The following is a 461,373-nucleotide window of genomic DNA, read 5'->3' as shown; positions in this document are numbered from 1 at the left end:
CGCTTCGTGAATTTTTAGCGGATAAATTAAACCAATACAACACAACATTACCCTATGTTATTACAGTAATAATTGCTTTGGTCATCGTTGTTGGCGGAATTAATTTATTTGTAGAATTGACAGAAACCTTAAAGACAGAAACCCTTGCCACTTATGACACGGCAATTACAGATTATGTAATTTCTTATCGTACACCCAGTTTAACATCTTACTTTAAATTTATGACCTATGTTGGTGATGTGTATGGATATTTAATAGTACTAGGGGTATTTCTCTTAATCTCACTTTTAGTCTTTAAACGCTGGAAATACGTGGTACAGGCAACATTGATATTAGCTTTGGCTACCATTTCTAATATGGTATTGAAAAGATTTATTGACCGTGCAAGACCAGGTATTGAACATTTAGTTTCTGTAGAAACGTTGAGTTATCCTAGCGGTCATGCAATGAGCGCGATGGCATTCTACGGATTTCTTATTTTTCTGGTCACCAAGTTCAATATTCAGAAAGTGATGAAATATATATTGATGATCGCCTTAACAGTTATTATTTTAAGCATTGGAATAAGTAGGATTTATTTGGGAGTCCATTTTCCTTCGGATATAGCAGGCGGCTTCATTGCCGGGTTCATTTGGGTAGTCTTTTGTGTACTTGTCTTTGATTTGATACAATTGTTTAGGCGCGATCCAAAAACATAAGCAGCATAAAGTTTTAATATATAAATAACCTTGCTTATACCTTATTAAAAAATTGATATTGATATTTTAGTAAGCTATAAAAAACACAAATAAATTTTAAGAAGTAGAATTATGTCAAGAACGAAAATAGCATTGGTAACCGGTGGTAGCCGAGGAATTGGAAAGAATATAGCATTAAAAATTGCAGAAAAAGGTTTGGATGTTATTTTAACCTATCACTCTAAAAAAGATGCTGCAGAGAAGGTTGTTAGGGAAATTGAAAAACTAGGTCAAAAGGCAGTAGCTTTTCAATTAGATACCAGTGATACCTCTAATTTTTCTAGTTTCCTTAAAACGGTTTCCATGTATTTAAATGAAAATTACCGTACCGCTAAATTCGATTACTTGATAAATAATGCAGGAACGGGAATTTACAAGCCATTTCTAGAAACTACCGAAGCCGATTTTGATGCTATGATGAACATTCATTTAAAAGGCGTTTATTTCTTAACTCAGCATGCAGTTGAACAATTAAATGATGGTGGCGGAATCATTAATATATCATCTGGCTTGGTAAGGGTAACGATACCTGGCTCTTCTGCCTATGCAAGTATGAAAGGTGGTATAGATGTATTAACAAGATTTCTGGCAAAGGAACTTAGTGATAAAAAAATACGTGCAAATGTGGTAGCTCCTGGTGCTGTAGGAACAGACTTTGGTGGTGGGGCAAATAAGGACAATGAGGAAAGACGTGAAAAAATTAGTAGTAACACCGCACTTGGTCGAGTTGGTGAACCAGAAGACATTGGTGGAATTGTTGCTTTTTTATGTACGCAAGATGCCGGTTGGATCAATGGTCAGCGTATAGAAGCTACTGGTGGGTTAATGTTATAAATCTACCTATTAATAATTATTCTGCACTTATGGTGATCGTTTAGTTCTTATAATTATTACATTTAAGAGTTAAATGACTAACCATATAAGTATCATTTATTATGAAAAAAATTACGCTATTTTGTGCATGTTTTAGTCTCTTTACTTCTATTGCTTATTCCCAAAACTTTAGAGGTCTTGATAAAAGCCCTTTAGATAGAGTCTACTTACCAGATCATTTTGCCCACGATATAAAATTTGCTCCTGAAAGAAACCTACCAGATTCTCCCATTCTCAGGGTAGATTATAGTAGACCTCAAAAAAATGGACGTGTGGTTTTTGATGGTATGGTCAAATACAATGAGATTTGGCGATTAGGTGCCAATGAAGCTACAGAGATTAAAGTATACAAAGATGTAAACATAGATGGAAAATTACTTAGAAAAGGTATCTATACCATGTATGCCATACCCAAGGAAGAAGTATGGACAATAATCTTTAATAAAGATGTTGATCAATGGGGTCATTATAGTTATGATGAGAATAATGATGTTTTAAGGATTGAGGCGCATGTATTACATAACAATAAACCAGTAGAAGAATTTACCATACAATTTGAAGATTCTGAGAATGGTATTGCCTTAATGTATATCGCTTGGGACATGGATAGGGTTGAAATACCGATAAGCTATTAAAGGGCTACATTATTTAGTTTGAAAGAAATACCTAACATATCGTTTCAAGGTCCTGACCACACTAAAGATATGGGGTATTTAGTGTTAATGAGTTATTCACACCAATACTTAAAATCACAGAAAGCAACATCTGTACAGGCACGTAAAAATCATTTGTTTTAGCTCAAATCAATTGGTCCAAATTCTAACTTTATAGAATAACAAATTTATAGGTTTTCTTTATCTCATTATCAAAACTACCTCCAATTAATTTTAATAAATCGCTTATTTTTCTCAAATCCTTTTGGAGTTTTATCTAATATTTCTAAACGTAAGGCATCAATTAAAACATCTTTAGAAAATGTGTGGTGGGTTACCAAACTAACTTCGCGTATAGGTTTAGGTTCGTTAAAATGAAGTATACGGCCTTTTTCATTATCGTTTATAGCCATTTCTGGCACCAAAGTGAATCCGCCATAATTATCGACCATTCTTTTGAGAGCTTCAATAGATCCACTTTGAAATTGAATATTCTTGTTATTATCGCTATTTCCACAAATATTCAATACTTGATTTCTAAAGCAATGCCCATTTTCTAGAAGCCAAATATTATCAAGGTTTTCTATCTCGGTAACACTTAACGTATTCTTCTCCTTTATAAAACTATCTTCTTGCCCGTAGAAAATGAATGGTTCGTTATATAATTTTATTTCTCGAATAAAAGGTTCATTTAATGGTGTCACCAAAATACCTAAGTCTATTTCTTTTTTTTGCAATGCTAAAATAATTTGATCGCTCTCCATTTCTTGAATTCTTAAAATGGTATTGGGGTATTTCTCTGAGAAAGTACCTGAAATCAAAGGAATCAAATAAGACGAAATTGTAGGTATAACAGCCATTCTGTACTCCCCTTCTAGATTGTCAAGTTCCACATTCACCATGTTTTTTAATTCCTTTATTTCATGAAGAATAACTTTAGCTTTTGCGATAAAAACTTCCCCCAAATCTGATGGTTTAAAAGGCGATTTACTTTTATCGAAAATTAAAAACCCTATTTCATTCTCTAATTTTTTTACTTGAATGGTAATTGTAGGTTGTGTTACAAAACACTTTTCCGCAGCCGTAACAAAGTGTCTATAAGTATCTAAGGCAATTACGTATTCTAATTGTTGTATGGTCATATATGATACATATTAATTTTACCAATACAAGTATATAGAGTATTAATTTGATTAATACGGGTATGTAATTGAATTTTGCAGCAATCTTATAAATTAAATCTATATAAAATGAAAAAGAAATTAGCATCACTTATCATGCTTTCAGTTGGTATAATGGGTTTCTCCCAAACCACCGAAACTATTACCACAAATGGAGGTGTACCTGTTGGTGATAATCAAAACTCAAAAACTGTAGGCGAATACGGTCCGGTTTTATTAGAAGACATCTATTTAGTTGAAAAATTAGCTGCTTTTGATAGGGAAAGAATTCCAGAAAGAGTAGTTCACCCGAGAGGTGCGGGAGCTTCTGGATATTTTGAAGCTACAAAAGATATGTCAGCTTACACTAAAGCAGTTCCTTTTTCCAATGTAGGTAAAAAGACAGAATTGGCAGCACGTTTTTCTACAGTTATTCATGGCAAAGGATCTCCAGAAACAGCAAGAGACCCACGTGGTTTTGCCGTTAAATTCTATACCGAACAAGGAAACTATGATATTGTAGGTAATAATTTGCCAATTTTCTTTATTAGAGATGCTATCAAATTTCCTGACATGGTACATTCCTTAAAACCATCTCCAGAAACCAACAAGCAAGATCCTAACAGATTTTTCGATTTCTTTTCACATGTACCCGAAGCTACACATATGCTTACTAGATTATATACTGATTTAGGTATTCCTAAAGGATATCAGTTTATGAACGGTAGTAGTGTTCATGGTTATAAATGGATCAATAGTGAAGGAAAAGTAACCTATGTAAAATATGCTTGGGTATCTAAACAGGGTGAAAAAAACTTAACAACTGAAGAAGCTGCAGCGCAACAAGGTAAAGATTGGCAACATGCTACGGTAAGCTTAAGAAAAGATATTGACGATAAGAATTTTCCGCAATGGGATCTTTATGTTCAATTGATTAAACCAGAAGATTTACATTCTTTTGATTTTTGGCCATTAGATGCTACCAAAGATTGGCCAGAGGATAAGATTGAGAAAATAAAGATTGGTACTATGACATTAAATCAGAACCCTATAAATTATTTTGAACAAGTAGAAAGTATAGCCTTTTCTCCTGGTGCATTGATTCCGGGTGTAGAGCCATCAGAAGACAAGTTATTACAAGGTAGATTATTCTCATATTTTGATACACAAAGACATCGTTTAGGTCCTAATTTCTTGCAGTTAGAGATAAATAAACCTTTAGAAGAGCCAAAGAATTATAATTCTGATAGTTGGAACAGTGCCGGAAATAAACGATTTGAAAATCCGGATGTAAATTATCAACCAAGTTCTAAGGCCACATTAAAAGAAGACCCGCAGTATAAACTGTCAGAAACTACTTTAAAAAATGTGACCATTACTCAAAAGAAAATCACTAAGACTAACGATTTTGCACAAGCAGGTGATTTCTACAGATCATTATCAAAACAAGAGCAGGACAATTTAATTAAAAATTTGAAAGGTGATTTAGGTCAGGTTACAGATAGAAACATCCAAATGAAAATGATAGGATATTTCTATCAAGCAGATAGCGATTTTGGCATGAGAATAGCAAAAGAACTAGGATTTTCTCAAAAAGATTTTATGCACTAGAATAGAAGTAACAATTAACTAAGGGGATGCTTAGTAGCATCCCCTCTTTAATATTTAAAAATTATGAAAAATATACTAATACTATTAATTATGATCAGTACAATTACAAGCAGCGCTCAAGATATTTTTGATGTATCACGTAGTGGAGATATCGATACTCTTGAAAAAATATATGACTTAAATAAAGATGCTATAAACGCCGTTGACAATAAAGGTTTTACTCCTTTAATTCTTTCAGCATATAATAACCAAAAAGAGGTTGTCGCATACTTGTTAGAAAAAGGGAGTAATGTAAATGCACAAGATGCATCTGGTAATACCGCTTTAATGGGGGTTTGCTTTAAAGGAAATATTGAAATCGCTAAAATGCTTATTGATTATGGGTCAGAAGTGAATCTACAAAACTACAATGATGCTACAGCACTTATATATGCAAGTACTTTTGGTCACACTGAAATAGCTGATTACTTGCTTAAAAACAAAGCAGATGCATCTATAATGGATAATAGAGGCAACACAGCATTAAAACACGCACAGATGCAAGGTAATACAGAAGTAATTGCACTTTTAAAATAAATTACATATCGTCTGATTAAACCACAAAATGTCCTGTAAAAAAGGGCATTTTGTGGTTTTTATATGTATCAATATTATTTAAAAATGAATATGTTCTTTGCAAGGTTATATTTATCTTCAAGTTATATTTCATCCTTAAATAACCAATAATGAGAATAGCTGTTTTTAGTACCAAAACTTACGATCAAGAATATTTTGAAAAATATAATAAGGAGTATAACTATTCTTTTTCTTTTTATGAAACAGCATTAAATCCTGATACTGCCAAATTAACTGCAGATTGTGATGCGGTCTGCGTTTTTGTTAATGATACTGTAGATGATAATACTATAAAAATACTTTCCAAAAATGGAATTCAACTAATTGCGTTACGCTGTGCCGGCTACAATAATGTAGACTTGGATGCTGCTGCAAAAGAGAATATAAAAGTTGTAAGAGTTCCTGCGTATTCTCCAGAAGCGGTTGCCGAACATGCCTTAGCGTTGATTTTAACCCTAAATCGTAAAACACATAAGGCTTACAACCGTGTTCGAGAAGGTAATTTTTCGCTTAAAAACCTCATTGGCTTCAACTTAAACAACAAAACTATTGGCGTTATAGGTACAGGAAAAATTGGAGAAACATTCTGTAAAATTATCAAAGGATTCGGGTGTAAGATAATCGCTTATGATATTGCTGAAAACGAGAATTTAGTAGCACTAGGTGTTGAATATATGCCATTGGAAAAGGTTTTTGAACAGTCGGATATTTTGTCACTTCATTGCCCGTTGAACAAGCATACCAAACATATAGTAAATAAAGCCTCTATAGCATCAATGAAAGACGGAGTTATGATTATTAATACCAGCCGTGGTGCATTGATAAAAACCGAAGATGCCATTGAGGGACTAAAGAATAAGAAAATTGGGTATTTAGGTATTGATGTTTACGAGCAGGAAGAGAATCTTTTCTTCGAAGACCATTCTGAAGTTATTATTGAGGATGATATGTTATTAAGACTATTAAGCTTCCCTAATGTATTGATTACTTCTCATCAAGCGTATTTTACTAAGGAAGCCATGGATCAAATAACTACTATTACTTTAGAGAATATAAAAGCATTTGAAAACGGAAGCGAATTAGTCAATGAGGTCGGGCAATAAAGCTTATACATTTGATAGATGGGTTCTAGATATACATTTATATATTAACCCTTTGTTATGAATTAGCTTATTTTTAGTATTCCAAAACATGTAAACTAAATGTGAACCTTGAAAAATATACCAGACATATCATTTCAAGATGCCGAAAACAAACATAGTTTCGAATGTTTGAACTTAACACAGTTTTTTGCTAGAATACCTGAAATAGCAGACCACAACCCTACCCAACCGCATAGGATTCATTTTTTTGCCTTACTGATCGTTACAGAGGGTAAGGGTACGCATCAAGTAGACTTAAAGGATTATGCCGTTAAAAAAGACTCGGTACTAAAGTTAGCAAAAGGTCAAGTTCATGCCTTTCAAAAAAATGCTACTTATAAAGGATTTTTGGTGTTGTTTACAGAAGATTTTGTCATGAACCACTTCTCAAAATCCTCGATCAATATGATATCGCATCTGTATAATTATCACGTGACATCCCCTATTTCACAAAACAAGGAGCTCAACCATTCTTTTTTACAGGAATTGAATGCAGAACTTACCAATTCAAACACCTTTGCAAGAAACAATATAGTAGCCTCTTTGATCAATCTCTATTTACTGAGACTTGAACGGGAATATAATCAGCAATCACCTCAAAATAACGTTAAGAACTATACGGTTTTTATAGCATTCAAAAATTTAGTAGAGCAAAATTATGCTACTACAAGAAATGTGAAAGACTATGCCGAAATGCTTACCATTACTACCAAACACCTAAATGAAGTGGTTAAGGAGTTTACATTGGGTACGGCTAAAACCTTTATAGACGGCTACGTAATTCTTGAGGCAAAAAGATCTATTGTCAGTACAGATAATGGTTTTAAAGAGATAGCGTATGAAATTGGCTTTGACGAGCTGACAAATTTCACCAAATTTTTCAAAAAAAATGTTGGTGTTTCTCCTAAGGCATTCAGAGCCAGTTCAGTATAATTGCGCATATTTACCATTCTTAGTCTCATATTGATAACGGAATACCGTCATTCCCATTTTAGTTTTGCAGTGTAGAATTACACTAAAATCAACTAAAATGAAAATTATGAAATCAAAATTAATTGCAATTAGTCTGTTTGCAATGGCGATAGCTAGCTGTAACAGTCCAGAAAAAAAAGTTGAGACTGTTTTAGAGGTAACCAGTTTCAATATCAAAACAACCGTAAGCGAATTGGAGTTTAATGAACTTGATGCTGAAATAGAAGAAACTTTTACAAGTAAGCAGCCTGGTTTTATTAGACGTCAAAGTGGTGTTGACGAACAAGGAAGATATGCGGTATTGGTATATTGGAAATCACTTGCCGATGCTGAAGCTTCAATGAATAAATTTATGTCAGATGAATCTGTTGCCAACTATGCGGGTATGATCGATGGTTCCACAATGAAAATGTCTCGTTTTAAAACAACCGATGAATTTACTGCAGCCAATAGCACATTTACAGAAGTAATGACCTTTAAATTAAAGGAAGGTGCCAATGTTGAAGCTTTTAATGCAGTAAATGACAGAGTTGGACCGGAATTCAGCGAAAAACAAACCGGATTTTTACAACGAATTACTGGGGTCAATGAAGCCGGAGAACAAGTTGCTGTTGCGTATTGGGACACAAAAGCGCATTCAGATGCAGTAATCAATGATTTTATGAACGCTGCGGTAGCTAAAGAATTTATGGGGATGATGGATCAGTCCACCATAGATATGATCAGATTTCAATCGCTTTCTTCTTTGAAGAATGTTGCATTGTCGAATAAAGATAAAGTAGTAGCTTTATTGAACAGCTTCAATACAGGTGACCAAACACCTATTTCTTACATTAATCCCAATACATACATTCAGCACAACTTAGGTGTAGCAGATGGCTTACAAGGTTTTGGTGAATTAATGCAACATGCCCCAGAAGGCGGATTTAAAGCAAAAGTTTTACGTGCCTTTCAAGATGGGGATTATGTGTTTGCGCACACTGAATATGATTTCTTCGGACCAAAGGCAGGATTTGATATTTTCCGTTTCGAAGATGGATTAATCGTTGAGCACTGGGACAACCTATTACCTGTTCAAAAGCCAAACCCAAGTGGAAGAACTCAATTTGACGGTGCAATTACTTTGACTGATTTAGATAAAACAGAAGCGAATAAAGCCGTAGTTAGAGGTTTTATAGAAAACGTGCTTTTAAATCATGAAATGGATAAAGTAGCCAATTACATTTACCCAACAACATACATTCAACATAATCCTGCAGTAGCAGATGGTTTGGATGGTTTTGGGGCAGCTATGAAATATTTTCCAGAAAACGGATTGGTAATGCAGTATGATGAACTACATATGGTTTTGGGTCAAGGTAACTTTGTGTTAAGTGTTAGTGAAGGCAAATTCGGTAAAGGTGACCATACCGCTTACTATGATCTGTTTAGATTAGAAGATGCGTTAATAGTAGAACACTGGGATGTTATCGCTACGATACCTGCAAAAACTGAATGGAAAAACGAGAATGGTAAATTCTAATCCGCTCTAGAGAGTAAAATCCCTAAGGGCAATCCCATGAGGCATTCAAAGGAAACAAACTTTTAAATTCGAGGCAAGTCTCGGGGTATTATACCCTTTGGCGGTGCCAATAAAATTAATTGAAAAGGAATAGCCGGTAACTCGGTTGTTCCTTTTAAAAGGTTCAAATATTATGATTGCAGCACACCAACAAATAGCAACTACATTGGCAGATTTGTTCGAAGATGCCAAATTTGATGAGATAAGAATAATGAAGGCTTTGACCAAAAGCATTCTAGGTACTATTCAACCAATACATTTTAAGGATACCTATCTGGCAATCTCAAAAAAGCAAGGAGAAGATGTAGTAAAACTTATAAAAGAAAATGGAGTGGAAAATGTGGTTGAATTTGGTTCTTCATTCGGTATATCTACCTTGTATTTAGCCGAGGGAATTCTAGAAACAAATGGCACTATTGTTACAACCGAACTCATAGATTCTAAAGCAAAAAAAGCCATTGAGAATTTTAAAAATGCAGGTGTTGACCACCTAATAGAAATGAGAATTGGCGATGCTATAAATACATTAAAAGGGTATTCAGAACCTATAGATTTATTATTTCTTGATGGATGGAAAAATCTATACCTATCCCTTTTTCAGATGCTAGAACCTAATTTTCATAGTAAAACAATAGTATACGTGGATAATGCAGAAATGCACGATACAAAACGATTTTTAAAAGCGATACAACTAACAAACAAATACCATTTAACACCAAAGTATGACGGTAAAGTGGTCATAATTAAATCAAAATAGTATGAGTGATATAAAAATTTGCCCAACATGTGGCAGCAAGTCGAAATTCAAAGAAAAAGATGGTGTAACAACGTACACCGCAGTACAAGATGATGAGGCATTCAAAAAAATTGGTCAAATGAAAAAGGCTATGCAAAAATTTAAGGACAAAGCAGAAGCTTTGGAAAAAGAATTGAACAAATTAAAAGCCGCATTATAATATGACATTTTTGAAAAAAAATTATGGCTGGATCATTGTAACCATTCTTGCAATATTGCCAATGTTTATTTTAAGCAATATGTTTAAAATAGATACTTCTAATGGTTTTGTTTTGACTTTAGCTGAAAATGGTGGTAAAGAAGGCATGTCAACTTTAGAAATGTTATATCATATCACAGGTGAATTTTCAATAAGATGGATGACAGCTGTATTGACCTGTACCCCTTTCTTTATCTTATTTGGTGATAATAATCTATTTGTTAGACAAGCTATGGGCATTGCTACGGCAGTATGGAGTTTGTTACATTTTGTCATATTTATCTGGGCAGAAGGTTTTTCAGAAACCTTTACCCAGTTCAATTATATAGCCGGTTTCATAGCCGTTTTAATATTGATTCCGTTATTGTTCACTTCTAATAGAAAGTGGATGAAAAAATTAAAACGGACATGGAAAAAGCTTCAAAGTTGGGCATATGCAGCGATCATACTTAGCCTTTTACACGTAGCCATTTTAGAAAAAACATGGATTATTTATGCGGTAATCGTGGGTATTGGTTTCATAATTAGAATTCCCTCAGTAAAAGAAAAAATTATGAGCAGAAGGAAGAATAAAACTCAAGCAACTTAAGAAAGCTAAGTAGTTATTTAAAAAATAAAAAGTTGGTTCTGAGATTAGGAATATTATCTCAATTAACGAGTAAAAAATAAAATGAAATGAAAATAGCAGTAACATCGGCAAGTGGAAAATTAGGAGCATCAATTGTAAAGCACCTTATCAATTTAATAGGAAAAGAAAATGTCATTGGCATTGCCAGAACTCCTAAGAAAGCTACATATTTAGATGTAGAAATCAGAAAAGGAGACTACAATAGCCGCGAAGATTTCAATGAAGCATTACAGGGTGTAGATGCCGTTCTTTTGGTATCTGGCATGGATGAACCTCAAAAACGAATTCAGCAACACAGGAATGTGATTGAAGCTGCAAAACAAAATGGAGTACAAAAAATAGTGTATACCAGTATTGTTGGCGATGATGATAAAAATGCCTTCAGTCCTATCGTACAAAGTAATAGACAAACAGAAAAAGATGTACAGTCATCTGGAATCGATTGGGTTATAGGTAGAAACGGAATTTACATAGAACCAGATTTGGAATATATAGATACCTATGTAAAAGAAGGAAGAATAGAGAACTGTGCGGGTCAAGGAAAATGTACCTATACCAGCAGAGAGGAATTGGGCTATGCGTATGCCAAGTTACTCATTGAAGATAAACACAATGGCAATGTTTATAACCTAGTTGGCGAACCCGTTACACAAAGTGAGTTGGCCGAAAACATCAATAAGGTGTATGGTACTAACTTGATCTATAATTCAGTAACAATTGATAGTTATGCAGCAGATAGAAAAGCCGCATTAGGTGATTTTATGGGTACGGTAATTGCAGGCATTTACGAGGGTATAAAAAGCGGAGCTAATAATGTGCCTTCAGATTATGAGAAAGCAACTGGTATAGCTCCAAAATCTCTTTTTGAGATGATTTCTGAGTTTAAGAACAATCACTAATTACATTCAAAGACAAAGTATATGGTGTTTTAAATACCTTATACTTTGTTTTTAATTTTGAATAATAGCATATGGGAATAGTTGAAACCATCATAAAAAAAGTCCTTGAAAAAGGAACCATAATAGAAAAAACAAAACTGTCAGATTCGGTATATAAAATTCGGATTCAGAGTGATGCCGTTGCTTCGCATGATTTTGTTCCAGGGTACTTTATAAGATTAGGCGTGGGTATTGGGCAAGATGAAATTTCTATGAAAGATAAAGTTAGGAGTTATAGTGTTTGGGATATCGATAAAGAAAAAAACACCATCGATTTGGCAATAGCAACGCATAGTCAAGGTATTGGTGCAAAATGGGTAGAAAGCTGTACCCCTAATGATACGGTGTATTTTAAATGGAAAAAAGGTAAGTTCTTAATCAATAATTCTGCAGATAGCTATCTAATGATCGGCGATTTGTCTGCACTATCACACTTGTATATCATCAATCGAAATTTACCTGAAAGTAAACAGATAAATAGCCTAATTTACAGTCAAACAAATGAAGACTTCTTTTCTGATATTGATGGTACTACACCGTTTCAATTTCATAAAATGAATGAGAACCCATCTTCTGAAATCAAAAATTCATTAAAAAGTATCGTACCTGAGATGAAAGGTATTAAAATGGTATATATAGCGGGTGATAGTAGAGTTTGTGTAGCATTGACCAATTACTTTAGAAAAGAGCTGAACTGGAGTGCCAAACAAATAAAAACCAAACCTTTTTGGAATCCTGAGAAAAAGGGATTGGAATAATTGCCATATATTACAGGGTATATATGCCATACCCATGAAAGTAAAAGTCTGCCTTATTCAAGATAGTCCTGTTTTCTTTGACATAGAAAAAACTATCGATAAAATAGAAAACCTTGTAAAAACCTATGCCAAGCAAGGGTGCGAATTAATCGTTTTTCCAGAATCCTTCATTCCTGGCTATCCAAGAGGGTTTTCTTTTGGTGCCGTTGTGGGCAGTAGAACTGACAAAGGCAGGAAGCTATATGCTGACTACCATAACAACAGCTTAGATTTAGAAGGTAAAGAGTTGCAAAGACTAGTGAAGCTAGCCAAAACCGAGAAGGTTTATTTGGTGATTGGCATTACAGAAAAGCAATCTAACAATGGTAGTCTATATTGCTCCATGCTGTACATCTCCCCTACTGACGGCTTTTTAGGTGTTCACCGAAAAATAAAACCTACAGGCAGCGAACGTATTATCTGGAGTGAAGATGATGGGAAATCCTTGGTAAGTTTTAACACAAAAATAGGAAAGCTTGGCGGACTCATTTGCTGGGAAAATTACATGCCGTTAGCGAGAATGTCGATGTATAAAAAGGGTGTAGAAATTTATATAGCACCTACGGCAGACTCCCGAGAGGAATGGACATCTACCATGAAACATATTGCATTAGAAGGCAGATGCTTCGTTTTGGGCTGTAATCAGTATTATACAAAGTCCATGTATCCAAAAGAATATCAGCATTTGGTTACAAATGAACCTGAAAATTTATGTCGCGGTGGTAGTGTAATCGTTTCTCCGTTAGGTAAAATCATTGCAGGTCCTTTGTTTGATGAAGCAGGAGCGTTAATTGCAGAGATAAATTTAGATGAAATAGTACATGCAAAGTTAGATTTTGATGTCATCGGGCATTATTCACGTAACGATATTTTCGAATTTAATGCTGTAAATCAACCAAATATGAAAGTCGAAAAAGGATTAACTTAAGCATACAAGATTTTCAAAAAGATGAAAGCTTTTACTAAAAGAATATATGGCGATCCAGAAGTACTACAACTAGAAGAAGTTGCCAGACCTGTAGTTAAGGATAATCACATTTTGGTAAAAGTAATGGCAAATTCGGCGAATCCAGCAGATTGGCATATTCTTCGTGGAAAACCCTTTTTTGCGCGGTTGTCATTCGGACTCTTTAAACCCAAAGAGCCCATTTTGGGTGCTGATTTTGCAGGTATTGTTGAAGAAGTAGGCTCTAATGTAACAGCTTTTAATATTGGCGATAAAGTGTTTGGAGAATCAATAGAAGGTGGTGCTTTTGCAGAATGCCTAAGCGTAAAAAGTAGCGTTTGCGCAAAAATACCAGAGTATATAGATTTCCCGGTAATGGCAAGTATTCCTATTGCCGCACAAACCGCTTACCAAGCATTAATTACTCATGGTAAGTTACAAAATGGAGAATCTCTATTGATCAATGGAGCATCAGGAGGCGTTGGTCATTTTGCAGTTCAAATAGCAAAAATTTATGGTGCTAAAGTAACTGCGATTTGCTCCAACAAAAATGTTGATTTCGTCAAATCAATTGGCGCTGATAATGTCATTGCCTATGATAACGTAAACATTCATGAACATAATGGTAATTACGACTTAATTATAGATACACACGGAAACTTAAAACATGCCGACTATAAAAGAATGGGTAAAAGAGGCGTTATTGTTGGTTTTACCACTATGGGACATATGGTTTCTGTTCTTTTTAAAAATGCATTTAGTAAGTTCCCTTTAACCCAGTTTACAGCCGAAGCGAACACCCAAGATTTAGAAATTTTGGCCTCATTAGTAAAAGACAATAAGATTAAGGTTCATATTGAAAAGATATATCCATATACTCAAATACCAGATGCAATTACACATATAGAGAAAATGCGAACCCGAGGTAAAGTGGTTATGGTTTGGAATAATACACTTTAAATATTGTAACCCTTTCTCTTTGCGGTAAACGATTATTCCAAGATTCTTCTTAAAACACCTAAACTATTCATATCTTATCGGTTCATACCATAAGCAAAATGAAAAAATATACTATTGCCTTAGCTTCATTACTATTAGTCTTCTCTTTTACTAGTTGCAAGAATACTACTAAAAAAACATCAGATTCAACCGAAGATACATCCGCAGAAAACCAGTCAGATAAAACCGTTTACGCAAGTGACGTAATTCCGTTTTTCGATGATTGGAAATTGATTTTAGGTGATGGGTCAAATGTTGGTATTGCCAATGATTTTGAAAATAAGAACTTCTTCTATACTGAAAATGAAAATGGAGAAGAATGGGTAGTATTTAAAGCGCCCAATGGTGGTGATACGCATGGCACCTCTAATAATACGAGAACGGAGTTGGCACAAATTAAAAAGTGGTATCCAGAAACGGCAGACGATAAATTAACGGCTACTTTAAAAGTTATGAATGTATCTTCTACAGGTGATGCTCGTGTTGCAGCAACACATGCCGTAGTTGTTGGGCAAATTCACAGTGCCGATGCATTTGAGAACGAACCATTAAAAATATTTTACAAGAAATACCCTGGACAAACAAAGGGTTCTGTATTCTGGCATTATGAAATCAATACCGCTGGGGATGATAATGCAGGTAGATGGGATTATTCATCGGCAGTTTGGGGCAATGACTTTTCCGTAGTTGGAGAAACAGCAGATACCTATCCGGCAGAACCGGTAGATGGCATTGCATTGGGCGAAGAATTCAGTTATGAGGTTGTTGTAAAAGATGGCATAATGAGCTTGAAGTTTATGAGTGACGGACATGAAACCAAAACGTTCACTAAAAATTTATTGGAATCGGAATACTCTACAAAAGCAAATATACCAGAGCAAACCAAAAAATTGTTCTTTCCTATCGGTCAAGATGGTGTGGAACGAAAAGAAGCTTACACAGGCGAAGGTTGTTTCTTTAAGTTAGGAGCGTATAATCAAACCAATGGTAAATCTCCAGACGTAAACATGAATTGGTGTTCAGGAGCAGAAACCCATGGCGGCGATATTCAAAAGCAATATGCAGATGGTAATTATGCAGAAGTTTGGTTCAAAACAGCCAGTATAAGCATTAGTAACGCTGCCGTTTCAAATGAAGGTTATTTTACCAAAAACGATTAAAGAAGTCTAAAAAATATCTCGTTAATAACTTATCATAAAGGTAATACGGTATTATGTTCTATTTTTTTTGAAAATGACGATCTTAGTTGTTCTATAAAATAACCGAATACAATTATTTAATGAGCAATATTTCATCCGTATTAAAACAAGTAAAAACTAAAGGTCCGTTAGTACATAACATTACCAATTATGTTGTAATGAATAACACCGCCAATGCATTGTTAGCTGTAGGGGCATCTCCTGTTATGGCTCATGCTATAGAAGAAGTTGCAGATATTGTAACTATTTCATCATCCTTAGTTATCAATATGGGCACATTGAGTGAGAAATGGGTAGAAAGTATGCTTATTGCTGCTGAGCAAGCAAAGGCAACAAATACTCCGTTTGTATTTGATCCAGTTGGCGTTGGTGCATCTGCATATAGAACCGAAGTTGCTCAAATGATTCTCAACGCTGCTACGCCTAATGTAATTCGTGGTAATGCATCAGAGATTATGGCTTTGGCAAAGTTGACCAATTCAACCAAAGGTGTAGATAGTACTATGGATACGCAAGATGCTGTTGAAGGTGCCACCCTACTATCAAAGAAATTCAATAATACGGTTGTAATTAGTGGCGAAACCGATTATATCATTACTGGCAATACCGTTAGTAAGATTGAAAATGGGAGTCCGCTTATGGCTAAAATTACTGGTATGGGCTGCACGGCAACTGCCATGGTGGGTGCATGTTTAGGTGTGGAAGAAAATGCTCATTTGGCAGCTACAGCGGCAATGGCAATTATGGGTGTTGCAGGAGATATGGCTAATGAAAAAAGTGCAGGACCAGGGAGTTTTCAAATGAATTTTTATGATAGTTTATATGATATTACTCCAGAGGTTTTAGCAGCAAAATTGAAAACAAATGCCTAAAGGAGATTATGCTTTAATGTATGTGACCGATGATAGCATTAGAGATGACAATTCCTTTTTTGCGATATTAAAAGCTGCTTTAAAAGGTGGCGCCACCATCATTCAATTACGAGAGAAAATTTGTGATACCTTGACGTTTTACCAACGTGCATTACGGTGTAAAGAATTATGTAGCACCTATGGAATTCCATTGATCATCAATGACCGATTAGATATTGCACTTGCCATAGATGCGGACGGTGTACATATTGGTCAAACCGATATGCCTTATGATGTTGCTCGTAGATTATTGGGTAATAGTAAGATTATTGGACTATCGGTTAGTAACAAAAAGCAAGCCGAACATCAGGATGCTCAGGCGGCAGATTATATTGGCATCTCCCCTATTTTTTCGACAAATACAAAGACAACTGATTTAGAACGACCTTTGGGTTTATTAGGACTTAAAGAAATTCGCGCACTGTATTCTAAGCCTATTGTTTGTATTGGCGGAATTCACAAAAACAACACTAAAGAAATAATTGAAAATGGCGCGGACGGGATAGCAGTAGTTTCTGCTATTTCTAAAGCAGAAGATCCTGAAGCGGCAACAAAAGAACTTAAAGAAATAGTATGCAAGACTGGTACAAACTAGCAAAAAAAAATACAGATTATATTCTGGAAGCCATAAAAGAGCAATCCTTCATTAAAGAACTGATGAACGGAACGCTACCAACAGACATTTTTCAATTTTATATTAATCAAGATGCCATGTATTTGGCGGAATATAAAAAGGTATTAGCAACTGTTGGCGTAAAATGTGAGCATGTCGATGATACCCAGTTTTTTCTAGATTCGGCCACAGGAATTATCAATGTAGAAAATGCCTTGCATCAAATTTTTCTAAAAGATAATCAGTTGGCTCACGAGCCCTCTCCTACTTGCGAACTATATACAAGTTATCTAAGTCGCATAGTGGCAAATCATTCATTAGAAGAAGCATTGGCAGCTGTTCTGCCTTGTTTTACCATTTATAAAGAAATTGGAGATTACATACAAGCGAATCAGACGAACAAAGCCGATAACCCCTATCAAGATTGGATAGATACGTATGGTGGAGAAGAGTTCGCCACTTCGGTAAACAATGCCGTGGCAATTACGAATAAATACGCCGCAAACGCTTCGGAAGAAGTATTACAAAATATGAAAGCTTCCTTTGTAAAAGCATCTAAATTAGAATGGATGTTTTGGGATAGCGCCTATACCAAAGAAGCATGGAAAATATAAAGACACCATACAAAAGTGTATTGAGCATTGCCGGAAGTGATTCCGGCGGTTGTGCCGGTATACAAGCAGATATTAAAAGTATTAGTGCCTGCGGAGCTTATGCCGCTACGGTAATAACGGCCACCACGGCTCAGAATACGCAAGGTGTAACAGATATACACGCTATACCCATTGCTCATTTGGAAAAACAACTGGATGCTGTTTTAAGTGATATTGATTTTGGAGCCATAAAAATAGGTATGCTTCATTCATGCGAAGTAATAAAGGCAGTACAGGGAAAATTAAGTGAATACAAGGCAAAGAATATCGTCTTGGATCCTGTAATGGTTAGTACCTCGGGTCACAAGTTAATTGCTGACGATGCCATTGCCTGTTTAAAGGATTTTCTGCCAAACGTCAATTTAATTACTCCTAATATTCCTGAAGCAGAATTATTGATTGACGAAAAAATAGTTAGTGATAACATGGAAACCATGGCAAAGAAAATTGGGGAGCGTTACCAAACTTCAGTCCTTCTAAAAGGCGGACATATTGATAATGGAACTATTGTAATGACAGATGTTTGCTACAATCACGAAACCAAAGAAGTCAATTTAATAACCAATCCAAAGGTAAATACAAAAAATATTCACGGTACAGGTTGTAGCCTATCGTCAAGTATTGCTGCATTCTTAAGTTTGGGTGAGCCAATAGAAATTGCCATTAGAAATGGCTGTAATTATGTGAACCAAGCCATCATTGCCGGTCAGCATAAAACTCTTGGTAATGGTAACGGACCTATCAATCATTTTGGGTTTTAATTAAACTAGTATCATCATTAAAAATGATGTAAGAAAAGACTTGGTCATATGTATGTAAATAACGAATTTCGTTATCAAGCACTAATAACAAGTAACTGATATTTAGTAGCATACTAACTAACATAAAATAGAACAAGGCGGAGTATAAAATTACTTATAACTTCCATTGAATTTTACAAGAATCATAATGAAGAAATCTATTTTTACGATTACAATATTACTTTTTACATATTCAATTTTTTCACAAAATGTAGTCTCAGGTACTGTTGTGGACAGTGAAACCAACGAAACAATACCGTATGTAAATATTGGTATACTAAAGCAGACTTTGGGTACCGTTTCAAATGAATCAGGTAAGTTTGAATTTGAGGTAAAAGACGATTTCATGAAAGATACTATTAGAGTATCATCAATAGGTTATAAAACAATTTCGTTGGTAGCATCTGACTTTATCAAGAAAATGAAGGTCAATGCTGTACTTCCACTAACTGCCGATGTAACTGAATTAAACGAAGTAACCATTACCGCCAGAGAGTTAAAAGAAAAGGTATTAGGGAATAAAGCTAGATCAAAATCTCTTAAACTTAGCTTTAGTGTAAATGAATTAGGTAATGAGCTTGGTACAAAGATCAATATTAAGCACAACCCAACATTTCTTAAAAGCTTCAATACTCATATAGTAACAAACACCAATACTTCTTTAAAGTATCGTTTAAATATTTATAGCATTAAGAATGGACTACCAGATAAAAAAATAGTAAATGAAAATATCATTTTCCCTATTGATGTAGAGAAGGGTGATTTCTCTTTGAACCTAGAAAAATATAGAATTTATGTTGAAGATGATATTTACTGCACTATAGAATTAATTGAAACGCCAAATGAAGATGATGATATTGGTTTTTCAGGTTCACTATTCGGTCACGCTATGATTGTTAGAACTACTAGCCAGGCAGAATGGGAAAAAGTAGGTACCATTGGCGTTGGTTTTAACTGTACGGTTAAGTACTAAAGTTTCTATAACTAGTATTTATTTGTCAATATAAAAACTTAGGTCATGATAACGGACTTAAATAACTATTTCGGATTATAATAGTATCTTAAACCAATACGGTACATTACGAGAAGTACGTAAAATGAAGTACGATTTACTAATAGCACATATCAATAAAATTGTTCGACTTTCGAAAGCCGAAGAAGAAGAATTGTGTCGTTACTTTCAACCCCGGTCCATAGCTAAAAAAGCGTATTTATTGCAACAAGGGGAAATTTGCAAGTTTGAAGGCTTTGTACTAGATGGATGTTTTAGAACATTCACATTGGATAAAAAGGGAAATGAGAATACCCTATTTTTTGCTACAAAAGATTGGTGGGTAATTGATATTGATAGTTTCATGAACAACAAACCATCTGAACTTAATATTCAAGCACTTGAGGACAGTGAGTTGTTGATCATTTCTCAAACTGATAAAGAAAAATTATACGAAGCAATACCATCAGCGGAGAAACTATTTCGCATTATGTTCCAAAAATCTGTAGTTGCCTGGCAAAGACGATTGGTACGTATCCAAAGTTTGACAGCTAAAGAAAGGTACCAGCACTTCACCTCCAAATATCCAGAAATCGCTTCAAAACTCACAGACAGGCAAACCTCTAGCTACTTGGGTATTACGCATGAATTTTTGAGCAATATTAAAAAGGAGTTCTAACTCACAACGCCTATTTTAATTGCCGGATTATTGAATGTTTCGTTAATAAGTTCTTACAAATTTCATAAGATTTATCCTCGGTTTATAAATATAATTTCGATCTTCCGTTCAAATAACTAATCATTATGAAAAACACTCAATTAATCATTGGATTCGTTTTATTATTTCTAGTAAACGGATATTCACAATCAAATAATACAGATTGTAAGTCAGAAGTTGACAATTTAAAAAAGGAGTTAACAACCAAAGATAATATCATTGTTTCCCAAAATGAAAAAATGGATAAATTAGAAAAAGATATAGAATATTATAAAGAAACATTAAACCTTATTAGTTCTAAAATATCCACCAAGGATAATGATGTTATCCTTAAAATTAATTCAGTTGTTGGTAACTCAAATTCAGGAGTGGTGAATATTAATGGAATACTAATAAACAAAGGTGCTGTAAGACCTGTACAAGGACAAAAAGCATATGCCACAGATCCTCAAGGGAATGGTATTATGTCCTACAAATTAAAAATAGGAGGTTTATCTAGGGTTGATAAAGTTTTAAAGGATGTACCTACAAAATTTACAATTGAACTTGAGCAAATAGTTGAAGGCACCCCAATGTTAGCTTCATTAATCATTGACTTTTATACTCGAAGCGGTTATAACAAAGACAAATTAAGTGCGACATTCAAGAATTTGAATATTAAATGGGAATAGATGTAATTAAACCATATCCTCATAAATTAATAATTCAATTACCAAAAATTTAAATCTAATATTAAGAAAAACATACATTATCATCTTATTGCTCATGTTAAGCGAACAATCAGGAAAAGCTTAAGAATTACAACAGCAAGTAAAATCTATTAATAGATTCTGAATTGACTTTTGATGTTTCAAGAAAGGATGCTGAGAATATTAAAGTAGAAAAAAAGTTAGTATTTTTTCTGAAAGAAAAAAGCGATTTTGAAACAAAAATTGCCAACTAAAAAATCAACAATTGAAACAGCCTAGCTATATATTATCGAAATGTTTAAAAATGATGGAACCGAATTAAAATGAATGATGAAGAAATTAGTATTGGTTTATCAAAACGCTATTAAATAATCCTGTAAAAACTTTAAAATTAAATTCATTGAAATATCAATAATATAGATAATCATTGATGAAAGAGAAATTAAAAGAACATATAGATAAATTAATTCCTCTTACAGATGATGAATTTGCTTTTGTTTTATCCCATTTTAAATTTGAGAAATATCACAAAAATGACTTTCTTATTCAACAAGGAGAAGATGTAAATTACTGCTATTATGTAGTTACCGGTCTTTTAAAATTAATTTATATGGACCAAGACGGAAAACAACATATTGTATCATTTGCAATGGAAGATTGGTGGGAAAGTGATTTTTCAGCTTATTTTACGCAGTCAAAAGCTAAAATGTCATTACAATGTATAGAGAACACTGTGGTATTCGCTATTAGTCTTAGCGATTATCAAAAACTATCGACCGAATTACCTAAAATGGAGCGTTTCTTCCTTCAAAAATCCAATTTAGGACATATAGCTTCACAAAATAGAATCTTATCTTTTCTAACTTCAAGTGCAAATGAGAGATATGAGCAATTACTGAAACAGTATCCAACTCTGTTTCAACGGGTGTCTAAAACGCTTCTGGCTTCTTATTTAGGTGTTTCTCGTGAGACGCTTAGTAGACTTTCTTCTTAAAAGAGTTTTCATCGTTTAAAATTGTGATGTTTGTCACACTAGAACCACTTCATTATTCAAATATTTGTCGCTTAAAATAAAGCTATTCATCATGGCATATTAATAAACTATCGTGTCATCATTTTTAGCAAAAAAAAGAAACAAATGGAAAAAAGAATTATCAACCCTTGGGATTGGCAGAATGAAAGAAGTTATGTTCAGGCAATAGAAGTAATAAAACCAGAAGGAACTTTATATATTTCTGGGCAAACGGCAATTGATGTAGACGGGAAATCAAGTAATGGCGATATGAGAAGCCAACTTATAGACACCATATTGAATTTAGAAAAAGTCATTGACGAGGCGGGGTATCAATGCAACAATATTGTACGATTAAATATCTACACCACTTCATCAGATGATTTTTTTGCCTCTTTTGATATTTTTCAAGCCTGGGTAAATAAGCACGGGATAAAACAGGCTAGTACCGTTTTAGAAGTTAAAAGTCTATTTGAAACCTTAAAAGTAGAATTAGAAGTAACTGTTGTGCGCTAGTAATTGCTATAATAGGTAAACGAAAAGCTATACTTATTTTTTGATGTATCTGCAACAAAATTGTTTTGGTCGATCTAGTTTTATAACTTTGATCGACTTTAAAAGCAGCTATGGAATACGCAGAAAATATACTTGGTACAATTGGTAACACTCCCCTTGTAAAAATTAATTCACTTACGGCAGAGTTACCTTGTTTGGTATTGGCTAAGTACGAGACTTTTAACCCTGGCAACTCGGTTAAGGATCGTATGGCATTAAAGATGATCGAAGATGCAGAAGCTGATGGCAGGTTACAACCAGGCGGAACGATCATTGAAGGAACTTCTGGAAATACGGGAATGGGACTGGCATTGGCTGCCATTGTAAAAGGCTACAAATGTATTTTTGTACTGGCGGATAAACAGTCTAAAGAAAAGTGCGATATTTTAAGGGCGGTAGGTGCAGAAGTTGTGGTTTGCCCCACAGCTGTAGAACCAGAAGACCCAAGATCTTACTATTCGGTTTCTAAACGATTGGCAAAGGAAATTCCGAATAGCTGGTATGTAAATCAGTATGACAACCCAAGTAATGCCCAAGCACATTACGAGAGCACCGGACCAGAAATTTGGAAGCAGACCGATGGTAAGATCACTCATTTTGTAGTTGGTGTAGGAACCGGCGGAACCATATCTGGAGTAGGAAAATATTTAAAAGAACAGAATCCTAATGTGAAAGTTTGGGGTGTAGATACCTATGGTAGTGTTTTCAAGAAATACCACGAAACGGGAATTTTTGACGAAAAGGAAATCTACCCTTATGTAACTGAAGGTATTGGTGAAGACATTCTGCCAAAAAATGTGGATTTTGACATTATTGACGGGTTCACCAAAGTAACCGATAAAGACGGCGCGGTATACACGCAACGGTTGGCAAAAGAAGAAGGCATGTTTTTAGGTAACTCCGCCGGCTCTGCCATTAAAGGCGTGTTGCAGTTAAAAGAACACTTTACCAAAGATGATGTCGTTGTGGTATTGTTTCACGATCACGGTAGTCGCTATATTGGTAAAATGTTCAATGATGATTGGATGCGTGAAAAAGGCTATATAGAATAACCTTTTTCATTAGCAGTTACATACTGTCCACAAACTGCTTGAACACCTTTTTATGCTGCTCCAAATCTAAATCTGGAGAAAGGGATACACGGGCAATATAATCCTTGTCATCTTCTTTCGTTGTCCCTTGTGTAGAAGTAGCCGGTATGGTCCAATAACAACCATGTAACTGTCCGTAGCTTACACAATACTTACTTTCATTTGGTATCTTGGTGATCATTAAGTTGATCAATTTATGATTCATTTCCCGTTTGTAGGCTTCACGTTCTTCTGCGGTATTTCCTTTTGTAGGTAGGTCTAATGAAAAGACCGATGGTGTAAATCCTTCGGCTGCCAATTCATCCGATACAAAATTGATTTTAGCGTCTGGTAATGTTTCTGAAATAAACTTTACAAATTCGTGCGTATTCTCATAAGCCTTATGAATTCTCTCGTTCATAGACGGCATTTGCTTTGCTAAAATTTCATACTGCAAATCGGTTGCTTCATTATCGCAAAGACTTAAATGCAGTTCTATTTTTTCGATTAAAGCCTCCGCCTTTTTATTCGCTATACAATAACCTGCCGTACATTTTCCGCCACTTGGAAATTTAGATCCGCTTGCAAAAGAAATGGTTCTGACGGATGAAAGTATATCGGCATTCCCTAAAAAATGAACATTTGGGCAAAACGTCTGATCTAGAATGAAAACGGGATCTATAGCCTCGCTCCCACTATCCGTTTTTCGTTTTGCACTTAAAACCGCCCTTAGTTTTTGAAGGTCGGGAACTTCAACTCTGGGATTGGTCGGTATTTCGGCAATGATAAAGGGTATGGCATCTTCTTTAGCAATTTTGTCAAGCACAATGTCAATACTTTGCACCATATCATTATCACCATCAACAAGTAAATCAACTATTTCAATAGCATCGCTACAGGCGGCAACTCGCCTAGCCTGATCATTGGTACCACCATAGCAATTTGGAGGAACAACGATTTTGATTGCCTTCCCCTTGTGGTCTTCCAATGCATGATGTACCAAGCCCATCATAATGGCGTATTGTATGGATAATCCGCTAGAAGCTACCAATGGCAATGTATTGGCACCGCTCACCTCTCGTATGACATCTAATACGGCAGCCTTGTTTTCTGCTGCATCTGATTTCTGAATATCAGAAGAAGATGTATTCACCAAAGATTGTAGAGCTGTAAAACAATTTTCGGGAGTCATAGCAACGGTTTCCCTTCTTCGCACATGCTGAATATCTGAAATGTAGGTTGTATTCTGCTTCCCGTTCACCAAAAGCACACTTCCTAAATCACCATGAAGATTAATATAAAAATCTATATTCGGGTTGAAGTCCACAGCGGTAATCTCATCTTGTTCAGATACAAAAATGACACTACCATCAAAAGCCTCTAAAGTTGAAGCTGAATCAACTTGCTTTAAATCAAACGTATAACCATAAACAGCCCGTAACACTTCAGCATCAAAAGAACTAGGGAATTCACCCGTGTAGGCAATAAGCGTATTGCTCTGCTTAAACAAATTTGTTCTTAAAATGGATAAAATAGGCATGGTCTCTGACTGAAAACTTATTACCCGTTCTGCTTCAAGATTATTCATATGTCCAATTGCCCATTCTAAAACACAAGACAACGGGTGACCTAATCGAATATAGTCATACGCCGTAGGTAAATTTTCTAGTGCAGTTGCGTTTGCATTATGCTCCTTCGCTAAAATTTCAAACTGGTCTAAAAATTGAACTTTCGCTAATTCTTCTTTATAAATATCCAATCGATGGGTCGTTAGGTTCAACCAATCAAAAGGCATATTCTCCAATACATTCTTTATATACTCTAGTATTTTATTTAGCTCCATTCTTATCATCATTTTCACTATTCAAAATTACGTAATTAAAAAAACTTTATTGAAAATTATACAATTTCTATGTGAATGACGTTTATATAATCTACCCCCAATAATTTTGTGTTTTAACAAATAGAACAGAAGTATGAAGCTATTCATTTTAGTGGTGATTTATCTATTTCAATCTATAGCGTCTTTCTTTTCTAATCAAGATGTAATTTATACTATTATAGCTGTTTTGGTTGTGCTCTACGGTCTTGCCCATATTTTTCGGTTAGATAAGGTTAAAGGGTTTTCTTGGGTAGTTAGTCCCGCTAGCAGTAAGCAAAGAGCCTGGTATAACTCATTGGGTGAGAAATGGTATGGCATATTAATGGGCAGTATTTATACTTCATTCGGAATACTGTTACTGTACTTACTATGGATAGTATAAGATGTCATAAATTAAAAATAAATTTTTGTAAACTAGAATTTATATAACCTAAACTAAAAACGATTACCAATGGGATTAAAAGACATGTTCATCAATTTAATGCGAAAAGTTGACACCGGTTTCGATACGGAAGATTACACGTACGAACAACTTAAGGATATGGAAAGTAAAGGCTTTGATGTAAAAGAATTGCTTGAAAAATTCGAAAAAGGAGAAAATAAAAATCAGCTTTTAGACCGTATTAGGTATGAAAACGTTGAGATGGAAAAAAGTAAAATTCCGAATCCTACCGACGTTAATTTACTGAAGCCATACATGTATTCAAAAATTGACATCAATGCTGAGTTGTTCAAAAAAAGTATGTCGGCACCGTTAATGGGTAAAGACAAGTGGTTAGAAAAAGTAAAACAGGGCGAGGTTATTTTGTCTACCGTTATACAATGTGCGCCACAATTGTGGGAAGTTAATGAAGATGTAGGCTATGGCATGTTAGTTTGTGCTTTAGTTGAAGAAGGAGAACATAAGAATACTCCTTTGTTCTTAAAAGCGGTAAGTGCGCTCCTAAATAACTTTAGAGACTTGGAAGAAGATGAATTACCAGAAGGTTTATCTGAACAAATGATTAAACTGTATTATGATTTAGATAATCCGGATTCTACTTTCGATATTAAACTAGATCAAAGTTTGTTAGATGCCTATAATTTTGAGTTTGATAATAAAAAGGTCAGTTCAAATGATATTAGAGTAGCCACCATAGGCTTTTCAGATAACCAAAATGATAAATTGCCTAGAAAGGCTTTAGGCTCTGACGGACTACTACCATTCATTGCTTTTAATGATAGAAACGAATTTCATGTCAACAATTATAAAGTAGTACATGGTTCTCTTTACAGCATTTAAAATTATATAAAATAGTATTATCAATAGTCTCATAAAATCATTTGTGAGACTGTTTTTTTTTAAAATTATAATGAATGGATAAAGATACGTACAAAAAGAAATTTACAGAAGAAGATGCCGTGGGCTGGTTGTCCATAGATAGTTCATTGGAAAAAATCTATGGTAAAACTGAGCCTAAACATTATGGTCCTTTATGTGGTATTCATTATTCAATTGGCGGATCGGACCCCATAGATGGAGCCAGTATATATGAGGCAACAAACCAAGAACCTCATAAACATATGATAAGTTATGGCATGTCTGAATTATATTATAATGAAGATAAAACAGATGAAGAGTTTAGTAAATGGGGATTTGAATTTACCTTTAGACTAAAGCCATTTAAAGAAGATAAAGACGAGCCTATTTGGGCAATTCAGGTCATGAATAACCTAGCTCGTTATGTTTTTGAAAGCGGAAAATGGTTTGAAGAAAATCATTTCATACCCGCAAACGGACCTATTCGTTTAAATACCGACACAAAAATTACCGGTTTTGTATTTGGCCTAGATCCAGAACTAGGTACAATAAAAACACCACACGGAGAAGTTGCTTTTTTGCAGTTAGTAGGCATTACAGAAAATGAGGTAGAACGGTTAAAAGCAAACCCTACAACTACTGAAGTTGAAAAACTGATTAATGAGTTAAAGAAAGATAATCCGTTGCTGATTACAGATTTGGGAAGGGAGTAACCGCTGTAATTATATAAATTTTTCGGTAGGCAGTTTCAGTTCTCAGTACACCGTAGTAGTTGGTAGTGTAAAATTAAAAACGTCTTTGCGAGGAGCCTTTCGCGACGTGGCAATCTGTATCATCTAAGTTAGATTATTTAGTAGGCATTGTTCAGTGTTTAGTTCAATGTGCCAGCGGAGTGACAGGTGCGTTTGTAGAATGTGTTGCTTTTGAAATACCAAGAGGGATAAGAATCAACTTAATAAACCCAACTTTTTTAGAAGAAGCTTGGGATATTTACGGCGAAATGATGCCTGGTTTTGAGCCAGTATCCGGTAGATTGGTAGGTAAAGCTTTTGAACGCTCAGTAGACGGATTCATTACTGGTCAAGTACTTTATGTAGATGCCTAAATAGTAGTGATTTTTGAAGTAAGGGCAAATTGAATCAAGATTCAATTTACCCTATTATTTATCATGAGTTATTGAAATTTTCAAACCCAATTTAGTAGAATCCGAAACCTATTAAATTACAACAGCTATTCTTGTGTAATCATTCTAATACTACTATTACCGTAATCAACAACATAAAGATTACCATTCATATCTATTGAGATACCTCTTGGTTGACTAAATTGTGCTTCGTCTCCACTTCCTGAAACAAACCCAGGCATACCATTACCCGCTAATGTAGTTACAGCCCCCGACATATTAACTTTTCTAACACTGTGGTTTCCTACATCTACTACATAAAGATTGTCTTGAGCATCTACAGTTATTCCACTAGGAAATTCAAAACTAGCATTAACACCAATTCCATCTGAGAATCCTGAAGTCGAACTTCCTGCGAACGTACTTACTTCGCCAACCGAATTAATTTTTCTAACAACATTATTACCGCTGTCGGTTACATAAAGATTTCCGTTAGAGTCAATTGCAATATCCTTAGGATTTGAAAATTTAGCAGTTGACCCGGCACCATCTAAATATCCAGAAGTACCATCGCCAGCAATTATACTAATATCACCTGAACTGGATACTTTTAAAATACTGTGTTTAGATCTTTCTACAATGAATAAATTTCCATCTTCATCAATAGTTATACCTTCAGGATTAAAAGTAGCTTCCGATCCATAAATTGCAATAAGTTCAGAAGAGCTCTGATCAATTAAAGTACTAACTTCTCCATTTGGTGTAATTACTCTTATGCTACTATTAAAAAAATCAGATACATAAACAGTACCATTACTGTCTGAAGTTATACCCAATGGCGCATCAAATTCTGCATTTTGCCCGTTACCGTTTACCAATCCATCATTCCCGTTACCAGCTAAAGTACTAACAGAAATACCAGCTAATAAATCATCTACATATTCATATGTAACCTTCCTGATTCTATTATTTCCAGTGTCCGTAACATATAGGTTGCCATCTGCACCTACAGAAATATCATTTGGGTAAGAAAACTGTGAAATATTTGCATCTCCATCAGCATATCCTGCATCTGTTCCAGTAACAATGCTAACCTGAATATCAGAAATCTCATAATCAAAAACGAAATCATTAAATTCTTGTTCACCAATTAAAATTTTGACATTTCCTGAATATGATTTAGGTGGTACAATAGCTGTAATAGATGTCTGACTTACCAATTGAACTTCAGCTTCCAAATCTCCAAAAAAGACTTTTACCAAGTCTACATCATTCCCGAAATTTGTACCGGTAAAAGTTACTAAAGTATTTTTAGGTCCACTTGTAGGTTCCATTGAATCAAGATTGATTTGTTCAAGCAAAACATTAATCTTATACTCTTTTGTACTGTTGTCTTCTGCAGTTACTACATACGTCATTGGTGAATTGAAATTTTGCGGACCATCAGGGCTTATCGTAGCTAATTCTGATATTTCAATAGTGGGTACAAGATTAGAAATGTCGATTCCGCTTGAAATCGATAGATTTACAACACCTTCATCTTCATTTATTTGTCCAAAAATACTGTCACTCAATGATTCATTATCAGAACTGCTAAAACTAAAACTGATAATAGATTTTTCATTGCTTTTTGAGGTATCATCATCTGAATTGTTATCGTCTTTATCACATGATAGTGGTATTAAAATCAAAAAAACAAGTAAGGACTTCAGTATTTTATTCATAATAATTTTTTAATATTTTCGGTTCCAAATTAAACGAATTTGGTAGTGAATTATTGCTAAGCACAACTTTTATAAATTAGTAGGCAAAGCTTTTGAACACTCAGTAAATTCATAACAGCTATTTATATTGGAATCAATGTTAAATAAATCTGAAAAAACGAACTTCGTTTTAAGTTACTGTTGAGAAATTAAACCTTCGTTAAGCTTGCTGATTGTTTTAAATGAATACCTATGAGAATTCACATTTTTAAAAAAATTACTGCCCTCCTTTTTTTAATACTACCCTTTACCTCTTGCAAAACAAGCCCAACTATATCGGGTACCTTAGAAGGTTTAGAAAAAGAAAACACTAAAATCTACTTAATTCAACCTGAGGACTTACAACATGTGGCAGCTTCTTATTTAGGGAAAGTCATAGACTCCGCCATTGTAAATGCCGATGGTAGTTTTGAGTTCCACAACCCACCAAATACAGAAGAACCGGTTTTATTAGAATTAGCCGTGCAACCTACCAATAAAGCAGGCAATTATTTGATTACAGATAACCCTAACAAGGCGAACTATATGCCTATTGTTTGGCAATTCGGAGAACCGCTTCAAATCGTAGCGCAGTTTGATGAATTTCAAAAAAGTTTTACGATAGAAAATCCTTCAGATTTGAATAACGCTTTGTTAGAGGTAAGAGATATCAAAGCAAAAGCTTACCAAACATATCTTGCCGATACCCATTGGAACGTTGAAGACGGCGATGAATTAATGGCAAAAGAACATGCCGTATTACAATACCAAACAGCGTTGATGGAATTTGCAGAAAGCACTCCGCAATTATTACCTGCGATTGTTGCTTTACGTTGGGTAAGCCCGGAAAACGATTATGAACGAGTTCCGGAATTTTTAGTAGACCAATGCACCAAATGGAAGAAAACACAACCCGATCACCCATGGGTGCAGCAATTGTGTAAAGAAAGCGAACCGAAAAATTTACCGGTATTGACAGGTGATGAATTTCCAAATATTCAATTTCCTTTGATGACAAATGACACGGTGCTTTTAAATGATGTATTGGGAGAAAAATTGACGATTGTAGACTTATGGGCATCTTGGTGTGCGCCTTGCAGAATAGAAAATAGAAAAGTCCTTGCGCCCCTTTATGATGAATACCAAGACCAAGACCAAGGTTTACAAATAATTGCCTATGCCTTAGAAAGTGATGAAAGAAGCTGGAATGCCGCAGCAAAACGCGATGGCGCCGACCGTTGGCTGCAATCATCTGACTTACAAGGAGACGATGCTCCTTTTTTAAAGAAAATACGTGTGCGTACCATTCCTGCGAACTTCATTTTAGATAGTAACGGAGTAGTCATTGCTAAAAATATACATGGTGAAGAATTGATGGATTTGGTGAAAAGTAGTATTGAAAATTAAGCTTAAACTATAATCTAATTAACTATTTCGTTAATAACTTGATTACAACTCCTTTTGTAAGTACTTGCTTTCAATTTTTGAAAGAACGAATTTCGTTATCATCCGCTAAAAGGAATTGAAACTCCCTTTAGCTCACCGTTGGCAACAATTTTGAAATTTCTCAAAAAGTCAAGAATTAATACAAAAATTAAGCAAATATGAATGGACTTGAAAAGCAAAACGGAAGGACAAAAAATGTTTTCCGAATAATATTGGGAATTGGATTTCTAATAAGCTCAATACTTGCGTACGGACAAGAATCGCAAATCCTTCTCAAAACGGACTTTGATGGAAAAGTAACTGAAGGCTCTCTAAAAACGTTAATTGAAAATATCGAAAAAGGAGAAAGTATTAGAATTGGCTGGCAATTAGATTTTAATGAAGATAAAATTCCTGACTTGGAGCATTGGATTGATGGAGAATTCTTGACCATAATGAATGGACACGTATTTAATCAAATCCAACCAATTTATGCGCAAGCACCGATGGTTGAGATTCCGCAAGTTGAAATAAGTAATTCGCCTTTACAATGGACAGCAATTATTGGAACAAACGGTAAATTAAAAAGTAGATATATATATCCAGATATTGAAAAAGAAGAAGATGAGGAAGAACGAAAATATCTGCAAGAGATAACTCAAATAAACGAAAGAATGGTTCAAACCATTTGGGTTAAAAAATAGCTTGCGGGAAAAAACTGTTGCCAACAATACCTAAACGTAATGCGGACTTTAGGGCAAAACCGAAAGGTCTGTATATATTTATAATGTCGCTAAATCTTATGGATTTAGCTTTGGACAAGAAAAAATAAAACTAAACAATAAGCTTTAGCTTCGTGCGCAGACGGAAATTCAACGTTTCCTTACTTCCGCACTACGCTTAGCCGAACCGATAACGAAACCCCAACTAACCCCTATTCTTCTCCTCTATCCATTTACTAATAAACTTTGTAGCAGTTAGAACTCTAGATTGAGCTTTAAATAAAAAAGCTAAGCTTCGTACGTACAGTAAAACTAAAAATTTTCTCTGCTTTCGCACCAAGCTTAGCTTGACAGTTGTGTGAACTATTTCACACAACTAAAAAAATCTTAATTGATTATTTCTTCAACTTCACGAAATAATCAAAGATTTCTGGGACATTTGCACTTGCCATACCTTCATCAAAAGCAGCCTGTAGGCTAGCAGAAGTAGCAGAAGCAACCTTAGATTCTGTACCAAGATCGTCCATCATTTGTACAAAATAACCAAGATCTTTATTCGCATTGGCGATAGAAAAACCTAAATCACTTACATTGTCTACTGCGTAGTTTTTACAAAATTTCATGAACGGTGAATTCGATGGTCCAGAAGACATAATATCAAAAAGTTGTTGTCCGTCTACACCAGCAAGTTTAGCGGCTGCAAAAGCTTGTGACATAGCTACAACAGTAGTCATCCCCATAAAATTATTAATCAACTTAGTCGTATGACCAGCACCTAGAGGTCCTAAATGAAATACATGTTCTCCTTGTACATCTAATATAGGTTTTACCTTTTCAAAGGTATCTTTATCACCGGCAGCCATAATGTTTAGCAATCCGTCTTTTGCATGAGCCGGTGTACGACCAAGTGGAGCATCAATCATACCAGCGCCTTTTGCAGCAAGGTCTTTACCAATTTTTTGCGTAGATGCAGGAATTGATGTTCCAAAATCGATCAAAACAGTACCTTCTTTAATACCTTCAAGAATACCATTTTCACCATAAACGATTTTTTCTACAACAGCAGAAGTCGTTAAACAGAACATTATAATGTCGCTGTTTTCAGCTAATTCTTTTGGAGAAGCAGCTTCTTTAGCATTACCGCGAGCGATAACAGTTGCTACTGCATCTTTGTTAAGGTCCATTACATTTAGTTGGAAACCTCTTTTCTGTAGGTTCTCAACCATGTTGGCGCCCATTAGGCCGAGTCCTATAAATCCGATAGTAGGGTTTTTCATATTTGTTTAATTATTTAGTACAAAGATTTAAATCTGCTAGTTAACATATTTTACTAGTTTAAAAAAGAAACTAAGCAACTATCCTCTATTCTTCTCCTAAATCCATCTGTTCATAAACTTGGGAAACAATTAAATTTCAGTAATTGAAAGAACAGACTTAGTTATCATTTGCATTGAAAGTTTTTATAGGTTCTAAATAATGTACTTCCGAAAATCCAGCATTAAAATTATTAATAGATGTATATACAGGTAAAACCAATATATTTATAGTACCTACGTTTTATACTTATGAAAAAAATTATTCTATTCTTAATACCAGTTCTATTTTTTGTGATTTCTTGTTCTTCAGATTCTTCAGTAGATGCTGAAATAGTAACAGAAACGGAAAGTCCTACAGAAGAAGAGCCTATTGAAAATGAAATTTATTTTACTTTAAATGTTGATGATAATTATTATTCTGAAAATAGCGAATCTTGGTTAGTTGTAAATGATGCCAATAACGGTGATGTTTTAGACTATATCCAAATAGACAATGGAACTTCTGTATCTTTTGAAAAACCTAAGACAAACGGTATTATTGATTATAATATTAGTTTAATTAATGTTCTCAATTATGAAGAAAATACATATATAAGTATTTCAACACATTCTTCTATAAGTGACGGTTCTGTTTGGAATTTAATATCTGGTACTTCAGTAGATTTTACTTCTAGAGGAGATGTTATAGGTGAATTAAAAATTAATGCTAACAATTTTAATTCTCCAGCTTCCTATACTTTATCAAATAAATATGGTTCTACCTTATCAGGTGGTTTTAGTGAAACCACAGTAAATCAGCTTACGAATATTGCCTTTGAGAACATTCCTCTTTATCAAGAAAATCGTTATTTATTTTCCATTTATGATACTTATGGTGATGCAAAATATACATTTTTGGATAACCTAACTGATGGAGCAACTATAAATTTCAATAGTTCAGAATTACATAGCTATGACCAAATTGTACCATTATACTTACCTGATGGAGGAGAATATTTCTGTTCAATTGTTGGCTTTGAAGAAAATCAAGCTTACAATGAAGGAGGTGGTTATCTTTTAAACTTAATGTTACCCTTTGACAATGACAAAATAACTTCAAACAATATCAATCTAGGATATTTAAATACTCTCGATAAGTATATAACTAACTTAAATTACACAAATGGTAATTTCAATTATTTATATTTAAAATATGGTGAAAGACCCCTTGGATTTCAATTAGCGGATATTGAGTATTGGAATGTAGAAGTAACTAATGATGCTGTCAATAATTTTCAATTTAATGGACCTTCATCTAATAGTTTTAACAGACAAAGTCACTATTTTCAATCTTCTGTAGGAACGAAGGATATAGACTATGTGGAAGTGAACTGGCATTTAAATCAAGGAAAGTATTATTACGGATATAATTACGAATTACCTGAGGAAATTTTGAATAAATATCCTGATTTAGAAATTGATAATCTTAATTACGAAGGAAGTTCATTTTATTTACATGAATATAATTACTTAGAATATATTGATGCTAAGTACGAAGAATATAATCCAGATTTTCTTTTAGATAGAGAAATAATTAGTGTAAAAAATTAGATTCAAAATTAAAAATCACACTTTGTTCTTCTCCTCAATCCACTTGCTCATGAATTTGGTAGCAGTCATAGTTTGATGTTGTAATAAAGCTCCCGTAAAGTTTTGAATTCTATGTGTTATTAGCCCTTTTTGAAGCTGATTAATTTTATCAATAAATATGTGCTCTAAATTATGTTTGTTATACAAGGCATTCACTAAAGTTTTTCCTTGATCTTGAGCATTTTGCCAGGTAAGTTCAGTGGTATATAATCTAACAGCAGCTTCCACAAAAGCGGTATGGTCGTTTTCAACGTATCCATTCCAGTCCAGAATGCCGTGCATGCCTTCGGCACCAATAGTTGTGGTAACGCTGGGTGTACCGTTTTGCATAGCTGAAAGTAGTTTACCTTTTATTCCCGCGCCAAAACGTAGCGGAGCTAGACATACTTTTGCCGATTGCATGACTTCATTAACATCTTCTGCCCTACCGTTTACAAGAAATCCGGCTGCAGGGTTATGCATTTCTAGAATTTGTTGTGGCAAATATGCTCCGTAAATATGCAATTTAGCTGCTGGCAATTGTTTACGAATTAAAGGCCATATAATCGATTTTAAGCATTTGACCGCATCAATATTAGGTGCGTGTTTTCCGCCACCTATGAATACAAAATCCGTTCTCTCCTCAAAGGTTTTCCAAATGGTCTTGGTAGTGACTTCGTCAACCATAAAAGGAAGTAACAACAATAGACTTTTATCTATGTTGAGTACATCGGTCAGTAATTCCAGCTCATAGCTAGAAATGATCAAAGAGAGATCGCAGCGATATATACTGGCAATTTCCCGTTTGGTCTTATCATCTGCTAACCAAGCATCCGTAGTAAACGGAATATCTTTTTTAAAGCATTGCTCACGCACATGACGTAGGGAATGTAAATCTTCGGTATCTAATATACGAAGCGCATCAGGGCAGTTTTCCGCAACGCGCCACCCAAATTGCTCTTCGGTCAAAAAACGATCGAACAATACCACATCAGGATTCAGATTTTTTACTAAAACATCAAAAGAACTATCGTTCATTTTGATATCCGCCGTTTGAAAACCAAGAGCTTCTATATTTGCCGAGTAATCGGACTTAGAAGCCGCTGACGCAACGGTAATAGCATAGCCCTGCTTTTTGAACACCTCTAATAATTGCATCATACGTACCCCAGCAGCAGTAGATGCAGGCTCTGGCCATACGAGTGCGATTACGAGAAGGCTTTTATGATGTTCTTTTAAGTACAAAGTCCGAAGTATTAAGTACAAAGTACGGGAAATGGTTATTGGTTGGCAAGTTTTTAGTGCTCAGTATCCGTTGGCAGTGTTCAGTGCTCAGTGTTCAGTTGGATTACGTCTTTGCGAGGAGCTTTTCGCGACGTGGCAATCTGTTCGTTCATTGCTAGAAAGTAGTTTTCAGTGCTCAGTTGCAGTTGGCAGTTTCAGTTTTTAGTGTTTTAGTTTAGTAATAATGTCACTTCGAGTGGCTTTTTAGTTGCCGCATAGCGGAAACTTAAAAGTTGCCTGCCTACCGGCGGGCAGGTATCGAGAACTTTAGTACATGAAAGGGTTCTCGATACCCTCCTACTCGGCGGGCAAGCTAATTTCTCGTGCCTCGAAATTCACTCGAATGGACAAGCAAGGTACAAAGTTCTAAGTATGAAGTATGAAGTACGAAGTATTAAGTGTAAGGTGTCATTTGCAAAGTATTACGTGAGAATTGAGAATTGAGAATATAGAGTATAGAATATAGATTTTTAGGTGTTATAAAATTTAGCAAAGCTAAATTTAACCCAACCATCAACCATCAACCATCAACGGACAACCATCAACGGACAACCATCAACGGACAACCATCAACTAATCACCAGAAACACCAATTTCATCCAACACTACTACCCCATAATCTGTTTGGTCAAAAATAAACTTGATAGAACTTATGGATTCCAGATTAAACTCCGGATTTAAATTAGATAGTGTTTTCATTGGAAAATGGTAGGTCTGTAACTGCACTTCCCAATCATTACCGATCATGTCTTTATCTAAGAACTTAAATTTTGTAAACCTTGTTTTTAAAGGTTTTGTAATGCCTTTAATTTCACTCACTTTTAAGGCGATGGTTTGTCCGTTATTGTCTGTTAATTGCACCGTAAAATCTAGTTGTGGTACTTCCCGTTTATCATCATCATCACTTTTGGCTTCCTTTTGTGCATCGGTCAAATTAACATCTAGCCATTCGTGGTTTCCTGCTCCTAGTGTGAATTGTAAACTAGAGTTTGTTAAAAACGGAATAGAATCATCCGCAGAAAGCATCATTTCATACATTCCCTTATCCGAAGAATTCATTGCATTTTCATAATCCCATCCTAAGATAACCGCATTGTTTTCTTGGCTACCTTCATCGCGCGTGGGTAGGTTTTCTTCTTTCCATAAGGCAATGTTGGTCGCTTGTATTTTTGTGGCATCTATTGCCGTGGTAATATCCAAATCATCTTCAAAATTGGCAATGGCATGAAAATTAGAGGATTCAAAAGAAGTAAGGTAATGCTCAACCGGCAACCACTGTTTTGCTACCGAAACATTTTTGAACACTGAGCGAAACTCTTGATGGTCTTTTAATGAAGCTTCAGCAAATGCACTGATGAATACCTTTGCGGCTTCTTGTTGCTGTTCTTCTTTCAATAGCGGGTTCAAATTCAACAACCACTTTGAAGGAGCGCCAAAATCTGAATTTCCCCAAGTGGAATTAAATTGCCCGTGATTGGCGTGGTGAATATACACTCCCGATTTAAATCGAGAGATAGAATCCGTATACTGCAAACGTCGGTAAGGTCGCATTCCCCAGAAGCTCACTTCATCGGAATCATAAGAACCTTGTATACTCAAGAAATTTATATTATTCAATACTATTTTACGGTCATATCTATAATCTGTAGGTGCCAATGCCACTACCCCTTTAATATTAAAATTGAAATCGAATTTCTCACTAGCCTGATCAGGAAAATAAGGTAACGGATTATAAGCCGCAGCAATAGAAACCGCTTCGCCACCACGAGAATGTCCGACGAGCATGATATTCTCCATGTCTACTTTTTGCGCTAGTTCGTGATTATCTTCATTGTTCCAGTTTCTCCATTGTTCTAAATGCTTTAATAGCAACCATGCTCGGGCAGGCATTTCTTTTCCTCTGAAATCACCCGACCAATGTCCGTTTAAAAAATTCTCATCGACCGACACTGCTATTATTCCCCTACTGGCCAACAGATTTCCCAGATAGCCATAACCATCATCAGAATAATCGATCATACTATGATTACCGTGCACAATTAGGGTCAATGGAAATGGTCCGTCACCTTTGGGCATATACACCCTACCATTTAAAGGAAAATTTTCTGCACCGAAACCCCAATAGCTTTCGCGCCATTTCTTCTTTTTATCTTTCCAATCGGGTATCAGCCAGGTGCCATCTACAGTATTCGTTTTATAGGTCACGCCAGTGGAAAATTCTTCGCGTTGCTCATCTGTACCGTTACCATACGTAAATGTTTGTACAGAAAACGGACCGGCAGCTGCAGGGTTCTGTAATGGTTCAGTATCCGGAGGAAAAGAATCTTCTTGAGCAAAAGCTAGTGGAATCTCACTCTCATAAGGGTCAGCTCCAGAACTTGCCAATTCATAAAATATGTAAACAGCACTAAGAGCCATCACAATCAAGAAAAAGCTTGACAAGAAATTTCTTTTCTTTTGAAATCGATATACCGCTATACATAATAAGATACCCAATGCAATTACGCCACTATAAAATAGCGTAGGCCAACCAAAGCCAAAATATTTAAGCACAGTAAAAACGAAAATAGCGCTGAGAACAGCAGTAATCGTTTGTAAAGAAATTTGCTTCAACCCTTTGCCCAGTACATTAAACACTGCGTACGTGACAGCGTGAATTAAAACACCTATAACTATGGCGATAAACATCATTATAATAGGATGCCAACCTGTGAGAAAGTGATAGCCAGTAATACCGAAAAAAAGAATTGTTAAGAATAAGGTGAGGGAAAATAAGCGGTTTTTCATTAGTTGAGAGCGTTGTAGTTGTTCAAGCTCTTGAATTTAACCAACTTCTTTGAATATTGATAATGCATAGTACATTTTTCAACATCCTATAAAATAGCTATCGGTAGATTATAGAATCAATAATTACATCGATCCTAAATCATAATCTGCAACTACTGCGAAAACCTACATTTTTGCAGCGAACAGCTTAGAAATTTTTGAACGCAATTTGCGCTCATAATCTTCCTCTAGCCATTCTTTATAATTTTTGGTGTTGTTCATGATACAATACGAATATTGACGCACACGGTACTTGATTTCTTCTTTCAGTTTTTTAGCTAGAATACGAGCATCAAAAACATCTTCAGAATTCTCTACACAAATTTTTGCATGCTGCTCTATACTTTTCTCCAGTACCAATTTGGATTTTTCTCCATTGGCAAAACTTTTCTTGTATTCCGCTTTAATGTCAAAATCGATATCGGTAGAATTCGCAAATTCCGCCCGTAGATCTGCCGGCATTTCATAGACAAACTCTCGTTCTATCTCTTCATCGTTCTTAATATTCTCCAGGTAGAAATCGGGAAAATGGAAAATCTCTTGCCAGTCGATACCTGCATTCCACAGTCCAAAACGGGCAACATTGTTACCCATATCAATAACATTGAATTCTTGCTTTTGAGGTAGGTATCTAGAACCACGACCGATCATTTGAAAATAAAGGGTAAGCGAACGAGTAGCTCTATTTAGAATAATAGTTTCTACGCTAGGCTCATCAAAACCCGTAGTCAATATACTAACCGATGTTAAAATGGCATCGGGTGTTTCTTTAAACCATTTAAGAATCTCTTTTCGCTCTGCGGCATTATTCTTATTATCTAGATGACGAATATTATAACCCGCTTTTCTAAAGGTTTCACAAACGTATCTAGACGTATTTATACCATTATTAAAAATTAAGGTCTTGGTACCTTTTGCAATTTCATTATAGGCAGAAACCAACTTGTTGAGCATACTGTGGTTACCGTAAAGCTCATCAGAAGACTTTACCGTATAGTCACCACTAATACCCAATTTTAATGTTTGTAGGCTAACATCATAATTATACATGTTTGCCTTAGCCAAGAATTTTTTTTGAATCAAGGATTCTATAGACTCCCCCACAATCAACTTTTTATAGTTGTCTTTCATGGGAAGCTTAATATTGGAGCTTAACGGGGTTGCGGTTACCCCAAGGATTACAGAATTCTCAAAAAACTTAAAAAGTTTACGGAAAGAATTGTAATGCGCCTCATCGATAATAACGAGCCCTATATTATTGATTTCAACCTTTTCTTCTTGTAACCTATTATTAAGTGTTTCTACCATGGCAACAAAACACATGAACTCATCTTGGTCTTGCCACTCCTTTACCTCACTATTTATTATTTTGTTCTTTACTCCAAAACCGTTCAACATTCTAGAAGTCTGCTGACTTAGTTCTATACGGTGCGTAAGTACAATGACCTTTTTATTAGTCTTTGCAATATAGCGTTTGGCAATTTCAGAAAACACCACGGTTTTACCACCACCGGTAGGTAATTGGTACAACAGGTTAGAATTATCGCCATTCTCCTCTAAATACTTAAATATGGAATGCAGATCCTCCTCTTGATAATCGTACAGGGTTTTCTCAGTAGTCTCGTTTTGTAGCTTCAAAAGGTTTGTAGGCGTTTATTTATGTTAATATTGCAAAAACCTTATAAAATTATGAGATTTTTATGGGTCTAGGAAATAAAAAACTTGAAAAAACAATTTTAGTATCCCTTGTCAGAATCTACTAAATTTTGCAATTTTTCTCCTGAACTTAACCTTTTGTAATTTTCTATGATCTGTGGAATAACTGAATTGGTATCTGAAACACTAGCGTAATGCGGAGTCATGTGTACCTTTTTATGATTCCAAAACGGATGACTTTTAGGTAAAGGTTCCGTATGATATACATCTAAGCAAGCACCCGATAAATGTCCGGAATCTAGCAAGGCAATTAAATCATCATCTACCATATGACCACCACGGGCAACATTAATAACAAATGCATTCTTAGGCAGCTGAGATAAAAGTTCTTTATTTAGAATACCCTCCGTTGCGGGAGTCAATGGTAATAGGCATACCAATATATTTGTAGCATTTAGAAATTCTTTTTGTTCCTCTGCCCCAGCAAATGTTTGTACGCCTTCAATATCTTTTTTACTCCTACTCCAACCTTGTACATTAAAATTAAAAGAAGAAAGATCACTTGCAGTAAGCGCGCCCAATTCACCAAGACCTAAAATACCTATGGTAACATCTTTAATGCGCATGTACTGTTTGGGTTCCCAAACATGAGATACTTGATCTAACTTATATATATTTAAATTTTTTAGATGTGCCAGAATAACCGCTAGCACATGTTCAGACATATCACTAGCAAGGTACGGATCAACAATACGTGTAATAGGTATGTTCTTAGGACGCGTATCATCTTCAAAGATATAATCCACACCAGCACCTGCGGAAGCAATACATTTTAGATTGGGATAATCAGCCAATGATCCCTTAGGGTGTTTCCAGATAACCGCCATGGAGATTTCCTCTTTTGGGTGCTCCTCAAGATAGCTGTATACTTTTACAGAAGTATCAGCATTCTGTAAGGCATTTTTCCAAAGGTCAATTCTATCATCTTGTCGTATTACTACTATTGCCATAAGCTAATCTATAATATCCAATGCCTTTGAGAATTCGTCTTCAAAAAGCCATTTTTGATTCTGGGTTTCTGTGTAAATTTTTAGGATACGCTCTCTAAATTCCGGAAAAATTCCTTGGACGGTAGAAAACTGTATCACTTCATTAAATGAATTGAGCATACTTCTGTAGAAGGAGTCTGGCACGTTCTTCTCCATAGAAAAGGTCTGTGCAATTTCTAGGTTATAGCACATTACATCAGCAATAAAATGAGGATCTACCCCTAGTTTTATAAAATGCTTAATAAATTTCTGAGCTACGGAACGCCTTGCTTTTGGTCTTCTGCGCTTTAGCGGAAAATATTCGTTGGATATTTTTGCTTTGGCATCTTGTACCAACTTATCCTCTTTGGGGTTGAAGGCAAAATCATAATAGGTTTTTACGGCAGGAAATTTTTCGTACAGCTCTAGTATTTGCTCTTCAAGCGCTTTTTTAGGAAGCTTGGATATATAAGTTTTTAATGCCCGTTTACTCATAAAAATTTAGTGTCTATATTCAAAAATAAGCTTTACAAAAACAATTGCCTAAAAGCTTAAATCTTTGTTAAAGCTAATAAATGCTGTAGAAGTATAGTCAAATTCATTAGGAAAATTGAATTAATTGCACTATACTGTAAACTTGTACAACTTCTAAATTCGAAACAAACATATGAGGCAACTAAAGATTATCAAGCAGGTAACGAATCGTGAATCGAAATCCCTAGATAAATACTTGCAAGATATCAGTAAAATTGATTTGATTACAGCGAATGAAGAGGTAGAATTAGCGCAGAAGATTCGAGAAGGTAGTCAAGCAGCTTTGGAAAAATTAACAACAGCGAACTTAAGATTCGTAGTTTCCGTAGCAAAACAGTACCAAAATCAAGGTCTTAAATTACCGGATTTAATTAATGAAGGAAATTTAGGATTAGTTAAAGCAGCAAAAAGATTTGATGAAACTAGAGGATTTAAGTTTATATCCTATGCCGTTTGGTGGATCAGACAATCTATACTACAAGCTTTAGCAGAACAATCTAGAGTTGTTCGTTTACCATTGAACAAAATTGGATCGATCAATAAGATCAAAAAGACATTTTCTTATTTAGAGCAGGCTCACGAACGTCCGCCTTCTCCAGAAGAAATTGCAAAAGAATTGGAAATGACGGTTTCTGAAGTGAAGCAATCACTTAAGAATTCAGGTAGACATGTATCTATGGATGCACCATTACGTGAAGGTGAAGATTCTAACCTATATGACGTTTTACGTTCAGGTGAATCTCCAAGACCGGATAATATTTTATTACAGCAGTCATTAAATACTGAAATTAATAGAGCATTAGATACCTTGTCTCCTAGAGAGGCAGATGTTGTTAAGCTTTATTACGGTATTGGTGATCAACAATCAATGACTTTGGCAGAAATTGGTCAAACGTTCGATTTAACAAGAGAGCGTGTTAGACAAATTCGTGAAAAAGCAATACGTAAATTACGTCATGCTTCTAGAAGCAAGTTGCTTAAGACTTATTTAGGCTAAACATTTGTACTGTTTTAAAAAAAGAAAGCGCCCGTAAAAACGGGCGCTTTCTTTTTATCTAATGTTGTGGAACACTAAGAATAAGTTAACTTGTTAATATTAAAGTTTACGAGGATACTATTAAGATCCTGAATAAAATTTTGATACGATGAGAAATCTTGATTTTGATGTGCCATGGGATTATTTTTTTAGGTTTCGGTTTTGGTTGACTTACATATAGTCCAACTCAGCTAATTCGTTGATACTAAGAATTTCGTTTAAATCTTGAAGAAAAACTAAGTATTCTTCTCCGTAGGTGTCGTAAAGCATATTCTAGTAGGTTTAAAAGTTAATCTTGATTTGGGTAATTATATCTTGAAGTAAATATATACCGATGTTGAGATTGTGACAACAAATTGTGGTGAACCAATTTAAAACTGTTGTAAAACATACACAAATGTGTTGTTTAGGGTTAATAAACTGGAAACACTAGGTTTTATAGGGGTTCAGAGGAGTGTATTTCATCCTATTTATTGGTATTTTAACGATATAAACTTTTAAATAGACTTATTCACAGACAGTTACAAGATAAAATCATACATAAAAAGCTCAAATAGTTTTTAAATTAAGGTTATAAATGTTTTAATTTTTCTTAAACATATAATGTATCGTGCCACCATACATATTGAATTATACCTTTACAATACACTATCTATATATCCGTTTTCATAGTAACCTTATTAGTATAACTTTGATAAAGTTGAAAAATATAATTTGATGAAGAGATTCTCCCCTATCCTTTTAAGCTATAAAATGGTTTTACTATTAGTTATCCTTTTTGTAGGAAGGCCGGTAAATGCAGCTAGTATAGTTTCTTTAACTTCTTCTACTCAAAATTCAGAGTCGATAGCATTAGTATTAAATAGTCATAGTTTTAATACACATGAACGCAGCACTTTTACCTACGCCTCACAAACCGAAGCCATAGAACGTGGTTTAACCATTGTTCATTTACAAGCAGATAATAAGTTTGAGTTCAAAACTTTTGATACGTATGGTAATAAAGAACATGTACAGGCATTTGTAGAAGTACTATCTAAAATGATAGACGCTAATGCTGTATTCGCCATATTGGCACATGATAGTGCAGCAGCACAATTAACAGGATTTGAAAAACAATTGAACCAATTGGGTTTTGTTCACTTAAGTAATCTAAAGGGAAGACAAGCTTACACCATGCACAATATTAATGGTGTTATTACTGAACAGGTAAATGATAATTCAATAACAGAATCGATAACCATCAATAACATTATTGATAAGAAGGAAGTTTATTTTCCAAGAGAAGTCTATGAATTTGAATCTAGTATAGATAGATACATTGCCCATGCAGGCGGTGAGATCAACGGAGTAAAATCTACCAACTCTAAACATGCATTAGATGAAAATTATAAAAAGGGATTCCGCAATTTTGAATTGGACATCATTGAAACATCCGACGGAAAACTGGTAGCGGCACATGATTGGAATATGTGGGCACGTTTTACGGATTATACGGGAAGCTTACCCCCTACCCACGCCCAATTCATGAAGCAAAAAATATATGGCGATTACACTACCTTAGATATGGATGCTATCAATACTTGGTTCAAAAATCACCCAGACGCTACATTGATTACAGATAAGGTAAACAATCCTATAGCCTTTGCTGACGCCTTTGTAGATAAAGATCGTCTAATTATGGAACTATTTAGTATTATGGCAGTAGAGAAAGCATCTGAGCATGGTATACATACCATGATTTCCCAAGAACCGCTATTAACTATAAAAGGAGATAAAGTAAATTTTCTTAAAGTTAACAACGTGAAGCATGTTGCGGTATCTAGAAGGATACTATCTAGTCAAAAGAAATTGATGCTACAATTAAGAGACGCAGGAATTAAAGTATATGTCTTCAACGTAAATTTCGATGCCGGTAAAGATGAACAATATGTATATGACAATGAATTAGGATTGGTATACGGAATGTATGCCGATAAATGGATACCAGCTATGCAGTCTAAAAATTAAACTGATAGGTTAATCCTGCGGATATAGAGTAAAAATAACTGCCTGGGTCAAAAGATTGTTCTTGTCGCAAAACACCCACATTAGTTCTGTAAGCACTTAGGTTATTCTTACTGGTAAATTGATATTCAAAACTTAATCGTTGCGATTCTATATACAATAATGTTTCTGCCAACAATTGATCTCCTGATGTAAACTGTCTTAATTCTGGTGAAAAACCTACACCTACATTTAAACCCATATAGTTCTTGGCATCCTTTAAATATTTACGCACCAACAAGTTTCCAGATACGTTAGTCAGATTATCAGACTCAGGTGTTATATAGGAGCGCAAAGAGAAATAATAATTGCCCGTGTAATACCCCAAAGAGTTGGTAATAGATTTGACATCTTTAGTCGCAAAGTTTATAAACCTACCTCCCGCAGAAAATTCAATTCCGCTTTTATGGTTGTAATACACATCGCCACCCACCTTGTGATCAGGGTACAAATCTGATTGCGAATACCCATAATTAAGATAGGCATAAAATCCTTTGGCAATTTTAGGATATAAATCTAAGTCTAGCTGAATACCATTTTTACCTACTCTATTGCTATTGTTTATTCTTGGAATAATGGATCCAAATGACGTTTGTCTTTTATAAGAAATACTAGAGGTTGTAATTGGATCAAAACGCTTATCAAAAAATGTAACAGCACTATTGACCATAACAGTATTTTTTAGTTTCTCTTCGGTTACGGGCGTTTTATGTACATTGTCAATTTCTGTTATATTACTTTCTTTACTAGCAGCAGGTGATTTCTTAGCATCTCTAAACTTGTTACTGATCGTACTACTTACATTAAACCAACCATCAGAATCGTATGTAATACCATTTACTCCATCCGTAGCTACAGTCTGTAATCTTGTTAATTCTTTGTCATTTTTAATATGCATCAATGCTTTATTTGAAAGACCTAATGCAGTCGCATAGTTCTTAGCATATAATTCATTTTTGACTGCAGAAATCCATGCCTCTCTGTTCGTTTTGCTTTTAGACAAAATACCATTGAACTCCGATCTTGCCAAATCATAATCACCTCTCCAGCTTAACGTACTTGCCCATAATATAGAAATATCTTCATCTACAGCAGGCTTGTTCATCATTAAATAAAGCATATTATGTGCTGTATTGGTTTTGCCTTCATACGCCAAAGCATATGCCGTATCAAAATTACCCGCAGTATCTTGACTACTAACACGAAAAATTCCGGCTACAAGAAACAAAAGAATGATATTTAAATACGTTTTTCTCATTATTTACTGAATGCAATGGTTTTAGCAGGTTCTTTTTGTGCTGCCTTATGAACCTTGATACCGGCATGTCTGGCAATTGTTCTCGCCCTTGAAATTTTATCTGCAATTTCATTAGCACTAGAACTATTTGCTTGTACCTTATCAATTAGCTCTAAACCTTCTTTCAGTTTATCAGACCAATAATAAACATCAAAAAGCGCAGCATAAGAATCTATATAATTCGGATTAATAGAAATACACTCTTGTAATATTTCGGCTGCTTTTTCATGGTTTCCTTTCCATGAATTCACCCTTCCCATTAAGATTTTCGTGTCTATATGACTAGGTGCACCAGAAAGATTATAGCGGCATAGCAACAAAGCTTTGTCCCATTTTTTATTCCATGCTAAATCCCTCGCCTTAAAATAACCCTTATCAGAATCTTTACCATCATAAACACTGTTCAACCAAACTGTTTCACTATCCGTAAAAAGTTCTTTTTGAATCGTAAAAATTGCCAAACTATCAGGAATTATCTTGTTCTCTGTAGTCACATAATGGTTCACAGATTTAAATCTTTCTAAAGTAGTTTCAATAGCGCCACCACCAAACGTAGAACTAATGTTCATATCTTCATCTAGCTCCATGATATCACCATCGGTATATAATTTTTCTTTACTGATATATTCTTTTAACTCATTTTTATTACGCATTAAGGGAATATTCTTGGTAGATCTAAATGCAGTTTCCATATCCAGTGCGCCACCCATCCAAGCTACTTTTTTAGGCATTTTTAATTCGTATGAATTTGAGAGTAATGCAAGTATAGAAGGGGTTACATCAAAATGAGAAGAAATAGAACTCATTTTACGGGTTGTTTTCAACATTGGGCTGTACATGATCATAGGAACATGAAAGCGACTAATATTATTACGTTGCGGAATTGGAATTAGCCTGTGGTCACCAGTTATTATGAAAATGGTATTCTCATAATTAGGTAGTGCCTTATAAGATTCCATAAACCATTTTATGGCGTCATCTGTATACAATAAGGTTGCAAAAACATTATCGTTCTTTTTAACTATTTTCTCTACTCTAGAGTCAAAATCACCTTTAGACAATATGTTTTTCACCTGATTTTCAAAAAAATCTTGATTTGGCGGAATAAAAGGTTCGTGCGTACTTATAGTCATATACACCTCTAGTCTTGGTTTATTTACCTCTCTAGGAAGACTAATACTTTTTTTAAATAATTCCATATCTGGGTAACCCCAAGATGATCCCGCAGCATCTTCTGCCTGCTGTTGGTAATTAATACCAAATCCGGATTTATCCAATACAAAATCTAAATTCTCACTTCTTAAAAATCTATCTACCTTATCAAAAGAACTATTGGTTCCCTGATAAAAAGAAGTATGATACCCATTGTTTTTAAGCACGCTGAACATGGTTAATTTATTAGGGTACTCTTCCAACTCCATGAATCCGCTTTTACCAAAGGGTAATGAACCTAATAAAGACGGTAATACCCCAAAAGTTCTACCAGTATTGCTCAAGAAGTTTTCCCAGTATAATGATTTGGTGGTAAGGGAATCTAAATATGGAGTAAACCCTCCAAACTCGGCTCCTTCACCCACAAAATCCCTACCCAAACCTTCAACCATTACAAAAACGATATTTGGTTTTTCTTCTTTTAACTCAAAATAATCACCCAGTACATTCTCTATATTAGGACCTTGCACCAAAGGATATTCTTCTGTTGACGTGTATGAATTATCTTCAGTACTTGTATTATACACATTGACTGCCAGATACTGTACTTTATTCTGATTAATTGGTTTACCATCGGTAAATACAGAAGCCATAAAAAGGCTGAACAACACAATGGTAAACGGATACATCTTACTAATTCTATGATAGAATTTAGAAGTAATTCTATAGAGTCCTAAAAAGAGACCTACTAGTATAATTGAAGCAATAAGCAGATAAACCGAAATCATAAAACCACCAGAGTTAGCTACGGTGATTTTCATATCAGCATAGCTATACCCTAAAATATCTGAACCTAAAGGCACTAAAGTTGTGCAGTAATATGCCGTGAGAACAGCTTCAAAAACAAGTATTAAACTTAATAGCCCGAAAACAAGATTAAAACCAAATTTAGAGCGCAAATTTTCCCAAAAATTAAAAGGAAATACCATTACAATACCCATTAAGGCAGTAAAGCCTATTTGGTGTACAAGGGCCTTTAAAAAACTAACGGTAAAAATACTATCAATAACACCTTTATAATATAGCATACCATATTGAAAAAACGTTAACACAAACAAACATCCAAAAAAGGATATCATAAGCCGTGTATACTGCTTTAAAGAATATCTATCTATACTACTTGTGTTCATTACTTCTAAGGTGCTTTTGCAAAACCTTTTCTAACTTGGGATCCCCAACCAGAATTTATTTTGAATAATTTTTTATAGTTACCCCTTACTGCAGCATATACTATAATAGGGTGAAAAATGAATGGCTCTAAAATAGCCAAGCCCATTAAAATTAAAATGTCTTTTGTCTTTCTGTACTGGTTGTATGAATACACATCCCATAAAATGGCATAAAAAGAAATCATGATCGAGAACAGAAAAATGGCCAAGGTTATCATGAAAAAGAATTCCCAATTCAGAATACCCAAATAAGCAAAGAGCAAAATTGTAAAAAAGCCGAAAAACTCCAATAACGGAGAAAGCCATTCATAGAAAAACCAATACGGATAGCTCAATAAGCCCAGCCTACCATACTTAGAATTGAACAACATATCTTTGTGCTTGAACAATGTTTCTAGATTACCACGAGCCCAACGATCTCTTTGGTTCACTAGTATTTTAAGATCCTCAGGAACTTCTGTCCAACATAACGGATCTGGTATATATTCTATGGTATAAGGTTCTTTTCTGTCATGCATGTATCTACGCATTTTAAAAACGATTTCCATATCCTCACCAACAGTATCTGTATCATAACCACCTACTGCCAATGCTATTTCGCGTTCAAAAAAACCAAATGCCCCAGAGATTATAAGTAAGCTATCTATTCTACCCCATGCCATTCTTCCCAAAATAAAAGAACGGGTATATTCTAACAATTGAAATCTTGCCAACCAATTTGTAGGCAACTTAATTTCTTCTAACTGACCACCTTGAATAATACAAGAGTTGGCCACACGAATAACACCACCAACGGCGATTACCCTTTTTTGTGAACGCTGAAAAAATGACTTGACCACATGTAACAAAGCATCTGGTTGCAAAAGACAATCAACATCTATACACCCAACATATTTACTGGTAGATAGGGAAACGCCTGCATTTAAAGCATCTGACTTACCACCGTTCATTTTATCGATAACGGTTAACTTTTCAAAAGCCCTGTTTTTTGATTTATAGATACCACGTACCGGTTTTGATTTCCAATCTGGATCCATATCAACATCTATCTTCTCCAGGTCATAAGATTCTATCAGTTTCTGTAACGTATCATCTTTACTACCATCATTAACCACCATAACGTCATAATTGACATATTGAAGCGACAATAATGAGCGAATGTTTTCTACAATAGTCAATCCTTCATTATAGGCAGGTGCAATTATGGTAATTGTAGGCGCTAATGGAGAAGCCATTATTTTGGAAATGTCCGTAAAGCTGTTCTTATTTCTATAATGAAGTGAATTTCTGGTGGAGAAATAAGCCATTAGAGAAAATAGAACAAACAGAATTATGGTAAACATAAAGAATACAAAATTGATGTATTCCAATACCACACCAAATAGCTCACTATCCATTTATCTTATTGTATAAAGAGTTGGACATGGAACATAACTGATCAAACAATGTAGAACCATTTTGGTTGGATACTATTTTCTTCTGATCTGTAGGCTCATTTAATTCTAGTTCAAAGTCTAGATTAAAAATAGAGTCTTCTTCTAATGATAAAACAGGAGTAGCTAAACTAACAGTCAATTGATTTTTAATATGCTCTAAAACTTCAGTAGCTTTTTCAACAAGTGATTTTGATTCGGTTTCTAGAATACTTTCAAGCAACTGAATTTCTTTCTCGTCACCTACAATCATAATTTCATCTAACAACATCAGTTTTGTTTCATTATCTGCCAAATGATAAACATCGGTGAACACGCTTTCGGCAAGATCATTATCCTCTGAAAATAACTCGCTAGGTCTAGGTGATTGGTAAGAAAATTTTTGAATTAGCTCGTTGGCTCTATCTATAACCACATCAGAACTATTTTCTTCAATAATTTGGTATAACATTATGAGTTCACGACAGTCACCCAATTCTGATATGTTTTCTAATAATACCATAGCATCAAGCTCTTCTTGACGCATAAAATTAGGAGCGAAAGAAATAGCATCATTTTCAAACAAGATCATTGTTTGTTCGGCATCGGCATCTGTTATGACAACTTCATTCTGAACATTGTCATCATCCGCATTCATTGAAGTCCAATCAATTTCATTAATCGACATTTCCGAACCATATTCAGTGTTTGTTACGTTTTTTTCTATTTGCTCTTCTTCTTGAACAACTACATCGTTCAAAATAAATATAGGCTCAAACTCTTCTTGTTCATCAGGTAAGTCTTCATATTTAACTAAAGCTTTGTCAACTACCAAAGGAATAAAATCAAAAGAAAGTTCTTCTTCCAATTGTTCTTCATGTTCTATTTCAGTTGTATTTTCAATTTCTTCAGTAGTCTCCACTGTACTTTTCGCTATAAATTCTTCACTTTTAATGTGAGGCAAAAAGCTTAAATCTATATCATTTATTGAGTTTACCTTATTTAAATCTAATGGTTGTACTTCTGCTTCCAAATCTATTTCCTCTAAAAGAGCTTCTTCTTCAACCAACGCTACTTCAGGTATAATTTCTTCAACTTGTTCAACCAAAAACTTGTCATCTTCAGCAGGTAATATTTTAGTTGAGTTTTCAAGAACAACGGCATCAACATCAATTTCTATATCAGTAGAAATCTCATCAATAGCATCGTGTAAGGGCATTTCTTCAAGAACGTCCATTACTTTATTTTCAGACTCTTGCTTTAAATCATCTAAAACAATATCATAAAAATCTGGTTTTGCTATATTCTTGGTAGGTAATATTCTTTCTGGATCAATTCTATTGAGTGTACTTATGACTTTACCTTTAATATTAAAATTACGTTCGGTTAGCTGTAAATTTTCTAGAAAAGAAACCTCTTCAATTGATCCTAACTCGCCGATAGCATCTAAAATGGCAATTTTAATGTCATGACTTGCTTTTGTATACACTAATTTTAATGTTTGTAATGCACTTACAAAATGAAAATCTTTAATACATTCAATGGCCTCTGCCTGTATATCTCGGTTCTTATGTTTTAATAGTGTTATTATCGACTTCTCTGCATCATTTTGACTATAATACTTAATTAAACGTAAAGAAAATAGCACTACATGTGCATTAGTAGATGTTAACCACAGTCCAAACTGAGGCGGAATGTAATTTGGTTTATGCCTAAGTACATCTAATAACTTAAGTTGTTGCCATTCTGCAATTTTATACTTTGTATTATCAAGAAAGTATTTAATTCCTTCTTCTTTAAGGTTAACTACGGCAATTTCCGCCTGTTTACGAATAGTACTTTGTCTATGGTTTATGAATTTTATGATTAAGCCGTATGAATCTTCTACTTCCATAGTAGTCAATTCTAAAATTCCGCTAGAAACAACTTGCCACTTACTGCTACCTAGCTTTTCATAAGCCTTATGATGTAACCCTAAATCTTTATATAAATCTATAAGAACTGTTTGTGAGTTGCCTGATAAATCTTTTCGTAAGTCGAGCAAAACTTCGGTTAATACATCTCGATCAAAATTATTTTTGATCAATTCTCTAATCTGAACTTTAAGATTTAGATAGTTCATTTTTTCCTCCTTAGTATTTGAATCCTCATAGAATAGAAATTCATTGATCATTGGGGAAAACTCTAACTTCTTATCTTTAGTACGACTGTTGTTAGCTGTAATTTTGTTTCTAATAATGAAAACCCCAACAAAGTAAATTACTGCCAATACAAAAAACAGTATGGTCAGCCACCACAGATATTCCAAATTGAATTCTGGTGCGGTTATCAGCGGTATTTTAATTTGATTAGGGGGAATCAACAAATTATAATGTTTATTTACTTATTTCTCTTGCTATACGTACTAATAATTCTGTTGGACTAACTGGTTTGGTGATAAAATCATTTGCTCCTAATTCAAAAGCAGTTAAAACATTCTGTTCATTACCTGCAGATGAAATAATTATTATAGGAGTGTTAGATTTAAGATCATTACGTACATAATCAATAAGCTCTATACCAGAACAATATGGCATCATAATATCGCTCACAATAATGTCTGGCATATTATTTTTCAAATATTCTTTAACATCTTTTCCGTTAGGTGAATGATGTACTGCATAGCCTCCTTTTTTCAGCCTAAAATTTAATAAAGAGGCTAAAAGTTGGTCATCATCTGCTAATAGTACACGTTTACTCATATTACTCCTTATTGATTAATTCTAGGTTCTTGTTTAAATTATCCTCCAACAATGGATAATCTTTCAAGAAAACTTCATATAACTCTTTTACCTTATCAGGTTGATTAGTTTTGCAACTGCTTTCCAGCTCAACAATCAATTTTCGCATACCATCTGCCTTTATCATTGCAAAACCGGCTTTAAGCTTATGAGCGGACAAGGCTATTTCTTTTAGGTTTTGCGTCTTTAAATGAATTTTAACATTACCAATAAATTCAATAGCATTTAATTTAAACAACTTTACCAGTTCATTTAACATATCAACTTCTCCAAAACAATCTTTCCACAAATGCTGTAGATCAATCACCGTTGTTTCTTTAGGTTCTATCATAGGTTTTTGTAATATTGATGAGAAATCTATTGGTTCATGTTTAATGTCTTTATTTGTAAGAATGATATTCAACAAATCATCCAGTGTATAAGGTTTCAATAAAAAATCATTGATTTCTATTTCTTTACACTTTTTGCTATCCTGTTCTGTGAAATCTGCACTAAAAGCAATTATAGGCACTGAGCTTACTTTGGCATTTTTATGATCTCTTATGGTCTTGGACACTTCAAATCCATTGAGACCGGGCATTTTTAGATCCATCAGAATTAGGTCAATTTTTCTCGAAGACAGCAAATACAGACCTTTATCCAGATCAATATCGGCATGAACGGTACAACCCCATTGCGTCAATTGCTCAACAATTAAATGCTCGTTCATTTTATTATCTTCAAATACCAATATTTCGGTACCTGCCAATAATTTGCTGTATTTATTATTAGGAGTTTTTTTTAATTTCTTTAAGGGTGATTTAGCTGTGGTACCTATGGTATATGGCATTCTAAAGCGTACCGTTGTACCACTACCAACAGTGCTATCAATTTCTATTTCACCGTTTAACTTATTTATAATTTCTTTGGTAATCGTTAATCCAAGTCCGGTACCTCCATATTTTTTAGAGGTATCATCTTCCGCCTGTGTATAATCGTTGAATATGGTGTTTATTTTTTCTTGAGATATACCTATACCAGTATCTGCAACAGAAAATTCTATAAGAAAATCATTGTTTTTTCTTTGTTTGGTGAAAACCTCTAATTTTATATAACCTCGTTCAACAAATTTTACAGAGTTTCCTAAAAGATTTAATAGAATCTGAGATAATTTAGATGGGTCTCCCTTTACTATTTTAGGTACGTCTTCATCAATATCTATCAACAATTCAATTTTGCGATCTACTATTAATGTTTCGCATAAAAACATCACATCTTTCAGTAAACTATGTAAATTAAAGTCTACGGTCTCAAAATTGTTATTACCCGAAGATATTTTAGAATAATCTAAAACTTCATTGATGAGTTTTAAAAGTGTATTAGATGCAAACTGTATAGCCGCTACTTTTTTATGCTGACCTTGAGTTAGCTTTTCTTCATTTAAAAGATTGGCAAAACCAATGATACTATTTAAAGGCGTACGTATCTCATGACTAACATGAGCTATAAACTGTTTTTCTGAAACCTCTTTTTTATCGGCAGCAACGACACCTACTTTCTTTGGCGAAATCTGTGTTGATTTTGGGGTGTAAATATGTTTTTCTAAGCTAGACCTAAATGCGTTATAAGTATCTTTTAATTCTCTAGCATCTTTAGTATTTAATTCCGTGAAAGAGAACTCATCTACTGTTCGTTCTATTTGAGATAATTGACCAAGTAAATCCTTAGATTTTGAAATTGCCATAAATAGGTATTCTTTAGTTTAAAAAGCTTGTTACTGATTATTACCTAAAAATGCATCAATACAGCTGTGTGAACAATAAAAAGTTCTCAAAGGGTGGTTATTTGTTGTGAATACACTTAAATTGTAGGTTATAAACTTACTATATGAAACAGCTTATCTATTTTTTATGCTTTACAGCTATTATTTCTTGTGGAGAGAAAAAAGAAAAAATTGAAGAAACCACATTAGAAAAAGCACACCGTATTCACGATGATGTTGTCACTATTGACACGCATAATGATATTAATGTCAAAAACTTTACAGACAGTGTAAATTACAGTCAGAAGCTAGATTCTCAAGTGAATTTACCTAAGATGAAAGAAGGGGGTTTAGATGTCACTTGGTTGATCGTTTATACAGGTCAAGATACACTTACAGATGAAGGGTATGCCAAGGCAAAAGAAAATGCCATGTCCAAATTTGAGGCTATTCATAAATTATGTGAAGAAATAGCGCCAAATGATATTGAATTAGCTTTAACTTCTGCAGATGTTACCCGAATTGTTGAGTCTGGAAAAAAAGCAGCCATGATTGGTGTTGAAAATGCCTACCCTATTGGTACTGACATGTCTCAGTTTAAAACCTACCATGATTTAGGTGCACGCTATATTTCATTGGCACATAATGGTCATAGTCAATTTTCAGATTCAAATACCGGTGAGGCAGACGACGTTTGGTTACACAATGGTTTAAGCGATCTTGGCAAGCAAGCGGTAGTGGAAATGAACAAATTGGGCATTATGATAGATGTATCCCACCCATCTAAAGAAGCTATGAAGCAAATGATAGCATTATCAAAGGCACCAATTATAGCTTCTCACTCATCAGCAAGAGCATTATGTAACCATAGCAGAAATTTAGATGACGAACAATTGTTGTTGATGAAAGAAAATGGTGGAGTCGTGCAAACTGTAGCCTTTAGTTCTTATTTAAATACAGAAAAGCATGAAGCTAGAGCAGCTTATATGAAATCAATTTATCAAAAAGTAGCGGATTCTTTAGATATTACATGGTATGAACGTTCTCAGTTCTCAAGTTTAACTGACTCAGAAAAAGAAGCCTTTATGGATAATTACCCAAAGGTTCTAAAAATAGGAAAGGAATTGGCAGCTACTAAAACCGATACACCAGAAGCTGTAAATGTTGGCGATTTTGTAGACCATATAGATTATATGGTAAAACTAATAGGTATTGATTATGTTGGTATAAGTTCTGATTTTGACGGAGGTGGTGGAATTGAAGGTTGGAGCGATGCCTCTGAAACCTTTAATGTAACCCTAGAACTTGTAGAAAGAGGATACTCTGAAGAAGATATAGCAAAATTATGGGGTGGAAACCTTATGCGTGTACTTGATGATGTACAGGCAGTTGCTAAAGAAATGGGTGAAAGTTAATTAACTTCACCCATTGCCGCTAGACGGTCTTTAACAAATTCTATTTTTGTTTTACCATGTGCTGCAGGTTTACCATTTTCACCAAGGTTTACCATAATGATATTATCAACGGTAACAATGGTTTCGTGGTTCATTTTATTACGTACCTCACAATTTAAGGTTAAAGAAGTTTTACCAAACTTAACTACTTCAATACCAATTTCTATCACATCACCTTTTACAGCGGCGCTCATAAAATTTATTTCTGACATATATTTAGTAACTACTTTCCCATTCTCTAGTTGAATAATGGCGTAAAGTGCTGCTTCTTCATCGATCCAAGCCAATAATCTACCTCCGAATAATGTTCCGTTAGAGTTTAAATCACCTGGTTTTACTAATTTTCTAGTATGAAATCTCATAGCTTATTATTTTGTAATCTACAACGCAAAGTTAGTCGTAAAATTTTTCAATACTACCATTTTCTTCTTCTAAGCAGTCCGATTTACCAATTGCAACAATTACCTAATTAATAAGTTACATATTAACAATTGTTGCTTTATAGAATTATTAGAACCCTAATTTAAGGCACTGTTTTTTGATTCTAATGTGATTGTTCATAACAGGTTAAAAACTAATTTAAGTGGTTAAACATCGATTTTATCTAATACGTACCTTTAGGTTAATAACCTTAAGTCATTGAATAGAAAACTTTATTAATGTTTTGGCACAAGTGTCGTAGCATTTAAATCTCGATTATCGAGTAAAATAAATATATAATGGACAGGACACAGAAATTACAATCGATTCGACCTATAATTTCCTCAGCCAAAATAATGCCCAACATGAGTGATGATGAAAGGTTTCAAAACCAAACATTGCGCCCAATAATAAAACTTCAAAACGATTTGCTTCTAGCATCTTATCAGAATTATATCACCAAAATGAAGAATAGTTTTTACGAGCTAAAAATTGAAAAGCGTATGGGCTACATAGCTAATTCCATTCAAAAAGATATTAAGTTCAGAAACTCATTAAAAGGCATGATTATAGGTCAATTTACGGTTGAAGAATATGAAATCTATATTAAAAACTCTTCAGCTTTAAACAAAAGAATGATGAATATGGTCATAAAAAGAATTCAAGATCAAATTCAATATTTTGAAAAACATGAACTAGTCCAATAAAGATTCGCCATTTAAATTAGTGGTTAATATACTGCTCATTAAATCGAAATATGGTCGTATAGCTACATAACTATCGTTGACTTTATTTGCAAAATCATCTGACAATACCTCTTTGTCTGTAAAATTCTTTATAAAGATGAATTGCTTTTTGCGTATGAACTCAATATTAGGGTCTTCTTTATCAAACCCTTTTGGTGCGGTTTTTAATTCATCACCAACTAAGTCTCCCCAAATAGATTTGAATTTTTTATTTTTAATAATATCGGTTAAGTCCGTGATGTCTATTTCCCACTCTTTTCTAATTCGTAATAAATCCTCTTTCTCAGGATTCCAGAATCCGGTTGCGATAAAGCTGTTACCGGGAGCTATCTGCAAGTAATATCCACCTCTACGATGTTTACCAGCTCTAGCGAAAGAAGCGGAAAGATGTGTTTTATAGGGTGTCTTATTTTTAGAAAAACGAACATCCCTATAAATTCTAAATACTTTTAATTTTTCAATTTCATCATGCAATTTTAGATTATCAAGCACATGATTGAAAAAGCTTTTCACCTTAGTCTCCTCTGCTTTAAATTCAGCCTTATGTTCCGTAAACCAATCCCTGTTATTATTTTTCTTTAATTTATTTAAAAATTGAAATGTACTTTTTGTAATATTCGTTTCTAACATTCGACTTAGCTGTTGTGATTTTAAGCTAAAGTTAACCATTAGATGAGAAGTACTTTTACTTATTTGGTTAATTTTGATGAACTAATGAAGAACCATGGACCATCGATCTATTATCGAAAAGATTAATACCCACAAGAAACAACCTAATTTAAGATTTCGTTTAAAGAAGAATACCGAGAAATTTACCGACCTTCTTTTTTATATGTTGTTTGATATTGAAACACCCGTAGCGGAAAGCTTAGAAGCACTTGAAAAGCAATTTGACGAACTAGTAGACTTGGCATGTTGGGAAAGTGACAAACCTTGTAAAAAGGTTTGGGAGAATTATGTAGAAAAGTTACCTCTAGTTCTGGAAAGCTTAAATCTAGATGCGGAGGCAACCGTTAATTGTGACCCTGCATCTTTATCCATTGAGGAAGTATATATGGCCTACCCTGGTTTTTATGCAATTTCCGTATATAGATTGGCACATGAACTTTACAGGACGGGATTCCCCTTAGTACCCCGTTTAATGACAGAATATGCTCATAGACAAACAGGGGTAGATATAAACCCCGGAGCGGAAATAGGAAGATCTTTTCACATTGATCACGGTACAGGTGTAGTCATTGGCGAAACTGCCATAATTAAAAATGACGTAAAAATATACCAAGGCGTAACCTTGGGCGGACTTTTTGTTGCCAAAAATTTACAAAAGACCAAGCGTCATCCAACTATTGAAAACAATGTAACCATTTATGCAAATGCTACCATTTTAGGAGGAGACACCATTATTGGAGCAAACAGTATCATTGGAGGTAATGCTTGGATTACAGCTTCGGTTCCTGCTCATTCTACTGTTTTTCATACACCAGAAATTAAAATTAAAACTTTACCCCATGTCTAATTCATTATTATCCTTAATTGGCAATACCCCGTTAGTAGAGTCAAGAGTATTGAACACAAACCCCAATGTATCCGTTTATTTTAAAATGGAAGGACACAATCCTGGCGGTAGTGTAAAAGATCGCGCCGCTTACAACATGATCAAAACCGGTTATGATAACGGCGATTTTACTGCTAATGATAAACTAATTGAGGCTACAAGTGGTAATACCGGTATAGCCTTAGCTATGATTGCGGGCATATATGGTCTTGATATTGAATTGGTCATGCCAGAAAACTCTACTATAGAGCGTGTACAAACTATGAAGGCATATGGTGCAAAAGTTACCTTGACTTCTTCTGATGTAGGTATTGAAGGAGCTCGTGATTATGCTGAAAATAAGGTAAAGAATGAGGGTTATATCATGATGAACCAATTTGGTAATCCAAATAACTGGAAAGCACATTATAATACTACCGGACCAGAAATATGGAAAGACACAGCAGGTAAAGTCACACATTTTGTGTCTGCTATGGGAACCACTGGTACCATAATGGGCACCTCTACTTTTTTAAAGGAAAAAAACAGTGACATACAAATTGTAGGGGCTCAACCAAGTGACAATGCTCGCATACCAGGAATTCGAAAATGGCCACAAGAATATTTGCCAAAAATATTCGATGCAAAGAAAGTAGATCGTATTATGGAAGTCAATGAAATAGAAGCCAAAACTATGGCTAGAAAATTAGCCAAGGAAGAAGGTATTTTTTCAGGCATGAGCAGCGGTGGTGCGGCAACAATAGCTTTACGTCTAGCGCAAGAAATAGACCACGGGGTTATTGTTTCTATAGTGTGTGACCGTGGAGATCGTTATCTATCATCTAACCTGTTCGACTAAACTACAGACAATATAAAATAAAAAAAGAGCCGTAATAACGGCTCTTTTTTGCATTCTGGAAATTAGAATACTATTTCTCTAACATGGCAGTTTCGTTAGGTTTACTATACTCTTCAACCAAAAACTCTAAATTTTCACCATGTTCATTAGTAAATACATAAGTTGTTTTATTATTCATCATCTTTTTACTTTTAAGGCTTATATTTTCAACAACCTTTAAATTGTCCCCTTCGTTCATAGCTACCACCAATTCATTGTTTTTAGAAACTAAAACAAAATCTTCTGGAGTTTTCGAATCATAGCTAAACACTATTTTTTCATCAAAGGCATCGTCGTCGTCGTTATCTATATTTACTGTTTTAATAATGGTAGAAACACTATCCACTACCCTATCTTGATCAATTTTTCCTTCATCATCTTTTGATCGTTCAATGGTGTTTAAACGCTTAGTGGTAATTTCAACTGTATTCTTTACTAATTTTTTACCATCGTTTACGGTATAAGATTTTGAGATTTTGGTATCCAATACTTCTTGATCTTTTTCTTGAGCCATTACCGTTCCTGTTAGTAACAACAGTCCAGCAATCGACATATACATAGTTCTAATTTTCATATATAAAGTTTTAAATTAATGATAGACTTAATTCACAAATAACTTTAAGCCTTTCATATCTAATATTTTAGATATTGGCAAGGTATATGAAAACAGAAATAATCAGTAACCCATTAAAATTAATAATTAATGGATTTGATTTATAAAAATGAGATTTATTAAGTGTAAAGATTTAATAAAAGCAAGAAATTATAACCACTTTTTCTTTTTAAAATAGAACATCATCCCCACAAATAATAGAATCATTACCACCCAAACAACATAGTATCCGTATTTATAATGAAGCTCTGGCATATGGTCAAAATTCATACCGTAGATACCTGCTATAAAAGTCAAAGGAATAAAAATAGATGCCATAATGGTCAATACCTTCATAACTTCGTTCATTTTATTGCTCATATTACTCATGTACATCTCCATTAAGCTCATAGACATTTCACGGTAAATCTGTAAACTTTCGTTGATTTCTATGGCATGATCCAAAACATCGCGCAAGAATAATTTCGTGTCTTTAGTAATCTTAGGATTTTCAGAATCTATTAACCTGCTAATTAACTCTTTTACAGGGTAAATCCACCTTCTAATTTTTAGAATCTCTTTTTTTAATTGCTGTATATTTTGGGCTACAATAGGCTCTGGGTTTTGATAGACCTCTTCTTCTAAACTCTCAATTCTATTATTTAGGTTTTCAATGGCTAAAAAATAATTATCTACAATAGCATCTAGTAAGGCAAAAAACAGGTAATCAGCTCCCCTAGTTCTAATACGACCTAGCTTACCGGTAATTCGTTCACGCAAACCATTGAAAACATCTGCCTTAACCTCTTGAAAAACCAAGACCGTATTCTCATGTAAAACAATGGCAATATGTTCCCCTATAATTTCTTCTTGCTCAGAAATATAAAGCATTCTAAATATGCCAAAAATATAATCGTCATATTCATCTATTTTAGGTCGCTGCTCGGTATTAACAATATCTTCAAGTACTAAAGGGTTCAAATTATAGTGTTTACCTAGTTTTTCTATAAAAGGCTCATCTGAAATACCGACTACATTCACCCAAGTTATTTTATCTGAACGATCTTCTTTAATAAACTGGTCTAAATCATCATATTGATTGGTTTCAAATCCATTAGCATTGTAAGTTGTGCTATATATGACACTATCACTTCGCTCCTTATCGCCCATATAACTAATGGTTCCAGGAGCTTTACCAAGCTTGTTTTGCTGACGAGATTTCTTCTTTTTTCTTTTAGGGAAATTAAGTTTCTTGTTTGTAGCCATGAACAATTTTTTATAAATATATTAAAACTACGTTCTACTTATTGAAGTGTAATTGGTTTAACATTAAACCAGACCCCGGAGCGATTGTATTTAGTTTTTGAGAAGACCCTGCAATTAAAGATTCTTTGATTTCATGTAAAGTGAGCTCGTTCTTGCCAAGCTGCACTAAAGCCCCCATAATCATTCGTATCTGATATCTCATGAATCCGCTTCCTACAACCTTTAAAATATAACTTTGTTCAGGAAAAAAGTTTGCGGTGAGAACATCGTTTGCCACAATGGTACAAGAATCAATTTCACGTACTGTAATGGTATTAGGCTTTAACGCCGCGGTATAAACACTAAAATCGTGCGTACCTGTAAATAATGTTGCTCCCTGTTTCATTAATTCCAAATCAAGTTCATCTATATAGTTAGTTATAAAAGGAGCGCTAAATGGGTGGTTCTTTGATCCGAAAGAAAAAAAATAATGATACTCTTTTGTTTTACTGTTTTTAATAATATTGAAGCTTTGATCAACAGATTCAATGGAAAGCAACCTAATGTCAGAGGGTAGGTTTTTATTGAAATTAACAAGGAATATGTCAAGATTTAAAATTGGTTCCTCAACAAAAAGCTCAAAAGCACCATCAAGAGAAGATACTTTTGAATCTGTTCTACCGGCACCTAAAATTTTATATGGAACATTGGGGTATAAAAATATAAAAGTTTTATTCAGCATACCTACTATAGTTTTAAGCTTTGGTTGCACTTGCCAACCATTAAACCTAAATCCCAAATACTGTAAGCGTACTAAATAACAAAAACGTTGTTTCTTCATAATGTAAATGTAATTACATTATAAACATAACCTGTAACCACATATAATTGTATTCATAAATTCTAATTTTGAGCCATTAATTCAGGTAGTAATTTTACTAAATATTCCTACAAAATTATTATAAGTTTTTTATTGTTAATTTGTTTAAAAAGCAGTAATATTAATGTATGGTTCACTTAAAACCAATGACTTGAACAACGAAGTTAGCCGTTCATCGAATTGTTTTAGGTAATAACTAAGCTTCCCCGTAATTGCAAAGAAACTATGATTCTCCCGAACCAATTAAAACTAATTTTATGAATTCTATTAAAGGATTACTTACCTGGAAGCGAACATTAATTACATCTATAGTCGTAATTTTTTTATTGAACATTTTTAGTTTTTACGGGTTGTATACCAACAAGTTTTACTTTTTTAATATTGATAATTACCTCTTCCCGATCTTATCCATCATTCACCTTGTATTTCTATACGTGCTTTGGTTTAAAATTAATGAAAATGAACTGAGCGATCCGCCTATGAGAACATTAGAATATGCTCTTTATGGCATATCATTGGTATACATATATAAGCTGGTAGACACGATGATAATGTTATCTAGCTATTCAGATTTTGAGAATCACATTATACCAAGTAGCTTTTTGCCTATCGGCTTCATAATACTTGCACTTTATGCCGTTCTGTTACTAGTAACCTTCTTGGCAATTGTTTATAGAAAAGAGATGGTAGGCACCTACATTTTTGATGACATGAACCAGCATGTAGATCATTGGAACAATTAAAAATAAAATAAGATATACCAAGCCTCGATAAGTTCTTATCGAGGTTTTTTTTTGCTTTTAAATTATGGGCAATTCACTTGTGACAAGGTATTAAATGATGAATAATTATTAGATACTCATGTAATTAACAAGTTTTTATACGACTTAATACGAAGCAAATTTGCCTTGCATCCCTCTTTTTACTTGCAATGTGATTTTTCTGTGATACTTTTTATCTTAATTCGTAATCCACTATGAAACGTATATTAATTATTGAGGATGATCCGGAAATCATCAAGCTATTAGAACTTCATTTATCAGATGTTAGTTATGAAACTACCATGGCAATGGATGGTAATGAAGGTTTGCAATCGGCTTTAGAAAATGATTATGATCTAATATTATTAGATTTAACATTACCAGGTTTAGACGGAGTTGAAGTATGTAGAAAATTACGTGCTACAAAAAACACTCCTGTAATTATGCTTACTGCAAAGTCTGAAGAGATTGACAGGGTTTTAGGACTAGAAATCGGTGCAGATGATTACATGACAAAACCGTTTAGCATAAGGGAGTTATTGGCAAGAATTAAGGCAGTTTTAAGACGAACCAATAAAGTAGAAAAGAAACAAGAAGACACTTCTATTATTCTTGCGGAAGGACTAAAAATAGACATAGACAAACGTAAAGTAGTTTTAGGGGATTATAAAATAGAGCTATCTCCAAAAGAATTTGAACTTTTGGTATTAATGGCATCAAACCCTGGCAGAAACTACACTAGAACAGAATTATTAAATATTATTTGGGGTTATAACTTTGAAGGGTATGAGCATACCGTAAACTCGCACATCAATAGATTACGTGCCAAAATAGAATCTGATATGGCAAACCCAAATTACATTTTAACCACTTGGGGTGTAGGGTATAAATTTAATGAAGAGATAATAGCATGATAAATAACGGCAAAACTCTTACTCCTAAATTGATAAAGAAACTATGGGTAGCCTTCATATTTCTTATCATACTTATGGGAGCTTCGTATATTTTTATTACAGGCTACCTAACACTAAATTACAACAAGGCAATTACTCAGCGAGTAAATGCAAATGTTGCAGATCATGTTATACAAGAAAAATTTCAAAATGCCGCTCCCTTTCTAGAAGATGGTAATGTTAATAAAGAACTTTTTGGAGATTTAATGCACGATATGATGGCCGTAAATCGCGGCATTGAAGTTTACTTATTGAATAAATCAGGTGATATTCTGTATTCTGTTGTACTTGAGCATAATGAAAATGAGCCTATGAAGTCGGTGGCTTTAGAGCCTATTAAAAAATATATTGATACTGGCGGACAAGAATTTATTTTGGGAGACGACCCCTTAAATCCTGATGAGCAAAATATATTCTCAGCAGCACCATTTTCCATTGATGGGCATGAAGGTTATATATACATTATTGTTGCCGGTAAGCAATTAGCCCTGATCAGCGATAATTTATTTAGCTCCTACTTTACTAAATTGAGTATTGGAGCCATACTATTGACCATGGTTTTTGCCGCATTGATAGGCATATTGAGTATTTGGTTCTTGACCAAAAATCTAAGGTTGATTACACAAACAGTACGTAAGTTTCAAGAAGGGGATTTAGATATTAGAATTGAAAATCCTAAGCAATCAGATATTGAAGTGGTAGCCTTGTCTTTTAATGAAATGGCAGATACCATTGTCGATAACATGGACAAAATGAAGTCTGTCGATAATCTACGTAGAGAACTGATAGCCAATGTATCTCACGATTTACGTACACCCTTAGCTGTTTTAAAGGGATATATAGAAACGCTACAGATCAAAAAAGATACACTGACCGAGAGTCAAAAAGAAGAATATTTACAAATAACACATAACAATATTGATAAGCTCTCCAGCTTAATAAACCAGTTGTTTGAGTATTCAAAATTAGAAGCTGAACAGGTTACACCTATAAAAGAACCCTTTTCTATTACCGAACTTTCTCATGATTTGATTGCTAAATTCAGACTTCTAGCGGAGGAAAAACAAATTCACCTTCAATTAGAAAACCCTGAAGATAATTGCATGGTACATGCAGATATAGGTCTGGTTGAAAGAGCACTACAGAATTTAATTGAAAATGCCATAAAGTATACGGAACCTAATGGAAAGGTTACGTTGAGTCTAGTTAAAATGGGCAAACAGATTGAAATTAATATTACAGATACTGGTAACGGAATACCTGTAAGCGACCAACCTTTTATATTTGACAGGTATAAACAAGTAGATAAAAGTACGCAGAAAAGAGGCTTAGGTCTTGGCTTGGCAATAGTCAAAAAAATAATGGATTTACATGATACCACAATCGTAGTTTTAAGTAAACCCTATGAAGGAAGTTCTTTCATATTTAAACTGCCCGCTTATCAATTACAATGAATTTAATTTTGCTGTGAAAAAGAGAAAGCCCTATTGGTAATGAATAGGGCTTTTTTGATTTTAGATATCTTTCAAGAAACTACTGTAGAGATCCTTAAACTCGAACCCATCGGTGAATCTTTGTTTGTTCAATTTTTTGAAGGAAACCAATCCCCATAACAACAATTCTTTTAAGAAGTATACATCTTTAGCATCATAATCTGGCTGATGGTCTTTTAATAACTGATTTAAAGCAGGAATACCATCTAAAGCACGTTTATATTCTTCATCAGTGAAGTCGTCCATCAACTCAAAGCCTTCTCCTTGAAAAAACCAATGTAACAACTCATCATAAACCGTTTCTTCATCTTTACGTTCAAGTTTATTGATTTTCGGAAAATACTTTGGAAACAATGTTTTTACGGCATCATCTATAAGAATACCAGCAACTCCGTCGGCTCCCTCCTGCTCTCCTTCATACACCAATTCTATTTTACCTGTAATTGCAGGAATGATTCCTAAGAAATCGCTCAAACGAACCATGGTATTATTTCCACCATTCAATAATGATCTACGCTCTGCGGTACTTAATAAGTTTTCAAAAGCGGTAATACTAGTACGTGCACTAACACCACTTTTAGCATCTACGTATTCACTATCACGAGCTTCAAATATAATTTGCTCTAATAAGTCTTTTGCTAAATCTGGAACATAAACTGCATCTGTTTGTCTAGAATCTAACTTAGCTTCTTGCTCGGTAATTTTTCTAGCTATCTCAATATCATCTGGGTAATGCGTTAAAATTTGGGACCCAATTCTATCTTTCAGCGGAGTAACGATACTACCTCTATTCGTATAATCTTCTGGATTAGCCGTAAATACAAACTGAATATCCAAAGGCAATCTCAATTTGAATCCACGTATCTGAATATCTCCTTCTTCCAAAATATTGAATAAAGATACTTGTATACGTGCCTGTAAATCGGGCAGTTCGTTAATCACGAAAATACAGCGGTTGGCACGAGGAATCATCCCGAAATGAATCACTCTGTCATCTGCATATGACAATTTTAGATTTGCCGCTTTTATAGGGTCTACATCTCCAATTAAATCTGCCACAGTAACATCTGGCGTAGCCAATTTTTCAGCAAAACGTTCATCTTTATGCATCCAAGTAATAGGGGTATCATTACCTTTTTCTTTGATAAGCTCCATGGCAAATCTAGACATCGGTTTCATAGGGTCATCATTAATTTCAGAACCTTCTACAACCGGTATATATTCATCTAACAGATTTACCATTAAATGCGCCAAACGTGTTTTCGCCTGACCACGAAGTCCCAATAAATTAATGTTATGACGGGAAAGAATAGCACGCTCTAATTCCGGAATTACAGTATCTTCATAACCCCAAACCCCAGGAAAAGCATCTTCTCCTTTCTTAATTTTTTCTACAAGATTGTCTCGCAACTCATCTTTTACACTTTTAGTTTCGTATCCGGCAGCTTTTAAGGCTCCCAACGTATGTATATTTTTATAATCTAATTTCATAGTATTCTTTTGGTCTTATTTCAATCTTTTTTTTCTGTTTGCTTCGTAATCTTCAAATATCATTTCACCCAATCCTTTTAATCCAGTGAAAAAAGCCTTCCCCTTATTCGCTTCGGTAAAATGTCGAATAAATTGCATTAAGTAAGGATCTTGAGCGATCATAAATGTTGTTATCGGTATATGAAGCTTACGAGCCTGGCGCGCCATATTATAGCATTTCTCCACAATAAAATCATCTAAGCCAACACTGTTTTTATAATACGTACCGTCTGGCATGCGAAGACAACTTGGCTTACCATCGGTAATCATAAATATCTGTTTATTGGTATTTCGCTTTCTACGAAGCATATCCATCGCCAATTGTAAACCAGCCACTGTATTGGTATGATATGGACCCACTTTTAAGTACGGCAAATCTTTAATAGGTATAGGCCAGGCATCGTTACCAAATACCAAAATATCTAAAGTATCTTTTGGGTATCTGGTCGTAATCAGCTCTGCTAAAGCCATAGCCACTTTTTTAGCAGGAGTAATTCGGTCTTCGCCATACAAAATCATACTATGACTAATATCGATCATAAGTATGGTACTCATCTGCGCTTTGTGTTGGGTATCTTCTACCACCAAATCATTTTCACTTAAATGAAAACTACCTACACCGTGATTGATTTGAGCGTTTTTAAGACTCTCGGTCATAGATATGTTTTCTAGACCATCGCCGTAACGGTATTCCCTAAGGTCACCCGTATGTTCATCTCCTTGTCCAGATTTACCAGTTTTATGATTACCGGCACCACTTCTTTTAAGTTTACCAAAAATTTGGTCTAAAGCACGCTGACGAATGATACGTTCCATCTTTGCGGTAATGGAGATATCTCCGCCACCGGAACCTTCTTCGCCGTCTTGTGCGTCGCCACCGCCATCTTTAAACTCTTCGCGTATGTAACCCTTTGCCTTTAATTCTTCAATAAAGTCTTCAATGGTATAGTCTTCAGTAGTAAGTTCATACTCCTTGTCTAATTCTCGTAACCAATCAATAGCTTCGTCAAAATCTCCAGAAGTATGTGTAATAAGCTCTTGGAAAATATCGAACAGCCTATCAAAAACTGATTGTTCGGGTGCTTCATAAGTTTCAAAGCGGAACCCCTTTCTTATATTCATAGCCATACTATAAAATTAACACTTTTAGGTTGGATGCCCTCGCCTTTTGGGAAATGTTAACGTATTTGGTTGTTCGTTGTTGGTTGATCGTTGACTGTTGTCGGTTGGCTGTTGTTGGTTGTCCGTTGATGGTTGACCGTATTGAGTTGGACGCTGTACGCTGGTCGCTGAACGCAATACGCTGTGCGCTTTTCGCGTGGCGCTTAGTGTTTCAATGAAGTAACTTCGGCTACGCTCAGTTACCGGTATTCAATAATTTTATTTACGAACAACTAACAACGATTAACAGATAGCGAAAAGCGTACGACGATTAGCGCATTGCGCAAAATTATTCGTCTTTGCGAGGAGCTTTTTGGCGACGACGCAATCTGTTTGTTTCGTGTACCAAAGCCACAGATTGCCGCGCTTTGCTCGCAATGACGTTTAAATGAAGTAACTTCGACTACGGGAGACAAATAACATTTAGCAATAATCAGTTGGCTGTTTCAGTTTTCAGTATGCAGTTTCAGTAGGCATGATACAACAATAGCGAAAGGCGCGCGGCGATTAGCGAATGGCGGATTGCAAATGGCGCAAAAGAGTTCGTCTTTGCGAGGAGCTTTTTAGCGACGAAGCAATCTGTTTGTTTCGTGTACCTAATCTACAGATTGCCGCGCTATGCTCGCAATGACGTTTAAATGAAGTAACTTCGACTACGGGAGACAATTAGCAATAAACAATTGACAATAAACAATTAGCAATAATCAGTTGGCAGTTTCAGTATTCAGTATTCAGTTTCAGTTTTCAGTATGCAGTATTGATATTTCAACAAACACTATTAACTAACAACGAACAACGATTAACGAAAAGCGAACAGCGAAAAACAAAACACCAACAACCGACAACCGACAAACGACAACCATCAACGGACAACCAACAACTAAAAAGATAAACCATCAACAAGCAACAAACATTAATCAAACAGATACAAGGCTTTTTAAGCACTCCGCCACTTTGGGAAGGTGAACAGTTTGGTGTGCCTCAGTTTCAATTTCCTGAAGTAGCGATAAATAGTTTTGTGCCCAGTCCCATTCCAGAGAATTTACGGTTGGGGCATCAGATGGAATATGTATGTAAGCAGTTTTTAGACCAAAGTGATGCATATGATGTGCTTGTTCATAATTTACCCATACGAGATGGTAAACAAACCATTGGAGAAATAGACTTTATACTGAAAGAAACCGCAACACGGCAATTGATACACGTAGAACTTACCTATAAGTTTTACTTAATTGACGTGGAAATAGAGAACCCAATTCATCAATTAGTCGGACCCAATAGAAGCGATGCATTTTATAAAAAACTACAAAAAATCAAAAACAATCAATTCTCTTTAGTACATACTGACATTGGAGGATCCGTACTATTAGAGAAAGAAATAGATACTACAAATATTAAACAACAAGTATGTTTTAAAGCACAACTATTTAAACCATATAAAGAGGATAATTTACAACTAGCCCCATTTAATGCAGATTGTATTGTTGGTTATTGGCTGCGACTAAAAGATTTTAATGAAAATAGATTTTCTTCATTTCAATTCTATATACCTACTAAAAGTGAATGGGTATTTCATCCATTTGAAGAAGTCGCATGGGTTTCTCACGATGAAATTGTTATAACCATTACAGAACGTCTAAATAATAAAAGTGCTCCTATGGTATGGATGAAGAAAGGTGCTACTGAATTTGAAAAGTTTTTTGTGGTTTGGTGGTGATTCTTGAATATTAAATTTTTAGAAGGTATTGATTAGACAGTTTTAAATATTTAGTATGTTTAATTATCTAGATTTCGATTAGTTATAACAATAAATAACACGTTAAAGCTTCATAAAATAATAACTGATTGTATATTTGATAGCATCAATTGATAGCATCAGCATGAAACCACCTTATGATATTACTCTCAAAATATTAAAACTGATTTCAGCTATATCAGAGAAATTAGGAGAAATAAATGCCAACTTTTTAGACAAACCCTCTCCTACACTAAGAAAGCAAAACAAAATTAAGACAATACACTCCTCACTAAAAATAGAAGGAAATACGCTTACCGAAGAACAGATTACTGCTTTACTTGAAAATAAAAGAGTAATTGGACCTCAAAAAGACATTCAAGAAGCTTTAAATGCAATTAACGTTTATGAGGATTTAGAAAACTACGAATCATCTAACGGAAAATCATTTTTGAAAGCTCATAAGGTATTAATGACTGGTTTAGTAGAGAAACCGGGAGCATACAGAAAACAAGGTGTAGGTATTGTAAAAGGTTCTAAAATTGAACATTTAGCTCCACCGTATGATAGAGTACCGTTTTTAATGGCAGACTTATTCGATTATTTAAAAACGGAAGAAATTGAGTTAATTAAAAGCTGTGTTTTTCATTATGAAATGGAGTTTATCCATCCATTTATAGATGGAAATGGTAGAATGGGACGATTATGGCAAACATTAATATTGACCGATAAGTATCCTATTTTTGAATATCTTCCTTTTGAAACCTTAATCAGCGCTGACCAGGCCCGGTATTACAAAACATTATCAGAATGCGACGGGCTTGGAAATTCAACTCAGTTTATTGAATATATGCTTGAAATTATTGACAACTCACTAAACAGCTTGTTAACTTTTAATAATCGAAATTTTAATAGAACTGATCGGTTAGATTATTTTAAATATTTGAATAAAACTGAATTCACCAGAAAAGATTATATGAATATTTTTAAGGATATTTCTTCTTCTACAGCTACAAGAGATTTAAACATAGGAATTGAATTAGGAATATTCTCAAAAAGAGGAGCACATAACAAAACAACATATTCAATAATTGGGGATAAAAGTCATTAATCGAAATAGAAGTGCTCCCGTGGTTTGGATGAAGAAAAACAACACCACATATGAGAAGTTCTTCGTAGTATGGTGGTAAGAATTATTTCTTAGTTAAATACTCAAATACCTGTTAATAAATGTTGACAGCTCTTTTTTTATGTGGGTGAGAATTAGATTACTTTTATAGATGGAATATGTGTAATTGTGCACATATACAATTGTTACCAGTAATTTGAAAAACAGAATTGAATGAATAACGAACTTTTTAAGAAACAACTAGATTCCATCATTGAAAAGTTTGATGAAATGGGTAGAAAAGCAGAGCACAACGATTTAAGTGATTTGCCTAAAGCAGATAGACAAAGTTTAGTGACTAGAGGAATTGCTTCAGTTCATCGAATTTCTGGAGTTAACTCTACCTATAGTTTAGAAATCCAAAGAATAATTCAAAAACAACCTCATTTACACTTACACACATCTTCTGTAATTGGCGTTGTGAAAGCTTTGAATGAAGATTTGGAGTTAGGCTATTTACAAAATTTAGCAGAAATTGTTCATTCAGAAGTGTTTTCTGATTTTCTAGAAATGTCAAAATATCTAAATGAAAATGGATATAAAGATGCGTCAGCAGTAATTGCTGGTTCTACTTTGGAAAGTCATTTAAGAAAAGTTGCTTCTAAACATTCTGTACCATTTGAGAATAATGGAAAACCTGTAAAAGCGAATAAATTAAATGCCGATTTAACAAAGGCTGGAGCTTATGAATTACTTGACCAAAAAAATGTAACCGCCTGGTTAGATTTACGTAATAATACAGCTCACGGAAACTATGAAGAATACGAATCCGAACAGGTCAAACTTCTAATTTCTGGAGTCCAAGATTTTATTACACGAATAAGAGCATAGAAATCACTAAATAAGAAATGGAGTACAAACCAGATATTAGAATAAATAACCCTATTTACCTACTACGTCAGGTTCAAGAATTATTACTTATAGCCGAAACACATAAAAATTCCTCATCTCTTATTTATGCCTGTTTAGAATGTAGAATTGCTCTCGAACTTTTAGATTTAAATTTAATCTTACACTCTGTTAAAAGTGAAGAACGAGAACAGATTATTGAAGATTCAAAACCCAAAAATGGTATTGATAGAGTAAACAAGAAGATTGGAAGTTTAAAGCACAAATATCAGTTATTCTTTCAAGCTATTTGTGAATTGTTTGATTTTGGAAACGAATATTACAATTATAAAAAATCCAAGGATTTACAATACAGAGTAAGCACATATATTCATTCATATCATATGACAGACGAGGAACTGAAATTTGATTCAGAGAATATGCATACCTGTCTAGAATTAATTAAAGAAGTAGATGATTTTATTAAAACATCATTACCTATTGAAGATGGAGCATATATAGTTTTGGGAATTGAAATAGAAACAATGCCCGAAGAAGATAAGTTAGTGTTAAATGAATGGAAAAGTTCTAATACAATGAACTATGATGATTTGAAAGAAAAGTTATCTAAAAACCTAACGTTGAGAAGAGAAAATAAATAAAAACTACTGGTAACAACGTGTATAAAACATAGCTAGTAAGTGCTAAATCGAAAGGTTTCTGCTTATTTGCAAAGACCGCCAAATTTTTAAATTTGGCTTTTAAGATTGATAAGATAAAAACAAAATATAAAAATTCGGCTCTGTGTTAATCCGAAAAATTAGCGTCTTTTTACACGCTACGTTTCATACACTGAGCCGTTAGGCAATATTTAAAAACAAAATTTGCATTAAAATGAATTCCAATCTTACTTCAATCTTAAAAAACGTAAAAAGTGTCCATAATGATTTAGATAAAGTTATTGGGTCAATTGATAATATGTGTAGAAAAGGCTGTGCTCATTGTTGTTATCAACCAATTGAAATAGTCGCGTGCGAAGAATTACCAATTGCCGAGTATATCAATAATAGAATTGGTTCAGATTTATACAAAAAAGTAAGAAAACAAATAATGGATTGGTCAATCCATTTTAATGAACATTTTGCAGGTTTTGAATCTCTTAAAACTGTTGACGATGTATCTCACGCTAACAGAGCTTATAGAGAAAAAGTAAATGAGGATAGACTAGCGTGTCCTTTTTTGGTAAATAATCTTTGCAGTATATATGAAGTAAGACCTTTATCCTGTCGTTCGCATATTGAATTAGAATCAGCTACCCTATGTGAAAAAGATGGTTTAAAAGAATCAACAAATAACATTAAAAAAATAAGAAATTATCATTTTGAAAAACTAATAAAAAATCCAAATTCAACCTTGAGATATTTGCCTGTTGCGATTTCCAGAACTTTTGGATTTAATAAAATCTTCAAGCCTCATCCAATGATTAAATTGAATTAAGAAATGTTTTTAAGAGTGAGCAAGTGGAATAAAAAAACATTGCCTAACAATGGTAACCGTTGCACAAGTCATTAATCCCTGAAAAAACGGATTTATACAAGCCTCTTTACGGGGCTTTTTTTTGGTCCGCTCAGAAAGGGAAAGCTAATTTTAGACGTTTTAAAGAAGGACCTGTAGGCTTCCCCATTTTAGGACATCTCTAAATTCGATAAATAAATCCTTATATTGCTATAAGGTAAAGATGCCCATACTGGGCACACACAATACCTATAGCAAATAGGGCATAAAGTATTAAACTTAATGGCTTGGGTATATTTGCAAAGTCCGCCAAATCTTTTGGATTTGGCAATTAAAAAAGAAAAAATAATTACAAATCAAAAAGCTCTGGCTCGCAGACCAGACGGAAACGAAAAGTTTCCTTGCCTGCCCTACTTGCCATAGCCGCACCGTTAGCTAAAATTTTGAAAAAAGACACGGAGAAGAATTTAATAATGAAATTACCATTTTTAATAGTGACATTTTTTTTATACGTATCTGTAAATGGACAAAGTATTGAAGGAAAGTATTGTTGGTCCTTTAAAAACAAGTTTATGGGACAAATTACTCGATGTCTCGATTTTGACGGAAACGGAAGATTTATATCGGAACTCATAACTGATGTCGGAATAATTGAGGAAGGTGATTATGAAGTTTTAGGTGACAAACTAATCATAATATATGACTTGGAAGACAATACAGAGTACGTCAAAAAAGACTACGAAATGTTCAACATTAAAAAAAATGAGGGTTGGAGTTTTGAGAAGTATTATGAGATTTCTACAGGTGTTAAAATTGGCGAAAGATTAAAAAGAGAATTTATTATCCTAAAAAATAAAACAGAAAAACTTAAACTGAAAAATCTTGCAACAAAAAAAAGAATTACACTCTATAAAAACTTTAGCTAACAAAAGTAACCGTTGCACAACTCCTTTTATAAAATAAATAGATGAAATTCAGATGGTTTAATAAAATTAAACATCTAATAACCAGCTGTTTATGATATTGATAAACTTAAAAAAATAGGTTTTTAAGCTTATTTTATGGTTGTGCAACAGGCACAAATGCTATACGTAATGCGGACTATAGGGCAAAACCGAAAGGTCTGTGTATAATTATAGTATATTCAAACTAAGAACCAAACATACGAGCCCAACCGTTAGAAAATATTAATGACCAACGAAGAATTAGACAAAATCATTAAAAAAATAGAGCATGAATACTCTAAATCAGAAGCCTATTTTGACTCTGAATTTAATGAAGATTTTGGTTTTGCTAAAGGGAATAAATCTGGTTTGTTGCTTTACGCTAAAGAATTTCTAAAAGCGGTCAGGGAAATTGATAAGAGAAAATTTGACGAAGGAGAAATGGAAGTCTATAATCCCGATTTTGATTGGATAGATGGAATTGATAGTAATCCCTTTCAATATATAAAAATTACAAAAAAAAATAGTGGAAAGATTAAACCTAAAAAGCAAAGGGAAAATGAAAGCTGGAAAAGTAAAATGCTTGGAATAGGGTGTGTAGTTTCTCTAGTTTTTGTCGTGATTTTCAGTATAATTGGAATGATAACCTTTTTTAAATGGTTATCTTAAAATAACATTTGTTAATACAACCCTATAACCAATTTTTTATATAAGATTTATATTATAATTCGATGATTGATTTAGATAAATATTATAGCCATTTGGGTGCTTATGAATTAATAGAAATCATCGAATCAAATAGTGATTACAAACCTGAGGTAATAGCATATTGTAAATTAAGAATTGACGAACTGAATTTAGAACTAGATGTTATAAAAACACACGCCTCAGTTGTCCTAAGGAAAAGATTTTCTAAATATTTCACTGATGGAAAATATAAAATAGATGAACCTATTATTTTAGATAGTGAATATTTAAATAGATATGAAGTAAAAAGGTGTTTTGATGAAAGTAAAGCTGAACACATAAGAAACTGGAAATTTATGAGTGATGGTTTACAGTAATTAGGAGAAAATCAAAAAAAAGCCAAACCATACATTGGGCTTGGCTATCTACTACTACTACTACTACTACTACTACTACTACTACTACTACTACTACTACTACTACTACATTTAATACCTTCTACTCTACCGTATAAATTACCGTATTTTTCTGAGTAACCCTAAAGTAGCCATGGGCATAATTATCTGGGTTGGTGGTGTTAATGCAGTTCCCTTTTACATCAACCGGTGTAGCTTCAAAAATACCTACGCCGCCCATTTGGTCTATAACAATATCTATATAGTTAAAATATGATCTAGAAATACCGTGCATGCTGATATTTACTACATCGCCAGGTAATAACGGTTTTATTTCTTCGTCCTCGTCATCATCAATTTCATACCACCAATCAACCTCGTTACCATTTATGAATTCATCATCGCCAGTTTCCAATGTTGGCAACAGGTCTTGTGGTCTTTCAAATTTAAAAAGGTAATTATCGCCCTCTTCCTCAAAATCGGTAAATACAATATGTAACTCAATGGTTTCATCATCAAATCCGTCTTCCGTATCCTGGTAAATATCGGTAATATCAGGTACGGGGTTCATGGTGTCTTCGGCAACATATCGTTCGCCATCATACAAAATCTCTAAGGTATATGTCGCTTCTAATTGTGGTTCAAAGGTACTTGTGGTGTATGTGCCGTTATTCTGATCGGTAAAAAGAAAGACTTCTCCCGTAGCGTTATTGGTCACGGTAACTTCCGCACCTGTAACATTGGTGCTTTCGGTTTCAAAAAAAGGTGTTGACGTACGTAGGGTAATCAACTGCTCATTACCGGTAGTTCCCTTTTCCCAATCTAAGGATGCCTCTACCACCAAGCGTAAAGTATCGGTCTGTACATCAACATCAATAACATCTTCACAGCCGATTATAGCAACCGTGAACAGGGCTAGCAATAGTTTTATATAGTTTTTCATGAAATTAAAATTTAAAATTATAGGTGATGGATGGTACAATACCGAAAATGGCGGTTCTGGTAGCTTCATTGGCTCCTGTTTCTATATTCTGACCAAAGGAAACCGATGCCGCATTTTTACGATTATAGGCATTGTATATACCCAATACCCACTCGCCTTTTAATTTTGCATTTGGTTTTCTGTTCGGTTTATAGTTCACCGATAGGTCTAAACGATGATAGGCCGGCAATCTATCGGAATTTCTGTCGGAATAACTGGCAATGGAAACACCCTCATACTCATATTGCCCATTAGGATACGTAACAGGTCTACCCGTTTGAAATACCAAATTGGTACCAAAGCTCCATTTATCGTTTAATTTATATGACCCCGAAACAGAAACATCATGCGTTCTATCATAAGGCGTGTTGTACCAATTACCGTCGTTAATACCGAGTCCACCAGCATTTCCACCAGGGGTACGCTGTTCAGATTTGGAAAGGGTGTAAGCAATCCACCCTGTAAATTTACCTTCGTTCTTACGGAACAATAGCTCCAATCCGTATGCTCTAGATTCCCCTTTTAATATTTCGGTTTCAATGGTATTTTGCCCAATAAGGTCAGAACCATCTATATAATCAATTCTATTATCGGTATTCTTATAGTACACTTCAGCTTCCATAGAATAAGCTTTGTTCTTAAAATTACGGAAGTAGCCCAAAGCATATTGATTAGATAGTTGAGGGTCTATATATTGTCCGCTTGGTGCCCAAACATCTAAAGGAGTTGCAGAAGAAGTATTCGATAACAAATGAATGTATTGCGCCACTCTAGAGAAACCAGCTTTTAATGAAGAATTATCATCAATTGTATAGGCAAGTGAAGCTCTAGGTTCTAAATTTCCAAAAGATTTAATGGCATCTCCATTATCGTAAACCGTCTCCCCTATTGCAGTACCGCGCTCATATATACCTAAGTTTGAATTGTAGACTACTGGTTGGTCATTTTCATATTCCGTCATGGGTTGACCACCCAATCTTGTAAACGCACTATAACGCAACCCGTATTGAGCCGTTATTTTATTTGTCAATTTATGCTCGGCATTTACGTAGACGCCGCTTTCGATAGCCTTTTTATTATCTAACAATAAAGGATTTACAGCAGAGGTTTCAGAAGTTGGCTTTATCTCGCCGGGATCAAACTGATAATATATTCCGCTTGCGCCAAAATCCAGTTTGAATTTATCGCTAAAATAATATTTAAGATCATATTTAAGATTGTAATTGGTAATAGACGACACCCAATCAAACTCAGCCGAAGTAATGCCCAATTCATAATCATACTTACTATAGATAAGGGAAAGATTAGAAAACAGTTTTTCGTTAAAAATATGGTTCCAACGAAGGTTTGCGGTGGAGTTACCATACGAACTACTAAAGTTTTCTCCCAGCTCAAAAGCATCCCTACCAAAATATCCGGAAAGAAAAAGTCGGTTGTTCGTATTGATCTTATAATTCGTTTTAAGGTTTAAATCGTAAAAGCTAACACTGTTATCCTGTCCGGCAGCTTTCAATAATAGATCGGCATACGAACGTCTACCCGCAATTAAAAAAGAGCCCTTTTCTTTGAATAACGGAGCTTCAAGCGCCAAACGGCTAGATATTATGCCAATACCACCCGTGGCGGCAAACCTTTTACTGTTTCCATCCTTTTGTCTCACATCTAAAACCGAAGAAACACGACCACCATAGCGTGCGGGAATACCACCTTTATACAGTTTTACATCTTTTATGGCATCTGCATTGAAGACCGAGAAGAAACCGAACATGTGCGATGTGTTATAAATAATAGCCTCATCTAACAGCACAAGATTTTGGTCCCCAGCACCGCCACGTACATGAAAACCGCCAGTTCCTTCACCATTATTGGTAACACCCGGTAACATTTGTAAGGACTTTAGAATATCTACTTCGCCCAAAACCACCGGCATTTGTTTTACGGTTTCAATGTTCATTTTAAGAACACTCATTTCGGGTTTACGCAGCACGGCAATTTCAGACTCCTCTGCCGTTACCTCTACTTCATCTAATTGGGTAGAAACTTCAGAAATTTCAAAATTGATGTTTTGGTTGCTGTTCAGGTTTACATCCTGTTTAATATCAGCATACCCCATATAGGTAATGAGTAAGCGATACTCACCTTTTGGGGCAGTAATGGAATAAAAACCATATTCATTGGTCACTACACCAATACTAGTACCTTCTAAAAAAACGGAAGCCCCAAAAAGGGTTTCACCGTTGTCAATGTCGGTTATTTTACCACTTATGGTATAGCTTTCTTGAGCTAAAACCGGAGTGTAACTAAGTAATAAAATAATAATACTTGTGACGCTAAGCCACCTTAAGCGCACTTTACGCTTTCCTTTTTTAATCATGTTGTTTGTTTAATTGATTGATGAATACCGCAATATGACTATATCCTTTCAAAAATGTTACACCAAAAATTAATATTTAAGAAAATGCTAACATTGACGGTCATATTTTAAACACAATAATGTTTTAAAAATATGCCCTGTTTTTAATTAAAACGGTAAATTTCGAGCCAAACTAAAAACTCAGCTTACCAAATGAAAAGCCTTACCAACATTCCGCTCCTTTTCTTTATATTTTTCAGCATATCCATTGCTGCTCAAGAAACGGAATACGCTGATCTACTTCAAAATATAGATGCCAGACAAAAGACATCATTAAATGGAAAATGGGATATTATCGTAGATCCATTAGAAAACGGATTTTACAATCACAGACTGCAAGAGTATGATAAGGGTTATTTTAAGAATGCAAAAATGCAATCGCCTTCTGACCTTATAGAATATAATTTCGATACCAGCCTTCAGTTAAATGTACCAGGAGATTGGAACACCCAAATGGATAAGTTATACTACTATGAAGGCACATTGTGGTACAAGAAAGATTTCAATTATACGCCCACTAAAAATGAAGAAAGCTTTCTATATTTTGAAGCAGTTAATTATGAAGCAATCGTTTATTTGAACGGAGAAAAAATTGGTAAACATGTTGGAGGTTACACTCCGTTCCAATTTAATGTCACAGATAAGCTCGTTGAAGGAAATAACTTTGTTGTAGTTAAAGTCGATAACAAACGTAAAAAAGAAAATGTACCTACCGTAAACCAAGATTGGTGGAACTATGGTGGTATAACTAGGTCTGTTCATTTAGTTACCGTTCCTAAAAAGCATATATCCGATTATTCAGTTCAATTGGAGAAAGGGAAATATAATACCATTAATGGCTGGGTAGCTGTAGCAAATTCTGATGATGGCGAAACGTTAAGCATTCAAATACCAGAACTTAAGAAAACAGTAAAGGCAACAGTTACCAATGGAAAAGCTTCTTTTTCAATAAAAGCCAAACCTAAATTATGGTCTCCAAAATCGCCTAAATTGTATGAGGTAATAATTGAAACCAGTACTGATAAACTAATCGATCATATAGGATTTAGAAATATTTCTACAGACGGCTCAAAAATATTGGTCAATGGTAAGGAAACCTTTTTAAAAGGAATTAGCATTCATGAAGAAGCAGCCTTTAAAACAGGTCGTATTGTATCTGCCGAAGAATGCAAAGTACTATTGAACTGGGCAAAAGAATTGGGTTGCAATTTTTTACGACTGGCACATTATCCACATTCCGAGGCAATGGTGAAAGAGGCAGAAAAAATGGGCTTTTTGATCTGGTCAGAAATTCCCGTGTATTGGACCATACAATTCGATAATGAAGACACATACGCCAATGCTGAAAATCAATTGACCGAGATGATTTCCCGAGATAAAAACAGAGCTGCGGTGGTTTTATGGTCTATGGCAAATGAAACACCTGAAAGTGAGCCACGTTTATCGTTTATAGGAAATTTAGCCCAAAAAGCACGACAATTAGATGATACACGATTAATTACAGCTGCTTTAGATACGCAAGGCAAGGGTGATGATGGTAATTTAATAGAAGACCCGTTAGGTGAAGTCGTTGATGTTATTGGGATCAATAATTATTGCGGATGGTATTATGGTGATTTAGATTCATGTAGTAGTATTAAATGGGCAAGTGCTTACAACAAACCAATGATCATGAGTGAAATTGGCGGTGGGGCTTTATATGGCTTACATGGTGATAAAAATGAAAGATGGACAGAAGAATACCAAGATGAACTCTTTAAGTCTAATATTGAAATGATGAAAAACATCGATTTTATGTCAGGATTATCTCCATGGATTTTGATGGACTTTCGTTCATCAAGACGTCCACTACGACGAATTCAAGATGATTTCAATAGAAAAGGATTGATCTCTGAACAAGGCATGAAGAAGAAGGCTTTTTTCACCTTACAAGAGTATTATCTTGAAATGGATAAGAGATAATACTATTAGATATGCTAACTGAGAATTTAAAATTTTTAGTTAGCATATTTTCCTTCTACATACGAAGATAGAATACTGCTATTCGGTGTTTTACAATTTTGCGGAAAATCATAGAAATAGATACACTTAGGCAATCCGTTTTTAAAAGTAATACGCACAGATCCTTTGCTATTACCACTAAACCCGGAAAAGTTATAATTGGCACTTAACACCATTGGTCTGCCTTGGGTGTCACGAGATGATGTTGTTACTCCAGAAATACTTCCCTTAGTATATCTGTTAAAAGACCATGTTTGAGATTGATCATAAACCAAATCATCAACCAACTTACCAAAGTTTTGATTGCCTGTTGGCCCGCCAGACTTTTTCATCGTAGTATACTTACTGTCTTCATTCATTCGTATACCAGGTTCGTTCAGCGCAAAAAGTTTTAAGTTTTCTTCAAAGCGTTTTAAACCGGGACTATCACATGGGTTAAGTTTAAAAATTTTAGACATGTCATTTTTAAGTCCCGTTGCCTTATGAGCCATATCCACAGAATTACCCATGCTATTAGGGTCGGTAATCATCTTCATCATCGTACCTAGCCCATTCGCTCTTTGTTTACCTTCAATTTCCATTTTAGCATCATATAAATCTGGCTTTGCATACAATCCGCTACCTACCCAAACGTATTCAACACATATTCTACTCACCTCTATGCCGTAGCCATCGGTAGTCACCTCTTCTGTTGCACAGGTTTGATTCATAATTTCTACTTTATTTGCTGGTAACGAATTAGCACATTGCCCACCGTAAGCCCTTAAGTATTGCCCAAAAATTAGTAGAAATTGCATGTCATCTCTACTAACGTCAAGTTCTTCGAAATGACCACGGAAAATATAATCGTAAAATTCAGCGTAATAGAGTCCGTCTGTATTCAGCTCTAAAACTTCTGAATTATCTTCTATAGATATTGGTTTAAAATGATGTGATTTAAAAAATGAAGTGAAAAGTAGCCATATGAAACTTAGTAGAAATACTCTAAGAAAAATAACAGATGATTTCATAATTTGGTGGTGGTTTTAAAATGAAACATTCTGAGGGATAGTTAAAGATATAAAATTTATATTCACTTAGTAATGAAGTCATTGAAATAAAAAAGCGATTAATGTTTAATTAAACATTAATCGCTTTTTTAGCTTTGTATTTTAAACTTATCCAGTATAAGCACCAGAAGAATACGTTAATTCATAACTATGTGTGTATACTTCGAAAACGATTCCGAAAGGGTCTTCTACATAACACATTTTGTATGGCTTGTCTTTTGGATAATACTCACGAATCGGCATTCTTTGCTTACCACCATTTTCCACGATTTTGGCAACCAAATCTTCAATATTAGGGTCTTGAATACAAAAGTGAAACAAACCGGTATTAAACGGACTAAACTCCGCAGCTTCTTTTACTCCATGAGGAAAAGAGAATAACTCAACACCTATTCCGTCAGAAGTTGACATGTGGGCAATTTCAAACTCTTCCCAATCATCGCCAAAGACATCAATACACATAAGACCGATAGCGGTTTCTTTCTCTTTCTTAATTTTTGATGGTTCCATAATAACATACCAGCCCATTACTTCTGAGTAAAATTTTACAGCCTTTGTAATATTAGGAACTGTAATGCCAATATGTGAAAATGATTTGGGGTATGCTGTATTTGTTTTCATATCTATTATTTTATAGTACAAAATAAATCTATATTTGCCTTATTGACAATAACTTACCTAAAAGTACTATAGTTACCAAAAAGAGTTAATTACTGATTATCAGTTAGTTATATTTCATATGAATTCAAAAAAATATTGTCCCTTAGACCATACCATGAATTTAATTGGTACAAAATGGAAACCCATTGTACTTTTTCATCTTTTGGAGGGTCGGGTTCGGTCTGGTGTACTACAAAAAAAAGTACCGGGCATATCAAATAAAATGTTTACCCAAACCGTAAGAGAGTTAGAAAAAGACGGATTGATTATACGCGAGGTTTTCCCAGTAGTACCTCCAAAAGTAGAATATGGCTTAAGTGAGCGTGGAAAATCACTGGAAAATATTCTATTGAGCTTAGATTCATGGGGAGCAAAAGACAACTCTAACAATCTAGTATAAAACTAATTAACTATTCATTAACACAACAAAATACAGAATATTGGGTTTTACTAAAAAAATATCGGTTTGATCGAAAATAAAAAACCTACTAAAATCTATTCACAAGAAGTAATTGACACCCAGCATGTATTTACAAAAGATGATACCGTTTACATAAAAAATAACGCGTCAACCGAAAGTAAAGACAATTGGTCTCCTATAAAATTTAAGTGGGTTTCAGTAGATAAAGTTTAAGACAAATTAGTGTTTGAATAACCCACAAAACCTGATTACATTTGAGCAACTTGTAGTTGCTGGATTATGTCGTACAAAATCATTGAAATTACTTCTCAGGAAACATTAGTCATTAGACACCAGGTTATGTGGCCCAACAAGCCTTTAAATTATATCAAATTACCTAAAGACAACGTGGGAAGGCATTACGGTCTATTTTTAGAAGACCAATTAACATCAGTAATCTCTCTGTTCATACATCATAAGGAAGCCCAATTTAGAAAATTTGCTACATTAGAAAGTCACCAAGGCAAAGGATATGGTAGTATATTATTAAATGAAATAATGCAAATAGCCGCTACAGAATCACTAACAAAAATCTGGTGCAATGCTAGACAGAGCAAGACTAATTATTACACTAAATTCGGGATGATAGTAACCAACAAAACTTATGTGAAAGGTGGAATAGATTTCGTAATTATGGAGAGAACTTTTCCTTAAACCAAATAAAATAGGGTTAGTTGTTGACTTTAATCAAGAATTAAAACAAAGGTCTATTAAGCACACTAGTACAACAGATAAACTCCAAAATAGAATAGGTTAACAACGGTTATCCTAAAAGCAAATACCTATTTAATTGCCTTTAAGCTATTAAATAGGTATTGTTTTAATTTATTAAAGTATTTAAATTACTTTTTCCTCTTCATTAGTTCCGCTTCAATATCTTTTAGCGTAAAACCTTTTGCTTGTAATAACATTAAATAGTGAAATAGTAAATCTGCGCTTTCATACAAGAACAGTTCATCATTATTATCCATTGCCTCTATAACAGTTTCAACAGCTTCCTCCCCTACTTTTTGGGCAACTTTGTTGATACCTTTCTTAAATAAAGAAGCTACATAAGATGTACTGTCATCTGCAGTAGTTCTTCGTTCTTCGATAGTGCTTTCCAATTCCGAGAAAAATCCAAAATTAGAATTATTTTTTTCACTCCAGCAAGTATCAGTACCTGTATGACACGTTGGACCAACTGGATTTACATTAATTAAAAGTGAATCGTTATCACAATCGTTTTTGATGGAGACCAAGTTTAAAAAGTTTCCGCTCTCCTCACCTTTTGTCCATAACCGCTGTTTTGAGCGACTAAAGAAAGTTACTTTTCCAGTATCGGTAGTCTTAGCTAATGCATCTGCATTCATATAACCAAGCATTAATACATTTTTAGTTCGTGCATCCTGTATGATTGCAGGTACTAATCCGTCACTCATTTTCTCCCAATTCGGCGTATTAAACTCCATATGTATTGTATTCTAATTTTATTTTTATTCTATTTTAAAATCGGTTACTGAGCGTAGCCGAAGTGACATTTCGTTTGTCAAAACTGTAAACTGGTACTGATACTGAACATTGGCGTCTCCTACAGTAAACTAAATCCTCACAGGAATCCCATTTCCTTGTAACTCAAGTTTCAATTCTTGTATACCAATTTCTTTGAAGTGAAAAACACTTGCTGCCAATGCTGCATCTGCTTTACCTTCTGTAAAAGTATCGCTAAAATGTTGTTTATTACCTGCTCCACCAGAAGCAATTATCGGAATATTTAATTCAGAAGATAATCTTGCTAAAGCTTCATTTGCAAATCCGTCTTTAGTACCGTCATTATCCATAGAAGTAAATAAAATTTCACCAGCTCCGCGTTCCTCAACTTCTTTTGCCCATTCAAATAATTTGCGCTCTGTAGGTACTTTTCCACCTACTAAATGCACTATCCAATCACCATCTATCTGTTTGGCGTCTATAGCAACTACAATACATTGCGACCCAAATTTAGCAACCAAATCATTAATCAACTGCGGATTCTTTACTGCAGATGAATTAATAGAAACCTTATCAGCTCCGTTATGTAATAAAACATCAACGTCTTCAACAGATGATATTCCGCCACCAACAGTAAATGGTATATTTACCTTTTCCGCTACGCGATATACTAAGTCTGCCAAAGTTTTACGTTTTTGTTCCGTAGCAGAAATGTCCAAGAACACCAATTCATCTGCCCCTTCTCGGCTGTAAATTTCAGCCAACTCAACAGGATCGCCAGCATCACGTAAATCAACGAAATTGACACCTTTTACGGTTCTACCATCTTTGATATCTAAACAAGGTATTATTCTTTTTGCAAGCATTTTTTCAAGTATTAAGTACTTAGTATTAAGTACTAAGTATTCTTTGTTAACATCAAGTTGTCAATTACTGTTCTCCCAGTACTTCGTACTTCGTACTTTGTACTTTGTACTTTTTTCTCTTTACTTATTTTTTATATTCAAATCTACTCCGTCATAAAATCCCAAATCCTTTTCTTTAATCAGTTTTATATAAAAAGCTATTTGACCCGTATGGTAGGAATAGTGTTCAACGGCATGCATAATAGCACCGATCCCAGAAAAAGACATTCCTTGTACAGACCTAACTTTTATCAACTTATCGACTGTAGAATCGAATATGACCCGTTTTACGGAATCTACCGTATCTTCTAACTTATGTAACAACTCAGTTTTTGTTAGACCTGAATTCACTGAAAATTCGGCATCTCTATCTCTATTATCATCAATCTCGCCAATAGAAGAAATTACATATTGCGTCATATTACCACATAGATGTAAAATAAGATTAGCCATACTGTTCAAAGAAGGGTTAGGCTTCTGCCAAATTTCTTCTTCTGAAATTTCAGCAAGACTTTTCTTGATCATGCGCGTGCTTTCGTCCATACGATACATGGCATTTTCAACAATTTCTTGTACTAATCGTTCTTCCTTATCCATTATTTAAAATATACGATTCCAATTGCTTAAGACTGATTCTATTTTCATAAATCGCCTTACCGATGATAGTACCTTCACAACCCATTTCTGCTAGTTTTGGTAACTCGTCAAAAGTAGATATTCCGCCACTAGCTATTAGTTTTAATCCTGCGTCTGTTGAACTTATAATTTTGGAATATAAGTCGAAAGAAGGACCTTCTAGCATACCATCTTTACTAATATCTGTACAAATAACATATTGTATACCTTTTGCTTGGTACGATTGTATAAAGGGAATCAATTCTTCTTTAGATTCCTCTAACCAACCGGATACAGCAACTTTTTCATCCATAGCGTCTGCTCCAAGAATAATTCTTTCTGAACCATGTTTTTCAATCCAACCCAAAAACGTATCTGAATCTTTGACCGCAATGCTACCACCCGTAATCTGCTGTGCGCCACTTTCAAAAGCAATGCGTAAATCGTCATCGGTTTTTAATCCACCTCCAAAATCAATATTTAAATTGGTTTGCGAAGCAATTTGCTCCAGTACTTTATGATTTACAATATGCTTTGATTTCGCACCATCTAAATCTACCAAGTGTAAATGTTGAATTCCGTGTGCCTCAAATTCTTTAGCTACCTCTAACGGGTTCTCATTATATATTTTTTTGGTATCGTAGTCTCCCTTAGAAAGGCGGACACATTTACCATCAATGATATCTATAGCAGGAATAATTCTCATTCTTTAATCTAAAATTTGTTTATCAACAGACATCCACAATGGTGAATCTCCTATTTTATTAAATCCGAAACGCTCATATAACAAATGGGCATCTTTAGTTTTTAATGCTAATGTTTTAAGTTTTTTAATGGTAGTATCTTCTAACATCGCATTCACTAAAATCTTACCATAACCCTTACCTTGAAATTTATCTAGAATAATCACATCCATAAAATATCCGAAATAAATATAATCGGTGACTACTCTGGCAAAGCCAATTTGATCATTTTCTTTAGTGTATATTCCAAAACAGTAAGAGTTTTCAATCGTTGTTTTTATTTCTTCTAATGTTCTATTGTCACCCCAATATGAATTAGCAATAAACTGTTGAATTGCATCTACATTGACAAGGTTTTTATCAGTTGAAATAAAATAATCTTGCTTCATTACATTTTTAAAAAATTCTCTAAAATCTTCTCCCCTACGTCACTAGATTTCTCTGGGTGAAACTGAGTACCGTAAAAATTATCTTTTCTCAATGCAGCACTATAATCTAAACCATAAGTACATTCAGCAATTGTTTCAGAACACAATGGCGCATAAAAACTATGCACTAGATAAATATGCTCTTTTTCTTCAATACCATTAAATAATTCAGATTTCAAATTTGTAATCTGATTCCATCCAATCTGTGGAACCTTTACTGTTTTATCAAACTTTACGACATCAACATCAAAAATTCCTAGTCCAGTAGTATTACCTTCCTCAGACGAATGACACATTAATTGCATACCTAAACAAATACCTAATACAGGCTGTTTTAAAGTCGGGATTACTTTGTCCAAACCACTGTTTAACAACATTTTCATGGCACTACTTGCCTCACCTACCCCTGGGAATATCACTTTATCGGCACGCTGTATTTCAGAAACATCATTGCTTAAAACAGCTTCATAACCTAAGCGTTTAATTGCAAATTTGATACTCTGAATATTTCCTGCTCCGTAATTTATAATTACAATGCCCCCCCCGCCCCCAAAAGGGGTGCTAGTAGATGCTTTATTTTTTTCTGTATTCATAATATAAAACTTAAGAATTCCCCCTTTGGGGGTTAGGGGGCTTTTTACAATACTCCCTTTGTACTTGGCAACACCATTTTTTCAACATCTCTTTTTACCGCCATTTTTATGCTCTTTGCAAAGGCTTTGAAAATAGCTTCGATTTTATGATGCTCGTTGGTACCTTCTGCTTTTATATTTAAGTTTGCCTTAGCTCCGTCCGTGAACGATTTAAAGAAATGGTGAAACATCTCCGTAGGCATATCACCTACCATTTCACGATTAAAGTCTGCATCCCATACCAGCCAATTTCTACCACCAAAATCTATAGCGGATTGTGCTAAACAATCATCCATTGGCAAGCAGAATCCGTAGCGTTCTATACCTAGTTTGTTTCCTAAAGCCGAATGAAATACTTCACCTAGTGCAATACCCGTATCTTCTATAGTATGGTGTTCATCAACTTCTAGATCACCATCCACTTTTATCATTAAATCCATTTGCCCATGGCGTGCCAATTGATCCAACATATGGTCAAAGAATGCCAGTCCGGTTTTAATATCACTTTTACCAGTACCATCTAGGTTCAGTTTTATGGCAATATCAGTTTCATTGGTTTTTCTATGAATTTCAGCCGTTCTATCATTCAACTTCAAGAACTCATAAATCTTCTCCCAATCATTGCTTTCAATCGCAATATGGCTATTTAGTTCATCACGCTTAACCGTAATTTCCCCAGTACCCAAATTGGTTTCATCATTGATGAATATCCCTTTTGAACCTAAGTTTTTAGCCAATTCCATATCGGTTAATCGATCACCGATAACAAAAGAATTTTCTAAATCATAATCATCAGAAAAATACTCGGTCAACAGCCCTGTACCAGGTTTTCTAGTATTGGCATTTTCATGCGGAAAAGTTCGATCAAGAAACACTTTTTCAAAAACGACACCTTCGTTTTCAAAAGATTTTAATATAAAATTATGAACTGGCCAAAAGGTGTCCTCAGGAAAAACATCTGTTCCTAATCCATCTTGGTTGGTAATCATCACCAATTCGTAGTCTAATTCTTTGGCAATTTTGCCTAGAAAAGTAAATGCTTTGGGGTAGAAAATCATTTTCTCAAATGCATCTATCTGCTCATCTACGGTTTCTTTGATGATAGTGCCATCACGATCAATAAATAGTACTCTTTTTTTCATTTCATTTTCATATAAAAGTAAATACTAAGACAATTTGGAATTGTCTTTAGGACCTTCAATTGCTGTTTGCTCTTTTGATCCAAAAAAGAATTTCTTTGCTCCTGCAAATAGTGCTACTCCGCCAATTGCTATAAACTTCCAAAATTTAAGTATAAGTGCAAAAAAACCAGCTTTAGCCAAAATTTTACCAGCGATTAAACCTCCTATACCATAAGCCGCAACATCATCAAAATCTGGATCAAATTCAGAATACTTATATCCTGTATTAAATGATACACTACCTAAAATTGGATCTAAATTATTCTCAACATCTTCAAGTGTATCCATGTCACCAATTACGTTTAGGTTCATATACCCTTTTCTTCCCAAAACTCTAATATTATAATTTAAAGTGCTGGTTTCCTCTTCTTCAAAAAGTAATTCTTTTGCCCAATATAATTTCTTGTTTTCTGAATCATAGTAAGGTTTTGTAGCCCAACCTATTAAATCTACTGTAGGGTAACCCATACTAGATCTTTGCGGATTTGCTTCCTTGACATCATCCTGCATTTCACTTAACAAGTCATCATAATCCATGTCTTGTGCATCGTCATCCTCAATATATCCGTCCTCTGAATATGAAATTTCAATTGCATAACTAGTATTTACGGGAGTCTCATCCTCTTTAAGCAAAAGACCCATAACGGACTCATCTCTAGGGTTTCCCCATATATCTGAAAGTACTCTTTGTGCTTGTTCACTATCTAAAAACTTATAACCTTCTGGAACCATAATTTTGGCTACATCTCCGTTTAACATAGACCTATCATAGATATAGGTAAATGTATTTTCTACGCTATCAGAATACATTTTATAACTGATTAACGCCTCTGTTTCCTCGTCGCTTAAATTAAGACTATCTGCTATAAATTCTAGTCTTTCAACGTCTTGAGCGCGTGTTACACTAATTGTTAATACTAAGGCAATTAAATAAATGAACTTGCTTTTCATTGGTTTTGGTTTAAAGGTTATATCAAATTTAACGCCTTAGCAAGTGTTTTATTCTCTACAGCACTACCTACAGTAAACCGAAGTGTATTCTCACATAATGGTTGGGTGGTTCTATTTCTTACCACGACTCCTTTTTCCAATAATTGATCATATCTAAGTGAGGCATCATCTACTTTTGCCAAGATAAAATTGGCATCTGATGGATATATCTTTTCAACAAAAGAAACTGTTTTTAATGCCACTTCTAATTTTGCCCTTTCCGTTAAAATTTGACTCACCTCGTTCTTTACAGCATCTCTATCCAACACACGCAAAGTTGCTTTATCTTGCGTAAGTTGATTTACATTATAGGGAGGTTTAATTTTATTGACTACAGCAATAATTTCTGCCGATGCTATACAGATACCCAATCGTATACCAGCCATACCATAAGCTTTTGACAAAGTCTGTGTAATGATTAGATTTGGAAATTCAGATAGTTTAGAAGTCCAACTTTCTTCTGATGAAAAGTCAATATAGGCTTCATCAATGACTACTAGTCCATTAAATGAATTCAACAGCTCTTCTATTTTATTTGTGGAGAAACTATTTCCAGTGGGATTGTTTGGAGAACATATAAACAATAGTTTGGAATTGCTATCAATCGTCTTTAATATCTCCTCAACGTTAGGCTGAAAATCATGTGTCAATAAGACCTCTTTATTCTCAACCATATTAATACCAGAAAGTACCTTATACATTCCGTATGTTGGCGGCAAGGTGATAATATTATCTTGCTTAGGCTCACAGAAAGCCCTGAACAATAAATCTAAGACTTCATCGCTACCATTTCCTAAAAGAATATTTTCTTCTTTAATACCTTTCTGTTCCGCTAAAATAGCCTTTAGACCTCGCTGTTGAGGATCAGGGTATCTATTGACTCCATTCTCAAACGGATTCTCATTCGCATCCAAGAAAACCATTGTGGAACCATCTGAAACATATTCGTCACGTGCGGAGGAATAAGGACTTAAACCTTTTACGTTTTCTCTTGTTATTTTATCTAAATTGAAACTCATCAGTTCAATATGGTGTTGGTCATTGAGCGTAGCTGAAATGACATTATTTTAAACTATTTAATCTTAAAGTAACTGCATTTTTATGAGCTTCTAGTCCTTCTGCTTCTGCCATCAGCTCTATAGCATTACCAATAGTTTGAATGCCTTCTTTTGTAATTTTTTGAAAAGTCATGCTTTTCATAAAACTATCTAAGTTAACACCGCTATACTGTTTGGCATAACCGTTAGTTGGTAACGTGTGATTAGTTCCTGAAGCATAATCTCCAGCACTTTCCGGTGTATAATTACCTATAAATACTGAACCTGCATTTTGAGTATTGTCAATATAAAAATCTTCATTTTCTACGCAAACAATGTAGTGTTCCGGTCCGTATTCATTAATCAAATTAATAGCATCTTGATCATTATCAACATATATAAGTTTACTATTGGCAATTGCCTGTTTCGCTATTTTTTTACGTGGTAAATCTTCTAATTGAACAGCCACTTCTTTCTCCACGGCATCTATCATTTCTTTAGAGGTAGATACCAGAATAACCTGGCTATCTACACCGTGTTCAGCCTGACTCAACAAGTCAGAAGCAACGAATGCAGCATTTGCAGAATCATCAGCCACCACAAGAAGTTCTGACGGACCTGCAGGCATATCTATAGCAACACCGTGTTTTGTTGCAATTTGCTTTGCAACGGTTACATATTGATTTCCTGGTCCAAATATTTTATATACCTGTGGTATAGTGTGCGTACCGAAAGTCATTCCCGCAATAGCTTGTATGCCACCAACCTTAACAATTTTAGTAACCCCGCATAAATCTGCCGTATATAAAATAGCCGGATTTAATTTCCCTTCCTTATCCGGTGGTGAACACAAAACTATTTCTGAGCAACCTGCAATAGAAGCTGGTACCGCTAACATTAAAATCGTAGAAAACAAAGGAGCCGTTCCACCAGGAATATAAAGTCCCACCTTTTGAATAGGTCTTTTCTCTTGCCAGCAAGAAACTCCAGCAGCAGTTTCTATTTCAACCCTTTCCGTTTTTTGAGCAGTATGAAAAACTTCAATATTAGATTTCGCCAATTGAATAGCAGCTTTCAATTCCTCAGAAACCAAAGTTTTAGCTTCTTCAACTTCAGCTTCTGAAACCAATAGATTATCTAAGCTTACCTTATCGAATTGCGCCGTATATTTCTTTAATGTTTCATCACCATTACTGGCAACCTCTTTGAAAATACCATCCACCAATCCTTCAATATCGGCAACGGTTTGGGTAGGTCTCCTTAAGACTTCTTCCCAATCTGCTCTCTCTGGATTATATATTTTATTCATTTCTTTAACTAGCTAAAAGCTTAATTACAATACCATTTTCTCAATTGGGCAAACAAGAATACCTTCTGCACCGGCTTTCTTTAATTCATCTATAACTTCCCAAAACTTATCTTTATTGATAACAGTATGTACAGAGCTCCAACCTTCATCGGCTAAAGGCAATACTGTAGGGCTACGCATACCCGGTAATAGTTTAATAATTTCATCTAACTTATCGTTAGGTGCATTTAGTAGTACATATTTAGAACCTCTAGCACGTAATACCGATTGAATTCTAAATTGTAATTTTTCAAGCAATTCCTTTCGCTCAGAAGAAATTTTTGGAGAAACAGCAAGTACAGCTTCACTAGTAAGCATTACTTCTACCTCTTTCAGGTTATTTTTAAACAGAGTGCTACCACTAGAAACGATATCGCAAATAGCATCTGCAAGTCCGATATTTGGTGCAATCTCAACAGAACCGTTAATAATATGTAAATCTGCCTTAACCCCTTTCTCTTTCAAATAATTAAGTACTGTATTCGGATAAGATGTTGCAATACGTTTTCCTTCAAAATCTTGAACAGAATTATACTTTACTGATTTTGGCACTGCCAATGACACTTTACATTTAGAGAATCCAAGTCTTTCTGCAATAGAAATATCTTCCCCTTTTTCAATTAAGACGTTTTCTCCAATAATGGCAATATCTACTACTCCGTCTCTTAGATACTGAGGAATATCTCCGTTTCTTAAATAAAATACTTCGATAGGGAAATTCCTAGATGAAGCTTTTAATTGATCCTTTCCGTTATCTATGGAAATACCGCAGTCTTTTAAAATTTGAAGGGATTCCTCATTTAGTCTTCCCGATTTCTGAATAGCAATTCTAATTTTAGTCATTTTCTTTATTTAATGCTTGGCAACCAAAAGAGATTTAAATACAAAACCCGTTTGATTGCTCAAACGGGTTTTTAAAATATGTTGTTCTACTACAATACATTCCTACCTCGCCTGAGCGTGAATATGGAAATGATGATGTGTAGTTCTATTTTTCATTATACTGTAAAAGTAAAAGGTATTTTTCATTTCACAAAACAAAAGTTTAAAATGAAACAAAAATAATTAAGTCCGTGTTTTAGTTATTCCCTAAAATTAAAGGAAGACCAGATTCTCCACCACCTATTACAATCACTTTAGAATTAGGGGATTCAGACAATTTTAATGTTGCATCAATACCTTTATCTTGAAGAATTTTATCAGTTAATGACGCACTTAAAATTCTGTTCGCATCTGCCTTACCTTGTGCTTCAATAGTTACTTTTTCAGCTTCTTTCTTAGCGGTAACCAAACGGAACTCATATTCTAAAGACTCTTGCTCTTGCTTCAATTTTCTTTCAATAGCATCCTTAATAGTTGGCGGTAAAGTAACATCTCTAACCAAAATCTCATTCAATTGAATATACTCACGCTCAACAATTTTCTGAGTTTCATCAAATATTTCTTGCTGAATAGCATCTCTTTTACTAGAATATAATTGCTCTGGCGTATAACGACCAACTACGGAACGCGCAGCCGATCTAATTGTAGGTAGTAAAACACGCTGTACATAATCTTCACCCTTTTCTTGGTGTAGTTTACCTAAATCATTTCTAATTGGTTCAAACCAAGCTGAAGCTTCTAATTTAATATCCAGTCCGTTACTAGAAAGAACATTCATTTTTTCTAATACTTCTTGTTGTCTTACTTCATATATAAAAACCTTGTTCCAGGGAGCAACTATATGAAACCCTTCTCCCATTGGCGGCTCATCTGTAACCACACCATCACCAAAAGTTTTATACAAGACCCCTGCTTGACCGGAGTCTATTGTAACTGTTGATTTTGAAATTGCAATTACTACTACAATAAAAATAAATATTGCGGGCAACGCAATCTTAGGTAACTTATCCATTAGTGTTTATTTAAATTAATCCGTTATATTTTCTGATAAACCATTCTACTGCAAAGGCTAAAACTATAAGCCCTAATAGCAGTTTAAAATCAATCAAAGATACGATATTTTCAGTGCTTTTCTCTGTTGGAACGTACGCATCATTTTCTTTCAAGTCTTGCAGTAGCCCATTTATCTGAGAAGGATAAAACAACTTACCACCTGTACTCACCGCCAGTTTCTCCATTTTTTCATTATCACTAGATACAAATTGATTTTCCATTTCAAACTCAGAAATAACAAATCTGCCCGACACTGACTTCGCTTCTTTTTCTACGGAAACAACAAATTCATAAGAACCTGCAATTAAGTTAGAAAGGTCAGCTTCAAAATATCCGTTCTTTAGGACCATTGGGTTCGTTTGAACGTTTTTGGTTGATGTATTAGTTACTTTAATAGTAACTTTTGCGTTTGGATCAAATAGAAATGCCTCATCAAAATAAGTAGCGGTAATTACTGTATTGCTACTACCCTCATATACTTTTTCATAATCGACATTTAATCTCGTCTTATTTTTAGAACTGGTTAAATAGCGAATTAAGTTCCCGATAAATTCATCGAAATTGACAAAATCATTAGAATTCCTATATGTCTGTATTCTCCATTTCCATAGGTTCTCCCCTATTAAAAATGCCTGTTTCCCAGCATTTTGCTCCATAACGCCCATTAGTGGTTGTTGCACATCAAGTCCTTTAATTTGAGTGCCTAACATAGTTTCATAGGGCGTAGTTATTAAAATAGGTCCGGCATCACTTACTAACGGAGGAAAATCAGTTAGTTCAAACTTAGAAATATCGTATTTGGTAAAACCATTATTTAGCAACCCGAATACTTCTTGTTCAGGATAACCATTTTCTATTTCAAAGCCAACATTGCTGTTGTTCAAAAATGAATAATCTGTTTGCGTACCCGTAATAATAAATGTGTTGGCATTTTTACTTTTAGCAAATGCGAATGAATTTTTGAACCTAATGGTAGGCTGATAAAATATAAATAAGTCAATTTCTTCTAAAGAACTGTTTGGTGTGCTTGATTTAAAAATAGTTACTTCTCGCTGTTCATTACTTTCAATTGCCTTTTTAAGTGCACCCAAGTCTGGATGTACAATATCGGATATTAAGGCAATCTTAGTTTTTTCATCTATAACCTCAATACTTGTACTTCTGCGGTTATTTTCAATATTTCGCTCTTCTGGTAATTTAGTTACTTCAACAATTAGATTTTTTATTCCAACGGAGTTAGCATCGACTTCAATGTTAATCGTTTTAAAATTAGACTGAGCATCTAATCTTAGGTTTTCTTTATGCACAATTTTGTCATTCATTTTTACCGATACAGTTGCCGATACTGGCGTATTCCCTTGGTATGAAATGTATGATTCTAAAGGAAATTTGTTTTTTAGAAATGCATATTTATTTGTTAGAATGGGACCGACCGAAATATCTTTATACTTGGTGGTATCCCCTAAGACCATAGCATAAATAGTATTATTTTGATCTGCTTTTAAATAACTATAATCCTCACCAACGGTCTGATTACCATCTGATAATAATACAGTTACAGTTTGCTCACGAGCATAAATATCTTTTAAAGCCAAAAGTGATCTGGAAATATTAGTATTCTTATCAGTAAACGAAAGACTATCAAGAATATCCAACTTAGACCCAAATTTATAGGATGTAATTTTAAATCTGTCCGTAACTTCTTTAGCATCTTTTAATTCAGATATTAAACGTCGTAAATCATTTTCGCTCTCAGAAATAGAAGTGGAATTATCAGCCAGAATAACCAAATTAGGTTTTTCTAATGTATATGATTTTTGCGAAAACTTAGGATTAATAAGAAGTAATAGCAGTCCGAAAACACCAACAAAACGCAAAAAGGCTAAAAGCCAGTGAATATTGCTTTTAGCCTTCTGCTTATATATGTACTGAAAAACAACGATACCAAGCGCTACTATCGCAGCAAGAATAATATACAATACCGTTATGCTCTCCATGTATGTTATAAAGTTGAACTTAAAAAAGGAACAATATACCCTTGTTCCATAGAAAATCTATGTTGACTTAGGTTAACATACCACCATCAACATTCAATACCTGACCAGTAACATAGCTAGACAAATCTGATGCAAAATAAAGACACGCATTTGCGATATCTTCAGTGGTACCACCTCTTTTTAATGGAATACCATCTCTCCATCCTTGAACAGTCTTTTCATCAAGCTTATCTGTCATTTCAGTTTCAATAAATCCTGGTGCAATGGCGTTACATCTAATATTTCTTGAACCTAATTCCAAAGCTACAGATTTTGTAAATCCGATCATACCTGCTTTAGAAGCTGCGTAATTTGTCTGACCCGCATTACCTTTTACACCTACAACACTACTCATATTAATGATAGAGCCTTTACGTTGTTTCAATAAAGTTCTTTGTACAGCTTTGGTCATATTAAAAACAGACTTCAAATTAATATCGATTACGGCATCAAAATCAGCTTCAGACATACGCATAAGAAGATTGTCTTTTGTAATACCCGCATTATTGATCAATACATCTATTCTTCCATCAAAATCTTCCAAAACTTTAGCAACTAATTCTTCAGCTTCTTGAAAACTAGCAGCATTACTTTTATAAGCCTTTGCTTTAACCCCCTTTGCTGTCAATTGTTTTTCCAATTCTAAAGCCGGAGCTTCACTTGAGCTATATGTAAATGCAACATTTGCACCGTGATCAGCAAATACTTGAGCAATACCCATACCAATTCCTCTACTTGCTCCTGTTATGATGACGTTTTTATCTTCTAATAATTTCATAAGTCCGTTGTTTAAAACCGAAGTTTACCAAATATACCTTTTGTTTAATTTATAGGCTAAAAAAAATCCCGCTACAAACGGGATTTTATATGAAAAATATGAGTTCTTAACCCATTACTTCTTTTACTTTCAAACCAATTTCAGCAGGAGAATCTACTACGTGAATACCACAATCTCTCATAATTTGCTTCTTAGCTTGAGCAGTATCATCGCTACCACCAACAATAGCACCTGCGTGACCCATTGTTCTACCTGCAGGAGCAGTTTCACCAGCAATAAAACCAACAACTGGTTTTTTGCTTCCGCTAGCTTTGTACCATTGTGCAGCATCCGCTTCTAATTGACCACCAATTTCACCGATCATAACCACACATTCGGTTGCAGGGTCATTGATTAAAAGCTCAACAGCTTCTTTGGTAGTTGTTCCAATAATTGGATCACCACCAATACCTATTGCAGTTGTAATACCTAAACCTTGACGTACCACTTGATCAGCAGCCTCGTAAGTCAATGTACCAGATTTAGAAACGATACCTACATTACCTTCTTTGAAAACAAAACCTGGCATAATACCAACTTTAGCTTCACCCGGAGTAATAACACCAGGACAGTTAGGACCGATTAAACGACAATCTCTATTTTTAATATAGTTGGCAACCTTCACCATATCAGCAACAGGAATACCTTCTGTAATTGTAATAATAACTTTAATACCAGCTTCGGCAGCCTCCATTATTGCATCTGCCGCAAATGCTGGCGGAACAAAAATGATAGTAGTATCTGCACCAACTTTCTCAACAGATTCAGCAACCGTATTAAAAACCGGTTTACCTAAATGCTCTTGCCCTCCTTTACCCGGAGTAACACCACCTACGATATTAGTACCGTACTCAATCATCTGTCCAGCATGGAAAGTACCTTCACTACCAGTGAAACCTTGTACGATTATTTTTGAATCTTTATTAACTAATACGCTCATACTACTGTAGTTTTATTTTTTTTGTTAGAACAAAAATATAAGTTGTTAATGAATTTTAAAGCATTAACGGACTTATTTATTATCCATTTTTTTAATTATTTGTGGAATTTGCTTCAAATAAGCCAATTGTTTCAATTTTTCTCTAGATTCTTCTATAGGAGTACCAAAATAACTCTTGCCACCCTTCACGGATTTTGTAACTCCTGTCTGCCCCATTATTACAGCCTTGGCACCAATAGTTATTCCGCTATTCGTACCTACTTGACCCCATAGGGTAACTTCATCTTCAATAATAACACAACCAGCAATACCCGTTTGTGAAGCTATTAAACACTTTTCTCCTATAACGGTATCATGACCAACATGAACCTGATTATCCAACTTTGTTCCAAAGCCAATGGTGGTATCACCTGTAACACCTCTATCAATTGTACAAAGGGCACCTATATCAACATTGTCTTTCAAGACAACCCTTCCTCCAGAAATTAATTTATCGAACCCCTCAGGTCGTTTTTTATAATAAAATGCATCGGCACCTAAAACACTACCAGCATGTATGGTAACATTATTGCCAACAATGCAATTATCATAAATAGTTACATTAGAATGAATTAGGCAATTATCACCTATTTCAACATTATTCCCAATAAATGCATTTGGTTGAATTACTGTGTCTTTACCAATTTTTGCAGTTGCAGCAATTGTTTGACTGCTAGGTACAAAAGGCTGAAAGAAAGTAGTCAATTTATTAAAATCCCTAAACGGATCATCAGAAATTAACAATGCTTTACCCTTAGGGCATTCTACATTTTTATTGATTAAGATAACCGTTGCCTTAGACTCTAATGCCTTATCATAATACTTAGGATGATCTACAAATACGATATCTCCAGATTCTACAACATGGATCTCGTTCATTCCCAATACAGGAAAATCATCATGACCAACATAATCGCTAGATATAATATCTGCGATTTGTTTTAACGAAAAAGTAGTTGGGAATTTCAATTGACTGTCTTATGTCTAATTATTGAATTATAAATAAAGCCCTACTCCTTAACACGTTCCATGTAAGAACCTGTAGAAGTGTCAATTTTAACCTTATCACCTTCGTTTATAAATAAAGGAACATTTACCTCTGCCCCTGTTTCTACCGTTGCAGGTTTTGTAGCATTTGTTGCCGTATTACCTTTAACACCAGGTTCTGTATATGTAATTTCTAGAATTACACTAGCAGGCATATCAACAGATAAAGGCATACTATCTTCAGTATTGAACATAATCTTTACCACTTCACCTTCCTTTAAAAGTCCCGGTGCATCAAGAGAGCTCTCTTGCAATGTAATTTGATTATAATCATCTGTATTCATGAAGTGATATGTTTCTCCTTCAGGATACAAGTATTGATAAGAACGTGTCTCTACACGAACATCCTCAATTTTATGACCTGCAGAAAAAGTATTGTCCAATACTTTACCAGAGGTAACACTTTTTAATTTTGTACGAACAAAAGCAGGACCTTTACCCGGTTTTACGTGTAAAAATTCAATTATTTTGTAGATATCGTTGTTATATCTAATGCATAGTCCTTTTCGTATATCTGATGTAGATGCCATTCGTAATGAGTATTAATATTGTTAACTTAAGTTTTAAATATAGTTTAATTATTGCTGAAATATCCTTTCATGATACCACGTTGAGAATCGCGAATAAATTGTAATATTTCATCGCGTTCTGGAGTTGCCTCCATTTCAGCCTCTATAATTTGAACTGCTTGCGTGTTGTTATAATTCTTCTGATAAAGAATTCTATAGATATTCTGTATTTCTCTAATCTTATCGGAAATGAATCCTCTTCGTCTTAATCCGACAGAATTGATACCTACATAAGATAACGGTTCTCTTGCCGCTTTTACGTAAGGAGGCACATCTTTTCTTACCAAAGAACCACCTGTTACAAAAGCATGTTGACCAACAGATACAAATTGATGTACTGCAACCAAACCTGCAAGAATAACATTATCACCTATGGTTACGTGACCAGCTAAAGTTGAATTATTTGAAAAAATACAATTATCACCAACTAAACAGTCATGAGCAACATGGCAATACGCCATAATAAGGCAGTTTTTACCTATTACGGTTTTCATACGGTCAGATGTACCTTTATGTATAGTAGCGCACTCTCTAATAGTCGTATTATCACCGATTACAACCGTAGTATCCTCACCATCGTATTTCAAATCTTGTGGAGATGCGGATATGACTGCACCTGGAAAAATATTACAATTTTTACCAATGCGAGCACCTTCCATTATTGTCACATTAGACCCGATCCAAGTGCCATCGCCAATAATAACATTGTTATGAATAGTTGTAAATGGTTCAACTACTACGTTTTTAGCAATCTTAGCTCCCGGATGTATATAGGCTAAAGGTTGATTCATTCTATGTTCTTTTTACAATTTGAGCCATCATTTCCGCTTCACTAACCAATTTATCATTGGCATAAGCATAAGCCTGCATATGGCATATTCCCCTTCTTATCGGGGTAATTAAACTACAATGGAAAATTAAAGTATCTCCAGGTAGTACTTGTCTTTTAAATTTCACCTTATCGATTTTCATGAAAAGGGTCAAATAATTTTCAGGATCCGGAACAGTGCTCAGCACTAAAATTCCACCTGTTTGTGCCATTGCCTCAACTTGCAAAACTCCTGGCATTACCGGAGCTCCAGGAAAGTGACCTACAAAGAAAGGTTCGTTCATGGTTACATTCTTCATCCCCACAACATGAGAATCTGAAAGCTCCAAAATACGATCGATCAATAAAAATGGAGGTCTGTGTGGTAGCATATCCATTATTTTATGAATATCCATTAATGGAGGTAAGCTAAGATCGTATTTAGGCACGTTATTACGCTTCTCTAATTTAATGATCTGCGCAATTTTCTTAGCAAACTGGGTATTTACAAAATGGCCTGGTTTATTAGCAATTACCTTACCTCTAATTCTAGTACCTGCCAATGCCAAATCACCAATAACATCTAATAATTTATGGCGTGCAGCTTCATTTGGCTGGTGTAAAATTAAATTATCTAAAATACCATTTGCCTTTACAGAAAGCTTCTTTTTATTAAAAGCCTTCTCCAGCTTTTTCATGGTTTCCTCTGAAATCTCCTTATCAACATATACAATGGCATTATTTAAATCACCACCCTTAATAAGTCCGTTTTCCAATAACGCCTCCAATTCGTGCAAAAAGCTAAACGTACGAGCGTCAGCAATTTCCGCCTTAAAATCAGAAAGTTTCTCTAAAGTAGCATTTTGAGTACCTAATACCTTTGTACCAAAATCTACCATAGTAGTAACTTGGTAAGTGTCTGAAGGAATGATGGTTATTTCACTACCTGTTTTCTCATCTCTATAAGAAATTACTTCTTTGACTACATATTCTTCACGAAATGCATCTTGTTCTACAATACCGGCTTTTTCTAAAGCTTCTACGAAAAATTTAGAAGAACCATCCATTATCGGCGGTTCTGCGGCATTCAATTCAATTAAAACATTGTCAATTTCCAAACCTACCAAAGCAGCCAAAACATGCTCTGAAGTTTGAATCCTTACTCCGTTCTTTTCAAGATTTGTTCCTCTTTGTGTATTGTTCACCAAAGTGGCATCTGCCGGTATTACCGGAGAACCTTCAAGGTCTACCCTTTTAAAGGCATAACCATGGTTTTTATCCGCAGGAACGAATTTTATTGTAACGTCACTTCCGGTATGTAAACCTACTCCCGTAAGACTTACTTCCTTACCTATTGTTCTTTGTTTAATAGTTGTTGTGCTCATCGTCAATCTTTCTTTTCTAAGGTGTCGATTCTACTTATTATTCTTGGTAAATTCTTAAAATGAACATATGATTTATTATAATCACCATAATTCAACGCGGGCGAACCTTGCAACACTTCATTTTCTTTCACATTTCTACCTATGCCCGATTGTGCTTGTATTCTTACGTTATCGCCAATAACAATATGACCAACTATACCCACTTGCCCGCCAATCATGCAATGCTTGCCTATCTTAGTTGAACCAGCTATTCCGGTTTGAGCGGCAATAACGGTATGCTCGCCAATTTCAACGTTATGTGCTATTTGTATTTGATTATCCAGTTTTACTCCTTTTCTTAAGATGGTAGAACCTAAAGTAGCCCTGTCTATAGTAGTACCGGCACCAATATCTACATTATCTTCAAGAATAACATTACCGGTCTGTGGTACCTTTGCGAACTCCCCTTGCTCGTTTGGAGCAAAACCAAATCCGTCCGCACCAAGCACTGATCCGCTATTTACCACACAATTATTTCCGATAATTGTTTCTGAATATACTTTGGCTCCTGCAAAAATGATAACGTTGTTCCCAATTTTCACATTATCACCTATATAAACATTAGGGTAAATTTTTACATTATCACCTAAAGAAACATTATTTCCTAAATAAGCGAAAGCACCAATATATACATCAGCACCATATGTAGCGGTATCTGATTTAAAAATAGGCTCTTCTATACCTACTTTATTGTTTTTAACCTGATTATAATATTCTAACAACTTAGAAAACGACTTATAGGCATCTTCTACTTTAATTAAGGTAGTATCTAAGTCTTGTTCTGGAACAAAACTCTTATTCACTATAGTAACTGATGCTTTTGTCTTGTAAATGAATGAAGTATACTTCGGATTAGCTAAAAAAGTAAGGGAACCTTCTTCACCTTCCTCTATTTTAGCAAGTTTATGTACGGCTATTTCTGGATTTCCATGCACTTCTCCTTCTAAGATACCTGCAATCTGACCTGCTGTAAATTTCATGAGCGTAAAAGTAAGAAAAATTGTTAAACCCCTTCTTTAGGATAACACATATAATATTTGGTTACCGTTTTTGAAAGTGCATTTAAATTAAGGTGGTCAGATAATTTCGCAACATCCGTAATCTTTCCGTTTTTCCTTAAAATGTTGATAGTCTGATGTTGCCTATCGTAAGCTTTATTTTTAAGCTCGCCTTTAAAGACAAAATAAGAAGCGTCTTCATCTGTGAGATTATACTGAGCTTTTACTTTATTTAAATGCATTAAAAACTTACTTTCTGTAATAGACTCTTTCTTTACCTTAATATGAAGAAGTTTTCTGTTGATGATCATTTCACACAAAGAAGCTAGTACAAAATCACTCGAAAATTGCCATTCCTTTAACGCAGAAAGAATATCTATATCATCAAGCTTTGCAAACTTTGCCAAGGTTTCGTTATCAAAATTATTAATATCGATATGGTTCGTCAGAAAAAAATGTAGCGACTCACTAGAATTTAAAGTTTCACCTTTTTCAATTAAGAAACGAGCTCTTTTTAAAATACTTATCAGTAATCGCTCTGCGACCACAGCGGTTTTATGAAGATAAACCTGCCAATACATAAAGCGACGTGCCATTAGAAACTTCTCTACAGAATAAATTCCTTTTTCCTCAATTACCAAATTACCATCGATTACATTTAACATGGTAATTAATCGCTCTGCATTTGTATTCCCTTCAGCAACACCGGTGTAAAAACTATCTCTTTTCAAATAGTCTAATCGATCCATATCTAACTGACTAGACACCAACTGATTTAAAAACTTTTTTGAATGATTACCGGTAAAAATGGAGATGGCTTCCGTTAAACTTCCGTTAAATCGTTCATTGAGCTCATGCATGAATTGCAGTGAAATAAATTCATGACTTACACCTTCAACAATACTGTGCTCCATGGCATGGGAAAAAGGTCCATGCCCTATATCATGTAAAAGAATAGCACACAGAAGTCCTTCTTCTTCTGTTTCTGTAATCTCAACTCCTTTAAAACGAAGCACTTGAATAGACTTTTGCATTAAATACATACAACCTAGCGCATGATGAAACCTAGTATGGTGCGCCCCTGGGTAAACCAAATAGGATAAGCCCATCTGTGAGATTCTACGAAGCCTTTGAAAGTAAGGATCTGCAATGAGGTCAAAAATGAGCGCATTGGGAATTCTAATAAATCCGTAAATTGGATCATTAAAGATTTTCAATTTGTTTGATGTCTTCAAGATAATGTTGTCTTTTCTGAGATTAACATTTCAAAGTTATACAAAAGCATTAGCATAGAATTTGATTATCGTCAAATAATAATTCAATGAACAAAATAAAAATATTGTGGGTAGATGATGAAATCGATTTACTCAAGCCTCATATTATCTTTTTAGAATCTAAAAATTACAGCGTAATCACCTGTCAAAGCGGCCAAGAAGCTATAGAGGAACTAGCGGAAACAAGAGTGGATATCGTTTTTTTAGATGAGAACATGCCCGGTATATCTGGACTTGAAACACTTTCGGAAATTAAAATTATAGATAACTCTTTGCCTGTGGTCATGATTACCAAGAGTGAAGAAGAATCTATAATGGAAGAAGCCATTGGTTCTAAAATTGCAGATTACCTTATAAAACCAGTAAATCCTAATCAGATATTGCTTTCCCTAAAAAAGAATTTGGACCATTCAAGATTGGTTTCTGAAAAGACCACAAGTAATTATCAGCAAGAATTTAGAAAAATTGCGATGGACCTATCCATGGTAAGTACTTACCAAGAGTGGGCAGATTTATATAAAAAATTAATTTACTGGGAATTACAGTTAGAAGAAATTGAGGACAGCGGAATGTTCGAGATTTTAGAATCTCAAAAGACCGAAGCAAATCAACAATTCGGCAAGTTTGTAGACCGAAATTATGAAGATTGGTTTACGGATATTGATGCACCTGTAATGTCTCACACCTTATTTAAGGAATGGATTGCGCCAGAAATTAAAGACCAAAAGACATTGTTGATAGTAGTAGACAATTTACGTTATGATCAATGGTATGCTTTTGAAGATACGGTCAACACCTTTTACAAAAAGAAAAAGGAAGATTCATATTATAGCATACTCCCAACAGCTACCCAATATGCAAGAAATGCCATATTTTCAGGGCTGACTCCGCTTGCCATGGAAAAAAAATATCCAGAATGGTGGAAAAACGATACCGACGAAGGCGGCAAAAACTTATTTGAAGATAAGTTTCTAGGAGAACAGCTGAAAAGATTGGGTTTAGATTTAAAATGGGAATATCACAAGATTAGTAGCTTAAAGCAAGGGAAGCATCTTAGCCAGAATTTCAAAGCACAAAAAGACAATGACCTAACCGTAATTGTATACAATTTTGTTGATATGCTTTCTCATTCAAAAACAGAAATGGAAGTAATTAAAGAGTTAGCGTCAAATGATAAATCTTACAGGTCGCTGACCACCAGTTGGTTTAAGAATTCGCCGATGTTAGAAATCATACAGCAAGCCCAAACTTTAGGCATGAAACTGATTATCACAACGGATCATGGAACTATAAATGTAAATTCCCCTTCTAAAGTGGTAGGCGACAGAGACACCAGTCTAAACTTACGTTATAAAACAGGGAGAAGCCTTACCTATGAAAAGAATGATGTCCTTGCCGCAAAAGACCCAAAATCAATTCATTTACCAAGTATAAATATGAGCAGCTCTTATATCTTCGCCAAGAACGATTTGTTTTTTGCCTACCCTAATAACTACAATCACTATGTTAGTTATTACCGGAATACTTACCAACATGGCGGTGTTTCTTTAGAAGAAATGATCATACCTTTTGTAGTTTTGGAACCAAAATAATTTACAGATTATGGAATTCATTTATCAAGAAGGTGAATTAAAGAATATTGCTAAGCAGATTATTAAACACGCCAGTAGCAAGACTCTTGCTTTTTATGCTCCTATGGGTGCAGGAAAAACAACATTGATCAAAACACTTATAAAAGAATTAGGTAGTAGTGACAATGTAAGCAGCCCTACATTTGGTTTGGTTAACGAATACGCATTGGAGTCTGGTGAGCTACTAGGTTACCATTTCGATTTTTATCGGTTGGAAGATGAAGAAGAAGCTATGGACATGGGTCTAGATGATTATTTAGCCTCCGGCGGATGGATATTTATGGAATGGCCAGAAAAAATACCCAGTTTAATACCCAACGATGTTCAGAACATAAAAATTGAAATTTTAGATGAAACCACTAGGAAGCTAATTATCTTAAAATAAAACCTACCGCAAATTATGGCGGTTTAATAATTATTCTGAATTAGCAATTCGCACATCGTTCTAAGCAAAGTTTTATTGCATTTTTTCGATGAAAAACGAAGAATTCGATAAAATGTTGAAAAAATCGGTTTAAGTACGTAATTTTAACGACAAATGGGTATTTAGTTGTATATTTTTTCTTACGTTTGTAGGAGAACTAAATATTTAGTATAACCAAAAACCCCTTGAAAATGAAAAACAAAAAAACATTATTAGCATCAATCGCATTAGGCGTATTTCTTTTAGCTATGACTGCACCGATTATTGATATTGATAATCAAGATTTAAATGTTGATAAAAGAAAATTAACGAAAAGAATATAACTCATATTCCTTTTACGAATCAAAAAAAGAGAGCATTTTTAATGCTCTCTTTTTATTTATAATAATTAGCTATTTACTTCGTTAGCATATAGTAATACTATTGTGCAAATGATTAATAAAGTTAAAAAAAAGAAAGCTAAAAAGAAGATTTTCCTAGAAACTCTTCTAGTCTTTTTTATAGCAATTTCACCTTTTTTATATAAGGTATATGACTATTTGCCTTATGACCAAAATGGCGATGCTTTAGTTTTAGGCTTTACCTTAGGAAACAATGGATTTCCAGATACATTAACTTATTTATGGTACCTAACTTCCAAAATAGTCCCTCTTTACTTAATGATTTTTTGGTTTCTTACTTCACGTGATTGGTGGTATCATATTATTATCATACCCATTGCGATGTATGCCTTTCAAATGTTTGAGGTGTTTTATGACTCAGACAACATGATTGACACTGATAATATTTGGTGGTTGATTCCAATATGCATGATCACAATACCATCGGTTTATTTTATTCGAATTACACTTTATGACAAACACGTAAATGGTATTGATTTGGAAGCAATTGAGGCTGAATTAAAAGAGCTTAAAAACAAAGGGTTCGATAATAAAGATAATTTTGAATCGGAAGATAAATCTGAAAATGCACAACAAGATGAATTTTCTACCATCTCAGGAGATATTAACACTAAATTTTCTACAGGAAACTTAGAGCATATTTTTAAGAATGTTCAAAATCGAATTCAAGGTTGGTTACAATTAAAATCGTAACTATTCAATATCTTTAAAAAAGTACAAATCATTCATTTCTTTAAAAATTGTACATTTGAGTTTCAAGTCGCTGATTTGAACAACTCACTATTAAGTTATGAACCAACCCACTTCCCCTTTTAGTAAGCATCAATTAATTCCACAAGAGGAAACCTTAGAAGTTTTACGTCAAAAAGGAGAATTGTTTATAGGCATTCCAAAGGAAAACCAATACCAAGAAAAAAGAATTTGTCTTACTCCAGATGCTGTAAATGCCATTACCGCTAACGGTCATCGTGTTTTAATTGAATCTGGTGCTGGTGAAGGCGCACATTACTCTGATGCAGATTATGTGACTGCTGGTGGAGAAATTACTAGAGACACCAAGAAAGTTTTCGCTTGCCCTTTAATTCTAAAAGTTGAGCCTCCTACCCTTACGGAAATAGAATATATAAACCCGCAGACAACAATTATATCTGCACTTCAGATCAAGACACAGTATAAAGAGTATTTTGAAGAATTAGCAAGAAAACGAATTACTGCTATTGCATTTGAATATATTAGAGATGAAGAAGGCAAGTACCCTGCAGTAAGATCACTTAGTGAAATTGCCGGTATTTCTTCAGTTCTAATTGCAGCAGAATTAATGGCTGCCAATAACAATGGCAACGGACTCATGTTTGGTAATATTAGCGGCGTACCACCAGTGGAAGTAGTCATTATAGGCGCAGGAACAGTCGGTGAGTTCGCAGCTCGATCAGCTATAGGAATCGGAGCAAATGTCAAAGTTTTTGACAATTCTATAACCAAGCTTAGAAATATACAGACCAACTTAAAACAAACGGTCTACACATCTACCATTCAACCCAAAAACCTATTAAAAGCCTTAAAACGTTGCGATGTAGCAATTGGAGCAACTAGAGGGAAAGATCGATCGCCCGTTGTTGTAACTAGTACCATGGTAGAGCACATGAAAAAAGGTGCTGTCATTATTGATGTAAGTATTGATACAGGTGGATGTTTTGAAACCAGCGAAATAACCGACCACAATAAGCCCACTAGAAAGAAATTTGATGTGATACATTATGGTGTTCCAAACATTCCGTCTAGATATCCAAAAACAGCATCGGTAAGCATAAGCAATATCTTTACACCATACCTACTAAAAATAGGAGAAGATGGTGGATTGGAGAATTCCCTTCGTTTTGACAAAGGTCTTCGCAACGGACTTTATATGTACCACGGCATTTTAACCAACAAGTCTGTAGGCGAATGGTTCGATTTACAATACAGTGATATTAATTTCCTGATTTTTTAGAATAGGCTAACAATACTTTTTCTATCCATTATAAAAGACATAATTTCGCAAACTTAATGATTGGTAAGTTATGAATATGGATTTTATAAAAAGGTTAGGGTTTTTCTTGGTAGGACTCTCCATCGGTATTGTATTTCTAACCTTTTTCTTAAAAAAGAAATCTCAAGAAACCGGAGTATATTTTTGCTACTTACCAGATTGTAGAACGTTGAAAGATATTCGCTCTAAATCCATGCACTACAGTGACAACGCCAAACAAAACCTTCAAGAATTTGAATTAGACTCTATCGCCGTTACTTATATATTAACCGAAGGAGACGTTAATTTTAGTAAAAGTGATACAAAATCCGTTCCCTGCAAGACTTATATAGTAGAGTCCGATTACAAAGAACGTGATTATGTTTTCACAGTTAGAAATTGCAGAGAAAAGGCTATAATTGAAAAAGTAGAAAGAGAATAAATTCTCGTTACATTTTTCTTCGCTTTCTTTCTTTTTTCAATAAAGACAATTCTCTACTCGTTTGCCCTGCAACAGATGTATTTTCATCTGCCCTTCTAATCAAATACGGCATTACATCTCGTACAGGTCCAAATGGTAAATATTTGGCAACGTTGTAACCGTTGGCAGCCAAGTTATAAGAAATATGATCGCTCATACCATATAACTGACCAAACCAAATATGAGTATTATTTTTTTCAACACCCTTATCTTCCATTAACTGCATTAATTGGTAACAACTTTCTTCGTTATGCGTTCCGGCAAATATGGAAAGAGAATCAAGGTTATCTATCATATACTCAATAGTTGCATTAAAATTATCGTCCGTTTCTTGTTTTGTTTTACAAATCGGAGAAGTATATCCTTTTTCTTTCGCACGTTCATTTTCCTTTTCCATATAAGCACCACGCACTACCTTCATACCAACCAAAAACCCATCTTTAACCGCACGTTCTTGTAATGATTTTAAGTATGGCAAACGGTCCCACCTATATGTTTGTAAAGTATTAAAAACGATCCGTTTCTTTTTATTATACTTACGCATCATATCCTCGGCTAAATTATCGGCCGCATCTTGCATCCAACTTTCTTCTCCATCGATCAAAAGAGAAACTTCTAAGTCATGTGCTTTCTTACATACTTTATCAAACCTATTCACCACGCGCTGCCATTCTGCCTCTTCCGCCGTAGTAAGCTTTTTCTTTTCGCTAATTTTTTGATAAAGCGCAAAACGACCAAAACCCGTTGGTTTAAAAACGGCATACGGTATTGCTTCTTTTTCTTTCACGAAATCTAAAATTGTCAAAATAATTTCAGTAGCCGTATCAAAAGGATCTTCCTCTTCTTTACCTTCAACAGAATAATCAAGTACAGAACATACTCCTTTCTCCCACATGCGGTCTACCACAGGCAAACAGTCACGTTCGTTCACCCCACCACAGAAGTGGTCAAAAACTGTAGCTCTTATTAAACTTTCAACTGGTAAATGAGCTTTAAATGCAAAGTTGGTAATTACCGAACCCATTTTCACTAACGGTTCATTGGAAATCATTTTAAATAAAAAGTAAGCTCTTTCTAATTCCGAATCGGTTTTTAGTGCAAAAGCAGTTGCGGTATTTTCAAAAATTTGATCCATTCTTTATAGTTTCAATAACGATCAAATATAATCACAGAATTTATAATCCTAAGACTAAAAATAACCTTTATTTTGCAGTAAAATTGCAAACACAAAAAGGCTTATTTTAATGGATTCTATAATTTCAGATTCTTACGCAGTACATTTCAATGAGGTAGCTTTTAAAGCTTTAAACACCCATCTAGCAGATAAAAAATATTCCATCGTTTTTATTCTGGTTGATGAGAACACCCATGAGCTTTGTTTACCAAATTTTATGGCAGAAATTAATGGGGAATATCAATTTGAAATTATTGAAATAGAATCAGGCGAAATCAATAAAAATATTGAAACCTGTGTTGGGGTATGGGAAGCTTTATCAGAATTGGGAGCTGACCGAAAAAGCGTGATGATCAACTTAGGAGGCGGAGTTCTTACGGATATGGGAGGCTTTATTGCTTCGACCTTTAAAAGAGGTATAGACTTCATAAACGTACCTACTACCCTATTATCTATGGTAGATGCCTCTGTTGGCGGCAAAACAGGAATAGACCTAGGCGCTTTAAAAAACCAAATAGGTGTTATAAATCAACCGGTAATGGTACTAGTCATTCCTGATTTTCTAGATACCCTAGAAAATAGGCAAGTTATTAGTGGTTTTGCAGAAATGCTAAAACACGGACTTATTCAAAGTAATAGCTATTGGGAAGCATTAAAAGAAGCAAATAGCTTAGAGGATATGAAGAAGCATATTCTTACTTCTATCCAAATAAAAAATGAGGTAGTACTGCAAGACCCTACAGAACAAAATATACGCAAGATTTTAAACTATGGTCATACCCTAGGTCATGCTATAGAGTCTTATTTTCTGGAGAACGAATCAAAGGAAATGTTATTACATGGCGAAGCTATTGCAGTAGGTATGATTTTAGAAGGGTATCTTTCACACAAACTTTTAGGACTATCAGAGCAATCACTAGATGATATTAAAACGACTTTTTTAGATAAGTATGATAAAGTTGACTTTTCTTATACTGACATTGAGAACATTTTAAAGTTGATGAAATATGATAAGAAAAATTCTCACGGAAAAGTCAATTTTGTACTCTTAAAAACTATTGGTGAGCCAATAATAGATATTGAAATTCCCGTAGAATTATTCACCGAAGCTTTTGCTTACTACAAAGTTTAAAAACTTCACATACCAAAAATGGCACTTTCACAACTCTACAAAGAGAGATGTAAGTATAATGACTAGTTTAGTTATAGATAAATACAACCTTCTATAAATAAAATAGTTATGACCAGACGCCTTATTGATTACCGTAAATTAGACCACCAATTAGCAGCACTCTTAATAGAGACTTATCCTCATGGATATGGAGATGAAGACATTATCTCGTTTAAAAATATCAAGGGAGATTATGTTGAGGCTGTTGAATTAAAAACTACCGACACATTATACTTAGTCAAAATAAGTAAAAGTCTTTCTAACTTCATTGCAAACTTTGAAGAAAACATAGAAAAAGAACTAGAATCTAAAACTCCGGAACAAGTGATGCAGTCTGAAGATATGACCAAAGCGCTATACCTTAATTTTGAGACAGAAAGCGAAGAAGAGCTAGATTAATTGAAATAACGTTCTTGCAGTATATTTTCATGGTGCTGTTGATGACCGCTTATTACCAAGCCTAAAGCAGCAACTGACCAAGGAATACCACTCGCGGTCCCTACTCTTTTTAAATTTTCATCAAGCATTGTGTCAAACAAACTAATTGACGTATCACGAACGGAAAGATATTCGGCTAAAATATCTTCTTTTGTACGTTGATTTGCTTTGCTCTCTTCCACAAAAATATTATGATCAAAACCCGGTAAAGGTGTTTTGTCATTTCTAGATATTCTAAATGCCCTATATTGAAATACGCGCTCAGTGTCAATTAAGTGCACTAAAACTTCAGCAACAGTCCATTTACCTTCTCCATAGCTAAATAGAAATTGTTCATCGGTTAATCCATGAACTAAATCTTCAAAACTTTTTCTCCCTTTTAATAAAGCAGATTTTAAATCTTCTTGCCCGTCAAGAGTTTTTAAATAAGTACTATAAAAAAATTGCAATTCGTCTTCCTGTAAATCTTTAACCGTCATTCTAAAAATTTAAATATTTCAAATTAAAAAAGCCCAATCATAAATATAACCGGGCTTTTTTTTAAGTTAGTTGAATAACCTTTATCTATAACTCATTAAAAATGGTATGCATCAAACGTTTTTTATCGTTGAAGCTTTCTTCTAATGAAATCATTGTTTCTGTTCTACTAATACCATCTATATCATCTATTTTAAAGATAATATTTTTAGCATGCGTAGTATCTTTTGCTCTAATCTTACAGAAAATATTGAATTTGCCTGTAGTAATATGTGCTATGGTAACATTTGGTATTTGATTTAAACGCTCCAAAACAAATTTAGTTTGATGTGTTTTTTCAAGAAAAATACCAACATATGCTATAAAAGCATAACCTAACTTTACATAATCTAAAGTAAGTGAAGAACCTTTTATGATTCCTGCTTCTTCCATTTTCTTAACCCTTACATGTACCGTTCCGGCAGATATAAGAAGTTTCTTTGCAATATCAGTAAAAGGAGTTCTGGTGTTGTCAATCAACATATCCAGAATTTGGTGGTCTATTTCGTCTAATTTGACTTTGCCCATAGTTGTAAAATTTTTGCCAAAAATAAAAAATAATCACATTAAATTCATTGAAACTTCATTTTTTTTAATGAAACCGTAAACAATTTCACTATTTCAAAGAAATAAGATAACAAAAATCACACAAGTAGATTCAACAAATCGTTACTTTTTAGCCATTCCATATCTTTTTCATCATTGCAATTCAAGGTTTTATGACCAAAAATCTCTGTTGGTTCTTTTTCAAAAACGTGTAGGCCTGTCACAAATTCCAATTTCTTATCTTTTAATACTTCTTTATACTGTATAGCAACAATACCGCTTTTGGTCAATTTATTTACAGTAAAATCTGGATTGAGAACTAAAATGTCTACAAATTGCTTTCCATTTTCTGGAATAGCTTCATATTGTTTTACTGTATAATCTAAAATTTTATTATAAGCAATAGTATCTAAAGCTTTTAATAAAGCTTTAAAAATATAACCCCTGGTCATATCCCTGTTGTAATCATTACTATAATGACCTGCCTCAAACAGTATAGTAGGTGTTTTTTTCATTTGAAAGGCATCGCCAACGCAATTAGCATTAAACCCATCATCATACCTACCAACTTGTCCGGGAATTTCTTCTTGTAACGTACTATTCATAGCAGCAATTAATTGCATACTTATTTTACGTGAAGGCGAATTGTTTCGTTCTTGATCAAATGCCGGAGCCAAAAATGATACTGTTGCAGGCTTGTTCGTTTCACCAACATTAAATATGGTGCGTTGATCATGTAGGTTAAAACAAAAGTCTGGTTTAAAATTTTCATACACTCTCTTTAAAACACGGCTTTCAGGTTGAGTTAAATCTTGCGCATCCCTATTAAGATCAATTCTATTTGCATTGACTCTAGTGTAGACCCGAGCACCATCAGGATTTAAAATGGGTATTATTTTTATAGTGCATGCTTTTAAAATTTCATTTATATGCGTAGAATCTTTTTTAAAATAGTTCAATAAATCTATAGTAGCTTTGGTAGTGGTAGATTCATTACCGTGCATTTGTGACCACATTAAAATACGATGAGAACCATTTCCAAACTCAATACTTTTTATAGATTCACTGCGTACAGATTTACCTTCTTCTTTAATTTTAAATTCCTGCGGCAGTGCATTTATAAATTCATTTAAATGGTCGTAATTAATATATCGTCCAGAAATTTCCGAGACATAAATATCATTATAATTCAATTCCTTCATTATCATTCCACTTTTATAAAATACAAAAATACTACAGCGGTTGTTTACAATTGTAAACATTCACTGATATTATATAACCAATACACAGCCGTACAAAATTTATAATTTTAACAAATATTACACGCACAAAGATTAACCTCTACTAATCAGATAGTTAATCTTACAAACATAAAGTCAAACTTTATCAGTTAATCCTATTTAAAGAATAAAGACAATCCATATTAACAATTCTAAATTATAAATTGCATTAACTTTGTAAACATGCTAGACACCACTTCTTTTCTTTCAAGATTAAAGGCTATTTTAGCACACAACGAACTCTCATCTGCAGCGTTTGCAGATTTAATTAATGTGCAACGTTCTAGTATTTCTCATTTACTGAACGGAAGAAACAAGCCAAGTTTAGAATTCATCATGAAGGTAAACGATGCTTTTCCTGAGGTAGATTTACAATGGCTATTGTACGGCACAGGCAGCTTTCCTAATACCGAAATAACACCTAATCCCTCCCCAACAATTACCAAAAAAGAAAAAATTGAAAAAGACACCGACAAAAAATTAGAACGAATAATAATGTTTTATAATGATGGTACTTTTAAAACGTATACCGAGTTTTAAAATCCATATTAACAAAGAAGTATTCTTCTATTTTTATAAACACTTCACCCCTATTTTCATTATTTTGCAGCATGATGAAAAATATATTCTCGACCCTTGTATTATGCTTAATATTAGGCTCATGTTACGAACCTGAACGTGATTGTGAAAAGTACAAAACAGGCACTTTTAAATTTACCTATGAAATAGATGATACTTTAAAAGAAGGAAAATTTATTAGGACAGAAGATTATAGTATAGACTATTATGAGAATAAAATAGACAGCGCCACTGTCCGCTGGTTCAATGATTGTGAATTTGTCTTACAAGATATTAATAGCAAGACAGCTATACATTACAAAATTATCAGTACTACAGATTCATCATACACATTCCAGTATAAAAGTGCCGTAAAGGATCCCAATAAAAAATTAATAGTAAAAACCGGAACCGCAATTAAAACCAACTAACCATGTTCGAGATTTTCACTAATCTAGATGCCTGGATTGCACTACTTACCCTAACGTTTCTTGAAATTGTTTTAGGAATAGATAATATTATTTTCATTTCTATAGCCGCAGGAAAACTAGATTCAGCACAACGAAAAAAAGCAACCAACATAGGTCTTGTATTAGCAATGGTTATGCGTATTGTATTATTATTTGGTATAACACTACTTACTTCAATGAAAAAGCCATTTTGGGTATTTGATAATAATTGGATCACTGGTGGAATAAGTGGACAAGGTATTATCCTTTTCTTAGGCGGATTGTTTCTTCTCTACAAAAGTACCAAGGAAATTCATGAAAAAGTTGAAGATAAAGGTCACGATGAACGTGAAGTCAAAAAGGCTAGGTCAACATCATTGACCAATGCTATACTCCAAATAACGGTAATAAACATTGTGTTTTCATTTGATTCCATACTAACGGCAATAGGGATGACCAACGGAATTTCACCTAACCCAAACGATGCACTTGTTTTAATGATTGTTGCAGTAGTCATTTCTGTAGTCATTATGATGTTATTCGCCAACCCCGTGGGTGAGTTCGTTAACAGACACCCTTCCATACAAATTCTTGGGCTATCGTTCTTAATACTGATTGGCTTTATGCTTATAGCAGAATCAGCACATTTATGTCACTTGGTTGTATTTGGCAATGAAGTTGGCACCATACCAAAAGGTTATCTGTATTTCTCAATAGCATTCTCCTTAATGGTTGAGTTCTTTGACCTACGAATGAAAAAGAATAAAAAACCAATTACTAAAGTAGAAGATTAAAATACTTTACAACTCTAACAAAAGAATCCCGATAAAGCTTATGCTCAATCGGGATTTTTATTTATACTATTAACCAGAAACCGATAAACCGATTTTAGTTACTTAGATTGCTTTAATTAGGCCTATCAAAGGAAACACTTGGATTAGCTTCTTTTTGCTCTTTAAACAAACGCTGTTGCTGCTTAACTGTCATTGTACTTCCATCATGGCTCCATCCCGGAGGTCCGAAAATGTACATCAACTTATGACTTAGTTTTTTAGACTTCTTGGTATCTGCCCAAATATCCTTAAACTCATGAGTTAGAATAACTATAGGATTGTTAGAGTTTGGAGCATGTATTACACCAAATTTTACATCTATATTCTCATCATACTCTTTCCAAGTACCAAAAATCTTATCAAAGAAATTTAAGAATCCACCATGGTTTTTATCTAGGTATTCCACATTTTGTGCGTGGTGAACCTGATGCATTGTATGCGTATTAAATATTTTCTCAATAAATCCCATTTTAGGAACGTACTGCGAATGCAGTTGAAATTGCCAGAACGACTCAATAGCCAAACAAACTACCACCATTTCTACCGGGAAACCAATAATAGGCATCCAAACATAGAAAAAGGGCTTATAAAGCAACGTAAACCAACCATTACGAATAGCGGTACCTAAATTAAAGTTGTCAGATGAATGGTGCACTATATGTGCCGCCCAAAGAATTCTAATTTCATGATTAGCTCTATGAAACCAATAATATGTAAAATCATCCGCCAATTGACAAAGTAACCAAACATACCAAGCGTAGCCAAAAGACTCATACCCCATAATATTAGTTCTTACACCGTCTACCAGTGGGTTAAACAGTTCATAAGCATATTCAAAAAGAACAACTAATAAAATTACTTTAAGCAAAGGGCCAATAATTGCCGACCCAATTCCCATTGCGCTACTTGCTGCAAAATCTTTCCAATCATAAAGATCATCATCTCCATGAGTTTTACTATAGGTCAATTCTAATAAAATAAAGGCAATAAAAGCTGGTGCGCCATACACCAGAGGGTTAGTGAAATCCATTAAATAATTTATTTTTTGTAAAGGTAGTTATAAAAGCAATTATTCTTAGAATTTGTCTAATCTTAACATTCTATCTTACGATAAGACTTTTCAATAATTAAACAATTTAATTACTTTTTATTTTTAAGTATCTCATTTTGCTCCTGCAATAATTTTTCCATACTTGACAATATAGCAATGTTTTTAGGAGTTTCTACTTCTTTATTAGCAGGGTCTTCTGATTTCTCTTTAAATCTATTTATAAATTTAACCATAACGAAAATGGTAAACGCTATAATACCAAAATCTATTAATGATTCAATTAACTCACCATAACCTATGGCTACCTCTTCTACGGATTCTGCAGCTTCCCTAAGAACCCACTTTTTATTGGACAGATTAACATCATCGGTCAATAAAGAAAGGGGCGGCATAATAATAGCTGATACAATAGTACTAACCACTTTATTAAATGCAGTACCGATAATAATACCTACCGCCAAATCTATCATATTGCCTTTTATGGCAAAGTTCTTAAACTCTTCGAAAAACTTTTTCATAACACTGACTAATCAAATAATGTTGGTTCATCTGCCGACCCGGCATCTTCATCTTTAGACTTTCCTTCATCATCACCAGACGCTACAGATTCTTCATCTACCACTTCAATATTCTCAACCTCTTCAGGAACCTCTGGCTCATACGGTAACGGATCAAGAAGATTTATATTCTTAACCTTCTCCGTAATAAACTGATTACCTAAAGCTTTAATACCCTTAATCGATATAAAACCTTCAACATCAACAGATTCATTTTCTTTTGCTTCCTTACCTCTTGGTTTAGGAAATTCAATTTCAACCATGGGTTTCCAATCTGTAGAAACAAGTTCCAAATATGATTTTGGATGCTCGGAAATAAACAATTCTTCTTTGTTTTCGTTTTCGATCAAAAACCTCTTGATATAATATCGCTCCTTTTCACCTTCCCAATAAATAGCTGAAATAGGTTTTTCAGGTATCCATTTCTCCAATACGATCATGTCATCATCAAAATGAGAAGTAAGTACTGGCAGAAAGGTTTTTGCAACCCCTTTTTGATTTATAACCAAGATTAGATCATCCCCCTTAAATTCCCCTAATAATTCACCTCTTCCATCTACATTCAATCTTCGTACAACATCATCGAACCAAATTTTTCTTGGCTTAAGGGTAGAAACCCCTTTTTCTTTCAATTCTATACGCTTAACAGAATATTTGGTAACAATATTTCCTTTTGATGCCCTTCCTTTGATGAGAACATCAGAAAAGTCAATATCCCACTTCAACTTTTTAACACTACCTACCTGACGTAATAAAACCGTTATTACTTCAGCTTCACCATTTGGGTTAGCAGAAAAATACAATACTTGAGACCCCGGCTTACCAGTAGTTAAATCATACTCCCTATCCCTCGTTATGCTTGTAACATTAAAGCGTTTAATATATGTAGCCCCACCTTTACCATCTTTGTAAACTAAATTATAGGTAGTACGTTTATCTTTTTTCTTAAATACCGCAACGTGGATAATACCTTTACCCACAAATATTTTAGAATCTACTTTTGACACCATCATTTTACCAGAACTGGTAATCATGATAATATCATCAATATCACTACAATCCGTCACATACTCATCTTTCTTTAACGAAGTACCCACAAAACCTTCTTCCCTATTGACATAAAGTTTCGTATTCCTGATAGCAACTTTTGTAGCTTCAATATCATCGAAAACACGAATTTCAGTCAAACGACCTCTATCCTTACCGTAGGTTTCTTTTAGATTTTTAAAGTAGTTAATGGCAAATTCAATGAGATTAGCTAAATGATGCTTAACCTCTGCAATACGCTCTTGAAGACTTTCTAGATGCTGTTGAGCCTTATCTAAATCGAACTTAGATATCCTTTTAATACGAATTTCTGTAAGTCTAGTAATATCTTCTACAGTTACCGCACGTTTTAAGTGTTTCGTAAAAAGAGCCAAACCTTTATCAATAGCATTTATTACCCCTTCCCAAGTTTCCTCTTCCTCGATATCACGATAAATACGATTTTCAATAAAAATTCGCTCTAATGACGCAAAATGCCACTGCTCTTCTAACTCTTTAAGTTGAATTTCTAGCTCTTGTCTCAACAAATCTACCGTAGAATCGGTAGACCGCTTAAGCATTTCAGTTACTCCAATAAATAAAGGCTTGTTGTCTTCTATAATACACCCAAGAGGAGAAATAGAAGATTCACAAGAGGTAAAAGCATACAAGGCATCAATAGTTCTATCTGGAGAAATACCCGATGGAAGATGTATTAAAATCTCAACATCGGCGGCAGTATTGTCCTCTATTTTCTTGATTTTTATCTTACCCTTGTCATTAGCTTTTAAAATTGAATCTATTAAACTACCAGTATTGGTACCATAAGGTATCTCATTGATTACTAGCGTATTCTTATCTAACTGAGATATTTTTGCGCGGACTCTAATTTTACCGCCCCTAAGACCATCATTGTAATTAGTAACATCTATAATACCAGCTGTAGGAAAATCAGGATAGATTTTAAATCGCTGCCCTTTTAGATGCTTAATAGAAGCATCAATTAGTTCAACAAAATTATGAGCAAGTACTTTAGTAGATAAACCAACAGCAATACCTTCCGCCCCTTGAGCTAATAACAGAGGGAATTTTACCGGCAAGTTTACCGGCTCCTTCTTTCTTCCATCATAAGAAGCCTGCCATTCTGTAATTTTGGGGCTAAAAATAACCTCTAAAGCAAATTTTGATAATCTCGCTTCAATATATCTCGATGCAGCTGCTCTATCACCCGTTAAAATATTACCCCAGTTACCCTGAGTATCAATTAACAGGTCTTTTTGACCAATCTGCACCATAGCATCAGCAATACTAGCATCCCCATGAGGGTGATATTGCATGGTATGACCAACTACATTGGCGACTTTATTGTATCTACCATCATCAAGTTCTTTTAACGAATGCATGATACGGCGCTGTACAGGTTTGAATCCGTCTTCAATGGCAGGTACCGCTCGCTCTAAAATTACGTAAGATGCGTAATCCAAGAACCAGTCTTTATACATGCCAGAGACTCTGGTTAATGCATCAGAAGAATCAATATTCTCATTATTCTCTCCGGAAAGGTTGTCGTTAATTTCCTCGTTCAAATCGTCATTTTCTTCCATTCAGAAGCAATCGTATTAACTTAATTTATACTACTTTATCTTCTATCAAATCAACCTCCACTTTAAGGTTATTGATTATGAATTTTTGTCTGTCAGGGGTGTTTTTACCCATATAAAAACTTAATAGCTCTTCAATAGACATAGCCTTGTCAAGCATAATAGGTTCTAATCTAATATCATCACCAATGAAATGCCTAAACTCATCTGGTGATATTTCACCCAACCCTTTAAATCGAGTTATTTCAGGTTTGCCGCTTAGCTTGTTTATTGCCATTTGTCGCTCTTCATCACTGTAGCAATAAATAGTCTCTTTTTTATTTCTTACCCTAAATAATGGAGTTTGCAAAATATACAAATGATTCTCTTTGATCAGTTCTGGGAAAAACTGTAAAAAGAAGGTTATTAATAGCAAACGAATATGCATACCATCAACATCGGCATCGGTTGCGATTATGATATTATTGTAACGCAAATCCTCAATAGACTCCTCTATATTCAAAGCAGCTTGTAAAAGATTGAATTCTTCATTCTCATACACAATCTTTTTGGACATACCGTAAGAATTCAAAGGCTTACCTTTTAGACTAAAAACAGCTTGGGTATTTACATCCCTAGATTTTGTAATTGATCCAGATGCAGAATCTCCCTCGGTAATAAACAAGGAAGTCTCTAATCGCCTATCTTTCTTTATATCACCTAAATGTATTCTGCAATCGCGAAGCTTTTTATTATGAAGACTAGCTTTCTTAGCTCGGTCACGTGCCAACTTTCTAATCCCAGAAAGCTCTTTACGCTCCTTCTCTGCCATCATAATTTTACGCTGAAGCTTCTCTGCAGTATCGGCATTCTTATGAAGGTAGTTATCTAAATATTTACCAACAAAATCATTTATATAAGTTCTAACCGTTGGAAAATTGCCTCCCATTTCGGTCGACCCCAATTTTGTTTTCGTCTGACTTTCAAAAACGGGCTCCATTACTTTTATGGAGATGGCAGAAATTATAGATTTCCTTATATCTGATGCATCATATGATTTACCATAAAAATCACGAATTGTTTTTACTATAGCCTCCCTGAAAGCAGCTTGGTGCGTACCACCGTGCGTTGTATGTTGTCCATTAACAAAAGAATGATACTCCTCACTATACTGTGTTCTACTATGCGTAATGGCAACTTCAATATCATCTCCCTTTAAATGTATAACAGGATACAGCATATCCTCAACATTATTATTATCCTCTAAAAGATCTTTTAATCCATTTTCAGAATGAAATTTTTCGCCGTTGAAAACAATGGTCAAACCCGGATTTAAGTATACATAGTTCTTAAGCATGCGTTCTACATACTCATTTCTATATTTATAATTTTTGAAGATAGTGTCATCAGGAATAAATGTAACCTTGGTTCCTTTTCTTTTTCCCGTTTCCTCAGGACCAATTTCCTTTTCTAAATTACCAGAACTAAACTGAGCCGTTTTTAATTGATTCTCTCTAGAGGATTGAACCTCAAAAAAACTGGACAAGGCATTTACCGCTTTAGTACCAACACCATTTAGTCCAACAGATTTTTTAAAGGCACGGCTATCGTACTTACCACCAGTATTCATTTTAGAAACTACATCTACTACTTTACCTAAAGGTATACCACGACCGTAATCCCTAACTTTTACCACTTTATCTTTAATAGAGATTTCAATGGTTTTACCGGCACCCATTACAAACTCATCTATACAGTTATCTATAACCTCTTTCAACAAAATATAGATACCATCATCCGCAGACGAACCATCACCTAATTTACCGATATACATACCAGGTCGTAATCGGATATGTTCTTTCCAATCGAGCGAGCGTATATTATCTTCAGTATATTGAGTTCCGTCTTGAGACATTTAAAAAAGTTTAAGATAGTTGCGCTAAAGATAGCACCACTCAGCAAAAAATAAAATAGCTATCTATTAAAGTAATTAACAATAAAATAAGCGTGTTTGTTGATAGCTCGTAGTGCTTACAACAATTGTGGAAAAAGTTAAATGTTGAAAATTAGTAAAAAAGACAAGTTAAATTATGACATGTATCATGACAATAATTTTATCCTTTTTATATCTTTAATGTAGATTTTGAATAGCTATGGAATTTATTGATTACTACAAAATTCTTGAAATTGACAAGAAGGCATCACAAGCCGATATAAAAAAGGCATATCGGAAATTAGCGCGTAAACTTCATCCAGATTTAAATCCGAACGATAAGAGCGCACAAGAAAAATTTCAGCGTATAAATGAAGCGAACGAAGTTTTAAGTGATCCTGAAAAGAGAAAGAAATACGACCAATACGGTAAAGATTGGGAACATGCCGATGCTTTTGAAGAAGCAAAAAGAAACCAACGCAGCTCTTCTGGCGGAAACAGAAGAACATACTCCAGTTCTACCGGGTCACAAGAAGATTTTTCAGATTTCTTTGAATCTATGTTCGGTGGTGCCGGAAGTGGTTTTAGTGGTGGAGGAAGACAAAGATCAACACAATTTAAAGGTCAAGACTTAAATGCAACTTTAAAATTAAACCTATTAGATATTCTTGAAGACCAAAAACAAACCCTTGACTTAGGAGCTAAAAAAATTAGGATAACCATACCCGCAGGAGTTGAAGATGGCCAAACCATTAAAATTGCCGGTTATGGCGGAGAAGGTATGAATGGCGGACCCAAGGGAGATTTATACTTAACATTTGAAATAAACAATAACACCAACTTCAAAAGAGTGAAGAACGATTTATATAAAAATGAATCAATCTCATTATATGATGCCATGCTAGGAAGTTCTATAGAAGTAGAAACCTTGACAGGAAAAGTAAAATTAAAAGTAAAACCTGAAACCCAAAATGACACAAAAGTGAAATTGAAAGGAAAAGGTATGCCGGTTTATAAGAAAAAAGGTGCTCATGGAGACTTATACATTACCTACAAAGTAATTATGCCTACAAAGCTTTCAGAAAAAGAAAAAGAATTATTTAAACAACTTTCAGAATTACGATAATATGAATTCAGAAAACTACATACAGATAGAAGTATACTGTCAACGAACACAAACTCCGATGGAATTCATAAATGACCTTTTAGAATTTGAAATGATCGAAGTACAGCAAATTGAAAATAAAATATATGTTGAACCACAATATATTGTTGAGATTGAACGCATATATAGATTACGAGAAGAGCTTGGTATTAATATGGAAGGCATAGACACCTTAAACCATATGATAAAAAAAGTCAACCGATTAGAGCAAGAATTAAAACTACTACGTGACCGGTTGACTATATATGAACATTAAACATTAAAACGGAAATGCATTACATCACCATCTTTAACAATGTACTCCTTACCTTCTACTCTCATTTTACCAGCTTCCTTAACTTTTGCTTCACTACCTAGAGCAACGTAGTCATCATAAGCGATAACTTCTGCACGGATAAAGCCTTTTTCAAAATCGGTATGAATAACTCCCGCAGCTTGTGGAGCAGTTGCTCCAACAGGAATAGTCCAAGCACGAACTTCTTTAACACCTGCAGTAAAATAAGTTTCCAAATCAAGTAACTTATAAGCTCCACGTATCAACTTAGCAGAACCAGGCTCTTCCAAACCTAAATCTTCTAAAAACATTTGACGCTCGTCATAAGTCTCCAACTCCGTAATATCCGCTTCCGTACCAACCGCTAAGAAAATAACTTCAGCATTTTCAGCTGCAACCGTTTCTTTCACTTTTTCAACATATGCATTACCAGATACCGCAGCATCTTCATCTACATTACAAACATACATCACTGGCTTATCTGTAATAAACTGTAAGGGTTTTACAAACTCCAGTCTAGATTCCTCTTCTATTTCAATAGCCCTTACCGATGTACCAGCCTCTAATCCGTTTTTTACGGCAAGTAAAACAGCCTCTTCTTTCTGGGAATCTTTATTACCTGTTCTAGCTGCTCTTTTCACTTTCTCCAATTTCTTTTCAACGGTCTCCAAGTCTTTTAATTGAAGTTCCATATCAATAGTCTCCTTATCTCTAATGGGATCAACACTACCATCTACATGAACAATATTGTCATTATCAAAACAACGCAATACATGTAATATAGCATCTGTTTCACGAATGTTTCCCAAAAACTGATTTCCTAACCCCTCACCCTTACTAGCTCCTTTAACCAGTCCGGCAATATCAACAATCTCAACAGTGGCAGGCAAAACTCTTTCTGGATCAACCAACTCTTCTAACTTTTGCAAACGGGCATCCGGCACATTTACTACACCTATATTAGGCTCTATCGTACAAAAAGGAAAATTTGCACTTTGCGCTTTTGCATTGGATAAACAATTAAAAAGTGTTGATTTACCTACGTTTGGCAATCCTACAATACCTGCTTTCATAATTAATCATATTTCAAGGATGCAAATATAGTTTTTACTAAGACAATTTTCATTCAATTTTTACATATAACTTTCAACAGGTTTCCTACAAATTAATCTATTAATATTCAAATTATTTAGCTATTCGGTATTAAAAAATAACATGTTTAACACTTTTTAATAAATTATTATTAATTTGGCAGAAGAACTTGTAAGAATTTATGGAACTTCATTCAGATGAAACTATATGGTATTTTTTTAAAAAGGGCGAATCCCATGGGTTCAGCTTACTTTTTAAAAAGTATTATCCTCAACTACATGTTTATGGTTTAAAATTGAGCAATAACCTAGAATTGACTGAGGATTGCCTCCAAAATTTCTTTATTCAACTTTTCGAAAATAGAGAGCGTTTGGGAAAAATAAATAGCTTAAAAGCATACTTGTTCGTTTCATTTAAAAGAAGATTAGTAAAACAATTACAAAAGAATCAAAATAATATTCCAATATCAGAAGCTCAATTATTTAAAACAAATTTTACTTTTTCGATTGAGGAAATATCCATTAAGCAAGAAATTCAATTCCTTTGCACCTCTACCCTAGCTACACTTATCAATGAATTATCACCAAGACAAAAAGAAGCTATTTATTTGAAATACTACAGCGGAATGACTACAACTGACATCGCCGAAGTAATGGATATGAACTACCAAAGCGTTTTAAACACACTACAAAAAGCATTAAAAAAACTTAGAATAGCATCTGAAAATCAACAGATTAAAACTATTTTGAAAAAAAGTTGAAAATAGTAGGGTATATTTTTAAGCGTTCAGGCTCTTATAAACGGAACACCTTACTAAATGGACAACAAAAATAAATTCGACTTAAATTATTTCTTATCGGATGCTTCATTTGAAAACTGGGCCAAAGGCTTAAACAAAAATGATATCACATACTGGAATAATTGGATTCAGAACAACCCTGAACATATAGAAATTGTAGAAAATGCAAAATCTATTATTACTGGTATCAATTTCAATCAACAATATCCAAGTAACGATAATGTAGACAAGGCGTTGACAAGTGTTTTACAAAAAGTAGACCTAACAACTTCTACAAAACCTAAGTTTAAAAAAACACGTACCATAAATAGTACGATAATTACTGCAGCCGCTGCGGTATTACTTGTATTAATAAGCTACACCAGTTATTCATATTTCAATAATAACTCAACAACCAATCACAAAACAAATTTTGGAGAAATAATAGACTTAAAATTACCAGATGGTACTTCTGTAGTACTAAATGGAAATTCTGAGATATGGTACGAAAATGACAATCCTCGTCTTATTAACTTAAAAGGAGAAGCTTACTTCAAAGTTAAATCTATACCTAGTACAAATGCCAAGTTCTGGGTAATTACAGAAGACCTTAAAGTTGAAGTTCTTGGTACTCAATTTCATGTGAATACTAGAAAACAGAAAACCAATGTAGTGCTTGATGAAGGTTCTATTCATTTAGAGCTAAACAATGGAGAAGTCACCAAAATGATTCCTGGCGAAATGGTTTCTTTTTCAAATGAAAGCAAAAAATTAACGCACCAAAAAGTAGATATAGAAACCCCCTACGCGCTATGGCGTGGCGGTACTTATGCCTTTAATGAAATTCCGCTAAAAGAGGTGATGTACAACTTAGAAACTACTTACGGAGTAAAAGTTCAATATGAATCAGAACATTTAAAAGATTTACCTATTTCTGGCGGTATACCTAATCAGAATTTACAAATCTGTATTGCCGCTATCGAAAAAGCTACAGGAACAAGAATCACTAACAAAGACAATATTTTACGCGTACAAGAAAACCCTATTTATTAACTAAACTATTTATTTATGAGAACGAACAAACTAATGAGATTGCTGCTTGCGGTAATGCTATTTTCAAGCATCACCAGTGTAACAGCTGCTAATGAACTCAAAGAAAACGTTACCCTAAGCGAGTTTCTTAATGAGATCAGTGAAAAACACGAAGTCTTTTTTACTTACAACCCAGCTCTGGTATCAAGTACCAGCTTAAACCCTGAGGAATACAAATTTCCTGTACTGGATAAAATTATCAATAAACTAGAGCGCAAGACTAGTTTTGATTTTGAATATCTAGGAAACAAATATTACGTTGTTTACCATAAAAAACCTGAAAGAGCCAAGGTTTTAAAAATTAACTCAAGTACTAATGGAATTACGGCAATGACTTTGAATGAAAAAATTCAAAACAGCATTACCGGTAAAGTAACAGATGATTCTGGAATGCCTTTAGCGGGAGTAAACATTGTTGAAAAAGGTACAACTAACGGAACTACTTCAGATTTTGATGGAAACTATACTATTAACGTTACTGATGATACTAAATTAGTATTTAGCTATATCGGTTTTGCAACTCAAGAAGTTTCAACTACAGGAAAAAACACAATAAACGTTCAATTATCTGAAGGTATGCAGCTGGATGAATTTATCGTCGTTGGTTCTCGTACAGCGCCTAGAAGTAATGCGGACACACCATTACCTGTAGATGTAATTGGAGCTAAGGATTTAAGTTCAACAGGACAAGCAACTTTTGATAAAGCCTTGCAATACAAAATTCCTTCTTTTAACACGGTACAAACGCCTGTAAATGATGCAACATCTTTATTGGATCCTTATGAAATCAGAAACATGGGACCATCTAGAACATTAATTTTGATTAATGGTAAGCGTAAGAACTTAAGTGCCTTGTTATATACACAAACATCTCCAGGTCGTGGTGAAACAGGTGCGGATATTTCAGCTATACCTACAGATGCAATCAAGAGAGTTGAAATTTTACGTGATGGTGCTTCTGCACAATATGGTTCAGATGCCATTGCAGGTGTAATGAACATTATATTAAAAGATTCTCCAAATGAAGGTTCAGCTACAGTAAGAACAGGTATCACTTCTGAAGGCGATGGTGAAATGTTTGGTGTTGCAATCAATAACGGTTCTACTATTGGTGAAGATAAAGGTTTCGTAAACTACACTGTAGATTTATCTAAAGTGAATCAAGCTAATAGACCAGGTACTGTAGATGCAGCTGGTGAAGCTGGTGATTTTGGTGCTGATATTGCAGATGTACAGGAATTCTTATCAAGACGCCCAGATGCGGGAAACATTAACGGCTCTCCAGAAACTGCGGCTGCAAAATTTTCTGTAAATTTAGGTTATGACTTAAGTGAAAATACCTCATTATATGGTAACGCTGCTTATGTTTATAAAGCTGTAAACAGTTTTGCAAATTACAGAACACCTTATTGGAGAACAGTGGATGATTTTCCTTACTTAGCAGATTTCTTTCCTGGTGACAACCCAAATACAGCTGGCGGATACGATGGTTACTTACCTACATTTGAAGGTTTATTAAGCGATTACAATGCTACCATTGGATTTAAATCGGTAATAAACGATTGGAATATTGACGCAAGTTTCACGACTGGTGGCAACTTACAAACTTACAAGGTAAACAATACCCATAATAGAAATGTTGTTTATTCTCCTTCTGTATTCATAGACGCAAACGGGAATGGCTCTGTAGATGATGGTGAAATTACCGAAGGTTCTGAGCTTTATAGAGAAAATAGTCAACAATCATTTGATCCAGGAGGAACTAGATTTTCTCATAATGTTGGTAACATTGATATTTCTAGATTATTATCTGACAAAATTAGTATTGGTGTCGGTGCCGAGTTTAGAACGGAAACTTTTGAAATTATAGAAGGTGAATTGGCTTCTTATGACGGTGGTGGTGCAGATTCATTTGCAGGTGCTTCTCCTCAGAATTCTGGTAAATTTAACCGTTACAATATTGGTGGCTACTTAAGTTTAGATTATGATGTGTCTGACGCTTTCTTATTAAGCGGTACTATTAGAACGGAGAACTATTCAGATTTCGGTAACACATTTATATATAAGTTTAGTTCTCGTTACAAGTTTAGTGATGAATTTACATTAAGAGGTTCTATATCTTCTGGATTTAGAGCTCCTACCCTACACCAAATCTATACTCAAAAAGCGCAGTATAGTTTTGTTCCAGGTCAAGGTATTCAAGTTGGTGGTTTAATCAACAATGTATCTACACAAGCTAAATTATTGGGTATACCTCAATTAGATGCTGAAACATCTACCAACTTTACTATTGGTTTTGGAGGTAAAATAGCTAATAAATTCAGTTATACTTTAGATTACTACAACATTTCAGTAGAAGATAGAATTGTTTTAGGTAATGAAATAGGTGGAAGTGGCGACCCTACAAATCCTTTAGATATTCTTTTAGCGAACAACAATTTAAGCGATGTTAGTTTCTTTTCTAACGCAATAGACACTAAAACTTCTGGTATAGATGTTGTTCTTGCTTATAAAGGAATTGAAATTGGTGAAGGAAGTTTAGATTTAAACTTATCCGGTAATTATACTATTCAAAACGAACTAGACGGTCCTGTAAAAGATATTGATTTAGTAGCAAATTCAGGTCAATCTGTTGTAAACCAAACTCAAGAGGCCTTATTCTTTACTTCTAGACCTAAGACTAAATGGATTTTAGGAGCTAATTACGAAATAAATAAATTCGGATTTTCTTTAAATAACACTTTATTTGGAAAAACTAGCTTCTTTCAACAAGGTTTAAGTACTGATGCAAATGGTAATTTTAACTTAGGTACTGAATTTGATCCTAAAGTAGTTACTGATTTAGGAGTTAATTATAGCGCTTCAGATAAATTGACAATTGCACTTAACATAAATAACTTGTTAAATGTATTACCTGAATGGAATTTTGTTTCTCAGAATGCTGCAGGAGATGCTATTTTGGCTGATCCGGCTCAGACTCAAAACCAATCTAACTTGATTACTTTCAACCAACGTTATTCTCAAATGACGTATGATGGTTATCACTTTAGCCAATTAGGAACTATGTTCAACCTATCGTTGAATTATAAATTTTAGTTTTGATTTAGTTTGATTAAAAAAAGCTACCTATTGATTTAGGTAGCTTTTTTCTTTTAATATAAGTATGTTAAGTGATTTCTAAGTTTCTCTAATAATTCAACTCATAAAATGTTACTTTACACTCACATTTTAAACTCAAGGATTTTTCATTTCTAAGAGAATAAATATAATATCATTCTGGGTGCATGAATTTTTGCTTCGCCAAAAGCACCTCTTCTGTTTCTACATGATCATCATCTGGCACACAACAATCTACAGGGCAAACAGCTGCACACTGTGGCTCTTCATGAAAGCCCATACATTCCGTACATTTATCAGGAGCTATGTAATAAACTTCATCACTAATAGGTTCTTGAACATCATTTGCGTCAACTTCTTTACCATCAGGCAAAACAACACTGCCATCTAAAGAAGTACCATCTGCGTATCTCCATTCATCTGCTCCTTCATATATTGCCGTATTAGGACATTCTGGTTCACAAGCCCCACAATTTATACATTCATCTGTTATTATAATTGCCATAATTTCTTCTACATTAAAATGCCCAAAAAAGAACGGGCATGCTTATTTTTGCACAAAGGTAATTCCTACCGAATTAGTATACAAATATAATGGCCCATAGCAACCTTAGTACAGAAGCTTTTGTTAAACTTGGAGATTTTCTAAGAACATTTTGCGATTTAGTCACAACAAATACCATTTCTGACCATTTAAATGACAAATGGATCGAGCGGTTTAAAACCGAAGCGGAAAGAGCCCAACATTATAATGGGTGGTTTTCAGAAGAAAACTGTATTCATGCTTTTCAAGAATGGGGTAATGCTCTTACCAAAGAAAATATAGAGAACTGGCTTAAAAACTACGACCTAGAAACTAACCAAGAGAAAGCTATAGCCCTTATTATGGCTGGCAATATACCGCTGGTAGGGTTTCACGACCTTCTATGTGTATTGATTACGGGAAACAAAGCATTGGTGAAGTTATCTAGTAACGACCAGAAATTAATTCCTCTGCTTATTGACTATCTTATAGAAATTGAGCCACTTTTTAAGGACAGGGTCACATTCACCAAAGAAAAGCTTGAAAACTACGATGCTGTAATCGCCACCGGCAGTAACAATACCGCAAGATACTTTGAGTATTATTTTAGTAAAAAACCTAATATTATTCGCAAAAACAGAAACTCTGTAGCGGTACTTAATGGAAACGAACCTCCTGAAGAACTTAAAGCCCTTGGTGAAGATATTTTTAGATATTTTGGATTAGGGTGCAGAAGTGTCTCCAAAATTTACATTCCTAAAAATTATAAGATCGATACATTTTTTGAGGCAATGTTTCCATATAACGATATTATAAATCATAACAAATACGCTAACAATTACGACTATAACAAAGCCGTTTATTTAATGAGCGAGTTTAAGATCTTAGATAATGGTTTTCTCATTTTAAAAGAAGAAGAAAGTTTTGGCTCCCCTATTGCATCTCTATTTTACGAGTATTATGAAGATATCGATGCTTTGAAAACATACCTTAAAGATCAAGAAGACAATATTCAATGCATAGTATCATCGGGCTTTATTGATAATGAAATTTCGTTCGGCAAAACACAGCAGCCTTCATTGAACGACTATGCCGATGGTATAGATACAGTTGATTTCTTGTTGAGAACATCCTTGAATTAAATGGGCATACTGCCCATAAATTCTTAAAAAATCCTGACATTTGCATCCTTAAATTACACACAAAATGAAAAAACATAATTTTAGCGCTGGTCCTTGTATATTACCAAAAGAAGTATTGTTAAAGGCTTCTGAAGCTGTTATGGACTTCAACGGCTCAGGACTTTCACTTATTGAAATTTCTCACAGAAGCAAAGATTTTGTTGCCGTAATGGAAAATGCAAGATCATTGGCCTTAGAGCTACTTGACCTAAAAGACAAAGGCTACAAAGCTCTTTTTCTTCAAGGTGGTGCAAGCTTAGAGTTTTTAATGACTGCATATAACTTGTTAGAATCAAAAGCGGGATACCTAAATACGGGTACTTGGAGTGACAAGGCAATTAAAGAAGCTAAATTGTTTGGGGAAGTTGTTGAAGTTGGATCATCTAAAGATGAAAATTTCAAATACATACCTAAAGGATATTCAGTACCTACTGGTTTAGACTACTTACATATTACATCAAATAACACCATATACGGGACACAATTCAAAAAGTTTCCAAAAACGGACTGTCCACTAGTATGCGATATGAGTTCTGATATCTTTTCTAGAACTATGGATTTTTCTCAGTTCGATTTAATATATGCTGGAGCACAAAAAAATATGGGTCCTGCCGGGACAACGTTAGTCATTGTCAAAGAAGATATTTTAGGAAAAGTTTCTAGAAAAATTCCTTCTATGTTAGACTACCAAGTGCATATTGCAAAAGATAGTATGTTCAACACTCCACCGGTATTCGCGGTTTATACTTCTATGCTAACTTTAGAATGGTTAAAAAATAGTGGTGGTATTGCTGCTATTGAAGAGGTAAATGAGAAAAAAGCCAGATTGTTATATTCTGAAATAGATTTAAACCCTGTGTTTGAAGGTTATGCCAACGTTGAAGACCGTTCTTTAATGAACGCAACATTCAATATTACAGATGAGGTTTTAAAATCTACATTTGACAACATGCTAAAAGAAGCAGGAATTAATGGTTTAAATGGGCACCGCTCAGTTGGTGGTTACAGGGCCAGCATGTATAACGCCCTTTCTTTAGAAAGTGTTGGCGTGTTAGTTGATGTAATGAGTGAAATGGAGCGAAAAGGATAATCGTTTTAAACGATTTATTTAAACATCATTACATTCTGTTTTAAATTAAAATTTAGCAATACACTTTAGGCTAAACCCATAAGGTATTGCTTAAGAAAACATACGTAAAATTTCGAGATTAGTTAAAATAGCAAGTAAAAGCTAGCCTAAGAACATAAAAATCTCGATTATCGAGTGAAACATATGAAGATATTAGCAAATGACGGTATTTCTCAAAACGGTATAGCCGCATTAGAGAAATCAGGATTTGAAGTTTTAACGACTACTGTTGCTCAAGAACAGTTAGCCAACTATTTAAACGAGCATAAAATTGATGCCTTACTGGTACGTAGTGCAACTAAGGTTAGAAAAGATTTAATTGACGCCTGCCCTACCCTAAAGTTAATTGGTAGAGGTGGCGTAGGCATGGATAATATTGATGTTGATTATGCTAAAGACAAAGGTATTCATATCATCAATACACCAGCTGCTTCATCAGAATCTGTAGCAGAATTGGTATTTGCACATCTTTTTGGTGGTGCGCGTTTTTTATATGATGCTAACAGAAATATGCCTTTAGAAGGAGATAGTAACTTTAAAGGTCTTAAAAAATCATATTCAAAAGGTACCGAATTAAGAGGTAAGACCTTAGGTATTTTTGGTTTTGGAAACATTGGTCAGGCAACAGCAAAACTTGCCATTGGTGCAGGTATGAATGTTGTTTATTGTGATCCAGAAGTAGAACAAACAGAAATTGAACTTTCCTTTTTTGATGGTCAGAAAGTGACATTCAATTTAAAGAATTCAACTAAAGAAGAATTACTAAAAAAGGCAGATTATATCTCGTTACATATTCCAGGTCAAGACAATTATGTTTTGGGTAAATCTGAGTTTTCTCAAATGAAAAAGGGAGTAGGTATCGTAAATGCGGCCAGAGGCGGTGTATTGGATGAGGTTGCCCTAATTGAAGCTTTGGAAAACGGAACTGTAGCTTTTGCAGGTTTAGATGTTTATGAATCAGAACCAAAACCTGAAATCAAAATTTTAATGCATTCCAGCATTTCACTTTCTCCACATATTGGTGCAGCAACCTTAGAGGCACAAGAAAGAATAGGTCTAGAATTAGCAGAACAAATTATTTCATTATTAAATTAACTATTCAACAGTCTAAATTGTTGACTCTTTTTTGTATTTTACAACATAAACATAAAAACAAACCATTACAATGGCAGGATTATTAGATCTTTTAAATAGCCCAATGGGGCAACAATTAATTAGCGGAGTAGCAGGTCAGACAAATCAACCGGCAGATAAAACCGCAAATGTACTTAGTATGGCTATGCCATTAATATTAGGTGCAATGAAGAAAAATGTTTCTACACCAGAAGGTGCACAAGGTTTAATGAGTGCATTATCAAGTAATCATAACGGAGGGATTTTAGATAACCTAGGCGGTCTTTTTGGCGGTGGTGTTGACGATAGTGTAATGGCTGATGGTGCTGGTATTTTAGGTCACGTTTTTGGAGACAAGCAACCACAAGTAGAAAGTGCTCTAAGTGCTAAATCTGGTATAGACTCTGGATCAGTTGCTCAAATATTAAAAATAGCCGCTCCTATAGTTATGGGAATGATAGGTAAGCAAACTGCACAAAGTAATGTAAGTGACGGTACTGGTATGAATGCTCTTTTAGGTAGTATGCTAGGTGGGCAACCACAAGAAAACCAAAGCTTAATTACTTCTTTGTTAGATGCAGATGGTGACGGTAGTATTTTAGACGATGTTGCTGGTATGGTAATGGGCGGTAATAAAAGTAGTGGCGGAATTGGCGGTCTTTTAGGAGGTCTGTTCGGTAAATAAAACTTAAAGATTCTATTTATACAACCCGCTTGCAGCTGCAAGCGGGTTTTTTTGTATCTTATATTCTATGAAAAAGACATATTTCCTATTTCAAAACTTGTTAGTACTATCTATACTTACATCATTTATGATTAGTTGTGGCAGTACAAAAGAATCATTATCCATATCTAATGATGAAGAACAGGCTTTCAAGCAAGTTCAAGGCGACACCATTACCATCTCAAGCAACAAAACAGCGTATGAAATAATTATTATAGAACCAGGATTTAATGTCTGGTTAAATTCCGTTGCAAAACCTGAGGGGTATTATTCTCAAAGTTTTCTTGAGAATAGAAATTACATTATGGTTTTAGAATGGAACAATAGAGTTCTGCAGCCGGCTAGATTTGACCCCAATTTATATGAACTACAAATTAATTACGCTAACCAGGTAGATTATGGGTATGAAGTTAATTACAAACTTTATAATTACTTCATCTATTTTCAAAGAAAATATAATCAACGTTTAGGTCCTTTTGTACCACGTATTTAAAAAGTATATTTGTGGCACTCAAAAGATGTCATGCAAAAACTAAAAGAGCGCTGGGGCGTTACCAGCAATTTTCAATTAACAATTATTTTCATTGTATTTGCCATTACAGGATCATCTTCTGTCTTTGTGGCTAAACCTTTTTTAAATTTAATTGGCCTACAACTAGCTAATTTTCCTGATGCATGGTGGGGAACAACAATCTATTGGATATTACGAATTCTTTTAATTTTTCCGTTTTATCAGATACTATTGGTAATATATGGCTGGTTATTTGGACAATTCAAATTCTTTTGGGCTTTTGAGAAAAAGATGTTAACAAGGTTAGGCTTAGGATTCTTATTCTAAACAGTTTTGTTAGGTTTTCTTTAACATTCAATTCTACTACTTTTAGTACTTTAGCGACGTGAAGAATTCAATATTTACATATATCTCTGTATTTATTTTGTTTTGCCTTATGCTAATTAAGGTGACTTCATTTCATGTGTATTCGCATGATGACAGCTCTATTGACACTATAGAGAATTGTAGTATTTGCTATATGGCAATTCAGAATCAGAATTCTGAATTTACTTTTGTTGCCGTTTTGCTTTTTATCCTATTACCATTGATCTCTTTTAGTGGTAAAAGAATTTCGCCTTTAGTTTTAGAGGCACCTTCATTTTATTTTAGGTATCCCACTTTCGGCAGACCTCCTCCTTCCCTATCGTAGCTAGTCTACACCCCATTAGATAAATTGGTTTCAATTTTTAAACCGATATATACTCGCGCTAAACTTATATAATGAAATATTATTTATATGTTTTCGTAATCTTCTGTAGTTCAATTATTTGTGCTCAAGATTGCAATTCAATATTATTAGGAGAAATAGTTGATTTCCATGACAACAGTACGTTGAGTGGAGCAACTATTAATATCACAGGTAAAAACCTTTCAACAGTTTCTAAAGAAAATGGGAAATTTACTTTTAAAAATTTGTGTGATGGGGTTTTAGAATTAGAAATATCACACCCAGAATGTACTACCAAATTTGTTACGGTAACAATCAATGGCGATACTTTTTCCGAGATTAGGCTAGAACACCATTTAGAAGAATTAAGTGAGGTAAAAGTAATTGGTGACGTTCCCAAAAGTACCAACTCTGCACAAGAGAATATTTTATCAGTAAAAGATATAGAACGAAATAGTGGAAATAGTCTAGGTGACGCTTTAAAGAAAATTGCTGGAGTATCAACATTAAATACCGGTGGTAATATCGTCAAACCTGTAATACAAGGCTTAAACGGTAGTAGAATCTTAATTCTTAACAATAACGTTCGCATGCAAGACATGGAATGGGGAGAAGAACATGCCCCAAATGTTGATGTCAATGCTAACCAGAATATAAGTGTTATTAAAGGCGCTGCAGCAATTGAATACGGTGGTGATGCCATAGGCGGAGTAATAGTTCTAGAGCCGTTACCTGTTGTTAGAACCGATTCCTTGTTTGGTAAAACACAATTAAACCTATCGTCTAATGGTCGTGGTGGTAACATCACATCTTCATTGACCAAATCGTACAAATCTGGACTATATATTAAAGCCCAAGGTTCATATAAGAAATTAGGAGATTTAGAAGCTCCAGATTACATACTTTCAAATACTGGTATTAACGAAAGCGGCTTATCACTAAATGTCGGAAAACGCGATTTTGAACAAGGTTGGGAAGGTTATTACTCATACTTTAATTCGGAGATCGGTATATTAAGAGCTTCACATATCGGTAATGTAGATGATCTTATAAACGCAATTAATAGTGATGTACCCAGTATAATCAATGACTTTACTTATGATATTACCCAACCCAACCAAGAGGTAACCCATCATTTAGGAAAACTTAGTTATTACCGAAGATTTGAAGGTTTTGGAAAATGGACCACACAATATGATTTTCAACAAAATAGAAGATTTGAATATGATATTCGTGTAGGTGACGATGCCGATAAAGCATCGTTGGATTTGAAACTAACAACTCATTCTGTTTTAACCAATATAAAATTTGATGCAAAAGAAGGTTTTGACCTCAAAGTAGGTGCATTAGGCAGATATCAAACCAACTTTGCAAATCCTGATACTGGTGTAAGAAGACTAATCCCTGATTACGATAAATACGATTTTGGATTATTTGCAATTGGTAGCTATGAACTAAACACTGATTGGACGCTAGATGCAGGTGCTCGTTATGATTTTAGTAGAATAGATTCAAAGAAATTTTATAGAACTTCACGTTGGGAAGAACGTGGTTATGATGTGGATTTTGCAGATATAATTATTGAGGACTTAGGTACACAATTGCTTGTAAACCCCGTTTTTGACTACCATAATTTCTCTGGGACTGCAGGGTTTCATTATGAGATAAACGACAAAGATCATTTACGTTTTAATTATGCGTATTCGCAAAGAGCACCCAATCCATCAGAATTATTTAGTGATGGGTTACACCACTCTGCAGCACGTATAGAATTGGGTGATTTAAGAATTAAGAGCGAAACGTCATCTAAACTCTCCGCATCCTTAGAAAGAAATACCAGTACATGGGGGTATACTTTATCTCCTTTTTTAAATAGTATTAAAGATTTTATACTTGTTGAACCAACAGGAGTAGAATTCACCATAAGAGGTGCTTTCCCCGTATGGTCTTATAGACAGACCGATGCTATTTTATTGGGAGTTGACGCATCATTACACAACAATTGGTCTTCTAAAATTAGAACAGACCATAAGTTTGCTTGGGTAAGAGGAACGGATACAGAGACAGACACACCGCTGATAAACATACCTGCTGCCAATTTCACTAATAGCATTACATACACAAACCCTAAATGGAATAATTTTCTAGTAAGTCTAGAAAGTCAGTATGTATTTGAACAAACGAGATTTCCAGATAACATTGAGGTCTTTTCACCAGAACAGCAAGAAAATGTGATTTTGGATATCAATACACCTCCAGATGCTTATCATCTTATAACCCTAAATACAGAAGCATCATTTACCCTTAAAAACAAAAACGATTTAACTGTAGGTCTTAGTGCAAGTAACCTATTAAATACTAATTATCGTGATTATTTAAATCGCCAACGATATTTTGTAGACGACATGGGCAGAAATATAAGTCTGCGCCTAATTTTTAACTATTAATATTAATTCCTAACATTTTAAAACAAGTACAACTATGAAAAGAAACAAAACCTTAAAAACAGTTTTAGCTTTAAGTTTAATGGCTACGGTAATGACATCATGTTCTAGTGATGACGATACCCCAGAGGTAGTAAATGAAGAAGAAATTATTACAACAATGACGGTTACTTTAACTAGTGCTGATGGTACTGCAACACTACAATCTCAAGATTTAGATGGTGACGGACCAACTGCCCCAGTAATTACAGCAGATAATTTAACTGCAAATACAACTTACACAGGTAGTATTCAATTATTGAACGAAACTGAAACTCCTGCTGAAGACATTACCGAAGAAGTAGAAGAAGAAGCTGACGAGCACCAGTTTTTCTTTGGATTAAGTGGTTCTTTAACAGACGTAACATATACCGATACTGATGAAGATGGATACCCTATTGGTCTTGAATTTGAATTGACAACAGGTGATGCAGGTTCTGGTACTATTACAATTACATTGCGTCATGAGCCAACAAAACCAAATGATGGTACTTTGGCAGATGCTGGTGGTGAAACTGACATTGCTCAAACCTTTACTGTAACGGTAGAGTAAGGACGAACACAAATCTTTTATTAAAAAGCTTTTGAATTAAAATTCAAAGGCTTTTTTATGTTTTCTATTCTTTTTCTAATTGATACCACTCAACATCTGTAAGTACTGCCCTCCTACCCACTTTTTTTGGTGGATAATTAGTTACTAAATAATTGATAATTACAGCTTCATTCTCTCCCAAATCCCACAAGTTTTGGGTTTCTTGCATCCATTTAATAGTCGATTTCCAACGTTCTTCGTTCATTCTATTTTGAATGACCAATTTAGAAGAATGACAATTGGTACAGTTCTGAATAGTTTCTACCATACCCGTTGCCTCAATAAATCCGGTACGTACATGTATGCCATTTTCTATTTTATCAAAGTCATCTTCAACAGGCATTTCAACAATTTCTGTTTCTGGTTCGTTTCCTTTAAAAGCGGATAGACTAGGATCGTAAATAAAGTATATCAAAGCTAAACCTCCAATAGCCACAACAACAGTCGCTAATATGATCTTTTGATACAAACCTTGAAAATCGCGTTTCAATTTGTCATGATTCTGTTTTTTCATCTATGCGATTTTTACAGCTATTCTATGGCAAGCATTATTTAAGTATCCTTTGGGGTTCCAGCCAGGTAATAACATTGGCTGGCTTACACCATTAGTATCCGTAGCTTTTGCCCAAACCTCATAATACCCTTCTTTAGGAAAAGAGATTGCGGCAGAAAAATGCTGCCAAGCTAAACGATTAGCCGGTTTTTCTAAAGTACAGGATGACCAAGTAGCACCAAAATCTATGGAATATTCCATTTTGGCAACTTCTAACTCACCAGCCCATGCATGACCTCTTATTTTCAGTTTCTTTCCTTTAGACAATGTAGCCCCAGATTTAGGGTAAGTAATTAAAGACTTTACCGGCATAGATTCTATGATACACATATCTTCATCTGCCACTTTCTCACCAGGAGCAACGGGTTTACATGGAACTCTATAAGCCGTACCCGTCATTTTAGTTCCATCATGAACTATATTTCTAATACTAATTCGCTGTAACCATTTTCCAGAAACCGAAGCTGGCCAACCACCGGCAATTACCCGTAACGGATAACCGTGGACTAAAGGAATATCCTCTCCGTTCATTTTAAAAGCCAATATAGTTTCGTCTTGCAATGCCTTTGACATTGGTGCACCCCTAGAAATTGGTTCTTTTGTTGGGTCTCTACTCAAATGTATATCTGCAGCGTGATACCCAAAGTAAACGGCATCGTCCTTGATACCTACATCTTCTAAAACATCGCGCAATCGTACACCAGTCCAGCTGGCACAATACACAGCACCAATTGTCCATTGATTCCCCTTTGCAGGTGGATCAAATTCACTTCTACCATTACCACCACATTCAAGGGTTAATTGATAAGTGTAATGTTTAAATTTGGATTTAAGTTCTTTTAAGGAGTATGTTTTTTCCTGTTGAACGGATTCACCATCTATGGTAAGCGTCCAGTTTTCTACATCGATTTCTTCAGGAATTAGTCCGTTATTTCTAATAAATATAGATTTGTTCGGTGTTACTTTATCATCTAGGAGGTGAGCTTGAGCCTCCATATTCCAAGGTTTATCGTTTAAAACGACCATTCCCTTGTCTTTATTGAATAATTTGAATGGATCAGAATCTTGCAAGGCTACAGGAGTATAACCAGCTGGCATTACATTTTTATAAACTATATCTACACCTAATAAGGCAGCTAGACCACCTAAACTAGATTTTGCAACAAAATTTCTTCTCTTCAAAACTCACGTGATTTGAGTTAAAGTTAAGATTTTTAATAAACTAAAAGTAAGTTTACACCTCTATTGTTTGCCCTTTTTTGGACGCCTTAAAAACGTATGTATATAACCACATAAGTGTAAATGATGGTATAACATCAAACCCTGGTATAATCTCTTCCAAGAAAGTAAATGCACCAGCTGCTTGACCTACCTTGCCTTTATACATTCTAGTCATAAGCCAACCTGCTAGGGGTGCCCAAACTATATCTGAAAATTCACCAACAAATGGTATAACGAAAGACAGCATACCTATACCGTCAAAAAGCAAACCCATAAAAAGTTGCTTGTATTTTTTATCTTTTAAAATTGACATTTTGAAAAATTAGTTATTCTAACTAAAGAATGCAACAAAGATGCCAAATTTTAAAAATAAATAAAAGACGAGTTAAGGCCTATTAAGAAAGTTTTGCGCTTATCAATTTCAAGAATTCGTTTCTTGTTTCAATTTTCTCGAACTGACCTCTAAAGCCTGAAGTTGTAGTTACCGAGTTTTGTTTCTGAACACCACGCATCATCATACACATGTGCGATGCTTCAATTACCACAGCAACACCCTTAGGTTTTAAAGTATTGTTAATACACTCTAAAATATCATGTGTTAGCCTTTCTTGCACTTGTAACCTTCTAGCGAAAACATCAACTACACGTGGTATTTTACTTAGCCCAACAATTTGTCCGTTAGGTATATATGCAATATGAGCCTTACCAAAGAATGGTAACATATGGTGCTCACATAACGAGTATAATTCAATATCTTTTATGATGACCATATCATCATAATCTTCTTTGAACATTGCCCCTTGTAAAATCTCTACAGCATCTTGCTGATACCCTTGTGTTAAAAACAACATGGCTTTAGCTGCACGTTCAGGTGTTTTAACCAAACCTTCCCTAGATACATCTTCACCTATTTCATCAATTATAGATGAATATCTGCTTTTAACTTCATCGGTAATTTCAAGATTGTATTCTTCTAAATTTTTATATGGGGACATAAATTTTTATTTGTGTTTAACCTAATTAAATTTAAGTTGAACAAATTTAATGATTTCTTTCATCATCAAACGTAAAAATATCATAAATAGTTCACATGGCAGTATTGCCATATCTAATCACCCTTAAAGTATATTAGGATTAACTTAAAACGAATAACTATTTTTAGCATGCTCCTTTTTCATTAATTTTGAATTTCAATATAATTTTTCTTTTAACACCAACTTTCTCATGATAAAAGCTTCTAACATTCATAAATATTACGGAGAATTAGAAGTACTAAAAGGTGTTGACCTTCATATAAAGAAGGGAGAAATCGTTTCTATTGTTGGTGCTTCAGGAGCCGGTAAAACTACTTTATTACAAATCTTGGGAACCTTAGATGTACAGTCTAACCGAAAAGACAGTACTCTACTTATAAATAATATTGAAACTACAAATTTGAATGATAAAGATTTAGCGAAGTTCAGAAATGAACATATAGGTTTCATCTTTCAATTTCATCAATTATTACCAGAATTTACCGCCATTGAAAATGTATGTTTACCTGCATTCATTAAAAAAACACCAAAAGCCGATGCTGAAGTAAGGGCAAAGGAACTTTTAGATTTCTTAGGATTATCGCATCGTTATAATCATAAACCATCAGAACTATCTGGTGGAGAACAACAACGCGTTGCGGTTGCAAGAGCATTGATCAATAATCCGTCAATTATTTTTGCCGATGAGCCTAGTGGTAATTTGGATTCTGAAAGTGCCGACAATCTTCATAAACTATTCTTTGAATTAAGGGAAAAATTTGGACAAACGTTCGTTATCGTAACCCATAACAGCGAACTGGCAGAAATGGCCGATAGAAAATTAACCATGGTAGATGGTAAAATTGTTGACAAAGAAATCATTTTAGCATAAGCAAAACAGATGCTAGAAGAACTTTTATTATTTGCAAAGAATCCGATTTATGAACAGGATATCACTAATCCATTCGCTAACAAATTAAGAACATCTTTTAAGCTTTTGATTATAGCATTATGCACAAGCATTGTGCTTTTACTGATTACTAGTGGAGTTGAAAATTTACTTCAACTTGAGATGGGCAAACATGCAATGGACGATTTGTTCGAGAACTACTCCCCTTTACTTATTTTCTTCTTAGCAGTAGTAGTGGCTCCTTTTTTTGAAGAATTACTTTTTAGAGGACCATTAATCTTTTTTAAAGATTCAAAATTTTTCAAATATGCTTTCTATGTATTCACTATCGCTTTTGGCTTCATGCACATTAGTAATTTTGAAATGAGCACACAAGTAGTATTGTTTTCACCATTATTGGTTGCTCCACAAATAGGTGTTGGTTTTCTTTTAGGATTTATACGCGTTAAATTTGGACTGGTTTGGTCAATGGCACTGCATGCTTGCTACAACATGGTGCTTATAGTCCCCGTATTGATAATGCAAATTTTAGAAATACCCATTGAATGACAAAAAGTGAGTTAAAAGTATTTTTAGACGAAAAGGTTCTTCAGTATAATAATCCTGAATTCTTAGAAACTGACCCTATACAAATCCCACATCTTTTTACGTCAAAAGAAGACATTGAAATAAGTGCATTTTTAACGGCAACAATAGCTTGGGGTAACAGGAAGAGCATCATCAATAATTCGCATAAACTCATGGAAAGAATGGGGCAAAGTCCGTATGATTTTGTAATCAACCATACTGATGATAATCTAGAAAGTTTAGCTGGTTTTGTGCATAGAACTTTCAATGACATTGACCTTACCTACTTTATTCAGAGTCTAAAAAATATTTACAAAAATCATAACGGATTAGAAGGAGTTTTTACAACGCATCAAACAAAGGATAGTCTACAGCCCACAATTTCAGAATTCAAGAAAATATTTTTTGAATTACCGTATGAGCAACGTACAACCAAACATGTTTCTGACCCATTAAAGGGTTCTGCTGCAAAAAGGATAAACATGTTTTTACGTTGGATGGTTAGAGATGCCGCCACCAACGTAGATTTTGGAATCTGGAAAGGTATTCATCCCTCAAAACTATCTTGCCCATTAGATGTTCACTCTGGTAATGTAGCCAGAAAATTAAATTTATTAAAACGAAAACAAAACGATGCAAAGGCACTAGCCGAGTTGGATAAAAATCTTAGAAAACTGGACCCATTGGATCCAGTTAAATATGATTTTGCTCTCTTTGGTTTAGGTGTATTTGAAAAGTTCTAGTTTATTGCTTCTTTTTCAAATCTTTTATCGGTCAGTGTTTTCATAAAAGCAATAATTGCCTTTGATTCTGAATTGGTAAGGTTCAAAGAATCTGGAGGCAAAGTTTGGTAAGGTACATCTAAGCCCATACCTTGACCACCGCCAACATTGTAAAATTCAACAACTTCCTCTAATGTTTTATACACCCCATTGTGCATATATGGTCCGGTTAAATCAATATTTCGTACGGTAGATGTTTTAAAAAAATGCTTCTTCTCCTCTACTTCGTAAGGATAGTACTGCCCCCAATCATCATCTAAAACGGGATTCTCAAAACTCGCATTTTTAGGCACTCCTAGATTTTCAAATTCGCTCTCCATATATTTTGGTGGAACGGTACCATTAAAAGCTGGTGGAAAATGACAAGTGGCACACGCTGCCTTACCCATAAAAAGGTTAAATCCATTAACTTCTTCTTCAGTCATGGTTTCTTCAATGTTATTCATATTCCGATCAAATTTAGAATCGAACGGAGCTAAACTTCTTATGTAAGTTGCTATAGCGTTACGAACATTCATATCGGTAATTTTACCATCATAAAGCGAATCAAATTGAACTTTATACGCTGATTTTGCTTGAATTTTCTCTTCTAATTGATCTAAATCAATATGAAACTCATTTTCATTATTGGTAACACCAACAATTTGATCTTCAAGTCCGTCTGCCCTACCATCATAAAACAAAGAACGCTGGTAAACGGCATAGGTTAAAGTTGGTGAATTGCGTTGCAAATCTTGTCCGTTAATTCCCTTGGCAATTTTATGACCATCAGTAAATGCTTTCTCTTTTACATGGCAAGTGGCACAACTTATAGTACCTGATCCAGATAAATCTTTATCATTGAACAACTGTCTACCTAGTTCAATTCTTTCTTCAGTAATATCTGGTGCTCTTTGGGTAGAGAACATTTTCATATTAAAGAAATTCTTGTCAAATAAACTAGTTACTTTGGGGTCTAACGCCCGAGATTCACTCAATTCAATATTCCAATCTTGCGCGGTTTTAGCCACTAAGTCCAATTGCTTATTAGTGTGGAATTTTATGAAAGAGTATCGATCAAAATCATCAAAATTCCCATTTTTAAGTACATCAATGGTAGCAGTAATTTCATCTTCCCATTGCGCATACAATTTTTTGTTTGCAAAAACATCTTTGTAGATAGCTAAAACAATCTGTAAGGTTTCGTAATTATAAATGGCTTCATTTAGAGAATTAGCCAACATAGGAGAGTCAAACCCTGTAATACCTTTTGTAGCGATATTTACAATAGCATCGCGAATCATTTTTAAATGATGCCTATCTCTTTGTGTGATGAGAATATGATTTTTACGTACAAATGGAATTCTAATTTTTAAATATTCTAAAACAGTATATAATTCTTTGTTTGTGAATCCTTCTTCAGCATACAACAACTCTTCTAAAACTTGAAAACTCTTCGGTTTAAGGATTTTAATATCTTGATGGTCATCAATTTCAACTTTTAACAGATTAGGTGCGTTCATTGAAATATAATTCTCATAGTCATAAGCTATCAGCATTGGTTCTACTCTTTTATACCATTCTCTACTTTTAAGAAAAATATTTTTATTTGTTGACAAGGTATTAGAAGTATCTATTTGCTGCATATAATAAGAAGTACTATCCAATGCCATAAAATAATGTTCGCGAATAGCATCGTTGAACATTGATGTATCATTAGAGTTAATAGCCAATAATGGTTTGGTTTCTTGATCCTTACATGAAAGAAAAAAACCAAAAAGAGCAACAACAATCCATTTATTATGCAATATTCTCATGTTATATTTTAAAATTTATAAATAGAAAAAAGGTTCCCAGTTAAGGGAACCTTTATAACTGGTTAAATTATTTCACTTATCTAGGTAAGCCTGTCAATTTGAAAAGAACAGAACCTTCTAAAGCAGCACTACCTTCACTAATGGCTGTAGGATCAACAAACTTAAGTCCGTCAGCTCTTACTGCAGTATCAGGAGTTGTACTGAAATTCCATCCATGCACCTGAGCACCACCAATAAATGTTGGCTCAGAAGCACCGATAATATCAGTTACATCAATCAAACCTGTAATTTCCCACATACTATCGGTATTACCAATACCAACACTAGAAGCATAAGTTTGGTTACATTCCATTACTTCTACAAAATCACCAGTATTTAAATCTAATTGCCATAATTTAGCAAAACCTGTAATATCTGCATTCAAATCAGCATAACCATTTGGATCTTCTTGAACGTATGCATAGTTTTCTGTAACCAAAATATTATCAGGAGAATGCATACCGTCACCTTTACCATCTTCTAAATCACCGTCTACAACAACAGTTAATTTAGCTGGAGCCGTTGGGTCATCTGAATCAAGAACTAACTTGTAAACACGTCCAAAACCTGTACCTCTTAAGTTAAGATCTGGGTTATCTCCACGAATTCTACCCGTTGCATTAAAATAAACTTCTCTTTGAGCTTCGGCCGTACCTCTTCTCCAATCGATATCTTCAATTCTTTGAAAACCAATAGCACCTAAATCAATTGCTTCTTGGTTTAACTCGTCAATTGTTCTTTCGGTAACTTCTACCCATTCAACATCATATTCAATATCTTGAGCCATTCCCATTTCAAATAACTGACCACCTTCACCAGGAGCAGACTCTACAGGATTTGTACCTCTTAATACATATAATTTACCTCCGTCAAGATCACCTCTTTGACCTACGTACATTCCAAAATGCGCTTGTGGATACGTATTATCACTATGATCATCACCCATAAAAACAACAGTCTGTGATGTATACGCATCTTTACCAATAACAACAGCATTTTCAGTAGACCACTCTCCAAGCGCAGGAAGTCTTTCTACTTCTACTCTATCTTCTGTAGCTCTAAAAGGATTTACTTTGAAAACGCCTTTAGCGTTACCGCCCCATTCTCCACCAGAAAGAAAAAGAGGACCAAAACCATGCTCTTCAACAGTTATAGAAGAACCAGAACACATAGCTGTAAATGCTGTAGCAGTAGAGTTTACTATATAATCACCTTGTAAAGGTTGTAATTCAGAGTTCAACATTATTCTTGCAATAGAATAATCTGCTTCTAAGTTATTGATCAATGCGAAGTTACCATCTTCAGCAGGGTAAAGTGCAGCACCATCCATATAAGATCCATACACAAAAGTAGAATCAGATTCTAAAATATCTGCTGATGACATAATCATGTTCAATTCAGCAGAACCGCTAAATGCACCTTTTAATTCAAATAGCTCATTAGGCGTTACAGAGCTTGTTAACGGAATTGATTCCGCCAAAGTTAAATCTTGACCGTCAGCTCCATCAGCACCATCGGCTCCGTCAGCGCCATCGGCACCATCAACACCGTCTATACCATTGGTACCATCCACCCCATCTTCTCCGTCACAGCTCATTACAGCTAATCCTAGGCAAGAAAGGAAAAAGGCTTTAATTAGTAATTTTTTTGATTTTTTCATTATCAATATAGTTTTTAGGTTACAAAGGCAAAACTATAGAGACAACCTGTTAGTAAGGTATTCTAAAAATTAGGAATGAATGAACTAAACTTTATGTTAAAGTTAACATGTAAACTTAACTTGAAATTGAGGTGATCAAATCTTGAACTAAAGTTTAAATTAAATATTAACTAGTTAAATTACAGAAATTTAAGACACGATACCCATTTCATCTAAAGATAATAATTGTTCTTTACCGCCTTCTAGAATTGATTTATAAATGGCTTCAACAATAATCATATCTCTTTTGCCCATTTCACCAGGAGCTATGTTCTTAGTATTCAACAGTATATGCCTTGCAAAATCATCCATCTGCAAAGCCTGTTGCTTTTTGAATGGAAATTCTATAGTATTCCCGTTTGATGTTCGCCCACTTATTGGTCCATAACTATGAGCAGGATCAAGTTCAAACCAACCATCACTACCATGCACCTTCAACCTATTACCGTTTGCGTTGTGTGAGGTCATCATATGAGCAACGGCACCATTGGCAAATTTGAATTGTGCAGTAATGGTCTCATCGGTATCTTTAAAATACTCTGGTCTTGTACTAAATTCTTGAGCAGAAACAGAAATAGGATTTTGTCCTGCACCATATATACTGGTTTGTATAGCATACACTCCCATATTCATTAAAGCACCACCACCAGAAAGAGATTTATCTAAACGCCATTGATCTGGGTTACCATTAGATATATAACCGGCGTCAGAAGAAACAAAAAGCACATCACCAAAAGTTTTCTCTTTTACATACTTCTTTACCTCATGTGTATAAGGATCACTTTGCATTCTATAACCTACACCCAGCTTTACATCATACTCTTTACAGACATTTATTATTGCATCACATTCCTCTACGCTAACAGCCATTGGCTTTTCACATATAACATGCTTACCGGCTTTAGCTGCTCGAATACAAAAATCTGCATGCATACTATTTGGCAATACTACATAAATGATATCGATATCATCATTCTTAGCTATGGAATCAAAATTTTCGTAGTTATAGATATTCTTTTTTGGGATATTGTATTTATTGGACCAAATGGCTTCTTTTTCTTTAGTTCCAGTTACAATACCAGCTAAATAACAATGTTCTGTTTCTAATAATGATGGTGCCAACTGGTAGGTACTATAACTGCCTAAACCTACTAAAGCTATACCTAACTTCTTATTATTTTGCTCAGTTGTAAAGCCTTTTGCTAATGGAATACTACCAAATAGTGCAGTGCCTATAACTCCTTTCGTGGTCAGTCTACTAAAAGAACGTCTTGTTAAATGTTTCATATGTTTATTTTATACCTAAGAAATTTAAATAAAAAACATTGAACTTCACGAATCATTTGATAATTTTTACATTAAGAATAAATCAGGTTTTAAAATAGCTTATTCTTTAAAATAATCAGTAAAAATGGTTAATCTGCATTTAAGGTTCAATCCAATTTAATAGAACTGAAAATTGAGCATTTATTCTTATTTTCGTTAGACAACAGAACCTTATCAAACCATGAAAAAATTACTACAACTAACAATTTGTTTGGCAACTACGTTTGCCATTGGTCAGTCTAGGGAATTACCCATAGATACCGTAATTACCACACAGCATACAGCCACCATTAATGGATCAACTTTTTCGTACACAGCACAAACCGGTACGCAACCTGTATGGGATGAAAACGCAAAACCCATTGCCTCTTTACATTACACCTATTATACCAGAAATAATATTAAAGATTCAGCTGCAAGACCATTATTAATATCGTTTAATGGCGGACCGGGATCTGGTTCTGTTTGGATGCATTTAGCATACACAGGACCTAAGGTTTTAAAAATTGATGATGAAGGCTACCCTGTACAACCTTATGGCGTGAGCGCAAATCCGTATTCGGTTTTAGATGTTGCAGATATAGTATATGTGAATCCTGTAAATACGGGGTACAGCCGTACCATACCCGCAAGCGGTAAAGAGGTGGACAGGGATAAGTTCTTCGGTATTAATGCGGACATAAAGTATTTAGCCGAATGGCTAAACACCTTTGTTACTAGAAATAACAAATGGCGTTCCCCAAAATACATTATTGGAGAGAGCTATGGCGGAACGCGTGTTATGGGACTTTCTTTAGCATTACAAAATCAGCAATGGATGTATTTAAATGGTGTTATAATGGTTTCCCCGGCCGACTATAAGGTTATTCGTAATTCAGGTCCTGTAGCTGAAGCAATCAATTTACCCTATTTTACCGCTGCAGCTTGGCATCATAAGGCTTTACCTCCAGCACTACAAAGTAAAGATTTACTGGAAATTCTACCGGAATCAGAAGCATATACCATAGATAAATTAATACCTGGATTAGCTAAAGGCGGTTTCTTAGACACTACGGAAAAAGATGCTATTGCAGATAAAATGGCTTATTATTCAGGATTAGATAAAAAAGACATTTTAGATCAAAATCTTGTGGTACCAACCTCTTTCTTCTGGAAAAATTTATTAAAAGAAAAAGGTGGTTACACTGTAGGACGATTAGATTCTAGATATTTAGGGATCGATAAGCAACTTGCAGGTATGAAACCTGATTACAATTCTGAATTGACTTCTTGGTTACATAGTTTTACACCAGCAATAAACTATTACCTACAAGAGGAACTGAACTTTAAAACCGATGTGAAATACAACCTTTTTGGCCCTGTTCACCCCTGGAACAATGAAAACGATAATACTAGGGATAATCTAAGGCAAGCGATGGCACAAAATCCATATTTGAACGTTATGATCCAATCGGGCTATTATGATGGTGCCACAACGTATTTCAATGCCAAATATACCATGTGGCAAGTAGACCCAAGCGGTCGTATGAAAGACAGATTTAGCTTTAAAGGATACCGATCAGGGCATATGATGTATTTGAGAAGAGAAGATTTAAAAAACGCAAATGATGATATTCGCGAATTTATTAAGCGCACTATCGCTACAGATAGAAGCGCTAAATATTAAAAGTATTAGAAAATTATTTTTCTAGAACAGTAGTAGACATTCCCAATACAAGCAATGAATTTATTTTCGTTGTTTCTATTGGGAATTTCTTTTGAAATCCAGTATCGGCAGACTTAATTGCATTTCTAAACAATTGCTCTCTTTTACGTTGCTTTCTCTTTTTAAAAATATCAATAGTGACCCCAACGGTAACACCTCCTAGAACGGTAGCTAGAAGATCTTCATTACTCCATCCGCCATATTGGTTTTGATCAATACCTTCCTTTGCCAAACCTATAAGCAAACTACCGCCAACGGCACCAACAAACGTCCAAGTTCTATCCCCGTCAGAAATTTCATTTGCAATGCCAGCACCAACTAATCCGTATAAATTCCCGCCTAAAAAGTGCAGCACCTTATCTTGCTTGATCTGACTATAAGTACCATTAATGGAAAACAATAAAAAAAGAATAGCAAGTATTTTTTTCATACCGTGCAAATATAAAAATTCTACAAGATGAACAATGTTATAATAGTGGTACAAATAAAGGCTTCTATTCTTTATGCGTAATATTTATATTACCTTAGAAAATTAAATAGCTTATGGATTTAAAGAATTTTATTAAAAGCCTGTCGATAGTACATTTATTACTATTGGGCGTATTAGCCGTTATCACTATTTGGGTGATTTATAAAGTCAATTCATTCAACTCTAATACTACAATTGAGGGTATGTTGCTTTATGTAGTACCACTTTTTGCCATGGTCGGTTATTTTGGAAGTCAGTGGATTTTTAAAAAAATGGTTTCCAGTATTCAAATAGAAAGCGATTTAGAGGATAAATTAAGAAAATATAAGTCTGCCTTACAACTTAAATATACTCTTATAGAAATTCCTGCATTTATTGGTCTTTTTGCATATAACAATTCTGGTAATGCACTACCATTGGTCATATCAATCTGTTTAATAGCTTACTTAGCAGTACAGCGACCTAATAAAGGTAATATCATAAAAAGTGTTCCGCTTACAAGTGATGAACAAGCAAAAATTGAAAAAGCATAAACAAATAAAATGAAAAAAATAAATGTATTAATTATAACATGTATGCTATCATTATTAGGGTTAACTACAATTCATGCACAAGATTGGGCAGATTTAAACCATTTTAAAGAAGCCAATTCAACTGTTCCAGAATTACAGGACAATGAAAATCGTATCGTATTTATGGGTAACTCCATTACCATAGGGTGGTTAAATAACAGGCCAGATTTTTTTGAAGGCAAACCATATATTAACAGAGGTATTAGCGGGCAAACAACTCCTCAAATGCTTATCCGTTTTAGACAAGATGTTATTAATCTGAATCCGAAAGTGGTGACCATACTAGCGGGCACCAATGATATAGCCGGTAATACGGGTCCGTCAACCTTAGAGATGATTATGGATAATATAAAAGGGATGGCAGAACTTGCCCATGCTAACGGCATAAAAGTTATTTTGTCCTCTACCCTACCAGCTTATGATTACCTGTGGAAACCAGGTGTAGAACCATCAGGAAAAATAATTGCTTTAAACAAAATGATAAAAGAATATGCCAAAACTAATGGTCATATTTATTTAGATTATTTCTCGGCAATGGTAGATGAAAGAAATGGTCTGCCAAAAAAATACGCTGAAGATGAAGTACACCCAACAGTTGAAGGCTATAAGGTTATGGAGCCCTTAGTGGAAGCTGCTATTGCAGAAGCTTTGAAAAAATAAGATATACCAAAGTATTTGAATGTATATCCTAGCTATTCATACTAGCTAAGATTTGATTATTTTTGAAAAAATTTGATTACTATAAAATGAAAAAAACACTATTCCTATTGGTCGCTACGGCCATTTCATGTAACTCTTCTCAAAAAACCGTTAAAGATGTCGCTACGGAAGCGTCAACGGCAGCATCAGAAATTACGTTTGCAGAATCTATTACAGAAGCAGAATTAAAAGACCATCTGTACATTTACGCGTCAGATGAGTTTGAAGGTAGAGAAACCGGACAACCAGGTCAGAAAAAAGCAATTGAGTACATAAAAGCTGAATATGAGAAATTAGGTATTCCTGCTGCTAAAACAGATGGGAACTATTTTCAAGAAGTACCACTAGAAATCAGTAAACTTCCTGAAGGAAAACTTAGCGTCAACGGAACAGATTTTCCAATTGGTGAGCATGTTTTGACTTTTACCGCTGCAAATACCATTGCAGATGAAATAGTGTATGTTGGTTATGGCATTGAAGATGAAACCTACTCTAGTTACAATGATACAGATGTTAGTGGAAAAATCGTTTTATTAAAATCTCGCGAGCCTAAAAATGCAGATGGGAATTTTACCATCTCTGGAACCACTGAAGCTTCGATATGGAGTAACATGTCAGAATCAATCACAAAGAGAATACAGATCGCAGTTGACAAGGGTGCTATTGGAGTATTATATTATGATACTGATAATTTTAGCAGATTTAAACGCAGATTTGAATCTATGAAACAAAACAACAGTGGCAGAATGGAAGTCGTTGATAATAACGCACCTGAATTCTATAGTTTGTTTATTGATCAGGAGCTTGCTAAAAGTTTGCTTTCAAATATAGAAACTGATAGTGAAACTAAAGTACTTTCTAAAAAGCTTGATTTAAATTTTGAAAGTTCTAATGATAAAATAGGATCTGAAAATGTAGCAGCGATGATTAAAGGTTCAGAAAAACCAGATGAGTATTTGGTAATTTCATCTCACCTAGATCATATTGGTATTACCGGTGACGGAGAAATCAATAATGGTGCAGATGATGATGGATCTGGTACCGTTGCTCTTTTAGAAATTGCAGAAGCTTTTAAGAAAGCCGCGGATAAAGGCGTGGGACCAAAAAGATCAATTCTATTCTTACATGTTACAGGTGAGGAAAAAGGATTATTAGGTTCGCAATATTATTCGGATGTAGACCCAATTGTTCCGCTTGCAAATACCGTTGCCAATTTAAATATTGATATGATCGGTAGAATTGATCCTAAGCGTGAAGGAGACCGTAATTACATCTATTTAATAGGCTCTGATAAGTTAAGTTTAGAGTTACATAACCTATCTGAAGAAGTGAATAAAAAGTTCATGAATATAGAACTTGATTATACGTATAACGATGAAAATGACCCTAATCGTTTTTACTATAGAAGTGACCATTATAACTTTGCTAAAAACAATATTCCGATTATATTTTACTTTAACGGTACACATGCAGATTACCACAAGCCAAGTGACACACCAGATAAAATAAATTATGATTTACTAGAAAATAGAAGCAGGTTGGTTTTTTACACCGCTTGGGAAATTGCCAATAGAGCGCAAAAACTAAAAGTAGATTAAGACCAACGTAATTAAAATTTGAAAGGCCTAGTAGAAATTACTAGGCCTTTTTTATGCTTTTTAAGTTGATAATCAATACTATAAAACAAAAAAGTCTTGGAAATAAATCCAAGACTTTTTATCTGCTTTAGGGTGGAAGACCGGGTTCGAACCGGCGACCCTCGGTACCACAAACCGATGCTCTAACCAGCTGAGCTACAACCACCATTTGTAAGCGAGTGCAAAGATAATTTTTTTAAACAGTTCTAGCAAATAATAAATTAAATTTTGAAAAAATATTTACTTTTAAGAAACGTTCTATTAATTTATTTTTAACTTTAAGTTCTAAATATCACAACCTACTTGTTTCACACCTTCTATTTAATGCATTCTATATCAAATTATAAGCATATTTTTTTACTCTTCGCTTTAATTTGTATTAACAATTTTACTGCCGTAGCCCAGAAGGACAGTATTAATTATTATCATGAAAAAATTTCGAAATTAGTTAATACTCTTGATTTTTCTGAAAACTCACCTAATTTTATTGACAACATAAACCAGCTTTCTTATTATCAAAGACTAATTGAGCAAGACTCCTCTCTAATAAATGCAGAACGAGCACTTGAATTGAGTAAGAAAAACAATTACACACATGGTGAGCTTGAAGCATTGGCAAATCTTGCCACGATATACCTCTATACTGGACAAACAAACAAGTCAATTGATTTCAGTTTAGAGACCATAAAAAATCCTGATTTAAAAAAGTACCCAAAAACAGAAATGAAGATATATAATATTCTTGGACAAGGATATTATTTTAAAAATGACTACCCTTCCACGTATACTCAATTCTTACATACGCTTGCTATAGCAGAAAAAACAAACGATCAATTTCATTTATTTCGAATGAACATGAATTTAGGCACAATTTTCAGTCGCCTAAATGATAATGAGGAGGCTTTGAAATATTATGCTGTTGCATTTAAATACGTTAAAAATTTAAAAGACCCTACTAAAGAAGCTATGATGCTAAGTAATATGGCATTTTTAAATATTGAGTTAGGAAATTTAGACCAAGCAAAGATTGAATTAGACGAAACATTCGCACTGTTTGAAAAAAATAAGCAGAAGACATGGTTAGCATGGACCTACTCTACATTAGGGTTATATTATTTAAAATTAAATGATTTTAATAATGCTTTAGTAAATTATCAGATATCCTTAGATATGCATGATGAATTTAATGATGTAAAAGCAAAGGCTGAAGTAAAATATGGTCTCGGAAAATCTTATTTAGGTTTAAATAATTTAGTAAAAGCCAAGGCGAGTATAGGTGAAAGCATACCTCTTTTTATATCTTCTGATTATGAAAAAGGTCTAGAAGGAGCATATAGAACGCTATATGAAATTAACAAAAGACAAGGTAACATAGCCGAATCTTTAAAATATCTTGAATTAACCGAAAAACTTTCTAACGACATTTTTAAGAAAAATAATAGACGAAATTTAACTATGCTTAACGCAAAATTAAATTTTGAAAAAGAAAAGGAAGATTTAAAAGCACAAAATGAATTGGCCTTAAATGAGCAACGTAAATATGTTAAATGGTCACTAATAGGTCTATTTACTTTAATGGTTATTGTATTTCTAATTTTGAGAGCTAATAAAAGAGAAAAAATTCTAAACAAAAAACTGGCAAATCAAACAGAGATATTAAACGAAAATCAAATTAAGCTTACTCAAATAAATGCAAATCAAGATAGGTTGTTTTCTGTTGTTGGACATGATTTAAGAGGCCCCATAATCTCATTAAACGAAATATTAACCCTTTACTTAGAAGACCAAGAGGGTAAAGATTACTTTGAAAAATTTGCACCACAACTGAAAGAAGATATTGAGCAAGTACAATTTACAATGGACAATCTTTTACATTGGGGAAAAACACAAATGCAAGGTAGCACTGTGAATATCAAAAGTATTTCTGTAAAAAACGAACTAGATATTATATTACAGTTATATCGTAATGAAATTAACAAAAAATCAATAGTTATAAATAATCAAGTTGCGGCAAATGACAAGGTTTTTGCAGACTTACAGCAATTCAATATTATATTCAGAAATCTAATTAACAATGCCATTAAATTCACTCCAAATAAAGGTATGATATCTATTTCAACTGAGATTAAAAATAAATACTTAGTCATTCAAGTGTCAGATACCGGTGTTGGCATGACAGAAGCAGATGTTTCAAAACTATTTAGTAATACAGAAAGTTTCAGCAATTACGGTACCAATTTAGAGAAAGGAACTGGTTTAGGATTAAGACTCGTAAGAGCTATGGTAATAAATAATAACGGAAATATTATGGTTAAAAGCCAACCAAACAAAGGAAGTCAATTCATCATTGAATTACCTGTTGACATCGTATAAAAGTAGCATACTATCTTTACTTAATTTTTTTTTAAAGATTTAGAAACATGTCATTATTATTAGATTAATAATTACTCTTAAAATAGCCAAATCATCGACGAACTACATATTTAGAACGTTAAAACACACAATAAAGCGCATTTCACAACATTTATTACATATACCTATTCTTCTAGGTTAATTTTAGAATCGCATAATTGAGCGATGTCTATGAATACTAGATTTTTAAAACAACATAAACCAGATAACCTTATGAGAGGTTGCGTGCTTCTATGCTTGTTTTTTAGTTTCTATATAATTTCTGCAAAAGCTCAAGATTCTAATAGGGACACTTTAATAAGTGAGATTGAACAAATTAAAAAGTCTGAGAATTTTAGCAACAAAGACACTCTTTACATAAATAACTTATTAGCCTTAGCCAAAGAATACCGTTATCACAATTTAGATAGTTTATGGATTTTAGGCAAAAAGAGTCTTGACCTAAGTAAAAAAGCAAAATTCATAAATGGAGAGATCAATTCTTACCATGCTTTAGGTGGGTATTATTCTGATAAGGGAAAAATAGACCAAGCAATTGAATATTTTACAAAAGCATATAACCTTGCCAACAGCCATGAAAGCCATTTCTTAAAAGCTAGAACTTTAAACGATTTAGCTAAGGAATATGGTTATAAAGGCGAATATTCAAATGCCCTTAAATGGTATTTAGCAACTATTGAAATTGCAGAACAACATGATTTTAAGAATATTATATCAATAGTAAACGACAATATTGCTCATCTCTATCTTGAACAAAAAGATTATGAGCAAGCAATGGTTTTTTTACAAAAATCTAAAAGTATTCATGAAGAGATAGGTAATCCGGTATTTTTAGCTGAAACCCTCAGTAATATAGCTTCTACATATGCAGACATGAACGAGTTAGACTATGCCATGTATAATATTAATATAAGTATTGCCACATTTGAAAAGGAAAGAATTCTAGAATGGCTTGCTTATTGTTATGAAATAAAAGGTAAAATCTATCTTAAAAAAAACAAAAATACCTGGGCTCTTTATTGGTATAAACAAAGTGAATTATTGCATCAAGAAATTGAAGATGATCGTGGTAAAATAGATTTGTTAAACGGAATGACCGAGGCTTACTTAAATCTTGAAAACGACAGCATCGCTGAAGTATATGCCACAGATGCATTTGATCTGTCTAAAAAAATAGGCTTAAGATCAGGTATTAAAAATAGTACCCACAAACTATCTAAAATTTTTAAAAATAAAAAAGACTTTGAAAAGTCTTTATGGTATCATGAGATTTACCAAGCAACTTATGAATCACTTTCTGCAACCAATAATGAAAAAGCATTAAACATGCTTAAAACTAGAGTTGCATACGATCAACAAAAACAACAGTTGATTCTAGATAATGAGAAAGCTCTGGCAGAGCAAAAAATATACATTTATGTTTTTATTGTAATCTTATTCATTTTTGCCATTATTACATTCCTAATCCATAGAAATGAACAAGAACAGAAAAAACTAAACTTGGAGCTTAGAAATAAAAAAACCGATTTAGAAGAAAAACAAGCTTATTTAAACGAATTAAATCAAACCAAGAACAAACTTTTCTCCATTATCGGGCATGATTTAAGAGGACCCATAGGAGCATTTCAAGGTCTTTTAAAACTATTCAAAGAAGGAGAAATGACCAAGGATGAATTCTTGAATTTTGTTCCTAAACTAAAAGTTGATATCGATACTATATCATTTACCCTCAACAACTTACTCTCATGGGGGCAAACGCAAATGAATGGATCTATTACTAAGCATTCGGTTACTAATTTAGATTGTATAGTTGAAGAAAACATTGCATTATTATCAGAAATTGCCGAAGCAAAGTCAATTTCGCTTGTTAATAGAATTGAGCCTAATTGCCAAATTTGGTCAGATCCAAACCAAATAGATATTATCATACGAAATCTTTTAAGTAATGCTCTAAAATTCACCCCAAATAACGGTCAAATCGTTATTGGTGCCATTCAAAAAATTAAAACTTGCGAGATATACGTGAAGGATAATGGCATGGGCATGACTGAAGATATTATTAGCAAATTATTTGAAAAAGATTCTAACCATACCACCTACGGCACCAATAATGAAAAAGGTACTGGACTAGGGCTGTCTTTATGTAAAGAAATGGTAGAGAAAAACAATGGTAAAATATGGGTGCATAGCGCTTTAGGTAAAGGCTCTAGCTTTTACTTTACCATACCAAGGTTGCAAAAACAATACAAAGAATCTGCTTAAATTAAATGGTCTAGTGAATCTACCGCAACCATTCTTTCAACCGTAAAACCTTCGGCATATTCCACACCTACCAATCTACCCAGATCTTTAGCTCTGTAATGTACACTTTCTATAAAAGTCTTGCTGCTAATAGGAGTTTCAGGCTCGTTACTACTAGGGTCATGAAATTGAGAAGTATATGCTAGAATAGATGCTGTTTTAGCTTCTATATAGTCACTGATATCAACAACAAAATCAGGAGTAATATTTTTCCACTGTATATAATGATAAACGAGTTTAGGCCTCCACTCTTGTTGGTTCTCCTCGCCTATTTTAGTTTCAATACGTCTTAAACCACTTAAAAAACACGCATCACTGACCAATTTACTTCCTTTACCGTGGTCTATATGGCGATCGTCAATAGCGTTACATAAAACCGTATTTGGTCTGTATTTACGGATCATTTTAATAATTTCTATTTGATGTGACTCATCATTAATAAAGAAACCATCTCTAAACCTTAAATTTTCTCGAACCGCTACACCTAAGAGTTTTCCTGCAGCAGCTGATTCCCTGTCACGTATTTCTGCTGAACCTCTTGTACCCAACTCTCCACGGGTTAAATCTACGATACCTACTTTTTTACCTAAGGCTATCTCTTTGGCAATAGTACCACCTGCCCCTAGTTCTGCATCGTCAGGATGCGCTCCAAATACTAAAATATCCAACTTCATGTTCTATTTTCTATGTAATGTAGATTATAATTTATTGAATCGATTTCAAAGCCTGTTGAATATCATCCTTTAGGTCTGCTATTTCTTCAATTCCTAACGAAAAACGAATTAATCCGTCTGCTATACCTTGCTCTGTCCTAACTTCTGCACTCATTAAAGCATGTGATGTTTGTGTAGGCGAAAGAACAGTGCTCTCTACACCTGCCAAGCTCATTGATGGTTTTATCAATTTCAAGGCTTTCTGAAATTGAGAGGAATTTAAATTGGAATTCAATTCAAAAGATAACATTCCTCCAAAACCTCTCATTTGTTTTTTGGCTACATCATGGTCAGGGTGCGATGGTAAGCCAGGGTAATACACTTTTTCTATGTCAGCTAAATCATTAAGAAAGTGAGCCATTGCCAAAGCATTCTCATTTTGCGCCCTAACACGAATTCCCATGGTTTTCATACTTCTCTCTAATAACCAGACAGTATAATCACTTAAACTACCACCAAAATTTTTAGCTAGATGAAATATACGCTCCATATTTTCAGTAGTCGAAGCAACAGCACCAGCACAAATATCAGAATGACCACCCATATATTTCGTTGCACTATGTATAACTACATCAATACCAAAATCTATAGGGTTTTGATTGACAGGGCTAGCGAATGTATTATCTATTAAAGTTATAATACCGTGCTTTTTTGCTATGGTAGCAACAGCTTCTAAATCTGTAATTGTAAGTAAAGGGTTAGATGGCGTCTCTATATAAATAACCTTTGTATTCTCTTTAATTTGAGCCTCAAAAGCATCTGCCTGCCAACCTTCGGTAAATGAATACTCAATTCCGTATTTAGAAAACTCTTCATTCACTAAATTATATGTTCCACCATACAGGGTCTGTTGTAAAACTACGTGGTCACCCGCATTTAAGAATGCTAATAAAGCCGTACTTACAGCTGCCATTCCACTACCGAAAATAAGAGCCGATTCTGCGTGCTCTAAAGCCGCTACTTTTTTACAAAGTCCTTCTTGGTTAGGCGTATTAAAATATCTTGGGTAACGCTTTACATCAACATCTTCATAAGCATAAGATGTACTCATATATAAAGGAGATACTGCTCCTTTGTGTTGTTTATCCTCTAATTCACCCACGTGGGTACATATGGTGTTCAAGCCTTTTTTATTCGAATTCATGTGCAATTAATTATAGAAAATAAAGGTAAGGAATTAGAATGTAAATGAATCTTATTCTACTTTACAGATACTCTAATTCAGTAATTTCTATTAATGTCTTTCAATTAGTATGAACCTTTCAAAAAACATCAATCACATGAATACTTCAATAAAAGAATGCATGTATTAAGAAATATGGAATACTTCATAAATTTTACCAATGAACGTAGAAACTTTTCATTTATAGTTGATAGATTTATAATACAAACTATCCAGGACTTAAACTAACTGACATTCTAAACATGAAAAAAGTATTTTATACAGCACTTCTTATAATATTCATAATTGCATGTAAAAATCAAAAAACCGTTGCTAAAGGTTATCAAGGCCAGGGTAAAAGCGCTGTTGTATCTACATTATCTAAACCTGTTCAAAAACAATGGAAAGGCATATGGACGTTTGACAATGAAACTACATTTTTTAGCAATGACTTTGAAAGCGGACGATTGAACGGAATAACAGCTGACGGAAACAATCATTATACAGCCTTAATAACCGCTGAAAATACTCCGGTAAACGTAAGTCCGTGGTATGCGTTTAAAGTTTGGTCAAAAACGCCAAAAACCATCACCGTTAAAATGACTTACCAAGACTCTAGAAGTAGGTATTACCCTAAAATAAGTACTGATGGTGAGAATTTTACTCCGTTAGATAGTACAAATTTCAGAGGTATAAATAAAGGAACGGGTGATTTCGGTATTAAGGCAGTACCAGAGATTGTAGAAATAAAAATAGATATTAGCGAAAAGCCTACTTTCATAACAGCGCAAGAACTATACGGCTCTACAAGAGTAAAAAGTTGGATAGATTCTTTAGCTACGAAACCTTTTATCTCTACTTATGAAATTGGAAAAAGTAGAGAGCAAAGGGCCATGAACTTGATGGAAGTTAGCGACGGAGAACACAAAAAAGCTGTTATGGTCATTTCTAGGCAACACCCTCCAGAAGTTACCGGATTTCTAGCAATGAAATCATTTATTGAAACTTTAAGCGGAGACTCACCAAAAGCTCAAAAATTTAGAGAAAACTATGATTTATTTGTTGTGCCATTAATGAACCCTGATGGTGTAGATAACGGTCATTGGCGCCATAATACAGGCGGAATAGATTTAAACAGAGATTGGCAAGATTTCAATCAACCAGAAACAAGAAGTGTTAGGGACTTTTTAGTAAAAAAAGAATCTGAAGGTTATAAATTTGTCTTCGGTGCGGATTTTCACTCTACATGGGACGATATCTACTACCCTATCGATTCTACAATTACGGGTAAAAAAGGCAAAATTGTTTTTGACTGGATCAATAACATCACTAATAGATTACCTCAGAAACATACAAATGTAAAGCCTTCTACAACTATTAAACCTACTATGGTATCACGTAATTACTTTTACGTAAATCACAATATGCCTGCCATTGTCTTTGAGTTGGGTGATAATACTCCAAGAGACTTTTTAAAAGAAAAAGGTAAAGTAGCAGCTGAAGAACTTATGGATTTACTTGATAGTCAAAACTAAATTTTCACAAACTACTAGAAATAAAATAGCCTCATGGAATTTCCATGAGGCTTTCTTATTACATATCTTTTTTACTTACTATAATTAACTTTATATCTCCAATAACTGATTCCGCCTAAAACTAGCACTCCCGCAACTAAATAGTATATAAATGTTGGCGTAATCACCTGTGCTCCACTTGCGTAACTATGAAGACCCACTAGGTAAAAGTTAACTCCAAAATAGGTCATCATAATACTACCAAAGGCAACAACGCTCATAAAGTTAAATGTCCATTTACCTCTTAAGCCTGGCACTAGTCGTGTGTGAATTACAAAAGCATATATCATAATAGAAACCAATGCCCAAGTTTCTTTTGGATCCCAGCCCCAATAACGACCCCAACTTTCATTTGCCCACTGCCCTCCTAAAAAGTTACCAATAGTAAGCATCACAAGCCCAGTAGTCAACGCCAATTCATTGATTATGGTCAATTCTTTAATATTAATTGCCATTCGCTTTTTATTCTTTTCAGTAGTCAGCACCATTAATATCAATGAAACAAGACCTAATATCATACCAACTGTCAAAGGACCGTAACTACCTACGATAACGGCAACGTGTATCATTAACCAATAACTATCTAAAACCGGAACTAAGTTACCTATTGATGGGTCAACCCAACTTTGGTGGGCAATCCATAACAACATTGATGTTACGAATGCAGAGGCAGCAAATGTCATATCACTTTTACGGCCAAGGGCCCAACCAATACCCATAGTAGCCCAAGCAACATATAAAATACTTTCATAGGCATCACTCCAAGGGGCATGACCGGAGATATACCAACGTAAGACCAAACCGGCAGTATGCCATATAAAAAGTAACATTATTGTTCCTTTGAAGAAGTAAATAGCTACACGCCAAATAGATCTATCCTTAAAAATTTGAAATACTAATACAAAGAACATCAGCAAGCCTACAAGCGCATAAAACCGATATAACCTATTGAATATGTTCAACTTATTATATATAACTTCAATATCAATTTTTCCCTGTGAAGGCAGTACTTCGCTGCCATGGTTAAGCTGATTTTGTTGAAAGGCTGCCAACAATTTATCAGCAGAACTATAGTCACCACTTTGCTGAGCCTTACCAAGGGTCATTAAATAATACGGCATGGCATTCTTAACAAAATTGGAGTATAGTGAATCTCTAATTTCATATTGTCCTCCCCTATACTCAACAGCCGATATCCATTTATTGTTTTCATCGTCCAAAAGAGGAAAAATCTTTACGATATCTTGTCCTAAGGCCTGATTCAGTAGACCTAATCTCATATTTGCATCTTTATAATCCTGCTGAAATTTATTTGGATTATTGGTGGCCGTTGCTTCTCTTAAAAAAGGCTCTAATTTATATAGCCCTTTTTTATCGAAGAAATCAGTAGCTTTTACATATTCTTGACCAGACGGAATACCTATAATTTTTCTAATACTATCATTCTGAGATTTCTTATCCAAAGCAATGAATTCAGTATTATACCAAACCGCAGGGTTCATCATCATTGATAACAATATCTGGTCAGATGTGTATCCTAAATAAGAATCTTTTAAACTTAGCTTACGAAGTAATTCTGATGAAAACGTATTGATCGGCTTCATACGCCCACCTTCATCTTGTATGACCAATTTACCAAACTTATCTGCATGTTCTTTAGCCACCATACTGGCTTCTAACAAAGAATCTATTTGCATTTTACTTGGTGCTTGTTGGTGTTCTTCTTCTGGTGAGTGTTGCTCTTGTGCAAAAGAAGAGAATGAAAATGCCATTAAAACGGCAATAACCCCAAACATTTTTTTCTTCTTGACCTTTAATGTATCCAAAGAATCCGCTAAATCTTTAAAACGTGTTTTTCCAAAAAACATAATACCCATTAATCCGATATATAAAAGAAAGTAACCTATATACGTAATCCAAGTACCCCAAAAATCATGATTAACAGATAGTGTTGTACCTTTTTCATCAGGATCAAAACCTGATTGAAAAAAACGATATCCTTGGTGATCCAAAACATGGTTCATAAAAATATCATAGTCAAAAGGTCTTTCATCTTCGATCGTAACTCTACTCATAAATGAAGCATACCCTTTGTCTGTACCAGGATACTTTTCTGCGATAAAATCGTTCAACTTTATTCCAAAAGGCAACTCATGCACTTTTGAACCATATCTAATTGAAAAATTGAGTCCGCCAACATTCACTTTCTCACTAAAATCTGACGGACCTTTGCTACCAAGTAGCTTAACTTGTTTTGTTTCACCGTTAGCGGCAACATCAAAGACGATGGCATCTTGATCCACTTTGGTTTTCTCTGCAGAAGGAATTTCAACAATACCATAAGAACCCTGTGTAACGGAATCAGGAATTACGAATTGCATACCGGCAGTATTATATAATGAACGTAACTGCAATGGCTGCAGACTGTCTTTCACTAACAGCCCTTGAAATTGGTCTGCCATACGCATAAAGTTTCCTTCAAAAGGAGCATAAATTTGATATACAGAATCGATCGTCATTATATTAATGGCTCCATCTGTTTTATTGTTCAATGCAAAAAGTACATTATGTATACTCGTAACTTTTCCGTCTTCCAAAAAATGGTCATGACGCTCACCATCACCGGCCTCCACAATTTTTAGAAACTTTGTTCCATTTTCATCTGGCAACAAACCTTGCTTGGCTCCTTTTATAAAATCAACATAAGAAATTTCAAAATCTTGACCATTGAAGTCCGCACTCCAAGGTAAGTTAGACTTTATAGCTTCTGGAGTAACAATTAAATCATCCTCTAAAATTTTCCTTCTCGCTTCACCTTCTATTTCTCCATCTACGTAAACCGTCAAAAATGTTTTATCTGAATAGAAAACATTCTCTGTTCTACCTTCACGTATAGGCATCATTCCTTCAAAACTAATGTAACGGGTTACAAAGGCACCAATAATAATCAATACCCAAGATAAATGCAGTACTAAAACTGGCCATTTCTCTAACCTTAACAATCGGTATCTAGAGATATTACCTAGAAAGTTAATTACAAAGAATACCATGATCACTTCAAACCACCAAGCATTATAAATCCAGATTCGTGCTGTCTCTGTACTGTACCAACTTTCAATGAAGGTACCAAATGCCATTGCAGTGGCAAAAACAACAAATAGGATAGACATTAAACGAGTAGAGAAGAATATTTTTTTGAGCATTTCCGTCATGGAAGATAGGAGTTGATTTTCAAGATGCAAAAATAAGGCCTTTTCACCATTTACGAATGCCTTTTATCTCTTTTAAACTTCATTGAAACTGTTAATTTTAATACAAAAAGACTTCTATAAACTTTGTACTTTTGCAGTATGATATCAGTAGTTATAGTAGGTTCTGGTAATGTAGCACAGAATCTGTTTCATGCATTTCAAAATTCTGCAGATGTTACCGTAAAGCAGATAATAGGTAGAAATAGAGAACACTTGGCATTTGTACAGGACAATGCACTTATTAGTACTGAATTTACTAGTGATATAAGCGCAGATGTTTACATACTAGCAATTTCTGACGATGCTATAAATAGCGTAGGCGAAAGTTTAAAAAATGCAAAAGGTATTTTGGTCCATACTTCTGGCGCAACGCCGCTTGACGCGATAAAATATGCTAAGCGACCAGGTGTTTTTTATCCCTTACAGACATTTACAAAAGGGAAAATCATATCATTTCATGATGTCCCTATTTGCATAGAAGCGACTAACAATAAAGATCTTGAAACATTAACAATACTAGGAAAACAACTTAGTAAAAATGTAGTTGAAATAGATTCTGTGCAGCGAAAAACACTACATGTGGCTGCGGTATTCGCGAATAATTTCACCAATTACATGTATACCATGGGCTCTGAAATTTGTACAGAACATGACTTAGATTTCTCATTGTTAAAACCACTTATTGCAGAGACGGCTGCAAAATTAAACACATTAACACCCATGCAGGCACAAACTGGACCTGCAAAACGAGGCGATCAAAAAACATTACATAATCATTTACAAATCATAACAGACAAACACCAAAGGGAACTTTACACCCTTTTAAGCAACGCAATAAAAGAAAAACATGGAAAAAAGTTATAAAGAGTATTTAAAAGATATTACCACATTTATTTTTGATGTAGATGGCGTTTTTACAGATGGAAGTCTTTTAGTTACGAGCGAAGGAGAGTTGTTACGTAAAATGAACGTTAAGGATGGTTATGCCTTAAAAGTTGCGCTAAAGAAAGGTTACAATGTATGTATTATTACAGGAGGAACAAACGAAGGTGTTCGTATAAGACTAAAAGGACTAGGGGTTACCGATATTTACATGGGTGCACATTACAAAATGGATGCTTTAGAGGAATATATGGATCTTTATCATATAGAACCTGAAAACATATTATATATGGGTGATGACATACCAGACATTCCACCAATGCAAACGGTTGCTTTAGCTACTTGTCCGCAGAATGCTGTTGCAGAAGTTAAAAGTGTAAGTCAATACATTTCGCATAAAAATGGCGGTCATGGCTGTGTACGTGATGTCATTGAACAGGTTTTAAAAGTACGAGGAGATTGGACCAGCCATTTTAGTGCTGCAAACGATTAATATATGTTGAAGAATAAACTTAAAGAACATCACTTAATCTTAGCATCTGGCTCACCAAGAAGACATCAGTTTTTTAAGGAAATGGAGCTTGATTTTGAAATGAGAATCAGATCTGTAGATGAAGTCTATCCAACTGAATTAAAAGGAGCTGAAATATCTGATTACTTAGCTAAATTAAAAGCAGAAGTATTTTTACCCGAATTACAATCAAAAGATATTCTAATAACCTCAGATACGGTTGTTTGGCATAATAATGAATCATTGGCCAAAGCAGAAGATAGCACAGAAGCTGAAGAAATGCTAAAAAAACTATCTGGAGATTGGCATCAGGTCATTTCTTCTGTATGTTTTACCACAATTGAACGACAGATAGTTCAACATTCAATAACGGAAGTCAAGTTCAAGAATTTATCGGAAGATGAAATTCAACATTATATAAAGGAATATCAACCTTACGATAAAGCAGGTGCATATGGTATTCAAGAATGGATAGGACTTATAGGTATTGAAAAAATTAAAGGATCATACACAAATGTAGTTGGTTTACCAACACAACTAGTTTATGAAACCTTATCACTTTTTATAACATAGCATAATTTAAATGATAACAGGTATGAAACTATTAAAACTAAACAAGGCAGTTTACAGTCTTTTCGGATTGGCAATTCTATTTACTAGTTGTAAAGAAAAACCCAAAACCAATAGCGATACATTAGCTATGTTATCTACAGAAATAAAAAAGGAAGCTCCTAAAAAAGAGCTTTCGCAAGAGTTTAAAGATTATTGGTATAACGGTACGGCAGAAATCACTTCCTACAATTTAGAACAAGCCAGATATGGCGAGATGAGAGAAGGCAGTGCTGTATTAATTTTTGTGACCGAACCATTTTTACCAGATGCTCAAGTAAAGGCAGATAACAGTAATAAAAGCAACATTCCTGTTTTAAAATTGAATACCACCAAAAATTACATTACGGGTATTTACCCCTACTCTATAATGACCAGTAGCTTCTACCCTGTTCATGATAATCAACATGCGCTTAAAGTATCTTTTTCTGCACAAGAATGGTGTGGTCACGTTTACGCACAGTTAAACAATAAAGCTGATTTTGAAATAATGAGTCATTCTTATTTTGAATCTGAAGGTGACCAAGATTACCAAATAGAGAAAGCTATTCTTGAAAATGAAGTTTGGAACAAAATCAGGGTAAACCCTGAAAATTTGCCTATAGGTGAAATTAAAATGATTCCTTCTTTGGAGTTTATCAGAACAACTCATGAAGAATTCAAGACTTACAAGGCAATAACTTCGCTGACAGAAGTTGATGGTATGAACACATATGAAATCAGCTATCCTGAGTTAGAACGTACTTTAAAAATCAATTTTAAAAACAAGTTTCCGTACTTAATAGAAAGCTGGACAGACACCTTTCATGATGGGTTTGGTGACAATAAAAAAGCTTTAACCTCTAAAGGAACAAGAATTAACAGGATTACAACACCCTATTGGCAACAGAAATCGAATAAGGATTTATCTTTGCGCGATAGTTTAGGGTTATAGTGTATGAAAGAGTTTATTGCTGAACATCATAATGAGCTAATATATAGTCTTATTGTTCTTTTGGTTATTCTGGTTTTAAAATTTTTATTTACCACCGCCGTAAAAAAGGTAAGTAAAATCAGTGAGTTCAATCCTGTTCGTACTAACCTCATTATCAAATTCATAAACATAGCATTAACTATCATTTCGGTCGTTGCACTAACCTTTGTTTGGAGTGTAGATTACCAAGATTTAGGAGTTATGCTATCCTCCGTGTTTGCCGTTATTGGTGTTGCGCTTTTTGCACAATGGTCAATTTTGAGCAACATTACAGCTGGTGTTATTCTTTTCTTCTCATTTCCTTTTAAAATAGGAAACACCATTCGAATTTTAGACAAGGAACTACTTGACCCTAATAATTCAGATTTAGATCAATTTGTAATTGAGGATATTAGAGCCTTTCACTTACACTTAAGAAGGAGCAATGGAGAAATTCTAACCTATCCAAATAATTTGGTTCTTCAAAAAGGAGTCATTTTAATATCTACCTATCAACAAGGTGAATTTATTAGTGTTGAAGAACAAGAAGAACAAACCACATGATTTTGTTAAAGAAGTTGTAAAAACAAGTACGCGTAGGACCTAATCTTATTATATTTGGAATTACTACCAAAACCAACTTAATATGCGATATCTATTAGGGTTTCTAGCCTGTAGTCTTTTTGCACTCAGCACCCTCAATGCCCAAACCCCAAAGATTAGTTCGTCCACAGACATTTACCACTCCATTGAAAAGCTTAATTTTCTAGGTACTGCACTTTATATAGCCGCACACCCAGATGATGAAAATACGCGTCTAATTGCCTATTTAGCTAATAATGTTAAAGCAAGAACCGGTTATTTATCCCTTACAAGAGGTGACGGTGGGCAAAATTTAATTGGTCCGGAATTACGCGAACTTTTAGGTGTATTGCGTACGCAAGAATTACTTGCCGCAAGAAGGGTTGACGGGGGAGAACAATTTTTTAGTCGCGCCAATGACTTCGGCTATTCCAAACAACCAGATGAAACCCTAGAAATTTGGGACAAAGAAGCCATTCTTGGTGATGTGGTTAGAACTATCCGCAAGTTTAAGCCAGATGTGATTATCAATAGGTTTGACCATAGAACTCCCGGCACTACCCATGGTCATCATACTTCATCGGCAATGTTAAGCTTTGAAGCTTTTGATTTAGCAAATGATTCTAATGCCTACCCAGAACAATTGTCATCAACAAACACTTGGCAACCAAAACGATTATTTTTTAATACATCGTGGTGGTTTTATGGTAGCCAAGAAAAATTTAAAGCGGCGGATAAAACCAATCTTTTACATATGGATGTAGGCACCTACTACCCTATGCTAGGAAAATCTAACAACGAAATTGCCTCATTAGCCAGTAGCCAACATCTATGTCAAGGTTTTGGTAGACTAAGTTCAAGAGGTAGTGAAGATGAATATATAGAATTATTAAAGGGTGATTTACCACAAGACAAATCCAATCTTTTTGATGGCATAGATACAACCTGGTCTAGAATTGATGGTGGAAAGGCAATTGGCGATATCCTTTATGATGTACAAGAAAATTTTAATTTTAAAAATCCTTCGGTTCATATTCCTAAATTATTAGAAGCCTATAAATTATTGCAAAATGTTTCCGATGAACATTGGAAACATTTAAAAACAGTAGAATTAACTACAATTATTTCAGCTATTTCAGGATTACATTTAGAAGCATTTACCAAAATCTCATCTACAAATCCTGGTCAGAATGTCGATGTTCAAATCCAAGCATTGAACAGAAGTCATATCAATATTGAATTAAAATCGGTATTTATCAATAATAAGAATACAAATATTGAGCTGAGTACTTTGAACAATAACAAATTGTTTGAAAAGAAAATTAATTTAAATATTCCGGCTTCAACTGATTTTACCAGTCCGTATTGGTTGATGGAAAAAGGAACTTTAGGCACCTATACTGTTAAAAACAAAGCTTTAATAGGAAAACCGGAAACACCAAGAGTTTTTAATGCTACTTTTAATTTGAACATAAACGGTGTTTTAATTCCTATTACAAGACCTGTAATATATAAATATGCAAAACCCGATAAAGGAGAAATTTATCAACCTTTTGAAGTGGTACCTGAAGCTACCGCAAGCTTTACCGATAAGGTTTTAATATTTGCCGACGCATCACCAAAAAGAATTCCTGTAACAATTAAGGCACATAAAGACAGTATTTCCGGTACAGTTGAATTAAAATACGGCACAGGATGGCAAGTTGATAAAAAACTGCAACCATTCTCAATCAACAAAAAAGGAGATGAACAAACCGTTTATTTTACGTTGAGTCCGCCAGCTACAGAGAACGAAAGTAGCATCTCCCCTATTATTAAATTGGACGGCAAAGAGATTACCAAAGAGCTAGTAACTATTGCTTATGACCATGTACCTACTCAAACAATACTACTACCATCCGAAACAAAAGTAGTTAGATTAAACATTCAGAAAGCAGGAGAAAACATAGGTTATATTATGGGTGCTGGTGATGAAGTACCTACTAGTTTAGAGCAAATAGGATACAATGTTCAACTAATAGATCCTACAACGATTACTAAAGAATCCCTAAAAAAATATGATGCTGTAGTTTTAGGAATTAGAGCCTACAATGTAGTAGATGAGCTTAAATTTAAACAACGTTTTATTTTAGATTATGCCAAGAATGGCGGTACGGTAATTGTACAATATAATACCGCAAGTAGATGGGGAGCTCAATTTGAAAATATTGCACCTTATGAACTAGAAATCTCCAGAGATCGTGTTACCAATGAAAATTCTGATGTAAAGATTATTGCAAAAGATAATTCACTGGTACATTTTCCAAACGAAATCAACGAGAGTGATTTTAATGGCTGGGTTCAAGAGAGAGGGTTATACTTTCCTAATAAATGGAGTAAAGAATTTACGCCTATTTTAGAAATGCATGATAAAGGGGAAGAATCCCTAAAAGGTAGCTTATTAATTGCCCCATATGGAAAGGGAAACTATATTTATACTGGACTGAGCTTTTTTAGAGAATTACCAGTTGGTGTTCCAGGTGCATATAAACTTTTCTCAAATATGTTATCCGTTGGAAAAGACAAAGTAGAAACGAAAGCCAAAATCAAAGGATGAGTAACGAACGAGATGAAAATAAAACTTGGAAAAAAGAGTATAGCATCGTATTGGTGCTTAATCTCATATATGTTCTAATTTTCTATTACGTAATGACTTCATTCAATTAATATGGAAGGATTAGATTGGATTATTCTTGCCGGCACACTTCTTTTCATCGTAGTATACGGAGTTTGGAAAACAAAAGGAAGCAAAAATGTCAATGATTATGTTCGTGGTGGCAATGATTCTAAATGGTGGACTATTGGTCTATCGGTTATGGCAACTCAAGCCAGTGCAATAACATTTTTATCCACGCCCGGTCAAGCATTTCATGACGGTATGGGCTTTGTTCAGTTCTATTTTGGGCTTCCGTTGGCCATGATTATCATTTGTATGGTATTTGTTCCGCTTTACCATAAAATGAAGGTATACACGGCCTATGAATTTTTAGAAGGTAGATTTGACCTTAAAACCCGTTCGTTAGCTGCGGTTCTATTTTTGATTCAAAGAGGATTAGCAGCAGGGATTACTATTTTTGCCCCTTCGATCATTTTATCCGCGGTATTAGGATGGGATTTACGCACGCTAAATATCATACTGGGAACGTTAGTAATCATCTATACCGTATCTGGTGGAACCAAAGCCGTTAGTGTTACCCAAAAACAGCAGATGTTCATCATCATGACCGGTATGTTCATAACCTTCTTTTTTATACTCGGTTATTTACCATCAGATATCACCTTTAGCAAAGCCATGAAAATTGCTGGTGCCAGTAACAAATTAGAAATATTAAATTTTGATTTGGATACGTCTAGCAGATATACTTTCTGGAGTGGTATTACGGGCGGACTTTTTCTTTTCTTGGCTTACTTTGGTACAGATCAAAGTCAGGTACAACGGTATTTATCCGGTAAATCCGTAAGAGAAAGTCAGTTAGGTCTAATTTTTAATGCCATTCTAAAAATACCCATGCAGTTTTTCATTCTTCTGGTAGGTGTAATGGTATTCGTGTTTTATCAATACAATCCTTCTCCGTTAAACTTTAATCCGTCTGCAACACAAGCCGTAATGGAATCTAGTTATGCCGAAGATTACAAATTACTGCAAGAAGGGCAAATTGCATTGGAAGCCGAAAAAAGAATTGCGCAAAATAAATTCTCTGCAGCTTTAGAGATAAAGGAATACACCGCTGTAGAAGAAGCTAAAAAACAGATTATTCGTATAAATCAGAAAGATAGTACCAATCGTATCGCTGCCAAGTCCTTAATAAAACAGGCAAATGATGTAGTTGAAACCAATGATAAAGATTATGTCTTTATTCACTTTATACTTAACAATTTACCAACAGGATTAGTTGGTTTGTTATTAGCGGTAATTTTATCGGCAGCAATGTCATCAACAGCATCTGAACTTAATGCATTGGGCACGATAACCGCCTTAGATTTATATAAAAGAAATAGAAAATCAGACAACTTATCTGAAGAACACTATGTAAAGGCTTCAAAGTTCTTTACCTTAATTTGGGGTATCATCGCTATATTAATTGCATGTGTAGCAAACCTATTTGATAATTTGATTCAGCTTGTAAATATTATTGGTAGTATTTTTTACGGTAATGTTTTAGGTATTTTCTTAATTGCCTTCTTCTTTAAATTTATAAAAGGAAATGCGGTGTTCTTTGCTGCGGTAGTTACACAGATTATCATATGCATTATCTATTATTATCTTATTCATATTTATCCTTCAGGTCAAGAAAAATTAGGCTACTTATGGCTTAACTTTTTTGGGGCAGCCTTGGTTATTACAATATCCTTTATATTTGAAGCCTTTGACCGCATGCTAAAAAAGCCATTGGCAACCAACTAAGAATAAACCAATTACCATTAATGATACACAAAGAAATTGCGTCGTTTTTTCAAAAAAATTACACGACACAGCCTACTCTTATAAAAGCACCGGGACGAATTAATTTAATTGGAGAACATACAGATTACAACGAAGGTTTGGTACTCCCTGCTTCTATTGAAAAAGCAATTTATTTTGCAGTCTCAGGCAATGATAAAAATAGTATTCAAGTTGAAACATTTTTAACTCAGCCAGAAAAGATTATTTTTCAACTAAACGGTGATCATAAAAAATTCGAGTCCTTTTGGGGCAATTACTTTAAAGCAATTATAGAAATACTTATTGCCAAGGAATACCTATTAAAAGGAATGGATTGTGTTTTTGGCGGAGACATACCAATTGGATCAGGACTCTCCTCTTCTGCTGCGTTATGTTGTGGTTTTATATATGCGATAACAAAAATATCCGATAAAGAAATTTCTAGAGAAGATATTGCATTAATAGCACAAGAAGCAGAACATAAAATTGGACTTAATTGTGGATTAATGGATCAATATGCAGTGCTTTTCGGCAAAAAAGGAAATGCTTTCTTTTTAGATTGCAAAGACTTAAGTCACAGTTACATTCCTATTAATTTAGAAGGCTACAGCTGGGTTTTAATGAATTCCAACATCAAGCATAATTTAGCGGTAGATTCCGAGTATAATAAAAGACGAGTTTCTTGTGAGAACATTGTAAAGCAGGTTCAAAAGTATAAACCAGAAGTAAATTCATTAAGAGATGTTACCCTAGAAGATTTGGTTACCCTAAAAAACAACGTTAAAGAAATTGACGTACAACGTGCCAAATATGTAATTGAAGAAAATGATCGCGTTCGTAAAATGATGAAGGTACTAACTAATGGCGATGCTAACGCTGTAGGTGAAGTTTTAAAGGAAGGTCATTGGGCAATGTCTACACAATATGAAATAACCACTAATGAATTAGATACTTTAGTTAAAATTGGTGAAAGCCTAGATGGTGTTTTGGGGTCTAGAATGATGGGCGGCGGATTTGGTGGTTGCACCATAAACCTTATAAAAACGGACAAACTGGAAGACAGCATAACATCGATTTTAACACAATACAAAGAACAAACAAAGATTGATGCCGAGTATTACCATTTGGCAATTGATGATGGAGTAAAAGTCTTTGAATAAAGGTTTAAAATTAAAGCATAAAAAAGTCCGTGTTTATCAACACGGACTTTTAATTTTATAAAATGGATATTTACTTAGAACTCCATTCTTTAATAGAATCATTGTTCATTTTTATGTAATCATCATTACCCGCTGCAGTAGCACCAGTCAATGATTTTTTAGCAGCTTCAATTGCTCCTTTTTTATCACCTGCTTTCGCTAAAATTAAAGACTGTTGTCTTAGTTGCCAAAATGCTGGCTTTTCTGTCATGGACATTGCTTTGTTCATCCATTCCTTAGCTTTATTGATATCCTTACCTTCGCTAGAATAATATACAGCAGCAGCATAGTAATCAGCTGCAGAAGGTCCGTTTAAGGCTTTATCAATACTACTCATTACGGCAGCATCTGTACCTACAGTGAATGGAATGGCAACGTATGTATTTTCCCAAATGATACCAATATTTGCTCCGTTACTTTTTACATCATCAAAAGTAATTGTAAAAGTTTCAACAGGCATTTCAATTTTGTAGACCGGCACAGATAATTGAGCAACTACCTTACTTTCCTCCCAATTACTTGGTGTACCACCACCAACAGTATCAGTGTAAATAAATACTTCCCAGTTAGAAGCTCCTGGTTTGGTGAAAATAGAATAAGTACCAGCTTTTACATCTTTACCTGCTATAGTTACGTCTGCATCAAAGGTTACTAAAGTGTAACCGTTTGCTCCTGTTCTCCATAATTTATCAAAAGGAACTAGGTTACCAAATACTTTTCTACCTCTCATTGAAGGTCTAGAATAATCAATGCTTACTTCTGTTAAACCTACGGTCTGCATAATTTTTGCAGCCGGACTAGGTGCAGGTGTATTTATTTGTGCCTCAACCGTTAAGGAAGCTACAATTGCCAATAAAAAGAGTACTACTTTGTTCATGATTGTTTTACTGATTAGTTATTTATAGCAAAACTACTTATAAAGGAGAGGTAGAAATGTTAACAATTTCTTAAATACTAATAAACAGCAAAAGAAGTAGCAATTACGCCATCTTCCAAAAACAAGGCTAGGTAATAAATGGAAGATTCTAAATGATGAGAAATAATTCCTTTTTTTTCAATACCCCCTGTGTTTTGCCAAACCTCTTTACCAGATACATCATAAATTACCTGTCCAAAAACAGTTTTATCCGTGGCAATGGAGTAATAATAATGACTAGAATTATTATCTCGATAAATGATTAGTTTACCATCTTGATCGGCATCCTCAGTAATTTGAGGATTCTCAGGATTCTCAGGCTCTTGTGGTACCTCAGGAGTTTCGGAGTTTTCGGGCTCTTCAGGGTTTTCAGATTCTTCGGGAGTTCCCGGCTCTTCAGGGGGTTCTGTATTATCTGGTTCTTCCGTCATTGCATCGGAAATTTGAAAAGAAAATAAACGTGATGCAGATACAATGGTTGGCGTTTGCCTAGAATAATACTCTGATGAAAAGAAATAACTTTCGGTCCCTGTTTGGGTTATTCCTTCAGCTTGCACAAAATTTAATCCAAGGCTTTGCTGTTCATATCCTTCAAAAACAGAATTAAAATTTAAATTTTCTACCACACCCACAAACGGACTCAATATAGAAGAATAACCAATTACAACTAATCGGTTTGAATCCACATCATAAGTGGCATCGGTTATTAAACCTACATCTTCAATAGCACCAACCCTACTTGCTATATAAGTTCCTGGAAATTTTAGAAACTCATAAGCCACAGACCCTAACGATTGCCATTGCTTGGTCAATACCACTATACGATCATCAATAACAAAAAATGCTTCTGCATCCCAATCGCTATTACCGTTATTATCAAAATTTTGTTGATCTTCATAAGAAAAGTTAATCGTAGTGGCAGAAACGGTATTAGAATTCAAATACTCTTCTTTAGAAATGACATGAATAGCCAAATTAGTTCTTGAGCCTACATTATTACCAAAATCACCAATGTAGATATATTCATCATCTTGTGAAATAGCCTCCCAATCGATATTTTGAATATTGGCAACATTCACTCTTCTCTGTATAGATAGCGTTAAGGTATCTAACTCATAAAGTACGGCTTCATTACCAGAATCATTATGGGTAATTAAATTACCGTTGAAATAGATTAATCCAGATGTTTCAAAAACCTCATTAGGCAGTTCACCAACCGTTTCTACATTCTCTTGTGCAGCTAACGTAGCTGTACTTATGAAAAGAAGAATAATACCCAATTGTTGAACAAGAAGTTTCATTGTTGCAAAATAAGTTAGAATAAATTTAATCAACTGTAAATAAGTGACCTAAATTCAATTTAATCGATAAAGTTAATTTTTAAACTTATAACAAAGCATTTTTAGAATTGTTTAACTATTTTTGATTTTTGTTAGACATATAATCTAACCTTTATAATGATGTATTTATGAAACTATATCAATTACATTCTCAACAAGCATTACCAATTACTAAAGAAGTAGCATGGAATTTTTTATCTGACCCTGCAAATTTAAAAGTAATTACTCCAGAACATATGGGTTTCAATATATTGGATGGTGCAGATAGAGATATGTTTCCTGGTCAGATTATTCAATACAAAGTTTCCCCATTTCCAGGTTATACTACTAAATGGGTAACTGAAATTACACATGTAGACCAAGGAAATTATTTTGTTGATGAACAAAGGTTTGGACCTTATGAACTATGGCATCACAAACATTTTATTAAAGAAATTGATGAAGGTGTTCTAATGGAAGATATTATAGATTACAAAATTCCCCTTGGCATATTAGGTCAAATAGCACATCCATTAATTGTAAAAAAACAGCTTCTGGAAATATTTAAATTCCGTGAGCAAAAATTAAAAGAACTCTTTGGTGTGGTAGATTCCATTCCAAATCAACTTCAACTTAAATCATTTTAAATGAAAAATATATTATTAATAGGCGGTTCTCATGGTATTGGACTATCAATAGTTAAAGAATTGCAAGATACACATCAACTTTTTGTAGCATCTCGTACAGAGGAAGGTTTACAACATGAAAATATTACCCATATACCTTTTGATGTTACTACAGATGTTTTAGATGTTTCCTTACTTCCAGAAAAACTAGACGGTTTTGTGTACTGCCCGGGTAGTATTAATCTGAAACCATTTAAAATGATGTCATTGGACACCATAAAAGAAGATATGGAACTAAATTTCTTTTCTATGGTAAAAGTAGTGAAGGAGATTATATCAAAAATGGACGAAGGTTCAAGTATGGTCTTTTTTAGTACTATTGCGGTAGGTACCGGTATGCCATTTCATACAAGCGTTTCTGCAGCTAAAGGTGCAATTGAAGGTTTTGCCAAGTCTTTGGCGGCGGAATATGCTCCAAAAGTAAGAGTCAATGTTGTTGCTCCATCTTTGGTAGATACCCCCTTAGCTAAAAGACTATTAAACAATGATAAGAAACGAGAGATGATGAGTGAGCGCCATCCCTTAAAAAGAGTTGGTGATGCAGATGACATAGCCAATGCCGCGGTTTTTCTTTTAAGCGGAAAAAGTACTTGGATGACCGGACAGGTAATTGGTGTAGATGGCGGATTATCAACTTTAAACATAAATTAAATGTCGAAAAAAGTATCTATATTTTGGTTTAGAAGAGATTTGAGGTTGGATGATAATGTCGGTTTCCTTGAAGCCTTAAAAGGAGACTATCCTGTCTTGCCTATTTTCATTTTTGATGAAGAAATTCTTTCCAAATTACCGAAAGACGATGCAAGGCTCACCTTTATACATGAAACATTGCAGCACATGCGCAATCAACTACAAGAAGAGAATGAAAGCTCTTTAGCAATGTTTCATGGCAAGCCAGTAGATATTTTTAAAAACTTAGTAAAAGAGTATGACGTTGCGTCTGTTTTTACAAATAGAGACTATGAACCTTACGCTAAAGAGCGCGATAAAAAAATATCAGACTTTTTATCTGAAAATGATATTACTTTCAAAACTTTTAAGGATCAAGTAATTTTTGAAAAGGATGAAATAGTAAAAGGAGATGGCGACCCATATGTAGTTTATACGCCTTATAAAAATAAATGGCAAGATAAATTTAACGCTGATAAAGACTTAAAGATTCACTACACAAATCAACATTTATCTAACCTGATTAAAAATTCACGATTACCGAACTTATCACTAGCCGATATTGGTTTTGAAAAATCAAAAATAGAGGTTCCTGAATATGATGTAACCCCTACCCTAATCGATAATTATGAAGACACTCGTAATTTCCCCGCTAAGGAAAGTGGGACTTCACGACTAGGTCCTCATTTACGATTTGGAACAGTATCTGTACGTAAAATGATGAAAAAGGCAATTGCCGAAAATAATAAGGTTTTTTGGAGCGAATTAATTTGGAGAGAGTTTTTCATGACTATTCTTTACCATTTTCCAAAAACTGTGGATAATGCGTTTAGAGCGAAATATGACCGTATAGAATGGCGTAACAACGAAGAAGAATTTGAAAAGTGGAAAAATGGTGAAACAGGTTATCTTTTAGTAGATGCCGGTATGCGTCAACTAAACGAAACCGGATACATGCATAATCGCGTTCGTATGTTAGTAGCTAGTTTTCTATGTAAACACTTACTTATAGATTGGCGCTGGGGAGAAACCTATTTTGCAGAAAAACTACTGGATTACGAAATGAGCTCTAACGTTGGTAATTGGCAATGGGCGGCAGGTAGTGGCGTTGACGCTGCACCATATTTTAGAATATTCAACCCTATGACCCAAGTAGATAAATTTGACAAGAGCAAGGAGTATATTAAAAAATGGATATCTGAATACGGCACTGATAAGTACCCAGAAAAAATGGTAGACCACAAAATGGCTAGAGAGAGATGCTTAGAAACTTATAAAGCAGCTGTCAGCTAAATTATTTCGCCAACTGGCGGTTTAATTCTTGTTGATTAACAACTCTTCTTTTAAGCATGTTGATATAACGCAATGCTTCTTTGTTTTCATAATCAGTATACGCTTTAGAAGCATATTCTATAGCTGTATTAAGGTTACCATTAATTTCATTGCTAATAGCCATATTATAATATGCCCTACCAGCTACTTTACTTTTGGCATTGTTTAAGTCAGCATTCCATAATTCTGCAGCACCATCCCAATCACCGGCTTTAGCCCGTCTATCTGCAATTTCTAAATTATCACTTCCTCTAATAAAGTAATCCCTAGCAATTCTAATTTTTTCAGGTCTAGTTATTAGTGCATAATTAGCACCAAGCTTAGAACTTGCACTTATAACAGCTACTTTTCTACCAACAACAGCTTCAAATGCCTTTACAGGATTTATCCCTTCACCTACAGAGAACAAACTATTACTTGATACGTACTCATCTATAATTCTTCTATCTGCTGGATCATAAATTCGCCATCCATTCTTAATAGCTGTATTAAGTTCTATTCTATGACCTGGTACATTTGCTTCAACCCCTAGATTATTAGGTATTTTAACTGTAGTCAATTCATAGTTAGCGGCAGTATCGGTATCATAAAACTCTAAAGAAAACAATACATCAACGCCATTTTCTTGACAAATACGGTCTACTATATCCCAAGAAAGCTCCGCAGGAAAAACACTTAATCCTTTATTAATGTCTTTTTGGTTTTCAATAATTTTTACAGCTTCAAACCTGTTGCCTCGCTCCAATTCATATTTTAATCCTGAAATGGCATTCTTAGCACCCTCTTTGTCTAAATTAAGACCTTCCAAAGATAAAATCTTATCGATATCATCTAAAACCTTATTGTTTTCAGAAGCACTACTTCTGTTCACTATTCCTACATTGATAACATCGTTTGGTATTGCAACCTTAGCTGGCTGCGTAATACCCATCGTCATTCTGTTGGTGGAGCTACAGGAAATAATTGAAAAAAATGCTGTAGACAAAAACAATATGAAGGCTGTATTTTTCATAATTCGATATTTTTAAAACAAAGGAATTTGATTAATAACGAATATTCTAGCTTAAAATTATATTATTGACGATTGATGACCACTTAAATTTTTAAATCAAAAAAAATGATTCCAAATTATGGAAAAGCGCCATATACTCATGATGAGCGCTTTTTATATATCGTGAATTACACCATTTTATGTGTTATATTTACTATGGATTTTAACTGTTAATAGAACTACTATTTAGAATTAGGAATCCAATAACCAAAACGACTATAATGAAAAAAACATTTCTACTTGCGCTGTGCTTTTGCATTAGTGCATCGGTTTTTGCTCAAAAAATGAGCAAAGACAAAAATCTAATTATTTCTTCTGTAGAAAAACATAAAGAAGAACTTATTAAAATTAGTGATTCTATTTGGGCACTTGCTGAAACCGCTTTTGACGAAACTGAATCTTCAAGAATTTTAGCGGATTATGCTGAGAAAAACGGAATGACCGTAACAAGAGGTGTGGCGGATATACCAACAGCCTTTACGGCAACCTACGGGTCTGGAAGTCCTGTAATCAGTATTTTAGGTGAATTCGATGCCTTACCGGGAATTTCTCAAAAAACATCTCCTGTTAAAGAGCCTTTTAAAGAAGGAGCTGCAGGTCATGGTTGTGGACACAACATGTTCGGCACAGCTAGTTTAGGTTCTGCAATTGCTATTAAAGAACTAATGGATGCAGGAAAAATAAAAGGAACTGTTAAGTTCTTAGGTACACCGGCCGAAGAAAAATATTTTGCAAAAGTATGGATGGTAAAAGCCGGACTTTGGGATGATGTTGATGTCAATGTAAGCTGGCACCCAGGTGCTGGTATTGAAGCCGATGTACAAAGTGGATTATCACTTATTGATTTTGTTGTTGAGTTTTATGGTCAAGCGGCACATGCTTCTATGGACCCTTGGAATGGACGTAGTGCATCTGATGCATTAGAGCTATACACTACAGGAATCAACTATTACAGAGAGCATATTTTACCATCTTCTAGAATTCATTACCATATACAAGATGGCGGCCAGGTTGTAAATGTGGTACCTGATTATGCAAAACTATGGGTTCGTGTTAGAGACCCTAAAAGATCGAAAATGCTACCTACTTACGAGCGTGTAAAAGCTATGGCAGAAGGTGCGGCAATTATGGCTAATGTAGATTATAAAATCTCTTTGGTTTCTGGTATCTACGAAACTTTAGTAAATCGTTCTGGTGGAGAAATCATGCAGAACAATCTAGAATTGTTAGGTCCCATCACATATACCGAAGAAGAAACTGTTTTTGGTAAAGCAATTCAAAAAGCAACAGGTAAACCAGAAGTTGGTTTTGACGGAACGGTTCACCCATTAAGAGAAACTCTTGAAAACCCAGGTGGAGGATCAACAGATGTAGGTGATGTTAGTTGGAATGTACCAAACATTAATTTAAGTGTTTCTGTAGCACCTACAGGTACACCTTGGCACTCATGGGCAGTTGTAGCCTGTGGCGGAATGTCCATAGGTCATAAAGGAATGATTCATGCATCTAAAGCTATGGGTATGACCATGCTTGATTTATTTCAAAATCCTAAATTGGTAACCAAAGTAAAAGAAGAATTCAAAACCAGAAAAGGTGATGAAGTTTATGAACCAATGATCGATGGTCCACCACCGTTAGATGGAGAATAAAACATAATTAAAAGAAGCTATCTTAACGGGTAGCTTCTTTTATTTTATTAGTAACTTAAACTATATCAAATAAATGATCGGTATTAATATGTATTATTTTTAGAACGTTTACGTTAGTTCAATCCTTCGGTTTTCAATACAATCATAACTCAGTAATACCAAAAGAAACAAATAAGTAAATAACTACTTTTAAAAATATTAACTACCAATTGCACTGACCAGAAAAAGAAAAGTCAGTTACCCTAAGAGCGGTAATAGTAATACGGTTATACCCGGATACACCCAGAAACAATTAGGTTGTAATTAACAATGCAGCTGAATAATTTTATGTAATTTGTTTCATATGAATAATGAAATAAAACAAATTTTTCAATTGGGTTTTCCATGGCAAACGCAAGATCCATTTTTATTCTGCGTATACCATTTAGACCATTATCCCAAGGGAAATGGAGAACTTGGACCTGCAGATTCTTTAGAAGGAAGAAATCTTGGAAATGATTTTCAAATAAAAGATGGTTATAGAATGTACCATGGATCTACAGTACCAGGATTCCCTGCACACCCACATCGTGGATTTGAAACCATTACCGTAGTAAACAAGGGGTTTTGTGATCACTCTGATTCATTGGGTGCGGCAGGAAGATTTGGAGAAGGAGATGTGCAATGGATGACTGCTGGCAGCGGAGTACAACATTCAGAAATGTTTCCTTTGATTCATACCGATAAAGAAAATACATTAGAGCTTTTTCAAATATGGTTGAATCTACCCGCTAAAAACAAATTTGCAGATCCACATTTTAAAATGCTTTGGCATGAAGATATTCCAGTATTAAAATTAGAGCAATCCACAGTAAAAATTATTGCTGGTAGGTTCGGTTCTGTTCAAGCATTAGAACCTGCACCTGATTCATGGGCTTCAGAGACAGAGAATGATGTTGCTATTTGGAATATAAAAATTGAAACTGATGGCTCCATAACCCTACCTAAAGCTAATAAAGGTACAACACGAACCATTTATATCTATGAAGGCGAGACCATAGAGGTTCTAGGTGAATCAATACCTCCAAATTATGGTATTGAAGTAGAGGCTACATCAGAAACAATAATTAAGGCTATTGGCAGAGAAGCCAGCATTCTTGTATTACAAGGTAAACCAATTAATGAACCTGTTGCCAAATACGGCCCTTTTGTTATGAATACCGATCAAGAATTGCAAAAAGCCATGGATGAATTCAGAACAACACAATTTGGTGGTTGGCCGTGGAGACACCCAGACCAAACACATGAAGTAGATAGAGAAAGATTTGCAAAATATCCTGATGGTACTATAATTGAAAAGTAAAATCAGATAGCTTTATAAAATAAAAGCTCCATAAAAGGTCAAACCTAATTATGGAGCTTTTTATATCATATGAATAAAGCTTACACCCTAACGATCTTAGCTCCTATTGCACGCAATCTTTCATCTATATTTTCATAACCACGATCTATCTGCTCAATATTATGAATAGTAGAAGTTCCTTTCGCGGATAAAGCCGCAATCAATAAAGAAACACCCGCTCTAATATCTGGCGATGTCATTGTTGTCGCTTTTAAAGTAGACTGAAAATCATGACCTATAACTGTAGCCCTATGCGGATCACAAAGAATAACCTTTGCTCCCATATCCAATAATTTATCAACGAAGAACAAACGACTTTCAAACATTTTTTGATGAATTAAAACTTCACCTCTAGCTTGTGTTGCCACCACTAAAATGATACTCAATAAATCAGGAGTCAATCCTGGCCATGGTGCATCTGCTATAGTTAAAATAGAACCATCTATATAGTTTTGAATCTCGTAGCCATCTTTATGAGCAGGAATGTAGATATCATCACCTTTTCTTTCCAAGGTAATACCTAGTTTTTCAAATACGGTTGGTATTTGACCTAAATCGTTCCAACTAACATCTTTAATAGTCAATTCACTTTTAGTCATTGCTGCTAAACCGATCCAACTACCTATTTCGATCATGTCAGGTAACATACGGTGATCCGTACCTCCTAATTTCTCAACACCATCAATAACCAAAAGATTAGAACCTACACCAGATATTTTGGCGCCCATTCTATTCAACATTTTACATAATTGCTGTAAGTATGGTTCACATGCAGCGTTGTAAATTGTTGTTTGTCCTTCTGCTAAGACTGCTGCCATAACAATGTTCGCTGTACCGGTTACAGAAGCTTCATCTAACAACATGTAAGTACCTTTCAACTTATCCGCCTCAACCCCGTAGAAATATTCCTCGCGGTTGTAACGAAATTTGGCACCTAGTTTAATAAAACCTTCAAAGTGTGTATCTAAACGTCTACGACCTATTTTGTCACCACCGGGTTTAGGTATATAACCTTTACCAAAACGTGCTAACAACGGTCCAACTAACATAATAGAGCCTCTTAAGCCTCTACCATCTTGTTTAAACTGATCAGACTGTAAATATTCTAAGTTAATGTCATCAGCCTTAAAAGTATAAGAGCCTTTGCCTTTCTTTTGAATTTTTACACCAAGATCCTCTAAAAGAGCTATTAGTTTATTTACATCAACAATATCAGGAATATTGTTGATTGTTACTTTTTCATCTGTAAGTAATACTGCGCAAAGTATTTGAAGTGCTTCGTTCTTTGCTCCTTGAGGTGTTATTTCACCAGATAACTGGTGCCCTCCTTCAATTTTGAATGTCCCCATCTAGAGAAGTGGAAATTTAATAGCGTTTTTTACCGCGGTTATTATTTCTTTGATTTTTCTTTCCTGAATTATTGGAACGAGGTGATTTTGCAACTCTGTTCTTAAGGAACTGTCCGCTATCCGTTAAGCTTTCGCCTTCAGCGGCTAAATCTATACGACCATCACTTAATTCGAATAAATGTTTGAAAATAGCTTTATCATCCACTACATCCTTATTCCAATTTAAATAGCATTTTTTCATATGATTGGCAATCGCATATTCCAAACCAGAACGCTTATCACCTTTCTCCCACTCTACGGCAACATCGATCATACGTTTAATGTTGTTTCCATAAAAACGGTATTTTGGAAAATTTTGAGGATACTCTAAAGCATCAGGTCTTTTTCGTAACACCTCTTTTGAAGTAATAGGAAAAGGAGAGTCTACATCCAACTTAAAATCGGACATAATAAACAATTGATCCCACAATTTATGCTGAAAATCAGGCACATCGCGTAAATGAGGCTGTATATTTCCCATTACACTTATAATTGCTTGCGCAACTTTATTTCTTTCTTCACGGTCTTCAATTGATATTGCATGGTTCACCATTTTTTGAAAATGACGACCGTACTCTGGTATAATCAAATGCTCACGCTCCGTATTATATTCTAGGTTTTCTACTAATTGCAAATTGAAAATTTTAGCTTAATGTGTTTGAGAAGTATTCTTATAACGATGCCAAATTAAGAAAATTATAGATGAAATGCTATTTTACAGGGATATTACGCCCTCTAATTTACCTACTTCTTTGTATTTTTCTATAACCGCGTCTGGGCTTTTCAAGTTTACTGTTATTGAAACACTGGTATATTTACCATTTTTAGATTTTTTTAAATTAATAACCGCTCCCGTATTATCGAAAATGGTATTTATCTTATCAATTTTATCCGATTCTGTTTCAACAATAAATTTATAAAGATAGTCAGAAGGCCACTTTGATGTTTCTGTTAATTGTTCGTGTAATTTTTTATAAAATTCTTCTGGGTTATTTTCGTCCATCACTAGTATTTTATGCAAAGATAAGTGTAATGTACCAGTTTTTTAATACTGTTGATTATTGTACTTTTGCTTTTTTAAAATAAGAGTTTGAAAAGCAAGAGAATTGTTGTAACAGGTGGTCCGGGAACAGGCAAAACGGTATTAATTTCTTCACTTGAAGAAAATGGATATTATTGCTTTCATGAAGTAATTAGAACAATGACTTTAGATGCCTTGGGCGATGTTGCCTTAGATGATAAATTAGTGAACCCAATTGATTTTGTTGAAGATTCAAAAAGTTTTAATGATGAATTAATCAATGCCCGTTTACAACATTTCATTAACGGTAATAAAATAGAAAAAGATCATTTGTTCTATGATCGCGGTTTACCGGATGTACTTGCATACATGGACTATTTTGGTCAGTCAGCCGAGCAACATTATACTGATTTATGCCTAGAACACAGGTATGACGAAGTACTGATATTACCACCGTGGAAAGAAATCTATGTTCAAGACAACGAACGAATGGAAAATTTTGAACAAGCCTGCGGAATTCACGAAAAGCTCGAAAAAACGTATATTGACCTTGGATATACACCAATAGAAGTTCCCTTTGGCACTATTGAAAATCGTATGCAGTTTGTAGTAGATTTTATAAATAAAGCGGGTGAGTAATACACCAAAAGAAATTTTATCTAAATATTGGGGTTTTGATAGCTTTAGAGGCTCTCAAGAAGAAATCATCAATGCCATATCTAACGGTCAAGATGTTTTAGGTTTGTTGCCCACAGGAGGCGGTAAATCGCTTTGTTTTCAGGTACCTGCATTAATGAAAGAAGGTATTTGTATCGTTATTTCTCCACTAATAGCACTAATTGAAAATCAGGTAGACAACCTTCAGAAACTAGGTATCAAAGCCATAGGTCTAAAAGGTGGACTCAAATTTACCGAGGTAGATAAGCTATTGGACAATTGTATCTACGGCAATTATAAATTCTTATATCTATCGCCAGAACGCTTACAGCAAGAATTGGTACAAGAACGTATTAAGGCAATGAACGTTTCTATGTTCGTTATAGATGAGGCGCATTGTATTTCTCAATGGGGTCACGATTTTAGACCAGCTTATTTAAGTTGTTCCATATTGCGAGAATTACACCCCACCCCACCCATGGTTGCATTAACGGCAACTGCAACAAAAAGAGTTAGCGATGATATCATTAAATCATTGGACCTTACCTATCCTTTTGTTGTTAAAGATTCTTTTTTTAGAAAAAATATAGGATTTGGAGTCCTATTGACCGAAGATAAAAATGGGCGTTTAAAGCAATACTGCCAGCAAATAGAACACAGTGCTATTGTATACGTTAGAAGCAGAAGAAAGGCGGAAGAACTATCTAAATTCCTTGTAAATAATGATATAAAGACAACCTTCTATCACGGTGGTGTTGATCAGAAAATGAAAACCGAGCGACTAAATCTGTGGTTAGAAGATAAAATTCAAATTATGGTTGCCACAAATGCATTTGGTATGGGCATAGACAAACCAGATGTGGAATTGGTTGTTCATTATCAAATACCAGATAGTTTAGAGAATTACTTTCAAGAAGCAGGTAGAGCTGGTAGAAACGGAGACTTTGCAAAAGCAATTTTACTAACCAACACAACAGATAAGGTTTTAGTAAAAAAGCAATTTATTGAGATTCTACCAGATGTATCTTATGTAAAAATGATATACAGAAAATTAAATACATTTTTTCAAATAGGATATGGAGAATTTACAGATGCAAAGTTTCATCTTAATTTCAATGAATTCTGTAGTATTTATAAACTAAACACATTTTTAACTTATAACGCATTACAACTGCTAGATAGAAATTCAGTATTGTCATTATCTGAAAATTTCTCTAAAAAAATTACTATTAAATTTATTACGGATAAGGATACTTTGTATCGATATATTGACAGTAATTCTAAGCTTGCCGACTTCATTAAAGTAGTATTACGCACCTATGGCGGACTCTTTGAATTCGACACTCAAATAAACACCTATTTATTATCCAAGAAAACATCATTATCAGAATCATTGATTCATCAGAATTTTGAGGTATTAAAAAAGGATGAAATCATTGAATATACGAGTGTGTCAAGTGATTTAGAAATGCTGTTTTTAGTACCACGTGATGATGACCGTACCATAAATATGTTTGCAAAGAACATTGAAGAGCAAAATCAACTCAAAATTGAGAAAGTGACTAAGATGTTAAGCTACATTGAAAATAATACTGTTTGCAGAAGTATTCAATTATTAGAATACTTTGGAGAGATACAAGAAAAAGAATGCGGTATTTGCGATGTCTGTATGAGTCAAAAAGCAGGCAATACGGATATTGTACATGTTAAAATTAAAATCATTAAAATTTTAAAAGAGGGCAAAACGGATTCCCGCGAATTACAAAAACGCTTGAACATTGATCAAGAAATACTTATTGCAGGTTTACAAGAACTATTAGAAGACAATTATATATCATTAAACGCAACAAACGAATACCAACTATTATAATATGAAAGCATTGAGAATTGTATTTATGGGAACGCCAGATTTTGCCGTGGGCATTTTAGACAAACTGGTAAAAGAAGAATATAATATAGTTGGCGTTATAACTGCACCAGATAGACCTGCAGGAAGAGGTAGAAAATTAAATGAATCCACGGTTAAGAAATATGCGGTTGAAAACGACCTTAATATTTTACAACCTACTAATTTAAAGGACCCTGAATTTTTAAGTAGCTTGAAGTCTTTAGATGCCAACCTACAAATAGTAGTTGCTTTTAGAATGCTGCCTAAGCTTGTTTGGGATATGCCAGAATACGGTACATTTAATTTGCATGCATCTTTATTACCACAATATAGAGGAGCCGCGCCTATTAATTGGGCTATTATAAATGGTGAGACAAAAACAGGAGTGACTACATTCTTTATTGATGAGAAGATCGATACAGGTGCCATTATAATGCAAGACGAAGCCATTATAGAAAAAACAGATAATGCAGAGGACTTACATGACAAGTTAATGCATTTAGGCGCAGCCACCGTTGTAAAAACCGTAGCTCGTATTCAAGAAGGAAATTTTGAGACAACAAAACAACCAGATTCAGATGATTTAAAAGATGCCCACAAACTTTTTAAAGAAACTTGCGAAATAGATTGGAACAAACCTGCAGAAGATATTTACAACTTTATAAGAGGTTTAAGTCCGTACCCAGCAGCATGGACAACTTTAACAAACGGAGACCAAGCGATAACTACCAAGATATACAAGGCACATATAGAAGTCGAAGAACATGACTCACCAACGGGAACTCTGCTTTTTACTAAAAAAGAAATGAAAGTTGCCGTGCAAGGTGGCTACCTAAATCTCGATGAAATACAACTTCAAGGCAAGAAAAGGATGTTGGTAAGAGATTTATTGAACGGCCTCAATTTGGAGAAAAATGCAAAAATGGGGTGAGAGCCCGTGTTTGTTGGGCTGCGAGAAACGTAAAAAAAAACCTACTTTATCAACAAACACGCTGAGTTATCAACAAAATAAGGGATTTCCGCCCGTTTTACTTGTGTTGCTCAGAAATCCATATAAATTTGTTAGTAGGTATAAATTATTTAATCACAATTAATTATCACATTATGAACAAAACAGAATTGATCGATGCAATGGCAGCTGACGCTGGCATCACAAAAGCTGCGGCTAAAAAGTCATTGGAATCTTTCTTGGGAAATGTTGAAAATTCTCTTAAAAAAGGAGATAGAATTTCTTTAGTAGGTTTCGGTTCTTGGAGCGTATCTAAAAGAAATGCAAGAGAAGGTAGAAATCCATCAACTGGAAAAACTATCCAAATTGCTGCTAAAAATGTAGTTAAGTTTAAAGCAGGTGCTGATTTAGGTAAAGCTGTAAACTAATTTTACACTGATAAATTTATTAAAAGCGCCTTAATTGGCGCTTTTTTTATTTCTATGTTTTTGCGTTTAGACAGATTTGTCTTACTTTAGGTATATAATCATAGTAAATATATGATCGCATTAAAACCAACCAAAGGAAAATTACTTGTTGCCGAGCCGTCTTTAACAGGAGACGTTTCTTTCAACAGGTCCGTTGTATTGTTAGCAGAACATAGCAATGAAGGTTCTGTTGGTTTTATTCTAAATAAGCCTTTAGAATACCAAATAAACGAGCTTGTAACTGAAATTGAAATCCCTTTTCAAGTATATAACGGTGGACCTGTAGAACAGGATAATCTTTATTTTATCCATAAAGTACCTCACCTAATAGATAATAGCGTAGAAATATCTGATGGTATTTATTGGGGCGGTGATTTTGAAACAACCGTAGAACTAATTAATAGAGAGATTATTTCTGAAGATGATATAAGGTTCTTTTTAGGTTATTCCGGCTGGTCTTCATTACAATTAGATGAAGAATTGACCTCTAAATCATGGATTGTTGTTGAAAATGAACATGAAAGTAGAATCATACAAAAAGCCGCAAAAGCAATTTGGAAAGAAAACATGATTCAATTAGGTGGTGATTACCTTCTTTGGTCTAACGCTCCAGAAAACCCTAGTTTAAACTAAACACTTTTAGTTAAAGACATTCTTGCCGCTGCATTTAATTTACCAATCAGGTTTTTTGCAATTGTATTGACAAACTTTTTCTTTCTATATTTTGTTACGGAAATAATACCGTCAATATTATTTACAATGAATAATTCATCTGCTTTTTGAAGTTCAAAAGGCGAAATACTATCTTCCAAAAACTCAAAATCATTTAGTTTGGATAACATCTCAATAAGCTTTTTTCTTAATATGCTATTTATACAACCATCTGTTAAAGGGGCTGTTTTAATTTGATTACCCTTAACTACAAATAAATTACCATTTAGAGCTTCTATAACCTGCTTTCTCTCATTAAGCAACAAACAATCTTGATAATCATTTTCTTGAGCGTAAATAGCTCCTACGACACTCAATACTTTATTATTAGAATCTAGATTAGATAGCATACTAGAATTCTTATAGAAATCCTTAAAAAGCTCCACTTCATAATCATCCTGATTTAGAATAAAAAAAGGATTGGTTAATGTTTTACTAGTAATAAAATAAGAAATGGTATTATCAGAAATAGAAAAGTCATCTAAGCTATTTCTAAAAACGGTGAACTTTATTTGTTTGGCTACTTTTAAATCGTTCTCAGAGATACATTTTAGAATTTCTTCTTCCATAAACTCCATTGTAAAATTCATAGGAATCTCCATTCGCAAAATTCTCATGGAAGACATTAATCGTAAATAATGATCCTCTAAAAAAATTATGTCACCGTTTAGAACGCGTAATTCTTCAAAAACGGCATCACCAAGCTGTACTCCCCTATTCTTTTCGTTTAAAAAAGAAGTGTTATCCTCTAGAAGTTCGCCATTAAAATTGAACATAAAAAAAGCCTTAAAAAATTAAGGCTCAAAGATACTGTAAATAAGGCTATTTTTAAGATGATCCTAACACCTGTTTTAAATCTGACACTTGGTTGGTCCAAAGCATTTTAGACTCATCAATTTCGTCATCTTCTGCGAAGTCAGTTATAAACAATGAAACATCTTTCGTTATTTCATCAACAATTATTTTCATTTCAAAAAAGCTATCATCTTCTGCTTCATCCCAAGCAAAACGTACAAACTCGTCTGTTTTTCTTTTCAACAATTTAGCTTCTTCTTCAGCTCCGTCCCATATAAATGTAAACTTCTCACCTCTTGAGTTCACGTTATCCGCAAACCACTCTGACAGTCCAGATGGTGTTGCAAGGTATTGATATAACATCTGTGGTGAAGACTGAATTACAAACTCTATTTCAAATTTTATTTTATCGCTCATGTTCATGCTACTTTAATACGAGCAATATATATATTTCTAAATGATAAAAAAATAAATGACCAGTATTATTTTTTTAATCAACTTTTGTTGAAGAACAAATAAATTACCACTATATTTGCAGCCGTTTAAAAATAATATGGCGAGGTAGCTCAGTTGGTTAGAGCGTCGGATTCATAACCCGGAGGTCGGGGGATCGTGCCCCCCTCTCGCTACAGAATAAAAGGCACATTATAAACGGTTTAACGAAAGTTAGACCGTTTTTTTATGTTCAAAATTCACACATAATTACATTTGAACACGATTTGTTTACTTAAAAAGCTTTAATTCCTTAGTTACTTACACAACTAAAGAGTTTTAAAATTATAGTAACAATCCTTACTAGAAATACAGTACTTCATTTTTTTAGTTGTTACAATTTAATATATCAACTTAAAAAATATCGAACATAAGCTATCCAGGAAAGTATTATAATTATTAACCTTTACAGAAAAAATTAATTGATTTTAATATTTGAATTCATATTTCTCAGAATACTAACTACACTCTTAACAGCTAAAAAACTTGTTTTTGGATTAGCCGGACTTGGTTTATTCTCCGTTCGCGTATAAATCTTACCAAAATCGCCCTCACACGTTATCTCGTGCATATTATTAGTAGTGTTAGGGTCTGCAACTATTTCAATTTTTAATTCTTCACATTTAGATGCAAAATAGATACTAGCAGCAACATTAATATTTTTAGGAAATTGTTTTACGGCTTCACTTACTTCACCTTCCCAAATAGTCTGAGACGTTTTTATAGATGATAATTCAATTTTTGAGGTTTCAAAAAACGGAGCTCCCTCCAAACTTTTAGGATGCTTTGTTGTCTTTATCTTAATTGAAGTAATTTCATCATTAACAGCTTTTATAGCATCTAGCCCTGATATTGCTCCTACCGGTAAAATAAAATCACATTTTTTGAACTTATCTAATGTTGCTTTGTTTTGATACAATCCACCCGTACTGATAATAATAATTTTTTTACCGATACGATTTATTTCGTCAAATTTCAACAGTTGCGTTACAACCTCCTTTGTAGCACATTCAATAATAATGTCTACATCATTGATCAGATCAGAATTAATTTCTTTTTTAAATACTACAGGTTGATTTGCAAAATCGCTATCCTCTTTATCAATTTGTGTTCTAGTTATAATATATTTTAACTCATAACTGGGCTCATTAACAACCCATTTTGCAAGATATTTACCAATATTTCCAAAACCTATTATAGCTATTTTCATTCTGTAGATGTTATTATTTTAAGTAAAAGTTTAATTAAGAGTACGATCATGATTTCATAGTTTACATTTAAACTACATTTTAAGTCACCATTCGCAAACCGACTAAAATATTCAATGTTAAACAGTTGTGCTTAAATCCCAAACCAACGGAAATACAATATAAACTACTACTGTAAGTATTAAAATAGAGATAATATTTAGCCAGAAACCTTTTTTGACCATATCCTGCATTTCAAGATAACCTGAGCCAAAAACCACTGCATTTGGCGGCGTAGCCACAGGTAACATAAAAGCACAGGATGCAGCTAATGTTGCAGCGATCATTAAATAATAAGGGTGAACTCCTAGTACCGGTGCCAATGACACTAGAACAGGCAGCAGAATTGCCGTAGTAGCTATATTTGAAGTTATCTCTGTTAAGAAATTCACTATCGTAATCAATATCAACAATAACAAAAAGAAAGGTAACACCTGTAAGGCAGATAGTTTATTTCCAATCCATAGTGCCAATCCGCTACTGTCAAACCCTAGTGCCAATGTTAAGCCTCCTCCAAATAGTAATAAAATACCCCAAGGTAATTTAACCGCATCTTCCCATTCCATCAATTTTTTGCCTTTCTGACGCGTAGGTATTAAGAATAGAACAATTACCGTACAGATGGCAATTATAGTATCGTCCATAGCCGGAATAAAACGTTGAATTAGAAACGAACGTGCTATCCATGCAAAACCCGTAGCTGCAAAAACAACCAGCACCAGTTTTTCTTCATAGCCTAATTTACCAAGTTCTTTAAGTCTTAACGCTATTTCTTTACGACCACCCGGAAATTCTTTTTGTTTAAATGTAAAAGCGAATCTAGTTAAGTAGTACCAACATAAAAACAACAGTAATATGGCAATAGGAAAACCCAAAACAAACCATTCTGAAAATGTGATCTCTTTACCAAAGGTTGATTGAACTACTCCTGCTAAAACCAAATTTGTTGGTGTGCCAATTAATGTTGCTATACCGCCAATAGATGCGCTATATGCAATTGCCAACATTAATGCTTTTCCAAAAATTTTATTTTCATTTTTCTCTGTTTCAGGGTTATCGTTTAGTTGATAAACTATAGCCATTGCAATGGGTAAAATAATTACGGCAGCTGCTGTATTGGAAATCCACATGCTTAAAAAGGCCGTTGCAAGCATAAATCCAAGAATAATATTGATCACATTTGTACCAATAAGATTAATAATTGTCAATGCTATTCTTTTGTGCAAGTTCCATTTTTCAATAGCGATGGCAAGAATAAACCCTCCCATATATAAAAAAATATATTTATGACCGTAGGACATAGCGGTTTCAGACAAACTCAATCCTCCTGTTAGCGGAAACAAAATTAAAGGTAGTAATGCGGTAACATAAATAGGAATAGCCTCTGTTATCCACCAAATAGCCACCCAAGCTACAGATGCTAAAACGGCATTAGCAGTCTCAGAAAGGTCATCTGGCTTAAAAAAGAAAAGAATGTAAAAGAAAACCAATGGTCCTAAAACCCTACCTATATTTTGTTTCGAAAAATGCATAGTTATTTTTTTAAGATAAAGTCGACCCCTGCCATAGAATGAATTTTAGTTGTGTCAAATATTGGAGTTTCTAAATCATCTTGAAATATCATTAAAGGAAACTCCGTACAACCCAAAACCACTCCCTCTGCTCCTTCTTTAACTGAGTTCTGTATTACGTTCAACACATATGCTTTTGAAGATTCAACGATGTTACCATAGGTAAGTTCTTCAATAATAATTCTATGAAGTTCGTCTATCACTTCTTGCTCTTGTGGAACCAAAACATCGATACCATTATCCTCAATCCTTTTGGTTATAAAGTTTTCTTGCATACTATACTTAGTTCCCAAAAAGAGGACTTTTTTCAACTCTTGTTTATGAATGGCACTAGCAGTGGCATCTGCAATATGTATAACAGGAATGTCTAATTTTTCTTGAACGGCATCATACACTTTATGTGGTGTATTGGCACAAAATAGAACAGATTCTGCTCCTGCCTTGTTAAGATTTAAACCGGCATTGACCAACATATGCGCTATAGAGTCCCATTTATTTTCCACTTGAAATCGGTGTACTTCAGCTTGGTTCAAGGTATACACCAATAAAGGCGGATTTGTATTATTACCATAATGCGTATTTACAGTTTTATTTATAGCACTATAATACTCTATCGTTGAATGCCAAGAAGTACCTCCTATTAGACCTAATACATTCATTTCTGAGTTGTTTTTAATTGGTATTTCAGATTGAGCATTTTTATTATTTTCAACTTTAGCATCATTACAGCACACCAACAATAAGGCAATTGAGAAGTAGAAATATTTTTTCATAGAGATTTTTTTATATACCGATTAACTATTAATTACCATCACCAAGCAATGTTACCCATTGTTCTTTGTACCCTAAATTTCGCACTCCATTAGAATGTGCTCTTTTTCCTTGTGGCACCTCTAAGTCAAAGGCATGAACATGACCATCGGGAATTTCCATTGCTTTATACGTTTCGATAATTACATTAGCTGTTGGTTCTTTAACATGATAGGTACCGTAATATCTATCAAGTGGTGTTTTACTATTTTTGAAATACCAGTTGGCTATTTTATTTTTTGCCGAATAATCCCATCCGCCAGAAAAATCAATTACCCTATGTACCAAATGAGTTTTTGCTATAAATGCAGACATTCCACCACCTTGAGATTGACCTGCAAGGGCAATTTCATTCCAATTAGGCTCTCCATTCTTAAGATAGCGTTCCCAATTACCAGATTTATCATTCTCGGTAAGATATACTAACAGTTTGGTAAGCCTATTAACGATGGCATCATACGGCATGTCTTCAATTAAGCTAAATTTAGTATCGCCATATACTCTTCTATTTCTAAAATCTTCAGCACAATCAGCGTTTTCCAATAGATTGTCACCTTTACAAATTCGTGCAATTGCAGGTGTATTGATATAGGATAAATTAATAACCGAATAGCCTTGTTCTACAGCGGTACTGAACAAATGCATAGGTCCTTTTAAAGCAATACCATTGGTACCGGGAATAAAGAGTAGTAATTTTCCTTTTGTATTATTGGTGTTGTAAGCAATAAAATGCGGGGTATTGGCAGTTGTAATTCTTGAATCGGTTTTTGAAGGTTCTATTTTTAGAACCTTGGTTGACTCAGGGAACATAGTTACGTCTTGTGCCTTTATACATACAACACTTAAAAAACTTAAAACTGAAACAACGCCTCTTATATTTATCATGTGATACTATTTTTAATCTTCAATTAGTTCATTCCATCTATCTATAAATTTTACACTTGCAGCAATTTGCCGTTCAATGTTTCTAGCTCCTCTTTCTAACGTTGCATCTTTTGGATCCAACTCGCCCCAAACACCTGTACTAGTCATTTCTTTAGTAGAGGTTTTCTTTCCGGTCTCCACTGCTTTTAAGCCCTCAGAAAGAAATAATAATTTAGCAATTGGTTCCTCTTTTATAACATCCGGTAGCATTTTAGCCAAATGATTAGGAAGCGTTAATTTGGTTGCAGTAGCCTTTTCTTGTTGTACCAAACTAGGCATTAAGAATAATGAGTCTGATGTTTCACCTGTACCTGCATGACGATCTAGTTTCGTTATATTGGTAGGTGCAGCTTCTTTTAAAAACGGTTTGGTTACCACGGCATAATCAACCGCAACTGCAGCTGTTTTTTGATTTATCTGATCAACCAAAAATGTAGTTATAGCTGTATTACCACCATGAGAATTCATAAATACGAAGCGTTTAAAACCATGCTTTATTAAACTCTCTACGGTCTCCATATGTACCTTTACAATTACCTCAGCACTTAAAGTTATTGAACCGGCAAATGCCATATGATATGGAGATTGGCCTGCCATTAAAACCGGCGCTACCAGAATATCTCGTTCTTGTGCAATTAGTTTGCAAAGCTCTACGCCGTTTATAAAATCCGTACCTATGGGTAAATGACTGGAATGTTGCTCTAAAGCCCCTATGGGTATGATAACCATATCTGATTTTTTCAGAAAAGCTTCCACTTCTGGTACCGTCATATGAGGTAAATAATTTTTAATCTTAGCCTCTTTCCAAAGAGGATTAGTTTTGGTGGTACTTGTCATGTAAATAGCATTGAATGCAAGCGATAATTCTTTTATAATTACAGTCGCTTTATTTAATTAATATGGTTTCCAAATGAACGGGAATGATAACGTTGGCATCTGGCATTACGGCTTTTACTTCTTCTATAAAAGGCAGTACCTTTTTCTTGATCGGATCTTCTTGAGAAAAACCATAGGGTATTCTAAAATTATCCCAATGTGCAGGAATTATAGTCTTTGGGTATCCGGTTAGTTCTAAGAGCCTTTCTGTGTATTTATATACTTCTAATCGAGAAAGGTTTATTCCCGGTATTAGAACGTCAGGTTGGAGTCCGGCTACTTCTCTTTCTATAAAATTCATTGACCCAGAAGTAAGTATTTTATGCGAATCGACACGCAATAGAAACATTAAAGAGCCACCCTCTACAAATTCTCCTACTTTTAAAGGGATAGTTAACTCGTCCGGATCAGAATATGTTCTTGAATCAAAATAACGCTTATCCCCTAATGCCGAATGAATAGAGGGGATCACCCTAACAGAAAAATCATCGAATTGATAATCTTCTCCACCCTTTACGGTAATCAATTGCTTTTGCGGTATACCATAAGCCTTTAGAATTGTAGCTGTAGTTTCCGTTCCAATAACAACAGCGCCCGTCTTTTTAGCTATATATGGCACATCTGCTAGGTGATCAGTGTGTGAATGATGCACCAAAATATAATCTGCTTTAGTAATTACTTTATTAATAGCAACGGTATCCGGTTCATAGATGTCGTCACTATTGAAAACTTTACGTTCATCTCCTTCGCCATAAAATCGTGGATTTCCTTTTAATTTCAGTCTAGATATATAAGGATCTACCAGAACAGTAAGACTATCATTTGAAATTTCCCAGCCTGCCACACCTAGATATTTCATTTTCAGCTCTTGGCTCAATAAATTTTGAGCACTCATTAGAATGCAACAAAAACAGATATACTTTATGAAAGTTGTTTTTAACTTGACCATATTATTTTTCTCAATTTTATATTTCTACTATACATTATACCTCTACAGCATGTGCCCTAGATAGTATAGTTATGCCAAAAATTAATTTTGGTAAAAATATTAGTCTAGTCTCTAGAAGGTTTAAAATCGGCAGCTTCCCATAATGGTTCACTTTCATAGTAATTACCATTAGTCATCACTGCGGAAACTGACCTTAAATTGGCAATATCCGTTAAAGGATTTTTGTCCAAAATGGCAATATCAGCCTCTTTACCAATTTCTAATGTCCCTGTTTCATCTCCCTTACCCATTACAGTTGCTGGGATTATGGTTGCTGTTTGAATTGCTTCGAAAGGAGTTAATCCTCCATATTTCTGGTATGTTTCCAATTCTAAAAAGTGTCCGAATCCTGGTGCAAAATTATCTGTACCAGCAACTACCGGAATTCCGGCTTTAAAAAACTTACCGATAACCTCAGCAGATTTAATAATATTTTGTTTGGACAATTCAGCACGCTTTTCACTTGCTCCACTTCTAAACCTTTTACTTTCAAAAAGCTCATATGCCATTCTACCGGCATCTGGCTCCAAAGTCTCCATCAGATCTCCTTTCGGTAACGTACGAATAACACCTAAACCAAGCGTAGGATCCAACACCGTACCATGTTTTAAATAAAAGGCAATCGCTTCATTTATCTGTGCATCTGTAATGTCATTTTTTGCCATATAGAAAGCTCCCAAGTCAGATACTTTTTGATCAGGAAACAATACTGCCAATATTCTATTAGAATGGCTCAACATATCCATACCACTTTCAACTGCCTTATTAGTACTATTTACCAAAGCTGGTACATGACCTGTTACCGTCATACCTACTTTATGAGCCTCATCTGACAAAACCTTTAAGATTTCTGGTTCTATGGAAGTATAAATCTTAATTTGTTCGTAACCATTATCATGATATAATTTTACGACCTCTTTAGCCTCTTCAACAGATCTAGCTCTAATAATACCATTTCCTTTAGGGCCAGGTCCGTCAGTCATACCTGCCAATACGATATCTGGTCCTGTAGCTCCATCCTTTGCTATAGCATCTCTAAAAGCGGTAGCGAACTCTAGCTCATTTCCATTATCTCTAATAGTGGTTACACCACCTGCCAAATAAGCCGGAGCCCATTGTACTTGATTAGAATGCGCATGCATATCCCACATACCGGGCATTAAGGTTTTTCCTGATACATCTATAACTTTAGCATTATCAGGAATGGTAATATCGGGGGAACTACCAATTGATGTTATGCGACCGTTTTCTATAATAATGGTCATATTTGTTTGTGTAGCATCTTTTAAACCATCAACAACATCACCACCTACCAAAGCAGTAATTTGTGATTCTTCACCTTTTAAGCTTTTGGTATACTCAGAAAGTTGCGCCATTTGCTCTTCTACATTTCCTCTAATAAAATATGGCTTAGCTTCCTCATATCCTTTTTTTATCAACTCTCTTATTTGAGTATTTGCCTTAACAACAGCTACCAAATTCTTAGACTTGTCTAACCAAATTGTTCTACCGCCCCAATTAACACCCTCGACAACATAACGATCAAGTGCAACATCTTTACCATCAATCTGAACAATATCTTCTCCTTTATGCGTCAAAGAAACTTCTCCTCTTGGTAAGGTAGGTAACGCAGTAGTGCCATTTTGCTTAAAGTAATAATGGTATAACATCATTTCAATACCAGCAGGAATATTACTATTTACAGTAAAGAATGCATCTTTTTTATTGGTAGTGACAACATCAAAATGCTTTTCCCAAATGGAAACCTTATCTCCATTTATTTCCATCTTGATAATATTGGTAGTATCGTTATTAGAAATACGTCTACTGAAATAAGAAATTGGTTCTAAATCTGTTGTCAAGTATAGTTTTGACTCTACTCCACTAATTCTTCCTCGTTCATTTTCTCCCTGAATAGAGGTTACTATAATAGTGTCATTCTTAGTAGTAACGTTATAGCTCTCTTCTCCTATTTGAGATTGCCTACGGTAAACAAAAAATGTACCCGCATCTTCAAAATTTTCCCATTCAGAGGTTTTGGAAGTTTCAGAAGAGCACGCTGTAAGCAATGCTAATAAACTACAAGTGATTAAATATTTTACTTTCATATTATTGTGTTAGTTGTATTCTTTTATAATTATGAAACCCTATTCCTATTATGGAAATTCAGGAGTGAATCTATTGAAGTAATAACGGTTAATCTCGTCTGAGTTACTTTCAATTATATCTAATTTATCATCGCCGTTTAAATCAAAAACCGTAATATCATAAGTACTAAACTCTTCATCTGCCAAGCTTATTTTCTCCCAGGTTTTTCCGTCATTAGAATTAATAAAAACTGAATTAGATCCTCTGACATTAGCAATAATGATGTCCATATCCCCATCCTTATCCAAATCACCTAGAGCTATAGAATAAGATTTATCTTCACTAGGGTCAAATGCTATCTTACGTTGGTACGTTTGTTTTTTATCCCCAAAATATATAACATTAGATTCCCCAATATTAGCCGTTATAATATCTAAGAAACCGTCTTTATCTATATCAGCAATAGCTACAGAACGTGTAATGTCATTACCTGTGCCATATGGTACTTTCTTGGTGAATTTTAAATTACCTTCATTCAAATACACAAAATTTGGTTGATCATCTCTGTTCGCCAGTATTAGATCAAGATTACCATCACCGTTCATATCTGCAACTTCCACATCAATTGTAGAATCTTCCTTATTTCCAAAACCTATTGATTTAGAAAAAGTTCCATCACCGTTATTTAGACATATCTCATTCTCTTTACCCCTATTGGTTATTAGAATATCCTTATCTCCGTCTTGGTCAATATCCGCAACTACTATATTCCTTGTCGGCGAATATGAAACACCAAAACTTGAAGCCCTTGTAAAGTCTCCTTTTCCATTGTTTAGAAATATGTAATTTGGTGCCATGTCATTACCTACGGCAATATCTAAATCTCCATCACCATCAAAATCGGCAAGTTCCGTAGAATAGGTTGTTTCACTCTCTAAGCCCAAGCTTTTAGAAACTGTAAATACGCCTCTACCATTATTCACGAATATTCTGTTTTGTCCTGGCCAGTGACGACCGTTGGCGACTAAAATATCTGCATCGCCGTCATTATCTATATCGCCAACACCTACAGATGCCGTTCTCTCTTTATGCGTACCTAATATTAACCTACCACTGGTAAAAAACTCCAGTGATTGCCCATTCACAGTAGATAGCGCAAGAGAAAAAAGAAGAATTAATTTTACTTTCATTTTATATATTATTTAAAGTGTTTGATACCCATTTTGTTATAAAGCTTCTCTGCAAAATAAAGATGTCCGCCCTTTATCGTCCACTCTACTCTTCTTATATCACTGATATTTTCTACAGGATTACCGTCTATTAGAATAAGGTCTGCTTTTTTACCTACTTCAATAGATCCTAAAGAATCTGAAACGCCCGTTATCTTAGCAGAATTAATGGTAGCCATCTTTAATACTTCTGCCGCAGGAATACCTGCCTTTTCATATAACTCTAACTCTCTATGGTATAAAAACCCTGGTAAACCATCTGTACCTGGCACTATAGCCACACCTCTTTTGTACATGTCGTTCAACGCATTAAGCATATTCGTATAACTATCTTCATACAAAGCAACCTTTTCACCAGCTTTAGGTAGCCCTCCACTATAGAAAGCGCGCTGTTCTATTAAAGGCAATCTATTCATGATTTTGCTATATGTTGGACTGGGTTCTCCTTTTTGAGAAACAAACATATTTTCAAAAATTGCCATTGTAGGATCTACAAGAATGTCTTTCGATTTTAATAGCGTAACAAAATCTAAATATTCTTCTGACTTCAAATCAATATCAACACCATGATTGGCTACCATAGTAAATCTTAATGGTGTTCTAGTATCTATAGTATCTGACATAAAATTCAAGAACAACATATTCATATGTTGAATTTCATTATAGCCCTGGTTTATAGCCTGCGATGCTGTCATATAAGCAGGTATATGACCACTTACACGCATACCTAACTCATGCGCTTTTGTTGCTAGAGGTTTTACCCATTCCGGTCTTATTGAACTGTATAATTTAATTTGATCATAGTCTAAATCTTTATACGATTGTATTTCAGCCAAACCCTCCTCTAAATTATCAACTACGTTTCTTTGGTTGGCAAAAGGTCCTGATCCATCTATAATACCACAGAAAGTGACAATATTTGGACCTATAATCTCATTAGTATCGAACTTCGCGCTTAGTTGATTCAACTGCTTATTATTGGCTAGATCTCTAACTGAGGTTACACCACCTGCTACATGTAAAAGTCCTCTGAATTTGGTGTTGTGCGTATGCATATCAAACATACCGGGCAAAAGTGTTTTTCCTGTACCATCGATAACCTGAGCAGTTCCATTTAAAATTTTCCCTTTTGATGGTTTAATGGACTGAATAATTTTTCCATCTATAAAAACATCTTGGTTGTATACGATAGTCCCATCAGGAGAAAAGATATTTACATTTTTAATGATAGCCTTATCAATTTGATGAGAAAGCTCTTTTGATATTTTAATAAGGTAGTTATCCTCATATGTATCTTGTAAAGATTTTAGCTCTTTTCTAAACTCTTTAAAATCTTCTCTTACAATATGAAGGTTACCAGAAATACTGGCAATTATATCACTGTCCTGCATCCACAGATATATAGGATTCATATCTAAACCCTTAACCATTAAAAGGTTTACCGGTGTACTATCTGAAAGAGTTAATGGAAAATTATCAACCAACTCTACTTCACCCTCAGGATATAGACTTATTTTTTTATCCTCAGACTTTAATAATAGTTGCCCAAGAATTTCATACACAGCTGGTGAACCGTCATGTCTAAAATATAGTTGACTTCCATTAAAGTCACCATTATCTTCACTCATGGGATTTTTCCATGAAGCAGTGCTACTTGTACCTGTAAAATTTTCACTAATGGAATCTTTCAAATAATTAACACCAGTTATCTTTTCAGAAACGATAAAGTTATCTTTGTTTAGCGTGATTTCTTCCGTAATCTCAGGCCCTCGACCTCTATCCGTATAGGTATAATAATAACCATAACTATTATCTCCTGTACTCCATTTTTCATAGGTACCCGCAAGATTTTCACGAAATACTACATCGTAAATCGTTTTTATTTCAGTTTTTGAAGTGTTACTGTCTTTGCACGAAAAAAGTATTCCAAAAATTAAGATGACGTAAATACTACTGTTTTTCATAAATGTATTTAGTGGTTACTAGATTGGTATAAAAAATTCAAAAACTCTATGTTATGGTTTTAAGACTTCCTTGTTGAAGCGTATCCAGTTTTGACCTAATATTTTTTCTATATCTCCCGTACTGTAACCTCTTTTGTCAAGAATCTTTGCAACCTGTAAATATCTATCGGGTTTATCCAGTTCAGGAATCCATGGTGGCCATTGTACTTTGTATGAAGGTTTAAATCTAGTTAGTCTTGGCACATACCAGTTTTCTCGTGTTGCACCTGTAGCTTCTAGACCTTGTATAGCAAAATCGGCAGCTACACCTACATGGTCAATTCCACCTATTTTAACTGCGTGATCTATATGGTCTACATACGTTTCTAATGTTGTATCCGTCCCTAAGTTAGGTCCGATCATATACCCCAGACATATGATACCTATAATACCCCCTTTATCTGCCATAGCCTTTATCTGCTCATCGGTTTTGGAACGTGGGTGATTCTTGTGCAATGCCTCGCACATAGAGTGATTTATGGAAACCGGAGATTTACTAAATTCTATACCATCAGTGGTTGTTTGCTTACCACAATGAGAAAGGTCTATAATAATACCCAGTTCATTCATTCGTTCTACAACTTCAACGCCATAGTCAGATAACCCTACATTGGTTCTTTCTGTACTCCCATCTCCAATTAAGTTACGAGAGTTGTATGTAAGTTGCATCCATCGCATACCAGCCTCATAAAGGGTATCTAAATTTTTTATAGTGCCTTCTAACATTCTAGAACTTTGAAAACCTAACATTACGGCCACTTTATCTTCTTTTTTGGCAGTAACAATATCATTGGCATTTTTGGTCAACAATAATCTATCTGGATTATTACTGATAATTTGTTTCCATTCTTCTATACTCTTTAGAGATTTTTCAAGTTTCCCAGAATCTAAAGAAGCATTAAAACCGGTATAACCAGATTCAGCCAAAGCTTTAAAAGAATCTTCATTCCAATTACGAGAAATGACCAGACCATCATAGACGACAGCTTTTTTAAACAATTTCTCTATTCCTTTTTCCCCAAGGGTCTGTAATAATTGCTTACTTGAATCTGCAGGTATAGATTCTAAAATATTATTCAACGAATAAGCTGCTTGAGCAGGAAACAATGCTCCTAACGAAAGTAATTTCGCAAGATTTCTACGTTGTGTATCCATATATTTCTTGATTTTTAAAGTGAAAAAAATCCAATATTTTTATGCTGTAAAAAAGTACACATTGAGAGAAACGAAGTCTCTCAATGTGTTCAAAAACTAACAAACAAATTAGTTTACTAATTAATACCCAGGATTTTGTTCAATGTTGGGATTAACATCTGTCTCATCTTGAGGTATTGGCATTATTACCGTATCTGCACCATAAGGAATTAAACAGATCTGTGCCGTACAGTTTGTTCTTACAATATCCATTTTATTACGCATTAAATCCCATAGTCGTTGACCTTCAAAAGCCAACTCTAGTCTGCGTTCCAAGAAAATAGCATCACTAAGAGCATCGCCAGAATCTGAATTATCCGGTTCGTCTGCAATGGCACGTTGGCGTACCATGTCTAAATCATCTTGCGCACCAGCTATATCAGTACCTATTTCCGCTCTAGCTTCTGCACGTATCAAATACATTTCTGCCAGTCTAACAACCTTTACATTATCAAAACCATTGATATCTGGATATTTGATCATTCTATTTGGTGCAAATTCACCAGTTAATAAAGTATCTACTTCAAAGGTGCTTAAACGAGCATCATTCTCAGGGTAAAGATCAGCCACATCATTTGAAGGAAGGTAATCACCAAAACCCGCTTGTAGATAAAGACCAGCAATACCATTACCACCAACATTATCTGTTTCTGTCATCGATATTTCAAAAATAGACTCCGAGCTATTATCCGTAGTCCATAAATCGTAATAATTATCATTGGAAATTAAACTATAATCACCTGATTCTATAACACTTGAAGACATTGCTTCTGCATTTGTCCAATCTTCTTGAAAAAGATAAACTTTTGCTAATAACGCCCTAATAGATGTAGGTGACAAAGTATTTGAATTACCACTTCTAGAACTGTCATTCATAAAAGAAATACCTGTAGTCATATCAGAAATAATTTGCTCATAAACTTCCGCTACTGTACTTCTAGACGGTTCATTGTCCAAGTCAAAATTTAAAACGATAGGAACCCCAGGGTGACTAGCATCTGCAGTATAGTTATATTGCTGAGCAAACATGCGTACTAGGTCAAAATACATTAACCCTCTTAGCGCATAAGCCTCACCAATAATATGGTTTTGCTCATCTAAAACAGCATCCGCCAAAATAGTTTCTGAATTAATGATAGCATTTGCCGCATTAATACCTTCATATGCACTACCCCAAAGCGCTAGCGCCTGCCCGTCAGATACTCTTTGAATATGCTCGGCATAATCTACAATTCTGTTGGCTTGTCCATTTTGTTTTACGTCATCTGCCAATACATCAGGTATCATAATCATGTAACGCCCGTAATATTCTGAGCCAGACAATTTGTTATATATACCGGTAATAGAAGATTCATAACCATCAAGGTCCAATAAGGCCTCTGTATCCGAAACAGATTGTTGCGGAGTAAGTTCTAAAAAAGAGTCTGAACAAGAGAATACGAGTCCAGCCAATATTGTTAATATGAATATTTTATATGTTTTCATGTGTTTCATCATTTAAAGTTGAATATCTAAACCAATGGAAATAGTTTTCACTGCAGGTGTCTGCCCTGTGTAACTACCATTAATTCCCTGCTCTGGATCTATGTAAAGGATATCTTCTTTTACAAAAGTCAAGATATTGGTTCCTCTAGCATACAATCGCATAGAATTCAAACCTAATAGCGAAGTAATTTTTTCGTTAAAATTATAAGCGACGGTTAAATCTCTCAATCGAATATAACTACCATCATATAACCATCTAGTTTGGTTCGCTTCATTACTACCATTACGACCACCCCAAACAAACTGAGGCACCAAGGCATCTGTTGAACCAGGTTGCCATCTGTTATCATAAATAAAATCTGCAGTACTTCTTGGTGTTAACCTTCCATCACCTAAAGTACCTCTTGCTCTAGAATCAAAAATGTAGTTACCGTAAGAATAAATGAAATTGGCACTAAGACTTACATCTTTATAAGTGAACATAGTATTGAAGCCTCCAAAAAACTCTGGGGTTGCAGACTTATCGTCTAAAAAACGTTCCGCATCACTGATATCATTGGTAATCGTAGTTTTAGAAGCATCAGTATACCACTGTGGATCACCATTTTCTTGGTTTACACCAGCCCAACTATACAAGTAGAAAGATTGAAAATCTTCGCCTTCTTGTCTTCTATAAGCACCATCTGTAAAATCGTCTGTAAGTTCTGTAATTTCATTCTTTAGAAATGTGGTATTAAAGCCAACGTTCCAAGTAAAATCCTCTTTGTCGATAATATCCGCATTCATAGATATCTCTAAACCAGAATTTTTCATTTCACCAAAATTTTGGGTCAACGAGGAGAAACCTGATGTTAATGTAATAGGCACATTCAAGATAAGATCAGAAGAAGTACGTTCAAAATATTCAACCGTACCGCTAATTTTTGAGAATAGACCAAAATCTACACCTACGTTAAAATTCTGCTGACTCTCCCAAGTAAGATCAGGATTAGCAATTTGGCTTGGACTACCACCTGGATTACCGTCATAATCTTGACCAAAAACGTAAAGTCCTTGTGAAGGGAAATTACCAATGGCAGCATTACCTGTTACACCCCAAGAACTTCTAACTTTAAGTAAATCTAAAAAGGAAACATCCTGTAAAAAAGATTCTCTACTAGCAACCCAACTACCACCAAACGAATAAAAAGTACCCCATCTATTATCTGCACCGAATCTTGAAGATCCGTCTCTTCTTAAACTTGCTGAAAGGAAGTATTTTCCATCGTAATTATAATTGGCTCTAGAAAAAGCAGAAACGAAAGTGTATTCAGACTTAGAACCGCTAATAGCAAATTCTGCCGATGCACTATTTAACGTTCTTAAACTTTGGTTTGGAAACTGTGTTCCAGAAGCACTAAAAGACTCATTATTGGTTTCTTGAGCTTCAAAACCTGCAAGAACATTAAAATTATGGTTATCACCTAGAACAAAATTATAGTCTGCCGTTTGTGTACCTACAAAAGTTCTTAAAGAAGTATTGGCTTCGTAACCAATTCCGCCAGAGTTTCTTCCACCACCATATCTTGGGTTTTGATATTGCGATTCTGTTAACGTAAGAAGGTCAAAATTCAATTGCGAACGTAAGGTCAAATTCTTTATTGGCTTTACGGAAACCGCAAAATTATCTATAACCCTAAACTGCTTGTTTTCCCAAAGGTCATCACCACTTAAAGAACCAACAGGATTAGCACCACCTAAAGGAAAATAGTTGGCATGCTCCCCATTAAATCTTCCTTCTTCATCATAAATAGGAATTAACGGTGATAATTCTAAAGAGTTTTTAAACGGATTGTTGAAAGAACCACCATCAAAAAACGTATTTGTTGTACTGTTAGAAACAGATATATTATTTGAAATAGTTAAATAATCCGTTGCTTTAAATTCTATATTACTACGTGCACTTAACCTTTCAAAGCCAGACCCAATGATGTAGTTCTCTTGATCATAATAAGCTCCGGAGAAAAAATATTTTAAATTGTCCGTACCACCACTTGCACTTAGATCGTAACTTTGGGTTATTCCCGTTCTAGTTATAGCATCTAACCAATTGGTATCTGTTGGTTCTCCGGTAGAAGGATCAATCAATTGCTGAAAAGTGGCATCAAATCTAGCCTGAGCTTCTTCAGCTGTATCACCCAAATTCACATAACCTTCAAGAAAAAGTTCTGTATATTCTGCAGCATTTAACGGCTTTAAAATATTATTGTAAGCTTGTGAGTTAAAACCAGTTAATGTTTTCAAGGTGATTTTAGCCTTACCTGAACTACCAGATTTTGTAGTAATCAAAATAACACCGTTTGCACCCCTAGACCCATAAATTGCTGTAGAAGCAGCATCTTTTAAAACTGAAATAGATGCGATATCATTTGGATTAATTGATGCCATTACATTGGTACTACTACCACCGTTATCTATGGTACCGATACTACCATTCTGTACAGGAATACCGTCTATAACATATAATGGCTCACTAGAAGCAGATATAGAACCAATACCTCTAATTCTAACCTGTGTATTACCACCTGGAGCACCATCTACCGCACTTGCTTGTAGACCTGCGGTACTACCCCTTAAAGTCTGCTCAAAAGTAGATACCGGTATCTGTTCTAGCTCCTCACTTTTAACAACACTAACAGAACCTGTTAATGACTCTTTTGTGGATGTACCATAAGCTACAACAACTACTTCATCCAATGAAGCTACATCTTCTTGAAGTACAACGTTGACCGTTGTTCTATTATCAATTGATACTTCCTTGGAAAGCATACCGATATAAGAAAAAACCAAAGTGGTACCATCAGCTATATCAATAGCATAATTACCATCAAAATCTGACTGTGTACCTACGGTTGTACCTTTAATTAAAACATTTACCCCAGGCAAAGGTTGACCACCTGCATCGGTAATGGTTCCGCTAATTGTATTTTGAAAAATTGTTCCTAAGCTTAAAGAACTTTCGTTTTTTGAAATTGGCGGCGATTTCTTTACAACCACCTGATTTCCAATTATTTTATAGCTTAAATCGGTATTAGAAAAAGCTTTTTCAAGAACGGCATTCATTTTGGCGTTCTTCAACTTTACCGAAATTTTCTTACTTGTATTTAAAACATTGTCCTTATAAAAAAAGACATAATCACTTGATTTCTGAATTTCTTCAAAAAATTCTTCGACAGAGATATTCTTTACGTCTATCTGTATTTTATTTTGTGCAAATACAGAGTTAGCGTAAACAGATGATAAGCCTATACCGATAAATAGTAGAAATATTCTCATAATCGTTAGAATTCCGACTGGTATGATATTTTTCATATTTTTGTGTTGGTTATTTAATGTTGCTGCAAAACAGCAATATTGATATTAATTGCCGGAAGATGCGGGAACATCTTCTGGCTTTTTTTTATTGCTACTTCAAAAATTTATTCAGTTTCAATTCATTGGCAAAAGTTTATTTAATTGTTATTGTATTATCAGTTTGTAAATATTCCATATTGGTGCTTTCCTTAATACTATTTATCACAGAAAGTATATCTTCATTCAAATCTAGATAGCCAGAGAAAGTTTCTGTAGCCAATTCTTCATTTTCTATAATTATTTCCAGATTATAATATCTTGATATTCTTTTCATTATGAATTTCATGTCATTATTCTTGAATATGAGAAAACCATCTTTCCAAGAAAAGTAATTATCTACGTCTACTTTTTCAGAAAAAATACTTTTGGTATTCTTATCATAACTGGCCTTGGTACCAGGAGAAATTTTCATTTTATCTGAATGACTAGAAGTCGCTTTTATATTTTGATAACTAATTTGAACACTACCACTTTTAAGAATGGTATTCGTTGAGTTTTCATCAGGGTAATTTGTAACTCCAAAAACAGTACCCAGCACTTCTACAACCTGTGTATCTGAAATAACATAAAAGGGTTTCTTTTTGTTATGGGTAACTTCAAAAATTGCTTCTCCCTCTATATAGACTTCTCTTTTATCTTCATTAAAGGCAATTGGGTATATTAATTTAGAACCTGAGTTCAACCACACCTTACTTCCATCAGAAAGAGTCAATGTTGAACGCTTACCATAAGGAACCCATAAAGTATTAAAAACGGCCTTATCTGAATCTGCTACATTTTGATTAAAAGTCTGACCATTACCTATAGTTACATTGTTACCGCTTTTAGAATAATTAATAGCAGCAACGTCTTCTTTAATTTTTAAATCATTGCCTTTACCCAAAGTAAGAACTACTTCATCTGAAGTTGGAGTGTTACTATCAACGGTTGAAGAATTAACAAAGTCTGTTATTGAATTTGTTTCTGAAGTCATGTTGTAGTAATAAAACCCCAGACCTAAACAACCAATAAAACATGCTGCAGCTAAACTTTTATACCATACATTTCTATTTCTTCTTTTATCCTTTTGGATCGTATTAAAAATTCTTTTTTTCAAATCCGTATTTTCCTCATCGGTAATCGATGAAAAATTTACATTATTCGGATTTATCTTTTCCATAGTTAAATATTAATTATTGGTAAGGCTTTTAAACCTATCAAAGCACTCTAAAATAATAAGCAAGGATTATTTAATTTATAGACAATTTATTTTAAATAAACTACCTTAACGCCTTCAAAGCCCTATATACTATAGTTCTAGCAGTTTGTACAGAGACATCCATTATCTCAGAAATCTCTTCATAACTGCGATCTTGATTAAACCTCAAGAACAAACCTTTTCTTTGTTTTTTGGTTAACGAATCTAAGGCTGCCGCCAAAATCATACGTTTTTCCGTTACAAGTTCTTTTTGAATAATTTCCTCTTCACAAGAAGTAGTATAATTTCTTGCCTGTTGATCTAATGAATATTGATATTCATCTGTAATAGATACCGTCTTAGTGGCGTATTTTCTATTTATCTTTCTCTTTAAGCATTTAAACAAATAGAACTTTACATTATCGGTCATCGATAAATTTTCGCGGTATTTGTATAGATCAACAAAAAGATCATGAATACAATCCATGACATAAGTTCTATCCTTTATACAATTTATACCATAGCTAAATAAACAGTCTATATAAATGTTGTATAAATCTCCAAGAGCAGACTCATCTCCATCTATTAATTTTCTCCAAACGTGGGTCTCTGTATTCTTAACAACAAAAACCTTTTTCTTATTTGCGCCCGACTCTTTACCTTCTTCATCTTGCACACCAAAATCAGAATTTACGGCTAAACCAAGTTTACTATGTTTTTGCATGAAATAAAGAATTTAGTGGATTCATCAACAATCCCTTTCTATTCTAAGTAATATATTTAAGTTTTATAGACATCATTGAGAATTATTTAATGAATTTTACAATTCTTTCAATTTTAGACTATTTATATTTAATTATTCTTAGTAGAAGCGCCTCTAAAAACGCTTTCTCATAATAATAAATTAACATTTAATTTACACGATTAGTTTTTGAATAATAATATGCTAAAATTTAATAGTGTTTTAATTTCAGTTTAAATGTTTAAAATACAAATAGAGTCAAAATTTGTCTAAATAGATAAATTAATTCTTTTAGATTAGTGTTTCTAAAATAGAAATATTTGTAATTGTACACATATCTGTGTAAGCTTCCCTAAAAATAGGACAGTTCATAATTCGAATTTTTAACTTTAAATTCAAACTGTCACGATGAAAAACAGCAAATTTAGCGAGAGCCAGATTATTAAAGCTCTTAAGAAAAACGAACAATGAATACCCGTAGGTGATCTATCCAGGGAATTAGGAATTGATAAAAGCACATTTTACTACTGGCGCAAGAAGTATGGTGGTATGGAGCAACAGCAACTTAAACGGCTTAAGGAATTAGAAGAAGAGAACAATAAGCTCAAACAGATGTATGCCAATGTGAGTCTTGATAATAAGATGCTCAAGGATGTATTGTCAAAAAAGTTCTAAAGCCTTCCTACAAGAGAGTTCGTGTAAAGTATCTTATCAAAACGTTCGCAGTTCATATTATCCGTGCCTGTCAAGTTGTAAGACTGAGTAGGTCGATGTGGTATTACCAAAGTAAGAAAGATGATAGCGAGGTTATCGATAAGCTAATGGTGTTGGCGGAATCGTACCCAACTAGAGGTTTTGATGAATATTATTACAAGATCCGTCGTGAAGGCTTAAAATGGAACAGAAAACGAGTGTTACGTGTGTACCTCGAAATGAAACTCGGTCTACGCCGTAAACATAAAAAACGTTTGGTCAAACGAATAAAACAACCTTTGGAAACACCTTCGTCACTGAATGAGTGTTGGAGTATGGATTTTATGAGCGATGCGCTTACCGATGACAGAAAGTTGCGTGTATTCAATGTTTTGGATGATTGTAACCGTGAAGCTCTAGCAATAGATGCAGGACTTTCTTATCCAGCGAGAGCCGTAATCGAAACATTGGAGCGTTTAAAAGATGAAATAGGAGCACCTAAATACGTGAGGTGCGATAACGGTCCGGAGTTTACCTCCAAGACTTTTATGAACTGGTGCAAAAAGAACTTCATAGAAATTAAATATACACAACCGGGAAAGCCAATGCAAAACGGATATATAGAACGATTTAATCGCTATTTTAGAGAAGATATAATGGATGCCTATTATTTCAATGACATTTATCAACTTCAAAAGATAAGCGATAACTGGCGAGAGGATTATAATTTTAACCATCCGCATAAATCATTAGGCAATATATCACCTAAAGAATTTAGAGGTGTCCTAAAAAGGGGAAGCCTAAAGTATAAATTCAACGTAAGCCCAAAACTAACATTAGAAGATTGATTATCGTCTAGCTCAGAATTAAAATTGATTATGACACGTTATCTCATAACATTTAACTTTTATAATATTATTTCTACAACTTAATTTATAAAATATCACAGTTGAAAAGAGGATTACAAAAATAATAGTACTTATTAAAAGTATAAATAGTAAATCATCTTGTTAACACATATTTCTTGACATTTTATATAAAAAAGACCCAAAAACCTTACTTTTTGGCAAGTAATGAAATTAATTTATAAACCTAAATACTTGTTGATTTGCGTATTTATACTATATTGAAAATAAGTTAGATAATATTTATGCAAATTATTTTTATTCTACTAAACCAATAACTACAGTTCCTACTTTATATAATGACGCAAAAAAAAATGACCATTAAAGATATTGCCAAGCTAGCTGGTGTATCTAAAGGTACTGTAGACAGAGTATTACATAAAAGAGGAAAAGTCTCTAAAGAAGCACTAGAGAAAGTAGAGAAAATTTTAAAAGAAATTGAATATCAACCTAACCCAATTGCTAGGAACCTAAAAGAAAATAAGGTTTATAGAATTTCTATTTTAATACCAGATTACGAAATAGATATTTTTTGGAAACCAGCTCATGATGGTATCAAAGAAGCCGAGAAAGAATTTGGACCATTTGGCGTACTAGTAGAGAAGTTTATATACAACCCGTTTCAAAAAGAAGATTTTCATCAAAAATCTATTGAAGCTATAAGTGTTTTTCCTAATCTACTTTTAATAACTCCCCTATTTGAAAAAGAATCTTTTTTAATAAGTAAAACGTGTAAAAAGAAAAATATAAAAGTTGCTCTCTTCAACAATCATATTAAATCTAAAAATGCTGAAAGTTATGTTGGACAAGATTTAATGCAGAGTGGTAAAATCGCAGCAGATTTATTTTATAAAACCTCAAAATTAAATTGTGATATTGGCATTGTTCATATTAACTTAGAACCACACCTACTCTTAAAAGAACAAGGTTTTAAAGATTACTTTTCAGAGAAAAATAGTAATATTCGCATTTTAGAATCTACAAACTTTAAAACGAACGACCCAACCAAATTCGTTAATGACATTACCATATATTTAAAAGCACATCCCAAATTAGGTGCGTTATTTATTACGAACTCCCATGTTCATGAAGTTGCAGAAATTGTTTCAAAAATTAATAAAGGCTGTGCTATTATTGGTTATGATTTAATCCCTAAAAATGTCACATACTTAAAAAAGGGTAAAATTAACTTTCTTATTCATCAAAGACCAAAAGAACAGGCATATCTAAGCATTAGCTACTATGCCGAATATTTCTTATTTGGCAAAAAGGTTCCTCTTAGCAATCTGCTTCCAATAGATATTATTACCAGCGAAAATGTAGATTATTATTTATAACTAACTAATTTTTAAGGAATATTCAGCTTTTAAGCATAAAAAAAACATAATCTAAAAATTATAGTGTGTTCGAACACATTTTAACGTTAATCTAATAGGACATTAGATTATTAAGTTTACATTCACATAACTTTAAGAGAATATTTAGAACCAAAATCTTTTTAAATTTAACATTATGATGAGAAAAATTTTCATGTTCTTCGTCCTAATTATCGGGGCATTCCCCGTTTTAGCACAAGACAAAATGGTGACTGGTGTAGTCACCGATGCTAACGACGGAGTGCCTCTACCAGGAGTAAATGTTTTGGTACAAGGAACTACAAATGGTACACAAACAGATTTTGATGGTATTTACACTATAAGCGCTTCTGAAGGTGATGTATTAGTCTTTTCTTATATAGGCACAAAAACACAAAACATTACAATAGGCACTTCTAATACTATAGACGTTGCCATGTCAGAAGACGCTAGTCAACTAGACGAAGTTGTTGTAACGGCATTAGGTATTAAAAGACAAAAAAAATCTTTAACCTATGCTACCCAAGGTGTTGATACTAAAAGTATTGATGAAGCAAGACCACAGCAAGATCTGGTAAATAGTTTACAAGGTAAAGTAGCTGGTTTATCTATACAAACATCAGGTAGTGGTGTTAGTGGGTCATCAAAAGTAGTATTAAGAGGTAACCGTTCTATTGCTGGTAGTAGCCAAGCTTTATATATTGTAGATGGTGTACCTTTAGGAGGAGATATCTCTAATTTAAGTCCAGATGATATTGCTTCTATAAATGTTTTAAAGGGAGCAAATGCAGCTGCACTTTATGGTGCAAGAGCTAACAATGGAGCCATTCTTATTACTACAAAAACAGGAACCAGCGATGTTACTACAATTGATTTTAGTACTACAGTTACTGCTAATACAGGTAATATTATGTATGACTACCAAAATGAATATGGTCAAGGTAGTGCCGGTGTGTTTAACCCAACATCTACAGGTTCTTGGGGACCAAGTTTTGATGGGTCTTCTGTAGTAAACTGGTCTCCTAGTCCTGATATCACACAGAGCCTACCATATACAACACAGTCAAACAATGTTAATGACTTTATGCAAACAGGAATTAATATTGCCAATAACATCTCTATTAGAACAGGTAACGAGAAAGTAAGAACATTTTTTGGTTATACCAATGAGAATAGAGAAGGTATTGTTGCTGGTAATGAATTAGCAAGACATAATGTTACCTTAAAAATAGATAACAAAATGTTCGATGATAAAATTGAATTAAGTGCCAAGGTAAATTACATTAGAACCGAAACAGACAACATCTTAGATACCGGCGAAGCCTTTACCAATCCATGGAGACATGCTTATAGGTTGCCAAGAAACATACGTACTGTTGATGCAAAAGTATTTGAATATACTGCAACAGATGGGAACGTATTACAAAACTACTGGAAACCAGGTGATAATGGTGGCGCCAATCCTTATTGGACCATAAACCGTAACCTTAATGAAAGTGTTAATGATAGAGTTATTGGTTATGCTTCGTTAAAATATAATTTTAATGACAACCTAAGTCTAATGGTACGTACTGCTGTAGATAACAGTACAACATTTAGAGAAGATAGAGATTACAATGATTCTTATATAGTCGCAGATAATGGTGATTATGAAACAACAAATACTATCTCTATTGAATGGAACTCAGATTTCTTATTAAGTTATAACAAAGAAATTAACGACGATTTCAATTTCAACATAAACTTAGGTGGTAATAGCCGTATGGCTGAAGACAAATATGTTTTCACAGATAACCAAGGTTTAAACGCGCCAAACATTTTTGCTATAAGTAATGCTTTGACATTAACAGCAGAACAAGATTTTAACAAAGAAAAAGTAAATTCTCTCTATACTTTTGGGCAAGTTGGTTATAAAGATGCTTTATTTTTAGACTTAACATATAGAAGCGATTGGAGTTCTACTCTACCTTTTGAAAATAATAGATTTGATTATTACTCTGCTGGTTTAAGTGCTGTTATTTCTGATATGTTTACAATGCCAGAGCCTATTTCATTCTTAAAACTAAGAGGTTCTTATGCAGAAGTTGGTAACGATACTAACCCTTATGCTATTTTCCGTACTGCAAATACAGTAGCTGGTGGTTTTGTACAACTAGAGGCTTCTCAACCAAATACAGATTTAAAACCAGAACGTACACAATCATTAGAATTTGGTGTTGATGCGCGATTTTTCAACAACCGTTTAGGTTTAGACTTCACATATTACAAGAGTAATAGTATAGACCAACTATTCCCTGTAAGTGTAGATCCAGCATTTGGATTTAGTACTAGGTTCGTAAATGGTGGAGATATTCAAAATAAAGGTATTGAAGCTATCTTAACAGGAACACCAATACAAACTAATGATTTTAGTTGGAATGTTTCTGTAAACTTTAGTAAAAACGATAGTGAAGTACTACGCTTAGCTAATGATTTAGAATCATTGGTATTAGAATCTGGCAACCCATTCTTTAGACAATTTGAATTAAATGTTGGTGACCCATGGGGTAATATGTATTCAAGAGGTTTTGTAAGAGATGACCAAGGTAGAGTTTTAGTAAATGATGATGGAACACCACAAGTAACAGATGGTAAAGATGTATTAATTGGCAACTACAATCCAGATTGGTTAGGTGGTATTAGCAACTCTTTCCGTTACAAAAACCTTAGTTTAAGTTTCTTAATTGATATTCGCCAAGGTGGTGTTGTAGGATCACTTACCAATGCAATTTTAGCTTCAGACGGTGCTTTACAAGCTACAACAATAGGACGTGATGGCACTTTGGTTTTCGGTGATAATGTATTTAGTGGATTAGAAGTAGTGAAGTCTGATGGTTCTACTAATGATATACAATTAGATGCCGAAACATTTTGGTCTGCTATTGGTGGTAGAAATGCACCAGTGGGTGAAGCATTCGTTGAAGATGCATCTAACATTAGAATGAGAGAAATTACCTTAGGTTATAGCTTACCTTCCACTCTAATAGATAAAACTCCTTTTAGAAATATAAAACTAACCTTAGTGGGTAGAAACCTTTTCTTTATTTATAACAATGCGAGTATAGATCCAGAGGTTATTACAGATCCTTCTCTATCCAGCTCTGATGGTTATGAATCTTTTTCACCACCTACTACAAGAAGTTTAGGTCTAAATCTAAAGTTCGGATTTTAAAAAATTGTACATCTAAAATATGAAAATCATGAAAAATATAAGTTTATTACTTGGTCTGGTCTTGCTTCTAGCAGGCTGTACCGGTGATTTTGAAGAAACAAATACAGACCCGTTGTCTTTTGCTATACCAGCAATTGAAGAAAGTGAATTATTACAAGGTCAAGCTTTTGCACAAGCACAGTATACTACTATGTTTGGTGAAGATTGGAGATTTCAAATTGGTGAAAATCTTTTTGCTGATATCTGGTGTCAGTATTATGCAACTACAGCATCAGGTTTTGATTCGGACCGATATGTACAAGTAGGTGGCTGGGCCGATTTGGCTTGGACTTCTTTTTATGAAGAGTCTTTACCTCAAATAATTTTAGTAGAAGATGCTACTGAGGCTACAGGTAATGTAGTAGGTAATGCAATGATTAAAATATGGAAAGTAAATGCTTTTCATAGAATTACAGATTACTGGGGACCAATTCCATATTTAGAAGTTGGTAATACAGAATTAGAAGCCATACCTTACGATTCTCAAGAGGATATTTACAGAAGTTTCTTTGTAACTCTTGATGAAGCCGTTGAACAACTAAATGCCAATTTAGATCAAGTTGCTTTTACTAGTGGAGACCGCACTTATGGTGGTGACCCAGCAAAATGGCTAACCTTCGCAAATAGCCTTCGTCTACGTTTAGCTTTAAGAGTTAAATATGTAGATCCGGTATTAGCGAAGACTGAAGCTGAAAAAGCTGTAGCTGCAGGTGTATTTATTACAAATGATGAGAATGCATACGTATCTGTAGATGAGATAAACAGAAACCCATTGGAGACTATTACAGACTGGGGAGAATTTAGAATGAGTGCAACTATGGAAAGTATTTTAGAAGGATACGAAGATCCACGTTTACCACAATACTTCGCTCCTGCAATAGAAGGTGATAGTGATGGCGATGGTAGTTCTTATGAAGGGTTGTTGAACGGACAAACTAAAGTTTCATTAGAGACTAGCAAAAATGCTAGCCATTCTGACCTTGCTACTAAATATATCGACGTTGCCTTAGGTGGTGAAAATCCTCCAATAGAAGTACTAACAGCTGCAGAAGTATACTTTTTACGTGCAGAAGGTGCCTTAGAAGGTTGGGCAATGGGCGGCAGCGCAGAAGAGCTTTACGGCTTAGGAATTACAACTTCTATGGAGCATAGAGCAGTTGGTGATGCTACTTCTATTGCTGCATATATAGCTAGTACCAATACACCTATAGCTTTTGAAGCAGGTGCAGAACCGGTAGCTAATATACCTGTAGCATTTGGCACAGATCCGGAAATACAATTAGAGCAAATTATTACTCAAAAATGGTTAGCATTATACCCTAATGGTTGGGAAGCTTGGGCAGAACTTAGAAGAACAGGTTACCCAAAACAATATGCTCGTGTACAATCTGAAAATTCAGATGTTGCTGCAGATGAAATTATGAGAAGAATGGTATATGTTTCTTCTCAATTTGATACAAACTTTGAATCTGTATCAACAGCTATTAATGGTACAGAACTTAACGGAGCTGACAATAATAACACCAAACTTTGGTGGGATAAAAAATAATCTTCCTCGATTTATTTTTTTAAAAGCACCAACTTAAACATTGGTGCTTTTTTTTACTATTATTTTCACACTATCTTAGAAGAGATCACCAAATTTTTATATCAATGCATAGGTTATTTTCTTTCCTTATTTTACTCATTCTAGTCTTTTCATGTTCCACACAAGAAGAAAAGCTTTTCACCAAATTAGAAGCTAATGTCACAGGTATAAAGTTCAAGAATATTCTAAAAGAAACAGAAGCATTCAATGTTTTAGAATATGGTTATTTATATAATGGTGGCGGCGTATCAGTTGGCGATTTAAATAATGATGGTTTACCAGATATTTACTTTACCGGTAATATGGTAGGTAGTAGATTGTATATAAATAAAGGAAATTTTGAATTTGATGAAATAGCAGAAAAAGCAGGTGTATTTGCAGAAGGTCTTTGGAATACAGGCACAACAATGGCAGATGTAAATGGCGACGGATTGTTAGACATATATGTGTGTAGGTCTGCCGCCCCTAGTCCTAAAATGCGTAAAAATTTGTTATTTATAAATAATGGCGATTTAACCTTTACAGAAAGTGCATCCAAATATGGTTTAGCAAATTCAGGCTATTCTACACAGGCTTCCTTTTTTGATTATGATAAAGATGGAGATTTAGATGTTTATATACTTAATCATTCCACACAAGAATATGCTGGTTTTGGTCAAATTACAGCTTCATTAAAAAACAAACAAAATAGTGCCTATTCCGATAAATTGTATCGTAATGATAATGGCAAGTTTAAAGACGTGAGCTCTAACGTTGGTTTAGTCTCTAACATTTTAGGTTTCGGCTTAGGGGTTGCCATTTCTGATATTAATAACGACGGCTGGCCAGATATTTATGTATCCAACGATTATAACGAACAAGACTACCTTTATATCAATAACAAAAATGGTTCGTTTACTGAAAGTCTTGAGAAATATATTGGGCATACATCACTATTTTCTATGGGTTCAGACATAGCAGATATCAATAATGATGGATATATGGATATCATTACACTGGATATGCTGCCAGAAGGTAATTACCGCCAAAAAATGGTTTCTGGTCCAGATAATTATGACAAATACCAACTGCTAGTCAACTCAGGTTTTTACAACCAAACGATGCGTAATATGCTTCAACTAAATAACAATGGAGAATCGTTTTCAGAAATAGGGCAATTTTCTGGTATATCAAATACAGATTGGAGCTGGGCTTCTCTTTTTGCAGATTTGGATAATGACGGTTATAAAGATGTTTTTATTACCAATGGATACAAAAGAGATTACACCAACATGGACTTCATCAACTTTGCTGTCCAAGAAAAATTAAAAGAGAATAAAACAGGAAAGCAAACTGCTATCATGGAGTTATTGGAAACCTCTCCTGCTACAATAGAAGAAAATTACACGTATCATAACAATGGTGATCTTACTTTTTCGAAAGTAAATTCAAAATGGGGATTAGATAAAAAATCACTCTCTAATGGAGCTGCATATGCAGATTTAGACAATGATGGTGATTTAGATTTAATAGTTAATAACATAGAGGCAGAAGCTTTTATTTATCGAAATAATAGCGAAAAATTAAAAGTGCACAACTATTTAAGAATACGATTAAAAGGTGAAGGTTTAAATACATTTGGTATTGGTTCAAGAATATCTGTAACCACTAATACTCAAGTGTTAACCCAAGAAGTAATGCCTACAAGAGGTTACCAATCTTCTGTAGATAATACGGTTGTTTTTGGTTTAGGAAAAAATGATACTATACGGGAGCTAACTATTACTTGGCCAGATTTTAAAGAACAAAAACTGCATAATATATCTAGTAACCAAACCATAAAATTACAACAAATTGATGCCCAAAAATCCACTACAATTATAGAAACTGATACTACAAGATATTTTGTAGACATGTCCATAGATAGTCTTATTCCTTTTAAACATCAAGAAAACAATTTTATAGATTTTAAAACAGAACAATTATTACTACATAAACTATCTATTCAAGGCCCTAAAATGGCAAAAGGAGATGTTAATGGTGATGGTCTAGATGACTTGTTTATAGGTGGAGCCAAAGGACAATCAGGACAAGTATTAATACAGCATAAAAATGGTGAATTCAATATTGCTCTAACCGATTTAGTAGATGACGCAATATCAGAAGATACAAATGCGCTCTTTTTTGATGCGGATAATGATAAAGATTTAGATTTATACGTAGTTAGTGGTGGTAATGAATTTAAACAGAATGCTGCAGAATTACAAGATAGACTGTACCTAAATAATGGTAAAGGTAAATTTACAAAATTGAGCAATGCACTACCAAACATGAAAACAAGCGGTGCTGTTGTCCGTGCTAACGATGTTGACAATGATGGAGATTTAGACTTGTTCGTTGGTGGAAGATTAGTGCCTGGCAAATACCCAACAGCTCCAAAAAGTTATCTACTACAGAATGATGGAAAAGGTCATTTTACAGATGTTACAACATCTATAAATGAAAAATTAAATCAATTAGGGATGATTACAGATGCCATTTGGAGTGATTTTAGCGGAGATGGTGTTGATGATTTAATAGTGGTTGGCGAATTTATGGCCATTCGTTTATTCGAGAACGATAAAGGGAAATTAAATGAAATCAAAAACACCATTCTTAACAATGCCAAAGGGTGGTGGAATACTATCAAATCTGGTGATTTTGATAATGATGGAGATATTGATTATATCGTTGGTAATTTCGGTTTAAACTCACAATTAAAAGCTACAGAAGAAGAACCAATACAATTATATGTCAAAGATTTTGATAAAAACGGTTCACTAGACCCTATATTAACTTCGTACATACAGGGGGAAAGTTATCCTATTTTCTCTAAGGATGATTTAATTGGTCAACTGAGCTATTTAAAAGGAAAGTACATTAATTACTCAGATTACGCGGACCAAAAAATTTCAGATATTTTCACTGCAGAAGAATTAATAAACGCCAATATACTAGAAGCCAATTATTTTGCTAGTAGTTATATAGAAAACCTTGGTAATAATAATTTTACAATAACACCCTTACCCGCTTCTATCCAATTTGCGCCTATATACGGCATTCTTATAAATGACTTTAATAAAGATGGTAACTTAGATGTACTTATGGCTGGTAATTTTTTCGGCACTCGAGTAAAATATGGTAGATATGATGCCAATAAAGGCAGCCTTCTCTTAGGTGATGGAAATGGAAATTTTAGTGTTATTGACCAAAAGAAAAGCGGACTTAATATAAACGGGGAAGTAAGAGACATACAATCTATCATCAACGCATATAAAGAACCTATTATCATATTTTCAAGAAACAATCAAATTCCTAAAACATATAAACTCAATTTTTAATGCGAGCACAAATTAAGATTATCTTAGTATTATTGATTAGTGGGCTTTATAGTTCTACCACGGCACAATCTATCTCAATTAAAGAAGAAATACTATCATTAGAAACCTATGGTTTTGGTGAACCTAACCCTGTTCCCTTATCGGCAGATAACCCAAAAATATTTCCTTATTTTAAATTTGAAGGTTATCAACATACATCTAAAAAACAAGATTGGAAAGTTGTAACTCTAGAAAATGATTACATAAAAGTACAAGTACTCCCTGAAATAGGCGGTAAAATTTGGGGTGCTATTGAAATGAGTACAGGAGAGGAATTTATTTATAAAAATGAAGTAGTAAAGTTTAGAAATATTGCCATGCGAGGTCCATGGACATCTGGTGGGATTGAATTTAATTTTGGTATCATTGGTCACCATCCTTCAACAGCAACTCCAGTAGATTACCTAACCAAAACCAATGAAGATGGTAGTGTTAGTTGTATCGTTAGCAATGTAGACTTGCCTTCTAACACAAAATGGACGGTTGAAATAAGACTAGAAAAAGATAAAGCTTATTTTGAAACCAATGCATCTTGGTACAATGCATCTCCCCTAACTTCATCTTATTATAATTGGATGACCGGTGCTGCTAAAGCAAGTAGTGACTTGGAATTTTTTATTCCTGGCAATAAACATTTAGAACATAATGGAAATTCACATTCATGGCCAATAGATAAAGAAAAGCACAACTTAGCCATGTATAATGAAAATAAATTTGGCTCTTCTAAATCTTATCATATTGTAGGTGAGTTTAAGGATTTTTTTGGCGGATATTATCACAACACAAAATTTGGTTTTGGGCATTGGTCTTTATACGATGAAATGCCAGGACAAAAACTTTGGTTATGGGCATTATCTAGATCTGGAGGAATTTGGGAAGATTTATTAACCGATACAGATGGGCAATATATTGAATTTCAAGCAGGAAGACTTTTTGATCAATACCAACCTACTAATGCCGTCAACCCAATTAGTCAAGTAGGGTTTGACCCAAACATGATGGATAAATGGAGTGAAATATGGTTTCCATTCAAACAAATTGGTGGCATGGTAGATGCTTCACCAGAAGGTGTTTTAAATGTAGAAACAGTAGGTGCAGAAACTATTATTAGTGTAAATGCTTTGCAAAATCTAGATACTAAAATTGAAATTTTTAATGGTCAAGAAACCATTACAGAGTCTCTAAGTTTAAAGCCAATGGAAATCTATTCTAAAAGAATAGCCACAGCTAAACTTGAAAACATTGAAGTATCTATTGTGGGTACTGAGTTAGAATATAAGCCTATATCCAAACCAACAGAATTGAAAAGACCTTTTACATCTGACTTGGATTTAAAAATTTCTGAAACAGAAAAATTACTTTTTGCGGGTATCGAAGCAATAGAATATCGTGAATATAAAAAAGCAGAAGAAAATCTTAAAAAATTAATTAGCATTGACCCTTCTCATAGCGTTGCCTTAAACAAAATGGCAGAACTAGAATACCGAAAGAGTAATTATGACAAGGCCCTAGAATACGCAAATACCGTTCTACGAATAGACACTTATAACGCTAATGCGAACTATATGGCAGGTATTGCGTACAGAGCAAGTAACGATACTGTTAATGCATTAGAATCTTTAGGGTGGGCAGCTCGCGATATTAAATTTAGGTCAGTTTCTTTTGCTCAAATAGCCGAGTTATATTTAGCTAACAAGCAACTAACACGTGCCGAAACCTACGCTCAGAAAGCTTTAGATTTTAATACGTATAACGTGAACGCAAGAGAAGTATTATTACTTACCGCAAATGCAAAAAATGACACTAAAGCACTAGGTAAGACAAAAGAGGACTTATTACATATAGACCCATTAAACTATCTTGTTGCTCTTGAAACCAAAAGTTCAAATACAATTGTTAATGATTTGGCTATACAAAATGAATTTAAAGAAGAATCTTTTTTAACTATTGCACTACGTTACAAAGAACTTGGTTTTGACCAAAAAGCAATTGTAGCTCTATCTATGAGTAAAGAAACCGTAAAAAATCAATTGTGGTTGGCTTTTTTAAAAAAAGTTACAAGTCCTCATGAAAGTGAAGACTTGTTAAGTTCAGCCATTAATAAGCAAGTTGATTTTGTATTCCCTTATCGCAGAGAAACTATTCCTGTTCTTAAATGGGCTACCACCAAAAATGATAATTGGAAACTAAAATATTACTTAGCTCAAAATTATATTGCAGTAGGTTTAAAAAGTAAAGGCATTGCTATTTTAGAGGAATTAAAAAATACACCTAACTCCCCTATTTTCTATCAATTTAGAGCTAAACTAAAGCAATCTAATTCTGATGAAAACGCCAAAAAAGTGGCTATTACTGATTTACAAAAAGCATTAGATTTACAACCAAATAATTGGAAAATTTGGGAAGAAAACATTTTGCTTCAACAAAATATTGGAGACGCTGAAAATGCGTATAAATTTTCTAAAAAAGCAACAAAAAAATTCCCTAACAACTATAATATAGCTTTGACCCATGCTAAGTCTTTACTAAGTTTAAAACGTTACAAAGAAGTAGCTGTAGTTTTAGAAAATATTAATGTACTTCCTTTTGAACATGCTAGTGAAAGTAGAAAAATTTATGAAAAAACATACCAAGGGTTAGCCTTAGATGCGATTACAAAAAATAAGTATGTTGAAGCAAAATCTATTTTAGAAAAAGCAAAAGAATGGCCAGAGAATATTGGAGTTGGTAAACCTTATACTCCAGACGAAAGGATTATAGATTATTTATTTGCTATTACACTTGACAAACTTAATGAAGAAGATAAAAGTAAAAAACTACTACAATCAAATGTAGATTTTACTAAAAACCAATTGACGAGGAATACCACAAACCACCTTGCAGGTTTATTAGCCGCTAAAAAACTTCATATAAACAGCAAAGAACTTGAAATCCAACTAAACACAACTGATAGCATACTTAGCAAAATAGCCGTTGCAATTTTCAATAATGATATGGCAACATTAGATACACTTAAAGCTCAAAACTACTTATCAGAATTAGAGCTAAATCAACTAAAATTATTAAGTAAACTTTAAATAAGAAAACCTGCTAGTGTCATACTCCATTATTAACCCAAAATATTTCAACTAATGACTAATACTTTTACCGTTTACAACTTGAAACATCTAATTATTCAGATAGCAGGCTATTTTTCGTAAATAAAATCGATTTAATTAATAATAAAAATACATTCTAATAATGCTTCGGTAAATTATTCCGGAGAAAAAGAAGTATGGATTAATTTCTTTTGTGAAACCGGTCCCTTAGATAAATGGCATACTAATATTGTAACTGTTGAAGACGGTGGTAATTGTTATTTCAACATTAAAATTAATTTAAACAAAAAAACATATTACGACTTAAACATTAACTATGGTTTTCAATAACTGTAACATACATACAGTTATAAATTCAAAGTAAACCCAAAACTAACATTAGATGTACGGTTGTCTTCTAACTCAGAGTTAAAGTTAATTACAGCGTAGTTATAAAGTGCAGAAAAGCTTATTCTTTTGGTAAGCGGCATTTGAGCTTTAAACTGACTTAATATTCTATGGTTGCTAATGTTATCGTACAAAGGCTGAAAATACAGTGTACCGGTAATATCTAAGTTATATTTTTTAAAATTCTGATTTAAAGAGATATAGCTACTATTTCTATGATTGTAAAACTTTTGGTCAGAATCTTCTACAGATTCAATTTCATAAATGTATGAGTTACCAAAATAAGCAACAGAACCATTTTTTGAGAACAATTTTAATCGTAAGCCAACGCCCAATAAATTTCTTTCGGATATGGTTAGTTTCTGATTATTTTGATTTTGAACAAATGCTTCAAACCGAACCACCTCGGTAAGTTTTTGATTAAACCTGGCATGTAAAAAATATGAATTTTGAAAGTCTTCTTCTTTAGAACGTATTAGGTTTACATTTCCTATAAAAAAGTAAATGCTTTTAAGATTCTTAGATTTGAACTGTGTAGTAAGATTAGAACCTATTTGAAGAATATACTCACCGTTGTTATCAGTATAATTGAATAGTAGATCGCTACTTAGTACAAACCTTACCGAGTCTGTATGCATCCGTTTTGATTCAATATTTACCAATTGCGCATTTGCGGAATATCCCAAAATATATATGGAAATAATATAGACGGATTTAATAAAATTAAAACTCAGTTTCATATAAAGAGATTGTATTTTCTCTTTTGCAAAACTATTGTTAAGAACGTTCTAAGAAAAGCGATAAGAAATTTCTATTTAACTTGATAAACGTAACATTCACTTTAAAAATTAAAACCTAAAGAAAATACAAACCGGTTGCCATCATCGCCATGGTAAAAACCTAAATTGCCCGTAAGCGCACTAAAACCAGAAATCCATACAGATCCACCGTAGTCATTATGCCACTTAGAAGAATTGTCATTATTAGACCAAACGCGCCCGTAATCAAAGCCTGCACTTACCCCTAACTGTATAGGTATAAAATTAGTTTTAAATCTCGTTACCCCTACCCTAAGATCTGTACTTTGGTAAAATGCGGACTTACCGTTGAACCTTTCATTTCTATATGCACGTAAACTTGTGTTACCACCTATTACGGCACCATGGTAAAATTCATAATTATCACCTAAAATTGCTTCACCTGCCAACTTGGTAGCAATGACAGCTATACCACTTGGGTGTAATGGGTATGTCAATGAAATTGAAGGCTTTATAAATGCAAAACTGTTATCAAAACCGTTTATGTTAGATTTATAACCGGTAGCGATATTTGCCGCCATAGCACGGTTGGGGAAAGCTGGGTCATTCTGGTTCTCATAACTATACCCTATTTCACCAGATAAATACAATTGTTGCTCATAAACGTCATTTCCTTCTGCAAATACTTGACCTACCAAACGTTCATCGTCGTTTGAAACATCAAAAGACTCTAAAGATGATTTTATGAAGTAACTACTACCTGCACTTTTATGAACCAAATAAGGAGAAACATTCCACTGTCTTATACGTACCCTATTAAAATCTCGGTCTAAATCAGAATCGTATTGCGACTCGTTACCCTCTCCAAAATAATTCATTGTAAAATTAGGACTAGCATACCTTGCATCGAACCCTAAATTCCAATTATAGAATACATGTGCAAATTCTGCATTATAATCGATAGCAAAACCATTGGTAGCAAAGAAATATTCTGCACCTATTGTGTGTTGAGATTTAAATGGATTATTAGCCAGACCATAGGTTGTAAAACGGTCTTTTAATCCTATTCTAAAGCCAGTGTCACCATCGAAACCTACACTAGGAAAAACAATGTTCTCATTATATTTTCTTTTCTGATAATCATATGTATTAATATCATAAGAATCTGTAAGCCATTTTTTGGAACTAGTATTAACAATTGTATTGTTCTTACTTTTAAAGTCATACAGTTTTACCTTCTTTATATTTTTAAAATCATAAGTATCGTTTTTCTTACCACCAATAATTCTAAGGTTTACAAGGTCTTTTCCTTCTCCGTCTACCGTAAAGGTATCTTTACCATCTAAACCATACACCCAAATTTCGTTTGTTTGATCAGTAAAATATGTGTTGTTAGACACTATTGTATCATGAGTTATGGTGATATTAGTTTCCCCATTTAATTTTCTAGTGATTAAAAAATCATCTTCTTCTTCGGTACCCAGAACAACTTCAAAGTTATTTAGGTAATCGTAGTATGATTTTGCAATGGTTAGTAGACCATCTCGTCTAGATCGTAAGTTTACTTTAATATTATCAATACTACTGTCTTGTGCAGCTTCCGGTAAAGTATTAAAGACTCTTTCAATTTCTTCATCTGATATATGCTCTTGAATGAATTCAACTTGTTCCTTCCAATCATCCCAAGAAGCAGTTTTTATAAAAGTTTTATCCAACGGATAGCCAGAAAGGTTAAACCATTTTACATTTTTTACATCGGCATCATAACTTTCCATTTTACGTAACAATGGGAAGGCAAATTTCAGTAAACCGATAATGGTACCATCGTACTTAGGGAAAGCTTGATCCCAATCTCTAGGTATTGTTTCATATCTCTTTTTACCATCTTCCGTTTTAAATTGCGCCCAACGCCATTGATCTTGATGACGATCCCAATTACCTACCAGCATATCAAATAAACGTGCTCGAATAAAACTTGCCTCGTCTACATAAGAATCTTTAGTTTCCATTAACTCTAATCGCAGATCCGTAGTGTTAATAATATCATCAGGTGTGCCAAAGGTTTCAAAATTTTTGTTTTCATCACCTGCATGCTCTTCTAGCATAAATAATGCGTTGCCGTAATCTTCATTATAGATTCCTAATCCCTTTTGTTTAGGTACATAGTATATTTTGGGGTTTGCATGTAACACATTTAGTGTTTCAGACAAATCGTTCATGACAAATTGGGCATACGGGTGCGCCGTGGTATAAAAATCCATTAAATAGCGTTCAGCAACAGTATCGTCAAGGTAATCTTTTACATAATGGTTGTCAATCGCATTGGTCTGCATAAAACGCAATGCACTCTTGCGTAATGCCCTTAGGGTATATTCATTTTCATTATCATCTATTAACCTAAGTGATCTAGACTGTGTACCACCACCTTCAGAAATTGGCGTCATGTTATTTGGCAATTCATCTAGGTATAAAATTGGAGCTTCAATCTCTTTGCTGTATAGCTTTCTATAGTGATCGCCCCAAAACCATTTATAGAATCTGCTTTTATCAGTTTCTTCTTTGGTATAAATAGATGATTTAGCTGTCGTTGCACTTGTTTTTTCAGGATACGAAACTTCATCTATAGATAATCTTTCCCTTTCTATCTTTTTGGTAAAAGCAATTTCAGATGCTCCACTATTTATTTCAATTAAATCTACCTTAGAACTACCGTCTTTAAATACCGTTAGCTTAGCATAACCATTTTGATCAGATTCAATATGTTCCTCTTTAGGCGCCCTTGCTCTTTCTGTTTTCCCAATAGCACCGCTTATAATTTGAGGTATACCGTCATCTTCTAAATATTGCAAATTTCTATCCTTACCAGAAACGAAAATGACATCGTTAAATTGACTTGCAATGGTTTCCATTCTTCCACGCAGAATTCTATTATCTTTATTCTGATAGGATTGAGAAGTAAAACCTCCCATTTTGTCGATCATAGAGATTTTAGTATTGCTCATAACCGGTTGGTACACTGCCACGATGACTGTTTTACCTTGACTATCTTTCAAATCATCCTTAAACTCAGCCAAAAACTGATCTCTAGTCTTTATTTCACACTTCTGATTAATGTATGGGTGATTATCCCAATCTTCTAAATACCACTGAGAATCTACCATTTCTAACACGACTTCATCATTTATAGTTTCCTTCTCAATTGGGCAACCGTCATTTGGCCAAAATTTGGCTTTGCTGTTATCCTGCAAAAAGGATTCAAGGTCATCTATACTTTGTGGTGCACCTTTTACCCATTCGTTTTGTCCAGGGGTAAGAATAACGCTACCATTGAATTCATCCCACAATTGCATTAAAGGTTTTAAATACGCCTTTTCTTTATCTTGATGTTTTTCATTAGCCGAAAAACCTTCTTTGTCCACTACATTACCCAGCAGTAATAAAGTTGCATTTTTATCATTTTTAGAAGCCGCATTAATCTCATTCAATATCTTCTTTGCATTCTCTAAAGAAACATTACCCACATTTGAGGTGATGTAGAATGAATGAGAAACATCTTTCTCTGAAGATAGTTTTAGCTCATTTACATTTTGAGAAAAAATAAATCCATTTGCTATTAGAAGCATAAAAAACAAGAATTTTGAACGCATGAAGTTGTAATTATTTATGTGTTTGATGATATCATAGTTGTATTCGTTTATACGCAAAATTTGACATTTAAATGTGCATTAAGCTTTATAAGCCAACATTCTTTTTCTTCTAGCAACCATGGTTTAAAAAAGAATCGATTAATATTTAAGAAGTAACGAAACCAACCAAATTGAGCAACAAAAGTAGTTAGCATACAAATATCAAATTAACTCTATTGAGAATTTAAGTAACCATAAAGACCACCCATAATTTTCATCAGCAATTTTAACAAATGGATTGTGTATTTTTGAGCCCCTAAATCGACTTTAAAATTCTAGAAATTACGCTCAAAGATTACATTTCATAAATGCAGAATTTAAAAACCCACTATCACCCAGACGTTGTGTCTTTAGACAAAAAATCTATTTTTACCAGACTTGCCACTAGAAGTATTACCATGCAAGGAAATTCTATTTTATTACTCTATACAGAGCGGTATGAAGACTATAGTTTACCAGGTGGTGGTTTAGAAGAAGGTGAAGATAAAATAGAAGGTATGCTTCGCGAACTTAGCGAAGAAACTGGAGCGTTAGAAATAAGGAATATAAAACCCTTTGGTGTATATGAAGAATATAGACCGTGGCACAAACCAGATTTTGACATTCAACACATGATTTCTTACTGTTATACATGCGAAATCAATACAGAGCTTGGCGCATCTAAAATGGAACATTACGAAATTAAAAATGGCATGACCGCAAAATGGGTCAACATTTTCGAAGCCATAGCTCATAATAAAAAAACCATGCTTGAAAGTGCTAAAAAAGGGATGTCTATTGAGAGAGAAACCTTTTTATTAGAACTGTTGGCTGAGCGTATGTCATAAAAATAATTCTGAATAATAAATTATAGTAAAAGTACAATAATCACCACTCCGCACCTATCTAGCAATATTATAAAAATGAATATTCAACTCTTAAGTTTTGTAGTACTACTTACTATTACACAATCAATAATTGGGCAAACTAAAAAGCAGCAAAAAGAAGCAGAAGCTTATTATAAAAATGAGCAATTAGTTAACAAATTTACAAACTCATGGTATTGGCTATTCGGACAATCTAATAGCCAAGAAAATAATAAAGATTACAGTATTGTACATTGGGAGTTAAATGAAGGTGGTTGGTATTCTGGACAAGGTTTCAACAATGATTATAACGGTTATGGCATTCAACATAAACCAAAAGACAACAGCTTTATTTTTAGTAATTGGAAAAATACGAGCCCTAACGGAATGACCTTGTCACAAAGTCTGGATTATAGCTTTATGGGCACATATGAAAACCAAGAGAAAAATGGTTTTGGTATTACTAAGTGGTCTAATTACAAGCCTTTTAGCAATGAAAACTATAAAAATGTTATTAAATATGTAGGTGAGTATAAAGATGGTATATGGAGTGGCTACGGAATCATTTATTTTAGAAACGGCACGTATAAATCTGGTATTTTCGTTGATAGTATATTAAGTAAAGAATTACCTAAAATTGAAGTACTTGAAGCGCTGGGGTTTTAAAAATCTAACGTAGTAAAAAGACAATTTGCAAATAAAAAAGGCAACAATATACTATTGCTGCCTTTTGCTATTTTATAAACTAAAGCTTTTTCAGTTAATGTGCTTATTCTATGCCTTGAGCATCACTAATAACACGATCAATAAAGCTGGTATTTATATATAAAAGCCTTGCTAAGTTATACAGTACATTAACTTCACTATCATCTATGTGCCCATCTGCATAGGAGATAATAGATAAATCCCTAAGAATATTTAATTTTTGCATAACCGAAAGAACAATATGCAAATCATGAGTAAGTTGCTGTACCTCACTGATCATTTCATCTTCAGTTAAACCTTTAATGGTCATCATACAATTTGCAAAGACTTTAGGAGCTACAATGCTACTTAAAGCTTGTATTTCAGAATCATCTACCACACCGTCAGCATTAGATATTAAATAACCACCTAAGAACATTAAACGTTGAATCTTCTCTGAATGCTCACCTTCTTCCTCTAAGTTTTCTGGCTCCATTAACGACATTATTCGTTTAATTTCAACTTCCATAGCTTCTTCTGTAATTTCACCCGTTATAGATGTATTAAAAGCCGCATATGTTTCACTCTTATTAAAAAGCTCTAATGCTTTAATTCGTAATGGGCTGAATGGGTGACTGCTATACCAATCTGATGGATCGTGGTTGGCATCATTTAAAACCTCTTCTAAATCTACAAACTGCTCTATATACGAATTCAATTGAAAGTCTAAAGAGTCTGTAGTTACACCAGAAGATAGTTTAAAGAAGGTACGCCCTACAGCTTCAAAATCTTGACAACATAGGAGTCCGGCTCTATCCGCACTGATTTCTGCATTTCTGTTCCATGCATAAAGTTTCATTGCATGTATTGGTGCCAAATCATTTTCACCAGTATCTAGAATTTGTCTTACCGGATAATCAAAATGCTCAAAGAGAACATGCCCTATTTCATGACCAACAACAAAGGTCAACTCCTCTTTAGAAAAACGCTCTAAAATACCTGATGATAAAATGATATATAATTTATTCTCATCTGGCGGATAACAAGATGCATTGAACATATCGCTTTGATATACAAAAAATTCGATATCAGCTTTAAGCTTTAAGGTACTCTTGCAATGTTCTCCAATTTCATGAAGCATAGGCGCCAAAGTTTTAGTTAATCTTAAACTAGACTTCAACAGGTGCTTTCTTGATTTAAATTTGCCGCTATTCTGATTTACTTTTTCTAAAGTTTTTTGTATTAATTCATCTTCTTGAAAAGCGATTACATAATCTCTATCACCATCATAAACCAATAAATTTAAATCTATATCTGCTCTTTTTTTGGTGTAAATTTCTGGTTCATCAGCTACAATTGCTTTATGGTTCAATGCATTGATTTCTTCAATTTTGGCAGTATATTCTGTTGCCAGTTCTGTAGTGACATTTTGAAAAACTACACTCGCTTCTTGTATTTTTTCTAAATTACCAGATGCCTGAGCCTCGTTCAACTCGGTCAACATTTTTTCTTGCGCCGTATTGATAGCCGCTTGATGTTCCTTTTCTAAATCTGCTAATGTTTGTGATGTATATGACATAGTTTGCTTATGCTTGAGTTAATAGATTTGTATTAGAAATTTTCATTAATGTTCCTTTTAAATCAAATATTCCTAAAATTTGATCATCTCCTTTTTTCGCTACAAGATTATTACCTGGTAACTCTACATCATAGCCTTTGGCCGTTAGATAAAAGTAAAGACTAAACTTATGAGGAAAAGTATATTCTGATGTTACTTTTGAAATATGAGAACAAATTGAGTCAGCTGTATTTTTAGCTTTACTATCTGCTTCTTCAGATTTAATGGTTACATATACTATTACACCTTTAAAAGCTAAGGGTACGTAACAACTTTCCCCTATAGATGCAGTTGCAATGGTAGCAAAAAAGGCACCCGGATCACTTTCTACTGCAAACTTAGGTGTAGTAAAATCACTTATATTCAATGCTTTACCAAATGCTTTTACTGCTAACGAGGTCTGTAAAAATGTTTCAGATATTCCACTTTGGGTATTTGCCCATGCCCACAACCAACTTTTTTCATTCTCTGAATACGTACCAAATATTTGAATATCAAAGACTTTATCTTCTCCAAAAGTCAGTTTACCTTCAGCCATATCACAGCTCCAGTCCAACCCTGCTACCATTTCCTTAAAAATTTCTTGTTTCTCTATAGAGGTAACAAAAGATCGGTTGTACATTTCATTAATATCTATTGTTTTCTCTTGAGTACTTGCAGTGGTTTCATTTTCTGTACTCTCGGCAGATGCTGTACTAGTACTTGAATTTCCGTTTTCAGCAAAAGTCTCTAGCTTATCCTCCAATAAAGCAACAATTCTAGCTGTTCTGTCCTCAACTTTATCCGCATTAATTACCGGACTATGATCAATTTTTAGCAAACCATCTTCAAAAGTAATAGCGTGCTCTTCATTATGATGATCATTTTCATTGATGATGGTTACTTTTTTTAATCCAGCTTTTAATAGATCAACACCCATATCATCTACACAAATTGCTTTAAAGGCTTCTATTAATGGTAGAAAATATATTTTTGGAAATGTATCATTATACAGGTGAGAAAAGCGATCTTCTTGTAATGTATCCCATTGAATTTCTATGGCTATATTATGTCCTGCAGCTGCATAGATATCAGCTTCTAATGCTGGGTATAAATCGTTCTCAAATGCTTTAATTATTCTTTTTTCTTTAAGTCCCATAATGGATAATTTTTAATTATTGATAAATGATTTGTTTGTTTATAATACTTGAAGAAGCTTTTCTTCTATAACCTCAAACAGCTTATTAGGCAAAGCTTTGTTAATAGCTATTGAGATGGTTAATACGTTATCTGTGATTTGAAGTTGCATTGTGTCAGCTTGTTTTATGGCAATACTTTCAACACCTTGCCAAGCTTCTTTACCTAAAGCATCTTTGGTAATTTGGTTTACCGCATTATTTAGTGCCTTAAACACATCTTGAATATTTAATCTATTGTTTAGCTCATCTACAGAAATACCTTCTATATTGAATTCTTTAATCTGGCTTCCCAATTGAATTTGTTCATTCTGCAGCCATCGTTTAAGTTGTAAAACGGTCAGCTTTTCATCTGTAGAAGAAAGAGGTCTACTAATAGCGCCTTTAGATAATTCAACGGCCATTTTCTTTGGCTGTTTTATAATTACAACCGCAATACGGTGCACATTAAAAAAGGATACTTGCTCATCTTGTGACAGTATGCATACCGATCTTAGATGATTGTCGTCTTTAGAAATATTCAGAATAACACCCTCTAAATAGGTTCCGTTATCTAATGAAATACCAATAAGAATATCTTCTTCTTTTTTAAAAACTGACATAAGTATTTCCTCTGGCGTTTGGGCTACAAACGCTTTGTAATATGATTTTTCCATGATAAAATTTGGTTATGATTCTACTTCAAGATATTGATACCCTTCTGGTAGTTGTTTTATTAGATAGAGATAATCATTCTCATCAGAGATGGTTTTGTAATGGTAATATTTATAAGTGTCAAGTGCTAAATCTGAATAGGTCATTTTCTCCAACTCCATGCCAGCACCTTCAGTTAAATGATAGTCTTCGGTAGCCTCTTCTTGTGACCCATACTTTTCAAAAGCAATATAAAATGTATTTAAACCTTTTTGATGTACCCTTATGTTATTCAGGAAATAGGTTCATTTGACTCAGAGAACTCTTTTTGTAAAACCTGATCAATGTTGGTTGCTTTTGCAGAACCATAATTATTAGTTACAATTGCATTGCGTTTATACCGAAATGAATCATTAGTATTATCAATAGTTTTAGGTTTTACAATTAGCTCAAAAAAACTTTACGCTCGCCCTTGAGCTTAAAATTAATATGATCTTCTAAACTCCAAGCCTTAGGATACTTAGTAACAAGACCACATATTTTATTTGAAAAATATTGAAAATCGGCGAGCGTAGGTTCCGCTTCTAAGCTTAAATCTAAAGTATGGTTAAAGACATCCACTTCTATGTACAGCACATCATCTTGCAATAATTCATGCAGTTCTTTCTCTAGTACAATTACCTCTTTTTGATAGCGTGTTAAAGACTCAATACCCCTATCATTACTAGCATGATAAGGAAAATATAAATTTTTATTTTTCGCATCCCATTCGAAAGCGATAATAATCTCTGTATTTTCTTTAAGCTCTAATTCTACACGGTATAAATAAGGGTTCATGTTAGCAGTATTAAAATTCCTCTTAAAAGTCAGAATTTCATACTTGCCGTTATGAAACTCATGTAGGTGTGCTACAAAGTCTCTTTTGGCTTTTACATTAGACAATTTAGAACTAACGAAAATTAAAAGAACCACAATTACGATGGTACAAAAAAAGTATTTGTACATAGCTATATCTTTAACTAATTACACTTTCTTCTTAAAGGCTGCTATAAATTATTTTCCAATAATTCTGACAATACAGTTGTTCGCTCTTCTACATGATCAGCATTTATAATCGGACTATGGTCAATAGTTAAGATTCCGTCAGAAAAAGTGAATCCGTTTTTAGGGTTGTGGTGATCTTTAGTATTAGTAATACGAATTTCTTTTAAGCTTTCTGCTAAAGCTTCTTTACCCATATCATCAGCAGTAATTGATTTTAAAGCTTCAATTAGAGGAATGAAATAAATTTTTGGATAAGAGTCATTATAAAGATGCATGAAGCGATCTTCGAATAGAGTCTCCCATTCTATGTTTAAAGGAACATCAAAACCTGCTGCTTCAATAATTTGAACCTTTAACTGTGGAAATTGTTCTTCTTGAAAGGTCTTTGTGAAACGATTTTCTTTTAATCCCATGATGTATAATTTTAAGGGTTATTTGTTTATTTACCTCAAAACTATAGCTTGTATAGGGTAATTCTGGAACCGTTTTATAAGTGCGTATCTCTGTTTTATATTTGTGCTTAAAGCGTATTTAAAATCTGTTTTAAGTATGATTTTTTACGTGTAGCAACCGGTATGGTTTCATCATTGGTTAGGCGAACAGTATTATTAACATTAACTGTCTTTATGTACTTTATGTTCACTAAATGAGATTGATGTACCCTAACAAAAGTATGCTCACTTAATATATTCTCGTAGTACTTTAGATTACGTGCGCTCATAATCTTCTTATCTGTAGTATGAAAGGTGGTATACGCACCATCGCTTTGGCAACGTACAATATCAGTTATTTGAAGAAAATATTGTGCATCTGCAGTTTTTATCAATAAGGTTTTTTGGATTTCTTTTTCATCAAATTCAGAAACTTTCTCAACTGCATTTTTATAAACCTGTTCTTTTTTGAAACCTACTCTAAACCTTTCAATGCATACTGACAATTCATCAGAATCTATGGGCTTTAATAAGTAATCTATTGTATCAAATTTTATGGCCTTAATCGCAAATTCGTCATAAGCGGTGGTAAAAATTATTTTGAAAGCAATACTTTTTAAAGATTCTAATATTTGAAAAGCATTACCACCAATAAGCTCAATATCCAAAAAAACAAGATCCGGTGTATTATCTTTTAAAAATGAAATAGCCTCCTCAACATTATCTATTTTGGCAATAACATTAATATCTTTTTGAGTGAATGTAATGAGTTTATCTAAAGTATTAAGAGCATTAAACTCATCTTCTATTATTACTGCCTTTATCATTGAAATTTCAATTTAAAATATACTTTAGTACCTGTAGGAGTATTGTTTTCGTCGAATAAGTCCTCTATCATAAAAGACTTCTCTTCACCCTTATTCCTCATTTTTAAACGCTCCAAGAATATAGTTGTTGCGTGTAACTCTTCAGTTAACTTTTCTTTCTTTGCTTTTGCCGATCTACCTAAACCATTATCAATAATTACAAACAATAAACCCTTTGGGTTCTTTTCAATTTTCAACAAAAGTTTGCCACCATCTTTCTTCTCTTTCAAACCATATTCTATAGCATTCTCCACAAATGGCTGTAGTAACATTGGTGGCACATGAATAACTTTTACGTCTAATTGTTCTTCTATTTCAATTTTATAGCTAAACACATTATTAAAGCGCAATTGTTGGGTTTCTATGTAGTTTTTAATCATAGAAATTTCTTTATCCAAGGGTATTGATTCTTTTCTTACATAATCGAAATTTTGTCTTATCAACTTAGAGAACCTAGCAATATAATTAGATGATTTTATAGGATTACCTTCTAATGTAATATTCTGAATGGCCGCTAAGGTGTTAAATATAAAATGCGGATTCATTTGTACACGCAAAAGACTCTGCTCTAATCTAGAAGCCTTATTAGCAGCTTTTAATTTGGTATTGTATATATAAAAACCAGTAGCGATCAATACGAAAACAAACAACATAATAGCACTAACTAAAAGCAACTGATTTCGACTATTGATCTCTTTTTGATGGTTTATTTCGGTCTCTTTCTGTTTCACCTCATAGTTAACATTAGCAAAGTTCAAAAGCCTATCTTTTTCTAGATTGCTAACGGTCAACTGTAAACTATCTCTAATCATTTGGTGATTTAATGCCGTTGTATAATCGTCAGACATAATAGCTATAGCAATTAGTTTATCTCTCACCTCTATCTCCTCTTTTCTATTGTGGTTAGCGATGTATACTTTTAAGGCCTTTTTATAATTTACTTTTGCCGAATCATTTTCGGTTTTTAATAAAAATAAATTCCCTAGACCTTTATATGGCGCTGCATTAATAGCTCTTATGTTTTTATTTAAAGTAACAGAACCTCTTAGAAATTTCTCGGCATTTGTGTATTCACCAGCTTCAATATAGGTATAGCCAATATTATTTAAAATACTTACTATAGTCTTTGGGTCTCTCTGAGTTTGACTTAAGGCCATGGCTTCAGAAAAACTGGTCAAAGCTTTGTTGTAATCTTTTAGTTTAAGATAAACACTAGCCTTGTTTCCCTTAATTGCTATTATAGAAGTGGTGTCTGTACCTTTAGAGAATAAACTATCGGTAGCAATTATATAGTTTAAGGCCTTATCATAATCCTTAAGTTGAAAATGAAGTTTAAAAAGTTGATTATAAGCTTTGCCCTCTATTCGTTTGTCATTAATTAATTGCGCCAAACTCAGTGCTTTTAAGGCATACATTTGAGATGTTTCAACATCACCCATGTGTAAAGTAGCTCCACTTAGGGTAATTAAACTTCTACCCTCATTGTACGTATCATTTAAATCAACAAATAAATCATTACACTTTAAATGTGTGGTTAAGGCTTCTTGATATTTATCGTTAAGGTATAATGCTTCCCCTTTATTGAATAACAACATGGCTCTTTCTAAGGTTGTTAATTGCGTAGTATTTTGTAATAAACTATCTAGTTTTAAGATTGATTGTTCAGGTTGTTTTTGAATTAAACTATCAATAGCTATTAAGCTATTTTCTATGCTAGGGCGTATTGTATCTGCTTTGGTACAAGCAAAAAGTGACAGTATTATAAAAGCATAACAACCTAATCGTCTTAGGCTCATGTATATTGCAGTCATATAGGTTGATCAGGGCGTGGTTTGAGTATGCTAAAATAAGAAATCATCTATGTTTAGCAGCAGAATTTAACTTAAACCAATAATTGTTCTTCAACTACTTTTATCTGGTTTTTAAGTGAAATATTAAATAGATATATAACACAATAGAAATACCGTTTAGGTTTTAGAACCTTATATACAAGAACTTGCTATAAAGTATTAATCAAACAAATAAAATTACAACCATATCTGAACATTTTAAATTTTAACCAGATACGAGAATAAACTTGTAATTTCACTTTAAAAATACGACTAGCTAATTAGCGAATGAAAAATACCAAATTCTATACTGAGCTTAAAAAGTCGAAGAAACCTTTAGTGGAATTGCTATCGAATGAATCTAACTTTTTAGATGTGCCCCAAACTTGGCACGTTGTCGTAGTAGATATTCAAAACTCTACGCAAGCCGTGGTAGATGGTAATCATCATCAAGTAAATTTAACGGCAACCGGTAGTATTATTTCGGTACTGAATACAGTACGCAAATTAAAAAAGAATATAGAGATTCCGTATTTTTTTGGTGGTGATGGCGCCACCTTCCTTATACCGTACAGCTTAAAAGATAAAGTGATAGCCGTACTTGACAATTACAGTTTACATATTAAAAGAAAGACCAATTTAGTATTAAGAGTAGGTCATGTTCCTGTAAAAAATCTGTTATCCGACCAATGTCATCTTAAGATTGCAAAACTCCAATTAACACAACGCTTAACTATCCCCATTATATTAGGCAATGGCTTACACAAAGCTGAAGAAATCATTAAATCTAATTTTAAGGAACTACCACATTCAACTTTCAATAAAAGCCTATTGAATTTAGAAGGGATGGAATGTAGATGGGAAGAAGTGAATCCTGACCAAAATCAAGCAAAAGTGGTGTGCTTGCTGTTAGATGCCGTAGAGGAAAAAGCACAACGAGAAGTTTATAAAGAGGTGTTATCTAAAATGGATGAAATTTTCGGAACCTTTAATGATCGGCAACCCATAAAAAGCGAACGCCTAAAACTAGATGTCAGCTTGTATAAAATATGGGAAGAAATGAAGGTAAGTCTCGCGGATAAAAGTTGGTCGTACTTTTTAAAAAATTGGATCAAAACCAATATTGGTCGTGCATACTTTAGTCTTTCTAAAAGCGGCAAGCAGTATTTAAAGCAAATTGGTCAATTATCCCACTCATTTATGTTAGATGGTATGATAAATACTATTTTTACCGCAGAGCAAGATAAAATAGATCACTTTATTAGCTTTCTTGATGAATTAGAGGCAGAACATAAAATAATATACGGCATTCATGTAACGCACGCCTCAGTAATGTCATGCTACGTATTGGACATGAAAACCAGCCACTCCCATTTTGTGGACGGAACCGAAGGCGGATACACCTCTGCAGCGAAAATGCTGAAAGTCAAGAAAAAGACAAAATCCCATTAAATTCTTATCCAAAAAATCTTTGGGCAATAGCATCATTATTTTATTAGGTCAATTAATAAAATGTTAGAGCAAATCTATATCTGACTGTGTGGCTACCTTGCTATCATTAGTAATAATTAATATTATAAAGATGATCACAGAAGATAAAAGCATTCACAAAACAAAAAGCACTGGCGGGTTAGAAAATGATACTCCTCAGAACAAAGGTATCTCTCAAAGCAAAAATGTAAAAGAAGCCATAGGAAAACCAGTTAATAATGGCGGAGTAGCTACAACAAAAAACGATTTACATTTAGAAAAGCAGTGGTTGGCAGTGAAAGATGAATACTTGGCCAACTTTCCGGAAACCGAAGATATTGACACCAACGTAGAGCAAGATAGCTTAGAATCCATAATTAGCAATATTGCTAAAAAAAGGCAAAAATCTGAACAAGAGATTCATGATGAAATTATGAATTGGTCAGTAAACAAATAGATATGAAAAAAATCATATATTTTTTAGTTGCAGCATTGGTCATAAGTTGGGTATTAGGCTTTGTCGTATTCAAAGTTATGGGTGCACTTATTCATTTACTATTGTTACTAGCCGTAGTATTATTAATATATAATTGGTTAAGCAACAAGACAAGTACTTAAAAAGTTAAGTCCCTTGTATTGTAATAACTTTTTACTGTAGTAAGTATCAAGCACCACATCTTATTACTAGTTTTGCTTTTTTAAACAAAAAGCATGATTTCAGTAGATAACCTAGCCGTAGAATTCAGTGGCACTACCCTATTCAGTGACGTTTCCTTTGTCATAAACCCTACCGATAAAATTGCTCTAATGGGTAAAAACGGAGCCGGTAAGTCTACCATGATGAAGATTATTGCAGGTGAACAGAAGGGCACACGTGGTAATGTTCGCGTACCAAAAGATGCTGTTATCGCCTATTTACCACAACATCTACTTACAGAAGACAATTGTACCGTTTTTGAGGAAGCTGCTAAAGCATTTAAGCATGTTTTCAGTATGCGCGATGAAATGGACAAGCTTAATAAAGAACTAGAGACCAGAACAGATTACGAAAGTGATGCCTATATGAGCATTATTGAGAAGGTTTCTGATCTAGGCGAAAAATACTATGCTTTAGACGAAGTCAATTACGATGCAGAAGTAGAAAAAGCGTTAAAGGGATTAGGATTTAAACAAGAAGATTTCACTAGACAAACCAATGAGTTTAGTGGTGGTTGGCGTATGCGTATAGAATTGGCTAAAATTCTATTGCAAAAGCCGGATCTTATTCTCTTAGATGAGCCTACTAATCATATAGATATAGAATCTGTAATTTGGCTAGAAGATTTTTTATTAAATAAAGCCAATGCTGTTATGGTGATTTCTCACGATAGGGCTTTTATCGACAACATTACCAACCGTACCATTGAAGTAACCATGGGGCGGATTTACGATTATAAAGCAAACTATTCTCACTATTTACAATTACGGGAAGACCGTAGATCGCATCAAATAAAAGCTTACCAAGAACAACAAAAGTTCATTGCCGATAACATGGCTTTCATAGAGCGATTTAAAGGCACATACTCCAAAACCAATCAAGTGACTTCTAGGGAACGTATGCTTGAAAAGTTAGAGATAATTGAAATTGATGAAATAGATACTTCGTCATTAAAACTTCGCTTCCCTCCCGCTCCACGTTCGGGAGATTATCCTGTTACTGTAAAAGATGTTTCAAAATCTTATGATGACCATATTGTTTTTAAAGATGCCAATATGTCTATTGCGAGAGGTGAAAAAGTATCTTTTGTGGGTAGAAACGGTGAGGGTAAATCTACAATGATAAAAGCCATATTGGGTGAAATTCCTGTAGAGGGAACATGTCACTTAGGTCATAATGTGAAAGTAGGCTACTTTGCCCAGAATCAAGCCTCACTGTTGGACCCGGACTTAACCATTTTTCAAACGGTTGATGAAGTTGCCTTTGGGGATATTCGAAATCAGATTAAAAATATTTTAGGTCGCTTTATGTTTAGTGGTGACGATATTGATAAAAAAGTAAGTATGCTTTCTGGTGGAGAAAAAACCCGATTAGCGATGGTGAAATTATTATTAGAGCCGGTTAACCTTTTAATATTAGATGAGCCTACCAACCACTTAGATTTGAAATCTAAAGACGTATTAAAAGAAGCATTATCCACCTATGATGGTACACTTATTCTTGTATCTCACGATCGAGATTTTCTACAAGGCTTATCGCAAAAGGTATTTGAATTTAAAGAGCAACGCGTTATAGAGCATTTTGAAACTATTGATGCTTTCTTAGAGCGAAATAGAATAAAAAGCATTGCCGAAATCAATTTGATGAAGTAAAAATCTTTTTCTCTTTTTTATTTTTTAAATTACAAGTATAAAAGATATATGTGTAATTGTACACATACACAATTGTTGTACCTCATTAGAGCAAAATTTAAAAATTAATATGCAACCTGAACAGATTTTTTTGATAGTATGGCTCATTTTTGCTGTAACTATAATCTCTATATTTCTTGTAAACGGAAAAAAATCAATAAAGAAATTTCCTAAGTTAAATGAATCTAATTTCAAGTACGTTGAAAATTCCGTTTCAGGTTATTCAACTCAATCCTTTAAAACAAAAATGGGAGGTGCAAGAAATGTTTTGCAAATCAGGATTACTCAAGACGAATTATGGTTGAAAACCAACACTTTTATGGCTTGGATTGCTGAACAGTTTGACTTGCTCCATATAATTCCAATCAAATCAATAAAGTCCGTTAAAACTGACGGGAAGAAAATTAATCTCGAATTTCAAAAGAATGGACAGACGAAAAAGATTGTTCTTATTAGCAAAAGAAAAGACGAATTAATTCAATTATTAAACATCGAGATGGACAAAATTATGACTGTGTAAAAAACAAGGTACAACACGGTGTATAAAACATAGCTAATAAGTGCTTAACCGAAAGGTTTGTGTTTTATTTGCTGAGACCGCCAAGTTTTTAATTTGGCTTTAAAACTGAGAAGTTAAATCAAAATATAAAAAATTGGCTCGGTGTTAAACCCAAAATGTAGTATCTTTTTACACGCTACGATTTCATACACGAGACGTTGTGCATAATTTGAGGAACCCTAAAAAACACTACAATTTTAAAGACAAACAGATGAATAAAATTGAAACAAGATTAACTGAATTAGGAATTCAATTACCAGAGGTTTCAAAACCTGTTGCGAATTATATTCCTGCTAAAAGGACTGGGAATCTGATTTATGTAGCAGGTCAAATTCCAGTGGAAAACGGAATCATAAAAAAAGGAAAACTTGGAGAGGATTTGAATTTAGAAGAAAGTAAATATGCGACTAAACTATGTGCAATAGGTTGTTTAGCTGCAATTAAAACCATATGCTCACTTGACAAAGTAACTAGTATTGTTGCAATGCACGGATTAGTGAATTCTACTTCGGAAAATACTGAACAAGCTGATGCTATGAATGGCGCTTCTGATTTTGTTGTTGACGTATTCGGAGAAATCGGAAAACATACTCGAACAGCAGTTGGAGTTAGTGTACCTCACAATATTGCAGCTTCAGTTTATATGGTAGCCGAAATTAAAGAATAAAAACTATGCACAACACCGTGTATAGCTCATTGCGGCTGAATTCCTAATCGGAATTCATTGCAATATACTATCTTTCGGTTACGGCGGAAAATCATATCTGATTTTCCGCAACGAGCCATACACAAAACCGTTAGCTGTAATATGAAAAAACTTGCGATTACATTAATGGTCTTAGGTTTCAATTTAGGTTTTAGCCAAGCTGAATTACCTTTTTTCGAACAAATCGCGTTTGATTTTTACAAAGACACTATAATTCAAAAATATCCGTCCGAAAAGAAAATTCGGATTCCAAAATATGCGGTGGACTTGCATCCTCATTATTACAGATTTCAAGTGGACGAATGTCTTACTGGAGAATTTCTTGATGAGAAAACGAATTTGCAGATTTTAAGCTCTTATGCAGAAAAAGAAACGGACTTCGATTTTTACACCCAGTTAATGAACTACAACGGAATCAATAAAAAACAATTCCGAATTAAAAACTCAAAAACTGAAAGCTACCCATACTTACGGATTTCAATGCCTTATCATAAAAAAACCGAGGTCGATAAGTATATCGTTAATATTGCTGAATACCATAAAAAATGGAGTATTGAATACTTTCTATTAGTAGATAAAAATGGGAACGTAATAAATTGGTGCCGAGATAAGAACATAGTAATAACACAATATCACGGATAAAAAATACTACAGCTAACAATGCCTAAACGTAATGCGGACTTTAGGGCTAAATCAAAAGGTCTGTGTATATTTATGAAGTCGCTAAATCTTATGGATTTAGCTTTGGACAAGAAAAAATAAATCTAAACAATAAGCTTTAGCTTCGTGCGCAGACGGAAACGAAAGGTTTCCTTGCCTCCGCACTACGCTTAGGTACTGTGTTGAAAAACAAGTTTTTTCTTTAATAATTTAGGAAACAGGTTGATTTATCAAACTGTTATCCCGCGCAGCAAGAGCTTCATGCTTTTGCTGCTTTTTTATTTCATATCCCGCATCATAGTTTTCTTCGTTCTTCCATAAGGTATACATCAATATCAATAGTTTTCTCTGCACCGCTACAAGTGCCACCAACGGCTTTGCCTTGTTCGGCTTTAGTCTATTATAGAACTGTTTCAATGTCGGGTTACAGCGTACACAGGTCATCGAGGGCATGTGCAGTACCGCCCTTATATGGCTGTTCCCTTTTTTACTGATCCGGGTCTTTCCCTTGAAGTTTCCCGATTCCCGTAATACTACATCATAACCGGCATAGCTCGCCAACTGCTTGGCATTGACTATAGATTCGAAGCCTAACGTTTCTCCGATTACCGTAGCCGCAGATATAAAGGATATACCTGGGATGCTTGTTAAATAATCGAGCTTCCTTTTCAATACTTCATTTTTAGAGATCAGAAGTTGCATATCTTCTTCGACCGCCGCTATCTGGGTATTCAGAAGCTTTAATCTGATCTTGTGCCTTTTCAATGCCCTCGCATTGTTATGTACGCTCGATGCGATAGCTCCTTGTCGATTGGTCTCCATCGTTCTATCGTTCAACAATGAACTACGTTCCCTGCTCAGTCCTTTTAGCTCCTGCAATTCCTCACTGGGCGGGTGCCATAGTCGAATGTTCCTTTCCAGACCTAACATACTTAGCATTCTACTGTCGAGTGCATCCGTTTTGGAACGTTGGTCCAAACTCTGCGCATAGCGCTTTACACGACCCGATTGCATTACACAAACGCTATAGCCCTGCTCGTACAGAAAATGCGCAATACCTTGATGGTAAACGCCCGTGGCTTCCATCACCACCAACAATTCCACATCGAGATCGACAGATGCCTTCAGCCATTTCAAGAGTACCTTATAACCCATTATATCATTGGATACATCGGGATGGGACTCAAATTCTTTAACTAAATTTTCATTTAGGGAACCTAGTGATAATGATAAGTTCAATTTTGAAACATCGATGCCCAGACTCTGTTTTAAACGCTTTTCCATTTCTTCGGTTTTTAAGCTGTAATTCTCTTTATCATCTTTGCTCGCACTTGATTCGATCTCTATCCAAAGGACCTAGGTACTGTTCAGATTCCAAGAAAATTATAGAAGGGCGGGATTTCTAAGAAACGATATCACCCTAAAGTGTATCTAGCCGAGAACTCTCTGTCCCTCCTATTTTAGCTTTTGTTAGTATCCAAGCTACTACTTTTATAAAAGTAGTAGCTAAAAGAGTAGTTAATCTATGCAACGATATCAATAAAATTGTATCTAGCTAAACCCCTAAATCTCTCTCCTTTATTGTCTCTTTGATTTATATAATTATAGTATCTTCAAACTAAGAACCAAACATACGAGCCGAGACGTTCCAAGAAAATTATAAAATGGCGGGATTTCTAAGAAACGATATCACCCTAAAGTGTATCTAGCCGAGACCTCTCTTTCCCTTCTAATTTTAGCTATTGTTCAATATCTAAGCTACTACTTTTATAAAAGTAGTAGCTAAAGAAGAATTGTTCATCTATGAAACGACATCATTGAAAATGTATCTAGCTCAACCGCTTAATCAACCTCCTTTATTTATATAATTATAGTATCTTCAAACTAAGAACCAAACATACGAGCCGAGACGTTACCCACAATACAAAAAAATCGAGAATGATAAGAAAATTAGGAATTATAACATTAATTTTTGCGACTATTTTGACAAGTTGTAATACGGATAAATCGAAATCTAAAGTTGAAAATCCAGAGTTCACGAAAACCGAACAACAAACTGATACGCTGACAAAACACCTAAAACCTTTTAATCCCGAATTGCCAACAATCGGACTTTTGATGTATAACGGAGTTTTACAAAGCGAAGTAATTGCGACCTCTGATGTTTTCGCAAAACCGACCGAAGATGGAAAACAGCTATTTAACGTTATTTCAATTGCTGAAACTGAAAGTCAAATAACAACCGAAGAAGGAATGCATTTCGTGCCTGACTATACGTTTGAGAATTGTCCGAAACTTACTGCTTTATTTGTTCCAAGTGCTTATGATATGTACGCACAAGTTCACAACGAAAAAATCGTGAATTTCATAAGAGAGAAAAATAAAGAAACTGAATATGTTGTGAGCAATTGTGCAGGAGCTCAATTAATCGGAAAATCGGGAATTGCGGACGGTCATAAAATTGTGACTTGGATTGGTGGCGGAAAAGATTTGCAAAAGGAATTTCCGAATTTAAAAGTGCAAGACGACAGTTTGGTAACATTTGTTGAGGACGGAAAATTTAGCTCATCGAATGGGAATTTAGCAAGTTATATTTCTGCATTGAATTTAGTAGAAAAAATGACCAGTTTAGAACATAGAAAATTTGTAGAAAGTTATTTATATCTCGACCGACTTCAAAATTGGAACGAGTAAAGTACTGTGGGTAACAATGTATATAAAACATAGCTATTACAGGCTTTCCGAGAGGTTTGTGTGTATTTGCAAAGACAGCCAAATTTTTAAATTTGGCTTTTTGAGAAAATTAAGATAAAAAGAAAAATTTAAAAATTCGGCTCGTGTTTAATCCGAAACGATAGCGTCTTTTTACACGCTACGTTTCATATACGGAGACGTTGTAAACCATGTATATTAACGAACATACGAAGACAAAATTATGAAGAGAATTTTAGGAGCCATTTTTATTTTACTATTAATTAGTTGTAATTCGACATCGAAAAAAGAAAAAGAACTGCTCGAAAAAGAAAATGAACTGCTCGAAAAAGAAAATGAACTTTTGCAGAGAGAATTGGAATTGACAAAAAAAGAACAAAACTCTGATTCAAAAGAGATTGAAATATCTAAACCGAAAGAAGTTGAGAAAACTGATATAAAAGAAAAACAGATAAAAGAGCCTGTTAAAAAACTAAGTGGTTATACTTTTGATAATTTTCACATTTCCGAAAACCGAGTTGGAATTTTCTCAAAAGGAATGACCGTTTCTGATGTTTATAATACAATCCCGAAAGATCAGATTAAGAAAAAAGTTGGATACGGAGAATTTGCAGATGATACTTATGACGATTATGAAATTTATGACTCGAACGGAAAAAAAATATTGATTTTAACGCCAAAACAAAACGGTAATACAAACTCAAAAATCAACCGAATTTCGATTTTAGATAATAGGTTTAAAACAATCGAAAACATTGGTTTGAATTCAACTTTTGGAGATTTACAAAAATATTATTCAACAGATAAAATTTCACCTGATATGGAACACATTGTTTTAGATGTTGAACATATCAATGCTTGGTTCAGTATTAAGAAAACTGATCTTCAAGATGATTGGTGGAATGGAAAAGGAATTGATAAATCGAAAATTCCGAACACAGCAAAATTCGACGGAATTACAGTATGGTGGAAATAAGTACCGTGGCTAACACAATATATAAAAAATTGCTATTTTAAGCTTAAATAAAGGTCGTTGTTTATTTTGTTACGTCTGATTTTCCTTCGGAAAATCCTCGCACACAAAACCGCAACTTTCCATATACATAAACGTTACCCACAATTATAAAAACAGATTCTGAACATAATGAACAAATTTAATTTTGAAAATAGTATATCTAAAAATAAAAATTATCTAATAGACCTATCTCAAAATGATAATTCTGAAGATTTACAATATTTGGTAAAAAACTTTTGTGGTACCGTTGTGAAAAGCCTTGAAAAAATCCCAAACACTCAAAAGGTAATAAGACTTTTTGTAATTGGAGATTGTAAAGATTTATAACACGAAATAAGTATAGTATATATAATCAGAGAATTATCTTCAAATTATGAAAATTTAGCAACAGAAAACTTTTCTATAATTGGTCTTGGACAAGTACCAATAAATATTCATAATGCTGGTGTTTTTTACAGAAGATTTTTCGGTAACGATAATTTCTTTACCAAAATAAAATCAGAGCATGAATTCCAAAGTTTAACAGAGTCGAACAAGGAATCAATGGCTTTAAGAAAAGGAATCTATTTAAGCAGAGTGACTAAACAAATAAAAGGTGAAAAGGAATCACTAAATTTTCACTTATTAAGGTGTTCAAGTAATTTAACTGGTCCAACGGATAATTTTAGAACAACTGATAATCTAATTATTGATTCATTAAACGAAGCTATTAAGTTTGATTTCGAGAAAAAGACAAAATTAAATCATGTTCTAGCACAAATTTATTTAAACAAAAAAAATGATTCAAACTCAAAAGAAGTAAAAGCAAAAATTAGCGCTCATTCAGATAAAACAAAAGACATGTCAAAAGAAGGACTAATTACTTTTTGTACCTTTTACGACAAAACTAATTTTGAGCATTTATCACCTTCAAAAACAGATGAATTTGACTGGATTTATAAAAAATCAAGCGGATTAACACGACTTCTTTTTAAGTTAAAAAATACAATAACTGATGAAACTTTAGTAAAGGAATTTAGCGTAACCTTATATCCAAATTCAGTTTTTTCAATTCCACTTTCTACAAATAGACTTTATACACATGAAATAAGACCTTCGGTTTTAAATATTGATAAAATTCCAATTAGAATGGGATATGTAATTCGTTGTTCAAGTCTAGAAGCTATATATGAGGATAGTAAAATTTTTATAAAAGAAAACAAAAATTTAATTAGATTAGAGCAGATGAATGATAAGAATATGGAAGATTTAAGAGATTCTTACTACAAAGAAAATAAAACTGAAAAGAACGTAGAATATGGAAAAATTCATTTCAGTATGAATTCTGGTGATTATAAAAAACCTATTTATTAAACTATACTTATTCAGATTAAAAATGGATGAAAATGAATTTATAAAAATAACGCTGTCGTTTGAACATAATCTCTTTCATGAATTATCCAATAGTGTTGATTTTGAAAATGTTGGAAAAGGAAGACTTGGAAATCATCTAGTAAAAACTAGTGATGATGGTATTCCTATAGTTAGAACAACAACTCAATATAATATTCCAGCACATGATTTCTCTTCAATACATAATATAATTGCAAATCGTATAAATGATAAACTGGACAAGTTACCTTCTATTAATTTCAATAACGCCTTAATAGAAATTTATGATTCGAGTTATACTAAAATGAAATACCACTCTGACCAATGTTTAGACCTAGCCGACAACTCATATATAGGTCTTTTTTCTTGCTATGAAAACCAAAGTGAATTAACGGAACAAAGTATTAGAAAATTAAAAGTTAAAGACAAAACGACTGATGAAGAGTTTGAAGTTTCATTAACACATAATTCCTTTATTTTATTTTCACTATCCGCTAATTCAAAGTTTTTTCATAAAATTATCTTAGAGCAAGTCCCCAAACAAAAACCTTTAAAGTCTGAAAACAAATGGCTTGGTATAACTTTTAGAGAATCTAAAACATTAATTAAATTTAAAGACAACCTCCCCTATTTCACTAATGGTGAATTATTAGAGTTAGCGAATGATGAACAAAAAAAAGTATATTTTAGATTAAGAGGAGAAGAAAACAGAAGTATAGATTTTATTTACCCTAAGATAAATTTCACTCTAAGTAAAGCAGATACAATTATTCCAAAAAAAGAAGGACAAATATGATTATTGCTTTTGATACTTATTACTACGATAATAAAGCAAAAACTATTGGTGTTGGCTTTAATAAATGGGAAGATGATAAGCCTATTGAGATTTATAGTGAAATAATTGAAGGAATAGCGGAATATGAACCAGGTTCATTCTATAAAAGAGAAATGCCATGTATCTTAAGTTTGTTGCAAAAAATCAACTTAATTGAGGTTGAATTAATTATTGTTGATGGCTATGTTATACTAGACGATAATGGGAAATATGGTTTAGGGGGACATTTGTATGAAAAGTTAAGTGAAAAAATTCCGATTATTGGAGTAGCAAAATCAGGTTATAACTCAAATAAGCTAAATTCTAAAGCACTTTTGAGAGGAGAAAGTAAAAAACCTCTTTATGTATCAGTAATTGGGATTGAACTAGATTTAGCCTATGAATATATAAAATCAATGCATGGTAATTACAGAATACCTACTTTGCTCCAAATAATGGATACAAAAACAAAAGAAAAAGTGGGTAATCGAGTAGACGGCTCCGCCCCTAATTAGGAACGGAGTTCGCCTCTCACACCACCGTACGTACGGGTCTCGTATACGGCGGTTCGTAAATCATAAAACCAAGGCTCTTTTCACCCTTGGCACTATCTTCTAATTTAGACATAGGCTAAACATCTGCTCCTATGCGAATTTTGAAGAGAATAGTAAGCTTCCCCCCTAATAGGACACCGTTAATATTAAAGTTTTAATGCAATTTAAATTTTAATAAACCTTCTTAAACGCAGCCTATGTTTAATCTGTATTTATAAAAGAATGAATATCTTCACTTATACTCTACAATTAACCTAAGTAATGTAAGTATATAAAAAACAACTCTAGATGAATAAAAAACACGCATTTACAAACAAAGAGTTAAATAAAATATTCAACATTGAAATTTTAGGCTTAAGGGTTATATATGAATCTGGTAAAATAGATAAGCCTAGGGTTTACGAGAAAGATTTTAAAACAGAAGAGGACGCCTTAAAATTCTTTTATAAAAAGGAATGGGAAATGCTAAAAAAAGGTTTTGTTCTAAGTAATGAAGACGCAAAATTTGGAGAACCTAAATTGCACTACTTTACAAGTAGCGGATATTCTGGATGCTTATCTTTTTCTAACACAACAGAAGGTTTATTTGTCTACCAACAAGGATCTTATGAAGACCCAAATAACCAATATGATTTTATAGTTAATATTGACGAACTAGGTAATTTAAAGCATAAAATAAAACTACCAGATGTTTTACCTTGGGACATTCAGTTTAATTCTACAAACAAGTCTTTATTACTAAAATTAGACCATCACATTTATACTTACAACTTAGAGAGTAAACATTTTAAAAAAATTGCAGATAGGGAAAATGGTATGTGGGCCAGTTTTATATCAATTGCCAATAATTCATACAGCTACGGAACAAATGAAAAATTAGTTGTAAAAGATTTTAAGGATAATATTTTATTTGAACAAGATTACGAAGTAGAAATAATTAAGGGGAGTATTGCCTTTTGTGCAGCCTTATCAAAAACATCAAATATACTTGCTGTACATACAAAACATGGAGAAATTGAACTTTATGACATTACTACAAAAAAACATTTGAAAACGATTAAAGGAGATTTTAAAAGTATTGACAAAATGATGTTTGCAGAATTAGACAAGACCCTTATTCTTAAACAAGAATACCACCAACCTCTATTGTATATTGACATTGAAAAAAATGAACAGTTAGATTATCCTGCATTGGATGTTCAGGCTTATTTTAAGGGTGTAGTCAATTTTTGTTTAAATAAAGAAGAATCTAAATTAGTTTTATCACAAGGGAATACTGTACATGTGTATGATTTTTTAAATAAAACATTTATAGATAGTTTTAAAATAGAACATTCGGTGAAATCAGCAAGTATTCAATTTATCAATGAAGACTTGGGTGTAAGAACTGACTATGGCTGTTTTAGCCTATACAAAGTTTAAATGCTAATCATAATATGAATCACCAATATAGTTCTAATAAGTAATTTCCTAAATACGATTATACGATTAAATGAAAACAACTAAAGAGCATATTATTGGCTCCATATTCTGTATTCCTCTATTTATGCCAAAAGATGATTGGAAACTGAAAGTGAAACTAACAAACGAAGATTTGTCAAAAAATTTTGTGTTTGGAAGGGTTATAGAAACAAGTTCATCTGTTTTAGTTGAAATATTCAATTACGTTGGTTGCGCAACTTCAGATATAAATGACATAATAAATTCCGGTATTATGTTTTCACCTATCCAAATATTTTGGGACGGTATCTTAAAAAAGAGGTGGCGAATAATTGATCAACCAACAAACTATGACAAGTATAAAGATTCTAATTATAAAAACTTAAAAATGGTTTTTGGTATGGATGAAGATTTTAGATTAAGAGATTTAAGTACTAAGACAGAAACCCCAATTTCAAGCGAAGAGTCTGATAAATATGAGTTTTCAGTGGTTTGGTTTCCTATAGATTTAGAGGACAGAATTATAGCGCATTTAGAAGAAATGTGAATTCATTAAAAAGTTATTTCTATACTGAAAAATCACCTACCTAAACTTACACTTATTATATTCGAATTTAAAGAAGTATAAATATACAAATGGAAGAACAGAAATTAAAGGTAACAGAACTTGAAAAAGATTTGGTTGATGCCATAAATGAAAAAGAACAAGAATGTAATGAATTGTTTGTGACAACAAAACCAGAGACCCCAAAAGAAAAAGTTCAATGGATCCGAGAATATGTGGACAAGCTTTTATTAAAAGAGCATTCAGAAGAAGACCTAAGAGAATATGCTTTAAAATTAGGAGCCCTATGGGGCAAAATGGTGGTTGAAGAGTACAACTGGAAATGGAAGTATATTGATTTCGGAAATGATGTTGAGGGCATATATATTGTTTCACCCAAAAATTATTATTGCTGTCCTCCTTTATTCTTTTTGACAAAAATTTTATTAAATGAAAATGAAGGTTTTGACGGAAGTAATGACAATACGGTTATGCTATTATTTAATATGATGAATGGTATTGAAAATAAAAAACCAAAGAAAAATTATCAGATTTTAACCTAACCACTGTAAAACCTTAATAAAACAATATGATTTAATCTTACAAGAAAAGTATGGCAGTGTCATTAACAAATCAGGCATATAAAGTATAAACACTGCACTCCAAGTAGGTTAATCTATATTTTTAAACGTATAGAATATAGATAGGATAATCGGTTACGAAATAGTTGCCAAAAGACTGATAACTGCATTAATCACTACCTCTCAAGTTAAAAAAAATTGAAATATTTTTTTACGAAAACAATATCAAATACCCACTTTAGCACAATACATAAATGCACTATAAAAAATTGTTTAAATTCACCCTACACAAAACTTCGAATTCACTTTAAATTATCTTTTTGCTTAAAATATTCCAAAAGAAACCAATAATTGCAGTACTTGGCAAAGAATCGGGTATGTTGGCTCAACTTAGTAAAGAAGTAACAAAGGGAGATTACAAATGGAAAACATTCGATAGTGTAGAACTAGCAACTAGCAGTAATTCTGTATTGATTATAGAGTTTTTGAATACAACTACATATCATTTCCCAGAAACACCTAAAACATACTCCCTCTTTTCAGAATTCGACGTTATCCCCTATAGTGACAATGCTTATGGCAAGCTCTTATTCAATTTAAGCTTGTCAAAAAAAATAGAAAAAACCAGCTATATTTCTACTACAGTTAATGAACTACTAAAAGCATATTTACAAAATATTGAGCAAATTGATTTCATAACTACTAAAGCTACTTTAGAGTTACTTTGTTATCTGCCTTATACTGCAACAAGCCAAAATGAAGTGGAGCAATATATAAGTGAAATAAATTCATATTATCTTAATGCTATTGCTCAATATGACAGACCTCAATATAAACAACTGCTTATTTGGGAATTAGAATTGTTTAAAAACACATTCGAAGAAAATAATGAAGAATTTATAGACCGAATAACACTACTACTAGATTTCATTGATAGAACTAAACAACCATTTGAATTTGCTTATATAAAGTACTACCAAAGCAAACTAATACAAGAAAGTATTGAAGGTGAAACCGATGCTTCTCTTTTTGAAAAACAAATAATAGCTTTTCAAGAAATTAAATCATTAATTGATAAAGACAAGTATAAAGAGTTCTTTGCCGATGTTTTATATGATATAGGAAATACCTATACCGAGTTGTTAAACAGAAATTACCTTATATCAACTATTGATAAGGGCATTGATGTTTTTGAAGAATTAATATCCTTCCTTGACAAATCTAAAAATTACAAAAAATGGCTACATACCCATAATGCATATGCAAATGCTTATTTTCTAAAGTCTACCCTTATAGATGATATAACACATGCAAAAAGAGCATTAAAGCTATACACAAAACTAAAACATGAGTTTAATGCAAAAAAATCTGCTTGGGATTATGCCATGTATCAACAGAACTGTGCTGCCGCAGCAATTCATCTTGCAAAACTGGCAGACAAGGATTCTGCTTTAAAATTAATTCCATTAGCGCTTGAATTATGCCAAAATGCCCTGAAAATTTGGACTTATGAAAATCACCCTAAAGAACATGCATTCATATTATTAAATATGGGAAAAGCGCGTGCTCTAGAAGGCAAGACCAAAAAAGACGAGACTTTTTATTTATTGGCCATTGATTTAATGAAACGAGTTATAAAAATTAATACTGAAGAAGGTATACACAATGAGCTATCTAAAAATTATAGAATACTAAGTATCTATTATTATGAAGCTGCAGAACTTCTTCACAATTTAGAAAACTATCAAAAAAGCGTAAAGTATATAAAAGTATCTGTAGATTTATTAAAGAACAGTACTGAGGTGCGTAGTGCTTATTCTGCATATTACTTCGCACATTATTCTGATAAACTAGCTACTATCACTAAAAAAGAAGAAGACTATATAGAAGCTGTTAAAGCTGCAGAAGCATATATATCATTAAAAAATTCAGATACTGAAGTTAAACGTTATTATTATACAGAAATAAGGCATTTATATTTATTATCCATGCTTACTACAATCTCTAAAGATCCAGAGTGGAAACAAGCCTATTTAAGGTTATGTAAAAAATTAGAGAAAATAGAGTTTAAAGATGTGGAAGATGAAATTAAAACAACGTATCACAAAATGATTAGTGATATTATTAACTTTAATTAGAAGTACAATTTAATAAAGATTTTAATTTATAATAAGCCTAAGTTGAAAATGAAAAAATATAAAATAATGGTATTTATAATTATTGCACTCCTATTTTTCTTTCAACAATGCACTAGTATTAATTTAATACCCAATTTGGTTTCCAATAAGAACAACTACCAGTATTTGAGTTCAGGTGTCAGTTCTAAAAATTACCTAATCGACGCAGTTACAGATAAAACCTACTTATACATTACTTATGATACCATCAACAAATATTTTATTGTAGATGATTCATATCAGCAAATAAAAATAAGTACGGAAGGCGACATTCTTTTTAGAATAACAGACTCAAAAGCAGAAATGCCTTATAAGACCCATTATGTATTTACAGATAATGCTGTCTATGACTTTTCACAAAACGTCATAAAACCACAATCCTTCTTTCAAACTATAAATCCTGATAAAAAAAAATTAGAAAAAAAATGGATTACAATTTTTGAAGAATATTACAATAAATCATCTACTGTCATTTATGGCAATAATGACATTGTTTATTTCCATACCAATGAAGGTTGGGTAACATTACATCTTTCAGAAAACAAATATTTTGGCGGGGACAATACCAGTGAACGAACTTTCGAAAGTTATCCTGCAAAGTATAGTAAATTGATTTTTCTAAAAGACACAAAATCTAATACCTATTCTGACTGGATGTCACATTCTGGCTCTAGTACAGATAGAAAATACAATAATGATTTAGATTATTCCGCCTTTCCTGAAAACAAGTTTACATACCAAAACAACAAGATTGAAAAAATTGAATTTTCAAAAACAAAATCAGCTGAAACATATACCTATACCCCTATAATAGCTCAGTTTTTAGGTGTTGGTTATTATAAATTACATAAAGGAAATGAGTATGTGAGATTTAAAGAAGATGCTGCTAAATATCCATTTTGGTTTTTTCAATCAGACGCATATTTAAATAACTATACACTTCCTGAACAGTTTAGAGCAGAAACAGAAGTGTCTTTTATACGGTATTCATATCCCTCAAATGCAAACAAAAGTAAAAGTCAAGGACTTTATATAGTTAAGAAAAAATGACAATATAGTAGCATGTAGAAATTTAATTTAGTGTATGAAAACATAAAAAAACCTAAACACAGATTAAAATGAATAAAGAACTATTTTGGACCATCATTGAAGATGTAAAGGAAAAATCAAATTCAGATAATGAACAACTTACTATAAACTTCAATAAAAGACTTTCGGTTTTATCAATTGAAGAATTACTGCATTTTCAATTTATTTATGAGTTATATGAAATTGCCATTATTTCAGTACCAAGTAATTTAATTTGGACGGCACAATTTTTAATCAATGAAGGTTCTTACACAAACACCTACAATTTTACAGGTTGGCTCATAATACAGGGCAAAAAAGTTTATCTAGACGCCTTGGCCAATGCAGACACATTAGCACAAATTAATACCCCAAAAAATAATTGCGAGTATACCGAATTAAGGCTGTTAGCTGCAAAGCTATATAAAGAAAAAACAGGAATTAAAAAGAAGGCATTTCAAAAAGTGGAAAGTGATTTCTGGAATAAACCTGAAACAGAAAAAGAACAGGCTGAAATAAAAAGTGAAATTGTTTTAAGCGATATAAAAAGAGATAGAAATTGGAAAATTCCAGATTTAGAAGACGTGTTACCAAATTTATTTAAAAAAGTAAAAATTAATGTCTAAGGTAGTCTTGGATATTTACTAATATAGCGAGTAATACATTTCACTAATCTTTAGATATTATAGCTTCCTAATAATGCCCTAAAACTTTAGTATTCCTTTGCAAGAAAGCATGTTTTCCTTTAAGATGTCTAGCCAAAATAACTGGCTTAATTGTTGTGGATTAAACGAATAAGTAATTATTACATCTAACTAATCTATTAAACCATTAAAAAATGAAAAATTTCTATTTTACTTTCTTAGCTCTTTTCTCTCTATCGTTTACGATACATTCTCAAACAGAAGATACCCTAGTAGATATTGGTGGCTATAACATGCATTTCAATATTATGAAAGGAGAAGGAACTCCTATTCTTTTTGAAGCTGGTGGCGGTGATAACAGTTCTGTTTGGGCACCTATTTTAGAAAGGATACATAAAGTTACCGGTACAACACTAATTACCTATGACAGATCTGGTTTTGGGCAAAGTGAATTAAATCCGAAATTGAAGAACGATTCAGATTTCGATATTGAAAACGGAATAAAGGAATTAGAAACCGGACTTGCAAAATTAGGATACGATGATGATATTATTTTGGTTTCACATTCCTATGGTGGTCTCTATAATCTATTATACGCGAATAAACATCCTAAGAAAGTAAAATCGATTGTTTTAATAGATGCTACGCTCAGTGATTTTTGGAATGATGATTTCTTAGCTATGAGAGATATGTTTGTTGACATAAATACCATACCAAAGGGTACCGGCGATTATTACCTGAATTATAATTACAATGAAATTATGCGTTCATTACGAAACACACAGTTTCCTGAAAATATTCCTGTTACAAATATTTTTCCAGATAAATCTGCCCCAGTATATCCAGAAGAATATTCAAATAGATGGAAAAAAGTTCATGTAGATTTAGGTAATAATAACAACAATGTAACCAACATTATAGCTGAAAGCAGTGGTCATGCTATTTTTTATGATAATCCTGGTTTAGTAATCAACGTCATTGTTAAAGCCTATGTAAAAACATTAGATGAAAACCAACAAAATGTAGTCTTACAAAAGGCTTTGGACAATGCAATTGACCTATCAATCAAAACTAAGGTCCATAATCGTTCAGAACACGATTTAAATACATTGGGTTACTCCTTTTTACAAACCCAAGAATTGGACAAAGCGCTAGACGTATTTAAAACAACCACCATATTATTTCCAGAAAGTGCCAATGCTTATGATAGTTATGGTGAAGCTTTACTCATGTCTGACAAAAAAGATGAAGCTATTGAAATGTATGAAAAATCTGTAGCCTTAGACCCTAATAATGAACACGGTAAAGAGGTACTGTTGAAATTGAAAGAAGATTAATACTTAAATAGAAATATTAAATATTACAACGCATTCATATGGGGCTATTTGATTTTTTAAAGAAGAGCGACAAAAAACAAGAACCAGTTCAATTACAATCTAAAAAAGAAGCGAACATTGCAAAGATCAAGCAGTACATTGACATACCAGAATCTATAGCAAATAAAGTAGCCCACATCGACAAAATCACCACTAATAAAGATTTAGATGTGGAGATTAGGGTTAACCAGCTCATGAAAATTTATGAATCGTTAACTGACGACCAAAAAAGAACTAGGGAAGGTAGATATGTAATTCTGCATATCGCTGAAGTATGTTTTTCTGAAAGATGGATTGAAGATGCTTTTGATAATTTCAATTTTGCTATGCAATTTAAAGATACCATCGGCAATCCGTTTTTACATCTAAGGCTAGGGCAATTAAACTATTTAGTGCAGAACAAAGATAAAATGCATGATGAGTTAAGCAGAGCACTAATTATGGCCGGAGATTCAATTTTTAAAGATGAAGACCCAAAACTTATTGAAATGGTCAAAAGCATATTAAAGGAACCTGAAGATTGTTCTTGGACAGCATACGGAGGTCAAGATTGGGCAATAACCAAATAGTAACTTACCTCTACCCTATTAATTACTTGCCATTTAAGTTTTTAAAGTTTATAAATACACCAGATGATTTTTGATGCTATAGTTAGTTTCTTCGTTGACGTAATTTTTGAGGGAATTCTACATAAATTTTGGAACTTTTTGGGCAGTACATTAAACCGAGTACATAAATTCTTGTTTAAAAGAAAGAAGTAACAGATTCTAATAGAAAAATAACCATATTAAATCGGTGTTTGCAACGCATCATTAAATCTGTATTAATCAGTATGAAAGCAATAAATGAATTAATAAATATTGAAGAACCAGGCTGGGCATTAGTTACTGAATGGATAAATAATGCAACCAATAAAGTTGAAATTCTACCCAAAAACGAGAAAGAAGCAGACAATGCACTGTATCAAACTCAAGTATCAACTCGCTCCCCCATGGGAGCTATAATATATGAAACTGGCGGTCTCTTAATAGACCATGGTTGGATCAGAATTTTGGGTTCTGGTAACCAAAAGCTAGATAGAACTTTACCTAAGTTTAACAAAGGTAAAACGTTCAAAGATTACGGAGATAAACCAGCTATATTCTTAATTGCCGATGATGTAGTCGGCGGATTTTATGCCATAAACGGAGGTGCATTGGGTACTGATTTAGGTAACATCTATTATTTCGCACCTGATGCTTTAGAATGGGAGCCTATGGATATTAGATATTCTGATTTTTTATGGTGGACATTTACTGGTGATCTATCTCAATTCTACGCTAATGCACGGTGGACAGGTTGGGAAAAAGAAATATCTGAAATTAATGGAAATCAAGGTATCACATTCTATCCATTTTTGTGGACAGAACATAAGCACATTGATGATTTGACAAGAAAAATAGTGCCAATCTCTGAGATATGGTCATTTCAACAAGACACTTTAGAGAAATCATCGAAAGAAGAGTAAGTAAAAAAAAGTATACTATAATACAAAAACAAGTGGCATCGTAAAACGGACTATGAACAGTATTTAGTTCTTATCGCTCAATACTATAGGTCAAGCACCCCAGATAAAAACACAAGAGAATATAATCGATTAACGTAATACTTTAAACAGATACACTATTTTCTATAATTCTGGAAAACCCTCTGGAGCTCTTCTATTTTTCATTTTTTGTTCATATGCGTAAGCTAACTGAAACAATAAACCTTCGCTAAATGGTCTACCTAACAATTGAAAACCTGCCGGATATTTATCATAAGAGTACCCCATTGGTACGGCAATTGCAGGAAAACCTGTTGGAGGTGACAGTTTTATACTATTAGCGCCCCTCGGTCCGTTTAAATCTCCTATCAATCTTGGTGGATAAGTAAAGGTTGGATAAATCAAAGCGTCCAAATTTAAACTATCCATTACATTGGTAATATGATCTCTTAATGCTTGCCTTAGTTCTTGGTTCTTGCCCCAGTCATTATGCTCTTCTGGTATATCTACATCCGCTTGGGCGTTTTGAAGATTACTCTTCAAATAAGGATGATATTCTTTCGATTCAATAATTTCCTGTAAAGATGTATACTTAGCACTATCACCTAAACTTGCCAAATACCCATTATAATCTCTTTTTAGTTCACTAATTGCTGTACGGGCTTTATTTAATGAGTCTAAATGAGGTAACTTAACAGAATCTACCATAGTTACCCCTAAAGTTGACATATCCTTAATAGCTTTAATCATCAACCGATAAACACTAGAGTCAGATTCTTCAGGAATAAATAACTGGTGAACAACTCCTACCCTTTTGTCAACTACACTTCTACCCAAAAATGATTGGTAGGATTCTTCTTTTACATTAATACTTTTTGCAGTTACTACATCTGTTGAATCGTAGCCGGCTATTACATCAAAAACAATTGCAACATCTTCTACCGTTCTACCCATAGGACCTCCAATATCATTTGTTAGCGCTAAAGGAACGATACCATCACGACTAGTCAAACCCATAGTAGATCTAATACCTACAAGTGCTTGGTGTGAAGAAGGACCCCTTATAGAACTACCGGTATCTGTACCAAGACCCACTACTGCAAAACTTGCCGCAATAGAAGCTGCAGTACCACCACTAGAACCTGCTGTAGTTCGTCGTGTATCATACGGATTTCTAGAATAACCAGGTAAAACTGAACTCACAGTAAAGTAACCACTGGAAGCAAATTCTGCAAGATTTGACTTTGCTAAAATAATAGCACCTGCATCTTTCATTTGTTTTACCAAAAAAGCATCATTGGGAGGATAAGAATCTTTCAAGGCTAATGTTCCGTTACTTGTGGGAAGACCTTTAACATCGTAATTATCCTTTACAATAATGGGTATTCCATGCAAAGGTCCTAAAATAACTCCTCTAGAATATAAACTGTCCAAATAAATGGCCCTTTCCATTGCTTTGGGATTAACTAGAATAACAGAGTTAATTGAAGGTCCTTTTTTATCATATGCTTCTATCCTTTTTAAATAACCTTCAACAAGATATTGAGCATTAACTTCACCCTTGTTCATTGCATCTTGAATTAATGAAATACTAGTTTCACTAAATTTAAAACCAGTAGTTTGTTTATTCTTACACCCTACAAGTAATATAAAAAGAATGGTTATAAATTTAATATGAAAATTGGTGTGCATATTTAATGAAATTATCAGATTAGTAAGGTCCACACTTTTTATGCATTTATTATACAAGTACAAGCGGGAACTAGATTCAAGATAAATGAAAATGAAAACAAGAATAAGTGCTTCTCAAAAAAAGTTTAAAGTTTTATTGATTCTTTATTTAGAATGAAATAAAAAAAATAATAATCAAAAAAGTGACACCTTATTTTCAAAAAGTCAATCGAATATGAAATAAAAATCTTGGAATAAAAAAAGCCCTAAGAATATACCTTAGGGCTTTTTGTTTGTATGAATTAGACTGTTATTTACCACCGTCCAATTTATCTTGTAAAGTTTTTAACTTATCCCAATCTCCAGAAGCAGCTAATTTAGCTTGTTTTGGCCAGCTACCTGGTTTATGCATAGTATAACGTGGTCCGGCTTCTTTTAAAATTCCTTCAAGCGTTTTTACAGAAGCTCCTGCTAATTTCTCAAAAGTACCTATCCCCTTCTCTGTTAATATAGAAGCAATTTTAGGTCCTATACCTTCAATTTTCTTTAAATCATCTTTCTTAGCCTTGGCTACAGGTTTCTTTGCTACAGGCTTTTTAACTGCAGGTTTTTTGGCAGCCGCCTTTTTAACCGGTTTCTTTTTCGCCGGTAATGCGGTTAAATCAACAACACTATTATCTATGCCTGCATACGGAGATGGAACATAAGCATCAGCAGCATGGTCATTGAACCATCCTTTGTCTTCGCTCAAGTATCTGAACTCATAACTTTTACCTGTTTCCAGTTTTATACTTTTTACATACGATCCGTTCTTTTTTTCCATTTGGTAAGAACTATCGTTGGTTTGCCAATCATTGAAGTCTCCCAACAATATCACATTCGCCTCACTTGGAGCTTCATTTGCCCCAACGGTAAACGTAACCGTAGTATGCGTACCCTTTCCTTTTGTCTCTTTTGTTAATGCCATTTTTCTGTAGTGTTTTAATTCTAGATAAAAGTTACATAGAAATTACTCATTTTCAAAAGTTTGCATTAAAATATTAGAAGATTTTAAAATATTGGATAAGATTGGTCTACTGAAGTGCCTTTTAATTAAAAAGACAACAACTAATTATTAAATCTATATTATGATTATTACTTTGCTACAAACAGAATTGGTATGAATTAGTTAAAAAAACAATTTTATTAAATTTATAAAATATAATATCGTAATATTGCAATGAAACAATTAAGTTAAAAAAATGGGATTAGCAAAGACAGAGATGTTTACCGATGAGCAGAACAAGATTTCCATGTTCGCAAAAGCCTTTGGTCACCCTGCACGTGTTGCTATATTACAACATTTGTTCAAAATAGACACTTGTATTTGTGGCGATTTAGTCAGCGAAATAGGCTTGGCACAACCTACCATATCACAACACCTTAAAGAATTGAAAAATTTAGGATTAATAAAAGGTAATGTAGAAGGTACTAGCGTTTGTTATTGTATAGATAAAGACAACTGGTCTAACATGAAAGATATTATGGCGCAATTTCTAGATCAAGATATCTCTAGCAACAGTTGCTGCTAAAAAAATTTAACCTGATTAATCGTTTTATTGCGATATAATAATATTAAGAAGCAAAAATTTAAAACATAGCATTATGAAACTATCAGAAATTAAAAATCATTTGACAAAACTGGACACTATAGCATTTGAATTACCGAATGGCGAATTGGTACCAAATCATTTTCATGTTACCGAGGTAGGTAAAATAACCAAAAATTTTATTGATTGCGGTGGTACGGTCAGAAACGAAGAAGTAGTAAATTTTCAACTTTGGAATGCCAATGATTATGATCATAGATTACACCCAGAAAAGTTGATCAATATTATTGAACTTTCTGAAAAGGTATTGAAAATAGAAGATTTGGAAATTGAGGTAGAATACCAGGGATCAACCATAGAAAAATTCGGATTAGATTTTGACGGTACCAATTTCAGACTAACCTCTAAACAAACAGATTGTTTGGCTAAAGATAATTGTGGCATTCCTGAAGAAAAGCAAAAAGTAAAACTTTCGGATATTAATAATGAACCATGTTGTGCACCTGATGGCAATTGCTGTTAACCTTTAAATAAACCAAAGAAAATGATTACTACAAAAACGAATATGTTACCAGAAATTGAGAATTTTATAAAAGAACTGAATACCGATTCTATTACTGCAGATCGTAAAGTTGTTTTAAAACCATTGGTAGATTACATTCAAGAGAAAACGAATGCTAGTGAAGAAATCAGAATAAATTTCATCTGTACCCACAACTCAAGAAGAAGTCATTTATCTCAAGTTTGGGCACAGACTATGGCAAATTATTATGGTATTAAAAATGTGTTTTGCTATTCTGGTGGTACAGAAGCTACTGCCCTATTCCCTATGGTGGCGGAAACATTAAAAAATCAAGGTTTTCAGATTCAAAAATTATCAGAGATCACTAATCCGGTTTATGCTATTAAGTATGCTGAGAACGAGCATCCGGTAATTGGTTTTTCTAAATCATATGAAGATTCTTTTAATCCGTCCACACAATTTGCAGCAGTAATGACATGCTCACAAGCAGATGGTGGTTGTCCTTTTATAGCTGGAGCAGAAAAAAGAGTTCCTATCACTTTTGAAGACCCTAAAGCTTTTGATAATACTCCTCAGCAAGCAGAAAAATATGCTGAAAGAAGTATACAGATTGCAACAGAATTATTTTACATATTCTCACAAATCAACAAGTAAAAATGGCTTCTAAAAAATTAAGTTTTCTAGATAAAAATCTAACTTGGTGGATTTTTGCCGCCATGGCACTTGGTGTTGGTATAGGGTACTTCTTCCCTACATTCCCTGATTTCATCAATTCATTTAGCAGTGGCAGCACAAATATTCCTATTGCTATTGGGTTGATTTTAATGATGTATCCGCCACTGGCAAAAGTTAATTATGCTTTGTTACCTAAGGTGTTTAGAAATACCAAAATACTATCTATAAGTCTAATTTTAAACTGGATCATTGGTCCGGTTTTAATGTTTATACTGGCCATTACCTTTTTATCTGACTATCCAGAATACATGGTTGGTCTAATTCTTATTGGTCTAGCACGTTGTATAGCCATGGTTTTGGTATGGAACGACCTTGCCGATGGTAGTAGCGAGTATGGTGCAGGGTTAGTTGCACTGAACAGTATTTTTCAGGTATTTGCCTATAGCTTTTATGCATGGATATTTATTACTGTACTTCCACCCTATTTTGGGTTTGAAGGCGCAATCGTAGATATTTCTATTGGCACCATTGCCGAAAGTGTAGCTATCTATTTAGGTTTACCCTTTTTAATGGGAATATTAAGCAGGCTGATTTTAGTGAAGTTAAAAGGTGAAGAATGGTATACTACCAAGTTTATACCGGCAATTTCACCTATGACATTGATAGCATTATTATTTACCATTGTTATCATGTTCTCTTTAAAGGGAGAATTAATAGTAGAAATACCTATGGATGTGCTCATCATTGCAGTACCATTACTAATCTACTTCACCTTAATGTTCATTATCGGTTTCTTTTTTACCAAAGCCACCGGGGCAGAATATGACAAAACAGCATCAGTAGCATTTACAGCAGCCGGAAACAATTTTGAACTTGCTATAGCTGTAGCCATTGCAGTTTTCGGATTAAATTCCGGTCAGGCATTTGCAGGTGTTATTGGTCCGCTAGTTGAAGTCCCTGCGCTAATATTTTTAGTGAAAGTCTCTTTTTGGTTGAAGAAAAAGTATTTTAAAACAACTAAAGAACCAGCAGTCTAAAATAGTGTGTGTGTTAAATCTCGCAAGAAACTAATACATGACGGGAAGTTATAATAGATTAAAGCCTCTATCTACAAATTTTGTACTTAGAGGCTTATTTGTTCCATAATGTTACCTGAATAGGTATAATATGTAAAAAGTATTCAACATTCGGCAATTAGCATACAATTGTCAGCAAGTATCCCATTAATTTTGCCAAAGTATAATCAATTCTATATTCTAACAAATACACATGAGTAAAGTAGCATTAATTACAGGGGCATCATCTGGCATGGGAAAATCTACAGCCAACATATTAAAAAGTCAGGGTTACATTGTATATGGAGCTGCAAGAAGGATGGAAGAAATGCAAGATTTAAAAGCGCAAGGAATACATATTGTGCCTTTAGACTTAACCAAAGATGATTCCATTGTATTGTGTGTAGATACCATAATAGATAAAGAAGGTAGAATAGATATCTTAATCAATAATGCTGGTTATGGCTCTTACGGCACGGTGGAAGATGTTCCGCTAGAAGAGGCCAAAAGACAGTTTGAAGTAAATTTATTTGGCTTGGCACGTATTACACAATTGATCATACCCAAAATGAGGGAACAGAAGTATGGTAGAATTGTAAACATATCTTCTATGGGCGGAAAAGTGTATTTACCATTAGGAGCTTGGTATTTTGCCACAAAACATGCTTTAGAAGGATGGAGCGATTGCCTGCGTCTAGAGCTAAAGCCATTTGGTATTGATGTAGTCATTGTAGAACCTGGCGGAATAAAAACTCCTTGGGGACTAATTGCCGCAGAAAGTTTGAGAGAAACTTCAGGTACGGGCGCCTATGCAACATTTGCAAATTCAGTGGCAGATACCATGAAAAAAGATTTTACAAATGATCGTTTTACAGATGTCAACGTATTAGGTAAAACGATAGCCAAGGCGGCTATAGTAAAAAGTCCGAAAATTAGATACGTTAAAGGCTATTCTGCCAAGTTAGCAATAACGGCACGTAAATGGTTTGGTGACCGTATATTTGATAAAGTGATTATGAGTCAATATAAATAGAATGATTAAAAGAATCTTAAAAAAAATAATGATAACAACCCTAGCAATAATAGGTATATTGGTTATCGCCGTTCTGGCGTTCACCAATTTTTATCCAAGTTTTGGAGGTAACAGCACTAAAGAGCAAAAACGAACTTATGAAAAATCCAACCAGTTTAACAAGGGTAAATTCCGAAATGTAAAACCTGTTCCAGAAGACTTAAGCTTTTCTGACAAGCTAAGTTTAGCGTATACTTTTTTCACCACCAAAGTACCCAATGGGCGCCCCAAAGAAGATTTAAAACCACGTAAAATAGATTCAACCGATATTGCCGATTATAAAGGAGAAGCAAGATTGATATGGTTTGGGCATTCCTCTTTTTTATTACAGATCGAAGGAAAAAATATTTTAATAGACCCAATGTTCGGCGCGGTGGCAGCCCCTCACCCACTTTTAGGTGAAAAGCGTTTTAATAAAGAATTTCCAATTGCAATTGAACAATTACCACAAATTGATGCAGTTATTTTCTCTCATGATCATTATGACCATTTAGATTACGAATCTGTTCTAAAGATCAAGGATAAAACAAATCACTTTTATACACCCCTTGGTGTTGGCAATCATTTGACCGCATGGGGAGTTTCTGATGCTAAAATTACAGAGATGGATTGGTGGCAAGAGACACAATTTGACTCGCTAAAATTTGTTTGTACGCCAGCACAACATTTCTCTGGTAGAGGCTTAAACAATGCACAAAGTACACTTTGGAGCTCTTGGGTAATTACTTCAGAAAACGAAAATATATTTTTTAGCGGGGATAGTGGCTACGCAGATCATTTTAAAGAAATAGGAAACCAATATGGTCCTTTTGACATTGCGTTAATGGAATGTGGTCAATACAACAAATTATGGTCAGATATTCATATGATGCCAGAAGAAACGGCACAAGCTGGTTTAGATGTAAAAGCAAAAAAGATAATGCCCATTCACTGGGCAGGTTTCAAATTAGCCCTACATGAATGGACAGATCCAATTATTAGAGTTAAAGCAAAAGCTGCCGAACTGAATATTAAAGTAATTGTACCACAAATTGGGCAAGAAATAATAGTAAAAGATTCAGTTACCACCTACCCTAACTGGTGGCAAAACATTTAAATTATTTGTAATGAAGGAAATAATTAAAATAGACAATGTTGCTGATGTTCACTCTTACTTTAGTTTAGAGAAACCAAAACACCCCTTAATTTCGGTATTGAGAATTGGCGAAAATTGGAACCAAATTGGTCTAGAAAATTTTAAATATTCCTTAGGTCTTTATCATATCAGTTTAAAAGATAGTTGCGCTTTTACAATTAAAAATTACGGTAGAAATTCATATGATTACCAAGAAGGTTCAATGATTTTTATGGCTCCTGATCAAATCATGGAGTTTGAAAAACAAAACATTAATACCAGAGACCAAGGTTGGACAGTGATGTTTCATCCAGATTTAATTAGAAAATCTGAATTAGGTAAAAAAATAGAACAGTTCTCCTTTTTTGAATACGCATCTAACGAAGCCCTACATTTATCAGATGATGAAAGAAAAACAGTAACCGAAATAGTTCAAAAAATAGAAAAAGAATATAGCAGTAATATAGACACACATAGTCAAACCATTATTATCTCTAATCTAGAATTGCTACTTAATTATTGTGTAAGATTTTATGACAGACAATTTTATACAAGAACCAATTTAAATAAAGACATAGCTAGCAATTTCAATAAACTATTAAAAGAATATTACAGCCAAAATAAACAAATTGAACTTGGTATACCAACGGTTCAATATTGTGGAGAAGCATTAAATATATCGGCTAAATACTTAAGCGATTTACTTAGAAAAGAAACTGGTCAGGGAACACAAGATCATATTCATCAATACATCATAGAAAAAGCCAAGAACAAACTTTTGAACTCAACAAAAAGTGCTAGTGAAATAGCTTATTCACTTGGCTTTGAATACCCCCAATATTTCAGTAAAATTTTTAAAAAGAAAACTACTATGAGTCCTAATGAGTATCGACTGAATCTAAATTAAAAGAATTTTTAGTCGTACAAACCTATAAGTTTTACACTGTTGCTCACTAACTACATTTTATATTTAAAACAAAAAAAACCAAACTGTTAGGTAGTTAAGAATACGTTAAACACTATCAAAAACATTCTACTCCGTATTTTATTGGGCATATTTACTACATGAAACAGGCATTAAAATCAGAGCTATCAAAACAACTCATTCTCACTGAGGCCTTTAAGCTGTTTTATGAAGATGGTTTTAAAACCACTAGCATAGAAAAGATAATGAAGGCAACTACTTTGACTAAAGGAGCTTTCTACCATCACTACGCAAATAAAAAAGAATTAGGCATAGCCGTTATTACCCAAAAATTACAAAGTAGAGTTCAAAAAAGAATGGTGTATCCGCTTTATCAAAATGGTAATGCATATACTATTTTAGAAGAAACTTTTCTAAACAGCCTTAAGTCTTTTACAATCTACGAGAAGAAACACGGTTGCCCAACAAATAATCTCATCAATGAAATTGGGGATAATGAAAAGGTATATCAAAAAGCACTGAAAAACATTATTGAGGAATGGAAAAGAGCCCTTATAGAATTAATAGAGAGAGGAAAGACAGAGCATTCTATTAAAAAAGATATTTCAAGTGCCGCAGCAGCTATTTATTTAATTAGCGCTTTTGAAGGCATACGTGGAATTCGTAAGCTTTATGATGATGATAAAGTGATTGATGAATATCTAAAGGGACTATCTATTTACTTAAAACAGCTAAAACAATAATTTTTTACCCAAAAACATACTACCTAGAATGTTTTTATAATCTTAAATACTATGAACAAAGACAGAAGAGACTTCATTAAAAAATCTACTATACTTGGTGCCGCCGGTGCAACCATCCCTGCCATGGGATTTGCCAATAAAAAAGAACAATTATTTGAAAGACCAAAAGTCCTTTTCTTTGATGTCAATGAAACCCTGTTAGATTTAACAGCAATGAAAGACAGTGTTGCAAAAGCTTTAAATGGGAGAAATGATTTACTACCACTTTGGTTTACGACCATGTTGCAATACTCTTTAGTATCAACAGTTGCAAATCAATACAATGATTTTGCCATTATAGGTGCTGCAGCTTTACAAATGGTTGCTGCAAATAACGGTATTACGCTAAGCCATGAAGAAGCCAAAAAGTCTATTGTAGACCCTATACGTTCTTTACCTGCTCACCCAGAAGTTCCATCAGCTTTACAATCATTAAAAGATGCGGGCTATACATTGGTTTCTTTCACCAACTCATCCAACAAAGGAGTTGAAACGCAATTTAAAAATTCTGGGTTGACCAAATATTTTGATCAACGCTTGAGTATTGAAGATATGGGTAAATTTAAACCACATGTAGATGCGTATAACTGGGCTGCCAGAAAAATGAACATTCAACCAAAAGAGTGCCTTCTTGTAGCTGCTCACGGCTGGGATATTTCAGGGGCACTTTGGGCTAATTGGAGAGGTGCTTTTATAAGTAGACCTGGGGCACAACTATATCCTTTATCCCCTACTCCAGAGATTCATGAACCTGACTTAACATTGGTAGCAAAAAAATTAATAAGCCTATAACAATATTTCAAAAAAAAGTAAGTGAAATGAATTTAGAAAACAAAGTTATCATTGTTACCGGTGCCTCCAGAGGTATTGGTCAAGAAGTAGCATTTCTATTAGCGAAAAATGGAGCTAAAGTAGTTGTAAACCATTCTAATAGTTCAAAAGATGCAGAGAAAACCGTAACTAAAATTAAAGATAACGGCGGTGAAGCAATCGCCATTAAAGCAGATGTCAGTAATAGAGAACAAGTTACCCAGCTGTTCGACAAAACTATAGCAGCATACGGAGAAGTAAACGTATTGGTAAACAATGCTGGAGTTATGATTTCCAAAGAACTAAAAGATAACACCCAAGAAGATTTCAGTAAGTTATTCGATGTTAATGTAAGAGGCATATTCAACACCTTACAAGAAGCAAACTCTAAGCTTGCAGATAAAGGTAATATTATAAATTTCTCTTCCAGTACGGTAAAACTAATGTTCCCTAACTACGCACTGTATTCTGCTTCTAAAGCAGCGGTAGAACAGATGACACGTGTTTTTTCTAAAGAAATAGGTAGAGGTATTTCAGTTAATGCCTTGGCACCCGGAGCTACGGAAACAGAATTATTCATGAAAGGGAAATCACAAGAATTCATAGATAAATTAAGTTCTATGAATGCTTTTGACAGACTTGCACAACCTATAGACATAGCAAGAGTTGTACTATTTTTGGCAAGCGATGAATCTAAATGGATTTCTGGTCAAACTATTGGCGCCAATGGTGCTCTAATCTAAACCTAAATAATAGATATGAATTTTAAAATTACCACACTACTAGTTTTAACCATTATGATAACTTCTTGTAAAGGAGAAAAAACGGAAAAAAAAGAAGAAATAAGCACTCCTACCTATGACAATAAAGGTCAAGAATTAGTTTCCAAAATGGTAGAAAAAGTAGGTACTTACCAAACGTTGAGAAGTAAAAAAGATGTAATATACACTTACAGCTATCAAACTCCAGATGGTAAAACAGATATTTCCAATGAAAAATACATTTTTGATGGTGAACTATCTTACGGCAAATACGACAAGCACCAAAGAACATTAAGCAATTTTGAAGGCACTATTGAACAAGGCTATGATGGCAAAGAGTTTTGGCTTAAAAACAATGGGGAAATCATTTTAGATAGTAGTGCCCTAAAAAGAGTTTCATTCAACAGGCCCACTAATTTTTATTGGTTTACAATGTTTCAAAAGCTAATGGACAAAGGTGTATCCTACGAATACCTAGGCGAAGAAACGTTGAACCAAACTGTATATGAAATCGTTAAGGTATCCTTTGATTTTGGGGACTCCAAACCTACGGACATCTATCAATTATATATTAATAAAAACACTCATTTGGTAGATCAATTTCTATTTACGGTTGCAGATTTTGGAGCAATGGAAACACCAAATCTTATGGTTTTAGAATATGAAGATGTAGATGGGATGTTAATTCCTACAAAAAGAAAATATAAAAAATCTACTTGGAAAGCAGCCGTTAGCGATGCTCCATGGATAAACGTAAATTGGTCTAACATTAGTTTTAACAATAGCTTAAAACGTAAAGAATTTAAAAAATAAGTATCTGATAACTAAATTATTAAATAGTAATACCTAAGTTATACTTATAGAAACGATTTACCTTATGGTAAATCGTTTTTTACTTAAATCCATAATTTAAAAACCACCTTTAACCGCTTATCATTACCTTCTACACCACAAGACTGATGGAAGATTAACAAAATTTAATCAAGGTTCTTAACAAAATTAAATACATTGCAAGTCTGTTTAAAATCAGCTATTACTCTAAAAGCTTTTAAACAGAGTACAACTTAAGATATATTAACGACCTAACTACCAACTCAACTTATGTCAACAAAAACCGACTACTCCACGTTTGATAATTTAAACGAAGAACAACTACCCGTTGCAAAACATAAGTTACATGATTGGACGCATTTTGCGGGCTTATATGCTGCAGAACACGTTGCAGCAACAGAATTTGTAATTGGTGCAACGTTCGTAGCACTTGGCGCTAAAACAATGGATATCATCTTAGGTCTGCTGATCGGAAATATCTTAGCAGTACTGAGCTGGACCTTCATCACATCTCCTATTGCAGTAGAAACTAGATTAAGTTTATATACATACCTAAATAAAATTGCAGGAGATTCTATGACAAAGCTCTATAATTGGGCTAACGTCATTATATTTTCGGTCATATCCGCTGCAATGATTACCGTATCGGCTACTGCAGTCCGTTTCGCTTTTGATATTCCCGCTCAATTAAACTGGTACCCTACCAACATGTGGTTTGTAGTTATCGTATTTTGTGTTGGGCTTGTTGTGGTATCTATAGCCTTATACGGATTTAATGCAGTATCTGAATTTTCAGGTATTTGCGCACCATGGCTTTTTGTAATGTTTACAAGTGGTGCCATGGTATTACTACCAGCACTTTCTTTAGATGTTTTAGGCACAACATTACCTAACGGATGGAACGATCTAATATCGCTCGGAGACCAATCAATATGGACCGGGGTAGATAGTGCCGGAAAACCCGGTATAGGGCTCGTAGAGGTTATAGGTTTTGCATGGGCTGCGAATACAATCACTCATTTTGGATTAATAGATATGGCATTGTTACGTTTTGCCAAAAAGAAATCTTATGGTCTTGCCACAAGTACAGGTATGATGTTTGGGCACTATGTTGCTTGGATAGCAGCAGGGATTATGGGTGCAGGTGCAGCTGTAATAATAGGCAAAACAATAGTTGAACTTGATCCGGGCGATGTTGCATTTTATGCTTTAGGTTGGTCTGGTTTCGTAATCGTAATCGTAGCAGGTTGGACAACAGCAATAACAAATTTATACAGAGCCGGGCTAGCGGCACAAGCTATTTTCCATAATCATTCACGCAAAAAGACAACAATTGTTGTTGGATTAATCACGATTGCCATAGCTTGTTTCCCATTTGTATTTTCACAGATTTTACCACTATTAACCTATGCAGGTTTATTGGTTGTTCCTGTTGGTGGTATTGTGTTTGCTGAACATCAAATATTTCCAAGAATAGGATATACACGTTATTGGTCTCAATACCGAAATTTAACGTTTAGTACACCCGCAATTGTTTCATGGGGATTAGGGTTGGTATTCGGTTTTGGCTTAAATGCATTAAACGTGATGTCTTTCTTTTACCTATTCATTCCTACTTGGATTTTTACGATTATTATTTACACTATTCTTGCTGGCAAATACGGAGCTAAAAATAAGTACCCGCAAGCTGAGGAAAACGAAAAGTTGAGAAACCAGCAAATTGAAGCATATCAAGAAGAAAAAAGCAAATTAGAGACAAAACCTAAAAAAGACACCTCACTACTAACTAAGGTCATACAATTGGTTTCGATTGTGGCACTTATAATCACCTTGGTATTGGCAGGCATTGTACTTTTTGACAGTGCTAACGAAAATATCTATGTTGAAAATAGAGAAACCTTTTATCGTTACGCCTTCATATGTACTGTAACATATTTTGTTACTGCTTATTGGGCATTACTACGTGGCAAATCAAAAAAACTAAGCTAAAAATGACAAAAGAAATCATGCTGAATAATGAAAATTTAGCAGAAATAAGCAAACAATTACCTACCCCTACATTTGATAGAACTTCACTTAAAGTAGGTATCGTTCACGTTGGTGTTGGTGGTTTTCATAGAGCTCACCAAGCTTTTTACACACACTTGCTTCAAGAAAAAGAAAATGCTTCTGAATGGGGTATTTGCGGTATAGGGTTACGAAAGGGAGATCAAAAAATCCATGACGTACTTCAGAAACAGGACGGCATGTACACTTTGATTGTTAAGCATCCGGATGGTAAAATAGATTCTCAAGTAATTGGCTCCATTATCGACTTTAAATTAGGGTATGATACTCCCAAGTTGGTAATCGATCAAATGGCGCATCCTGATACAAAAATAGTGTCCTTAACCATTACTGAAGGTGGCTATAACTTTAATCCGGCAACGGGTGAATTCGATTTTGAAAATGCAGATGTACAGCACGAATTACAGCATCCAAACGACCCTAAAACCATATACGGATTTTTAACCGCTGCCATAAAAAAAAGAAAAGAAGACGGATTACCTGCCTTTACGGTAATGTCTTGCGACAATATTCAACATAATGGAGATGTTGCAAAAGAGATGTTATTGACATTTGCACAAAAACAAGATGCAGAGTTAGCGGCATATATAGAACAGGAAGTAAGTTTCCCCAACAGTATGGTGGATCGTATTACTCCCGTTACTACGCAAGCAGATATTGACTATTTAGAGAATACATACGATCTTAAAGATGAATGGCCAGTGACTTGCGAACCATTTATTCAATGGGTCATTGAAGATAATTTCTCTAACGGTAGACCAGAATTTGAAAAAGTAGGCGTGCAGTTTGTACCAGATGTGAAGCCTTATGAAAAAATGAAATTGCGTCTTTTAAACGCAGGTCATTCCGTTCTTGGGCTTTTAGGAGCAATACATGGTCACCCAACTATAAATGCGTGTATGGAAGATGATCTGTTCGTTTCCTACTTAAGAGCATTTATGGATAAGGAAGCTACACCCGTTTTAGACAAACTAGAAGGTATAGATTTATCAGCCTACAAAGACAGTTTACAAGAACGTTTTGCCAACCCTAACATAAAGGACAGCGTTAGTCGTATTTGCTCTGAGAGTTCCGCTAAATTGCCAAAATTCTTAATCGCTACCATTCAAGATAATTTAACAAACGGCGGAAACATTAAACATGCCACATTGGTTATAGCAGCATGGTGCTATTATAGTGACAAGGGGGTAAATAAAAATGGTGAATCCATTGAAATTATTGACGCCCTGCAAGATCAGTTGCACCAAGCTGCAAGTAAGACCAACGAAGACCCTCTTGCATTTATTAAACAAGAATCTTTATTTGGCAACTTGGCCCAAAATGAGAAATTCACGAGTCTATATAGTGATATGGTACAGAAAATTTATGCCGATCCAGATATTAAAAAGCTTATGAAATAGTTTTAATTCAATAACAATTTAATCTTTGCTAAAAGCACAAGTTCAGATTTGTTGTTTCCAGCAAATGAATTCGCAATAGCCTTGGCTGTTTTTTTGGTCAAGGCTTTTATTTCATCAGAAAAAGCATGAGGATGTTCTTTATAGAAATCTACAAATTCTCCAAAACACTCTTTACTTTCTTTTTCGGTCTCTGTTAGAACATTAAATACAATTTCAATTTGGTTTGCAGCATCTGTACCATAACGATCGGTAAAATCATCTACATATAGCCAATCTTCTTTTACATACTCTTTTACTTTATCCCATTCATTATCATGTACGGTTCCATCACTTTTAGCAACAGCATAAAAGAGTTTTCCTAAACTTTCATATAGCCCGTTCATTGTCTTCGCAGTGTTTTCCATTATATCTTATTTTAATCTATTCTTAAGTAAAAATATAAAGGAACATGTACTTTTCATATGATAAAAATCAGTCGTAATTGATATATTTGATATATGCAGGATTTTCAGGAAAACAGCGACATATTCAATTTACTATCAGAAGGTGTTTCTGAAGGTATTATCGTGGTAGACTCCAATCAAATTGTAGTGGCCACCAACACTTCTTCTGAGCAAATGTTTGGTTATGAAAAAGGAGAATTATTAGGAAAACCGCTAGATGTCCTTATCCCAAAAAGATACCATTCTGGCCATGAAGCACATGTAGAAAAATTTATAGCAAAAAGTGACAAACGCCAAATGGGTCACGGTAGAAACCTATATGGTGTTTGTAAAGACGGAAAAGAGTTTCCTGTAGAAGCCGGGTTAAATCCTTTTGAATTTTATGGCTCAACCTATGTGATGGCCTTGGTCATTGATATTACCGAACGTAAGAACAAAGAAGAAGAACTAAGTCATTGGGCACGTATTTTTGATGAATCTTTAAATGAAATCTTTGTCTTTGAAACAGATACTTTTAAATTTTTAAATGTCAATAAGGAAGCACAAAGAAATATTGGATATTCCATAGATGAATTGTATAAAATGACTCCTGTCGATATTAAACCAGAGCTAAATGAAGTACAATTTAATACATTGATTTCTCCGTTATTAAATGATGAAACAGCAAAGGTTAAGTTTGAAACTAAACACGGTAGAAAAGACGGCACCACATACCCTGTAGAAGTTCATCTACAATTATCAAATTTAGGCAAGAAAAGGGTATTTGTAGCTTTCATTTTGGATATTACCGAACGTAAGAACTACACTGAAAATTTAGAGAATATTGTTGAAGAACGCACCCAGCAATTAACCGAGGCATTAGCAGTTGAAAAAGAACTTAATGAACTAAAAACTAGATTTCTATCACTAGTTTCACATGAATTCAAAACCCCTTTAAGTAGCATTCTCACCTCTATTACCCTACTTGGAAAATATACTCAAACAGACCAACAACCTAAAAGGGACAAACACGTAATCACCATAAAAAACAAAGTAAAATACCTAGATACTATTCTCAACGATTTTTTATCTGTAGAGCGCCTAGAGTCGGGCAAAGTAAACTATAAAGTTGAAGAGTTTGCATTAAGTAAAATTGTCAATGAAGTTGTTTACAATAGTAATATGCTGTTAAAATCAGGTCAGCAAATACATTACCCGGAAAATATTGACGAATTAAACATACAGTTCGATGAGAAGACATTAGAACTGGCATTGTCCAACTTAATACACAATGCCATTAAGTACTCGCCAGAAGACACTACAATTGATATAAAAGTAGACATAGAGGATACCGGTTTTGCTATTAATGTGATTGACAAAGGTATTGGTATACCAGAAGAAGACCAAAAACATATATTTAATCGATATTTTAGAGCAGAGAACGCTTTATTGACCCAGGGCACGGGTATTGGGTTAAACATTGCAAAACAGCATATTGAAAATTTAGGAGGAAGCCTAGAATTTACAAGTGCCGAAAATATTGGATCAACGTTTACATTATGTATCCCAAAACTAAAAACCAACTAGAAGATGAAGAGAATTTTACTGATAGAGGATGACAAAGCTTTACGTGAAAATACCGAAGAACTTTTAGAACTTTCTGGTTACACCGTCTTAACAGCTCCAAACGGAAAAATTGGCATTGATGCTGCAATTGAAAATCTCCCTGACATAATTATCTGTGACATTATGATGCCGGTGGTTGATGGTTACGGAGTTCTAGAAAACCTTTCCAATAATGAAAAAACAAAGCAGATACCTTTTATTTTTCTTTCCGCAAAAACAGAGCATAAAGAAATAAGAAAAGGAATGGATCTAGGTGCCGATGATTACCTTACCAAACCTTTTGAGGAAGAAGATCTTATGAGCGCCATTGAAAGCAGATTGGCAAAGGCAGAATTGATAAAACGCATGCAAGATCAAACCACCAAAGAGCACGGTGTGTCTGAAAATGAAATGCGTACCGTTCACGAACTTAAAAACTTCTTTGATGACAATGGAGAGCTAACAAGTTTTAAACCAGGAGAAAACATTTATGAAGAAGGCGCACGCTCTACCAAGATTTACCTAGTTTTAAAAGGATTGGTAAAATGCTACAGCATGGATACCGATGGAAAAGAACTAATTACCTCATTATCTAAGGCAGATGATTTCCTAGGGTTCACCTCTTTCTTAAACAATGTTCCATATCAAGAATCCGCAACCGCGTTAGAAGCCGTTGAGCTTGCTGGTATTTCAAAAGACAATCTGAAAGAAATACTGAGTGAGAACAAAAATATTTCGTTGGAATTAATGGAGCTGCTATCTGAGAATATTTCAGTTATAAAAGCTCAATTACTACAAATGGCCTATAGTTCAGTACGAAGAAAAACAGCACAGACATTATTACAGTTTGCGGATATTATGAATACAAAACCAAATGAACCAATAAGAATTTCTAGAAATGACCTTGCCAGTGTTGCCGGCATCGCTACCGAAAGTCTCATTCGTACCCTATCTGGATTTAAAAAAGAAGGGCTTATTATTATAGAAGGCAGAAACATTCAGATTGTAGAACTGAAGGCTTTACAATATGTAAATTAATTCAAATCTGATATATATCATTTATCAGCGTTTAAGAAGAGATTACTTTTGGGTAGTAAGTTTATATGAATGAAACATATCTTAATCCCCACTGATTTCTCTGCAAATGCATGGAATGCCCTTAATTATGCGGCATGTTTGTTCAATTATGACCATTGCACTTTTTACATTTTACATGTAGAGGAATTGAGCAACAAAGCCCAAGCAAAGAATTCGACAACGCTAAAAACCTTTGAAAACCAATCATCTACCGACTATAAACTAAGCCATTTTTTTGAACAATTAGCTCAACTAAAAACGAACGTTTTACATCAGTTTATAGCCCTAAGGGATTATGGAAATTTTACCGATATCATAAAAAAAACTGTAGTTGAAAAGAAGATAGATTTAATCATTATGGGTGCAAAAGGTGTTTCTAATCCAGACCATACCATTTTTGGAAATAATACGATAAATGTAATTACTAAAGTTCCTTGCAATGTATTGACGGTATCTGACAAGGTTATAATAAAAAAGCCTAGTAAAATTGGCTTCCCTACAGACTATAATATTTTTTATACCTACCCTATTCTTAAATCTTTGACCGAAGTTTTGCAAATATCCAATGCAACATTAGATGTGGTACATATTAATCAAACCAAAACTACTTTTTCAAATGTTCAAGTCGCCAATAAAGCATATTTACACGATTACTTAAAAGAAATGTTTTCTGATTTTCACTGCTTCAAAGAAATACAAGGTTTAAACGTTAAAGAGACCATTGCCACATATTTGGTTGAAAATAGTGTTGAAATGCTAACCTTGGCAGCAAAAAACCTAAACCTGTTTCAACAACTATTCTTCAATCCTACCAAAGAACAGTTAACTTTTCAATCTTCTGTACCTTTATTGGTTTTACATGAATAAAATACCCAGTCTACTTATTGCATTAAAAAATATAGAGATTGTACTATTTCAAACTAAAAGGGAACGTATGTAATTCGCACTCAAAATCGTACTTTTGCAACTTTGCTGTGAATACATGATTAATTTTGAAGAAAATATAGAAGTTAAGGGCGCTCGCGTTCATAACCTTAAAAATATTGATGTTACCATTCCCCGAGATAAATTGGTTGTGATAACCGGCTTGTCTGGTAGTGGCAAATCTTCTTTGGCTTTTGATACTATTTATGCTGAAGGACAAAGACGATACATAGAAACTTTTTCTGCGTATGCAAGACAATTTCTAGGAGGATTAGAACGCCCGGATGTTGATAAGATTGACGGACTATCACCCGTAATTGCCATTGAACAAAAAACGACCTCAAAATCTCCAAGGTCTACTGTAGGTACTATCACTGAGATTTATGATTTTCTAAGATTGATTTACGCCCGTGCTGCGGATGCACATAGTTACAATACAGGCGAAAAGATGGTGAGTTATAGCGATGAGCAAATTAAAAACTTGATCATTGAATCTTACATCGATAAAAAAATAAACATTCTTGCTCCCGTAATTAAGTCTAGAAAGGGTCACTACCGTGAACTTTTTGAACAAATTGCCAAACAGGGATTTGTAAAAGTTAGGGTAGATGGAGAAGTAAAGGATATCGTTAAAGGAATGAAAGTGGATCGTTATAAGACCCACGATATAGAAATTGTAATTGACCGTCTAAAGGTTGCAGAAAGTGAAGACTTTCATAAACGATTATCTGAAAGTATAAATACGGCCATGTACAGTGGTGATAACGTATTAATGGTACTTGAAGAAGGTGCAGATGTTCCCCGTTATTTTAGTAGAGACCTTATGTGCCCTACTACAGGAATTTCTTATCCTACCCCAGAACCTAACACTTTTTCGTTTAACTCACCCAAAGGCATGTGCCCCAATTGTAAGGGCTTAGGTCACGTTTATGAGGTTAACGAGAAGAAAATATTTCCAAACAAGAAACTATCTATCAAAGGTGGCGGTATAGCTCCGTTGGGCGATTATAAAAAATCATGGGCGTTCAAGCAGATAGAAACCATTGCAGAACGTTATCAATTTCAGATTACGGACCCCATTGAAACGATTCCCGCTGCAGCCATTGAGATTCTTCTCAACGGAGGTAAGGAAAGTTTTGAAGTAGACTCAAAATCCTTAGGGGTTAAGCGCACTTATAAAATTGATTACGAGGGGATTTCAAATTTCATAAAAAATCAGTTTGAAGAAGCAGCATCTACGTCTATAAAAAGGTGGGCAAAAGAATACATGGACAAAATTATTTGTCCGTCATGTACTGGATTTCGCCTTAAGAAGGAATCGCTCTATTTTAAAATTGAAGATAAGAATATTGCCGAATTGGCAAATTTGGATATTGTTGAACTTGCTTCGTTTTTTAAAGGTTTAGATAAAAAAATTAGTGGTAATCAACTTAAGATTGCCGAAGAAATTATCAAAGAGATCAGTACTAGAATTCAATTTCTATTAGATGTTGGTTTAGATTATTTATCTCTTAATAGAAGTTCCAAATCGCTTTCCGGTGGTGAGGCACAACGAATTAGATTAGCAACCCAAATTGGCTCACAACTGGTAGGTGTGCTATATATTTTAGATGAACCAAGCATCGGTCTACATCAAAGGGATAATGAACGCCTGATCAAGTCATTGGAATCTCTTAGAGATATAGGCAATTCTGTAATTGTAGTGGAACATGACCGCGATATGATAGAGCGTGCAGATCATGTTATTGATATTGGACCCAAAGCTGGCAAAAACGGTGGAGAAATCATTTCAGAAGGTACTCCAGAGCAGCTAAAGCATGTACATACGTTGACCGCCGATTATATGACCGGTGTTAAGGAAATTGAAGTACCTAAAAAGAGAAGACCTGGCAACGGTAATGAAATTGTATTATCTGGCTGTACGGGGAATAATTTAAAAAACATAACGGTTAAATTCCCTTTAGGTAAGATGATCGGGGTAACAGGAGTTTCAGGTAGTGGAAAATCTACTTTAATAAACGAAACACTTTACCCGATCATGAACGCTCATTATTTCAATGGCGTTAAAAAGCCAATGCCGTATAAGAAAATTACTGGTCTTGAGCACATAGATAAAGTTATTGACATTAATCAATCGCCCATTGGTAGAACACCACGATCTAACCCTGCAACATATACCGGGGTGTTCAGTGAAATAAGGTCGTTATTTGCAAAGACTACAGAAGCGTCTATTAGGGGGTATAAACCGGGTAGATTTAGTTTTAATGTCAAAGGCGGTCGTTGCGAGACTTGCCAAGGTGGTGGTCTTCGTGTCATAGAAATGAATTTCTTGCCCGATGTTTATGTAGAATGCGAAACTTGTAATGGTAAAAGATTCAATAGAGAAACCCTAGAAATACGCTACAAAGGCAAGTCAATTTCAGATATTTTAGAAATGACCATTAACGAAGCGGTATCATTTTTTGAACTTATTCCTAAAATACATCGTAAGTTAAAGACCATACAAGATGTTGGTTTAGGTTATATTTCCCTTGGGCAGCAATCCACTACCCTTTCAGGTGGTGAAGCGCAACGTATAAAATTAGCCACAGAATTATCTAAAAGAGATACTGGAAACACGTTCTATATTTTAGATGAACCTACAACCGGACTTCATTTTGAAGATATTCGGGTTTTAATGGAAGTTTTGAATAAATTAGCAGACAAAGGAAATACCGTTCTGGTAATTGAACATAATATGGACGTCATAAAAATGGTGGATTACATCATTGATATAGGTTACGAAGGTGGGCGATCTGGAGGACAATTAGTAGCAAAAGGAACTCCGGAACAAGTGGCAAAAGACAAGAAAAGCTACACCGCAAAGTTTTTAAAGAGAGAATTAAAATGATAATTAGATATAAATCTATCTAATAAGTATATAAAATAAAGAATGAGATCAGAAAAACATCACAAAGGCTGGAACGAAATAAAAACGAATGACTCTTGGGCCATTTTTAAGATAATGGGCGAATTTGTCAACGGTTTTGAGCGTATGAGTAAAATTGGTCCGTGCGTATCTATTTTTGGTTCTGCTAGAACCAAAGAAGAAGACCCATATTACAAACTGGCCGTATCAATTGCCAAGTCTATTGCAGAAGCAGGCTACGGTGTTATTACAGGTGGTGGTCCAGGTATTATGGAAGCGGGTAACAGAGGTGCAAATCTTGCCGGTGGAACTTCAGTGGGTCTAAATATAGACCTTCCTTTTGAGCAACATGACAATCCGTATATTGACAATGACAAGAGTTTAGATTTTGATTACTTCTTTGTGAGAAAAGTTATGTTCGTAAAATACTCTCAAGGGTTCGTTGTAATGCCTGGCGGCTTTGGAACATTAGATGAGCTTTTTGAAGCTATCACTCTTATTCAAACACATAAAATAGGTAAGTTCCCTATTATATTGGTTGGTAGGGAATTTTGGACAGGTCTAATGGACTGGGTAAAAGGCACCATGTTGAAGATGGGCAATATAAGTCCAGAAGATTTAAATCTTATCAAAATAGTAGATACAGAAGAAGAAGTTGTTGAGATTATAGATTCCTTTTACAAAGGACACAGCATGAGTCCTAATTTTTAATCCAAGCCTTGAAACGTAAATTTTATTCCTTTTTCTATTTCTGTTTTTTTTTCTTGGCTACCAATATTTCCGTTGGTTATGCCCAGTACAATACTGACCTGACCGTTAGTTTAAACGAGTATACCCAAGAGTTAGACATAAAGCAAGAATTCACCTATTACAACAAGTCTAACTACAATTTGGGTGTCATTTATTTCAATGATTGGGCAAATGCTTATTCAGATAAGAATACCGGATTAGCAAAAAGGTTTGCACAAGAATTTAAAAAATCACTTCATTTGGCAAAAGCCGATGAACGTGGAAAAACAACTATTATCAGTGTAGTTGATGATGATTATAATGGACTGGAATGGAGCCGTACAGAGGGTAAGGATATTTTAAAGGTAACGTTGAACGACATTCTTCCTCCTGAGGCGTCAACCAAAATTTTCATCACCTATAAAGTAAAATTACCTCCAAATAAGTATACGCCCTATGGCTATGGTAACAAAGGAGATTATTATCTAAAAGATTGGTATTTAACACCGGTCGTTTATGATGGCAAGTGGCATTTATACTCCAACAAAAATCTTGAAGATATGTATATGAACGTTACCAATACGGTCATAAACTTTAAGTATCCAGACAGTCTATATTTAGCTTCCAATTTTGATGTTGAATCAGAAGCATCTTTTCCAAACGGTCAATTCGCCCAATTAAAAGGAAACCTGCAACGTGGCGGAGAAATCATTTTAAATACCCAGAAAAACTTTCTCACCCACAGAACGCCATATATGACGTTTTTGACAGATTTTAGAGCTCCAAGATATAGTCCGATCGGTCAAGGTCTGTCCATAAACAAAGTTGCAAATTTTATCCACAACAATCTTGGTGACTACCCACATGAAAAGATTTTGGTTAGTGAGCTAGATTATAATAAGGATCCGCTTTATGGTATAAATCAACTTCCCTCTTTTATAAGACCCTACAAAGAACAGTTTCAGTTTGAAATGAAATTTTTAAAAACGGCAATCAATAGCATTTTAAGAGAAACAATGTTCTTAAATCCAAGAAAAGAACAATGGCTGAACAGTGCTATAGCAAATTATTTAATGATTGCTTATATAGAAAAATACTACCCAGATCAAAAGTTAATGGGTAAGCTTTCTAAAATTTGGGGCTTTAGAAGTTTTGAATTGGCAAAGATGGATTTTAACGACCAATATTCCTTTCTATATAATTTAACGGCACGTAAAAATTTAGATCAAGCACTAGAGACTTCAAATGATTCGCTAATTAAGTTTAATCAAAAAATCGCAAATAAATATAAGGCAGGTTTAGGTTTAGCCTATTTAGCAGATTATATTGGAAAAGAACATGTAGACGAAAGCATAAAAACCTTTTTCAAATATTTTAAATTAAATAACGTAAAGGTTCATGACTTTGAATCTATTTTAAAACGTTCAACCGATGTAGATATCAACTGGTTTTTTAATGATTATGTATCCACCGATCGCAAAATAGACTTTAAAATAAAGAAGGTTAAAAAAGAGCCAGATTCTTTACAAGTAACTATCAAAAATAAAGAAGGTACCAATGTGCCTATTTCAGTATTCGGTCTTAAAAAAGACTCTGTAGTTTCAGAATATTGGTTTAAAGATATTGAGCTAGAAGAAACCTTTTCTATACCTAATAAAGAGGAAGATAGACTAGTTCTTAATTATGACCAAAAGATACCGGAATTTAATCAACGTGACAACTGGAAATCATTAAAAGGATTTCTATCAAGTAACAAAAAATTAAAGTTCACCTTCTTTAAAGATGCTGAAAACCCATATTACAATCAAGTTTTCTACGTGCCTGTATTAAGTTTCAATGTTTATGATGGCTGGACCCCAGGAATGCGTTTGTACAATAAAACCTTATTAGAGAGACCATTTGTCTATGATTTCTCCCCCTCCTATTCTTTCAGAGAAAAAGCTTTTGTTGGTTCAGGTAAATTCAGTTACAGAAAATACCTAAGTAAGAGCGGATTGTATGTTGCCCAATATAACATAGGAGCCGGCACATCTCACTTTAATGAAAACTCCAGATATTCATCTATAACTCCCTCGGTAAGCTTTGGTTTTAGACCTGCAGATTTATTATCGAACAAAAGAGAGTTTTTATCTTTTAGATATGTAAACATTTTTAGAGATTTTGACCCTGCACTTTTAAGTTTAGCCAATGACCCTGAAAATCCTGATTATAGTGTATTTAATGCACGTTATTCCAGTAGAAACAATGGCATACTAGATTATAACTCTTGGTTTGCAGATTTTCAACTAGCAGGCAACTTCAGTAAGTTATCTTTTGAATACGAGTATCGAAAATTATTTGAAAACAATAGGCAACTGAACTTAAGGTTCTTTGCAGGTAAATTTCTTAGCAATAAAACAGAGACAGATTTCTTCAGTTTTGCATTAGACAGACCTACCGATTACCTTTTTGATTATGGCTATTTAGGAAGATCAGAAGATTCTGGTATCTATAGTCAACAGATTATTATCGCCGAAGGTGGATTTAAATCTTTCTTAGACCAACGATACAGGTTTTCTAATGATTGGATGGCAACGGTAAATGGTAGTTTTAATCTCTGGAAATGGATTGAATTATATGGGGATGCCGGATTGGTAAAAAATAAAGATCGAGCAGGCAAATTCGTTTATGACTCTGGTGTTCGTTTAAATTTAGTTACAGATTACTTTGAACTGTACCTACCCTTACACTCAAATAATGGTTGGGAAATTTCACAGCCTAACTACGGTGAAAGAATTAGATTTATTATTACCGTTAGTCCAAAAACCCTAACAGGATTATTCACAAGAAAATGGTTTTAAACTAAGAAATTCTAATACGGTCAATAGAAAATTTGGTTAAAATTAAGATATTATCAAAATAATATCACTTTTATTGAAAAATATGGAATAAATTAACTGGTTACAGCGTTGCTAAAAAGTACTTGATTAGGTAATTTTGTAAAAACACGTTTAATACATGGATGTTTCTTCTAAAACCAGTAATGATATTTCTTTTGAAGATTTCAAAGAACAAATTATCAATGACTATGAAGTCGCTTTTTTAAGCCGAACTTGTAGCTTATTGGGGAGAAAAGAAGTTCTTACAGGCAAAGCAAAATTCGGCATATTTGGTGACGGAAAAGAGCTACCTCAGTTAGCTATGGCCCGTTCATTTAAAAATGGCGATTTTAGAAGCGGTTATTACAGAGACCAAACATTTATGATGGCCTTAGGTCTATTACAGCCTAAGGAATTCTTTCACGCATTGTACGCTACTACAGATATAGAAAAAGAACCTATGAGTGCCGGTAGGCAAATGGGCGGTCACTTTTTAACGCATAGTTTAAATGCGGACGGAAGTTGGAAAGATTTAACTAAACAAAAAAACAGTAGCGGAGACATTTCGTGTACTGCAGGGCAAATGCCACGTCTTTTAGGACTGGCCCAAGCATCTAAAGTTTATAGAAACCAAGAAGGTCTAGACAGTGCTAAATTTTCGGTAAACGGAAACGAAATAGCATGGGGTACCATTGGTAATGCAAGTACTAGTGAAGGCATGTTCTTTGAAACTATAAATGCAGCCGGTGTCTTACAAGTTCCTATGGTTATCAGTATTTGGGATGATGAATACGGCATTTCCGTACCAGCTAAATTCCATACAACAAAAGAAAATATTTCAGAGATCCTATCTGGTTTTCAAAGAACTGAAAATGAAAAAGGATATGAAATCTTAAGAGTAAACGGCTGGGACTACACTGCATTAATGCACGCTTATGAAAATGCGGCAGATATTGCCAGACAAGAGCATGTGCCGGTCATTATTCATGTAAATGAATTAACACAACCACAAGGTCATTCTACATCTGGATCACATGAACGTTATAAAGACAATGAACGTTTAGAATGGGAACGTGACCACGATTGTAACAAACGTTTTAAAGAGTGGATCTTAGAGTCTGGTATTGCCACTTCAGAAGAACTAGCATCCATTGAAAAAAGAATTAAACGCTCTGTCAGAGAAGCTAAAAAAGAAGCTTGGGACGAATATCTGAAGGATAATCTATCTGAAAAATCAGTTTTATTGAATCTGATCGAAAAAGCTGCTTCTAAGAGTCCTAACAAGAATTTTCTCAATAAATTAAAAAATGATTTAATAGCTACTGAAGAGCCCCTTCGTAAAGATTTGGCTATTTCTGCTAGAAAATCTTTACGCTATTTACTTGGAGAAAATACACCGGAAAAGCAAGACATAATAAACTGGACAGCTAACTTTTTAGAAGAATCCCAACATAAATATAGTTCGCATCTTTATAGTGAGAACGACAACAAGGCTACAAACGTTACAGGTATTACACCAGAATTCGGCGATGATAACGAATTGGTAGATGGTAGAGTTATCCTTAGAGATAATTTTGACAAACTATTTGAAAAATATCCGAATACGTTGATTTTTGGAGAAGATACTGGCGCCATTGGTGATGTAAACCAAGGTCTTGAAGGTATGCAGGAGAAATACGGTAAAATACGTGTTGCAGATACCGGTATTCGCGAAACAACAATTATTGGGCAAGGTATAGGCATGGCATTAAGAGGTCTTAGACCTATTGCTGAAATTCAATATTTAGACTATATCTTTTATGCTTTATCCACCCTTACAGATGATTTAGCGACTTTACTATACAGAACTGCAGGTAAGCAGAAAGCTCCGTTAATCATTAGAACAAGAGGTCACAGACTTGAGGGCATATGGCATTCTGGTTCAGAAATGGGCGGATTGATACATTTACTTAGAGGTATGTACATTTTGGCACCTAGAAATATGACCCAAGCAGCCGGATTTTACAACACACTTTTAAAAAGTGATGAACCTGCATTGGTTATAGAAAGCTTAAATGGATACCGATTAAAAGAAAAGAAGCCAAAAAATCTAGGTGAGTTTTGTACACCTATCGGTAAAGTTGAAACAATTAAAGAAGGTAGTGATATCACTCTAGTTTCTTATGGTTCTACTCTACGTATCGTTGAAAAAGCTGCCAAAGAATTGATTGAAGTTGGCATTGATGCAGAAGTTATAGATGCACAAACGTTGCTACCATTCGACATTGAAATGGAAATATTGGAAAGCGTAAAGAAAACAAACCGTTTATTGGTAATTGACGAAGATGTCCCTGGAGGATGTTCTGCATATTTGCTGAATGAAATTATAGAAAAACAAGGTGCTTTTCAATATTTAGATAGCACACCACAGACGTTAAGTGCAAAAGCGCATAGACCTGCATATGGTTCTGATGGCGATTATTTCTCAAAACCTAATAGAGAAGATATTTTTGAGAAGGTATATGCAATTATGCATGAAGTTAAACCTAATGATTATCCTAAATTGAGATAGAAAACAATTAAATTTAAGTAAGAAAAATCCCATGAAACATGGGATTTTTTTATACCCTAATATTCCGCCCAAAAAAAATGAATTTATTTAATATTTTCTACTTAATTCTTAACTCACTGAAAACTAAGCAACCTCTATATTTCACTACTAAAAAACTAGAACTTACCTATAGTATACTTTAATATATTTCAGAAAAACAAAAAAAAATCTATACTTTTAAAGGAAATAATGCCCAAAAATGAAAAACACTTTATTAAAAGATATCGGTTTAGCTTTTTTTAGAATTGCAATTTCAGCAATGATGTTGACACACGGTCTTCCTAAATTTCAAAAATTAATTTCTGGAGATTTTCAATTTGCTGATCCTTTTGGTATTGGAGCAGCCCCTTCTTTATTTTTAGCTGTTATTGGCGAATTCATTTGTCCTATTCTAATTATTATAGGTTTTAAATCGCGTTTGGCTGCAATACCATCAGCAATTACTATGGCAGTCGCAGCATTTGTAGCTCATGGTGCCGATGATTTTAGTACAAAAGAAAAAGCATTGTTTTACTTAGTAGCTTTTATAACCATTTCTTTGGTAGGACCAGGTAAATTTGGAATAGACAAAAAATAAATAACCTCAAACTAAATCAGCACGGTTTTCAAATGAAGACCGTATTTCTATTTTTTAGCAAAGTTAGAACGCTTAAATACTAATTAATAAACAATCCCTAAGCTATTTTATAAAGTAGTTCTTTTAATAGGTCTGCCTCTTTCATTGGTGTAGTCCCTACTCCTTTTCCTTTCAAATCCATTTCACGTAAACTAGAGATAATTCCGCTTACTTTCTTCATTGGGTAATTTCTAGCGGCAGTTTGTATTTCTTTTACAAAATAAGGGTTTATGCGTAATGCACTCGCCACATTTTTAGGTGAATGATCCGTAAGGCCATGATACTGTAATAACTGCGTAAAAAACGAATGTAATAGGGTAATTGTCAGTATAAAAGGATTGTCTTTTGGATTCTGGGCAAAATAATTAATAATTTTGGTCGCCTTCACAATATCTCTATCACCAATAGCTCTTTTCAACTCAAAATTATTATAATCTTTACTTATACCAATATGTTCTTCTATATGCTGAGGATTGATTTCGGTCTGTTTTGGCAGAACCAATTTTAACTTGTCTAGTTCTTTACTGATTTTACCTAAATCCGTTCCTAAATATTCTACCAATAGTAGAGCAGCTTTATGAGATATGGTATAACCACGACTCACCAAATGTTTTCTAAGCCAATCACTTACCTGATTTTCATATAATTTCTTGCTTTCAAAAACTACCCCGTTCTTCTTTATAATCTTGTGTAGCTTCTTGCGCTTATCCAACTTTTTGTATTTATAACAAATAACAAGAACTGTAGATTGTTGCGGGTTTTCTGCATATGAACATAGGTTCTCTATAGTACGGGATAAGTGTTGTGCTTCTTTTACAATGACCACTTGCTTTTCTGCCATCATAGGATAACGTTTGGCATTGCCTACAATATCTTCAATAGATACATCTCTTCCATAAAGCACCATTTGGTTGAATCCCTTTTCTTCTTCGGTCAACACATTGGCACTTATAAAATCGGAAATTTTATCAATAAAATAAGCTTCTTCTCCATAAAGGAAATATATAGGGCTTATCTGCCCTTTCTTTATTCCATTGACTATTTGTACAGCTTCATCCATTCAGAAAAAATCATCAACTTTGTATAATGCAGCCACTAAATTTCCCTAGCTACACTTTCAGGGTCAAAAATAGCGAAAATAGAACCTTGATTTTTGACGTTATACGTAAAAAATTTTTGGTACTCACTCCAGAAGAATGGGTTCGGCAACATGTGGTTCAGTTTCTTATCCAGGAAAAGAAATATCCGATGAGTTATATTAATGTAGAAAAACAAATTACACTTAACGGATTAAAAAAAAGATATGATGTGGTTGTTTTTAAACCCAACGGTCAACTGCACATACTTGTAGAATGCAAGGCACCCGAGGTTTCTATATCTCAAATGACATTTGATCAAATAGCACAATACAATTTTAAATTGAACGCTACTTACTTAATGGTTACGAACGGACTCTCACATTATTACTGCCAAACAGACCTTATTGCGGAAAAATATGAATTTATGAAGGAAATTCCTGATTTTAGCCGTTAATTTGCGATCGTTTTGAAGATAGCTGTAGTCATATTAAATTGGAATGGTGAAGTGCTTTTAGAAAGGTACCTGCCTTCCGTTATCAATTATTCTCCCGGTGCAGATATATATGTTGCGGATAATGCTTCCACAGACGGCTCCGTTGCATTTGTAAAAGACAACTACCCAACCGTAAAAATTATTCAAAATTTAGAAAATGGTGGGTTTACAAAAGGATATAATGATGCCTTGGTACATGTAGACGCAGACATCTTTTGTTTATTGAATTCAGATGTAGAAGTTTCACCTAATTGGCTTACACCTATAAAAGATACTTTTAACAAGGTTCCGGAAGCTGCAATCATACAACCAAAAATTCTAGATTTACTTAAGAAAGATCATTTTGAATATGCGGGTGCAGCTGGTGGGTTCATAGATCAGTTGGGCTATCCGTTCTGTAGAGGAAGGGTTTTTCAAACCTTAGAGAAAGATGTTGGTCAATATGATGATGTGCGAGAAATATTTTGGGCAACAGGCGCATGCATGTTTATTAAAAAAGAAGTATTTCAAGAGCTAAATGGTTTTGATGAAGACTATTTTGCACACCAAGAAGAAGTAGATTTATGCTGGCGTGCTAAAAACCACGGTTACAAAATATTTTATGTGAGCACTTCTAAAGTATTTCATTTAGGTGGTTCTACATTAAGTAACATGAACCCAAAAAAAACATACCTTAACTTCAGGAATACATTATTTTCGATTACAAAGAATCTTCCTAGAAGAAAGGCTTTCATCATTATATTCTTGAGATTGCTGTTAGATGGTATTGCGGCAATACGATTTCTTTTCCAGTTAAGATTTAAACACTTTTTCGCTATTTTTAGGGCACATTTAAGCTTTTACAGACAGTTTGGAAAAATGTATAAAAAGAGAGAAAAAACACAATTTCATAGAAAATACTATGCTACGAAGTCTATTGTATGGTCTTACTTCGTACATAGAATAAGTAATTTTAACATTTTAGTAAAAGATTAACTAACAACACATCTAAGTGACTTTGTAATTATATAATTTTGAAGTCGCTTAGATGCGAAAAATAGAGTAAACCACTTAAACAAGTATAATAGAATAGAATTATGAAAAAAGTATTATTAGGATGTCTTGGAGTAACGCTTTTACTTTCATCATGTGTATCTTCAAAGAAGTATGCAGATCTTGAAGCTAAACATAAAAGTGCACAAGATTTATTGAATTCAGCTACAGTTAAATTAAATGATTGTTTAGAAGAAAAAGCAACAGCTTCATCTAGACTTCAAACTTTAGAAGATCAAAATGCTTTCTTAAAAGCAAACAATCAAGAGTTGATCAATAATATGGGCAACTTAACAACTTTGACTACCAAAGGTGCTGAGAACTTAGAGAAATCTTTAGAGAGTTTACAAGAGAAAGATTTAACTATCCGTAAATTAAATGATGCTATTACACGTAGAGATTCTGTAAACCTTTCTTTGGTACAGAGCTTAAAAGGTGTGCTTGGTAATATGGATGATGAGGATATAGAAATCAGCGTTGAAAAAGGTGTTGTTTTCGTATCAATTTCAGACAAATTATTATTTAGCAGCGGTAGCTACAACGTTACAAGAAGAGCAAAAGAAGTTCTTGGTAAAGTTGCTAAAGTGGTAAACAATAAGCCAGATTTCGAATTTATGGTAGAAGGTCATACAGATGACGTACCTTACAGAGGTAACGGTTCTTTATTGGATAACTGGGATTTGAGTGTTAAGCGTGCAACTGCTGTTGTTCGTATCTTACAAAAAGACTTCAATGTAGACCCTAAGCGTATGACTGCTGCTGGTAGAGCGGAATATGTACCGGTTTCTACAACAGAAAAATCTAAAAATAGAAGAACTCGTATCGTTGTTCTTCCAAAAATCGATCAGTTCTATAGCATGATTGAAGAAGGAATGAAAGATCCTGCAATCAACAAATAATTGCTGATTGTCATATAAAATTAAAGCGGCTCAATAGAGCCGCTTTTTTTATGACTTGGTTTAAAGTATAACTTTTAAATAATATCTAAACTACCCTTTCCTTCACGAATAACTTCTGGTAAACCTCCTGTAGAAACATCTATTATAGTGGATCCTACATTACCACCATAACCACCGTCAATTACAATATCCACAAGGTTGTCCCATTTCTCGTAAATTAATTCGGGATCTGTAGTGTACTCTAAAACATCATCTTCATCACGAATAGAGGTTGAAACAATAGGGTTACCTAATTCTTCAACCAGCGCTTTAACTATGCTATTATCTGGAACACGAATACCAACGGTTTTTTTCTTTTTAAACTCTTTAGGAAGATTATTATTACCGGGTAATATAAAAGTATAAGGACCCGGTAAAGCTCTTTTCAATATTTTAAAGGTAGCAGTATCAATTTGCCGTACATAATCTGACAGATTGCTTAAATCGGTACAAATGAAGGACCAATTGGCCTTTGCCAATTTCACCCCTTTAATACGTGCAATTTTTTCCAATGCCTTGGTGTTCGTAATATCACAGCCCAACCCGTAAACCGTATCTGTTGGATAGATAACCAAGCCACCTTTACGCAATACGTCCACTACCCTTTTAATCTCTTTAGGATTGGGATTCTCTTCGTATATTTTGATAAATTCTGCCATTGCCTTTAGGTTTAAAACCCTACTGTTATTAAATATAACTAAACTATCCCAATACCTCTAACTTAGCAAAGCGAAGCAATAGTTTTTTAATATCGCCTTTATCGAACATTATTTCTGCCTTTCTATCATTACCGGCACCTTCAATTTTTACAACCTTACCACGACCAAAACGAGTATGATTAATCAATGAACCTTCAGTAAGATTTGGATCGATCTTATTTGTATTACCAACAGGCTCTGATAGCTGAGGCTTTAATTTTCGTAATTTTTTAAGTTGTCCTGTATTTGGCTGACCAACTATTGGCGGTGTGCCCCTTTTTGGTTTTTCTTGACGCAACCTGCTCTTATCTACTTCACCAAAAATATCGGCATTAATAAGAGATTTGTAGCGGTACCCACCATCAATTGGTGTAAGGTTCTCCACATATTTCTCGTCTATCTCTTCTAAGAAACGACTAGGTTCTGCGTCTATTAATTTACCCCAACGATATCTATTTTGCGTGTATGTCAAATACGCTTGTTTCTCAGCCCTGGTCAACGCAACATAGAACAACCTACGCTCCTCTTCCAGCTCACTTCGGGTGCTCATACTCATACCAGACGGAAACAAATCTTCTTCCATACCAACAATATACACGTACGGAAATTCTAGTCCCTTTGCCAAGTGTATGGTCATTAATGCAACCCTATCGTCATCACCAGTATCATTATCCAAATCGGTAGCAAGTGCAACATCTTCTAAAAACTCACTAATATTTCCCGTTGCTTCATCAATCTCTTTCTGGCCTTCAACAAAATCCTTAATACCATTTAAAAGTTCCTCAATGTTTTCCATTTTACCAATACCCTCTGGGGTCCCGTCTTTTTTAAATTCTAAAAGAACACCGGTTTTTTTGGCTACATGTTCAGATAATGCAAAGGCATCTACAGTTTCGTTCATGACCTGAAAACTCTTGATCATGGTTACAAAGTCTGTTAACTTACGTTTAGTACCCGAATTAATTTTTAAATCTATACGGTCTATGTTTTCCATTACTTCAAAAATGGAACGGTTGTAATGATTTGCAGCTACAATTAATCTATCTAAAGTAGTACCACCAATTCCCCTAGCAGGAAAGTTTATCACCCTTTTTAAAGCTTCTTCATCTTTAGGATTAATGACCAAACGCAAGTAAGACAACACATCTTTTATCTCTTTACGTTGGTAAAATGAGAGTCCGCCATAAATACGATACGGAATATCTCTTTTACGCAAGGCATCTTCCATAGCCCTAGATTGGGAGTTTGTTCTATATAATATACAAAATTGACCATTGGTCATTTGTTGCTGCATTCTATGTTCCCAAATAGAATTTGCTACAAACCTACCTTCTTCAGCATCTGTAGTACTTCTATGAATTTTAATAGAGGGACCATCATCATTATCCGTCCAAACTACTTTTTCAATTTGATTTTGGTTTTTACCGATTACGGAGTTGGCAGCATTTACAATGTTTCGTGTAGAACGGTAGTTCTGCTCTAAACGGTACATCCCTACATTATCGTAATCTTTTTGAAAGTTCAAAATATTACTAATGTTCGCTCCCCTAAATGAATAAATACTCTGTGCATCATCACCTACCACGCATATATTTTGAAAACGATCAGCCAAAGCCTTTACAATCAAATACTGCGAATGATTGGTATCTTGGTACTCATCAACCAAAATATATCTAAATCGATCTTGATACTTTGCCAACACATCTGGGTAGCATGTTAAAAGCTCATTGGTTCTCAATAGTAAATCATCAAAATCCATTGCACCCGCCTTAAAACAACGGTCTACATAATTTTCATAGATATCACCTGTTCTTGGCTTTTTTGCCATGGCATCCTGCTCTACCAAATCTGGATCATTACGGTAAGCCTTTACGGTAATTAAGCTATTCTTAAATGACGAAATTCTATTTTGAATCTGTTTGTATTTATAAATATCCTTGTCAAGCCCCATTTCCTTAATGATAGAAGCTAATAAGCGCTGAGAATCTTGCGTATCATAAATAGTAAAATTGGCAGGGTAGCCCAGTTTATCACCATCAATACGTAATAATTTGGCAAAAACGGAGTGGAACGTTCCCATCCAAAGGTTTTTAGCTTCAGATGCCCCCACAATTTGAGCAATACGTGCTTTCATTTCACGAGCCGCCTTGTTGGTAAATGTTAGGGATAGAATATTAAAAGAATCTACACCCTGCGCCATAAGGTGTGCAATTCTATAAGTTAGTACACGAGTTTTACCCGATCCAGCGCCGGCAATTACCATTAAAGGTCCGTCTTTATGCAAAACAGGGGCCTTTTGGGCATCGTTCAATTCATCAATAAATGAGCTCAAATTTTCTTTCTTTTAGTGACGTAAATTTAGCCATAAATGAGGGATAGTAAAAGTGAAGTGATTTAGATTTGTGAACAATGGATGGTATTTCTTTTCATTTTGAATATATTTAAACTTTAATTCCGCATAGAGAATACACCTGTTGATGCATTTTTGTCTTAATGATCAACGAAATATAGAGAACAAACTAACATTAAATACTGATTATGAGAAAACTAGGCTTATTGGCTCTCGTTCTTTTCGGTTTTACCGTTCAGGCACAAGGACCAAATCTTGAAAAAGACTACATAGCTATTGAAAGCAAGGTAGTTGATTGGAGAAGAGAAATTCATCAGAATCCGGAATTAGGGAATCGTGAATTCAAAACAGCAGAAAAAATTGCCAAGCATTTAAAATCTTTGGGAATTGAAGTTCAAACTGGTGTTGCGCATACCGGTGTAGTTGGTCTTCTAAAGGGAGATTTACCTGGTAAAGTAGTAGCATTAAGAGCAGATATAGATGCCTTACCGGTTACAGAGCGTAACGATTTACCGTATAAGTCAAATGTAACTTCAGAATTTATGGGTGAAAAAGTAGGCGTTATGCATGCTTGTGGGCATGATACGCATACTGCTATTTTAATGGGTGTTGCAGAAGTAATGTCTAAAAACAAGGACAAAATTAAAGGAACCGTTAAGTTCATCTTTCAACCTGCAGAAGAAGGACCACCACCAGGTGAAGAAGGTGGAGCACTTTTAATGGTTAAAGAAGGCGTAATGACCAATCCTAAGGTAGATGCCATTTTTGGTCTACATATTAACTCACAAACTCCTGTTGGCACAATCCGTTACAAACCAGGTGGAACTATGGCCGCAGCACAACAATTTGTAATTAACGTCAAAGGAAAACAATCTCATGGTTCTCAACCTTGGGCTGGTGTAGATCCAATTTTAATAAGCGCTAAGATTATTGATGGTTTACAATCAATAATTAGTAGAGAGACAGACCTCACCAATGAAGCTGCAGTAATTACAGTTGGTAAGATCAAAAGTGGTGTTCGTTTTAATATTATTCCAGAATCTGCAGAGATGATCGGTACTATTAGGACGTTGGACTATGAAATGAAAGACAAATTAAATGCACGTATGGTAGAAATGGTTAGTGATATTGCCAAAGCATACGGCGGTGAAGCTACATGTGTAATTACCGATGCTACGGATATAACCTATAACAATCCTGAATTAGTGGAACAAATGTTACCAACTATTAAAAGAGTAGCGGGTGATGAAAATGTTCAATTTCAAAAAGCAGTAACCGGTGCTGAAGATTTCTCTTATTTTCAAAGAGAAGCTCCAGGATTTTTCTTTTTCTTAGGAGGAATGACTCCTGGTACAACAGAATCTTTTCCACACCACACACCAGACTTTTTAATTGATGATAGCGGGTTAATTTTAGGAGTTCGTACACTGACAGAAATGAGTCTAGATTTCCTAAATAGTGACCAAACACCACTTTTAGATATTAAACCAAAAGGATAATTTTGATGAACGATTTTTTTAATAACATTCCAAGTCCACCATGGTGGACTTGGATTTTTTTGTTTCTTTTCATAGTTGCTATTTATGATATTTTTATTCAGAAACGGCACACCATAAAGCATAACTTCCCTGTAGTTGGTCATTTGCGTTATTGGCTAGAAAGTATTGGACCAGAAATGCGTCAATATTTTGTTGCGAACAACAGAGAAGAACTACCTTTTAACAGAATAGAAAGAGGTTGGATCTACGCTTCGGCAAAAAAGGAAAATAATTACGAAGGTTTTGGTTCTGACAGAGATTTGTATGCACATCAGCATATTTTCGTTAAGAATAGAATGATGGGTTTTGTAGTTCCACAAGGTCATCCCAATATAGCAGAACCCAATTTTTTACCATGCGCAAAAGTTATGGGTCAGCACAATAACCGTAGAAAACCGTATAGACCTGGGAGTGTCGTCAATGTTTCTGCTATGAGTTTTGGCTCGTTATCTGCAGCAGCGGTAGAAGCAATGAACAAGGGTGTTCAAAAATCAGGTGCATATCATAATACAGGTGAAGGCGGCTTATCACCTTACCACAAACACGGTGGCGATATAGTATTTCATTTTGGTACCGGCTATTTTGGTGTTAGAACTGAAGATGGAAATTTCTCTATGAAGAAAATGAAAAAACAAGTTGAAGATAATCCGTGTATAAAAGCTATAGAAATTAAATTATCTCAAGGAGCAAAACCAGGAAAAGGCGGTGTTTTGCCAGGAGCAAAAATTACCCCAGAGCTTGCAGAAATTAGAGGTGTAGAAGTAGGTAAAGATGTTTTATCGCCCTCAACACACAAAGCATTTTCTAATGTAACTGAGCTAATGGCACTTATTGAAGATATCGCTAACGAAACAGGTCTACCTGTTGGTATCAAAGGTGCTATTGGAAAATTAGACCAATGGGAAGAATTGGCAGATTTAATGTTAGAGACAGGAAAAGGTCCAGATTTTATAACCGTAGATGGTGGTGAAGGTGGTACCGGTGCAGCTCCCCCATCATTTGCAGACCATGTTTCTTTACCTTGGGTATACGGGTTTTCAAGTCTGTACCAAGTATTCTTAAACAGAAATCTTACCGACCGTATTGTATTTGTTGGCTCAGGCAAATTAGGTTTTCCAGCAAAAGCAGCTATGGCCTTCGCTATGGGAGTTGACTGTATTAACGTAGCTCGTGAAGCCATGATGAGTATTGGGTGTATTCAAGCTCAAGCTTGCCATAACAATACCTGTCCAACAGGTATTGCCACACAAAACAAATGGTTGCAAAAAGGCATTAATGTGCCCTTAAAGTCAGATCGATTAGCGCAGTATTTTAGCACGTTTAGAAAAGAATTTTTAGAAATCACACACGCTGCAGGTTATGAACACCCTAGTCAATTTACTATGGATGATGTTCAGGTTAACGTTGACGATAATGACTTAAATAGAAGTTTAGCCTCAACTTATGGATATAACAAAGCAAAAGTACCGTTCACGGGAATACAAGATTTAAAAGACTGTTCGTATCTTGGCGGAAAAAAATAGATTAACTTATTTAATGCATTTTATTATGAAACGATATTTTATATGTTCTACTTTATTTTTTATAGGACTTAGCACAATTCAAGCTCAGAAAAAAAGTGAATTGATAGAGCAAAATCAAGAATTGAAATTTAAACTAGATTCTATCTCTAAAATGGTAAGCATATCTCAACGCAACGAGAAATTGGCGGACCAACGCTCAGATGAATACCAATCTCAAGTAACGGAATTACAGGATGCGAATGCTACTTTAATGAAAAACTTAAACAGTTTTGCGGCATTATCTAGTCAGAATTCAGAGAATATCAATAAAACCATGGCTGTTTTAGAACGAAAAGAAAAGCAGTTAAAAGGTGTAACCGATGCCGTTGCCAGTAATGATTCTACTGCAGTAGTAATATTGACCAATTCTAAACAAGTACTAGGTGAGAATGCAAAAGTTGGTGTAACTGACGGTTCTGTAGTCATCTCAGAAAAATTAGACTTCTTCTTTACAGATGGTATTGGTCTTAATCCTTCAAGCGAATCTAAAACGTGGATAGAGAATGTAGCCAAGGTTGCAAATGCAAATCCAAAAAGTGTCATAACTGTTGCAAGCCTGAATATTACAGGTGAAATGAATGTAGCATTGCAGCAAGCTACTGCTATTGCCAGCATTTTAATTAAAGATTTTGGTGTAAATGGAGAACGAATTGTTGCTGTTGGTCAAGATGGCGGCTTACGAGAATCGTTACAAATAAAGTTTCAACCGGATTATAAAGCATTTTATGATATGGCGAAGGGAGATGCTAAAAACTAATTTTAAGTATTTCATCGATAAACCACTATACTAATTGAGAAATTTGGACGTTCTTATTTCGTAAATAATAACTAATTAAAAAATGAACTCCGACCAAATTTTTCAACTTTTCGCTTATTTGATACCTTCTGTTGTTACAGGTGCCATTGCCTTCTATTTCTTTAGAATGCACACTAACAATGAAGAAGGAAGAAGACGTTTTCTTTTACATAAAGATTCTCAGAAAGATACATTACCGGTGCGTTTACAAGCATACGAAAGAATGGCCTTGTTCTTAGAACGCATTGCAATACCAAGTTTGGTAGTTCGTGTATCACCACAAAGTGATGACAAAAACGCCTATGAAAATTTGTTGATCAAAAGTGTTGAAACGGAATTTGACCATAACCTTTCTCAACAAATCTATATGACAGATGAATGCTGGAACGTAATTAAAGCGGCAAAAAGCGCCACTATCCAAATGATTAGAAAAGCAGCAATGAGCAATACTGAAACTGCAGATAAATTAAGGGAAGATATTTTGAATGAAACTATGGATAAAACGTCACCCTCAGCTACTGCCCTATCTTTTGTAAAAAGAGAGATTGGTGATCTCTGGTAATTTTAGATAATGAGAAATGTATTAAAGTATTTTTTAGTAATTACATTTCTCTTTCTATCCTCCATACACTTTTATTGGGCTACTGGAGGCACCTTAGGTTATCTAAGTTCTCTACCAACCAATGAAAATGGAAGTATCCTATTAGCCCCTACTATTTTTGATTGTATTATAGTCGCTACAATACTATTTGTATTTACGTTGATCTATACATTCTCCATAAAAGATAGAAAAAGTAAAATTTTCAACTCTTTAATAAAACTTGGACAATGGGTAATTCCTATTCTATTTTTAATTAGAGCTGTAGGTGACTTTAAATATGTTGGGTTTTTCAAGCAAGTAACAACAACTGAGTTTTCTCGTATGGATAGTTACTTCTTTACTCCCTTGTGTTTACTTATAAGTTTTGTTGGAATAATTATTCTTTACAATGGCCTGCGCAAAGAGAGTAAATAATTGCTACTCATGCTCATTTGGTTCTATAGGATTTGTTTCTTCATTTTTATTCTTTGCATACAAATACCCTCTCTTCCACCACAGTGTCATTTTTGCTTTATCGAATATCAAAGAATTGGTAGTTAAAATTGTAGGCGTATAAAACAAGTTGATGATTGCATTCTTTTGATTGGCAACTAATTTTCCTATTCTAATATTCTGATGTTCTATTCTATCTAAAATAAAACTCATCATTGTGGTAATCAGCTCAAATGGATTACGTGAGGCTACCCTGTTCATATAGTTAACTTCAGTATGTAAAACCACCACATCTACTTCTGTTGCTCCTCTTTTTATAGCTTCTTCAATAGGCACAATACTACCTAAACCACCATCAGCATACTCACAATAGTTTTTACGTACCAAACTCATGAACGGTGTATAGTTGGCTGAAATCCATATCCAATCGCAATAGTCTTCATAAGTGCAATCTTTAATAGATTTATACTCTACTTGATTTAATGACAGATTAGACACCGTAATAACAACATCTGAATCTCCGTTCTTTAAGGTTTCAAATTCCTCAATAGTTAAACTGTTTTCTATTAGCTTACGCAAATTTTCACTTTCGCCAAAAGTCTTTTTCCCAGTCATGAAATTTCTAAAAACATTCCAATGATTAATTGAAATTTCTTCATTACCACGAATATTCTTGACTAAAAACGGACAGTTATTAAAAATACTTTTCTGATTGACATTAGAATATATTTCTTTGATCTTATCTAGCTTACCTAATGCCAAATGAGAGATAAGTAGACTACCAGTAGAAGTACCTACAAAAATATCATACTTTCTTCCCTCTTCTTGAATAAGGTATTGGGCAACGCCACCGGCAAAGGCACCTTTACTACCACCACCAGAAATAACTAATGCTTTCATTATTAATTTAATTTCGTTTTAAGATAACGCAAATCTGATGAATTTAGTTGATTTACAATCTTTTCAATTTCTTTTTTCTGTTCTTGGTCGCTCCAAAGTGCATCAAATAACTTTCTGGCATAATTTCTAAACTGCCAAGAATGGTGATTGGTCGCCTTTATCAAATTAATATAGGCATCGTCATTTAAAGCCTTAATTTCAGATAAATATTGAAACGCTGTTTGTCTTACTTCTGTATTATAAATGGGGCTTGTATAACCAACAAGCTCCCGATGAAAATAAACATTCTCCGTAGGTCTATAATCTGGCGTAAACAATGCTAATGTTAACCATAGTAAACGGACATTTTTATTAGGCAACCCAACAATATTTTTTGTTTTTTCTAAGAAAGTACTTCTATCATAATCAAAACTACTCCAAAGATTATAAAGCATTAACTCATTAGTTATATAACTATCATCTAACAATAGTGGTTCTGTAAATTCTTTTAGCTCCTCAGAAATTTTACCTATTTTCTGTGCTGCAAATTGTCTTATTTTTATATCGTTGCTAGCAATTAATTTAGAAAAGTCCATTTCAGATATACTATCTTTTAACTCAAGTATTTCAAGTTTTAATCGGGTGCTAAGTTCAGAATCCTTCAAAATTTCAAAAGATATAAAAGTACTGGCATCATCATTTTTTAGATTATAAAACTTTCTTATTTCAGCGTTTTTTTTCATCAAAAAATCCTTAGCTATCTCTTCAGGAAATTCTTTCGTTTTTAGCCAAACCTCCTTAAACTCATTCAAATTCTTTCCACTTGCATTTTCCATTTCAGCAATAAAATCTGCAACAGTCACATTTTGGTACTGATATTTATTTAGGTATGTTTTTATTCTTTCTTTAAATGCGGAGTCCCCTATTTCTTCTCTCAATACAGCTAAAGCCCAAGCCCCTTTTTCATAATATGTAAGACTACTAGCCTTTGGGTTAAGCAAGCTCTGCCCCTCTCCCTTTTCTGAGATATCACTTAATACTTTTGCCGTATCAAATAACTTCCAATAAAAATAATCGTCTCCAAAGACTTCTTTTTCAGCCAAATAGGCATAGTAGGTAGCAAAACCCTCATGCAACCAATGATGCTCACTGTTCTTTTCCGTAACCAAATTACCAAACCATTGGTGCGCCAGCTCATGGGCATTGATATTTACATAATTTCTATCTATAAACGAAGTGGAATCAATGACATAAGCGTCAGAGAAAAAAGTAGCGCTCGTATTTTCCATACCTGCATATAAAAAATCGTGTACAGGCACTTGCTTATAATTCTGCCAAGGATAAGCGACACCTATCTCATTTTCTAAAAAATCAAATATTCGTTTTGTGTATCTATACGTTGGTTCCACTTTTAGACTATCATTTGGGTAATAATAGTTTTCAATGGTTACACCACTTTCAGATGTCAATACTTGTTTGTCATAATTACCCATTGCAAATGCCAACAAATAACTACTCATTGGTTTTTTCATATCGAATATCCAAATAGGATCATCTTCGTCATTGCTAGTTTTTAAAAGTAGATTACCATTCGCAATGACTTGATATTTTTTATCGGCTTCAATAGTAAGATCAAATTCTATTTTTTCTTCCATGTCATCAAAACTAGGAAGCCAATGGCTAGTGTATTTTCCTTGTCCTTGCGTCCATATCTGCTCATTGCCTTCTACATCATCATCCCAACCAATAAAATAGACCGTTTGTTTGGGTTTCGTTACATATTCAAGAAACAGTTTATGCGATGCTCCCTTTTTAAATTTATGTTTAATGGAAATGATCTTTTCTGTGGCATTAAAATCCATCTTTTTCCCGTCAAGTTCTACTTTTGAAAAATCCAAATTCTTTGCATCAAGAAATATAGAGTCAACATTTTGCAACACATTAAAACGATAGATCACCCCACCTTTAATCGTTTTTTCTTTAGGTACTGGGCTTAGGTAAACCTTAGCCTTAATAAAGTCTACTTTATCTTGATGTTGCCCAAAAGCATAGAGGGATAAGAATAAAAAAAAGGTGAAAATTAATTTCTTCATACAGCAAACCAAACAAATAACATTTCAAATTTAATGTTTTGGGGAGCACTTCCCTAACCTTTACCTGAATTGAATGTGATGCTAAACAACACTTAATTCGTTAGTTACCATTAGAACCATATTTACAAGAGCAGTAATGATATTTTCCCCTTTGGGGATTAAGGGCTTATCCCTATTTTAGTGCCATGAACGCAAACTTCTTGCAAACTCCCGTAGTGTACTTAAAAGGTGTTGGTCCAAACAGGGCAGAAACCTTAAAGTCCGAATTAGGGATAAGCACCTACCAAGATTTGCTGAATCTTTTCCCTAACCGTTACATTGACAAAACCCAATATTATAAAATAAGTCAATTACAACGTAGCAGTGCAGATGTTCAGATAGTTGGCAAAATAGTTCATTTAAAAACGGTAGAACAAAAAAGAGGTTCTCGTTTAATAGCCCGTTTTAAAGATGATACCGGGGAAATAGAATTGGTTTGGTTTCGTGGTCAGAAGTGGTTACGAGAGAACTTAAAACTAAATGTACCCTATGTCATTTTTGGAAAATGTAATTGGTACAACGGTACATTTTCAATGCCACACCCAGAGATGGAACCATTGAAAGCACATGAACAAGGTACTAAGGTATATATGCAACCCGTTTACCCATCTACTGAAAAGCTAAGTAATAAAGGCATCACCAATAAAGTTATCAGTAAACTGATGCAACAGCTTTTTATAGAAATCAACGGAAAATTCACCGAAAGCTTATCAGATAAATTACTGCATGACCTAAAACTCATAAACAAGAGCGAAGCCATGTTCAATATTCACTTTCCTAAAAGTCAGGAATTATTGGCAAAAGCACAATGGAGGTTAAAGTTCGAAGAACTTTTTTACATACAATTACAGCTTATTGGTAAAAACGTTTCTAGAAAGAAAAAGATCAAAGGTTTTCCGTTTAGTGAAGTTGGCGAGTATTTTAAGGATTTCTACAATAATAAATTGCCTTTTGAGCTTACCGGAGCACAGAAACGGGTAATCAAAGAAATACGATCAGATCTGGGCAGCAATGCCCAAATGAACCGTTTATTACAAGGTGATGTAGGATCAGGAAAAACCATTGTTGCCGTTATGACCATGCTATTGGCAATCGATAACGGATTTCAAGCTTGTTTAATGGCGCCAACGGAAATTCTTGCCAACCAACACTTTCAAGGCATTTCTGAATTGCTGGAAGGCACCGAGATTACCTGCGCCTTACTTACTGGTTCCGTAAAGAAATCTGCTCGTAAACCAATTCACGAACAGTTAGAAAATGGAGAGCTCAACATACTTATTGGCACTCATGCCCTTTTAGAAGATAAAGTAAAATACAAGAATTTAGGAATAGCGATTATTGATGAGCAGCACCGTTTTGGTGTAGCCCAACGTTCTAAATTGTGGCACAAAAATGAATTTCCGCCACATATACTAGTAATGACCGCAACACCTATACCTAGAACATTGGCCATGAGTTTATACGGTGATCTGGATATCTCTGTAATTGACGAATTACCACCTGGTCGTAAGCCCATTAAAACTGTACATAGATATGACGGAAACCGATTAAAGGTTTTTCGTTTTATACGTGATGAAATTGAAAAAGGCAGACAGATATATGTGGTGTACCCATTAATCCAAGAGTCTGAAGCTATGGACTACAAAGATTTAATGGATGGTTATGAGAGTATTGCCCGCGATTTTCCTCAGCCTAAATATCAGATTTCAATTGTTCACGGGCAAATGAAACCGGCGGACAAGGAATTTGAAATGAACCGTTTTGTACAGGGCGAAACTCAAATTATGGTAGCCACAACGGTTATAGAAGTTGGTGTCAACGTACCTAATGCATCGGTAATGATTATTGAAAGTGCCGAACGTTTTGGTCTATCACAATTACATCAGTTACGTGGTCGTGTTGGTCGTGGAGCAGATCAAAGTTTTTGCATTCTAATGACGAGCCATAAATTATCTAGCGATTCAAAAACTAGATTAGAGACCATGGTCGCCACCAATGACGGCTTTGAAATTGCAGAAGTAGATCTAAAACTACGTGGACCCGGAGATATTATGGGTACGCAACAAAGCGGATTGCTTAGTTTAAAAATAGCAGATATTGTGAAGGATAATGATATTCTAAAATCGGCTCGCTTCTACGCCTTACAACTGCTTAAAGAAGACCCTTCATTAAGTAAACCAGAGAATCTAATTATAAGACATATGTATGCTCAGTTGGTAAAGCATAAGAATATCTGGACGTATATTAGTTAGTTGTATTTTTAACAACTTTCCCGTTGAACATCGTAATTTTCAAGAGTGTTAATTTCTAAAAAACCCTTGTTTTTAATAGATTTGTCGTACTTACATTAGAAAGAATATGAGCGCAACAAAAACATTATTTGACAAAGTGTGGGATTCCCACGTAGTACATAAAATACAAGATGGTCCAGATGTACTGTTCATTGACAGACACATGGTTCATGAAGTAACAAGTCCTGTTGCTTTTCTAGGTATTAAGAACAGGAATATTCCTGTTATGCACCCTGAGAAAACTTTTGCAACAGCTGACCATAACACTCCTACTATTAACCAACATTTACCGGTTGCAGATCCACTTTCAGCAAACCAATTAAGAATGTTAGAAGAAAATGCCAATGAATATGGTATTTCTTATTGGGGATTAGGTCATGCAAAAAATGGTATTGTACACGTTGTAGGACCTGAATATGGTATTACCCAACCAGGTGCCACTATTGTTTGTGGAGATTCACATACTTCTACACATGGTGCTTTTGGCGCTATAGCTTTTGGTATTGGTACTTCTGAAGTTGAGATGGTATTGGCTACACAATGTATTATGCAGCCTAAGCCAAAGAGAATGCGTATTAATATTAACGGTAAAATGAGCAAAGGGGTTACTCCTAAAGATGTTGCTCTATTTATCATCTCTCAATTAACCACTTCTGGAGCAACAGGATACTTTGTTGAGTATGCAGGTGAGATCTTTAGAGAGATGAGTATGGAAGGTCGTATGACGGTTTGTAACCTAAGTATAGAAATGGGTGCCCGTGGTGGTATGATCGCTCCTGATGAAAAAACATTTGAATATGTAAAAGGTCGTGAGTTTACTCCAAAAGGTGCAGATTGGGATAAAGCAATGGCATATTGGAAAACCTTATATACAGATGAAGACGCCATTTTTGATAAGGAATTAACTTTTGACGGTTCGCTTATTGAACCTATGATCACCTATGGTACCAACCCTGGTATGGGAATGGGAATTTCTAATGACATACCTATGGCAGATGCTGTACAAGGTGGTGCTACTACATATCAAAAATCATTGAAGTATATGGATTTCAATGAAGGTGATAGTATGATGGGTAAACCAATTGATTTTGTTTTTCTTGGAAGTTGTACCAATGGTCGTATAGAAGATTTTAGAGCATTTGCCTCTATTGTAAAAGGAAGAAAGAAAGCTGACAATGTTACCGCATGGTTGGTTCCTGGATCACATAAGGTTGAATCAGCTATTAAAGAAGAAGGAATCCTTGATATTTTAACTGAATCTGGCTTTGAGCTTCGTGAGCCTGGTTGTTCTGCTTGTTTGGCAATGAACGACGATAAGGTACCGGCCGGTAAATTAGCGGTAAGCACATCTAACAGAAACTTTGAAGGAAGACAAGGGCCTGGTTCTAGAACCTTATTGGCTAGTCCGTTAGTTGCTGCTGCAGCTGCCGTTACCGGTAAAGTAACCGACCCAAGAGAATTAATGGTAGAACTTGTGTAACAAGTTTGCCTTTCGCTATTAGCCGATGGCTTTTAGCACAGTAACAATTATAATAATACAAGCTAATGGCAAAACGCCAGAAGCAAAAAGCTATAAAAAATGGCATACGATAAATTCGACATATTAACTTCAACTGCGGTTCCTTTACCAATAGAAAACGTAGATACAGATCAAATTATACCTGCACGATTTTTAAAGGCAACTGAGCGTGTTGGTTTTGGTGATAACTTATTTAGAGATTGGCGTTACAATCAAGACAATACCTTGAAAGAAGATTTTGTTTTGAACCAAGATAAATTCAGCGGAAAAATCTTAGTAGGTGGTAAGAACTTTGGCTCAGGTTCATCTCGTGAGCATGCTGCTTGGGCCGTTTATGATTACGGTTTCAGATGTGTAGTTTCAAGTTTCTTCGCAGATATCTTTAGAGGTAACTGTTTAAATATTGGTGTATTACCAGTACAAGTAAGTGCTGCATTTCTACAGAAAATATTTGATGCTGTTGATGCCGATCCTTCAACTGAGTTAGAAATTAATCTTCAAGAGCAAAAGATAACCTTATTGCCTACCGGTGAAAGTGAGTCCTTTGACATCAACGATTACAAGAAAAACAATATGCTTAACGGTTTTGATGATATCGACTACTTGTTGAACATCAAAAAAGATATTGAGACCTTTGCAGAGAACACTCCGCTTTAATCTCGAATATCCGAACAATACAGAGCACTTACGTTAACTAACCCAATGCCATTTTTAGACTTTAAAAATGGCATTTAGAACACATGAAAAAAAGAAAGTTAGAAATAATGGATACCACCCTTAGGGATGGTGAGCAAACCTCGGGCGTATCCTTTTCTGCATCGGAAAAACTAACCTTGGCAAAGTTACTTTTAGAAGAACTAAAAGTAGACCGAATTGAAATTGCATCAGCTCGTGTTTCTGATGGAGAGCTAGATGCTGTTCAAAAAATTACCGAATGGGCCGGCGAAAAAGGTTATTTAGAACGTGTTGAAGTATTAACTTTTGTTGACGGCGGTATTTCCTTGGATTGGATGCAGAAATCTGGAGCCATTTCTCAAAATTTACTGACCAAAGGTTCCATGAACCATTTAAAGTATCAGTTAAAGAAAACTCCCGAGCAACATTTTTCTGAAATAGCTGATATTTTCAAACAAGCTACAGAAAGAGGAATTATCAATAATATCTATTTAGAGGATTGGAGTAACGGAATGCGAAATTCCAAAGCATATGTATTTGAGTTTCTAGATTTTCTATCCACTCAAAATGTAAAAAGAATATTACTACCAGATACATTAGGCATTTTAACGCACACCGAAACATATGCGTATTTGTCTGAGATAGTGCAAAAAAATCCAAATTTACATTTCGATTTTCATGGTCATAATGATTATGATTTGGGTGTTGCCAATATTATGGAAGCTGTAAAAGCTGGCTGCCATGGTTTACACCTTACTGTGAACGGAATGGGAGAAAGAGCCGGTAACGCACCTATGGCAAGTGCCGTAGCAGTTATTAAAGACTTTCTACCAGAGGTTGAAATTAACGTAAACGAGACCTCTTTATATAAAGTAAGTAAACTGGTATCTGCCTTTACAGGTTTTACCATACCAGCGAACAAACCTATTGTAGGTGATAATGTATTTACCCAAACCGCTGGTATACATGCAGATGGCGACAGTAAAAATAATTTGTATTTCAGTGACCTAATGCCAGAACGTTTTGGTAGAAAACGTAAATATGCATTAGGTAAAATGTCTGGTAAAGCCAACATACAAAAAAACCTGCAGGAACTCGGTTTAACTTTAAACAATGAGGAGTTAAAAAAAGTTACTGAACGTATTATTGAATTAGGAGATAAAAAAGAACGTGTTACTAAAGATGACCTCCCTTTTATTATTTCCGATGTTTTGGATACTGCGGATTATAAGCAGAAAGTATTTATAAAATCATATGTACTTACCCATGCTATGGGATTAATGCCTTCCACTACCCTATCTGTTGAAATTGATGGTAAAGTGATTGAAGCACATGCACAAGGAGACGGACAATATGATGCATTTATGAATGCATTAAAAAAAGTATATATAGCCAAGAAAATAGCATTACCGAAATTGACGGATTATGCAGTAAGAATACCCCCAGGAAGTACTTCTGATGCTTTATGCGAAACGGTTATTACTTGGGAATTGGATGGAAAAGAATTTACATCAAGAGGTTTAGATTCTGACCAAACGGTTAGTGCGATTAAAGCTACCGAAAAAATGTTGAATATAATTTAGCGCAATGCGCTGGACGCTGGACGCTGGACGCGGGGCGCTAAACGCTTTTGATGAGAGATTATAAAAAATATAATGTTTGGAAATTAGGTCATGAAATTACTTTAGAGATTTATAAATTGACTAGAAGGTTTCCTAATAATGAAAATTTTGGATTAACAAGTTAAATGAGAAGAGCCTCTTCATCTATTCCAGCAAATATAGCTGAAGGATGCGGAAGAGAATCTGATGCGGAGTTTAAACGTTTTTTAATCATTTCTCAAGGGTCGGCAAGTGAATTAGAATATTTTACCATTTTAGCAAAAGATCTAAAGTATATTCAAGAAGAAGAGTTTTTAATCATTCATGATAAAGTAAGAAGAAGTTTAAATAGTTTAATAAATAAGATATAATTATAAATAGCCTAAACTATATACGATTAAAGTATAGCGTTTAGCGTACAGCGAAAAGCGAAAAAGCGATAAACCATGAAATTAGATATTGCCTTATTGGCCGGTGATGGTATCGGTCCTGAAGTTATTGATCAAGCAGTAAAAGTATGTGATGCCATTGCAAAAAAGTATGAGCACCATATTACTTGGAAACCTGCTCTTACAGGTGCAGCGGCCATTGATGCCGTTGGTGAACCTTACCCAGATGAGACACATGAAATATGTGCAAATGCTGATGCAGTTCTTTTTGGAGCTATAGGTCATCCTAGATTTGATAATGACCCTTCTGCAAAAGTTCGTCCAGAGCAAGGGTTATTGAAGATGAGACAGAAATTAGGTTTGTTTGCCAATGTTAGACCAACATTTACATTCCCTTCTCTTATAGAAAAGTCGCCACTAAAAAAAGACCGTATTGAAGGTACCGACCTAATAATTCTTCGTGAATTAACTGGAGGTATCTACTTTGGTGAGCGTGGAAGAAAAGATGACGGTAATACTGCCTTTGACACTATGACCTACCAACGTTTTGAAATAGAAAGATTAGCTAAAAAAGGCTTTGATTTCGCTATGAAGCGTTCTAAAAAATTATGTTGTGTTGATAAAGCCAACGTATTGGAATCTTCTAGACTTTGGAGAGAGACTGTACAGGCTATGGAAAAAGATTATCCAGAAGTAGAAGTTACTTATGAATTCATTGATGCGGTGGCAATGCGCTTAATTCAATGGCCAAAAGGGTATGATGTAATTATTACCGCAAACTTATTTGGAGATATTTTAACTGATGAGGCATCTGTAATTGCAGGTTCTATGGGACTTATGCCTTCATCATCTGTAGGTAGTGATGTTTCTTTATACGAACCTATTCACGGTTCGTATCCACAAGCAGCTGGTAAAGACATCGCTAACCCGTTAGCTACAGTACTTTCAGCAGCCATGCTTTTTGAAGACATGAATATGACAGAAGAAGCAGAAGAAATTAGACGCGTAGTAAACAAATCATTAGCAGAAGGTTATGTAACCGAAGATCTTGCCGATGGTGGTAAAAGTTATAAAACAAGTGAAGTTGGAGATTGGTTAGCTAGCAACATTTAAGAAATATACTTAAAAAAGAAAACCCCTTTTATCTTTGATTAAAGGGGTTTTCTATATCTGATAATTACAATGTACTTAAATACTCGTAGCTATTTCAATTTCTTGTTCATAAATACTTTTAACAATTGCACGTAAATCAGGAATTACGGTTTTAACCAATTTCGATGGTCCGTTGATTAGTACACAAATACCTAAATCCGAATCTGGAAAAAGTGCAATTTCATTTCTGTAGTTGTTAACACTACCACCATGATGCCAAATAGTTTCCTCAGGGGCATTCTCATTCTCTTTTACAGTGTGTATTCTCCAACCAAATCCATAACCTGAACTCACATGTCCTTGCCATTTTTGATAATATTTTCTATGTCCTTTTAATTCTACAAAAGGTTTAAATACCTGAGCCATATCTTCTTTAGACATTACATCAGGATTATGACCTAATAAGAAACGCATCCACTTAGCCATATCTTCAGAGTTTGCATTGATACCACCGGCAGCGATAGCATTATAGTAGTTATCTCTTGGCAAAACTGTTCTCAATCGATGCCCTCTTTTAATATGTGGTAGCGCAATATTTTCATTTTGCATTAATGTCTTATGATCCATAGACACAGAAGTCATACCCAAAGGTTTAAAGAATTTTTCTTCTAAAAGCGTTTGAATATCTTTTCCTGTCGCTTTCAACATCACTTCTTGTGAAACAGAAAACATGGCATTTTGATAGCTATATTGAGACCCAGGTTCGGCAATCGGATTTATTTTATCGAATTTTTCGCTAATCGATGACATGGTGTAACCCGCCTCTACTAAATCCGTATAACTGTGGTATGGAGTTCCTGTAGTGTGAGAAAGTAAATGTGCTACTTCTATTTTTTGAGTATTCTGTTGATTACCAAAATGGAAATTCGGTAAATAATCAGCCACTTTATCATTAAGGTTTAATTTACCTTCGCTTTCTAAATTAGCTGCTAAAACACCGGTAAAGCCTTTTGATATAGAACCTAGTCTAAATAGAGTTTCTCCGTCAACAGATTCTTTACCGTTGAAACTTCTTTTACCATATCCATCAGAGAGAACAACAGAGTCTCCACTCACAATACTTACACCCGCTCCAATAATATCACTAGAGGCAATAGCTTTATTGAAATAATCGGTCAAGGCTTCGTTCAGCGCTTTTTGACGAATATTATATAGTTTTATTTCCCTTTTTTCCGCTAAAGTTTTAACCGGATTCGGATTGGGAATTATAGCTTTTGAATGCTCTGGCTTAAATGAAGAAGCTGTAAGAACAAAAAGTAAAAGAACCATTATTATGGCTCCAAAGAAAAATTTGGTACGTAACACGGCATTGTAGGTTTAGGTTTTGTTACAACGTGATAAAATAGATAAAATTATCGATGAACTGCACAATTTAAAAATTTTAACATGAAAACAAGCTGATTATAAGCACAAAAGAAAAATGCCATTTTAGGTGCGCCTGAATATTTGGACAAAAAAAAAGGAACCCCATTTTGAAGTTCCTTTTTTAAAATTTATAAAAATAAAGACTAACAGCTCATCGCCATTTTTCTATATTTAATTTCTTTTCTCTTTCTAACTATCAAAATAGCTACAGCGATTGCAACACCGGAAAAAGCTAAAATAGCACCTACTAAACTAGAGTAAATGATTCCGTAGCCAAATGCGATAGGTAATCCGGCTAAATAAGCACCAGATGCATTCCCCATATTAAAAGCACTTTGGTTCATAGAAGAACCCAGCATTTCAGAACCTTTAGAAGTATTGATTATCGCCATCTGAATAGGTGTGGCTACCGTAAATGAAATTGCTCCAATAACAAAAGTCAATACCATTAATAAATAAGGGTTAGTGGCAATAATCATATTCAATAATAAAATACCACACATAACCGACAAGCTAATGATTACCGCTTTCAAGGGTGAAAATAACTCTGCCATCTTTGCTCCTAAAAAATTACCAACTACCATACCTAAGCCAGCTAACATCATAGCGTAACCAACAAAGTGGTTTGGTAAACCAGCAACATCCTTTATTAAAGGGGCTACGTAACTGTACCAGGCAAAAAATCCGCCTGTACCTATAGTGGTCAATGCAATTAATGCCCAAAGCTCTGTATTTTTTAATCCTTGAGAAACACTTACTTTCTCTTCTTTTTCGTCTACTTCAATTTTTGGCATCCACAGGTAAATGCTTCCTAAAGCCAATAAACCAACGAAGCCTACAAGGTAGAAAGAAACACTCCAGCTGAACTGCTGCCCTAAATATGTTCCTATTGGCACACCAATAACATTGGCTACCGTAAGACCAGAAAACATTATGGATATAGCTTGTGCACCTTTGCCTTTTTTAGCCAATTTTGTAGCTACTACAGCACCGATACCAAAAAAAGCACCGTGCGGAATACCAGATAAAAATCTCATAAACAACAAACTGGTATACCCAGTGGCAAGTCCTGACAAGGTATTAAATACTGTAAACCATATCATTAATAAGAACAGCATTTTCTTAGGCGTAAGCTTAGAACCTAAGCCTGTTAATAATGGTGCACCTACTACAACGCCCAATGCATAAGCTGCAATAAAGTGACCAGCCTGCGGAATTGTTATTCCTAATGACCCAGAAACTTCTGTCAAAATTCCCATGATAACAAATTCGGTAAGTCCTATTCCAAAACCACCGATGGCTAAAGCAAATAATGCTTTCTTATTTGATTTTATAGCATCCATAACTTATAAATTTTAAGTTTAACATATACACTATAGGTTCTCGATCAATTTTAAAAAGACAAAGTTAAAACCAATATCCCGGTTAAAACACGCATGAATTACCATATTTATGTTAATAATTAACCGTGTGAATTAGCAACATATATTCAGTTTTTACAATTCAGTATAGAAATTCTACAACTGAGAAAAACAATTTATTCAAACCTTCAATAACGATTCATATTTGTGATATCAATCAAAATATAATCAACAATGAAGACGCTATTATTCTTATTACTTACACTTTTATGTTTCAATGTATTCTCGCAAACAACAATTTCGGGTAAAATTATTGATCAACAAGGCTCACCAATTATGGGAGCAAGTGTCTATCTAAAAGGTACTTATGATGGTACTGCTACCAGTGAAGATGGCACATTTACATTTGAAACAACCGCAACCGGCTTACAAACATTAATTGCGTCTTCCATTTCATTTGAGACTTATTCCAAAGCAGATGATGTCACGAAGCTCAATACCATAATTATAAAACTCAAGGATGATGTAAATACCCTAGATGCCGTAACCGTAAATGCCGGAACGTTCAATGCTGGCGACAACGCCAAGGTTACCGCATTAAAACCTTTAGATATTGTAACCACAGCAGGAGCTTTAGGGGATTTTGTTGGCGCTTTGCAAACATTACCGGGAACATCAAATGTTGCCGAGGACGGAAGGTTATTCGTTAGAGGCGGTGACGCAGAAGAAACACAAATTTTTGTAGACGGCATGCGTGTATTTACGCCCTACTCCCCTTCTGCAAACAACATACCCACAAGAGGTAGGTTATCTCCATTTCTATTTAAGGGTATTACATTTTCTACCGGGGGATATTCAGCTGAATACGGACAAGCCTTATCAAGTGTTTTACTTTTAAATAGTATAAACGAACCACAAGAAGAGAAAACTGAAATTTCTATTATGACCGTTGGTCTCGGACTTGGAAATACCCAAAAATGGAAAAAAAGTTCGCTTAGCCTAAATACATCCTACATTAATTTAGCTCCTTATCAAAAACTGTATCCTGATAATAATGAATGGCACAAGCCGGTAGAATCTGTAGGTGGTGAAGCGGTATATAGATATAAATTTAATAACGACGGACTTTTAAAAGTTTATGGAGCATACAGTTCTGTAAATTTTGATCTAACACAAGAAGATATTAATGTAGCTGATGGTATACGCTTCGGACTTAAAAATAGAAATCTTTACATCAACTCGTCTTATCAAGACTTTTTAGAAAAGGACTGGAGCATTGCCACAGGTATTAGTTTTGCCAATGACCACTCAGAAATTAAATACAATACTTCTGATATTACCGACAATGAAAATTCAGCACACTTAAAATTAGCTTTTAAAAAGTATTTCTCTAGTCGCTACAAATTAAACTTTGGGGCAGAATATTTCGCAACAAACTTTACAGAGAACTTCGAAGATTCTGGTTTTGAAGACGATTATGAGTTTGATAACAATATATTCAGCAGCTTTGTAGAAACAGATATTTTCTTTTCAAAAAAACTGGCTACCAAGATTGGATTGAGAGGAGAATATTCTGAATTATTACAAGAATTTAATCTTTCACCCAGATTATCACTAGCCTATAAATCCGGCTCAAACTCGCAATTCTCATTGGCATATGGTGAATTCTTTCAAAACCCGAAGAACGATTACTTAAAATATAATTCTGATTTTACTGCTGAGAATACAACCCACTACATAGCCAATTATCAATATGTAAAAAACAAACAAATATTCAGAGCCGAAGCATATTATAAAGAGTATGGCAATTTAGTAAAATACGACACTCCGTTTGCTTTACCTACTTCAACTTACAATAACAGTGGAAGTGGTTACGCCAAAGGATTGGATATATTCTGGAGAGATAATAAGTCCATAAAAAATACTGAGTATTGGATGTCATACTCTTACCTAGATACGGAAAGAAACTATCAAAATTTTCCAACAAGTGCTACGCCAGATTTCGCATCAAAACACAATGCATCTTTGGTAGTAAAACGATGGATCGAAGATTGGAAAAGTCAATTGGGCTTCAGTTATAATTATGCATCTGGTAGAAAATACACAGACCCAAATTTAGGAGGATTCTTAACGGAGGAAGCAAAAAGCTTCAATTCATTAAATGCGAATTACGCGTACTTAATTAGTCCGCAGAAAATATTATACGTGTCGGTAAGTAATGTATTAGGAACCAAAAATGTAAATGGATATCAGTACGCTAACCAGACCAATACAGATGGTTTATTTGATAGAAGAACTATTACACCAGCTGCCGACCGCTTCTTTTTCATTGGTTTCTTCTGGACGATTAGTGACAATAAAAATGACAACCAATTAGATAACCTTTAAAAATTACAATTCAACACCAAGAACCTACAATTGGGTCATCTATTTTACAAAAAGCAACGGAATAAAAAGATATTTGAACATCAATAAATAACTAAAAACTTTATATCATGAAATCACTACTATTAATTGCCACATTTATTTTTACGCTAAGCTTAAGTGCACAAACACCATATGAGAAAGGTATGAATGAAGCTTTTGCTTTATGGGAGCAACAAAAAAACACGGAAGCTGTGCAACTATTCGAAAGAATAGCATCTGCTGAAACCGATAATTGGCTACCACCCTATTATGCCGGATTGATAGAAATAGTAAGCAGTTTTGGTTTAAAAGACGAAGCGTTATTAAATACAAAGCTGACAAGGGCGAAAGAATTTTTAGATAACGCCTCGGAAATATCAGAAAACAATCCTGAAATAATGATAACCTATGCGCTATTAAACACAGCCTACATTGCTTTTGATGGTGCAAAATACGGTATGACGTTGTCAGGCGAGAATGTAGCTATCTATCAAAAGGCACTAGCAATTGCACCAAGCAATCCAAGAGTACTATTAGGTAAGACTGAATGGGATATGGGCGCAGCTAAATTCTTCGGTAAATCTATAGCACCCTATTGTGAAGATGTTGAACGTGCCATAGTATTATTCAATAAAGAAGAACAAACGGTACCCTACTACCCATATTCCGGTTTAGAAAGAGCTAACGAGATCAGTGCTAATTGTAAAAAAGAAACCTCCCCTAATTAATAGGAGAGGTTTTTTATAGTCTAAGTTAAAGACCTTTATAATATATAATCAGTACTCACAAAATTAGAAAGTTTGGCTTCCAATAAATTCTGAATAATTTCGGTATTCAATTCGTTGTCTTTAAATGCAACAAAAGTTCTAATAGAGAACGAACGTAATGCATCATGAACACTTAAGGTTGCTTGTGCAGAATCTTTTCTTCCCGTAAATGGATAAACATCTGGTCCTCTTTGGCAAGAACTATTTAAGTTAACACGACAAACCAAGTTAACCAAAGTATCTATTAATGGAGAAAGTGCATAAACATCTTTACCAAACAAGCTTACTTGTTGACCATAGTTACTTTCTGCCATATCATCTAAAGGTTCTTCAATATCAGAGAATGGTACTATAGGGATAATAGGTCCAAATTGTTCTTCTTGATAAACTCGCATGTCTTTAGTAACAGGGTAAAGAACAGCAGGCCATATATAATTATCAAAATGCTTACCTCCTTTTTTGTTGATGATCTTTGCACCTTTTGAAAGCGCATCATCAATTAAACCTTGAATATAGGCAGCCTTATCCGGTTCTGGTAATGGAGTTAATTTTACTCCGTCTTCCCAAGGATTTCCAAATTTCAACTCATCTACTTTACCGGCAAAATTCTTATTGAACTCCGCACTGATTTCTTCATGAACATACACCACTTTCAATGCAGTACAACGTTGACCGTTAAAAGACAAGGTACCTGCCAAACATTCATTTATGGTTAAATCCAAATCAGCATCTGGTAAAATAATTGCAGGGTTCTTAGCCTCTAGACCTAGTACTAAACGTAGTCTATTGCTCTTTGGGTGTTGATCCTGTAGCGCATTTGCAGATTTACTATTGCCTATTAAAGCCAGTACATCTACTTTACCTGTTTGCATAATTGGTGCAGCAACAGTTCTACCGCGGCCAAATAATACATTTACCACACCTTTTGGAAAACTTGTTTGAAAAGCTTCTAAAAGTGGAGTAATCAATAAAACCCCATGCTTTGCTGGCTTAAAGATGGTGGTGTTTCCCATAATAATTGCAGGAATCAACAAAGCAAAAGTTTCATTTAACGGATAGTTGTAAGGTCCTAAACATAATACAACACCTAAAGGTCCTCTTTTAATATGCGCATACACACCATCGTGTTTTGTAAACTTTGCAGCATCACGATCTAATTGTTTATAGTCTTCAATAGTATCTTCAATATATTCAACGGTACGGTCAAATTCTTTCTGAGAATCTGGTAAAGATTTACCAATCTCCCACATTAACAATTTAACTACCTCTTCTCTTTTAGTTTTCATTTTTGAAACGAAAACCTCCATACATTCAATACGATCTTTAACATGCATTGTTGGCCACACTCCTTGCCCTTTATCATATGCTTTTAAGGCACCATCTAAGGCATCTAACGCTTCTGCCTCTTGCAAATCTGGAATAGTGCCCAATAATGTTGGTTTGTATTCTTTTGTTGAAGAAATGGTAGAATATACTTCTGTAGTATCACCCTTCCATTCCTTTAATTCTCCGTTGACCAAATAATGTTTTTGGTCTATAGTTGATGTAATTTGAAATTCTTCTGGAATCTTAATATCGCTCATTTCATTTTCTATTTTGCACTATGATTGATAATTGAATTATAGATTGATTTCTAAAAAACTAGAAATTGAATCTGTAGTATTAAAAGTAGTTTAAACCAAATATTCAAACAAGTCCGGTTTATCATTTATATATTCTCCATAGAAATTGTTAGATTTCATGCGTTCTATCAATGGCTTCAAGTCGTCTGGATTCTTTAATTCTATACCTACCACTGCCGGCGCATTTTCTCTACTAGATTTCTTTGAATACTCGAAATGGGTAATGTCATCCGTAGGTCCAAGAATGTCAACCACAAACTCTTTTAAGGCTCCTGGTCTTTGAGGGAATCTAATAATAAAATAATGCTTTAGTTTTCCATATAATAATGCTCTTTCCTTAATTTCAGCCGTTCTAGTGATATCATTATTACTACCACCAATAATACACACTACATTTTTACCAGCAATTTCATCTTTATAATCATCTAAAGCTGCAATAGATAAAGCTCCAGCAGGTTCAACCACAATAGCATCCCTATTATAAAGATCTAGAATAGTTTGGCATGCTTTGCCTTCATCTACCGTAATCATGTTATCTAAATAATAGTTACAGATAGCATAGGTTAAGTTACCTACTTTTTTGACCGCTGCACCATCAATAAACTTATCTATATGATCAAGCGAAACTACTTCTCCCGTATCTATTGATGTTTTCATAGACGGAGCACCTTTAGGTTCAACACCAATAATTTTTGTATCCGGCGAAAGCTCACTAAAAACACTAATAAGTCCAGATGCTAGACCACCACCGCCAATGCAAACAAAAAGATAATCTATAGGTGTTTTTGATTGCGAAATCAACTCAAGACCAACTGTGGCCTGACCCTCTATAATTTTAGGGTCATCGAACGGATGTACAAATATTTTTCCGTGTTTATCACCATAAGTTCTAGCAGCCATTGAGGCATCATCAAAAGTATCGCCTTCCAAAACTATTTCAACCCATTCGCCACCAAACAGTTTCGTTTGTTCAACTTTTTGCTTTGGTGTAACAGATGGCATATAAATAGTACCTTTGATTTTTAAATGAAAGCAAGCAAATGCCACGCCCTGGGCATGATTACCTGCACTTGCACAAATGACACCTTTTGCCCGCTCTTCTTCAGTTAAGGAGCTTATTTTATTAAAGGCACCTCTAATTTTATAAGAACGTACTCGCTGTAAATCTTCACGCTTTAAACGAACTTGACAATTATATTGTTTTGACAAACGAATACTATCTGTTAGCGGAGTAACTTCTGAAATTTCAGCAATGGTTTGTGCAGCTTGTAAGACATCATCTAATTTTGGAAAATATGCCGGCTTTGACCCTTTCATATTATTTGCATTCTGTAATTAAAAAATTATAACTAGCATGAAACCTAAATTGTCCGCTTGAGAACATTTCTTTTAAAACTACAACCCAATAAATGGTCATAACTTTTAGAATGCACCCAACCGGACAATCGGTATATCTATAAAATATGATAACTCTATACGATAGGCTTCATTGCTGTCATTGACTCACGTAAACGAGTACCAACTATTTCTACCGGATGCGTACGTAATGCCTTATTTATAGCAATTAACTGTGCATTATCAACGTCATTATCAATATCTCCAGAGAAATTAGTACCAATTACATCAGTATCAATTCCCTTCATGAAATCAGTCAATAATGGCTTACATGCATGATCAAAAAGATAACAACCATATTCTGCAGTATCAGAAATAACACGGTTCATTTCAAACAATTTCTTACGAGCAATTGTATTCGCTATCAATGGAGTTTCATGTAAAGACTCGTAATATGCAGACTCGGCAATAATACCAGATTCCGTCATTGCCTCAAAAGCCAACTCAACACCAGCTCTTACCATGGCTACCATTAACACACCGTTGTCGTAAAACTCTTGCTCGGTAATCTCTTGGCTACCTGCAGGAGTTTTCTCAAAAGCCGTTTCACCAGTTGCAGCTCTCCACGTTAATAAGTTCTTATCATCATTTGCCCAATCTTCCATCATCGTTTTTGAGAAATGACCGGTCATAATATCATCCATATGCTTTTGAAACAACGGACGCATAATATCTTTTAATTCTTCTGATAATTCAAATGCCTTTACTTTAGCAGGATTTGAAAGACGATCCATCATGTGTGTAATACCACCATACTTCATTCCTTCAGTGATAGTTTCCCATCCGTATTGGATTAATTTAGAAGCATAACCAGCATCAATTCCTTTTTCAATCATTTTATCGAAACAAAGAATAGAACCTGTTTGCAACAAACCACAAAGAATAGTTTGCTCTCCCATTAAATCTGATTTTACCTCAGCAACGAAAGAAGACTCTAATACACCGGCTCTATGACCACCTGTACCAGCAGCATAGGCTTTTGCTTGTGCTAAACCTTTACCTTCTGGATCATTCTCAGGGTGAACCGCAATTAAAGTCGGTACGCCAAACCCTCTCTTATACTCTTCCCTTACCTCAGAACCAGGACTTTTAGGAGCTACCATAATCACAGTCAAATCTTCACGAACCTGTGTACCTTCCTCTACAATATTAAAACCGTGAGAATAAGACAGTGTAGCACCTTTTTTCATTAATGGCATAACAGCCCCTACTACGGCGGTATGCTGTTTGTCTGGGGTAAGGTTGATTACAACATCAGCAGTAGGAATCAATTCCTCGTAGGTACCCACTGTAAATCCGTTTTCAGTTGCATTTACAAAAGATTGTCTTTTTTCTTTTATAGCAGCATCACGAAGTGTGTAAGCGATATCTAAACCAGAATCTCTCATGTTCAACCCTTGGTTTAAACCTTGTGCACCACAACCTACGATTACAATTTTTTTGCCTTTTAAAGCATTTACGCCATCTGCAAACTCAGATGAATCCATGAAGCGGCATTTTCCAAGTTGCGTTAATTTATCTCTTAATGATAGCGTATTAAAATAATTGGCCATTTTGTATTTACTTTATTTGATTATTGTTTAGATTCTTTATTTAAAATTCTTTTAGTATCGCTGAAATTTTCATCTCATCCTTAGTAACCGATATACGACCAGATCTAACAAACTGCATTATGCCGTAAGGTTTTAATTGATCGTGCATTTCATCAATTTCATTTCTTCTACCGCTTTTGGCGATTACAAAAAAGTCTCTTGATACGGTAACAATCTGTGCATTGTTATCTTTTATAATGTTCTGAATTTGACGCTCGTCAAACAGAAGACCAGATGCTATTTTGAACAAAGCAGATTCTTGATAAATGGTTTCATCATCTGTATGGTAATATGCTTTAATAACCTCAATTTGTTTCTCTATTTGCCCGACGATATTATGTACCCATTTCTCAGTTGTATGAGCAACAATTGTAAATTTAGAAACATCATCAATCTCTGATTTAGAGACATTTAAACTCTCTATATTTATATGTCTCTTTAAAAATATACCTGATATTCTATTCAGTAATCCAACATTATTTTCTGAATATACCGATATTGTAAACCATTTATTTTCCATAAGCTTTAATTACCTATTCCTTTCTTCAAAAGGATTTTATGGTGTCATTATAATTATTCTATACTATTTCTTTACGGCCATTATTAAGCCTGTAGACCAATTCATTTTGGTCAATTGTAAATCTTTACGTTGTTCTAAATACGCTGTCAGTTCAAGTACATTATCTTCATGACCGGCTGGCCAATTTGGCTGTTTGGTCATATCATCTATAATGTAAAAGCCGCCAACATTTATCAAATTTAAAACCTCATCGATTTCACTGTACTTACCTGGCCAGGCATCTGCAAAAATCAAATCGAATTTTGCACCTGAATATTCCTTGATCCAATCAGAACCATCTTTGCAAACAACCTCAACTCTATCATCATCACCAAAATAACTAGAAGCGATAGAAATTAATTCTTGATCGTTATCTACGGATATCAATTTAGAATCAGCATCCATACCTTCAATCATCCAAGAAAGACTAAGACCAATACCAGTTCCAATTTCTAAAAAATTGCCATTTGGTTTAGAGGCTATTAAGGTTTTGAGAAAGCTACCAACGTACAGGTCTGAAGGCATCGTAAATCCGATTTCCTCAGATTTACGAGTTATCTCCGTATGTATATTAGGAATGTCCTGTATGTTCGTATCGTTCATGAGATTGTTATTGCTGCTATTTCAATCTAACTTCAGAAACCGAAGCTCCAGAAGGTATCATAGGAAATACATTATCTTCTTGCTCAACCTTAACCTCTAAGAAATAAGGTTCTTTAGAAGCCATCATTTCTTGAATGGTCGATTTTAAATCTTTACGTTCAGATATTCGTTTTGCTTCAATGCTATAACCTTCAGCTATTTTTACAAAATCAGGATTCACCATTACGGTAGATGCGTATCTTTTTTCAAAAAACAACTCTTGCCATTGGCGCACCATACCTAAATGTTCATTGTTCAAAACAACAATCTTAACAGGTACTTTATGTTGAAAAATTACACCCAATTCCTGAATAGTCATTTGATAACCACCATCTCCAATAATAGCAACCACTTCCCTATCCATAGCGCCCATTTTGGCACCTATAGCTGCTGGTAAAGCAAAACCCATAGTACCTAATCCACCTGAAGTAATATTACTTTTAGATTGAGAGAATTTAGCATATCTACAAGCAATCATTTGATGCTGACCTACATCAGAAACGATAACTGCTTTGTTATTTGAAGCCAAATTAATTTCTTCGATGACCTCGCCCATAGTTAAACCTTCTTTGGTTGGGTGAATGTCATTCTTTATAATAGCATCGAACTCAATTTTATATTTCTCTTTAAAGATATTATGCCAAGCATCATGTTTATTTTCATTTACTAAAGGCAATAACAACCCTAAAGTTTCTTTTGAGTTACCTAAAACCGCGACATCTGCATGCACATTCTTATTTATCTCAGCAGGGTCAATTTCAAAGTGAATTACTTTAGCTTGTTTTGCATAAAAATCTAAATTACCAGTTACACGATCATCAAATCGCATACCTATAGCAATTAGTAAATCGCATTCATTGGTCAAAACGTTAGGACCATAGTTACCATGCATACCTACCATACCCACATTTAATGGATGAGAAGTATCCAAAGCCGAAGCTCCCATGATAGTCCAAGCTGCAGGTATACCTGACTTTTCAACTAATGCTTTCAACTCTTGCTCAGCCTTGCCAAGAATAACACCTTGCCCCCATACGATAAATGGTTTTTTAGCGCTATTAATTAAATCTGCAGCCGCTTGAATTGCACTCATTTTTGGTTTAGGTACCGGCTTATAACTACGTACAGCAGTACATTTCTCATAAGAGAAATTAAAAGCATCTATTTGTGCATTTTTAGTAATATCAATTAATACCGGACCTGGTCTACCAGATTTAGCAATGTAAAACGCTTTCGCCATTACTTCTGGTATTTCAGAAGCTTCGGTAATCTGGTAATTCCACTTCGTTACCGGAGTAGAGATCCCTATAATATCAGTTTCTTGAAAAGCATCGGTACCTAGTAATTGTCTAGTAACTTGACCAGTAATGCAAACCATAGGTGTTGAGTCTATCTGCGCATCTGCAAGACCAGTCACCAAATTAGTTGCACCAGGACCGGATGTTGCTATTGCGACACCCACTCTACCGGAAACACGAGCATACCCTTGAGCAGCATGCGTAGCACCCTGTTCATGTCTTGTAAGAATATGTGTTAATTTATCTTGAAATTTATATAGTTCATCGTAGACGGGCATAATTGCACCACCAGGGTAGCCATACATTGTTTCGACACCTTCTGCCAACAAACAATGAATTATTGCCTCTGCTCCAGAAATCTTAATAGTTTTCTTGGAATCTGTACCTTTTTTCTTCTCTTTTACTGTTTCCATAATTCATAATCAAATTCAAGCATTGCATATAAGAGTTACAATTACCTGATATTAAAATCCTTCTAGACTTCCTAAAGTCTAGCCGGTGTTATTTAAAACTCATCGGTTACACAACCGTTAGATGCAGAAGATACCATACGTGCATATTTGTATAAGCTTCCTCTTTTCACCTTTAACTCCGGTTGTTTCCAATTCTTTTTTCTTTCTGATAATTGCTCATCTGTAAGATTAACTGAAATTTCGTTTTTCTCTGCATCAATGGTAATAATATCTCCATCTTCCAATAGACCAATTGTTCCACCATCTTGAGCTTCTGGAGCTACGTGACCAACAACAAAACCATGAGTACCACCAGAAAAACGACCGTCTGTAATTAAAGCAACATCTTTACCAAGACCAGCACCCATAATTGCTGCAGTTGGTTTCAACATTTCTGGCATACCCGGTCCACCTTTTGGACCTTCATAGCGAATAACAACAACATCACCTTTTTTCACTTCACCTTTACCGATACCTGCATTCGCAAGAAATTCGTCGTTATATACTTTAGCCGGACCTGAAAAATACAATCCTTCTTTACCGGTAATTTTTGCCACAGCACCTTCAGTGGCAAGGTTACCATAAAGAATACGTAAGTGACCAGTTGCTTTTATAGGATTACTAAGTGGTTTAATGACTTGTTGGTGTTCTAATAAACCAGGAACATCAGCTAAATTCTCAGCAATTGTTTTACCTGTAACGGTAAGACAATCTCCATGTAGCATATCATTTTCTAACATAAACTTCATAACGGCAGGTACACCACCTACACGGTGAACATCTTCCATTAAGAATTTACCACTTGGCTTTAAATCTGCCAAGAATGGCGTAGTATCACTAATTTTTTGAAAATCATCTAAGGTGAAATCTACATCAGCCGCTTTAGCTATTGCTAAAAAGTGAAGTACGGCATTCGTTGACCCACCTAAAAGAGTAAGCAAACGAATAGCATTCTCCATAGATTTACGGGTAATGATGTCGCTTGGCTTAATATCTTTTTCCAAAAGGGTTCTTAAAGCTTTACCAGAATTTATGGCATCGTACTGCTTGTCTTTACCTATTGCAGGGTTAGAAGAATTGTAAGGCATTGCCATACCCAAAGCTTCAATAGCCGATGCCATAGTATTGGCAGTATACATACCACCACAAGCACCTGCACCTGGACAAGCGTTCTGGATAACACCTTTGTAATCCTCTTCATTCATAGTACCGGCAACTTTCTCTCCCCATGCCTCAAAAGCAGATACTACATCTAATTTTTTATCTTTAAAACAACCCGAAGCAATAGTACCACCATAAACCAAAACAGATGGTCTATTTAAACGAATCATTGCCATAAGTGCACCAGGCATATTCTTATCACAACCTACAACAGTAACCAAACCATCATAATTCATAGCTTGAACCACAGTCTCCATAGAATCAGCAATAATATCTCTAGAAGGCAAAGAATAACGCATACCATATGTACCCATAGATATACCATCACTTACACCAATAGTATTAAATACAAGCCCCACTAAACCACTATCATTAACACCGACTTTTACCTCTTGCGCCAAATCATTTAAGTGCATATTACAAGGGTTACCCTCATAACCTGTACTACCAATACCAATTAACGGTTTCTTTAAATCTTCTTCAGTTAAACCAATGGCATAAAGCATTGCCTGTGCTGCTGGTTGTGTTGGATCTTGGGTTACATTCTTACTATGCTTATTCAACTCCATAATATAATTCTCGTATGCTTATCTTGATTTCTTAAATACTACTTAATCAAAGATAAAAGTTTATAAAAATTTCAAATTTTAACAATAATTGACAATACAAATTCATTTTATCAAAAATGAACTTAATTAATTGAATATCAAATATTTAAATAGTCATTATATACCATATTCAATACTTCAAAACTCACCGATATTATTCATTTTACATAAAAAAACCTGCATCAAATAAATCTGATACAGGTTTTTTCATTGTATGAAAAGCTATATCATCCCTTAGTAGGAATGACAATGACTAGTCTAGTAATTAAATTTGATAATATCATACTACAATAGTACTGAAAAATTAGCTGATAAATAACCCCTTAACAAAATCGGTACAAAAAGTATTAAATTACACCAATTTGAAGCTAATGATATCTCCACCTTTCTTTTGTGCCAATATGCAAATAGCCCTATCGGTTAATTGAACCGCTCTTGGATAGCCGCCTGTCGTTTGTCCGTCTTTCATTAACACAATTAGTTTGCCCGCAGGTGTTAACTGTACCGTACCAGGTATAGTTGCAGACGTAAGCATTGAAATTGTATGTGCCTGTATAGTTTCGGACAATTGATATGCCATTCTATTGTTCTCATGTGCAACAGTGAATGTTCTAGAGAAAATTTCTTCTAACTGCTTATCGGTCAATATATCAAATTCGGGCGCTTTATTTACTTCAAGAACAGAATCGTCTAAAAATGAAGCTACCTTAATCTCTGATATTTTAGGCTGAAAATCTTCTTGTACCGCAAAAGGCACGGCATCATTATCAGTTAATCTATTATATTTTGTGATCGGTTGATAGAAAGACCTACTACCTAATACTTGTTTAGAAGTAAAGCCACCTTTTACAGCTAAGTATGATCTAAATCCCTTTTCTAATCTACCAAAAGAAAGAATATCACCTTTGTTTATCATATAAACCTTATAATTTTGAATAGGAAGATTATTCAGCGTAGCGGACATTTTTGCCCCACCAAGTGCCATATAGGTTTCTTTTTCAAAAATAAGCGTTGGTCCGGTCATGGTAATTTCTAACACAGCAGCAGATTCTTCATTCTCAAGTAGAGAATTTACCTTAAAAACCGAAATCTCATCCATAACTCCAGAAACAGGAACTCCTTTATTTCTATAGTGAAATCTACCTGCATCTTGTATGGTTGTATAAAAACCTGCTTTTAATACTTTAAGCATCTATCTTAATTTTTTCAGGTTTATATATTCCTACCTCAGCTTCTATTTTGCAAAGATCATGTTCGGCTTTTGATATTTTATAAAATTCAATTTTATCACCAACACTTACAAAGCAAGGATTCTCTTTGGATGCATCAAAAATAGGTACAGCACAATTACCGATAATATTCCATCCACCGGGAGACTCTTGCGGATAAATACCCGCCTGCTTACCAGCAATACCTACTGCACCTTTTACCACTCTTGACCTTGGTGTAGCTTTTCTTGGCATTTCCAGTTTTTTATCAATACCGCCCAAATACATAAAACCAGGTAAGAACCCGATACCAAAAACGGTATATGTAGCACCTGTATGCAAGGCAATAATCTCTTCTTTCGTTTTATGCAGTTGACTTGCTACTTCCTCTAAATCTAAACCAAACTCCAAATCATACGAAACTGGCAATCGCCACAAATATCTATCCGGTTTTGGTGACTCTTTTAATTGCAAGTACCACTTATGTATGTCAGAAGATAATTTCTGGAAATCAAGTTGTTTCGTCCTATTTATAATTAAAAGAGAATTATAAGAAGGTACCAATTCCCACTCTTTATTCGTAAACACTTCTTTGGTTAAAAACCTTTCAAAATGTAATATCTTTTCTAATATAATTTCACTGACCTCATTTGGCCATTCAATTAAGACAGAATGGACGCCAAACGGTTTAATATTTATTTTAGGGGAATTCACGATTTTACTTGTAGATTATGATGTGGCAATTCATTTGAAAGATACGCCAAAATTTGCAATGCAGCAGGGGTATCACCATGAATGCAGTAGGTATCTGCTTCCATAGTTACATAATTGCCATTTATTGTATTTACCACCTTATCATTATACATGCGTAAGATATGGTTCAACACCTCTTTACCAGTGGTAACCAAAGCATTCTTTTCTTTTCTTGACACCAAACTTAAATCATCATTATAATTTCTATCTGCGAAGGCTTCTACCAAAACTTTAAATCTGTTTTTAGTTGCCAATTTTTGAATGACGCTGTTAAAAGGAACATATAACAAGGCAGTATGTTTATAAGGAGCTATCGCTGTTAAAAAAGTTTCTGCCAAATATTCATCTTTAGCTATATCATTATACAAGGCGCCATGGGGCTTAATATGATGTAATGTGATATTAATTTCTTCTCGCACAGATTCAAATAACTCCATTTGTGTTTGAATACTTTTAATAAGCTCATCATTAGAAATTGACATACTAACACGCCCAAAATTTTCTATATCTGGATACGAGGGATGCGCACCAACCTTAACTCCATATTTTTTTGCCAGTTCTAAGCATTGTATAATAGTTTCTTTTGAACCAGCGTGACCGCCACAAGCAATATTACAAGAGCTTATCATTGGAAATAGGTCTTTCTCGTTCCCTATACCCTCTCCTACATCGCAATTAATATCAATAACTCTTTTCGTCATCTATAAAATACCTAAAACGGTTAGTATACTTTTAGCACCCAATAAAACGGAAAGAAGAATAATTAGTCCGCCGAAAATATTCTGCAACACAGAGTTCTTATATTTTCCCATCACTCCCGTTCTATTTACAACCCATAATAAAAATACCGCAATAACAGGCAATAATAATCCATTTGTTATCTGTGCGAATTTTATAATCTCAATAGGTTTTATTCCAAATGATAAAAAGAAAACACCAAGCCCTAAAATAATCATCCAAATCATTCTAAACTTAGCATCTTTAAATTCAGCATTCCAACCAAAGCAACTATTGGCAACATAAGCTGCAGCTAAAGGCGCCGTTATTGCAGATGTAATACCTGCTGCACACATACCTATTCCTAAAAAATATAAAGCAGCGGAACCATACAATGGCTCTAAAGCTTTCGCCATATCTATTACATTATTAACTTCAGATGAATTAATAGCCGCAGCGGAAATAATAATACTGACAGATACCAGGCCTCCTAATATAATAGATACCAAAGTATCTCTTTTCGCCAATTTCAGATCATCTTTAGATTTCCATTTCTCACTGACCAAGGCGGCATGTAAAAAAAGATTATAAGGAACAACGGTAGTACCTACCAAAGCAATTATGGTAAGAATACCTTTTTCAGGAATTGTTGGTATAAACAATCCCTTAAGAAGTTCCCATACATCTGGCTTGGTCAATATAGCCGTCATAACAAAAGAAAGACTCATAATAAGTACCAGTACTATAAATACTTTCTCCAAGGCCTTATAACTACCTAGATATAGTAATAGAAAAGCAAGACCACCTAATATAAAAGGGTATAAATTACCGTATGTTGTACCAAACAAAGCTTCCATACCTAAAGTGGCACCACCAATATTACCGGCTTCATAAGAAGCATTACCTATTATAATAGCAGAAAAGATAAGAGCTATAACACTATTACGAATCCATGGATTACGAAGCTCTTGCTTAATTACATCTGCTAACCCCTTTTGTGTCACTATACCTAAACGTGCAGACATTTCCTGAAGAATATAGGTTGCTATGATAGATAACAACATGGCCCACAGTAAACTAAACCCAAAATTAACACCTGCCAAAGTACATGCCGTGACTGTTCCCGGACCAATGAACGCCGCAGCTACCAATACTCCCGGTCCTAATTTCTTAAACATATATTAAAATTATAGTTCTTGTAAATATAATTGGTAAATATGACATTCCTCACCATACTCAGCATCATTTTCACCACAATTTTAACATTTCAAAATGCCGTTAATCTAAAAAAATGCAGTTCGTCTAAAACTTGGATGTCATTCATCGAGATTACATAATAAACCAAAAACAACAAGGTTATAGCTATCCCCAAACCTTAAACTTAACCTATTAATGATTTGTTTAGAATGTAAGAAAGAACTCGGTTATTTAGATCACAAAAATGCAATGGAAAGTGCAGGTGTAGAGCTATGCGCCAAACACCATGAGCGAATTAAATTATTGATTAATAAACACAATACACCATTAGAAGCTATACAGCTGTATTATGCCCTTAAAGAAGCAGGTGTAAATTCTATGTTAGAATGGTGGGATGGTAAAAAGTCTATCGACATTGCCATTTCTCGTGTAAAACTCAATATTGAAATTGATTCTGAATATGAAAAGCTAACAGAACATGAAGCTATCAATAATTTAGAAGAAGCAATGCATTCATTTAAAAATGGTTTTACAACCATTAGAATTCCGCACATTGTAGTACGCTATTATTTAAATGAAACCGTAAATAATATTATCGGAATAATGGAAGGCTTAAAAGCCAACATTAAGGTTATTAACTAAAAAACTAGATATGGAAAATTCTAAAAAAGCATTTAGAAACCCTATTAGGGCTGCAATAGCAACTCTTTTAATAGGTATGGTTATGCGAATACTTCATTATCCATTTTCTGAAGGAATAATTTTCATGTCCTTTGCCGCTATATTAATACTATATGCAATACGTTTTTCAAGAAAAGAAGAAAAGAAGTCCGTTGATTTAATAAAAATGGCTTTGGTCCTCTTTTGGACAACCAACGGAATATTGACAATTTTAGACTTTACCCATACCTTGTTTTTTCAAATAGGCACGGCATTTACTTTTATTGCATGGTTTGCTATGGAAGGTACTTCTTATTTCATGTCAAAAGACGGAGATGTAAACAATAGCATGACAGAAATTATATGGAATTTTGTAATGGTTATAGGTGTAATTACCCTTATATGTGGCGGATTAATGCATTTGTTAACCTGGGATTACTCCATACCTGTTCTTACTCTTGGTTTAACCATTGTAACCAGTTACATACTTAAAGATATCTTTACAGCTCCTAAAAACACTGAAGACGATATTAACAATGAAGAGTTATATTCTTAAAGAAGACTTCTCTTTATTACAGACAATTATACCCCAACCAACCCTCTCAAGTTGGTGAACAGTTTTGAATGGTTTTTGAAATATAATTACCATTCAATTCTTGTTCATTTTTTATTTATTACTACCCCAGCCAACCTTCTCTATCTAATGAGCGGTATTGTATGGCTTCAGAAATATGGTTTCCATCCAAATCATCGGCGCCACCAAGATCTGCAATTGTTCTTGCCACCTTTAAAATTCTATCATATGCTCTAGCAGAAAGATTCAATCTTTCCATCGCATTTTTCAACAAGGCTTTAGACTTATCGTCTAACTTACAATATTCACGAATCTGTTTTGTATTCATTTGAGCATTATAGTGTACATTTTCCATACCCTCAAATCTTGCGGTCTGTAACTCTCGTGCTGCTGTCACTCGTTTTCTGATATCGACACTACTCTCCCCTTTTCGTTCTTCGGATAACTTTTCAAACGGTACAGGAGTAACCTCAATATGAATATCTATTCGATCCAATAAAGGACCTGATATTTTGCTTAAATACCGTTGCATTTCTGCAGGCGATGAAGTTACCGGAGCATCTGGGTCGTTAAAATATCCGCCAGGACTAGGGTTCATACTGGCAACCAACATAAAACTACTTGGGTAGGTAACGGTGAATCTAGCTCTAGAAATAGTTACTTCCCTATCTTCTAAAGGTTGACGCATAACTTCTAAAACGCCACGCTTAAATTCAGGAAGTTCATCTAAGAATAAAACCCCGTTATGAGAAAGCGATATTTCTCCCGGTTGTGGGTATGCACCGCCACCTACAAGTGCGACATCACTGATTCTATCTAATGTGGAGGTTATATTTTTATATTAATAATATTTACAATACTTAGGAATTGTACTTTATTAATCTGCTGCAAGCCTTTTGATAGAGTTATATAGAGCTGCCTTAAGCTTCTTCTTGTTTGTGCCATAATGTGCTTCTCTATGACAATTGGGGCATAGTGCCACAGTGTTTTCAACAATGTCTGGACCACTTTCTGCTAGACTTATTACATGATGTACTTCTAAGTAAGGGAGTCCACCACTAGTTTCGAAAGGAGCTGCGTTATTACAATACTCACATTTACCAGCGGCATTTTTTAACACCCATGCTTTAACCATGTAATCTCTTTCATAGTTATTTATGATAGAAACTCCTTTCTTAGGTTTCACTTTACCAGAAGGCTTTAATAACTTCTTCCTTCCAATCGCTGCTTTTACCTTTGCTTCAAATTCAACAACAGGGTTAGATTCACGATTTTCAATATCAGCTAGTATATTTTCAATTTTCTTGGCAATATTGGCTCCTACATTTGCCATTGGAGTTAAACCAGAAATCCAATCTCTCCCCAATAATAGCATTACGTACGAAATGTTTTGCATTCTATATTCGAATGACTTGAGACTTCTTCCAAAATCTTCAGATAACTTTGTATAATAGGCCTTCTTAACTGGCTTTTCCCCAAGCTTTATTCTTCTCTGTATATCTAAATAAGCTATAACCGAAGCCTTTAATTCATCATCCGACCAACCTTTATTAATTATCTTTTCATCAGCCATAATTACAGAATTATTAGATTATAGGAATATTATTAATAGACAAACAATTAGTAAAAATAAAAGAGCTAACGAAACATATAGATACTGCCTTTCCCTTGTCTTGAATATCTGTTCCACTTTATCCTTATCCTTCTGCCCCCTCAGAATCTCTTCCTTAACAGAGTTTTCAGCTTTTAAAAGTCTTTCCTCTCTATCTTTAGATACTAAAGCTAAGTCTTTCTCCAGAACTGCTATCCTTTCGTTCAGAGTGGTACGGTCCTTTATTTGATTTCTATACCTATCTATTATGTTCTGTAGAAATGAGCCGAATGCCGTAGGAGTACCAAAACCTTTGTCCGCACACTTCTCCAATAGAGTCACATCTTCTTGGTGCCCAATCGCAGTTACGAATGGCATTGCGCATTCCAATGAAGCTTTACATAATGCTACGTCATTGAAGATTTCCAGCCCACTTCCGCCACCTCTCATTACGATGAGCATATCAGAATCCACTTTTGATAAAAGTTGTATCTTTTTACTTATCTCCTGGCTGTTAGATAGGTTAACCTGGTGCTCGTTAATCGTATAAAATTCCGAGTCAATTAGCTGCCCCCTATAATCTTCACCCACTATAGAAGTTGTTCCCTTAATTATGTTTATAACAGGCTTCTGATTGTTTAAAATCTTATCTAGAAGTAGTTGGTCCAAAAATGGAATTGGGCGCTTAAAACGCTCCTGAACAACACTAAATTCTGCTTTGGTTATGAATTGAAATTCATCCTTTCTACCCTTTAGTTTTGTTGCCTTGAACTGAAGCTTAATAGTCCCATCGTTAAAGTTGTTCGTAGTCTTATTTACATGACCTTCAAAAACATAATATTGTTTTGAATCAAGGTCCTCCCTCAACTTTGCAGGTACCACCAGGGTAAACTTACTAAGCTTATTCTCATCATGCAGGATGTCATAATAGACACCACCATACTTCTTGTTATTTCCCGGTGAGTAAAAACCCTCAAGTTTTATGATTCTCTCCTCTATTGGAGAGGTAAATGTGTTCTTGCAAATTTCTGTTAATGAATCTACAGTAAAAGATAGGTCCTGCATTGATGTTATTTAAAATACCTAGTTAAAACGACATTAAAGTATGATTATTTCTTAAACCAACCAGAACTAGCGTTGCAATTGTAGATATCCTTTATTTTGTCATTCTCTTTCTCAATTATGTATGCAAATCTGATGTTTCCATCATCACCGAAGAACTCGTAAGTACTATGACCGCTTACACACATCCCACATCGTCCGTACTTAAGGATCGTCTTATCAAAACCCTTTTCCTTGGCAAAATCAAATTGACCTTTTAAAAAGGCTAAAAACGACCATTTATCTTTCTCTTCGAAGTATTGGTCCTCGTTTAATAGCTTCTCAATAACAGTTGTATCCAGTTTTACGCATGCGTTTATAAAACTATTAATGATAGTTCTGGCTTCTGTTCCCTTTGAAGCTTGTTCCTTTACTTTCAATTTTATGAGTTCCATAATATTAAATATTGGTTAATAATTACTGCAATATTGAAGATTTAACGCTTAGATCAAAGCAAAGCATCATCTATTAGATTAGTTGTAACTAAAAAAGGATTAACGGATATTTAATGGTTTAACTAATATTTAATGTAGGATATACAACCAAAATTGATTTCTCTTACACTCTCTTAAGCTACCCCCGAAACAGCATTTTTAGCCTAAAAATCACTTCCGTTTTTCACACAGTACAAATATGCGTATTGTAAAATCGTTAAATTTTAATAAATACCATATCTACTTTTCACCTAGTCACTTTATTCAAATAAATCAGGGATGTCTTCAAAATCATCATCTTCAAATTCTTCAATATCTTTTGACTTAAGAACATCAATTAGTGACCTTTCTTGTTTCAACTCATTTTTATAATCTTGAATTTCACTTAATACCTTATAGTAGTTTTCTTCTTTTGTAACTTCAATAGGAAACTCACTCTCTCCCCCGTCTGTTGCTACAATAGCATAAATACTTCTCCTATTATAAATAATAGTGCTAATTCTAAAATTATCGCTTTCTAATTCCTCTAATCGATCAATAAACTCCAAAAATTTCATATGCTATTCTTAATATAAATTGTTATTATTTTCTATTTCACTTACATCATGGTTTAACTTCTAATATGTCCAGAAATTTCTTTAATTGTTTCCGGCAGCCGAATATTTATATTCCGTAAAAACGAACTTTTTTAAGCTCTTTTCAGTCAGTACCAATACGCCTATTGCAGAATCGTTAAAAACTCTACAATGATCATCAAAACTATTTGATCTATTCTCAACACCAGGTCATAACCATTTTTATTCTTAAACCAGACTTAAACATCTAGCCCCACACTTAATAATTTACGATACTTTTAATTTACATTTAAAGTCTATTTTTAACATCTCTTGTTTCATCAACTGCTCAACAAAATCCACATCGCTTTGCCTACAAATAATGCTATCATGCTTACTGGTACATTCTATGCCTAAATCCTGTAAGCTTTTCAACAAATGGTCTATATAAAGATTGCTCTCACAATTTTGCAACATTATAGATAGTTCTTTATACCCCTTTTGATATTTGATAGACTCCGAATATTTTATAAGCTCTGGATAAAGGTTTTCAAGCCCCTCCTTATAAATGTTTTTAGTATCGTTAGGTGCAAAAATTATTTTCATTAACCCTTTTTTAGCATCGTTCCTGTGTTCCAAGTTCAATTCTTTTTCAATATTCTCGTAAAGCTCCCCATTTTGAGCATCTTCGATAAATCTACCTAACAGACCATCATTCTTCATTAAGTTGGCAAGAATAGCATACTGGCTATTGACAGCATCAATCTGTTTTAGTTTATTTTCATTTGCTATCAATTCAAATATAAAATTAGGCATATTGGTAAGGTTCGTATCTAAACGTTGATTAGTTCTATTCCTACTAACGTATATATTACCAGAGCGAAGATTTTCAAGTGTTTGCTTATATGCTTTTTCCAAATTGCTACGTTTAAGAGCCCTATAAGAGTTGATGTCCATCATAAAATAATTGCCTTGATCCTCAATCAATGTTCGACCGAACTTGGAAGCTTTAATTATAGCTTTCGCAGTGTATGATGTGAATGTTTTAACACCATCCGTATACTTAATTCGCTCTTCCCCTATAGCGTAATTCTCCCGATACATTTCAGTGCTTACATCATATAATACCTGTTCTATGGCATCCTCCAACTTACTGTAGGGTATATAAAGATTTTCTATAAAATCCCTAGTCCTGCTTATTATAGCTCCGTCCTGCACATTATCAAGCCCTTTATAAGAAATATTGACTTTAACCGTCTCTTCGTTACCAAGAAAGTACTTTGATGGCACTCTGTAGAAAAGAGGTTTTTGTGCTTCCTCGCTAAAAATATCATCACATTCCACTATACCTGATTCCTTCAAAGGCTTAAGAAAAATTTGATATTTTGAGTTAAATACCTCACGAAAAAGGTTTCTACTATAGGAAACATATGTAGTAGGACTGTCACACTTATAATTACTATTAGTAATCAGATTATCGATAAAATAAAAAGCTTTCATCGTCTGAATATTTGACATGCCCAATTCAAGCACGTCATTACGCAAGCTTAACGGTAATACAATTTGTTTATAAAGTTTCGCCATAGGAATGGATTTGACACACCTATGGACTTAAAGGAAAGTTTATTATCTTTGGATCACGACAACTAAAGAAAACATTCTTTGACCTTATACCTCCTGGTGTAGGGTTTTTTTATGGAATAATAGCTGCAAAAATAGGGATTTTCTACGTTTTGTGCAATTTTTTTGATATAAAATTTTGATATGTAATATTTATTCACTATGTCTTAAAAATATAAAATTTATAAAACACTGAATATAAGATATTTGAGCGCTATCATAATATAAGTGCATTTTGAGCAAACCTGGCGAAAACCAATAAAATTTGATGCTAGAGAGGTGAAAACAAGCTAAAAATCCAAAAATCCCGAAAAAACCCCTTTAAGTTTCTTATGTTATATTAGTATAATAGAATAAGTAATAAATTATTTTATATATACTACCAACATGTGACCACCTTTTTACCCTCATTGAAAATAATTTTATTACTAATTTTAGACATGACCCACAACAACCTCAATGTCTCCATGATGCTCTTGCATGCCATACACGGGAACGGAAAGTTAATAGTTAGAGCAAACGGCAACACTGCAGTTGTTAGCTCCGGGGCATATACCGTGAACGGTCAGGAGAGAATAAGAAAGTCACTCACTGGCTACAAGAACCAAAATAGGATACATAAGCTTATGATGGGTCTTATGCAGAAGTACGGTTCGTTCGAGTACGAGGGCAAACAATATCAAATGAAGGGATTGGACCATTGGCAAAGTGATGGAACTTATAAGCTAGTAGCTAATGAAGAGCTAAAGCGGTCAGCGAAGTGGGGCTAAATAAAAAGACTCAATTTAAGCCGATCTAACAGATGATCTAATTGTACGAATACAATCTACTGCCTAAACAGGGATCATGCATCTAGTGTGACCTAAGGCACCAGAAACTATCAAAAACTACTTCTGACATGATATAACATGACTACATAAGCTTATTTAATCCTATTAGGGAAATACTAATCTTCTGCCAGGCCTTCTTCAATAGCGGTAAATCCTCCATTCTCTAAAAAGGTAGCTGTCAATTCTGTTCGGTCAAAGAATATATCGCCATTAAAGGAATGAATGTTTAATATATAAGGTTCATACCTATGGATTTCCAATCCAAGGTTTAAAAAATCATCTACATATAAGGTAGGCTTACCCAACGCTATATAAAAACGAATATGTTCACAATTTCTATTCCTAAGAAGAAACCTTAAAACCTTATCCTTTAATTTTGCTCTTTCCAGTCCATCCATTTTAAAGCTTATTAATATCTATACTACCTGCGTACCTATCCAACGTCTCACCAGTTTTAAAGTGCCCCTTAGCAACGATCTTATTCGTATTGACATCTAGCTCCACTTCGACAAAGAAATCATACAGAGCGTATAAGGAGAACTTTTGTTTAGGTCCAATATGATGTGTAAGGAAAGTACCATTTTGCCAAAGGTCGTTCCATTGATTAGTATCAGATAGCATCATGTATTCGTATAGACCCATGCTTAAAAATACTGTATATCTTAGTTTAATGAAACCCTCCGATACATTTTTATTATGGCTGTTAATTGCATTGACGATATTAGCAGTGATATACTATTTAATACACCAGTTATTGGGGTTTAATAAAGTGAGCTATTTTATCCTATAATATTTTTTTAATAATCGTTTCAATATCACAATACTCTAGTAATTATTTTAGGCACTCTTGAAGAGTACATCAAGTTAATAACTACTAGTAACTCCATTTGTAAGAGGTTACTAACGGCTTTATTTTTGTATAAGCAGTTTTAACTAACTGATTAATCAATTCATTTCTATCGTGAATATTATGAGTTTAAATTTAGAGAGTGAAATTAGTGAAGCTTCAATTAGAATTCAATCTCGACAAGCTGAGATAAATGAAGAGATAATAGCTTTAGAAGTTAAAACCAAATCTTACACTGGTTGGGCATGGGGATTTGTGTGGGCAGGTTTCGTCTTATCTATCATATCAGTAATTCTCTACATCTGCAAAAACACTGATGCAGGTTTTGGTTTAAACTTATTAGGGGATTTTTTAGGAGGCAGTGTAGCCTCGTTATGGTCATTAGCTGGATTGTTTCTGATTTATGTAGCGTTTTTAGGTCAAAAACAGCAACTTTTAAATCAGCAACTTGAAATTATGTATAACCAATTAGAAGTTAAGTATACAAGATTGGAATTAGCAGGACAAAAGGAAGAGATGAAATTGCAAAACCAAACTCTACTTAATCAAAAATTTGAAAATACTTTCTTTCAGCTTCTAACCTTGTTTAATAGTATAATAGACTCCTTGGACTTAAGAAATAAAGAATCTAAACAAATTATATCTACTGGCAGAGATTGCTTTTACGACTTTTATAAACGTTTTACATCCCATGTAGCTAGACATGGCGGAAACAAAGAAGATATCCCTATTCAGTACGTTATTAAAGCTTATAATATAGTGTATGATGGTAACAAAGCTGACTTAAGTCATTACTTTAGAACTATTTATCACATATTTAAATTTATTAATGATTCTGAAATAGATAATAAAAATAGGTATGCATCTATTGCTAGAGCTCAACTATCCAGTTTCGAACAAATCTTATTATTTTATAATTGCCTACATGAAAATGGGCTAGATAAATTTAAACCTCTTATTGAAAAATATAGAGTTTTTAAAAATATAGATGATTCATTACTTATAAGTATAAGTCATAAGTTGGAATACAAGCCATCAGCATTTGGTAAATAATAAAATAATATAAAATGAGTCAATTAGATAAAATCGATATATCACTTAAAGGAATAGGTCAATACTTGAAATTAAAAGGACTTATGGTTCCTAAGTATCAAAGAGATTATGCCTGGGAAGAAAAGCATGTTAATGATCTTTTATTTGACATTTCAAATGCCCTTCAAAACGAAGAGAAAGAGTACTTTATCGGGTCTATAGTTGTTAAAAACAATGAAAATAATAGATCCGAAGTTGTTGATGGACAGCAAAGACTTGCAACAATCACCATACTTATTAACAGTATTAAGTCAATATTTGAAAAAGAAGGGAATCTTAAAAAAGCTAATCAAATATCTAATGATTTTTTAATGACTCATGAACTTAGATCAGAAGAAGACGTACCTAGGTTGTTCTTAAACGAAAATGACCATGATTTCTTCTTTTCACATGTTTTAAATGATAATGTCAATTTAAGCACTAAAAAAGAAGTCCGTCTAAGTCATCAAAAATTACTCGATGCAAAAAAAGTTATAGAAAATAAATTATCACAAATCTTAGACGCCAATAATCAGAATTCTGATGTATTGATTGATTGGGTTATTTATATTGAAAATAATGTAAAAGTTATTTGGGTAGAAGTTCCTGATTACTCAAATGCCTTTACAATTTTTGAAACGCTTAACGACAGAGGACTAGACTTAGCAATTTCTGATTTATTAAAGAATTATCTATTTCATAAATCGGCAAGTGCGATAAAACAGGCCCAACAAAATTGGATTACTATGGTTAGTGTTTTAGAGGCTGCAGATAGTAATTCAACGGTCGTTCCATATATTAAATATTTATGGGCTTCCTATCATGGAAACGTTCGAGAAAAAGAACTTTATAACAAAATTAAAGAAACCGTTAAAACCAAAACTAAAGCTCTTGAATTCTCAAACCAGCTCTCTGACAATTCAAATCTTTATACTGCACTTCTCTATGCGGATAACCACTATTGGTCAGATTATGGTACGTCTACAAGACGTAATATTCGTACGATTAACGAATTGGGTATGGTACAAATAAGACCTTTGTTACTTTCGATGCTACCAAAGTTTGACAAAAAAGAATCAGAGAAATCCCTGGCATCAATTGTTTCATTAATTGTACGACTAATAGTTTCAGGAACTTTAAGTAGTGGAGTTTTCGAAAGACAATTTTCAATTACTGCAATGAAAATCCGTAATGAAGATATTCGCAATCAAATTGAGCTTTTAGAAAGTTTAAAGGTAATTACACCAAGTGATGAAAGATTTAAAGAAGCATTTCAAACATTTACTATTTCCAACTCCTCTATTGCAAAATATCTTCTATCAACAATTGAAAACTATCGAAGAAACGACAAAGGTGCTGAGCTAATACCAAACAACGATGAAACCATTGTAAATCTGGAACATATCCTCCCAAAAAAATTGAATGAAGAGTGGATGGCATTTGATGAAGATGAGCATAAATTATATTTCAAGCGATTGGGTAATCAGACAATTCTAAACTCACGAAAGAACTCACGGATCGGAAACAAAAGCTATATTGAAAAGACACCAATCTTCTTAGATTCAGAATTTATTATTACCAAAGAAATCGGTAAATACTCAGAGTGGAATAAAGAATCAATTAATTCTAGGCAGAATCAATTTGCTTCTGACGCCATAAAATGTTGGAAAATGAAATAAAATTATCATTAAAAAGATTACGTTAAATTCCTACTTTAATATTTCTAACTTCATAACTTAGGAGAAGGTACCCTCAACCAACCCTACCCCTCTGTATCTAATTTTTACTTACCCCCCCCTTAAAATCTAGGGAGGAAAACATCAAGAACGGAATGGACTAAAAAATATCAAAACAAGAAGTTTATATAGAAACCTTTTGAAGGCAGTCTTTTACTTTCTGTACCGTTCCCAGAGAGACGTCGCAAAGCTTAGCTGTATTTCTTAAGCTCTGCCCCTCCTTGAGACGTCTAATAACATTGGGATACTTTGCCAGCACTTGATCAACAGACTCGCTGGAACCTCTTATACGCCCCTTGTAAAGCCCTTTTGCTTTAGCTATCTCGATTCCTTCCCGTTGCCGCTCAAGCATAGTATTACGTTCCATCTCCGCTATGTTTGCCAGGACCGAAATGATGAGCTTAAATGCTGGGTTCGGTTTGCCATCAACAAGAGATTCTATCCCAAGGTTTTCTACCTTAAGCTTTATGTAGTTATCATCGAAGTGCTGCAATGTCGTCAGGATATCTATTAAGTTTCTACCCAAGCGATCTATAGCATGTACGGTAATGTATTTTACCTCTTTATCATTAAGTAAATTAATACCTTCTGGACGTTCTTTAAAGGGCACAGAGCCACTAATTATATCAATGTATAGCTTTTCATCTGGATGCTGTTTTATAAGCTGTCGTTCAAGCTTCTGGTCAGGTGTACTTATTCTTATATATCGTGCTTTCATAGGAGATGGTAAAGCCCTCCGAAGAGGGCGTAGCTTTAAAGGTTTCTGAAATAGTGGTTGTTACTGGCTGAATAATCATACATAACATCCCTGGCTGTTCTTTCCCAGTCTATATGTATATAATTAGGAAGATTCTTTGGTATATCACCACAGCCTTCTAAAAGCTCCTGCACGAAGTCTTCATCACTGGAGTACTCACCGGAATAAGCTTCTTCCACTTTAGCGATAATATCTTCTATAACTTCATCATTATAACCGTAGCCAACCAGGTAAGCTTCCAGAACTTCCTCATCGTAACTAGAATCCTCAATAGCTTGAAGTATCTCAAATATGTCTTTCGATATATAACCCTCAGAGATTAGGTCCAAAGAGTTAATCAAATCTGGGACCTCGTAGTCCTGGAACATAAACTCTGGATCTTCTTCATCTTTGTGAAGCTCCCTAATGTCATTGTAAAATTCTTCCAGGTCGGAATAGTCGGATAGGTTTATCCATTTTCCATGAAGACTTCCTTCGTTGTACTTACCATAAGTACCAACATAAACACTTAAATTTGTCATGTCAAGATTTTTAATTTGCGTTAAACGTTTTGATTTTTAAGCCTTGTGGAGTTCCATTCCGCAGGGCTTTTTTTGTCTCATTTAAAGATCCGACAATTAGTAATGTGATCCTAATTTAGGGTGGGTGTATTTAGTACATTTCGATCAACTACAAAATGCAACGATCAACTACTTAAAAGTGTATCACGATTAGGGCTTGCCCCAAAATATGCTATTGATGAAATAGATGGAAAAGACAAATTAGTTCCTATGGGTTTGAAGATTATTCAGCTAATCCATATTGAATTAAATAATAAAGCATAATCTAATGGAAAACAGTTAGCGATAAAATACACAGTGCACCTTTCACACCACACAACATTTGTAAATTTTTCCGGTACAGTTTCTAAACTCTCTTAAACATTTAACCGTCAACCACAAACTAAAGAGTGAGTCTCTTTTATGATAATATATAGGTATTATCCATCAAGTATATGTACCTAACAAAATATATTCCATCTTTAATGAATCTGACTTTTTTAGCATTAAACTTAATTAACCAATTCAATAGACCTTAAGTTCCTGTAATATTTTTAAAATAAAATCGTTATTCAATGGTACTAATAATTAAGGAGCCACTGTAGTGTAAATTACATTTTATAAAACTTAATTAAGTCAGAAAAAAAAAAAAAAACGAGTTTGTTTTAGAATTAAACAAATATCATGATACATATTATGCTGAATTGAAATTAAAATGAACACATATGTTTGGAATATTTAAAAAACAACAGAGACTTAGCTCTCCAGAAGACAAGTTAAAACATGATATGCGAAAAAATATCGAGAACATGGCACTTCTTCATTACGATGAAAGTCCAATGAAAGGCACACCATTAGAGGGAATGGCTCTAGTAGCAGGTATATCCCAAACTAAAGAGTACTTTGTAAAGCGGTCGATTTCTATTTCACAACACTATGGTGTTAGTAGAGAAAATACAATTTTGATAATTGAAAATTGTGCAAAAATGGTTCATAAAGATTTTATAGAATAACATGAAATATCACTATTCAAAAAGCAAGTTTTCAAATCAGTTTTTTTTTAAAAAAATACAATCTGCAACCCTGGAACATACAAGCGGAGTATTTCAGATTTCTGTAACACCCTATTTTCATTACTCTGGAAAATATCACATTCAATCTGTAGCTCAAAAAGACAATGAACGTACAATATATTTAACGATAAAATCTCAAGATATGGAAGTTTCTTTTGAAGATATCAGTCCATTTAACAAATACTTTGTTTCAATATCTCATGACGGAAAAAAAGCAATGGTCTTTACCGAAGACGCTAATGGTATAATTTTAAAATCGTAATTAATGACTTTTATATTTATTATAGTTTGTGTTCTTGGAGTATGGTTCGTTTTAGACAAAAAAGAAGAAGTCGACAAAGTGAAAAATCAAGGAGGTCTTTATCTAAAATATAAAGAGCTTATTGACCATTTCTTAACAATACCAAATATCAAAGTAGAGAAAAAAAATAATACTTCAATTATTCTAGCTGTCAAAGACCCAAACGTTGTAACACGATTCACAGTAGGACATGGTTTCGAAGATGTTTCTGTTTTTTGGAATCATCATAGTACAACTTTTGGAAAACACTCTTTAAATTGGAGCTTTCCTGAAGGTTTACCACAATCACAAATGATTAACACCATTGAAAACGAGCTGGAAATTTACCAAAGAAACTTGTTGAGCAATGGCTTTTGAAATAGTATCGAATAAATGCGGTATTTAATAATCAATAGTGTAGTCGGACAAAGCTTAGCCAAATATTGCTAGAGTATTGGGCATTCTATTTCTATTACTCTTGTTCTCATCACATACACCATCAGAAGTATCCAGTGTTTATATCTGTAAGGGAAAGTATAGCAAGAAATACCATTATAATAAGTCATGCAGGGGTTTATCCAACTGCTCCACCCAAATATACCAGGTAGAGCTAAATGAAGCTAAAAGAGTCGGTAGGACGTTATGCGGATGGGAAGATTAAACAACTTAAAATATTAAACAACCAAACATCTATACTTGATAAGTTCTAAGAAGCTCTAATGTTTGACTAATTTTTTTTTCGGTAAAATACCTTCGGTTTTCGTATTTCCATAATACAAGAGAGTTTTGGTTTAAATCAAACAAAGCTATATAATTAAAGTCCACTATAAAGGTCCTATCTGGTATTGGTAATTTGAACTTTAATTCTAATTTAAATGTTCTTTTTTCAAAATCATAGTTTATAAATATTCTTTCGATATACTTATTTAACAATCTTCTCTTCTCATTATAACTTACACTAAAATCTAAACTTCTTAAAGTAGGTTGTATAAAATCCCATATTTCTCTTTTATCCCTATAAAACTCTCTTGCATCTGGTGAATCTTCTAACATATTTAACTGCAGATCTTCCCCTAATTCGCTTAGTAAATTTCTTTCATTACCTAACTCTAATAACTCCTCTTCATCCCTATTAAGTTTTTCATTAATGTTATTTTCTTCATCAGAAATTGTCTTTCTAATACTAGCGACCTCATTCTCTTCAAGAGTACCATTTATAACAGCCAAGACCATCCTTTTTCTTTTTTCTACTACCTTAGATAATTCTTTTTTATTTTTGTCAATTAGCTTGGCAAGTTCTTTTTTCCTTTTTCCTGAATCCCCTTCTGCTATACTCTTCACCATATCATCATATAGTGTCATATCCAAAAACATAGTTTGCCAGATTATTGAATCAAGAACATCAATATTAATCGAACGATTATTACAGGTTGAATGTTTATATCTTTTACTAGAACACATATAATAATTATCCTTTTTACTTAATCTCGTGCGTCCATAATAGTTACTCCCACAAACGCTACACTCCAAAATACCTTTTAACATGTATTTATGTTCTACGTTCTTACCCTTATTGTTCACATTATTCTTTAAATTATTATTAACTTTTAACCAATAGCTTGGAGTAACTATTTGAAGTTCCGGCAACTCGATTATTATTTCAGGGTCAATTGGTCTACCTCCTTTTCTTCTTTCTCTATTCTTCTTCGAATTATGCTTGTTCCATATTCTAATACCCTTATAAATTGGATTTACTATAATACCTCTAACGGTACCCCCAGCCCAATTAACAGACTTTTTATCTTTGACCGTCTTTTTATCTGTATATTTATTTCGGACAACTATTGTTCCCTCTCCAATAGTGTTATATCTTGTGGGAACGTCTTCGTCATTCAGTATACCAGCAATTGACCTAGTACCTTTTCCTTCAAGAGAAAGTTTATAAATACGTTTAACAACTTCGGCTTCCTCTTCATTTATAATAAACATTCCGTTAGCATCAGTTTTATACCCATATGGCGTTATGCCAAATGCTTTTCCCTCTAATGCATTTCTCTTAAGAATTGATTTAACTTTCAATTTTGTAACATCAACATGAAGGACATCAGTAGCACTTAAAACCTTACCCATGAAGTCCATATAAGGATCAGACCAATCGAATTTACCGTTATCAAAATAAAGTTCTATATTTTTTTTTCTTACTGCAGAAAGAAAACTTAACCTAGTAGACTCACTCCTATAAAGCCTACTAGCGTCAAATGCATAAACCACAGTTATTAAACCTTTTTTATTGGTTAAATCCTGTATTAGTTCGAAAAAGGCTGGTCTTTTTTCTAAACTCCATGTACCACTTACACCTTCATCTGTAAAATGCTTAAAGTTTAATCCAAGCTTATCAGCAAGAGCTTCCCCTCTAAGCCTTTGGTCCTTTATACTCCTATCTTTACCTTCTTCTTTCTCTCTTGAAATTCTGGAATATATTGCAAGCATAAAATTATAGTTTAGGCCTAAGATACAGCTAATTCAATCAATTGTACACATAAGATAGAGCAACGTCTGAAATGGTATGATGTGGACTTCTAAATGGCCGCTGACTCATCAACCCCATATTCTTGATTTTACCGACTACACTATGAATTTTAGTGGTTTCTAAAGCTTCATGCAAGGTCATAGGAGGTAAAATAGAAGGCAGCCTTTTTGCTAACATCGTTTTACCGGCACCTGGTGGACCAATTAAAATTATATTATGACCGCCAGCAGCGGCAATCTCCATACAGCGCTTAATGCTTTCTTGTCCTTTAACATCCGAGAAATCAAATTCTGGGAAGTCTAAACTTTTATAAAACTCTTCTCGTGTATCAATAATGGTTTGCTCTAGTGGCACTCCTTGATCAAAGAATTCTAGCACCTGCTTAATATTATCTATTCCATATACTTTTAAATCTCCAACAATCGCTGCTTCTTTAGCATTGGCTGTTGGTAAGATAAAACCAGTAAAACCTTCTTCCTGCGCCTTAATAGCTATTGGCAGAGCTCCTTTTATAGGTTGCAGACTACCATCTAAAGACAATTCGCCCATGATGATATACTTCTCTATATTCTCTGATTTTATCTGACTAGATGCTGCTAAAATACCAATTGCCAAGGTAAGATCATATGCAGAACCTTCTTTCCGAAGATCTGCAGGTGCCATATTTATAGTAATTTTTTTACCTGGAATTTTATATCCGTTATTCTGTAGTGCAGCAGCTATTCTATAATTACTCTCCTTAATTGCATTGTCAGGCAACCCTACTAAATGATAGCCAATTCCTTTATCGATATTTACTTCAACAATAATGGTAGTGGCTTCTACACCAAATACCGCACTCCCATAAACTTTTGTAAGCATTTTTAATCCTTTGGCTTAAATGTAAGGATTTCTTTACTCTTTTGAATTTCTGCCTTATTCATCATCATTTTACGGAACTCTCCGTTGACGTACATTTCCGCTTGATCTCTATAATGTTTACTAAACGGATTACCAGATTGCCCGGTAGGCAAAATGCTAATACTATTTTCTACATCTGAAAAATCTACAAGTCTTCTAGTAGAAGGACCTACATTAGTTTTGTAAAAACCTGTTTTATCGTACGAGAATGCCAAGTTGTTTATTACTTCTCTTGTTCCATTAACGGGAAATGGACCAACATTAAAAAAGGAACGCAAAGCGGCTATTTGACCAATAGGATGGGGATGTTCAATACTATGTACTCTCTCCCAACGCCAATTACTCATATTATTACCAAAATCTTTCTCTAAAGAAGCTATGGCGTCCATAAAAGATGTATTCACGATGTCTGCCATGCTTTCTTGAACGTTGGAAGTATTTAAATTGTCTAACCATACGGATTCTTCATCCTTAGATAACGGAGCTATTAACCGTTTAATAAAGTGGGTATTTATAAGTTGATTGAATAAATCCTCATCTAATTCATCTTTAAACGTATTTTCTAAAAAATAATAAACCCATCTATTATATATAGTTGCTTCAATTGAAGATAGCTTGTAATCTCCTGTCCACATTTTTAAACTATCAATCGCTTTTAATCCATTTTCACTTAATAAAGCAACATCTAAGTATTTAGATAAATTGGTTACAATTTCTGGATCTACAGATGAAACAACATCAGTAATCATTTCGCTTGCCGAATCTAAATTCCAATCATTTTTAGGCTCTAAAAGTTGAACTATTCGCTTTCCTCTATTTTCTGGCAAATAGTAACCAGGGTAAAGGATACCAGCAATAGAATCGGGTTGGTTATTAGCAGAATACACATAGTTGCTTGGTGGATTTATAGCCTGCGGATTTTCGTTAAATGGTATAAATTCTTTTTCTACAGGAAGCCCTTCTCCTACTTCAAAAATCAACTTTGTATTTACTGAATCTGGAATATTATATAGTTGCGCAGTAGCAAACCAAGCTACATTACCTTCATTATCGCCGTACATAATATTCAATCCCGGTGCATGAATTTTCGGTAATGCTTTCTTGAATTCTTTAAGATTGTTAGAATGGCTTAAACCAAATAATGCATCTATTACTTTATTTTCCATTTGAGTGTATAACCAAGACATAGCAATTGGTCTTTCTCCCTGTACTTGATCGGCGATACCATTTAAAATTGGTCCGTGAATTGTTTTTTTATAGGTAAACTCAACATCAGAAGAATCTTTAACTTTAAAAGATTTCGTTATAATTTCATAGTCTACATATCCATTTTCAGATAAATATTGATTCTCATTATCAGGGTTATTCTCTTCAAAATAAAAATCAACATCATCATTCTCGAACATAGTTAGACCATAGGCAACGTTTCTATTATGCCCTAATAACGGAAATGGTATACCTGCAATATGATAACCATACTTAGAATATGTTGGTGTCTCTATATGCGCCTCAAACCAAACCGAAGGCTGTGAGAAACCAATATGAGGATCATTGGCAAAAATGACTTTACCATTCTTAGTTTTTTCTGGAGCAATAACCCAGCTATTACTACCTTCAAACAAAGGAATATCCAACACACTTAAAGCCTTGTTTACAGAAGCCGAAAGGTTATTTTGAATAGTGTCTGATGTGGTTGGGTTATAGTTCTTAATCCATTCCGTTTCCACACTTGACCCTACATGTAAACCATTTAAATACTCAGGTCCTAATTTGGCATTTATAGTGGTTAAAAGAGGATCTGTTTTATGGGCCATAGCAAAACTAAAAGCCATATATCCTATAGTGTTATAGACGTCTTCTAAAACGAATTCTTTTTTATCTATACCTGTTAGATAAAACTCTACCGGTGTTGGCCCTTCTTTTATAAATTGATTGATACCGTCTAAGTAAGCTTTAGCCAAAATAACACCTTCATCGTTCTCATCTGCATTACTTGCTGTCACTTTAGAAGCATCTGCAATACCTAGTGATAAAAAGAATTTATCAGTACCTATTAAATCCGCACCAAAAACTTCTGACAAACCGCCACTGGCAATTCTTCTAAGAAGTTCCATTTGCCAAAGTCGGTCTTGAGCATGTACATACCCTAAAGTTCTAAAGGCATCTTTTTCATTGGCTCCGTATATATGCGGAACACCAAATTCATCATAATAGACATTTACCTCTTGCTCAAGATCTGCAAGTTCTTTTTCACCAGAATAATCTGGTTTTAAAGTATATGCAAATAGTCCGACAACAATAATCAGAAGGGTAATAATAACCAATAGGAAAGCTCCTATTTTTTTAAGTGTTTTCATAGTTCAGTTTGGGGGAATTGTTCCCAAGTTAAAACTATTTTTTACATTAAACACCTCGTAGCTCTGCTTTTTATTGACAAGTAATCAACATCCTACAAAACTACCTACTAGTCATTATTTCGTAATCCTTCTAGCAACCAATTTTTATAGGTTGGTATATCAGTATTTTGAATAGATGTGTTCAACACTTTTAAATCTGGAGAAAGTAACACATAAAAAGGCTGAGAAATAGAACCAAAATTCACATCTTGAAAAGTACCCCATTTTTGGGCAATGTTATTAATTTCCTTTACACGACCACTATCAAACTGAAAATTAAATTGTTCAGTTTCTGGCAGTTCTTCCCTATCATCAGTATATAATGATATAAGGACATAGTTTTCTTTTATAATCGGAAAAACCTCTGAATCGCTCCATACATTTTCTTCCATCTTTCTACAGTTTACACATGCCCAACCTGTAAAATCTAATAGAATAGGTTTATTTACTTCTTTTGCATACGCTAAACCTTCATCAAAGTCTTTATAGCAATCAATACCTAATGGGCAATCGCTCTCTTGCTCAAAGATGCTGTAAAATTCAGGAGGAGGAAATCCGCTTAACAATTTTAAATTGGTGATATTGGTAACCCCTAAAATCATGTAAATAGTAAATGCAGCACTTACAAAAGCTGCTACTTTTCTACTCAGCGATAACTTTTTAACCGGACCATCATGTGGAAACTTATATAACCCGAATAAGTATAAAGTCATTGCTATACCCAGCACTATCCAAATACCTAAAAAGACCTCACGCTTTAGTATACCCCAATGCCCAACTAAATCTGCATTAGATAAGAATTTTAAAGCCAAACCTATTTCTAAAAAGCCTAATACCACTTTTACCGTGGTCATCCATCCACCAGATTTTGGAAGTGAATTTAACCACGCAGGGAATAACGCAAATAGTGCAAACGGCAATGCTAATGCTACGCCAAAACCCGTCATACCAGCAGTAAGATTAGACGCAACTTCCCCTTCCGCCAAGGTGGTACCCCCAAGCAACCCTCCTAGTATAGGACCAGTACAAGAGAAAGACACAATTGCCAAGGTAACAGCCATGAAAAAGATTCCTAAGACACCACCTACTTTTGTTGATGCGTCATCCATTTTATTTGCCCAAGAGCTTGGCAACGTTAGTTCATAGTACCCAAAAAAGGAAAAGGCAAAAAATATGAAGATTACGAAGAACAATAAATTCAACCATACATTGGTTGCGATGGAATTTAAAATTTGAGAATCTACCGAGTCGAACAAATGAAAAGGCAGACTCAATAAAAAGTAAATAAGTATTATAAAGAAACCGTATAAAAGCGCATTAATTATTCCTTTAGATTTTTTCTGGGAGTGCTTGGTAAAAAAAGAAACCGTTAAAGGTATCATTGGAAAAACACACGGAGTCAACAAGGCTATTAATCCGCCAAGAAAACCTAAGCCAAAAATAACCCAGATACTGGTTGTCTCTGCAATGCTATCTTGTCCTTGAGTAAGAAGTTCCCTATTCTTTAAATCTAATCGTAACTCTTGCCCTAAAGCTAAGCTTCTATCGTCTACTGTAGTTACAACTTCTTGAGCAGCTGAACCATCTAATGTAAACGTGAATTTTTTATCCATAGGGATACAAACCTCTTCACATACCTGAAAAAACAAGTCAACATCTATCTGATTTATGGCCGGATCCAATATTTTAATTCGCTGCGTAAATGTTGCATTTTCTTTGAAATAAGTTTCCTCAACCTCAAAAATTTCACTGTATTCTTTTATTGTTTCACTTTCCGTGGTTCCGTCTATTAATTCATAAATAGTTCCATTTCCATTATAAGTAAATTCACTAGGTAGAGAGCCAAATTCTGAAGTAAATTGAGAGTACATATGCCAGCCATCTAAAATTTTAGCCTGCATTACCAATTCATATTCCGATTCTGAAATTTTGTTGACCTGCTGTTCCCAAACCACCGGTTCATCTTCTGTTTGCGCAAAAATGCTGAACGGAAAGACTACAATAAAAAATAATAAAGCAAAAAATCTAATCATGTAATTCTATTTTTAAAATCTCTTGAGCGGTATCTGAAACCCTAAAACGATGATCCGCACGCATACCAATTACCCAAACAATTTGCTCGCCTGAGCATAACAACCAAGTTTTTTCTTTAGACAAAACGTCTACTTTCTCATCTTTAAAAAACTTAGATAATTTCTTTTTACGATTTAATCCTATCGGATAAAAATAGTCGCCCGTTTTCCATTTTCTTACCGTCAACGGATATTTTAGTAAACTCTTTTGAACAAAAATCTCACTATTCGTATTATCCAAACGTTCAGAAACGACCGAAAATTTTAAATTCACGGATAGGTTCAAAGGTACTTCTTCTTCAGTAATGAAATACTCCTGCCTTTCTAATTTACTTTCATCTTTAGCTGACAAAATCAATACCTCACGATTTTTAACCAGCACATGAGAACTAGATACCAATTGTTTACCCGAAAGTCCGTCTAACAATGCCTCTAAATTTTCCATCTCCTTGAATCCGTAAGAACTGAACAAACCAAATAAATAGGTAGACAAAGGCTTTAATTCTTTCAACTGTGAGATGTTCACTTCTTGCCTTTCGCCTTTTTCAACAAAGAGTTCTTCTTTAAGTTTTTCAAGGTATGCCGATGCAATAACATCGGTTTGTCCTAAATAATCTAAGGTACTTTTAAAATTATTTGAAAAAGTAGGATGCAGTTCATTCAACTTCGGAATGATCTCTAGTCTAATTTTGTTACGTAAATATTTTGCATCGGCATTACTGGCATCTTCACGCCATTTCATTTTTTTTACCTGTGCAAAAGATTCAAGTTCTTGCCTGGTAAAAGGCAACAAAGGCCTTCGTATATCATTTATTTTAGCAGGAATGCCCGTTAAGCCATCAATACCAGTACCTCTTGATAAATTGATCAAAAAAGTTTCTAAATTATCATTGGCATGATGTGCTGTCAATAGATAAGCACTATTATGCTCTTTTAACAACTGATCAAACCAAGCATAACGCAGTTCTCTTGCTGCCATTTGCACAGAGACCTTGTGCTGATTAACATAACCAAGCGTATCAAAGTGAGTTACAAAAAAGGGTTTATCTATTTTTTTGGCATACTGCCGCACAAAATTTTCATCACCATCACTGGCTTTTCCTCTTAAATTAAAATTACAATGCACTATAGAAAAACTCAAATTTATTAGATGGCACAATTCTACGAGTACAGAACTATCAAGACCACCACTGCATGCAATGATGAAATGAGAATCTAGCAATTCTGGAAAAGAATCTTCAATATGTTTTTTGAATGCATTTAACACAAAACAAAGGTAACGAAGTCCTATAATTTAAATAGAAAGCCTAAGAATAATTTAACTTGCCATTAGTTATGTAGACTTATGAAATTGCCTTTACAAAAGAGTCTAGTTTTGCAGCAAAAACCTTAGCCAGGTCGTCATTGGTAATACCCTTTTCTTCATCAAAGTTTTCACCATACTTAGGTAATGAGAAAGTTTCTACAACCGTACCCTGAAATCTTGCAAGCATTTTTTCCGCAACTTCAAGTGCTCCTATTGCTCCTCTACCCCCACCGGACGTAGCCATTAAGAATATTTTTTTATCAGCAAGAAATTTAGAATCCAATCTAGATAACCAGTCCAAAGTGTTTTTAAAATAAGCTGAAGGATAACTATTGTGCTCGTTAACAGATATGATCAGCCCCTTTGCATTGGTGATTTCATTCTTGAATTCAACCAAAGAATTAGAGAATCCGTTTTCATTTTCTACATCTTGACTATACATAGGAAATGGATATTTAGACATATCTCTCAACTTTACTTCTTGCCCCTTTATTAAACTAGCAGTATACTTTACCAATTTGTAATTAATGGATACTGAAGAATTGCTACCTGCAAATGCCAAAATGTAACTCATAGACCTATTTTTATGTGTGATTGCGAATTTAATTCAATTACAGTAAACCTTAGAATATTTTATCTAATTTTGCGACTTTAAACATCCAAACATACTGTTTTATAAGTATATAGGATATAATTGTGATAATGAGCAACTCTAAGTCAAGATTGTTTTTTCTAGATGCCATAAGAGCATGGGCCATTTTAATGATGTTACAAGGTCATTTTATAGATGGGCTTTTAGACAATGCCTTTAGAAACGATACGAATATGCTTTTCAGCACTTGGAAGTATTTTAGAGGAATTACCGCTCCGGTTTTCTTTACAGTATCCGGATTCATATTCACTTTCTTATTGATAAGATCTAAGCAAACTGGTTGGTCTAACCCACGAGTTAAGAAAGGTATTAAGCGCGGATTTGAATTATTGGTCATTGCATACCTCTTACGCATGAACATTTTTGGTTTGTTCAAAGGCGAGGTTTATGATTCTTTCTATTTAGTTGACGTGTTGCACTGCATAGGACTTTCTCTGCTATTCATCATCGGATTTTACATCCTGACATTTGCAAAACAGAAATGGATTTTCCCAACCATACTAGCTTCTACTACGCTGTTGCTTTTTGTTTTTGAACCGATATACAAAACAGTAAACTTCGAGTTTTTACCACAAGTCTTCGCCAATTATTTGACCAAGGCTAACGGCTCAGTATTCACCATTATTCCTTGGTTAGGATATGCTACCATAGGTAGTTTTATGTCCGTAATATTCTCTAAATACCAAGAAAGTAAAAATCTTTACAACTTCATTATACCAGCTTACGTAGTAACGGGACTAACTTTGATATTTCTTTCTTCGGATTTCTTTCTTTCTGTGTATGATTTTACTGGAATAGAATTGTTTCAATCCATAAATAACAACAATTACTTGTTCATACGTTTAGGGGATGTACTTATTGTTTTTTCCATATTTATACTACTAAGAAAGTTTTTGATGAACGCTACTTGGCTAAGAATAGGTCAAAGCACCCTTTCTATTTACATTATTCATTTCATTATTCTATACGGTAGTTTTACTGGCGTAGGCTTATATAGATTCTTTCATCATTCCCTAAATCCGTACTTTGTGGTTCCAGGCGCAATACTTTTTATGTTTGCGAGCACTTATTTGGCTTTAAAATATGAAGACCATAAAATAGAGATTAAATCTAACGTACGTTCAGTTTTATCCACTACAAGAATTTACTTAGAGCAATTTGCAATTATTGCTTTTGAAGTATTAAGAACAGCCACAGAAAAGGTATTACGCGTGCTAGGGTTGATTAAAAACTAACTTATGAAAGTTTAGTTCTTAGCATATTATAAAACTAAAAAAGGCAGCCAATTGGCTGCCTTTTTCACTACTATATTTTATCTAATTATACATGTAATGCACGATCATCAGTAGCAGCTAACGCCGCTTCTTTAACCGCTTCCGCATATGTTGGGTGAGCATGGCTCATTCTAGATATATCTTCGGCAGAAGCTCTAAACTCCATCGCTGTTACCGCTTCGGCAATTAAATCTGCACAACGTGCACCTACCATATGAACACCTAAAACTTCATCGGTTTTCTTATCAGCAAGAATCTTTACAAATCCGTCAGTATCCATACTTGCTCTAGCACGACCTAATGCACGCATAGGAAATTGACCTACCTTATATTCCACACCTGCTTCTTTAAGTTCCGCTTCAGTTTTACCAACAGCGGCAACTTCTGGCCAGGTATATACTACACCAGGTATTAAGTTATAATCTATATGTGGTTTTTGACCTGCTAATATTTCAGCAACCAACGTACCTTCTTCTTCTGCCTTGTGAGCTAACATAGCGCCTTTTATTACATCACCAATAGCATATATGTTATCAACGTTTGTTTTCAAATGTCCGTCAACTATAACCTTACCTCTTTCATCAAGTTTAACACCAGCAGCATCAACATTTAACCCATCGGTATATGGTTTTCTACCAACAGCAACCAAACAATAATCGCCTTCAAAAACTACTTCTTCACCCTTTTTGTTATCAGCCTTTACAATAACCTGATCACCATTTCTTTCAACGGATTTTACTTTATGAGATAACGCAAATTTTACTTTTTGTTTTTTCAACACCTTAGTAAGCTCTTTGGAAAGTGCAGCATCCATCCCTGGAATTATACGATCCATAAACTCAACAACAGTAACATCCGCACCAAGTCTTTTGTAAACTTGACCAAGTTCAAGACCAATTACACCGCCACCAATAACAATCATATGCTTTGGTACTTCTTTAAGCTCTAAAGCCTCAGTAGAAGTAATAATACGTTCCTTATCTAATTTTATGAAAGGTAAAGTTGAAGGTTTAGAACCAGTTGCTATAATGATATTTTTAGCCTCTATCTCTTCGGTCTTACCATCGTTTTTCTTAATTGACACATGTGTTGCATCTTTAAAACTACCCAAACCTTCATAAACGGTAATCTTATTCTTATCCATCAAGAACTCAATACCTTTGGTGGTTTGATCAACAACACCTTGCTTACGGGCTATCATTTTTTCCAAGTTCACTTTTATCTCACCAGGAATTTCTATACCGTGTTCGTCAAAATGTTTAATGGCATCTTCATAATGATGAGAAGAATCTAACATCGCCTTAGAAGGAATACACCCAACATTTAAACATGTTCCGCCTAAAGTGGAATATTTTTCAATTATTGCAGTTTTCATTCCTAGTTGCGCACAACGTATAGCTGCCACATATCCTCCAGGTCCTGAGCCTATAATGGCTACATCATATTGATCCATAAATTTTATTTTCTAATGTCTTACAAAATTAATACTATTTTTAGTTTTAGAACTCATTTTAATATATTGTTTAGAAGCGAAAATGTTAGCTTTTATAACAGTTTATTGCAGTTTTTTAACTTTTCTAAGGAAATATGCATTAAAAAGCCAAATAGTCTCACAAAGGGCGATAGTTCTGATTCTCCCTTAGGTTAAAAAATATCAAAGCGGTATAGCCGTTGAATGCTTCACCTCTTTTATGGTAAATGAACTTTGAGTACTACCAATATGACTCATAGTCGTTAATTTGTTGACCATAAAGTTTCGGTAGGCTTCCATATCTTGAACGTGTATTTTTAATAAGTAATCATAGTCACCACTTAAGTGATGACATTCAACCACTTCTTGCAAGCGCATTACCTGCGCTTCAAATTGGGCAATATTATCCTTTACATGCTGCACCAATTTCACATGACAGAATACCGTGAAATTTCTATCTACTACAGCCTTGTCCACTAATGCTACATAACTTCTAATAGCCCCTACTCTTTCTAACCTTTTAATACGCTCATAAATAGCGGTAGTAGAAAGACCCAACTTTAAAGCATATTCCTTGGTCGTCTTTTTACTATCTGTCTGTAACAGTTCTAAAAGGCTATTATCTATTTTATCTAGCTTCATAATGATTGATATTCTAGTAGTTACACCAAATTTACTAAATAATAGAATTAAATTCTAAAATATTATTATTTATAGTTTCAAAAACTGAATTAACAACTTCATATTGACAATATTACTATCAAAAAGTATTTTTACCGAAAACAACAACCCATGAGCCACAAGAACAGTAACGACTTACAAGATTTACAATATTTTGGAGAATATGGCGGAGTAAATCCCTCTATATCAGATTCGTCTACCTATACCTTTATATCGGCAAAAACAATGTTCGATACATTTGAAGGTAATACCGAGGGGTGTTATTTGTATAGCAGACATTCTTCACCTTCCAATTTATATTTAGGTGAGGCATTAGCTGCATTAGAAGGTACCGAAAGTGCGAATGTAACCGCAAGCGGTATGGGTGCAATTACAGCGGTAATTTTACAATTATGTAATGCTGGCGACCACATTATTAGTAGTAGAACAATTTATGGTGGCACCTATGCATTCATGAAAAACTTCTTGATAAAATTTGGAATCAAAACTACTTTTCTAGACATCACAGATCTTAATGCAGTAGCTGAAGCTATTACACCGAACACCAAAATGATTTATTGCGAAAGTGTAAGTAATCCGCTTTTAGAGGTTGCTGATATTTCTGCTCTATCGAGAATTACAAAGAAAAATGAATTGCCTTTAGTAGTTGATAATACATTTTCACCATTAACCGTTTCACCGGCAAAATTAGGAGCGGACATCGTTATTCATAGTCTTACAAAATTCATTAACGGAACTAGCGATTGCGTTGCAGGTGTTGTTTGTGGGACAACAGAATTCTGCCTTAGCCTAAAAGATGTAAACAATGGCGCGGGAATGTTATTAGGAAGCACTCTGGATAGCATGCGAGCAGCATCTATTCTAAAAAATATGCGCACGTTACATATTCGCATGAAAAAACATAGTGAGAACGCTCAGTACTTAGCCGAGAATTTTGAAAAAGACGGCTTACGCGTAGTTTACCCGGGACTAACTTCTCACCCAGGGCATTTGATCATGGAAGATCAAATGAATCCGGAATACGGATACGGAGGATTAATTACTATGGATGTAGGCAGTTTAGAGAATGCCAACGCACTTATGGAATTAATGCAAGAAAGAAAATTAGGTTATTTAGCGGTGAGCCTTGGCTTTTACAAAACATTATTTAGCGCACCTGGAAGCTCAACATCTTCTGAAATTCCACTAGAGGAACAAGAAGAAATGGGACTAGGTAACGGATTAATTAGATTTTCTATAGGTTTAGACGATGATATTAAAAGAACCTATTTGTTAATGAAAAAATGCCTTGAAGACCTTAATATACTGGATTTCAAAAGCATAAAAGCCTAACCTTTCAAATATAAAATGGGTTTGCACATCCGTAACAGAAATCGTAATATTACGTAGAAACCAAACTCACTCTTAATGTCAGACCAAAATACCAATGAACACAGGGAAAACGAGCATATCGTTGACAATAAAGAATTAAGCATTTTCGCCGCTTTAATTCCCGTTATAGCCCTGGTTGCTATGTTGGCATACAATGTTTATGTTTTTGGTGATGACGCTTTAAGTGGTTCTAATCAATTCATTCTTTTATTAGGTGGTGCAGTAGCGGCAATTGTTGGTTTTATGAATAAAGTTTCATACAAACAAATGATCGCTGAAGTAGAGGAAAATATCAGGTCTACCACAGGAGCCCTCCTTATACTTTTAATGGTGGGTGCTTTAGCAGGTACTTGGCTTGTAAGCGGTATCATTCCCGCAATGATCTATTACGGACTTCAAATTCTTAATCCTACTATATTCTTAGCTGCATGTGTGATTATATGCGCTATTATTTCGGTAGCGACAGGTAGTAGCTGGACAACATCCGCTACCGTAGGTATAGCTTTAATAGGTATTGGCGAAGCATTGGGTATTTCTTTGGGAATGACCGCTGGTGCAGTTTTATCTGGCGCATATTTTGGCGACAAACTATCTCCGTTGAGTGATACCACAAACTTAGCACCTGCCATGGCTGGCGGAGAACTTTTCTCTCATATTAAATATATGTTGTGGACAACCGTACCAACAATAACGGTCACCTTAATCGTATTCTTGATTATAGGTTTTAGTTTAGACACCAATGGAGAAGCTGATGTTGATGCTATTTTGGCATCTATAGACGCTTCTTTCGATATTAATGGATGGTTGTTTCTTGTACCTATAGCAGTTATAGGCCTAATTGTTAAAAAAACGCCTCCATTAGCTGCCTTACTAATTGGCACACTATTGGCTGCTATTTTTGCTTTGATTTTTCAACCAGAGGTTGTTGCCGGTATTACGGGAGCAACAGAATTAACGTTTCAATCAGGCTATCAAGGCATTCTCAAAGCTATAACCGTGAGCACCGATGTCCCAACCGATAATAAAGCATTAAGCGATTTATTTTCTTCAAAAGGAATGACGGGTATGCTAGGTACCATTTGGTTAATTATTTGCGCTATGTTTTTTGGCGGAATAATGGATGGTATAGGTGCATTGTCCAGAATTACAAAATCACTGCTAAAAATGGCTAAATCCACATTTGGTCTATTTTTTAGTACAGGTATAAGTTGTATCGTTTTAAACGGTACCGCTTCTGATCAATACCTAGCAATTGTTGTACCGGGAAAAATGTTCTCAAAAGCATTTAAAGATAGAGGTTTAGCTCCTGAAAACTTAAGTAGAACACTAGAAGACACCGGTACGGTAACATCTGTATTAATACCTTATAATACCTGTGGAGCCTATCATAGTGGCGTTTTAGGAGTTGGTGTGGCTGAATATTTCGTTTACGCGATATTCAATTGGCTAAGTCCGATCATGACATTCATATTCGCCGGATTAAATATTAAGATCAAAAGGCTAGCTTCAAAATAAAATCAAATTCCCTTTTTTATTTTATTTATACATTAGGAGATATTCCTCTATCGATTTGATAATTTTAGGGTTCAAAAATTACGCGATTCTTATCAAAACGATACTATTCCTTTAGCTATTCAAAATAGTTATTCTAGCATTGAAAATTCTAATTTAGAAAGTCTGTAATCCTTTTTTCAAGTGTTAATTTTGTGTTACAATAAATTATAAAACGAAAACATATTATGGCATTTGTAGGAAAGAAATTCCCAAATATTAGTGTTAACGCAATGAACGACATGGGCGATACTTTTAAACTTAATGTTTTAGAAGAAGCTCAAAAAAACAATAAAAAAGTAGTTCTTTTCTGGTACCCAAAAGATTTCACTTTTGTATGCCCAACAGAGCTTCACGCTTTTCAAGCGGCTATCGGTGAGTTCGAAAAAAGAAACACTATAGTAATCGGTGCTTCTTGTGATACTCCAGAAGTACACTTTGCATGGTTAAGTACAGATAAGGATAACGGTGGTATTGAAGGTGTTACTTACCCAATATTAGCAGATAGCAACCGTAATCTATCTAGCGTTTTAGGTATTTTAGATATCCAAAACGAAGTGTACGATGAAGAAACTGAAACTGTTCAGGTTGAAGGTGATAACGTTACTTACAGAGCTACATATATTATTGATGAGGAAGGTGTTGTACAACACGAAAGTATCAACAACATGCCATTAGGTAGAAACGTTGGTGAGTACTTACGTTTAGTAGACGCTTTAACCCATGTTCAAGAAAAAGGTGAAGTTTGCCCTGCAAACTGGGAAGAAGGTAAAGAAGCCATGTCTGCAAATAGAGACGGTGTTGCTAGCTACCTTTCTGCACACGCTAACTAAGTAGAAAAACTGTAATGAAGATGAAGTCAATTGACTTCATTTTCATTTTATTAATCTTTAAATAACTCATTTATGCTATTAGAATTAGAACAAGATAATTTACAGGAAATCATAGATAACAACCCTAACGTTGTAGTTCAATATTCTGCAACATGGTGTGGTAACTGCAGAATAATGAAGCCTAAATTTAAAAAAGAAGCTTCACAGAACGAGGATATTACATTTGTATTGGCAGATGCAGAGAAATTCCCTGAATCTAGAAAACTAGCAGACGTTAGCAACTTACCAACCTTCGCTTCTTTCGAAAAAGGAAAAATTAAAAATCAGGTACAGACTAACAAGTATGACCTATTAAAAGATTTGATCAGTGAGATTACCCATAATTAAATTACTGACAGAGTTCATTGCAGAAAAAGATAGCGATTTTATTCTAGAGACCATTGAGACTTTAGAAGCACTTACAGAGTTACCTTCACTAAAAGATGAAGAACTAGATGTAATAGGCGAACTTATTTCTAATATGTACGGTGCCATTGAAGTTGCGAACAGCATAGAACAAGGTACACCAAAAAAAGATGCTACGAATCAGTTCATGCAGCGGGTTTTAGGCTCCATAGACAAATAATAGCGATATAAAATACACAAAGTCCTTTCCATAACGAAAGGACTTTTTTTTATCACATTCCCGCTCGTTTCAGCTTTATATTTTATAATTTCACAAACTCAATTATAAAAAGACAAAAGTTATGGCTTCGGTTACACTAAAAGGAAACGAAATACACACATTAGGGACTTTACCTGCAAATGGCGGAAAAGCTCCAGAATTTCAATTAACTAAGAATGACTTATCTACCGTAAAACTTTCAGATTATGAAGGTTCAAGAGTAGTATTAAATATATTTCCAAGTGTTGATACTGGCACTTGCGCTCAATCTGTACGTCAATTTAATCAAGAGGCTGCTGAATTGGATAATACAATAGTACTTTGTATTTCTAAAGATCTACCATTTGCACAAGCCAGATTTTGTGGTGCTGAAGGTATAGAAAATGTTGAAATGCTTTCAGATTTTAAAGATGGCAATTTTGGAAAAGGGTATAATGTTGCATTTTCAGATGGCCCTTTAGCTCCATTACTTTCAAGAGCAGTTGTGGTAGTTGATGAAAAAGGAAACGTATTGTATTCTGAGCAAGTTGCGGAGACTACAGAAGAGCCTAACTATAAAGCAGCTTTAGAGGCGTTAATGAACTAAAAAACAAAGGACACTCATGCCCAAAGAATCCTTTTTGGTAAATCGTATTAAAAGTGTTGGCTTTGCCCTAAAAGGTGCCTTCCTTTTAATACGCACCGAAGCAAGTATAAAAATTCAAGTTTTCATTGCCATAGTAATGACTGCTGCAGGTTTCTACTTTGATATCTCAAATACCGAATGGATTCTTCAAATATTTGCTATTGCAATTGTTTTAGGAATTGAGGGAATGAATACGGCGGTAGAAAAAATTGCAGACTATATTCAGCCAGAATTCGATGTTAAAATCGGATTTATAAAGGATATTTCAGCAGGTGCCGTTATGTTGGTTTCTATCGCATCCACTATTATTGGTCTTATCATTTACCTCCCCAAGGTGTTATAGGATAGTCCTTAAGTTCTTCGTAGCTCATCGTAAATTTGTAATTTAGCATCAGAATTAAGTTTTAATGGCAAAAAAGGCAACTAAATCAAAGCCGAAACCTACTAAAAAACGAGCACCGTTTAAATTATCCAAACAGAATAAAATCATTTTGGGTAGTTTATTAATGCTTTTTAGTATTGCGCTGTTCTTTTCATTTATCTCTTTCTATTTTAACTGGCAAGACGATCAAAGTCTATTGACAGAGTTTAAGGATCGTAATGAGCTTGCAAAAAACTTACTGAATAAATTTGGAGCAAGTATTAGCCACTTTTTTATGTATAAGGGCTTTGGTGTAGCTTCTCTAATTTTCCCTTTCCTAGTATGTATTACGGGTATACATCTTTTTTTAGGACTGTCTTTAAAGGCATTGTTCAAAAAATGGATTTGGGGTTTATTATTCGTAATCTGGATTTCTATTGCCCTAGGTTTCTTTGCAACCACTAGCCCACTATTAGGAGGGTTGATAGGTTTTGAAATGAACGATTTTCTACAGGACTACGCTGGAAAAATAGGTGTACTACTATTATTGATTTTCGGACTCATATTTATTCTTGTTAGGTTATTTAATGTAACCCCTGAAGGTATTTCATCATTCTTTAAATCTAGAAAAGAAGCTATATCAACAGAATTCAAAGCCAACCAAGAACGTAAGGCAAATAAGAAAAAAGAGCAAGATGATATGCTTGCCACCTCTTTAGAAGAGGAGGCTCCCGTAATTGTGGACACTTATACACATAAAGCAGAAATTCCTCATTTAGAAAAAGAGAAAGAGAAAGAGACTAAGAAAGAAGAAATTAAAGATTTTGAAGTAACTGTTCCAGAACCTGAGCCAGAGGAATCTTTAGCCATGGAGGTTGAATCCGTTATTGAAGAGCCCGAAGAAGTTGATGTTCTAGCGAACAAATTAGTAGATGATTTTGGTGAATTTGACCCAACATTAGAACTAGGCAACTACAAATTTCCACATATTGATCTGTTAGACCAACACGGTACAACTGGCGGCATCACAATTAACCAAGAAGAATTAGAGGAAAACAAGAATAGAATTGTAGAAACTCTAAAAAATTATAAAATTGGAATTGCACAGATCAAGGCTACCATTGGTCCTACTGTTACCTTATATGAAATAGTACCGGAAGCAGGTGTTCGTATTTCAAAAATTAAAAACCTTGAAGATGACATTGCTTTATCATTAGCAGCTTTAGGTATACGTATCATTGCCCCTATTCCTGGTAAAGGAACTATTGGTATTGAAGTACCTAATAAGAATTCATCGATAGTTTCTATGCGTTCGGTAATTGCTTCTAGTAAGTTTCAGAAAGCCGAAATGGAATTACCAATTGCGTTTGGTAAGACTATTAGCAACGAAACCTTCGTGGTCGATTTAGCAAAAATGCCTCACATGCTGATGGCAGGCGCTACAGGTCAAGGTAAATCGGTAGGTTTAAATGCAGTTTTAACTTCATTACTATACAAAAAACATCCAGCAGAGGTAAAATTCATCTTAGTAGATCCAAAGAAAGTTGAACTTACGCTTTATAATAAAATAGAACGCCATTTCTTGGCTAAGCTTCCAGATTCAGAAGAAGCCATTATTACGGATAACACCAAAGTAATCCATACATTGAATTCCCTTTGTATTGAAATGGACAACAGGTACGAGTTGCTAAAATTGGCAATGGTACGTAACTTAAAGGAATACAATACTAAGTTTAAGGCTAGAAAACTGAATCCGAATGACGGACACAAATTCTTACCATACATTGTATTGGTAATTGATGAGTTTGCCGATTTGATCATGACAGCCGGTAAAGAGGTAGAAACACCCGTTGCAAGACTTGCACAGTTAGCACGGGCAATTGGTATACATTTGATCATTGCAACGCAAAGACCATCTGTAAACGTTATTACAGGTATCATCAAAGCCAATTTCCCTGCAAGGTTAGCATTTAGAGTAACTTCTAAAATAGATTCAAGAACCATTTTAGATACTGCAGGTGCTGATCAATTGATTGGTAGAGGTGATATGTTATTTACACAAGGTAATGATGTCACCCGTATTCAATGTGCCTTCGTAGACACTCCTGAGGTTGCCAAAATCACTGAATTCATTGGTAGTCAGAGAGCTTATCCAGAAGCGCACGAACTACCAGAGTATGTTGGCGAGGATTCTGGCACGAGTCTTGATAATAACGTGTCTGAAAGGGATGCAAAGTTCCGTGAAGCCGCAGAGGTTATCGTAATTGCACAACAAGGTTCAGCCTCATTAATTCAACGTAAATTGAAATTAGGCTACAATAGAGCCGGTAGAATTATTGACCAATTAGAAGCAGCAGGAATTGTAGGTCCGTTTGAAGGCAGTAAGGCCAGACAAGTATATGTGGCAGATATGGTTGCCCTTCAGCAAATATTGGATAACGAATAATATTAAAAAAGATGAAGAAAATTATTTTTGTATTGACCATTATGTTTACAGCAACCATTGCAAATGCGCAAAGTTCTGATAAAGCAAAAGCCCTACTTGATGAAGTTTATAACAAAGTACAAAGTTATGACAACATCTTTGTAGATTTCAAATTTGACCTAAAGAACGCAGATGCTGGTATAAATCAAGAAACAAGAGGTGATGTAACCCTTGCGGGCAATAAATACATGTTCAATTACCTAGGATCAAAACAAATATTCGACGGTAACAAAGTGTATACCATTGTTCCAGAAAACGAAGAAGTAACGATTGAAGATCAATCTGAAGACGAAAATGCGATGACACCTTCAAAAATGTTGACTTTCTATCAGGAAGGACATAATTATGCTTGGGATATTCTACAGAATATTCAAGGAAGAAAAATACAGTATGTAAAATTGACACCTATTGATTCTGATACGGAAATAAAATCTAGATTATTAGGTATTGATATGGGCACTAAGCACATTTACAACTTAATTGAAACAGGTAAGAACGGCACAAAAACTACGATCACTGTTAATTCTTTTAAAACAGATCAAACTTTGTCCAAAACCTTATTTACTTTTGATGAAGCTAAATATAAGGATGAAGGTTATTTCATTCTAAGAAATTAGAACTATTGAGAATACTAGACCGATATATCCTATCAAGGTTCGTCTTTAATTTTGTCAGTTCGTTTGTAATATTGATGTTCATCTTCATATTTCAAACGATTTGGCTTTTTATTGATGATTTAGCCGGTAAAGGCTTAGATATCGTTATCATTGGTAAGTTCCTGTTCTACCTTATGCCAGATCTTACTGAAAAAGTACTACCCCTAACCGTACTTTTATCTTCAATTTTGACCTTTGGATCCATAGCAGAGAATTACGAATTCGCTGCAATGAAAGCATCAGGTATTTCCCTACAACGATCTATGTTAAGTTTAATCATATTCGTTACCATTTTAGGTGGAGTTACCTTCTTTTTCGCCAATAATATAATTCCTTTATCACAACGAAAAATATACAACCTACGTAGAAATATTGCTAAGGTAAAACCAGCCGCAGTAGTATCTGAAGGGGTATTTAGTGATTTTGAAGGAATGAATATCAAAGTAGATGAAAAGTATGGTGAAAATGACCGCTTTTTAAAAAATGTTATTATCCATACCAAGTCTGCCAATAATGTAAATACTAGGGTGATAAAATCCTATAAAGGGGAATTGATAAGTAGTGAGGATTCAGACGTAATACAATTAGTATTGCAAGACGGTCACATGTATCAGGATGTTGAAACCAAGAGCAATGACAAAAAAATGAAATTTCCTTTTGCTCGTGCAGATTTTGACACCTATACTATGAACATCGAGATCCCTGAGATCAATAATGATGAACTAGAAGAAGAAAGAGATATCAGTACGGACAAAATGAAGAATATATCTCGACTAACAAAAGATATTGATTCCTTACGTGGTGATAATTACCGTATAGTTCGTGCTTTTTCTAAAAATATTGAAGGCAGAACGGGAATGTTCGCGCCTTTAGTCACTAAAAACAAAGACACCACTAAAACAGATATTGTCTCTAGAAAAGATTCCATCATACAAGCTAAGGCGGTTTTAGCCAAGAATAATGTTGCTCTACAAGATTCTATAAACGACAATTTTCTAGTGCTTTTTCCAGATTGGCAACAAATACAAATTTTAAGCAGTGCCAAAAACGCTACCTCTAGTATTCTAGGTACCGTTAGTGGTAAAAAAGAAGAAATGCAAAAGCGGTACAAAATCTACAACATGCATATTCTCTCGCTTCACAACAAATACGCGTTGGCATTCTCCTGTATCATTCTTTTCTTCGTTGGCGCCCCATTAGGTGCTATTATTAGAAAAGGTGGTTTAGGCTTACCTATGGTTATCGCCATAGTATTATTTTTAATCTATTACTTCATTGGTGTATTCTCAGGAAACTATGCTAAAGAAGGAAATATACACCCAATGTTGGGCGCATGGCTATCAACGTTGATTATGTTGCCTTTAGGAGTTGTTTTGACCAAAAGAGCGACAGAAGATAAAGGAATGATGGATTTCGGATTTATAGCCGATTTCTTCAAAAAATTATTTAAGAAAAAAGATAAAGCTGATTCATAACCATGACAGATCTTAGTACCATACAATTGAACACTATAGAAGAAGCGATTGAAGATATTCGCGCCGGTAAAGTAATTATCGTTGTTGATGATGAAAACCGCGAAAATGAAGGGGATTTTTTGGCTGCAGCAGAACTTGCTACACCAGAAACGGTCAATTTTATGGCAACACACGGTAGAGGTCTAATCTGCGCTCCTTTGACAGAAGGTCGTTGCAAAGATTTGGGATTACATATGATGGTCAGCACAAATACCGATCCTTTGGAAACTGCATTTACCGTATCTGTAGATTTAAGAGGTAAAGGAGTTACCACAGGTATTTCTGCCGGTGACAGATCTAAAACCGTTATAGCACTAACTGAGAGCGATACCAAACCACATGATTTAGCAAGACCAGGACATATTTTTCCGTTAGTAGCTAAGGAAGGTGGAGTATTACGTAGAACAGGACATACAGAAGCTGCCATTGATTTTGCACGATTAGCAGGATTACAACCTGCTGGTATCATTGTAGAAATCATGAATGAGGACGGAACAATGGCTCGCCTACCCCAATTGGTAGAAGTAGCTAAAAAATTCGATCTTAAAATTGTATCTATTGAATCTCTTGTTGCCTATAGAATGGAACATGATAGCTTGATCGACAAAGAAGTTGATTTTGATATTACCACACGCTTTGGCGATTTTAGGTTACGAGCCTACAAGCAAACTACAAATAATCATATTCATATTGCATTAACAAAAGGTTCATGGTCTTCGGATGAAAAAATCTTGACTAGAATAAACTCTACCCTTATCAACAATGATATATTAGGGACGCTTACGCATAACCCGGACGAAAAGCTAGAGGATATGTTCAACAAGATTAACGAAGAAGGCAAAGGAGCCATTGTATTCATTAATCAAGATTCAGAATCCCTTAATTTACTTTCAAGATTAAAAGAGTTGAAAGAATTGCAAAAACAAGGTGTTCATAAAGCTCCTAAGATTGAAATGGATAATCGTGACTTCGGAATCGGTGCTCAAATACTTCATGATTTAGGTATTCATAAAATGAAATTAATGACCAACAGTACCCAAGCGAAGCGCGTAGGTATTGTAGGTTATGGATTAGAGATTATTGAGTACGTATCCTACTAATTAAACTTTATACTTAAGAAAATTTAGAAAGTACTTCTTTCATTCTAGAAGCGCGTTCAACAACTTCTTCTTCTGTCCAGCTCAGTTTTACTAGGCAAGAAATGGTTCTACCTATCCAAGCGTCAGATTTTGAAAAATCAGATTTAGAGTAGTCAGGCAACTGATTTACAACTTCTTGCGGTAATTTACCTAAAGATCTTTTAGAGGTTAGGTGTTCCCACTCTTTATAGTAATGCCAGTTATTATCAAACCAATAAAAACAGGCATCAACACCAGCTTCACCTAAAGCTGTATGCGCTGCTTTGGCTTTTTCTTGATTAGGCAAAAAGAACGATAAAAATGAATAGTTTTCTACGCCACCAGTTGGCACCTTTCTGAATGTAATATTTTTAAGGGGCGACAAGGCATCTCTTAAAACAGTGTAATTTTTCTTTTGAATAGATAAGAAATCATCTAAGCGCTCTATTTGTGCACAGCCAACAGCTGCATGTAATTCTGAAATCCTAAAATTATACCCTAAAAACGGATGCGTTTCCGCTCCGCGATTATTACCTACATGATCATGACCGTGATCTGAGTAATGATCGGCATTTGTTTTATAAGTTTCGTTATTGGTAATGATCGCACCGCCTTCACCACAAGTTATCGTTTTCACATAATCAAAAGAGAAACAACCTAAATCACCATAGCTACCCAAAGGTTTACCATTATAACTACCACCTATAGCCTGACAGGCATCTTCTAGCAGCAGTAAATCATGTTTATCACAAATAGCCTTCAATGCACCAAGATCCGCCATAGAACCGCACATATGAACCGGCATAACTACTTTAGTTTTATCCGTAATGGCATTTTCAACTGCTTTAGGGCTTAAAGTTAAAGTATCATCAACATCAACAAGAATGGGTATGGCACCTATAGCCAAAATAGATTCGAAACTTGCAACAAAAGTAAAGGTTGGCATTATGACCTCATCTCCCGCTCCAATACCTGCACTTGCAAGCGCAACAGTTAAAGCAGCAGTACCGCTACTTACCAATTGTGCATATTTTGAGTCCATTCGTTTCGTTAAAGCTTCTTCAAGTTCTAAAGCCTTCCAATGGTTATTTCGCATACCATCAAAGCCGTAGCGCATTAACACCCCAGAATTTAAAACATCTTGAACTTGACTTTTTTCACTCTCTCCAAACAACTCAAAACCTGGCATGCTATCTTATTTTATATTGTATTACAAATTTTGGTTAAATTATTGGTAAAACCAAAGTTTTACAGCCAGTATCGACACCATAAAAATCAAGAACTTTTTCACGAAACCATCTCCCATATTTACAGACACCCTACTTGCTACCCAAGCACCACTACCATTACCTATTGCCAATATTAAGCCAATTTTCCAATTTACTTGATTGTTCCAAGCAAATACAATCAACGCCGAAACCATATACATAAAAACAACGGCAACTTTCGTCGCATTTGAACGCACTAAGGTCATTCTATTTATATAGTGCAGAAATAGTATGATTATAAATCCAAGTCCCGCATTGATAAATCCGCCATAAATTCCGAAAAAGAAAAATGATATAATACCAAGCCACAAGTATTTTCCGGTAAGCCGCTCTTGAATCTCTTTCATTCCAATTTTTGGTCCGAACGCTACTATTAGCACCACGCAAACCATTACAATAGCAAGTATCCTATTGAAAAGTGCCTCACTGATATCGACAGCTAAACGAGCTCCTAAAATAGAACCAAAAAATGCGGCGCATCCTAAATATATATTAAACGGAAATGTAGAAACACCCTTACTTTTAAACCCTGCAGTAGCTACAGCTGTTTGAAAAATTACCGCTACCCTATTTGTACCATTCGCTAAAGTTGATGGCAGCCCCAGAAATATCAAAATAGGTAATGAAAGAAGAGAACCACCACCAGCTAATGTATTAACAAAACCAACAACGAAACCTACTAATATCAGTAAAGGATAAGCATACCATTCGTCCATACAAAAAACTCCGTCAACTCAAAAAAATTAAAAACAACAGCTATTAAAGATCAACTACTCATAAATCTACTTAAACCCATGATAACCAAAAGATTTCATTTGCTCAAATGCATTGGAAACAGTTTTTACAGGCAATTTACAGGTGTTGTTCTGACAAACATAAATGAATGTTTCATCTTCATTAAAACGATCTTTAAAAAGGGAAATATCACTTTCAACAGTAGACCCGACGATAATTGAATTGACTATATAATTTTCATGTATTTCACTCATTAAATGTTCGGCATTATTGCCAACTACCACTATTTCATAAAAAGGATATGCTTGTTGCAAAAGTAAAGAACCCCATGCACCATAGCTTACGGCATGACTTTCAAAATCACTTGTAATCAAAGACGCCATAAGCTCCGCCTTTTTCAAAAATTCGGTATTGTATTCTAAATGACCAAGTTGCATAAAATTCTGTGCCATAATAGCATTCGCAGAAGGTACCACCCCATCAGATGTGTTGATTATACTCGGTACCAAATCACTGGAAACATTATAATAGAATAACTCAGAATTACTTTTATATTTTTCCGAACCTATATTCATCAACTCTTTTGAAATCTGTAAATATGAGACGTCTAAGGTAACTTCATACAAGGCAAGAGCACTTTTAGCCAAAAAAGCATAATCTTCTAAGAACACCTCTTTCTGCTGACTATCCTTAGTGTAAGAATGCACTAATTCTCCGCCTTTATAATTATGTTGTTGCAAATAATTAAATATGGACACAGCCTCTCTTAAATATATTTCATCACCAAAAGCTTTGTATGTCTCTAAAAGCCCATCTATTAAAAGAGCGTTCCAGGATGTTAAAATCTTATAGTCTTTGGTAGGCTTTTCTCTTTTTTGTCGTGCTTGATATAAAGTCGATTTCCAATTCTCCTTTTTCTTATCAAAGGCTTCTTCAGTCAAATCGAACTCCTTTAAAAATTTATCTTTAGAAATGGTGTTGTTCAACACATAGTTTCCATCTTCCCAAACCTGACTATCCTCTATATCGAAGTATTTGGAGAATAATTCAAAGTCATCACCTAATAATGACTGCAGTTCTTCCTTCTTCCAAACATAATAGACTCCTTCTTCCCCGTTAGTATCAGCATCCATCGCGCTAAAATAACCTCCATCTTTATTGCACATTTCAACCTTCAAAAACTTCAGGGTTTCCTCCACCTTAGTTTTGTACTCCTTATTTTTAGTCAACTTATATGCTTTTGAAAGTAAATACACAAGTTGTGCATTATCATACAGCATCTTTTCAAAATGAGGTATTTTCCATGTATTATCTGTGCTGTATCTAAAAAAACCACCATCTACGTGATCATAAATTCCACCATGTATCACTTTTTCCAATGTATTGATAACATGATTTTCCGCTTCGCTATCTTGTTGCAGCACAGCATAATCTAACAGCATCGCCAAATTAGCGGGTAGTATAAATTTCTGCTGCCCAAGGTTACCGCCCCATTGTTTATCCCAAAGAGTAGCCCACTCCGTAATTCCGTTTACAAATTTATCCGGTGTAATGGCATTCGCTAATTGTTTTGCCGGCTGATTATAAACCTCTTGTACGCCATCTGCCAACATAGTGGCATACTCCGCCATTTTCTCAGGATTCTTTTCATACTCCGTACTGAACTTGACTAAAATATTCTTCCATTCTTCTTTCTCATAGTAAGTACCTAGAAACACCGGACTCCCATTTGGCATAATAATGGCGTTCATAGGCCACCCTCCTGTTCCGTTAACCAATTGCAGAGCTGTCTGATATACCATATCTAAATCCGGTCGTTCTTCTCTATCAACTTTAATGCTAACAAACTTATCATTCATAAGTTTAGCTACTTCGGTATCTTCAAAAGACTCCTCTTCCATAACATGACACCAATGACAAGTAGAATACCCTACACTTAAAACCACTAGCTTATTTTCTTCGGATGCTTTTTTAAAAACATCGTCAGACCAAGCTTTCCAATCTACAGGGTTGTGTGCATGTTGTAAAAGGTAAGGGCTGGTCTCGTTTATAAGATCATTAGTGAATTCATGATTCTCTTGAGCAACACCGCTAGCTTCGTTATTGTTCTGATTTTTACAAGATGCTATAAAAAGCAATAATATTATATAGGAGACGGACTTATAAATGTTCATATAGTTTTTAAAATACAGTGTAATTAACTACTCAAAGATAAATTTAATTTTTGCCAATCACAGAACACATTTTATAGGCGTCAAAAAGCAAATCAAATGTCCAAACAAAGAACATGATTCACTATTAATCGCCGCTTAAACAAATAATTTTTTGAGTAATTCATACCTTTTTATAAACTAATTTTACCAATCAAAATATACCAAACCGTAACCTTTTAGGTTATAGTAGAAATCTTAATGTAGGTAATACAAGATGTTCAATAAAAAATATACACTTTTAGGAGAAACCATTCAGAAGGGCAAAGGCGCACAATTGAATTTGGATATCGCAAAATTACACACCAGAACCAAAATTGAAGTTCCGGTAATTGTGCAGCGCGGTAAAAAAGATGGTCCTACCCTATTGATTACAGGCGGTATTCACGGTAATGAAATTAATGGTGTTGAAATAGTTAGACAAATAGTATCCAAAAAATTCAATACCCCAGAATGTGGAATGGTTATTTGTATTCCCGTTGTAAACATATTCGGATTCTTGAACCAGACCCGTCAATTTCCTGATGGCAGAGATTTGAACAGGGTTTTCCCTGGTAGCTTAAGAGGTTCCTTGGCAAGCCGTTTTGCCTATCATTTAGTAAAAGACATTGCACCGGTTATAGATTACTGTATAGATTACCACACTGGGGGCGACAGCCGCTTTAACGCTCCGCAGATAAGAATCGACAAAGATGATGTGGACGGATTAGCACTGGCAAAAGTATTTGGCGCAGAATTCATTGTAAAGTCCGCCGGAAGAGAAAAATCATTTCGTGAGACGCTGCATCAACTTGATAAGAAAGTATTATTATATGAAGGCGGAAAATCGCTTCAAATAGACAGTGAAATAACCGATACGGGTATTGTTGGCGCATTGCGAATGATGCATCACTTGGGCATGCGAAATTTCGAAAAAGAACTTGGAGAATATGCATTGAAAGAAACTGTTCCAAAATTGGTTCATGCCTCTAAATGGATTCGAGCAAAACATTCAGGTATGTTTCACCCTTCAATCAAAATTGGACAAGCAGTAGTAAAGGGAGAAGAAATTGGAAGTATTTCTGGTCCGTTCGGGTATTTTGAAAAGAAAGTAAAAGCAAAAGATTCAGGATATATAATTTGCATCAACGAATCACCTATTGTAAATCAAGGTGATGCTATTTTTCATATTGCCCACGATATTGAATAGACATCAAACGCTTTTTGAATTTTCAAAAACCAAAGACAAAAAAGTTAAAGATCATCTGTAATTAAAATCTGCTATCTTACTGACTGAAGGATCATTAACCGCCAAACAAAAACATAGACTACTAGCTCAAAAATTAAGGCAACTATAGCTAAAACATCTCCATTTTTTGAACTAAAGAAAGACCATGATTTACAGATTTTTTAATCGGTAATCGCCATTTTAAAAAAATCACTTTCAGACGCGTTATTTTTCAAATTTTCAGCACTTTACAACAAAAAGTAAGCAGTTTCAAACACCTTAAATTACTTAATTTAAAGTTAAAGATCTTCTGAAGCTGAAATCTTTTAAAACATTGATTACATTAGTATTAAGCGTATTTTTAAACTCCGTTTTTGCATGACTGAAATAGAAAAAACATTAGATAACAAAAGTGTACGCCCTACTGCTATGCGTATTCTTATTTACAAATTCATGGCTGGCAAACAAAATGCAGTAGCGCTTGCCGATATTGAGAATGCATTTGAAAAAGCGGAGCGAACTACACTGTACAGAACTTTAAAAACATTTGAAGAAAAAGGTATTGTTCATCAAATAGATGACGGCACCAATATTTCAAAATTTGCATTATGTCAACCCGGCTGTAATTGTGAGATCGACCAAGATTTACACTTACATTTTCACTGTGGACAATGTGACAAAACCGTTTGTTTGACCGAACACAAAATTCCACATATCAATTTACCTGCAGGTTACATTGCGGAAGATGCTAATTTGGTGATAAAAGGTATATGCGATTCGTGCAGTGACCATTAAATGCACTTCTGTTGCACCACTCTTTTGCCCACCTTTGTTTTATAATGCAAAAGAAGATGACAGATTTAAAAACATTTACAAAAACAAAGAGTACTTGCGCCCATTGCAGTGACGAGGGGCATAGCCACGAAACAGCCACGGACACATCAAATTTCAATTTATATCTACCAGCACTCATAAGTTTTACAATGCTTGTTACTGGTATGGTATTAGACTATTTCAATACCCTACATTTTTTCAAAGGATATGTACGATTAGCATGGTACATAATCGCATACATACCTGTTGGCTTACCTGTATTAAAAGAAGGTTGGGATAGCATTAAAAAAGGGAATTTCTTTACAGAATTCTTTTTAATGGGTGTAGCTACTATCGGGGCTTTTGGTATTGGCGAATATCCAGAAGGTGTTGCCGTAATGGTGTTCTACGCAGTGGGAGAACTTTTTCAAAGCGCTGCGGTACAGCGTGCTAGAGGCAGTATTAAAGCTTTACTTGATCTGCGACCAGATCAAGCCTTAGTTTTCCGTGATGATCAATTTATTTCCGTCGCTCCAGAAGATGTTAATGTGGGAGAAATAATACAAGTTAGAGTTGGCGAGAAAGTCCCGCTAGACGGTATTCTACAATCAGAGAGAGGTTCTTTCAATACTGCAGCCCTAACAGGAGAAAGCAAACCTGATACCCTTAAAAAAGGAGATGCCATATACGGCGGAAGCATAAATTTAGACGGAGTTATCGAAATTGAAACCACAAAGGTTTTCAAAGACAGTTCTATTGCTCGTATTCTAGATATGGTACAAAACGCCACCGCTAGAAAATCAAAGACAGAACTCTTTATCAGAAAATTCGCAAAAATTTACACTCCAATTGTCACCTACCTAGCTATTACACTAACCTTTCTACCTTACTTTTTTGTCGAGAATTATGTTTTTCAAGATTGGCTATATAGAGCCCTAATTTTCCTTGTAATTTCTTGTCCGTGTGCGTTGGTAATTTCTATTCCGTTAGGTTATTTTGGTGGACTGGGAGCTGCTTCGCGAAACGGAATTCTATTTAAAGGTGCATCGTTTTTAGACACCATAACCAAGGTCAACACTGTGGTACTGGACAAAACAGGCACTATAACTAAAGGGGTTTTTAAGATTAAGGATCTTGTTAAAGATCAGATCCTTACCGAAGACGAATTCATGAAGTACTTGATCGCCATTGAAGAACAATCTACACACCCTATTGCAAAGGCAATTTTGGAATATAAGACAAACGGAGACAAGTTTAAAGCTACGGATGTTATTGAAATTGCCGGTAAAGGATTAAAAGGAATAGTAAACGGTAAATCTGTTTTGGTCGGAAACAAAAGCTTGATGAATTCGCATCAAATTGACGTTCCCATTGAAACAGAAAGTATAGTAGAATCTATTGTAATGATGGCTATAGATGGAAAATTTGCCGGTTATGTAACCATAGCTGACGAATTAAAAGATGACACATTCAAAGCTATAGCAAATATGCGTAAGGCAGGAATTGATAAAATCATCATGCTTTCTGGAGATACCGATTCCATTACCCAACAAGTGGCGAAAGAATTAGGAATTGACTGGGCAAAAGGCGGATTATTACCGGAAGAAAAACTGGAAGAAGTAGAGAAACTTAAAAAACAATTGAATACCAAAATTGCCTTTGTAGGTGACGGAATTAACGATGCTCCTGTTCTAGCCATTAGTGATGTCGGTATTGCTATGGGCGGACTTGGCAGTGATGTCGCTATTGAAACTGCCGATGTTATCATACAAAATGACCAACCTTCTAAGATTGCTACAGCGATTAGCATGGGCAACTCCACCCGTAAAATTGTATGGCAAAATATTGCACTGGCTTTCGGTGTAAAGCTTATTGTTTTAGCTATGGGTGCCGGCGGATTAGCTACTATGTGGGAAGCTGTTTTTGCCGATGTTGGTGTTGCGCTTTTGGCAATTTTGAATGCAGTGCGATTGCAAAAGATGCAATGGGGTTAAGAAAAACCTAATGTCAATTCGAGCGCAGTCGAGAACTATTAAGTTAGAATCTCACAAGTATTGCATTTCGACTACGCTTTCCATAACGGCAGGCAGGCTCAATGTAACATCGTAAACCCTAATTCAAATATTGCACAAATTCAACAGATTGCTTCGTCGCGAAAAGCTCCTCGCAAAGACGAAACCTAATGTCAATTCGAGCGCAGTCGAGAACTATTAAGTTAGAATCTCACAAGTATTGCATTTCGACTACACTTTCCATAACGGCAGGCAGGCTCAATGTAACATCGTAAACCCTAATTCAAATATTGCACAAATTCAACAGATTGCTTCGTCGCAAAAAAAGCTCCTAGCAATGACGGCTTAATAACAATCTGTTTTTAGCTGACCGCTCTTTTCAAAAGCTTCAAAACTGATGGTTTTGTTGCCTTGCAGTATTCTTTCTAACACATCAAGAACATCATGTTGCATGGCTAGGGAACCGCAAATCATGATGGTACCACCAAGATTAATGGTTTTTAAAACCAAATCTTTTTGTGCTAAAACAGCCTCTTGCACGTATTGTTTCTCGCCTTCCCTGGAAAATGAAGTAAATACCTGTAAGTTTTTATGATTAGAAGCTTCTTTTTCCAAAACGGAATTATAAATCTCCATAGAAGCCTTTTCACGTCCTCCCCAGAACATAGAGATATTCTGAGTTGTATTTTCAGAGATCATTCCTAAAAACGGAGCTATACCGGTTCCATTTGAGATAAAAATTGAATTTTTTGAATTTTCTGGTAAATGAAAATGCGGATTCACATCTATTGCAGCCTGAATAGTGTCCGCTACATTTAAATTAAAAAGATAATTTGAGCCTCTTCCCATTTTATGCTTTTTTACACTCAACAGAACATCGTTACCAATTTTAGCTATGGAGTATTGACGAACGGTATCATCATTGGCGGGAAAAATTGCCAACAAATCGCCCGAAGTAAATTCAATATGTGATTTTGGCTGTAATCGTAACAAGAAGGTATCATCCACATTCAAATCTGTTCGCTTTAAAACTTCAAACTCTACTTTCTTATATTTCTTCTTTTTGACCAACGGTCTTTCGACAGGAATTATGAACCCCAGTTTATTTGTCAACTGAATCATCCAAAGTTCAAAAGATTCAAAATCTGCTTTGTTTATTTTAAATAGTGGCAATTGCTGCGTAAAATTATCGGAAGCCGATAACTGCTCATCTAAATCTATCGCGAACTTACAGTAATCGGGATAATCCAAAGAACCGAAACCAACTACCGAAAAACCCACCGAATTCGGCTGCTGTACTTCTGAAAATTTTGAACGGAATTTACGCGCATTTGTTGGCGGCTCACCTTCACCATACGTAGATGTGAAAATGATTATATTTTTCGCCTTTTCATAGGTGCTATATTTATTAAGCTCGGTCAAATAGACCTTCTTCCCTACTTGCGATAATCCGTTATACAAACGTTGGGCAAAATCGAAAGCAGTACCACTTTCCGAACCGACCAAAATAACAAACTCGCATTCATCCTTATCTGCCATCTTGGTAATGCGCTTTCCTTTCTTTCTACGTTTTAGGGTCATTACAAAACCTGAATACATAAAGAATAAAATAGAAGCACTGGCAAGTAACAGAATAATGGACCAAATGACATTTCCTTCACCCGTATGCAGTACCAAACTTAATCGTGAAGCCAAAGTTACAAAAGGATAATCTCCACTACTTACTATTTCACCGGTCTGCTGATTTACCTCAACCTCCTTATCCTGTAAAGCTATGAGGTAGTATTCTTCTGGATCATTTGAAAAGGGAAATTCTACCCGACGAATATCTGCCAAACTCGTTTCCGCAAAAAAAGGTATATCGGTAATATTATCGTATTGCGGAGCTGCATCGGCTACTGTCGCTTCAGATTGTTCTACAACGGCATCTGGCAATAAATTAAATTTTTCCGCGGATAAATAGACTCCCGTAAATGCAAGTATAACAATGGGAATAAAAAAGCATCTACTGAGCACCACATGGTAGCGCAGTTCAAAATAATCTCTTTGGACTTTAGAAAACAGTTTTAAAAATCCGCCTTGGCGTTTTGCTAACAATACCAAGCCTGTAATGGCAATAATGAATAATAGTAAGGAAATAAGACCGACAAAAAATCGCCCTACACTTTTAAGAAATAAAGAACGGTGTACATTGGTCGCAAAAGAGTAAATGGCAGGTCGCTCTGTAACTTCACCCAATTGCTCACCTGTTTTTGGGTCGATATAAACATCTAAAGTTTCCATCTCCATTGTAAGTACCGAAGCCTTTACGAACCCCGATGATTCTACTTCCAAGCCCAGCACCTCATCATAAGAACTTTTTAAAGCTTCTATCGTAGTTGCCAAGGGCACATCTTCCAAATTTTCAACAGCATAGCCTTTTGCCTGATGAGAAATAGGTTCAACCGCAAGAATAATTCCCGTAACGGAAGCCACTATTAAAAACAGTGAAGAAACCAAGGCAAGTGTAAGATGACTATAGCGCCAAATAGAAATGGTCATAAATGGAAATGTAATTTTGTGATCTTATTATTTTAAAAATTCCAGAATGTCTGTACTAAGACATTCTGGAATATATAATTGTGATTGTAAAAAAAATACTTAATGTCATTTCGAGCGCAGTCTAGAACTTATAGGTTCGTATCTCACAACCAATGCTTTTCGACTGCGCTCAATGTGACACGCTAACTAAAAATCGTCATAAAACAATCTGCTTCACGGGAACCCAAATCTCATATACCGGCACCATTCAGCAGATTACTTCGTCACGAAAAGATCCTCGCAATGACGTTTTCAATTTAAAACTATTACTGAGGTAGCATACGTACGTAACGAATGAATCCTTTTCCTTCTACTTTTGTTTTTAAATTCTCTGTAGTTAACGGGAACTGAATATCATCTGCATAGTACCCTTGATCCTCCACAGAAGTTTCAAATCGTAAGTGATACCCTTGGCCTATTTTATCCGTAGGAATTTGTAGAACATTCAGTGCACGTTCTCCGCCACTAATTGTTTCCCCAGAAATAGCATCGATATTCGGGCGGTGTTTTCCGTAGAATTTCCACCACTCGGTAATTTCACTGTACCACTCACTGTCTTTACCTTGTACATATAATGTCTCAATATATTCGTTATCGGCATCAACAATCGATACGATTAAATAAGCACCTTCGCCAGAATAATTCGTTAGCTGAATAAGACATTTTACCGCTGTTTTATCTACTGCGGTAAATGCTAATAATGACCCGACCAATACTACTGCCGGAATAAATTTTAAAAATCTCTTCATCTCTATAATTGGTTTGATTTTCTTATTGCTTTAAGAAGTTCAATGATGTATTTCCTTTTTGTAACATTTCGTTTTCACTAGCCAAATCGTAAACCGTTTCTTCAAAATCGGTCGTACTATTTGCATCGGCTCCTTTAGCAATTAGAAACTTAAGCAGCTTATCATTTTCCGCTTTCATAGCAGCTATGTGCAATGCAGTCATGCCTTCATCATTTTTAGCATTTACATCGATATCGAAATCAGCTATTTTTTTTAGTAACTGAAGGTCGTTCTTTTTAGCAGCAACATGGTATAAGGTATTACCTTCGCCTTGAACAGTATTGAACTGCAAACCTTTTGCTTTTAACAAAGGTAATTTAGCATCAAAAGCTTTTGCATTTCTTTTGTTATAAGAATCTACCAAGAAGTATGCAGCAGTATTACCTTCCGCATCTTTAGCATTGATATCTGCACCTTTTTCAATTAAAAACCCAACAACATCTGCCTTGTTACCATGAGCGGCAAGCATTAAAGCAGTTTCACCATCTTTATTTGCGGTATTAAAGTCCTTCACATCTTTAGCCAATAACTGAACTATTTTTAATTCATTTCTTTCAACAGCATTTAAAAACGGAGTGTTTCCTTTTTTATCCGCTTGGTTTACATCTGCACCAGCATCTAAGAACAAGTTAAAAATTGCCTCATCCTTATTACCTGAAGCTAAACGATGTAAAGGTGTGCTTCCGCTAGCCTCAACAATATTAGGTTCCAAACCTAGACCTTTTAAGTATGTATATACCGGAAGACCGTTACTAAAACCACGACTACCTTGTGATGCAAACATAAAAGCATTACCACCGTTGTTGTTTAGCGACTTGTAATCCACTCCTTTTGCCACTAATAATTTTAGAAAATCGATATTTCCTTTCTTAGAAGCATAGTTGAAAATTCCGTTGCCGTCTTCATCTTTACTATCTAAAGCCAAGCCATTATCCAAGAAGAATTTTAAATCATCCTCACTTTTAAGAGAGGGCGCAGCCAATAATAAAAGATTGGCACCATGTTCATTTTTCTCTTCAACCAAATTCACACCTTTAGCTTCAAAAGCTTTGTAAATTTCAGGATTTGTAAGTCCCGCATTTGCTCCAAAAGTAAGCGGTGTATAACGGTGGCTATCCAAAGCGGTAACCGAAGCACCATTATCCAATAAGTATTTTACCAATTCTGCATCACCGGCGTAACTTGCCCAGTGTAAATAAATACGGCTATCATGAGTTTTCTTGTCTACAGCGTTACCTTCAAGAGATAATAAATACTTAACTACCTCGGTATCGGCTTTGCTTGTAATCGCCAATGTAGTAGCATCAAAAGAATTACTGTCTAAAGCAACAGGGTCGTTACCTTCTACTATTTTTTGCTTAACAGTGGCAACATCCGGATTATTTTTCCAGAATTTACGGTCTAAAAGTTCGTTTTTCTGCTGTGCTAAACCAGTGAAGCTTACAAACAACAGAGCGGTCAGGGCTATTTGTTTTACGGTTTTCATGTTCTTATTTTTTAACGAATGATTCAATTACTTCTTCAATTTCATCTTCTTGATTATATTCATCATCAAAAAGATATTTATACAAAACTTTATTATCTACTTTTTCTTCTAAAGTAAGGTCTTGATCTCTACCATAAACATCATCCCACTTGGTACGTACTATTACCCATTTATCGGTGTTGGTTTTCCACCAAGCAGCAGCTGCGGCACATCTGCTATCATCAACCTTCACATACGTATTGTATCCTTTTTCTTGAGCCAAAATAACATCTTCCTTACCTGATTCACGAATTACCTTTGTATTATCTTGATCATGTAACCAACCATAGTCGGTAACTTCATGACGGTTGCCACGAACGGTTAAATTATAATCACTTCTTGTAGTGTACTCACGTCTTGGTAAAGGTGCATCTGCTGTATTCTCCCAGTAGCTTTTACCATCTACATGTACCCAAGTTGAAGACCCTTCGTATCTAGGACTATCATCTACCTGATACACTTTTTGTGTCCACTGGCCTTTTACCTGATCAGCAGGCAATTTTGAGAATGTCCATGTATTATCTGCATTGTAAGAGTACAAGTCCCTATTCTCAAATAACCAATCTTGTCTCCAGTGCTTTACAATATGTGGCTCTGCAGGGTTACCCACTTGCAACAAATGTTGAATAGAGATTTTATCGTCTTCATCTGTTATCAACTCTGCCCACTCTAAACCTTTATCAACTTTGGTCTTAGATGGCTTGTATAGCGAATCTGTACTGTGATTAAATGTCTCAGCGAAGTTAAATGTTACTTCAAAACAACCGCACATACTCTTTATAGCCTCACGGTCATCTTTCATCTTTGTCTTTTGAGCAATAGCACTAGCGGATATTACTAGAGCCATTATGGTAGGTAATACTGTTTTCATTTTACAGGTCTGTTAATTTTTATGTTCGATAACAAAAATAGTTATTTTAATTTATTCTAAATAAGAATTGTTTATATATTTGCAGTGTTATTAAGAATTGGTCTAAATAAATATAATGCGATTTCGATTAGTATCAACAATACTACTTATAGGTACTCAGTTTGTAGCGGCACAAAGCCAAATAGAAAATCCTAAAGACTCTATAGTATCACAGCAATTAGACGAAGTTATTGTTACCGCAACAAGAACAGAAAAGCAGTTGTCTTCACTTCCCCTGCCCGTAACTTTAGTAGGCAAAAAGCAAATTATAAAATCTGGAACCGTACGACTTAATGAAATACTGAACGAGCAAACGGGTATTATTACCGTGACCGATGAAAGCGGATTTCAAGGTGTACAGATACAGGGTATAGCATCAGACTATATCCTTATACTCATTGATGGTGTTCCCCTAGTAGGTAGAAGTGCCGGAAATTTCGATTTAAGTCGACTTACCGTTGGGAATATTAAACAGATTGAAGTAGTAAAAGGTCCGTCGAGCAGTTTATACGGTTCTGAAGCTTTAGGCGGAGTGATAAATATCATCACAGAAAAACAGAAGACCGAAGATTTAAGTGGTAATGCATCCTACAGAATAGGAAGTTACACACAGCAAGACATCAACCTAGATATTAAACAAGGGTTTGAAAAGTTTCGCTACGGATTTTTTGCGAACCGATTTTCATCCGAAGGGTATGACCTAAATGAAGATGTAGAAGGGCAAACCGTAAACCCGTTTACCAATTACACTTTAAACGGTAGATTATATTATGATTTTAATGACAAACTAACACTTTTCACTTCCGGACGGTTTTATGATCAGAAGCAAGATGCCGGTTTTACCTTAGACGGTATTCAATATGAAGGTGATACCAAAGAACGTGAATGGAACGCACACGCCAGACTAGACCACAAATGGATCCCAAATCTTACGATGGCCTATGAACTGTACTATACCAATTATGTGGCTACAGAATTATTGGCGGATCCTATTTCTACCGATGTTTTAAGTGATAGTGATTTTGACCAAAAGTTATTTAGACCAGAGGTACGCGGCAGCTATATATTTGCCCAAAACAGCAACGAGAATATCGGGTTCCAAAACGGAACTTTAACTGCAGGCGCTGGTTTACAGGTAGATGAATTGGACAGGACCTATTTTGATGAAACCGTAAATTTCACTTCGCAATATGTATATGCGCAGTATGATTTTGACCCTATTGAAAAACTGAACGTTATTGCAGGTGCCCGTTTTGATAATCACTCTGAATACAACAATCAATTCAGCCCAAAATTGGCATTACGCTACCAGTTAAACGAGAACCTTGCTATAAAAGGATCGGTAGGCTACGGCTTTAAAGCACCAGATTTTAGGCAATTGTATTTTGACTTTACCAACTCCGCCGTTGGCTATACCGTACTTGGCTACAATGTGGCCTTAGACAAGTTACAAGAATTAGAAGAACAAGAACAGATATTGAATGTTGTAGTTTCTGAAGATGACCTAAGCAAACCATTGGAAGCAGAAAGTTCTATTGGCTACAACCTAGGGTTCAATTTAAAACATGGCAGAGGTACTACCGATGTCAATTTCTTTAGAAACGATTTTAAGAACCTGATCGACACGCGAATTATTGCGAGCAAAACCAACGGACAAAATGTATTCAGTTACATGAATTTTGATGAAATATACACCACTGGTTTTGAAATCAACTCAAGCTATAAACTTACCGATGAACTGAACATTAGTGCCGGATACCAATTGCTTTATGCTTTTGACAAACAGAAAAAGCAAGACGTAAAAGATAATCAAGTATTTGTTCGCGATGCAGAAAGTGGGCAGTCGGTCGCACTAGCACAGTCAGACTATTTCGGCTTAGTGAATCGTTCGCGACACAACGCCAACTTTAAGGTATTTTATGATATACCGTCTGCCAGTACCAATGTAAATATGCGTGTACTGTATAGAAGTAAATACGCACAGTACGACACCAATGGTAACGGACTTATAGATAGTTTCGACACCAGTTTTATAGATGGGTTCGTAACCGTAAATGCGGCAGTGAGTAAAACCTTTTATTCTGATTTCACATTACAGGTAGGTGCCAATAATTTATTGGACTATACCGATAACAATATCCCGACAATGCCGGGAATTCAAGGATACGTAAAATTAAATTATCAATTCTAACCCACCTGACAACGCGCAGGTTTTAATTACAATTACCATGACGAAGAACATTTTAGCAGTAGCATTTTTAGCAGTGGCATTCGCCTCTTGTAGCAATGATGATGACAGTACACCAACAGATCCAGTACAAACAGAAACAGTAAGCAATTTATATGCACCACAAACAGGTGGGCAAGGACAACCCGTAGGTGGCGAGTTTGCCAAGTTCGATTTTGAAACAGGCGCAACAACTACTAGCGATACCGACTGGGACATTGCTTTTAGAGGAACAACAATTGCCGTGAACGGTGGCGTTGCAACAGGTACAACAGATGAACCAACAAGAAACGGAGATGTTAGCGCTGCAATAGTAACTGGAACATTTACCAGTGTAACCTCTGCCGCTGACCTTACTTTCAACCAAGACTCAGAAACATCATTTGCCATACCAACAGGTAGCGATAATGGCTGGTACAATTATAATTCTGAAAGCTTTACCGTTACCGCTATACCTGGTAAAGTGTTTGTTTTTAAAACTACAGAAGGTAATTATGTTAAGGTAGAATTTATTAGCTACTACGAAGATGCCCCAGCGGTGCCGGATCCATTTACCGATGCAACACCTTACTACACTTTTAATTATGTGTACAACCCTAACGTAGGGGAAACTTCTTTTGAATAGTTTGTTTTAATTTAAGTTGTTTATAAAAGCTCGTCTGTTAAGACGGGCTTTTTTGTTTTTGAACTTTTAAAATAAACGGTAGCAAACATATATTAACCGATTAGTATACTGCCATGTTACTATATTCATTGGTATTACCAAGTTATTGATTACATTGTATCTAAAATAGATATAAAGTAACTTGTTACTGTATACAATTGTTGTGCAAACATTTGATGAAAAACCTGAACTATATATTAATTTTCTTTCTGATTTTAAGTTCATGCTCAAATTTTGAAGAAAAAAAACCACTGAATGACCTATTCTCACAAGATTATATAAGGTTTCAATCGGAGAATGAAATCGGAATTATTGATTTAGATTCAACAACAAACTTCTTGGATTTAAGAGAAAAAATGGGAGAATTGACTTGCCTAGGAAAAGTTTCTGGTTTAAAATTCGAGTTGAACGAAACACGCTATCACATTACTGGGTTTTCAGATTGTCCGACTTCAGGAGAAACTGGTTGTTACTTCAGAAGAAATCATTTGACAATTAGAAACGACTCATTAATAATTGGATATGGAAAAGAAAAGGAGAAAAAACCTATAAACTATTTGAAAACAGAACTGAATAATATTATAGAGAAACCTCATAATTTTAAATATAATGAAAACAAAGTTAAGCCAGCTTTGATTCATTTCTATGTAGAAGACAATTATCCGATTTCAACGACCATAAATGTTTTAAAAGAAATAGCAGAACAATTTTCAGCATTAAATTCTAAAAACGATTCCGATTTTTTTGAATATAACATACTTTTTGTGGGTTATGATATTTCAAGTATTCCTCCTCCTCCACCACCAATACCGAATGAATTTAATATGGATTAATAATAAAAAAACGATTTACCAATCGAGTAGACGGCTCTCTCAATTAAAGAAGAGTGCACCCCTCACACCACCGTACGTACGGGTCTCGTATACGGCGATTCGTAAACCATAAAACCAAGGCTTTGGCACTATCTTCTAATTTAGGCATAGGCTACAACATGTGCTCCTATGCGAATTTTGAAGAGAATTACGTTCGGTCCTTCCTTGTTTATGAGACCTCTAGGGTAATGCCCTAACTCGTTTCCTGTAAGTACTATGACCTCTGCTGACTTCTTCATATAGCTACACGTAACTTTGGAGACCTCCCCCAGGTAAGAACATCTTCTTTCGCTCAATAACTGCCGTATCTACATAATCATCCTTTTGGTTCTCTAGGGGCGTTACAATGATGCGATGCACTGAGCCCGCCGAAGTGTGCTTGTTTACCCAAATAAATATGCCTTCGTATACGGTTCCTTCTTGGTTTATCCCGAGTACAGCCAAAGGGTCAGTACCGAGTTTTGTAGTCTCACTTTCTTCAGATGTAACCTCGCGGTTACCACCCTTGCGACTTACTAATGCTTCCAGAAGTTACTCCAGCGCATAAGGGACTTACACCCTCTAAATAAATCCTTATATTGCTATAAGGTAAAGATGCTCATACTGGGTACACACAATGTGTATAAAAAATTGCTATTTTGTACTAATCAAAATGGAGTTGCGTATTTGCACACATCTGATTTTCCTTTGGAAAATCCTCGAGCACAAACAACGCAACTTTCCATACACAAGAACGTTGTGCTTCATTAAAAATAAGATTGAGATAAAAAATTAAATGACAACTTATAAAAAAAAATCCTCTTACATTCTACTTGTTTTTATTATAGCCTTAGTTTTAATAATAAGCTCAGTAAAGATATTTTTACCATCTAATTATTTTCAATTAAATATTGGGTTTTATTTAATAACAGCAACTATCATTTGCATTATGTTGTTTTATTACATGAATAAAAAAGTCTCCTATTTAACGATTAGCGAAAGAGATTTAACAAAAAAAAATATTCTAAAAAAAAATACAATTAGACTTGATGAAATTGTAGGTTTTGAAAAAGAATATTGGACATCCACCTACTCTAAATCATTGAGGTACATTCTACTCAAAACCAACAATAAAGACATTAAAATAGACCTATATTATGAAGATATTAATGAAATAATAAACTGGATAGAAACAAATTTTATTGATTTAAATGCTGTGGTAGCTCAAAAAGAATGGGAACAAGTACTAAACAATAAAGAAATTGGAATGAACAGATTTGAACGTCTGCAACAAGTAAAAAAAGCAAAAAATATAGCTATCTTACTTAATGGTGCTTCAATTATAATATTTCCTTTCTATTTTTTCTCACTAACACGCCCATTTATAATAATACCAGCTCTCATTATTCCTTTGTTGTCATTTATTGCAATTTTCTATTTTAAAGGGATTATAAAGTTTGATGACTTTTCAGGAAAATCAGATGACCATAGAGTTGAAAAACAATCAGATCCCGCCACTCACAATTCTTCAGTTAATGCTTATATTTTAGGGGCTATAGGATTACCCACACTTATATTGTTTGGTATATATTTTATAGACTATAATGTTATCAATTTTAATGGTTTATGGAAAACAGCATTACTTACTTCGACAATAATTTTTGTATTATGCTTAATTAGAACCAAAGAATTTAAGTCTAATAAAGTATTGAGCTATGTGAGTTTATCTATGATATATGTTCTAATTTTTGGATATACTTTTTCTGGTGCTATAGTTTTAAATTGTGCTTTAGATTTTTCTACGCCAAAAAAAGAGACTAGTGTTATTATTAATAAATACGTCTCCGGTGGAAAATATGATTATTATAATATTGTTATAGATAAAATAAATAAAAACAAACCTGTAAAATTGAGAGTTAATGAAGTTATGTACAATGAACTACAGATTAATACTAATTTTACTTTTTTTAATAAAGAGGGATTATTAAAAATGGATTGGGTGTCATTTGATAAATAACGAAAGCACAATCAAGTGGATGGCTCCGCCATCAAATGACGGAGTGCACCCCTCACACCACCGTACGTACGAGTCTCGTATACGGCGGTTCGTAAATCATAAAATCAAGGCTCTTTCCTCCCTTGGCACTATCTTCTAATTTAGGCTTAGGCTACAACATGTGCTCCTATGCGAATTTTGAAGAGAATTACGTTCGGTCCTTTCTTGTTCGTGAGACCTCTAGGGTATTGCCCTAGCTCGTTTCCCGTAAGTACTATGCCCTCTGCTGACTTCTCCATGTAGCTACACGTAACTTTGGAGACCTCCCGTAGGTAAGAACATCTTCTTTCTCTCGATCCCTGCCGTATCTAAATACTTACCCTTTTGTAATCTTGGTGCGTTACAATGATGCGATGCACTGAGCCTGCCGAAGAGTGCTTGCTTACCCAAATAAATATGCCTCCGTATACGGTTCCTGCTTAGTTTATCCTGAGCACAGCCGAAGGGTCAGTACCGAGTTTTGTAGTCTCGCTTTCTTCAGATGTAACCTCGCAGTTACCACCCTTGCGACTTACTAATACTTCCAGACGTTACCCCAGCGCATAAGGGACTTACACCCTCTAAATAAATCCTTATATTGCTATAAGGTAAAGATACCCATACTGGGCACACACACCGTATAAAATTAATTGCTAGTGCAAGCCTACTTACGAAAATCCTTGCGGATTTTCTATTCGGTTTGTATTTGCTAAATTAGGTGCTTAAACCACGCAACTAATCTTATACAATCACGTTAGGCACAAGCTGAAAAAAAATGAAACCCGAAGAATTTAAAGACATATGGACTTCCGAAGAAGACATTCTTAATCCTATCAACGCAAATAGGTTAAATGGACTTGGATTGTCTGAAACGTCTATCGAATTTCTTAAAATAGCAGGACTTCCAAGAAGCGCTGCACCATTTCTTAGTTTTGTGACGGACTCAGATGACATATATAAAGGAATTAAGAAACTCACTAACGTTTATGATTTTTTGGAACCTAAATTTGACAAGTACATAGTTATCGGAGATTGTAATGACGGAGACCCGATTGTCATAAATACTGAAAAGAATGACCAAATAGAACATCTTGACCACGAAGACTATTTCTCCTCAAGACTATTTAACTCAGACATTAGCTCAATGACTGATTGTTTAATTGCATATCGAAATTTTGTTGAAAGAGTTCAAAAAGAAAACGGAGAAAACGCATTTATGAATTCAAATTTTTCCGATGAACTATTTGAAAAATTGAAATCGGACTTAAACTTAGCGGATTCAAAAATTATGGAAAATAATGGATTTTGGGCTGAGCAAATAGAAATGGATTTAGAAATGCGAGAAGATAGTCGCAATGAGGTGTAAAAAGCCTGTGCCTAACAGTAGTAACCGTTGCACAAGTCATTAATCCCTCAAAAAACGGATTTATACAAGCCTCTTTACCGGGCTTTTTTTTGACCACTCAGAAAGGCAAAGCTAGTTTTGGACGCTTTAAAGAAGGATCTAACAGTAATTAAAGGCATTTTTGACAAGTATTGCAAAAGCGGGTGTTCCTTCCCCACTTTCCACAAGTTTTTGGTTGAATTTCAGGTACTTTTTCAGATTGTAGGTGATCGCAGATAGGTGCATTACCTTGTTGGCCTGTTCCAGCCCAATGATTTAGAAAAGTGTAATCATCCACCTTACATGCCAACACCTCAAAGTGGAGAATTTATTGATCTTATACAGTTTTTTCGTTAACTTGTGCAATAGGTACAATGAAGACCTCTACTAGTACAAATAGTGTTGCATTTAAAAGCATAAACTAGTTTTTAAAGTCCGAGAAGTTGAAAAAAATTACATAACAAAAAATTCGTGCTACAAGCCAAGAAGAACTTAATCACCTATTACCAAATTACTACGCCTAGCCTAAATATCAGTTATAAGAATGAAATTTAAACATAAAATCATATTTGCGATATTTACCTGTATAGTTATCGTTTCTTATTTATTTAGTACGATAACTGAAGGAGAATATTACAGGCTTTATAGTCCAGATGGTCAATATAGCGTCTACGCATCTAGAGATAAATATTTCAATTTTATCGCTCCATTTGAGAAATTCAGCGATGCCGGTGGTAGAATTCATGTATATGATGAACTAGAAAATAAGCCAATTGGTTCATCTTCTATTGATATGATTTCAAATATTAACGAACTGTTTTGGAGTGAAGAAGAATTATACTCAAAAGGTTCTATGAACAGTATTCAACTACCTAGAAAAATAAGCTCAAAAATCATTAATAAATATGATTCCTCATTACCAAATAAACATTCATGGAATCTTTTTATTCAAGGAAAAAAATATAAGGTTTACGAAACATCAAACAATAGGTTAAACGTAAGTGATGAAAACGAAAAAATTCTCTTAGAAGATATTGCATATATTTCACAAATAACCAATGGCTTTCAGGTTCTCACCAAAAACACTGAAATTAAATACTATGACCCAAATTTAAATAAACTTAAAAAAGCACCAGATTCAAAAATAATACATCAAGAAGAATGTGGAAATGTTACAACATATAATCTTAAGATAGAAGAAAAAGATAAATTTTATATTATTAAAAAAGCAATTGGCTTTACAAACTATAGTTCTGAAAACTATATAGTTATTGATTCTTTAAATAAGGAAAAAATTAAAGACACCTACTTTTTAAACAAAAAACGTGAGTTGGCTTATGATGAAAATTCTCAACAAGAAGAAATTATATTTTTAAATTTTGATTCTTATACTGGGGTTTGGAGTGAAAAATACGGAATAGAATATTTTGACAGCATTGATCTAGAAAGCGACCCCATAAAAGTTATGAGAGATAATCTTATGGGGTATTACAATACAACACCTACAACATTTTTAAAACTAGATCCTTTTGAGTTCAACTTGGCAAAATTTGAAAAAGATGATGCTAATGGAGAAAAAAAATATGGCTATGTGGATAGAAATGGCAGGTGTTTTTACAAATAGTTAGAATATAAATCCATTATAATCAATTGCTTTGCCAAGAACATTAATAAAAGGATTTTGAATTTCTTACTGATTGAAATGATATTCCTTTTACTCAATAATTTGATAGAAATGACAAGAGAAGAAATTCTAAAAAATGGTATTTGAGCCACAGGAAAAATGAATGTGTATTCTGATTATAATCTAAAAATGAAAATACCTGGCTCACCTTTCTAAAACTCTATCCCCTACTCCTTTTTGTTCTATTAATTATCTTATCTTCAAGTTCATAAACAAACGTACCAGCTTCACCCTATCAAATATTTAATAAAACATATGCTAAAATTTAATAATGCTACTATCAACTTTCTATTTTTTATAATATCAATTTCTATTTTAAGTGCTCAGTCCGATGATTGCAGCTGTAAAAAGGATTTAGAATTTTTAAATGAAAAAATTGAAAAAACACCTTCATATAAAGTAAATGAAACAGTTTACCAAACAGCATTTATGAAAACTAAAAAAAGCATTGCCAATTTAAATTCTGGATATGAGTGTTTTCTTCAATTGAATAAATTAATGCTATCCCTAAACGATAGGCATTGCAATCTATACGGTATAGATAAAGGTTTAGACAAAGAGTCTAAAGAAAATACAGCTGCAATTGAAATATTTAAAACAAGTAAACTTTACACACTTTACCCTAGACCTAAAATAGATTTAGACAGCCTTAAAACATCATTAAAAAAGGAACCTTTTAATTCGGTTGAAGGTATTTATTACAGAAAAGATTATATGACTCTTGGGGTATATAAAATTCCGAAAAGTGATTCTTTCAGAGCAATAATTTTAGAGTCTCAAAATGATGTTTGGGAGGTTGGAGAAGTAATTTACACCTTAGTGCCCTACGGTAGTAATTATTTATTAGGAGTTGGTGGTAGTTTGACCAGTAAGAGAATGATCGCTTATACAGAAAAGATAAAAAATGGTGTTTTTCTTACTACGCAATTTCAAAAAGACCCATTAGCAAATAATTATTCTGTTTCCATACACCCAGATTCTACCTATCTAAGAGATGAATTATCAAATGAAACAACCTATTTAAAAGTAGGTAGCTTTAACTCATGGAATCCAACACTTACTAAGGCAGATAATTTTTACCAGTCATTAGAAGGTACTTTGACAAAGAACAACTTAGTATTAGACCTACGAGATAACGGAGGTGGTGGAGACCGAAATTCAAACGGGCTTTATAAAATTTTTAAAAAATATACAAAACAAAATCAGCTTTATGTATTAGTTAATCACAGAACCGCTAGTAATGCGGAACAGTTTGCCTTTAAGCTAAGTGGTTTTGATAATTGTACAATTCTTGGAAATAGAACAAATGGTACAGCATCCTATGAATTAGTGGGTGCTAACTACACGTTACCCTGTGAAGATTACTTAGCAGTTTTAACATCTAAAAAGCATGCTAATTATATGGAGTTAGAATCTACCGGAATTGAACCAGATGTAACATTAACCCTTGAAGAAAGCTGGTTAACACAAGTTCAAAACTATATTCAAGAAAAATAATAAATCCCCTAGTCTAGATTAATTCTTATAACGCCTACTATGAATAGAATGCTACTGCTTATTGTTTTTATTACATTAAACACGTATTCCCAAAACAAGCGACTAAGAGATTATGGTATAGAGGTTGGCGTTTTAAAAACAGGCATCAATAATGCAATTACTGACGTTGATGATGTAAGCGTTGGCCATACTACTTTAATTCTAGGCAATAGTATTAGAACGGGAGTCACAGCTATACTCCCCCACTCTGGAAATCTGTTTCAACTAAAATCCCCTGCCGCTATATATTTAGGAAATGGCTTTGGAAAATTGGCAGGCTATACTCAAGTCAAAGAACTAGGTAATATTGAAACACCTATAATCTTGACCAATACCTTAAGCGTACCGGTAGCTTCAGATGCCTTAATTACATACACTCTAGAAAATGAAGAGAATAAGAATGTACATTCGGTCAACTCGATCGTTGGGGAAACCAATGACGGTCATCTTAATGATATTAGAGGAAGACATGTTAAAGAAGAACATGTATTAAGTGCTATAAAGAATGCTAAAACAGGTACGGTTCTTGAAGGTAATGTTGGTGCTGGCACAGGTACCATCTGTTTTCAGTATAAAGGAGGTATAGGTACTTCTTCTCGTGTTATCCCGGAATCTTTTGGCGGCTATACGGTAGGTGTTTTGGTACAGACAAATTTTGGCGGTGTCTTTGAACTGAACGGTGTACCCATTGCCAAAGAACTAGATAATTATTCTAGAAATTTCACCTATGATGTGGACGGCTCTTGTATGATCGTAGTTATGACAGATGCCCCGCTTAGCGCAAGAAACCTTGAAAGGCTGGCAAAAAGAGCCATTATGGGATTGGCAAAAACAGGAGGAATTGCTTCTAATGGCAGTGGAGACTATGTGATAGCGGTTTCAACGGCAAAAGAGAATCTAATTCCGTATCATAGTTCTTCTTTAGTCAATGAGAAAAAAGAATTACGCAATGGCGCCATATCCCCATTATTCTTAGGGGTAATTGAAGCTACGGAAGAAGCTATTTTAAATTCCTTATTGGCTGCAAAAAGCATGACGGGTAGAGATGGTCATGAAATAAAATCATTACCCATAGACAAAGTTCTTGAAATACTAAAAAAGTATAATAGGTTAGGAAAGAGTGATTAGTTTGGATTAGAATATTAGAAAGCTATAAACTAACTTCACTCCCCTTATTTTCCAGTTAATTACCCTACCTTCAAACAAATAACACCACCAACTTATATAACAGTATTTGATTTCCAATTCAACAAATCTAAAATGAACTTAAAATATACATTAGGGTCTATCATAACAATTCCGCTATTACCCTTCATGTATTTTCAAGGTAAAAAGATCAAGCAAACTGTACCGCGTTTGCCAGAAGCAGAAGGTATTAAAGGGGTTGCATTAGTTTCTTCTAACAAAACACTTCGCTTACTTACTATTGGTGAAAGCACTATTGCGGGTGTAGGTGTTAAAACCCATAAAGAAGGATTTACAGGTTTCCTTGCCAAGGAATTGGCTGCCGCTTTACATACCAATGTAGATTGGAAAGTATATGCTAAAAGCGGATACACGGCAAAAAAAGTAAATAATAAAATCATAGGGCATATTACAGAAGAGTCTGTTGACCTAATTGTTATTGGTCTTGGTGGTAATGATGCTTTTGAACTGAACTCTCCCAAAAAATGGAACAGAGACGTTAGAGAGCTAATTAAAAGTATTAGAGTTAAATTTAACAATGTACCCATTGTTTTTACAAATATGCCACCCATAAAAGAATTCCCGGCTTTTACAACGATCATAAAATTTACAATTGGCAATCTGGTTGATATGCTAGGTGAGGAATTAAAGGGCATTGTAAAAGATTTTGATCAAGTGTATTACTATGCACTAAAGCCTTCTAGCGAAGATTATATTAAAAGATTCAATCTAAAAATAGAACCCTCTGAATTTTTCGTTGACGGGGTTCATCCGTCAAAACGAACATATCATATTTGGGCAAAAGATGTTTCAAACTTTATAACGCAATCAGAAGAAATTAAAAATAACCTAGACTATAACCTATCATCAATTTAGATTTAAACATTATTTAATGAGTATATCGGACTTACTTTTTGGAAAAAAGAAAACTTTTGATCACCCTGTATTAGGTACTTTAAAAAGTGATAGAATTAAAGGCGACAACCAAACTAAAACCTATACTTGGCGTGGTAGTTTATTAGTTAGTCCTAATAGCATGGAAACACTTTTTTACTTAGAAGGCAACAACGCTGCCCCTTTTAGCAATCACACAGATTTTGTGTGTCAACTGGCTGAGAATTGGCACAGCGAACATTTACCTAATATTGAAGAAAAAATCAATAAAAAAGGAATTGACAAAGTTGAACCATTCTCTAATTGGAAAAAAGATCTTTACCTAGCTGCCATCTATGCAGCAAATAAAAAAAATACTGATTTTGAATTGACATTAGAACCAATAGATAACGAAAACTTAGATGCCATAGGCATCGATGTCAAAAATGGGATGATTACAAACGTTGAAATTTATTAATTACATATAACCACATTAATAATTCACCTAAATATTGCTTTTGTACTATTCTTAATAGGATACTAAATGAGTAATATTTAATTTTCCTGATGATAATTCATAAATACTAATTTGAATTTATTCCAACACAAAATTTCAATTAAAACAATATTCTACAAAATATGGGCATATTTAAAAATCTCTTCGGAGGAGATAAACCAAAAGAAAAATCTGAAATCGATTCCGCTAAATTTAAAGCAATTGATAAAACAGACTATACCAGTCTTGAAGAATTAATTGAACAACATGCGGGACTTTCTTTTGAAAAACAATTAGTTTTTGGAGATGTAATCGGTTCAAACGCATGGGAGCTTGATATGGGAAAAGGAAATATCATTTTTGGCGACCTAGACTTTCCTATTCAAATAATAGGCTCTCTTTCTTTTAATGATAGTTCTTGGATGTGGGGATGGGCAAACGCAAAAAGTGGTATGCCAGAAAACCTATTGGTTCAATCAAACCAAATTAAAGAAATTGGACAAACAAAGAACATTAAAGAACTAACTGATGGTCATTTTAATGTGGAAGAAGGTTTTGAACATAAAATAGGAATGATGGCCTGTGGACTTTTTAAATGTAAAAGTTATTACTGCGCCAATTACGGACAAGGTACTCTGGTAGTTACCATAAACGATAACAAAATACCTGAAATAGACAAAAGCAGAATAGAAAAGGTTCTGACTAATTTTCCTCAATTAATAAGTGCAGTAGATTTAAACCACATGAACACATTCAAGAACTACTTAATTGACAGAGATTTTGAACTAAACATTACGGATAACAAAATTGAAGGTATGAAAAATGGCAAGGTGCTAACTGCTGAATTTGATGAATTGAAGAGAATGAAATCTTTAAATGGGAAACTGTAATTTGTATTCTAAATAATACAACTTTATAAAATACTGTGAGAGTTGATAAAATATAGCCACCACCATGAATGAACACCTAAAACCTATAGCGCATTTTCTTGAAAACAATAATGTAGATTTTGACGAAGATGATTTTGTAGAATTGCAGTATGATGTTGTTGATCAATTAGAAGAACATAATATAGGTCTTGAAATTATTACAGATGTTCTTGAATTAATGGAAACAAACCCGCTAGTAGAATTTGGTTCTCCCGGTCCCCTAACTCACTTCATTGAAAGTTTCTACATGGAACATAAAAGAGAATATGAAAACCTATTAGAAGCATCTGTAACACGCAAACCATCTGTACACTCCTTATGGTTATTGAATCGTGTCATAAATGGTAGCGATGAAAAAAGAGCTTTGCAGCTCACCAATATTATGAGATCTATTTATGAGAATAATCAGCTTGACAAAGAGATTAGTAATGTTGCCCAACATTTTTTAGAATGAGTTCAACTTAACTTACATCTAGTAAATAGTCATTTTATAAATTAAAATAGCTTAAAGGCTTAAATAAAAGTTTTACATATTTTTATGTAGTTTATATAATAATCTAGTTGCATATATTCTAATAATATGACCGATGTGAATAGTTTTTTAGAGAAAGAATTTGACTTAACAATTATTGATTACAAACAGTTAGCTGGTTATGACAATCTAAATTACCGCATTACTACGACCAACTGCACTTACATTTACAAAACCTATCAATACTCAGAAGTTACTTTTGATATGGTTAAAGCAGAGAATGATACACTATTATTCCTTCAAAATGATTTTGAAAAAGAAATCCCAAAACCGATTCCGTTTAAAGGTGGCACATACGTAAAAACTTTCTCAAACAACGAGAAACCAACCATATGCCGAATGCTTTCTTTTTTGGAAGGCGATTTTTTAGGTGATGTACTATTAAACAAGCAAATAGCTGAATCTCTTGGTGCCTTTCTAGCAAAATTAGATTTGAAACTAAAAGGTTTTAAAAATTATACGATACAGAGCAGACAATGGGAATGGGACCTCCAATATTTCCATTTAAACAGAAAACACATCAATGAAATTACAAATGCGACGGATAGAAATATCGTACGTTACTTTTTTAATCAATTTGAAGAAAATGTAAAACCGCTTTTTCCTGAATTAAGAAAGCAAATCATACATAATGATGCCAACGAATGGAATGTTCTAGTGCAACATAACAAAGTTACTGGTATAATAGATTTCGGGGATCTTGCACATTCTTTTCTTATTAATGAGCTAGCTATCGCCATTACCTATACCTGTTATGACAAAGAAAATCCTTTAGAATGGGCGGTACTATTATTAAAGGCTTACCATCAAAAACTTCCTCTTGAAGCTAAAGAAATAAGTATACTTTACTACCTAATAGCAGCCAGGTTATGCACCAGTGTTTGTAACTCTGCACACGCAAAAAAGGTGAATCCAGATAATGTCTACGCATACGTTAGTGAGCAATCTGCCTGGAAAATGTTATACCATTGGTTAGCTATAAATCCTATACACGCTGAAAATGAATTTAGAAAAGCAGCTAATTTCCCTATTAAAAAATTTGACACAATACCGAGTCTTTTAAAAAGAAGGTTTAAACATATAAGTCCTATTTTATCTACCAGCTACAAAGAGCCTATACAAATGGTTAAATCTGCATTTCAATATATGTATGATGCAGAAGGAAATACATTTTTAGATGCCTATAACAACATACCGCATGTTGGTCATTCTCACCCAAAAGTGGTAGAAGCTGCCCAACATCAACTAGCGAAACTAAATACAAACACGCGCTATATTTATGATGAACTAGCGGATTATGCCGAAAAACTTCTAGAACATTTTCCTTCACAATTAAATAAAGTTTTTTTTGTAAATTCAGGTAGTGCAGCAAGTGATCTAGCCATACGCTTGGCAAATAACCATACTAGAAGTAATACTATGATGGTGATGGAATCTGGTTACCACGGCAACACCCAATTAGCTATAGACATTAGCGACTACAAATTCAATAACTCAAAAGGTCAAGGTCAAAAAAGCCATATCATTAAAGCGACACTACCAGACACATATAGGGGTAAATACAATGCTAATGACCCAAATGCCGGAACATTATACGGTAAAGATGCCGTTGCTCAAATAAATCAAAGTAAACACCCAATTTCCGCTTTCATAAGTGAACCCATTTTAGGTTGTGCAGGGCAAGTACCATTAGCTGATGGCTATTTAAAAGAAGTATACCCGGCCATAAGAGCACAAGGAGGCGTTTGTATAAGTGATGAAGTACAAACAGGTTTTGGTAGACTAGGAGACCATTTCTGGGGATATGAAGCACATGGTGTCATACCAGATATAGTCATTTTGGGTAAACCCATAGCCAATGGTCACCCTATGGGTGCGGTGGTCTGCACAGAAGAAATTGCAAAATCATTTGAAAAAGGTGTTGAGTTTTTCAGCTCGTTTGGTGGCAACCCTGTTTCTTGCGTTATTGCAAGTGCAGTTCTAGATGTTATAGCAGAAGAAAAACTACAGGAGAAAGCAAAAATTGTTGGAGATTATTATATGGCTCTTTTAAAAGATTTAATGCAAAAATATAGCTGTATTGGCAATGTTAGAGGCTCTGGTTTATTTATCGGTTTTGAAATCGTTAAGGATAATACCAAAACACCAAATACTACATTAGCCAGCCATATTAAAAACGAATTAAGAAATAAACACATTTTGGTAAGCACAGACGGTCCATTTAATAATGTTATTAAAACGAAGCCTCCGTTATGTTTCAGTAAAAAAGATGCGGAAAATGTGGTTATGACCGTTAATGAAATTCTAGAAAAATATTATAGTATTGGAGCATAAACTCTACTATACAAACTTATTCAAATGAAAAGTTTTCTAAGCTGGATTACATCTAATAAAACCAAAGAAAAGTTATTCTATCTTGAAAACTACAAAATCAGTGAATTACCCTCAAAACAAGATTTCTTCAGTAGAATGAACTTACTTATTTCTGATGATATAAGTTCTATTGCATTATCCTCTATTGACCCAGCTTTTCTTGAAGCTAAAGAAGAAGATTTAACGCTTTCTCACGCCTTAACCAATGAACCTAAAATAAGTAACCCCTTCCATTTCCGGATAACGAAGTATAGTATAGCAAACCCAATTAGTTTCAGATTAAGGTTAACTTTTTCAAGCAATGAATCAATTTATAGATATGAAGCCTTAGGTGCTAATTTGGTAGAAATAAGTAATATATGGCATCATTTAATATCGCATAAAGAATGTTCAAAATATAAATTTGATGGCTGGAATGATAAGTCTAACTGGTATACAGGTTATTTACTACAAAGAAAAGCACAAGAAAAAAAGGAACTAGAAAACCCACCTCTGCTAACCAATGTATATTGGAATTTTTCTGGTAATACATTTAAAAATAAAGAAGAGTTTATCGCTACAGTGCATGATTACCATTTACAAATAGGAAAAAAGTGGGAATCAAATAATAAAACAATAGCGGTACCTGTGTTAATTATCTCATATCAATATATTAAGGAAAACAAAACTAGAACCGGAAAAATGACACTCAAAAACACAGAAGCTTGGACTGAAGCGGATCTACTTTTAGCGATTCATAATAAATGTGCTACAAAAATACAAAATCAATACAATTGCTTTATTGAAGGCTTGTTATTCCATGATCATAACAAAGACGGTATACCTACATATTTTTTGAATCTAGGCAACTAGTTAAGATTGATTAGTACACCTCACAACAAAGAAAGAAGTATTTAGTTTATTTAATAGACCAAATTTTAGATGAGTTTTAATTTCAACCGGCACTTTTAAAGTTTTAAAAAAATAATTAATGAATACGACAAATTTTGAAAATTGGAGCAATGAGCTCAAAAAAGTTTGGGACTTAAAAACAAGTGATGATTGTAAAAAATTCAGTGACCTAATGTATTCATTAACAGGTACCGAAGACTCATGCTATCTCAACTTATTAATTGATACCGTACGGCTAAAAGATGACTTTGGTCTATACGAAAGCTTATATAATGCGATGTGGACTTTCCCGCCTAAAACAGTAGTACAGGTACTTGCAAAAAGACTTCCGGCATTTCATACAAGAATGGGTAAACAAGATCAAGTTTTTAGATTCTACATGCCTATTTCTACTAATGCAGAACTATCAAGTGCTTTTATAAAAGAAGCAAAACATTGGTCTGCCAGTGAAAAACGTAAATCATTATCTGTTTTAAAAACATGGAGTATAGAAGATGAAAAATGGGAAAGTATATTAGCTAATCTAGGTAAACCGGTATCCAAAAGTAAGGAAGACGCTATACCTGAATATTGGGACGAAAGTTGGAAAATTAGACTTAAAGAAGTTAGAAAAAATGAAGGCGAGTTTTCTTTTAATGATTTGTTCTGGAAAAAAGGTAAAAAAAATTGGCTAGAAGATTTAGATTTCTTGCTTGAAGTATTAAGCCTTAATCATGGTAAAAACTGGAGACAAGTAGATAATATTACCAATCCACTTTGGTTTTACGCTAAAACCAAAGTTTACCCTACATTTATTAAAAAACTAAAACAATTACCCGTTGAAAATCAAGACAAAATTCTTGAAAATATTAAGCGGGTAAACAAGAGAAAACACAAATTTCTACTTAAAGAAATGAGCAATAGCTAGCATTATTAAAAACTATTATATGATAAACCATAAAGGTCATCTTGAAAATTTGAACATAGAATTATATCCAGACTTTAATGAAGTATTTGAAAGTGATCAATTAAAAGGAATTTTTTATCCGCTTTGCAAGATTACCAATATTGAAACAAGTCCAGATCAACCTTTATATTTTGTATCAAGTAATGGTATTTGGACAAATGAGAATATTAAAAACGAAAACAACCAAACTGGTTTTACTTGTTTTGAACTAAAAAATGGTAAATATTCTTTTAATGGCAATTTAAATGTTTACATAGGACACAAAGAAGCTAAAGAAATAATTAAAATTTTAGAGGATGATTTTCAAAAAAATGGAGCTGCTTATTTATCTAAAAAAGTAAAAACCCAAATATATATTAAAACCATTAAAGAAAATTTTGATCTAAATTTTGGGGACTTAGATAAAGAGTACTTTCTTGAAACCTTCTATCAGTTTTCCGTAAACAAACTAAATTATAAACAAACGGGCAATTTTGGAACCTTTCGTCATATTATAGATGGGTGGGGAAAACCAGATGAAATTAGTCCTGTTGTTTATGAGATTAAAGATGACAATTCTACTGGATTCACTGATATAGAAATAAATCAGGAGTTTTTATTTCCTAAGTCAATTACCATAGACAAATATGAAAAAATTGGATATACTATTGGCCATGAATTTTTTACCGACGGTAATGACACATATCTTTTGTTTGACAAAACTAACAAGAGAGCCCTCTGCATTAATCACTATTCTTAATAGCGATAGATTTTGAAAAATAGAATTATCAATTAACTACTATTTATCATAGCTATTATAGACATTGCATTTTCAACTGTTCAATTAGCTAAAGATAATAATCCGTGCGGTGGTGAAGGTTGTCTTATTCATGTTCAACCTATTTGCGGCGTTTTGTTGTAGATTCCGTCCACAGTTTTAACAGCATTCGTTAAATGGAAGTCTGCCTATAATACATAAATTTTACATTACCATTCTCTGTAATAATACTAGAAATAATAAGAAGTCATTTAACTTTACAACTGTACCATTCCTACAACCTTTTTGTCATTATTTCTTATAATTTTTTAAAGAAACTGCTATATTTATACGTACCACTAATTACTATCCCTAGAACAGCAAACCACCCATTTATTACAATATGCAAAAAAGTCAAAAGATACTTAAGAGCTTTGTAGAAGGAAGTTTATCCAGTCAAGAATTTGAACAAGAATTGATTTCAAATATAGAATTAATAGAATTCCTTTCTAATGAAAACTTAGTTAGTGATAATATGAATTTAGAAGGTTTAAGTTCTCCTTATTATTATTTAATTGACCAAAATTATAATAATGCAGGAGCAAGATTAAATGCCCATGATATCTGTTCAAAAATTTTGAATGTCATTAATATTGAATTTATAGCAACTACTGCATACGATGAATTTTATGATTTAATAATTAGTTCACAACCAAAATATTTAGATATTGATACTTTATTTTTTGAAAATCACATATACAAACCAGAGTACAAAACCCTAAGTAAATCTTCACAAAAAAAAGAAATTAAAAAAATAATATTACGTCTTTTCCAATTTGAAAGTAAAGCACCAAAATGGATTCAAAATCCTCAATGGTTAATTGAGGATAATAAACCCCTATATTTTTTAGGACAGTATGCAATTAAAAACTCTAATGTATTTCATGACGATGGTTTCATATACCTATTTATAAAAAAAGACACCAAAGAAATAAGAACTATTGTTCAATTATACTAAGCCGTATACCTATATTTATTTGATTGTTAAATCATAATCAGTCACTTAAAATTACTTAAATCCATAATTGCAATTCAATGAATATACAACGCTATTTAAATAGAATTGATTTTCATGAAACTATAACTATAAACAAAGAAGTTCTTTTTAAACTACAAGAAAAACATCTTTTAAACATTCCTTTTGAAAATCTAGATATTCATTACAAGAGGCCAATACGTCTCTCTTTTAAAGAGATGTTTGAGAAAATTGTAATCAATAATCGTGGCGGATTTTGTTATGAACTAAACGGACTCTTTCATAGTCTATTAAAAGAGTTAGGTTTCAACGCTAAAATAATATCTGCACGAGTTCATACAAATACTGGGGAATTTAGTCCTGAATTTGACCATCTAGCAATTATAGTAACTCTCGGAGATGAACAATACTTAGTAGATGTAGGCTTTGGAAAATTTACATTGCATCCTTTAAAAATCAATTTCAACGAAACCGTTTATGATAGTTATGGTGATTTCAAATTTGACACTTACAGCGCAGGTTACTTTCGTGTAAATGAAATAAAGAATACTAATATTATACCACAATACATTTTTAAAAATAAAGCACGTCAACTATCAGATTTTACAGCAATGTGCAGCTATCATCAAACCAATGAAAGATCTCATTTCACCAAGAAAAAACTAATTTCAATAGCCACAAAAAATGGAAGAATAACCCTAAACAATTCACAATTAAAAGTCACCAATGATGAAAATGAACAGGTTATAAATTTTAATGAAAGTGAATTTGAAGAAAAATTAAAAGAATATTTTAATATTGAAAACTTCTTTCACCAACCAAAGCCCTGAAGCCCTAACAACAAGCAAACTGTATCACTGTTGACTATAGTGTTGTTTTACCAAATAATTACAAGGCAATTACGTTGTTTTAAAAGACAGTTAAATGAACTGTTTACAATATCAAATTTAATAAACGACAAACCAATTAAATCATGAAAAAAACATTCTCCCTATTATTTTTTACTATTTGTTTGCAAATGAGTGCACAACAGCGTGTATCTGAAATTAAAAGCTACAGGTATAACCACAGTACACAAGAACAAACACTTGAAGGTACATCAACACTTACCTATGATGGTGATAAATTAAAAAAAATCAATACCATAGAAAATGATGGTAGAATTGATTACCGCTTTACTTTAGACTTTAAATACAGCGACAATCATATCGAAGCTACAAATCCTGAAAATAAAATTAGGTTTGAAATGGACCTTGAAAACAACCGTCCAGTTTCTATGAAGCAATACTATTACAGTGTTAATCTTGAACTTACTTATGATGAAAATGGTAAAATAGCTACGTTAAAAAACATCAAATATCATGGAGCTAAAAAACCACAAATAAGTAAATGGTTCTATAATTACGAAGGTGATAAAATAACCAAAGCTTTCCATGCCGATGCAACTAAAAAGAAAAAACTAAAACTGAAAGATGTTACAAACCCACCATATATCTATACTTATGATGGAGACAAACTAGATAATATTGCTCAATCAGTAGAGTCGCTTAAGTTTGAGTATACTGATAATAAAAAAATAATGTACTATCAAAGAGGGCAACGTAAAATTGAATACACCTATGAAAATGGCAATCTCATAGAAGTCATTTCTTATAGTCAAAATGATGAAGATTATCGTAGAATTAGCAGAGCTGTTTTTACTTATGAAAATGGTAATGGAAATGAAGAGCTTTATTTAGATTATCAAAATGATAATATCTTTACATACACGTTATTACCAGAACACAGATCAAGATAACATTATAGGCTCTAAAGTACCAAGTTATGTAATCCAAAATTTTATTACATAACTTGGTTTATCTTTTAATAGCAGATGACATTAAAAAATCCAAAATCCAATACAGCCTATAAATTTGCAATGGTAGCGGTAGTAATAATTATGCTCGTCATCATAACAAGTTTGATATTAGACACCCAACAAGGGTCTGACCTAAAATCAATGTTATTAGGTATTTTAATTTTATCCAGTGCTTTTACTGCGGTTATCGGTTTAGGGTATTCTATTATGGGTATTAGAGAGCCCAATACAACCAAGAAAATAATTGGACTTATCATCAATTCGATAATTACAATTTCACTTGGTTTATTATTTCTATCTTCAATCATAGAAATTCTCCAATATTTAGTTTAAAAATTATAAAAATTTTCAATACCCTCTGATGTAGTAGATTTCTATATTTATCATATACGCTTTAAGAACATTCCACTAAAATTAAAATCTACCATTAAACTCCATCTTTACATAGTATGTTTTGGCATTTATTAGATGAATTTTGGTGGTTTCCTCTACCTACAACTAAATGTTTTATCGCTTATACCCTTATTTCTATTGGCAAGTTTGTTCTATGATGATTTTAGATATCAATTAATATGTACCAAAAGAAAATATATTAAGCATAGTTCATAAGTAATAACTAAGAAAGGTACCTATACTTGATTTAAATTTCAGTACTTTTAGTACAACACCAATCATAATTTACCAAAATGAAAAATTACCTAAAATCTATTTTTACGATAATGTTGTTGGCAATTTTGGTCACTATTATCCATCACTTTTTGATAGGATTTTTTGACCCATTTACAGCTAATGAAATCTAAAACATAACACAAACTATGAAACATCTACTCTCTACATTTCTTTTCGCTGCACTATTAATTTCTTGTAATTCTTCGGATAAATCTAAAACAGAAAGCTCGAACACAGAAACCACTACAGAAGTGACTTCTAAAGAAGACAAAGAACTAAAGTCAATAACTTCTGATGAAGATTTGATAGCTACAGCATTAATGGCCGCACCAGCAGAAAGCAGAGCCAACAGTAAAGTGATAGGGTATAATATGGCTGGTGAGTTTGTAACATTAAAAGAAGGTGATAGCGAATATATTGTACTTGCAGATGACCCAAAGAAAGATGGTTTTAACGCAGCTTGCTATCATAAAGATTTAGACTCATTTATGGCAAGAGGTAGAGCATTACGTGCCGAAGGCAAAACTGCGGATGAAATTTTTGCAATTAGAGAGGCAGAAGTAAAATCTGGTAAAATTAAAATTACTCCAGGTTCTGCATTACACATTTACTACGGTCCAAATACTGCTTACGATGTAGAAACATCTAAAGTAGATGGTGCAAAACTTCGTTATGTGATATACACCCCTTTTGCAACATCGGCTTCAATTGGCTTACCAGAAACTCCGTCTGCACCAAATCACCCTTGGATTATGAATCCTGGTACACACAGAGCACATATAATGATTTCTCCACTTAAAAATGAAGTAGAGTAATAACAAAGCGAGTCAAATAGCGTTAACCATATATGATAAAACGAGTACTAAATTACCTTGGCTGGTTTATTATAGCTATACTTTTAGGGTTACTACACATGCGCATAGTTTTAGGTACACCACCAGAATCTAACGATGGCAAATTCTCGTTCGCAAGCATGGTATATGAATGGGCTTTGGTACAAGTTGGTGCAATCGTTGGCTGTATTATCGCACTAGTATTCATTCTACTAGATGTTTTTTATTTAAACAATAAACTCCAAGGCAATAGCAAAGCAACACTTCTAAGATTTTTAATTATTTCTATAATTGCTGTTATTGTTGGCATAACCCACTATATTTTAGAAAAAGTAATAGACGTTATTTAGTTAAGCAAGAGTATAGATACGACTACAAACTATATCTTCGCAATATGAATACACTTGATATTAGAACAGTAGATGTTGTTCAATATTTACAGCCCTTACGAGAAGGCGGCTCTATGCCAGCTATTGTAAAAGCTGATGATGATTTTTTGTATGTACTGAAGTTTAGAGGTTCTGGGCAAGGTAAAAAATCACTTATCTCTGAATTCATTGGTGGCGAATTGGCACGTGCAATCGGTTTAAAAGTACCTGAGCTGGTCTTTATGAACTTAGAAGATTCTTTTAGACAGACTGAACCTGACGAAGAAATTCAAGATTTATTGAAGTTTAGTGTTGGACTAAATCTTGGTCTACACTTTCTATCTGGCGCCATTACTTTCGATCCTTTAATTTCTACTGCAGATGCCATGACAGCATCTAAAGTTGTGGTTTTAGATAGTTTAATCAGTAATATTGACCGAACCGCAAAAAACGCTAATCTGTTATATTGGCATAATGAATTATGGGTTATCGATAATGGGGCAAGCTTTTATTTTCATCATAATTGGGAGACTTGGGAGAGTCACCTAACAAGAACATTTCCGTTTATAAAAGACCATGTACTTTTACAACAAGCTACTGCCCTACCAAAAGCTGCCACAGAAATTCAAAAAAACATTACTCTAGAGAAAGTAACCGAAATTGTTTCAAACATACCAGAAGATTGGTTAACGAGCGAATCTGATATATTAAACGCAGAGGAGAAAAGAGCAGCCTATATCAAATTTATAACCACTAAGCTATCTATGATCGATGTTTTAGTAAAAGAAGCGGAAGATGCAAGATAGACACACATTTAAATTTGCGATAGTTAGAATTGTACCGAAAGTTGAACGAGAAGAGTTTTTTAATGTAGGTGTGATTTTATTCTGTAAACGGACAAAATTTTTAGATATCAAGTATCAAATCGATGAAGAAAAGTTAAAAGCATTTTCTCCAGAAATAGAATACGAAATCTTAAACGAATATCTAAAAGCTTGGAAATTCATTTGTGAAGGTAAAGATGCTGGCGGACCAATAGGTAAGTTAGACTTATCTGACCGTTTTGGGTGGCTAACAGCTTGTAGAAGCACGGTTATACAAAGCTCCACTACCCGATCCGGATTAAGTACAGATCCTAAAAAAGAGTTGGAAGACATTTACAATAAGTATGTGCTATAAAATTTCTATAGCATACAAAAAAAGGACGTTATCGCATTTACGGTTCGTAATTATCACGTTTAATAAGTAAGTTTGTCAAAAATCAAAGACCTACTTATCTCATTAAAGTATTTAAATCTCTTCACATGGAAACATCAAAACTTCAAAGCATCATACAAGGCATACCAAAGGCAGAACTTCATTTACATTTAGAGGGTAGCTTTGAACCAGAATTGATGTTTGAGATTGCAAAGAGAAATAACATCACTTTACCTTATGATTCAATTGAATCAGTGAAGGAAGCTTACAAATTCAACAACCTACAAGAGTTTTTAGATATCTATTATGCAGGTGCGCAAGTGCTGTTACACGAGCAAGATTTCTTTGATTTGACATGGGCGTATCTGACCAAGGTACATAGCGAAAATGTAAAGCATGTAGAAGTATTTTTTGACCCACAGACCCATACAGATAGAGGTGTTTCTTTTGATGTCGTCATAAAAGGAATTCATCGTGCTTTAGAGATGGGAAAAAATGAATTAAATATATCCTACAAACTAATCATGAGCTACTTGCGTCATTTAAGTGAAGAAGCAGCTTTTGAGACACTTGAAGCTTCCCTCCCATTTAAAGACATTATCGACGGAGTTGGTTTAGATTCATCAGAAATGGGAAATCCGCCAAGTAAGTTCAAAGATGTTTTTAAAGCATCTGCTGAACAAGGCTACAAACTTGTTGCCCATGCAGGTGAAGAAGGTCCGTCAGAATATATTTGGGAAGCCTTAGATATTCTAAATGTAGAACGTATTGATCACGGAAATCGATGCCTAACCGACGAAGCTTTGGTAAAAAGATTAGTAGACGAAAAAATTGCCCTGACCCTATGCCCTACCAGTAACGTTGCCTTAAAGGTAATTCAAAAGATGGACGAACATCCGGTAGCCAAAATGTTAGACAAAGGAATAGTTGCCACTATACATTCAGATGACCCTGCATATTTTGGAGGATATATGAACGAGAATTTCTACCAAACTGCTACTGCACTAAATTTAAGTTTTGATCAAATTAAAAAATTGGCTATCAATGCTTTTGAAGCTAGTTGGCTAAGCACTCCCGAAAAGGAAAAGCACATCAATACGATAAACGACTACTTTGGTTCTATCTGATTTGCTATTGGAATAAAAATGATAAACTTGGCACCTTCACCCAAATTACTCTCAACTTTAATTTGACCGTTATGAGTAGTAACAATTCGTTTTACAATTGCAAGACCAATACCAGTACCTTGGTATTCTTCATCGTTATGCAATCTTTGAAAAATTTCAAAAATCTTACTTTCATATTTCTGGTCAAAACCAATACCATTATCAGAAACTTCAATACGGGAATATTGGGTATCTTCAGATAATTCTAGCTCCGGATAATCTGCACCAGATACAATTTTACCGTTTACCTTAATTGAAGGTTTCTCCTTCTTTTTGCTATATTTAATTGCATTGGTAAACAAATTGAACAACAACTGCTTAAACTGGATTGGGCGTACCGTAATCTCACAATCCTTTGGTATTCTAAAGGCTGTTTTATGTTCTTTCAGCTCTTCGCTCAATACATCTTTCACCTCTAAAACCAACTGTTTTAACGATACGGTAGTTAAGCTATTATCTATAGTTTCCGTTGAACCATATGCCATTAAATCTTGAATAAGATTTCGCATTCGTGCGGCAGATAAGTCAATTCGTTCTAATTTATGTTTACCAGCTTCAGATAAATTATTGAATTCGGTATCACTCACCTGAGAAATGAACATTTGAATTTTACGCAAAGGTTCTTGAAGATCATGACTACAAATATGATTAAAGGACTCCAGGTCATTAATCATTAATTCTAATTTTATCGTCTTTATTTCAAGCTGATTGGTTCTTTGAAATACTTTACGTTCTAGTTTTTTAGAGAACTTTTTTAATTTCTTATGAGCTCGCTCTAGCTCCAGTTTATTTTTTCTAAGTTCCAACAAATTAATCACCTGCTCAGATAAAATATTTAGAGATTCTTTTTGGCTGTTTGTAAGTGTTCTTGGCTTATTGTCAATTACACATAAAGTACCCAAAGGCAGACCATTGGCGTTTTTTAATGGAATTCCCGCATAAAAGGCAATATTTGGATCACCGGTGACCAAAGGGTTATTTTTAAAGCGTACATCTTCACGAGCATTTTCAACGGTAAAAATAGGGTCATCACCAGTGATGGCATGAGCACAAAAAGCATCTTCAATAGGCGTCTCAGAAGTTGCTAATCCGTAGTGGGATTTGAACCATTGCCGTTTATCATCCAGTAGCGTAATTAAAGAAATTGGGGTCTGACAAATTTCTGCGGCAAGCTTGGTTAGGTTATCGTAATCGTGTTCAGGTAACGTATCTAAAATTGAATATGAGTCAAGCAGTGCAAGTCTTTCTTTTTCCCTAGGATGAATTTTGGCTTTTGTCATTATTAATAAAAGGGGATGTTTTTTAATTTACAAATATAAGGAGCACCATAACTTTATATACTAAATATAATATAATCTTGTGAAAGTTTACTGTACAAAACAGCACTTAAAAGATATAGACACCTCCAATTACATTTTCGTAAATGAAATAGCTTACTAAAACCTTAAACATGGTATTGTAGTAAATATAGCCACTATATTTAAGCGTATGAGTACACCATTAACAATTTCCCATTTTACCTTAAAAGAATCTTGGAGTAAGAATATTTTTACGTTGAGTTATAAATTCGAATCTTAAAAAGATTTCGAAAGACCCATCATTGAAAGATGAGTTTCCAAGTTCTGTGATTTCTCTATCATAAGCTAACCCTAACATTAGTTTTTCGTTCAGCTGGAACCCTACAAGGGCGCTCATGGCGGCATCCCATCTGTAAGCTGCTCCCAATGAAAATGTATCGTCCAATAAAACTGTCGCCGAAAGGTCTGCCTGTAACGGTGCTCCTTCAACAGCCTTAAAGAGCAATGCCGGTTTTAATTTCAGATTGGGATTGATATCGAAAACATAGCCGGTAATCAAGTACCAGTTCATTCGTTCTTGTGCTATGTACGAATTGCTGTTTCCTGAAGAATCAAAATGCTCCGTTTCCAAAAAGTTGGGTACCGAAAGTCCTGCGTAGAATTGTTTGGTATGGTAATATATTCCCGCCCCAAAATTCGGTGAGAACTTCTTATCTATGCTCGTCTGCCCTATTGCTGCATTGGACGGGTCGTAATTTCTAAGCCTATTGAAATCGATATTTAGAAAATGACCTCCTGCTTTTAGTCCGAAGGAAAGTTTACCTTCTTCGGATGTGGGTACGGTATAGGAAAAAACAGCATCAAAATAAGTATCTTGATTTGTTCCGTTTCCTATTTCATCATTGACGATTGATAATCCAAGTCCCACTTTTCTTGAAATAGGAGAATGAATATTTAATGTCTGTGTCTTAGGAGCTCCATCTAAACCTACCCATTGTGAGCGGTGTAAAGCTGCTATACTTATAACACCTCGCGAACCAGCATAGGCAGGGTTAACAGAAATCGTGTTATACATATATTGTGTATACTGAGCATCTTGTTGGGCGTTTGTTGTCCAAAAAGATACTACTATAAGTAAAACTGTAACACATGTGTTTTTCATAATCTTATAAATTATTTAGGTACATGTTCGTTTTATCTATTGATATACAAGTAACCGGTCATAGATTTAGGTTTAGAATCATTAACATATTCAATCATGTAGAAATAAACACCTGCTGGTAATTCATCATTCTTTTTAATGGTTACCCTACCGTTGGATTGTCCACTAAAGAAATTACTATTATTATCATAGCCATTAGTTTCAAATACCAGAACTCCCCATCTATTATAAATCTTAACTGTATTATTAGGGAAGGCTTCAATATTTGTTATGGTAAATACACCTTCATTTATATTTGGATTAATTAAATCACTTTCAATACTAATGTCACAAATTGAACCAGTGGGTGGCGTGCCTCCTTTAGAGCTGCAACCATCTAAAGGATCTGTATCATCATTTACTTCTTGACCATCAATAATATTATCACCATCAGAATCTTCATTTTCTGGGTCTGTCCCTAAAGTAATTTCTTCATCAGTTGACAAACCATCATTATCACAATCACTTGTACCTAAAGGTGTTCCATTTATGGAGTCGCAATCATTTAATGGGTTAGTAGCATCTATTAATTCTTCACCATCATTAATACCGTCACCATCGGTGTCTGGGTTTAATGGATCCGTACCAAGTTCAACCTCCTCACCGTCTGTTAATCCGTCATTATCAGTGTCGGCATTATTAGGATCGGTACCTAATGTAGTTTCTATATCTGTTGTTAGGCTATCCAAGTCACAATCACTGGTTCCTAACGCAGTGCCACCTAAAGAATCACAATCGTCTAGTGGGTTGGTTGCGTCTAGAATTTCTTGACCATCATTAATACCGTCTCCGTCAGAATCTGGATTATTCGGATCAGTACCTAAAGCTGTTTCTTCGTCATTGGTAAGCCCATCATTATCAGGGTCATTATCTACATTATCAATAGTATATGATTTATTTTCATTTACCGCAGTGCTGTTTCCTGCGCTATCAGAAGTTGTAATACTCACTTCAATTGAAGTGTCATTATCTGCTACTAAATCACTTCCAGGAACATCAATGCTAAAGTTGCCCAAATCATCTACTGTACCTGTGTAAGTATTTCCGTTTACAACTAAAGTTACAGTATCCCCTTCATTGAAATCTCCAATCAATGTTCCCGTTATTGGAATATCAGCACCTGCTTCAATGGTATTTATGCTATTATCATCTGTAACATCATTAATAGTCAACGTTACTATTGGCTCCTCTTCATCTACAACATATACTTTACTCTCTGTAATAGTAGTACTGTTTCCAGCAGTATCCGTAGTGGTTACACTTCCGTCAACTGTGGTATCTGCATCGGCTGCTAATTTACTTCCTGGTACATCAATACTGTATGCTCCTAATGCATCTACAGTTCCTGTATAATCTGTTCCGTCTACGGTTAAAGTAACGGTGTCTCCGTCATTGAAGTCACCCGAAACAGTTCCCGTTACGGCAACATCGGCACCAGCTTCTGCTGCGTTTAGGATATTGTCTGCTGTGATATCATCTATTTCTAAGACTGGAATAGGAGCAGTGGTGTCTACTGAATATAATTGTGTATCCGTAGCACTTGCTGAGTTACCAGCGGTATCGATTGTGGTTACACTACCATCTACCGTAGTATCTGCATCGGCAGCCAATTTGCTTCCCGGTACATCGATACTATAATCTCCAGCTGCGTCTACAGTTCCTGTATAATCTGTACCATCTACTGTTAAGGTAACGGTATCACCTGTATTGAAATCACCCGAAACAGTTCCCGTTACGGCAACATCGGCACCTGCTTCTGCTGCGTTAAGAATGTTATCTGCTGTGATATCGTCTATTTCTAGAACTGGTACTGGCAATGTAGCATCGTATTGAATATCACGAGTTGCTTGTACCGCTGGATTACCTCCAAGGTCGCTTACATCTGCAGTGATAGTTTCAGTAGGATCCAATGCTTGTATATCTACTACAGGCACATCTAGCGTCCAGATATTTCCAGAAACGGTAGCTGTATAGGTTTCTCCATTTAAGGTTACCGTTACTACTTGTCCATCTTCTACATTGGTTGTTGTACCGGAAATAGTTACCGGACTATCGTCTTCCGTTGCGTTGATGATATCATCCACAGCAACTGTATTAATTACGATTGCAGGAGCGGTAGTATTCACAGAGTACACTTGTGTATCGGTAGCACTTGCTGAATTCCCTGCAGTATCGGTTGTCGTTACACTACCGTCTACTGTGGTATCTGTATCGGCAGCTAACTTGCTTCCTGGCACATCGATACTGTATGCTCCTAAAGCGTCTACAGTTCCTGTATAATCTGTTCCGTCTACGGTTAAAGTAACGGTATCACCTGTATTGAAATCACCAGATACGGTTCCCGTTACGGTAACATCGGCACCAGCTTCTGCTGCGTTCAGGATGTTGTCTGCTGTGATGTCATCTATTTCTAGAACTGGCACTGGCAATGTAGCATCGTATTGAATATCACGAGTTGCTTGTACCGCTGGATTACCTCCAAGGTCGCTTACATCTGCAGTGATAGTTTCAGTAGGATCCAATGCTTGTATATCTACTACAGGCACATCTAGCGTCCAGGTATTTCCAGAAACAGTAGCTGTATACGTTTCTCCATTTAAGATTACCGTTACTACTTGTCCATCTTCTACATTAGTTGTTGTACCACTTATTGTCACCGGACTATCGTCTTCTGTTGCGTTGATAATATCATCCACAGCAACTGTATTGATTACGATTGCAGGAGCGGTAGTATTCACAGAGTACACTTGTGTATCCGTTGCTGTTCCTGAATTCCCTCCAGTATCCGTAGTGGTTACACTACCATCTACAGTGGTATCTGCATCGGCAGCCAGTTTGCTTCCTGGTACATCGATACTATAATCTCCAGCTGCATCAACAGTTCCTGTATAATCTGTACCGTCTACGGTTAAAGTAACGGTGTCTCCGTCATTGAAATCACCCGAAACAGTTCCCGTTACAGCAACATCGGCACCTGCTTCTGCTGCGTTAAGAATGTTATCCGCTGTGATATCGTCTATTTCTAAGACTGGAACTGGCAATGTAGGGTCATATTGAATATCGCGAGTTGCCTGAGTTGCAGGATTACCTCCAAGGTCGCTTACATCCGCAGTGATAGTTTCTGTAGGATCCAATGCTTGTATATCTACTATAGGCACTTCTAACGTCCAGGTATTTCCTGAAACGGTAGCTGTATAGGTTTCTCCATTTAAGGTTACCGTTACCGTCTGTCCATCTTCTACATTGGTTGTTGTACCACTTATTGTCACCGGACTATCGTCTTCTGTTGCGTTGATAATATCATCCACAGCAACTGTATTGATTACGATTACAGGAGCGGTAGTATTCACAGAGTACACTTGTGTATCCATTGCTGTTCCTGTATTCCCAGCAGTATCCGTAGTGGTTACACTTCCGTCAACTGTGGTATCTGCATCGGCAGCCAGTTTGCTACCTGGCACATCGATACTGTATGCTCCTAAAGCATCTACAGTTCCGGTATAATCTGTACCATCTACTGTTAAAGTAACGGTATCTCCGTCATTGAAATCTCCAGATACAGTTCCTGTTACGGCAACATCAGCACCAGCTTCTGCTGCGTTTAGGATGTTATCTGCTGTGATGTCGTCTATTTCTAGAACTGGTACTGGCAATGTAGCATCGTATTGAATATCACGAGTTGCCTGAGTTGCTGGATTACCTCCAAGGTCACTTACATCTGCAGTGATAGTTTCGTTAGCATCTAAGGCTTGCGCTTCCAACGCTGTTATATCGAAAGTCCAAACACCAGCAGTTACGACAGGAGAATAGGTTGTTCCGTTTAAGACTACGGTTGCAATTTGTCCATCTTCCACATTGGTAGTAGTACCAGAAATAGTCACCAGACTATCATCTTCCGTAGCATTGATTATATCATCTACAGCTACTACATTTACTGCAATAGTTGGAGCAGCAGTATCTACTGAATACACTTGCGTATCTGTAGCACTTGCTGAGTTACCAGCGGTATCGGTTGTCGTTACACTACCATCTACTGTGGTATCTCCATCGGCAGCTAACTTGCTACCTGGTACATCGATACTGTATGCTCCCAGTGCATCAACAGTACCTGTATAATCGGTACCGTCTACTGTTAAAGTAACGGTGTCTCCGTCATTGAAGTCACCAGAAACTGTTCCCGTTACGGCAACATCGGCACCAGCTTCCGTTGCGTTAAGAATGTTGTCTGCGGTGATATCATCTATTTCTAGAACTGGAACTGGCAATGTTGTGTCTACAGCATACAGTTGCGTATCTATAGCACTTGCTGAATTCCCTGCAGTATCGGTTGTGGTTACACTACCATCTACTGTGGTGTCTGCATCGGCAGCCAATTTGCTTCCTGGCACATCGATACTATAATCTCCAGCTGCATCGATAGTACCTGTATAATCGGTACCGTCTACTGTTAAGGTAACGGTATCACCTGTATTGAAATCACCAGATACGGTTCCCGTTACGGCAACATCCGCACCAGCTTCTGCTGCGTTTAATATGTTATCTGCTGTGATGTCATCTATCTCTAAGACTGGAACTGGCAATGTGGCATCTACTGAATATAATTGTGTATCCGTAGCTGTTCCTGTATTACCTGCAGTATCCGTAGTGGTTACACTACCGTCTACTGTGGTATCTGTATCGGCAGCTAATTTGCTTCCTGGCACATCAATACTGTATGCACCCAGTGCATCTACAGTTCCGGTATAATCTGTACCTTCAACTGTTAAAGTAATGGTGTCTCCGTCATTGAAATCTCCACTTACTGTTCCTGTTACGGCAACATCTGCACCAGCTTCTGCTGCGTTTAATATGTTATCCGCTGTGATGTCATCTATTTCTAAAACTGGTACTGGCAATGTGGCATCATATTGAATATCACGAGTTGCTTGTACCGCTGGATTACCTCCAAGGTCGCTTACATCTGCAGTGATAGTTTCAGTAGGATCCAATGCTTGTATATCTACTACAGGCACATCTAGCGTCCAGGTATTTCCTGAAACAGTAGCTGTATAGGTTTCTCCATTTAAGGTTACCGTTACTACTTGTCCATCTTCAACATTAGTGGTAGTACCCGAAATAGTGACCGGACTATCGTCTTCCGTTGCGTTGATAATATCATCTACAGCTACTACATTGATTACGATTGCAGGAGCGGTAGTATTCACAGAGTACACTTGTGTATCCGTTGCTGTTCCTGAATTCCCTGCAGTATCCGTAGTGGTTACACTTCCGTCTACCGTAGTATCTGTATCGGCAGCTAACTTGCTACCTGGCACATCGATACTATAATCTCCAGCTGCATCAACAGTTCCTGTATAATTTGTACCATCTACTGTTAAAGTAACGGTATCTCCGTCATTGAAATCTCCACTTACTGTTCCTGTTACGGCAACATCGGCACCAGCTTCCGCTGCGTTTAGGATGTTATCTGCTGTGATATCGTCTATTTCTAAGATTGGTACTGGCAATGTTGTATCTGCTGAATATAATTGTGTATCCGTAGCACTTGCTGAGTTACCAGCGGTATCGGTTGTGGTTACACTACCATCTACCGTAGTATCTGCATCGGCAGCTAACTTGCTACCTGGCACATCGATACTGTATGCACCCAGTGCATCTACAGTTCCTGTATAATCTGTACCGTCTACCGTTAAAGTAACGGTGTCTCCGTCATTGAAGTCACCCGAAACAGTTCCTGTTACGGCAACATCGGCACCTGCTTCTGCTGCGTTTAATATGTTATCTGCTGTGATATCATCTATTTCTAAGACTGGAATAGGAGCAGTGGTGTCTACTGAATACAGTTGTGTATCCGTTGCTGTTCCTGTATTACCTGCAGTATCCGTAGTGGTTACACTACCATCGACTGTTGTATCTGCATCGGCAGCTAACTTGCTTCCTGGTACATCGATACTGTATGCACCCAGTGCATCAACAGTTCCTGTATAATCTGTACCGTCTACGGTTAAAGTAACGGTGTCTCCGTCATTGAAGTCACCCGAAACAGTTCCCGTTACGGCAACATCGGCACCAGCTTCTGCTGCGTTAAGAATGTTATCTGCTGTGATATCGTCTATCTCTAGAACTGGTACTGGCAATGTAGCATCGTATTGAATATCACGAGTTGCCTGTGTTGCAGGATTACCTCCAAGGTCGCTTACATCTGCAGTGATAGTTTCTGTAGGATCCAAGGCTTGTATATCTACTACAGGCACATCTAGCGTCCAAGTATTTCCTGAAACAGTAGCTGTATAGGTTTCTCCATTTAAGGTTACGGTTACCGTCTGTCCATCTTCTACATTGGTTGTTGTACCAGAAATAGTCACAGGACTATCATCTTCCGTTGCGTTGATGATATCATCACCAGCAACTACATTTACTGCAATAGTTGGAGCAGCAGTATCTACTGAATACAGTTGTGTATCCGTAGCACTTGCTGAATTCCCTGCAGTATCGGTTGTCGTTACACTACCATCAACAGTAGTATCTGTATCGGCAGCCAATTTGCTTCCTGGTACATCAATACTATAATCTCCAGCTGCATCGATAGTACCTGTATAATCGGTACCATCTACTGTTAAGGTAACGGTATCTCCGTCATTGAAATCTCCACTTACTGTTCCTGTTACGGCAACATCAGCACCAGCTTCTGCTGCGTTTAATATGTTATCCGATGTGATGTCATCTATTTCTAGAACTGGTACTGGCAATGTGGTATCTACTGAATACAGTTGTGTATCCGTAGCACTTGCTGAATTCCCTGCAGTATCCGTAGTGGTTACACTACCGTCTACTGTAGTATCTGCATCGGCAGCTAACTTGCTTCCTGGTATATCGATACTATAATCTCCAGCTGCATCTACAGTTCCTGTATAATCTGTACCGTCTACTGTTAAAGTAACGGTGTCTCCATCATTGAAATCTCCACTTACTGTTCCCGTTACGGCAACATCGGCACCAGCTTCTGCTGCGTTTAATATGTTATCCGATGTGATGTCATCTATCTCTAGAACTGGTACTGGCAATGTGGTATCTAATGAATACACTTGTGTATCTATAGCACTTGCTGAATTCCCTGCAGTATCCGTAGTGGTTACACTACCATCTACTGTTGTATCTGCATCGGCAGCTAATTTGCTTCCTGGTATATCGATACTGTATGCACCCAGTGCATCAACAGTTCCTGTATAATCTGTACCGTCTACGGTTAAAGTAACGGTGTCTCCGTCATTGAAATCTCCACTTACTGTTCCTGTTACGGCAACATCGGCACCAGCTTCTGCTGCGTTAAGGATGTTATCTGCGGTGATGTCGTCTATCTCTAGAACTGGTACTGGCAATGTTGTATCTACTGAATATAATTGTGCATCCGTAGCACTTGCAGAGTTACCTGCAGTATCGGTTGTGGTTACACTACCGTCAACAGTAGTATCTGTATCGGCAGCCAGTTTGCTTCCCGGTACATCGATACTGTATGCTCCTAAAGCGTCTACAGTTCCGGTATAATCGGTACCATCTACTGTTAAAGTAACCGTATCTCCGTCATTGAAATCTCCACTTACTGTTCCCGTTACGGCAACATCTGCACCAGCTTCTGCTGCGTTTAATATGTTATCCGCTGTGATGTCATCTATCTCTAAGACTGAAACTGGCAATGTAGCATCATATTGAATATCGCGAGTTGCCTGAGTTGCAGGGTTCCCTCCAAGGTCGCTTACATCTGCAGTGATAGTTTCAGTAGGATCCAATGCTTGTATATCTACTATAGGCACATCTAGTGTCCAGGTATTTCCTGAAACAGTAGCTGTATAGGTTTCTCCATTTAAGGTTACCGTTACTACTTGTCCATCTTCAACATTAGTGGTAGTACCCGAAATAGTCACAGGACTATCATCTTCCGTTGCGTTGATGATATCATCACCAGCAACTACATTTACTGCAATAGTTGGAGCAGCAGTATCTACTGAATACACTTGTGTATCTATAGCACTTGCTGAGTTACCTGCAGTATCCGTAGTGGTTACACTACCATCTACTGTAGTATCTGCATCGGCTGCTAATTTGCTACCAGGTACATCGATACTATAGGCACCTCCTACGTCTACAGTTCCTGTATAATCGGTACCATCTACTGTTAAAGTAACGGTATCACCTGTAATAAAATCTCCACTTACTGTTCCTGTTACGGCAACATCGGCACCAGCTTCCGCTGCGTTCAGAATGTTGTCCGCTGTGATATCGTCGATATCCAAGACTGGAACTGGCAATGTTGTATCTACTGAATATAATTGCGTATCCGTAGCACTTGCTGAGTTTCCGGCAGTATCGGTTGTCGTTACACTACCATCTACTGTAGTATCTCCATCGGCAGCTAATTTGCTACCAGGCACATCGATACTGTATGCTCCCAGTGCATCTACAGTTCCTGTATAATCGGTACCATCTACTGTTAAAGTAACAGTGTCGCCTGTGTTGAAATCACCGGAAACGGTTCCTGTTACGGCAACATCGGCACCAGCTTCTGCTGCATTTAGGATATTATCCGCTGTTATATCGTCTATATCCAAGACTGGAATAGGAGCAGTGGTGTCTACTGAATACAGTTGTGTATCCGTAGCACTTGCAGAGTTTCCGGCAGTATCGGTTGTGATTACACTTCCGTCAACTGTAGTATCTGCATCGGCAGCTAACTTGCTTCCTGGTACATCGATACTGTATGCACCTAAAGCGTCTACAGTTCCTGTATAATCGGTACCATCTACTGTTAAAGTAACGGTATCTCCATCATTGAAATCTCCACTTACCGTTCCCGTTACGGCAACATCTGCACCAGCTTCCGTTGCGTTCAGAATGTTGTCTGCGGTGATATCGTCAATTTCTAAGATTGGAACTGGCAATGTAGTATCTACTGAATATAATTGTGTATCCGTAGCACTTGCAGAGTTTCCGGCAATATCGGTTGTCGTTACACTACCATCAACAGTGGTATCTGCATCGGCAGCTAACTTGCTTCCTGGCACATCGATACTGTATGCTCCTAAAGCATCTACAGTTCCTGTATAATCTGTACCATCTACTGTTAAAGTAACGGTATCTCCGTCATTGAAGTCACCAGAAACAGTTCCTGTTACGGCAACATCGGCACCAGCTTCTGCTGCGTTAAGGATGTTATCTGCTGTTATATCATCTATTTCCAAGACTGGAATAGGAGCAGTGGTATCTACAGAGTACAGTTGTGTATCCGTAGCATTTGCAGAATTCCCAGCGGTGTCTGTAGTAGTAACACTACCATCAACAGTTGTATCTGCATCTGCAGCTAATTTACTTCCTGGCACATCGATACTGTATGCTCCTAAAGCATCTACAGTTCCTGTATAATCTGTACCATCTACTGTTAAAGTAACGGTATCTCCGTCATTGAAGTCACCACTTACTGTTCCTGTTACGGCAACATCGGCACCAGCTTCTGCTGCATTTAGGATATTATCCGCTGTGATATCGTCTATATCCAAGACTGGAATAGGCAATGTAGTATCTACAGAATACAGTTGTGTATCCGTAGCACTTGCAGAGTTTCCGGCAATATCGGTTGTCGTTACACTACCATCAACAGTGGTATCTGCATCGGCAGCTAACTTGCTTCCTGGCACATCGATACTGTATGCTCCTAAAGCATCTACAGTTCCTGTATAATCTGTACCATCTACTGTTAAAGTAACGGTATCTCCGTCATTGAAGTCACCCGAAACAGTTCCTGTTACGGCAACATCGGCACCAGCTTCTGCTGCGTTAAGAATGTTGTCGGCTGTGATGTCATCTATTTCTAAGACTGGAATAGGCAATGTGGTGTCTACTGAATACACTTGCGTATCTGTAGCACTTGCTGAGTTTCCAGCAGTATCGGTTGTGGTTACACTACCGTCTACTGTAGTATCTGCATCGGCAGCTAACTTGCTTCCTGGTACATCGATACTGTATGCACCTAAAGCGTCTACAGTTCCTGTATAATCGGTACCATCTACTGTTAAAGTAACGGTGTCTCCGTTATTGAAGTCACCCGAAACTGTTCCCGTTACGGCAACATCGGCACCAGCTTCTGCTGCGTTCAGAATGTTATCTGCCGTGATATCGTCTATATCCAAGACTGGTATTGGCAATGTGACATCTACTGAATACAGTTGTGTATCCGTAGCACTTGCTGAGTTACCAGCGGTATCGGTTGTCGTTACACTACCATCAACAGTTGTATCTGTATCGGCAGCTAACTTGCTTCCTGGTACATCGATACTGTATGCACCCAGTGCATCAACAGTTCCCGTATAATCAGTACCATCTACTGTTAAAGTAACGGTATCACCTGTAATAAAATCTCCACTTACTGTTCCTGTTACGGCAACATCGGCACCAGCTTCCGCTGCGTTTAGGATATTGTCTGCTGTGATGTCGTCTATCTCTAGAACTGGTACAGGCAATGTGACATCTACTGAATACACTTGTGTATCTATAGCACTTGCTGAGTTACCAGCGGTATCGGTTGTGGTTACACTACCGTCTACTGTAGTATCTGCATCGGCAGCCAGTTTGCTTCCTGGTACATCGATACTATAATCTCCAGCTGCATCAACAGTTCCGGTATAATCTGTACCATCTACTGTTAAAGTAACGGTGTCTCCGTCATTGAAATCTCCACTTACTGTTCCTGTTACGGCAACATCGGCACCAGCTTCTACTGCGTTCAGGATGTTATCTGCGGTGATGTCGTCTATCTCTAGAACTGGTACTGGCAATGTAGCATCGTATTGAATATCACGAGTTGCCTGTGTTGCAGGATTACCTCCAAGGTCGCTTACATCTGCAGTGATAGTTTCTGTAGGATCCAAGGCTTGTATATCTACTACAGGCACATCTAGCGTCCAAGTATTTCCTGAAACAGTAGCTGTATAGGTTTCTCCATTTAAGGTTACGGTTACCGTCTGTCCATCTTCTACATTGGTTGTTGTACCAGAAATAGTCACAGGACTATCATCTTCCGTTGCGTTGATGATATCATCACCAGCAACTACATTTACTGCAATAGTTGGAGCAGCAGTATCTACTGAATACAGTTGTGTATCCGTAGCACTTGCTGAATTCCCTGCAGTATCGGTTGTCGTTACACTACCATCAACAGTAGTATCTGTATCGGCAGCCAATTTGCTTCCTGGTACATCAATACTATAATCTCCAGCTGCATCGATAGTACCTGTATAATCGGTACCATCTACTGTTAAGGTAACGGTATCTCCGTCATTGAAATCTCCACTTACTGTTCCTGTTACGGCAACATCAGCACCAGCTTCTGCTGCGTTTAATATGTTATCCGATGTGATGTCATCTATTTCTAGAACTGGTACTGGCAATGTGGTATCTACTGAATACAGTTGTGTATCCGTAGCACTTGCTGAATTCCCTGCAGTATCCGTAGTGGTTACACTACCGTCTACTGTAGTATCTGCATCGGCAGCTAACTTGCTTCCTGGTATATCGATACTATAATCTCCAGCTGCATCTACAGTTCCTGTATAATCTGTACCGTCTACTGTTAAAGTAACGGTGTCTCCATCATTGAAATCTCCACTTACTGTTCCCGTTACGGCAACATCGGCACCAGCTTCTGCTGCGTTTAATATGTTATCCGATGTGATGTCATCTATCTCTAGAACTGGTACTGGCAATGTAGTATTGTGTTGAATATCCCTCGTTGCCTGAACAGCAGAAGTACCTAAACTATTTTCTACATCTGCAGTAATAGTTTCCGTAGCATCCAAAGCTTGAGCTTCAGTCGCTGTAATATCGAAGGTCCACGCATTTCCTGTTACTATAGGAGAATAGGTAATTCCGTTTAAGATTACTGTTGCAATCTGTCCATCTTCTACATCCGTTGTTGTACCTGAGATAGTTACTGGACTATCGTCTTCGGTAGCATTGATAATATCGTCCACCGCAACTACATCTATTGTAATTACCGGTGTTGGTACTACGGTTACATTTACAGTGGCTGTAGATGTATCGGCATTTGCATCGGTAATAGTATAAGTAAACGAATCAGCTCCACTATAACTTGCTGCTGGAGTATACAATACTGTATCATCGGTTGGATCAAGAGGAGTTCCATTATCATCTACAGAAACAGTACCTCCGTTAGTTGTTGTTGTACTAGGAAGTGTAATTGACCCTGCATTTGGACCATCACCACCAAAGGAATCAGGACCATTTTCATTATTTGCTAAAACATCTATACTATTATTACTTGTGTCTTGAGCAATTGAAACCTCATCATCTTGAGCTGTAGGTAAACTATTAACTCCAACATTTACTGTTACTATAGCAATGTCACAATTTGCTGAGTTTGCAGCATCACAAATTTGATAATTTACAGTATAAGACCCTGTACCTGTATTACTCGCAACATCTACAGATCCATCACCATTAACGGTTAAAGGTCCGTTGGTAACTGGAGTAATTGTAACACTTGCAGGGTTTAAAACTGCTCCGTTTAATTCATCATTATCAAGTACATTTATAACATCTGTTACTCCTGTAAAACCTTCTACAGCCGTAAGTGCGGCATCGTCATTTATTGCATCTATATTGTTGATTACAGTAAGAACAGCTTGAGATTCTTCTGGACACGCATTGTTATCATGATTGACCAATACCTTATAAATATTACCATCCATTATTAAGGTAACATTTGAAACTACTAAACTAGCATTAGTAGCACCTGGAATGTCTGTAAAAGTAGACCCAGAATTTGTGCTCACTTGCCATTGGTATTGTAACCCAGAGTCTGCATTAACATCATACGTTGGTACACCTGCTGGGTAAGCTGAAGCTTCTAAAGCGGTTGCTGCTACTGTAAATGTGGCATCATCACCTACACGTTCTTCTTGATCTGTAGGTGCCGTATCTATCGTAGTTTCTGCAGCAGTTGTTACGCCAGTTGTAGTACCTGTATATGCTGTTGTGGCACCAGTTACTTGTCCATTTGCATCGTAGCCTGAACCATCTACTTCTCCGTCATTGTTAGCATCTAAATGACCTGCTTCAATAGTATCTGCACAACTATCGTTGTCAGAATCTGTATCTAAATGATCTGCAATACCATCTAAGTCGGTATCCGTAGCTGGGCACATTCTAAAAATTACAACGCTTGCTGTATCTGAAGTAAAATATTCTACAAAAGAGGCATACCCTTCCGATTCCCATATTTCTGTACCTGCATTATTACTTGCTGAAGTAGCATCTCTTTCTACATAATATTCATTGCCTTGATTGTATGAAGTAAATCCGGTATTTAAAGTTCCCGTAAAATTAAATTTATCTCCATTAGAGCGAATACCTTCTTTACTTCCAACTGAAGTAAGTCCTGAACCATGGTCAATTCTTATTCTTGATGGTATTGTTCCTGAAATAGCTATGGATGAAGCTGGGTTAGACCCTGAGGTATTCCAAGAAGAACCTGTAGCGTTTACATAGGCATCTGTAAGAGTAAGTATTACCGAACCTGTACTTAAACCAAATAAGCTACTTACATCATGTACTGCACTTGCGATAACTTCATTACCTGTATACCCTAAATCACTAGGTCTAACAACTGTATAAGCAGCACAAACATCTTCGACTGTATCTGCAATACCATCATTATCATCATCTAAATCACAAAAATCGCCAATGGTATCTCCATCACTATCCACATAAGAAGGATGTGAAGGATCACATGGACTACATTCATCTGCTTGCAGTGTATCATCTTCTGATGTACCTATACCTTGCGATGTACCTGCAGGAATACCATCACCATCTACAGCAGCGATTAATCTTAAATTTGAATCTAAATCTGCATATGTATAGCTACCATCGCCTTCTAAAGCATCTGGACAACCATCGCCATCACTATCATTATCTAATGAATTTGGAATTCCATCTTCATCTGTATCTGGACAATTAATAACAGGTGTAAATGCAAAACCTTCTCTATTATAATTTGTACCTCCATTTATACTTGAATCTGCATAAAACGCAACTGTTGTTGGGAAAGTTGTTACACTGGTCATATCAACCTCAACACTCCACTCTGTATCTCTCAGAGAATAAGAAGTACCATTATTAATTTCAATAATATCACCTGAAAAGATAACATCTCCAGTATCTCTACCTGTAACTTCATCTAAAGGGTCATTTAAAATTCCTGAACCACCTCCACTCCATGTAAGTGTAATTTCTTTATTAGCATTTTGAGTTCCTGCCGTTACACCTTCTGCTCCATTACCTAAAATAACAGATTGTAATGTTCCTGAAGTTGGTGCATCTAAAATAAGGTCTATTGTTGTAATGGCATCTGTTGTTCCTTGATCCCATCGTATTTGTATACCTGAAGTTGATGAAAGCACTTGTGAGGCATACTCAGGATTTATAGTAAACCCTAATATATTATTACCATTTGCCTTATAAAAACCTGTTAAGTTAGTTGTATTATTACCTGAATCAACAGAGCCGGTAACAGACGGACATTCATCTTCATCTAAAATACCATCATTATCATCATCTAAATCGCAACCATCAAAAATACCATCGTTATCAGAATCTACTGTACCGCAAGGGTTAGCAGCAAGATCTTCTCTATAATCAACTTCTGGGGTTGCAGAGTTTTGAGTATTTGGTAATGTTGTTGGATCATCTATTGTACCATTAGGGTCAGAATAATCTGCTGTAGCATCGGTATTATCATCCAGCCCATCGTTATCTGTATCGGCATTTGCCAATGTTAAACCAGCTTCAGTAGTATCATCAGCACCTTCATTATCACTATCTAAATCTAAGAAATCGGGCGTATCTGTACCATCGGTGTTTTCAGGAGTAATTCCCCCTAAATAAGCACTATTAACCCCATTATTCGTTAAGTAAGTAGCTGCATCATCTGTATTCGGTTGTGTATAACCAGCTGTAGTCTGACCTTCAATGTTATCAGGAATACCGTCACCGTCACTATCTAAATCAAGATTATTAGGAATGGTATCATTATCAGAATCTTCGCATTCTTCTTTAAGTTTTACATTATCTATTAGTACACCTGTGGTTCCTGTACCTAACAATCCAGAAGATTCAATATCTATTACAATTGTTGAGCCTGTTGGGGTCAGTTCTACTGCATATGTATCCCACACTACAGTAGATACTCTACTTCCTGCTCCTGATCCTACATTGGCAGAGGCGACACTAGTTGGCTGTAAGGTTGTTAATAAAACTCTTCCTGCTCCATAATCAACATAAACCGTTGCTTCAAAAGCAGCTTCTGCAGAACTAAAATCCAAAGAAAAATCTACACTACTACCTGGAGTAAAACCAGTAAAAGTTTTTTGGATGTTAGCTGCGGTAGGAGATCCATAAAGATCAATATGTTGAAACCCTTCAGATGAATTAAATAAATCATAAATTACATCAAAACTTCCGCCATTGGTTACTGACCAACCTTCGATAGTTGTTTGGTTTATAAAAAGATCTATTTCACCATCAGCATCACCATCTGGTTTATCTGTTAAATCAGGTGTATCATTAACTAAATCTGGTATTTCAAAAGAATCGTTATAATTAGGTACATTACATTCATCTGTATCTAAAATACCATCATTATCATCATCTAGATCACAATCATCAAACACGCCATCATTATCAGTATCTACATAACCACAAGGGTTAATTGTACCTTCATCTCTATAATCTACTTCTGCATTAGCCGTATTTTGAGTATTAGGTAAGGTCGTTGGATCATCAATAGTACCGTTAGGATCAGAATAACCTGTTGTTGCATCTGTATTATCATCTAAACCATCTTCATCTGTATCTGCACCTGCTAATGTAAGTCCAGCTTCTGTGGTATCATCATTACCTTCATTATCACTATCTAAATCTAAATAATCTGGGGTATCTGTACCATCTGTATTTTCTGGATTGATTCCGCCTAAATAAGCCGAGTTCACCCCTTTATTTGTTTCGTATGTAGCAGCATCATTTACATTTTGAGGTGTATAACCTGCAGTAGTTTGTGCTTCAACATTATCGGGTAATCCGTCGCCATCACTATCTAAATCTAAATAATCTGGAATAGTATCTGGTGTAGACTCAGAATCTGCAATTGTATAGTTAACCGTGCCGGAATCTTCATTTCCACCACCTTGTACAGCATCTGGAACACCATCAAGACCTACATTTCCGGTAACTTCTCCATTTGTATGTGCAGCATTATGACCGGCTTCTACGGCATCATAAATACCATCATTATCAGAGTCTAAATCAAAATAATTTGGTACACCATCTAGATCTGTATCACAAGCCAATGCATGAGAAAAAGATACATCATCAAACCTTGTATTACCTGTACCATTTTGGTTATTGTACATGTAAAATCTAAAATAGTATGTGGTGCCTGCCGATAAATAATCATTTGAGGATATACTATATGGTAAATAACCATTAGCTACCATATTATCTATATGTAAATCTTGCACTTTAATAGTAGGACTACTAAAACTAGCATTGGTATCCATTTCAAGAGCCATATCAAAATTACCGTAATCCACTTCTGGACCAGTAGAGCTAGTAAAAAAGCCTAAATTGATTCCTGTAGTCCATATATCTACAGCAGGTGTATAGGAAACTTGTACATAATGATTTGCTGATTTTGCCGCTGCAAACGTACTTTGGTTTGCATTATCAAATACATAAGTATATTGGCTGCCTGTTTCATTTAAAGATCCAAAAGAAATATTTGGAGCAGAACTAAAATTCGGACTACTAATTAACGTACGATTGTCATAGGTTGCATAATCAGAGTCTCCTGGGTCTGTCGTACCAACAGTACTTGCATTTGGGGTTTCACTATCATTATGAAACCATTCTATTTGCGTTTGTGTGCATAAGGATAGTTCTTCTGTATCTAAAATACCATCGTTATCATCATCTAAATCCTCAGAATCTAGCACAGTGTCACCATCATTATCAGGACCAGCAGGACCTCCACAAGCAACAGAATTATTGCTATCTGTAACCTCAGCAGTCGTACCCGTATACCCGTCACTACCATCTACGCTACCGTACGTTGTATACCCAGTACCATCTACTTCACCATCGTTATCTGCATCTGTGAAACCAGCTTCTTTGGCATCTGTACATAAATCACCGTCAGAATCTGTATTTAAAAAATCTTTTGTTCCTGGTGTGGTTTCTGGAGGTGTTAAAGCCGTTCCTGAACAATTTGTAGTGCTAGCGCCACCAACTTCTATACCGTAGACTTCTACGCTATTCCAATATGCAGTTATTTGTATATATTGGGTGTCTGCATTTGTAGTTTCTGTATATGCGGTTATGGTACTTCCACTAACCGAGTAGTCTGCTATTTTACTCCCAATTGTGTTACCACTAGCATTTGTTTGGTGTATTTGCCCACTTTGAGTACCGCCAGAAGAATGCGCCATATATATGGTTATACTAGAACCAGATGGAATTACTGTTCCTAAGTCTAATACTATTCTAGAAGTTCCATCAATAGAAGAAACTGCAGCATTAGTATCAGATGTTCCAGTAGCGCCTAAAGCATTATTCGTATTAGAAAATGAACCTTGAGGAACAGATGCTGCTACAGCATTTATTGTTCCTGAATTTGTTGTTACACAATTACCATCATAAATATCAACTAAACCATCATTGTCTAAATCGTCTAAATTATCAGCAACACCGTTATTATCGGCATCTGTACCGCCCGCTTCAATAATATCATAAATACCATCGTTATCAGAATCTAAATCTTGAGAATTTGGTATACCATCTCCATCAAAATCACACGCAACAGCACCACCAGATAATGAAATAGGTACTAATGAAATATCATCTAAAGCTAAATCATTACCACAACCACCTGTATTATTATTTATTAAAACTACTTCTATATTAGTAGCAGTACCTGTATTAAATTCAAAATTGTAATTTTGCCATTCTCCAGTTCTTGGAATATCTCCTGTATCAAAAGATGCAATTACCGCACCCCCATTATCTAAATCTCTAATTTCATATTTTACGTTTGGTAGAATATAACCACCTGATTCTCCATTACAAAAAGTTTCATTACCCTCGCTATTCGCATTTACCAACCAAGCGGTAAATTTATATGTAGCATCTGGTAAAAGTGTTACCGTTCTGTTATAAAAATCTCCTGGAGTAAAACTCGCATTAACAACCATCATGTAACCAGAACCTGTAGTGTGATCGCCTAAATTTGCTTGCCAACTACCTTCTGGTTGATTTGCAAAATTTGCAATCGTATAATCTCCATCTTCTAAAGCATTAGGGAAATTTGCATATGCAGCTATATCTCCCCTATAATTATAGGTAGTATAGCCAGCGGGTAATTCACCACCAGGATATGAGCCTGTGCCGAAATCTTCCGAAAAAACAGCACATGACAAATTTTCTATATCATCTGGTATTCCATCATTGTCATCATCAACGTCCTCGGCATTAGATAAACCATCTCCATCAATGTTTTCTGGACTTGCAGACAATGTCCATGGTGAAAATTGATTAACACCTAAGATTGTGACTGAATTATTGGTAAGACTAGTACTACTAGCTCCTTTTTTCTCCCATACATTTGTACTTGTTTCATATCTATATGTTGAAAGGTTGTTCTCGCCATTAGCTAATATGTCATCCTCTGAATAAGAAAGAGTTAAGTTGGCGGTACCTGCTCCTGTTTTGTCTAATTGCCAAAACCTATTCAAAGAGCTATTTACTAAGCTATTGCTAGACTCGTCTAACATGTTAGTTACATTTTCTGGTTGGGAAGGAAATGGTATCATGTTTAAGCCAGTGGGGTAAGTAGAAACCGTTATCTCCCCTAAATCACCAGATGCTCTTTCTATACTTAATGGAATTTTAGCCCCAGAAACTGTACCAAAAGGTACAGTGTATTTACCACCTGTAGCTGAAGTCTGCCATAAAACCTTACTCTGGTTAAGTACGTCTTCGCTAATTATATAACCTTCATCAGTAATCAGTGCTCCAATTAAAGAATTGGATATTTGTAAGCTGTTTGAATTTAAATTTAATTCTACATTTTTTAAATCAAGTATCCCTAAGTTATTACCTGATATAGATCCTCCAACTATTGTATTAACTTCTAGTGTAGCTTCGTCAACTTCTAAAGTTAAGTTATAGAACAATGTTGTTGTAGTTCCTCCAATATTTGTAACATCGGTGGTTTTTGTTAATGTAACTAACCCTTCTGAATCAGTTGTAAAAACTTGACCTGTGGTGTTATTGTTGTACCAATTACCGTCAACGCTTAGTACAGATTCATTTTTCACCTCGGCATCTCCCGAAATATATAAATCTCCGTTTAATACACGAACAGTTGCACCAGCGGTTATTGAAACATCGGCACCTGAAATATTTAAACCATCTTGAGCACTTAGACTCAAATGGGTTAATAAAATAAGGAAACCTACTATGTAGAAATTTTTCATAATCTTAAATTGTATTAGAAAGAAGAATGCTGTGAGTGTCTATGCAAAAATTATCTCATTTCGAGCATTATCAATCCGAAACCAACTTGAAAAGAAACTAAGGCATCAGTAGTACCTACCAATCTTAATTGAACATCTTGTTGTGCGCCTGCGTCTATGGCAGTCCAAGGCGTGGTAATTAGACCGTCTGCAGAAATAGAAAGGCCCGGTCCAAAGGTTGCACTGTTTAAATAACTCCAAGTTGTGCCATTATTGGTAGAATATTGCATTGCTATATCTAATGCATTTGTAGTAAGCGTAAGGCCAGATACATTAGCAATAACTCGAACCTCATTAACATCAGTAAAATCCATTTGAAAACGATAAGCATCTGTACCTAAAATGTCAGTTGGTACGACATCATCAATAGATAGCCAAGCAGCAGGTGAAAGACCAGATAAAATTGTTACTGCTGATGTGGTTACACGGTTATAAAGCTCAAAAGCTGTACCCTGAACGAACATCATGCTATTACCTAAATCAGTATTAAAGAGCATAAGTCCATCTGGTGGATTGACCAATGCATTCATTTCTGCAGAAGTCATTCTTGGCATTAAAAGCCCTCCAGTTGTAGACTGAATATCCAATGCTGCAGAAGGGTCTGGAGTTAACGTATTTATTCCTACAGACTGTGCATTGCTTAGATTAAGCAATAAAATAAAAAGAATAGTTACAAGGGCATTTTTTTTGGTCCAAGAAAAATTAATAAAAGATAGATTGGTAGATTTCATGTCAATTATTTTTATAAGATAAATTAATGTTTAATGTAATTAATTACATAATCTAAATGTAAGAAAATACCTCGTTTATTATTTGTCAAAAATGTATCTAATAATTGTTTAATCAATGTAAAATGTTGTCAAAACAGGAAAATGTGTGGTGTACTATGATACTATGTTTGTCTCTTTATCGATTAGACCCCATACAAAAGCAAACTACAAACAGTAACTAATACTTAATTTTTGAAAATATGTTGACTAAAAAGGAACCAAACATGAATTAAATTGAATTCTAATCAAGGTTATTAAGCATTTTATTTGTAAGAAAAAACCATATACAAAAGTAAGTTTCAGGCAAACAAAAAATGAAATACAGTATAAAAATTCAAATTATTGAAGTTCAATTTGAATATTACCCCAAATACACATTAAAATAACTACTACAACTCTATAGTGAAGACAGTAGTTTAAATAAATTTCTAATAATCAATACCAATAGACATATAGCTCTAATAGTTTTTACAATCTAGGTCAAATGAACCCTAAAAAACAAAACCCTGTAAACTAAAGTTTACAGGGTTTATCTGCGGAGAAAGAGGGATTCGAACCCCCGGAGGTGTGACCCTCAACAGTTTTCAAGACTGCCGCATTCGACCACTCTGCCATTTCTCCTGAGTGCCTCATCAGGTATTCCCTGAATGCGGGTGCAAATATATAAAGGTTTTCTTATCTAATAAAGCCTTTTCTTAATTATTTTTTATCTCTGTGATTTCACAAATTTTTCAAAGAAATGAAAAGGTTGAATTTCAGTTATTTATTACCTTGCCACGATGACAAAACCGCTTGTAAGTATCCTAATTCCTTTTAAAAATGTTGATGAATATTTTGAAGAATGCTTAAAATCCATTCAAAATCAGACCTACAATAACTGGGAGATTATTGCCGTCAACGATAATTCAAGTGATGATAGTTTAGCAATTGCCAAAACTTTTGCAGCCAATGATGCTCGATTTAAAATATTTTCAAATGAAGAATCCGGCATTATAACGGCACTTAGAAAAGCATACGCACATAGTAGTGGCAACTTTATATCAAGAATGGATGCTGATGATTACATGAGCCCAGAACGGATAGAAGTCATGGTCAATTCTCTAGTACAACAAGGAAAAGGAAGTCTTGCTTTAGGGAAGGTAAAATATTTTTCAAAAGCAGGAGTAAATGACGGTTACGATCGATATGAGAAGTGGTTGAATAAATTAACCGCTACCGGTGATAATTTTAAAGAAATATATAAAGAATGTGTAATACCCTCCCCTTGTTGGATGGTACATAAAGAAGATTTTGAAGCTAGCGATGGTTTTAATCCTAATCGTTATCCTGAAGATTATGACCTTGCTTTCCGCTTCTATAAATTAGGCTTAAAGTGCATACCCTGCACCACTACCCTACATTATTGGCGAGATTACGACAACAGAACATCGCGAACCAGCGAGCACTACGCACAGAATTATTTCTTGGATATTAAGTTGCGCTACTTCTTAAAATTGGAATACCAAACAACAGACAATCTAGTCGTATGGGGCGCTGGTAAAAAAGGAAAAACGATTGCCAAACTGCTTGTAGAGAAAAATATTCCTTTTCAATGGGTCTGTGATAATGAAAAGAAAATTGGGAAAGATATTTACGGTATCCGCCTGACCCACTACTCTAAGTTAAAAGAATCAAAAAATTCCAAAACCATTATTACCGTTGCTAACGAAGATGACCAAACTATGATCAAATCGTTTTTTAAAGAATTGGAACAAAAGCCATCTGTAGATTATTTCTTCTTTTGCTGATCATAGCCCAACAAAAATATTAGTTGATTTCTCACAAGCTTCTAATTTCAAAATAATTATCTTTGCTATAATCAAAATTAGGAATGCAATTTAAATATCCAGAACTTCTTTGGGGTCTTTTACTACTACTCATTCCTATACTAATTCACCTATTTCAATTACGCAGATTTAAGAAAACACCGTTTACTAATGTAAAGTTCTTAAAACAAGTAGTTTCTGAATCTAGAAAAAGCAGCACTTTAAAAAAATGGTTACTGTTATTTACCAGAATGGGCTTACTAGCTGCATTAGTTTTTGCATTTGCCCAACCATTTATGGCTAACGATAATGCCCTACAAGAAAAGGAAAACGTTTTTTATATAGATGATTCTTTTAGCATGAACGGGCAAATTGATAACGGTAGCCTATTTAAAAATACCATTCAAGATTTTATAACCAACATACCTTCTGATCAACGTTTTACATTATTCACCAATAAACAGGTATATAAAGATGTGGATATAAAAGATATTCAAAATGACCTTCTGAATCTCTCCGTAGGTTCAGAGCAATTAGGTATTTCTGAAATAATTCTAAAAGGAAAAACCTATTTCAGTGATAATACCACTTCACAAAAAAACTTGGTGCTTATTTCAGATTTTCAACAACGTATGGGCAATTTAACTGATGTAGATTCAACCAGCACCATCAACATACAGTATATAAAACCTGGTAATACAATCATCAGCAATACGGCTATAGATACGGTTTTTATAGCGGAGCGTAGTAATGATAACATAGAGGTAGTAGCACAATTAACTACAAATTCTGAAGAAAAGACCATACCTGTGTCTTTATTTAATGATACTAAGCTAATAGCAAAAACAGGCGCTAATTTTGATCAAAACAAAAAAGCGGATGTACGCTTTACCATAAATGCAAAAGACATTGTCTTGGGTAAGGTAACCATTATGGATACGGGGTTGGATTATGACAATCAATTCTTCTTCAACATTGACGAAAAATCGAAAATTAAGGTATTGGTAATTGGCAATACATCTGCAGATTATTTAAAGCGCATATATACCGATGAAGATTTTAGCTTCACCACTAGTACATTAGCGCAATTAAACTATAGCACTATTGAAAATCAGGATTTAGTAGTTCTAAACGAAATATCAAAATTACCAAGCTCGCTTATTACCGCGTTGAAATCTTTGAGTACCAACGGAGGTAGTTTTATATTCATACCTGCTACAAAAGGCGATATCAACTCTTACAATCAATTATCTAGTGCTTATGATGCAACTAGGTTCTCTACCAAAATAGAACAAGAAATACCCATCGCCATTATAAAAACGGCGCACCCGTTATTTGAGAATGTATTCGATAAGAAAGTAACGGATTTTCAATTCCCTAGTGTTCAAGAACGCTATAGAATTAGTACAAAAGCTCCGGTGGCATTGTCTTATCAAAATAACGAACCCTTTTTAGTAGGGTCTAAAAATGCATATTTCTTTACTGCAGCTTTAAGTAGTGATAATTCAAATTTCAAGAATTCGCCCTTAATTGTTCCTGCTTTTTACAATATGGGTATGAATAGTTTAAAACTTCCACCATTATATTCAAGTATTGGTAGCAAAACGGAAATAGAATTACCCCTTACTTTGCAACAAGATGATATCATTAAAATAGCTAATGATAATAATGAGTTTATTCCTCAGCAACGGGTATTACCTAAAAAGGTTCAGGTTAATTTTATAGAAAACCCCAAAGAAGCTGGTATCTATAAAATTATACATAATGATAAAACGATAAGACACATCAGCTTTAATAATGACAGAAAAGAGAGTGAATTATTATATACTGCGCTCCCAGAAAATAACAGTAATACATCAGTATCAAATTTCTTTTTAGAAAGTCAAAAAGACAATGCCATTAACGAGTTTTGGAAATGGTTTGCTATTTTAGCACTGGCTTTTGTTTTAATAGAAACAGCACTACAAAGATTCTTAAAATAACCTATTAACATACCACCCATAAACCTATGAATATACTTCTAAAATCAGTGACTATAGTAAATGGGAGTACTAAGAACCTTCATTTAAAAAAGAGGGATATTCTTATTAAAAATGGCGTTATAGATGCTATTGAGACTACTATTGAGCCTACCGGTAAAACAAAAGTTATAGCCATAAAGGATTTACATGTTTCAATTGGTTGGTTTGATAGCGGAGTTAGTTTTGGAGAGCCTGGTTATGAAGAAAGAGAAACTATAGAAAACGGATTACTAACTGCCGCAAAAAGCGGATTTACAGATGTTATTTTAAATACGAGCAGTAACCCAACACCAGATTCCGCATCAGATATTGTGTACTTAAAAAATGCGGCCAAGGATCTATTAACAAGGGTACACCCTTTAGGAAATTTGACCGTAAAAGGTGAAGGTGAAGTACTGGCGGAGCTTTACGATATGAAAAATGCCGGCGCCTTGGGCTTTTATGATTATAAACATCCAATGGCAAATGCCAACCTTTTAAAAATTGCCCTACAATACGCTCAAAATTTTGACGGAATGGTGTTTTCTTTTCCGTTGGATAAAAGCATATCCGGAAAAGGAATTGTCAACGAAGGTGTTACCAGCACAAAATTAGGCTTGAAGGGAATTCCTGCTCTGGCGGAAGAATTACAGATAGCACGAGATTTATTTGTTTTGGAATATACGGGAGGGAAATTGTTTATACCTACCATTTCTACAGTAAATTCAGTGAAACTTATAGCCGACGCCAAGAAAAAAGGATTACAGGTGTTTTGTAGTGTAGCAGCTCACAACCTTATGATTACCGATAGTGCCTTAGAAAATTTTGACACACAATTTAAAGTAATGCCACCACTGAGAACGGCAGCAGATATAAAAGCATTACAAAAAGGAGTAAAAAATGGAACTATAGATTTTGTGACATCTGATCACACTCCTTTAAATATAGAACTAAAGCATGTGGAATTTGACAATGCTGATTTTGGAACAATAGGACTAGAAAGCATATTTGGTATGCTAAATGAACTTTTTAATATTGAAGAGACCATTGCCTTGCTAACCAAAGGGCGTTCTGTTTTTGGAATGACAGAGCCACAGCTAGAAGTCGGTCAAGAAGCAAACCTTTCGCTTTTTACTACAGATGACACTTATGAATTTTCACAAGATCAGATCTTTAGCTCCAGTAAAAACTCCATCGCAATTGGCAAGCAAATGAAAGGAAAAGTAGTAGGCGCCATTGCAAATAACCAATTAGTTTTAAATAAGTAACATGGAGAAATCTCCCGAAATACCAGGCAGAACAACAGCTATAATTGCCTATTTAACCATCGTTGGGGCAATAATCGCCCTGTCTATGAATAACGAACCACAATATCGTTTTGCAAGAATACATACCCGTCAAGCATTTGGTCTACACTTAATGTTTCATGGCTTTGCTATATTTTCTAGTGTATGGTTCAACCAATATGCGCTTTATGGCTTATACCTGTGCTACATTGTACTTTGGGTATATGGCTTTATTGGTGCATTAAGTAACAAAGAGCAAATTGTGCCTATTGTAGGCCCGTATTTTCAAAAATGGTTCACTTTTATTAAATAATATAATGACAACAGCTCCCCTATCTTTAGAACATATTATTAGACCATCTAGTCTTACAGATAAAAAACCGCCAGTTTTATTTATGCTGCATGGTTACGGTAGTAATGAAGAAGACTTATTTTCTTTTGCACCAGAATTACCAGAAGAACTATGCATTATTGCTGTTCGCGCCCCTTATATTTTACAACCTTATGGTTATGCGTGGTATGCCATTAATTTTGATGATGAAAAAGGAAAATGGAGCGATGATGACCAAGCTATAGAATCGCGTGATAAAATAAAGACCTTTATAGAAGAGGCTTGTTCTACGTACGGTTTGGATGAAAACAATGTAAACCTTTTAGGCTTCAGTCAAGGTACAATTCTTAGCTATGCCGTTGCATTATCATATCCTGAAAAAGTAAAAAACATAATTGCATTAAGCGGATACATCAACGAATCCATTCTAGCAGATTCTTATAAGGAAAACAACTTTGACAGCCTAAACTTCTACAGTTCTCACGGAGATATGGACCAAGTGATACCCGTAGATTGGGCAAGAAAGGCACCAGAGCTTTTAAAAAATTTGGGTATTAAACATGTATATGAAGAATTTCCTGCAGGTCATGGTGTTGCACCTCAGAATTTCTACGCTCTTAAAAAGTGGATTTCGGATAAAATTTAATTACTTCGCGTATATAATAAGTGATCTACCAAGGTAAAGTCTACCCCAAGATCATCTTTTAGTTCATACTTGATCAATAGTTCTCCCCAGTATTTTCCATCCGAGAAATCGGTAAGAATCCATTTGTGGTTTAGAACCTTTATTTTATTGATTTTAAAATCGCTCTGCATTCCCTCGTAAGGCACTAATGGGTTATCCCCTTTTTGCGCATTGGTTTCCAATAGTTTATCAGCAACGTACCCAGAAGGGTCTTGTAAGTCTAAATGCTCAAAATAAGCTAAGGCATCATCGTTATTTTCTAATGAAAAGTACTGCATATCCAACACTTTTAAAGATGATCTTTGAACAGAGTCTTTCAAATTTTCAACCTTACTCTCTAGCCTTGTAATTGTTTCAGCATTAGCTTTGGTCATATTACCACTGCTAACAACTAGGTATAAACAGATCAGGGAAACAAATAGGAATAAATAAAGGTATATTTTGCTCTTCATAATTAAATAGTGATTGTTAAGTTATCGTAAGCCAAATGTACATTATTCGGCAAAATTTTTTCTACCTCGTCATGAAAACCAAGTAGGTGACTAATATGGGTTAGGTATGCCTTTTCTGGGTTAATTTCTTTTATGAACGCAAGGGCTTCCTCTAAATTGAAATGAGAAATATGGGGCTCTATACGCAATGCACTAACTACAAGAACCTTAGTCCCTTTTATTTTTTCTTTTTCTTCTGGCAGTACCGTTTTTACATCAGTCAAATAAGTAAAATCTCCTATTCTATAACCAAATACCTGTAACTTATTATGTAATACGTTTATAGGAGTTACATCTTGGCCACCAATTGAAAAAGGAACATTGTTTTCTATAAGATTAATATCTACAGTAGGTGCGCCTGGATATTTGTTTTCTTCTTGAAATATGTAGTCAAATCTTTTTTTCAATGATTTTACCACCCTACTATGGGCATAAACTGGAATATTACCTTGCCTAAAGAAAAAGGGGCGAATATCATCAAGCCCTGCAGTATGATCAGAATGTTCATGCGTATACAGAATACCATCTAAATGATTTACATTCTCCCTAAGCATCTGCTGACGAAAGTCCGGACCACAATCAATAACATAATTGAAATCATCCCATGAAAGTAAAACCGAAACCCGCAATCTTTTATCCTTTGGGTTATCACTTAAGCAAACCGGATGCGTACTGCCAATTATGGGAATTCCTTGAGAAGTTCCCGTACCTAAAAAAGTAACACGTAAATTGTTAATCATGTATTACAAATTTAATTCCTTTTTAATAAAATTGGTTACTGAAAATTATAAGATCGCTGTATTTAAAAGGGAATAAAAACAATAACCGAAACTTATGCCATTTTTTTGCGGCTATTGTGTATTGTAACAACCATTCTTTATAACTTTGTTAAAAGCTAAACAGGTAAAAAATGGCATCGGTATTAAAAAGAGATAGTGTTTTTGAGAATATTCCCTCTATTAAAGCAAAAACCCTACGCATAAATCTGAATCCGGATATATACGGAACTTTTGCAGAAATTGGCGCAGGACAAGAAACCGCACGTCATTTCTTTAGGTCAGGTGGTGCTTCCGGTACCATTGCAAAAGCAATGAGTGCTTACGACAAAGATTTTAGTGATGCTATTTACGGTATTGAGTCTGATGGACGCTATGTAACACAGGCAAGATTAAAAACCATGCTGCATTATGAAATGCAATTGATGGAAGAGCGTATTAGTCGTGATAACCATCCAGAAAGGTTATTCTTTTCATATGCAAATACAGTAGCTACAATTGATTTTTCTAAAAGATATAAAGGTCATGGTTGGATCGGTATTCGTTACCAACTAGACCCAAATCAAAAAGAATATGACGAGATAATTCTTCATATTCGTTTTAAGCAAAACGAAGCAAGACTACAACAAGAAACATTGGGTATTCTTGGGGTAAACTTAATTTATGGTGCTTTTTACAAGTATCATAAGCCTAAGAAAATGTTGAAATATTTATATGACCATATAGATAAAGATACTTTAGAGATTGACATGATCAACTTCTCTGGACCAAACTTTAAAGAGGTTGATAACCGTTTAATGAGTTTACAGCTTATTAAGAATGACATGACAGATGCTGTTATGTTCGGTCCTGACGGCAACAACCTATTACCTGCAGCTGTACTTTACAAAAAGAACATATTAGCATTACGTGGTAGTTTTAGACCCGTTACCAAGGTGAATTTAGATATGTTTGAGAAGTCTTATGACATTTTCATTCGTGATAAGGGTGTTGATCAAAATAATACCATCGTTATTTTTGAAATAACACTATCTAACCTTAAAGCATCCGGTGAAATTGATGAGCAAGATTTCATGGACAGAGCAGAATTACTTTGTTCTCTTGGTCATTCTGTAATGATTTCAAAATTCCAAGAATATTACAAATTGGTAGAGTACTTTAATAACTATACCAAAAATAGAATTGGCTTAACCATGGGGGTAAACAACCTGGTAGACATATTCGATGAAAAATACTACCGTCATTTAAGTGGTGGCATTTTAGAGGCATTTGGTAAATTATTCTTTAAAGATTTACAGGTGTATCTATACCCAATGAAGAATGCTGATACCGGTCAAATCATGACCAGTAATAACGTAAAAGTGCACCCACGTATGAAAGAATTATATAAATTCTTTAAGTACAACGGTAAGGTAATGGACATCATAGATTACGAACCAGAGGTAATGCATATTTTCTCTAGGGATGTTCTTAAAAAATTAATGAACAACGACGAAGGTTGGGAACAAATGCTACCAGAAGGAATTGCTGAAATCATTAAGCAAAAACAATTGTTCACGAGAAAAACAGAAGATCAAGAAACAGAATAAACATTTGATTTTCAATATATAAGAAACGAAAAACGCCCATTTGAAATGGGCGTTTTTTTACATAATCAACTAAATATCAATCTAATAGCTGCGCTGCATGATCTTTAGTTTTTACTTTATCAATTACTTTTGTAACTACACCTTCACCATCTACCACGAAGGTTTTTCTATGGATACCATCATACTCACGACCCATAAATTTCTTTAAGCCCCAGACACCAAATGCATTGATAACGGTATGATCCTCATCTGCCAATAGCGGAAAAGGAAACTCATATTTCTCTTTAAATTTAGCTTGTCTTTTTTCAGAATCTGCACTTACCCCTAAAAGTTCATAGCCTTCAGATTGTAATTCTTTATAATTATCCCTTAAATTACATGCTTCAGCCGTGCAACCAGGAGTGCTTGCTTTTGGGTAGAAAAAAACAATTAGTTTTTTACCTGAATAGTCCTCTAATTTAATAGTATTTCCATCTTGATCTTTAGCAGAAAACGATGGCACTTTATCACCAACTTTTAACGTATTCATAAATGAAGTTTTATAAATTTGTGTTTAAATATTCGCAATCAAAATTAAACAATTAATGACGAAAGCCGAAAAAATAGCATTTACAATTTCTACTCTTAAGGAGCTATATCCAGAAATTCCAGTGCCATTGGATCATAAAGATCCGTATACTTTATTAATTGCCGTATTAATGTCTGCACAGAGTACAGATGTTAGGGTAAATAAAATTACTCCTCTTCTATTTGCAAAGGCAGACAACCCTTATGACATGATTAAATTAAGTGTTGATGAAATCAGGGAAATTATAAAACCGGTAGGCCTTTCACCAATGAAAGCCAAAGGAATTCATGGTTTATCACATATTTTAATTGATAAACATAATGGTGAAGTACCACAAGAGTTAGCATATTTAGAAGAATTACCAGCTGTAGGTCATAAAACGGCAAGTGTTGTTATTTCACAAGCTTTTGGTATACCGGCTTTTCCTGTAGATACTCATATTCATAGATTATTATATAGATGGGGATTTACCAATGGCAAAAATGTAGTACAGACCGAAAAAGATGCTAAGCGATTATTTCCAAGAGAAATATGGAATGATCTTCATTTGCAAATTATATGGTATGGTAGAGAATATTCACCTGCAAGAGGCTGGGATTTGGAAAAAGATATAATTACGAAAACAATTGGGAGAAAAACAGTACTTAAAGACTATTATAAAAAGAAAAAAACCCGCTAAAAGCGGGTTATATTAATTAATTCAAAAATATTTCGAATTCTAAATCTTTGTGCTCAAATTCATAGAGAGCTTGTGAATAGCTCAATAAGAAGTTGATTGTCTTCGGACAAACTTTGTTAAATCCGGTCTGTTCTTGGTAATCTGAGTAAATTTTTTCCATACTTCCTACGTTGTTACAATAAAATAACGCAGCAAATTTGGAAATATTGTTTATTCTATTTTCTACTCCAAATTAATTCGTAAGAACTATGTTGTTTTTTTCAATGATTTTTCTAAGATTAATTAAAGCATAACGCATTCTACCCAGGGCAGTATTAATGCTAACACCAGTGTTTTCAGAGATTTCTTTGAAACTCATATCTTTATAGATACGCATTAAAAGAACTTCTTTTTGATCATCTGGCAACTCTTCAACCAATTGTCTTAAATCAGTATCTATTTGATTTTTTATTAATTGTTTTTCGGCATTTAACTTATCATCACCAATTACAGAGAAGATATTAAAGTCATCGCTACCTTCAAACATTGGCATTCTTTTGTTTCTTCTAAAGTGATCGATAATCAAGTTATGAGAAATTCTCATTACCCATGGTAAAAATTTACCCTCTTCACTATACTTACCTCTTTTTAAAGTTTTAATAACCTTAATAAAGGTATCTTGAAAAATGTCTTCTGTGATATCCCTATCTAAAACCTTAGAATAGATAAAACTAGTAATACGTTGATTGTGTCTGTTAATTAAAACTTCCAAGGCAGCTTCGTTACCGTTGATGTAATCTTTAACTAATTCTGAGTCTTCAATTTGTAGTTTCATACGAGTTACTTTCTTTAATTGGTTAAGATTGGGTTAATCTTTTTAGTTAATTGGTTTGTTTTTTATTTCTGATATAAAACTAGAGAAAAGGGGGGCTGTAGGAAAAAGTATGTTGTCAAACCGCGTTTTTTTGATGTGAAACATCGAAAAAGTATATTTCTACACAATAAATACAAATTCAGATAGTTCGACGGGGAAATGTAGGAAAGATAAAAATGATGTAAAACCCCTTTATTATTAGCCCTGCATTAATATACCTATATATAAGGTAAGACAGAAAAGCTTGTTCTCCTACAACGAATATGGCGCTCACTAGCAATAAATGATAATACTAAACCCATTTAAAACAAAAAAAACCCTTGGACAATGCCCAAGGGTTTATATATGATTGTAGGAATATTCTAGTTCAAATTACTCTCAAACTGCAATCCATCTACTTCTGTAATGTTTAAAGACTTAGAATAAGAAAGCAAAAACTGAATTGTTTCTGGTTTAGCTTTAACTAATTTGTTCTTATTCTGATCTTTCGTGTATATTTTTTCCATGCTAGGTGTTGTTTAGGTTCATCTAAAGAACGACACATTGATGAAGATAGTAGATCCACTCGACCTGTAACCAATTAATTCGTTAAAACTATATTATTGGCCTCTACCAACTTTCTAAGGTTAATTAAAGCGTAGCGCATTCTACCTAAAGCCGTATTAATACTAACACCTGTATTATCAGAAATTTCTTTGAAACTCATATCCTTATATATACGCATCTCTAATACTTCTTGCTGGTCCTCAGGCAACTCCTTTATCATGCGAAGTAAATCAGAATCTATCTGTTCTTTGATCAATTGCTTTTCGGCATTCAATTTATCGTCTCCTAGCAATGAAAATATATTATAGCTTTCCTTACTATTATACATTGGCATTCTATTGTGCTTTCTAAAATGATCGATAACAAGATTATGCGCAATACGCATTACCCAAGGTAAAAATTTACCTTCTTCATTATATGCACCTCTTTTGAGGGTACGTATAACTTTCATGAATGTGTCTTGAAAAATATCTTCGGTTAGCTCGCGATCACCTACTTTAGAATAGATAAAACCTGTAAGGCGAGAATTGTGACGGTTAATTAAAGCTTCTATAGCTCTTTCGTCACCTTGTATATATTGTTTTACTAATTGGGAATCTTCAACTTGTACTACCATAACGTTACTTGTAGGGTTAAAATGCAGCCCCAAATTCTTAATGAATAAGGGTCTAATGGTTAAATTCTAACTTTAAAAAGTAATGTTGCGTTATAGGCTAATTGAATTTTTATGAGATCCAAAGATATAAAAAAATAAATACTCTTATAAAAATGTGAAAATTTCTTCTGCAATTTTTAGATAAACGGCATTTTTTAGTTCAGAAAAAAGGCAAAGCGTATCTTTGTAATCTTAGATATTTGTATGCCTACACTCGCCGAAGTAAATCCGAAAGAAAACATTATTATTAAGGGAGCAAAACTGCACAACCTTAAGGATATTGATGTCGTAATACCTAGAAATAAACTTGTTGTAATAACGGGATTATCTGGTTCTGGTAAATCTAGTTTAGCTTTTGACACCCTATATGCCGAAGGTCAAAGACGCTATGTAGAAAGTCTTTCTTCTTATGCCAGGCAGTTTTTAGGTAAGCTAGACAAGCCAAAAGTAGATTATATAAAAGGTATAGCCCCAGCAATTGCCATTGAGCAAAAGGTGAACTCTACCAACCCAAGATCTACAGTAGGTACCACTACTGAGATATATGATTATATAAAACTATTGTATGCACGTATAGGTAAGACCTTCTCTCCTATTTCTGGTCATGAAGTAAAAAAACATACTGTTACAGATGTCGTAAACCATGTAAAGAAGTATGAAGAGGGAACAAAACTTTTGCTTTTAGCACCTATTACCATTCGTGAAGATAGAGATGCACTAAAATCCTTGGAATTATTCTCTAAACAAGGTTATGCGCGTATAAAGTATAATGATAAGGTACTACGTATAGACCAAGCTCCTGAGGATATTGGTAAAAAGTTTGATTTGGTAATCGATAGAATCATTACCAAAGATGATGAAGACTTTCATAACAGATTGGCAAATGCCATAGATACAGCTTTCTTTGAAGGTAAGGGCGAATGTTTGATCGAAGAATTGGCAGATGGAAAACAAACACCCTTTAGCAATAAGTTTGAATTGGACGACATGACGTTTTTAGAACCTAACGTTCATCTTTTCAGTTTCAATAATCCGTATGGTGCATGTCCTAAATGTGAAGGCTATGGAGATGTCATTGGTATAGATGAAGATTTAGTAGTTCCAAATACGGCTTTATCGGTCTATGAAAATGCAATTTTTCCATGGCGAGGGGAAAGCATGAGTTTTTACCGTGATCAATTGGTAAATTCTGCTTACAAATATGACTTTCCTATTCACAAACCTTGGTTTGAGCTTACCGAGGCTCAAAGACAATTAGTTTGGGATGGCAATTCCCATTTTATAGGTCTGCATAAGTTCTTTGGAATGTTAGAAGAGAAAAGCTATAAAATACAGAACAGGGTAATGCTTTCCAGATATAGAGGCAAAACCAAATGTAATGTCTGTAACGGAAAACGATTACGAAAAGAAACCGATTATGTAAAAGTTGGCGGCGCTTCAATTTCTTCATTAGTAGGTTTATCAATTGAAAAACTAATTGTATTCTTTAATGAGCTACAACTAAATGAAAGTGATGCTACCATTGCGAAGCGACTTTTAGTAGAAATAAACACAAGATTAGGATTTTTAGATAAAGTAGGATTGAACTACTTGACCATAAATAGAAAATCTAACACCTTATCAGGTGGGGAAAGTCAGCGTATAAATTTAGCCACATCATTAGGTAGTAGCTTGGTGGGCTCTATGTACATATTAGATGAACCTAGTATTGGCTTACACCCAAGAGATACAGAAAATCTTATTGACGTATTAATATCATTACGAAACTTAGGTAACACGGTAATTGTTGTTGAGCATGATGAAGATATTATGAAAGCGGCAGATATGGTTATAGATATAGGTCCTGAAGCTGGTACTCACGGTGGTGAGGTTGTTGCACAAGGAACCTTAAAAGAAATACTCAAATCAAAATCGCTTACCGCACAGTATCTAAATGGTAAGATGGAGATTAAAGTACCAAAAGAAAGAAGAACATCTAAAAATCATATTACCATAAAAGGTGTTAGAGAACATAACCTTAAAAATATCAATGTCACTTTTCCATTAGATATGTTGACCGTGGTTACAGGAGTATCCGGTAGTGGTAAAAGCACTTTGGTAAAAAAGTTGTTGTATCCTATTATATTAAAAGAAACAGGTGGCTATGGAGAAAAAGCTGGCCAGCACACATCGGTAGAGGGTAAATTTAACCATATTAAGCATGTGGAGTTTGTTGATCAAAACCCTATTGGCAGATCTTCACGTTCCAACCCGGTTACCTATATTAAGGCATATGATGATATTAGACATCTATATGCCAATCAGAAACTGAGTAAAATAAGAAATTACCAAGCAAAACATTTTTCGTTCAATGTTGATGGTGGTCGTTGTGAAAAATGTAAAGGTGAAGGCGAGATTACTGTAGAAATGCAGTTTATGGCAGATGTTCACTTGGAATGTGAAACTTGTGGCGGTAAAAGATTTAAGAAAGAAGTTCTAGAAGTAACCTTCAACAATGCCAACATAGATGATGTTCTTAATATGACTATTGATGATGCCATTCAGTTTTTTGAAACTGGGGAGCAAGCTAGAATTGTCACCAAACTAAAACCATTGCAAGATGTAGGCTTAGGCTATGTAACTTTGGGGCAATCTTCCTCTACCCTATCCGGCGGTGAAGCACAACGTATTAAATTGGCATCTTTCTTAATTAAAGGAAGCACAAAAGATAAAGCACTGTTCATTTTTGATGAACCTACAACCGGATTACACTTTCATGATATTCAAAAATTATTGAAGTCTTTTAATGCTCTTATTAAAAAAGGACATTCAATTGTAGTAATCGAACATAATATAGATTTAATAAAATGTGCCGATTACATTATTGACCTTGGACCAGGTGGTGGAGAAAATGGGGGGCAATTATTAGCAGAAGGTACTCCAGAAGAGGTTGTAAAAAGCAAAAAATCGTATACTGCGAGCTACTTAAAAGAGAAATTAACTTAATTTCCAATCCTTTAAAGGATTAATAAATCATAACTAAACCATTGATTATCAATATTATAATCGATGGTTTCTTTTTTTGGCACGCTGTTTGTATACTACTAAGGGAATGTGAATAATTACATTTAGAACAACTGCCTAAGGGGCAGATTTAAAACCTTATATTATGAAGAACTTAGTACTACTTTTTACAGCGATGATTTTGAGCACCACAGGTGTTTTCGCTACAGGTATTTACGAAGATAAGGTTGCAACCAGCAATTCTTATAGATACGACAACTCATTTATTTTTATAGAAAACGGAATTACATTTTCTGTTTACCCAGATGGTGAATTTGATTTCTATATCGAGAACCAGGTTTCAGGAAGAAAAAACGGAGTAACATTTAACTCTGGTTATGATTATAGTCCGTTTGCACAATATGATGATTATGGTGCAGTAATTCAAGTTGAAAATGTACCTATCTATTATGACTATTACGGTCGTGTAAGTCAGATTGGTGATGTAGATATCAACTATAGAAACAATAGAGTTCGTAGCGTTGGTAATATGAATGTATATTATAACAACCGTGGTTTTTATGATTACCATACTGGTTACATCAACATATACAACAGAAGTTATGTATACCGTCCATTTCACAGATGGTTTGTAAGACCTGCAGTAGGATTTAGCTTTGTATATAATAGCCCTTACAGAAGATATTATACCCCTGTAAGATACTCATATTATAGTCCTTATAGAAACAATTTTAGAAAGGCTTATGTACATGTAGGTAAACAATACAGATACAACAAGGTTAGAAATAACAGAGCTACCGTATACAGAAATGATAAGAGAGTTGCGGTAAGAAACAACAACTATAGAAGTAATAGAACCGTTGCCAAAAGAGATAACGGTTTAAGAACGAACAGAACGTTGGCATCTAATAATACATCTAGAGCTAATAGAAGTTCAACTGTAAATAGGTCAACTACCGTAAGGCGTAGCAATACTAATAGTGGTAGAACAACACAAAATAGAACAGTTACAAGAAGTACTAATAACGGTACGGTTAAAAGAAGTAATAGCTCTGCTGTGCGTACGTCGCCAAACAGAACGGTTACTAAAAGAGAAGTAAGCCGTACACCAAGAAGTACCACTGTAAAAAGAACTACTACTACGTATAAAAAACCGGTAAGCAGAAGTGCAAACACTAGAACTGCAACAAATACCAGAACGCAACGTAGTACTGTATCTAGAAAAGCGACTAGTAGTCCGTCTAGAAGTACGGTAAGCAGAAGTTCTAGTTCAAGATCTGTAAGTAAAGCTCCTGCTAGAAGCTCAAGTTCAAGAACAAGTTCAGCGACTAGAAGTAGCAGAAGAAATTAAAATAAGTTTTTAGGTTGGTTAGTTGTTAAGCGCCGTAGTGATTTAATCACTGCGGCGCTTTTTCTTTTATAGCTTATTACTTTCTGTAAATAGTTTTATGAACTTTTTAGGAAATTCAGTTTTAATATGGATTTCTTCATCTGTCATAGGATGCTGAAAACAAAGTGACCTTGCGTGCAAATATAACCCCTTACCTTTCAACTGCAGTCCATCTAAAAAGTAAGTAGCATCACCTAAAATCGGATTCCCTATAGCAAATAGATGTTTGCGCAATTGATGCCTTCTACCTGTATGCGGACTTAACCTTACTAAATTCAAATATGAGAAGCGTTTAGAAACAACGGTTTCTATAACTTCAAAAGAAGACTTGGCAGGCTTATCATCTATTTCATAATCAATAGTTCCGTTATTTTTCATTTTGCCAATAGTAACCGCAAAATATTCCTTTTTAATATTCTTATTTTCAAATAACTGATTCAGTTTAGTAATCACACTATTTGTCTTTCCTACTAAAAGTAAACCCGTTGTGGCATAATCTAAACGGTGAACCGGTTGAGGGCTAACAGCGTCATCGGCAGGACTCTTTTGTAAATTTTGAGGAAGTGCATTGGCTACGGTCTTAAATCCGTTACCGCTTACCAATATTCCAGCAGGTTTATTGATAATTGCCAAATACTCATCTTCAAAAACCACATCAAGTTTTAACACGAGTCTTGTCTTCACTTTGTTTTCTGATGGATGCTTATAAATTATTATCTCTCCGCCAATTATCATAGTCGCAGTAGATGCAACAACACCATCAACCAATACCAATTCTTTTTTAATAGCCTTCTTTAAAGCAGATTTCGTTGATATACGCTGAAATACCCCTGCTCCATACTCCTGTAATCTTAAAGGAGATATTCCTTCAGGCACAATATGTGTTTCTTTTATTTGCATCATAATTATTCAAAGTTAATTAGTATTTAGCTCATATCTAAACAATTCATTTTCGGACTACTAAAAAATTGAAGTGAGTTAATAAGGCAAATCATATTGGCTTAATTTTCAAGCGGCAATCAATCTACCTACAAAGAAACCTCATGAAGAAAATCAATCATAAAATTCTTAGACAGCTAATTATTCTAGCCTTAATTATTTTTTTAGGCGGGTTAATTATCAAGTATATGCTTCCTTACATATCTGGAGTTCTTGGTGCACTTACCCTTTATGTGGTACTTAGAAAATGGATGTTGAAATTAATCAACAAAGGCTTTAAAAGATCATGGGCATCAATGTTACTGATTTTGGGAGCATTCATTGGTATTTTTATACCAATTACAGGAGCAGGTTTTATGCTAAGTTCACAATTGGGAGATTTCGCGAACAAATCTGAACAAGTCACCAAAGCCTTTAAAGATCAAGTATCTAAGATAGAAAAGTATATAGGTTACGATATTTCATCGACAATTGACCCTCAACAGGCATCTGGTTGGTTCACAGACAATATGCAAGGTTTTGCCAATAGCACTTTTAATATTTTTATCTCTCTAGGTATTTTACTATTCCTATTATATTATATGCTGAAAAGCCCGAAAGAACTAAAAGAATCTCTATTAGAATATATTCCATTAAGCAATAAAAATTTAGTAACATTAGGTAAAGAAATAGATAGTGTAGTACGTTCTAATGCTATTGCCATACCTCTAGTTGCTATAGCACAAGGAATTATAGCATTGATAGGATTCTATATTTTTGGAGTAGAGAATCCGCTTTTCTGGTTTGTAATTGTAACAATTGGCTCTATGATTCCTTTCATCGGAACATTTATAGGCATCTTTCCGGTATTTGTATTAAGTCTTGCTAGTGGAGCGGACTTTCAAGCTTGGGGCGTACTAATATATGGCGTTACCGTGGTAGGAATGACCGATAACTTTATTAGGCTTTTTGTTCTTAAAAAATTAGATAGCACACACCCGTTAATTACATTAATAGGCGTTTTAATAGGTATTCCCCTTTTTGGTTTTGTTGGACTGATTTTTGGTCCGTTGATAATCAACCTATTTTTAATAATCGTAAAAATATATAAACAGCAATACGGTATTCAAAAACCGAATAGGCAACGTGCACAACAAATGTAATTATCGGCGCAAGTATTTACTTAGAAAACCATAAACATCTTCAGATATTTTAAAACGATAAAGAACACCTACGTAGAATACCATCATTAAAATACTTTTAAGAACAATATTAAGTAGCGGATGAAAATCAAAGTCAAAAGCAGAAAAAATAGCCGCTACAACAACCAATAACGCAAACACCTTTAAAGTCTCATTTGTAAATGGCAACATTTTAAATTTAGATTTCACATATCCTAATTTTAAAGTATTGTATATAAAAAAGGCGCTAAAACTAGCAATGGCAGCACCATTTATTCCATACTTGGGAATTAGCCAAAGATTAAATAAAATGGCAAGAAGAGCCAACAAAACTCCGAAAAATAAAATAGACCGATAGTAATCAGAATTGAATAGAATCGAATTATTGTTTCCCAGCAAAGCATCATACACCTTCACCAATCCAACCCAAAAGACGATCATGTATCCACCGGAATACTTTTCTGGCAGCAACTCATAAAGTTCATTCAAATTTAGTAGGATGAGAAGAAAAAGAATACCAGAAACAATGAATAAGGTCAATGAGCTTTTTTGATATAATTGTGCAAGCGCAGGCTTATCGTTATCGTTTAAATAAGTTGCCGTCAACGGGTATGTTATTTGATGCATTGCCCTAGATGGTACCGCAATGGTTGATGCAATAAACCCAGCTACAGCATAGAAAGCTACATTTTCAAGCTCAAGAAAGTTATTCAGCATCACCTTATCAACCTCCATAAGAACAATAGCAGTAGATCCACCCAAAATAATAAGAGCGCTATACTTAACTATGGTCTTCCAATTTTCAGGAAGTGTAAAATTCAATTTAGGTTTACGCACTGTGTATGCATAGAATTTCATGATTACAGCACGTACAAGATAGAAACCTACTAAAGCATTAATAAAAAAATCAATATCTATGATTTTGAAATATAAAAGAAGAAGCAAGATAGTCTGACCTATTCTACAAAAGATCTCTTTCATAAAATTGCCGAACATAGATTTCATTCTAATTCTTGCCCAGGCATAAAAAACTTCAAAATACGCCATTGCCATACCCACTAAAAAAATATGCCAAACATAATCCCTAACCACATCATTCTGTCTAGAAAGCAGTTTTCCAATGGTGTCATTAGCTAAATAGCTTAGTAACGCAACAGGCACAATTAATACTAAGGGAAGTAAAAGCATTAAAGTAAGAAATGAATTCTGAGTTTGATTATTCTTAAAACTGGAGTAAAATTTCACCAAACTATTGGGTACACCAAATGCCAAAATAGGCATAAGCACAGCAGATACAGATAAGATGACCTGTATTAAACCATAATGACCTGGCTGCATAAAATTGGTGTACAAAAACAATGTATTGACCGCCCCAATTGCAAAACCAAAATAGGTTACAATTGTATTATTCAACGACTGTTTTAGTACGATACCCATTAAATATATTCGACCAATTTTCGGGTGAGTTCCCTTCTACTGTATTGCTTTATACTACCAGAGGTTATTTGCAATTCTCCTTTTTGAAATTGCTGAAACCAACTTAAAAGTACGTTTTTCAACTCAATATCATCAGAATAGTCAAACATCTGTCCGGTGTTCGTATCCTTAATAATACCAGCAACTTCCCAATTTTTGGGACCTATACCCAATATAGGTCTTTTTGCCGCCATATATTCAAACAACTTACCAGGTATAATACCAATGGTATCTACCGAGTCTATTTCTACCAATAACAATACTTGAGATGATTTTTGATATTCTAATGCCTCATGATGCGTAACATAGCCAACAATCTCAATATACTCTTGCAAACCGGCTTCAGTTATTGATGCAAGTATTTCTTCGCTTACAACACCAATAAAACGCAATTGTAGTGCCTTCTTAAAATCCTCGTTTTCCTTTACCAAAATTGATAAGACCCTCCACAGGTTCATTGGATTTCTTCCACTTAATAAGGAACCAATATGTGCAATAGTAAACTTTGAATCCAATTTATAAGAAGAAGCTATTTCACCATCATATCCGTTAGTTATGACCTCTATTGGCTGATTAGTAATCTGTTGAAATTCTAACTTTGTTGTATTACTCGTAACTATAATTTTATCGGCAGTATTCAAAACATCAGACTCTAGTTGTTTGTGCTTTTTTTCTGCTGATGAAGATAGTTTCAGTTTTTTATGATAACCGATAGTAGTCCAGGGATCACGGAAATCTGCAATCCAATTTAAAGGCTGAGACTGCTTTAAGTAATAACCAATAAGGTGAACACTATGCGGAGGACCGGTAGTAATAATAGTTTCTATTCCTTCTTTTACCAAAACATCTTTTAAAAAATCAAAAGAGGGTTTTACCCAAAATTTTCTTGCATCAGGTATAAATAGATTACCCCTAACCCACAATAGAACTTTCTCTAAAAAAGATTGATTTTTGGTTTGAATAATTCCAGAACTTATACGTTTTATTTTCTTACTAGAAAATACAGAGGCTATACGGTAAGGTTCCTTTATGGAATGCTTATAAATTTTTAAATCATCTGGAATATCTTGAGAAAAAGAGTCATCTAAAAGCGGATAATGTGGATTCTCAGGAATATACAGAACCGGTTCAACATCAAAGTCTCTTAGATACTTTACAAACTTTAACCAACGCTGAACTCCAGGTCCGCCAGCGGGTGGCCAATAGTAGGTAATGACCAGAACCTTTCTCATTATGCTTCCTCTTCTTTCTTAGACCTCCAAAAAGAAAAACCGAATCCTCCAATAATTACAAGACCCAATAAAATAGTGCTGGCTAGAGTGATTTTACTTCCCGTAGCCACTACTTCTGGTTCGAATTTAAATTCAATTTTATGTTCACCTGAAGGAATTTTCAAAGCTCTTAATACATAATCAACTTTAAAGTAATCACTTTCTTTTCCGTCTATATAAGCATTCCATCCATTCTCATAATACATTTCTGAAAAAACAGCGACACCTTCATTACTATTTTTAGACGTATACGTTAAATGATTAGGCTCATAATCAATTAAAGAAATTGAAGCCGTAGAATCTACTTGATATGTCAATGGATAAATATCAGAAAACTTAGAAGAATTAACAACGGCTACATTCTTAGTATCCAAACTATCTAAAGCCATTATTTCAGCATCAGCATTGGCAACAGGTTCTAGTTGAGAAATAAACCAAGCATTACCATTTGCATTGGGGTTTTCAATAGGAAAAACATTACCCTCCTGATCTTGTCTTATAACATATTTAATATTCATCATATTCAAGACGGATAAGTTGCCATTGTATACATGAAAATTAAACAAGTCTTGCATACCGGCGGGTTTAGCCGCATGATAGCCTGTTATACTCTGGTGGAAGTAAGCAGTTTTAGCCGAATCAAATCCGTCTGTTTGATCAAAAACACGGAATACTCCGTCATCTTTAGCAATAATTTTATCAGCAGTAGATTCTTGGAAAGGTTCTAACATTTTTCGTTTAGACACGAAATTATCATTGTTTACATAGCGTAAGTCAACCCCTACTAAATCTACCACAACCAAAATACCAATTGCAATAATCAAGAAATTCATTTTTAATTTCCCTTTCAAATACAGCCAAATTAATAATGCCGTACCCAAAGCAAAAGCTAAAGAACGTAATAAATCACTAGTATAAACACTCTTACGATCTAGTCTAAGCATTTCTGGCAGCTCTTCTAAACCTGTCATTCTAAGGCTATCATCGTTGGCACCAACAAAATGAAAAGCACCTTTGAATATGAATAGCACTACTCCAAGACCTAAAATAATAGCTGATGCAATAGTTAGGGATTTTATTTTATCCGCTTGTGGAACTTTGTCTTTAAATAATTTTTTCAAAGCCAATATGGCTAAAACAGGAACACAAAGTTCTAATACAATCTGTATAGATGACACTGCCCTAAACTTATCATATAGAGGAAAGTAATCTATCATGAAATCGGTTAAAGCACTAAAGTTTTTACCCCAGGATAGTATCAATGACATTATTGAACCGAACAGCAACCACCATTTGTGCTTGCCTTTAACCAAAAATAATCCTAGAATAAACAAGAAGAATATAACCGCACCCAAATATGCCGGACCAGAGGTTCCAGGCTGTTCTCCCCAATACAAAGGTAAACCACTTACAAAATCCAAAGCACTTGATCTTGCCAAGCCCTTATCAATCAGATAATTATAAGATTTAGAATTCTCACCCAAGTTCTCTTGACTTGCACCACCAAAAAGACGGGGAACAAATAAGTTTAAAGATTCCGCAATACCATAACTCCAATTGGTAATATAGGCTTTACTTAATCCACCAGTGTCTGCTTTTGGTGAACCATCTGGGTTAATGGTCAATTCGCTTTTACCACGTGTACTCCAGTCAGCATATTCTTTAGTAGCCATTAACCCTGTTGCATTGGCAGCAATCCCCAAAGTCACCGCTAACAATAGGATGCCAACAGAAATGAAATAGTGTTTTAATTTTTTATCCTTTATTGCATACACCAAATACACCACACCCAAAATGAGAACTAGCAGCATAAAGTAATAGGTCATTTGATAGTGGTTGGCTGTAATTTCAAGAGCCATAGCCAAGGCTGTTAAAACAAATCCCCAGAGGTATTTCTTTCTAAAAACTAAAACAATACCAGCCAACAATACTGGCAAATAAGCCATAGCATGTGCTTTTGCATTATGCCCGGCACCTAAAATAATTATAAGATAAGTGGAAAAACCAAATGCCAAAGCACCAACAACTGCCAGTCTATAGTCTACTTTTAGGCAACAAAGAAGAATATAAAAACCTATGAAGTAAAGAAAAAGGTAATCTGCAGGTCTAGGTAAAAAACGAATTAATCGATCTAATTTTTTGATGTAATTATGCGGATAGTTTGCACCAAGTTGGTATGTTGGCATGCCACCAAATGCACTATTGGTCCAATACGGTTCTTGGTCGTTAGATTTTCGAAAATCATTCTGCTCTTTTGCCATACCCGTATACTGGGCAATGTCATGCTGGTACATAACTTTACCTTGAAGCACAGGGCTAAAATATGCCAGTGCAGCAATGATAAAAAATACAACAACAAAAAAATGGATGAAAAAGAATTTTAAGCCTTGCTTCATTTGCTAAATAAGTAGTGTTTTGGCAAAGATAACTAGTCTAGCTCTTCAAAATCAATGTATTCACCTACTTTTTCTGAATCGTTCTTTTTTCGAGATGGTTTTTTATTGACAATAACACTTTCATCTTCCTCTTGTTCAAAAGGACGTTGATTATCAAAAGCTTCCCTAAAATGAGATTCTGTTTTCTTGGCTGCGTAGTTCAATATTTTTGGCGCAAACAACTTCGCCAAAAATTTCAGCAAGTAATACACCAAAAGAATAATTAATATAGTTTTTAAAAAAGCCATTTATTCTTACTTAAGATATATCAAAAATACAATTATCACGTTGTATATAAAGAATCATACTATTAAAATAAATATAAAATCGTGTTCATGAATAGTCTTTTTGCCTACTCTAAGTCATATCAATACGTATTAACTCTATTATTTCTTCTACCGCTGGCGGGTATTTCACAGTACACAGATGTTATAAATTCTAATAGACCAGGAGTATCTGTAAGTGCTTATGCCGTCGGAAAAAACGTGGTGCAAGCAGAAATGGGACTATTTTATGAGCAAAAAGATCATACACTTTTAAATACAGAGTCTAATATTTGGGGTACCGACATATCATTACGATACGGATTACTATTTGAGAAACTAGAACTGAATTATGAGGGTACTTTCCAAAACCAAAATATCACCTATTTAAATTTTGATGTTACAGGGAAGCGAACAGATTTTACCAGAAATAGATTAGGACTAAAGTTTCTTGTTTACGATCCGTTTAAAAACCCGGAAGCAAATAAACCAAATCTTTACAGCTGGAGAGCAAACAACAAATTTCAATTCAAAAATCTTTTGCCTGCCGTTTCTATTTATGGTGGCGCAAACTTTGTATTAGGAGACAATCCTTTTTACATTGGTGAACCAACTATTTCTTACCGTGGTATGATTGCAACCCAAAGTCGTTTGACACCAAGGTTTGTTTTAATTACCAATACAGCTTATGATCGCATTACAACAGATGACCCAGAGTTAAGCTATACTATTTCGTTATCACATGCTTTTAGAAACCCGAAGTGGAGTGTTTTTGTTGAACACCAAGGTATAGATAGTGATCGTTATTCAGATTTATTAATCCGTGGTGGTATTGCACATTTACTTAAAGAAAATTTTCAATTGGATATTAACATGGGAGCCAGTTTAAAAAATACTCCTACTCGTATTTTCTTTGGGATAGGTGGTTCGTATAGAATGGATTTCCACAAAGACAAGCTTAAACCAATTGAAGACCAAGAAGCTGACCAAAATGGCGGAGCCATTGACAAGAAGGCTATGAAAAAGAAAAAGAAGGAAAAGAACGAAAAAGGAAGCGGTGCAGAAGACATTGACCTTGGTCCTTCTAAAAAACAACTTAAGAAATTAAAGAAAGCGGAAAAGAAGAAAAAGAAAGAGAGTAGCGAGATAGACTTTTAATTGACCACTACCGCCCTATTTTTCACTATTAACCACTTAATTTGTTGATTAATATCACTAATATTGGCACTTCTAAAGAAGTTCAATGATCACATTACATGAAGCTAAAACAAAGCAAGACTTAAAACGCTTTGTAACCTTTCCGTTTTCGCTATATAAAGACAATAAATATTGGGTGCCACCAATCATTAATGATGAGCTAGAAAGCTTTGACAAGGATAAAAATCCTGTTTTTAAGGATGCTGAAGCTTGGTTCTTTCTGGCTAAGGATGGAGATAAGATTGTAGGCCGTGTGGCTGCAGTAATCAATCACCTAGAAATAAATCAACAAAACGTAAAGAAAATGCGATTTGGCTGGTTCGATTTTATTGATGACCCAGCAGTTTCAAAAACACTTTTAGACAAGGTTGCCGAAATAGGAAAAGAACACAACTTAGAATATATGGAGGGTCCCGTAGGATTTTCAAATCTAGATAAAGTTGGAGTTCTAGTAGAAGGTTTTGACCATATTGGCACCATGATCACTTGGTATAACCATGCTTACTACAAAGACCATTATGAAAATTTAGGCTTTGTAAAGGAAAAGGAATACATGGAAAACAAGTTCCCTGCAAAAAATGCAGATCCCGCTTTGTTTACCAGACTAAATGATTTGGTAAAAAAACGCTACGGACTTAAAGAAGTCAATTTTACCAAAACTAAAGAAGTCATGCCTATGGCAGATGAAATGTTCGACCTCTTTAACGCAACATATGCCAACCTTTCTTCATTTGTTCCTATTACAGAAATACAGAAAGCATACTTCAAGAAAAAATACATCAGCTTTATCAATCCAGAATATATAAAGTTTGTAAAGGATAAAGATGATAAGCTAATAGCCTTTGCTATTGTTATGCCTGCTTTTTCCGAAGCTTTACAAAAGGCAAAGGGAAAGTTATTTCCCTTCGGTTTGTTCCATTTATTAAAAGCTAAGAAAAATAGTAAGGATGTTATTTTCTATTTAATAGGTATAGATCCAGAATATCAAAATAAAGGTGTTACGGCTGTAATATTCAACGAATACCATAAAACATTTAGCGAAAAAGGTATTGATATGTGTTACAGAACACCTGAATTGGAAGAAAATTTAGCTATTAAACAGATGTGGAAACACTTTGACCCTAAAGTCTATAAACGCAGAAGAACGTATAGAAAATCGCTTTAAAAAAAGACAAAAATAAAAAGCCCGAAATCAAATGATTTCGGGCTTTTCTAATATAATTCAATAAGAAATTACTCTCCCATTGCAGCTGCAACAGCAGCAGATAATCTTTTGTAAGTACCATTCTGCAAACGCTCTCTAATAGCTGAGAATGCTGCCAATGTTTCTTCAACATCTTGCAACGTATGTGTAGCAGTAGGTATTAAACGTAAAAGAATAAGTCCTTTAGGAATTACCGGATACACAACAATAGAACAGAAAATACCGTGATTTTCACGTAAATCCTTTACTAACGCCATTGCCTCAGGAATACTACCATTAAGGTATACCGGTGTTACACAACTAGTAGTTGTACCAATATCAAAACCTTTTTCTTTTAATCCGTTTTGTAATGCATTTACGTTCTCCCAAAGTTTAGCTTTAAGCTCTGGTTGCGTACGTAACATATCTAAACGTTTCAATGCTCCTTTTACATAAACCATTGGTAATGATTTAGCGAACATTTGAGAACGAAGGTTATATTTTAAATAATCTATAATTTCTTGGTCAGCAGCAACAAAAGCACCAATACTGGCCATAGACTTAGCAAAAGTTGCCAAGTAAACATCAATACCATCTTGCACGCCTTGTTCTTGACCTGCACCGGCACCAGTTTCACCTAAAGTACCAAAACCGTGTGCATCATCAACCAATAATCTAAAGTTGAATTTATCTTTTAAAGCAACAATCTCTTTTAAGATACCTTGCTCTCCACGCATACCGAATACACCTTCAGAGATAACCAAAATACCTCCACCAGTTTGCTCGGCTAATTTTGTAGCACGCTCTAAGTTCTTTTCTAAACTTTCTGGATTATTGTGAACAAACGTAAAACGTTTACCCATATGCAAACGCACACCGTCAATAATACAGGCGTGACAATCTACATCATAAACTATTATATCATCTTTAGTAACAAGGGCGTCAATTACAGACATGAAACCTTGGTACCCAAAATTTAATAAGTAAGAAGCTTCTTTTTGAACAAAAGCAGCACATTCTTGCTCTAATTGCTCATGAAACTCCGTATGACCACTCATCATTCTTGCTCCCATTGGGTATGCAGAACCATATTCAGCTGCAGCCTCACCATCAACCTGCTTTATCTCTGGAAGATTTGCTAACCCTAAATAGTCATTGATACTCCAGGTAATAACATC

At 34.5% G+C, this 461,373-nt stretch carries 397 protein-coding genes, 3 tRNA genes and 2 pseudogenes (2 of these 402 only partly in view); 234 read left to right on the top strand and 168 right to left on the bottom strand.

Features of this window, described 5'->3' with window-relative positions; translation table 11 throughout:
- The 3 genes from P177_RS09935 to P177_RS09925 form a co-directional block, all read left to right on the top strand.
- Nucleotides 1–698: the 3' portion of a phosphatase PAP2 family protein gene (locus P177_RS09935; RefSeq protein ID WP_036158180.1), read on the top strand. 31 nt of this gene lie to the left of the window's left edge; only the last 698 of its 729 coding nucleotides appear in the window; its start codon lies off the left edge, out of view; its stop codon occupies nt 696–698.
- A 108-nt stretch (nt 699–806) separates the two neighbouring features.
- On the top strand, nt 807–1,571 hold the full coding sequence (locus P177_RS09930) for an SDR family NAD(P)-dependent oxidoreductase (RefSeq protein ID WP_157486526.1): 765 nt from the start codon (nt 807–809) through the stop codon (nt 1,569–1,571).
- A gap of 101 nt (nt 1,572–1,672) precedes the next feature.
- Complete coding sequence (locus tag P177_RS09925) at nt 1,673–2,245, top strand: DUF2911 domain-containing protein (RefSeq protein WP_036154362.1); 573 nt, start codon at nt 1,673–1,675, stop codon at nt 2,243–2,245.
- 236 nt (nt 2,246–2,481) lie between these two features.
- On the opposite strand, the gene P177_RS09920 is transcribed toward P177_RS09925, so the two are convergent.
- Nucleotides 2,482–3,405: a hydrogen peroxide-inducible genes activator gene (locus tag P177_RS09920; protein ID WP_036154360.1), complete on the bottom strand. Its 924-nt coding sequence runs from the start codon at nt 3,403–3,405 to the stop codon at nt 2,482–2,484.
- 108 nt (nt 3,406–3,513) lie between these two features.
- Between P177_RS09920 and P177_RS09915 the strand changes: the two genes are divergently transcribed.
- The 23 genes from P177_RS09915 (at nt 3,514) to P177_RS09805 (ending at nt 23,820) form a co-directional block, all read left to right on the top strand.
- Entirely contained in the window at nt 3,514–5,034 is a 1,521-nt protein-coding gene (locus P177_RS09915; RefSeq protein WP_036154357.1) for a catalase, read from the top strand.
- 63 nt (nt 5,035–5,097) lie between these two features.
- Nucleotides 5,098–5,610 (top strand): ankyrin repeat domain-containing protein, encoded by a 513-nt coding sequence (locus P177_RS09910; RefSeq protein ID WP_051941792.1) that lies wholly within the window; start codon nt 5,098–5,100, stop codon nt 5,608–5,610.
- 149 nt (nt 5,611–5,759) lie between these two features.
- Nucleotides 5,760–6,752, top strand: a complete 993-nt coding sequence (locus tag P177_RS09905; RefSeq protein WP_036154356.1) for a 2-hydroxyacid dehydrogenase — start codon at nt 5,760–5,762, stop codon at nt 6,750–6,752.
- Between the two features lie 108 nt (nt 6,753–6,860).
- Nucleotides 6,861–7,724, top strand: a complete 864-nt coding sequence (locus tag P177_RS09900; protein ID WP_036154354.1) for a helix-turn-helix domain-containing protein — start codon at nt 6,861–6,863, stop codon at nt 7,722–7,724.
- Nucleotides 7,725–7,830: 106 nt separating this feature from the next.
- Nucleotides 7,831–9,285: a nuclear transport factor 2 family protein gene (locus tag P177_RS20355; RefSeq protein ID WP_245233022.1), complete on the top strand. Its 1,455-nt coding sequence runs from the start codon at nt 7,831–7,833 to the stop codon at nt 9,283–9,285.
- 172 nt (nt 9,286–9,457) lie between these two features.
- A complete protein-coding gene (locus P177_RS09890) occupies nt 9,458–10,081 on the top strand; it encodes an O-methyltransferase (RefSeq protein ID WP_209435186.1) in 624 nt (207 codons plus the stop codon).
- A gap of 1 nt (nt 10,082) precedes the next feature.
- Nucleotides 10,083–10,280, top strand: a complete 198-nt coding sequence (locus tag P177_RS09885) for a hypothetical protein (RefSeq protein ID WP_036154352.1) — start codon at nt 10,083–10,085, stop codon at nt 10,278–10,280.
- A 1-nt stretch (nt 10,281) separates the two neighbouring features.
- Nucleotides 10,282–10,908 carry a ferric reductase-like transmembrane domain-containing protein gene (locus P177_RS09880; RefSeq protein ID WP_036154350.1) on the top strand — a complete coding sequence of 209 codons (627 nt, stop codon included), beginning with the start codon at nt 10,282–10,284 and terminating at the stop codon, nt 10,906–10,908.
- Nucleotides 10,909–10,994: 86 nt separating this feature from the next.
- Nucleotides 10,995–11,846: an SDR family oxidoreductase gene (locus P177_RS09875; protein WP_036154348.1), complete on the top strand. Its 852-nt coding sequence runs from the start codon at nt 10,995–10,997 to the stop codon at nt 11,844–11,846.
- A gap of 71 nt (nt 11,847–11,917) precedes the next feature.
- Nucleotides 11,918–12,643 (top strand): siderophore-interacting protein, encoded by a 726-nt coding sequence (locus tag P177_RS09870; protein WP_036154346.1) that lies wholly within the window; start codon nt 11,918–11,920, stop codon nt 12,641–12,643.
- A 34-nt stretch (nt 12,644–12,677) separates the two neighbouring features.
- Nucleotides 12,678–13,610, top strand: coding sequence for a carbon-nitrogen hydrolase family protein (locus tag P177_RS09865; protein ID WP_036154344.1), 933 nt, complete (start codon nt 12,678–12,680; stop codon nt 13,608–13,610).
- Nucleotides 13,611–13,631: 21 nt separating this feature from the next.
- Nucleotides 13,632–14,588 (top strand): NAD(P)-dependent alcohol dehydrogenase, encoded by a 957-nt coding sequence (locus tag P177_RS09860; protein ID WP_036154342.1) that lies wholly within the window; start codon nt 13,632–13,634, stop codon nt 14,586–14,588.
- Nucleotides 14,589–14,686: 98 nt separating this feature from the next.
- Nucleotides 14,687–15,787, top strand: a complete 1,101-nt coding sequence (locus P177_RS09855; RefSeq protein WP_036154340.1) for a polysaccharide lyase family 7 protein — start codon at nt 14,687–14,689, stop codon at nt 15,785–15,787.
- Nucleotides 15,788–15,906: 119 nt separating this feature from the next.
- The gene (gene thiM / locus P177_RS09850; RefSeq protein WP_036154338.1) at nt 15,907–16,698 is read left to right on the top strand and encodes a hydroxyethylthiazole kinase; all 792 of its coding nucleotides are present in this window, start codon (nt 15,907–15,909) and stop codon (nt 16,696–16,698) included.
- On the top strand, nt 16,691–17,332 hold the full coding sequence (thiE, locus tag P177_RS09845) for a thiamine phosphate synthase (protein WP_036154336.1): 642 nt from the start codon (nt 16,691–16,693) through the stop codon (nt 17,330–17,332). The genes thiM and thiE overlap by 8 nt, the downstream gene beginning before the upstream one ends.
- Nucleotides 17,311–17,964, top strand: a complete 654-nt coding sequence (gene tenA / locus P177_RS09840) for a thiaminase II (protein ID WP_036154334.1) — start codon at nt 17,311–17,313, stop codon at nt 17,962–17,964. Before thiE ends, tenA begins: the two co-directional genes overlap by 22 nt.
- The gene (gene thiD, locus P177_RS09835; protein ID WP_036154332.1) at nt 17,952–18,764 is read left to right on the top strand and encodes a bifunctional hydroxymethylpyrimidine kinase/phosphomethylpyrimidine kinase; all 813 of its coding nucleotides are present in this window, start codon (nt 17,952–17,954) and stop codon (nt 18,762–18,764) included. Before tenA ends, thiD begins: the two co-directional genes overlap by 13 nt.
- A 187-nt stretch (nt 18,765–18,951) precedes the next feature.
- Nucleotides 18,952–19,776 carry a carboxypeptidase-like regulatory domain-containing protein gene (locus P177_RS09830; protein WP_036154330.1) on the top strand — a complete coding sequence of 275 codons (825 nt, stop codon included), beginning with the start codon at nt 18,952–18,954 and terminating at the stop codon, nt 19,774–19,776.
- Between the two features lie 124 nt (nt 19,777–19,900).
- On the top strand, nt 19,901–20,473 hold the full coding sequence (locus tag P177_RS09825) for a Crp/Fnr family transcriptional regulator (protein ID WP_036154328.1): 573 nt from the start codon (nt 19,901–19,903) through the stop codon (nt 20,471–20,473).
- Nucleotides 20,474–20,598: 125 nt separating this feature from the next.
- Nucleotides 20,599–21,183 (top strand): hypothetical protein, encoded by a 585-nt coding sequence (locus tag P177_RS09820; RefSeq protein ID WP_036154326.1) that lies wholly within the window; start codon nt 20,599–20,601, stop codon nt 21,181–21,183.
- A 448-nt stretch (nt 21,184–21,631) separates the two neighbouring features.
- Complete coding sequence (locus P177_RS09815) at nt 21,632–22,195, top strand: Crp/Fnr family transcriptional regulator (protein WP_036154324.1); 564 nt, start codon at nt 21,632–21,634, stop codon at nt 22,193–22,195.
- A gap of 144 nt (nt 22,196–22,339) precedes the next feature.
- On the top strand, nt 22,340–22,729 hold the full coding sequence (locus tag P177_RS09810; protein ID WP_036154323.1) for a RidA family protein: 390 nt from the start codon (nt 22,340–22,342) through the stop codon (nt 22,727–22,729).
- Nucleotides 22,730–22,839: 110 nt separating this feature from the next.
- On the top strand, nt 22,840–23,820 hold the full coding sequence (locus tag P177_RS09805; protein WP_036154321.1) for a PLP-dependent cysteine synthase family protein: 981 nt from the start codon (nt 22,840–22,842) through the stop codon (nt 23,818–23,820).
- A gap of 16 nt (nt 23,821–23,836) precedes the next feature.
- Here P177_RS09805 and P177_RS09800 read toward each other — a convergent pair whose 3' ends face one another.
- Complete coding sequence (locus P177_RS09800) at nt 23,837–25,681, bottom strand: PLP-dependent aminotransferase family protein (protein WP_036154319.1); 1,845 nt, start codon at nt 25,679–25,681, stop codon at nt 23,837–23,839.
- A gap of 133 nt (nt 25,682–25,814) precedes the next feature.
- Here P177_RS09800 and P177_RS09795 point away from each other — a divergent pair, with 133 nt between their 5' ends.
- The 4 genes from P177_RS09795 (at nt 25,815) to P177_RS19420 (ending at nt 28,125) form a co-directional block, all read left to right on the top strand.
- Nucleotides 25,815–26,102, top strand: coding sequence for a hypothetical protein (locus tag P177_RS09795; protein WP_036154317.1), 288 nt, complete (start codon nt 25,815–25,817; stop codon nt 26,100–26,102).
- Nucleotides 26,103–26,171: 69 nt separating this feature from the next.
- On the top strand, nt 26,172–27,002 hold the full coding sequence (locus P177_RS09790) for a hypothetical protein (protein ID WP_036154315.1): 831 nt from the start codon (nt 26,172–26,174) through the stop codon (nt 27,000–27,002).
- 74 nt (nt 27,003–27,076) lie between these two features.
- Entirely contained in the window at nt 27,077–27,733 is a 657-nt protein-coding gene (locus P177_RS09785) for a suppressor of fused domain protein (RefSeq protein ID WP_036154314.1), read from the top strand.
- Between the two features lie 179 nt (nt 27,734–27,912).
- Nucleotides 27,913–28,125 (top strand): Rossmann-fold NAD(P)-binding domain-containing protein, encoded by a 213-nt coding sequence (locus P177_RS19420; protein WP_209435185.1) that lies wholly within the window; start codon nt 27,913–27,915, stop codon nt 28,123–28,125.
- 125 nt (nt 28,126–28,250) lie between these two features.
- Here P177_RS19420 and P177_RS19415 read toward each other — a convergent pair whose 3' ends face one another.
- Complete coding sequence (locus P177_RS19415) at nt 28,251–29,867, bottom strand: DUF5018 domain-containing protein (protein WP_051941791.1); 1,617 nt, start codon at nt 29,865–29,867, stop codon at nt 28,251–28,253.
- Nucleotides 29,868–30,098: 231 nt separating this feature from the next.
- On the opposite strand from P177_RS19415, the gene P177_RS19410 reads away from it, so the two are divergent.
- Nucleotides 30,099–31,292, top strand: a complete 1,194-nt coding sequence (locus tag P177_RS19410) for a TlpA family protein disulfide reductase (RefSeq protein WP_051941790.1) — start codon at nt 30,099–30,101, stop codon at nt 31,290–31,292.
- A gap of 197 nt (nt 31,293–31,489) precedes the next feature.
- On the top strand, nt 31,490–32,014 hold the full coding sequence (locus tag P177_RS09765) for a hypothetical protein (protein WP_036154311.1): 525 nt from the start codon (nt 31,490–31,492) through the stop codon (nt 32,012–32,014).
- A 413-nt stretch (nt 32,015–32,427) separates the two neighbouring features.
- Here the strand turns inward: P177_RS09765 and P177_RS09760 are convergent, their stop codons facing one another.
- Complete coding sequence (locus P177_RS09760) at nt 32,428–33,309, bottom strand: NAD(P)-dependent oxidoreductase (RefSeq protein WP_036154309.1); 882 nt, start codon at nt 33,307–33,309, stop codon at nt 32,428–32,430.
- Between the two features lie 330 nt (nt 33,310–33,639).
- On the opposite strand from P177_RS09760, the gene P177_RS09755 reads away from it, so the two are divergent.
- The gene (locus P177_RS09755) at nt 33,640–34,938 is read left to right on the top strand and encodes a hypothetical protein (protein WP_157486525.1); all 1,299 of its coding nucleotides are present in this window, start codon (nt 33,640–33,642) and stop codon (nt 34,936–34,938) included.
- Between the two features lie 15 nt (nt 34,939–34,953).
- On the opposite strand, the gene P177_RS09750 is transcribed toward P177_RS09755, so the two are convergent.
- The 5 genes from P177_RS09750 to P177_RS09730 all read right to left on the bottom strand — a co-directional run bounded on the left by P177_RS09750 (nt 34,954) and on the right by P177_RS09730 (nt 42,245).
- Entirely contained in the window at nt 34,954–36,201 is a 1,248-nt protein-coding gene (locus P177_RS09750; RefSeq protein WP_036154306.1) for a glycosyltransferase, read from the bottom strand.
- A 612-nt stretch (nt 36,202–36,813) separates the two neighbouring features.
- Nucleotides 36,814–39,027 carry a hypothetical protein gene (locus P177_RS09745; protein WP_157486524.1) on the bottom strand — a complete coding sequence of 738 codons (2,214 nt, stop codon included), beginning with the start codon at nt 39,025–39,027 and terminating at the stop codon, nt 36,814–36,816.
- Nucleotides 39,028–39,192: 165 nt separating this feature from the next.
- Nucleotides 39,193–40,704 (bottom strand): DEAD/DEAH box helicase, encoded by a 1,512-nt coding sequence (locus P177_RS09740; RefSeq protein WP_036154304.1) that lies wholly within the window; start codon nt 40,702–40,704, stop codon nt 39,193–39,195.
- A 98-nt stretch (nt 40,705–40,802) separates the two neighbouring features.
- Nucleotides 40,803–41,732, bottom strand: coding sequence for a 2-hydroxyacid dehydrogenase (locus P177_RS09735; RefSeq protein WP_036154302.1), 930 nt, complete (start codon nt 41,730–41,732; stop codon nt 40,803–40,805).
- Nucleotides 41,733–41,735: 3 nt separating this feature from the next.
- On the bottom strand, nt 41,736–42,245 hold the full coding sequence (locus tag P177_RS09730; RefSeq protein WP_036154300.1) for a DUF6155 family protein: 510 nt from the start codon (nt 42,243–42,245) through the stop codon (nt 41,736–41,738).
- Between the two features lie 172 nt (nt 42,246–42,417).
- Here P177_RS09730 and P177_RS09725 point away from each other — a divergent pair, with 172 nt between their 5' ends.
- Both P177_RS09725 and P177_RS09720 read left to right on the top strand, forming a co-directional pair.
- Entirely contained in the window at nt 42,418–43,281 is an 864-nt protein-coding gene (locus P177_RS09725; RefSeq protein WP_036154298.1) for a sigma-70 family RNA polymerase sigma factor, read from the top strand.
- A gap of 756 nt (nt 43,282–44,037) precedes the next feature.
- The gene (locus P177_RS09720; protein ID WP_157486523.1) at nt 44,038–45,330 is read left to right on the top strand and encodes a PI-PLC domain-containing protein; all 1,293 of its coding nucleotides are present in this window, start codon (nt 44,038–44,040) and stop codon (nt 45,328–45,330) included.
- Here the strand turns inward: P177_RS09720 and P177_RS09715 are convergent.
- From P177_RS09715 to P177_RS09690, 6 genes are read right to left on the bottom strand one after another with little or no spacing between them, the layout of a single operon-like run.
- Nucleotides 45,320–46,624, bottom strand: a complete 1,305-nt coding sequence (locus P177_RS09715; RefSeq protein ID WP_036154295.1) for a YaiO family outer membrane beta-barrel protein — start codon at nt 46,622–46,624, stop codon at nt 45,320–45,322. The genes P177_RS09720 and P177_RS09715 overlap by 11 nt on opposite strands.
- Nucleotides 46,624–49,005 carry a sulfatase-like hydrolase/transferase gene (locus tag P177_RS09710; RefSeq protein ID WP_036154293.1) on the bottom strand — a complete coding sequence of 794 codons (2,382 nt, stop codon included), beginning with the start codon at nt 49,003–49,005 and terminating at the stop codon, nt 46,624–46,626. The genes P177_RS09715 and P177_RS09710 overlap by 1 nt, the downstream gene beginning before the upstream one ends.
- 5 nt (nt 49,006–49,010) lie before the next feature.
- Entirely contained in the window at nt 49,011–50,441 is a 1,431-nt protein-coding gene (locus tag P177_RS09705) for a glycosyltransferase family 2 protein (protein ID WP_051941787.1), read from the bottom strand.
- Complete coding sequence (locus P177_RS09700) at nt 50,434–52,821, bottom strand: HEAT repeat domain-containing protein (RefSeq protein WP_036154291.1); 2,388 nt, start codon at nt 52,819–52,821, stop codon at nt 50,434–50,436. Before P177_RS09700 ends, P177_RS09705 begins: the two co-directional genes overlap by 8 nt.
- A 10-nt stretch (nt 52,822–52,831) precedes the next feature.
- The gene (locus P177_RS09695) at nt 52,832–53,197 is read right to left on the bottom strand and encodes a response regulator transcription factor (protein ID WP_036154289.1); all 366 of its coding nucleotides are present in this window, start codon (nt 53,195–53,197) and stop codon (nt 52,832–52,834) included.
- 1 nt (nt 53,198) lies between these two features.
- Nucleotides 53,199–54,959, bottom strand: a complete 1,761-nt coding sequence (locus P177_RS09690) for an ATP-binding protein (RefSeq protein ID WP_036154287.1) — start codon at nt 54,957–54,959, stop codon at nt 53,199–53,201.
- Nucleotides 54,960–55,102: 143 nt separating this feature from the next.
- Between P177_RS09690 and P177_RS09685 the strand changes: the two genes are divergently transcribed.
- Nucleotides 55,103–56,392 carry a dipeptidase gene (locus P177_RS09685; protein ID WP_036154285.1) on the top strand — a complete coding sequence of 430 codons (1,290 nt, stop codon included), beginning with the start codon at nt 55,103–55,105 and terminating at the stop codon, nt 56,390–56,392.
- Here P177_RS09685 and P177_RS09680 read toward each other — a convergent pair.
- On the bottom strand, nt 56,389–56,793 hold the full coding sequence (locus P177_RS09680) for an acyl-CoA thioesterase (protein ID WP_036154283.1): 405 nt from the start codon (nt 56,791–56,793) through the stop codon (nt 56,389–56,391). The two genes, P177_RS09685 and P177_RS09680, sit on opposite strands and share 4 nt — an antisense overlap.
- A gap of 357 nt (nt 56,794–57,150) precedes the next feature.
- Here P177_RS09680 and P177_RS09675 point away from each other — a divergent pair, with 357 nt between their 5' ends.
- Nucleotides 57,151–57,558, top strand: coding sequence for a hypothetical protein (locus P177_RS09675; RefSeq protein WP_036154281.1), 408 nt, complete (start codon nt 57,151–57,153; stop codon nt 57,556–57,558).
- Here P177_RS09675 and P177_RS09670 read toward each other — a convergent pair.
- A complete protein-coding gene (locus tag P177_RS09670) occupies nt 57,547–58,227 on the bottom strand; it encodes a DUF2461 domain-containing protein (protein WP_036154279.1) in 681 nt (226 codons plus the stop codon). The two genes, P177_RS09675 and P177_RS09670, sit on opposite strands and share 12 nt — an antisense overlap.
- Nucleotides 58,228–58,321: 94 nt before the next feature.
- Here P177_RS09670 and epsC point away from each other — a divergent pair, with 94 nt between their 5' ends.
- Together epsC and cysM are read left to right on the top strand one after the other, a co-directional pair.
- Complete coding sequence (epsC, locus tag P177_RS09665) at nt 58,322–59,113, top strand: serine O-acetyltransferase EpsC (RefSeq protein WP_036154277.1); 792 nt, start codon at nt 58,322–58,324, stop codon at nt 59,111–59,113.
- Nucleotides 59,106–59,990, top strand: a complete 885-nt coding sequence (gene cysM, locus P177_RS09660) for a cysteine synthase CysM (RefSeq protein WP_036154275.1) — start codon at nt 59,106–59,108, stop codon at nt 59,988–59,990. Before epsC ends, cysM begins: the two co-directional genes overlap by 8 nt.
- A gap of 70 nt (nt 59,991–60,060) precedes the next feature.
- Here cysM and P177_RS09655 read toward each other — a convergent pair whose 3' ends face one another.
- From P177_RS09655 to P177_RS09645, 3 genes are all read right to left on the bottom strand, one after another.
- Nucleotides 60,061–60,603 (bottom strand): hypothetical protein, encoded by a 543-nt coding sequence (locus P177_RS09655; RefSeq protein ID WP_036154273.1) that lies wholly within the window; start codon nt 60,601–60,603, stop codon nt 60,061–60,063.
- Nucleotides 60,604–60,792: 189 nt separating this feature from the next.
- Nucleotides 60,793–61,887, bottom strand: a complete 1,095-nt coding sequence (gene corA, locus P177_RS09650; RefSeq protein ID WP_036154272.1) for a magnesium/cobalt transporter CorA — start codon at nt 61,885–61,887, stop codon at nt 60,793–60,795.
- A 34-nt stretch (nt 61,888–61,921) separates the two neighbouring features.
- Nucleotides 61,922–62,707, bottom strand: a complete 786-nt coding sequence (locus P177_RS09645) for a tRNA pseudouridine synthase A (RefSeq protein ID WP_036154270.1) — start codon at nt 62,705–62,707, stop codon at nt 61,922–61,924.
- 296 nt (nt 62,708–63,003) lie between these two features.
- Between P177_RS09645 and P177_RS09640 the strand changes: the two genes are divergently transcribed.
- The 3 genes from P177_RS09640 to P177_RS09630 all read left to right on the top strand — a co-directional run bounded on the left by P177_RS09640 (nt 63,004) and on the right by P177_RS09630 (nt 65,914).
- Entirely contained in the window at nt 63,004–63,489 is a 486-nt protein-coding gene (locus P177_RS09640; protein ID WP_036158155.1) for a hypothetical protein, read from the top strand.
- Between the two features lie 233 nt (nt 63,490–63,722).
- A complete protein-coding gene (locus P177_RS09635; protein ID WP_036154268.1) occupies nt 63,723–64,421 on the top strand; it encodes a response regulator transcription factor in 699 nt (232 codons plus the stop codon).
- Nucleotides 64,422–64,450: 29 nt separating this feature from the next.
- Nucleotides 64,451–65,914: a sensor histidine kinase gene (locus tag P177_RS09630; protein ID WP_245233021.1), complete on the top strand. Its 1,464-nt coding sequence runs from the start codon at nt 64,451–64,453 to the stop codon at nt 65,912–65,914.
- Between the two features lie 60 nt (nt 65,915–65,974).
- On the opposite strand, the gene P177_RS09625 is transcribed toward P177_RS09630, so the two are convergent.
- Both P177_RS09625 and P177_RS09620 read right to left on the bottom strand, forming a co-directional pair.
- Nucleotides 65,975–67,444 (bottom strand): MoxR family ATPase, encoded by a 1,470-nt coding sequence (locus tag P177_RS09625; protein WP_036154263.1) that lies wholly within the window; start codon nt 67,442–67,444, stop codon nt 65,975–65,977.
- Nucleotides 67,445–67,459: 15 nt separating this feature from the next.
- A complete protein-coding gene (locus P177_RS09620; protein WP_036154262.1) occupies nt 67,460–68,611 on the bottom strand; it encodes a vWA domain-containing protein in 1,152 nt (383 codons plus the stop codon).
- Nucleotides 68,612–69,620: 1,009 nt separating this feature from the next.
- Between P177_RS09620 and P177_RS09615 the strand changes: the two genes are divergently transcribed.
- The 9 genes from P177_RS09615 (at nt 69,621) to P177_RS09580 (ending at nt 75,898) form a co-directional block, all read left to right on the top strand.
- Complete coding sequence (locus P177_RS09615; RefSeq protein ID WP_157486521.1) at nt 69,621–70,361, top strand: DUF1853 family protein; 741 nt, start codon at nt 69,621–69,623, stop codon at nt 70,359–70,361.
- Between the two features lie 163 nt (nt 70,362–70,524).
- Nucleotides 70,525–71,490: a Fic family protein gene (locus tag P177_RS09610; protein ID WP_036154258.1), complete on the top strand. Its 966-nt coding sequence runs from the start codon at nt 70,525–70,527 to the stop codon at nt 71,488–71,490.
- A 231-nt stretch (nt 71,491–71,721) separates the two neighbouring features.
- Nucleotides 71,722–72,378: a hypothetical protein gene (locus P177_RS19405; protein ID WP_051941786.1), complete on the top strand. Its 657-nt coding sequence runs from the start codon at nt 71,722–71,724 to the stop codon at nt 72,376–72,378.
- A gap of 17 nt (nt 72,379–72,395) precedes the next feature.
- Nucleotides 72,396–73,037: a hypothetical protein gene (locus P177_RS09600; RefSeq protein ID WP_036154256.1), complete on the top strand. Its 642-nt coding sequence runs from the start codon at nt 72,396–72,398 to the stop codon at nt 73,035–73,037.
- Between the two features lie 232 nt (nt 73,038–73,269).
- Nucleotides 73,270–73,872, top strand: a complete 603-nt coding sequence (locus P177_RS09595) for a YkgJ family cysteine cluster protein (RefSeq protein WP_036154254.1) — start codon at nt 73,270–73,272, stop codon at nt 73,870–73,872.
- Nucleotides 73,873–74,172: 300 nt separating this feature from the next.
- A complete protein-coding gene (locus P177_RS20075; RefSeq protein ID WP_157486520.1) occupies nt 74,173–74,313 on the top strand; it encodes a hypothetical protein in 141 nt (46 codons plus the stop codon).
- Between the two features lie 149 nt (nt 74,314–74,462).
- A complete protein-coding gene (locus tag P177_RS09590; protein ID WP_157486518.1) occupies nt 74,463–74,816 on the top strand; it encodes a hypothetical protein in 354 nt (117 codons plus the stop codon).
- Nucleotides 74,817–75,080: 264 nt separating this feature from the next.
- Nucleotides 75,081–75,503 (top strand): hypothetical protein, encoded by a 423-nt coding sequence (locus P177_RS09585; protein WP_036154251.1) that lies wholly within the window; start codon nt 75,081–75,083, stop codon nt 75,501–75,503.
- A gap of 62 nt (nt 75,504–75,565) precedes the next feature.
- Nucleotides 75,566–75,898 (top strand): hypothetical protein, encoded by a 333-nt coding sequence (locus P177_RS09580; RefSeq protein WP_036154249.1) that lies wholly within the window; start codon nt 75,566–75,568, stop codon nt 75,896–75,898.
- A 121-nt stretch (nt 75,899–76,019) separates the two neighbouring features.
- On the opposite strand, the gene P177_RS09575 is transcribed toward P177_RS09580, so the two are convergent.
- Nucleotides 76,020–76,859, bottom strand: coding sequence for a DUF4249 family protein (locus P177_RS09575; RefSeq protein WP_036154246.1), 840 nt, complete (start codon nt 76,857–76,859; stop codon nt 76,020–76,022).
- A gap of 4 nt (nt 76,860–76,863) precedes the next feature.
- Complete coding sequence (locus P177_RS09570; protein WP_051941785.1) at nt 76,864–79,272, bottom strand: TonB-dependent receptor; 2,409 nt, start codon at nt 79,270–79,272, stop codon at nt 76,864–76,866.
- A 192-nt stretch (nt 79,273–79,464) separates the two neighbouring features.
- Between P177_RS09570 and P177_RS09565 the strand changes: the two genes are divergently transcribed.
- Entirely contained in the window at nt 79,465–81,273 is a 1,809-nt protein-coding gene (locus P177_RS09565; protein WP_036154244.1) for a glycoside hydrolase family 2 protein, read from the top strand.
- Between the two features lie 35 nt (nt 81,274–81,308).
- Here the strand turns inward: P177_RS09565 and P177_RS09560 are convergent, their stop codons facing one another.
- The gene (locus P177_RS09560; protein WP_036154242.1) at nt 81,309–82,322 is read right to left on the bottom strand and encodes a hypothetical protein; all 1,014 of its coding nucleotides are present in this window, start codon (nt 82,320–82,322) and stop codon (nt 81,309–81,311) included.
- Between the two features lie 147 nt (nt 82,323–82,469).
- Nucleotides 82,470–82,982 (bottom strand): VOC family protein, encoded by a 513-nt coding sequence (locus P177_RS09555; RefSeq protein ID WP_036154240.1) that lies wholly within the window; start codon nt 82,980–82,982, stop codon nt 82,470–82,472.
- A 118-nt stretch (nt 82,983–83,100) separates the two neighbouring features.
- Between P177_RS09555 and P177_RS09550 the strand changes: the two genes are divergently transcribed.
- Both P177_RS09550 and P177_RS09545 read left to right on the top strand, forming a co-directional pair.
- Entirely contained in the window at nt 83,101–83,421 is a 321-nt protein-coding gene (locus P177_RS09550; protein WP_036154239.1) for a winged helix-turn-helix transcriptional regulator, read from the top strand.
- Between the two features lie 300 nt (nt 83,422–83,721).
- Nucleotides 83,722–84,135: a GNAT family N-acetyltransferase gene (locus P177_RS09545; protein ID WP_036154237.1), complete on the top strand. Its 414-nt coding sequence runs from the start codon at nt 83,722–83,724 to the stop codon at nt 84,133–84,135.
- 188 nt (nt 84,136–84,323) lie between these two features.
- Here P177_RS09545 and hisIE read toward each other — a convergent pair whose 3' ends face one another.
- From hisIE to P177_RS09440, 21 genes are all read right to left on the bottom strand, one after another.
- Nucleotides 84,324–84,932: a bifunctional phosphoribosyl-AMP cyclohydrolase/phosphoribosyl-ATP diphosphatase HisIE gene (gene hisIE, locus P177_RS09540; RefSeq protein ID WP_209435184.1), complete on the bottom strand. Its 609-nt coding sequence runs from the start codon at nt 84,930–84,932 to the stop codon at nt 84,324–84,326.
- Between the two features lie 129 nt (nt 84,933–85,061).
- On the bottom strand, nt 85,062–85,817 hold the full coding sequence (hisF, locus tag P177_RS09535) for an imidazole glycerol phosphate synthase subunit HisF (RefSeq protein WP_036154232.1): 756 nt from the start codon (nt 85,815–85,817) through the stop codon (nt 85,062–85,064).
- Nucleotides 85,818–85,937: 120 nt separating this feature from the next.
- Nucleotides 85,938–86,453: a DinB family protein gene (locus tag P177_RS09530; protein WP_036154230.1), complete on the bottom strand. Its 516-nt coding sequence runs from the start codon at nt 86,451–86,453 to the stop codon at nt 85,938–85,940.
- Complete coding sequence (gene hisA / locus P177_RS09525; protein ID WP_036154228.1) at nt 86,446–87,177, bottom strand: 1-(5-phosphoribosyl)-5-[(5-phosphoribosylamino)methylideneamino]imidazole-4-carboxamide isomerase; 732 nt, start codon at nt 87,175–87,177, stop codon at nt 86,446–86,448. Before hisA ends, P177_RS09530 begins: the two co-directional genes overlap by 8 nt.
- A 3-nt stretch (nt 87,178–87,180) precedes the next feature.
- Nucleotides 87,181–87,603, bottom strand: a complete 423-nt coding sequence (locus tag P177_RS09520) for a GNAT family N-acetyltransferase (RefSeq protein ID WP_036154226.1) — start codon at nt 87,601–87,603, stop codon at nt 87,181–87,183.
- Entirely contained in the window at nt 87,603–88,235 is a 633-nt protein-coding gene (gene hisH, locus P177_RS09515) for an imidazole glycerol phosphate synthase subunit HisH (protein ID WP_051941784.1), read from the bottom strand. Before hisH ends, P177_RS09520 begins: the two co-directional genes overlap by 1 nt.
- A 44-nt stretch (nt 88,236–88,279) precedes the next feature.
- Nucleotides 88,280–89,416, bottom strand: coding sequence for a bifunctional histidinol-phosphatase/imidazoleglycerol-phosphate dehydratase HisB (hisB, locus tag P177_RS09510; protein ID WP_036154224.1), 1,137 nt, complete (start codon nt 89,414–89,416; stop codon nt 88,280–88,282).
- 24 nt (nt 89,417–89,440) lie between these two features.
- Nucleotides 89,441–90,406: a DUF2167 domain-containing protein gene (locus P177_RS09505; RefSeq protein WP_036154222.1), complete on the bottom strand. Its 966-nt coding sequence runs from the start codon at nt 90,404–90,406 to the stop codon at nt 89,441–89,443.
- A gap of 17 nt (nt 90,407–90,423) precedes the next feature.
- Nucleotides 90,424–91,464, bottom strand: coding sequence for a histidinol-phosphate transaminase (gene hisC / locus P177_RS09500; protein WP_036154220.1), 1,041 nt, complete (start codon nt 91,462–91,464; stop codon nt 90,424–90,426).
- Between the two features lie 43 nt (nt 91,465–91,507).
- Nucleotides 91,508–92,791, bottom strand: coding sequence for a histidinol dehydrogenase (gene hisD / locus P177_RS09495; protein WP_036154218.1), 1,284 nt, complete (start codon nt 92,789–92,791; stop codon nt 91,508–91,510).
- A gap of 24 nt (nt 92,792–92,815) precedes the next feature.
- Nucleotides 92,816–93,673: an ATP phosphoribosyltransferase gene (hisG, locus tag P177_RS09490; RefSeq protein ID WP_036154215.1), complete on the bottom strand. Its 858-nt coding sequence runs from the start codon at nt 93,671–93,673 to the stop codon at nt 92,816–92,818.
- A gap of 235 nt (nt 93,674–93,908) precedes the next feature.
- Nucleotides 93,909–94,724 carry a prohibitin family protein gene (locus P177_RS09485; protein WP_036154213.1) on the bottom strand — a complete coding sequence of 272 codons (816 nt, stop codon included), beginning with the start codon at nt 94,722–94,724 and terminating at the stop codon, nt 93,909–93,911.
- A gap of 10 nt (nt 94,725–94,734) precedes the next feature.
- Entirely contained in the window at nt 94,735–96,762 is a 2,028-nt protein-coding gene (locus tag P177_RS09480; protein WP_036154211.1) for a hypothetical protein, read from the bottom strand.
- A 67-nt stretch (nt 96,763–96,829) separates the two neighbouring features.
- The gene (gene fabG / locus P177_RS09475; protein WP_036154209.1) at nt 96,830–97,579 is read right to left on the bottom strand and encodes a 3-oxoacyl-[acyl-carrier-protein] reductase; all 750 of its coding nucleotides are present in this window, start codon (nt 97,577–97,579) and stop codon (nt 96,830–96,832) included.
- A 106-nt stretch (nt 97,580–97,685) separates the two neighbouring features.
- Nucleotides 97,686–98,558 (bottom strand): succinate--CoA ligase subunit alpha, encoded by an 873-nt coding sequence (gene sucD / locus P177_RS09470; RefSeq protein WP_036154207.1) that lies wholly within the window; start codon nt 98,556–98,558, stop codon nt 97,686–97,688.
- 72 nt (nt 98,559–98,630) lie between these two features.
- Nucleotides 98,631–99,566, bottom strand: a complete 936-nt coding sequence (locus P177_RS09465; protein ID WP_036154205.1) for a UDP-3-O-(3-hydroxymyristoyl)glucosamine N-acyltransferase — start codon at nt 99,564–99,566, stop codon at nt 98,631–98,633.
- A 41-nt stretch (nt 99,567–99,607) separates the two neighbouring features.
- The gene (gene efp / locus P177_RS09460) at nt 99,608–100,174 is read right to left on the bottom strand and encodes an elongation factor P (protein ID WP_036154203.1); all 567 of its coding nucleotides are present in this window, start codon (nt 100,172–100,174) and stop codon (nt 99,608–99,610) included.
- Nucleotides 100,175–100,218: 44 nt separating this feature from the next.
- Entirely contained in the window at nt 100,219–101,004 is a 786-nt protein-coding gene (gene lpxA / locus P177_RS09455) for an acyl-ACP--UDP-N-acetylglucosamine O-acyltransferase (RefSeq protein WP_036154201.1), read from the bottom strand.
- A 1-nt stretch (nt 101,005) separates the two neighbouring features.
- A complete protein-coding gene (locus tag P177_RS09450) occupies nt 101,006–102,406 on the bottom strand; it encodes a bifunctional UDP-3-O-[3-hydroxymyristoyl] N-acetylglucosamine deacetylase/3-hydroxyacyl-ACP dehydratase (RefSeq protein ID WP_036154199.1) in 1,401 nt (466 codons plus the stop codon).
- A gap of 2 nt (nt 102,407–102,408) precedes the next feature.
- A complete protein-coding gene (lpxD, locus tag P177_RS09445; protein WP_036154197.1) occupies nt 102,409–103,425 on the bottom strand; it encodes a UDP-3-O-(3-hydroxymyristoyl)glucosamine N-acyltransferase in 1,017 nt (338 codons plus the stop codon).
- Nucleotides 103,426–103,448: 23 nt separating this feature from the next.
- Nucleotides 103,449–104,678, bottom strand: a complete 1,230-nt coding sequence (locus P177_RS09440) for an HD domain-containing protein (protein ID WP_036154194.1) — start codon at nt 104,676–104,678, stop codon at nt 103,449–103,451.
- Between the two features lie 86 nt (nt 104,679–104,764).
- Between P177_RS09440 and porX the strand changes: the two genes are divergently transcribed.
- The 6 genes from porX to P177_RS09415 all read left to right on the top strand — a co-directional run bounded on the left by porX (nt 104,765) and on the right by P177_RS09415 (nt 109,623).
- Entirely contained in the window at nt 104,765–106,309 is a 1,545-nt protein-coding gene (gene porX / locus P177_RS09435; RefSeq protein WP_036154192.1) for a T9SS response regulator signal transducer PorX, read from the top strand.
- A 10-nt stretch (nt 106,310–106,319) separates the two neighbouring features.
- Nucleotides 106,320–106,733: a tRNA (adenosine(37)-N6)-threonylcarbamoyltransferase complex ATPase subunit type 1 TsaE gene (gene tsaE / locus P177_RS09430; RefSeq protein ID WP_036154190.1), complete on the top strand. Its 414-nt coding sequence runs from the start codon at nt 106,320–106,322 to the stop codon at nt 106,731–106,733.
- Nucleotides 106,734–106,963: 230 nt separating this feature from the next.
- Complete coding sequence (locus tag P177_RS20485; protein ID WP_262493313.1) at nt 106,964–107,095, top strand: hypothetical protein; 132 nt, start codon at nt 106,964–106,966, stop codon at nt 107,093–107,095.
- A gap of 108 nt (nt 107,096–107,203) precedes the next feature.
- Complete coding sequence (locus tag P177_RS09425) at nt 107,204–107,866, top strand: hypothetical protein (protein ID WP_036154189.1); 663 nt, start codon at nt 107,204–107,206, stop codon at nt 107,864–107,866.
- A gap of 97 nt (nt 107,867–107,963) precedes the next feature.
- Nucleotides 107,964–109,163 (top strand): alanine dehydrogenase, encoded by a 1,200-nt coding sequence (locus tag P177_RS09420; protein ID WP_036154187.1) that lies wholly within the window; start codon nt 107,964–107,966, stop codon nt 109,161–109,163.
- 76 nt (nt 109,164–109,239) lie between these two features.
- Nucleotides 109,240–109,623, top strand: coding sequence for a hypothetical protein (locus P177_RS09415; protein ID WP_036158143.1), 384 nt, complete (start codon nt 109,240–109,242; stop codon nt 109,621–109,623).
- A 7-nt stretch (nt 109,624–109,630) separates the two neighbouring features.
- Here the strand turns inward: P177_RS09415 and P177_RS09410 are convergent, their stop codons facing one another.
- Complete coding sequence (locus P177_RS09410; protein ID WP_036154185.1) at nt 109,631–110,797, bottom strand: proline dehydrogenase family protein; 1,167 nt, start codon at nt 110,795–110,797, stop codon at nt 109,631–109,633.
- Between the two features lie 109 nt (nt 110,798–110,906).
- On the opposite strand from P177_RS09410, the gene aroB reads away from it, so the two are divergent.
- On the top strand, nt 110,907–111,968 hold the full coding sequence (gene aroB / locus P177_RS09405; protein ID WP_036154183.1) for a 3-dehydroquinate synthase: 1,062 nt from the start codon (nt 110,907–110,909) through the stop codon (nt 111,966–111,968).
- Between the two features lie 108 nt (nt 111,969–112,076).
- Entirely contained in the window at nt 112,077–112,406 is a 330-nt protein-coding gene (locus P177_RS09400; protein ID WP_036154181.1) for a hypothetical protein, read from the top strand.
- Here P177_RS09400 and P177_RS09395 read toward each other — a convergent pair.
- The 3 genes from P177_RS09395 to P177_RS09385 form a co-directional block, all read right to left on the bottom strand.
- Nucleotides 112,403–112,924, bottom strand: a complete 522-nt coding sequence (locus P177_RS09395) for a DinB family protein (RefSeq protein ID WP_036154179.1) — start codon at nt 112,922–112,924, stop codon at nt 112,403–112,405. The genes P177_RS09400 and P177_RS09395 overlap by 4 nt on opposite strands.
- 85 nt (nt 112,925–113,009) lie before the next feature.
- On the bottom strand, nt 113,010–113,489 hold the full coding sequence (locus tag P177_RS09390) for an Lrp/AsnC family transcriptional regulator (protein ID WP_027066901.1): 480 nt from the start codon (nt 113,487–113,489) through the stop codon (nt 113,010–113,012).
- Nucleotides 113,490–113,605: 116 nt separating this feature from the next.
- Nucleotides 113,606–114,709 carry a M14 family metallopeptidase gene (locus tag P177_RS09385; RefSeq protein ID WP_245233020.1) on the bottom strand — a complete coding sequence of 368 codons (1,104 nt, stop codon included), beginning with the start codon at nt 114,707–114,709 and terminating at the stop codon, nt 113,606–113,608.
- Nucleotides 114,710–114,970: 261 nt separating this feature from the next.
- Here P177_RS09385 and P177_RS09380 point away from each other — a divergent pair, with 261 nt between their 5' ends.
- From P177_RS09380 to P177_RS09370, 3 genes are all read left to right on the top strand, one after another.
- Nucleotides 114,971–115,327, top strand: coding sequence for a helix-turn-helix domain-containing protein (locus P177_RS09380; RefSeq protein WP_036154177.1), 357 nt, complete (start codon nt 114,971–114,973; stop codon nt 115,325–115,327).
- Between the two features lie 71 nt (nt 115,328–115,398).
- Complete coding sequence (locus P177_RS09375; protein ID WP_051941783.1) at nt 115,399–115,776, top strand: hypothetical protein; 378 nt, start codon at nt 115,399–115,401, stop codon at nt 115,774–115,776.
- Nucleotides 115,777–115,778: 2 nt separating this feature from the next.
- Nucleotides 115,779–116,588, top strand: coding sequence for a TerC family protein (locus P177_RS09370; RefSeq protein WP_036154176.1), 810 nt, complete (start codon nt 115,779–115,781; stop codon nt 116,586–116,588).
- A gap of 112 nt (nt 116,589–116,700) precedes the next feature.
- Here the strand turns inward: P177_RS09370 and P177_RS09365 are convergent, their stop codons facing one another.
- The 4 genes from P177_RS09365 to P177_RS09350 form a co-directional block, all read right to left on the bottom strand.
- Nucleotides 116,701–117,657: a sterol desaturase family protein gene (locus P177_RS09365; protein ID WP_036154174.1), complete on the bottom strand. Its 957-nt coding sequence runs from the start codon at nt 117,655–117,657 to the stop codon at nt 116,701–116,703.
- 110 nt (nt 117,658–117,767) lie between these two features.
- Entirely contained in the window at nt 117,768–118,196 is a 429-nt protein-coding gene (gene mscL, locus P177_RS09360; protein WP_036154172.1) for a large-conductance mechanosensitive channel protein MscL, read from the bottom strand.
- 8 nt (nt 118,197–118,204) lie between these two features.
- Nucleotides 118,205–120,865, bottom strand: coding sequence for a DNA gyrase/topoisomerase IV subunit A (locus P177_RS09355; RefSeq protein WP_036154170.1), 2,661 nt, complete (start codon nt 120,863–120,865; stop codon nt 118,205–118,207).
- A gap of 25 nt (nt 120,866–120,890) precedes the next feature.
- Entirely contained in the window at nt 120,891–122,756 is a 1,866-nt protein-coding gene (locus P177_RS09350) for a DNA topoisomerase IV subunit B (RefSeq protein WP_036154168.1), read from the bottom strand.
- Between the two features lie 238 nt (nt 122,757–122,994).
- Between P177_RS09350 and P177_RS09345 the strand changes: the two genes are divergently transcribed.
- Together P177_RS09345 and P177_RS09340 are read left to right on the top strand one after the other, a co-directional pair.
- Nucleotides 122,995–123,900, top strand: a complete 906-nt coding sequence (locus P177_RS09345; protein ID WP_036154166.1) for a DnaJ C-terminal domain-containing protein — start codon at nt 122,995–122,997, stop codon at nt 123,898–123,900.
- A 1-nt stretch (nt 123,901) separates the two neighbouring features.
- Complete coding sequence (locus P177_RS09340; protein ID WP_036154164.1) at nt 123,902–124,195, top strand: chaperone modulator CbpM; 294 nt, start codon at nt 123,902–123,904, stop codon at nt 124,193–124,195.
- Here the strand turns inward: P177_RS09340 and ychF are convergent.
- Entirely contained in the window at nt 124,192–125,286 is a 1,095-nt protein-coding gene (gene ychF / locus P177_RS09335) for a redox-regulated ATPase YchF (protein WP_036154163.1), read from the bottom strand. The two genes, P177_RS09340 and ychF, sit on opposite strands and share 4 nt — an antisense overlap.
- Nucleotides 125,287–125,486: 200 nt before the next feature.
- Here ychF and P177_RS09330 point away from each other — a divergent pair, with 200 nt between their 5' ends.
- The 3 genes from P177_RS09330 to P177_RS09320 all read left to right on the top strand — a co-directional run bounded on the left by P177_RS09330 (nt 125,487) and on the right by P177_RS09320 (nt 130,271).
- The gene (locus P177_RS09330; RefSeq protein WP_051941782.1) at nt 125,487–126,065 is read left to right on the top strand and encodes an RNA polymerase sigma factor; all 579 of its coding nucleotides are present in this window, start codon (nt 125,487–125,489) and stop codon (nt 126,063–126,065) included.
- Between the two features lie 57 nt (nt 126,066–126,122).
- Nucleotides 126,123–127,136, top strand: coding sequence for a FecR family protein (locus tag P177_RS19400; protein ID WP_051941781.1), 1,014 nt, complete (start codon nt 126,123–126,125; stop codon nt 127,134–127,136).
- 369 nt (nt 127,137–127,505) lie between these two features.
- Nucleotides 127,506–130,271 (top strand): TonB-dependent receptor, encoded by a 2,766-nt coding sequence (locus P177_RS09320; protein WP_051941953.1) that lies wholly within the window; start codon nt 127,506–127,508, stop codon nt 130,269–130,271.
- Nucleotides 130,272–130,446: 175 nt separating this feature from the next.
- Here P177_RS09320 and P177_RS09315 read toward each other — a convergent pair whose 3' ends face one another.
- Nucleotides 130,447–130,797: a 4Fe-4S dicluster domain-containing protein gene (locus P177_RS09315; protein ID WP_036154161.1), complete on the bottom strand. Its 351-nt coding sequence runs from the start codon at nt 130,795–130,797 to the stop codon at nt 130,447–130,449.
- Between the two features lie 89 nt (nt 130,798–130,886).
- On the opposite strand from P177_RS09315, the gene P177_RS09310 reads away from it, so the two are divergent.
- The 9 genes from P177_RS09310 (at nt 130,887) to P177_RS09275 (ending at nt 139,218) form a co-directional block, all read left to right on the top strand.
- Complete coding sequence (locus tag P177_RS09310) at nt 130,887–131,957, top strand: acyl-CoA reductase (RefSeq protein WP_036154159.1); 1,071 nt, start codon at nt 130,887–130,889, stop codon at nt 131,955–131,957.
- Between the two features lie 64 nt (nt 131,958–132,021).
- The gene (gene serC / locus P177_RS09305; protein WP_036154157.1) at nt 132,022–133,086 is read left to right on the top strand and encodes a 3-phosphoserine/phosphohydroxythreonine transaminase; all 1,065 of its coding nucleotides are present in this window, start codon (nt 132,022–132,024) and stop codon (nt 133,084–133,086) included.
- 183 nt (nt 133,087–133,269) lie between these two features.
- Nucleotides 133,270–134,220, top strand: coding sequence for a D-2-hydroxyacid dehydrogenase (locus P177_RS09300; protein ID WP_036154154.1), 951 nt, complete (start codon nt 133,270–133,272; stop codon nt 134,218–134,220).
- A 70-nt stretch (nt 134,221–134,290) separates the two neighbouring features.
- Complete coding sequence (locus tag P177_RS09295) at nt 134,291–134,923, top strand: DUF937 domain-containing protein (RefSeq protein ID WP_036154151.1); 633 nt, start codon at nt 134,291–134,293, stop codon at nt 134,921–134,923.
- 67 nt (nt 134,924–134,990) lie between these two features.
- A complete protein-coding gene (locus P177_RS09290) occupies nt 134,991–135,455 on the top strand; it encodes a DUF6146 family protein (protein ID WP_036154149.1) in 465 nt (154 codons plus the stop codon).
- A gap of 30 nt (nt 135,456–135,485) precedes the next feature.
- Nucleotides 135,486–135,800 carry a DUF6787 family protein gene (locus tag P177_RS09285; RefSeq protein ID WP_036154148.1) on the top strand — a complete coding sequence of 105 codons (315 nt, stop codon included), beginning with the start codon at nt 135,486–135,488 and terminating at the stop codon, nt 135,798–135,800.
- A 58-nt stretch (nt 135,801–135,858) separates the two neighbouring features.
- Nucleotides 135,859–136,164, top strand: coding sequence for a DUF2645 family protein (locus tag P177_RS20545; protein ID WP_394330702.1), 306 nt, complete (start codon nt 135,859–135,861; stop codon nt 136,162–136,164).
- Nucleotides 136,165–136,235: 71 nt separating this feature from the next.
- Entirely contained in the window at nt 136,236–138,629 is a 2,394-nt protein-coding gene (locus P177_RS09280; protein ID WP_036154145.1) for a TonB-dependent receptor, read from the top strand.
- A gap of 34 nt (nt 138,630–138,663) precedes the next feature.
- Complete coding sequence (locus P177_RS09275) at nt 138,664–139,218, top strand: hypothetical protein (protein ID WP_036154144.1); 555 nt, start codon at nt 138,664–138,666, stop codon at nt 139,216–139,218.
- Nucleotides 139,219–139,282: 64 nt separating this feature from the next.
- On the opposite strand, the gene P177_RS09270 is transcribed toward P177_RS09275, so the two are convergent.
- The 4 genes from P177_RS09270 to folE all read right to left on the bottom strand — a co-directional run bounded on the left by P177_RS09270 (nt 139,283) and on the right by folE (nt 142,026).
- Nucleotides 139,283–139,771 carry a hypothetical protein gene (locus tag P177_RS09270; protein WP_036154143.1) on the bottom strand — a complete coding sequence of 163 codons (489 nt, stop codon included), beginning with the start codon at nt 139,769–139,771 and terminating at the stop codon, nt 139,283–139,285.
- Complete coding sequence (locus tag P177_RS09265; RefSeq protein ID WP_036154142.1) at nt 139,772–140,992, bottom strand: sulfite oxidase; 1,221 nt, start codon at nt 140,990–140,992, stop codon at nt 139,772–139,774. It lies immediately after the preceding gene.
- 52 nt (nt 140,993–141,044) lie between these two features.
- Nucleotides 141,045–141,344, bottom strand: coding sequence for a hypothetical protein (locus P177_RS09260; RefSeq protein WP_036154141.1), 300 nt, complete (start codon nt 141,342–141,344; stop codon nt 141,045–141,047).
- A gap of 82 nt (nt 141,345–141,426) precedes the next feature.
- Nucleotides 141,427–142,026 (bottom strand): GTP cyclohydrolase I FolE, encoded by a 600-nt coding sequence (folE, locus tag P177_RS09255; RefSeq protein ID WP_036154140.1) that lies wholly within the window; start codon nt 142,024–142,026, stop codon nt 141,427–141,429.
- Nucleotides 142,027–142,255: 229 nt separating this feature from the next.
- Here folE and P177_RS09250 point away from each other — a divergent pair, with 229 nt between their 5' ends.
- The 3 genes from P177_RS09250 to P177_RS09240 are packed head-to-tail and all read left to right on the top strand — an operon-like array spanning nt 142,256 to nt 144,264.
- Entirely contained in the window at nt 142,256–142,936 is a 681-nt protein-coding gene (locus P177_RS09250; protein WP_036154139.1) for an ABC transporter ATP-binding protein, read from the top strand.
- A gap of 9 nt (nt 142,937–142,945) precedes the next feature.
- Entirely contained in the window at nt 142,946–143,503 is a 558-nt protein-coding gene (locus tag P177_RS09245) for a CPBP family intramembrane glutamic endopeptidase (RefSeq protein ID WP_036154138.1), read from the top strand.
- Nucleotides 143,500–144,264, top strand: a complete 765-nt coding sequence (locus P177_RS09240; protein ID WP_036154137.1) for a TIGR02757 family protein — start codon at nt 143,500–143,502, stop codon at nt 144,262–144,264. The genes P177_RS09245 and P177_RS09240 overlap by 4 nt, the downstream gene beginning before the upstream one ends.
- Here the strand turns inward: P177_RS09240 and P177_RS09235 are convergent.
- The 3 genes from P177_RS09235 to P177_RS09225 form a co-directional block, all read right to left on the bottom strand.
- Nucleotides 144,261–146,099 (bottom strand): cytochrome-c peroxidase, encoded by a 1,839-nt coding sequence (locus tag P177_RS09235; RefSeq protein ID WP_036154136.1) that lies wholly within the window; start codon nt 146,097–146,099, stop codon nt 144,261–144,263. The genes P177_RS09240 and P177_RS09235 overlap by 4 nt on opposite strands.
- Before the next feature lie 76 nt (nt 146,100–146,175).
- Nucleotides 146,176–147,798, bottom strand: coding sequence for an alkaline phosphatase PhoX (locus P177_RS09230; RefSeq protein ID WP_036154135.1), 1,623 nt, complete (start codon nt 147,796–147,798; stop codon nt 146,176–146,178).
- A 189-nt stretch (nt 147,799–147,987) separates the two neighbouring features.
- A complete protein-coding gene (locus P177_RS09225) occupies nt 147,988–149,124 on the bottom strand; it encodes a Gfo/Idh/MocA family protein (RefSeq protein ID WP_036154134.1) in 1,137 nt (378 codons plus the stop codon).
- A gap of 220 nt (nt 149,125–149,344) precedes the next feature.
- Here P177_RS09225 and P177_RS09220 point away from each other — a divergent pair, with 220 nt between their 5' ends.
- Nucleotides 149,345–150,829, top strand: coding sequence for a S10 family peptidase (locus P177_RS09220; protein ID WP_036154133.1), 1,485 nt, complete (start codon nt 149,345–149,347; stop codon nt 150,827–150,829).
- 13 nt (nt 150,830–150,842) lie between these two features.
- Here the strand turns inward: P177_RS09220 and P177_RS09215 are convergent, their stop codons facing one another.
- Entirely contained in the window at nt 150,843–151,298 is a 456-nt protein-coding gene (locus tag P177_RS09215) for a hypothetical protein (RefSeq protein ID WP_209435183.1), read from the bottom strand.
- Between the two features lie 113 nt (nt 151,299–151,411).
- On the opposite strand from P177_RS09215, the gene P177_RS09210 reads away from it, so the two are divergent.
- The 3 genes from P177_RS09210 (at nt 151,412) to P177_RS09200 (ending at nt 154,206) form a co-directional block, all read left to right on the top strand.
- The gene (locus P177_RS09210) at nt 151,412–151,870 is read left to right on the top strand and encodes a hypothetical protein (RefSeq protein ID WP_036154132.1); all 459 of its coding nucleotides are present in this window, start codon (nt 151,412–151,414) and stop codon (nt 151,868–151,870) included.
- Nucleotides 151,871–151,879: 9 nt separating this feature from the next.
- Complete coding sequence (locus P177_RS09205) at nt 151,880–152,569, top strand: SGNH/GDSL hydrolase family protein (RefSeq protein WP_036154130.1); 690 nt, start codon at nt 151,880–151,882, stop codon at nt 152,567–152,569.
- A gap of 86 nt (nt 152,570–152,655) precedes the next feature.
- Nucleotides 152,656–154,206 carry a M28 family peptidase gene (locus P177_RS09200; protein WP_036154128.1) on the top strand — a complete coding sequence of 517 codons (1,551 nt, stop codon included), beginning with the start codon at nt 152,656–152,658 and terminating at the stop codon, nt 154,204–154,206.
- Between the two features lie 130 nt (nt 154,207–154,336).
- On the opposite strand, the gene P177_RS09195 is transcribed toward P177_RS09200, so the two are convergent.
- Nucleotides 154,337–154,412: transfer RNA gene (locus P177_RS09195), tRNA-His, on the bottom strand.
- A gap of 157 nt (nt 154,413–154,569) precedes the next feature.
- Between P177_RS09195 and P177_RS09190 the strand changes: the two genes are divergently transcribed.
- Together P177_RS09190 and P177_RS09185 are read left to right on the top strand one after the other, a co-directional pair.
- On the top strand, nt 154,570–156,618 hold the full coding sequence (locus tag P177_RS09190) for a tetratricopeptide repeat-containing sensor histidine kinase (RefSeq protein WP_036154126.1): 2,049 nt from the start codon (nt 154,570–154,572) through the stop codon (nt 156,616–156,618).
- 210 nt (nt 156,619–156,828) lie between these two features.
- Nucleotides 156,829–158,919 carry a tetratricopeptide repeat-containing sensor histidine kinase gene (locus tag P177_RS09185; protein ID WP_245233019.1) on the top strand — a complete coding sequence of 697 codons (2,091 nt, stop codon included), beginning with the start codon at nt 156,829–156,831 and terminating at the stop codon, nt 158,917–158,919.
- On the opposite strand, the gene bshB1 is transcribed toward P177_RS09185, so the two are convergent.
- A complete protein-coding gene (bshB1, locus tag P177_RS09180) occupies nt 158,916–159,632 on the bottom strand; it encodes a bacillithiol biosynthesis deacetylase BshB1 (protein ID WP_036154123.1) in 717 nt (238 codons plus the stop codon). The genes P177_RS09185 and bshB1 overlap by 4 nt on opposite strands.
- A gap of 31 nt (nt 159,633–159,663) precedes the next feature.
- Nucleotides 159,664–160,815, bottom strand: a complete 1,152-nt coding sequence (locus P177_RS09175; RefSeq protein ID WP_036154122.1) for a trans-sulfuration enzyme family protein — start codon at nt 160,813–160,815, stop codon at nt 159,664–159,666.
- Between the two features lie 281 nt (nt 160,816–161,096).
- Here P177_RS09175 and P177_RS09170 point away from each other — a divergent pair, with 281 nt between their 5' ends.
- A complete protein-coding gene (locus P177_RS09170; RefSeq protein WP_036154120.1) occupies nt 161,097–162,368 on the top strand; it encodes a M14 family metallopeptidase in 1,272 nt (423 codons plus the stop codon).
- A 71-nt stretch (nt 162,369–162,439) separates the two neighbouring features.
- On the opposite strand, the gene ccsA is transcribed toward P177_RS09170, so the two are convergent.
- Nucleotides 162,440–165,619 (bottom strand): cytochrome c biogenesis protein, encoded by a 3,180-nt coding sequence (ccsA, locus tag P177_RS09165; protein ID WP_036154118.1) that lies wholly within the window; start codon nt 165,617–165,619, stop codon nt 162,440–162,442.
- A gap of 138 nt (nt 165,620–165,757) precedes the next feature.
- Here ccsA and P177_RS09160 point away from each other — a divergent pair, with 138 nt between their 5' ends.
- From P177_RS09160 to galK, 8 genes are all read left to right on the top strand, one after another.
- Nucleotides 165,758–166,522, top strand: a complete 765-nt coding sequence (locus tag P177_RS09160; RefSeq protein ID WP_036154116.1) for a Rossmann-like and DUF2520 domain-containing protein — start codon at nt 165,758–165,760, stop codon at nt 166,520–166,522.
- On the top strand, nt 166,506–167,033 hold the full coding sequence (locus P177_RS09155; protein ID WP_036154114.1) for a KdsC family phosphatase: 528 nt from the start codon (nt 166,506–166,508) through the stop codon (nt 167,031–167,033). The genes P177_RS09160 and P177_RS09155 overlap by 17 nt, the downstream gene beginning before the upstream one ends.
- 3 nt (nt 167,034–167,036) lie before the next feature.
- Entirely contained in the window at nt 167,037–167,624 is a 588-nt protein-coding gene (locus tag P177_RS09150; protein ID WP_036154113.1) for a Maf family nucleotide pyrophosphatase, read from the top strand.
- Between the two features lie 22 nt (nt 167,625–167,646).
- Nucleotides 167,647–168,594, top strand: coding sequence for a hypothetical protein (locus tag P177_RS09145; protein WP_036158122.1), 948 nt, complete (start codon nt 167,647–167,649; stop codon nt 168,592–168,594).
- Nucleotides 168,595–168,597: 3 nt separating this feature from the next.
- Nucleotides 168,598–169,176, top strand: a complete 579-nt coding sequence (locus tag P177_RS09140; protein WP_036154110.1) for a mechanosensitive ion channel domain-containing protein — start codon at nt 168,598–168,600, stop codon at nt 169,174–169,176.
- 82 nt (nt 169,177–169,258) lie between these two features.
- Nucleotides 169,259–171,790: a PIG-L family deacetylase gene (locus tag P177_RS09135; RefSeq protein WP_036154108.1), complete on the top strand. Its 2,532-nt coding sequence runs from the start codon at nt 169,259–169,261 to the stop codon at nt 171,788–171,790.
- 111 nt (nt 171,791–171,901) lie between these two features.
- On the top strand, nt 171,902–173,638 hold the full coding sequence (locus tag P177_RS09130) for a sodium:solute symporter (protein WP_036154106.1): 1,737 nt from the start codon (nt 171,902–171,904) through the stop codon (nt 173,636–173,638).
- 20 nt (nt 173,639–173,658) lie between these two features.
- Nucleotides 173,659–174,816: a galactokinase gene (gene galK / locus P177_RS09125; protein ID WP_036154104.1), complete on the top strand. Its 1,158-nt coding sequence runs from the start codon at nt 173,659–173,661 to the stop codon at nt 174,814–174,816.
- A 70-nt stretch (nt 174,817–174,886) separates the two neighbouring features.
- Here galK and P177_RS09120 read toward each other — a convergent pair whose 3' ends face one another.
- The gene (locus P177_RS09120; RefSeq protein WP_036154102.1) at nt 174,887–175,732 is read right to left on the bottom strand and encodes a DUF2911 domain-containing protein; all 846 of its coding nucleotides are present in this window, start codon (nt 175,730–175,732) and stop codon (nt 174,887–174,889) included.
- Between the two features lie 77 nt (nt 175,733–175,809).
- On the bottom strand, nt 175,810–177,072 hold the full coding sequence (locus tag P177_RS09115; protein WP_051941780.1) for a hypothetical protein: 1,263 nt from the start codon (nt 177,070–177,072) through the stop codon (nt 175,810–175,812).
- Nucleotides 177,073–177,239: 167 nt separating this feature from the next.
- On the opposite strand from P177_RS09115, the gene P177_RS09110 reads away from it, so the two are divergent.
- The 3 genes from P177_RS09110 to P177_RS09100 are packed head-to-tail and all read left to right on the top strand — an operon-like array spanning nt 177,240 to nt 179,738.
- Complete coding sequence (locus tag P177_RS09110; RefSeq protein WP_036154100.1) at nt 177,240–177,737, top strand: SRPBCC family protein; 498 nt, start codon at nt 177,240–177,242, stop codon at nt 177,735–177,737.
- Nucleotides 177,738–178,427 carry an SDR family NAD(P)-dependent oxidoreductase gene (locus tag P177_RS09105; protein WP_036154098.1) on the top strand — a complete coding sequence of 230 codons (690 nt, stop codon included), beginning with the start codon at nt 177,738–177,740 and terminating at the stop codon, nt 178,425–178,427.
- A complete protein-coding gene (locus P177_RS09100) occupies nt 178,428–179,738 on the top strand; it encodes a cryptochrome/photolyase family protein (RefSeq protein ID WP_036154096.1) in 1,311 nt (436 codons plus the stop codon).
- Between the two features lies 1 nt (nt 179,739).
- Here P177_RS09100 and P177_RS09095 read toward each other — a convergent pair whose 3' ends face one another.
- Entirely contained in the window at nt 179,740–180,789 is a 1,050-nt protein-coding gene (locus tag P177_RS09095; RefSeq protein ID WP_036154095.1) for a DUF6340 family protein, read from the bottom strand.
- A gap of 260 nt (nt 180,790–181,049) precedes the next feature.
- Between P177_RS09095 and P177_RS09090 the strand changes: the two genes are divergently transcribed.
- Nucleotides 181,050–182,477 carry an amidohydrolase gene (locus P177_RS09090; RefSeq protein ID WP_036154093.1) on the top strand — a complete coding sequence of 476 codons (1,428 nt, stop codon included), beginning with the start codon at nt 181,050–181,052 and terminating at the stop codon, nt 182,475–182,477.
- A 343-nt stretch (nt 182,478–182,820) separates the two neighbouring features.
- Complete coding sequence (locus tag P177_RS09085) at nt 182,821–183,819, top strand: pirin family protein (protein WP_036154091.1); 999 nt, start codon at nt 182,821–182,823, stop codon at nt 183,817–183,819.
- 80 nt (nt 183,820–183,899) lie between these two features.
- On the opposite strand, the gene murA is transcribed toward P177_RS09085, so the two are convergent.
- The 3 genes from murA to P177_RS09070 form a co-directional block, all read right to left on the bottom strand.
- Nucleotides 183,900–185,207 carry a UDP-N-acetylglucosamine 1-carboxyvinyltransferase gene (gene murA, locus P177_RS09080; RefSeq protein WP_036154089.1) on the bottom strand — a complete coding sequence of 436 codons (1,308 nt, stop codon included), beginning with the start codon at nt 185,205–185,207 and terminating at the stop codon, nt 183,900–183,902.
- Between the two features lie 16 nt (nt 185,208–185,223).
- A complete protein-coding gene (locus tag P177_RS09075; protein WP_036154087.1) occupies nt 185,224–185,880 on the bottom strand; it encodes a DUF4290 domain-containing protein in 657 nt (218 codons plus the stop codon).
- An 81-nt stretch (nt 185,881–185,961) separates the two neighbouring features.
- Entirely contained in the window at nt 185,962–186,249 is a 288-nt protein-coding gene (locus P177_RS09070; protein ID WP_036154085.1) for a DUF493 family protein, read from the bottom strand.
- A gap of 87 nt (nt 186,250–186,336) precedes the next feature.
- On the opposite strand from P177_RS09070, the gene P177_RS09065 reads away from it, so the two are divergent.
- The 5 genes from P177_RS09065 (at nt 186,337) to P177_RS09045 (ending at nt 190,861) form a co-directional block, all read left to right on the top strand.
- Entirely contained in the window at nt 186,337–186,906 is a 570-nt protein-coding gene (locus tag P177_RS09065) for an AAA family ATPase (protein WP_036154083.1), read from the top strand.
- Nucleotides 186,899–188,794, top strand: a complete 1,896-nt coding sequence (locus tag P177_RS09060) for a RecQ family ATP-dependent DNA helicase (RefSeq protein ID WP_036154081.1) — start codon at nt 186,899–186,901, stop codon at nt 188,792–188,794. The genes P177_RS09065 and P177_RS09060 overlap by 8 nt, the downstream gene beginning before the upstream one ends.
- 1 nt (nt 188,795) lies before the next feature.
- Complete coding sequence (gene fmt / locus P177_RS09055; RefSeq protein ID WP_036154079.1) at nt 188,796–189,743, top strand: methionyl-tRNA formyltransferase; 948 nt, start codon at nt 188,796–188,798, stop codon at nt 189,741–189,743.
- 173 nt (nt 189,744–189,916) lie between these two features.
- On the top strand, nt 189,917–190,189 hold the full coding sequence (locus tag P177_RS09050) for an HU family DNA-binding protein (RefSeq protein WP_027066835.1): 273 nt from the start codon (nt 189,917–189,919) through the stop codon (nt 190,187–190,189).
- Nucleotides 190,190–190,300: 111 nt separating this feature from the next.
- Nucleotides 190,301–190,861 carry a YqgE/AlgH family protein gene (locus P177_RS09045; protein WP_036154077.1) on the top strand — a complete coding sequence of 187 codons (561 nt, stop codon included), beginning with the start codon at nt 190,301–190,303 and terminating at the stop codon, nt 190,859–190,861.
- Here P177_RS09045 and P177_RS09040 read toward each other — a convergent pair.
- Together P177_RS09040 and P177_RS09035 are read right to left on the bottom strand one after the other, a co-directional pair.
- Nucleotides 190,858–191,715 carry an aminotransferase class IV gene (locus tag P177_RS09040; RefSeq protein WP_036154075.1) on the bottom strand — a complete coding sequence of 286 codons (858 nt, stop codon included), beginning with the start codon at nt 191,713–191,715 and terminating at the stop codon, nt 190,858–190,860. The two genes, P177_RS09045 and P177_RS09040, sit on opposite strands and share 4 nt — an antisense overlap.
- A 52-nt stretch (nt 191,716–191,767) precedes the next feature.
- Nucleotides 191,768–192,151, bottom strand: a complete 384-nt coding sequence (locus P177_RS09035) for an START-like domain-containing protein (protein ID WP_036154073.1) — start codon at nt 192,149–192,151, stop codon at nt 191,768–191,770.
- Nucleotides 192,152–192,289: 138 nt separating this feature from the next.
- Between P177_RS09035 and P177_RS09030 the strand changes: the two genes are divergently transcribed.
- Nucleotides 192,290–192,363 (top strand) — tRNA-Met (locus P177_RS09030).
- A 281-nt stretch (nt 192,364–192,644) separates the two neighbouring features.
- Here P177_RS09030 and P177_RS09025 read toward each other — a convergent pair.
- The 14 genes from P177_RS09025 to P177_RS08960 all read right to left on the bottom strand — a co-directional run bounded on the left by P177_RS09025 (nt 192,645) and on the right by P177_RS08960 (nt 211,935).
- A complete protein-coding gene (locus P177_RS09025) occupies nt 192,645–193,436 on the bottom strand; it encodes an aspartate dehydrogenase domain-containing protein (protein WP_051941779.1) in 792 nt (263 codons plus the stop codon).
- A 117-nt stretch (nt 193,437–193,553) separates the two neighbouring features.
- Nucleotides 193,554–195,005 carry an SLC13 family permease gene (locus P177_RS09020; protein ID WP_036154071.1) on the bottom strand — a complete coding sequence of 484 codons (1,452 nt, stop codon included), beginning with the start codon at nt 195,003–195,005 and terminating at the stop codon, nt 193,554–193,556.
- 2 nt (nt 195,006–195,007) lie between these two features.
- On the bottom strand, nt 195,008–195,817 hold the full coding sequence (locus tag P177_RS09015; RefSeq protein WP_051941778.1) for an aspartate/glutamate racemase family protein: 810 nt from the start codon (nt 195,815–195,817) through the stop codon (nt 195,008–195,010).
- 28 nt (nt 195,818–195,845) lie between these two features.
- Complete coding sequence (locus P177_RS09010) at nt 195,846–196,739, bottom strand: BPSS1187 family protein (protein WP_051941777.1); 894 nt, start codon at nt 196,737–196,739, stop codon at nt 195,846–195,848.
- Nucleotides 196,740–196,751: 12 nt separating this feature from the next.
- The gene (locus tag P177_RS19395; RefSeq protein ID WP_051941776.1) at nt 196,752–197,615 is read right to left on the bottom strand and encodes a creatininase family protein; all 864 of its coding nucleotides are present in this window, start codon (nt 197,613–197,615) and stop codon (nt 196,752–196,754) included.
- 49 nt (nt 197,616–197,664) lie between these two features.
- Nucleotides 197,665–198,513: an MBL fold metallo-hydrolase gene (locus P177_RS09000; RefSeq protein WP_167333106.1), complete on the bottom strand. Its 849-nt coding sequence runs from the start codon at nt 198,511–198,513 to the stop codon at nt 197,665–197,667.
- A gap of 194 nt (nt 198,514–198,707) precedes the next feature.
- A complete protein-coding gene (locus P177_RS08995) occupies nt 198,708–200,750 on the bottom strand; it encodes an amidohydrolase family protein (RefSeq protein ID WP_036154067.1) in 2,043 nt (680 codons plus the stop codon).
- 48 nt (nt 200,751–200,798) lie between these two features.
- Nucleotides 200,799–201,920, bottom strand: coding sequence for an FG-GAP repeat domain-containing protein (locus P177_RS08990; RefSeq protein WP_036154065.1), 1,122 nt, complete (start codon nt 201,918–201,920; stop codon nt 200,799–200,801).
- Nucleotides 201,921–201,928: 8 nt separating this feature from the next.
- The gene (locus tag P177_RS08985) at nt 201,929–203,923 is read right to left on the bottom strand and encodes an amidohydrolase family protein (protein WP_036154063.1); all 1,995 of its coding nucleotides are present in this window, start codon (nt 203,921–203,923) and stop codon (nt 201,929–201,931) included.
- 51 nt (nt 203,924–203,974) lie between these two features.
- Nucleotides 203,975–205,117, bottom strand: coding sequence for a dipeptidase (locus P177_RS08980; RefSeq protein ID WP_051941775.1), 1,143 nt, complete (start codon nt 205,115–205,117; stop codon nt 203,975–203,977).
- Between the two features lie 120 nt (nt 205,118–205,237).
- Nucleotides 205,238–206,641, bottom strand: coding sequence for a RagB/SusD family nutrient uptake outer membrane protein (locus P177_RS08975; protein WP_167333105.1), 1,404 nt, complete (start codon nt 206,639–206,641; stop codon nt 205,238–205,240).
- Nucleotides 206,642–206,653: 12 nt separating this feature from the next.
- Entirely contained in the window at nt 206,654–209,992 is a 3,339-nt protein-coding gene (locus P177_RS08970; protein WP_051941773.1) for a TonB-dependent receptor, read from the bottom strand.
- A 136-nt stretch (nt 209,993–210,128) separates the two neighbouring features.
- Entirely contained in the window at nt 210,129–211,193 is a 1,065-nt protein-coding gene (locus P177_RS08965; protein ID WP_036154061.1) for a FecR family protein, read from the bottom strand.
- 100 nt (nt 211,194–211,293) lie between these two features.
- Nucleotides 211,294–211,935 carry an RNA polymerase sigma factor gene (locus P177_RS08960; RefSeq protein WP_036154059.1) on the bottom strand — a complete coding sequence of 214 codons (642 nt, stop codon included), beginning with the start codon at nt 211,933–211,935 and terminating at the stop codon, nt 211,294–211,296.
- Nucleotides 211,936–212,424: 489 nt separating this feature from the next.
- Here P177_RS08960 and P177_RS20540 point away from each other — a divergent pair, with 489 nt between their 5' ends.
- The 7 genes from P177_RS20540 to P177_RS08925 all read left to right on the top strand — a co-directional run bounded on the left by P177_RS20540 (nt 212,425) and on the right by P177_RS08925 (nt 226,219).
- Entirely contained in the window at nt 212,425–212,628 is a 204-nt protein-coding gene (locus P177_RS20540) for a transposase (protein ID WP_084684661.1), read from the top strand.
- Nucleotides 212,610–213,494: an IS3 family transposase gene (locus P177_RS08950; protein ID WP_157486512.1), complete on the top strand. Its 885-nt coding sequence runs from the start codon at nt 212,610–212,612 to the stop codon at nt 213,492–213,494. Before P177_RS20540 ends, P177_RS08950 begins: the two co-directional genes overlap by 19 nt.
- 356 nt (nt 213,495–213,850) lie before the next feature.
- On the top strand, nt 213,851–214,888 hold the full coding sequence (locus P177_RS08945; protein WP_036154055.1) for a substrate-binding domain-containing protein: 1,038 nt from the start codon (nt 213,851–213,853) through the stop codon (nt 214,886–214,888).
- Between the two features lie 175 nt (nt 214,889–215,063).
- Nucleotides 215,064–218,117 carry a SusC/RagA family TonB-linked outer membrane protein gene (locus tag P177_RS08940; RefSeq protein WP_036154053.1) on the top strand — a complete coding sequence of 1,018 codons (3,054 nt, stop codon included), beginning with the start codon at nt 215,064–215,066 and terminating at the stop codon, nt 218,115–218,117.
- Between the two features lie 28 nt (nt 218,118–218,145).
- Complete coding sequence (locus P177_RS08935) at nt 218,146–219,705, top strand: SusD/RagB family nutrient-binding outer membrane lipoprotein (RefSeq protein WP_209435182.1); 1,560 nt, start codon at nt 218,146–218,148, stop codon at nt 219,703–219,705.
- A 104-nt stretch (nt 219,706–219,809) separates the two neighbouring features.
- The gene (locus P177_RS08930) at nt 219,810–223,103 is read left to right on the top strand and encodes a VCBS repeat-containing protein (protein ID WP_036154049.1); all 3,294 of its coding nucleotides are present in this window, start codon (nt 219,810–219,812) and stop codon (nt 223,101–223,103) included.
- A complete protein-coding gene (locus tag P177_RS08925) occupies nt 223,103–226,219 on the top strand; it encodes a DUF5107 domain-containing protein (protein ID WP_051941771.1) in 3,117 nt (1,038 codons plus the stop codon). The genes P177_RS08930 and P177_RS08925 overlap by 1 nt, the downstream gene beginning before the upstream one ends.
- Before the next feature lie 368 nt (nt 226,220–226,587).
- On the opposite strand, the gene P177_RS08920 is transcribed toward P177_RS08925, so the two are convergent.
- Together P177_RS08920 and P177_RS08915 are read right to left on the bottom strand one after the other, a co-directional pair.
- Nucleotides 226,588–227,367 (bottom strand): DUF481 domain-containing protein, encoded by a 780-nt coding sequence (locus tag P177_RS08920; RefSeq protein ID WP_036154047.1) that lies wholly within the window; start codon nt 227,365–227,367, stop codon nt 226,588–226,590.
- A gap of 101 nt (nt 227,368–227,468) precedes the next feature.
- Nucleotides 227,469–231,008 carry a BamA/TamA family outer membrane protein gene (locus P177_RS08915; protein WP_157486510.1) on the bottom strand — a complete coding sequence of 1,180 codons (3,540 nt, stop codon included), beginning with the start codon at nt 231,006–231,008 and terminating at the stop codon, nt 227,469–227,471.
- Nucleotides 231,009–231,379: 371 nt separating this feature from the next.
- On the opposite strand from P177_RS08915, the gene P177_RS08910 reads away from it, so the two are divergent.
- Both P177_RS08910 and P177_RS08905 read left to right on the top strand, forming a co-directional pair.
- On the top strand, nt 231,380–231,898 hold the full coding sequence (locus tag P177_RS08910; RefSeq protein ID WP_036154045.1) for an NUDIX hydrolase: 519 nt from the start codon (nt 231,380–231,382) through the stop codon (nt 231,896–231,898).
- A gap of 75 nt (nt 231,899–231,973) precedes the next feature.
- Nucleotides 231,974–232,582: an MORN repeat-containing protein gene (locus tag P177_RS08905; protein WP_036154043.1), complete on the top strand. Its 609-nt coding sequence runs from the start codon at nt 231,974–231,976 to the stop codon at nt 232,580–232,582.
- 103 nt (nt 232,583–232,685) lie between these two features.
- Here the strand turns inward: P177_RS08905 and P177_RS08900 are convergent, their stop codons facing one another.
- From P177_RS08900 to P177_RS08870, 8 genes are all read right to left on the bottom strand, one after another.
- Nucleotides 232,686–234,179, bottom strand: a complete 1,494-nt coding sequence (locus tag P177_RS08900; protein ID WP_036154041.1) for a M48 family metalloprotease — start codon at nt 234,177–234,179, stop codon at nt 232,686–232,688.
- Between the two features lie 7 nt (nt 234,180–234,186).
- Nucleotides 234,187–235,356, bottom strand: coding sequence for a DUF6882 domain-containing protein (locus P177_RS20270; protein ID WP_209435181.1), 1,170 nt, complete (start codon nt 235,354–235,356; stop codon nt 234,187–234,189).
- Nucleotides 235,357–235,395: 39 nt separating this feature from the next.
- The gene (locus P177_RS08890; RefSeq protein WP_036154039.1) at nt 235,396–236,049 is read right to left on the bottom strand and encodes a hypothetical protein; all 654 of its coding nucleotides are present in this window, start codon (nt 236,047–236,049) and stop codon (nt 235,396–235,398) included.
- A gap of 12 nt (nt 236,050–236,061) precedes the next feature.
- Nucleotides 236,062–236,208 (bottom strand): hypothetical protein, encoded by a 147-nt coding sequence (locus P177_RS20060; protein WP_157486508.1) that lies wholly within the window; start codon nt 236,206–236,208, stop codon nt 236,062–236,064.
- Nucleotides 236,209–236,470: 262 nt separating this feature from the next.
- Nucleotides 236,471–237,031: a hypothetical protein gene (locus tag P177_RS08885; RefSeq protein ID WP_036154037.1), complete on the bottom strand. Its 561-nt coding sequence runs from the start codon at nt 237,029–237,031 to the stop codon at nt 236,471–236,473.
- Nucleotides 237,032–237,072: 41 nt separating this feature from the next.
- A complete protein-coding gene (locus P177_RS08880; protein WP_036154036.1) occupies nt 237,073–237,483 on the bottom strand; it encodes a hypothetical protein in 411 nt (136 codons plus the stop codon).
- Nucleotides 237,484–237,590: 107 nt separating this feature from the next.
- Nucleotides 237,591–238,328, bottom strand: coding sequence for a LytR/AlgR family response regulator transcription factor (locus P177_RS08875; protein ID WP_036154034.1), 738 nt, complete (start codon nt 238,326–238,328; stop codon nt 237,591–237,593).
- Nucleotides 238,325–240,178 carry a tetratricopeptide repeat-containing sensor histidine kinase gene (locus P177_RS08870; RefSeq protein ID WP_084684659.1) on the bottom strand — a complete coding sequence of 618 codons (1,854 nt, stop codon included), beginning with the start codon at nt 240,176–240,178 and terminating at the stop codon, nt 238,325–238,327. The genes P177_RS08875 and P177_RS08870 overlap by 4 nt, the downstream gene beginning before the upstream one ends.
- 306 nt (nt 240,179–240,484) lie before the next feature.
- On the opposite strand from P177_RS08870, the gene P177_RS08865 reads away from it, so the two are divergent.
- The 7 genes from P177_RS08865 to P177_RS08840 all read left to right on the top strand — a co-directional run bounded on the left by P177_RS08865 (nt 240,485) and on the right by P177_RS08840 (nt 245,961).
- Nucleotides 240,485–241,648 (top strand): DUF3095 family protein, encoded by a 1,164-nt coding sequence (locus P177_RS08865; RefSeq protein ID WP_036154032.1) that lies wholly within the window; start codon nt 240,485–240,487, stop codon nt 241,646–241,648.
- A 130-nt stretch (nt 241,649–241,778) separates the two neighbouring features.
- Nucleotides 241,779–242,123 carry a hypothetical protein gene (locus tag P177_RS08860; RefSeq protein WP_036154029.1) on the top strand — a complete coding sequence of 115 codons (345 nt, stop codon included), beginning with the start codon at nt 241,779–241,781 and terminating at the stop codon, nt 242,121–242,123.
- Nucleotides 242,124–242,125: 2 nt separating this feature from the next.
- On the top strand, nt 242,126–242,284 hold the full coding sequence (locus P177_RS20055; protein WP_157486505.1) for a lmo0937 family membrane protein: 159 nt from the start codon (nt 242,126–242,128) through the stop codon (nt 242,282–242,284).
- 93 nt (nt 242,285–242,377) lie between these two features.
- Entirely contained in the window at nt 242,378–244,015 is a 1,638-nt protein-coding gene (locus tag P177_RS08855; protein WP_036154027.1) for an ABC-F family ATP-binding cassette domain-containing protein, read from the top strand.
- 109 nt (nt 244,016–244,124) lie between these two features.
- Nucleotides 244,125–244,574 (top strand): hypothetical protein, encoded by a 450-nt coding sequence (locus tag P177_RS08850; RefSeq protein WP_036154025.1) that lies wholly within the window; start codon nt 244,125–244,127, stop codon nt 244,572–244,574.
- Between the two features lie 250 nt (nt 244,575–244,824).
- Entirely contained in the window at nt 244,825–245,280 is a 456-nt protein-coding gene (locus P177_RS08845) for a RidA family protein (RefSeq protein ID WP_036154023.1), read from the top strand.
- 141 nt (nt 245,281–245,421) lie between these two features.
- Nucleotides 245,422–245,961, top strand: coding sequence for a hypothetical protein (locus tag P177_RS08840; RefSeq protein ID WP_036154021.1), 540 nt, complete (start codon nt 245,422–245,424; stop codon nt 245,959–245,961).
- Nucleotides 245,962–246,189: 228 nt separating this feature from the next.
- Here the strand turns inward: P177_RS08840 and P177_RS08835 are convergent, their stop codons facing one another.
- A complete protein-coding gene (locus tag P177_RS08835; RefSeq protein WP_036152083.1) occupies nt 246,190–247,263 on the bottom strand; it encodes an IS110 family RNA-guided transposase in 1,074 nt (357 codons plus the stop codon).
- A 654-nt stretch (nt 247,264–247,917) separates the two neighbouring features.
- On the opposite strand from P177_RS08835, the gene P177_RS08830 reads away from it, so the two are divergent.
- The 14 genes from P177_RS08830 to P177_RS08760 all read left to right on the top strand — a co-directional run bounded on the left by P177_RS08830 (nt 247,918) and on the right by P177_RS08760 (nt 261,782).
- Complete coding sequence (locus tag P177_RS08830) at nt 247,918–248,673, top strand: DJ-1/PfpI family protein (protein ID WP_157486503.1); 756 nt, start codon at nt 247,918–247,920, stop codon at nt 248,671–248,673.
- Nucleotides 248,674–248,914: 241 nt separating this feature from the next.
- Complete coding sequence (locus P177_RS19390; protein WP_051941770.1) at nt 248,915–249,667, top strand: hypothetical protein; 753 nt, start codon at nt 248,915–248,917, stop codon at nt 249,665–249,667.
- A 582-nt stretch (nt 249,668–250,249) separates the two neighbouring features.
- The gene (locus tag P177_RS08815; RefSeq protein WP_245233018.1) at nt 250,250–251,059 is read left to right on the top strand and encodes a hypothetical protein; all 810 of its coding nucleotides are present in this window, start codon (nt 250,250–250,252) and stop codon (nt 251,057–251,059) included.
- 22 nt (nt 251,060–251,081) lie between these two features.
- Nucleotides 251,082–251,873, top strand: a complete 792-nt coding sequence (locus P177_RS08810) for an alpha-ketoglutarate-dependent dioxygenase AlkB (protein ID WP_036158075.1) — start codon at nt 251,082–251,084, stop codon at nt 251,871–251,873.
- Complete coding sequence (locus P177_RS08805) at nt 251,870–252,406, top strand: endonuclease V (RefSeq protein WP_036154017.1); 537 nt, start codon at nt 251,870–251,872, stop codon at nt 252,404–252,406. Before P177_RS08810 ends, P177_RS08805 begins: the two co-directional genes overlap by 4 nt.
- 327 nt (nt 252,407–252,733) lie before the next feature.
- A complete protein-coding gene (locus P177_RS08800) occupies nt 252,734–253,867 on the top strand; it encodes a hypothetical protein (RefSeq protein ID WP_036154014.1) in 1,134 nt (377 codons plus the stop codon).
- A 70-nt stretch (nt 253,868–253,937) separates the two neighbouring features.
- A complete protein-coding gene (locus P177_RS08795) occupies nt 253,938–254,432 on the top strand; it encodes an Imm26 family immunity protein (protein WP_036154012.1) in 495 nt (164 codons plus the stop codon).
- 89 nt (nt 254,433–254,521) lie between these two features.
- Nucleotides 254,522–254,992, top strand: coding sequence for a hypothetical protein (locus P177_RS08790; RefSeq protein WP_036154010.1), 471 nt, complete (start codon nt 254,522–254,524; stop codon nt 254,990–254,992).
- A gap of 338 nt (nt 254,993–255,330) precedes the next feature.
- A complete protein-coding gene (locus tag P177_RS08785) occupies nt 255,331–257,148 on the top strand; it encodes a hypothetical protein (RefSeq protein ID WP_157486501.1) in 1,818 nt (605 codons plus the stop codon).
- 48 nt (nt 257,149–257,196) lie between these two features.
- Entirely contained in the window at nt 257,197–258,237 is a 1,041-nt protein-coding gene (locus P177_RS08780; protein WP_036154006.1) for a hypothetical protein, read from the top strand.
- 68 nt (nt 258,238–258,305) lie between these two features.
- The gene (locus P177_RS08775) at nt 258,306–258,881 is read left to right on the top strand and encodes a DUF4240 domain-containing protein (protein ID WP_036154004.1); all 576 of its coding nucleotides are present in this window, start codon (nt 258,306–258,308) and stop codon (nt 258,879–258,881) included.
- 212 nt (nt 258,882–259,093) lie between these two features.
- Nucleotides 259,094–260,236 carry an alpha/beta fold hydrolase gene (locus P177_RS08770; protein ID WP_036154002.1) on the top strand — a complete coding sequence of 381 codons (1,143 nt, stop codon included), beginning with the start codon at nt 259,094–259,096 and terminating at the stop codon, nt 260,234–260,236.
- 38 nt (nt 260,237–260,274) lie between these two features.
- Nucleotides 260,275–260,844: a hypothetical protein gene (locus P177_RS19385; RefSeq protein ID WP_051941769.1), complete on the top strand. Its 570-nt coding sequence runs from the start codon at nt 260,275–260,277 to the stop codon at nt 260,842–260,844.
- 263 nt (nt 260,845–261,107) lie between these two features.
- Nucleotides 261,108–261,782, top strand: coding sequence for a DUF2625 domain-containing protein (locus tag P177_RS08760; RefSeq protein ID WP_036154000.1), 675 nt, complete (start codon nt 261,108–261,110; stop codon nt 261,780–261,782).
- A gap of 162 nt (nt 261,783–261,944) precedes the next feature.
- Here the strand turns inward: P177_RS08760 and P177_RS08755 are convergent, their stop codons facing one another.
- On the bottom strand, nt 261,945–263,369 hold the full coding sequence (locus P177_RS08755; RefSeq protein WP_167333104.1) for an amidase: 1,425 nt from the start codon (nt 263,367–263,369) through the stop codon (nt 261,945–261,947).
- A gap of 412 nt (nt 263,370–263,781) precedes the next feature.
- Entirely contained in the window at nt 263,782–264,438 is a 657-nt protein-coding gene (locus P177_RS20050; RefSeq protein ID WP_051941768.1) for a helix-hairpin-helix domain-containing protein, read from the bottom strand.
- Between the two features lie 274 nt (nt 264,439–264,712).
- Between P177_RS20050 and P177_RS08745 the strand changes: the two genes are divergently transcribed.
- From P177_RS08745 to P177_RS08685, 13 genes are all read left to right on the top strand, one after another.
- Nucleotides 264,713–265,042 carry an ArsR/SmtB family transcription factor gene (locus P177_RS08745; RefSeq protein WP_036153995.1) on the top strand — a complete coding sequence of 110 codons (330 nt, stop codon included), beginning with the start codon at nt 264,713–264,715 and terminating at the stop codon, nt 265,040–265,042.
- A 73-nt stretch (nt 265,043–265,115) separates the two neighbouring features.
- On the top strand, nt 265,116–265,583 hold the full coding sequence (locus P177_RS08740) for a DUF6428 family protein (protein ID WP_036153993.1): 468 nt from the start codon (nt 265,116–265,118) through the stop codon (nt 265,581–265,583).
- Nucleotides 265,584–265,604: 21 nt separating this feature from the next.
- The gene (locus P177_RS08735; RefSeq protein ID WP_036153991.1) at nt 265,605–266,237 is read left to right on the top strand and encodes an arsenate-mycothiol transferase ArsC; all 633 of its coding nucleotides are present in this window, start codon (nt 265,605–265,607) and stop codon (nt 266,235–266,237) included.
- A gap of 2 nt (nt 266,238–266,239) precedes the next feature.
- Nucleotides 266,240–267,295 carry an ACR3 family arsenite efflux transporter gene (arsB, locus tag P177_RS08730; RefSeq protein ID WP_036153989.1) on the top strand — a complete coding sequence of 352 codons (1,056 nt, stop codon included), beginning with the start codon at nt 266,240–266,242 and terminating at the stop codon, nt 267,293–267,295.
- Nucleotides 267,296–267,527: 232 nt separating this feature from the next.
- Nucleotides 267,528–268,346: an oxidoreductase gene (locus P177_RS08725; RefSeq protein WP_036153987.1), complete on the top strand. Its 819-nt coding sequence runs from the start codon at nt 267,528–267,530 to the stop codon at nt 268,344–268,346.
- Nucleotides 268,347–268,374: 28 nt separating this feature from the next.
- Nucleotides 268,375–269,481, top strand: coding sequence for an MBL fold metallo-hydrolase (locus P177_RS08720; protein WP_036158066.1), 1,107 nt, complete (start codon nt 268,375–268,377; stop codon nt 269,479–269,481).
- Between the two features lie 10 nt (nt 269,482–269,491).
- Nucleotides 269,492–270,406, top strand: coding sequence for a helix-turn-helix domain-containing protein (locus tag P177_RS08715; RefSeq protein WP_036153985.1), 915 nt, complete (start codon nt 269,492–269,494; stop codon nt 270,404–270,406).
- A gap of 158 nt (nt 270,407–270,564) precedes the next feature.
- Nucleotides 270,565–271,167: a TetR/AcrR family transcriptional regulator gene (locus P177_RS08710; RefSeq protein ID WP_036153983.1), complete on the top strand. Its 603-nt coding sequence runs from the start codon at nt 270,565–270,567 to the stop codon at nt 271,165–271,167.
- A 51-nt stretch (nt 271,168–271,218) separates the two neighbouring features.
- Entirely contained in the window at nt 271,219–271,998 is a 780-nt protein-coding gene (locus P177_RS08705) for a haloacid dehalogenase type II (RefSeq protein ID WP_036153981.1), read from the top strand.
- Nucleotides 271,999–272,024: 26 nt separating this feature from the next.
- A complete protein-coding gene (locus P177_RS08700) occupies nt 272,025–272,759 on the top strand; it encodes an SDR family oxidoreductase (protein WP_036153979.1) in 735 nt (244 codons plus the stop codon).
- Nucleotides 272,760–272,774: 15 nt separating this feature from the next.
- Entirely contained in the window at nt 272,775–273,590 is an 816-nt protein-coding gene (locus P177_RS08695) for a hypothetical protein (RefSeq protein ID WP_036153977.1), read from the top strand.
- Nucleotides 273,591–273,878: 288 nt separating this feature from the next.
- The gene (locus tag P177_RS08690; RefSeq protein WP_036153975.1) at nt 273,879–275,597 is read left to right on the top strand and encodes a purine-cytosine permease family protein; all 1,719 of its coding nucleotides are present in this window, start codon (nt 273,879–273,881) and stop codon (nt 275,595–275,597) included.
- A 2-nt stretch (nt 275,598–275,599) separates the two neighbouring features.
- Nucleotides 275,600–277,075 (top strand): mannitol dehydrogenase family protein, encoded by a 1,476-nt coding sequence (locus P177_RS08685; RefSeq protein ID WP_036153973.1) that lies wholly within the window; start codon nt 275,600–275,602, stop codon nt 277,073–277,075.
- Between the two features lie 2 nt (nt 277,076–277,077).
- Here P177_RS08685 and P177_RS08680 read toward each other — a convergent pair whose 3' ends face one another.
- Complete coding sequence (locus P177_RS08680; RefSeq protein ID WP_036153971.1) at nt 277,078–277,479, bottom strand: hypothetical protein; 402 nt, start codon at nt 277,477–277,479, stop codon at nt 277,078–277,080.
- A gap of 93 nt (nt 277,480–277,572) precedes the next feature.
- Here P177_RS08680 and P177_RS08675 point away from each other — a divergent pair, with 93 nt between their 5' ends.
- The 8 genes from P177_RS08675 to P177_RS08640 all read left to right on the top strand — a co-directional run bounded on the left by P177_RS08675 (nt 277,573) and on the right by P177_RS08640 (nt 290,765).
- On the top strand, nt 277,573–279,084 hold the full coding sequence (locus P177_RS08675) for a sensor histidine kinase (RefSeq protein WP_036153969.1): 1,512 nt from the start codon (nt 277,573–277,575) through the stop codon (nt 279,082–279,084).
- 3 nt (nt 279,085–279,087) lie between these two features.
- The gene (locus P177_RS08670; protein ID WP_036153967.1) at nt 279,088–280,140 is read left to right on the top strand and encodes a response regulator; all 1,053 of its coding nucleotides are present in this window, start codon (nt 279,088–279,090) and stop codon (nt 280,138–280,140) included.
- Nucleotides 280,141–280,209: 69 nt separating this feature from the next.
- Nucleotides 280,210–281,046 (top strand): universal stress protein, encoded by an 837-nt coding sequence (locus P177_RS08665; RefSeq protein WP_036153966.1) that lies wholly within the window; start codon nt 280,210–280,212, stop codon nt 281,044–281,046.
- Nucleotides 281,047–281,161: 115 nt separating this feature from the next.
- The gene (gene uvrA, locus P177_RS08660) at nt 281,162–283,993 is read left to right on the top strand and encodes an excinuclease ABC subunit UvrA (protein WP_036153964.1); all 2,832 of its coding nucleotides are present in this window, start codon (nt 281,162–281,164) and stop codon (nt 283,991–283,993) included.
- 42 nt (nt 283,994–284,035) lie between these two features.
- Entirely contained in the window at nt 284,036–284,722 is a 687-nt protein-coding gene (locus P177_RS08655; RefSeq protein WP_036153962.1) for an LOG family protein, read from the top strand.
- Nucleotides 284,723–284,730: 8 nt separating this feature from the next.
- Nucleotides 284,731–287,580 carry a M1 family aminopeptidase gene (locus tag P177_RS08650; protein WP_316930789.1) on the top strand — a complete coding sequence of 950 codons (2,850 nt, stop codon included), beginning with the start codon at nt 284,731–284,733 and terminating at the stop codon, nt 287,578–287,580.
- A 157-nt stretch (nt 287,581–287,737) separates the two neighbouring features.
- Complete coding sequence (locus P177_RS08645; protein WP_036153960.1) at nt 287,738–290,149, top strand: alpha-ketoacid dehydrogenase subunit alpha/beta; 2,412 nt, start codon at nt 287,738–287,740, stop codon at nt 290,147–290,149.
- Nucleotides 290,150–290,387: 238 nt separating this feature from the next.
- Complete coding sequence (locus tag P177_RS08640) at nt 290,388–290,765, top strand: DoxX family protein (protein WP_036153957.1); 378 nt, start codon at nt 290,388–290,390, stop codon at nt 290,763–290,765.
- 97 nt (nt 290,766–290,862) lie between these two features.
- Here the strand turns inward: P177_RS08640 and holA are convergent, their stop codons facing one another.
- The gene (holA, locus tag P177_RS08635; RefSeq protein ID WP_036153955.1) at nt 290,863–291,864 is read right to left on the bottom strand and encodes a DNA polymerase III subunit delta; all 1,002 of its coding nucleotides are present in this window, start codon (nt 291,862–291,864) and stop codon (nt 290,863–290,865) included.
- A gap of 26 nt (nt 291,865–291,890) precedes the next feature.
- Here holA and P177_RS08630 point away from each other — a divergent pair, with 26 nt between their 5' ends.
- The 3 genes from P177_RS08630 (at nt 291,891) to P177_RS08620 (ending at nt 294,307) form a co-directional block, all read left to right on the top strand.
- A complete protein-coding gene (locus P177_RS08630) occupies nt 291,891–292,337 on the top strand; it encodes a type I restriction enzyme HsdR N-terminal domain-containing protein (protein ID WP_036153953.1) in 447 nt (148 codons plus the stop codon).
- 12 nt (nt 292,338–292,349) lie between these two features.
- On the top strand, nt 292,350–293,351 hold the full coding sequence (locus P177_RS08625) for a glycosyltransferase family 2 protein (protein ID WP_036153951.1): 1,002 nt from the start codon (nt 292,350–292,352) through the stop codon (nt 293,349–293,351).
- Between the two features lie 101 nt (nt 293,352–293,452).
- Nucleotides 293,453–294,307 carry an OmpA family protein gene (locus P177_RS08620; RefSeq protein ID WP_036153949.1) on the top strand — a complete coding sequence of 285 codons (855 nt, stop codon included), beginning with the start codon at nt 293,453–293,455 and terminating at the stop codon, nt 294,305–294,307.
- A gap of 74 nt (nt 294,308–294,381) precedes the next feature.
- Here the strand turns inward: P177_RS08620 and P177_RS08615 are convergent, their stop codons facing one another.
- Nucleotides 294,382–295,005: an L-threonylcarbamoyladenylate synthase gene (locus P177_RS08615; protein ID WP_036153947.1), complete on the bottom strand. Its 624-nt coding sequence runs from the start codon at nt 295,003–295,005 to the stop codon at nt 294,382–294,384.
- A gap of 43 nt (nt 295,006–295,048) precedes the next feature.
- Nucleotides 295,049–297,376 carry an ATP-dependent helicase gene (locus P177_RS08610; protein WP_036153945.1) on the bottom strand — a complete coding sequence of 776 codons (2,328 nt, stop codon included), beginning with the start codon at nt 297,374–297,376 and terminating at the stop codon, nt 295,049–295,051.
- 206 nt (nt 297,377–297,582) lie between these two features.
- On the opposite strand from P177_RS08610, the gene P177_RS08605 reads away from it, so the two are divergent.
- The 5 genes from P177_RS08605 to P177_RS08585 all read left to right on the top strand — a co-directional run bounded on the left by P177_RS08605 (nt 297,583) and on the right by P177_RS08585 (nt 302,305).
- Nucleotides 297,583–298,893, top strand: coding sequence for an amidohydrolase (locus P177_RS08605; RefSeq protein ID WP_036153943.1), 1,311 nt, complete (start codon nt 297,583–297,585; stop codon nt 298,891–298,893).
- A gap of 5 nt (nt 298,894–298,898) precedes the next feature.
- A complete protein-coding gene (locus P177_RS08600; protein ID WP_036153941.1) occupies nt 298,899–300,455 on the top strand; it encodes an FMN-binding glutamate synthase family protein in 1,557 nt (518 codons plus the stop codon).
- Nucleotides 300,456–300,480: 25 nt separating this feature from the next.
- Nucleotides 300,481–301,251, top strand: a complete 771-nt coding sequence (locus tag P177_RS08595) for an OmpA family protein (RefSeq protein ID WP_157486499.1) — start codon at nt 300,481–300,483, stop codon at nt 301,249–301,251.
- 82 nt (nt 301,252–301,333) lie between these two features.
- Nucleotides 301,334–301,852, top strand: a complete 519-nt coding sequence (locus P177_RS08590; protein WP_036153937.1) for a DUF7935 family protein — start codon at nt 301,334–301,336, stop codon at nt 301,850–301,852.
- A gap of 9 nt (nt 301,853–301,861) precedes the next feature.
- On the top strand, nt 301,862–302,305 hold the full coding sequence (locus P177_RS08585) for a DUF3995 domain-containing protein (RefSeq protein ID WP_036153935.1): 444 nt from the start codon (nt 301,862–301,864) through the stop codon (nt 302,303–302,305).
- Nucleotides 302,306–302,308: 3 nt separating this feature from the next.
- Here the strand turns inward: P177_RS08585 and P177_RS08580 are convergent, their stop codons facing one another.
- Together P177_RS08580 and P177_RS08575 are read right to left on the bottom strand one after the other, a co-directional pair.
- Entirely contained in the window at nt 302,309–303,223 is a 915-nt protein-coding gene (locus tag P177_RS08580; protein WP_036153933.1) for a patatin-like phospholipase family protein, read from the bottom strand.
- A 2-nt stretch (nt 303,224–303,225) separates the two neighbouring features.
- Nucleotides 303,226–305,295 (bottom strand): M1 family metallopeptidase, encoded by a 2,070-nt coding sequence (locus P177_RS08575; protein WP_036153931.1) that lies wholly within the window; start codon nt 305,293–305,295, stop codon nt 303,226–303,228.
- 185 nt (nt 305,296–305,480) lie between these two features.
- Between P177_RS08575 and recG the strand changes: the two genes are divergently transcribed.
- The 6 genes from recG to leuB all read left to right on the top strand — a co-directional run bounded on the left by recG (nt 305,481) and on the right by leuB (nt 312,922).
- Nucleotides 305,481–307,586, top strand: coding sequence for an ATP-dependent DNA helicase RecG (gene recG, locus P177_RS08570; protein ID WP_036153929.1), 2,106 nt, complete (start codon nt 305,481–305,483; stop codon nt 307,584–307,586).
- Between the two features lie 106 nt (nt 307,587–307,692).
- A complete protein-coding gene (leuC, locus tag P177_RS08565; RefSeq protein ID WP_036153927.1) occupies nt 307,693–309,105 on the top strand; it encodes a 3-isopropylmalate dehydratase large subunit in 1,413 nt (470 codons plus the stop codon).
- 99 nt (nt 309,106–309,204) lie between these two features.
- Nucleotides 309,205–309,801, top strand: a complete 597-nt coding sequence (gene leuD / locus P177_RS08560) for a 3-isopropylmalate dehydratase small subunit (protein ID WP_036153925.1) — start codon at nt 309,205–309,207, stop codon at nt 309,799–309,801.
- An 83-nt stretch (nt 309,802–309,884) separates the two neighbouring features.
- A complete protein-coding gene (locus tag P177_RS08555; protein ID WP_036153923.1) occupies nt 309,885–311,402 on the top strand; it encodes an alpha-isopropylmalate synthase regulatory domain-containing protein in 1,518 nt (505 codons plus the stop codon).
- 164 nt (nt 311,403–311,566) lie between these two features.
- Nucleotides 311,567–311,791 (top strand): four helix bundle protein, encoded by a 225-nt coding sequence (locus P177_RS08550; protein WP_449405298.1) that lies wholly within the window; start codon nt 311,567–311,569, stop codon nt 311,789–311,791.
- 75 nt (nt 311,792–311,866) lie between these two features.
- The gene (leuB, locus tag P177_RS08545) at nt 311,867–312,922 is read left to right on the top strand and encodes a 3-isopropylmalate dehydrogenase (protein ID WP_036153921.1); all 1,056 of its coding nucleotides are present in this window, start codon (nt 311,867–311,869) and stop codon (nt 312,920–312,922) included.
- A gap of 75 nt (nt 312,923–312,997) precedes the next feature.
- Here the strand turns inward: leuB and P177_RS08540 are convergent, their stop codons facing one another.
- Together P177_RS08540 and P177_RS08535 are read right to left on the bottom strand one after the other, a co-directional pair.
- A complete protein-coding gene (locus tag P177_RS08540) occupies nt 312,998–314,266 on the bottom strand; it encodes a serine hydrolase domain-containing protein (protein ID WP_245233017.1) in 1,269 nt (422 codons plus the stop codon).
- Between the two features lie 203 nt (nt 314,267–314,469).
- Nucleotides 314,470–315,669: an MFS transporter gene (locus tag P177_RS08535; RefSeq protein ID WP_036153919.1), complete on the bottom strand. Its 1,200-nt coding sequence runs from the start codon at nt 315,667–315,669 to the stop codon at nt 314,470–314,472.
- 252 nt (nt 315,670–315,921) lie between these two features.
- Between P177_RS08535 and P177_RS08530 the strand changes: the two genes are divergently transcribed.
- Both P177_RS08530 and P177_RS08525 read left to right on the top strand, forming a co-directional pair.
- Complete coding sequence (locus P177_RS08530) at nt 315,922–318,075, top strand: TonB-dependent receptor (RefSeq protein WP_036153917.1); 2,154 nt, start codon at nt 315,922–315,924, stop codon at nt 318,073–318,075.
- Between the two features lie 107 nt (nt 318,076–318,182).
- Nucleotides 318,183–318,821, top strand: a complete 639-nt coding sequence (locus P177_RS08525) for a tetratricopeptide repeat protein (protein ID WP_036153915.1) — start codon at nt 318,183–318,185, stop codon at nt 318,819–318,821.
- A gap of 35 nt (nt 318,822–318,856) precedes the next feature.
- Here the strand turns inward: P177_RS08525 and P177_RS08520 are convergent, their stop codons facing one another.
- From P177_RS08520 to P177_RS08470, 11 genes are all read right to left on the bottom strand, one after another.
- Complete coding sequence (locus tag P177_RS08520) at nt 318,857–320,443, bottom strand: NADP-dependent glyceraldehyde-3-phosphate dehydrogenase (protein WP_036153913.1); 1,587 nt, start codon at nt 320,441–320,443, stop codon at nt 318,857–318,859.
- A 90-nt stretch (nt 320,444–320,533) separates the two neighbouring features.
- The gene (gene ilvA / locus P177_RS08515) at nt 320,534–321,799 is read right to left on the bottom strand and encodes a threonine ammonia-lyase (RefSeq protein ID WP_036153911.1); all 1,266 of its coding nucleotides are present in this window, start codon (nt 321,797–321,799) and stop codon (nt 320,534–320,536) included.
- A 155-nt stretch (nt 321,800–321,954) separates the two neighbouring features.
- Entirely contained in the window at nt 321,955–323,430 is a 1,476-nt protein-coding gene (gene ilvC / locus P177_RS08510; RefSeq protein WP_036153909.1) for a ketol-acid reductoisomerase, read from the bottom strand.
- A gap of 40 nt (nt 323,431–323,470) precedes the next feature.
- A complete protein-coding gene (gene ilvN, locus P177_RS08505; RefSeq protein ID WP_036153906.1) occupies nt 323,471–323,989 on the bottom strand; it encodes an acetolactate synthase small subunit in 519 nt (172 codons plus the stop codon).
- A 63-nt stretch (nt 323,990–324,052) separates the two neighbouring features.
- Nucleotides 324,053–324,631: an O-methyltransferase gene (locus P177_RS08500; protein WP_036153904.1), complete on the bottom strand. Its 579-nt coding sequence runs from the start codon at nt 324,629–324,631 to the stop codon at nt 324,053–324,055.
- Between the two features lie 16 nt (nt 324,632–324,647).
- A complete protein-coding gene (ilvB, locus tag P177_RS08495; protein WP_036153902.1) occupies nt 324,648–326,381 on the bottom strand; it encodes a biosynthetic-type acetolactate synthase large subunit in 1,734 nt (577 codons plus the stop codon).
- Between the two features lie 92 nt (nt 326,382–326,473).
- The gene (gene ilvD / locus P177_RS08490; RefSeq protein WP_036153901.1) at nt 326,474–328,150 is read right to left on the bottom strand and encodes a dihydroxy-acid dehydratase; all 1,677 of its coding nucleotides are present in this window, start codon (nt 328,148–328,150) and stop codon (nt 326,474–326,476) included.
- A gap of 391 nt (nt 328,151–328,541) precedes the next feature.
- Entirely contained in the window at nt 328,542–329,381 is an 840-nt protein-coding gene (locus P177_RS08485) for a 5-oxoprolinase subunit C family protein (RefSeq protein ID WP_036153899.1), read from the bottom strand.
- Nucleotides 329,374–330,111, bottom strand: coding sequence for a 5-oxoprolinase subunit PxpB (gene pxpB / locus P177_RS08480; RefSeq protein WP_036153898.1), 738 nt, complete (start codon nt 330,109–330,111; stop codon nt 329,374–329,376). The genes P177_RS08485 and pxpB overlap by 8 nt, the downstream gene beginning before the upstream one ends.
- Nucleotides 330,108–330,851 (bottom strand): 5-oxoprolinase subunit PxpA, encoded by a 744-nt coding sequence (pxpA, locus tag P177_RS08475; protein WP_036153896.1) that lies wholly within the window; start codon nt 330,849–330,851, stop codon nt 330,108–330,110. The genes pxpB and pxpA overlap by 4 nt, the downstream gene beginning before the upstream one ends.
- Complete coding sequence (locus P177_RS08470) at nt 330,852–332,045, bottom strand: Nramp family divalent metal transporter (RefSeq protein WP_036153894.1); 1,194 nt, start codon at nt 332,043–332,045, stop codon at nt 330,852–330,854.
- A 214-nt stretch (nt 332,046–332,259) separates the two neighbouring features.
- On the opposite strand from P177_RS08470, the gene P177_RS08465 reads away from it, so the two are divergent.
- Nucleotides 332,260–332,706, top strand: coding sequence for a hypothetical protein (locus tag P177_RS08465; RefSeq protein ID WP_036153892.1), 447 nt, complete (start codon nt 332,260–332,262; stop codon nt 332,704–332,706).
- A 10-nt stretch (nt 332,707–332,716) separates the two neighbouring features.
- The gene (locus P177_RS08460) at nt 332,717–333,280 is read left to right on the top strand and encodes a hypothetical protein (protein ID WP_036153890.1); all 564 of its coding nucleotides are present in this window, start codon (nt 332,717–332,719) and stop codon (nt 333,278–333,280) included.
- Nucleotides 333,281–333,401: 121 nt separating this feature from the next.
- Here P177_RS08460 and P177_RS08455 read toward each other — a convergent pair.
- From P177_RS08455 to P177_RS08430, 6 genes and pseudogenes are all read right to left on the bottom strand, one after another.
- Nucleotides 333,402–334,109 (bottom strand): annotated as a pseudogene (locus P177_RS08455) (YifB family Mg chelatase-like AAA ATPase); the annotation flags it as partial.
- 66 nt (nt 334,110–334,175) lie between these two features.
- Nucleotides 334,176–334,871 carry an HNH endonuclease gene (locus P177_RS08450; protein WP_209435180.1) on the bottom strand — a complete coding sequence of 232 codons (696 nt, stop codon included), beginning with the start codon at nt 334,869–334,871 and terminating at the stop codon, nt 334,176–334,178.
- An 18-nt stretch (nt 334,872–334,889) separates the two neighbouring features.
- On the bottom strand, nt 334,890–335,954 hold the full coding sequence (locus P177_RS08445) for an exodeoxyribonuclease VII large subunit (protein ID WP_036153889.1): 1,065 nt from the start codon (nt 335,952–335,954) through the stop codon (nt 334,890–334,892).
- Nucleotides 335,955–335,998: 44 nt separating this feature from the next.
- On the bottom strand, nt 335,999–336,385 hold the full coding sequence (locus P177_RS08440; RefSeq protein WP_036153886.1) for a hypothetical protein: 387 nt from the start codon (nt 336,383–336,385) through the stop codon (nt 335,999–336,001).
- A gap of 299 nt (nt 336,386–336,684) precedes the next feature.
- Nucleotides 336,685–336,981, bottom strand: coding sequence for a hypothetical protein (locus P177_RS08435; RefSeq protein ID WP_036153884.1), 297 nt, complete (start codon nt 336,979–336,981; stop codon nt 336,685–336,687).
- 285 nt (nt 336,982–337,266) lie between these two features.
- The gene (locus P177_RS08430) at nt 337,267–338,562 is read right to left on the bottom strand and encodes a hypothetical protein (protein ID WP_036153882.1); all 1,296 of its coding nucleotides are present in this window, start codon (nt 338,560–338,562) and stop codon (nt 337,267–337,269) included.
- 674 nt (nt 338,563–339,236) lie between these two features.
- Between P177_RS08430 and P177_RS20480 the strand changes: the two genes are divergently transcribed.
- Nucleotides 339,237–339,368 carry a hypothetical protein gene (locus P177_RS20480; RefSeq protein ID WP_262493312.1) on the top strand — a complete coding sequence of 44 codons (132 nt, stop codon included), beginning with the start codon at nt 339,237–339,239 and terminating at the stop codon, nt 339,366–339,368.
- A gap of 176 nt (nt 339,369–339,544) precedes the next feature.
- On the opposite strand, the gene P177_RS08420 is transcribed toward P177_RS20480, so the two are convergent.
- Together P177_RS08420 and P177_RS08415 are read right to left on the bottom strand one after the other, a co-directional pair.
- Entirely contained in the window at nt 339,545–339,826 is a 282-nt protein-coding gene (locus P177_RS08420) for a hypothetical protein (RefSeq protein ID WP_036153878.1), read from the bottom strand.
- A gap of 1 nt (nt 339,827) precedes the next feature.
- On the bottom strand, nt 339,828–340,070 hold the full coding sequence (locus tag P177_RS08415; RefSeq protein ID WP_036153876.1) for a hypothetical protein: 243 nt from the start codon (nt 340,068–340,070) through the stop codon (nt 339,828–339,830).
- A gap of 328 nt (nt 340,071–340,398) precedes the next feature.
- On the opposite strand from P177_RS08415, the gene P177_RS19375 reads away from it, so the two are divergent.
- Nucleotides 340,399–341,328: a putative phage abortive infection protein gene (locus P177_RS19375; protein ID WP_051941765.1), complete on the top strand. Its 930-nt coding sequence runs from the start codon at nt 340,399–340,401 to the stop codon at nt 341,326–341,328.
- A gap of 14 nt (nt 341,329–341,342) precedes the next feature.
- Nucleotides 341,343–343,025: a DUF262 domain-containing protein gene (locus P177_RS08405; RefSeq protein ID WP_036153874.1), complete on the top strand. Its 1,683-nt coding sequence runs from the start codon at nt 341,343–341,345 to the stop codon at nt 343,023–343,025.
- Between the two features lie 181 nt (nt 343,026–343,206).
- Here the strand turns inward: P177_RS08405 and P177_RS08400 are convergent, their stop codons facing one another.
- Both P177_RS08400 and P177_RS08395 read right to left on the bottom strand, forming a co-directional pair.
- On the bottom strand, nt 343,207–343,800 hold the full coding sequence (locus P177_RS08400) for a recombinase family protein (protein WP_036153872.1): 594 nt from the start codon (nt 343,798–343,800) through the stop codon (nt 343,207–343,209).
- Nucleotides 343,801–343,835: 35 nt separating this feature from the next.
- The gene (locus tag P177_RS08395) at nt 343,836–344,360 is read right to left on the bottom strand and encodes an antirestriction protein ArdA (protein WP_051941764.1); all 525 of its coding nucleotides are present in this window, start codon (nt 344,358–344,360) and stop codon (nt 343,836–343,838) included.
- Between the two features lie 743 nt (nt 344,361–345,103).
- Between P177_RS08395 and P177_RS08385 the strand changes: the two genes are divergently transcribed.
- Genes P177_RS08385 through P177_RS08375 form a run of 3 tightly spaced genes read left to right on the top strand, consistent with a single transcriptional unit; the run spans nt 345,104 to nt 346,109 of the window.
- On the top strand, nt 345,104–345,391 hold the full coding sequence (locus P177_RS08385; RefSeq protein ID WP_036153868.1) for a hypothetical protein: 288 nt from the start codon (nt 345,104–345,106) through the stop codon (nt 345,389–345,391).
- Between the two features lies 1 nt (nt 345,392).
- Complete coding sequence (locus P177_RS08380) at nt 345,393–345,713, top strand: hypothetical protein (RefSeq protein WP_036153866.1); 321 nt, start codon at nt 345,393–345,395, stop codon at nt 345,711–345,713.
- Between the two features lie 3 nt (nt 345,714–345,716).
- Entirely contained in the window at nt 345,717–346,109 is a 393-nt protein-coding gene (locus tag P177_RS08375; protein ID WP_036153864.1) for a hypothetical protein, read from the top strand.
- 312 nt (nt 346,110–346,421) lie between these two features.
- On the opposite strand, the gene P177_RS08370 is transcribed toward P177_RS08375, so the two are convergent.
- The 6 genes and pseudogenes from P177_RS08370 to P177_RS08345 form a co-directional block, all read right to left on the bottom strand.
- Nucleotides 346,422–348,221 carry a recombinase family protein gene (locus P177_RS08370; RefSeq protein WP_036153863.1) on the bottom strand — a complete coding sequence of 600 codons (1,800 nt, stop codon included), beginning with the start codon at nt 348,219–348,221 and terminating at the stop codon, nt 346,422–346,424.
- 55 nt (nt 348,222–348,276) lie between these two features.
- A pseudogene (locus P177_RS08365) lies at nt 348,277–349,122 on the bottom strand (YifB family Mg chelatase-like AAA ATPase); the annotation flags it as partial.
- Nucleotides 349,123–349,124: 2 nt separating this feature from the next.
- Nucleotides 349,125–351,518, bottom strand: a complete 2,394-nt coding sequence (locus P177_RS08360; protein WP_036153861.1) for a penicillin acylase family protein — start codon at nt 351,516–351,518, stop codon at nt 349,125–349,127.
- A 107-nt stretch (nt 351,519–351,625) separates the two neighbouring features.
- On the bottom strand, nt 351,626–353,590 hold the full coding sequence (locus tag P177_RS08355) for a protein-disulfide reductase DsbD family protein (protein ID WP_036153859.1): 1,965 nt from the start codon (nt 353,588–353,590) through the stop codon (nt 351,626–351,628).
- The gene (gene tilS / locus P177_RS08350) at nt 353,583–354,896 is read right to left on the bottom strand and encodes a tRNA lysidine(34) synthetase TilS (RefSeq protein ID WP_036153857.1); all 1,314 of its coding nucleotides are present in this window, start codon (nt 354,894–354,896) and stop codon (nt 353,583–353,585) included. Before tilS ends, P177_RS08355 begins: the two co-directional genes overlap by 8 nt.
- 76 nt (nt 354,897–354,972) lie before the next feature.
- Entirely contained in the window at nt 354,973–355,509 is a 537-nt protein-coding gene (locus tag P177_RS08345) for an NADPH-dependent FMN reductase (RefSeq protein ID WP_036153855.1), read from the bottom strand.
- 128 nt (nt 355,510–355,637) lie between these two features.
- On the opposite strand from P177_RS08345, the gene P177_RS08340 reads away from it, so the two are divergent.
- Nucleotides 355,638–356,822 carry a heparan-alpha-glucosaminide N-acetyltransferase domain-containing protein gene (locus tag P177_RS08340; RefSeq protein WP_036153853.1) on the top strand — a complete coding sequence of 395 codons (1,185 nt, stop codon included), beginning with the start codon at nt 355,638–355,640 and terminating at the stop codon, nt 356,820–356,822.
- A gap of 85 nt (nt 356,823–356,907) precedes the next feature.
- Here P177_RS08340 and lpdA read toward each other — a convergent pair whose 3' ends face one another.
- Both lpdA and P177_RS08330 read right to left on the bottom strand, forming a co-directional pair.
- Nucleotides 356,908–358,314, bottom strand: a complete 1,407-nt coding sequence (gene lpdA, locus P177_RS08335) for a dihydrolipoyl dehydrogenase (RefSeq protein WP_036153851.1) — start codon at nt 358,312–358,314, stop codon at nt 356,908–356,910.
- Between the two features lie 201 nt (nt 358,315–358,515).
- Nucleotides 358,516–358,974, bottom strand: coding sequence for an Lrp/AsnC family transcriptional regulator (locus P177_RS08330; RefSeq protein WP_036153850.1), 459 nt, complete (start codon nt 358,972–358,974; stop codon nt 358,516–358,518).
- Between the two features lie 150 nt (nt 358,975–359,124).
- Between P177_RS08330 and P177_RS08325 the strand changes: the two genes are divergently transcribed.
- The 11 genes from P177_RS08325 (at nt 359,125) to ribB (ending at nt 370,173) form a co-directional block, all read left to right on the top strand.
- Nucleotides 359,125–360,345, top strand: a complete 1,221-nt coding sequence (locus P177_RS08325; protein ID WP_036153848.1) for an aminotransferase class I/II-fold pyridoxal phosphate-dependent enzyme — start codon at nt 359,125–359,127, stop codon at nt 360,343–360,345.
- 75 nt (nt 360,346–360,420) lie between these two features.
- Entirely contained in the window at nt 360,421–361,899 is a 1,479-nt protein-coding gene (gene nhaC, locus P177_RS08320; protein ID WP_036153846.1) for a Na+/H+ antiporter NhaC, read from the top strand.
- Between the two features lie 224 nt (nt 361,900–362,123).
- On the top strand, nt 362,124–362,768 hold the full coding sequence (locus P177_RS08315) for a peroxiredoxin (protein WP_036153844.1): 645 nt from the start codon (nt 362,124–362,126) through the stop codon (nt 362,766–362,768).
- Nucleotides 362,769–362,840: 72 nt separating this feature from the next.
- Complete coding sequence (locus P177_RS08310; protein ID WP_036153842.1) at nt 362,841–363,155, top strand: thioredoxin family protein; 315 nt, start codon at nt 362,841–362,843, stop codon at nt 363,153–363,155.
- Nucleotides 363,136–363,393 (top strand): DUF6952 family protein, encoded by a 258-nt coding sequence (locus P177_RS08305; RefSeq protein WP_036153840.1) that lies wholly within the window; start codon nt 363,136–363,138, stop codon nt 363,391–363,393. Before P177_RS08310 ends, P177_RS08305 begins: the two co-directional genes overlap by 20 nt.
- Nucleotides 363,394–363,514: 121 nt before the next feature.
- Nucleotides 363,515–364,018: a thiol peroxidase gene (gene tpx, locus P177_RS08300; protein WP_036153838.1), complete on the top strand. Its 504-nt coding sequence runs from the start codon at nt 363,515–363,517 to the stop codon at nt 364,016–364,018.
- Between the two features lie 16 nt (nt 364,019–364,034).
- On the top strand, nt 364,035–364,400 hold the full coding sequence (locus P177_RS08295; protein ID WP_036153836.1) for a diacylglycerol kinase family protein: 366 nt from the start codon (nt 364,035–364,037) through the stop codon (nt 364,398–364,400).
- A 64-nt stretch (nt 364,401–364,464) separates the two neighbouring features.
- On the top strand, nt 364,465–366,864 hold the full coding sequence (locus P177_RS08290) for an FtsK/SpoIIIE family DNA translocase (protein ID WP_036153834.1): 2,400 nt from the start codon (nt 364,465–364,467) through the stop codon (nt 366,862–366,864).
- 11 nt (nt 366,865–366,875) lie between these two features.
- Nucleotides 366,876–367,520: a LolA family protein gene (locus tag P177_RS08285; RefSeq protein ID WP_036153833.1), complete on the top strand. Its 645-nt coding sequence runs from the start codon at nt 366,876–366,878 to the stop codon at nt 367,518–367,520.
- Between the two features lie 74 nt (nt 367,521–367,594).
- Nucleotides 367,595–369,034 (top strand): LptF/LptG family permease, encoded by a 1,440-nt coding sequence (locus tag P177_RS08280; RefSeq protein WP_036153831.1) that lies wholly within the window; start codon nt 367,595–367,597, stop codon nt 369,032–369,034.
- A 2-nt stretch (nt 369,035–369,036) separates the two neighbouring features.
- A complete protein-coding gene (ribB, locus tag P177_RS08275) occupies nt 369,037–370,173 on the top strand; it encodes a 3,4-dihydroxy-2-butanone-4-phosphate synthase (RefSeq protein WP_036153829.1) in 1,137 nt (378 codons plus the stop codon).
- Nucleotides 370,174–370,186: 13 nt separating this feature from the next.
- Here ribB and P177_RS08270 read toward each other — a convergent pair whose 3' ends face one another.
- The 3 genes from P177_RS08270 to P177_RS08260 form a co-directional block, all read right to left on the bottom strand.
- Nucleotides 370,187–371,380 carry a DegT/DnrJ/EryC1/StrS family aminotransferase gene (locus tag P177_RS08270; RefSeq protein ID WP_036153827.1) on the bottom strand — a complete coding sequence of 398 codons (1,194 nt, stop codon included), beginning with the start codon at nt 371,378–371,380 and terminating at the stop codon, nt 370,187–370,189.
- Nucleotides 371,381–371,419: 39 nt separating this feature from the next.
- On the bottom strand, nt 371,420–372,175 hold the full coding sequence (locus P177_RS08265; RefSeq protein WP_036153825.1) for a sulfite exporter TauE/SafE family protein: 756 nt from the start codon (nt 372,173–372,175) through the stop codon (nt 371,420–371,422).
- 66 nt (nt 372,176–372,241) lie between these two features.
- Entirely contained in the window at nt 372,242–374,368 is a 2,127-nt protein-coding gene (locus P177_RS08260; RefSeq protein ID WP_051941763.1) for a thioredoxin domain-containing protein, read from the bottom strand.
- Nucleotides 374,369–374,621: 253 nt separating this feature from the next.
- On the opposite strand from P177_RS08260, the gene P177_RS08255 reads away from it, so the two are divergent.
- The 3 genes from P177_RS08255 to P177_RS08245 all read left to right on the top strand — a co-directional run bounded on the left by P177_RS08255 (nt 374,622) and on the right by P177_RS08245 (nt 378,418).
- Nucleotides 374,622–375,593, top strand: a complete 972-nt coding sequence (locus tag P177_RS08255; protein WP_036153823.1) for a succinylglutamate desuccinylase/aspartoacylase family protein — start codon at nt 374,622–374,624, stop codon at nt 375,591–375,593.
- Nucleotides 375,594–375,989: 396 nt separating this feature from the next.
- The gene (locus P177_RS08250) at nt 375,990–376,406 is read left to right on the top strand and encodes a Fur family transcriptional regulator (protein ID WP_036153822.1); all 417 of its coding nucleotides are present in this window, start codon (nt 375,990–375,992) and stop codon (nt 376,404–376,406) included.
- A gap of 56 nt (nt 376,407–376,462) precedes the next feature.
- A complete protein-coding gene (locus P177_RS08245; protein WP_245233016.1) occupies nt 376,463–378,418 on the top strand; it encodes a heavy metal translocating P-type ATPase in 1,956 nt (651 codons plus the stop codon).
- A gap of 363 nt (nt 378,419–378,781) precedes the next feature.
- Here P177_RS08245 and P177_RS08240 read toward each other — a convergent pair whose 3' ends face one another.
- The 4 genes from P177_RS08240 to P177_RS08225 form a co-directional block, all read right to left on the bottom strand.
- Nucleotides 378,782–380,977, bottom strand: coding sequence for a PepSY domain-containing protein (locus P177_RS08240; RefSeq protein ID WP_051941762.1), 2,196 nt, complete (start codon nt 380,975–380,977; stop codon nt 378,782–378,784).
- A 305-nt stretch (nt 380,978–381,282) separates the two neighbouring features.
- Nucleotides 381,283–381,765 (bottom strand): DUF2271 domain-containing protein, encoded by a 483-nt coding sequence (locus tag P177_RS08235; RefSeq protein ID WP_157486498.1) that lies wholly within the window; start codon nt 381,763–381,765, stop codon nt 381,283–381,285.
- A gap of 22 nt (nt 381,766–381,787) precedes the next feature.
- Nucleotides 381,788–383,290 (bottom strand): ankyrin repeat domain-containing protein, encoded by a 1,503-nt coding sequence (locus P177_RS08230; protein ID WP_036153816.1) that lies wholly within the window; start codon nt 383,288–383,290, stop codon nt 381,788–381,790.
- Between the two features lie 4 nt (nt 383,291–383,294).
- Nucleotides 383,295–384,200, bottom strand: coding sequence for a DUF6607 family protein (locus tag P177_RS08225; protein WP_036153814.1), 906 nt, complete (start codon nt 384,198–384,200; stop codon nt 383,295–383,297).
- A 115-nt stretch (nt 384,201–384,315) separates the two neighbouring features.
- Here P177_RS08225 and P177_RS08220 point away from each other — a divergent pair, with 115 nt between their 5' ends.
- The 3 genes from P177_RS08220 to P177_RS08210 all read left to right on the top strand — a co-directional run bounded on the left by P177_RS08220 (nt 384,316) and on the right by P177_RS08210 (nt 387,963).
- On the top strand, nt 384,316–386,430 hold the full coding sequence (locus P177_RS08220) for a TonB-dependent receptor plug domain-containing protein (protein ID WP_036153812.1): 2,115 nt from the start codon (nt 384,316–384,318) through the stop codon (nt 386,428–386,430).
- A gap of 37 nt (nt 386,431–386,467) precedes the next feature.
- Entirely contained in the window at nt 386,468–387,091 is a 624-nt protein-coding gene (locus tag P177_RS08215) for an HmuY family protein (RefSeq protein WP_036153810.1), read from the top strand.
- A gap of 215 nt (nt 387,092–387,306) precedes the next feature.
- Nucleotides 387,307–387,963 carry a hypothetical protein gene (locus P177_RS08210; RefSeq protein WP_036153808.1) on the top strand — a complete coding sequence of 219 codons (657 nt, stop codon included), beginning with the start codon at nt 387,307–387,309 and terminating at the stop codon, nt 387,961–387,963.
- A gap of 140 nt (nt 387,964–388,103) precedes the next feature.
- On the opposite strand, the gene P177_RS20045 is transcribed toward P177_RS08210, so the two are convergent.
- Nucleotides 388,104–388,241: a hypothetical protein gene (locus P177_RS20045; RefSeq protein ID WP_157486497.1), complete on the bottom strand. Its 138-nt coding sequence runs from the start codon at nt 388,239–388,241 to the stop codon at nt 388,104–388,106.
- 536 nt (nt 388,242–388,777) lie between these two features.
- Between P177_RS20045 and P177_RS08205 the strand changes: the two genes are divergently transcribed.
- Nucleotides 388,778–389,998, top strand: coding sequence for a hypothetical protein (locus P177_RS08205; protein WP_157486496.1), 1,221 nt, complete (start codon nt 388,778–388,780; stop codon nt 389,996–389,998).
- Between the two features lie 146 nt (nt 389,999–390,144).
- On the opposite strand, the gene P177_RS20475 is transcribed toward P177_RS08205, so the two are convergent.
- Nucleotides 390,145–390,276 (bottom strand): hypothetical protein, encoded by a 132-nt coding sequence (locus tag P177_RS20475; protein ID WP_262493311.1) that lies wholly within the window; start codon nt 390,274–390,276, stop codon nt 390,145–390,147.
- Nucleotides 390,277–390,791: 515 nt separating this feature from the next.
- Here P177_RS20475 and P177_RS08200 point away from each other — a divergent pair.
- The 15 genes from P177_RS08200 to P177_RS08130 all read left to right on the top strand — a co-directional run bounded on the left by P177_RS08200 (nt 390,792) and on the right by P177_RS08130 (nt 406,415).
- Complete coding sequence (locus P177_RS08200; protein WP_036153804.1) at nt 390,792–391,382, top strand: SUKH-4 family immunity protein; 591 nt, start codon at nt 390,792–390,794, stop codon at nt 391,380–391,382.
- Nucleotides 391,383–391,944: 562 nt separating this feature from the next.
- The gene (locus tag P177_RS08195; protein ID WP_036153802.1) at nt 391,945–393,024 is read left to right on the top strand and encodes a hypothetical protein; all 1,080 of its coding nucleotides are present in this window, start codon (nt 391,945–391,947) and stop codon (nt 393,022–393,024) included.
- A gap of 315 nt (nt 393,025–393,339) precedes the next feature.
- Nucleotides 393,340–394,581, top strand: coding sequence for a S41 family peptidase (locus tag P177_RS08190; RefSeq protein WP_036153800.1), 1,242 nt, complete (start codon nt 393,340–393,342; stop codon nt 394,579–394,581).
- A 39-nt stretch (nt 394,582–394,620) separates the two neighbouring features.
- Nucleotides 394,621–395,748, top strand: a complete 1,128-nt coding sequence (locus P177_RS08185) for a DmpA family aminopeptidase (protein ID WP_036153797.1) — start codon at nt 394,621–394,623, stop codon at nt 395,746–395,748.
- A 132-nt stretch (nt 395,749–395,880) separates the two neighbouring features.
- Entirely contained in the window at nt 395,881–396,681 is an 801-nt protein-coding gene (locus P177_RS08180; protein ID WP_036153794.1) for an SGNH/GDSL hydrolase family protein, read from the top strand.
- Nucleotides 396,682–396,697: 16 nt separating this feature from the next.
- On the top strand, nt 396,698–397,156 hold the full coding sequence (locus P177_RS08175; protein ID WP_036153793.1) for a hypothetical protein: 459 nt from the start codon (nt 396,698–396,700) through the stop codon (nt 397,154–397,156).
- 161 nt (nt 397,157–397,317) lie between these two features.
- Nucleotides 397,318–398,064: a DUF6882 domain-containing protein gene (locus tag P177_RS08170; RefSeq protein ID WP_157486495.1), complete on the top strand. Its 747-nt coding sequence runs from the start codon at nt 397,318–397,320 to the stop codon at nt 398,062–398,064.
- Between the two features lie 64 nt (nt 398,065–398,128).
- Nucleotides 398,129–398,557, top strand: coding sequence for a hypothetical protein (locus tag P177_RS08165; protein WP_051941761.1), 429 nt, complete (start codon nt 398,129–398,131; stop codon nt 398,555–398,557).
- A 126-nt stretch (nt 398,558–398,683) separates the two neighbouring features.
- Nucleotides 398,684–400,969, top strand: coding sequence for an aminotransferase class III-fold pyridoxal phosphate-dependent enzyme (locus tag P177_RS08160; protein ID WP_036153791.1), 2,286 nt, complete (start codon nt 398,684–398,686; stop codon nt 400,967–400,969).
- Nucleotides 400,970–400,993: 24 nt separating this feature from the next.
- The gene (locus P177_RS08155; protein ID WP_036153789.1) at nt 400,994–401,860 is read left to right on the top strand and encodes a hypothetical protein; all 867 of its coding nucleotides are present in this window, start codon (nt 400,994–400,996) and stop codon (nt 401,858–401,860) included.
- Nucleotides 401,861–401,978: 118 nt separating this feature from the next.
- Nucleotides 401,979–402,806 carry a hypothetical protein gene (locus P177_RS08150; RefSeq protein WP_036153786.1) on the top strand — a complete coding sequence of 276 codons (828 nt, stop codon included), beginning with the start codon at nt 401,979–401,981 and terminating at the stop codon, nt 402,804–402,806.
- Between the two features lie 19 nt (nt 402,807–402,825).
- A complete protein-coding gene (locus P177_RS08145; protein WP_051941760.1) occupies nt 402,826–403,584 on the top strand; it encodes a hypothetical protein in 759 nt (252 codons plus the stop codon).
- A 400-nt stretch (nt 403,585–403,984) separates the two neighbouring features.
- The gene (locus P177_RS08140) at nt 403,985–404,599 is read left to right on the top strand and encodes a hypothetical protein (RefSeq protein WP_036153784.1); all 615 of its coding nucleotides are present in this window, start codon (nt 403,985–403,987) and stop codon (nt 404,597–404,599) included.
- Between the two features lie 77 nt (nt 404,600–404,676).
- Nucleotides 404,677–405,447: an arylamine N-acetyltransferase family protein gene (locus tag P177_RS08135; RefSeq protein WP_036153782.1), complete on the top strand. Its 771-nt coding sequence runs from the start codon at nt 404,677–404,679 to the stop codon at nt 405,445–405,447.
- Between the two features lie 143 nt (nt 405,448–405,590).
- Nucleotides 405,591–406,415: a hypothetical protein gene (locus P177_RS08130; protein WP_157486494.1), complete on the top strand. Its 825-nt coding sequence runs from the start codon at nt 405,591–405,593 to the stop codon at nt 406,413–406,415.
- 107 nt (nt 406,416–406,522) lie between these two features.
- Here P177_RS08130 and P177_RS20205 read toward each other — a convergent pair whose 3' ends face one another.
- Nucleotides 406,523–406,783, bottom strand: a complete 261-nt coding sequence (locus P177_RS20205) for a hypothetical protein (protein WP_036153776.1) — start codon at nt 406,781–406,783, stop codon at nt 406,523–406,525.
- Between the two features lie 507 nt (nt 406,784–407,290).
- Here P177_RS20205 and P177_RS08120 point away from each other — a divergent pair.
- From P177_RS08120 to P177_RS08100, 5 genes are all read left to right on the top strand, one after another.
- A complete protein-coding gene (locus P177_RS08120; RefSeq protein WP_036153774.1) occupies nt 407,291–407,959 on the top strand; it encodes a hypothetical protein in 669 nt (222 codons plus the stop codon).
- A 98-nt stretch (nt 407,960–408,057) separates the two neighbouring features.
- On the top strand, nt 408,058–408,327 hold the full coding sequence (locus P177_RS08115; RefSeq protein WP_036153772.1) for a hypothetical protein: 270 nt from the start codon (nt 408,058–408,060) through the stop codon (nt 408,325–408,327).
- A 44-nt stretch (nt 408,328–408,371) separates the two neighbouring features.
- Nucleotides 408,372–409,151: a HipA family kinase gene (locus P177_RS08110; RefSeq protein WP_036153771.1), complete on the top strand. Its 780-nt coding sequence runs from the start codon at nt 408,372–408,374 to the stop codon at nt 409,149–409,151.
- Nucleotides 409,141–409,524, top strand: a complete 384-nt coding sequence (locus tag P177_RS08105; protein WP_036153768.1) for a DUF3037 domain-containing protein — start codon at nt 409,141–409,143, stop codon at nt 409,522–409,524. The genes P177_RS08110 and P177_RS08105 overlap by 11 nt, the downstream gene beginning before the upstream one ends.
- Before the next feature lie 125 nt (nt 409,525–409,649).
- The gene (locus P177_RS08100; RefSeq protein ID WP_036153765.1) at nt 409,650–410,669 is read left to right on the top strand and encodes an adenosine deaminase; all 1,020 of its coding nucleotides are present in this window, start codon (nt 409,650–409,652) and stop codon (nt 410,667–410,669) included.
- Here P177_RS08100 and P177_RS08095 read toward each other — a convergent pair.
- The 5 genes from P177_RS08095 to P177_RS08075 form a co-directional block, all read right to left on the bottom strand.
- Complete coding sequence (locus tag P177_RS08095) at nt 410,651–411,988, bottom strand: GAF domain-containing sensor histidine kinase (protein ID WP_051941759.1); 1,338 nt, start codon at nt 411,986–411,988, stop codon at nt 410,651–410,653. The two genes, P177_RS08100 and P177_RS08095, sit on opposite strands and share 19 nt — an antisense overlap.
- Before the next feature lie 241 nt (nt 411,989–412,229).
- Nucleotides 412,230–413,168: a PorP/SprF family type IX secretion system membrane protein gene (locus tag P177_RS08090; RefSeq protein WP_036153763.1), complete on the bottom strand. Its 939-nt coding sequence runs from the start codon at nt 413,166–413,168 to the stop codon at nt 412,230–412,232.
- Between the two features lie 32 nt (nt 413,169–413,200).
- A complete protein-coding gene (locus P177_RS20035) occupies nt 413,201–432,805 on the bottom strand; it encodes an Ig-like domain-containing protein (RefSeq protein ID WP_036153760.1) in 19,605 nt (6,534 codons plus the stop codon).
- 50 nt (nt 432,806–432,855) lie between these two features.
- Nucleotides 432,856–433,575: a hypothetical protein gene (locus P177_RS08080; protein ID WP_036153758.1), complete on the bottom strand. Its 720-nt coding sequence runs from the start codon at nt 433,573–433,575 to the stop codon at nt 432,856–432,858.
- Between the two features lie 575 nt (nt 433,576–434,150).
- A tRNA-Ser gene (locus P177_RS08075) sits at nt 434,151–434,235 on the bottom strand.
- Between the two features lie 158 nt (nt 434,236–434,393).
- On the opposite strand from P177_RS08075, the gene P177_RS08070 reads away from it, so the two are divergent.
- The 5 genes from P177_RS08070 to P177_RS08050 all read left to right on the top strand — a co-directional run bounded on the left by P177_RS08070 (nt 434,394) and on the right by P177_RS08050 (nt 439,682).
- Entirely contained in the window at nt 434,394–435,401 is a 1,008-nt protein-coding gene (locus tag P177_RS08070; RefSeq protein ID WP_036153756.1) for a glycosyltransferase family 2 protein, read from the top strand.
- Nucleotides 435,402–435,484: 83 nt separating this feature from the next.
- A complete protein-coding gene (locus P177_RS08065; RefSeq protein WP_036153753.1) occupies nt 435,485–437,401 on the top strand; it encodes a BatA domain-containing protein in 1,917 nt (638 codons plus the stop codon).
- A 26-nt stretch (nt 437,402–437,427) separates the two neighbouring features.
- Complete coding sequence (locus P177_RS08060; RefSeq protein WP_036153750.1) at nt 437,428–438,687, top strand: dihydroorotase; 1,260 nt, start codon at nt 437,428–437,430, stop codon at nt 438,685–438,687.
- A 1-nt stretch (nt 438,688) separates the two neighbouring features.
- On the top strand, nt 438,689–439,018 hold the full coding sequence (locus P177_RS08055) for a hypothetical protein (RefSeq protein ID WP_036153748.1): 330 nt from the start codon (nt 438,689–438,691) through the stop codon (nt 439,016–439,018).
- 4 nt (nt 439,019–439,022) lie between these two features.
- A complete protein-coding gene (locus tag P177_RS08050) occupies nt 439,023–439,682 on the top strand; it encodes an alpha/beta hydrolase (RefSeq protein WP_036153745.1) in 660 nt (219 codons plus the stop codon).
- On the opposite strand, the gene P177_RS08045 is transcribed toward P177_RS08050, so the two are convergent.
- Both P177_RS08045 and P177_RS08040 read right to left on the bottom strand, forming a co-directional pair.
- Nucleotides 439,679–440,173: a hypothetical protein gene (locus tag P177_RS08045; RefSeq protein ID WP_036153743.1), complete on the bottom strand. Its 495-nt coding sequence runs from the start codon at nt 440,171–440,173 to the stop codon at nt 439,679–439,681. The genes P177_RS08050 and P177_RS08045 overlap by 4 nt on opposite strands.
- Before the next feature lie 2 nt (nt 440,174–440,175).
- Nucleotides 440,176–440,952, bottom strand: a complete 777-nt coding sequence (locus P177_RS08040; protein WP_036153741.1) for an MBL fold metallo-hydrolase — start codon at nt 440,950–440,952, stop codon at nt 440,176–440,178.
- Nucleotides 440,953–441,122: 170 nt separating this feature from the next.
- On the opposite strand from P177_RS08040, the gene P177_RS08035 reads away from it, so the two are divergent.
- Complete coding sequence (locus P177_RS08035; protein ID WP_036153740.1) at nt 441,123–442,577, top strand: nucleotidyl transferase family protein; 1,455 nt, start codon at nt 441,123–441,125, stop codon at nt 442,575–442,577.
- A 76-nt stretch (nt 442,578–442,653) separates the two neighbouring features.
- Here the strand turns inward: P177_RS08035 and bcp are convergent, their stop codons facing one another.
- Nucleotides 442,654–443,106, bottom strand: coding sequence for a thioredoxin-dependent thiol peroxidase (gene bcp / locus P177_RS08030; protein ID WP_036153737.1), 453 nt, complete (start codon nt 443,104–443,106; stop codon nt 442,654–442,656).
- A gap of 55 nt (nt 443,107–443,161) precedes the next feature.
- Here bcp and P177_RS08025 point away from each other — a divergent pair, with 55 nt between their 5' ends.
- Nucleotides 443,162–443,824 (top strand): endonuclease III domain-containing protein, encoded by a 663-nt coding sequence (locus P177_RS08025; RefSeq protein ID WP_036153735.1) that lies wholly within the window; start codon nt 443,162–443,164, stop codon nt 443,822–443,824.
- A gap of 232 nt (nt 443,825–444,056) precedes the next feature.
- Here the strand turns inward: P177_RS08025 and P177_RS08020 are convergent, their stop codons facing one another.
- The 3 genes from P177_RS08020 to P177_RS08015 form a co-directional block, all read right to left on the bottom strand.
- On the bottom strand, nt 444,057–444,638 hold the full coding sequence (locus P177_RS08020; protein WP_036153733.1) for an RNA polymerase sigma factor: 582 nt from the start codon (nt 444,636–444,638) through the stop codon (nt 444,057–444,059).
- Nucleotides 444,639–445,039: 401 nt separating this feature from the next.
- Entirely contained in the window at nt 445,040–445,183 is a 144-nt protein-coding gene (locus tag P177_RS20200; RefSeq protein WP_167333103.1) for a hypothetical protein, read from the bottom strand.
- 74 nt (nt 445,184–445,257) lie between these two features.
- Nucleotides 445,258–445,839, bottom strand: coding sequence for an RNA polymerase sigma factor (locus tag P177_RS08015; protein WP_036153731.1), 582 nt, complete (start codon nt 445,837–445,839; stop codon nt 445,258–445,260).
- 243 nt (nt 445,840–446,082) lie between these two features.
- On the opposite strand from P177_RS08015, the gene uvrA (P177_RS08010) reads away from it, so the two are divergent.
- Together uvrA (P177_RS08010) and P177_RS08005 are read left to right on the top strand one after the other, a co-directional pair.
- Nucleotides 446,083–448,863 carry an excinuclease ABC subunit UvrA gene (gene uvrA, locus P177_RS08010; protein ID WP_036153729.1) on the top strand — a complete coding sequence of 927 codons (2,781 nt, stop codon included), beginning with the start codon at nt 446,083–446,085 and terminating at the stop codon, nt 448,861–448,863.
- Nucleotides 448,864–449,026: 163 nt separating this feature from the next.
- The gene (locus P177_RS08005; protein WP_036153727.1) at nt 449,027–450,232 is read left to right on the top strand and encodes a hypothetical protein; all 1,206 of its coding nucleotides are present in this window, start codon (nt 449,027–449,029) and stop codon (nt 450,230–450,232) included.
- Nucleotides 450,233–450,298: 66 nt separating this feature from the next.
- Here P177_RS08005 and P177_RS08000 read toward each other — a convergent pair whose 3' ends face one another.
- The gene (locus P177_RS08000) at nt 450,299–451,174 is read right to left on the bottom strand and encodes an RluA family pseudouridine synthase (RefSeq protein ID WP_316930787.1); all 876 of its coding nucleotides are present in this window, start codon (nt 451,172–451,174) and stop codon (nt 450,299–450,301) included.
- A gap of 140 nt (nt 451,175–451,314) precedes the next feature.
- On the opposite strand from P177_RS08000, the gene P177_RS07995 reads away from it, so the two are divergent.
- A complete protein-coding gene (locus tag P177_RS07995; protein WP_036153725.1) occupies nt 451,315–452,352 on the top strand; it encodes an AI-2E family transporter in 1,038 nt (345 codons plus the stop codon).
- On the opposite strand, the gene P177_RS07990 is transcribed toward P177_RS07995, so the two are convergent.
- From P177_RS07990 to P177_RS07975, 4 genes are read right to left on the bottom strand one after another with little or no spacing between them, the layout of a single operon-like run.
- Nucleotides 452,353–453,783, bottom strand: a complete 1,431-nt coding sequence (locus P177_RS07990; RefSeq protein ID WP_316930786.1) for an oligosaccharide flippase family protein — start codon at nt 453,781–453,783, stop codon at nt 452,353–452,355.
- Nucleotides 453,784–453,806: 23 nt separating this feature from the next.
- The gene (locus P177_RS07985; RefSeq protein WP_036153722.1) at nt 453,807–455,078 is read right to left on the bottom strand and encodes a glycosyltransferase family 4 protein; all 1,272 of its coding nucleotides are present in this window, start codon (nt 455,076–455,078) and stop codon (nt 453,807–453,809) included.
- Nucleotides 455,078–457,513 carry a YfhO family protein gene (locus tag P177_RS07980; protein WP_036153719.1) on the bottom strand — a complete coding sequence of 812 codons (2,436 nt, stop codon included), beginning with the start codon at nt 457,511–457,513 and terminating at the stop codon, nt 455,078–455,080. The genes P177_RS07985 and P177_RS07980 overlap by 1 nt, the downstream gene beginning before the upstream one ends.
- 32 nt (nt 457,514–457,545) lie before the next feature.
- Nucleotides 457,546–457,800, bottom strand: coding sequence for a hypothetical protein (locus P177_RS07975; protein ID WP_036153716.1), 255 nt, complete (start codon nt 457,798–457,800; stop codon nt 457,546–457,548).
- An 87-nt stretch (nt 457,801–457,887) separates the two neighbouring features.
- On the opposite strand from P177_RS07975, the gene P177_RS07970 reads away from it, so the two are divergent.
- Nucleotides 457,888–458,973, top strand: coding sequence for a transporter (locus P177_RS07970; RefSeq protein WP_051941758.1), 1,086 nt, complete (start codon nt 457,888–457,890; stop codon nt 458,971–458,973).
- An 85-nt stretch (nt 458,974–459,058) separates the two neighbouring features.
- Complete coding sequence (locus P177_RS07965; RefSeq protein ID WP_036153713.1) at nt 459,059–460,177, top strand: hypothetical protein; 1,119 nt, start codon at nt 459,059–459,061, stop codon at nt 460,175–460,177.
- A 68-nt stretch (nt 460,178–460,245) separates the two neighbouring features.
- Here P177_RS07965 and P177_RS07960 read toward each other — a convergent pair whose 3' ends face one another.
- Nucleotides 460,246–461,373 carry the 3' portion of an aminotransferase class I/II-fold pyridoxal phosphate-dependent enzyme gene (locus P177_RS07960; RefSeq protein ID WP_036153710.1) on the bottom strand. The gene runs 132 nt beyond the window's last position, so only the last 1,128 of its 1,260 coding nucleotides appear in the window; its start codon lies off the right edge, out of view; its stop codon occupies nt 460,246–460,248.

It is taken from the genome of Maribacter forsetii DSM 18668 (assembly GCF_000744105.1).
Lineage (GTDB): Bacteria > Bacteroidota > Bacteroidia > Flavobacteriales > Flavobacteriaceae > Maribacter > Maribacter forsetii.
The sequence above is the reverse complement of the archived record's forward strand: the minus strand, read 5'-3'. Positions and strand labels throughout refer to the sequence as shown.

What these genes read in the sequence shown, in the direction of transcription:
- P177_RS09925 (WP_036154362.1), top strand. Translation starts at nt 1,673, where the DNA reads ATGAAAAAAATTACGCTATTTTGTGCATGTTTTAGTCTCTTTACTTCT.
- P177_RS09920 (WP_036154360.1), bottom strand. Translation starts at nt 3,405, where the DNA reads ATGACCATACAACAATTAGAATACGTAATTGCCTTAGATACTTATAGA.
- P177_RS09915 (WP_036154357.1), top strand. Translation starts at nt 3,514, where the DNA reads ATGAAAAAGAAATTAGCATCACTTATCATGCTTTCAGTTGGTATAATG.
- P177_RS09910 (WP_051941792.1), top strand. Translation starts at nt 5,098, where the DNA reads ATGAAAAATATACTAATACTATTAATTATGATCAGTACAATTACAAGC.
- P177_RS09905 (WP_036154356.1), top strand. Translation starts at nt 5,760, where the DNA reads ATGAGAATAGCTGTTTTTAGTACCAAAACTTACGATCAAGAATATTTT.
- P177_RS20355 (WP_245233022.1), top strand. Translation starts at nt 7,831, where the DNA reads ATGAAATCAAAATTAATTGCAATTAGTCTGTTTGCAATGGCGATAGCT.
- P177_RS09890 (WP_209435186.1), top strand. Translation starts at nt 9,458, where the DNA reads ATGATTGCAGCACACCAACAAATAGCAACTACATTGGCAGATTTGTTC.
- P177_RS09885 (WP_036154352.1), top strand. Translation starts at nt 10,083, where the DNA reads ATGAGTGATATAAAAATTTGCCCAACATGTGGCAGCAAGTCGAAATTC.
- P177_RS09880 (WP_036154350.1), top strand. Translation starts at nt 10,282, where the DNA reads ATGACATTTTTGAAAAAAAATTATGGCTGGATCATTGTAACCATTCTT.
- P177_RS09875 (WP_036154348.1), top strand. Translation starts at nt 10,995, where the DNA reads ATGAAAATAGCAGTAACATCGGCAAGTGGAAAATTAGGAGCATCAATT.
- P177_RS09870 (WP_036154346.1), top strand. Translation starts at nt 11,918, where the DNA reads ATGGGAATAGTTGAAACCATCATAAAAAAAGTCCTTGAAAAAGGAACC.
- P177_RS09865 (WP_036154344.1), top strand. Translation starts at nt 12,678, where the DNA reads ATGAAAGTAAAAGTCTGCCTTATTCAAGATAGTCCTGTTTTCTTTGAC.
- P177_RS09860 (WP_036154342.1), top strand. Translation starts at nt 13,632, where the DNA reads ATGAAAGCTTTTACTAAAAGAATATATGGCGATCCAGAAGTACTACAA.
- P177_RS09855 (WP_036154340.1), top strand. Translation starts at nt 14,687, where the DNA reads ATGAAAAAATATACTATTGCCTTAGCTTCATTACTATTAGTCTTCTCT.
- thiM (WP_036154338.1), top strand. Translation starts at nt 15,907, where the DNA reads ATGAGCAATATTTCATCCGTATTAAAACAAGTAAAAACTAAAGGTCCG.
- thiE (WP_036154336.1), top strand. Translation starts at nt 16,691, where the DNA reads ATGCCTAAAGGAGATTATGCTTTAATGTATGTGACCGATGATAGCATT.
- tenA (WP_036154334.1), top strand. Translation starts at nt 17,311, where the DNA reads ATGCAAGACTGGTACAAACTAGCAAAAAAAAATACAGATTATATTCTG.
- thiD (WP_036154332.1), top strand. Translation starts at nt 17,952, where the DNA reads ATGGAAAATATAAAGACACCATACAAAAGTGTATTGAGCATTGCCGGA.
- P177_RS09830 (WP_036154330.1), top strand. Translation starts at nt 18,952, where the DNA reads ATGAAGAAATCTATTTTTACGATTACAATATTACTTTTTACATATTCA.
- P177_RS09825 (WP_036154328.1), top strand. Translation starts at nt 19,901, where the DNA reads ATGAAGTACGATTTACTAATAGCACATATCAATAAAATTGTTCGACTT.
- P177_RS09820 (WP_036154326.1), top strand. Translation starts at nt 20,599, where the DNA reads ATGAAAAACACTCAATTAATCATTGGATTCGTTTTATTATTTCTAGTA.
- P177_RS09815 (WP_036154324.1), top strand. Translation starts at nt 21,632, where the DNA reads ATGAAAGAGAAATTAAAAGAACATATAGATAAATTAATTCCTCTTACA.
- P177_RS09810 (WP_036154323.1), top strand. Translation starts at nt 22,340, where the DNA reads ATGGAAAAAAGAATTATCAACCCTTGGGATTGGCAGAATGAAAGAAGT.
- P177_RS09805 (WP_036154321.1), top strand. Translation starts at nt 22,840, where the DNA reads ATGGAATACGCAGAAAATATACTTGGTACAATTGGTAACACTCCCCTT.
- P177_RS09800 (WP_036154319.1), bottom strand. Translation starts at nt 25,681, where the DNA reads ATGGAGCTAAATAAAATACTAGAGTATATAAAGAATGTATTGGAGAAT.
- P177_RS09795 (WP_036154317.1), top strand. Translation starts at nt 25,815, where the DNA reads ATGAAGCTATTCATTTTAGTGGTGATTTATCTATTTCAATCTATAGCG.
- P177_RS09790 (WP_036154315.1), top strand. Translation starts at nt 26,172, where the DNA reads ATGGGATTAAAAGACATGTTCATCAATTTAATGCGAAAAGTTGACACC.
- P177_RS09785 (WP_036154314.1), top strand. Translation starts at nt 27,077, where the DNA reads ATGGATAAAGATACGTACAAAAAGAAATTTACAGAAGAAGATGCCGTG.
- P177_RS19415 (WP_051941791.1), bottom strand. Translation starts at nt 29,867, where the DNA reads ATGAATAAAATACTGAAGTCCTTACTTGTTTTTTTGATTTTAATACCA.
- P177_RS19410 (WP_051941790.1), top strand. Translation starts at nt 30,099, where the DNA reads ATGAGAATTCACATTTTTAAAAAAATTACTGCCCTCCTTTTTTTAATA.
- P177_RS09765 (WP_036154311.1), top strand. Translation starts at nt 31,490, where the DNA reads ATGAATGGACTTGAAAAGCAAAACGGAAGGACAAAAAATGTTTTCCGA.
- P177_RS09760 (WP_036154309.1), bottom strand. Translation starts at nt 33,309, where the DNA reads ATGAAAAACCCTACTATCGGATTTATAGGACTCGGCCTAATGGGCGCC.
- P177_RS09745 (WP_157486524.1), bottom strand. Translation starts at nt 39,027, where the DNA reads ATGAAAAACCGCTTATTTTCCCTCACCTTATTCTTAACAATTCTTTTT.
- P177_RS09735 (WP_036154302.1), bottom strand. Translation starts at nt 41,732, where the DNA reads ATGGCAATAGTAGTAATACGACAAGATGATAGAATTGACCTTTGGAAA.
- P177_RS09730 (WP_036154300.1), bottom strand. Translation starts at nt 42,245, where the DNA reads ATGAGTAAACGGGCATTAAAAACTTATATATCCAAGCTTCCTAAAAAA.
- P177_RS09725 (WP_036154298.1), top strand. Translation starts at nt 42,418, where the DNA reads ATGAGGCAACTAAAGATTATCAAGCAGGTAACGAATCGTGAATCGAAA.
- P177_RS09720 (WP_157486523.1), top strand. Translation starts at nt 44,038, where the DNA reads ATGAAGAGATTCTCCCCTATCCTTTTAAGCTATAAAATGGTTTTACTA.
- P177_RS09715 (WP_036154295.1), bottom strand. Translation starts at nt 46,624, where the DNA reads ATGAGAAAAACGTATTTAAATATCATTCTTTTGTTTCTTGTAGCCGGA.
- P177_RS09710 (WP_036154293.1), bottom strand. Translation starts at nt 49,005, where the DNA reads ATGAACACAAGTAGTATAGATAGATATTCTTTAAAGCAGTATACACGG.
- P177_RS09705 (WP_051941787.1), bottom strand. Translation starts at nt 50,441, where the DNA reads ATGGATAGTGAGCTATTTGGTGTGGTATTGGAATACATCAATTTTGTA.
- P177_RS09695 (WP_036154289.1), bottom strand. Translation starts at nt 53,197, where the DNA reads ATGAGTAAACGTGTACTATTAGCAGATGATGACCAACTTTTAGCCTCT.
- P177_RS09690 (WP_036154287.1), bottom strand. Translation starts at nt 54,959, where the DNA reads ATGGCAATTTCAAAATCTAAGGATTTACTTGGTCAATTATCTCAAATA.
- P177_RS09685 (WP_036154285.1), top strand. Translation starts at nt 55,103, where the DNA reads ATGAAACAGCTTATCTATTTTTTATGCTTTACAGCTATTATTTCTTGT.
- P177_RS09680 (WP_036154283.1), bottom strand. Translation starts at nt 56,793, where the DNA reads ATGAGATTTCATACTAGAAAATTAGTAAAACCAGGTGATTTAAACTCT.
- P177_RS09675 (WP_036154281.1), top strand. Translation starts at nt 57,151, where the DNA reads ATGGACAGGACACAGAAATTACAATCGATTCGACCTATAATTTCCTCA.
- P177_RS09670 (WP_036154279.1), bottom strand. Translation starts at nt 58,227, where the DNA reads ATGTTAGAAACGAATATTACAAAAAGTACATTTCAATTTTTAAATAAA.
- epsC (WP_036154277.1), top strand. Translation starts at nt 58,322, where the DNA reads ATGGACCATCGATCTATTATCGAAAAGATTAATACCCACAAGAAACAA.
- cysM (WP_036154275.1), top strand. Translation starts at nt 59,106, where the DNA reads ATGTCTAATTCATTATTATCCTTAATTGGCAATACCCCGTTAGTAGAG.
- P177_RS09655 (WP_036154273.1), bottom strand. Translation starts at nt 60,603, where the DNA reads ATGAAAATTAGAACTATGTATATGTCGATTGCTGGACTGTTGTTACTA.
- corA (WP_036154272.1), bottom strand. Translation starts at nt 61,887, where the DNA reads ATGGCTACAAACAAGAAACTTAATTTCCCTAAAAGAAAAAAGAAGAAA.
- P177_RS09645 (WP_036154270.1), bottom strand. Translation starts at nt 62,707, where the DNA reads ATGAAGAAACAACGTTTTTGTTATTTAGTACGCTTACAGTATTTGGGA.
- P177_RS09640 (WP_036158155.1), top strand. Translation starts at nt 63,004, where the DNA reads ATGAATTCTATTAAAGGATTACTTACCTGGAAGCGAACATTAATTACA.
- P177_RS09635 (WP_036154268.1), top strand. Translation starts at nt 63,723, where the DNA reads ATGAAACGTATATTAATTATTGAGGATGATCCGGAAATCATCAAGCTA.
- P177_RS09625 (WP_036154263.1), bottom strand. Translation starts at nt 67,444, where the DNA reads ATGAAATTAGATTATAAAAATATACATACGTTGGGAGCCTTAAAAGCT.
- P177_RS09620 (WP_036154262.1), bottom strand. Translation starts at nt 68,611, where the DNA reads ATGGCTATGAATATAAGAAAGGGGTTCCGCTTTGAAACTTATGAAGCA.
- P177_RS09610 (WP_036154258.1), top strand. Translation starts at nt 70,525, where the DNA reads ATGAAACCACCTTATGATATTACTCTCAAAATATTAAAACTGATTTCA.
- P177_RS19405 (WP_051941786.1), top strand. Translation starts at nt 71,722, where the DNA reads ATGAATAACGAACTTTTTAAGAAACAACTAGATTCCATCATTGAAAAG.
- P177_RS09600 (WP_036154256.1), top strand. Translation starts at nt 72,396, where the DNA reads ATGGAGTACAAACCAGATATTAGAATAAATAACCCTATTTACCTACTA.
- P177_RS09595 (WP_036154254.1), top strand. Translation starts at nt 73,270, where the DNA reads ATGAATTCCAATCTTACTTCAATCTTAAAAAACGTAAAAAGTGTCCAT.
- P177_RS20075 (WP_157486520.1), top strand. Translation starts at nt 74,173, where the DNA reads ATGGCTTGGGTATATTTGCAAAGTCCGCCAAATCTTTTGGATTTGGCA.
- P177_RS09590 (WP_157486518.1), top strand. Translation starts at nt 74,463, where the DNA reads ATGGGACAAATTACTCGATGTCTCGATTTTGACGGAAACGGAAGATTT.
- P177_RS09585 (WP_036154251.1), top strand. Translation starts at nt 75,081, where the DNA reads ATGACCAACGAAGAATTAGACAAAATCATTAAAAAAATAGAGCATGAA.
- P177_RS09580 (WP_036154249.1), top strand. Translation starts at nt 75,566, where the DNA reads ATGATTGATTTAGATAAATATTATAGCCATTTGGGTGCTTATGAATTA.
- P177_RS09575 (WP_036154246.1), bottom strand. Translation starts at nt 76,859, where the DNA reads ATGAAAAACTATATAAAACTATTGCTAGCCCTGTTCACGGTTGCTATA.
- P177_RS09570 (WP_051941785.1), bottom strand. Translation starts at nt 79,272, where the DNA reads ATGATTAAAAAAGGAAAGCGTAAAGTGCGCTTAAGGTGGCTTAGCGTC.
- P177_RS09565 (WP_036154244.1), top strand. Translation starts at nt 79,465, where the DNA reads ATGAAAAGCCTTACCAACATTCCGCTCCTTTTCTTTATATTTTTCAGC.
- P177_RS09560 (WP_036154242.1), bottom strand. Translation starts at nt 82,322, where the DNA reads ATGAAATCATCTGTTATTTTTCTTAGAGTATTTCTACTAAGTTTCATA.
- P177_RS09555 (WP_036154240.1), bottom strand. Translation starts at nt 82,982, where the DNA reads ATGAAAACAAATACAGCATACCCCAAATCATTTTCACATATTGGCATT.
- P177_RS09550 (WP_036154239.1), top strand. Translation starts at nt 83,101, where the DNA reads ATGAATTCAAAAAAATATTGTCCCTTAGACCATACCATGAATTTAATT.
- P177_RS09545 (WP_036154237.1), top strand. Translation starts at nt 83,722, where the DNA reads ATGTCGTACAAAATCATTGAAATTACTTCTCAGGAAACATTAGTCATT.
- hisIE (WP_209435184.1), bottom strand. Translation starts at nt 84,932, where the DNA reads ATGGAGTTTAATACGCCGAATTGGGAGAAAATGAGTGACGGATTAGTA.
- hisF (WP_036154232.1), bottom strand. Translation starts at nt 85,817, where the DNA reads ATGCTTGCAAAAAGAATAATACCTTGTTTAGATATCAAAGATGGTAGA.
- P177_RS09530 (WP_036154230.1), bottom strand. Translation starts at nt 86,453, where the DNA reads ATGGATAAGGAAGAACGATTAGTACAAGAAATTGTTGAAAATGCCATG.
- hisA (WP_036154228.1), bottom strand. Translation starts at nt 87,177, where the DNA reads ATGAGAATTATTCCTGCTATAGATATCATTGATGGTAAATGTGTCCGC.
- P177_RS09520 (WP_036154226.1), bottom strand. Translation starts at nt 87,603, where the DNA reads ATGAAGCAAGATTATTTTATTTCAACTGATAAAAACCTTGTCAATGTA.
- hisH (WP_051941784.1), bottom strand. Translation starts at nt 88,235, where the DNA reads ATGAATACAGAAAAAAATAAAGCATCTACTAGCACCCCTTTTGGGGGC.
- hisB (WP_036154224.1), bottom strand. Translation starts at nt 89,416, where the DNA reads ATGAAAAAAAGAGTACTATTTATTGATCGTGATGGCACTATCATCAAA.
- P177_RS09505 (WP_036154222.1), bottom strand. Translation starts at nt 90,406, where the DNA reads ATGAAAAGCAAGTTCATTTATTTAATTGCCTTAGTATTAACAATTAGT.
- hisC (WP_036154220.1), bottom strand. Translation starts at nt 91,464, where the DNA reads ATGAGTTTCAATTTAGATAAAATAACAAGAGAAAACGTAAAAGGTTTA.
- hisD (WP_036154218.1), bottom strand. Translation starts at nt 92,791, where the DNA reads ATGAATAAAATATATAATCCAGAGAGAGCAGATTGGGAAGAAGTCTTA.
- hisG (WP_036154215.1), bottom strand. Translation starts at nt 93,673, where the DNA reads ATGACTAAAATTAGAATTGCTATTCAGAAATCGGGAAGACTAAATGAG.
- P177_RS09485 (WP_036154213.1), bottom strand. Translation starts at nt 94,724, where the DNA reads ATGGATAAGTTACCTAAGATTGCGTTGCCCGCAATATTTATTTTTATT.
- P177_RS09480 (WP_036154211.1), bottom strand. Translation starts at nt 96,762, where the DNA reads ATGGAGAGCATAACGGTATTGTATATTATTCTTGCTGCGATAGTAGCG.
- fabG (WP_036154209.1), bottom strand. Translation starts at nt 97,579, where the DNA reads ATGAAATTATTAGAAGATAAAAACGTCATCATAACAGGAGCAAGTAGA.
- sucD (WP_036154207.1), bottom strand. Translation starts at nt 98,558, where the DNA reads ATGAGCGTATTAGTTAATAAAGATTCAAAAATAATCGTACAAGGTTTC.
- efp (WP_036154203.1), bottom strand. Translation starts at nt 100,174, where the DNA reads ATGGCATCTACATCAGATATACGAAAAGGACTATGCATTAGATATAAC.
- lpxA (WP_036154201.1), bottom strand. Translation starts at nt 101,004, where the DNA reads ATGAATCAACCTTTAGCCTATATACATCCGGGAGCTAAGATTGCTAAA.
- P177_RS09450 (WP_036154199.1), bottom strand. Translation starts at nt 102,406, where the DNA reads ATGAGCACAACAACTATTAAACAAAGAACAATAGGTAAGGAAGTAAGT.
- lpxD (WP_036154197.1), bottom strand. Translation starts at nt 103,425, where the DNA reads ATGAAATTTACAGCAGGTCAGATTGCAGGTATCTTAGAAGGAGAAGTG.
- porX (WP_036154192.1), top strand. Translation starts at nt 104,765, where the DNA reads ATGAACAAAATAAAAATATTGTGGGTAGATGATGAAATCGATTTACTC.
- tsaE (WP_036154190.1), top strand. Translation starts at nt 106,320, where the DNA reads ATGGAATTCATTTATCAAGAAGGTGAATTAAAGAATATTGCTAAGCAG.
- P177_RS20485 (WP_262493313.1), top strand. Translation starts at nt 106,964, where the DNA reads ATGAAAAACAAAAAAACATTATTAGCATCAATCGCATTAGGCGTATTT.
- P177_RS09425 (WP_036154189.1), top strand. Translation starts at nt 107,204, where the DNA reads ATGATTAATAAAGTTAAAAAAAAGAAAGCTAAAAAGAAGATTTTCCTA.
- P177_RS09420 (WP_036154187.1), top strand. Translation starts at nt 107,964, where the DNA reads ATGAACCAACCCACTTCCCCTTTTAGTAAGCATCAATTAATTCCACAA.
- P177_RS09415 (WP_036158143.1), top strand. Translation starts at nt 109,240, where the DNA reads ATGGATTTTATAAAAAGGTTAGGGTTTTTCTTGGTAGGACTCTCCATC.
- P177_RS09410 (WP_036154185.1), bottom strand. Translation starts at nt 110,797, where the DNA reads ATGGATCAAATTTTTGAAAATACCGCAACTGCTTTTGCACTAAAAACC.
- aroB (WP_036154183.1), top strand. Translation starts at nt 110,907, where the DNA reads ATGGATTCTATAATTTCAGATTCTTACGCAGTACATTTCAATGAGGTA.
- P177_RS09400 (WP_036154181.1), top strand. Translation starts at nt 112,077, where the DNA reads ATGACCAGACGCCTTATTGATTACCGTAAATTAGACCACCAATTAGCA.
- P177_RS09395 (WP_036154179.1), bottom strand. Translation starts at nt 112,924, where the DNA reads ATGACGGTTAAAGATTTACAGGAAGACGAATTGCAATTTTTTTATAGT.
- P177_RS09390 (WP_027066901.1), bottom strand. Translation starts at nt 113,489, where the DNA reads ATGGGCAAAGTCAAATTAGACGAAATAGACCACCAAATTCTGGATATG.
- P177_RS09385 (WP_245233020.1), bottom strand. Translation starts at nt 114,709, where the DNA reads ATGAAGGAATTGAATTATAATGATATTTATGTCTCGGAAATTTCTGGA.
- P177_RS09380 (WP_036154177.1), top strand. Translation starts at nt 114,971, where the DNA reads ATGCTAGACACCACTTCTTTTCTTTCAAGATTAAAGGCTATTTTAGCA.
- P177_RS09375 (WP_051941783.1), top strand. Translation starts at nt 115,399, where the DNA reads ATGATGAAAAATATATTCTCGACCCTTGTATTATGCTTAATATTAGGC.
- P177_RS09370 (WP_036154176.1), top strand. Translation starts at nt 115,779, where the DNA reads ATGTTCGAGATTTTCACTAATCTAGATGCCTGGATTGCACTACTTACC.
- P177_RS09365 (WP_036154174.1), bottom strand. Translation starts at nt 117,657, where the DNA reads ATGGATTTCACTAACCCTCTGGTGTATGGCGCACCAGCTTTTATTGCC.
- mscL (WP_036154172.1), bottom strand. Translation starts at nt 118,196, where the DNA reads ATGAAAAAGTTTTTCGAAGAGTTTAAGAACTTTGCCATAAAAGGCAAT.
- P177_RS09355 (WP_036154170.1), bottom strand. Translation starts at nt 120,865, where the DNA reads ATGGAAGAAAATGACGATTTGAACGAGGAAATTAACGACAACCTTTCC.
- P177_RS09350 (WP_036154168.1), bottom strand. Translation starts at nt 122,756, where the DNA reads ATGTCTCAAGACGGAACTCAATATACTGAAGATAATATACGCTCGCTC.
- P177_RS09345 (WP_036154166.1), top strand. Translation starts at nt 122,995, where the DNA reads ATGGAATTTATTGATTACTACAAAATTCTTGAAATTGACAAGAAGGCA.
- P177_RS09340 (WP_036154164.1), top strand. Translation starts at nt 123,902, where the DNA reads ATGAATTCAGAAAACTACATACAGATAGAAGTATACTGTCAACGAACA.
- ychF (WP_036154163.1), bottom strand. Translation starts at nt 125,286, where the DNA reads ATGAAAGCAGGTATTGTAGGATTGCCAAACGTAGGTAAATCAACACTT.
- P177_RS09330 (WP_051941782.1), top strand. Translation starts at nt 125,487, where the DNA reads ATGGAACTTCATTCAGATGAAACTATATGGTATTTTTTTAAAAAGGGC.
- P177_RS19400 (WP_051941781.1), top strand. Translation starts at nt 126,123, where the DNA reads ATGGACAACAAAAATAAATTCGACTTAAATTATTTCTTATCGGATGCT.
- P177_RS09320 (WP_051941953.1), top strand. Translation starts at nt 127,506, where the DNA reads ATGACTTTGAATGAAAAAATTCAAAACAGCATTACCGGTAAAGTAACA.
- P177_RS09315 (WP_036154161.1), bottom strand. Translation starts at nt 130,797, where the DNA reads ATGGCAATTATAATAACAGATGAATGTATAAATTGTGGGGCTTGTGAA.
- P177_RS09310 (WP_036154159.1), top strand. Translation starts at nt 130,887, where the DNA reads ATGGCCCATAGCAACCTTAGTACAGAAGCTTTTGTTAAACTTGGAGAT.
- serC (WP_036154157.1), top strand. Translation starts at nt 132,022, where the DNA reads ATGAAAAAACATAATTTTAGCGCTGGTCCTTGTATATTACCAAAAGAA.
- P177_RS09300 (WP_036154154.1), top strand. Translation starts at nt 133,270, where the DNA reads ATGAAGATATTAGCAAATGACGGTATTTCTCAAAACGGTATAGCCGCA.
- P177_RS09295 (WP_036154151.1), top strand. Translation starts at nt 134,291, where the DNA reads ATGGCAGGATTATTAGATCTTTTAAATAGCCCAATGGGGCAACAATTA.
- P177_RS09290 (WP_036154149.1), top strand. Translation starts at nt 134,991, where the DNA reads ATGAAAAAGACATATTTCCTATTTCAAAACTTGTTAGTACTATCTATA.
- P177_RS09285 (WP_036154148.1), top strand. Translation starts at nt 135,486, where the DNA reads ATGCAAAAACTAAAAGAGCGCTGGGGCGTTACCAGCAATTTTCAATTA.
- P177_RS09280 (WP_036154145.1), top strand. Translation starts at nt 136,236, where the DNA reads ATGAAATATTATTTATATGTTTTCGTAATCTTCTGTAGTTCAATTATT.
- P177_RS09275 (WP_036154144.1), top strand. Translation starts at nt 138,664, where the DNA reads ATGAAAAGAAACAAAACCTTAAAAACAGTTTTAGCTTTAAGTTTAATG.
- P177_RS09270 (WP_036154143.1), bottom strand. Translation starts at nt 139,771, where the DNA reads ATGAAAAAACAGAATCATGACAAATTGAAACGCGATTTTCAAGGTTTG.
- P177_RS09260 (WP_036154141.1), bottom strand. Translation starts at nt 141,344, where the DNA reads ATGTCAATTTTAAAAGATAAAAAATACAAGCAACTTTTTATGGGTTTG.
- folE (WP_036154140.1), bottom strand. Translation starts at nt 142,026, where the DNA reads ATGTCCCCATATAAAAATTTAGAAGAATACAATCTTGAAATTACCGAT.
- P177_RS09250 (WP_036154139.1), top strand. Translation starts at nt 142,256, where the DNA reads ATGATAAAAGCTTCTAACATTCATAAATATTACGGAGAATTAGAAGTA.
- P177_RS09245 (WP_036154138.1), top strand. Translation starts at nt 142,946, where the DNA reads ATGCTAGAAGAACTTTTATTATTTGCAAAGAATCCGATTTATGAACAG.
- P177_RS09240 (WP_036154137.1), top strand. Translation starts at nt 143,500, where the DNA reads ATGACAAAAAGTGAGTTAAAAGTATTTTTAGACGAAAAGGTTCTTCAG.
- P177_RS09235 (WP_036154136.1), bottom strand. Translation starts at nt 146,099, where the DNA reads ATGAGAATATTGCATAATAAATGGATTGTTGTTGCTCTTTTTGGTTTT.
- P177_RS09230 (WP_036154135.1), bottom strand. Translation starts at nt 147,798, where the DNA reads ATGAAAAAATCAAAAAAATTACTAATTAAAGCCTTTTTCCTTTCTTGC.
- P177_RS09225 (WP_036154134.1), bottom strand. Translation starts at nt 149,124, where the DNA reads ATGAAACATTTAACAAGACGTTCTTTTAGTAGACTGACCACGAAAGGA.
- P177_RS09220 (WP_036154133.1), top strand. Translation starts at nt 149,345, where the DNA reads ATGAAAAAATTACTACAACTAACAATTTGTTTGGCAACTACGTTTGCC.
- P177_RS09215 (WP_209435183.1), bottom strand. Translation starts at nt 151,298, where the DNA reads ATGAAAAAAATACTTGCTATTCTTTTTTTATTGTTTTCCATTAATGGT.
- P177_RS09210 (WP_036154132.1), top strand. Translation starts at nt 151,412, where the DNA reads ATGGATTTAAAGAATTTTATTAAAAGCCTGTCGATAGTACATTTATTA.
- P177_RS09205 (WP_036154130.1), top strand. Translation starts at nt 151,880, where the DNA reads ATGAAAAAAATAAATGTATTAATTATAACATGTATGCTATCATTATTA.
- P177_RS09200 (WP_036154128.1), top strand. Translation starts at nt 152,656, where the DNA reads ATGAAAAAAACACTATTCCTATTGGTCGCTACGGCCATTTCATGTAAC.
- P177_RS09190 (WP_036154126.1), top strand. Translation starts at nt 154,570, where the DNA reads ATGCATTCTATATCAAATTATAAGCATATTTTTTTACTCTTCGCTTTA.
- P177_RS09185 (WP_245233019.1), top strand. Translation starts at nt 156,829, where the DNA reads ATGAATACTAGATTTTTAAAACAACATAAACCAGATAACCTTATGAGA.
- bshB1 (WP_036154123.1), bottom strand. Translation starts at nt 159,632, where the DNA reads ATGAAGTTGGATATTTTAGTATTTGGAGCGCATCCTGACGATGCAGAA.
- P177_RS09175 (WP_036154122.1), bottom strand. Translation starts at nt 160,815, where the DNA reads ATGAATTCGAATAAAAAAGGCTTGAACACCATATGTACCCACGTGGGT.
- P177_RS09170 (WP_036154120.1), top strand. Translation starts at nt 161,097, where the DNA reads ATGAAAAAAGTATTTTATACAGCACTTCTTATAATATTCATAATTGCA.
- ccsA (WP_036154118.1), bottom strand. Translation starts at nt 165,619, where the DNA reads ATGACGGAAATGCTCAAAAAAATATTCTTCTCTACTCGTTTAATGTCT.
- P177_RS09160 (WP_036154116.1), top strand. Translation starts at nt 165,758, where the DNA reads ATGATATCAGTAGTTATAGTAGGTTCTGGTAATGTAGCACAGAATCTG.
- P177_RS09155 (WP_036154114.1), top strand. Translation starts at nt 166,506, where the DNA reads ATGGAAAAAAGTTATAAAGAGTATTTAAAAGATATTACCACATTTATT.
- P177_RS09150 (WP_036154113.1), top strand. Translation starts at nt 167,037, where the DNA reads ATGTTGAAGAATAAACTTAAAGAACATCACTTAATCTTAGCATCTGGC.
- P177_RS09145 (WP_036158122.1), top strand. Translation starts at nt 167,647, where the DNA reads ATGAAACTATTAAAACTAAACAAGGCAGTTTACAGTCTTTTCGGATTG.
- P177_RS09140 (WP_036154110.1), top strand. Translation starts at nt 168,598, where the DNA reads ATGAAAGAGTTTATTGCTGAACATCATAATGAGCTAATATATAGTCTT.
- P177_RS09135 (WP_036154108.1), top strand. Translation starts at nt 169,259, where the DNA reads ATGCGATATCTATTAGGGTTTCTAGCCTGTAGTCTTTTTGCACTCAGC.
- P177_RS09130 (WP_036154106.1), top strand. Translation starts at nt 171,902, where the DNA reads ATGGAAGGATTAGATTGGATTATTCTTGCCGGCACACTTCTTTTCATC.
- galK (WP_036154104.1), top strand. Translation starts at nt 173,659, where the DNA reads ATGATACACAAAGAAATTGCGTCGTTTTTTCAAAAAAATTACACGACA.
- P177_RS09120 (WP_036154102.1), bottom strand. Translation starts at nt 175,732, where the DNA reads ATGAACAAAGTAGTACTCTTTTTATTGGCAATTGTAGCTTCCTTAACG.
- P177_RS09115 (WP_051941780.1), bottom strand. Translation starts at nt 177,072, where the DNA reads ATGAAACTTCTTGTTCAACAATTGGGTATTATTCTTCTTTTCATAAGT.
- P177_RS09110 (WP_036154100.1), top strand. Translation starts at nt 177,240, where the DNA reads ATGAAACTATATCAATTACATTCTCAACAAGCATTACCAATTACTAAA.
- P177_RS09105 (WP_036154098.1), top strand. Translation starts at nt 177,738, where the DNA reads ATGAAAAATATATTATTAATAGGCGGTTCTCATGGTATTGGACTATCA.
- P177_RS09100 (WP_036154096.1), top strand. Translation starts at nt 178,428, where the DNA reads ATGTCGAAAAAAGTATCTATATTTTGGTTTAGAAGAGATTTGAGGTTG.
- P177_RS09095 (WP_036154095.1), bottom strand. Translation starts at nt 180,789, where the DNA reads ATGAAAAATACAGCCTTCATATTGTTTTTGTCTACAGCATTTTTTTCA.
- P177_RS09090 (WP_036154093.1), top strand. Translation starts at nt 181,050, where the DNA reads ATGAAAAAAACATTTCTACTTGCGCTGTGCTTTTGCATTAGTGCATCG.
- P177_RS09085 (WP_036154091.1), top strand. Translation starts at nt 182,821, where the DNA reads ATGAATAATGAAATAAAACAAATTTTTCAATTGGGTTTTCCATGGCAA.
- murA (WP_036154089.1), bottom strand. Translation starts at nt 185,207, where the DNA reads ATGGGGACATTCAAAATTGAAGGAGGGCACCAGTTATCTGGTGAAATA.
- P177_RS09070 (WP_036154085.1), bottom strand. Translation starts at nt 186,249, where the DNA reads ATGGACGAAAATAACCCAGAAGAATTTTATAAAAAATTACACGAACAA.
- fmt (WP_036154079.1), top strand. Translation starts at nt 188,796, where the DNA reads ATGAAAGCATTGAGAATTGTATTTATGGGAACGCCAGATTTTGCCGTG.
- P177_RS09050 (WP_027066835.1), top strand. Translation starts at nt 189,917, where the DNA reads ATGAACAAAACAGAATTGATCGATGCAATGGCAGCTGACGCTGGCATC.
- P177_RS09045 (WP_036154077.1), top strand. Translation starts at nt 190,301, where the DNA reads ATGATCGCATTAAAACCAACCAAAGGAAAATTACTTGTTGCCGAGCCG.
- P177_RS09040 (WP_036154075.1), bottom strand. Translation starts at nt 191,715, where the DNA reads ATGTTCAATTTTAATGGCGAACTTCTAGAGGATAACACTTCTTTTTTA.
- P177_RS09035 (WP_036154073.1), bottom strand. Translation starts at nt 192,151, where the DNA reads ATGAGCGATAAAATAAAATTTGAAATAGAGTTTGTAATTCAGTCTTCA.
- P177_RS09025 (WP_051941779.1), bottom strand. Translation starts at nt 193,436, where the DNA reads ATGAAAATAGCTATAATAGGTTTTGGAAATATTGGTAAATATCTTGCA.
- P177_RS09020 (WP_036154071.1), bottom strand. Translation starts at nt 195,005, where the DNA reads ATGCATTTTTCGAAACAAAATATAGGTAGGGTTTTAGGACCATTGGTT.
- P177_RS09015 (WP_051941778.1), bottom strand. Translation starts at nt 195,817, where the DNA reads ATGAAAAAATATTTCTACTTCTCAATTGCCTTATTGTTGGTGTGCTGT.
- P177_RS09010 (WP_051941777.1), bottom strand. Translation starts at nt 196,739, where the DNA reads ATGATAAATATAAGAGGCGTTGTTTCAGTTTTAAGTTTTTTAAGTGTT.
- P177_RS19395 (WP_051941776.1), bottom strand. Translation starts at nt 197,615, where the DNA reads ATGACAAGTACCACCAAAACTAATCCTCTTTGGAAAGAGGCTAAGATT.
- P177_RS09000 (WP_167333106.1), bottom strand. Translation starts at nt 198,513, where the DNA reads ATGAAATATCTAGGTGTGGCAGGCTGGGAAATTTCAAATGATAGTCTT.
- P177_RS08995 (WP_036154067.1), bottom strand. Translation starts at nt 200,750, where the DNA reads ATGAAAGTAAAATATTTAATCACTTGTAGTTTATTAGCATTGCTTACA.
- P177_RS08990 (WP_036154065.1), bottom strand. Translation starts at nt 201,920, where the DNA reads ATGAAAGTAAAATTAATTCTTCTTTTTTCTCTTGCGCTATCTACTGTG.
- P177_RS08985 (WP_036154063.1), bottom strand. Translation starts at nt 203,923, where the DNA reads ATGAAAAACAGTAGTATTTACGTCATCTTAATTTTTGGAATACTTTTT.
- P177_RS08980 (WP_051941775.1), bottom strand. Translation starts at nt 205,117, where the DNA reads ATGGATACACAACGTAGAAATCTTGCGAAATTACTTTCGTTAGGAGCA.
- P177_RS08975 (WP_167333105.1), bottom strand. Translation starts at nt 206,641, where the DNA reads ATGAAAACATATAAAATATTCATATTAACAATATTGGCTGGACTCGTA.
- P177_RS08970 (WP_051941773.1), bottom strand. Translation starts at nt 209,992, where the DNA reads ATGAAAAATATCATACCAGTCGGAATTCTAACGATTATGAGAATATTT.
- P177_RS08965 (WP_036154061.1), bottom strand. Translation starts at nt 211,193, where the DNA reads ATGGAAAAGATAAATCCGAATAATGTAAATTTTTCATCGATTACCGAT.
- P177_RS08960 (WP_036154059.1), bottom strand. Translation starts at nt 211,935, where the DNA reads ATGCAAAAACATAGTAAACTTGGTTTAGCCGTAAATTCTGATTTTGGT.
- P177_RS08945 (WP_036154055.1), top strand. Translation starts at nt 213,851, where the DNA reads ATGACGCAAAAAAAAATGACCATTAAAGATATTGCCAAGCTAGCTGGT.
- P177_RS08940 (WP_036154053.1), top strand. Translation starts at nt 215,064, where the DNA reads ATGATGAGAAAAATTTTCATGTTCTTCGTCCTAATTATCGGGGCATTC.
- P177_RS08935 (WP_209435182.1), top strand. Translation starts at nt 218,146, where the DNA reads ATGAAAAATATAAGTTTATTACTTGGTCTGGTCTTGCTTCTAGCAGGC.
- P177_RS08930 (WP_036154049.1), top strand. Translation starts at nt 219,810, where the DNA reads ATGCATAGGTTATTTTCTTTCCTTATTTTACTCATTCTAGTCTTTTCA.
- P177_RS08925 (WP_051941771.1), top strand. Translation starts at nt 223,103, where the DNA reads ATGCGAGCACAAATTAAGATTATCTTAGTATTATTGATTAGTGGGCTT.
- P177_RS08920 (WP_036154047.1), bottom strand. Translation starts at nt 227,367, where the DNA reads ATGAAACTGAGTTTTAATTTTATTAAATCCGTCTATATTATTTCCATA.
- P177_RS08915 (WP_157486510.1), bottom strand. Translation starts at nt 231,008, where the DNA reads ATGCTTCTAATAGCAAATGGATTTATTTTTTCTCAAAATGTAAATGAG.
- P177_RS08910 (WP_036154045.1), top strand. Translation starts at nt 231,380, where the DNA reads ATGCAGAATTTAAAAACCCACTATCACCCAGACGTTGTGTCTTTAGAC.
- P177_RS08905 (WP_036154043.1), top strand. Translation starts at nt 231,974, where the DNA reads ATGAATATTCAACTCTTAAGTTTTGTAGTACTACTTACTATTACACAA.
- P177_RS08900 (WP_036154041.1), bottom strand. Translation starts at nt 234,179, where the DNA reads ATGTCATATACATCACAAACATTAGCAGATTTAGAAAAGGAACATCAA.
- P177_RS20270 (WP_209435181.1), bottom strand. Translation starts at nt 235,356, where the DNA reads ATGGGACTTAAAGAAAAAAGAATAATTAAAGCATTTGAGAACGATTTA.
- P177_RS08890 (WP_036154039.1), bottom strand. Translation starts at nt 236,049, where the DNA reads ATGGAAAAATCATATTACAAAGCGTTTGTAGCCCAAACGCCAGAGGAA.
- P177_RS20060 (WP_157486508.1), bottom strand. Translation starts at nt 236,208, where the DNA reads ATGGAGTTGGAGAAAATGACCTATTCAGATTTAGCACTTGACACTTAT.
- P177_RS08885 (WP_036154037.1), bottom strand. Translation starts at nt 237,031, where the DNA reads ATGTACAAATACTTTTTTTGTACCATCGTAATTGTGGTTCTTTTAATT.
- P177_RS08880 (WP_036154036.1), bottom strand. Translation starts at nt 237,483, where the DNA reads ATGGGATTAAAAGAAAATCGTTTCACAAAGACCTTTCAAGAAGAACAA.
- P177_RS08875 (WP_036154034.1), bottom strand. Translation starts at nt 238,328, where the DNA reads ATGATAAAGGCAGTAATAATAGAAGATGAGTTTAATGCTCTTAATACT.
- P177_RS08870 (WP_084684659.1), bottom strand. Translation starts at nt 240,178, where the DNA reads ATGACTGCAATATACATGAGCCTAAGACGATTAGGTTGTTATGCTTTT.
- P177_RS08865 (WP_036154032.1), top strand. Translation starts at nt 240,485, where the DNA reads ATGAAAAATACCAAATTCTATACTGAGCTTAAAAAGTCGAAGAAACCT.
- P177_RS08860 (WP_036154029.1), top strand. Translation starts at nt 241,779, where the DNA reads ATGATCACAGAAGATAAAAGCATTCACAAAACAAAAAGCACTGGCGGG.
- P177_RS20055 (WP_157486505.1), top strand. Translation starts at nt 242,126, where the DNA reads ATGAAAAAAATCATATATTTTTTAGTTGCAGCATTGGTCATAAGTTGG.
- P177_RS08855 (WP_036154027.1), top strand. Translation starts at nt 242,378, where the DNA reads ATGATTTCAGTAGATAACCTAGCCGTAGAATTCAGTGGCACTACCCTA.
- P177_RS08850 (WP_036154025.1), top strand. Translation starts at nt 244,125, where the DNA reads ATGCAACCTGAACAGATTTTTTTGATAGTATGGCTCATTTTTGCTGTA.
- P177_RS08845 (WP_036154023.1), top strand. Translation starts at nt 244,825, where the DNA reads ATGAATAAAATTGAAACAAGATTAACTGAATTAGGAATTCAATTACCA.
- P177_RS08840 (WP_036154021.1), top strand. Translation starts at nt 245,422, where the DNA reads ATGAAAAAACTTGCGATTACATTAATGGTCTTAGGTTTCAATTTAGGT.
- P177_RS08835 (WP_036152083.1), bottom strand. Translation starts at nt 247,263, where the DNA reads ATGGAAAAGCGTTTAAAACAGAGTCTGGGCATCGATGTTTCAAAATTG.
- P177_RS08830 (WP_157486503.1), top strand. Translation starts at nt 247,918, where the DNA reads ATGATAAGAAAATTAGGAATTATAACATTAATTTTTGCGACTATTTTG.
- P177_RS19390 (WP_051941770.1), top strand. Translation starts at nt 248,915, where the DNA reads ATGAAGAGAATTTTAGGAGCCATTTTTATTTTACTATTAATTAGTTGT.
- P177_RS08815 (WP_245233018.1), top strand. Translation starts at nt 250,250, where the DNA reads ATGGCTTTAAGAAAAGGAATCTATTTAAGCAGAGTGACTAAACAAATA.
- P177_RS08810 (WP_036158075.1), top strand. Translation starts at nt 251,082, where the DNA reads ATGGATGAAAATGAATTTATAAAAATAACGCTGTCGTTTGAACATAAT.
- P177_RS08805 (WP_036154017.1), top strand. Translation starts at nt 251,870, where the DNA reads ATGATTATTGCTTTTGATACTTATTACTACGATAATAAAGCAAAAACT.
- P177_RS08800 (WP_036154014.1), top strand. Translation starts at nt 252,734, where the DNA reads ATGAATAAAAAACACGCATTTACAAACAAAGAGTTAAATAAAATATTC.
- P177_RS08795 (WP_036154012.1), top strand. Translation starts at nt 253,938, where the DNA reads ATGAAAACAACTAAAGAGCATATTATTGGCTCCATATTCTGTATTCCT.
- P177_RS08790 (WP_036154010.1), top strand. Translation starts at nt 254,522, where the DNA reads ATGGAAGAACAGAAATTAAAGGTAACAGAACTTGAAAAAGATTTGGTT.
- P177_RS08780 (WP_036154006.1), top strand. Translation starts at nt 257,197, where the DNA reads ATGAAAAAATATAAAATAATGGTATTTATAATTATTGCACTCCTATTT.
- P177_RS08775 (WP_036154004.1), top strand. Translation starts at nt 258,306, where the DNA reads ATGAATAAAGAACTATTTTGGACCATCATTGAAGATGTAAAGGAAAAA.
- P177_RS08770 (WP_036154002.1), top strand. Translation starts at nt 259,094, where the DNA reads ATGAAAAATTTCTATTTTACTTTCTTAGCTCTTTTCTCTCTATCGTTT.
- P177_RS19385 (WP_051941769.1), top strand. Translation starts at nt 260,275, where the DNA reads ATGGGGCTATTTGATTTTTTAAAGAAGAGCGACAAAAAACAAGAACCA.
- P177_RS08760 (WP_036154000.1), top strand. Translation starts at nt 261,108, where the DNA reads ATGAAAGCAATAAATGAATTAATAAATATTGAAGAACCAGGCTGGGCA.
- P177_RS08755 (WP_167333104.1), bottom strand. Translation starts at nt 263,369, where the DNA reads ATGAACAAGGGTGAAGTTAATGCTCAATATCTTGTTGAAGGTTATTTA.
- P177_RS20050 (WP_051941768.1), bottom strand. Translation starts at nt 264,438, where the DNA reads ATGGCATTAACAAAAGAGACAAAAGGAAAGGGTACGCATACTACGGTT.
- P177_RS08745 (WP_036153995.1), top strand. Translation starts at nt 264,713, where the DNA reads ATGGGATTAGCAAAGACAGAGATGTTTACCGATGAGCAGAACAAGATT.
- P177_RS08740 (WP_036153993.1), top strand. Translation starts at nt 265,116, where the DNA reads ATGAAACTATCAGAAATTAAAAATCATTTGACAAAACTGGACACTATA.
- P177_RS08735 (WP_036153991.1), top strand. Translation starts at nt 265,605, where the DNA reads ATGATTACTACAAAAACGAATATGTTACCAGAAATTGAGAATTTTATA.
- arsB (WP_036153989.1), top strand. Translation starts at nt 266,240, where the DNA reads ATGGCTTCTAAAAAATTAAGTTTTCTAGATAAAAATCTAACTTGGTGG.
- P177_RS08725 (WP_036153987.1), top strand. Translation starts at nt 267,528, where the DNA reads ATGAGTAAAGTAGCATTAATTACAGGGGCATCATCTGGCATGGGAAAA.
- P177_RS08720 (WP_036158066.1), top strand. Translation starts at nt 268,375, where the DNA reads ATGATAACAACCCTAGCAATAATAGGTATATTGGTTATCGCCGTTCTG.
- P177_RS08715 (WP_036153985.1), top strand. Translation starts at nt 269,492, where the DNA reads ATGAAGGAAATAATTAAAATAGACAATGTTGCTGATGTTCACTCTTAC.
- P177_RS08710 (WP_036153983.1), top strand. Translation starts at nt 270,565, where the DNA reads ATGAAACAGGCATTAAAATCAGAGCTATCAAAACAACTCATTCTCACT.
- P177_RS08705 (WP_036153981.1), top strand. Translation starts at nt 271,219, where the DNA reads ATGAACAAAGACAGAAGAGACTTCATTAAAAAATCTACTATACTTGGT.
- P177_RS08700 (WP_036153979.1), top strand. Translation starts at nt 272,025, where the DNA reads ATGAATTTAGAAAACAAAGTTATCATTGTTACCGGTGCCTCCAGAGGT.
- P177_RS08695 (WP_036153977.1), top strand. Translation starts at nt 272,775, where the DNA reads ATGAATTTTAAAATTACCACACTACTAGTTTTAACCATTATGATAACT.
- P177_RS08690 (WP_036153975.1), top strand. Translation starts at nt 273,879, where the DNA reads ATGTCAACAAAAACCGACTACTCCACGTTTGATAATTTAAACGAAGAA.
- P177_RS08685 (WP_036153973.1), top strand. Translation starts at nt 275,600, where the DNA reads ATGACAAAAGAAATCATGCTGAATAATGAAAATTTAGCAGAAATAAGC.
- P177_RS08680 (WP_036153971.1), bottom strand. Translation starts at nt 277,479, where the DNA reads ATGGAAAACACTGCGAAGACAATGAACGGGCTATATGAAAGTTTAGGA.
- P177_RS08675 (WP_036153969.1), top strand. Translation starts at nt 277,573, where the DNA reads ATGCAGGATTTTCAGGAAAACAGCGACATATTCAATTTACTATCAGAA.
- P177_RS08670 (WP_036153967.1), top strand. Translation starts at nt 279,088, where the DNA reads ATGAAGAGAATTTTACTGATAGAGGATGACAAAGCTTTACGTGAAAAT.
- P177_RS08665 (WP_036153966.1), top strand. Translation starts at nt 280,210, where the DNA reads ATGAAACATATCTTAATCCCCACTGATTTCTCTGCAAATGCATGGAAT.
- uvrA (WP_036153964.1), top strand. Translation starts at nt 281,162, where the DNA reads ATGATTAATTTTGAAGAAAATATAGAAGTTAAGGGCGCTCGCGTTCAT.
- P177_RS08655 (WP_036153962.1), top strand. Translation starts at nt 284,036, where the DNA reads ATGAGATCAGAAAAACATCACAAAGGCTGGAACGAAATAAAAACGAAT.
- P177_RS08645 (WP_036153960.1), top strand. Translation starts at nt 287,738, where the DNA reads ATGGATGTTTCTTCTAAAACCAGTAATGATATTTCTTTTGAAGATTTC.
- P177_RS08640 (WP_036153957.1), top strand. Translation starts at nt 290,388, where the DNA reads ATGAAAAACACTTTATTAAAAGATATCGGTTTAGCTTTTTTTAGAATT.
- holA (WP_036153955.1), bottom strand. Translation starts at nt 291,864, where the DNA reads ATGGATGAAGCTGTACAAATAGTCAATGGAATAAAGAAAGGGCAGATA.
- P177_RS08630 (WP_036153953.1), top strand. Translation starts at nt 291,891, where the DNA reads ATGCAGCCACTAAATTTCCCTAGCTACACTTTCAGGGTCAAAAATAGC.
- P177_RS08620 (WP_036153949.1), top strand. Translation starts at nt 293,453, where the DNA reads ATGAAAAAAGTATTATTAGGATGTCTTGGAGTAACGCTTTTACTTTCA.
- P177_RS08615 (WP_036153947.1), bottom strand. Translation starts at nt 295,005, where the DNA reads ATGGCAGAATTTATCAAAATATACGAAGAGAATCCCAATCCTAAAGAG.
- P177_RS08605 (WP_036153943.1), top strand. Translation starts at nt 297,583, where the DNA reads ATGAGAAAACTAGGCTTATTGGCTCTCGTTCTTTTCGGTTTTACCGTT.
- P177_RS08600 (WP_036153941.1), top strand. Translation starts at nt 298,899, where the DNA reads ATGAACGATTTTTTTAATAACATTCCAAGTCCACCATGGTGGACTTGG.
- P177_RS08595 (WP_157486499.1), top strand. Translation starts at nt 300,481, where the DNA reads ATGAAACGATATTTTATATGTTCTACTTTATTTTTTATAGGACTTAGC.
- P177_RS08590 (WP_036153937.1), top strand. Translation starts at nt 301,334, where the DNA reads ATGAACTCCGACCAAATTTTTCAACTTTTCGCTTATTTGATACCTTCT.
- P177_RS08585 (WP_036153935.1), top strand. Translation starts at nt 301,862, where the DNA reads ATGAGAAATGTATTAAAGTATTTTTTAGTAATTACATTTCTCTTTCTA.
- P177_RS08580 (WP_036153933.1), bottom strand. Translation starts at nt 303,223, where the DNA reads ATGAAAGCATTAGTTATTTCTGGTGGTGGTAGTAAAGGTGCCTTTGCC.
- P177_RS08575 (WP_036153931.1), bottom strand. Translation starts at nt 305,295, where the DNA reads ATGAAGAAATTAATTTTCACCTTTTTTTTATTCTTATCCCTCTATGCT.
- recG (WP_036153929.1), top strand. Translation starts at nt 305,481, where the DNA reads ATGAACGCAAACTTCTTGCAAACTCCCGTAGTGTACTTAAAAGGTGTT.
- leuC (WP_036153927.1), top strand. Translation starts at nt 307,693, where the DNA reads ATGAGCGCAACAAAAACATTATTTGACAAAGTGTGGGATTCCCACGTA.
- leuD (WP_036153925.1), top strand. Translation starts at nt 309,205, where the DNA reads ATGGCATACGATAAATTCGACATATTAACTTCAACTGCGGTTCCTTTA.
- P177_RS08555 (WP_036153923.1), top strand. Translation starts at nt 309,885, where the DNA reads ATGAAAAAAAGAAAGTTAGAAATAATGGATACCACCCTTAGGGATGGT.
- P177_RS08550 (WP_449405298.1), top strand. Translation starts at nt 311,567, where the DNA reads ATGAGAAGAGCCTCTTCATCTATTCCAGCAAATATAGCTGAAGGATGC.
- leuB (WP_036153921.1), top strand. Translation starts at nt 311,867, where the DNA reads ATGAAATTAGATATTGCCTTATTGGCCGGTGATGGTATCGGTCCTGAA.
- P177_RS08535 (WP_036153919.1), bottom strand. Translation starts at nt 315,669, where the DNA reads ATGGATGCTATAAAATCAAATAAGAAAGCATTATTTGCTTTAGCCATC.
- P177_RS08530 (WP_036153917.1), top strand. Translation starts at nt 315,922, where the DNA reads ATGAAGACGCTATTATTCTTATTACTTACACTTTTATGTTTCAATGTA.
- P177_RS08525 (WP_036153915.1), top strand. Translation starts at nt 318,183, where the DNA reads ATGAAATCACTACTATTAATTGCCACATTTATTTTTACGCTAAGCTTA.
- P177_RS08520 (WP_036153913.1), bottom strand. Translation starts at nt 320,443, where the DNA reads ATGAGCGATATTAAGATTCCAGAAGAATTTCAAATTACATCAACTATA.
- ilvA (WP_036153911.1), bottom strand. Translation starts at nt 321,799, where the DNA reads ATGAAAGGGTCAAAGCCGGCATATTTTCCAAAATTAGATGATGTCTTA.
- ilvC (WP_036153909.1), bottom strand. Translation starts at nt 323,430, where the DNA reads ATGGCCAATTATTTTAATACGCTATCATTAAGAGATAAATTAACGCAA.
- ilvN (WP_036153906.1), bottom strand. Translation starts at nt 323,989, where the DNA reads ATGGAAAATAAATGGTTTACAATATCGGTATATTCAGAAAATAATGTT.
- P177_RS08500 (WP_036153904.1), bottom strand. Translation starts at nt 324,631, where the DNA reads ATGAACGATACGAACATACAGGACATTCCTAATATACATACGGAGATA.
- ilvB (WP_036153902.1), bottom strand. Translation starts at nt 326,381, where the DNA reads ATGGAAACAGTAAAAGAGAAGAAAAAAGGTACAGATTCCAAGAAAACT.
- ilvD (WP_036153901.1), bottom strand. Translation starts at nt 328,150, where the DNA reads ATGGAGTTGAATAAGCATAGTAAGAATGTAACCCAAGATCCAACACAA.
- P177_RS08485 (WP_036153899.1), bottom strand. Translation starts at nt 329,381, where the DNA reads ATGCTTAAAGTATTAAAAGCAGGTTTTTATACAACCATACAAGATGCA.
- pxpA (WP_036153896.1), bottom strand. Translation starts at nt 330,851, where the DNA reads ATGACGAAAAGAGTTATTGATATTAATTGCGATGTAGGAGAGGGTATA.
- P177_RS08470 (WP_036153894.1), bottom strand. Translation starts at nt 332,045, where the DNA reads ATGTTTAAGAAATTAGGACCGGGAGTATTGGTAGCTGCGGCGTTCATT.
- P177_RS08465 (WP_036153892.1), top strand. Translation starts at nt 332,260, where the DNA reads ATGATTTGTTTAGAATGTAAGAAAGAACTCGGTTATTTAGATCACAAA.
- P177_RS08460 (WP_036153890.1), top strand. Translation starts at nt 332,717, where the DNA reads ATGGAAAATTCTAAAAAAGCATTTAGAAACCCTATTAGGGCTGCAATA.
- P177_RS08450 (WP_209435180.1), bottom strand. Translation starts at nt 334,871, where the DNA reads ATGGCTGATGAAAAGATAATTAATAAAGGTTGGTCGGATGATGAATTA.
- P177_RS08445 (WP_036153889.1), bottom strand. Translation starts at nt 335,954, where the DNA reads ATGCAGGACCTATCTTTTACTGTAGATTCATTAACAGAAATTTGCAAG.
- P177_RS08440 (WP_036153886.1), bottom strand. Translation starts at nt 336,385, where the DNA reads ATGGAACTCATAAAATTGAAAGTAAAGGAACAAGCTTCAAAGGGAACA.
- P177_RS08435 (WP_036153884.1), bottom strand. Translation starts at nt 336,981, where the DNA reads ATGAAATTTTTGGAGTTTATTGATCGATTAGAGGAATTAGAAAGCGAT.
- P177_RS08430 (WP_036153882.1), bottom strand. Translation starts at nt 338,562, where the DNA reads ATGGCGAAACTTTATAAACAAATTGTATTACCGTTAAGCTTGCGTAAT.
- P177_RS20480 (WP_262493312.1), top strand. Translation starts at nt 339,237, where the DNA reads ATGCAGAAGTACGGTTCGTTCGAGTACGAGGGCAAACAATATCAAATG.
- P177_RS08420 (WP_036153878.1), bottom strand. Translation starts at nt 339,826, where the DNA reads ATGGATGGACTGGAAAGAGCAAAATTAAAGGATAAGGTTTTAAGGTTT.
- P177_RS08415 (WP_036153876.1), bottom strand. Translation starts at nt 340,070, where the DNA reads ATGGGTCTATACGAATACATGATGCTATCTGATACTAATCAATGGAAC.
- P177_RS19375 (WP_051941765.1), top strand. Translation starts at nt 340,399, where the DNA reads ATGAGTTTAAATTTAGAGAGTGAAATTAGTGAAGCTTCAATTAGAATT.
- P177_RS08405 (WP_036153874.1), top strand. Translation starts at nt 341,343, where the DNA reads ATGAGTCAATTAGATAAAATCGATATATCACTTAAAGGAATAGGTCAA.
- P177_RS08400 (WP_036153872.1), bottom strand. Translation starts at nt 343,800, where the DNA reads ATGAAAGCACGATATATAAGAATAAGTACACCTGACCAGAAGCTTGAA.
- P177_RS08395 (WP_051941764.1), bottom strand. Translation starts at nt 344,360, where the DNA reads ATGACAAATTTAAGTGTTTATGTTGGTACTTATGGTAAGTACAACGAA.
- P177_RS08385 (WP_036153868.1), top strand. Translation starts at nt 345,104, where the DNA reads ATGTTTGGAATATTTAAAAAACAACAGAGACTTAGCTCTCCAGAAGAC.
- P177_RS08380 (WP_036153866.1), top strand. Translation starts at nt 345,393, where the DNA reads ATGAAATATCACTATTCAAAAAGCAAGTTTTCAAATCAGTTTTTTTTT.
- P177_RS08375 (WP_036153864.1), top strand. Translation starts at nt 345,717, where the DNA reads ATGACTTTTATATTTATTATAGTTTGTGTTCTTGGAGTATGGTTCGTT.
- P177_RS08370 (WP_036153863.1), bottom strand. Translation starts at nt 348,221, where the DNA reads ATGCTTGCAATATATTCCAGAATTTCAAGAGAGAAAGAAGAAGGTAAA.
- P177_RS08360 (WP_036153861.1), bottom strand. Translation starts at nt 351,518, where the DNA reads ATGAAAACACTTAAAAAAATAGGAGCTTTCCTATTGGTTATTATTACC.
- P177_RS08355 (WP_036153859.1), bottom strand. Translation starts at nt 353,590, where the DNA reads ATGATTAGATTTTTTGCTTTATTATTTTTTATTGTAGTCTTTCCGTTC.
- P177_RS08345 (WP_036153855.1), bottom strand. Translation starts at nt 355,509, where the DNA reads ATGAGTTACATTTTGGCATTTGCAGGTAGCAATTCTTCAGTATCCATT.
- P177_RS08340 (WP_036153853.1), top strand. Translation starts at nt 355,638, where the DNA reads ATGAGCAACTCTAAGTCAAGATTGTTTTTTCTAGATGCCATAAGAGCA.
- lpdA (WP_036153851.1), bottom strand. Translation starts at nt 358,314, where the DNA reads ATGGATCAATATGATGTAGCCATTATAGGCTCAGGACCTGGAGGATAT.
- P177_RS08330 (WP_036153850.1), bottom strand. Translation starts at nt 358,974, where the DNA reads ATGAAGCTAGATAAAATAGATAATAGCCTTTTAGAACTGTTACAGACA.
- P177_RS08325 (WP_036153848.1), top strand. Translation starts at nt 359,125, where the DNA reads ATGAGCCACAAGAACAGTAACGACTTACAAGATTTACAATATTTTGGA.
- nhaC (WP_036153846.1), top strand. Translation starts at nt 360,421, where the DNA reads ATGTCAGACCAAAATACCAATGAACACAGGGAAAACGAGCATATCGTT.
- P177_RS08315 (WP_036153844.1), top strand. Translation starts at nt 362,124, where the DNA reads ATGGCATTTGTAGGAAAGAAATTCCCAAATATTAGTGTTAACGCAATG.
- P177_RS08310 (WP_036153842.1), top strand. Translation starts at nt 362,841, where the DNA reads ATGCTATTAGAATTAGAACAAGATAATTTACAGGAAATCATAGATAAC.
- tpx (WP_036153838.1), top strand. Translation starts at nt 363,515, where the DNA reads ATGGCTTCGGTTACACTAAAAGGAAACGAAATACACACATTAGGGACT.
- P177_RS08295 (WP_036153836.1), top strand. Translation starts at nt 364,035, where the DNA reads ATGCCCAAAGAATCCTTTTTGGTAAATCGTATTAAAAGTGTTGGCTTT.
- P177_RS08290 (WP_036153834.1), top strand. Translation starts at nt 364,465, where the DNA reads ATGGCAAAAAAGGCAACTAAATCAAAGCCGAAACCTACTAAAAAACGA.
- P177_RS08285 (WP_036153833.1), top strand. Translation starts at nt 366,876, where the DNA reads ATGAAGAAAATTATTTTTGTATTGACCATTATGTTTACAGCAACCATT.
- P177_RS08280 (WP_036153831.1), top strand. Translation starts at nt 367,595, where the DNA reads ATGTTCATCTTCATATTTCAAACGATTTGGCTTTTTATTGATGATTTA.
- ribB (WP_036153829.1), top strand. Translation starts at nt 369,037, where the DNA reads ATGACAGATCTTAGTACCATACAATTGAACACTATAGAAGAAGCGATT.
- P177_RS08270 (WP_036153827.1), bottom strand. Translation starts at nt 371,380, where the DNA reads ATGCCAGGTTTTGAGTTGTTTGGAGAGAGTGAAAAAAGTCAAGTTCAA.
- P177_RS08265 (WP_036153825.1), bottom strand. Translation starts at nt 372,175, where the DNA reads ATGGACGAATGGTATGCTTATCCTTTACTGATATTAGTAGGTTTCGTT.
- P177_RS08260 (WP_051941763.1), bottom strand. Translation starts at nt 374,368, where the DNA reads ATGAACATTTATAAGTCCGTCTCCTATATAATATTATTGCTTTTTATA.
- P177_RS08255 (WP_036153823.1), top strand. Translation starts at nt 374,622, where the DNA reads ATGTTCAATAAAAAATATACACTTTTAGGAGAAACCATTCAGAAGGGC.
- P177_RS08250 (WP_036153822.1), top strand. Translation starts at nt 375,990, where the DNA reads ATGACTGAAATAGAAAAAACATTAGATAACAAAAGTGTACGCCCTACT.
- P177_RS08245 (WP_245233016.1), top strand. Translation starts at nt 376,463, where the DNA reads ATGACAGATTTAAAAACATTTACAAAAACAAAGAGTACTTGCGCCCAT.
- P177_RS08240 (WP_051941762.1), bottom strand. Translation starts at nt 380,977, where the DNA reads ATGACCATTTCTATTTGGCGCTATAGTCATCTTACACTTGCCTTGGTT.
- P177_RS08235 (WP_157486498.1), bottom strand. Translation starts at nt 381,765, where the DNA reads ATGAAGAGATTTTTAAAATTTATTCCGGCAGTAGTATTGGTCGGGTCA.
- P177_RS08230 (WP_036153816.1), bottom strand. Translation starts at nt 383,290, where the DNA reads ATGAAAACCGTAAAACAAATAGCCCTGACCGCTCTGTTGTTTGTAAGC.
- P177_RS08225 (WP_036153814.1), bottom strand. Translation starts at nt 384,200, where the DNA reads ATGAAAACAGTATTACCTACCATAATGGCTCTAGTAATATCCGCTAGT.
- P177_RS08220 (WP_036153812.1), top strand. Translation starts at nt 384,316, where the DNA reads ATGCGATTTCGATTAGTATCAACAATACTACTTATAGGTACTCAGTTT.
- P177_RS08215 (WP_036153810.1), top strand. Translation starts at nt 386,468, where the DNA reads ATGACGAAGAACATTTTAGCAGTAGCATTTTTAGCAGTGGCATTCGCC.
- P177_RS08210 (WP_036153808.1), top strand. Translation starts at nt 387,307, where the DNA reads ATGAAAAACCTGAACTATATATTAATTTTCTTTCTGATTTTAAGTTCA.
- P177_RS20045 (WP_157486497.1), bottom strand. Translation starts at nt 388,241, where the DNA reads ATGAAGAAGTCAGCAGAGGTCATAGTACTTACAGGAAACGAGTTAGGG.
- P177_RS08205 (WP_157486496.1), top strand. Translation starts at nt 388,778, where the DNA reads ATGACAACTTATAAAAAAAAATCCTCTTACATTCTACTTGTTTTTATT.
- P177_RS20475 (WP_262493311.1), bottom strand. Translation starts at nt 390,276, where the DNA reads ATGGAGAAGTCAGCAGAGGGCATAGTACTTACGGGAAACGAGCTAGGG.
- P177_RS08200 (WP_036153804.1), top strand. Translation starts at nt 390,792, where the DNA reads ATGAAACCCGAAGAATTTAAAGACATATGGACTTCCGAAGAAGACATT.
- P177_RS08195 (WP_036153802.1), top strand. Translation starts at nt 391,945, where the DNA reads ATGAAATTTAAACATAAAATCATATTTGCGATATTTACCTGTATAGTT.
- P177_RS08190 (WP_036153800.1), top strand. Translation starts at nt 393,340, where the DNA reads ATGCTAAAATTTAATAATGCTACTATCAACTTTCTATTTTTTATAATA.
- P177_RS08185 (WP_036153797.1), top strand. Translation starts at nt 394,621, where the DNA reads ATGAATAGAATGCTACTGCTTATTGTTTTTATTACATTAAACACGTAT.
- P177_RS08180 (WP_036153794.1), top strand. Translation starts at nt 395,881, where the DNA reads ATGAACTTAAAATATACATTAGGGTCTATCATAACAATTCCGCTATTA.
- P177_RS08175 (WP_036153793.1), top strand. Translation starts at nt 396,698, where the DNA reads ATGAGTATATCGGACTTACTTTTTGGAAAAAAGAAAACTTTTGATCAC.
- P177_RS08170 (WP_157486495.1), top strand. Translation starts at nt 397,318, where the DNA reads ATGGGCATATTTAAAAATCTCTTCGGAGGAGATAAACCAAAAGAAAAA.
- P177_RS08165 (WP_051941761.1), top strand. Translation starts at nt 398,129, where the DNA reads ATGAATGAACACCTAAAACCTATAGCGCATTTTCTTGAAAACAATAAT.
- P177_RS08160 (WP_036153791.1), top strand. Translation starts at nt 398,684, where the DNA reads ATGACCGATGTGAATAGTTTTTTAGAGAAAGAATTTGACTTAACAATT.
- P177_RS08155 (WP_036153789.1), top strand. Translation starts at nt 400,994, where the DNA reads ATGAAAAGTTTTCTAAGCTGGATTACATCTAATAAAACCAAAGAAAAG.
- P177_RS08150 (WP_036153786.1), top strand. Translation starts at nt 401,979, where the DNA reads ATGAATACGACAAATTTTGAAAATTGGAGCAATGAGCTCAAAAAAGTT.
- P177_RS08145 (WP_051941760.1), top strand. Translation starts at nt 402,826, where the DNA reads ATGATAAACCATAAAGGTCATCTTGAAAATTTGAACATAGAATTATAT.
- P177_RS08140 (WP_036153784.1), top strand. Translation starts at nt 403,985, where the DNA reads ATGCAAAAAAGTCAAAAGATACTTAAGAGCTTTGTAGAAGGAAGTTTA.
- P177_RS08135 (WP_036153782.1), top strand. Translation starts at nt 404,677, where the DNA reads ATGAATATACAACGCTATTTAAATAGAATTGATTTTCATGAAACTATA.
- P177_RS08130 (WP_157486494.1), top strand. Translation starts at nt 405,591, where the DNA reads ATGAAAAAAACATTCTCCCTATTATTTTTTACTATTTGTTTGCAAATG.
- P177_RS20205 (WP_036153776.1), bottom strand. Translation starts at nt 406,783, where the DNA reads ATGATTGAAGATAGAAATAATAAACCAAGTGAAATTGTAATTATCGAA.
- P177_RS08120 (WP_036153774.1), top strand. Translation starts at nt 407,291, where the DNA reads ATGAAACATCTACTCTCTACATTTCTTTTCGCTGCACTATTAATTTCT.
- P177_RS08115 (WP_036153772.1), top strand. Translation starts at nt 408,058, where the DNA reads ATGCGCATAGTTTTAGGTACACCACCAGAATCTAACGATGGCAAATTC.
- P177_RS08110 (WP_036153771.1), top strand. Translation starts at nt 408,372, where the DNA reads ATGAATACACTTGATATTAGAACAGTAGATGTTGTTCAATATTTACAG.
- P177_RS08105 (WP_036153768.1), top strand. Translation starts at nt 409,141, where the DNA reads ATGCAAGATAGACACACATTTAAATTTGCGATAGTTAGAATTGTACCG.
- P177_RS08100 (WP_036153765.1), top strand. Translation starts at nt 409,650, where the DNA reads ATGGAAACATCAAAACTTCAAAGCATCATACAAGGCATACCAAAGGCA.
- P177_RS08095 (WP_051941759.1), bottom strand. Translation starts at nt 411,988, where the DNA reads ATGACAAAAGCCAAAATTCATCCTAGGGAAAAAGAAAGACTTGCACTG.
- P177_RS08090 (WP_036153763.1), bottom strand. Translation starts at nt 413,168, where the DNA reads ATGAAAAACACATGTGTTACAGTTTTACTTATAGTAGTATCTTTTTGG.
- P177_RS20035 (WP_036153760.1), bottom strand. Translation starts at nt 432,805, where the DNA reads ATGAAAAATTTCTACATAGTAGGTTTCCTTATTTTATTAACCCATTTG.
- P177_RS08080 (WP_036153758.1), bottom strand. Translation starts at nt 433,575, where the DNA reads ATGAAATCTACCAATCTATCTTTTATTAATTTTTCTTGGACCAAAAAA.
- P177_RS08070 (WP_036153756.1), top strand. Translation starts at nt 434,394, where the DNA reads ATGACAAAACCGCTTGTAAGTATCCTAATTCCTTTTAAAAATGTTGAT.
- P177_RS08065 (WP_036153753.1), top strand. Translation starts at nt 435,485, where the DNA reads ATGCAATTTAAATATCCAGAACTTCTTTGGGGTCTTTTACTACTACTC.
- P177_RS08060 (WP_036153750.1), top strand. Translation starts at nt 437,428, where the DNA reads ATGAATATACTTCTAAAATCAGTGACTATAGTAAATGGGAGTACTAAG.
- P177_RS08055 (WP_036153748.1), top strand. Translation starts at nt 438,689, where the DNA reads ATGGAGAAATCTCCCGAAATACCAGGCAGAACAACAGCTATAATTGCC.
- P177_RS08050 (WP_036153745.1), top strand. Translation starts at nt 439,023, where the DNA reads ATGACAACAGCTCCCCTATCTTTAGAACATATTATTAGACCATCTAGT.
- P177_RS08045 (WP_036153743.1), bottom strand. Translation starts at nt 440,173, where the DNA reads ATGAAGAGCAAAATATACCTTTATTTATTCCTATTTGTTTCCCTGATC.
- P177_RS08040 (WP_036153741.1), bottom strand. Translation starts at nt 440,952, where the DNA reads ATGATTAACAATTTACGTGTTACTTTTTTAGGTACGGGAACTTCTCAA.
- P177_RS08035 (WP_036153740.1), top strand. Translation starts at nt 441,123, where the DNA reads ATGGCATCGGTATTAAAAAGAGATAGTGTTTTTGAGAATATTCCCTCT.
- bcp (WP_036153737.1), bottom strand. Translation starts at nt 443,106, where the DNA reads ATGAATACGTTAAAAGTTGGTGATAAAGTGCCATCGTTTTCTGCTAAA.
- P177_RS08025 (WP_036153735.1), top strand. Translation starts at nt 443,162, where the DNA reads ATGACGAAAGCCGAAAAAATAGCATTTACAATTTCTACTCTTAAGGAG.
- P177_RS08020 (WP_036153733.1), bottom strand. Translation starts at nt 444,638, where the DNA reads ATGAAACTACAAATTGAAGACTCAGAATTAGTTAAAGATTACATCAAC.
- P177_RS20200 (WP_167333103.1), bottom strand. Translation starts at nt 445,183, where the DNA reads ATGGAAAAAATATACACGAAAGATCAGAATAAGAACAAATTAGTTAAA.
- P177_RS08015 (WP_036153731.1), bottom strand. Translation starts at nt 445,839, where the DNA reads ATGGTAGTACAAGTTGAAGATTCCCAATTAGTAAAACAATATATACAA.
- uvrA (WP_036153729.1), top strand. Translation starts at nt 446,083, where the DNA reads ATGCCTACACTCGCCGAAGTAAATCCGAAAGAAAACATTATTATTAAG.
- P177_RS08005 (WP_036153727.1), top strand. Translation starts at nt 449,027, where the DNA reads ATGAAGAACTTAGTACTACTTTTTACAGCGATGATTTTGAGCACCACA.
- P177_RS08000 (WP_316930787.1), bottom strand. Translation starts at nt 451,174, where the DNA reads ATGATGCAAATAAAAGAAACACATATTGTGCCTGAAGGAATATCTCCT.
- P177_RS07995 (WP_036153725.1), top strand. Translation starts at nt 451,315, where the DNA reads ATGAAGAAAATCAATCATAAAATTCTTAGACAGCTAATTATTCTAGCC.
- P177_RS07985 (WP_036153722.1), bottom strand. Translation starts at nt 455,078, where the DNA reads ATGAGAAAGGTTCTGGTCATTACCTACTATTGGCCACCCGCTGGCGGA.
- P177_RS07980 (WP_036153719.1), bottom strand. Translation starts at nt 457,513, where the DNA reads ATGAAGCAAGGCTTAAAATTCTTTTTCATCCATTTTTTTGTTGTTGTA.
- P177_RS07975 (WP_036153716.1), bottom strand. Translation starts at nt 457,800, where the DNA reads ATGGCTTTTTTAAAAACTATATTAATTATTCTTTTGGTGTATTACTTG.
- P177_RS07970 (WP_051941758.1), top strand. Translation starts at nt 457,888, where the DNA reads ATGAATAGTCTTTTTGCCTACTCTAAGTCATATCAATACGTATTAACT.
- P177_RS07965 (WP_036153713.1), top strand. Translation starts at nt 459,059, where the DNA reads ATGATCACATTACATGAAGCTAAAACAAAGCAAGACTTAAAACGCTTT.